This window comes from Kribbella sp. NPDC051587 (assembly GCF_044453945.1).
GTDB lineage: Bacteria > Actinomycetota > Actinomycetes > Propionibacteriales > Kribbellaceae > Kribbella.
The window spans coordinates 364,930-723,928 of the sequence record NZ_JBITDE010000004.1 but is presented as its reverse complement, the minus strand read 5'-3'; the positions used below and the strand labels follow the sequence as shown (position 1 = coordinate 723,928).

The following is a 358,999-nucleotide window of genomic DNA, read 5'->3' as shown; positions in this document are numbered from 1 at the left end:
CCACCAGATCCGCCACGACCCACCAACGAACCGCAGCCATCAAGTGTCCGACATGTCCCTACACACAACCGTCAGACATGTCCCTTCAGAACACATGTCGGTTTGGGTTGGTTTGGCTCCCCGGCGTCGGAGGTTGGGGGTGGGGAGTTTTTCTTGCCTGTAAGGGTTATCTTTCTCCCCAGTCGGGAGCGCGCGGCAGTACCGAAGGGGTGGGTCAGGTTTGAGGACTCGGTGGAGGCGGCGGCAACCGTAGCCCGTCAGCCACAGGCAACGGCTAACGCGATCACCAACCGAACCATCCCCCTCAGCCACGCGCTTGCTCAGCCACCCCGTCTTTAATCGGCCGCCGCGGTGGCCAGCCATCCACGGGCGTTGTCGGCCGAGTCGCTGGGTGGTGAGGCTCGTCGCGTGGCGCCGGTTGCGTAACTCTCCCCAAACCGGTTCGGGGAGGGTTTGCTGCTGGGGAAAGGCCGTCTGGGGAGGATCTGGCCCCCGGATCCGTCCTGGATCCGCCCCAAAGCGGTTTGGGGCGGGTGGGGGAGCTGCGTTAGTCGGGGATTTTTCGGCGTATGGCGCCGAAAAGTTGCCGGCTAGTGGAGGGGGGCGGGGGTTCGGTGACGGGGAGTGGTGGGTGGGGGTGGGTGGGGGACACGCCGTTACGGAGAGCAGTCGGGGGGTGGGGCGGAAAGAATGAGGGCGTCCCGTTCAGATGCGCGCTGAATTGACAATCGTTTTCACTAACGTGAGGATGGTCGCGTGTCCGATGCGCTGAATCGACGTGGGTTTCTGGGGTTGGCCGGCGCGTTGGGGGTGGCGGCGCTCGGTGGGTGTGGGGGCGGGGGTGGCGCGTCTTCGCGGCCGGCGGCGGGTGGGCGGTTGCGGGCCGTGTACGCCGGTGGTGGGGCGAAGGAGGTGCTGGATCCGCATGTCCAGAGCTTGTTCGTGGATATTGCCCGGCATAAGGCGATGTACGAGAAGCTGGTTGAGCTCGGGCCGGATCTGAAGCCGGTACCGCGGCTGGCGGAGAAATGGGAGCACGACGGCAAGGCGCTGACCTGGCGGTTCTCGTTGCGGGAGGCGACGTTCCATGACGGGGCGAAGCTGACGGCCGAGGATGTGTTGTTCAGTCTGGCGCGGATCGCGGATCCCGCCGTACCGGAGCGGGTGGCGCAGTCATCGTTGGCGGCGCTCGATCTGCGGCGGTGCAAGGCGGTCGATCCGCGGACGGTTGAGTTGGTGCTGGCCGCGCCGAATGCGGAGTTCCCGACGTTGCTGGCCGGGATCGGGACGCAGATCGTGCGGGACGGGTTCAGGGATCCGGCCAAGCCGGTCGGGACCGGGGCGTTCAGGTTCGTGTCGTTCGAGGCTGGGCGGTCGATGGTCGCCAGCCGGTACGACGATTACTGGGACGGCGCGGCGCGGATCGAGGAACTGCAGGTGTTGTCGGCTGATGCCGAGGCGCGGGCGAACGCCGTACAGGGTGGTCAGGCGGAGTATGCGAACGACATGACCGCGACGTTCGCGCGGACCGCCGAGGCGGGGAAGTCGGTGCGGATCGCGGCAGCGAAGGCGAGCACGATGCAGGCGTTCGTGATGAAGGTGGATCAGGCGCCGTTCGACAATCCGGACGTGCGGCTGGCGTTCAAGTTGCTGGCGGATCGGCAGCGGCTGGTCGACGTCGTACTGGCTGGGCGCGGGACGGTCGGGAATGACCTTTTCGGTCAGGGATTCCAGTACTACCCGGGGGATCTGCCGCAGCGGGAGCGGGATGTCGACCAGGCCAAGTCGCTGCTGAAGAAGGCGGGGCTGGTCGGCAAGGAGATCGAGATCTTCACGGCCGATGCGTCGGCGGGATTCGTCGAGGCGGCGACATTGTTTGCCGAGCAGGTTGCCGAGGCTGGGGTCAAGCTGAAGGTGACGACCGGGAGTCCGCAGACCTACGCGAAGGATCTGCTGACGAAGGGGGCTATTGGCAACCATCGGTCGGGCGCGATGCCGATCCCGCAGTACATGGTTGATCGGCTGCTCACGAAGTCGCCGTTCAATGTGACGCATTGGCGGAAGCCTGCGTTCGACGCGGCGTTCGCGGCGGCGCAGGTGCAGACCGACGAGGCCGTTAGGTCGGCCAAGTACGGCGAACTCCAGCGGACGCTGCGGGATGACGGCGGCATACTGGCTTGGGGCTTGCCGGACTACCTGGTTGCGGTCGCGCCGAAGGTGCAGGGGGTGCAGGCGGTGCCGCCGAACACCGTCGACTTCGGCCGGTTCGACAAGGTGTGGCTGGCCTGAATGCGGTCGTACGCCGCTGGGCGGGCCGCACTCGCCGTCCTCCAGCTTGCGGTGCTGTCCGTGCTGGTCTTCGTGCTCACGTCGCTCCTGCCGGAGGACGCGGCTGACCTGCGCTTCACCGAGACGCTGACCCCTGACCAAGTCTCGCGGTTACGCGAACAGCTCGGTCTCGATCAGCCGGCTGCGGAACGATTCGTGCACTGGTTCGGCGGGGTGCTGACGGGCGATCTCGGTACGTCGCTGATCAGTGGCGGGCCGGTGAGCTCGATCGTGCGGGACTCGGTGGGCGCGACGTTGGTGCTGACGTTGGCGACGCTCGCTGTCGTGGTGCCGCTGGCTGTTGCCCTCGGCATCTTGATGGGGACGCGCGAGAACGGTCGACTCGATCGGGTGATCACGTCGGTGACGCTGGCGTTGAGCGCGATCCCGGACTTCGTGATCGCGGTCGTGCTGGTAGCGGTGTTCTCGCTCAAACTCGGTTGGCTACCGGCGACATGGATCGGTGGGTCGCTGCTCACCTCACCTGTACTGCTAGTGCTCCCGGTGACCGTGTTGCTTGGTCGCACGGTCTGCTTGCTCTCCCGCCAGGTTCGCGCCGGCACCATCACTGCCTTGAATGCCGAGTACGTCGTCCAGGCGCGCCGACTCGGTATCCCGCGCCGGCGTCTGCTGCTACGCCACGTGCTGCCGAACGCCGCCGTACCGGGTGTGCAGGAGCTGGCGCGAACCGGCGACACTCTTCTTGGCGGAGTGCTCGTGGTGGAGGCGATCTTCGCGATCCCCGGGTTCGCGACGGCGTTGGTGGATGGAGTCGAGACTCGCGATATCCCAACGGTCCAAGGTCTCACGCTGGTCCTCGCGGTCGCGGCGTTGCTGATCAACCTGGCCGCGGACCTGGTCTGCAACCGCCTGGTCCCGAGAACGGAGCTCCTCCGATGAGGACGCGCATCCCGGTGGCGATCTCCGTGGTACTGGTTGTAGTACCGCTGCTCGTTGCGCTCGCCGGACCGTTCATCCCAGTGACCGCCAAGCCAGGACTGCCCTACGCGCCTGATGGGGTGCTGGGGACTGACGGGTTGGGACGGGATGTCCTCGGCTTGTTGCTGGTCGGCGGGCGGACCGCCCTCGGGATGGCGTTCGGGGCCGTCGTGATCGCTTACCTGGTAGGTGGGTTGATCGGGCTGGTGGCAGCGTCCACCCGTCACCGATGGCTGGACGAAGTGCTGATCCGGCCGCTCGACGTACTGCTGCCGTTGCCGTCTCTACTGGTCATCAGCGTGGTCGCCGTCGGCTGGCGCGCATCGCCGCTCGCGATCACGCTCGCTGTTGCCATGGTCAACGTTCCGACCGTTGCTCGCCTGGTCCGGGCGGCCGCCCTGGATGCAGCAAGCTCGCCGGTGGTCGAGGCGCTCCGCATGCAACGCGAGTCCTGGGTGACCATCCAGCTCGGGTACGTCGGTCGCGCGGTGATCGGCCCGGTCGCCGCCGACCTCGGTACCCGCATCACGCTGGCGGTGTTCTTGGTTGCCTCGGTCAACTTCTTGGGACTCGGCCTGAGCCCGACCGCCGCCGACTGGGCCGTCAGCGTCTCCCGCAACCGCGAGGGACTTCTCCTCCAACCCTGGTCAGTCCTGGCGCCAGCCCTCCTCCTCGTCTCGTTCACCCTTGGCTTCAACCTCCTGGCCGACCGTCTCGTCCACCGCACCCGCCGCCTAGTGACGAGCACGGCATGACTGCGCTCGCGAGGGTCACTCGGTTGAGTGCGACGGCCGGATCCGCCGTACTGGTGGATGGGGTGTCGTTCGAGGTGTTCGCGGGTGAGGTGACTGCGCTGGTTGGGGCTTCGGGGTCGGGGAAGACGACTTCGGCTCTTGCGCTCCTCGGGGAGAGCGGGAGTGGGGTGCGGCTTGAGGGGGAGGTGGTGGTTGAGGGGATGACCGTTGTCGATGGCAACGGGGTGACCGCCGCCACCGGCCTCAAAGGGCGGGTGGTGGCTTATATGCCTCAGCATCCGGGGAGTGCGCTCAATCCGGCGCGGCGGGTTGGGGCGACGCTGAAGGAACTTGAGCGGTTGCATCATCCCGGGCAGGCGGTGATGCAGGAGGCTTTACGGGGTGCGCAGGTGCCGGGGGATCGGGCGACGCTCAGGCGGTTTCCGCATCAGTTCTCGGGTGGGCAGCGGCAGCGAGTTGCGTTGGCGCAGGCGTTGACGTGCCGGCCGAAGGTGCTGGTACTGGACGAGCCGAGCACCGGCCTGGACTCGATCACGCGGCTTCAGCTTGCGGGGGAGTTGAAGAAGTTGGCAGCTGCCGGGCTCGGGATCTTGTTGCTGAGTCACGATCTCGGCCTCGTGCGCGAGCTCGCCACGCACGTCGTCGTACTGGATGCCGGCCAGGTGATCGCCGCCGGCGGCACCGAGGTTCTCCCGCCCAGCTGGGAACCGCAGGAGACGGGAACCACCCATCCCGGTCAACCGTTGCTCCAGGCAATGAACCTGTCCGCGTCGATCCGCCCGAGAGGCCGCATCCAGGTACTGCACGGGATCGATCTGGCTGTCGAGTCAGGGAGAAGCGTCGGCATCGTCGGCCGATCAGGCAGCGGCAAGACGACGCTCGCTCGCTGCTTGGCCGGCCTGCATGAGCGCAGTACAGGGCAGCTGCGACTCGACCGCGAAGAGCTTCCCGTCCTCCGCAAACGCACCCGCGAGCAGAATCGTCGCGTTCAATACGTCTGGCAGGAAGTCCGCGGCTCCTTCGACGAACGCCGCCCGGTCGATCAGCAAGTCGCCCGGACCGCGCAACGCCTGCGCGGCCTCACCCAAGACCGTGCCTACGCCGAAGCCGTCGCGACCCTTGCACGGCTCGGCGTCTCAGCGACCACCGCAGCCCGACCACCCAGCCGTCTCTCCGGCGGCGAACTCCAGCGCGCCGCCTTGGCGAGAGCAGTCCTCGCCGAGCCCGACGTACTGATCTGCGACGAGATCACCACTGCCCTCGACGACGCCGGTACGGCGCTTGTCGTCGACCTGCTCGCGGAATTGAAGACCCGCGGTACGGCGCTGGTCTGGATCGGCCACGACCTCGGTCTGGTCGCGGCGGTCACCGACCACGTGCTGGTGATCGACGCCGGCCGGATCGTCGAGCAGGGCCCACCCGCGACCGTGATGACCGAACCACACCATGAACTGACCCGGCGGCTGGTGAGCGCGGCCCGCCTTGGTCGGCCGCCCGAGTTGCCCACCCCGCCAGTCGATACTGCTGACACGAGGAGCGAACCGCGGCGATGAAGTCTGCGCGACTGCACGACCATTTGGCGGAGGCGATCAAGGACCCGGACCCGATCAGAGTCGGGGACGACCTGATCTGCCTGCGGTTCGAGACGATGAAGGTGTACTCCGCGCTCGGCGCCGTCCGGCATCTGCTGGAGACCGGCGTGGTCCGGCCGGGCGACACGTTGATCGACAGTTCGAGCGGGATCTATGCGCATGCGCTGGCGCTGGCCTGTCACCGGTACGGGATGCGATGTCACATCGTCGGCTCGACCACTGTCGACCGGACGCTGAAGATCCAGTTGGAGATCCTCGGAGCGACCATCGAACAGGTCCCGTCGTCCAACAACCTGCACCTGGATCAGAACCTGCGAGTCCGCCGGATCGCCGAGATCCTGCGCGACAACCCGTCGTACCACTGGATGCAGCAGTACCACGACGACATCCACTACCTCGGGTACGGCGCGGTCGCGGATCTCGTCGCCGACCTCGTGCCGGACGGACCGCTCTGCCTGGTCGGCGGGGTCGGTACCGGAGCGTCGACCGGAGCGATCGCGGAGTACCTGCGCAATCGCGGCCGGGACGTGAACCTGGTCGGCGTCCAGCCGTTCGGGAGCATCACGTTCGGGGCCGGTCACACCAAGGATCCGGAGATGATCATCGCCGGGATCGGCAGCTCGATCGAGTTCCGCAACGTGCGGCACGAGCTTTACGACCGCCTGCACTGGGTGTCGTTCGACTACGCGATGTCGGCGGCGGTCGATCTGCTGCGCACGTCCGGGGTGTTCGCCGGGCTGTCGGCCGGGGCGGCGTACCTGACCGCATTGTGGGAACACGCCTGTGACAGCTCGCGCACGCACGTCTTCCTGGCCGCCGACACCGGGACCCGGTACGTCGAGTCCGCTTTTTCCCGTCATGCCGAGGCGCTCCCGATGGCGGCGATGCGGCCGCGTGAGGTCGATTCGCTGGACGAGCTCGCGGTGCCGTGGTCAGCGATGTCCTGGGATCGCCGCGAACCGGCCGTGGGTCGGCGCGAAGAGTTTCCATCCGCGACCCCGTCGCATTAACTTAGGTGGGGTGACGGGGTATGTACTGCTGGAATCGTTGTTCACGGCCACCGAAGTGGAGCGCCTGCGGGCGGTGGCCGAGCAGGTCCACGCCGAGGTCGTTGCCGCGGCCGAGGCCGGTGAGACCGACGTGACCGTGTGGCCGGACGGGCACCGGCTGGAGAAGGTCCGAGGTACGACGATCCATTGGGAACCGGATGCGGTCGGCAAGGCGGTCCGCAGCCTGTCGCCCGTCTCGCAACTGCATCCCGCGCTGGACGCCTTGTGGGACGAGCCGCGCCTTGTCGATCCGATGAGCTCGCTGATCGGGGCGCAGGCGGGTCGGTTCGTGGCGAAGCTGAACTTCAAGCGGGCTGGTGTCGGATCGGAGTTCGCCTGGCATCAGGACTTCCCGTACTGGTACTGCTGTGCCGGCGACGCGGCCTACGACATCGCCACCGCGATCGTGATGCTCGACGACAACACTGTCGCGAACGGCGCCATGACGCTCATCCCGGACAGCCCGTCGGAAGGCCCGGTACGGCGGGATCCGCGCGAGCCGACCGGGTTGCTGGTCGATCCAACCGCCGTCGACGTCGGCCGAGCGGTCACGGTCGAGGCGCCGGCTGGTTCCGTGCTGATGTTCCCCGGGCTGATGGTGCATCGATCGGCACCCAATCGCACCGCGTCCGACCGTCGGTCGTTGCTCTACTGCTTCCAGCCCGCTGGACGTCCCGAGTTGTCCGCCCTCACTTATGACCCCGAAAGGCTGGCCGCGCTGCCATGACCGTCGCCGACCTGACCGAAGCCGTCCTCGACGGCGCCCACGGCCCCGACCCGTCCACGCTCTCCGTCACCAGTGCGTTCTGGTTGCATCACACAACGCGGCTTCCGGGTGCCGACGTCACCTATCGCAACTACTACGTGCTGCTCCGCGTCGGCGAGGTCTTCGGCGCGTGCTCATTCGAGTCCGGCGAGCTCGACCCGTCGTACTGCGCGGACACGTCCGGCCGCACGCTGTCCGACGTACTGCGGTCCGACGATCCGTTGCCGGTCCGCATCGCAGCCCTCGACGCCTACCTGGCCGCTGTCGAACCACATCACACGACCGACGCGGAAGAGGTCATCCTTCCCGCCGGTACGCCGGATGTCCGCGCCCGCGCACGTGATGCCGCCGTCGCCGGCCTGCTGGATGTTGCCGAGGGCACCAAGGTCGCGCTGATCGGCGTGGTCAATCCTCTCGTCGACGCGATCACCGAACGCGGCGGGATCTGCCTGCCCTGCGACTTCAACCTCCGCGAAACCGCATCCGGAATCGCCGTCTCCCAAGACATGCACGAAGTAGTCGACGCGGCCGATGCGGTCGTCGCCACCGGAATGACGCTGTCCAACGGTTCCTTCGACCGCCTGCTAACTCGTTGCCGTAAGCAAGAAAAGCCGCTCGCCATCTATGCTCAGACCGGAAGCGCCGTCGCCCGCGCCTTCCTGGGTTCCGGCGTCACCGCCCTCTCCGCCGAACCGTTTCCTTTCTCCCAGTTCTCCGCCCGTCCCACGTCCCTCTACCGCTACAGGACCACCGAATGACCACCCCGAATTCCTTGCCGGCAGCCCCCATCTTGTCTCCGGGGGGCGGTGCGCTGCCCAAGCGAGTTGAAGAAGTCCCCAGTGACTGGCGGATGGCTCGGCGGCTTTGGCCGTTCCTCCTGGCCTCCACCGTGAGTCTGATTCCGTTCACGGTGTTCGGGATGTATCTGGTGCCGATAGCGGCAGCTGCGAACGGGAAAGTGGCGGAGATCGGCGGGCTGCGGGGGCTCGGTGGTCTGGCTGCGTTGGTGGTCGGCTTCGCGCTCGCGCCGTTGATCGATCGGTTTCCGCGTGAGCTGGTGGCCGCTGGTGGATTGGCGTTGCTGGGGGTCTCCGCGCTTTTAGGTGCCATTGGCAACGTCTGGGCGCTGGCTGCGTTCTGCCTGCTGATCGGTGCGTCCACGTCGATCCTGGGCCCGTCGATCGGTGCGGCCGCGGCGGACCGGTTCAACACGCCGGCCGCGGCGGGGCGGGCGGCGACGCTGGTGTCCGCGACCACGTCGGCGATGGCGATGCTGGCCGCGCCGGTGCTCGCCGTACCGGGGATGTTGTGGGGTTGGCGAGGCAACCTGATCGGTGCTGCTGCGATCTCGCTGGCGTTGTCGGCTGCGTTCTTCTGGCGGGGTCGTGGGCGCAAGGCTCCGTTGCGTGCTGAACGGATGAGCTATCTCGCGACCTACCGCGAGCTCGGTCGGATCCCGGGCGCCGTACCGCTGCTGGTGGTTGCGATGCTGCGGACCGCCGCATTCATGGGCTACCTCGCCTACCTGGCCGCCTTCTACGACGAGAAGTTCGACCTCGCGCCGGGCTGGTTCGCTTTGGTCTGGTCGCTGAGCGGGGCATCGTTCTTCCTCGGCAACCTGCTGTCCGGGCGCTACCTCGCGATGGATCGGCCGTGGATCGGCCCGGAGCGGATGCTGCTTCTCGGTCTCGGGATCGCGCTCGTCAGCATCTCGGCGTTCTACTTCTCACCGACCATCCCGCTGACGCTGCTGCTGACCGCACTGATGGGGGCCAGCCACGCGACCGTCGCCGCCTGCGTCACGACCTTGCTGGTACGGCGAAGCGGTGACCTGCGCGGATCGGCACTCAGCGTGAACGCGGCCGGGATGAGTCTGGGGACGTTCCTCGGGGCTGCCCTCGGCGGTCTGGGGCTCGGCCTCGGTGGTTACCCCGGCACGGCCCTGACTTTTGCCTCGATCACCCTGGTTGCGGTGCTTTGTGCACTGCGCGTGCGCCGATAGGCGATATATCGTTCCGTCTTATGGAGAATCTGCCCGACCGCCCGAACCCGCACGCGCATCTGCGCGCGTCCGACATCGACCGCGACCAGGTCGTCGACGTCCTGCGGGACGCGCTGATGACGGGCCGGTTGACCCAGGACGAGCATGCGGAGCGGCTCGAGCAGACCCTGCAGGCACGCACGCTGGGCGAGCTCGAGCCGATCACCAGCGACCTCCTCCAGCACCCGGTGGCACCGAGCGCGCCGATGGTCCCCGCCCAGGTCGCCTCGAACAGCCCGGTCCCGATCGAGTACCCGGCCAATCCCGACGACAGCTTCACCACGATGGTCGCGATCTTCAGTGGCGTGGAGCGCAAGGGCCGCTGGCGGGTGAAGCGCCGTACCAACGCCTTCGCGGTCTTCGGCGGCCAGGACCTCGACATGACCGACGCGGTCTTCGAGGGCAAGGAAGTCACGATCTGGACGTTCGCGGTCTTCGGCGGCGTGGACATCACGGTCCCCGAGGGCGTGGCGGTTCGCAATGAAGGCGTCGGCATCTTCGGCGCGTTTGCCGCCCAGGGCAGCGACACCGAGCACCCCGACGCCCCCGTCGTCGTACTGAAAGGCCTCGCCCTCTTCGGTGGTGTCGGTGGCCAGCCGTCAGTCAAGCGTCACAAGAAGCGCTTCAAGGGACACGGCCAACTCGGCCACTAGTAAAAGATCAGCCCGGCCTCGGAGAGCGTGACCGGTGCGATGAACCAGTACGCGCTGCCTCCCTGAAGCGGCTGCAGGACCTCACACCGGTACGGCGTCTTGGTGCCGATCGTCACCACCTGAACCGCGGGTATGGCGTCGCAGCGCAGGTCCTTGCGCACGTTCGTGTCGTACCAGGTGGCGTAGACGGCGTCCCGGACCAGCACCCCTTGCAGGGGCTTGATCTCGTACACCGCCAGGTAGGTGACCCCCGGCTTGTAGTTCTTGGCGATCGTCACCTGCCACTTCACGGTCTGACCTGAGTAGGTCACCGTGCACTGCGACACCGCCCCGGCCTTCAGCTGGAACTTGGGGCAGCGTCCGGTGGTCTTCGCGGCGAAGCCGGCCAGCACCTGCGTCCGCAACTCCAGCTTGGTGACGATCTGCTGCGTGAGCGACGCGTGCTCGTCCGCCGCCGCATCGTCGAACGAGGACGGGAGCAGCTTCTGCTTCGGCTTGGTCACGACAACGGACGTGAGCGGCTTCGGTGTCGAGGCCGACGGGGTCGGAGCCGAAGGGGGAGCCGGGGCCGGCTTGTCGGTGCTGCATCCAGCCAGCGGGAGCAGGATCGCGAGAGCCATCAATACACGTCGCACGCATTGCAGCCTAGGCCGCAATGGGATCATCAGATCCAGGTCTTGAACCACATCCGGCTGAGCCAGTCGGGGTGCGGGAGGACCTTGTCGGTGAGGATCGGCCAGATGTAGGCGAAGTTCAGCACGACCAGTACGACGAACGCGCCGACCACCGCACTCCCGATCAGGCGGCGGGGAGCCGCCGTACCCTCGAGGGTTCTGGCCGGGCCGAGGATCTTGCCGAGGACCAGGGCCACCGCCATCACGGTGAACGGGATCATCGTGACGGCGTAGAAGAAGAAGATCGGTCTGTCGTCGTAGGCGAACCACGGCACCCAGCAGGTGACGAACCCGATCACCGGGATCCCGAACCGCCAGTCCCGCTGACCGATCCAGAGCACCAGCGCGGCGAGCAGGGCCAGAGCTCCGCCCCACCACAGGATCGGCGTACCGACGGCGGAGATCACCGACAGGCACTTCGTGCCGGCCGGTGGGTTGCAGCCGGGGGTGCCGGGCTGGATGTCGTTGACGGCGTCGAAGCCGATCGGGCGGGCGATGATCGGCCAGCCGGCCGGGTTCGAGGCGTAGGGGTGGGTCGCCTTCTTGATGTAGTCGCCGGTATGGAACTCGTAGACTTCCTGGTGGTAGTGCAGCAGCGACCGGAAGTCGTCCGGGACCACCTTCATGATGCCGGTGGCCGGGTTCTTCGACGCGTAGTCGTGGTCGTAGGCGTTGTCGTGCAGCAGCCAGCCGGTCCAGGTCGCGGTGTAGGTGATGCCGGCGACGAGCACGATGCTCACGAACGCCGGGATGCCGTCGATCAGCACCGACTTCACGAACGCGAACCGCGCGCCGAGGGCCCGGCGGGCCCCGAAGTCCCAGGCGAACGCCAGGATGCCGAACGCGGCCAGCACCCAGACCGCCGACCACTTCGTACCGAGCGCGAGCCCGAAGCAGATGCCGGCCAGGATCCGCCACGGCCGGATCAGCAGCCAGCGGCCGAACCTGGGGGACTCGTCCTTGGTCAACGAGTCGGCGTGCCGGCGGCGGGTCCAGTCCCGGTCGCAGACCAGGCAGGAGACCGCCGCGACCAGCCAGAACGCGAGGAACACGTCCAGCAGCGCCACCCGCGACATCACGAAGTGCAGACCGTCGACCGCGAGCAGCAGCCCGGCGATCGCCCCGATCAGCGTCGAGCGCGACATCCGCCGGACCAGTCGAACTACCAAGAGCACGGTCAGCGTGCCGAACAGCGCCGGCATGAACCGCCACCCGAACGGCGTCATCCCGAACAACTGCTCACCGGCCGCGATCATCCACTTGCCGACCTCGGGGTGCACGGTCAGGCTCGGGGTGTCCTTGAAGACGTCCAGGTTCCCGGCCAGGATCGCCTTGTCGGCGGCCCCCTCGGGGTTGTCGATGAACTGCCGCGCGTACCCGAACTTGAGCAGGCTGTACGCGTCCTTGGCGTAGTACGTCTCGTCGAAGACGAACTTCACCGGGTTGCTCAGGTTCCAGAACCGCAGGAACCCGGCCAGCACGGTGATCACCAGCGTCGCGATCCACCCGCCGTCGAAGTCCTTCGGCATCCCCGGGTACAGCCGCTCCGGCAACGACGGCAACCGCCGTCCGAGCACGTCCCTGCCCAGCGCCTCGCGCTTCTCGGCAGCGTCAGTCCCGTCCTCGATCAAGGCAGTCACGCCCGCCATGGTACGGAGCCCGGAGTCCCACCGCCTCCTCCCCTCGAACGAACGACCTGTGGATCACTGAAAACCGTCGGCAGAACCTTCTACACTCGGTGACATGAGCACGCCGAAAGAAGATCTGCTGGCACTGGTCGAGTCGATGTCGGACGACGCTGCGGCCGACCTCCTGCCGAGACTCCGCCTACTCCAGCTCGAGGCGGAGGCTGAGGCGGAGCGCACGCCGTCGACGCCCTGGCCGCCTGCTTGGGTCGGGTCGGTCGATGGGACCAGCCCCGATTTTTCGGAACGCATCGACGAGATGCTGGCTGAAGGACTTGGACACAGCCCGAAGTGATTGTCGTAGATACCGGCCCGATCGTCGCCGCCGCGCTCACGGCGGACACCAATCACCGCCGCTGTGTTGACCTGTTCGCATCGCTTCGCCTGAACAACGAGAAGTTGGTGATACCGCCCTTCGTGGTGACGGAAGTGTGCTATCTGCTGGCCAGGGCGGGCGGCTCTAAGGCGGAGATCGCTTTCGTTCGGTCACTGGCCGCCGGCGATTTCACGATCGCAGTCACGACGTCGAGCGGGCTGGACAGAATGGCTGATCTGATCGGACAGTACGCCGATCTGCCTCTGGGCTTGGCTGACGCGTCCGTGATCACGGTTGCAGAGCAACTGGAGGTTCGAGAGGTGGCAACGCTGGATCGACGCCACTTTTCTGTCGTTCGACCCAAACACGTCGACGCGTTCACGCTTCTGCCGTGACCGGGCGATTGGTGTTGGCGGGGACGCCTATTGGGGACTTCTCGGATGCTTCGCCGCGGTTGGCGCGGGTGCTGGGTACGGCGGATGTGGTGGCGGCGGAGGATACGCGGCGGCTGCGGCGGTTGACTACTGATCTGGCGATCACGCTGAGTGGGCGCGTGGTCAGCTACTTCGAGGGGAACGAGCGGGAGCGGACGCCGGAGCTGCTGGAGGCGTTGCTTGCCGGGCAGACGGTGGTTGTGGTGACGGATGCGGGGATGCCGAGCGTTTCGGATCCCGGGTACCGGTTGGTTGCGGCCGCGATCGAGGCTGAGGTGGACGTGACCGCCGTACCGGGGCCGTCGGCGGTGCTGACGGCGCTGGCGTTGAGTGGGCTGCCGGTGGACCGGTTCACGTTCGAGGGGTTCCTGCCGCGGAAGCAGGGGGAGCGGTCGAAGCGGTTGAGCGAGCTGGCGGACGAGCCGCGGACGATGGTGTTCTTCGAGGCACCGCACCGGCTGACCCAGTCGCTGGAGGCGATGGTCGAGGCGTTCGGCGCAGATCGTCGGACGGCGGTCTGCCGGGAGCTCACGAAGACGTATGAAGAGGTCAAGCGTGGTCCGGTCGCGGACCTCGTCGCCTGGTCCAAGGACGGCGTACGGGGTGAGATCACGCTGGTCGTGGCCGGCGCGAACCCGGACCGGGTGATGACCGCCGCGGATCTCGCGCGGGAGGTCGCGACCGACGAGGAGGCGGGCACACCCCGCAAGCAGGCGATCTCCGACGTGGCCAAACGCTTCAACGTGCCGAAACGGACCGTGTACGACGCCGTACTGGCTGCCCGAGACCCCGGTAAATAGGACTGGCTCGCGGCACTACCCTTAAGGCATGTCCGAGAAGGCCTATTACGTCACGACCCCGATCTACTACGTCACGGCACCGCCGCACATCGGTAGCGCCTACACGACGGTGGCCGGGGATGTCCTGACTCGCTGGCACGCGCAGCGTGGTGAGCAGAAGTGGTACCTGACGGGTACCGACGAGCACGGCGAGAAGGTGATGCGCAGCGCTGAGGCGCAGGGCATGTCACCGCAGGCGTGGACGGACAAGCTGGTCGAGGAGTCCTGGAAGCCGGCGTGGGTCGACGTCGACATCGCGTACGACGATTTCATCCGGACCACCGAGCAGCGGCACACCGAGCGGGTCCGCGAGTTCTGGCAGAAGCTTTACGACAAGGGCGACGTCTACAAGGGTGAGTACGAGGGCCTGTACTGCGTCGGCTGCGAGGAGTTCAAGCTGCCGACCGACATCCGCACCGACGAGGACGGCACCCAGCGGTGCATGATCCACGGCACCGAGCTGGAGACGGTCTCGGAGACCAACTACTTCTTCCGGCTCTCGGCGTACGGCGACAAGCTGCTCGAGCTGTACGAATCGCAGCCCGACTTCGTGGCGCCGGCGAGTGCGCGCAACGAGGTGATCGCGTTCGTCAAGCAGGGTCTGCAGGACCTGTCGATCACCCGGTCCACGTTCGACTGGGGAATCCCGGTGCCGTGGGACGAGGACCACGTCCTCTATGTCTGGATCGACGCGCTGCTGAACTACGTGACGGCCGCGGGCTACGGCACCGACCCGGAGCGGTTCGAGGAGCTGTGGCCGGTCGACGTGCACCTGGTCGGCAAGGACATCCTCCGGTTCCACGCGGTGATCTGGCCGGCGATGCTGATGGCGGCCGAGGTCGCGACGCCGAAGCAGGTCTTCGCGCACGGCTGGCTGCTGGTCGGCGGCGAGAAGATGAGCAAGTCGAAGCTGACCGCGATCGCGCCGCACGAGATCACCGACCACTTCGGCTCGGACGCCTTCCGGTACTACTTCCTGCGCACGATCCAGTTCGGTTCGGACGGCTCGTTCTCGTGGGAGCACCTGAGCGCGGTCTACACCTCCGAGCTCGCGAACGGCCTGGGCAACCTGGCCAGCCGGATCGCAGCGATGGTCGGCAAGTACTTCGACGGTGCTCTCCCCGAGGCCACGGACCACGGCCCCGCTGAGCAGGCGCTGGCCGACAAGCTCGCCCAGACGGTCGCCACGGCCGAGCAGGCGATCGAGACCCTCGCGTTCCACGACGCCCTGGCCGCGATCAACGACCTGGTCGGCGCGGTGAACGGGTACGTCTCCGAGCAGGAGCCGTGGAAGGTGGCGAAGGACGAGTCCCAGCGGGAGCGCCTCGCTACGATCCTGTACTCCGCCGCCGAGGTGCTGCGGGCGGTCGCCGTACTGCACCACCCGACGATGCCGAAGGCCGCTGTGAAGCTCTGGGAGCTGCTCGGCGCCGAGGCCAAGCTCGGTTCACTCGCCGACCAGCGCATCCAGGACAGCGGTACCTGGGGCCAGCTCCCGGCGGGCGCCGTACTGGTGAAGGGCGACGCGCTCTTCCCGCGGCTGACCGAGACGGACGCGTAACAAACTTCTTCGGCCCGGTGGGAATAGGTCCTCTGCGGTGACGGTTGATGCTTCAAGTACCACAAACTTGAAGCATCAACTTATCTCCAGCGGAGGCTCTCATGCAGGCGGTTGTTTTCGAGGAGTTCGGCGGACCCGAGGTCCTGACGGTCAGCGACGTACCGGAGCCGCAGGCCGGCGCCGGTCAGGTACGGATCAAGGTCCACGCGGCCGGCGTGAACCCGATGGACTGGAAGATCCGCCGCGGCTACCTGCAGGGGACGTTCGACGTGACCTTCCCGGCGACGCCGGGTGTCGAGGTCGCGGGTGTGGTCGACCAGGCCGGTGAGGGTGCCGACTTCGCGGTCGGTGACGAGGTGGTCGGCTGGGCCGCCACGGGCTCGTACGCCGAGTACGCGATCGCCGGCAACGTGACGCGGAAGCCCGCGGGCGTGACCTGGGCGCAGGCCGTCGGCCTCCCGGTCGCCGGTGAGACCTCGCAGCGCGTTCTCGACCTGCTCGGCGTGAAGTCCGGCGAGACGCTCCTGATCCACGGTGCCGCGGGTGCCGTCGGCTCGGTCGCCGTCCAGCTTGCCGTCGCCGCCGGCCTGACCGTCATCGGTACGGCGTCCGCCGGTAACCACGACTTCGTCCGCTCGCTCGGCGCGACGCCGGTCGAGTACGGCGATGGTCTGGTCGACCGTGTTCGCGCCGCGGCCCCGCAGGGTGTCGACGCAGCCTTCGACACTGCCGGCAAGGGCGGGCTGAAGGAGTCGATCGAGCTCATCGGCGGTCCCGAGCGGGTCGCTACGATCGCCGACTTCGGTGCCGCTGAGCTCGGTGTCGCGGTCTCCAGCGGCGGTGACACGGACCCGGCCCAGGTGCGCGCCGGTCTCGATGCCCAACTCGCCGCGGCGGCCGAGGGCAAGCTCACGGTGCGCGTGGCGGAGACCTTCGGGTTCGCCGACGCGGCCAAGGCGCAGGAGATCAGCGAGGGCGGCCACGCCCAGGGCAAGCTGATCGTCCAGCCGTAATTCTCTGGTCCCGCGGCCGACTGTGTCCCTACAGTCGGCCGCATGACCAATGTTCTGTCTGCTGTTGCCTGGCCGTATGCCAACGGCCCTCGGCATATCGGCCATGTCTCCGGGTTCGGTGTGCCCTCCGACGTGTTCAGCCGGTACTCGCGGATGGCCGGTCATGACGTGCTGATGGTGTCCGGGACGGACGAGCACGGGACGCCGATCCTCGTGCAGGCCGAGCAGGAAGGCGTCAGCCCGCGGGAGCTCGCGGACCGGTACAACCGGGTCATCGTCGAGGACCTGCACGGGCTCGGGTTGTCCTACGACCTGTTCACCCGGACCACCACCCGGAACCACTACGCCGTTGCCCAGGAACTGTTCAAAGCCGTTTACCGCAACGGATATCTCGTCCCGCGCACCACGCAGGGCGCCATCTCGCCGTCCACCGGACGGACGCTGCCGGACCGCTATATCGAGGGCACCTGCCCGATCTGCGGGTACGACGGTGCGCGGGGTGACCAGTGCGACAACTGCGGCAACCAGTTGGACGCGATCGACCTGCGCAACCCGCGCAGCCGGATCAACGGCGAGACGCCGCTGTTCGTCGAGACCGAGCATCTGTTCCTGGATCTGCCCGCGTTGGCCGATCAGCTGGGCGGTTGGCTGCAGGGCCGGACCGGTTGGCGGCCGAACGTGCTGAAGTTCGCGCTGAACCTGTTGGACGACGTCCGGCCGCGGGCGATGACTCGCGATATCGACTGGGGTATCCCGGTGCCGCTGCCGGGGTGGGACGGCAAGCGGTTGTACGTCTGGTTCGACGCGGTCATCGGGTATCTGTCGGCCAGCATCGAGTGGGCCCGGCGTACCGGTGATCCGGACGCTTGGCGGCGCTGGTGGTGCGATCCGTCGGCGGAGTCGTACTACTTCATGGGCAAGGACAACATCACCTTCCACGCCCAGATCTGGCCGGCCGAGCTGCTCGCTCACAACGCTGCGCCGGGTTCGTACGGCGTACTGAATCTGCCTTCCGAGGTGGTGAGCAGTGAGTTCCTCACGCAGGAGGGGCGGAAGTTCTCGTCGTCGCGGTCGGTGGTGATCTACGTCCGGGATGTGCTGGAGCGGTATGGGCCCGATCCGTTGCGGTACTTCCTGTCGATCGCGGGGCCGGAGACTCAGGACACGGACTTCACCTGGTCCGAGTTCGTACGGCGGAACAACGACGAGCTGGTCGGGACCTGGGGGAACCTGGTCAATCGCACCGCCTCGATGATCGCGCGCGGGTTCGGCGCTCTCCCGGCGGCCGGGGAGCTGACGGTCACCGACCGGGAATTGCTTGCCAAGAGCAACGAGGCGTTCGGGGTGGTCGGGGAGCTGCTGCGGCAGCATCGGATCAAGCAGGCGCTGGGGACGGCGATGGGGAACGCGGCCGAGGCCAATCAGTACCTCTCGCAGCAGGCGCCGTGGAAGGAATCGGACCCGGCGCGTCGCGGCACGGTGCTGCACGTCGCGGCGCAGGTCGTCGCGGACACGAACCGCCTGCTGGCGCCCTTCCTCCCGCACTCGGCTGAGCAGGTCCACTCGGCGCTGGGCGGTACGGGCCGGTTTGCTCCGGCGCCTTCGGTGCAGGAGGTCGACGACCTCGACGGCGGACCGGCGTACCCGATCATCACCGGCGACTACACCGCCCAGCCCCGCTGGGCCTCGGTGCCGATCGTCCCCGGTACGCCGGTCGTAACGCCCACCCCGATCTTCACCAAGCTCGCGCCGTCCGTCGTCGACGAGGAGCTCGCGCGATTGGGCGATTGACGCGTTTGTACAAGCGGGACCGGGGTTGTCGTCGTACGGTCGGGCTATGACTGACTATCTGGCGCGTGCCGAGATCGACATCAAGGCGACTCCGGACCAGGTCTGGGAGGTCCTGACCGACCCGGGGCAGCTGAAGGAGCTGTGGTTCGGGGCAGCCGTGGAGACGGACTGGTCCGTGGGGAGCCCGATCACCTGGAACGGGGAGTGGGAGGGCAAGCCGTACCAGGACAAGGGGGAGATCCTCGAGATCGACCCGCCCCGGCTGCTCCGGTTCACGCACTTCAGCCCGCTGACCGGGCAGGACGACGTACCGGAGAACTACCACACGCTGACCTGGACCCTGACCGGCTCGACGCACCTGACGCTGACCCAGGACAACAACGCCAGCGCCGAAGAGGCCGAACACTCCACCGGCATGTGGACCGAACTGCTCGGCAAGGTGAAAGACGCCGCCGAAGTAATCTAGGCCGCATGGGTTCAGATGGTGTGGAGGTCGAACGGCCGACGCGGGAGCGGGCGGCGATCGGTGAGGACGGGCGGTCGCGGGACCGGACCAGGCCGGCGGTACCGGATCCGTTGCCGATGAGTGTGGTCGACGCCCACTGCCATCTGGATATCGCGGACGGTGAGGACGGGGCCTGGCTGAGCCCGGCCGAGGCGATCAAGCTGGCCGCGTCGGTCGGTGTCACGCGGATCGTGCAGGTCGGGTGCGACCTGCCCGGGTCCGCGTGGGCGGTCGAGGCGGCGACTCAGTACCCGAATCTGATCGCCGGTGTCTCGCTGCACCCGAACGAGGCACCGAAGCTCAAGGCGGCCGGTGAGCTCGACAGCGCGCTCGCCGAGATCGAGCGGCTGGCGCAGAGTTCACCGAAGGTCCGGGTGATCGGCGAGACCGGTCTCGACTACTTCCGGACCGGCGAGGACGGGCGCGACGCGCAGCACGAATCGTTCGCCGCGCACATCGAGCTGGCCAAGCGGCTCGACAAGACGCTGATGATCCACGACCGCGACGCGCACGACGACATCCTGAAGATCCTCGACCGCGAGGGGGTCCCGGATCGCCTTGTCATGCACTGTTTTTCGGGTGATACCGAGTTCGCGCGCGAGTGTGTGAACCGTGGCGCGTTCCTGAGTTTCGCCGGCGTGGTCACCTTCAAGAACGCCAACTCGCTGCGCAACGCGCTGGCCGTGACACCGCTCGACCGCGTGCTCGTCGAGACGGATGCGCCGTACCTGACGCCGTCTCCGCATCGCGGGCAGCCGAACGCGTCGTACCTGATCCCGCACACGGTCCGGAAGATGGCCGGCACCCTGAACATCTCGGTCGCCGAGCTGTGCGAGGCACTCAACAAGAACGCCGACCGTGCGTTCGGGGGGACCTGGTAGATGGAGTTCAGCGAGGTGGTCCGGCGGCGCCGGATGGTGCGCAACTACGACGCCGACCGGCCGGTCCCGGACGAGATCCGCGAGCGGATCCTGGAAAACGGTCTCCGGGCCCCTTCCGGCGGGTTCACCCAGGGCTGGGCGTTCCTCACGCTGGAGGGTGACGACCGGGAGCGGTACTGGAAGATCGCGGCCGCGAACCCCGACGAGAAGTATGTGGAATGGATCACAGGACTGCGCCGGGCGCCGCTGCTGATTCTGGCCTTCGCGCACAAGGACGCGTACCTCGATCGGTACACCGAATCGGACAAGGGCTGGACCGACCGCGACGAGGCCCACTGGACCGCGCCGTACTGGTACGTCGACACCGGGATGGCGTCGCTGCTGATGCTGCAGACAGTGGTCGACGAAGGCTTGGGAGCCTGCTTTTTCGGCCCGCCGGCGGAGAAGGTCACGGCCCTGCTGGCCGAGTTCGGCGTACCGGCCGGGTTCGAGCTGGTGGGCCTGATGTCGGTCGGCTACCGGGCCCCGGACAAGCGGTCCCCGTCGCTCAAAAGAGGGCGTCGTACGACGGCCGAAGTGGTGCACCGCGGACACTGGGGTCAACACAGCGTGTAGTGGGGCCATTACACCTTTTGGCGACTCGCCGACCAGAGGATTGGCATTGTCGCGACTTCTTCGTTATGGTCCCGTGATGTTGGCCGGGATCGGGGAAGATGCCGGACAGCACGCCCCTCGGCGTCGATCAAGGTCGCCGGACCACCAGTCCGGAGTCTGTGACCGGTGCCTGTGCTGTCCCACCTCGTGCCCGGGTAGCCCTACCTGGGAGCTTTAGTGCGTAAGTCGATCATCGCTGCTGTCGGACTGACAGCCGCGATCGCCGTCGTGGGTGGTTCCGTGGCCTACGCCACGAAGAGCAAGACGGTCAGCCTCTCCATCGACGGTCAGGTGCAGAAGGTCCACACCTTCGGCTCCACCGTCTCCGACGCCCTCAAGGCCGAAAAAGTTCAGGTCGGTGACCACGACGTGGTCGCGCCGTCCATGGACTCGAAGCTGCAGGACGGTCAGGAGATCGCGGTGCAGTACGGCCGCCAGCTGACTGTGAACGCCGACGGCGTCAAGAAGGCCTTCTGGACGACGGCCGACACCGTCTCCGAGGCACTCGCCGATCTGGGTCTGCGCTACGACAGTTCGGCCTTCTTCTCCACCAGCCGCAGCGCGCCGCTCGGGCGCGAGGGGCTGGACCTGGTCGTGAAGACCCCGAAGACCGTCTCGATCGTCCGGCAGGGCAAGGCCGTCACCTCCAAGCTGATGGTCTCGACCGTCGGTGAGGCCCTGACCGCCGCGAAGATCGCGTGGGACAAGGACGACAAGATCACCCCGGCTCCGGCCTCCGTGCTGAAGCAGGGCGCCGTGAACACGATCGGCTTCGTCAAGGTCGACCTCAAGCAGGTCACCCGGACCGAGAAGGTCGCCTTCGGCAGTGACAAGACCGAGTCGGCCACGATGCTCGAGGGCACCAAGAAGGTCACCGCCCCGGGCAAGAGCGGCTCCAAGAGCGTCACCTACCTGTACACGTACCTGGACGGAAAGCTGAGCGCCACCAAGGTTGTGACCAGCAAGGTGCTGACCGAGGCTGTCGACGAAGAGGTCACTGTCGGCACCAAGGCCAAGCCTGAGGCCCCCGAGCCGCCCGCGAGCAGTAACGGCGGCGCCTGGGACCGGATCGCGGCATGTGAGTCCGGTGGCAACTGGGCCGCCAACACCGGCAACGGGTACTACGGTGGTCTGCAGTTCAGCAGCGGCACCTGGGCCGCCTACGGTGGCCACGCGTATGCGCCGAACGCCCACCTGGCGAGCAAGGCCCAGCAGATCGCGATCGCCGAGAAGGTCCGCGCAGCGCGCGGCGGTAGCTACAGTGACTGGCCGGTCTGTGGCAAGAAGGCCTGACGGTTGTTGTCTGCAAGACTGACGAGGTGACCTCGTCTGATTCATCCACCTCAGCCGGACCGAGACTCCTCGGTCCGGCTGAAGTGCGTTCACTGGCCGCCGCGCTCGGCGTCCGCCCGACCAAGCAGCGCGGCCAGAACTTCGTGATCGACCCGAACACGGTCCGCCGGATCGTGCGCGCCGCGGAGCTGTCCGACGGCGAGACCGTGCTGGAGGTCGGCCCGGGGCTCGGGTCGCTGACGCTGGCACTGCTTGCCGAGGGCCACCGAGTCACCGCGGTCGAGATCGACCACGTGCTGGCGACCGCACTCCCGGACACGATCGCGACGTACGTGCCTGATCAGGCGGCCGCGTTCACGGTGGTCGAGGCGGACGCGATGACAGTCACCGCCGACCAGATCGGCGAACCGACGGCTTGTGTGGCGAACCTTCCGTACAACGTCGCCGTACCGGTCCTGCTGCACCTCCTGCGCGTCTCACCGTCGCTGCAGCACGGGCTGGTGATGGTCCAGTCCGAGGTGGCCGACCGGCTGGCGGCCGGGCCCGGTTCGCGCACGTACGGCGTACCGTCCGCCAAAGCCGCCTGGTACGCCGACGTCCGACGCGCCGGACCGGTCGGGCGGAACGTGTTCTGGCCGGCTCCGAACGTCGATTCCGGGCTCGTCGCCTTCTCGCGGCGCGAACCTCCGGCCACCGAGGCATCGCGCGAAGAGGTGTTCGCGGTGATCGAGGGAGCGTTCTCGCAGCGCCGCAAGACCGTCCGCTCGGCGCTCGCCCGCTGGATGCCGGACCGCGCCCAGCTCGACGAGGTGTTCCGCATCACAGGCATCGACCCGGGACTCCGTGGCGAGATGCTGGGAATCGCCGAGTTCGCCGCCCTCGCAGGCGCAGCTCACTCCGTATCACCTGCCTGAGGCCAAGTGCCTCATCAAGGGCAGCTGGCACCCCTGGCGGCGCCCCAGACGCCCGCTGGCTGCGTTGTCGTCGTCGCGCAATGCTCCGCATTGCTCTCCTCCTCCGCCTTGCCAACGAACGACTGGAACACCGCCAATGGCACCATCCGCCCTCGATGAGGCACTAGCCTGTGCCCGTGTCCCCTTCTGCTGAGGTGACGGTGCGGGCGCCGGCCAAGATCAACCTGGGTCTGTCGGTCGGTCCGCCGTTGCCGGACGGCTTCCACCCGGTGGCCACGGTCTACCAGGCCGTTGCCCTGTACGACGACGTGACCGCCGTACTGCGGGACGACGACCCGGCGATCTCGGTCGAGGTCGTCGGTGACTTCGCGGCCGAGGTCCCGACCGACGACACCAACCTCGCGGTCCGGGCGGCCCGCCTGCTGCAGGCCGAGTACGACGTTGAGGAAGGCGTCGACCTCACCATCCGGAAGACCATCCCGGTCGCCGGTGGGATGGCCGGCGGCTCGACCGACGCCGCGGCGACGCTGGTCGCGTGCAACCGGCTGTGGGGGCTGCAGCTCTCCCAGACCGAGTTGCAAGGACATGCCGCCGAGCTGGGCAGCGACGTACCGTTCTGCCTCGTCGGCCACACCGCCCTCGGCCGTGGCCGCGGCGAGCAGGTCACCGAGGTCATGTCGCGCGGCGTCTTCCACTGGGTCTTCGCGATCGCCGACGGCGGCCTCTCGACCCCTGCGGTCTACCAGGAGCTCGACCGCCTCCGCCCGCTCCGCCGAGTCGAACCACCACAGGTCCGCCCCGAACTGATGTCCGCCCTGCTCTCCGGCCGCCCCGAGGCGCTGGCCATTGCCCTCAGCAACGACCTCCAGGCCGCGGCCCTCTCACTGCGCCCCGAACTCGGCGAAACCCTCCAGTTCGGCCTCGACCAAGGCGCCCTCGCCGCCATGATCTCCGGCTCCGGCCCCACCTGCCTCTTCCTCGCCGCCGACTCCCGCTCTGCCGTCGACCTGGCCGTCGAACTCTCCGAGTCCGGCCTCTGCCGCATGGTCCGCCAAGCCGAAGCTCCCGTCCCCGGCGCCCGAATCCTCCCCACCTCCGTCTCCCGCTGAAATTCGGTCGCGGTCCGCCGCGGCCGGTGCTAGCTTGCTGATGACCCATCGGACGGAGAAGGAGAACGGCATGCGGTGCTCAGTGATCTGCCTGACCAGGACAGTTCACTTCGAAGCATTCGCGAGGACCGTTGAACTCTTTGACGATGGGTATCGTGGCGCATGTCGACGCCGGTAAGACCAGCCTGACCGAGCGGCTCCTGTACGCCGCCGGCATCATCGACCACGTCGGCCGGGTCGACGACGGCAACACCCAGACCGACTCCATGGACCTGGAACGCCGCCGCGGCATCACCATCCGCAGCGCCGTGGTCTCGTTCACCCTGGGCGACCTCCCGGTCAACCTGATCGACACCCCCGGCCACTCCGACTTCATCGCCGAGGTCGAACGGGCGCTCTCCGTGCTGGACGGCGCCGTACTGGTGCTGTCCGCGGTCGAGGGCGTCCAGGCCCAGACCCGCCTGCTGATGCGTACGTTGACGCGCCTGCGGATCCCGACGCTGCTCTTCGTGAACAAGATCGACCGCGTCGGTGCCCGCTACGACTCTCTCCTCGCTGACATCCACCGGCTGCTCACCCCAGACGCCTTGCCGATGTGTGCGGTAAGCGATCTGGGCACCCGGGCCGCTGCTGTTGACGCTCTCCCCTCCGACTTCGGTGAATTCCTTGCTGAGCGCAACGACAGCTTTCTGCGGCGTTATCTGGAGGATGATCTGCAGCCTGCGGATCACTCGCGCGAACTCCGTCGTCAGGTCGCCTTGGGTCGTGCTCACCCGGTGTACTTCGGTTCCGCGATGACCGGCATCGGGGTACCGGAACTCATTTCGGGTATTCGATCCTGGTTGCCGGTGGCAACCGCTGCCTCTGGGGATCCCTTGCGAGCCAAGGTTTTCAAGGTCGAGCGGGGTCCCGCCGGTCAGAAGCTCGCCTCGGCCCGCATCTTCGCCGGCACCCTCACCGCCCGTTCGCCCGTCGACGTCCATCCCGCCGACGGACCGGCGTACCAGATCCGTCCGAGTGCGATCGACCTGTACGACGACGGCTCCCGTCGTACCGTCTCGTCGGCGGAAGCGGGTCAGATCGTGGCGCTGCGCGGTCTGAAGGACATCCGGATCGGCGACCAACTCGGCGTACCGGCTGATGCTGTGGGCAACCTCTTCGCGCGACCCACCCTGGAGACCGTCGTCACCGCTCGCGACCGTGTCAAGCTCTTCCAGGCCCTCACCCAACTCGCCGAGCAGGACCCGCTCATCCAGGTCCACCAGGCCGCGGACATCACCGTCCGCCTGTACGGCGAGGTTCAGAAGGAGGTCATCGCGTCACTGCTGGAGACCGAGTACGGCCTCGACGTGACCTTCAGCCAGACCAGTCCCATCTACATCGAACGCCTCAACGGCACCGGTACCTCCCACCGCGACATCAGTGCCCCCGGCAACCATTGGGCCGCCGGCCTGGGCTTCCGCGTCGCACCCCACGACGAAGGCGTCGACTACCGCCTGGCGGTCGAACTCGGCGGCCTCCCACGCGCCTTCCACACCGCCATCGAGGAAACGGTCCGCCAAACCCTCGCCCAGGGCCTCTACGGCTGGGAGATCCCCAACATCCGCGTAGACCTCACCCACACCGCCTACTTCAGCCCCGTCACCACAGCCGCCGACTTCCGCCGCCTGGTCCCGCCCCTACTGCTCCAGGCGATCGCCGCGGCCGACACCACAGTCCTAGAACCCATCAACCACTTCGACCTCGACATCCCCGCCGACTCCCTCTCCCGAGTCCTGGCCCTCCTCGCCGAAAACCACGGCACCCTCACCTCCACAGCCCTCACCCCAACCTCAGCCCACCTCCAAGGCACCCTCCCCGCCGCCACCACCCACACCTTCGAGTCCCACCTCCCCACCCAAACCCACGGCGAAGCCCTCCTCACCACCACCTCCACCACCCACGCCCCCACCCCAACCCCCTACCCCGCCCGCCCCCGCACCGACGGCAACCCCCTCAACGAAAACGAATACCTAACCCACCTCAACGGAGCCCGATGACTACCGGCTGGACCTATGAGACGCCGTACCACGTCTTCACCGACCCGGCCTTTGTCCTGCGCCTGCTGCTCGGTTCGGACGAACGCCTCGACGAGGTGTGCAACGTCGACGCGTTCATCGAGGTCCCCGGCAAAGGCACCTGGACCGCAACCGTCTTCACCCTCGACGAAGTCCGTCGCCTGATGGACCGCTGGCGCACCACCGGCGAGTACGCCAGCGGTGCCTACTTCGTCGGAGTGGACGACCTCATCATCCGCGAACCAGGTGCGGATTCGGTCGTTGCCGCCGTACGGGATCTCGTAGCGAAGGACTCGTACGATCTGTTCCTGATCAAGTGTGACGAGGAGGAACCCGACGATGGCTGACCCGTGGCAGCAGCTGACTGAGCGCGCCGGCATGCCCACCGCGGACATCTCCGACGAACACGTGCGCTGGCGGATCTACCAGCGCACGATCCTCGACGCCGATCGAGACCTCCTTCGCGAGGTCATCAGGGCTGAGCCCGACCCAAACCTCGCGGTATCGATGGGTCCTAGCAGCCCTCGATCACCACTGGAGAGACGGTCGCGCTTGGGTCGACATCCTGCCGCCGAAGTTCCGCGCGCTTCCCAACCAGCGTCTCGCCGACCTGGAAACTCTTGAGCCCTTCGAGGTCCTTCCACATCACGCGGCGATCGACGCTCTCCCGTCCTGGACCGACTGGCTACAGCGCCGCGTCGTCGTCGCCACTTTCGAACCCGTCGTCCTCCAGGCCCTCGTCAGCCACGCCCGAACCCGCCGAGTCCGGACCACGGCCGCCGAACGGCTGATCGCCGTACAGGCCACTCATGACGACCCTCTCGTCGCCCTCCGGGCTCTGCTCAGAGCCATCCGGCAGACCCACCACGAGACCACGGTCGACGCCACCGTCCTCGAAACCGGCATGGACCTGGCGCTCCACCTGATCCACCAACACCCCACGCATCGCCCGCGGTTCGAGTCCGTCCTCATCTCCCTCCTCAACCCCATCAAGGGCGGTACGACCGAACTCATCACCTATCTGATGCACGACCTGCGCTGGTCCGTCGTACAAAATGCCATCGCCCGCCACCTCGCAACCCCCGCCAACGTCAGCTACCCCCGCCAGTACGCAGCAATGCTCGACGCCTTCACAGACACCTGGCGCGATCGCGACATGTATCGCCGCTACAACCCGGACCGGGGCGCGCATACCCACTGACGAGGCAGCCGCGTACCAGTGCCTGGGTTACGGAGCTGGCCTTCGGGCAGCCGGTTGGGAGAGAGTGTGGGTATGGCGGGGGAGATGTGTAGTTGTGGGCGGCCGATCGACGAGGCGCATCGTAATTTGCGGTTCACGCTGCCGGATCCGGTGGTGGAGTTGCCGGAGGGGGAGCGGACGCCGGGGACTTGGATGAGTCATGGGACGGCGCGGGAGTCCGTGATGATGCAGGTGCCTGGGGCGGGCCCGTTTGTGCGGGCGCTGCTCCGGATCCAGTTGGAACACGAACACACGCTTACGTACGGCGTTTGGCTGGCTGTTCGTCCGGATGACTTGCAGCGGACGTTCGCGGTCTGGTGGGAACCCGAGTACGCCGACCTCCGGCTGGACGGTCTCTTGGCCAACGCGATCCACCCCTGGGGGCTGTTCGGCGTACCGGTGACTGCGACAGTGCGTGACCCGGACGAGACGCCGTACCTGACCGAATCGCCGGATCCCGTGATGAGCCGTGTGCTCGCAGATACGTGGACCCACGACGACGTGAGGCTTTCGGGTGACGTCTAGACGATGGCTGCTTGAGCAGCTGGAGGTGCGTCCGAGGATGGCCGGAGTCGACGGGTCGTTCGTCATGTACGCCGCCTTCTTCCGAGGCTGGCAGTACGGCGGGGACGCGGACTGGCTGCGGGACTTCCAGCGCTGGTTGGCCGATGGGATGGGTACTGGCTGGAACCTGGGCTGGGAGGCGCTGATCCTGCGGATCGCCCTCCCGGATCGGCCGGGCACCTGGTCTGTTTCGGCGGAACGCGGTGCCGCGGAGGAAGCGGTGGTGCTACGGGTTCTCTTCGAGAAGCTGCGGGAGTTCGACGCGGAGTTTCCGGAAGAGGCGTGAGGTGCCTGGAACGCAGGCAGCGCCCGGCGTCTGTGGGGGACGGCGGGCGCTGCGGGTGGGATCACTTCTTGGTGATCTCGAGGTACTGCTGCTTGGTGACGAGGCCGGCGACGGCGACGCGGAAGTAGTTCTTGCCGATGCGGGAGGTCTGGACGTAGACCGAGTAGGTGCCCTTGGAGGTGACCTTGGTGGTCGCGGGGAAGTTGACCCACTTCTTGCCGTCGAGGCGCTGGACCTGGACCGTGGTGTTCTTGGCGATGCCGGTGGTCTTGCCGAAGTAGCGGACCTTGGCGTTGGCCGGGACGATCCAGTCGGAGGCGTCGATGGTGACGGTCTTCTTGACCGCGGCGGTGGAGGCGGCGACGGTGGTGGTCTTGACATCAGCGCTGGCGGACGTGGCGCCGACGATCCCGACAACCGCGCCGGCGGCGAGACCGAGGCCCGCGGCGGTAGCAGCGACCCGGCGAACCAACTGAGAACGAACGTGCATGGTAGTGATTTCCCCTCGTATGCAAGGGCTCCCAGTGAGCCCGCCGCACAGATAGACGCCGCCATTCCCCATTTGGTTGGATCACAGCCACATCACAAAAATCCAGTACGACGACGCCCACAGGTCGATGCCCTGGGCAACCTGACAGGAGGTTCGGTGAACGCTGAGGATGTTGCTGGGTTGCTGATGGGATCGGGGGGTACGTCGGTGACGCGCACGCTGGACATGGGCGAGGTCGGGTTTCGTCGGGCTGACGGCGCCGAGGTGTCGCTTCATCTGCAGTGTCCGTTCCGGGTTCTGCACGCCGGTACGACGGTCCTGGGGTCGGCCGATATGCAATACCCGGAGACGGGTGACCGGGCGGCGGCGTTCGCTCAGTACACGACGGTCTTCGATGCTCGGGCGAAGGTGCTGACGGGGATCCTGGAGGCGAGGTCGCCTGAGGTTCTGGAAGTTGAGCTGGGGACCGCGGGACGCCTGGATGTACGGCTGGAGGGCGACTTGGAGATTGAGGTTTTCCCGGACTGTTCTGGTGTTGTCGAGGCATGGCGGGTCTTCAGACGCGGTGGAGGGCCACACCTGGGCTATCCGGCAGGAGCGTTGTAGACGATGCGGATCACGGTGCATGGCGAGCCGGTGTTGCGAGGGGAGACGGACTGGGTGGCGCGGATTGCGTTGGGGCCGTTCGGGTTTGAGGGGGAGTGGGAGCAGGTGTGGCTTCGGCGGATGGAGGGGGATCTGGCGGAGGTGTGCTGTGTGCCGCTTCGGGCGTACGGGGTTGGTTTGCGGGATGTGGTTCGGCTGTGTGCGGATGGTTCGACGGTGGTCGAGGTGGTGGAGCGGTCGGGGCGCCATGTCTTTCGGGCGCTGCTGGTGGATGAGCGGGACGAGGACGTGGCGGAGATTGCTGCGGAGGTCGATGCGATCTGTGCGCGGACCGGGCTACTCCTGGAATGGACTAACGGTCGTCTGGTGGCGATCGACATCCCGCCCGACGCTGACGCGACCGACGTCCTGAACTACTTGTCCGAGTGCGCGCAGGCTGGCCGGTTGGAATGGGAGTGGAGCGACATGGTGCCCTTCGAGGCGCCGCCAGGGGAGAGACGGCGGAGGTCACGTTCCTTCGTGAGGTGGTTGGGGCGTTTCGGCAGGAGCTGATCGGCGGGGTTTGGGGGTCGGATAGGGTGGGGCGGTTATGGCTGCCGCTAATTTGGTCAACCTGGAAGCTGTGTCCAAGGGCTTCGGGACTCGTGTATTGCTGGATGCCGTCAGCCTGGGGGTGGGACGGGGCGACCGGATTGGCGTGGTGGGGCGCAACGGGGACGGGAAGTCGACGTTGCTGCAGGTGCTGGCGCGGCGGGAGGAGCCGGACAGCGGGCGGATCACGCACAACCGGGATCTGCGGCTGGGGTTCTTGGGGCAGACGGATGAGCTGGACCCGGGCGAGACGGTGCTGCATGCGGTGCTTGGGGATGTTGAGACCTATACGTGGGCGGCTGATCCGCGGGCACGGTCGGTGATGGAGCACTTGCTGGGTGAGGTCGACCTTGAGGCCAAGGTGGGCACGCTCAGTGGTGGGGAGCGGCGGCGGGCTTCGTTGGCGAAGCTGCTGATGACCGAGGTCGACCTGCTGGTGCTGGACGAGCCGACGAACCACCTGGACATCGAGGCGGTCAACTGGCTGGCTCAGCATGTGGTGGACCGGGCCGGCGCGCTTGTCGTGGTGACACACGACCGGTGGTTCCTCGACGCGGTGTGCACCAACACGTGGGAGGTGCAGGGCGGCAATATCTCGTCGTACGAGGGCGGGTACGCCGCTTATGTGCTCGCGAAGGCGGAGCGGACGCGGAGCGCTCAGGTCAGTGAGGTCAAGCGGCAGAACCTTCTGAAGAAGGAGCTGGCCTGGCTGCGGCGCGGGGCGCCGGCGCGGACGAGCAAGCCGAAGTTCCGGATCGATGCGGCGAACGAGCTGATCGCGAACGAGCCTGAGCCTCGCGACAAGCTGGCGTTGTCGAAGCTGGCGACGGCGCGGCTCGGCAAGGACGTGTTCGACGCGGAGGACGTGAGCCTGCAGTTCGGCGATCGGGTGATGCTCGATCACGTGACGTTCCGGCTCGGCCCGGCGGACCGGATCGGGTTGCTGGGGCCGAACGGGGCCGGCAAGACGACGTTCCTCAAGGTGCTGACCGGGTTGCTGCCGCCGGACCACGGTGTGGTCAAGCAAGGCAAGACGGTCCGGGTGGCCAACCTGTCGCAGCATCTCGAGGAGATCAACGGATCGGTGACGGTTCTCGATCACATCAGCGCCATCAAGAACACGGCGGCGCTGGCCGGCCACGGTGGTGAGATGACGAGCTCGCAGTTGCTGGAGCGGTTCGGGTTCACCGGGGATCGGCTGACCACGCGGATCTCGGACCTGAGCGGTGGTGAGCGGCGGCGGTTGCAGCTGCTGCGGATCCTGCTCGACGAGCCGAACGTACTGATCCTCGACGAGCCGACCAACGATCTGGACGTCGAGACGCTGACCGTGCTGGAGGACTTCCTCGACAGCTGGCCGGGTGTCGTCGTCACGGTCACGCACGACCGGTACTTCCTGGAGCGGGTCAGCGACATGGTCTACGCGATCATGGGTGACGGCCGGGTCCGGCATCTGCCGCGCGGCGTCGACCAGTACATCGAGGACCTCGAGGCGGGCGGGGCCACGCGTCGTACGGAGAGCAGGCCCGTCGTGGCCGTCGACAACACACCGGCAGAACAGCCGGTGGACGCGGCGGTGGTGCGGGCGGCGAAGAAGGAGCTGAACCGGATCGAGCGGCAGATCGCCAAGCTCACCGAGTCCGAGGCGAAGCTGCACGACCAGATCGCCGCGAACGCGAGCAACTACGAGCGGCTGGCCGAACTGGACGCCGATCTGCGCAAACTCGGCGACGAGCGCGCCGAACTCGAAACGCAGTGGTTCGACGCCGCCGAACGGGCCGAATAAAACAATTCCGATCTGATCAAACCCAAAGGCCCCGGAAATGAGGCGGCGCGCCCTCCGATCCCCTGTGATTCGGAGGGCGCGCCACCAAGGGTGAGCGGGCCCCGTGCCGACCGGCGTTGTCCGGGCCCCGAGCCCCGGACACCACACGATCGCTTTCGGCGAACCACCTCTAGCCGCCGAAGTCACCGTGTCGTTAACGTTTTGTAGTCGATTCACCACCGACAGTAAGGACCCTAGTGGCCTCGGTCACTCAGTGTCGATAGAGGTCCGCTACAGCAGTCTCTCGATCTCGTTGCAACTAGCAACGATTCGGGAGATACGAAGTGACGGTCTGTGGTTTCACAGAATTGCGGCGGAATTCTTCGGAATGTGTATACAAACACCCATCAGTGCTTTTCCAGATCGAACGGCCGGACGAGTTCGCGCAACAACTGGGCGATCCGCGCCTGGTCGCGGACGCTGATCGCGCCGAGCAGTGTCCGCTCGTGCGCCAGCAAATCGGCCATGGCCGCATCTACCGCGTCCCGCCCGGCATCGGTCAGCTGGACCAGCACGCCGCGCCGGTCGGCCGGATCCGGAAGCCGCTCGACCAGACCGCGAGCGGTGAGCCGATCGACCCGGTTCGTCATCGTCCCCGACGTCACCAGGGTCTCCTTCAGGAGCTTCCCGGGAGACAGCTGGTACGGCGATCCCGCTCGCCGCAACGCCGCCAGTACGTCGAACTCCCACGACTCGAGTCCGTGGGTCTCGAACGCCTGACTGCGTGCCCGATCCAGGTGCCGCGCGAGCCGGCTGACCCGCGACAGGACCTCCATCGGGGTCACGTCGAGGTCCGGACGCTCCCGGCGCCAGGCTTCGAGTAGCCGGTCGACCTCGTCTTCCATGCCTGTGAGCGTACGCCATCAAAACTCTTGACATCAAGAGACCTGCGATGCCTAAGATATCTCGACGTCAAGATAAATCCCCGCAGAGCAGAGAAGGTGCCAAGCATGCGCACGTCCCCCGTCTGGAGCCCCGAGCAGTACGGCACGTACGCCGACGAGCGCGGCCGCCCCTTCGCCGACCTCGTCCGCCGCGTCCGGGCCGACGAGGTGAAGACCGTCGCCGACCTCGGCTGCGGCCCCGGCGCCCTCACCGCGACCCTGCGCGAAACGTGGCCGACGGCAACCATCGTCGGCCTGGACAGCTCCCCGCAGATGCTCGAAGCCGCGGCGCAGTACGCCGATGACCACCTCAGCTTCGAGTTGGCCGACGTACGGGAGTGGGAGGCGCCCGAGGGCAGCCTCGACGTGATCGTCACGAACGCGACCCTGCAATGGGTTCCCGAGCAGCTCGACCTGCTGCCCGGCTTCGTCAAGGCGCTCCGCCCCGGCGGCTGGCTCGCGATCCAGATCCCCGGCAACGGCAACGCCCCGTCGCACGCGATCCTCCGCGAGCTCGCCGGCAAGGACCCGTACGCCGAGTTCGCGCGCGACCGGTCGTTGCGCCCCGACGTTCCTGGCCCGGCCGACTATGTCGACGTACTGAGCGCTGAGGGTTGCGCCGTGGATGCGTGGGAGACGACGTACTTCCACCTGCTGCAGGGTGACAACGCCGTACTGGAGTGGGTGAAGGGAACGGGGGCGCGGCCGGTGCTGCAGTCGCTGCCGGACGAGCTGCGCAAGGACTTCGAGGCCGAGTACGGCGCTCGCCTGGCCGAGGCTTATCCGCAGCGCGACTATGGGACGTTGCTCCCGTTCCGCCGGATCTTCGCAGTAGCGCAGAAGCTCGCATGAGGCTCGACCACGTGCAGGTCTCCTGTCCGCCCGGCGGCGAGGAGGTCGCCCGCGCGTTCTACCGCGACGCCCTCGGCATGACCGAGGTCGAGAAGCCCGAGCTCCTCAAAGCTCGCGGCGGTTGCTGGTTCCGCCTCGATGACGCCGAGCTCCACATCGGCGTCGAGCAGGACTTCCGGCCGGCGCGGAAGGCCCATCCAGCACTGCAAGTCGACGACCTGGACAGCCTGGCCGCGCAGCTCGAGGCGTGCGGCTATCCAGTTGCCTGGGACAACGAAACGATCCCGGGCCGCCGGCGCTTTCATACCGCCGACGGCCACGGGAACCGGATCGAATTCGTGTAGACGTACAGTGGCTCGCCCAGCCCCCTCAAGCCGGGCGAGCCACTAGCTCTCGGTTACTCGGTGGCCAATGCCCCCGCCGGTGCGACCTTGGCGGCCCGGCGGGCGGGCAGGACCGAGGCGAGCAGACCGGCCACGGCGGCAATTGCCGCGATCGCGACCAGGAGCCCGACCGGTACGGCGTACTGGACCTTCCCGTCGACCGTCTGACCACCCATCAGGGCACTGGTACCGGTCCAGCCGTAGATCAGCCCGAGCGCGATCCCGAGGCCGGCGGCAACCAGTGCCATCAGCAACGATTCGATCGCTAGCATGCTGCGCAGCTGGCGCCGGGTCAGACCCATTGCCCTGAGCAACGCGTTCTCCCGCGTCCGTTCCAGGACCGACAGGCTGAGCGTGTTGCCGACGCCGACCAGGGCGATCAGCACCGAGACGCCGAGCAGACCGATGCCGACGGCAAGGAGTACGTCGAAGATCTTCGTGTACGCCGTCCGCTTCGCCAGGCCGCCGCTGACCCCGAGCTCCTTCACCGACGGCAGCGACTGGCTCACCGAGTCGATGATCTTGCCGCCGTCCGCCTTCGGGTCCGAGGCCAGCCAGTAGCTGGTGACGGGTGCGTTCGGTGCCAGCTTGGCGAGGTCGGTCGCGGTCAGGTTGAACGGTTCCAGGCCGAGGCCACGCTTGAGTGTCACGGTGAGTGTGTTCTTGCCGGAGACGATCGCGACCTTCGCGCCCTCTTCCAGGTTCAGCCGGGACAGCGTCCCGTAGTCGACGAGCGCCGTACCGGGCTGGAGGTCGTTCACCAGCGTCGGGTTGTGGATGACGGTACCGGCGGTCGTCTGGTCGATCCCGGTGACCTGGAACTCCTCGCCCTTGGTCTTGATCTTGATCTGCTTGATCGGCACGACCTGGGTGATGCCCTTGATCGACCGGAGCTGCTGCTCGGCCCCGGCGGGCATCTTCTCGTTGTACGTCGAGACCGTCAGATCGACCGGGTACTGCCCGTCCATCGACACGTCGAAGGTCTTGCGCACCGACGCGATCCCGACACAGGTCAGGCTGATCAGCGTCACGCCGATGAGCAGGGCCGCGGTCGTGGCCGCCGTACGCTTCGGGTTCCGGACCGCGTTCGCGACGGCGATCCGCGACGGTACGCCGGTCCGCGCCGGCAGCGCGCCGAGTACCCGGATCAGCGCCGGGACCAGGAGCGTCCCGAGCGCCAGCACGCCGAGGAACGAGACCACGCCGCCGCCGACACCGGCGATCACGTTGTGATCGCTCGCCGCGTAGGCCAGCAGCGCGCCGCCGGCGGCGAGGAGCAGGAACCCGAAGACGATCCGGACGATCCCACGCTTGGAGGCAGCGACGGGCGCGGCCTCGGGCCGCAGCGCAGCCAGCGGCGCGACCTTGGTCGCACGACGAGCCGGTACGACGGCTGCCGCGATCGTGGCGATCGTGCCGAGCAGCAGCGGCAGGAAGATCGAAGCCATCCCGAGGTGCAGCGAGACCGGCGGGATACCCCAGTCGAACTCACGGGACAGTGCCAGCGCGAGCGCCGACAGCGCGACTCCGAAGACCACTCCGATGGCCGAGGCGATCACCCCGACCACGGTCGCCTCGGCGAGCACGGAGGAGAACACCTGCCGCTTGGAGGCGCCGACACAGCGCAGCAGCGCCATCTCGCGGGTCCGCTGGGCGATCACGATCGTGAAGGTGTTGCTGATGACCAGGCAGGCGACGAAGAGCGCGATGACGGCGAACATACCGAACACGCCACCAAGGACGTCGATCCCGTTGGTGTAGTTCTTCACCTCGTGCTCGATCCACGCCTTGCCGGTGTAGACCTGGATCCCGCTGCCGACCGCGGCCTGCACGGCATCAGCCACCGCCTGTTGGCTGGTACCGGCCTTCCCGGCGACCTCGACACCCTGGGTGAAACCCTTCGGCTCGAACGTCTTCACGGCGGCCTCGGTGGCGACCGCGGCTCCCTGCCCGAACGCGCTCTTGTCGTCGATCAGGCCGACGATCTTCACGGTCCAGGACTTCTGGTCGTACGACGTGATCCGCAGCGACTGACCAACGGCCACGTTGTGCTTGGCCGCGAGCTTGTTCGGCAATGCGATCTCATTGGTTGCGGTGGGCAACCGGCCGGCCGTCGTACTGGGGACGGCGATCTGAGTGGTGTTGTGCAGGGCATCGATCGGCAGTGACACCGGGCGAACCAGCCCCGGGAAGCTGGTTTCCATGTAGGCGGTCGTGATCGCCACGGACTCGGCGACCTGCGGAAGCGCCTTCACCTTGGCCAGCGCGGCCGGTGTGATCTCCGCATTGTCAGGGGACGCGTAGGCGTCGACACCCTTGTACTGTGCGCCGATCGTCTCGTCGATGCCATGGGAAGCCGACGAGTGCGCGGTCATCGCCAGGGCGCCGAAGCCGACCCCCAGCACGATCGCCAGACACGCGGCGACCAAGCGGCCCAGATGGGCGCGCAACGAGGAGAGCAGGGAACGTCGCACGTCAGGCCCCCAGCTGGCGCAGCGCGTCGAGAACGGTCTCCGGCTTCGGGTCGTACAGCTCGCCCGCAAGCTTGCCGTCGGCAAGCATCACGACGCGGTCCGCGTACGACGCGGCCAGCGGATCGTGGGTCACCATCACCACGGTCTGACCGAACTCGCGGACACTGCGGCGCAGGAAGCCGAGAACCTCCGCGCCGGACCGCGAGTCCAGGTTGCCGGTCGGCTCGTCGGCGAACACGACCTCGGGCCGACCGACCAGCGCCCGCGCCACGGCGACGCGCTGCTGCTGACCACCGGACAGCTCCGACGGGCGGTGGGTCAAGCGGTCCTTCAGGCCCAGTACGTCGACCAGCGTGGCCAGCCACTGCTGATCGGGCTTGCGGCTGCCGAGCTCGAGCGGGAGCAGGATGTTGTCCTTGGCGGACAGCATCGGCAGCAGGTTGAAGGACTGGAAGACGAAGCCGATCCGGTCCCGGCGGATCTTGGTCAGCTCCGAGTCGGGCAGCTGGGTCAGCTCGGTCTCGCCGAGCAGGACCTGACCACCGGTCGGCGTGTCCAGGCCGGCCAGGCAGTGCATCAGCGTCGACTTGCCGGAGCCGGACGGGCCCATGATCGCGGTGAAGTTGCCGACCGCGAAGTCGACCGACACACCGTCCAGCGCGGCCACGGCGGTGTCGCCCTGGCCGTACACCTTGCGCAGCTCGTGTGCGCGGATCGCCGTCCGGGGCATCCCGTCCTGCGGCAGCCGCCCTGCCGCAAGCTCACCGGTCTGCAAACTCATGTCACTCCCTGGTTCCGTCGACAGGCCCGCCCTGTCCTGCAACTCAAGGTAGTGAAATCGCCGGCCCGGTACGTCGGACCAGGGAACGTCTTCGGTGTAGTACCTGGGTATTACTTGGTCGGCCGGACGAGCCCGGTCTCGTACCCGAGGACGACCAGGGCGACCCGGTCGCGCAGGCCGGTCTTGGCCAGGATGCGGCCGATGTGGGTCTTCACGGTTGCCTCGGACAACGTGAACAGCGTCGCGATCTCGGTGTTCGACAGACCGCGCGCGACCTCGACCAGCACCTCGCGCTCCCGGGCGGTCAGCTCGGCCAGGTCGGGGCGCTCGACTCCCTGATCAGGAAGGGATCCGGCGAAATGCTCGAGCAGCCGCTTCGTCGTACTGGGGGAGACGACGGCGTCGCCGGAGTGCACCTGGCGGATCGCCGACAGCAGATCGGCCGGCGGTGTGTTCTTCAGCAGGAAGCCGGCCGCACCGGCCTTGATCGCGGCGAACGCGTACTCGTCCAGGTCGAAGGTGGTCAGCACGATCACCTTCGGTGCCTTCGGCAACGACTGCAGCTGGTTGGTGGCCTGGACGCCGTCCAGGCGGGGCATCCGGACGTCCATCAGGACGACGTCGCACGCGGTCACCGAGATCTTCTCGACCGCCTCGCCGCCGTCACCCGCCTGCCCGACCACCCGCATGTCGGGCTGGGAGTCCACGAGCATCGTGAAGCCGGCCCGGACCAGCTCCTGGTCGTCCACCAGGAACACCCGGATCACATCTTCAGTCTCGCTCACTGCACTCCTCCGTTGGGCAGGTGGTACGGGAGCTTGGCGATCACCTCGTAACCGCCGCCCGCCTTCGGTCCCGCGCTCACCGTACCGCCCGAGACCGAGGCGCGTTGACGCATCCCCACCAGACCGTGACCCGGTTCGGTGCTCGGGGCAACGCCACCACCGCGGCCGTCGTCGGTGACCACCACGGTCAGTACGTCGCGCCCGAAGTCCAGGCTGACCGAGGTGCTCGCGCCCGGCCCGGCGTGTTTCAGCGTGTTGGTCAGACCCTCCTGCACGATCCGGTACGCCGTCAGTCCGAGCAGCGCGGGGAGATCGCGGGGCGTGCCGGTGACCTGGTACGCGACCGACAGACCGGCCTCGCGAACGTTCTCGATCAGCTCGGGCAGGCTGGAGACGCCGGGCTGGGGGCGCGGCTGGTTCGGGTCGAGTTCGTGCTGCTCGTCAGCTTTGAGTAGGCCGAGCATCTTGCGCATCTCGGTCAGGCTCGCCCGCCCGGTGTCGCCGATCGTGGCGAGCGCCTTCTTGGCCGCCTCGGGGGACTGGTCGGCGGCGTACAGGCCTCCGTCGGCCTGGACGATCATGATCGACAGGCCGTGGGCGACGACGTCGTGGATCTCTCGAGCGATCCGGGTCCGCTCGGCCGAGACGGCGAGCTTGGACTCGCGGTCGCGATCACGTTCCGCCTGGACAGCACGTTCCTCGAGCTGAGCGACGTACAGGCCTCTGGTCCGGCGGCGCTCGCCGAGAGCCCAGACGCCGAAGACGAGCGCGCCGAGGGCGACCATCATGGTCACCTGCTGGCGCCAGTCGTCGTTCGCCCAGTAGCGGGAGGTCGCCATCAGTACGCCGAGACCGCCGATGCCGAGCGCGATCCGGCTCAGGCGGACGTCGCCGTACACGGAGATCGCGTAGAGGGCGACGAGCAGGCCGACGTTGCCGGGCTGGAGCTCCACGGCGGCCAGCCACTGCAGGACGGCGAGGCCGGAGACGACGAAGAAGACTGCCTCGGGGTGGGTGCGGCGCCAGATCAGCGGGCCGATCATCGCCAGCCCGACGATGCCGCCGAGCTTCGCCTGCGCGAGACCCAGGAAACCGGCCGACACGAACAGGGCGCCCGCGAACATCAGGTCGAACGCCTTGCTGCGCGCAGGCAGCGGCCGCGCGGTCAGAAACCCCGTCATGCGGGCCAGCGTACGGCGGACGGAGTGGGTTGCGGGTCATGCCACGGTTGGACTTCGCAGTACGACCGTGGTCGGCGGACCCCAGACACTCACCAACTTCTCCGGCGGATGCCGGCGCACGCTCAGCGTGGGCTGATCGGGGCCGTTTTCCCGGGGTTGGTGAGTGGGGGCGGTCCGCTACTTGTGCGGGCGGGTCGACAGGACCGGCTTCGCCTCGAGCCCCGCGAGGCCGTTCCAGGCCAAGTTGACCAGGTGAGCGGCGACGTCCTGCTTGCGCGGGCGGCGCGCGTCGAGCCACCACTGACCGGTGAGCGCGACCATGCCGACCAGCATCTGGGCGTACATCGGGGCGTTCTTCGGGTCGAGACCGCGCCGCTTGAAGTTCTCGGCGAGGATGTGCTCGACCCGGGTCCCGACGTCGCTCAGGATCGAGATGAACGACCCCGTGGACGACCCGACCGGCGAGTCCCGGACCAGGATCCGGAAGCCGTCGGAGTTGTGCTCGATGTAGTCCAGCAACGCCAGCGCCGCCTGCTCGACCAGCTCGTGCGCGCGGCCCGCGGTCAGCGCGCCGGTGACACCGTCGAGCAGGGCGCGGACCTCGCGGTCCACGACAACGGCGTACAGGCCTTCCTTGCCGCCGAAGTGTTCGTACACGACCGGCTTGGAGACCTCGGAGCGGGCCGCGATCTCCTCCACCGAGGTCGCCTCGTAGCCGCGCTGGGCGAACAGGCCGCGGGCGACCGTGATGAGCTGCTCGCGACGCTCGGCACTGGTCATCCGGATCCGGCCGGACCGCCGCGGTTTGGGTTCCGTCACGTCGAGATCACGTCAGCATCATGCCGTACTTCGGGTGTTGCCGGTGGGAGTTTTACGGTCAGGCCGCTTTCAGAGTACGGCGTGCGTCGTCCACGCGGCGGGCTTCCAGGCGTTCCTTGACCGGCCAGCGCACGTCGCTGACCCAGCCCATCTTCTCGAAGAACCAGATGCACCGGGCGGAGGTGTCGAGCTGGCCCTTCAGCACCCCGTGCCGCGCGCAGGTCGGGTCCGAGTGGTGCAGGTTGTGCCACGACTCGCCCTGGCTCAGGATCGCCAGCCACCACACGTTGCCGGACTTGTCCCGGCTCTTGAACGGCCGGTCGCCGATCGTGTGACAGATCGAGTTGATCGACCAGGTCACGTGGTGCAGCAGCGCGATCCGGACCAGGCTGGCCCAGAAGAACGCGGTGAACGCGCCCTGCCACGACATCGACCACAGGCCGCCGATCACGGCCGGCAGCAGCAACGAGACCGTCACCAGCAGCGGGAACATCCGCGACACCCGGATGATGTCCTTGTCCTTCAGCAGATCCGGCGCGTACTGCCGCTGCGGAGTCTGCTCGGTGTCGAACAACCAGCCCACGTGGGCGTGGAAGAACCCCTTGGTCAGCGCGCCGATCGAGTTCCCGTACTTCCACGGGCTGTGCGGGTCGCCGTCGCGGTCGGAGAACTTGTGGTGCTTGCGGTGATCGGCCACCCACCGGATCACCGGACCCTCGATGGCCAGCGAGCCGGCGATCGCCAGCGCGTACTTCATCGGCCGGTTCGGCTTGAACGACTTGTGCGTGAACAACCGGTGGAAACCGATCGAGATCCCGTGACCGGAGACCGTGTAGAACACCGCCGCGATCACGACGTCGCGCCACCCCAGGAACCCGCCCCACGCGATCGGCACCGCGGCCAGTACCGCCAGGAACGGAATCCCGATGAACAGTGCCAGCGCGATCTGCTCCCACACCTGCTTCTGCTCACCCCCGAGCGTGCCCGTGTCGACATCGAGTACGTCGTCCTGCACAGTGCGGCTCGGCGCCTCCGGCGCGGCAACGGCGGGTGGAGTCATCGGCGTATTCCCTCGGTCGGAGGTCTGCTTACCTACGCAACCGTAACCTACGGACCCGTAGGTTAGGAACCCCTCAGCTGGTCGCCGCCCCCACTCATGGCAGACTGTCCGGGCAACCATGATCCCCCATGGGGTAATCGGCAGCCCGCGAGACTTTGAATCTCGAAGACCAGGATCGAAACCTGGTGGGGGAGCAGCGCGAAACCCCGGCTCGGGACTCTCTGAGCCGGGGTTTCGCCATCAGGTCTCCTCGGCCGAAAGTACGAGCGAGGGACCATGCCATCGGCCGGGTGAACTCCGGCTTCCGGGCCGAGGTGCTCGCGGCTGTGCTCAGCGATCGTGGACCTACCGATCCGCATCGCGATAACGGAGCCCACGATGAGCACACGTCAACCCACCACATTCGACGACCAGCCGGTCCCGGTGCGAGCCAAGCTCGCCGCCGCGTGGACCAGCTTCATGTTCCTGTACGCCTACGTGGACATTCTCAACTTCTTCACACCCGGCACCATCCAGGACATCCTCAACGGCAAGGTCTTCGAGTTCGACCTCTCCCAGACCTTCTCGACCACGGCCCTGGCCCTGATGGCCGTCCCGATCCTCATGATCGTCCTGTCCACCACACTGCCCGCCCGGCCCAACCGCCTCGCGAACCTCATCGTGGCCGCGCTCTACGTCCCCGTCACGGCGTTCAACGCGCTCAGCGAGTCCTGGCTGTTCTTCTACGGCCTCGGCATCGCACTCGAGTTGCTCCTACTAGCCCTCATCCTCCGCACCGCCTGGACCTGGCCCCACACCTCACGGTCGGCGATCATCGCGACCAGCCCGGACCGTGAAACCGTGCCCCGGCTCGGGAATCTCTGAGCCGGACCGCCATCATTGGGCCTGAATGGAGGCGGTCATGACACCACGCCAGGCGATGGACAACGCCTTGAAGAGTGTGATCACCCAGCACTTGCGACCCAGGGGGTTCACCGGATCGCTACCGCACCTGCGCCGCCGGTCCGAGGCGCAGGTCTGCTTGATCAGCGTTCGGTATTTCTCCGCCGGTGGCAGCTTCGCTGTCGAGATCGCGGAGTGCGGCCCCGCCGGCTTCACGACCTCGTCGGGCCGGCAGATACCTCCCGGCAAGGTGACGGCCCAGGACATCCCCACTCCGCGACCACGACTCGGCAGTGCGGACTTCCCCCAAGGCGATCATTGGTTCGTCTTCGGTCCACGAAACTACGAGCCTGGGGCGGACAAACTGCGGCCCTTCGAAGAGTACGACGCGCTTGCGACGGAGGTACTCCAGATGATCGAGTCACAGGCAGAGCCGTTCTGGAGCCGGCAGTTCGCGGCACGGACAGACCGTCATCCCGACTGATCGCCGTACCTCAACTGCTCGGCGAACACCGTGAACGTCGACCGGCCGTCGGCAGTTGATACTCCCCAGGGGGTGAGCGTCGAGATGGTGACCACAGTCTGGTCGATGCTCAAGATCTCGCAGTCCAGCTCGACTGCTACTGGGAACGGTGAATCGCGCGTCAGGTCATCCGTGGTGGCGAAGACAGGCGGCTTGTCGAAGACCGACCACACGTGGCCGTCCGCATCGGTGAAGGTCACCTCGACCCAGCCGGGGAACGGCTCATCGCTCACCCAGCGGACCGCGTCGCAGCACAGCCTCGAACTCACGGGGTGAGTATGGCAGCGCTGTGTTGCTAACGCTTCGTGAGATGTGAGCGGAGCTTGTGGGCGTAGGGGTGGCGGTCGGCTTGGGTGGCGGGGGTGGTGAGGTGGCGGGTGTTGTAGAGGTTGTCGCCGGGGTAGCGCGGGAAGACGTGCACGTGGTGGTGCCAGGCGTCCTGGTAGCCGGCCGGCTCGTTGTGCTGACGGGTGGAGACGCCTTCACAGCCGTAGGTGGTCCGGATCGCGATGGCGATCTCACGCACGGCATCGTGCACCGCATGACCGTCGGCGGTGGGAGGTCGTACAGGTTCTCGTGATGAGCATTCGGTACGACGAGCACGTGGCCAACGTTGTTCGGCCACCACCGAGACGACACGAACGCCGTCGCCCGCTCGCTCCGCAGTACGACGTCCTCCTGGCTGGTCAGCTCGTCCCCACCACCCCCAACAACCAGACAGAACGGGCACGCGTAATCCGGGGGCTCATGGTTGAACACGGCTCGCCTCACGATCTGTCTAGGTCGGGGCAGTTGGAGTCGATCCAGGTTGCGGTCAGGTCCTCGCAGGCGATGAGGATCGAGCCCGAGAGGCAGGTGAACTCGTGGGTGCATCCGTGGTCTATCGGGAGGATCTCGTCGAGCATGACGTCGCGCAGGCGAGCTACGTCGCCTGGTGGATTCAGCGTCACGCTCTGGACGCCGGTGTACCGGATGGTGAGGTCCTCTTCGTGCTTCCAGCAGTTGTGCTTGAGCTGTAGCTCGAGGCCGTCGCCGACCGATCGGAGGTGTTGGGGTTTGAGGTCCTTGATGCAGCGCCGGCCCCCGAAGTTGTAGTGCTCCGGATCGGTGGCGAAGGCGCGCGCACCGACGGGCAGAGCGTCGGCGATCGACGGCAACCGCTCCAGGTAGCCACCGGGATCGGAGGAGGTGCCGTCCCGATCGAACTCCACCCGGACATGTCTCATGAGCTAACCCGATCGAGGAGGAACCAGTAGTTGACGGTGGGGCCTTGGGCGGCGAGGCCGCCGCCTAGGGCGTCGTAGAGGGAGCGGGCGGCGTGGTTGTCGGCGGCGGTGGTGAGGAACATCTTGGTGGCGCCGGCGAGGGTGCCTGCGGTCATGAAGGTTTGGAGGAGGGCTTTGCCGAGGCCTTGGCGGCGGTAGGGCTCGGCTACTGCCAGTTGGTGGAGGTACAGCATGGAGGTGCCGTCGGGGCGGGGGAGGTGGTAGCCCCAGCACCAGCCGCGGGGTTCGGTACCGGCGACGAAGGCGAGGGTGCCCGGTGCGGTCAGAAATCCCGGGTCGAGCTTGCTGCCCATGAACTTGGCGACCGCCGCCTCGAGCCGCACGGGGTCGGCAGCCGTGATGTCGATGGTCACGGTTGGCCAAGGCCGACGAGGGGAAGGTCGTTGCCGTCGTGCTCCAGTCTGGTTCCACTCATATTCGTAAGCCTTTCACGGGAATCGTGTCTACGCTGGGGAAATGCGTTACTACGAGGTGGAGCCGCGGGAGGTTTATCGGCGGGTGGTGGGGGAGGGGAAGACGCAGTGGAACGATGTTTTTGAGGTGGGGAAGGGGTTTGGGGACTTTCCTAACAAGGGGTTTCTGGAGGGGATGGTGCCGGAGCTGCCGGTGGGTGCGTCGGTTCTGGAGTATGGGTGTGGGACCGGGCCGGCGGCTTGTTTTCTCGCGGGGCGGGGGTTTCGGGTTGATGCGGTTGATGTGAGCGCGGAGGCTGTTGCGCTCGCGAGGCGGTTCGCGGGGGAGCTCGGGGTCGCGGTCAACTTCGCCGTACAGGATGTTTGTCTACCGCGGTGTGCGGGATCGGCTCGCGCCGGGTGGGCGGTACTTGATCTCGACGGCCTTGTACGACGTGAATCGCGGGTACGGCGAGGAGTTCCGGTACGACGCGGTCACGGGGATCTGTTATCGCGGCGAACTGCCGTACCGCCGGCACCTCACGCCGTCGGCCCTGCGCGCGGAGTTGACCGACGCGGGCTTCAAGGTCGTGTCCTTCAGTGGCGATAATTTGGTGTGCGTGAAGGGGTAGCAGCGGTTACCGTCCTGGGATGTCTCTGCTGCCGCGATCGACGCCGTCCGCTGAGGGAATGTCGTCCCGCTCGATCAGCGCGCTGCTGGACCAACTGGAAGCGGAGTCCGTCGAGCTGCACTCGCTGATGATCGTGCGCCACGGGCAGGTCGTCGCGGAAGGCTGGTGGACGCCGTACGACGCTGAGCGTCCGCACCTGTTGTACTCGCTGACCAAGTCGTTCACGTCGATCGCCGTGGGGCTCGCGATCAGCGACGGGCTGCTCTCGGTGGATGATCGCGTCGTGGACGTGCTGCCCGACCACGTCCCGGACGATGTCTCGGAGCAGGGGAGTCGCATCACGGTTCATCACCTCCTGTCGATGACGGCGGGGCATCCGGCCAACAGCCTCACCGAGGCTTGGGAACTGGAACCGCACGACCTGACGAAGGGCTTCCTGCGCATCCCGTTCACGGACCCCGAGGGCACGCGGCACACCTATGACGACGCGATCACCTACGTGCTGGCCCGGATGGTGGAGCGCGTCACCGGCCGCGATCTTCGGGAGCTGCTCGACGAACGACTCTTCCGGCCGATGGGGATCGACCATGCCGAGTGGGACCGGCTGGCTGATGGTGCGGCGTTCGGGTTTCACGGGCTGCACCTCACGACGGAAGCCGTTGCCGCGTTCGGTGAGCTGTTGCTACGTGGAGGTCGTTGGGGCGATCGTCAGCTCGTACCGCGTGAGTGGGTGGAGCTTGCGACGACTCGGCACGTCGAGACCTTGCAGCTCGACGACGGCTCGGCCAGTCCAGACTTCCTTTGTGGGTACGGTTACCAGTTCTGGAGGTCGCGTCACGGTTACTTCGCGAACGGCGCGTTCGGCCAGCAATGCCTCGTCGTACCGGATCACGACCTCGTCATCGTGGTCACCGCGGCCCTCGACGAGCGCCAGCCGATCCCCGGCATCTTCTGGGACTACCTCCTGTCCGGTCCGGACGACGCGGGGAGTGACGAGCTCCTGGCCGAGCGGTTTCGCCAGTTGACGCTCGCGCCGGTCCAAGGTTCGCCCTGTGCAGGACGCTCCGCCAAAGCCGTCCTCGAAGCCGCTGCCGATTCCCCACTGCCTGCCGGTACGACGGTGCGCGTGGAACCCGCCGACGCTGGGTGGCACGTGGCATTCGGCTCGCTGTTCACCGTCGAGGTCGGTCACGACGAATGGCGCGAGAGCGCACCCCTCGGCCGCCCACTCGTAGCCATCGGCGGCTGGCACGACGACACCTTCACAGCCGACCTCTACGTGATCACCACCCCGCACCGCGTCCGCCTGGTAGTCGACGCCACAGCCGGTACGGCGGTCGCCACGTGGAACGGCGTACCCCTAACTGGCCCCAACCTCGAGCTACACCTCCGCGCACCCCTCATGACCCGCCCCGACGTCAGCTGACCGCGGCGGAGGCTCAGGGGAGGGGGTGGGTGATTGCGAGTGGTGGGGCGGTGAAGGTGATGCCGGCGGTGGCGCTGGCGGTGGTGAGGGACGTCGGGTCGTCGGGGTCGTAGGACTCGAAGAAGTGCTCGAGGCCGGCCGGTGCGGTGATGATCAGCAGCCGGCCTGGAGTGGCGGCGACGTTCTGGAAGGCGTGCGGGAGGCCGCGAGGGCCGTAGGCGAGACCGCCGGTGGTGAGGGTGACGATGGAGTCGCCTGTCTTGAACCGGTACTCGCCGTCGAGGACGTACCAGATCTCGTCGTCGCGGGTATGGATGTGGGTGGCCGGTCCGTCGTGGGGCGGATTGAGGAGTTCGACGACGGACAGGGCGCCGCCTGTGCTGGACTCGCGCGCCATGACCCAAGCGTCGGATCCAGTCGGAGTTTCGAGGCGCGGCGGCTCACCGCGGCTGACGGCGAACGGCTCGGACATGGTGTCCTCCGCAGAAGGTGATCCTCCGGCCAGTATGTGACGAGCGCCGCCGGCTTGCCTAGGCGCCAGGTTCGTCTGTACGGCGTTATTCGGGCTGGGCGGGGAGCCAGCAGAGGCAGAAGGGGTGGCCGGCGGGGTCGGCGTAGACATTGGTGCCGCGGGGTGCGGTGAGGTCGCCGGACTTGAGGAGGCGGGCGCCGAGGGTGAGGGCCTTGGTGTGGGCCTCCGCGTGGGCGGTTTGGCCTTCGAAGTAGAGGTCCAGGTGGATCTGCTGGGGCTGCGTGTTGTCCGGCCAGGTGGGTGGCTGGTGGTTGGGGGAGTGCTGGACGCCCAGGGCCCAGCCGCCGTCGACCCAGATGGCGTGCCAGGTTTCGCCCCACTTCTCGACGGTGCCGTCCAGGAAGGACGCCCAGAAGGTGCTTTCGGCGTCCAGGTCGGCGGCGTCGAAGACGATCATGCGGTGCTTGATGTCCATGGCCCTCAGTGTCGCGGATGATGGTCTGGTGGAGAACCCGATCGCGCAGAACGACGCAGCTGAGATCTGGCTGCGGCGATCCGGATTCGTCGACTGGAACTACCTGGAGGGCGGTGGTGACGGCCTCGAGTATCCGGTGGCAGTGGCCCTCTGGCTGTGCAACCGGGTGGTGAACCTGCTGGTGTTCTGGGGCGGCTGGACCTTGTGGGTCTTCGAACCCGGCGACGACGGAAAGCTGATCCGCAAGGTCCGCTACCGCCGCAAGCGGCGCGCCCTGGCCGACGTGGAGCGCCAGCTCACGACCTGAGTCAGACGGGGTCGCTGGGGTGGTGGGAGAGCGGGATGGTGTCGATGTGCATCCAGGGTTTGAGGGGGAGGGTGTTGAGGATGGCGTCGAGGTCGGCTGGGGTGGTTGCTTGCCAGAGGCCGAAGCCTTGGGTGGTGGGGAGCTTCCAGAGGCGGACGAGGTGGCTGGCGGCGGCTTCGGCGGCTGCGGTTTGGGCCTCGGCCGCATAGGTGGCGTCGACGGTCGCCTTGTCCACGTCTGAGGGGATCGTGACGGTGAAGGTGGTGAAGAACTGCTGGGCGTCGGGGTTGTGTGAGGTCGGCGTCGCGGGGTTGTTCACGTGCGGACCTAACGGGGTGACCTTGTCGGCACGCCAGATGTGGAGCGGCATGGACGCCAATACTTGCTGCAGCGCCACCTCGTCCGGGGCGGCGAAGAGGCCGAAGGTGCGCCATTCGCCAGGTGCGAGCGGCGGGCGCCAGAGCCGAAGAAGGTTGCCGTCAGCAATGAGTTCGCGGGCGCGGGCGGCCTCGCGGGTGCGGATGTCATCGACTGCCGCCTCGGTCGTACCGGCCGGGACCTGCGTCGTCATCTCGACCAGGAACTCCATCACGTTCGCCTCCATCGGTGCGCTCACCCAAGTATCCCCGCCCGTACGACGCTCCCTCAGCCGAGGAAGTTGTTGAGCTGCTCGGACCAGAGGTCGGGGCGCTCGAAGTGGCACATGTGGGCCGTGCCGGGGATGACGGCCAGTTGAGAGTTCGGTACGGCGGTGTGCAGGCGCTCGGCGAGTTGGACGGGGAAGCCCATGTCCTTCTCACCGTGCAGGATCAGGATCGGTTTCGCGAAGTCGCGCAGGATCGTCTCGGGGTCGCCCGGGCACCACGGGTGGTAGAGGCCGGCCATCGCGCGCTCCCAGCTCCAGTCGCCTTCGTCGCCGAGGCTCTCCAGGAGTTCCAGGTACGCCGGGGCCTTCGCGAGGTCCCACACGAAGATCGTCGAGTTCCGTTCCTCCGGTTTCGCGGCACGCTCGCGTCGCTGGTACTCGTCCCAGCCGGCCAAATACTCTTCCGCCGCACGACCGTCGTACGCGGTCGTCGACGCCAGCACCAACCGCCGTACCAGCTCTGGATGTTTGTCCACGAACTGCATCGCGGCCCGGCCACCGGTCGAGAACCCGAGCAGGTCGACCTGCTCCAGACCGAGCTCCTCGATCAAGCGGCGCGTGTCCTCCACCACGTACTCGGGTTGGAGCCGCTCCGCGGGCAGCCCGCGCGTGCTTCGCCCACAGCCGCGGAAGTCGAACAGCACCACATGCCGGTCGACCTCGGCAAACCCCGGAACCAGATACCCGTGCCCTACATCGGGTCCGCCGTGAATCACCACCAGTGAAGGCTCGTCGCTCCGTCGCCCGAGCTCCCGGACGAACAGCTCGACCTCGCCGACATCCACCATCCGCTCCATCCCCAGATATTCCCAGCCAGGTAGGACAGTTCGCCGCATACTGACGGCATGAACGCGCACGAACCCAGCGGACTGCTCAAGTACACGTGGACGGAGGCCGACTTCACCGAGATGGGCTGGTCGGACTGCATCATCCATGCGATCAGCGTCGGCGGGTACGACGGCGAACAAGACGACGAGCGGATCCCGAACGGGCGATTGCTGCTCGACCTCGACTACATCGTGCGCTGGGTGAAGCCGGTCCCGCCGAGCCCGTACTACTCGTACTGGATCGCGCCGGCAACTCTCGTGTTCGACAACGCGTGGAACATGGACGGGGGCATCACACCCGCCGACGACGGGTTGCTGGAGGTCTTCGAACTCGAGCGCCTGCCGCCACCCGATGACTGGCCGCATCCCGTGTGGGATTTCCATGGCTGGAACTTCCGTCTCAGCGTCCGCGCCACCGGCTACACGCAATACATCCGCCAACAGCCGCAGCACACCACCACATCCCCTCTCACCATGGCGCAACGGGGTGGGCTCGGCTTTGCTGAGGTGCCGTTCGGCTAGGCGGTGATGGGGATGCCGACGTCCATCACCTCACGGATCTCGCAGGGATAGGGGAGCAGTTCGGTGAGGTTGGTGGTCGTGGTGAGGTCGGGGAGGTCGACCAGGTAGACGCCGTGGAGGTCGTTGGGCGGCACGGCGGGGATGAGCGGGAGGACGGCGTGCAGGGTGCCGTGGGTCCGGACGGCGGTCGCGAAGGTGCCCATGGCGGTGAGGATCTTGTCCTGGGCGGCCGAGTCGGCGGCGGCCCAGCGGGCGTCGTGGCCGGCTTCGGTCATCAGGATCAGGAATTTGGGCATCGAAGACCTCGTTTCGGCGGGCGGACTGTCCTGGGGATGACGGATGGGTACGGCCGGAATCGACAGCCAGTCATGGATGGATCAGGCAGAAGAGGATGCCGTCGGGCGATTCGAGGACGGTGAAGTCCGCGTCCTTCGGGTAGGTCCAGTCCTCGACCAGGCGGGCGCCGAGCGCTTCGAGGCGCGCGACCTCAGCATCGACCGTCGTGTCCGGGGTGACCCAGAGGTCCAGGTGGGTGCGGTCGGTGGAGTCGAAGTGCAGGCGAGTGGCGGGCCGGCTGTCTGGTGGGAGCAGGAAGTCCGGGTTGCCGGCCTGTGGCGTGTAGTCGAGGACTTGGCTCCAGAAGGCGGAGGCCGCGGTCGTGTCGGGGACGTTGACGATGATCGCGCCGAGTGTGAGGCCCATGGTTTCTCCCGGGTCGGTGAGTTGGACGTGATTCTCGCGCGCCGCACCGACAGTACGGCGTTCTGCTACGGAGAGTCATCGGATGAGCCACCCCGGCCAGGTACCTGAGGGGGGATGTGGGATCGGTCACGCGGCTCTCCCCGCCTGAACAGGCCGATGCGGGATCCCCGCGAAGAAGAAGTAGGCTTGCGCGGGCACTGAATCGGGTGCCTGTGCAGATACTTGTTCCAGAAACTCGCAGGGAACTCGAGGAGAAGACCGCGTGACTTCCCATCGCCCCGCGGCGGTCGTGATCATGGCCGCCGGGCTCGGAACCCGGATGAAATCGTCGACCCCGAAGGTGCTGCACGAGATCGGCGGGCGCAGCCTGGTCGGTCACGCCGTGGTGACGGCGCGTGCGCTGAGCCCCGAGCACCTGGTGGTCGTGGTCGGCAACGGCCGGGAGCTGGTCGAGGCGCACCTGACCGCGCTGGACCCGGACGTGAAGACCGCCGTCCAGGAGCAGCAGCTCGGTACCGGTGACGCCGTCCGGTCCGGACTGACCGCCGTACCGGCTGCCTTCGACGGCTCGATCGTGGTCACGTCGGGTGACGTGCCGCTGCTCGAGTCCGAGACGCTGCACGAGCTGGTCGCCGAGCACGACAAGCAGGGGAACGCCGTCACCGTGCTGACCGCGCGGGTCGCCGACCCGACCGGGTACGGGCGGATCATCCCGGGCGCTGACGGCACGGTCGCCGCGATCGTCGAGCACAAGGACGCGACCCCCGAGCAGCGCCAGATCGACGAGATCAACGCGGGTATCTACGTCTTCGACGCGGCCACGCTGCGTGACGGGCTGAGCCGGTTGACCACCGACAACGCGCAGGGCGAGCTGTACCTGACCGACGTACTGTCGATCGCCCGCACCGACGGCAAGCGCGTCGGGGCCTATGTCACCGACGACGCCATGCAGACCGAGGGCGTGAACGACCGCGTCCAGCTGGCCACCCTCCGGGCCGAGCTGAACCGCCGTACCCTCGACAAGCTGATGCGGGGCGGCGTCACGATCGTCGACCCGAACACCACCTGGGTCGACAGCACCGTCGTACTGGCCCAGGACGTCACGTTGCTGCCGAACACACAGCTGCACGGCGCCACCACGGCCGGCAGCGGTACGTCGATCGGTCCGGACACCACGCTGACCGACGTCGAGATCGGTGAAGGCGCGAGCATCATCCGCACCCACGGGTCGAGTGCGGTGCTGGGTGACGGCGCGAGCGTCGGTCCGTTCGCCTACCTGCGCCCGGGCACCAAGGTCGGCGTGAAGGGCAAGATCGGCACCTTCGTCGAGACCAAGAACACCAGCATCGGTGACGGCGCCAAGGTGCCGCACCTGACGTACGCCGGCGACGCGACGATCGGTGCGGGCGCGAACATCGGCGCCGGCACGATCTTCGCGAACTACGACGGCGTGAAGAAGTACCCGACCTTCATCGGCAAGCACTCGTTCATCGGGAGCAACTCGGTGATCGTCGCCCCGCGGACGGTCGCGGACGGCGCCTACCTGGCCGCCGGGACCGCACTGACCGAGGACGTCGGGCCGGGCGAGATCGCCGTGGCCCGCGGGCGGCAGCGCAACATCAAGGGCTGGGTCGCGCGCAAGCGGGCCGGGACGAAGACGGCGCAGGCTGCTGCGGAAGCAGAAGCCGCGGCCGATACTGGCGACACGAAGTAACGGGAGGCCGGCCATGAGCGGGATGAAGCGAACCACCGAGAAGAACCTGATGGTGTTCTCCGGCAGAGCCCATCCCGGGCTGGCCGCCGAGGTCGCCGAGCAGCTGGGCTCCGGCCTGGTGCCGACGTCGGCCTACGACTTCGCCAACGGCGAGATCTACGTTCGCTTCGAGGAGTCGGTGCGCGGCAGCGACGCCTTCGTGATCCAGAGCCACACCTCGCCGATCAACGAGTGGATCATGGAGCAACTGATCATGGTCGACGCGCTCAAGCGCGCGTCGGCCAAGCGGATCACCGTCGTGCTCCCGTTCTACGGCTACGCCCGGCAGGACAAGAAGCACCGCGGCCGGGAGCCGATCTCCGCCCGGCTGATGGCCGACCTGTTCAAGACCGCCGGCGCGAACCGGCTGATCTGCGTCGACCTGCACACCTCGCAGATCCAGGGTTTCTTCGACGGCCCTGTCGACCACCTGATGGCGCTGCCGATCCTGAGCGACTACGTCCGCGACAAGTACGGCGACCAGCAGCTGGCCGTGGTCTCCCCGGACGCCGGCCGGATCAAGGTCGCCGAGCAGTGGTCCGCCCGCCTGAACAACTCCCCGCTGGCCTTCATCCACAAGACCCGCGACATCGACCGCCCGAACGAGACGGTCGCCAACCGCGTCGTCGGTGAGGTCAAGGGCCGCGTCTGCATCCTCGTCGACGACATGATCGACACCGCCGGCACCATCACCAAGGCCGCCGACGCCCTGTACGCCGAAGGCGCCGCCGGCGTGGTCATCGCCGCCACCCACGCGATCCTGTCCGGCCCCGCCGTCGACCGCCTGAAGAACTGCCAGGCCAGCGAAGTGATCGTCACCAACACCCTGCCGATCTCCGCCGAACGCCGCTTCGACAAACTCACCGAACTCTCCATCGCCCCCCTCATCAGCCGAGCCATCCGCGAAGTCTTCGAAGACGGCTCCGTCACCAGCCTCTTCGACGGCCACGCCTGATCCAGCGATGCGGATCGCGGTCTTCCATCCCGGCGCGATGGGCTCCCAGCTCGCCGCGCAGCTGGTCGCCGCCGGTCACGAGGTGCACTGGGTTCCGGAGGGCCGGAGCCCAGCGTCTGCTGAGCGGGCTGAGGCGGCGGGGTTGATTGGTACGGCGTTTGGTGAGGCGGTGGCGGGGGCTGACGTCGTGCTGTGTTCTTGTGCGCCTCAGGGGGCTGTGGACATTGCTCGGCAGGTGGGGGCGGCTGGGTTCACTGGGGTGTATGTGGAGGCGAATCCGTTGTCGCCGCGGTCGTTGCGGGAGGCGGAGGGGGCCGTGGCGGGGGCTACGTTTGTGGATGCGGGGGTGGTGGGGCCGCCGCCGACTGGTGGGGCGAGTCCTACGCATCTGATGTTGTCGGGGGGTGCGGCGGAGGAGGTTGCTGCGTTGTGGGCCGGTACGGCGGTGACGCCGCGGGTGGTTGGGGCGGAGCCGGGAGCGGCTAGTGCGGCGAAGTCGGCGTACGCGTTGTACAACAAGGGGAAGGCAGCCCTTGCTGTGCTGGCGTTTCAGTTGGCTGAGAAGCATGGGGTAACGGACGCGCTGGTGGCGCAGCAGGTGCGGGCAGATGCGGGATCACTGCGCGACCCGCAGTTGCCGGAGCAGCTGCGGGCCGTGGCGTGGCGGTGGGGGCCGGAGTTCGACGAGCTGGCCGAGACGCTGGACGAGGCGGGGCTGGAAGGGGATGCGGCCCGGGCGCTGCGTCAGGTCTGGACGAAGCTCACTTAGACGGTGCCGAAGTCCTGTACCCAGTAGTGGTCGTAGGTGGCGTTGACGTTGTAGCCGTAGCCGACGCCGATCGAGCGGTAGCTGCAGTTGAGGATGTTGGCGCGGTGCCCGGCCGAGTTCATCCAGGTCGACACGACGGAGGCCGGTGAGTTCTGGCCGGCGGCGATGTTCTCTGCGCGGCCGCTGTTGCTGGGGTAGCCGGCCTGGGCGATCCGGTCCCACGGCGTACGGCCGTCCAGGCTGTTGTGGCTGAAGTAGTTCTGGTTGGCCATGTCGGCCGCATGACCCTGGGCGGCGTTGTCGAGCGCGCCGTTGCGGCTCAGCGCCGGGCAGCCGACCTTCGCGCGTTCGGCGTTGGTCAGCGACACGACCTCCGAGCGGAAGTCTTGCGGCGTCATGGCGGCACTGGCAGTGGAGGCCGCGGTCAACGGCAGCAGGGCGGTGAGCAGACCGGCGATGGCCAGAATCCTTCTCATCATGTGCACTCCAACTCGGCATGGGGGCGGTCAAACCGGACAGGCGCAGTGCTGAACGTAATGCGCCCGACCAGACCAGACCACCTCTGCCGGAAAACCCTGTGGAGCTACCCTGCGGTCGGCCTGCCGTAGTCCCGCAGAACGAACCGTGGGATGCGGTCGATGACGCCGGTCATGGCTTCGAGACGAGCCTGTACGTCGGGGGCCGCACCATCTCGTGTGCTCGTTGCTGGAGCGCTGCGGTGCAGGGGGCTCGGCGCCGAGCCCCCTGCTGATTCTCGGTGCGGTTACGGCTGGACGGTGAAGGTGTAGGTCTTCTGTCCGGTGGTGATGGCCGTGCCGCCGGTGGTGGTGGCAGTGACTTCGAAGACGGCGGTGTAGGTGCCGGCGGCTTCGAAGGCCCAGTTGGCGTGGGCGTGGGTGTTGATGGCGATGGAGCGGGTGTCCGGGAGGCCGTTGCCGCTGTCGAACCACACTGTCGGCGTACCGAGTGAGTTGGTGGTGTAGACGGCGACTGCGTCCGGTCCGCTGACTGACACGAGCTTCACGGACACGGTGTTGCCGGACAGGACGCCACTGGGGACGTCCTCGGTGCTGAAGCCCGGCCAGAGGATCCCGGTGGCCTGCGTCTGCGGCAGGATCCACACCGGATCGCCAGGCGAGCCCAGGAACGCGTACGCCGAGCTGGACGGGACCGTGGTCTTGCTGGCCGACACAGCATTCAGTACGACGTCAGCCGGGGCACGGTCGACGGCCGGGGAGACGGTGCCGTCCTTGATGTCGAGCGTCAGTGCGGAGCCGGTCCAGTCGACGTCGATGGCGTCGACGTGACCTGACGAGATCGTGGTGGCGGCGAAGGCCGGGGACACCGACAGGACAGTGGCGGCGAAGCCGGCGATCAGGGTGCCGGCCAGCCCACGCGCCTTCACTGCTGCACCTTGAAGGTGTAGGTCGCGACGGCCGAGGTGACCTTCTGGCCGGTGGCGGCGAGCGTGCCACTGACCTTGAACTTCAGCTTGTACGTACCGGCTGCCTCGAAGGCCCAGTTGGCGTGCAGGTGACCGCCGGCCGTCGTGTTGATGGTGTCCGGCAGCCCGTCGCCGCTGTCCGCCAGGCGGGTCGGCGTACCGAACGCATCGGTGGTGAAGATGCTGAAGTCGGCCGGTCCGCTGACTCCGACCAGGGTGACCTTCAGAGCGTCACCGGTGAACACACCGGAGGCGATCTCCTCCGCGCCGATCCCGGGCCAGAGCAGCTCGGGGTCCTGGACCTGGGGCAGCACCCACGCGGCGCTGCCCGCCGTACCGAGGAAGCTGTAGGCAGGGTCAGCCGGTACGGCGATCTGTGCGCCTGGCTTGGCGGTGAGCTGCACCTCGGCCGGGGTGTACTCGACCCCGTGCTCCTCGTCGTGGACGTGCAGGTTGAAGGCGTTGTCCTCCCAGGCGATGCCGACGACGTCGACATGGCCCTGGTCGAGGACGACACAGCTGGCGGCGTTGGCCGGGACAGCCAGGCCGGTGAGCGCCAGCACTGTCGTTGCCGACAGCATCAAGCGATGAGACTTGCGCATGCGTTTGCCTTTCAGGGGTTGGCGGAAACCAAGACCGTCGTCCGTGAGGTACGACGGGAGAGCAGGCCGTGCCGGGGCGCGAACACCCAGCACGCGATGAACACCGCGGTGGCGGTGAGGACGATCAACCCGCCGGCAGCGAGGTTGAACGCGTAGGAGAGATACAGGCCGGTCAGCCCGGACACGGCACCGATGACCGGCGCGATCAGCATCATCACGCCGATCCGGTCGGTCAGGAGCCGTGCACAAGCGGCCGGAGTGATCAGTAAGGCCAGTACGAGGATGTTGCCGACCGCCTGGATCGAGATCACGATCGACACCGTCACCATCGCGTACATCGCGAGGTCGAGCCAGAAGATCGGCAGTCCGACGGATCGCGCGGTCTCCCGGTCCAGGCCGACGGTGACGAACTCCTTGTGCAGCGCTCCGGTGATCAGCAGCAGTACGGCGCCGGCGATCGCGACCGTGATCACGTCGGTGTTGCCGATGCCGAGGACCGATCCGAACAGGAACGACTCCAGCGAACCGCCGTACCCGGGCGCCGTACTCATCACGACGATGCCAAGTCCGAACGCGGCCGCGAAGAAGACGCCGATCACGGTGTCCTCCTTGAGCCGCCGGTTCTGCGAGAACACGGCCACCGACAGGGCGGTGATCAGCCCCGCGACGATGCCGCCGAGAACCAGACTGGTCTTGAGAACGAACGCGATCGCGATCCCCGGGAAGACCGAGTGCGCCACCGCATCCCCGATGAACGCCATCCCGCGCAGCGCGACGTGCGTCCCGATGGCTCCGCAGACGACGCCGGACATCAGTACGACGAGGAACGCGCGCTGCATGAACACATGCGTCCACGGTTCGGTGAAGAACTCGATCATCGGGTCACTCCCAGGCTGTGCAAGAGCTGTTCGGACCGCGCGACCCCGAAGGCGCGCAACCAGATCGCCGGGTCGCGCAGCTCGTCCGGCGAACCATCGGCGACGACCGTGCCGTTCAGCAGGCACAACCGATGACAGGTGTCGGCCGCGGCCGGAAGGTCGTGAGTGGTCATCAGGATCGCGGTGTCCTCGGCGGTGAGGTCCTTGAACAACCGCGTGAGAATCTCCTGCGTCGGTACGTCGAGACCGGTGAACGGCTCGTCCAGCAACAGTAAACTCGGCTTGAGTGCGAGCGCCCGGGCGACCAGAACTCGTTGCCGTTGGCCCCCGGATAACTCACCGATCGGCCGCGTCGCGAGGTCGGTTAGGTCCACCCGTTCAAGAGCCTCCTGTACGGCGTCCCGGTCGGCCTGACGCGGTCTGCGGAGCCAGCCGATGCGATGCGTTCGACCGGTCATCACCGCCGTCCGGACCTGGACCGGGTAGTCCCAGACGAACTCATGGCGCTGAGGGACGTACCCGATCGACCCGCGTGCCTCCATCGGCGTCCTGCCGTCGATGGTGATGGTTCCAGCCGTGGTTGGGAGCAGGCCGAGCAGCGAGCGGAGCAAGGTGGTTTTACCGGCGCCGTTCGGGCCGATCAGGCCGACGTGTTCGCGAGCCGCGATGCTGAGCGAGACATCGTGGAGGACCTGACGACCGCCTAGGTCGACGACGACGTCAGTGACGGTGAGAACGGTCATCGGCGTCTCCGCACGACGACGACACCGGTGGTCGCGAGGACGATGACGGCTGCGGCGGCGATGAACCACCAGAGTTCAACCCTCGTGCCCTCAGGCGCTGGGACAGCGGCCGGCACGGCGAACGCCGTACGGGCGTCTCCGTCGCCTGCGTAGACGCGGAGGGTACGGCGGTCGGTGACGGAGCTGCCGTCGGTGAGCTTGGCGGTCATCGCGACGTCGAGGAGATAGGTGCCTTGGGCATCGAACGTCCAGTTGCCGTGGACATGCGTGTTGACGTCGATGCCGGTCTGCTGTGGGAACGGCTTGCGGCTGTCGAAGACGGGCTGCGGTTTGCCGAAGTCCGAGTTGAGGAACAGCGTGAACGCGCCCGGACCACGGACACCTTCCAGGGACCAGGTGACCTCGCGGTCGACCCGGCTGGCGACCTCGGTGTCCTGCGTGTTCCAGCCAGGCCAGACGATTCCGGTCTGTTGGACCTGCGGGATGACCCAGACGGACTGCCCCGGCTTGCCGAGGAACTGGTACGACGGATCATCCGGTACGGCGACCTTCGCCTTGCCGGTCGCTTGGAGGACGACCGCGTCGAGGTCGCGCCAGGTGGCCGGGTCGGTGGTGTCGTCGCGGAGCTGAACCGTCCACCGGCCGTCGAGGAACTTCGGTCCGAGGTCGACATGACCGTTGCTAATGACAACAGGTTCGGCTGTTGGTGCGAGTGGGGCGACGGCGAGCAGGAGAGCGGCGAGGAGTTTCATTTCGTGGCCCCCAGGCAGCGCTTCAGCTCGTCGGCGTTGTGACGCATCATGTCGGCATAGGTCCTTGCGTGGTCGTCGAAGGCATCGCCGTACAGGGAACAGACCTGGACGCCCTGGTCGCGGGCGACCTGGATCAGGACGGAGGCGCGCTGGGCGAGGTTCGGCTCGGTGAAGACGGCGGGTACGTGCAGGTTGCGGATGGTGTCGGACAGCTTGCGGACCTGCTCGACGCTGGGCTCCTGGGCCGGGTTCGGGACCACGAAGCCGGCGACGGTCAGGTCGTACGCCGAGGCCAGGTACCCGAACGCGTCGTGGGTGGTGATGAGCTGGCGGCGATCGGGCGGGATGGTGGCGAGCGTCGTACGGACGTAGTCGTCGAGCTCGTCGAGTTTGCTGAGGTACGCCTTGGTGTTGGCCTCGTAGGTCTGCTTGCCGTCCGGGTCCTTCGAGATCAAGGTGTCGCGCATGAGTTGGACGTAGGCCTTGGCGTTGGCGACGTCCTCCCAGAGGTGGGGGTCGATCTCGCCGTGGACGTGCTTGCCGAGGACGGCCTGTGGGAGTTGGTGGATCTGCGTTCCGGGCTTGCCGAGGAAGGCGAAGCGCGGGTCATCGGGGATGGGGACGAGCGCTTTGTTCGGTACGTCGATGACTACGTTGCCGGCGGGGACCTGGGATTGGGTCCCGGCTTTGTGTGCGTCGGAGTAGGCGTAGACCTGCCCGGAGTCGAGGTCGACTGTGAGGTCTGTGTGGCCGTCTGCGAGGACGGTCGCTTTGCCGCCGGCTGCTGGTTTGACGGTGTGGGGTTCGACGCCGACGGCGAAGGTGAACGTGCCTTGGCCGAGCGGTTGGAGTTTGCCGTCGTTGTTGTCGAGAGTGCCGTTGAGGGTCAGGTGGTAGATGCCTGGCTTGGTGAACGCCCAGTTGAGATGCGTGTGAGCGGCGGGTGGGAGCGTCGTACTGTCGGATTTGTCGAGGCCGTTGGTGGAGTCGAAGTAGCGGTCCGGTTGGCCGAGGGACTCGGTGAGGTACGCGACCAGTTGGCCGGGGCCGTCGAGTTTGGTCGCTGCCAGTTGGACTGATGAGGTGCGCGTTGCTCCTCGCTGCTTGCCGGTGCCTCTGACGCGTAGGCCTAGCCAGAGGACGTCCAGGCCGAGGTTCTCCACGAGTGGGATGACGTGCGCGCCGTACGACTCGGCCGCTTCGGCCAGGGAGACGTTGGGGGCGTCCTTGTCGGCGTTGGCGTCGATGGTTTTGATCAGGCTCTGGGGTTCGAGCAGGAGGTGATTGGTGAAGGTGACGTCGGCTTTGGCGACGCGCTTGGCGTCGGCCGGGGTCGGTTCGTAGGAGTGCGGGTCGCCGCCAGACGGGACCAGACTCGATGCGTTCACTCGGTCGCCGCCGACCTGCTGGACGAGGTCGGCCAGGATCTCGGTGGTGGTGACGACGTTGAGCTTCCCGTCGCTCCCTGCCGCCGTGGCTGCGCACCCGGTCAGCAGAGTCAGTGACAGCGCTGCCGCGATCGCCCGCTTCACTTGGCACCCCGCCGCGTCGCCACGAGCAGTACGCCGCCCAGCAGGATGAACAGTCCCGCCGCCACGAACCAACCAACCCGTACGTCGGTCCCGGTCGCCGCCAACCCACATCCGGACCCCGCACCTTGTGCACCCACCAACCGTTCCGCGCCACCTTGTGCACCGCTCGACCACTTCGCGCGCGCAAATGTGGTTGAGGCGTGCTCAAGGTGGAGGGCGCGGGCGCCGCCGGGGGCTACTACGACCTTGAGGGTGGAGGTGGTGTGTTGGGTGGGGGTGGAGTGGGTGAAGGTGAGGTTGTAGGTGCCTGGTTTGGTGAAGGACCAGTTGCCGTGGGCGTGGGTACCGATGGGGATCTGGTAGGTGTCGGGGAGGCCGTCGGCGGAGTTGAAGACGAGCTGCGGCTGGCCGAACGAGTTGAACTCGAAGACGGAGACGCGGCCGGGGCCGGTGACCTTGTCGAGGCGCCAGGTGACGGTGTTGCCGGGGACCTGGCCGGGTTTGAGCTCTTCGGTGTTCCAGCCGAGCCAGATGACGCCCTGCTTCTGGGTCTGGGGGATCTGCCAGACGGGCGTGCCCTTGGGGCCCAGGAAGCTGAACGCGCCGCCGGGGGACGTCGTACCGGCTGCTGAGGTGAGGCGGATGGTGACGGTGGACGGGTCACGCCAGACCGGCGTACCGGGTTGGGTGCCGTCCTTGATACGGGACTGCAGCGCACCAGCTACTAGCCGTACGGCGTAGTCCGCGTGACCGCTCGAGAGCGTGGTGCTCGCGGTCGCCGGCTGGGTGGTGGACGGGGTCGGCGCTGTTGGCGTGCTGCCGGACGGTCCGGGTGGTGGCGGTGCGGTGGTCGCCGGCGTCGTGATGCACGGTCTCGGCGTGCTGTTCCCCGGCGCGGTGGTGGGTGTGATTCCGGGGCGATCGGCCGGGGAGTCGGGGGTTGAGGTAGGCGACCCAGGAGAGGTAGCCGACGGCCGGCCTGAGGGCGTCGAGCCGGGCGGAAGTGTGGAGCCGGGCGGAGGTGTGGAGCCGGGCGGGGTGGAGGGCGTCACGCCGGTCGGCGTGGGAGCAGGCGGCGTGGAGCTCGGCGAGGGCGATCCGGCCGGGGGCGTGGAGACCGGCGGGCTGGGAGTAGTGGTGACGCAGGAGGCGGCGGAACCAGGCCCGGATGTGGTGACGCGGGTGGAGCCCTGCCCGGAGGCGGCCCGGGCTGAGCCAGGCTCCGGTGTGGTCGCGCGGATGGAGCCCGGCCTGGAGGCGGCCTGGGCTGAGCCAGGTTCCGGTGTGGTCGCGCGGGTGGAGCCCGGCCCGGGGACGGCCTGGGCTGAGCCAGGCTCCGGTGTGGTCGCGCGGGTGGAGCCCGGCCCGGGGACGGCCTGGGCTGAGCCAGGCTCGGGGGTGGTGGCGCGGTTGGACTGCGAGTTGGGTGTGGTCGCGCGGGTGGAGTTGGAGCCGGAGGCGGTGGTGAGAACGGAGCCCGAGTTGGGTGCCGTCGTGCGTGCAGCATCCGGGGCGAGTGCGGTGGTGGGGCAGGGAGTGGGGGTGGTGGTTGGGGGGTTGGTTGGGCAGAGGGGGGTGAGGTTGTTGCCTACTACTACGGGGAGGGTGGCGGTGTCGGTGAGGTGCTGGCCGGTTTTGGTGGTGGCGGAGTAGGTGAACGTGAGTCGGTAGAGGCCTTGGTGGGTGAAGGCCCAGTTGCCGTGGGCATGGGTGGGGGCGGCGAGGGCGATCGATTGGGGGAGGGGGTTGGCGCTGTCGAAGGAGACGAGCGGTCCGCCGAACTGGTCGAACTGGAAGACGGCGAGCTTGCCGGGACCCTCCACCTTGTCCAGTGACCAGTGGACCGGGCCGGACAGCTTGCTGTAGTCGACGGACTCGGTGTTCCAGCCGGCCCAGAGGAGGTTCTCCGCTTGGGTCTGCGGGATCTGCCAGATCGTGGCACCGGGAGAGCCAAGGAAGCGGTAGCGCGGGTCGTCCGGGACGAGTTCGTCACCCTCGGGCTTCACCTGGAACGCGACGGTCGCCGGATCCCGCCATACCGGAGTGGTTCCGTGCGTGCCGTCCTTCACCTGGAACCGCAGCCGGTCGCCGACCGTCCGGGCAGCCACATCCACATGTCCGACGGAGAGAACAGTCGTCACGCACGGCTGCGTACTGGGTGGCTCATACGTACCCACCACCCAGGTGTAAGTGACAGGGCCGGAGGTGACCGCTACGCCTGCTGCTGTGACGGCAGATGCCTGGAAGGTGAGGCGATAGGTGCCCAACGCGGCGAAGGACCAGTTGGCGTGGACGTGCCGGCCGACGGGCTGGTGCAGGGTCTTAAAAGCAGGGTCGACTGAGCTGAAGACACGAGGCACGGCACCGGTGAACTCGTCGTAGTTGTAGAAGACCTCGACCGCACCCGGTCCCTCGGCGTTCAGCAGCGTCAGGTCGACGGCGTCGTCGCGCAAAGCACCGGCCGGAATCGTCTCGGTGTCCCAGCCCGGCCAGATCAGCTCGGGGTCCTGGGACTCGGGCGCCATCCAGACCGTGCTCCCCGGCGTACCGAGGAAGGAAAAGGCCGGGAGGTCGGGGAGTTCCACACGGGCCGAGCCGCGGTCCTCCAGGTTGAAGATCAGACCGGCCGGGTCGGCCTCGCGGTAGTCGCCGGTACCCACCCGACTGGCCAGCCGCAAGGCACTTCCGTCGTACGTCGTGTGCAGCGCGTCGGTGTGGACAGCCTGCAGCACCTCGGGTGCCGAAGCGGCGCCGGCGGTCCAAGGGACGAGCAGGCAGAGGGCACCGAGAACGAGGCTCAGGAGGGCAGACAGCAGCGCTGGACGGGAGTGAGTGGCGGTCACAGCGCCGGACTTTATCCGAAGCGACAATCATTTTCATTAGGGTCCGTCAGTTCCCGCCCGGATGACGCCCAAAAGTCGTCATTCGGCACCACCGGGACCGGATTTCTCGTCTGAGCGCACCCGTGGGTAGACTATTGAGGTTGCCTCGGCGAGGGACGCCCCCCGAGAACTGATGGGCGCGGCTCCGTGATCGACGCGGTGGTTCGTTGCTTGATGCCTTCTCGGTGTCAGCAGGCGCCCGCTGAGGCCGCAGCCGAGTTTCAGCCAGTCAACAGATCACCGCAACGCATCTGAGGAGTTCATCTCGTGGCCGAGGTCAAGATCCAAGCCGAATCGCGCACGGAGTTCGGCAAGGGTGCTGCCCGCCGAATCCGCCGGGACAACAAGGTGCCCGCCGTTCTCTACGGCCACGGCACGGACCCGGTTCACATCACGCTGCCTGGTCACGACACCATGCTGGCGCTGAAGACCGCCAACGCCCTGCTGCTGATCGAGGTGGCCGGCAGCGAGAGCCTGCTGGCGCTGCCGAAGCAGGTCCAGCGCGACCCGCTGAAGGGCACCATCGAGCACGTCGACCTGGTCATCGTGAAGAGCGGTGAGAAGGTCGAGGTCGACATCGCGATCCACCTCGAGGGCGAGGCCGCCGGCGGCACCCTGGTGGTGCTGGAGAACGCGTCGGTCCTGGTCGAGGCCGAGGCGACCCACATCCCGGACGGTGTCGTCCTCAGCATCGAGGGCCTCGAGGCCGGTACGGCGGTCCACGCCTCCGACCTGAAGCTCCCCGCCGGTACGACGCTGGCCGTCGACCCGGAGACGCTGATCGTCAACATCACCACCGCGAGCACCGCGGAGCAGGTCGACGCCGAGATGGCCGAGGCCGAGGCCGAGGCGGGCGTCGTCCGCGACGAGCCGACCGCCGCTCCCGCCTGATAGCACTGCCGCAGTAAGAACACTTTTCTCAGGAGGGCCGGGATCCGTGGCGGACGACGTGTGGTTGGTCGTCGGGCTGGGGAATCCCGGCCCTTCGTATGCCCGGACCCGGCACAACATCGGGCAGCTGGTGGCCGACGAGCTGGCCGCCCGGACGGGCAGCAACTTCAAGCAGCACAAGCAGGTCAAGGCCGAGGTGATCGAGACCCGGATCAGCGGGCTGCGCACCATTCTGGCCAAGCCCCGGTCGTACATGAACGAGTCCGGCGGCCCGGTCTCCGGCCTGCTGAAGTTCTTCAAGGTCGACCCGGCCAACCTGATCGCCGTGCACGACGAGCTCGACCTCGACTTCGGGGTCCTGCGGGCCAAGTTCGGCGGCGGGGACAACGGGCACAACGGGCTCAAGTCGCTGCGAAAATCCCTTGGCACCGGTGAGTACTATCGAGTGCGGTTCGGTGTGGGTCGTCCACCGGGCCGGCAGAACCCCGCCGACTTCGTCCTCAACGAGTTCTCCTCGGTCGAGCGCAAGGACCTCCCGTTCGCCGTCGACCGGACCGCGGATGCCGTGGAATCGCTGATGACGGCGGGCCTGGAAACAACCCAAGGGCTCTACAACACCTGAATGGACGAACCCTCGTGAAACTCAGCGGTCTGATCGACACCCTGGTCACCGATCCGGTGGTGGCCGAGGCCGTCCGTGACGCTCGCGGGGACGTGGTCACGGCGCTGGACCTGGCCGCGCCCGGCCCGATCCGGCCGGTCCTGCTGGCCGCGCTGGCGGCCGAGCGAGGCGCCGATCGCCCGGTGCTCGCGGTCACCGCGACGTTCCGCGAGGCCGAGGAGCTGACCGAGGCGCTGCAGTGCCTGGTCGAGCCCGGTTCGGTCGCCTACTACCCGGCCTGGGAGACGCTGCCGCACGAGCGCCTGTCGCCGCGGTCGGACACGGTCGGCCGGCGCCTCGCCGTACTGCGCAGGCTCGCGCACCCGGACCCGTCGGACGAGACGACCGGGCCGATCAAGATCCTGGTCGCGCCGGTGCGGTCGGTCCTGCAGCCGCAGGTCGCCGGCCTGGCCGACCTCAAGCCGGTGCAGCTACACGTCGGCGACACCGTCGAGCTCGAGGACGTCGTCGAGCGGCTGTCCGGCGCGGCCTACAACCGGGTCGACCTGGTCGAGCGGCGCGGTGAGTTCGCGGTCCGCGGCGGCATCATCGACGTCTTCCCGCCGACCGAGGAGCACCCGCTGCGGGTGGACTTCTTCGGTGACGACGTGGAAGAGATCCGGTACTTCGCCGTCGCCGACCAGCGGTCGCTGGAGATCGCCGAGCACGGTCTGTGGGCGCCTCCGTGCCGCGAGCTGCTGCTGACCGACGAGGTCCGGTCGCGCGCCGCCGTACTGGCCAAGGAGCACCCGACGCTGGCTGAGCTGTTCGAGAAGCTCGCCGAGGGGCACGCGGTCGAGGGCATGGAGTCGCTGGCTCCGGTGCTCGTCGACCACATGGAGCTGTTGGTCGACCTGATGCCGGCCGGCACGCATGTCGTCGTGAGCGACCCCGAGCGGGTTCGCGCGCGAGCGCACGACCTGGTGGCGACGAGCCAGGAGTTCCTCGAAGCGTCCTGGGCGGCCGCGGCCGGTGGCGGCGAGGCGCCGATCGATCTGGGCGCGGCGGCGTACATCTCGCTCGGTGACGTCCGGTCGCACGCGCTGAGCAAGGGCCTGGCGTGGTGGAGCCTGTCGCCGTTCTCCGCGGCGCCGACCGACGACGCGCCCGAGCTGCGCGACTCGATGGGTGCGCGGGTCTCGTTCGACATCGACACCGAGGCCGGCGCGGTGCGCAGCCGGGTGGTCGCGGCGCACGAGGTCGATCCGTACCGCGGTGAGACGGCGGCCGCGGTCGAGGACATCCGCGGCTGGTTGCGCGACGGCTGGCGCGTCGTCTGCGTGACCGAGGGACAGGGCCCGGCGCAGCGGTTGGCCGAGCTGCTGTCCGAGGCCGAGGTCCCGGCCCGCGCGGTCGAGGGGATCGACTCGGTGCCCGCGCCTGGCGTCGTACTGATCTCGCAGGGTGCGCTCGATCACGGGTTCATTGCCGAGGGCATCAAGTTCGCCGTACTGACCGAGAACGACCTGGCCGGGCAGCGGTCCGCGGCCGAACGCCGTTCCCAGCAACGGATGCCGAGCCGCCGGAAGAAGGCCGTCGACCCGCTGGAGCTGCAGCCCGGCGACTTCGTCGTGCACGAACAGCACGGCGTCGGCCGGTACGTCGAGATGATGCAGCGCACCGTCGGGACGGGGTCGCAGCGGGCGACCCGCGAGTATGTCGTGATCGAGTTCGCGCCGAGCAAGCGCGGTCAACCGGGCGACCGGCTGTACGTGCCGACCGACCAGCTCGACCAGGTCACCCGGTACGTCGGCGGCGAGCAGCCGAGCCTGGACAAGATGGGCGGCGGCGACTGGGCCAAGCGCAAGGGCCGCGCCCGCAAGGCGGTCAAGCAGATCGCCGGCGAGCTGATCAAGCTGTACGCCGCACGCCAGGCGACCAAGGGACACGCGTTCGCCAAGGACACCCCGTGGCAGCGTGAGCTGGAGGACGCGTTCCCGTTCGTGGAGACGCCGGACCAGCTGGCCACCATCGACGACGTGAAGCGCGACATGGAGCGCGTCATGCCGATGGACCGGATCGTCTGTGGTGACGTCGGATACGGCAAGACCGAGATCGCCGTACGGGCTGCCTTCAAGGCGGTGCAGGACGGGAAGCAGGTCGCCGTACTGGTGCCGACCACGCTGCTCGTGCAGCAGCACTACGCGACGTTCGCCGAGCGGTACGCCGCTTTCCCGGTGAATGTGGCTCCGTTGTCGCGGTTCCAGACGGACAAGGAAGCCAAGGCCACGCTGGACGGATTGGCCGACGGGTCGATCGATGTCGTGATCGGCACGCACCGGCTGCTGTCGGGCGAGGTCGCGTTCAAGGACCTCGGGCTCGTCATCGTCGACGAGGAGCAGCGGTTCGGTGTCGAGGCCAAGGAGCAGCTCAAGCGGTTGCGCACGGCTGTCGACGTACTGACGATGTCCGCGACGCCGATCCCGCGGACGCTGGAGATGTCGATCACCGGCATCCGCGAGATGTCGACGATCGCGACCCCGCCGGAGGAGCGGCACCCGGTGCTGACCTTCGTCGGCGCGTACGAAGAGGGCCAGGTGACCGCGGCCATCCGTCGTGAGTTGCTGCGCGAGGGTCAGGTCTTCGTGGTGCACAACCGGGTGAACACGATCGAGAAGGCGGCCGCGCGGATCCGCCAGCTCGTCCCCGAGGCGCGCGTCACCGTCGCGCACGGCCAGATGAACGAGCACACGCTCGAACAGGTCATCCAGGGCTTCTGGGAGAAGCAGTCCGACGTCATCGTCTGTACGACGATCGTCGAGTCGGGCATCGACATCTCCAACGCGAACACGATGATCGTCGAGCGGTCCGACCTGCTCGGGCTCTCGCAACTGCACCAACTGCGCGGGCGCGTCGGTCGTGGCAGCGAGCGGGCGTACGCGTACTTCTTCTTCCCGCCGGAGAAGCCGCTGACCGAGACCGCGCACGACCGCCTGGCCACGATCGCGCAGCACGCCGATCTCGGTGGCGGTATGGCGGTGGCGATGAAGGACCTCGAGATCCGCGGCGCCGGCAACCTGCTCGGCGGCGAGCAGTCCGGGCACATCGCGGACGTCGGCTTCGACCTGTACGTGCGGCTCGTCGGGGAAGCGGTGGCCGAGTACAAGGGCGACACCCCGGCCGAGGAGCCCGAGGTCAAGATCGAGCTGCCGATCGACGCGCATCTTCCGCATGACTACGTGCCGTCGCAGCGGCTGCGGCTCGAGATGTACCAGCGACTGGCCGCCGTCCGGGATGCTGCTGGGATCGCCGAGCTGGTCGAGGAGTTGCACGACCGGTACGGCGAGATCCCGCAGCCCGTGCTGAACCTGATCGAGGTGGCGAAGTTCCGCAACCACGCGCGCCAGGCCGGGTTGCAGGACGTCACCCTGCAGGGGAATCTGATCCGGTTCGGGCCGGTGGATCTGGCCGATTCGAAGGTGCTGCGGCTGAACAGGCTGTACCCGAAGAGTCTGGTCAAGCCGCAACTGCGTACGATCCTGGTGCCGAGACCTGCCACCCGGCAGATCGGCGGTCAGCCGCTTCGCGACCAGGAGCTGCTGCAATGGTGTACCCGGTTGATCGACGACATCGTCGCCGAGCCGGTCGTGGTGCCCGCGTGACGTCGACTGGAGATGCGAGGAGATTTCGGTGAGCAGAGCGCTTAAGGCTCTCGGTGTGGCTGCTGCCACGGTGCTGCTGGCGAGCGGCTGTGCGGCTGGGACCCACCCGGGTGCGGCGGCCGTGGTCGGGAGCACCGAGATCAGTGTCGGCGACGTCGACAAGACCTCGCGCGCGGTGTCCGGCGCGCTCGGACAGCCGTTCGAGACGAACGTGACGCTGAGCGAGCTGGTCAACAACGCTCTGGTCAAGGAGGTCCGCGACCAGCGCTCGGTGACGGTGAGCGACGCCGAGATCGCGGCCGCGATGAAGCTCGTGGTCCGGGACGCGACGGCGTACCAGAAGTTCGAGGCTGACCCGGTGGCGCGCGACTTCCTGTCCCAGGTGGCCGCGACCGCGGTGGCGACCATCAAGCTCGGTGGCGGTACCGGCGTGACCGACCCGAAGGTGCAGGCGGCCCAGCAGGCCGGCCTGGCCGTGGTCAAGGACGCCTCGAAGAACATCACCGTCGACATCTCGCCGCGGTTCGGCAAGTGGACCGACGGCGCCATCGACGGCGCGGCCTCCGGCTCGCTGTCCGACGAGTCCGCGCAGGCGAAGGCCAAGCGCGAGGCCGCCGAGCAGGCCCAGCAGCAACAGCAGCAGCCCCAGGGCTAAGAGGTTCACTGATGTCCGGTGCCCCCGGTGGGTCGATCACGGTTGTCCTGACCAGCCCCCGGGTCGCACCCGGCCTCCTGACGCGGGTCGCGTGGACGGCCCTGTCGTCCGCCGACCTGATCGGTGCTGACGGCGGGTCGTCGGTCGAAGGACCCGCTCGCGTACGCCCGGACGTGCAGGCGATCGCCGGCTCCGGGTTCGTCGTGACCACGGTCGTCGGCGATGTCCGTGAACACTGGGCCTGGCTCTCCGCCGCCGCCTCGGACGGTCAGCGGGTCGTCTGGCTGGTCGGTGAGGACGGCGAACCCGGATTGCTCCGGCTCGTCGCCGAGGAACTCAACCGCGAGCCCCGGCCGCTGTACGAGGTCGAGATCCTGCACGGCTCGTACGACGTCCCTGGTGCCCGCCTGATCGACCTCGTGCGCGTGATGGACCGCCTGCGCCGCAACTGCCCCTGGGACCAGGAGCAGACCCACGAGAGCCTCGCGAAGTACCTGCTCGAGGAGACCTACGAGACCCTTGAGGCGATCGACACCGGCGACCGCACCCACCTCCGCGAAGAGCTCGGCGACCTCCTGTTGCAGGTCGCCTTCCACTCCCGCATCGCCGAGGACGACGGCACCTTCACCATCGACGACGTCGCCGGCGGCATCGTCGAGAAGCTCATCCGCCGCCACCCCCACGTCTTCGGCACCGTCGACGCCGCCGACGCAGCCGCGGTCGAAGCCAACTGGGAGTCGATCAAGGCCGCCGAGAAGCAGCGCTCCTCCGTCCTCGAAGGCATCCCCACCGCCCTCCCCGCTCTGGCCCTCGCCGACAAAATCCTCGGCCGCGCCGCCAAGGTCCTCCCCGCGGACCCCACGCTGCCCACCCCGGACGCCCAGTCGCGCATCGGCGCCGACCTCCTGGCCCTGGTCCGCGAAGCCCGCGCCCAAGGCATAGACGCCGAACAAGCCCTCCGCACCACCCTGCTCCACCTAACTGAGCAGATCCGCGCCACCGAGTCCCCCAGCTAACCCGGACCGCCCCCACTCACCAACCCTCGCACCGCCCCGGGTCGCACGCTCAGCGTGCCCTCATCCGAGCCCACAACCACCACTTACTGAGTGGTGGCGGTCCGCAGTGACTGCAGGATCGCTGCCTCGGTGGCGGCCCAGTTCTTGAAGAGGTAGGCGTGCCGCACGACCGGTCGTACGGCGGCGATCACGTCGGCCTTGTCGTCGACGAAATGGGTCAGCCCGAGATCCGTGCAGTGCAAGGCCTTCTCGGGCCGGCGTAGGCAGAAGCGGACGTGATCCGCGGCAATGCCGGTGCGGGCGAAGAAGTCGTGGTGCCGCAACCACTCCATCGATCGGGCCTGGACCCGCGGGCCGCACTTGGAGACGAGCCAGGTGTCGGCGAACCGCGGGACCAGGCGGGCGATCGTGTCGAAAGCATCCGGTACGGCGGGAGTCCGGAGCATCGCCGCGGTGTCGCCGGCGAAGAACGACGTGTCGCCGGGACCGGTTGTGCCGTTGATGATCACCCGGCCGATGTCGATTCCTAGTTTGTTCATGGTTCCAGGGTCGACACTGCAGAACTTCAGCAGAACTAGTAAATGTCGATAGAGCTATAGTTCTCCACGATGACTCTGGTGGCTGAGGATCTGCGGGTGTTCGCGGCGTTCGCGCGGCACCGGAACTTCACGCGGGCTGCCGCGGAGCTGCATGTGAGTCAGCCCGCTCTGCACACCCGGATCCGCAAGCTGCAGGAGCGGCTGGGCCACGAGCTGTATGTGAAGCGTGGTCGCCTGTTGCACCTGACGGATGCGGGCGAGCGCCTCGCGCTGTTCGCCAACGAAGAGGCGGACCGCGCGACGGACTTCCTCCGCACCCTGGGTGCCGCGCCGCCGAGGCCGACCGTGTTGATCGCCGGCTCCGGCGCCTACCTCTATCTGCTGGGCGAACCCATCCGTCGGTACGTCGGCAAGGGCCGCGAGCTCCGCCTGCTCACCGGCGATGCGTCGCGCACACTGGAGGCATTAAGAGACGGTACGGCGGACATCGGCGTGACCGCGCTCGGAATCCCACCGGATGACCTCGACTGTGAACTGCTGGGTCAGTATCCGCAGACACTCATCACCCGGTCCGATCACCGGCTGGCCAAACGCCGTACCGTCCGGCTCAAGGACCTGCAGGACGAGACACTCGTCGTACCGCCGAAAGGCCGGCCGCATCGCGAGCAGTTGGAGCGAGCGTTGCTGGACCAGGGCGTGCGGTGGTCAGTTGCGGTCGAGGCGGAGGGGTGGGAGTTGCTGGTCCACTTCGTGAAGCTTGGGATCGGTCCGGCGGTCGTCAACGGTTCGGTGCGCACGACGAGCGCCGTACGGAAGATCCCGGTCAAGGACCTGCCACCGATCCGGTACTACGTGATCACCCGCGGCGATCGTGGTGCCGAGCTCAAGAAGCTGATGCTGTGAGCACCGACAGTCGAGCGTTGTCGAAGCTGCTCCGGCACACGGCGGGGGAGCGCGGGCTCGCGATGAGTGCTGACGGCTGGGCCGCGATCGCCGATGTACTGAAGCTCCTCAAGCTCGACCGGGCGCGACTCGACAGAGCGGTCGAGGAGAACGACAAGCAGCGACTGCAGGTGGACGGACAGCGGATCCGGGCGTGTCAGGGGCATTCGCTCGCCGGAATGCCGGTCACCCGTGAAGCTTTGGAGAACAGTTGGGAACGGGTCCACCCCACTGATCTCCTCTGGCACGGAACTACGCAGGGTGTCGTTCCGTTGATTCAGCGTGAGGGACTCAAGCCCGGGCGGCGGACGCACGTCCATCTGGCGGCCGATCACAGCCACCGGCCGCGGGCGGATGTGCTCCTAGGTGTGAATCCCGTTAATTTGGCTGTGTATCGGGCGCCCAACGGGGTGTTGCTGGTTCGGGAGGTCCCACCGGATGCGATCGTGGACGCGGTCCACCCTGCTCGGTGGTCTCACCGATAGGCTCGGAGCCGATTCGTCATCGAAACCTGGGAGTCAATTGTGGCCACCATCGAGGCCGTCGGCGCCCGCGAGATTCTCGACTCGCGCGGCAACCCCACTGTCGAGGTCGAGGTTCTCCTCGACGACGACACCGTTGCCCGGGCCGCTGTGCCGTCGGGTGCCTCCACCGGACAGTTCGAGGCCGTCGAGCTCCGCGACGGCGACAAGGCCCGGTACGGCGGCAAGGGTGTCCTGAAGGCCGTCACGGCCATCCTCGAGGACATCGACAAGGAGATCGTCGGGTACGACGTCCACGAGCAGCGGCTGATCGACCACGCGCTGCTCGACCTCGACGGCACCCCGAACAAGGCCAAGCTGGGCGCGAACGCCATCCTCGGCGTCAGCCTGGCGGTCGCGAAGGCGGCCGCGGACAGCTCCGGCCTCCCGCTGTTCCGCTACGTCGGCGGCCCGAACGCGCACGTCCTGCCCGTTCCGATGATGAACATCCTGAACGGCGGCGCGCACGCGGACAGCAACGTCGACGTGCAGGAGTTCATGATCGCGCCGATCGGCGCCTCCACCTACGGCGAGGCCCTGATGCAGGGTGCGACCGTCTACCACGCGCTGAAGGCGGTCCTGAAGGAGCGCGGCCTGTCCACCGGGCTGGGCGACGAGGGCGGCTTCGCGCCGAACCTGGCCAGCAACCGCGAGGCGCTCGACCTGATCGCGGTCGCGGTCGAGAAGACCGGCCTGAAGCTCGGCACAGACATCGCGCTGGCGATGGATGTCGCGGCCAGCGAGTTCCACACCGACGGCGTCTACGCCTTCGAGGGCGGCAAGAAGTCGGCCGACGAGATGATCGCCTACTACGCCGACCTGGTGGCGTCGTACCCGATCGTGTCGATCGAGGACCCGCTGAACGAGGAGGACTGGGACGGCTGGAAGGCCATCACCGCCGAGCTCGGCAGCAAGACCCAGCTGGTCGGTGACGACCTGTTCGTCACCAACGTCGAGCGGCTGCAGCGCGGCATCAACGAGAAGTCCGCCAACAGCCTGCTGGTGAAGGTGAACCAGATCGGCTCGCTGACCGAGACCCTGGACGCGGTCGACCTGGCCCACCGCAACGGCTTCACCTGCATGATGAGCCACCGCTCGGGCGAGACCGAGGACACCACGATCGCCGACCTCGCGGTCGCGACCAACTGCGGCCAGATCAAGTCCGGCGCCCCGGCCCGGTCCGACCGTACGGCGAAGTACAACCAGCTGCTCCGGATCGAGGAGGAGCTCGACGACGCGGCCGTGTACGCCGGTCGCTCGGCCTTCCCTCGTTACCAGGGCTGACGTAGGAGCTGAGACATGTCGTCCCGACGGGAATCCGGTGCACGTCCAGGATCACGGCCGTCCAGCCGTACCCAGACGCGTCCACCGGCCCGCCGGGGTGACCAGCCGAAGCGCCGGCCGGCGGTGTCGGCCGGGGCCGGCCCGGTCCGCACGCGGGGTTCTCGTAACCTCACCGGCCGGGCGGCCGTCGTACTGCTCGTGCTCGGTGCGCTGATCGTGTCGTACGCGCAGAGCCTGCGGGTGTGGTTCGACCAGCACCAGCAGATCACCGCGCTGAACCAGGAGATCCACGACCGCGAGAAGCGGGTCAAGGAACTGCAGAACGAGATCGACCGCTGGAACGACGACGCGTTCGTCAAGGCGCAGGCTCGGCAGCGGCTCGGCTGGGTGATGCCGGGCGAGGTCGGCTACCGGGTGATCGGTGCCGACGGCAAGCCGCTCGGTGCGCCGCCCGAGCCGGGCGCCCCGGTGGAGCCGGGCGACGAGGCTCCGAAGCCGGTTTGGTACACGAAGTTGTGGGGGAGTGTCGAGGGCGCCGGGAAGCCACCGGCGGCACCGACGAAGCGGCCGACGGCACCGACGCCGAAACCGATCCTGACCCCCTCGCCCGAAAGGTGATCCGTTGAGCGTCAGCCCCGACGACATCGAGGCCGTCGGCAAGCAGCTCGGCCGGACCGCCCGCGGTATCCGGTCCATCGCGCACCGCTGCAGCTGCGGCCTGCCGGACGTGGTCGAGACCGAGCCCCGGTTGCCGGACGGTACGCCGTTCCCGACGACGTACTACGTGACGTGCCCGCGGCTGGCCTCGGCGATCGGCACGCTCGAGGCCGACGGCGTGATGAAGGAGATGACCGACCGGCTCGGTGAGGATCCTGAGCTGGCCAAGGCGTACCGGGCCGCGCACGAGTCGTATCTCGCGCACCGGGAGTCGATCCAGCACGTCGACGAGATCGACGGGATCAGCGCGGGTGGGATGCCGACCCGGGTGAAATGCCTGCACGTCCTGGCCGGCCACTCGCTGGCGGCTGGGCGCGGAGTGAACCCGCTCGGCGACGAGACGCTTGATGCGTTGGAGGACTGGGGTCGCCGGGGGCCCTGTGTCTGAGCGAGTTGCGGCGATCGACTGCGGCACGAACTCGATCCGGCTGCTGATCGCTTCCAGCGGCGCTGATGGCGGGCTGCAGCAGCTCGACCGGCGGATGCAGATCGTCCGCCTCGGGCAGGGCGTGGACGCGACCGGACGGTTCGCTCCGGAGGCGTTGGAGCGGGTCTTCAAGGCTGCCGACGAGTACGCCGAAGTGATCCGCACGGCCGGCGTGGTCCGGACTCGCTTCGTGGCGACGTCGGCGGCACGGGACGTGAGCAATCGGGACGAGTTCTTCGCCGGGATCGCTGCGCGTCTCGGGGTCCAGCCGGAGATCATCTCCGGTGCGGAAGAGGCCTCGCTCAGTTTCCGGGGAGCCACGGGCGGGCTCGGAGCGCTCGCCGTACCGGGTCCTTATCTGGTCGCGGACATCGGCGGTGGGTCGACCGAGCTGATTCTCGGGGACGCGTCGGGAGTGCTCGCGGCGCAGTCGCTGGATGTCGGCTCGGTGCGGATGACCGAGCGGCACATCAAGGCTGATCCGTCGACGGCTGCTGAGCTGGCGGCCGCGGCCAAGGACATCGACGCGCTGCTGGATACGACGACCGTGCCGGTCACCGCGGCGCGGGCGCTGATCGGGGTGGCGGGGACGGTCACCACGGTTGCTGCGGTGGTCGGGAAGCTGGTCGAGTACGACTCCGCGAAGATCCACCACGCCCGGATCTCGGGACCGCAGTTGCGCGAGACGACGTACTGGCTGACCCGCTCGACCAAGGCGGAGCGCATCCAGAACCCGGCGATCCACCCCGGGCGGGTGGATGTGATCGGAGCGGGCGCGCTGATCCTGCAGCGCCTCTACGACCGGATGGCGGTCGGCGAGGTGATCGTCTCCGAGCACGACATCCTCGATGGAGTCGCGCTCTCCCTGCTGTAAGTCAGCGGGCGCGGACGCCGTCGAGGGCGATCTGGAGGACGCGGTCGCGCTGGGCGTCGTCGACGAAACCGGCGCCGGTGAGGCCGCTGACCATCCGGAGCATGTCGTCGAAGGACACGTCGGTCCGCGCCTCGCCGGCGGCTTGGGCGCGCTCGAACAGCGGGGTGCCGGCCGCGTACATCGCCGTGCGGGCCTCGCGGAAGCTGTCGGTGTCGCGGTTGAGCGACTCCCAGATCGCGCGCTTGGTCGCGACGTAGGCGACGAAGCGCTGCAGCCAGGTCGTGAGCGCCTCCCACGGCGGCAGGTCCGCGACGTCTTCGGCCGCGATGCAGAGCTCCTCGATCTCGCCGAAGTAGACCGCGCTCAGCAGGTCCTGGCGGGTCGGGAAGTTCCGGTAGAGCGTGCCGATGCCGACCCCGGCCTGGCGGGCGATCTCCTCGAGTGACGCCTCGACGCCGCGGGTCGCGAACGCCTCGCGGGCGGCGGTGAGCAGGGCGTCGAAGTTCCGCCGGGCGTCCGCGCGCTGCGGCCGCTTGAGGTCGACCCGGAGGGCGGGTCTGGTCGTGTCCGTCGCCATGGGGTCACCTTCTCATCTTGATACCGGAGGTAGGCCTCCGCTATAGTGGAGGTATACCTCGACTTTACCAGGCCGAGAAACTCCACACTTCTTTCGAAGGACTTTGGCATGCCTGGAAACTCCTCGCGGCTCACGCTCGCGGTGCTCGCCACCGTCGTGGCCGCGTTCTCGATGCTGCAGTCACTGGTCAGCCCCGCGCTGCCGGTGATCCAGCACGATCTGCACACCACCCCGGCGACCGTCACCTGGGTGTTCACCGCCCTGCTGCTGTCGGTCTCGGTCTCCACGCCGCTGCTCGGCCGCGTCGGCGACATGTACGGCAAGGACCGCACGCTCCTGATCGGGCTGATCGCCCTCGCGCTCGGCTGTCTGCTCGCCGCCCTCGCGCCGACCATCGGCGTACTGATCATCGCCCGCGTCATCCAGGGCGTCGGTGGCGTCGTCTTCCCGCTCTCGTTCGGCATCATCCGGGACGAGTTCCCGGCCGAACGCGTCCCCGCGACCGTCGGCGTCGTCTCGGCGATCATCGCGGCCGGCGGTGGGCTCGGCATCGTGCTCGCCGGTCCGATCGTCGAGAACCTCGGCTGGCGCTGGCTCTTCTGGCTCCCGTTCGCCGTTCTGATCGTCGCCATCGTGCTGGTACGGCGTTTCATCCCGGCCTCACCGCATCGCTCGGCCGGACGCATCGACTGGCTGGCCGCCGTACTGCTGTCGAGCTGGCTGATCGCGCTCCTGCTCCCGCTGAGCAGTGGACGCTCGTGGGGCTGGGGTTCGTTCCGGACCATCGGGCTGTTCGCGGCGGCCGTCGTACTGGCTGCTGCCTGGGTGACCGTGGAGCTGCGGTCGAAGAACCCTCTGATCGACATGCGCATGATGCGGCTGCCGGCGGTCTGGACGACGAACCTCGTCGCGCTGCTCTTCGGCGCCGCGATGTTCGCGGTCTACGCCTTCGTGCCGCAGTTCCTGCAGATCCCGACCGCGGCGGGCTTCGGCTTCGGGTCGACCGTGTCGGAGGCCGGCCTGCTGATGCTCCCGATGCTGGTGACGATGGCCGTTACTGGCTCGCTGAGCGGGCACCTGGCGCCGTACTTCCCGGTGAAACTGCAGGTCATCAGCGGTTCCGCGCTGAGCCTGGTCGCGTCGTTGATGTTCGCCGAGTTCCACGACCAGCCCTGGCAGGTCGCCATCTCGACCGCCATCTTCGGTATCGGCCTGGGCCTCGCCTACGCCTCGATGACCAGCCTCATCGTCCAGAGCGTCCCGCGAGAACACACTGGCGCCGCCACCGGCATGAACGCCAACATCCGGACCATCGGCGGCTCCATCGGTACGGCGCTGGCCAGCTCCATCATCACCGGCCACCTCCAACCGAGCGGCCTCCCCGCGGAAGCCGGGTTCACCGACACCTTCATCCTGCTCTCGGCCTTCTCCGCCGCCGCCGTCGTACTGGCGCTGGCGATCCCGACTGCCCGCCGTACGACGGTCGTCGCCCAGCCCGAACTCGTCGGCTAACACCTGCAGGCCGCGCCTCCCCGGGGATCAGCTGACTAGTCTGTCGTTATGAAGCTGCCGCATCCGTTGACCGGGGAGCTGTTCGAGAGTCCGGTACCGCCGGGGACTGGTTGGCCGGAGGATCCGGCAGAGCCCGGTACGGCGGTTGCGCGGTCGGCGGATGAGGTCGTGGAGCTGGCTGTCGGAGGCTTGGCGGAGATCGAGGCGCGGGTCTCGGTGTGCCGGGCGTGTGAGCGGTTGGTGGAGTGGCGAGAAGATGTTGCCCACAGCAAGCGTGCGTCGTTCGCGGACCAGCCGTACTGGGGTCGCCCGATTCCCGGTTGGGGAGCTGCGGAGCCGCGGATTCTCATTGCAGGATTGGCGCCTGCCGCGAACGGCGGGAACCGCACCGGTCGCGTCTTCACCGGCGACCGGTCCGGCGACTGGTTGTTCGCGGCGCTGCATCGGGTCGGGCTCGCCAATCAGCCCACTTCGCTCCACGCCGGGGATGGCCTGCAGTTGCACGCGACCCGGATGATCGCGGCCGTCCGCTGCGCCCCGCCCGCCAACAAACCCACGCCGGTCGAGCGCGACACCTGCGCCCCATGGTTCCGCCGCGAACTCGAGCTGGTGCTGCCGACGACGCGGGTGATCATCTGCCTGGGCAAGTTCGGGTACGACGCGCTGCTGGCCGGACTCGCTTCGCTGGGCGCCGCCGTACCGAAGCCTCGTCCTAAGTTCGGTCACGCCATCGAGCATCAGATCGACGGCGTGACCGTCATCGGCTGCTTCCACCCCAGCCAGCAGAACACCTTCACCGGCCGGCTCACCGAAGCCATGACCGACGCCGTCCTCACCCGCGCCCGCGAACTGGCTGACGTCTGATCGGCGCGTAGTGGTCGAGCCGGGCGTCCAGGACCGCGAGGCCGTGCGCAGCGCTCGTCAGTTCGTTGCGTAGGGCATCGATCGACCCGGTCCGCACGGCACCCCGGACGACGGCGAGCTCACTCGACAGCGTGGTCGTCTCCGAGATAGCGCCGTACCGGCTGAGGACCTTCAGCACCTCCGGCATCGTCTCGCTGGGAAACTCGACGCTGACCCGGTCGATGGGTTCGCAGACTGTGGTTCCGGCGTTCTCCACAGCCTCCTTGACGACCAGCGCCGTGGTGTAGCGGACGTGAGCGGGATGCGGCGCGGCCGGTGGGTAGCCGCTCTCGACAACAGTGATCTTGATGTCGGTGACCTGCCAGCCGTTCGGCCCGGAAGCCAGGGGCTCGTCGAGATACCTGAACACCGCCTCGCGGAATCCCTCGATCGTCCCGTAGACATGCAGCGGAAGACTCCCGTGCTCGGCGGCGATTACCAGCTCTGTGCCGCTGCCGGGCGCGGCCGGTTCGACCGTGACGCCGAGCGTGTACGGGTATTGCTGCTCGGGACTGCCATACCGCAGTACGGCGTACCCCTGTCCGGCTGGGCGCTCGACGCAGATCACGGACGGTTGACCGAGCACCACCTCGATGCCGTACTCGGTGGCGAGCGTTTCGGCGATCACCTCCTGCTGCACCTTCCCGTACAGGCTCACGTGCAGCTCGTCCTGCCGAACCCGCAACGTGATCAGCGGGTCGATGTCGGCGAGCTCCGTCAGTGCCTTGTGCAGGTCGTTCTGTTGCCCAGGATCAACGGCCGTGATGGTGGACTGCAGTGCGGGCGGCAGGAAGTTCGGAGCCGGTACGTCGGTCGGCCGGGTACCGATCCAGTCGCCGATCTGGGCCTGATCGAGCCCCTCGACCTGGACGATCTGCCCCGCGGTCGCTCGCGTGCCGGCGACCGCACCACCGGGTTGCTGGATCTGCAGCGCAGTCACAACGCCTTGCGCCACATGGTCCCGTACGGCGAGGGTGCCGGTGCGGAGGCGGATCGAGCAGACGCGGGCCCGTTTGCTCGACCGTTCGATCTTGAAGACCTGCCCGGAGGTTTGGCCGGTGTGGTCGCCGCTCGAGGTCGGGAACAGACGGAGCGTTGCGTCGATCAGTTGCTCGACACCGGCGGCTGTCCGCGCCGACCCGGCTAGGACGGCCGAGACCTGCTTGGTCGATCGGAGGCTCTCCCAGAGCCGCTCAGCCGAGGGGACTCCGTGGTCGACCCAATCTCTCAGCAGCGCATCGTCGTAACCCGCGAGCTCCGCACACAGCGCTTCCGGCCCGACCGCCTCCACGCGGGCGTTCGCCGTACCGGGGTTGTGTACTGCGCTCAACGTGACAACGGATTCGGTGAGATGCCGCTGGATCTGCCGGATCGTCCGGGCGGGATCCGCGCCGGACCGGTCGACCTTGTTGACGAAGAAGATCGTCGGCACCTTCAGGCGGCGCAACGCGCGGTGCAGCACGATCGTCTGCGCCTGAATACCTTCGACCGCCGAGACCACCAGCACGGCACCGTCGAGCACGGACAACGACCGGTCCACCTCGGCGATGAAGTCAGGGTGGCCCGGGGTATCGACGATGTTGACGCCCACATCCGCGGCGTAGAAGGTCGCGACGGCCGCGCGGATGGTGATCCCGCGACGGCGTTCCATCGCCAGGCTGTCGGTCTGCGTCGTACCGTCGTCGACCCGGCCGCGCTGCGCGACAGCGCCACCGAGTTGCAGCAGCGCCTCGGTCAGGCTCGTCTTGCCGGCGTCGACATGTGCCAGCACGCCAAGGTTCAGCCAGTGGCGGGGAAGTACGGGAGTTCGGTCCATGCGTGTCCTCGTGAGCAGTCGGTGTAGGGCAACGAGCTCACGAGTTGGCGCATGGGGTGATCCACTCCTTGATCGGTGAATGGCCACCGTCCTCGACCGCGGTCACCCATGTCAACCGAATAAAGGCCGGGGGAGAACTCGGGGCGATCCCGGGTGCCCTTTGCTTTCCGGCGGACCAAGGTAGAGGAATGAGAAGACGTGTGGGAGTGATCGGAGTGGCCGTGATCGCCTTACTGGCCTTGCCATTGCGAGCCCAGGCAACGCCGTACGGGCTGCAACGCGGGCTGGACGACGTGGTCAGCGCGGCCGCCGTCGGTGCCCAAGCGGAGGTGCATGACGGCGCTGCGGTCTGGCGCGGGCGGAGCGGTGTCGCCGAGCTGGGTTCGCCGCGGCCGGTGCCGTTGACCGGGCAGTTCCGGATCGGCAGCATCACCAAGACCTTCCTGGCGACGGTGACGCTCCAACTCGTCGCCGAGAAGCGCCTCCGGCTCGACGATCCGGTCGCGCGCTGGCTGCCCGGTCTGCCGACCAACGGCGCCACGGTGCGTCAGCTGATGAACCACACCAGCGGCCTGTACGACGTCCTCTACACCCTGCCGCGCCCACCCCAGCCCGAGTTCTACGCCAACCGCTACCGCACGTGGACCAACGACGAACTCATCCAGCGCGCCCTCGCCAACCCGCCGACATCCAAGCCTGGCCTCGAATACAAATACTCGAACACGAACTACCTCGTGCTGGCCAAGATCGTCGAAAAGATCACCGGCCACACCTACGCGTTTGAGATCGAGCACCGCCTCATCCGCCCGCTCCACCTCCACGACACCAGCGTCCCCGGCACCAACCCCCGGATCCCCGGCCCCCACGCCCACGGCTACGTCCCGTCCCCCGACGGCCAACTCCTCGACTTCACCACCCTGAACCCATCCCTCTTCGGCGCCGCCGGCGAGATGATCTCCTCCACCAAAGACCTCGACCGCTTCCTGACCGCCCTCCTGGGCGGCCACCTCCTCCCGCCCACCCTCCTCCACCAAATGAAGACCCCAGGAACCAAGAACGGCCACTACGGCCTAGGCCTCGCCTGGAAAACCACCACCTGCGGCACCACCATCTACGGCAACGACGGCGACGCCCTCACCCACCAAGCCTGGTCCTACGCCACCGAAGACCTCCACCGCCGAGCCACCCTCTTCGTCACCCCCACCTTCACCACCAACCCCGACCCCGCCGTAGATGCCTTCTTCAACAAAGCCTTCTGCCCCTAACCCCCGCGTGGGCATCCGCGACTCTTAGTCGCCAACGAAGCGGATGATGCTGCCGGGGCTCCGCTCGCATCGCGCTGCCAGCGCCCGGAGGCGGAGGAGCCCCCGACGCTGCGGGCCAGGATGCGACGTCGGGAGCAGCCGATCGATCTCCCGCAGTAGCTCGTCCATGTCAGCCGGCACGAACACCGTCTCGCCGAACGAATCGACTCGGCTGAGCAGCGGGTACCCGGCGGGATCGGCCGGCAGCAGTTCGTCGAAGTCACCGGCAGCATCGAACGTCCCACCGGCCGGATCCGGAAGCCGCATCGCCCGGCCGTCCGAACCCACCAATTCACCGTGGATACCCATCGGCCCATCATGCCCGGCCGGCCGGGTGACGTGGTGATGCGGACCGCCCCCACTCACTAACCTCGCCTGCGCTGCTGTTACCGAGTCGACCTGAGCGTGGCCGCCCCTCGGTGCTCGCCCTTGGTGAGTGCTGGCGGTCCGCCCCATCGTTGAACTCCTCCACGGACAGAATGAGCACTTCGGCTATCCGAGAGATCTCAGGAGCGAGTGAATGACGCCTGGTACCCCAGTCGAACTGAACTTCATCGAGGCAGGACCGCAGGATGCGCCCGCCCTGATCTTCGTCCACGGCTTGGGCGACTCGTCGCTCATCTGGAAGCCATGGATGGACGCCTACGCGCCGACCTGGCGAGTGATCGCCCCGGACCTCCGCGGCCACGGCGACAGCCCCCGACCCTCGTCGTACGACCTGACTGACATGGTCGCCGACCTCGAGGCCCTCATCGACCGCCTGAACCTCGCCCCCGCCGTCATCGTCGCCCACTCGATGGGCGCCATGATCACCTACCTCCTCGCCGAGCGCCGCCCCGACCAAGTCCGAGCCCTCTTGCTCGAAGAGCCCCCGCCCCCGCTCCCCGCCGACCCGCCGCGCGACGAAGGCCAACGCCCCGACCGAGACCTCACCTACGACTGGAACATCCAGGCCCCGTTCAGCCACCACCGCAACCACCCAGACCCCGCCTGGCTCCCCGGCCTACGCTTCATCACCTGCCCGGTCCTGATCCTCCGAGGCACCCAAAGCCACATCAACCGCACCCAGGTCGAAGCCATGACCGCCGAACTACCTCAGTCCCACCTGACAGAACTAGACGCCGGCCACGACCTCCACACCGAAACCCCAGAAGCCTTCACCCACCACCTCGCCCACTTCCTGCAAACCCAGTCGAGTACGGCGGCCGTGCCCGAGACGTGATCTGGAGCGTCACAGTTATTGGTGGCGTACCGGAGGGATCATTGGGTCCGGTCTTAGTATCCAGACGACAAGGTGAGGGATCGTGGTTGTAGATCATGTCTGGGCAGGGCAGTTGGCTGCGGGGGAAGCGCTGAAGTTCCCGGTACGGCGCCGCCGTTGGGGTGTCAGACTGGTTGGGTTCTTGGTCGCTGCCCTTGTGTTCATTGGCCTGCTCGCATCATCCGGCCGTTTCGACGGGGGACAGCGAACCTACTTCCTGGTTGTCGCCGTCCTCGCTTTGGCGGCGTCCGCACTTCAGGCGGTGTGGGCCGCAGTGCAGTTGGCGACATTGCGGCCGGTGCAGATCGACTCGGCCGGAGTGCGATCCGGCGACCGGTTGGTCGAGTGGCGTGACATCCAGAGCATCGCGTCCCGACCCGCTTCAGTCTGGCGTGGGCTGGGACGGTCGGATGCAGATGTCAAAGTCATCTCCAGTCAAGGTGGCTACGTGGTGATCACTCGCGACCACATCGACGATGTAGCGGACCTTGCAGACCTGCTGAACGCTGAGGCCGCGAAGCGTCGAAGAGCCGCCTGAGATCGTGCGCACCGGCTGCCTAGGAGGCCTTCGCTTCACGACGCAACGACCGTCAACTGGACCGGCCAAGACGGACGACGGGCCAGACTGGCCGACAGACTGATGCTAAGGAAAACAATGGCGAATAGTCCCAATTCGAGCCGCATGCCGCTGGTCCTCGGCGTAGCCACCATCACCGTCGCACTGGTTCTGTTGGTGGCAGGCGTGGTGCCCTCGGCAATCGCCTTTCCCTTGATGGGCGCTGGGCTCGGAACTCTTCTCTTCGGCCTCTACAACAATCACAACGCCAGAAAGCGCTGACAGCGGCGCGCCACTTCAGCGGCCTCACCCGGCCGGCTCGAAGTGGCGCCTCACCCGCCGTCCACGCGTAGTGAAATGGCGGTGCCAGATCTGCTCACTCCGATAGTGCCGGGCACTCTGGCGCTGGATCCCGCTGGCATCACATCTCTCGGTGACGGCCTGGCTGACGACCACGCGGTCATGGCGACGTCCTGAGCCGTACGGCGGCGGCCGGCCACCGCGGGTCGGTCGCGCGGTAGCGCGTGGCGCGGGCGGTAGCGCGCAGGGAAGGTACGGCGCAGAGCCGGGGTGGGCGGGCTGCGCGCGGAGCGGGTGCGTTGAGGAGCGGAGCGACGAAGTAGCGGGCGCGGAGCACGCGGGGGATTACCAGTGCCCGGGACGGGATTCGAACCCGTACGCCTTTCGGCTGCGAGGTTTAAGCTCGCTGCGTCTGCCGTTCCGCCACCCGGGCGCGGGTCGAGGGTACGTTATTTGTAGACCTTGCGGGGGTGTACGGCGTGGGCTCCGGCGACTCGGTCGAGGAAGAGTTTGCCGGTGCAGTGGTCGATCTCGTGCTGGAGGGCGCGGGCTTCGAAGGCGTCGGTGGTGATGGTGACCTGGTCCGTCGTACCGGGGAGGACGCCGGTGACGGTCAGGCGGGTGGCGCGTTTGACGTCGCCGGTGAAGTCGGGGACGGACATGCAGCCTTCGCGGGCCTTCTCCTGGCGGGAGGCTTCGACGATGACGGCGTTGCAGAGGACGAAGACGCCGTGGCAGGTGCGGCTCTTGGGGTGGCCGGTGACGTCGAGGGAGAACATCTGGGCGGAGATGCCGACCTGGGGGGCGGCCAGGCCGACGCAGCCGGGGGAGACGCGCATGGTGGCGACGAGGTCGGCGGCCAGGGCGACCATCACCGGGTCGAGGGGGTCGACGGCCAGGCCCTGGGTGGCGAGGACCGGGTTGGGGGCGCGGACGACCTCGAGGACGTCGCCGACGAGGCCTAGTTGGGCGGGGCTCCAGCTGGCGAGGGTCTGGTTGAGGTGGGCGACGCTCACAGGTCGTCGCTCTCCGCCGGGCTGAGGGAGACGCCGACGCCGAGCTCTTCGGCGGCGATCTCCAGGGCGCGGTCGAGGGTTTCGAGGTCGGCGGTGAGCGGCAGCTCGACCTCGGCGGTCAGGACGTAGAGATCGCCGCTCAGCCGGGTGGCGAGGTCGGTGATGGTGCCGCCGGCGGCGGCGAGCATCCGGGTGACCGCGGCGACGATGCCAGGGCGGTCGGCGCCGTGGACGCTCAGCAGGTACGACGGTCCGATCGCCGCGTGCTCGTTCTCCGGGCCCATCGCGCGGACCGTGATGACCAGGTCGCCGCGGAGTGGCTCGACGGCTGCCTTGACCTCGTCGAGTGAACCGGAGCAGACGATCATCATCGCGAAGTGACCGCGCAGGAGCGTCATCGTGGAGTCTTCGAGGTTGACTCCGGTCCCGGCGAGGGCCTCGGTGACGTCCGCGATGATGCCCGGGCGGTCCGGGCCGATGACGGTGACTGCGAGCTGACTCATGCCCGGGAACCTACCGTCAACCAAAGGAGGAGATCACACCGACTTCGGTATCCGGACAGCCCGGATCGCCCCGTACGGCGGTTTCGCAGCGGTACGGTCGGGGCATGGACCAGCCCACGCGTCGTCGCCGCAGTACGCGCGACTGGATCGTGGACAGCGTCATTTTCCTGGTTGCGATCATCTTCGGCCTCACGGTCTGGAACGACAGCAAATCGACTCTGCACTCGGAGACGTTGATCGCACTGGACCTCTGGTGCGGACTCGCGCTCAGCCTGACGCTGTGGTTCCGGCGCCGGTGGCCGGTACCGCTGGCGCTGATCGCGTCGGTCATCTCGACCTTCTCCGACATGGCCAGCGGGGCGACGCTCGTGTTGATCATGTCGGTGGCGATCTATCGCCCGTGGCGCACCACCGTGCTGGTATTCGGGGTGAACACGCTCTCGCTGCTCGCCTATCTCCAGATCCGGCAACAGGACGACGACGCGGCCCTCGTGATCGTCGCCACCTCGCTCTACCTCGCGACTGCGGGTTGGGGTCTCTACATCCGCTCCCGCCGCCAGCTCCTGCAGACGCTGCGGGACCGAGCCGACCGCGCCGAGACCGTAGCCAGGCTCCAGGCCGAGCAGGGTCAGCTCCGGGCCCGAGAAGAGATAGCTCGCGAGATGCACGACGTACTCGGCCATCGCCTCTCCCTTCTGAGCGTGCACGCGGGCGCCCTCGCCTATCGCGGAGAGGAGGCGTCGCCCAAGGAGGTGACCGAAGCGGCCGAGGTGATCCGGGCCAGTGCTCATCAGGCGCTGCAGGACCTCCGCGAGGTGATCGGCGTACTGCGGGCTCCCGTCGGCGAGCTGCCCCAGCCCACGTTCGCGGATCTCCCGGCTCTCGTCGAGGCGTCCCAAGCGGCCGGCGTGGAGGTGGAAATCGAGCAGGACGTGGCCGGCACGCTCCCCGATCACATCGGCCGTACGGCGTACCGGATCGTCCAGGAAGGTCTGACCAACTCCATGAAGCACGCGCCGGGGGAGCGGGTCGCGATCAGCGTGACTGGTGCCCCAGGCAACGGACTTGAGGTCGAGGTGCGTAACCCGGCCCCCAACCTGCGCCGTGGTGAGGGACAAGGCCTCAAGGGCCTCAAGGAACGAGCAGCCCTGGTGGACGGCCGACTCGAACTCGGCCGCACCCCCGAGGGCGACTTCCGGCTCCAAGCCTGGCTACCGTGGCCGTCATGATCCGGGTACTGATCGTCGACGACGACCCGCTGCTGCGCGCCGGCCTCAAGCTGATGCTGGGCGGTGCGTCGGACATCCGCGTGGTCGGCGAGGCCGGGGACGGGACCGGCATCACCGGGCTGATCGAGCGGCTCGCGCCGGACGTCGTACTGATGGACATCCGGATGCCGAACACCGACGGCCTGACCGCGACGGAGACGGTACGGCGACGTCCGGGCGCGCCGGAGATCATCATCCTGACCACGTTCGACGCCGACGAGCATGTACTGCGGGCGCTGCGCGCCGGAGCGGCCGGGTTCGTGCTCAAGGACACCCCGCCGGCCGAGATCGTCGAGTCGGTACGGCGGGTTGCCGGCGGGCAGCCGGTGTTGTCACCAGCCGTCACCAAGCGGCTGATCACCCGCGTCGCGGCCTCGGGGCAGGACCAGCGCAAGACCAAGGCCGTCGGCCGGTTGGCCGGGCTGAACGAGCGTGAACGGGAGATCGCCGTCGCGGTCGGCGAAGGCAAGTCCAACGCGGAGATCAGCGCGACGCTCTACCTCAGCGTCCCGACGGTGAAGACGCACGTCTCCCGGATTCTGACCAAACTCGACCTGAACAACCGGGTCCAGATCGCGCTCCTCGTCCATGACGCGGGCCTGCTCCACGACTAGAGGACACCTTCCGGTCACCTGTAGCTTCTATCGTTGGAACGTCCGTCCGCCCAACGGGAGGCTCCCCATGCGCTTCGTCGCAGCCGGTCTTACCCTCGCTCTGCTGATCCCCGCCGTACCAGCTGAAGCGCACAATCCGTCCTACGACCCCGCGTCGTCCGTCGATCCGCTGATCGGCTCGCAGCGCGACGGGACGACCTGGCCGGGTGCGGTCCGGCCGTTCGGGATGATCTCGTGGAGCCCGACGAGCACGCGCGGCGATCAGACCAGTACGGGCGCGGCCAATGGATACCAGTACGACGTGACGCGCGTGCGCGGGTTCAGCCTCACGCACTTGAGTGGGGCGGGCTGCAATCCCGGTGCTGCTGGTGACATCCCGATTCTTCCGTACGTCGGGGTGGTCGACTCGTCGCCGACGGCTGACACGAAGGACGCGAAGTACGCGTCGAACTTCAGTCACGCGAACGAGAAGGCTGTCCCGGGCCGGTACACGGTGACGCTGGATTCGGGTGTGAAGACCGACCTGGCCGTGACTACGCGGGCGGGTGTCGGCGAGTTCACCTTTCCGGCGGATCAGACCGCGAACCTGCTGTTCCGTACGTCGAACTCGCTGAATGGCAGTGAGGATGCGGAGGTCACGATCGATCCGACTGGGCGGAAGGTGACCGGGTCGGTGCTGACTGGTGCGTTCTGTGGTCGTCGCGCGAATGGTGGGGTGAACAACCGTAAGACCTACTACCGGCTGTATTTCACTGCGTCGTTCGATCAGCCGGTGGTTGCCAATGGCACCTGGAAGAACGGTGACCTGGCCGTGGGCAGTACGCACACGACCGGCGGTGAGGGTTATGCGACTGGTGCGGATCGGGCCGGTCGTGGTTCGGGCGGGTATGTGTCGTTCGCGCCGGGCGTGAAGGTGCGGATGAAGCTGGGGATCTCGTATGTGAGTTTGGCGGGTGCGGAGCAGAACCTGCGAGCTGAGGTACGGCGGAACGCGACCGTCGATCGGATCGCGGCGGAGGGGTATGCGGCGTGGCAGCGTGAGCTGCGCGCGATCGATGTCACGGGTGGGACGGATGCGCAGCGTACGACGTTCTATACCGCGCTGTATCACGTGTTGTTGCAGCCGAACATCTTCAATGATGTCGACGGCCGGTACCTGGGGAGCGATCTGAAGGTTCACCGGTTGGCGCGTGGTCAGAAGGCGCAGTACGGGACGTTCTCCGGATGGGACCAGTACCGGGCGCACATCCAGTTGCTCGCGCTGCTCAAGCCGGATGTCGCGGGTGACTTCGCGCAGTCGATGTACCAGTTTGCCCAGCAGAACAACGGGGTTTGGGATCGCTGGCTGCACAACAACGGTCCGACGCACGTGATGACCGGTGACCCGGCAGCACCGACGCTGGCCACGTTCACCGCGATGGGCGTGCGGAACTTCGACGTACGGGGTGCGTTCGAGTCGCTGGCCCACCAGGCGCGGGTGCAGAACGCCGATGCCGAGAACGACGGTGGTTGCCCAGGGCAATGCACCGGCCAGCGCCCTGCCCTGAACACCTACCTGACCAAGAACTACGCCCCGCAAGACACCTGCCACTGCTGGGGCGGCGCCGCCGAAACCCTCGAGAACTCCCTCGCCGACTACTCGTTGGCCCAATGGGCGCAGCGGCTCGGAACCAGCGCACCGGATCTGAAAGCCCGGGGTAGTTGGTGGAAGAACACCTTCGACCCGGCAGTAGGTTATCAGCGGGCGAGGAGAGCCGACGGGACGTGGGAGCCGGGCTTCGCTCCCGACACTCAGACGGGATTCGCGCAGGGCTCGAGTGCGACGTACACGTGGATGGTTCCGCAGGACGTCTCCGGGCTTGCCGCGCTCATGGACGGCAAGGCCGTCGAGCGGCTGGACGGGTTCTTCCACGACGAGAACGGCAACTGGGCGGTCAAGGGTGGGAGCGCGGTCCGTTACGACCCGACCAACGAGCCCGGTCTCCATGCGCCCTGGCTGTACAACGGTCTCGGTGTCGCGTGGAAGACGCAGGCCACGACCCGCGAGATCGTCGACACGGTCTACGGAACCGGCCCGGCTGGGCTGCCGGGGAACGATGATCTGGGCACGCTGTCGGCTTGGTACATCTACGCCGCCATCGGCCTGTTCCCGCAGACCGCGGGCCGGGCTGAGTTGCTGGTCGGCAGTCCGTTGTTCCCGAAGGTCGAGCTGCGGCGGAGCAACGGCGTACGGATCACCGTGAACGCTCCGTCGACAACCGATGCGAATCAGTATGTGCAGTCGGCCCAGCTGAACGGGCGGCAGCGCTCGGAGTCCTGGCTGCCGGAGTCGTTCACCACGCGGGGTGGGCGGATCGACGTACAGCTGGGAGCGGCGCCCACGACCTGGGGCACCGCTCCCATCGACCGCTAGTCAGGACTCGGTAGCCCGGCGGAACTCCTCGTTGGGGGTCTGCAGGGTCCCCAGCGACGTGACCTCGCGGCGGAAGAACAGGGCCAGCGTCCAGTCGAGGATGACGCGGGCCTTGCGGTTGAAGGTGGGGACGCGGCTGACGTGGTACGTGCGGTGCAGGAACCAGGCCGGCCAGCCCTTGATCTTGATGCCGAACAGCTGGGCGACACCCTTGTGCAGGCCGAGGCTGGCGACCGAGCCGACGTACTTGTGCTCGTAGTCCTGCGGCGCCTGACCGTCGACGGTGCGGAGGATGTTGGCGGCGAGGCGGTTGGCCTGGCGGACAGCGTGCTGAGCGTTGGGTGCGCAGTACGCGCCGTTGTCCGAGGTCAGGTCCGGTACGGCGGCGTTGTCACCGGCGGACCAGGCATCGGTGACGCCCTCGATCCGCAGGTTGGCCAGGCACTTGACGCGGCCCTTCTCGTCGAGCGGGAAGCCGGTCGCTGCCAACGCCGGGTTCGCCTTCACGCCGGCGGTCCAGACGATCGTGTCGGCGTCGAACTCCTCGCCGTCACTGAGGACCACACGGCCCTTCTCGCAGGACTCCAGCCGGGTCTCCAGCTTGATCTCCATGTTGCGCTTGCGCAGCTGGTCGACCGTGTACTTGCCGAGGTCCGGGCCCACCTCGGGCAGGATCCGGTTGGTCGCCTCGACGAGGATCCAGCGCATGTCCTCGGGCTTGATGTTGTCGTAGTAGCGGGTGGCGTAGCGGGCCATGTCCTCCAGCTCCGCGAAGGCCTCGACACCGGCGTACCCACCGCCGACGAAGACGAAGGTCAGCGCCGACTTGCGCAGCGCGGGGTCGGGCTGGGAGCTCGCCACGTCCAGGCGGTCCAGCACCTTGTTGCGCAGCGCGATCGCCTCTTCGACGTTCTTGAACCCGGTCGCCTCCTCGGCCAGCCCCGGGATCGGCAGCGTGCGGGCGATCGAGCCGAGCGCGACCACGACCTGGTCGTAGGGCAGCTCGTACTCCGGGCCCTCCTCGGGCATCACCTTCGCGACCTTGTGCTCGTGGTCGATCCCGGTCACCCGGCCGGTCACCACCCGGCAGCCCTTGAGTGTCTTGCGCAGCGGCACCACCACGTGCCGCGGTTCCACCGAACCGGCCGCCGCCTCCGGCAGGAACGGCTGGTACGTCATCACCGACCGCGGGTCCACCACGGTCACCTTGATCTTGCCTTTCCTGGCCGCGCGACGCAGTCCGTACGCGGTGTACATCCCGACGTAACCGCCTCCGACGACGAGGATGTGCGGCACCTGGGCTGTCATCCGGTTCACTCTCCCTGAGTGGCTTGACGACTTCATGTCTACTTCAGGTTATCCGTTCGTGAAAACTTTCACAAACCCCCTGGGGAGTGATCTCACCCACCGGAATCCCTCGCGGGAGTGATCGTCCACAGGCCTATCGTGACCCGGTTCCCCCCGATCACCGAGCCATCCGCCGCTCCGTCATCCAACCGCAAGACTGCCTACTCGGTCCTTCCCATGAACCGCGCTATGCGTACCGACGGACTGGTGAAGGGTGTGCCGAAGCCGGGATCGGCGGACATGCTGAGCATTGCGGTGGGCGGATCGGGTGACGTACCAACAGTCCTTCTGTACGGCCTTCTCCGGCGACCCAATGACCAGCCCCAGCCGACGGCAATTTGAGGAGAGATCCCCTCAAATTGCTGGTTCTCCGTTCAAAATTCGAGGGGAGAACCGACCACCTCAGCGGAGATCCCCTCAAATTTGCGGTAGACGGAGACGTGGGAGGGGGAGTCGGCGGTGAACTCGGTGCCGGTCCAGTCGGCGTGGCGGGATTCGAGGGTGAAGCCGGCGAGTTGGGCCATCAGGTCGAGCTCGGCGGGCCAGATGTAGCGGTGGGGTGAGCGGTCGAGGTGTGCCTCGGTGCTGTCCGCGGTGAAACGGAAGTGGTACGACGTGACGTGCTGGTGCAGGACGTCGTACGTGTCGAGAAGGATGTAGTCGGGGTCGGCGATTCCTACTGTGGCGGGGGTGCCGGGTGGGAGGCGGCGGAGTTCGGGGACCCAGAGTTCGATGACGAAGCGGCCGCCGGGGGAGAGATGTCGGGCGGCATTGCGGAAGCACGCGACCTGGTCTTCCTGCGTGAGCAGGTTGGAGATCGTGTTGAAGACCAAGTAGACGAGGGAGAACTCACCCGGCACCCGAACGGCGGACATGTCGCCGACGACGACCGGAATGGTGGCCTCGCCGGCCTTGGTGCGGAGTTGCTCGATCATCGGTGGTGAGAGCTCGATACCGCTGACCCGGACGCCGCGTTCGGCCAGCGGTACGGCGACCCGTCCGGTTCCGATCGCGAATTCCAGAGCTCGTCCGGAGCCGGCGAGCTCGGCGAGCCGGGCGGTTGTCGGGTCGAGGACCTCAGCCGACCAGACGCCGACGCCCGGCGCGTCGTAGGACGCGGCCATCTCGGAGGTCCAGATGTCGTTGCGCCAGCGGAGTTTGTGTTCGCGATCGTCTTCGGCGTACTGGTGGAAGCCGAGGCGGTCGTAGAGGCGGCGGGCGTTGGCGTTGTCGTGTTCGACGCCGAGGTCGAGGGGGACGCCGCGAGCGGCCGCCTCCTCTTGCAGGGCGCGGATGATCGCCGTACCGATGCCGCGGCCTTGGACGGCTGGATCGAGTTGGATGCCGCAGAGTTCGATCGAGCCGGGGCGGCGGTCGACGCGGAGGCGGCCGATGGGGCGGCCGTCGAGTTCGATCACGCTGGTGGTGGAGGGGCCGGCCAGGTCGGCGACCATCTGCTGCCGCCAAGCGTCCAGGTGCTCCGGAGGCATCTCGCTGGACAGACGGCCGGTCGCTTCGAGGGCGACGTTCAGGAGGAAATCGATGTCGTCGAGCGTGGCCGGGCGGATGGTGTGCATAGCTCAGCACGGTAGGGCGGGCAGCGTGTGCCGGGCCAACGGATTACGGCTGATAGACGTCTGTGAGAGGGGTTGATCGCAGCGCGTCGAAGAGAGTCAATGGGATTGTGAATCGCAATCGTGTGCTCGCGCTCGCTCTGGTCGTTCCGCCGGTGGTGTGTGGTCTGCTCGCCTTGCCGCGGGACAGCTTCGACAACGCGAATGCCGCGCTCCTGCTGGCGGTCGTGATCGTCGGTGTCGCCGCGGCCGGGTGGCGGTCGGCGGGCGTGCTGGCCGCGGTGTCGAGTGCGGCGTGGTACGACTTCTTCCTAACCGTTCCGTACGACCGGTTCACGATCGACAACAGCGATGACGTCGAGACCACGATCCTGCTGGTGGTGATCGGCGTCGCGGTCAGCGAGATCGCGATCTGGGGCCGTCGGCAACAAGCTCGCGCTTCTCGCCATCGCGGTTACCTGGACGGCGTGATCACCACCTCGCAAGCGGTCTCCGAGGGTGGTTCCACGCAGGACCTGATCGACCACGTGGGCGCGGAGATCACCGTCGTACTGGGGATCGACCGGGTGCGCTTCGTTGCTGGTGGCAACCGGACGTCGGCGCCGCAGCTCAACCCCGACGGCACGGTCACCCGCGGCGGCCGCATCCTCAAGGTCGAGCGCGACGGTCTCCCCACCAACGCCGAGATCGAACTCCCGATCCAGCATGCCGGCCGCGTCCGTGGCCGCTTCCTGCTCACCGCCGCGACCCACATCGCCCGCCCCGACCTCGAACAACGCCAGGTGGCTGTCGCCCTGGCCGACCAGGTCGCCACCGCCCTGATCACCCAACCCCACTGACCGGCCTGCGGGAGCACCACGTCCTGGGTGGCCGCCGGCAAGCGTCGTACCTGCCCATACAGGTACGACGCCAAGCCGTGCTCTGGCGGTCCAGACCGCTCTGCGTCATGATCCTCACCGTGGATCTCGAAGAACGCGTCGCCGACCTGGCCGCCCGGACCGGCTTCCCGGTCCCTGCGGTCACCCCTGACCGCGCCGCCAAGCGTGCCGGGATCGCGTTCGACCCCGGGACCGGGGTCCTGCACGTACCGCCGGAGGCCGTCCAGCAGTACCCGCCGTACCTGCAGGACTTCCTGATCGCCCAGGAGTTCGTCCAAACCCGCCTCGGTGTCCACGAGAAGACGGCCAGAATGCGGACCGCCGGGAAAATCGCCGGCGTCGTACCGGTGCTGGCGGCGTTGCTGATCATGGAGTTCCTCTTCGACGGCTCCTGGGCGGTCTTCGCGATCGCCGTCGTCCCCGTGGTGATCGCGAGCGTCGCCCTGAACATATTCATCACCCACCGATGGACCCACCCTTTTCTGCGCCGTTCCGACCGCCAACTCGTGACGCTCCTGGGGCCGGACGCGGTCCGCGCCGCCCTGACCTGGCTCGACGACCACTACCAAGGCGGCAGATTCGTCACCTTCCCCCTCCCCAAGGCCCGCCTCGCCTGGCTGGCCGCGGAAGAAATCCATCGGTGACCGATTGAATTTCCCCCCGGGGATTTCAGTTGGGGAACGGGAGTTGGATTCTCAGATGTTGTTAAGGGTGGGACCGTAGTATTTCGATACGGCCCCGGATGTGGGTCATCAGGAGGAATGTCATGCAGAGCAGTAACCCGGTCCTGAACCGGTCGAGTGCGTTCGCGCCTGGCCATGGCCAGGCTTATCCGGGGGCCGCTCCGTACGGTCAGCAGCCCGGTCAGTACGGCGGACCGGGTGTGCCGCCCCAGCAGTACCAGGGTGCACCGGCCGGCAGCCGCCCCATGACGCTGGACGATGTGATCGTCAAGACGGCGATCACGCTGGGTGTCGTGGCCGTGGTCGGCGCGATCGCGTGGAACAAGGTGCCGGACAACTTGGTCCTGCCGGCCTTCCTCGGCGGTGCGCTGCTGGCCTTCGCGATCGCGATGGTGCTGTCGTTCTCGCGCAAGATCAACCCGGTGCTGGTGATGGTCTACGCGGCGTTCGAGGGTGTCTTCCTCGGGGTCGGCAGCAAGGTCATCGTCAGCTACGTCGGCGGTGACCCGGGCATTGTCGTGCAGGCGATCCTGGCCACGATGGTGACGGCGGGCCTGACGCTGGCGGCGTACAAGTACTTCGCGATCAAGGTGACACCGCGGTTCCAGAAGATGGTCATCCTCGCGACGATGGGCTTCGCCGGGGTGCTGCTGGTCAACTTCGTGCTGGGACTGTTCGGGATCACCACCGGGATCAGCGGGATGGGCCCGATGGGCCTGCTGTTTGCAGCGCTCGGCGTCGGTCTGGCGGTCTTCAACCTGATCCTCGACTTCGACATGGTGGAGCAGGGCGTTCGCGCCGGCGCCCCGCAGAACGAGGCCTGGCGCGCAGCCTTCGGCCTGACCGTCACGCTGGTCTGGCTGTACTGGAACATCCTGCGCATCCTCGCGATCCTTCGCGGCGGCGACTAGTCACCACGCACCACAGACGAATCGAAGGGTCGGCCCACCAGGGCCGGCCCTTCGGCCGTTTCCGGTACCGGACGCGGATCGTCCGGAACAAGCCCTAGGCTCATTGCATGGCTGACAACGGGTGGCGGGTCATCGGGCAGCGAACGGCGGCGTGGTTCGAGCAGCCGTCGCTGACGGCAGGGGCAGAGCTGGTACGGCGGATCGCCGCGGCTGGTCCGTTGCCCGAGGTGGATGTGCGGCCGAGCGGGGTCCGAGTCCGGGTGCCGGCGGGAGACGACACCGACTGGATCTCAGTCCTGGCAGGGGTGCCGGGTGATCCGGCGGCGCTGCAGGAGCTGCGGATCGTCTTCGACGCAATGGATGTGCCAGGCATCCGGGAATTCTGGCGCAACGGGTTCGGCTATCCAGACGGCCCACGCTTGCAGGATCCTCTGCACCGCGACCCGGACCTTCTGGTCGTGGAGCGCCAGGACGCGCGCCCGCTGCAGAACCGCTTCCATATCGATGTAGTCCGACCGGCGCAGACCGTCGACACGGTTAGGGCGGGGCGGCAGCCGGCAGGTGCCTGGGGTGTGATGCTGCCGGACAGCGAAGGCAACGAGCTGGATCTGGTCCCGGGCGACACATTCGCTGCGGAAGACTGGCAAACGTTGTTCGCAGCAATGACTTTCTACCCCACCACGTCAGTGGGGCAGGCGGTTCAGCTGGTGACAACCATTGCCCAGTTGGCTGATGCGGCCGGGATCGCGTTGATGTTGGACGTTCGGGCCGGCGGAGTGATCATCGATCACGGCAAGGATGTGTGGGAGGAAGCCGGCGAAGCGTTCGTTGAGCTGGCAACGCAGGTTCAGACGGCAGCACGCGAACTCGGGTTGACCGCCGCCCCGGACCAGATCCGCTTCGTCCAACTAGGGCTCGCGGCAGTCGACGTACCGGCGGTGAAGGCGTTCTGGACAAGGGCTCTCGGGTATGTCGGCACCGACGACACGCATGATCCGCGCCGGCTCAACCCGGGCTTCATCTTCCAGCAGATGGATGCGGGCGAGACCGAGCGTCGCGCGCAGCGCAACCGGATCCGGCTCGAACTCGACGTCGCGCACGACCAGTTGCCGGCCCGCGTCGAGCAAGCGCTACAGGCCGGTGGGAACCTCCGCGTCGAACAACCGGGTCGTTGCTCGATCACCGATCCCGAAGGCAATGAACTGGATCTGATCGCTCAGAAGTCCTTGTAAACAAAGAGAACCCGCCCCTCCACCTGTAGGGGCAGGTCCTCTCTACGGAACTCTTCTCCTGTTCGGCTGTCAGCTCATTCGCCGGTGTGCTTTGACGAGGTCGTACTCATGGACGATGGCGGTTGCGTGCCCATGCGCGAGCTCGTACTCGCTGGAGAGCCACCGCACTCGGTCGTCGAAGCGCAGGAACGACGGTCCGTCGTTCATCAGCTGGAACCACTCGGTCAAACCGCGTCCGGTGCATCTGGGCACCTTCTCCACCAAACGCTGGTGCGTTTCTTCGGAGTGGTTCAAGCCCATCGTCGCCTCCCGTTGATCGGGGTATCGCGTTGCTATCGACTGTGCACCACGAAGACGCCTACAGGCAAGGCCTTCTTCATGTCTGTCCCATTTCAGGACGGGCGCCGTTGGACGACAGTGCTCGTTGGCAGACAGGCCTCAGTACTTGGTGTAGCGGGCCGAGTCGTAGGTCGCAGTCAGTTGCCCGGTGTAGTTGAACGGGCCGAGCCAGCCGTCGACGCCGATCCCGGGCCACAGGTTCAGCATCATCCGCATCGGATGGGTCGGCAGCGCGCCGCGGGATCCGTTCTCCTGATGGACGAGCCGGCCGTCCACGAACCAGTTGATCGTGCCCTGGTTCCACCACTCGATCGCATAGTCGTGGTAGCCGGCCGAGGCATCGAAGCCCAGGTTGATGATCGTCTCGTGGCCGCCGACGCCGTTGGTGAAGTAGTTCGTCTGCAGCTGGGTGGTGTTCTTGCCGAGGATCTCGACGTCGATCTCGTCCCACGGCTGGTTGTCGCTCGAGCCCGTGTAGGTGAAGAACGAGGTCACCGTGCCGGAGGCCTTGACCGCCTTCAGCCGGGTCTCGAACCGCCCGTACGAGAAGAGGTCGTTGGTCCGGTATTCGCCGGAGGCGTAGGGCTTGCCCGAACATCCGCCCGGGCAGGAGGCGGTGTCCAGGTTGAGGCCCATCACCCCGCCGTTGAACCAGACGTGGTCGGCACGCCAGCCGACGTTGAACATGCTGCCGTTGCTCCAGCCGTCGGCCTTGTGCCAGCGGCCGGTGTCGAACCCGTCGAAGTTGTCGACGAAGCTGCCACCGATCGCGGTGGTGGCAGCCTGGCCGGCTGTTGGTGTCAGTGCAGCACCGAGAAGACCCAGTACGGCGAGAGCGAGCAGGGCGGGGCGGAACCTGGTCATGACGACCTCCGGAACTCATGGGGCGGGAGGTCGAGCGTGTGACTGGAAGCGCTCCCAGTCAACGCCCTGCCGGTTCCGGAACTTTGTTCAGCTGTTGATCAAAGACTCGGATTCGGCTTCGGTCTCCGGCTCGACTCGGTCGACCTCGGCCTTCGGGTGCCGACGGCGGTGCCGCAGCTCGGCCCAGCGACCCCGCGGCCCGCGCGCACGCCCGGCCACCTCGGTCGCCACCACCTCGGTGCCCGCCGTCCGAGCAGCCTGTACGGCGGCGTCCGCGATCGGGAGGATCTTCTCGCCCCGGAACGACTCCGGGTAGACGAACGACTCCGCGCCGACGCCCATCGCGGCCGCCACGGAGGGCAGCAGCGCGGCCGAGGCAGCGGCGTACCCGATGGCGGACGGGTGGAAGTTGTCCCGGCCCCACATCAACGGGTCGGCCTTGAAGGCCGGTCCGAGCAGCGAGCCCAGCGACACCGTCCGGCCGCCGGCCTCGACCACGGCGATGGTCTGCGCGGCCGCGAGCCGGTGGCTCCACGCCCGGGCGAACTGTCGCAGTGGCGGCATCATCGTCGGCACCACGCCGAGGTCCGGACACGTGCCGACGACAACCTCACAGTTCGCCGCGCGCAATCGCCGTACCGCGGCGGAAAGCAGTCTGACCGAGACCGACGGCGACATCTGTGCCTTCACATCGTTCGCACCGATCAGGATGACCGCGACGTGCGGCCCGGCCTGGAGGGCGGCATCGACCTGCTGGGCCAGATCGGACGACTTGGCACCGGTCTTGGAGACGTCGACCAGCCGGACCGGTCGCCCGGCCAGGTCGGTGAGCCCGGAGGCGAGCATCACGCCGGGAGTCTCGTCCGGGCTGTCGGTGCCGTAGCCGGCCGCGCTGGAGTCGCCGAGCATGGCGAACGTGATCGGGTGACCTGGGTATCTGCCGTACAGGCCGCTGCCCGGAGTCGGGTAGTACCGCATCGGGCCGATCACACGCTTGGCATACTCGGCCTCTGCGGTCAGTACGCCGTATAGCGTGGCCCCGATGAGTCCGAGCCCCCCGCCCCCGAAGGCTGCGGCCTGGGCCAATCTCTTCGCGGCCCTGGCTTTGCCTTTACTCATGAGTACAAGGATTACACGCTGTCACGTCCACGCAAGCGAAATAGGGGAAACGACACGTGGATCGCTAGTCTGAAGCCGTGCGCTACGCAGAATCTCTCCTGGACCTGGTCGGCAACACCCCGCTGGTCAGACTGACCAAGACCACGGACGGGGCGAAACCACTCGTCCTGGCCAAGGTCGAGTACTTCAACCCCGGTGGCTCGGTGAAGGACCGGATCGCGGTCCGGATGATCGAGGCCGCGGAGGCCTCCGGCGAGCTGAAGCCGGGCGGCACGATCGTCGAGCCAACCTCCGGCAACACCGGGGTCGGTCTGGCGATGGTGGCCCAGCAGAAGGGCTACAAGTGCGTCTTCGTCTGCCCGGACAAGGTCAGCGAGGACAAGCGGAACGTGCTCAAGGCGTACGGCGCCGAGGTCGTGGTGTGCCCGACCGCGGTCGCCCCGGAGCACCCGGACTCGTACTACAACGTCTCCGACCGCCTGGTCCGCGAGATCGAGGGCGCCTGGAAGCCGAACCAGTACGCCAACGAGAACAACCCGCGCTCGCACTACGAGACCACCGGTCCTGAGCTGTGGGAGCAGACCGACGGCAAGATCACCCACTTCGTGGCGGGCGTCGGCACCGGCGGCACGATCAGCGGCACCGGCAAGTACCTCAAGGAGGTCTCGGGCGGCAAGGTGCAGATCATCGGCGCCGACCCCGAGGGCTCGGTCTACTCCGGTGGCTCCGGCCGGCCGTACCTGGTCGAGGGCGTCGGTGAGGACTTCTGGCCGGAGACCTACGACCGCGACATCTGCGACCGGATCATCGAGGTCTCGGACGCGGACTCGTTCGCGCTCACCCGTCGGCTCGCCCGCGAAGAGGCGATGCTCGTCGGCGGCTCAGCCGGGATGGCGGCCGCGGCGGCGATCCGGCTCGCGCAGGAGATCAACGATCCGGATGCGGTGATCGTCGTACTGCTGCCGGACGGTGGCCGTGGCTACCTGACGAAGGTCTTCAACGACGACTGGCTCGCGCAGTACGGCTTCCTCGCGCACGCCCGGCAGGGCACCACGCTCGGTGACGTGCTGGCCGGCAAGGACGGCAGCCTGCCGCCGCTGGTGCACACCCACCCGCACGAGACGATCGCCGAGGCGGTCGCGATCCTGCGCGAGTACGGCGTCTCCCAGATGCCCGTGGTCCGCGCGGAGCCGCCGGTGATGGCGGCCGAGGTGGCCGGCGCGGTGTCGGAGCGGACGCTGATGGACGCGTTGTACTCCGGCAAGGCGCGGCTGGCCGACATGGTCGAGCAGCACATGGACACGGCGTTGCCGTCCCTGGGTGCCGGCGAGGCCGTCAGCAAGGCGGTCGAGCTGCTCGAGGGTCGGGACGCCCTGATGGTGCTGGACGACGGCAAGCCGGTGGGCGTACTGACCCGGCAGGACCTGCTGGTCCATCTGTCCGCCGACTGACTCTCGTGTTGGGGGAGAGAATTAACGGTCTACGACCGAAGGCACGATGGCGAGCAGGGCCATCACGATGATGCCGATGACGATGGCTGCTGCTCCCGCGATCTGAAGGATTTCCATATCTCAAGGTTCCTTCAGATCGCCCTTTCGGACATCGGTCCCTAGACCGGTATTCGCTTCATCCCAAGGTCGTACACCGGACCCTGAACACTCATCCTTCAGGAGTCCGGGGGACCCCTACTTGACCAGTACGAAGTCCGAAGGATCCAGCCTCCGGGTACGGCGCCAGTAGGAGACCGTGAACTCGGGCCAGATCGCCGAGTTCCGGCCGGCCGCGTCCAGGTACCAGCTGGTGCACCCGGCCGACCAGACGGTGTCGCCGAGCTCACCCTGGACATCGGCGACGAAGCGCTGCTGCGCCTCGTCGCGGACCTCGACGTACGTCGCCCGCCGGCTCCGCAGCAGGTCCAGCGCCTGCATCACGTAGCGGACCTGGGCCTCGATCATGAAGATCATCGAGGAGTGGCCGAGCAGCGTGTTCGGTCCGGCCAGCAGGAACAGGTTCGGGTAGCCGGCGACCGTGATCCCGAGGTGGGCGCCGATCCCGTCGCGTTTCCAGTGCTCGGCCAGATCGACGCCGTCCTTGCCGAGGATCGGCATCCGGGTCAGGTTCGCCGACACCGCGAAGCCGGTGCCGAGCACGATCGTGTCGGCGGGCCGCTCGATCCCGTCGGCGGTGACGACCGCGGTCGGGGTGACCCGGGTGATCGGGGTGGTGACGAGGTCGACGTTCGGTCGGCCGAAGGTCGGGTAGTAGTCGTTGGAGATCAGCACCCGCTTGCAGCCGATCTGGTAGTCCGGGGTCAGCCTCGCGCGCAGGTCGGCGTCCGGGACCTGCTTGCGTAGATGCCGTTTCGCCTGCAGTTCAAGGCCTTTCATCAACTTCGGGTTGCCCGCGAAGCCGAGGCCGCGGCCCTCGAGACCCCAGTAGATGACGTTGCGGATCGCTCGCTGACCGGCCGGGAAGCGCTCGTGCAGCCGTCGTTCCAGGCCGCCGATCGCGCGGTCCGGCTTCGGCGTGACCCATGGCGCGGTCCGCTGGTAGACGTCCAGTTGCGCGACCTGTTCGGCGACCTGCGGTACGAACTGGATCGCCGATGCCCCGGTCCCGATCACGGCGACCCGGCGGCCGGTCAGGTCGTGAGTGTGATCCCATTGCGCGGAATGGAACGTCGTACCGGCGAAGGAGTCCAGCCCGGGGAGGTCCGGTCGCTTGGGTTCGTGCAGGCTGCCGACACCGGCCACCAGCGCCTGCGTCTCGACCGTCTCGTCGCCGTTGACCGTGACCGTCCACTGCCCGGTCGACTCGTCGAACGCCGCTTCGGTGACCTCGGCGCCGTACCGGATGTGATCGGTCAGGCCGTACTTGTCGGCACAGCGCTCCAGGTAGTCGAGGATCTCGTCCCAGCCGGCGAACATCCGCGTCCAGTGCGGGTTCTGCTCGAACGAGAACGAGTACAGGTACGACGGGATGTCGCACGCGCACCCGGGATAGGTGTTGTCCCGCCAGGTGCCGCCGAGGCGGTCGGCCTTCTCCAGGATGACGAAGTCCTCGCACCCGGCCTGCTTCAGCTTGATCCCCATGCACAAACCGGCGAACCCGGACCCGATGATCACGACCTCTGTCATACGGCCTGAGGTTACCGGTGAGTCATTCCGGTGGGAACCGTCTATTTGAGGCGGTGCAGGACCTCGCCGGCGTTCGGTACGACGAGGGTGTCCGGGTCGGCCTCGTACTGCGCCAGATCGACGGCCGCCGGGTCAAGGTAGTTCAGGTTCGCTCCCCGTACGACGTCCTCCGGAATGCCGGTCGCGAGGGTGACCTGGACGCGGAGGTCTTCACCGGTGACCGGGTCCCAGGTGCCCGCGCCGCGGAGGTGGGTCGAGTGGGCCAGGACACCCCAGTGGACGTCGCGGAACTTCTCCCACTGGCCGAGGAAGTAGTCGCGGCAGTGGTACCCGATCTCCTCGATCTCGGGATGCATCGCGGCGATCCGGGTGACGTGGGGCGCGTACAGGATGACCTCGCCGCCGTTGGCGACCACGGGCTCGAGCTTGTAGAACCCCTTGGCCGCGGTCCAGATGTCGGCGTACTTCTCGGGCATCACCGAGACAACCCGCCGTACCGGCTTGTCGAGGTAGGTGACGTGGGTCTGCGCGGAGACCTGAGCCGCCTCCTGCCAGGCCTCGACGGTGTCGCCGAAGGCGATGGCGTGCAGCGCATCCGTGCCGGACTGGGCGACGACCGCGAGGGCGAGCTTCTCGGCCGGGATCAGCGCGGCGGCCTCGTTGATCAGCGCGCGCACCGGGGTCACGCCGAGTGTGCCGATGATGCTGGCGCTGGTGATGAGCGCGCCGAGCCAATGCGAGACGTCGATGACCTCCTGGCCGGCGACACCGGGGAAGAAGTACTTGTTGCCGCCGGAGAAACCGACGACCTCATGTGGGAAGACCGGGCCGACGACCAGGGCCACGTCGTGCTCGACGACGGCTCGGTTGAGCCGCACCGGGACCTCGTCGTTGAGCATTCCGTTGGAGATCTCGCGGACCCGCTCGGCGCTGATCGTGCCGAGGTCGACGAAGGTTTCCGGCTTCCACCACTCGTGGTTCAGCACCCCGTCGTACTCGTCGCCGAGGTGTTTGCGGAGCTCCTCCGGCGTCATCTCGGCATGGGTGCCGAGGGCAATCAAGATCGTGAGCTTGCTGACTTTGCCGTGCAGCGCATCGTGCACTGCGCGGATCAGCAGGGGGAGCGGGCAGCTCCGCGTCGCGTCCGGCACGATCACACAGACGCTGCGGCCGGCCAGGTTCGCACCGTCCAGCGCGGTACCGATGAACGTCGTGACCTCGTCCTCACTGAGGACCTGACCTGCTCCACCGATGATGCTCACAGCTCAGACTTTACGGGGACGGCTGCTTTGGTCCACTGCTGGTGGACGATGACGGCGTACGTGAGGGCGGCGAGTGGGGCGGCCCAAAGGCGGAAGAACGGGAGTTGGCCGCTGAGGCCGGTGGCCGCGACGACCACACCGAGGACGATCGCGCCGGTCGCAGCGCCGCGGCGGCGGCTGGCGAGCGCGGTGCTGGGGAGTGGACCGGTATGGCGGTCCAGGACCGTGGCGAGCGCCGCGAGGCTCGCGAGTGCGGTGATCGCGAACAGGATCCCGCCGACGAGTTCGCCGAAGATGATGGCTGCGACGTTGAGACCGGTCAGGACTGCGACAACCACGAGTACGTCGAGAGCGCCGTACAGGAGGTGATTGCGCCGCCTCCGGTTGAGGTCGACCCCATCGGCCGATCTCGTCGGGCCCGGGTCGCCCTTCAGCCCTTGGAGCGTCAGGACGATGCCGGCGACGATGACCGCCAGGATGAGGAGCCCAATGATCGAGAGCACCACCGACTGCGTGGTCGACAGGTAGTCCCGAACGTCGCCGCCACCGAAGTCACAGGTCGCCGACGGCGGAAACCACCCGGTGTGAACCGTCGCGTCCGGGTTGACCAGCGGCCCGAGCTTCTCGAAACACGACTTGCTCGGATCCCACCAACTCGGCATCGACGCCGACACCACCACCGCCCAAACCAACCCCAACCCAAGCCCAGCCGCCAGTCCCCACCGCTTCAACGCCTCCACGAACCAATCCTCTCATCTGCCGGGTCGGGTCAGAGCTGGTAGCAGCGTTTGGTGCCGTAGGCAACGAATCCGATTCGTTGCAGGGTGGGGGCGCTGGTGGCGGTGCGGGCGCTGACGAGGGCCAGGTTGGCGCCGGCGGTGAGTGCGGCTTCGCAGCGGGCGGCGATCAGGGCTCGGTAGGCGCCTCGGCCGCGCGCCTTCTCGAGGACCGCGGCACCCCAGAGGCCGACGACATCACCGAGCAAGGTGTATCCGGCGGCGCCGACGATCTCGCCGTCGATCTCCGCCACGAATCGGAGCGGCGATCGCTCGCCTCGCGCTGCCGCGGCGATCTCGTGGTCGAGTTCGTTCCGGCTCGGCGGCGGCCAGCCGAAGACCTCGGAATCCACTTGTGCGGCGCTCTCGATGCTGGCGGCATCCAGCGCCGGCCGCACCACGACGTCATCCGGTACGTCGAGCCGTCCGCTGAGGCCGCCTGGCAGTTCATGTGCCAGCACCTCGACGACCTCGACCTCGCGAAATCCCTTGCCCTGCAAGACTTCCCCGGTATTCGCCGGCCGGGTCCGATCGTCCACCCACCACCGCACCGGCTGGCCCAGCTCGCGCACTTCTGCGATTACCTCGTCGAGGGGGCGGTCGGTGGACGACCACTGCACGGTCGGCCCACGACCGCCGTACACGATCGCCCGGTAGTCGTCGGTGACCACGTCCCGCGCATCCGGCGGTACCCACGACCACTCCGCCGCCGCCTTCAGTACCCGCTCACGCATTGGTGTCTCCATTCAGTACGGCGTACCTCACCAACTCCACGTATCGAGTCGCCGGGAGATCCGCCAAGGCCTTCACGAGGTCCTGGCGCTCGACAGGCTCGAGGTAGCCCAACCGTCCGACGTACGTCGCGGCGCAGGCGTTCAGCTGCGGTAGGTCCTGCCGCCGGGAGTCGAGATTCACGGCTGACACCGCCGCCACCAACCCCAGCCGCGTCGCCCCGCCCGGCCACCTCGCGTGGAACAGCGCCTGGTCTGCCCGTCCAGGGCGGCGTTGCCCGTTCCGCTTCTCGGCGGTCCGCCGGGCCGCGAACTCCCGCATCTCGGTCAACCAGACCGCCCGGCTGGCCTGGATGATCATCACCGCCCGCGCGAACGCCGCCTCGTCGTACCGGAAGTCGCCGTCCGGTCGCGCCTCGGCGGTCACGTAGGCCCAGGTCGCGGTGAAACCCAGCGGGCAGTAGTCGCACACAGCCTGCCGCAGTGACAGGTACCGCAGCCCCATCGGCAGTGTGCCGTCGAGCGCCTTCCGGATCTGCACGCCGTACCCCATCCGGAAATCCTAAGGCGGGTTCGGGTTTGAGCTGACATGCTTTTGCGATGGTTACTCGCAGCGAGATCACCGACGGCCTGCGACGGTTGGGGCTGGACCGGTCGTCCGACGTCCTCGTGCACTCGTCGCTCAGTTCCTTCGGGTACGTCGATGGTGGGGCGGAGGCGGTCTGTCAGGCGCTCGTGGAGACCTGCGGCACGGTGCTGATGCCCGGGTGGACGTTCGACCTCACCGCCGTGGAGGTGCCGCCGGGATTGGAGCGACCGCACAACGCGTATCCGCCGGCCAAGGATTGGGCCACCTTCGACGCGAGCGTCGCGGGCGCGACGGCGTACCGGGATGATCTGCCGGTCGATCGATGGCTGGGGCGCATCCCCGACGTACTGCGGACGTCGTTCGCGCCGCTGCTGAGCTCGCATCCGTTGATGAGGTGGCTCGCGGTGGGGGAGCGAGCGGCGGAGGTGCTGGCGGGCCAGCGCATGGACTGGCCGCTCGGCCCGATCGAGGCGCTTGGCGGTGACGTGCTGCAGTTGGGAGTCGGGCACACGTCGAACACCACGATTCACCTGGCTGAGCAGTACCTGGGGCGGTCGCGGTTCTACCGGTACGCGAAGATCGGCGACGGGTCGTGGGCGGAGCTCCCGAACATCTCCGGTTCGAGTACGCACTTCGATCTGATCGAGCCACTGTTGCGTCCGGCAACCACCGAGGTGATGATCGGCGACTGCCGCGCCCGCCGGATCCCCATCGCCGCCATCCTCGAAGCGACGCGGCAGATGGTTCTCGACGATCCCGCCGCGATGCTGTGCACCGACGATCACGACACCCGCTGCCCCGCCGCCATTCAGCAGCGACTACAGCAGCTTTAGGTCCCGTTCGGCGTACAGGCGGTGCTGCCACTCCTCGTTGAGGAGGATCTCGAGGCACATCTTGACGTCGTACGCATCCGCCGGCGGCCAACTCGGGCCCTCGACGGGGGTGGTCTGTGAGTTGAGTTCCGCGTCGGTCAACTGGTCGACGTACCGGCGGACGCGGGCCATCCGATCGTGCCGCAATGTCAGCACCTCGTCGAGACTCGGCTGTACGTCGAGATCCCATGGCAGTCGCGGGTCCGGCGTTGCGCCGTCGTACGGGAGGCTCAACGGATGCCACGGCTCAGGCTCGCCTTGGATCACCCGGCAGACCCACACCTCGGTCGCATACACAAGATGCCTGAGCGTCTGGATGAACGACCACTCGCCGTCCACCCGCACATGCAGCCTCTCCTCCGGCAACTGCCGAGCCCGCTCCACCGTCCCGGCCCACAACTGCTCGACAACATCCCACCCCTCCCGAACCCCGTCAGCATCAGTAGGCCGCATCTTCACCCGCTCGGGATCCCGCCGATCCAACTCAGCCTCGATCAACGGCCAAACCTCCACCCCGTTGATCACCAACCCCTCGACATCCCCGTCGATCTGGGCCTGGTTGAACTCCACCCCCCGCATCACCGCCCCGATGAACCCCACCCGCTCAAACCGAGCCCCCCGAAAGTCCACCTCCCGCACCAAACCCCCACGCAGATCCCGGTTCATCAAGTTCTCACTCATGGGGTCACGCTAAACCGCGTTCCGGACGATCTACGTCCGCTTCAGGGACTTGGTGAACATGAGGGTTAGGGAGTCGTCGTTGCGGACTGTTTCCATGGGGTCGACCTGGCGGCCGTCGTAGATGAGGCCTCGGCCGTCGGGGAGGTAGCCGCGGCGGACGTAGAGGCGTTGGGCGTTGCCGTAGTCGGGGTAGAGGCCGACGCCGATGCCTACGGTGGGGGAGCGGGTGGCGACGAGGGATTCGGCGGCGTCCATGAGCGCCGTACCGATGCCTTGGCGGCGGAGGTTGGGGAGGACGTTGAAGTCCTGGATCTCGGGGATGCCGTTGAAGGGCTGGTACGGCGACTCCCAGCGGATCGTGACGTAACCGGCGTACTGGCTGTCGACCCAGGAGACGAGGATGTCGCGGGTGCCGGCGGTCTGCTCCTCGAGGTAGCGCTCATATTGCTCGACCGGCTTGGGCCAGCCGAGTTCGGCGAAGGCGGCGGCGATCACGGGCGGGTCCTGGGGCTGCAGCGCGCGGATCTCCATGGGGCGCAGACTAGGTCCCGGCCTGCCGGAAGTCTTCTGAATTCCTCTGGGGTAGCGGACATCATCTGGCCGCTACTGCTCTTAGAGTCGAAGCATGACGACGAACGAGCGGGACGACATCATCGGCCTCCTGGGCGACCGCCGGGGCTTCCTGCGGTACACCGCGCAGGGGTTGACTGACGAGCAGGCGAGCACGCGGAGCACGATCAGTGAGCTGACGGTCGGTGGGCTGATCAAGCACGTGACCGCGGTGGAGAAGAACTGGCAGGAGTTCGCGCAGGGCAAGGACACGACGAAGGAGTACACCCCGGAGGTGATGGCCGAGTGGGCCGACAACTTCCGGCTGGTCGACGGGGAGACGCTGGCCGACGTACTGGCGGCGTACGAGAAGGTCGCGGCTGCCACCGACGACCTGGTGCGTACCCTCGACCTGGACGCGAGCTACGAGCTTCCGGCCGCGCCGTGGCAGCCGCCGGGCGTCTTCTGGACGGTACGGCGGGTCTTCCTGCACATCACCGCGGAGACCGCGCAGCACGCCGGCCACGCGGACATCATCCGTGAGGCGATCGACGGTCAGAAGTCGATGGGCTAACGCCGCCGCAACCGGTCGAAGGCCGTCGGGGGCCCGGCGGCCAAGCGGTCTCGGATGAGCAGCGCGCACTCGCGTGGGGAATTCCGCTCGGTGTCGACCTCGACGTCGTACAGGCCGTGGGCGTGGACGACCGGGAACTGCATGGCGGCCTGGCCGATCCTGCGGTTCCCGCGGGCGGTCTCGCGGCGTTCGAGCTCGGGCAGGGAACAGCGAACGCCGACGAACAGCACTGGGATGCTGGTGAAAACCTCGAGGGCGTCGGCCAGCCGCCACCGCTCACCGAGAACGTAGTCGGCGACCACATTGTTGCCGCCCGCCGCCATGCCGGCCACGGCGCGATGAAAGCCGAGGACGGTCCGCTGCAGGACCGGGAGGTAGGCCTCGTCGGTCCAGTCGCGGCGCGGCAGCATCTGGCGGAAGGCGTCGATCTTCACGTGGTACCAGACGTCTTCCAGTACGTCGAGCAGTTCCGTCGCGATACTCGACTTGCCGGCGGACGACGTACCGTTGAGCACGATCACCCGGCCCGGGCGGTTGACGATTGCCTCGGGCATCAATTCGTGGGTGATCATGCGGTCGATTCTAGGTGCGATCCTCCGGCGCGATGTAGGTGAAGGTGGGGCCGGGGATGGTCCCATCGGCCTCCTTCATCGCCAGGAGCTGGAGCGTCGCGGCCTTGAGTCCGAACATGGTGCGGGTCGCGTCGCGGATGAGCGTGGGCTCCCCGTTGAACGCCTGCTCCAGGAGATAGAGCACCGTGCAATAGACGTTGGCGAAAGCCTTCTGGGCTTGGCGAATCTCCGGGTCCTTGGACGGCTGCGGGTTCGCCTGCATCGGGATCACGCCGGCGAGATCGACCGTCACCGGATCACCGGTCGGACCGGACTGCAGGGTGTCGCCGCGCTGGTAGCGGCGGCCGAGCTTGAGCTCCTCGAAGCGGTAGTAGTGCGCGACCTCATCGCGGTCCGGGTGGAAGAAGTCGCCATCGCCGTCCCACACCCCGCCGCGCGCCGTACCCTCGCCCTGCTCGACGATCTCTTCCAGCGCGGCCAACGCGGACTTGAGATCCGTGACCTCGCTCAACGTCCCATCGGTGTGGTGGAACGGCCCAGCCGTCACCTGTCGCGCCGGATCGCCGGTGAACACCTTGTCCTCACCGAGCGTCTCGCACAGATGCTTGAGGCCTGCCTCGATCGCGTCGTAGAACTGACCGATCGTCTCGTACTGATCGCCCGCTATCGGCGACTCCGGAGCCTCCGGCAGTTCGAGGCGCAGAAACATCTCAAGCGCCTCGGGCCCGAACGGCAACAACTCCAACCTGATGTCGCTGTGCGGCAACTGGCACGGATACCCCGGCAACAGGGTCGGGGTATCCAGCCGCGGTTCACCGCCCACCGCATTCAGCAGGTTCGCGGCCAGTGAGAGGTGAATCATCTCCTCCACGAACACACTGCTGACCACCTCGACCGCATCCGCGTTCACCGCGGGATCCAGCGAGTACAAAGCACACAGGTACGGCGGGAGCGTCGCGTGCTCCAGCTCCACCGCCCACTGCAAGTGTTCCCGCAACCCCGCCACCGTGTCGATCATCCGCTCCTCGCTCTGTCCGCCCGACGTACAAAAGGTCAGACAGAACACACCGAGCAGTTGTGACAGTTGTCGGTCAGCTGATCGTCGTCCAGATCTTCGTGCTCGACTGACTGCCGACGAACGGCTTGTTGGCCGCCCAGAGCAGACCCTCGGAGTTCTCCGGTACGTCGAAGTTGCACATCACCCAACCGCCGTCAGCGCCGCGGGTGTTGAAGCACTCGCGGTGCCAGCTCATCGACGTCTCGGTATCCGAAATCGTGCCGGCGGCCGAATCACCGTTCGCCTTGGTGTCCTTCACCCACACCTTGTCCCCATACGCCTGGAAGCACGCCTTCGCACCCGTGGTCGAAACACACCAGACCCCAATAGCCCCCTCCGGCGGAGCCCCGCTCGGCGTCCCATCCGTGGCCGACGCCACACCCGTCGTACCGACCCCAATCAACACCACCGCCGCCGGAACCCCAACCAGCGAACGCATCAACCTACCCACAACAACTCCTCACTTCGGCAAAGCAAGATTCAATCACGTGCCCTAGGCAACGGACCCCCACGGGTTCACAACCCAACCGGAAGGTCTCGATCCCAGCCACCGAACCGGCGGCCGCTGGCGGGCGTCCATCTCTGCATGACCCGACACCTCTACTTGGTCCGGCACGGCGAGGCGCTGCCCGACGAGAGCGGCCTGACCGAGCGCGGCCGTCACCAGGCGACGCAACTCGGCCAACGCCTGCAGGACGTTGTGTTCAACACAATTCATCACAGCCCGCTCCCGCGAGCCGCCCAAACTGCCCACCTCATCAGCGAGCAACTGCACCACCCAGCCCCGCTGAAACCCTCCGAAGTGGCCGGCGACTACATCCCCTACGTCCCGCACCCGGATGAGCTCCCACCAGATTCAGCCGCCCACTACCTCGACTTCCTCGCCCAGGCCACCCCCGAAGAACTCACCACCGGCCCCCGCCTGGCCCAAGAAGCCCTAACCCACTTCACCGGCCCGACCGACCTCCTGGTCACCCACAACTTCCTCATCGCCTGGCTCATCCGCGACGCCCTGGACGCCCCACCCTGGCGCTGGCTCACCATCAACCACGCCAACGCAGCCCTCACCGTCCTCACCTACACCCCAACCCGCCCCACCACAGTCGAGCATCGTTAGCCGGTTGCGTTGCGGAGGCCGTGAGTGGCACCCGGCCTGGGCCGTTGGTGTGGCAGTCTTTGGGGATGGCTGATGCGCGGTCGGTGTCCGAGTTGGTCGAGGTTGCTGAGCCTGCCTGGCCGGGGTTGGCGGAGTTGATCGCAGGGGCGGCATTGCCGGTGACCGTGTTGCCGGTCTCGGCGGAGCAAGGACGAGAGGTTCTATACCGGCTGCAGGTGACGGCTCGGTCGCCCTTGGGTGCGTTGGCGCTGAACTGTGGTGGCTTGCTCATCGATCACGGTTGGCTGCGCGTGCTCGGCGGTGGTGGGAACGGGCTGCCCGATCTCGCGACCGCGAACAGCCTCAACGATCCCGAGGACGTGCAGACGCCGCCACAGTTCCTGGTTGTCGCGTACGACGTACTCGGCGGGCGGTTCGCTGTCGACGGTGGCGGACTCGGAGTCCGTCCCGGTGAGGTTTGCTACTGGGGTCCGGACACCATGGAGTGGACCGGTATCGGCGTAGGTCACGGGGACTTCGTGGCCTGGACGTTGACCGACGGGCCGACCGGCTTCTACCGCGACCTCCGCTGGCCGACCTGGGCCGACGAGGTCTCGCAGCTCCTGCCATCCGACGGCATCACGGTTTATCCGCCTTTGTTCAGCACCGAGTCTCGCCCCATCGAGAACACCTCACGCCGCCCTGTCCCGTTCAGCCAACTGCTTCAAAGCCACCAGGACATGGCGGCTCAACTAGCTGACCTACCCGACGGCGCATCCGTTGTTTTCAAGGTGAAGGACTGATCACTCGGGGTCTTGGAGGATGAGGTTGTCGCCGTCGTACCAGCCGACGGTGTCGACCTGGGTCAGCACGCCGGGGGAGCGCTCGAGGAAGCTGATGACCTGGTTGGCGGCCGCCACCGACTCGTCGTACCGGGACATGACGATCTGCATGCCGACCATGGCCGAAGCACTCGCTAGGTGGTCGGTCACCTGTTGGCGGGCAGTGGCGGTTCCTTCGACGTCCTCGAGGAACTCGACCAGCTCGTCGAGTTCCTCGCGAGCCCGGTCGTCAACGGTGAGGTCGGCTACCAGTACGGCGTCTCCGCGCGCGTCGTGCACCTCGAAGTCGGCCCAGCCTGGTCCGCTCACCACGAACCCCTCGTCCTGCGCCGCGACGAACGCCACCAGCTCAGCAAACTCGTGCCCGGGCCAACTGGTGATGACCGCCCGCATGTACACACCCATCCGCGCATGCTGCCACAGGCACGACGCCAAACCCTCTTGCGGACCTGCCCCACTCACCAACTCCAGACACTCCACTCGTCGCACGCTCAGGACCTCCCCGCTCGAGCGCAATCAGGAGGGTTAATGAGTGGCAGCGGTCCGGCCGCGCCCGAGATGCTGCGTAGGTGGAACGAGATGTCGAACGGCTTCGGGCAGCCGCGGACTCACTCAATCGAGACCTGCGTCGCACGCTCGGCGGCGACTGGGGGTGCTCGGTGGACGGCTACGTGCTGACCGTTGTGGGTGGGCGGCGGATGGAGCAGGTGCTGCTGGACTCGCGCGTGGACGAGGAGAACTGGCCGGCAGCGGCGTGGTCCGCCGAGTTTCGTGACCATACGGTGGAGGACGACGCTGCGGAGGCAGTCGCGACGGAGGTTCTCGAGGTCCTGCGGCTCTGGCACGTCGAGTGGCCGCTCTGTCCCGACCACGGCCGCCCAACCGACCTGTGCAGTCGGACCTGGGTCTGTCCGGGACCGCCGTCGCATGATGTCGCACCGATGGGAGATCTTGCCTCCGGCTGACAGAACGCCTTGCCGGGGGATTGACCGCCGGCTGGGGCGGGCGGTCAAGGTGGCGGTCAGCCCATTGACCAGTATTGGCCGGGGAGGTCGGCGCAGGGCTTCCAGCGGAGTTTGTAGCTGCCGCCGCCGGCGGGCTCGGTGGTGATGATGCTGATGCAGTTGGTGCGGTGGGCGACGCTGTCGAAGTAGTAGCTCTTGCCGACGGTGGCGCGGAGGTAGAAGGTCTGGCTGGCCAGTCCGCGGCAGGGGCTTTGGCCGATGTAGCCGTTGCTGTCGGTCTGGAGACAGGTGCCGGTGGTGGAGTTGTAGAAGAAGATCACGTGCAGGTTGTTGGCTTCGACCCGCTCGATGCCGATTCTGAAGGTCTGCCAGACGCTCTTGGGGTTGTACAGATTGCACGGGAAGGCTCGGGGACCGTACTCCGAGGAGTCCAGGCACAAGCCGTTACCGGGGTCGGGTGTCGGCCAGGACCAGACGCGGTAATAGCCGATGGTGCCGACGTCGGCCTGGGCGTGCAGCGAGCCGGTGAACAGGCTGAGGACGGTCAGGAGGCCGACGAGCAGAGTTCTTTTCACGACATTTTGAGAACGCATCAGTGCTCCACGGGTCACAGAGGATTGACGGGGCGGCCGCTCGCGCCTGGACAGGTGGGAATTTAGTGTCGGGCAACCCGGTAGAGCAATGAATTCGACGGCAATGGAATCATCGGGTTATTGCTCATGGCAGTTTCCGGACAGGCGCCGATCGGCGGGTTTTCGGCGAGATATATTGCCGGGTTTCGCACATTCGGGGAATGTGGCCGGTACCTGCCGAATTCGCTGTGAAGGTTCTCGCTGTGCAATTGCTGGGCTACGTTCAGTTGCGAGTCTCTGACTGAGACGCCCACAAATGTCAGGAGAAGACGATGCGCAAAGTTGCGAAGACCGCGGCTGGAATTGCTGTCGCGGCGCTCGGGATCAGTGTCCTGCTGGTGCCGGCCGCCACGGCGGCGACGGAGGCCGTGACGGCGACCTGCCCCAGTGGTGCCTTCTGCATTCAGGAGCAGAACGGCACCATTCTGAGCAAGAACATCTGGTACTCCTACGGCGCGCACAACCTGTCCGGGGTGACCGGGTTGAAGTATCCGGTCAACAATCAGACCGGCGGTGCGGGAGTTGCGGCTTGCTTCGACTACGGCGGGGGCCGATGCAGCGCGGTGACGCGCCAGACCGGCCGCTTGCCGTTGTACGACTTCACCCCGATCAACTCGGTGGTGCTGGTGCGTTAGTTCAGGCTGGGAACTTGGCGCCGGTGTTGCTGTGGCAGCGGTAGCCGTTCGGGTTCTTGTGGAGGTACTGCTGGTGGTACCCCTCGGCGTAGTAGTGGTCGCCGAGGGGGGCGATCTCGGTGGTGATGTCGCCGTAGCCGAGGGGCTTGATGACGGGGGCGTAGAGGTCGCGGGTGCGTTCGGCCTCGGCGCGCTGGGCGTCGGTGGTGTAGTAGATGGCGGAGCGGTACTGGGAGCCGAGGTCGTTGCCCTGGCGCATGCCCTGCGTCGGGTCGTGGGTTTCCCAGAAGACCTTCAGGAGGTCGGTGAAGGTGGTCTTGGTGGGGTCGTAGACGATGCGGACTGCTTCGGTGTGGCCGGTGCCGCCGGTGCAGACTTCCTCGTACGTCGGGTTGGGGGAGTACCCGCCCGCGTACCCGACTGCGGTGGTGTAGACGCCGGGGAGCTGCCAGAAGATCTCCTCGGTACCCCAGAAGCAGCCGGTACCGAACCAGACCTCCTCGAACCCCTCAGGGGCGGGGGCGGTCTGCGGTGTGTGCAGCACGATGTTCTCGGCCGGCACGGTGTAGCCGGGGGTGGGGCGGCCGGGCAATGCGCGCTCCGGCTCGACCAGGGCTGTGTTCCGCTTGAAGAACGACATTCTCACGCCTCTCGCAGTTGACTCTCATAGTCTCTCAACAAGGCCCCTGGGGTGAACCTTCCCCGGCCCCCTTACGGGACGATGACGTCAGGCGATCATCGCCGGGGTGAAGCGTGGGTTGCCGGGAGCGCCGGTCAGGGAGGCGTACGACGCGGCCAGGCGGCGGACGCCGTCTCGCAACGCATCTGGTTCCAGGGTGTACGGGAGCCGGATGAAGGACTCCAGACCGCCGTCGGGGGAGAAGCGGGAACCAGCGACGAGCAGTACGCCGTTCCGCTGGGCCACTCCGACCAGACTGGAGCCGACGGGTTCCGGGAGCTCGCACCACAGGGACAGGCCGCCACCTGGCAACTCAAACCGCCAGTCCGGGAGCTCAGCCGTCACGGCTGCCGCCAGGGCATCGCGACGCCGGGCCAGCTCGGTACGGCGCTCCGGGAGCAGGGTCGCGCGGTCCCGCAGCAGCCCGGCAACCACGAGCTGGTCCAGCACCGGTGCGCCCAGATCGAGTGAAGCCCGTGCGTCGAGCACTCGGGCGACCAGGTGTGACGGGACCCGCATCCACCCGATCCGCAGTCCACCCCAGTACGACTTGCTGACCGAACCGAGCGTGATCACGCCCTCGGGGTGGTACGACGCGAACGGCGGCGGCATCTCCTGGCCGTCCAGCCACAGGTCGCCGAGCGTCTCGTCGATGATCGCGGTCGTCCGGCTGCGGGCGAAGGCGATCGCGAGCTGTTGCCGGTCCGCGGCTGCAAGTAACCAACCGGTTGGATTCTGGAAGTCGACCACCATCCAGGCCGCTCGCGGCGACGTCTGCCGGATGGTTGCCTCCAGCAACGGAAGGTCCCAGCCGTAGGGGCTCATCGGCGCGGCCACCACCCGGCAACCGCTGCGCCGGATCGCGTCCACCGAGTTCGGGTGCGTCGGGCTCTCGGTCAGCACCCGGTCGCCGATCTGCGTGAACGCCCGGATCGCGATCGAGGTCGCGGCCAGCGCTCCCGCGGTGACGATGATCTGGTCCGGCGAGGTCGGCAGTCCGCGTTCGTTGTACGTCGCCGCGATCTCCGCCCGCAACTCCGGCAACCCCTGCGGGTGATACCCCGGCGTCGCAAGGTGGCCCGGCAACTCCACGACGGCCGCGGCAACCGCCGTACTGATTCCCGGTACGGCGGCCGGTGCCGCGCAGGTGAAGTCGTACAGCCCCTCCGTGTCGATCCCGGGCGCATGGTGTCGCCCGAGCTCCGGCCCGACCTTCGACGGCAGCGCGGTCACACTCCCGGACCCGCGCCGGCTGACCAGGTAGCCACTGTCACGCAACTCCCGGTACGCCGATGCCACCGTCGTACGGCTGACTCCCAGAGCGTCGGTCAGCTCGCGCTCACTCGGCAGCCGCGCGCCGGGCATGATCCGCCCGTCCGCGATCAGCAGGCGGAGCCGCTCGGCGAGCACCCGGTACGCCGGTCCCGCGTCGTCCGACCAGGCTCCGAGCAGACCACTGAGCGTGCTGGCGGGAAGCTGTTGCCCAATCATGCAGTCCACTATTGCGCAATTGGCTATCGATCACCAGGCCAGTTGGCCTGCAAACTGAAGAGGTGACCGCCACTTCCGTAGCCCCTCCCCGCCAGCTCGCCGCGCTCAACCCGATCCAGCAGCTCAAAGCAGGCCACCTGCCGCGCCGCCTGATCCAGCTGTACGTAGGTCTCGTCCTGTACGGCGCCTCGATGGGCCTGATGGTCCAGGGCAACCTCGGCCTCGACCCGTGGGACGTGCTGCACTCCGGCATCATCAAGCACATCCCGCTGAGCTTCGGGACTGTCGTGATCGTGATGAGCTTCGTCGTACTGCTGGCGTGGATCCCGCTGCGCCAGTGGCCGGGGCTCGGCACCGTGAGCAATGCGATCGTGATCGGCCTCGCCACCGACCTCACGCTGTCGACGGTCGACCGGCCGGACGCGCTCTGGCTGCGGATCGTCTTCATGCTCGCCGGAGTGGTCGTCAACGCCCTGGCCGGCGCGCTCTACATCGGCGCCCAGTTCGGCCCCGGACCGCGGGACGGCCTGATGACGGGTCTGGTCCGCCGTACCGGCTGGAGCATCCGCCTGGTCCGCACCTCGATCGAGATCGCGGTCGTCGCGATCGGCTTCGCGCTCGGCGGGGTGATCGGCTTCGGCACCGTCATCTACGCCCTCTCGATCGGCCCGCTCCTGCACTGGATGCTGCCCCTGTTCACGGTCCGCCTCGAAGCGACCGAGTAAACGGCGAGGGGATCCCGGACCAGGGGGCCCGGGATCCCCTCGCCACCAACTTTGAGCACGGCTCAACCATTCCAGAGCCGCGGCAATGGTTGGTGGGTGCTCAAGGTGGCTGGCCGCACGCGTTGAGGACCGGTCGAGCCTGCGGGGGGCTCAGGGTTGGGTGTCGAGGTGTGTTTTGAGGGCGTCGAGGTTTGAGTCCCAGTTGGTGGCCAGGGCGGCGAGGAACTGTTGGGCCAGCTGGATGGGGGCCGAGTGCAGGCGGTAGCGGACGCGGCGGCGTTCGCCGGGCTCGGCGATCAGCAGGCCGGCCTCGGAGAGCAGGGTGAGGTGCTTGGCGATCGCCTGGCGGGTGATCGGGAGCCGGTCGGCCAGGTCGGTCGCCGTAGCGGGGCCGCTCGCGGCCAGTTCGGCGAGGATGGTGCGCCGGCTCGGATCGGCCAGCGCCACGAACACCTGCTCGGCGACCGCCTCGCGATCGAGGGATGGTTCAGGCTGCATTGAGGTATTCGACCAGTTCGCCGAGCTCCAGCTCCCAGCCCTGGGTGTTCCCGCCGAACGCCTTGGCGTACTCGTCTTCCGGAAGCTGAGCGAACCCGGACTCGACCACGGTCAGCCGCGTGCCGGCGTCCGTCGGCTCCAGGGTGAATTCGACATAGGTACGGCGGGGGTCGTCCTCAGGCAGTCCGTAGATGTGCCAGGTGTACCCGAACACGGCCGGCTCCTCGAGCCGCTCGATCCGAAGCTCGACCTTGTCGCCGTTCTCCCACGTCAGTACGGCGTTGCCACCCGTCTGCAGGTCGATCGTGGCGTTCTGCCCGAACCACGTCCCGAGTCCCTCGGCCGTCGTCAGCGCCCTCCACACCTTCGCCGGCGGATGCCCGAGCTCCAGCGTCCGCTCGATCCGATCCGGAAATCCCATCACTGCCTCCATGTATAGCAACCGACTAGTTGCCATAAAAGTATGGCAACTAGTCGGTTGCGTCAAGTCGGCGAGGCTACTTGGTGAGGTCGGGGCCCTTCTCCGGCTTGCCCTGAGCGCTGGGCTCGTCCGGCGTCTGCGCCGGCGCCGCAGTGACCGCACCGGCCGCCGGCGACTGACCGGAGTTGATCAGCGCGGCCATCAACATCGCCTGGTTGTCCTTGTCCATCGACCCCACCAGCGAGTTCAGAGCCGCCTGCCGATCCGCCGCCGACCCTGCTGTCGCGAACGCGTGCACTTGCGCGGCGGTCGCGTTGATCGCGTTCGGTGAGAGCTCGCCGGAACGGGCGGAGGGCTGCGACGGCCCGCCGCCCAGGTTCGGGTCCTTGAACTGCCGCATGGCTTCGAGGCCCGCGCCCGCGCGGCCGACGCCGTTGCTGAACTTCGCCTTGACCCAGCGCGACATGCGGCCGGGGGCGGAGGCGAGGCCCTTACCCGCACGAGCGCCTGCGCGGCCGATGGCCCCGGGTGCGGAAACGGCCGCGTTGCGGGCTGCTTTGGCGCCGGTACTGATCGCACGGCCGGTGCCGTCGAGGGTCTCGTTGAGCCGGATGGCGGCCAAATTGGCAGCGACGCCGGTCTGTTCCCGCAGATCGGCGATGTCCGACCGGGTCTGGTCGGCCCACGTGCGGCCGGTTTCGATCGTGCGGTTCACCGCGTTGTAGATCGGCGCGAGAGTCCGCTGTGTCTGCATCGACCGGCGCAACGCGACCTGGTCAGCGGTGTCGAGACTGGCAAGCCAGCGAACAGCGGCGTCGGTGTCGCCCTGTTGCCACATGCCGGGTCCTTGGTGCGGTGTCGTCATGGTCGATCTCCTAGTCGAGGTAGACCGCGTAGCCGACACTCACCGTGCGTGTCAGCGGATCCTTGGTCGGTTGGTCGCTGAACAGCATGATCTGTGCGCCGGGACGTTGCCAGACAGCAATGTGACGCCTGGCCGGGGTCGCTGCAGGTGTCAGGCTCCGCAGCAACTCCGGGTCGGTGTGGTCGGCGACCTGGTCGGGCTCACCCCAGTGCTTGCGAGCCAGCGCCAGGTGGTTCGGCCACGCCGCGTCGAGGCCGTCCTCCGCCTGAGCCAGGTCCTCCGGACCGATTTCGTACGCGACCCAGCCGCTGTGACGGGTATCGGCGAAGACGAGACCGTCGTACGCGACGAGGTTGCTGCCGCGCTTGGTGGTGAAGGTCCAGGACGCCATGGTGGCGTCGATCTCTTCGCGGGGCTGGAGCGGGACGGGTTGCCAGCCGGTGGCGTTGGTTACGCGCGCCACGAGGGTGCGGACGAGGGCTGGGCCGGCGTCGTCGCTGTCGGGGCCACCTACTGGGGTCCAGTCGGTGATCTCGGCCAGGTCGGCCATGGCCAGGTCGTCGTCGTCGAGCGGCCTGTCCGCTGTCTTCATCCGTCGTCCTCCTAGGTGTACGTCGGTCAGCGGGAGCCGCGGCCGTGGGGGTCGTTCTTCTGGGCGTTGGTCTGCCCGGTACTGCGGTCTGCCTTGTTCGGGTCGGACTGTGCGGTCTTGGCGGCCTGTTCCGGGGTGCTCCGCTGGACCTCGGCGGTGCCGTAGAAGGCGGCCGCGGCCGCGCGGGTCGCCTGCGCCTTACGGTCGGCCTGGTTCGGCTCCTCACCTGCGGCCTGGAACACCGGCTGCTCCACGCGCGGCTGGGTCGGCTGCCCGGGTCGGGTGGTCGGCTCCTCGCCGGCCGCCTGGAACACAGGCTGTGCGGTCCCGCGCGGCTGCTGCTGCCCAGACTCCGGTACGCCGGTCTGCGGCGTACCGCCCTCCTGTACGGCGCTCTCCGGCCCAGCCTGCTGAGCCTCGGGCTGCTGTGTTTCGGCGGACTGAGGTGCGGCCTCGCCTTCGGCTGCGGCGACCTGCTGCTGCGCGGCCTCGCGATCGGTGGGCACGGCCTGGTGCTGACCGACGTGCTGCTCGGAGTCGGGCTGCTGGACTACGGGGGACTGGGCTTCGTTCGCCTGGGGTGCCGGCTGCGGAGTCTCGCCCGCAGCCGCGGCCACCCACTGCTGGGCAACCTCGCGATCAGTCGGCACAGCCTCATGCTGACCAACATGCTGCTCTGCCGTCCCGGCCGCCGGCTGCGGAGTCTCCGCCGACTGGACCTCAGCCGACTCTGCAGACTGGGCTTCCGGTTGCTGAGTCTCGGCCGACTGACCCTCGGCCGACTCCGCTGACTGTCCCTCGGCGGACTGCAGTTCGGGGGACTGGGTTTCGGCTTGGGGCTGGTTCTCGGCGGCCTCCAGCTGGGCTATCTGCTGCTCGAGGTTGGCGATCTGCTCGCGCAACTGCCTGACCTCGCCGCGAAGCATCTCCAGTCGTTGCGCCTGCGCCGACCCTTGCTCAACCTGGTTCCGCGGCATGAACGACTCGCGTTGCGGTCCCAGATCCATCTGCTGACCCGGGGCGTTCTCGAAGTCGCCGGGGGCCTGCAGCGCCTGGGTGAGGTTGCGGTGGGCCAGGTAGCTCAGGTCGCCGCGCGTCATCGTGGAGTGCCCGATCTGCGCGCGCACCATCGGGTCCATCGTCTTGGCGTCCTTGGCCGCCTGCGCGTACGCCGCCTTCAGCATCTTCGTGCCGCGCCGCATGTCGCTCCACCGCGACACGGCGTTCGACAGCATGCCGACCAGCGAGGTCGACTGGCTCCGCGGACCCGTACCGCGCCCCTGCGCGGCCTGTCCCAACGCAGCAAGCTGCGCGCGGTCGCGGTCGCTGTGAACCCCACTGACACTCCGCTGCGCCATCGCACTGAGGTCGCTGGACGTCAGGTTCGCCCGGCCGATCCCCTCGCGCACCGCGGGGTCCATGTTCTTGACGTTCTTGCGCGCCATCGCGAACGCGGCCTTCAGGTCCTTGGTCCCCTGCCGGCCGGCCCGGCGGTACTCGCGGTTGAGGCGCCGGAGCTGCGGCCTGGTGAACTCTGGAGTGTTCTGGCTCATCAGCTCTCCTAGTCGAGGTACACGGCGTAGCTGACGCCGACGGAGGTGGTCAGGGGGTCCTTGGACGGCCGGATGCTGTACAGCCGCAGCTCCGCGCCGGGCCGCATCCACACCGCCAGGTGACGGTGGTCGGTACCGGCTCCGGGCGCCCACTCGTCCTCGAAGTCGGGGTTGCTGTCGTCTCCGACGTAGTCAGGTTGACCGAAGTGCTTGGTGACCAGCGCCAGGTGGTCCGGCCAATGCGCGTCCAGACCGGCCTCGGCCGCACCGATGTCGTCCGGTCCGATCTCGTACGCCGACCAGCCGCTGTCCGGGCAGTCCGCGAAGACCAGGCCGTCGAACACGATGAGCGTCGTACGGCGGGGTGTCACGAACCCCCAGGACACCATCTCGTCGCCGATCGTCTCGCCCGCCTGCAGCGGCCAGGGCTGCCACGGCGTCTGACCCATCACGCGGTGGACGAGCGCACGCACGACCTCCGGGCCGGACTCGTCGCCGTCCGGACCGGCGAGCGCGGTCCAGTCCTGGATCTCGGCGAGATCGGCCAGCGCCAGGTCGTCCTGGTCGAGCGGCCTGTCCTGCGTCTTCATCCCGGTCCCATCTGTCGGCGTACGGCGTACAGGGTTCGTCAACTACTGACCGCAACCGTAGGCCGCGGCGTGGGTCAGTTGCCAGGGGGTTCGACGCATCTGTGGATAACTCAGTTCCTGCCCACAGCGTCCGAAGATCCGCAGTGCATGGTCGGCGTGTTTTCGGACGCTGCGATCTGTCTCAGGGGCGGAACCGTGGTTCGGCGTACGGCAGACCAGGCCGTACGCTGGTCCGGTGAATTCCGAACACCACTACGGCTTCGAGACGCTCGCCATCCACGCCGGGAACGAACCTGACCCGACCACCGGCGCCGTCGTCCCGCCGATCTACGCGACCAGCACCTACAAGCAGGACGGTGTCGGCGGTCTGCGCAACGGGTACGAGTACTCCCGTTCCGCGAACCCGACCCGCACCGCGCTCGAGGAGTGTCTGGCCGCGGTCGAGGCGGGTACCCGCGGGTTCGCGTTCGCCAGCGGCCTGGCCGCCGAGGACACGCTGATCCGGTCGCTGTGCGTGCCCGGTGACCACGTGGTGTTCCCCGACGACGCGTACGGCGGCACCTTCCGGCTGTTCTCCAAGGTGCTCGGCGCGTGGGGTGTCGAGATGACCCCGGCCGCGGTCACCAACCCGGAGGCGATCCGCGCCGCGATCCGCCCGGGCAAGACCAAGGTGGTCTGGCTGGAGACCCCGACCAACCCGCTGCTGAACGTTGCCGACATCGCCATCGTCGCCCAGATCGCGCATGACGCGGGCGCCGTACTGGTCGTCGACAACACGTTCGCCTCGCCGTACCTGCAGCAGCCGCTGGAGCTGGGCGCGGACGTGGTCGTGCACTCGACCACCAAGTACATGGGTGGCCACTCCGACGTCGTCGGTGGCGCACTGATCGTCCGGGACGCCGGGCTGGCCGACAAGATCGCCTTCCACCAGAACGCGATTGGCGCGGTCGCCGGACCGTTCGACTCGTTCCTGGTGCTGCGCGGCATCAAGACACTCGGTGTGCGGATGGACCGGCACAGCGACAACGCCGAGAAGGTCGTCGAGTTCCTGCAGCGGCACCAGTCCGTCAGCCAGGTGCTCTACCCGGGCGTCGAGGGCCACCCGGGCCACGAGACCGCCGCCAAGCAGATGAAGCGGTACGGCGGCATCGTGTCGTTCCGCGTCACCGGTGGCGAGGCGCAGGCGCTCGACATCTGCAACAAGGCCGAGGTCTTCACACTGGGCGAGTCGCTCGGTGGCGTCGAGTCCCTGATCGAGCACCCCGGCAAGATGACCCACGCCTCGGTCGCCGGTACGCCGCTCGAGGTGCCGGCCGACCTGATCCGCCTGAGCGTCGGCATCGAGACCGTCGAGGACCTCCTCGAGGACCTCGACCGCGCCATGTCCTGACCGATCCCCCGCGCCATCTGGTGGCTAGACCAGCCAGATGGCGGGTTGGCCAGTCCGATACGGGTTGGCCAACCCACCGGCACATGGGTATACCCATCAAATGGGTATACCCATCAAATGGGGGTGGGTGTCGAGCGGAAGGGGGCGACCGATGAGCCTCGTGGTGGCGGTGGACTTCGGGTCGACGTTTACGAAGGCGATCGCGGTTGATGTGGGGTCGGGGGCGTTGGTGGCCCGAGCTGAGCATCGGACGACGATCGACACCGATGTGATGGACGCTTGGCATGTGTGCCGGACCGCGTTGCTGGAGGTCGATCGCGGGGTCGCGCAGGCCGACGTACTGGCTTGTTCCAGTGCGGGCGGTGGGCTGCGGATCGGTGTCGTGGGCAACGAAGAGTTGGTGACCGCGGAGGCGGGCAAGCGGGTCGCGTTGTCCAGCGGTGGGCGAGTGGTTGCCGTGGTCAACGGTGGTCTGACGCCGACGTCGCTGAAGGAACTGCGCAAGGACCGGCCGGATGTCGTTCTGCTGTCGGGCGGTACCGACGGCGGCAACTCCGCCGTCCTCCTCAAAGCGGCGCAGACCCTGGCGACGTACAAATGGCGACGTCCGGTCGTTGTCGCAGGCAACATTGTGGCCCAGGCCGAGATCGCCGACATCCTCAAGGATGTTCCGCATGTCCTGGCAGCCAACGTGGTCCCCGAGATCGGGGTGTTCGCGCCGGACAGCGCCCGGGCCGCGATCCGCGAGATGTTCCTCGCGCACGTGATCGGCGGCAAGAACCTGTCCCGTGATCCCGCCTTCGCCCGGATGGTTCGCGCAGCCACGCCGGACGTCGTACTGCGCGGTGTCGAGGTGCTCGCCACACTTCACGGCGACGTGGCGGTCGTGGACATCGGCGGCGCGACCACCGACGTGCATTCGGTGATCGAGCTCGACCCTGAGGATGCCAACCTCGGACGCGAGGTGGTCGCCACCCATCCGGTCACGCGCACGGTCGAAGGTGACCTCGGCATGCGCTGGAGCGCCGTACCGGTTGTTGCCGCTGGCATCGAAGCAGGACTCGTCCCCGACGAAGAAGCACTCGGTACGGCGGCCGCCCGGCGGCACGCGGACCCGGCGTACCTGCCGGATTCGCCGGCCGAGGCGCAGTACGACGTGGCCCTGGCGAGCGTGGCCGCGACCGTGGCGCTGCGCCGGCACGCGGGTCGGCAGCGGATCGTCTTCGGTCCGGGCGGCCGGGTGATCGAGCGCTCCGGGAAGGATCTGCGCGAGGTCGACCTGCTCGTCGGGTCGGGCGGTGTGCTGCGGCACAACGGTCCGGAGGTGGCCGCGCGGATCCTCGGGTCGGTCGCGGTCAACGCGCAGGAGGAGGGCTGGCTGGTCCCCGAGCGCGCTCAGACCTGCGTCGACAAGGACTACGTGCTCGCCGGTGTCGGCCTCCTCGCCGATGACAATCCCACTGCCGCCGAGGGCCTCGCCGCCCACATTCATGGAACCGTCCGAACCGGGCACTAGTCTCAGCAGCAAGCAAAGCTGCGGAGGGGTGCATGAGCGAGGACGGCAACGCGAAGGACGAGAGTCCGGTCGCTGACAACAGTGTGGCCGAGGAGACCGCCGACACGGTGGTGCCCACGGACGATCACGTGATGGCGACGTCGAGTCGGGGGCGGATCGATACCGGTGTGACGCCGGGGATGCAGATCGCGAGTGCCTGGTCCTGGCGGTTCCTGGTGATCGTGGCCGCGGTGGCCGTGATCGGGTACGGGATGCAGTACCTGTCCGAGGTCGTCGTACCGGTGACCGTCGGCATCCTGCTGACCGCCCTGCTCGTGCCGATCACCAACGGCCTGCAGAAGCTGCGGGTGCCGCGGGGTCCGGCGGCCGGGATCACCGTGATCTCCACGATCGTGCTGGTCGCCGGGCTCCTGACGCTGGTCGGGACGCAGATCGCCGGGCAGTTCGAGAGTCTGTCGAACCAGGTCGGCGAGGGCGTGCAGAAACTGCGCGACCTCGCCCGGCTCAACTTCGGGCTGACCGACACCGACATCACCAAGATGTTCAAACAGGTCCAGGACGCCATCACCTCCGGCGGGGCGCTCGGTCAGCGGGCCGCCGAGGTCGGGACGACGGCGACGCACGTCTTCGCCGGCCTGTTCATCTCGCTGTTCTGCCTGTTCTTCTTCCTCTACCAGGGCGAAAAGATCTGGGCCTGGCTGGTCCGGCTCTTCCCGCGCCAGGCCCGGGAGAAGGCCGACTCGTCCGGCCGGAAGGCGTGGGTCTCGCTGACCGCGTTCGTCCGGGCCACGATCATCGTCGCCGCCGTGGACGCGATCGGCATCTCGCTCGGCGCGGCCATCATCGGCCTGCCGCTGGTGAGCGCGATCGGCATCCTGGTCTTCGTCGGCGCCTTCATTCCGGTCGTCGGGGCGCTGGTCAGCGGCATCGTCGCCGTCCTGGTCGCGCTGGTCGCCAAGGGCCCGATCGTCGCGATCGTGATGCTGGCCGTCGTGATCGGCGTTCAGCAGCTCGAAGCGCACGTGCTGCAGCCGTTCCTGCTCGGCCGCGCCGTCAGCGTGCACCCGCTGGCCGTCATCCTCGCCATCGCCACCGGCGTCGTGATCGCCGGCATCGTCGGCGCACTGATCGCCGTACCGACGGCCGCTGTCCTGAACGCGATCGTCAACCACCTGGCCGGCAACGACGTCGACCCCGAGCCACCCCGTCGGCCACCTCTGCCCCGCCGAAAACCACACCCCGAGCCGGCCCCACTGGAGGATTGACCCGGCGCTAATGCCAGACGCCGCCGGAGCCCAGAGCGGCCAGCTCTGGGAAGGCGTCGTGCCAGCGGCGGACGCAGTACCGCGGTGGTCGCAGCTGCGGCCAGAGCTCGATCAGCAGGTCCTTGTTGAGCGCGTTGCACAGCTCTTCGAGGGTTGACGCGTCGCCCATCATCCGCTGGTAGAAGAACTGCCGGTCGTCTGAGTCGTCGAGGTCATAGGTCCGGTGGTCGCGTCGCCAGGTGATGGTGCCGTGCTGCGGGCCGACGAGGTCGTCGAGGGACTCCGGTACGACGTACGGAAACCGGGAGGCATAGGTGTCTCCCGGCTGGGCCAGGTTCGGTTCGTCCACAGCTTCATCGTCTCGCAACGGCGAACGACCGGCCGCCTCGGGTGAGGCGACCGGTCGTCGGGTGGTGCTTGGTCAGTGCATGGCCGCGGCGGCGGAGGCTTCCAGGGAAGCGTCGTCGTCGCCCTCGGCCTTCGGGCCGTCGTTGCGGCCCGCGAGGCGCTGCTCGGGGGTGATGACGGCCAGGATGAACGCGATCGCCAGGAACGGCAGGGAGACGAGGAAGACGTCGCCCATCGCGTCGACCAGACCGTGCAGGGCCCAGCCCTTCATCGGCTCCTTCAGCGCGTGCAGCATCGGGACGCTGTTCGCGGCCTTGCCCAGCATGTCCAGCATCTGCTGGGTCGCGTTCGGGACGATGTCGGCCAGGTGGTCCTTCAGGCGGCTGGTCAGCACCGCGCCGAAGATCGCCGTACCGATGGCGCCACCCATGGAGCGGAAGAACGTCATCGTCGAGGTCGCGGTGCCCATGTGCTGACGGGGCACGCTGTTCTGGGCGGCGGTGACGGTGATCTGCATCGACAGACCCAGACCGGAGCCCATCAGGAACATGAAGATCGCCAGCTGCCAGTACGGCGTGGTCATGCTCAGCGTGGACAGCAGCAGCATCGCCGTGGCGACCAGCACCGCGGAGATGATCGGGTAGATCTTGTAGCGCCCGGTCTTGCTCATCAGCTGGCCACTGGGGATCGAGGCGGAGAAGATACCGACGATCATCGGCAGCAGCGCCAGCCCCGAGCGGGTCGGGGACATGTCCTTGACCGCCTGCAGGTAGAGCGGCAGGAAGATCAGGGCACCGAACATCGCGACACCCATCAGGAACGCGAACCCGGCGTACCCGGAGAAGATGCGGCCCTTGAACAGGTCCATCGGGATGATCGGCTCGGCGACCCGCAGCTCGACGAAGACGAAGACGACGGCGAGTACGACGGCGGCGACCAGCAGGGCGATGGTGGTTCCGTTGCCCCAGCCGTTGGTCGGGCCGCTCCAGGAGATGGCCAGCAGCAGCGTGGTGACGGCCGCGGTGACGACGGCGGCGCCGACGTAGTCGATCTTGTGCGAGCGCTTCACGTGCGGCAGCTTCAGGACCGCGGCGACGACGCCCAGGGCGACCAGGCCGATCGGCAGGTTGATCCAGAAGATCCAGCGCCAGCCGGGACCGTCGGTGAGCAGACCGCCGAGCAGCGGGCCGGCCACCGAGGACAGGCCGAAGACGGCACCGAAGTACCCCATGTACTTGCCGCGCTCACGCGGCGGGATCACGTCGCCGATGGTGGCGAACGCGAGCGACATCAGGCCGCCGGCGCCCAGACCCTGGACGGCCCGGAAGCCGATCAGCATCTCGATGTTCTGCGACAGCGCGGCCAGCACGGAGCCGGCCAGGAAGGTGACGATCGCCGCGATGAACAGCGGGCGGCGGCCGTACAGGTCGGAGATCTTGCCCCACAGCGGAGTGGAGGCGGTCGAGGTCAGCAGGTATGCCGTGACCACCCAGGACAGCTTGTCCAGGCTGTTGAACTCACTGACGATCTGCGGCAGCGCCGTCCCGACGATGCTCTGGTCGAGTGCGGCCAGGAACATACCGGCCATCAGGCCGCCGAGAATGACGAGGATCTGCTTGTGGGACAGGTAGTTCGGTGCGTTGTCACCCGGCCCGGAGGCGGGTGCGGGGCCGCCAGTGGTGGCGGGCTCGGTGGTGCTCATGTGGTGCTCTCCAGGTTCTGCTCGGTGTTCCCGCGGGCGGCGTCGTCGTCGGCGCCGGGCGCGGAGTCTTGGGGACGGCCGGCGGCCTGCATGGCCGCCCAGCCTTTGTCGGCCCAGGCCATCCCTGGCGGGGCTTCGATGCGGGCGGTGACGGCGTCGGCGAACCGGGTCATCAACCGTCCGAAGGTCTCGACGTCTTCCTCGGACCAGCCCTCCAGCGCGGTGCTCAGCAGCTCCATCCGGCGGCGGGCGTTGTCCTCCCACTGCTCGATGCCCTGCTCGGTCAGCTCGACGCGGAAGGCGCGGCCGTCGGCGGGATCGGGGGAGCGGCGGACCAGTCCGAGCTGCTCGAGTGCGCGGACGTGGCGACTGGTGGTCGACGCGTCCAGCTCCATCCGGGCGGCCAGCTCGGACAGCCGCAGGGCGCCGCTGCAGCGCAGCGCGAACAGCGCGATGTGGGCGCTGTGGTCGATCGTGTCGCCGGGCTGCTTGGCCTTCAGCCGGCGGCCGATCCGGGTGAACGCGTGCATGACGCCCTCGATGGCGGTCTGCGGGGTGTACGCGTCGTTTACTTGCATGCTGCAAGCATATACATAGTTGTATTACGCACGCAAATAGTTTCCGGGATGAATGAGTGAGCTGCCACTCATTTGCTCTTAGTGCTCAATTCGTCACTCTTCGCAGTTGTGGTGGGGCTAAGACCACCTAGGAGGGTGGTTCAGGCTCCTCGCGGTCACCGTCCGTGGCCGTCAGGCTGGTGGCGTGACGACGACTGCGGTACACGACAAGACGCTGACGAGACGCCGATTGGTTGAGTTCGGCGTGATCTGCCTGGTGCTGACCTGGGTGCCCTACCTGTTCCTGGGCGTGCTGAAGGTGGAGATCGACCAGCCGGTGGGCCGGCTGATCTTCGGGTTGGCGACCTCCGGGCCGTCCCTCGCCGCCCTGGTGATGTGGCTCTGGCACCGGGAGCGGCGCCGGGTGGTTCGCTGGTCACTCAGCTGGCCGATCGCCGCCGTCGTACTGGGAGCTGCTGCTCCGCTGATCGCGACCGCGCTGGTCGGGAACCTGGCGGAGCTGCCCGGCCACGCGAGCTCGGTGATCGCGGGAGCCGGCGGGATTCTGGGAGCGGCCGCCTACACGCTGGTGGCCGGCCCGCTCGCGGAGGAGTTCGGCTGGCGCGGATACGTGCAGCCGCGACTGCGCCAGTACTACGATCTGCCGGCGACGACTGCGATTCTCGGTACGGCGTGGTGGCTGTGGCACGTGCCGCTGTTCTTCCTGCCGGGGACCGGTCAGTACGACGACGGGCTGTTCACCCAGCAAGGGCTGATCTTCTTCCTCGAGATCTTCCCGCTCACCTTCCTGATGTTGTTCGTGACCGAGCGGCTCCGCGGCGGCGTACCGGCGGCGATCCTCCTGCACGCGGCGTGGAACCTGACGACGGAGCTGGTGCCGCCGCTCGGCCACGCGGCCTGGCTGGAGTTCATCGCGGTGACCGCCGTGGCGGGAGCCACCGCTCTGTACTGGCGGCGTACCTTGCCTGCATGACACAGGTGGCAGTGGTGACCGGTGGTGGGTCCGGACTCGGACGCGAGATGGCGCTGGCGCTGGCAGCGGCCGGGTACGACGTGATCGTCACCGGCCGCACCGAATCGAAGCTGCGCGAGACCATGGAGCTGGGACCGGTGAAGGGTCTCGTCGTCCTCGACGTGACCGACGGCGAGGCGGTACGACGGTTCTTCGGCGGACTCGACCGCATCGACGTGCTGGTGAACAACGCCGGCACCGGCGCGCCGGCGGCCGCCGTACCGGATGTGTCCGAGGAGGACTGGCGGCGGGTGATCGACACCAACCTGACCGGGTCGTTCCTGTGCGCGCAGGCTGCGTTCACGCGGATGCTGTCGCAGGACCCGGTCGGTGGCCGGATCATCAACAACGGCTCGATCTCCGCCCACGTGCCGCGACCGCAGAGCATGGCGTACACCGCGAGCAAGCACGCCATCACCGGACTGACGAAGCAGCTGGAGCTGGACGGGCGCCCGCACGGGATCACCGCCTGCCAGATCGACATCGGCAACGCGGCGACCGCGATGACCGAGCGGATGGAGCAAGGCGCGCTCCAGCCGGACGGCTCGATCGCGGTCGAGCCGACGTTCGACCCCAAGATCGTCGCGGACTTCGTGGTGCAGGTCTCGAAGCTACCTACCTCGGTCGCCGTACCGCACCTGATGGTGATGGCCGCCGGAATGCCGTACGCCGGCCGCGGCTAAGGCCGCTTCAGGTCCAGATCGGTGAGCGGGTGCCACTGACCGGCAGTGGCTAGTGGACGCGGTTGACGGTCGACGCGGATGCCGGGCAGAGAATCAGTAGGCAGCTCTCGATCGTGAGATCGTCGATCACCGCGCCCCACTTGGATCCCGTCGTTCCGGAGAACTGCAGGACCGACGAGTTCGACAGCACGTTGGTGAAGTAGAAGCTGCGGTAGACCCAGCCCATCGAGTAGCGGTTCTTTCCGGCGATGCTGAAGGTGAACGAGTCGACGTCCTGGCCGTTGACCTGCACCTTGCCGCTCTTCACGGTCGGCGGCCCCTCCGTGTTGCCGGCCACGGCGAAGGTCACCTTGTACGTCGTGAGCAGCTGCGCCGGCAGTGTCCGGGCGATCGAGCCGTCGAGGGAACCGTTGAGGTCGAGGGATTGCCGACCTTCGGCGTCCGTGAACAGGGTGACCGTGTCGACGGTGCCGGCGGTGACCGTCCAGCCGTCGAACTGCTCGCCGGTGAAGTACTCCTGATACGCCGCCGACACCGGCGGATCCTCGAACCCGGTCGAGTACACGGTGGCGGCCGAGGCCGGTGCCGCGGTCAGGGCGACGAGCAGGGTGGACAGGGCGAGCAGGAACGTCGTACGGCGGAGCTTGGCCATGCGGTGCCTCCCCAGGCAGACGGGCAAGACGAGCCTCTTCGGCCCAGTAAGATCGCGCTCCGGGCCCGGCGCAAGCGGTCGCGCGAACACCCAGGACGAAACTGTCGGCGATTCCGTTTAGGGTCATTGGCGTGGATGAGCAGCGGGAGTCCTTGGTTCATGTGCGCGGTCTGAGGAAGTCGTACGGCGGCTTCGAGGCGGTGCGCGGGATCGACCTGGACGTGTGGCGGGGGGAGGCGTTCGGCTTCCTCGGGCCGAACGGCGCCGGCAAGTCGTCGACGATGCGGATGATCGGTGCCGTCTCGCCGACCAGTGGTGGCACGCTGCGGATCCTCGGGATGGACCCGGCGACCGAGGGACCGGCGATCCGGGCCCGGCTCGGCGTCTGCCCGCAGGACGACACTCTCGACACCGAGCTGTCCGTCCGGGAGAACCTGACGATCTACGGCCGGTACTTCGGGCTCAGCCGGGCCGAGTGTCGTGAGCGGGCCGACGAGTTGCTGGAGTTCGTCGCGCTGACCGAGAAGGCGAAGGTCAAGGTCGACGAGCTGTCGGGCGGGATGAAGCGGAGGCTGACGATCGCGCGTTCGCTGGTCAGCAAACCTGATCTGCTGCTGCTCGACGAGCCGACCACCGGGCTGGACCCGCAGGCCCGGCATCTGTTGTGGGACAAGCTGTTCCGGCTCAAGCAGGCCGGGGTCACGCTGATCATCACCACGCACTACATGGACGAGGCCGAGCAGCTGTGTGATCGGCTGGTCGTGATGGACGGTGGATTGATCGCGGCCGAGGGGTCACCAGCTGAGCTGATCCGCGACTACTCGACGCGTGAGGTGACCGAGCTGCGGTTCGGGCCCGAGGTGATGATGGCCGACCACGATGCTCTGGCCGGCAAGGTCTCCGACCTCGCGCAGCGGATCGAGGTGCTGCCGGACCGGCTTCTGCTCTACACGGACGACGGTGAGCGCGCGGTTGCCGCCGTCCATGAGCGTGGTCTGAGCCCGGCCGCGGTCCTGGTACGGCGTTCGACCCTGGAGGACGTGTTCCTCCGGCTGACCGGCCGGACGTTGGTGGACTGATGTCGATCGCGGTGGAGAACGGCCGTCGTCAGTACGACTACTGGGTGACGGTCTACAAGCGGACCTGGAAGGGCAGCCTGATCAGCAGCTTCCTGCTGCCGATGCTGTACCTGGCCGCGATGGGGATCGGGCTCGGCTCGTTCGTCGACAGCAACGGGACTGGTGCTCTCGGTGGCGTGAGCTACCTGCAGTTCATCGCACCTGGCCTGCTCGCGTCGACCGCGTTGCAGATCGCGGTCGGCGAATCGACGTACCCGGTGTTGAGTGGGTTGAAGTGGCAGAAGTTCTACCACTCGATGATCGCGACGCCGTTGCGTCCGGTTGATGTGGTTTATGGGCAGTTGACGTTCATCGCCTTCCGGGTGGCGAGCACCTGTCTGGTGTTCCTGGGCGTGATCGCGGTGTTCGGCGGGCTGCACTCGCCGCTCGGTGTGCTCGCGCTGCCGGTCGTGGTCCTGGTCGGGATGGCGGCCGCCGCACCCGTGGTGGCCTTCGCGAGTTCGCTGGAGAACGACTCCGGGCTGGCGATGGTGTTCCGGTTCGGGGTGGTCCCGGCGTTCCTGTTCTCCGGTGCGTTCTTCCCCGTCTCGCAACTGCCGAACTGGATCGAGTGGCTGGCCTACCTGAGTCCGCTGTGGCACGGCGTTCAGCTGTCGCGCGATCTCAGCCTCGGCACGGTCCATCCCTGGCTCGTGCTGCTCAACCTTGCGTATCTGCTGGCCTGGTTCCTGGTCGGGACCCGGCTCGCCGTGCGCGGCTTCACGAAGAAGTTGATCGGCTGATGGCGACTCTGGCAGTCCGGGTCGTCCCGGTCCCGCTCCGGCTCGGCGGCCGGCACATCGTCGAGCGCAACTTCCTGCTCTACCGGCGCTCCTGGGTCGTCTTCCTGTCCGGCTTCACCGAGCCGGTCTTCTACCTGCTCTCGATCGGCATCGGCGTCGCCCAACTGGTCGGCGACTTCACGCTCGCCGACGGGACCAAGATCGGGTACGCCGCCTTCGTCGCGCCCGCGATGCTCGCCAGCTCGGCGATGAACGGGGCGATCTTCGACTCGACGTACAACATCTTCTTCCGGATGAAGTACGCCAAGCTCTACGACTCGATGCTGGCCACGCCGATGCGGCCGTGGGACATCGCCACCGGCGAGGTGACCTGGGCGCTGCTCCGGGGCGCCTGCTACTCGGCGATGTTCGTGCTGGTGATGCTCGCGCTCGGCCTCGTCACCTCGTGGTGGGCGCTGGTCGCGCTGCCCGCGTCGATCCTGATCGGGTTCGCGTTCGCCGGGGCCGGGATGGCGCTGACGACGTTCATGCGCAGCTGGCAGGACTTCGAGTTCGTCCAGCTCGCGACGATCCCGATGTTCCTGTTCTCCGCCACCTTCTACCCGATCGAGACCTACCCAGGCGCGATCCGCTGGCTCGTCGAGATCACCCCGCTCTACCAAGGCGTCCACCTCGAACGAGCCCTCACCACCGGCACCGTCGGCTGGTCCCTTCTGATCAACGCCGCCTACCTCACCGTCATGGGCGCCACCGGCATGTACATCGCCTCCCGCCGCCTCGGCAAACTCCTGCTGAAGTGACTAACGGTGATGGCCGGAACCACAATGCGTGAAACCCCGTCAGACCGGACATGATCCGGCAGGTGAGGAATCCGATCGGTGCGCTGCGGCGAGGTCAGCAACTGCGAGCTCGGCTGAAACTGCCGCAGGAACGGTTACCCGGTGGACGTCGGCGGTGGATCCGGGCCTCGATGGACTGGCTGTCGAGCGAGTTCGGTGAGGACGTCGTACGGCGTCCGATCGTGCTGCCGTCCGACCTTGTCCCGGCCGGGTACGACGGCTCGGTCGCCGCGGCCGAAGCCGTGTGTGCCCGGGTTGCCGACCTGATGGGGCTCGCGCCGGGGCAGTGTGCACTGAGCTTCGGCCTCGCCGACGGAGTCCGGCGGCAGCGGGTCGGGACGGTGAAGGAAGCGACCGGGCGGTGGGTCCGGGCGGAAGCGGGGAACGAGATCCACTTGGCGCCGAGTCTGGCGACCGACCCGGTCGCGCTGGTCGCGATCTACGCGCATGAGGTTGGTCATGAGTTGCTGCTCGGGGCTGGGCGGATCACCTTCGCGCATCGGCCCGACCACGAGTCGCTGACCGATCTGCTGACCGTGTTCTACGGGCTGGGGATCTTCACGGCCAATGCGGCGTACGAGCGACGCCCTCGCCCCAACGGCCGCGGGAAGCAGCCGCTCGCGCGTGGCTACTTGCGCGAGACGGCGTTGGCGGAGGCGCTCGCGTACTACGCGTGGTTACGCGACGAGCGCCATCCAGTGTGGGACCGGCACCTCGATCCGCCGGTCCGCCGGGTGCTGCGCCATCACCTCAACGTACTGTGCCGTTGACGAGCCGAAGCCACCAACCGGCGCCGCGCACCATGGCCTCGCGGTCCGGGCCGGTGAGGTTGGCCATCAGATGCAACGACGTCATTGCCTGGAACAGGGCGCCGAGCTTGTTGGCGAGTTCGAGCGCGCGTCGCAGGTCGGCCATCGGCGCGTACTCCGTCCACTCCGCCAGATAGGCGTCTCGCACGCGATCGTCCATCGACAGTGGTGAGCGCTCCTCGACGAAGGTCACCAGATCCATGAACGGATGCGAGACCGCCGCATCCGTCCAGTCGAACGCGAGCACCTGTCCGTCGCGGACCGCGATGTTGCGCGGGTGCAGATCGGCGTGCAGCAACGTCTCCGGTACGCCGATCGCGGCCAGCTCGGCAATCGCCGTACGCATCTCTGTACGTCGTGCCTCCAGCTCGACTCGCTCGTGCGGCTCCAGCCACGCGGTGCCCGGGTTGTCGCCGAGCAACTGGTCCACTTCGGCATCCAGTACGGCGAGTCGCCGGTCGACGCAGCTGATGTCGAGCAGGTGGTCAGCGCGGCCGACGTACGAGCGTTGCAGCCGCGCGTGGCTCTGTACTGCTTCGATCCAGAGTGCGATGTCCGTCTGGTCGGCCAGCGGCGCGCCCAGGTCGGGCAACAGCATCCAGACGCGCTTCTCATCGATCGCGAGCGGCTGCGGGACCGCGCCTTCGAGCGACGTCAGCAACCGTGGCTCGTGGGCGAAGAGGAGCGGCAGCTCGGCCGGCGGCAGGGTGCTGGAGTGTGCGTGTGCCTTGAAGTAGACGATGCCCTCGGTGGTCGGGACGCGAAGAACGTTCGAGAGACCCCAGACGCGCACCTGGGCAGGGGGACCGGTCCGGGTCACATGCTCATCGATCCAAGGCAGCGCATCGGCGTACCAGCCTGCTTGGTCCCACGTCGGCGCGGACGGCGCCGGCGGTGCGTCGGTCGGCATCATCACGTACGTCGTGTGGTCCGGCTCGACCTGTTGGCAGCTGAGCACGTAGGCCGCGATGCCGTGCTGTTCTTGTAACGCCTGCAGGACCGGCTCGACATCCGGGAACCAGCCCTTCTCCGGGACATCGATTTCGAGCTGGACCAGCGCGGTGACCTTCATCGATGCAGAGTAGTTCGCCGATTTCCCGAACACACACGCTTTTCGTGCGTAGGGTGAGGACGTGATCGATGCCAAGGACATCGCGCGGGCCGCGGATCTGTTGCACGACGTGGTCGCGCCGACGCCGTTGGAGTACTCGCGGTGGCTCAGTGAACTGGTCGGTGGGGACGTCTTCCTCAAGTGCGAGAACCTGCAGCGCACCGGATCCTTCAAACTCCGCGGTGCCTATGTGCGGATGGCGCGGCTGTCGAAGTCCGAGCGGGCGCGCGGGGTGGTCGCGGCGAGTGCGGGCAACCATGCGCAGGGGGTCGCGCTCGCGGCGCAGCTGCTCGGGATCAAGGCCACCGTGTTCATGCCGCACGGCGCGCCCATCCCGAAGGAGAAGGCGACCCGTGCGTACGGCGCGGAGATCCGGTTCACCGGGACGTCGATCGACGACTGCCTCCGGGAGGCGCTGAAGTTCGAGGCGGAGACCGGCGCCGTCCTGATCCATCCCTTCGACCACCCGGACATCGTCGCCGGCCAGGCGACCGCCGGGCTGGAGATCGTCGAACAGTGCCCGCAGGTCCGGACGGTCGTCGTACCGACTGGTGGTGGCGGTCTGCTGGCCGGGATCGCGACCGCGATGCAGCGCGACGGGATGCCGATCGGAGTGGTCGGAGTCCAGGCGGCCGGAGCAGCGGCGTACCCGGCGTCGCTGGCGGCCGGCGTACCGGTCCAGCTGGCGGGGATGAGCACGATGGCCGACGGGATCGCGGTCGGGCTGCCGGGCAAGGTGCCGTTCGAGGCGGTCCAGCAGTACGTCGGTGATGTCCGCACGGTGACCGAGAGTTCGTTGTCGAAGGCCCTCTTGCTGGTCCTCGAACGGGCCAAGCTCGTGGTCGAACCGGCCGGGGCCGCGGCGGTGGCCGCCGTACTGGATGCGCCGAAGACCTTCAAGCCGCCGGTCGTGGTGGTGCTGTCCGGCGGCAACATCGACCCGCTGCTGCTGATGCGGGTGATCCGCAACGGCATGGCGGCGGCCGGGCGCTACCTGTCGCTGCGGGTGCGGATCCCGGACACGCCCGGTGGCCTGGCCAAGCTGCTGACACAGCTCGCCGAGCTGGACGCGAACATCATCGAGGTCGTGCACGAGCGGATCTCGGAGTCGCTGAGCCTGGACGAGGTCGAGGTGGCGCTGCAGCTCGAGCTGCGGGGTGAGGACCACCGTGAGCGGGTATTGACCGGACTGACGGGCAACGGCTACACGTACACGCTGAACTGAGGAGCCGAACGTGAAGAAGACGATCATCGCGGCGGTCGCGCTGGCGCTCACCGCGACCGCCTGTACGCCGGGATCGGGCAGCCCGAGTGGTGGTGCGAGCGCGCCGAGCACGGTGAAGACGGATGCCGCCGCCCTCGGTCAGGTCGAGCTGACGGTCTGGGACCAGGAGGTCCGCGGTGGTCAGGCGGCCCAGATGGCCGCGCAGATCAAGGGGTTCGAGGCCAAGTACCCGAACATCAAGATCAAGCGGGTGTCGCGGTCGTTCGACGATTTGAAGACCACGCTGCGGCTGGCGTTGTCGGGTAACGACGCACCGGACGTCGTACAGGCGAACAACGGCCGGTCGGACATGGGCGAGTTCGTCAAGGCCGGTCAGTTGGTGCCGCTGGACAAGTGGGCCGAGGCCTACAAGTGGGGCGATCGCTACCCGGCTTCGGTGTTGCAGTACTCGCGGTATTCCGCCGACGGCAAGACGTTTGGTGAGGGCAACCTTTACGGGATGCCGCAGGTCGGTGAAGTGGTCGGGCTCTACTACAACAAGACGAAGGTCGCGACGCCGCCGACCTCGTGGGCCGATTTCGAGGAGGCGCTCGCGAAGGCGAAGGCTGCCGGTGACGTGCCGCTGCAGTTCGGCAACCTGGACAAGTGGCCGGCCATTCACGTGTTCGGCACGGTGCAGGACCAGTTCGTGCCGGCCGACCAGATCACCAAGCTCGCGTTCGGCCGGCCGGGTGCGTCGTGGAAGTCGCCGGAGAACCAGAAGGCTGCCGAGACGCTCGTGTCCTGGGTGGACAAGGGATACTTCAACAGCGGCTTCAACGGGCAGGGGTACGACCCGGCCTGGCAGGACTTCGGCAAGGGCAAGGGCACGTTCCTGATCGCCGGAACCTGGCTGCAGGCCGATCTGCAGAAGGCGCTCGGTGACAAGGTCGGCTTCATGCTGCCGCCCGGCGGGAAGCCGGTCACCGGTGGTACCGGGCTGCCGTTCGCGATCACGAACAAGTCCAAGAACCCGGACGCGGCCGCGGCGTACATCAACTACATCACCAGCCCGGACGCGATGAAGGTGCTGACCTCGACCGGCAACCTGCCGATCGCCGACACGGCCGCGCAGCAGCCGCCGGCCGGCCTCGCCGGTGACATCTTCAAGAGCTTCGGCGGTGCGGTCTCCTCCGAATCACTCGTTCCGTACCTCGACTACGCGACCCCGACCATGTACGACACGATCGGCGCCGCGCTGCAGGACCTGCTGGCGAAGAAGGCAACCCCACAACAGTTCCTGGACAAGCTGGAGACCGACTACAGCAAGTTCGCGGGCAAATGAGTTCACCACCTGGCGAGCCGCGTCGGGTCGGGTATCTGTACATCCTCCCGGCGTTGCTCGTGTACGGCGCGTTCCTGCTCTACCCGTTGATCCGCGCCGTCCACCTGTCGTTGTTCGAGTGGGACGGGATCACGCTGGGCAAGTTCGTTGGCCTGAGCAACTATGCGGACGTGGTCCGGGACGCCGGACTGCGGGCGGCGTTCGGGCATGCGTTGGTGCTGATCGTCTTCTATGCGGTGCTTCCGGTGGTGATCGGGCTCGCCCTGGCGACGGTGTTGCAGCGGGCAAGGGTGCGCGGACTCGGGTTCTTCCGGACGATCGTGTTCCTGCCGCAGGTGATCGCGATGGTCGTGGTGGCGGTTGCCTGGCGCAACATCTACTCGCCGGACGGTCCACTGAACGACGTACTGGGTGGTTCGCGAGGGTGGCTGGGTGACTACACGTTCGCGTTGCCCGCGGTCGGGGTGATCGGGACGTGGGTCGAGACCGGGCTGGTGACGGTGCTGCTGATGGCGGGGATGGCGCGGATCCCGGCGGAACGGTATGAGGCGGCGCGGCTCGACGGGGCTGGGCCGGTGGCCGAGTTCTTCGCGGTGGTCCTGCCTGCGGTGCGGGGCGAGATCGCGGTCGCGGTGACGTTGACCGTAATCGCGGCGCTGCGCACCTTCGACCTGGTCTACGTGACCACGAGTGGAGGACCCGGTACGTCGACCAGCGTGCCGTCGTACGAGGTGTACCACCGGGCGTTCGAGCTGGGCCAGGTCGGTTCGGCGGCGGCTGTCGGGGTCTGCCTGACCGTGCTCATCTTCGCGATCACGCTCGGCGTCAACCGGCTCGCGGATCGAGGCACCGCATGAGGGCGTCGCTGGGGGAGCGGATCGGCAACTACACCTTGCTGATCGTGTTCGGGTTGTTCGCGCTCGGTCCGATCGTGACGATCCTCGGCGCTGCGCTCGGTCCTGACGACGCGGGCGGTGGATCGAGCGGGTTCGGGAACTTCGGCAAGGCCTGGGAGATCGGCCACTTCGGCACCTACCTGCGGATGAGTATCGCGGTCTCGGTGACCGTCGTGGTGGTCAGCGTGCTGTTCTCGATCCTGTCCGGTTACGCCTTCGGCACCATGCGCTTCCGCGGCGCCTCGGCGTTGTTCTACCTGTTCCTGATCGGCATCATGATGCCGACCGAGGCGATCGTCGTACCGCTGTACTTCGATCTGCGCACCCTCGGGCTGACGAACACCTTCTGGGCCATGATCCTCCCGCAGATCGCGCAATCCGTTGCCTTTGGCACCTTCTGGATGCGGGCGTACTTCCGCTCGTCGTCGCGCTCACTCGTCGAGGCGGCGCGCCTCGACGGCGCCGGCCACTGGCGAACCCTGTGGCTGATCCTCGTGCCGCCGGCTCGTCCGGCGCTGGTGACGCTGATCGTGCTCGTCTTCATGTGGACCTGGAACGAGTTCCTGATCCCGCTCGTGATGGTGACAAGTGAGTCGCTGCGGACCGCACCGCTCGGTCTGGCCTTCTTCTCCGGTCAATACACGTCGGGCTTCACGTTGCTCGCCGCCGGAGCCGTCATCGTGGGCACCCCCGTCGTACTGGTCTATGCGTTCCTGCAGCGGCACTTCATCGCGGGCATGCTGGAAGGCGCCGTCAGGGAGTGACGAGGGGCTGGACGTAGGTGAGCAGGCTGACCAGCGTCTTGCCGGGCTCCTCCCAGGGCGCGAGATGGGCGGAGTTTTCGAACCAGACAGCCTGCTTGTACGGCGCTTCGACCGTGGCCAGCCAGTTCTCGACGGGTGCCGTCGGTGTCGTGTAGTCGTGCCGGCCGAAGAACATCACCACCGGGATCGGGAACTCGGTGGTGGCCGACAGGTCGAACGCGAGCATCTCGTCGATCACCCGGCCGAGCGTGAACAGGCTGCCCTCGTCGATGGTGTCGACGTCCTCGGGCGCGTAGTCCGGTGACAGCTCCGGTGCACCGAAGTAGTAGCCGCTCTCGTGCCGGTAGGCGCTCAGGCCACCGCGGTACTGCGCCCACTGACGAGCGATGATGATCCGCTCGCGGGTGACCGGCTCGTCACCTGGGTACGGCGCGATCGAGGCGAGCTGCTCGAGTGCTTCGGTGTCGTTGTGCAGCTCGGCCTGGGCGACGGCGTACTCGTAGCAGTGCGTCTCGTTGGCCCGGGCATCGATGATCTGCCCGATTCCGACGTACACGTGGAAGAGGTCCGGGCGGGCGAGGGCTGCCATGATCCCGATCAGGGTGCCCCAGCTGTGGCCGATCAGCACGAGCTTGTCCACGCCGTACCGGGTGCGGATCTGCTCGGCGAGCTCGATCGCGTCCTCGACGTACTGGGCGATGGTCAGGGTGTCCGTGATGGTGGCCGGGTCGACCTCGCGCAACGTGCGGCCCGCGCCGCGCTGGTCGTAGGTGACGACCGTGAAGTACTCCTCGATCGGTCGCTGGAACTGCCAGGCGACCGGAGCGAGCGGCGCGGCGGGACCGCCGTGGAGGAAGAGGATCACCGGATTCGACCGGTCCTGGCCGCGGGCGTAGACCCAGTGGTCGATCCCGCCCGCGCGCAGCCGGAAGTTCTCCTGGATGCCGTCGGGCGCCACGATGTGGTGCAGGTCGGCGATGATCTCGCGAGCTTCGTCGGTCACTCGCCGATCGTTTCAGTCCGCGGGGTCGCAGCTTTTGACGAGCGGGGCGTGCAGCCGGTCGGCGAGAACCTCGCGCTGGGTCGGCAGCGCCTCGGCCTGGCGGCGGAGGCCTTCGTCGGTGAGGCAGACGATCACCGCGCGACGGTCCTGTGTGCAGACGTCGCGGGTGACCAGGCCGTCGGACTCGAGGCGCGCGATCACGCGGGAGAGCGCGCTCTGGCTGAGGTGGACCGACTTCGCGATCGTGGCGATCTTGGAGGAGTGGTCGGGGAGCTCGGCCAGTCGCTCGAGCACCTCGTACTCACTCATGCCGAGGGAGTGACCGGCTTGCAGCGCGCGGTCGAGAGCGCAGGTGATATCCGCGTGGCGGGCGAGAAGCTCGCGCCAGGCGCGCACATCGGCGCTGATCTCACCAGTCTCAGCGCTGACCTTCGTCACGGTCATGGTGGCGACCATAGCATGCACGCGCAATCTATGCAAACGCATTTAATGCCTAGACATTAGATGCACGTGCATGCAATAGTCTCTTCTCGTGACACAGACAACGCACATCACATCGCCAGAACGCATGACCTGGGACGCACGGCTGTGGGGAGCCCTGCTGGTGGTCTGCGGCGTGATCTTCCTCGACGGCCTGGACGTCTCGATGGTCGGCATGTCCCTGCCGTCGATCGGCGCCGACCTGGGCGTCTCTCTTTCCTCGCTCCAGTGGGTCGTGACCGGCTACGTGCTCGGGTACGGCGGCCTGCTGCTCCTCGGCGGCCGGACCGCCGACCTGCTGGGTCGCCGCCGGGTCTTCCTGGTCGCGCTGGCCGTCTTCGCGCTCGTCTCGATGCTCAGCTCGCTGGCCACCTCACCAGAACTGCTCATTGGTGCGCGGTTCGTCAAGGGCGTCGCTGCCGCGTTCACCGCGCCGGCCGCGCTCTCCATCATCACCACGACCTTCCACGAGGGCCCGGATCGCAACCGCGCCCTGTCGATCTTCACCACCTGCGCCGCGAGCGGCTTCTCGATGGGTCTGATCCTCGGTGGCGCGCTGACCGAGGTCGGTTGGCGCTGGACCTTCCTGATGCCTGGCCCGGTCGCCCTGATCGTGCTGCTGTTCGCGATCAAGCTCATCCCGAACAGCCCGCGCGACGAGGTCGCCGGTGGGTACGACGTACCGGGTGCGGTGACCGTCACCGGCGGCATGCTGTCGCTGGTCTACGCGGTTGTCGGCGCGGAGAGCGCCGGGTGGGTCTCGTTCCAGACGATCGGGATGTTCGCGCTGGCCGCCGTACTGCTGGCTGCTTTCATCGTGATCGAGCTGCGCACCAAGAACCCGCTGGTCCGGCTCGGCATCCTGCGTGACGGTGCGCTGCGCCGGGCGAACCTGGCCGGCCTGACGGTCTTCGGCGCGTACGTCGCCTTCCAGTTCATCGGCACGCTGTACCTGCAGAACCTGCTCGGCTGGTCGTCGCTGCAGACCGCACTGGCGTTCCTCCCGGCCGGCCTGCTGGTTGTGGGCCTGTCGCCGAACGCCGGCAAGATCGCCGACCGGATCGGCACCGACAAGATGATCATCGGGGCGATGATGCTCTTCGTGGTCGGGTACGCGCTCTCCCTGCGGATCGGCCCGGAGTCGGCGTACTTCTCGACCGTCTTCCCGAGCATCATCCTGATCGGCGCCGGCTTCGCGATCGGGTTCCCGGCGCTGAACATCCAGGCGGTGTCCGGCGTGGCCGACGACGAGCAGGGGCTCGCGTCCGGTCTGTTCAACACGGCCAACCAGGTCGGTGGCGCGGTGGTCCTCGCGGCGGTGACCGCGGTCATCAGCAGCCAGGCGGCAGGCGTGACCACGCCGGCCGGGATGCTCTCGGCGTACAAGCCCGGTCTCGGGGTCGTCACCGGGGTGTCGGTCCTGGGTCTGGTCATCGCGCTGAGCGGTCTTCGCGACATGCGACGCCGCCGGGCGCTGGAAGCGACGGAGGCGGCCGAGCTGGCCGCCGTACAGAAAGAACTGGCGGACGAGATGACTCCGGCCGCCTGAGTCACATATGAGATCTGCGGGTCCCGGGCTACTCCGCCGGGACCCGCAGTCATGTTCGGGGCCGGCCCGGGGCTATCCCGTATTGGTTTGCACCCTCCGGAGTGGTCGACTTGGGGGTATGAGTAACAAAGGTGAGTACGACGGGCGCGTCAAGGACATCCTGGACCGGGTGGCCAAGGGGCATCTGTCGCCGGACGAGGCCACGACCCTGATCTCCGCGTTGCGGCCGACCGACACTCCGGTTGCGGACACCACGCCGTCGCCGACAGCCTGGGCCGAGGCGGTCGACGAGCCGACGGCCGTCGCGCCTCCCGCTGCTCCGGCTCCGGCTGATCCGGTCGCTCCGGCTGCTCCGGCTGCTCCGGTTGAGGACGCTGCGGAGGCTCCGGAGGAGGAGATCGAGCACAGCTCCGTCCCGATCCCGTCCGGGGTGCAGCGGGTGACGATCCGGGCGATCGGCCGCCGGGTCCGGCTGATCGGCGAGCCGGCCGTGAACGGCGTCGCTGTCGACGGACCGCACGTGATCAAGAAGGACGGCGACACCCTCGCGATCAACAGCGAGGGCGACATGGGCGTCTCGATCGACGGGTTCAGCATGCTGCGCAACCCGACCGACCTGAAGGCGCACGTCAACGGTCTCGCCAAGGAGCTGCAGATCCGGGTCAACCCCAACCTCGAGGTCGAGGTCGAGGTCACCGGCGGCAGCGTCAACGCCGAGCGCGTCCCGGGCCTGTCCCGAGTGCGCGTCACGGCCGGTACGGCGAAGGTGACCGACGTCAACGGGCCGATCGACGTACTCGTGCAGGCGGGTTCGGTCACCCTGGACGCCCAGATCACCAAGGGCCGCTCCCGCGTCCGCGTCGAGTCCGGCATGGCCACCGTCAACCTGCGCCGCGGCTCCGACGTCCACGTCCACACCGAAGCCCAACTAGGCCGCGTCAACTGGACCGGCGCCGTCTCCGGCCAGTCCAAAGACGTAGAGATCGGCCGCGGCCGAGCCGGCCTAGACGTAGAAGTCCTAGTAGGCAGCGCCCAAATCACCGCCGACTAACCCACCCCCACCGCCGCCAAACGGCACGGCCTCCGGCGTCAAAGGACACCGCCTCCGGCGGCGACCCCCTTTGGCGCCTTCGGCGCGTGCGACTCGTGATGGCGCCGCTCACGTGATCCGCTTCCACCGTGGTCGTGACGGGAGACGTCGCGCCGGGCCGTTGTGCAGGTGTCGCGGGCGGGTGCAAAAGACGTCGCCTCCGGCGTCAAAGGACACCGCCTCCGGCGGCGGCCCCGTTTTGGCGCCTTCGCCGAGTGCGGCTCGTGATGGCGCCGCTCACGTGAGGAGCCGCCCCTACTGTGGTCACGGCGGGGAAGTGTCGGCTTCGAGCCGTTGCCCAAACCGCGGCCGTTGGTCGCGCAGGGGGTTCAGCTCGGGCAACCCCGCCGCGTGCAACACCTTCAGGACCTCGGCGGCCATACATCTCACGCGGTCGCAGTACGAGCGGCTGGGCTCTGTGGTGAGCGGCAGCAAGCACGGTGCGTGGGACGAAGCCCCGAACCGCTCCGCCCCGGACCGCCTCCCGGGCCGCTCCGCCCCGGAACTACCTCTCGAACCGCTCCGCCCGGAACTACCTCTCGAACCGCTCCGCCCCGAACCGCCTCCCGAGCCGCTCCGCCCCGGAACTACCTCCCGAGCTGCCCCGGCCCGAGCCGCCCGACCCGCGGCAATTTGAGCGGATAACCCCTCACCTTGCCCGTTCTCCCCTCGAAAATTGAGCAGAGAAGGGGCCACTTGAAGGGAGATCCGTTCAAATGCTCGGGGGTGGTCGGGAGGGGTGGTGGGGCTCATGTGGGGTGCTGCCACAGGTTGGGTTGGGCGGTGGGGGCTCTGAGCGGACCGCCGCGGCTGAGCGCAGCGATGGGTGGGGTGGGTGGAGGGGGCGGCGGACCGCTCCCACTCAGTAAGGGCGTTGGGTGGGGGGTGGAGCGTGGGGGTTGAGCGTGGGTTGTTAGGTGTTGTGGGGGTTGGTGAGTGGCTGGGGTCCGGCTTCGGGGGTTGGGGTGGGTAGGCGGGCGGTGCGGAGGGGGAGTAGGAGGGCGGTGCCGGTGAGGGTGGCTAGGCCGGCGGTCCAGAGGGTGGGGCGGAGGCCGAAGGCGGTGCCCAGGGTGCCGCCTAGGAGGCTGCCGATGGGGGCGGCGCCCCAGCTGAGGAAGCTCATGGTGGCGCTGACTCGGCCTTGGAGGTGTGGTGGGCAGACGCGTTGGCGGATGCTGGCGCCCAGGATGTAGCTGATGATGATGCTGAAGCCGGCCAGCAGGGTGGCGGCGAGGAACCAGGCGAGTTGCCAGCCTGGGTTGGTGAGGGCTTGCAGGGTGAAGGCGACGCCGATGCCGGTGGATGACACCAGTAGCAGGCGGATGTCGCCGTACCGGGTGCTGAGTCGCTCGGTGATCATCGAGGCGACGATCGCGCCGCCTAGGCCGATCATGCTGAGGATGCCGATGGTGCTGGGCTGCAGGTGGATCTCGCGGACCAGGAACACGATCATCACCGCGTTGGCGGCGGACTGGAACAGCATGGTGTTGGCGGTGTTCAGTGCGATCGGTCTGAGCAGCTGGTGCTGGAAGACGTAGCGGAGGCCGTCGGCGATCTCCCGTCGCAGGTTGGGGGTGGCGTTGGGCGTGGGGCGAGCTTCCGGCGTACGGATCGAGCGCAGCCAGAGTGCGGACCACAGGTAGCTCAGAGCATCCACGCCGAGTGTCACGGCCGCGGAGAGCCACTGGACGAGCACTCCGCCGGCTCCGGCGCCTACTACTGCGGCCACGGAGTGGTTGGCGGCCAGCTTGGCGTTGCCGGGTAGCAGTTGCTCCGGTGTGAGGAGCCGTGGTGGATACGACGTGTGCGCCACGTCGAACAGGACTGTGAGTACACCGGCCAGCCCCAGTACGACGTACAGCTGCGTGAGCGTCAGCACGCCGAACCACGCGGCGACCGGGATGGACGCGAACAGCACGAACCGGCCGAGGTCCGCAGCCACCAGCACTGGTAGGCAGCGGACGCGGTCCACCCATGCACCGGCGAAGAGACCGAGCAGGAGCCAGGCCGCGGTCTCGCAGGTGCGCAGGAGCGAGACCTGCAGCGTGGAGGCGTTCAGCGTGAGTACGGCGAGCAGGGGGATCGCGATCATGCTCAACCGGGTGCCGAGCTGACTAAGCAGGTCTGCGGCCCAGAGCCGGCGGAAATCGGGGTGCCTGAGGATGCCCATGCAGGGACCGTAGAACCAGAGTTGAGTGCTGTCGACTCAAGTATCAACTAAGTTGAGTCGACTCGACTCAACTTGAGCGTGAATGAAAAGATCAGCACCGTGAAACTTGCCTTTCGGGAGTACGGACGGCCGGATGCGCCGGCGATGGTGCTGTTGCATGGGCTGACGTCGGACCGGACGTCGTTCGACGGGATCGTCGGCGTACTGGCGGAGCGGTGGCGGGTGCTGGTGCCGGATCAGCGGGGGCATGGGGAGACCGGGGCGGCGGACGAGTACTCGTTCGAGCTATTGGCGGCCGACCTTGGCGGGTTTCTGGATGAGCATCGGCTGGAGGCGCCGGTGCTGGTCGGTCACTCGATGGGCGCGGTCGCGGCGTACCTGCATGCGGCGCGACGGCCGGAGCGAGTGAGTGCGTTGGTGCTCGTTGAGTCGCCGCCGCCGTTCCCGCAGCAGCGGCCAACTCCGGAGCGGCCGGACGGCGCGCTGGGGTACGACTGGCGGGCGCGGGTGGATCTGGTCGGCCAGGTGAATGCACCGGGCTCCGGGTGGTTCGAGGAGCTCAAGGCGGTTCGGGTACCAACGCTGGTGGTCGGCGGCGGGTCGACCAGCCCGTTCCCACAGGAGCAGATGCGCGCCATGGCTGACCAGGTGCCCGGCGGTCGCTTCCACGAGATCGCCGTCGGCCACGGTGTCCACCGCGAAGCGCCGGCGGCGTTTGTGACGCTACTGACCGAGTTCCTTGGTGGCGACGATCGTGAGGTCGCCGGTCGTGGTGACGTCGGCGGGGGCGAAGCCGGCTAGCTGGAGCATCCACAGGAGTTCGTTGCGGAAGTACCAGCGCCCCTGGCCGGTGCGGATCTCGGTGCGGAGGAGCTTGGCGTCGTCGTACAGGTCGTAGCGGCGCTCCTCGTGCCAGGTCTGCTCGACGCGGTCGAGTGCGGTCCAGCGGGCGGCGACCTCCAGGTGGTGACCGTCGGGGAGTCGGTGCGGACCGCGGGCTGCCACGGGGTGGGGAAGTCGTCGGCGGGTGGTTCGGTGTAGTTGATCGGCACCGGGAACACGTTGAAGACGAGGACGCCGCCGGGCTCGAGGTGCTTGCGGCAGCGGCGCAGAGTCTCGAGTGCCGCTTGGCGATCCATCACGAGGACGAAAGCTGCCGCAGGGGATGTAGATCGTGCGGAACGCCCCCGGTACGGCGAGGTCCTGCATCGCCTGTTCATACAGCGTCGGCGTCAGTCCGACGAGCGTGGCCTCGCGAGCATGTCGGCCGAGATGTCACACCCCTCGACGTCCAAGCCCTCAGTGAGGAACGTCAGCAACAGTCGACCAGTCCCGCATCCGAGTTCCAGCGCGCGTCCACCTTGCGCACGGATGATGTCGCGGTAGAACGCAGCGTCCGCCCGCGCATCGTCCCGCGAGGTCGCGGCCCACTGCTCGGCCGCCAGCCCCGCGAACAGCTCGCCCTCGTCCACCACCGGAGTCTCGCCGTACGGCGTCCGACCCCGCACCCCCATTTGCCCGAACGGGAACCCCGGCCGACCTCGTCTGATGGGTATACCCGCGAGATGGCGGGTTGGCCCATCGGATTCCGGCTGACCAACCCACCACGGGATGGGTGTACCCACCAAATGGGGAGGGGACGGCCACCAAATGGGGAGGGGAGGGGCACCAAATGGCGAGCGCCCCGGTGGGCGTCCACCGGGGCGCTGCGAAGGTGGTGGGGTCAGCCGGTGAAGGGCTCCGCGGAGACGATCTGGACCGTCACGGGGGTACCGTTCGGGGCTTCGTACGTCGCCTTGTCGCCCTTCTTCTTGCCGAGGATCGCGGCGCCGAGGGGGGACTGCGGCGAGTAGACGTCGATGTCCACCGAGGCGTCCAGGGCCAGGAGCTCGCGGGAGCCGAGCAGGAAGGTCTCGACCTCGTCGTCGCCGGCGAAGGTGATGGAGACCTTCATGCCGGGCTCGACCTTGCCGCCCTTCTTCGGGGTCTCGCCGACCTGGGCGCGCCGGAGCATGTCCTCGAGCTGACGGATCCGGGCCTCGATCTTGCCCTGCTCGTCCTTGGCGGCGTGGTAGCCGCCGTTCTCCTTCAGGTCGCCCTCGTCGCGGGCGTCACTGATCCGCTGCGTGATCTCGGCCCGGGCCGGGCCCTTCAGCTGCTCCAGCTCCGCCTTCAGCTGGTCGTAGCCCTCCTGTGTCAGCCAGACAACGCTCGCCTCTTCGATTCTTTGCGTCACGGGCTGCTCCTTGGGGTTGGATAGGTGGGCAGGAAATGCTGCTGGCCGCCGTCGTCGACGGCGACCAATCCACCCAGCCTAGCAAGATCCGACCGAGAACCCCACCGTTCTCACGCCTCTCAGACGCCAGGAGAACGCTTTCCGGACGGTTTTTTCCACCCCGGGAACCCTGAACCGGCAATCGGTTGCCGATTCGGCCGCAAACCTGCGCTGACCTGCGGTTTTCCAGGTCAGTGCGGGCGGTGCGAGTCGGCCGTCGTACAGCCGACCAGGACGACCGATGTGGCGGTGCGCTGGGTGGTGAGGGTGGCCGGCAGCGACTGGTGCCGGGGGGAGTCCGCGGGGATGGTCAGCGTCAGCTCGCCGACGATCGAGAAGTCGGCCGCCTTGGCCTGGACCCGGCAGGTGGCCTCGACGGACTTCCTGCGGTCGACCTGCACCGTGGCGGTCGCCTGCGTCTCGGAGACGACCTTGAAGGCCAGCAGCCGTGACGTCACCGGCGGGTTCGAACCGATCACGGCGGCCCACAGCAACCAGCCCAGACCGGCCACGGCGATCACCACGACGAGGCCGATGATCAGCGGGCGACGGGACCGTCCGGTGCGCCCGTAGCGGGTGTCGAGGGTGTTGCTGGCTGGCTCTGTCAACGGGGGTCCAGGGGGTTGGTTGTGGGTTTTGGGGTCCGGTGGAGGACCATTGTGTCTTGTGAGTGGAGAGTTGCGGTTGTTGCATGTGCATGCCCACCCGGATGACGAGTCGAGTAAAGGGGCAGCTTCCACGGCCAAGTACGTGGCCGAGGGCGTCGAGGTGCTGGTCGCCACGTGTACCGGTGGTGAACGCGGATCCATCCTGAATCCCAAGATGGACCGCCCGGAGGTGCTCGCCAACATCAGCGAGATCCGCCGCAAGGAGATGGACGCGGCGCGCGAGATTCTCGGGATCCGGCAGGAGTGGCTCGGCTGGGTCGACTCCGGCTATCCCGAGGGTGACCCGCTGCCCCCGCTGCCCGAGGGCTGTTTCGCGCTGCAGAAGGTGGAGGACGCGGCCGCACCGTTGGTGAAGCTGATCCGCGAGTTCCGTCCGCAGGTCGTCACCACGTACGACGAGAACGGCGGCTACCCGCACCCGGACCACGTCATGTGTCACCAGATCACCGTGGCGGCCTTCGAGGCGGCCGGCGACGAGAACGCCTATCCAGAACTCGGTACGCCGTGGCAGCCGTTGAAGCTGTATTACCACCACACGTTCCACCGCGAGCGGATGAAGGCGCTGCACGACGCGATGATCGCGCGCGGCCTCAAGTCGCCGTACGAGGACCGGCTGAAGGACTGGAAGCCGGACCCGGAGAACGAGCGCCGGATCACCACCCGGGTCGAGTGCGCGGAGTACTTCGAGCTCCGGGACCGGGCGCTGCTGGCGCACGCGACGCAGATCGACCCCGAGGGCGCGTGGTTCGACGTACCGCTGGAGGTCCATCAGGCGGCCTGGCCGACCGAGGACTATGAGCTGGCGCGGAGTCTGGTCGAGTCGGAGATTCCGGAGCACGACCTCTTCGCGGGGCTCCGCTGAGGGCGGGCGAGGCGATCAATGAGAGACTGGTGGCGTGATAGCGATGACCTTCCTTGCGCCGGTCGAGATCGACCCGAACTCGGTGCGTCCCGGTTGGGTCGCGCTGCTGATCGTGCTCGCTCTCGGTGCCGCCACGGTGCTGCTGTGGCGCAACATGGGCAAGCAGCTGAAGAAGATCGACTTCGAGGGCGACGACGCGGACGCTCCAGCAGCGTCTTCCGGCCCAGCGAGTCCCGGCAGTTCTGCGGACCCGGCCGCTGCCGAGCCGATCCCTACGGCGGGTACGACGTCGACCCCGACGCAGAGTGAGCCCAAGTAACGCCAACAGCACGATTTGAGCAGTACGGCCGCACCGGGATCACGAGATGGTGTCGGACTGGGCTGCCCACCGATACGTGACCCTATAGTGGCCGCGTGCCCACCCTTGCCGGGCACGGGTCCTCGCGATGAGCACGACCCGTGCCACTCGTGCTGCCAGGCACCGCATGCCCGGACGTCTGGTCGTCGGTGGGCTCAGTGCTGTCGTCGTCGCCACGATCGCCTTGGTGATCGCCCTGTTCGCCGCCGGCAGCCAACCGCATGACATCGGCGGTATCGGCGGCCCGAGCCTCTTCGTCGCCTGGCTCCTCCCGCTGCTCCGGCTGATCGCGACCCTGGCCACCGTCGGCTGCGCCGGCGCACTCCTGGCCGCCGTCGTCCTGCTCCGGATCGAAGGCGGCCTGCTCGGTACCCAGGGTCGCCGTGCGGTCCGCGACGCCAGCAACTCGGCGATCATCTGGGCCGCCTGCTCGTTCGCCGGCGCCGTCGTCACCGCCGCGGTCATCCTGGACACCCCGGTCGACCTGCTCCACCTCCGCCTCGACGACGCCCTCGGCGTACCCGAGGTCAAGGCGCTTCTGATCACCGGCATCCTGGTCGTCGCCCTGGCCATCGGCATCCGCCGCGTCCAGACCTCCCAAGCCGCCCTGCTCGGCGTCCTGGTCGCCATCGGCGCCCTCATCCCGAACGCCGTCACAGCCTTTCCCCGCAACGAGTCGTACGTCGTCCTGGCCGGTGCCGCGCTGGTTGTGCACGTCATCGCCGCCACCACCTGGATCGGCGGCCTGGCCGGCCTCGTCCGCTACGGCCGCGCCAGCCGCGGTGGCCTCCCGATCGTCCTCGAGCGCTACAACCAGGTCGCCTACGTCTCCTCGATCGCCCTCGTCATCAGCGGCCTGATCAGCGCCGCCGGCCGCCTGGCCGCCAAAGGCGGCGGCTGGGGCGGCGTCCTCGACGTCCTCACCTCCGACGCGTACGGCGTCCTCCTGATCATCAAGCTCCTCGCGGTCGTCCTCCTCCTCGCCTGCTCCTCCCTGAGCCGCCGCCGGGCCACCGACAACCTGCTCGAACGCAACGTCCCCTTCTGGCAGATCGTCGTGACCGAGCTGGTCATCATGGCCCTGGCCCTGGGCCTCTCCGTAGCCCTCTCCCAGACCGCCTAACGTTGGGGGCATGACCCCCGTCAATGAGCTTGGTCGGAGTACCAGTCCTTATCTGCGGCAGCATGCGGAGAATCCGGTGGCGTGGCGGGAGTGGTCCGCGGCGGCGTTCGCGGAGGCGCGGGAGCGGGACGCGCCGGTGTTCTTGTCGGTGGGGTACTCGGCGTGTCACTGGTGTCATGTGATGGCGCACGAGTCGTTCGAGGATGTGGCGACGGCCGAGTATCTGAACGCGAACTTCGTGTGTATCAAGGTGGATCGCGAAGAGCGGCCGGATGTGGATGCGATCTACATGGCGGCGACGGTGGCGATGACCGGCCAGGGTGGGTGGCCGATGTCGGTGTTCCTGACGCCGGAGGCGGAGCCGTTCTTCTGCGGGACGTACTTTCCGAAGGATGCGCGGCACGGGATGGCGACGTTCCGGCAGGTGCTGGAGTCGCTGATCGAGGCGTGGGGGAGCAAGCGGGACCAGATCGACGGGATCGGCCGGCGGGTGGTCGAGCAGTTGGGGGCCCGGCAGCACGCGGCCGGCGGGGACCTGGATCTGGACCGGGCGGTTGAGCTCCTCACGACGGACTTCGATCCGGTGGACGGCGGGTTCGGGGGAGCGCCGAAGTTCCCGCCGTCGATGGTGCTCGACTTTCTGCTCAGGCAGCATCGACGCACCGGGTCGGCGGATGCGCTCCGGATGGCGACGGAGACGTGCGAGCGGATGGCGCGGGGTGGGATGTACGACCAGCTCGCGGGTGGTTTCGCGCGGTACTCGGTCGACGGTCAGTGGGTGATTCCGCACTTCGAGAAGATGCTGTACGACAATGCGCTGCTGCTCGACGTCTATACCCAGTGGTGGGCAATTTCCGGCGAGCCGTTGGCGCGGCGGATCGCCGAGGAGACGGCCGAGTTCCTGCTGACGGAACTCCGGACGCCGGAAGGCGGTTTCGCGTCAGCCCTGGATGCCGACACCGAGGGCGAAGAAGGCCGGTACTACGTCTGGACGCCGGCCGAAATTCAGGCCGCGCTGCCCGTGGAGGACGCCGCTTGGGTGGTCGAACTCTGCGACGTCACCGGGACTTTCGAGCACGGATCCTCGGTTCTCCAGCTCCGTCAGGACCCTGATGACGCCGACCGCTGGCAGCGGATCCGCAAGCAACTGAAGCAGGCTCGCAGCAGCCGCACGTACCCCGGCCGCGACGACAAGGTGGTCGCCGCCTGGAACGGCTTGGCCATCACCGCGCTCGTCCGGGCCGGCATCGTGCTAGGACATTCCGAGTACGTCGATGCTGCCGCCGGTGCGGCCGAATTGATCCGGACGGTTCACGTCGATCAGGCCACCGGCCGCCTGCACCGCACCTCGCGGGACGGCGTGGCCGGTACGGCGCACGGCGTACTGGAGGACTACGCGGCGTACGCCCAGGGGTGCCTCACGTTGTTCGGGGTCACCGGCGAGATCGAGTGGTTCGAGACCGCACAGGCCTTGCTGGACCGGGCTCTCGAGCAGTTCGTTGCCGATGGCTCCTATTTCGACACGGCGGCGGATGCCGAGGAACTGGTCTGGCGGCCGCAGGACCCGACCGACAACGCGAGCCCGTCCGGGGTGAGCCTGGCCGCGGAGGCGTTCACGACGCTGGCGAGCCTGACCGGATCAGTCCGGTATGAGCAGGCCGCCGAACAGGCGCTGAGCGCCTCGGCGGCGATCGCGGCCCGGGCGCCGCGGTTCGCCGGCCGGGCGCTCGCGGTGGCCGAGACGATCGCCGCCGGACCGCTCGAGATCGCGATCGCCGGTCGCTCGCCGCAGCTTCTTCAGGCCGCGTTCACCCACGCGCCATGGGGTACGGCGATCGTCCAGGGCGAGCCCGGTCTCGCCGTACCGCTGATGGCCGAGCGCTCGTTGGTTGATAACCAGGCGGTGGCATATGTGTGTCAGAAATTCACGTGCCAACTGCCCGTTTCAGACTCAGAGGTCCTTCGTCGGCAGCTGATCTGACCATTGTGGTCAATGCGGGTTTTCCCTGTCATTTCGCGGCAATCGCTTGACTCCGGGCCCGCCGCAGACCAGAGTCCTCCCTCAGTCGGATGTAACAGAAATCGCATGTCCTGACACGCAGTGTCACAAGTGAGCAGTGGCACTGCTGGGCCAGGCATCCGGCGTCCCCAACTGAATTTGGTCGCTGCGCCCAAACAGCGACCACACCGTGAGGAGATGTTGTCTTGAAACGACTGACATCAGCAGGGGCGGTGGCCATCGTCGCAGCAGCCGGACTGGCTGCGGGCTTCACCGGCACGCCCGCCGGTGCGGCCGGCCGTACGGCGCCGCTCCCGGCATCCGGCTTCGACCAGCCGGCTGCCGTTCAGGCCGAGAAAGCGCTGACCGCGCAGACGGCCGCAGCCCTTGGCCTGGCCAGTGGCGAGCAGCTCCAGGTGCGTGACGTGGTCAAGGACCCCGACGGCACCGAGTTCGTCCGCTACGACCGCACCTTCAACGGCCTCAAGGTCGTCGGCGGTGACCTGATCGTGAAGCGCAACGGCGAATCGATCGGTTCGGTGAAGTACAACTACAACGCCAAGGCCGTTGGTGTCGCGTCCACCAAGCCGACGCTGTCGCAGTCGGCCGCGCTCGCCAAGGGCGCCGAGGCCGCCAAGTTCAAGGCCACCGGTAACAAGGGGACGCTGGTCGTCTTCGTGACTCCGTCCAAGCCCGTGCTCGCCTACGAGGTCGTCACGACCGGCGTCAAGCCGGACCAGACCCCCTCGGTGCTGCACTCGTTCGTCGACGCCAAGTCCGGCGCCGTCCTCGCCCAGGACGACGAGATCAAGACCGGTACCGGCAACTCGATGTACGCCGGCACCGTCAGCATCGGGACGTCGGGCACCTCGCCCAACTTCTCGATGACCGACCCGAGCCGCGGTGGGAACTACACCACCGACCTCAACAACGGCACCTCGGGGAACGGCACGACGTTCACCGACACCGACGACACCTGGGGCACCGGCGCGGCGTCCAACCGGCAGACGGCCGGCGTCGACGCGCACTACGGTTCGCAGCTGACGTGGGACTACTACAAGAACGTCCACGGCCGCAACGGCATCTTCAACAACGGCCAGGGCGCCCGCTCGCGGACGCACTACGGCAACGCCTATGTGAACGCGTTCTGGGACGGCACCCAGATGACGTACGGCGACGGCTCGGGTAACACGCACCCGCTGACCGCCATCGATGTGGCCGGTCACGAGATGAGCCACGGTGTCACCGAGGCAACCGCCAACCTGAACTACTCCGGTGACGCGGGCGGCCTGAACGAGGCCACCTCCGACATCTTCGGCACCATGGTCGAGTTCTACGCGAACAACTCCACCGATGTCGGCGACTACCTCATCGGCGAGAAGATCAACATCAACGGCAACGGCACGCCGCTGCGCTACATGGACAAGCCGTCCAAGGACGGTGCCAGCAAGGACTGCTGGACCACGAGCACCGGTGGGCTCGACCCGCACTACTCGTCCGGCCCGCTGAACCACTGGTTCTACCTGGCCTCCGAGGGTCCCGGCACCAAGACCATCAACGGTGTCACCTACACCAGCACCTCCTGCGACGGCGCCACCTTCGCCGGTGTCGGCCGCGATGTCGCGTCGAAGGTCTGGTACCGGACGCTGAGCACCAAGCTCAGCTCGGGCAGCACCTACCTCGACGCCCGGGAAGGCGCCATCACCTCCGCCAAGGAGCTGTACGGCAACGACTCGGCCGAGTGCAAGGGCATCCAGGCCGCGTTCAGCGGGATCTCGGTCCCGGCCGGCGCCGCCGCCTGTGGTGGTACCACCGAGCCGCCGACCGGTGACAACCTGCTGAAGAACCCGGGCTTCGAGTCCGGCGCCGTCAACTGGACCGGTACGTCGGGTGTCGTCACCAACAGCACCTCGAAGCCGGCCCGCACCGGTTCGTACAAGGCGTGGCTGCAGGGCAACGGATCCACCAGCACCGAGAACACCGGCCAGTCGGTCGCCATCCCGGCCACCGCCACCTCCGCGTCGCTCTCGTTCTGGCTGCGGATCGACACCGCGGAGACCACCACCTCCACGGTGTACGACACCCTGAAGGTGCAGATCGTCGACGGCAGCACGACCACCACGCTGGCGACGTACTCGAACCTGAACAAGAACACGACGTACACGCAGAAGACGTTCAACGTCGCGGCGTACAAGGGCAAGACCGTCACGGTGAAGTTCCTCGGCGCGGAAGACTCCTCGCTGCAGACCAGCTTCGTCGTCGACGACACCTCCCTGGTTGCGGGCAGCTGATCCAGCTACCCCGGGTCCGGGAGCTGCGTTGGCTCCCGGCCCCACCCTTCCCCTGTGTCAAGGACGTGCAATTCCATCGCATCAGGTCGCTGCGCCCATTCAGCGGCCATCACGTGAGGAGAGCTGTCTTGAAGCGAGTCACATCTGTTGGGGCCATCGCGGTCATCGCGGCCGCCGCTCTTGCCGCCGCCCCGGCCGGAGCGAACCTGGCCTCGGCCCCACTGCCCGCGTCGGGCTTCAACCAGCCGTCGGCCGTTCAGGCCGAGCAGGCGCTGGCCGCGAACACCGCGGCGGCGCTCGGACTGGGCAAGGGCGAGGTACTGAAGGTCAAGGACGTCGTGAAGGATGCCGACGGCACCGAATTCGTCCGGTACGACCGCACCTTCAACGGCCTCAAGGTCGTCGGTGGTGACCTGATCGTCAAGCGGGACTCCGCGGGCACGGTCAGCCAGATCACCTACAACCGCAACGCGAAGGGCGTGGGGCTGACCTCCACCAAGCCCACGCTGTCGCAGGCGGCCGCCCTGGCGAAGGGCGCCAAGGCAGCCGGTTTCAAGGCCACCGCGAACAAGGGTGACCTGGTCGTCTACGTGACCGAGTCCAAGCCGGTGCTGGCCTACGAGGTCGTCACCAGCGGCGTCAAGGCCGACCAGACCCCTTCGGTGCTGCACTCGTTCTTCGACGCGAAGACCGGTGCGCTGCTCGACTCCGACGACGAGATCAAGACCGGTACCGGCAACACGATGTACGCCGGCCAGGTCTCGATCGGTACGTCGGGCTCGGCGGGCAACTACCAGATGAAGGACAACGCCCGCGGTGGCAACAACACCACGGACCTGAACGGTGGAACCTCCGGCACCGGCACGCTGTTCACCGACGCCGACGACGTCTGGGGCACGGGTGCGGCGTCCAGCCGTCAGACCGCCGCCGCGGACGCGCACTACGGTTCGCAGCTGACCTGGGACTACTACAAGAACGTCCACGGCCGCAACGGCATCTTCAACAACGGCCAGGGCGCTCGCTCGCGGGTTCACTACAGCAACGGCTACGTGAACGCGTTCTGGGACGGCACCCAGATGACGTACGGCGACGGTTCGGGTAACACGCACCCGCTGACCGCCATCGACGTCGCGGGTCACGAGATGAGCCACGGCGTCACCCAGGCCACGGCCGGGCTGGCGTACTCCGGTGACGCGGGCGGCCTGAACGAGGCCACCTCGGACATCTTCGGGACCATGGTCGAGTTCTACGCGAACAACGCCACCGACAAGGGTGACTACCTGATCGGCGAGAAGATCAACATCAACGGCAACGGTACGCCGCTGCGCTACATGGACAAGCCGTCCAAGGACGGTCGCGGCAGCCAGGACTGCTGGACCACCGGCACCAAGAACCTGGACCCGCACTACTCGTCCGGCCCGCTGAACCACTGGTTCTACCTGGCGTCGGAGGGCACCGGTTCCAAGACCATCAATGGTGTCACCTACAACAGCACCTCCTGCAACGGCACCACGTTCGTCGGTGCGGGCCGGGACGTGGCGGCCAAGGTCTGGTACCGGACCCTGACCACCAAGCTCAGCTCGAACTCCAACTACGCGGCGGCCCGCAACGGTGCCATCACCTCCGCCAAGGAGCTGTACGGCGCCGGCTCGGCCCAGTGCCTCGCCGTGCAGCGCGCGTTCGCCGGCATCAACGCCCCGGCCGGTACCGCTGCTTGCTAGCAGCAACAAGTAGTACCTGACACTCGAGGTCCGGGGGCGGGCCATGCCCGTGGCTCGCCCCCGGACCTTCCTTTGTAAGCAAGGAGAAAGTCCCCATGCGTAGATCCTTGTCTGCAGCCGCTCTCGGCCTCGCACTCGCCGCCGGCGCGCTTGTCGTCCCTGGCTCTCCTTCCTTCGCCACCGCCGCGGTGGTCGACCCCGACATCTCGGCGACCAACACCAAGGCGCACCTGGACCAGTTCCAGACCATCGCCAACAACAACGGCGGCAACCGCTACACCGGTCGCACCGGCTACAAGGCCTCCGCCGACTGGGTGAAGGCCAAGCTCGACGCGGCCGGCTTCACCACCACGTTGCAGTCCTTCTCCACCTCGGCCGGTACGTCGTACAACGTGATCGCCGAATGGCCGTTCGGCGACGCGAACCACGTCGTGATGACCGGCTCGCACCTGGACAGCGTCAGCGCCGGTCCGGGCATCAACGACAACGGTTCGGGGAGCGCGGGCGTCCTGGAGACCGCACTCACCTACGCCGCCAGCGGCCAGACGCCCAAGAACCGTCTGCGCTTCGGTTTTTGGGGTGCCGAGGAGCTCGGTCTCCTCGGGTCCAAGTACTACGTGAACAACCTGCCGGCCGCCGAGCGGGACAAGATCGAGCTCTACATGAACTTCGACATGATCGCGTCGCCCAACCCGGGCTACTTCATCTATGACGACAACGCGGCCGGCAACGAGGCCCGCGACGAACTGAAGTCGTACTTCACCGGCAAGAACGTGCAGACGGAGTACATCGACGTCCAGGGCCGGTCCGACCACGCGGCCTTCCGCTCGCTCGGCCTCCCGACCGCCGGGACCTTCTCCGGTGCCGAGGAGATCAAGACCTCGGCCCAGGCGACCAAGTGGGGCGGTCAGGCGAACGTTGCCTTCGACAAGTGTTACCACCGCTCCTGTGACACCAACACGAACCTGGACCTGACGTCGCTGGATCGCCAGATCGATGCCATCGGCCACATGGTGTGGAACTACGCGCAGAAGGACTACGGCAGCGGCCCGCCCCCTGGTGGGTCGAACCTGCTCGCCAACCCGGGCTTCGAGTCCGGTGCGGTGAACTGGACCGGTACGTCGGGTGTCGTCACCAGCTCGACGTCGAAGCCGGCCCGGACCGGGACCTGGAAGGCGTGGCTGCAGGGCAACGGCAGCACCAGCACCGAGAACACCGGCCAGTCGGTGGCGATCCCGGCCGCGGCGACGGCGGCGACGCTGTCGTTCTGGGTCCGGATCGACACCGCCGAGACCACCACCTCGACGGTCTACGACACGCTCAAGGTGCAGGTGGTCGACGGCGGTACGACGACCACGCTGGCGACGTACTCGAACCTGAACAAGAACACGACGTACACGGAGAAGACCTTCAACCTCCTTGCCTACAAGGGGAAGACGGTCACCGTGAAGTTTCTCGGTGCCGAAGACTCGTCGCTGCAGACCAGCTTCGTCGTCGACGACACCGCCGTCACTGTTCCTTAAAGGGGCTTGCAGAGATTCCCGGGGGGAATCTTGGCCTCGGTGAGCAGCTTGCCCACCGGGGCCACCAGCGGCTTGAGCTTCGGGTCGTCGAGCCGCGCGACCTTACCGTTCGCGGTCACCGCGATGACCATGTCGTCAGGGTGCCGCGCGGTCGGCTTGACCACGGCCAGACTGGCCCAATCGACCTGCTGAGCTGCTGACGCGAGGGGTGTCAGCAGTGTCGGGTCGAGCTTGCACCGGACCGTCTCCTTGCCCCGGGAACTCACCGTGGCGTTGCCGTCGGCGTCGACCAGCACCTGGTCGTCGAACCCGGCGAACCCGCCGGTCCGAGTGACCGTCATCGGCAGTCCGACCCCGACCGGCGTCGACTCGGTCACCGACGGCGTACTGGGCGTAGGTGTGGTCGCCGGTGTACCACCGGCGCTGGACTCGTCACCGCATCCGCTCAGAACCAGCCCAGCGAGGGCGGCGACCGCTGTGTACCTCAGTAGGTTCTTCACGTAACAGGGATACCCCATCGGGGTGGATTCGTTGCAGCTGAGATGGGACTGAGATCTAAGGTTGTTGAGCCCACCCGTGCCACTTGGGGTCGACCACCTCTAGACGACTGGTGAGACCAGGTCTACTAGCACTCGGGTGAGGCGTACGCGCTGTTCGAAGAGCTCTTGGGTGACCGGATCGGTTGGCTTGGTGATCTCCTCGAGGGGCAGCGCGGTGAACGTCGCCCGCGCGCACAGTGAGCCCAGGTAGCCGTACAGCACCTGCTCTTCGCTCACCTGCAGGCCTTCCTCGGCGGTGCCCGCCAGAAACGCTTTGAGGATCACCTTGTGCACAGCTGGCACCGCCTCTGGTGAGAGCTCACCTGCGTGCGCCAGACCGATCAGCAGCTGTCCCAGGTCGAAGCCGACCGCCTGTGGGCAGTCGAAACCCCAGTCGATCACCACGAACTCATCCGGCGAGCCCTGCGGTACCAGCAGGTTCTGCGGACTCGCATCCCCGTGCTGATAGCACTGCGGCAGTGCATCGAGTGCATCCAGTACGGCGGGCAGTCGCGCGCTCAGCGCCAGGAGATCCTCCCGCAGGGTGTGATCACCCAGGTTGCTGACCGCGGCCGCGAGCATGGGGTGTTTCCACGTCTCCGGGTCGGCAATGGCCGGTACGGCGTTCATCATCACGCGCCCGCCGGTGTAGTACCGCAGCGCGATGCCTGGCGTACTCACATTGCCGCGGGGGAGGAGCGGATCGACCAGATGCTCTTGGCGACGGGCCGAGAGCCGGCCGAGCAGGTACGCCGCTCGCTCGAACCGCGTGATCGGCCACGGTCCCGGCTCCGGGATGACGTTCTCCATCCACAGGGTGCCGCGGTGGTCGTCGTACATGTCGACGCGGTAGAGCTTCGGAAGGCGCATACCGTCCGGGAGCAGGTCCGCGACGCCACTGCGGTGGACGGCGATCTCCAGCTCCCAGGGGAGGTTCTGGATGAACTCCTCCCGGAACGCCTCCGGCACCATCGCCATGTGGGCCCAGTGCCGGGCCGACTGCAGCTTCTTCACGAAACACGACCAGGTGACACCGTCCGCCGTACCGAAGACGCGGTACAGGCCCTCGGTGCTCGGAGTGCCGATCGGGTAGTCGACGACCTCGACCCGCAGGTCGTCGATGCGTGCGGTGGGTACTCCGGCGACGGTCCGGCCCAGCTCGGTCAGCTCGTCGGCGGTCAGTGCGTCCAGAATGCTCATAGCTCAGAGTCGCGCGCGACCCTTCAGCCAGCCTTCAGACGCGCCCTGGGGCACGCACCGTCAGGACTGGTACGTGACGATGCTGACGGCGATGTAGTGGCAGATGAAGGCGGCCACGGTCAACGCGTGGAAGATCTCGTGGAAGCCGAACCAGCGCGGGGACGGGTTCGGGCGCTTGGTGCCGTAGATGACCGCGCCGACCGAGTAGAGCAGGCCGCCGACCGCGATCAGCGTGACGACCGCCGCACCGCCCTGGTGGTAGATGTCGCCCATCCAGAACACCGCGACCCAACCCATGGCCAGATAGATCGGGGTGTAGAGCCAGCGCGGCGCGCTGACCCAGAAGACCCGGAACAGGATGCCCAGCGTGGCGCCGCCCCAGACCAGACCGAGCATCAGGATGCGGTCCTTGCCGCTCAGCAGCAGCATGCCGAGCGGTGTGTAGGTGCCGGCGATCAGCAGGAAGATGTTGCTGTGGTCCAGCCGGCGCAGGATCGCCTCGCCGGTCGCACCCCAGTAGAAGCGGTGGTAGAGCGCGGAGATGCCGAACAGCAGCATCGCGCCGACCGTGTAGACGGCGGCGGCCCAGCGCGCGTTCGCATGCGGTGCCAGACAGATCAGCACGATGCCGCCGGCCGTGGCCAACGGGAAGGTGCCGGCGTGCAGCCAGCCGCGCAGCTTCGGTTTGAGAGGGCCGAGCCGGCCGGACAGGCCGTGACCGACTTCCTGGGGCTGTGCTTGGGAAGGGGTCATCGCCGTCCTCTCGTGGTGCTGGGCGGTCTGGGTGCGGTCTTACCTACGCAACCGTAACCTACGGAACCGTAGGTTCAATCCTCCCGAAGGATGAAATGTAGGCGAAGTCACCACCCGCGCGCACCTTCTCCCGTGTCTACGATGCCGCGGGCAAGTGAAAAGTTGGGCCTCTCTTTCCAGGTGGGTTCTGGGCTAGCCTCGGTGTGAGGAAGTTGGAGGCGAAGACCTGCTCATGCAGACACCCGGCAAGCAAAAACTGCGCGACGCGCTGATGATGATCTATGAACGCCGTGTGCAGCGTTCGCTGCCGCCGGAGCGGATCCCGCGGCATATCGGCGTCATCATCGACGGCAACCGGCGGTGGGCCCGCTCGGCCGGCAACCCCGTGTCGCACGGCCATGAGGCCGGGGCGAACAAGATCACCGAGTTCCTGCACTGGTGTGAGGACGTCGGCGTCAAGGTCGTCACGGTCTGGATGCTGTCGACCGACAACCTGACCCGGCCGGCCGACGAGCTGGAGCCGTTGCTGCGGATCATCGAGCAGGCGGTCGACGAGCTGACGGCGATCGGCCGCTGGCGGATCCACCCGGTCGGTGCGCTGGACCTGTTGCCGAGTGCGACTGCCGAGACGCTCAAGCGGGCCGAGACCGCCACCCAGGACGTCGACGGCATGCTCGTCAACGTCGCGGTCGGGTACGGCGGCCGCCGCGAACTCGCCGATGCCGTCCGCTCGCTGTTGCTCGAGGAGGCCGCCCAGGGCATTTCGATCGAGGAGCTGGCCGAGCGTGTCGACGTCGAGCACATCGCCCGGCACCTCTACACGAAGGGCCAGCCGGACCCGGACCTGGTCATCCGGACGTCGGGGGAGCAGCGCCTCGGTGGCTTCCTGCTCTGGCAGAGCGCGCTGAGCGAGTTCTACTTCTGCGAAGCGCTCTGGCCGGACTTCCGGCACGTCGACTTCCTGCGTGCGGTCCGTAGCTATGCCCAGCGGGAACGCCGCTTCGGGACGTGACCCCGCGTCCACACCGTCGGCACGCCGTACGACGCCTGAGGTAGTAGGCGTACGTCGCTACGCCGAGCGCGGCACCCCAGACCACCCAAAGCATGCCGGGAGCGTTCACAGCCCAGTTGTCGCCGTCCAGCGGCAACTGGGTATTCATCAGGCCGGCCGGGATCAGTACGACGGCCACGACCGAGGCGGGGATGATCGCCAGCAACGGTGGGACCCGCCGGCCGGCCTTGAACCAGATCCAGCGGGGGTAGACCTCACCCCAGCGGTGGACCAGACCGTGCGTGAGGACGCCTCCGCCGATCCCCATCACTGCCAGGCCAAGGCCCATCTCGAGCATGCCTGGCGTGTCGGCCATCATCCGGTGGAAGTCCTCGCTGATGCCGAGCGGCCAGCCGAAGAACCAGGCGATCCGGGTCGCCTCGTACGGGAGGTTCGCGACCACGGCCACACCGACCGCCACACGCCCCCAGCGCAGCGCTGCCTCGGGTGTGGTCCACGCGGGCGCCGTACGGTCGCTGCGGCCGCAGGAGACGCACGCCTGGCGGCTACGGAGGTGGTACGCGATCGCAGTTCCCGCCCACAGCACGCCGCCGATGAACAGGATCAGCAGGTTGATCCGATGCCAGTACAGGACGTCGCCGATGCCGCCCTGCGCACCCGGAATACCGGTGAACGCGAAGACGATCAGCGCGGGGGACAGCGCGAGCAGTGCGACGAGTGTGTAGTCAGGGATGACGAGAGCGAGTCCGACCGCGAGTACGGCGGCGATTGCCTGCAGCACCCACCCGCGCGGCCGGCGTCGGAGCATCACCACCGCCAGTACGGCGCCTCCGAGCCCCACGACGGCCATCACCGGGCCTACAACGGCCACTGGAGCGCCCTCGAGGACTGAGGCGGTCGATCGGTCGTCCACGACCTTCGCGAACGGGTAGTCAGCACCTCCTGACGACCAGTAGATGCCTGCCACGCCGTACAGAAACGACCACAAGGCTGTCGCGCAGCCCACCAGGACCGGCCAGTTTTTCCGCATGTCCCGAGGGTCGGCCGCGACACCGTCGCAGCGGATCACCCGGCGGGGTGAACCGGCTCCCCCGGTCGGGGGGAAGGTGTAACACCCTGTTAACCCCGGGGACGGGCGTGTCGGGCTGCGGGGTTTGCAGGACCCTCCTACTCTGACAGAGACAGTCGGAGGGGAAGCCGGCTGTTACGGGAGGTGCGATCAGCTTGAGAATCGTTCGCCAGCCGGATGCCCCGTGCAGGGGTAGAACGGAGTACCCGAGACGCTCTGTCTCGACCCGGCTGATCCCCGACTCCCGGTCCAACACCTAACACTGGTGGGCCGGGCGTGGTGCACGTCGCGGCCCGAGAGGACGTGCGACATGGCTGCCACCCACGCCAAGGCGTCAAGTACCTCATCCACACCGGAACAGCGCACTTTTGTGCTGGACACCTCGGTGCTTCTGTCGGACCCGCACGCGATGCTGCGGTTCGACGAGCACGAGGTGGTCGTCCCGGTGGTCGTCGTCACCGAATTGGAGGCCAAACGGCATCACCCCGAGCTCGGATACTTCGCCCGCACCGCACTACGCCTGCTCGACGAGCTCAGGATCAAGCACGGACGTCTGGACGCACCCCTGCCAGTGGGGGAGAACGGTGGAACCTTACGGGTCGAGCTGAACCACACCGACCCCGAAAGCCTGCCGGCCGGTTTCCGGCTCGGCGACAACGACAGCCGCATCCTCGCGGTCGCGTGCAACTTCAAGGCCGAGGGCCGCGACGTCACGCTGGTCTCCAAGGACCTGCCGATGCGCGTCAAGGCGTCGGCCTGCGGCCTGGTGGCCGAGGAGTACCGCGCGGAGATCACCTTCGAGTCCGGCTGGACCGGGATGGCCGAGCTCGAGGTCGAGACCGCGGTGGTCGACGACCTGTACGAGGAAGGCGTGCTGGAGCTCCAGCAGGCGGGTGACTTCCCGACCCACACCGGGCTGGTGCTGCTGTCCGACCGGGGCAGTGCGCTCGGCCGGGTGATGCCGGACAAGCGGGTCCGGCTGGTCCGCGGCGACCGCGAGGCCTTCGGGATCCGCGGCCGGTCGGCCGAGCAGCGGGTCGCGCTCGACCTCCTGCTCGACCCGGACGTCGGGATCGTCTCGCTCGGCGGCCGGGCCGGTACGGGTAAGTCGGCCCTCGCGCTGTGCGCCGGTCTGGAGGCGGTGATGGAGCGCCGCCAGCACAAGAAGGTGGTCGTCTTCCGGCCGCTCTTCGCGGTCGGCGGCCAGGAGCTCGGCTACCTGCCGGGCAGCGAGTCGGAGAAGATGCAGCCCTGGGCGCAGGCGGTCTTCGACACGCTCGGCGCGCTGGCCGGTGGTGACGTGATCGACGAGGTGATGGACCGCGGCATGCTCGAGGTGCTGCCGCTGACCCACATCCGCGGCCGGTCGCTGCACGACGCGTTCGTGATCGTCGACGAGGCACAGTCGCTGGAGCGCAACGTGCTCCTCACCGTGCTGTCCCGGGTCGGCGCGAACTCGCGGGTCGTGCTGACCCATGACGTGGCCCAGCGGGACAACCTGCGGGTCGGCCGGCACGACGGCGTGGTGGCGGTGGTCGAGCAGCTCAAGGGCCACCCGCTGTTCGCACACGTCACGCTCACCCGCTCGGAGCGCTCGCCGATCGCCGCGCTGGTCACCGAGATGCTCGACGACCTGCAGATCTGATTGACATGTAAGGAGTCATGGTGAGCTTCGCTCATCATCATCTGTAAAGCACGCGTAAGACTTCGTCCGCCACGGCGCGGTCGCCCCTGCGGCGGCCGCGGCGTCGCTCGTGACCTGCTTGTGATCACGCTCGGTTTAGGCCAAAGTATGGTTCTGTTGCAGCCGACGGGGGTCGGGTTTCTCGGAAGGAAAGATGAAAGCGAAGCGCTCCGTCGCGGCTCTCTCAGTGGCAGGGATCGCCGTGGTCACCGTGGTAGCGGGTGTCGACCTCTTCAGCGCCGGCAGCAGTTCGGCGTCCGGCCGGGCCGAGCTCGCCGTGATGAACAGCGAGAAGGCCCAAGCGGTCAAGCAGCCGACGCAGAAGATCCTGACCGCGCAGGAACAGGCCGAAGAGGCCATCCGGATCCGGAACCAGGTCGAGGCCCAGGCCCAGGAGATGAAGGCCTCCCAGGACGCCGCCGAGCGCGAGCTGGTGGCCAAGAACGCCGCCCTCAAGCGCTACCAGGCGCTGCAGAAGACGGACCGCAGCTCCCGCGAGGAGCGCGCCAGCCGGGACGCCGAGCGGAAGAAGTTCGAGGGCACCCCCAAGCAGATCGCGATGAACCTGCTGCCCGACCACGGCTGGAGCCAGGGCCAGTTCAGCTGCCTGGAGAAGCTGTGGAACAAGGAGTCGCGCTGGAACCCCCGCGCCGACAACCCGTCCTCCTCGGCGTACGGCATCGCCCAGGCCCTTCCGGGCAACCGGATGGCCTCCTACGGCGCGGACTGGCGGACCAACCCGGTCGTCCAGATCAAGTGGGGCCTCGACTACATCGAGGTCCGCTACGGCTCGCCCTGCTCGGCCTGGAGCCACTCCCAGGCCAAGGGCTGGTACTAACTCGCCTGCAGCTTGTAGACGGGCGCGTACGACCCGTCTGCGGCTGCATCGAGTGTGGTGTTGCCACCGGTTGCTGTCACTGAAACAGCAGCCGGTACGCCGAGGCGCGTGGCCGGGCCCTTGAGCGTGACCCCCTGGATGACGATGTCGCCCTTCGGCCGGCCCAGCACGGTGGCGTAGAGGTCACCACCGCGCCGGGTGAACGTCACGGTGTCACCGGCCGCGGTTCTGGCGGTCGACTGCGTCCACGGCCGTGTCCCGTCGTACGCCTCCCGGTTCGTCTTGAGCCAGGCGCCGATGTCGGTCAGCCGGCTCAGCTGCGCCGGCACGATTTCGCCCGCGCCGCCGCTCGGTCCGACGTTCAGCAGGAACGCACCGTTGTTGGCGCTCGCCTTGGCCAGCTCGCCGATCAGCTCGGGCGACTTGGTGTAGTCGGCCTCGCCCTCGGTGCGGTTGTAGCCGAACGATCCGCCGATCCCGCGGTCCTGCTGCCAGAACTTGGTCTGGATCGAGTCGAAGTCGGCGTACTCCGGTGTCCTGAAGTCGCTGTGCGGCACCTCCTTCGGCGTACTGATCTGGTCGGCCGCGTCCGGGAGCTTGAGCAGCCCGTGCATCAGCTGATCGAACACCCAACGCATCGGCTTCGGACTCATGAACTGCTGGCCGAACGACCCCGTGGTCAGCCGGTCGTCGACGACGCCTTCAGGGACGGTGTTGTAGTAGTCCGCGATCACGGCGTACAGGCGCTTGGAACCGGTCGGCCAGGAGATGTCGTTCCAGAGGATGTCCGGCTTGTACCTGTTGATCAGCTCGCGCACCTGGGCGACGGCGTACTGGCGGTAGTCCTCTCCGTAGTGCAGGTACGAGTAATCGCCCAGTGTGTTGATGCGCTTGGTCTGGAAGGTCCAGTCGACGCCACCGGAGTAGTACATGCCGAACTTGAGCCCCTGCTTGCGTACGGCGGTCGCCAGTTCACCCATGAGGTCCCGCTGCGCGTGGAAGTCCGGTGCATGCGGATTGCGCACCTGCGTCGGCCACATCGAGTACCCGTCGGCGTACTTCGCCGTCACCACGATGTACGACGCCCCGGCCGCCTTGAACTGTGCAGCCCACCGATCCGGGTCCCACTGAGCCAGTCCGGCGTCGAACTCCTTGGTGAAGTCGCTGTACGGCGCATCGCCGTAGTGCTCGCGGTGATAGACCCCGGTCGGCGAGTTCGGGTCCTTCATCGAGTTCGCGTAGTCCTCGGCGTACGGGTTGTGCGTCATCGCATGCCCGTACTCGGTCGCGAGCAACTGCGGGAACGTCTTGCCCTTCGGTGCGAACCCGGGAACCGAGTAGAGCCCCCAGTGGATCATCACCCCGAACTTCGCGTCCTGGAACCACTTCGGCAACGGATGCTGGTTCAGCGACTCCAGATCGGCCGTGTAGGGACCTGTCGTCGTCAGTTCCGCTTTGCCGTCGTCCTGCCAGGTCCAGACCTTCGACGACACCACGAACGCCAGTACCAGCACGACGACCACGGCCACGAACTTCAGTAGTTTTCGCATCATCGAATCCTCAGATCACCGTCAGTCGAAGGGTGTGCGGCAGCGCGGTGGCGGAGGTGCCGAGGCGCAGCGTGAAGCTGCCCGGCTCGACGACGCGTTCGAGGTTAGCGTCGATCAGGGCCAGGTCGTCGGCCCGCAACGGGATCGTCACCGAGACGCTTGCTCCTGGCAACAGACCGACTTTCGCGAAGCCCCGCAGCTGAATCTCCGGTACGGCGACGCTCGCCTCGTCGTCGGTCACGTACAACTGCAGGACGGCGGTCCCGGTGCGCTTGCCGGTGTTGCGGATCTCGGCGCGCACCTCGGTGCGGCCGGTGCGGGTGATCCGGCTGGTGCTGAGACGAACGTTGCTGATGGCAAACGTCGTGTAGCTGAGGCCGTGGCCGAACGGATACAGCGGGGTGGACGGCAGGTCGACGTACTGGTCGGCCTTGGCTCGAGCATCCTTGATGTTGTAGTACATCGGCAGTTGACCGACGCTGCGTGGGACGGTGATCGGGAGCCGGCCGCCGGGGTCAGTGACGCCGGTCAGTACGTCGGCCACCGCCTGTGCGCCTTCTTCGCCGGGTAGCCAGGCTTCGAGGATCGCGGGGATGCGCTCGGCGGCCCAGGTAGTCGACAGTGGGCGGCCGTTGACGAGTACCAGGACGACCGGCGTACCGGTCTGGTGGACGGCTTCGAGCAGCTCCTGCTGGACGCCGGTCAGGTCGAGCGACGCGATGTCGGCCAGCTCGCCGTTCGTCCTGCCCGGGTTGAAGTAGCCGCCCTTGAGCTCCTCGCCGAGGACAACCACCGCGACGTCGGCGGCCTTGGCCGCCTTGACCGCGGCCGCGATCCCGGACCGGTCGGTGCCGTTCGTCTCGCAGCCCTTGGCATAAGTGATCGGGTGACCGGTCGCCTTCAGCCGCTCAAGAATCGTCGGTACGGCGTGGAAGGTCGGCCACGCGGAGTATTCGCCGAGCAGGTTCCGCGCGTCGGCCGCGTTCGGGCCGATGACGGCGAGCCGGGCTCTCGGCTTCAGTGGGAGCAAGCCGCCTTCGTTGCGGAGCAGGGTCATCGACTCCTGCGCCGCTTGGAGCGCGACCTTGCGATGGGACGGCTGGTTGACGATCGCCCGCGCGCGGGCTGGGTCGGCGTACGGGTTCTCGAACAGGCCGAGGCGTTCCTTGAGGGTGAGGACGCGGCGGACGGCGCGGTCGATCAGTGCCTCGGAGATCATGCCGTTGCGTACGGCGTCGGCGAGGCCGGTGAGGAAGGCGTCGTGCCAGGCGAGCCCGATGTCGATCCCCGCGGTGAGAGCGAGCGCGCCGGCCTTGGTTGCGGTGGCGGCGACGCGGTCGGTCACCAGGCCCTCGAAGCCGTTGGCGATCACCACGCCGCGGAAGCCGAGTTCCTGGCGGAGGATCTCGGTCAGGTACTTCGGTGATCCGTGCACCGGGATGCCGTCGATGGTCTGTTCGCTCGCCTCGGTCATCAGCGAACCGGCGCCGAAACCAGCCTTCCACGGCGGGAGGTGGATATTGCGGAGTTCGCGCTCACCGAGTTCGATCGACGAACCTTCGAGGCCACCGACGTTCGGGGACTCGGCGGGGAACGTGCAGAGTGAGACGACCGGGCCGGTCCGCAGGTCGGCTTGGGCAGCCGGGACGAGGGTCTCGACGTACCGGCTGACCAGGTAGGGGTCCTCGCTGAACGACCAGATGGCGCGGCCGTAGCGCGGGTCGCGGTTGAGCTCTGCGGTGATCGTGCTGATCGCGTGGATGCCGACCGCACGCGCTTCCGCGCCGACGACGCCGTACACACGGCTGACGAGCTCCGGCGACCAGGTGGCGCCTAGGCCGAGGCCCTCCGGGAAGATCGTCGAGCCGGGGCCGATCGATCCGTGGGTGCCTTCGCTGATCTGCAGGAGGGGAATGCGGTGCTTGGTGGCCAGCGCGAGCTTCTGCAGGGCGTTGTGGCGCTCGGCCTGTTCCTTCGGGGTCTTGGGGTGGTCGACGTCGATGCTGCCGAACAGCGACTCGTTGACCAGGCCGAAGAAGCCGCCGCCGGGACCGAGGACAAGGTCCTGGTGCTTGAGGCCGCCGAGGACGTAATGATCCTGGTCCTCGGGTGTCGACACGGCTGAGGTGCCTGGTTCGCCCGGGATCACCACCGGGATGTTGAGCTGCGCGATCTTCTCCTCGAGCGACAGCGCGGCGACGAGCCGGTCGACTCGCTCGGACGGCTGCGGCTCGTGTGCTGGCGCCAGCTCCGGAAGGCCGGTCGCGACCGCGGCTGCCCCCGCGACGAATCCTCTGCGGCTGATCATGCCGCGAGCCACTGAGTGAGGCGGCCGGCCCACTGGGCGTTGTCGGTGCGCTCGGTGAACCAGCGGTGGTTGGTGAGCAGGTAGAGCGTCGTACCGGTGCGCAGTTCGAGGATCAGCGGCGCCCCGAGTGTCTTGGAGCCGCCGCCGAGGAACCGTCCGTACAGATCGGTGAAGTCGTTCCCGACCGCGACGAGCTCACTGGGGTGCACGGTGATGTCGCGGCCGTTCTCCCAGTTGGTGATCTCGAGGCGGTTCAGGTGCAGGCGGAGCGTGCCCGCGAGCGGGAAGACCGCCCGCTGGTCGATCGCGGCCTTGAACGAATCCCAGCGGGTCCGCCCGGCCAGCTCGGCCGCGGTCGTCCCGCGGTAGGTGCTTTCGGCAAGGATCATGCTGCCGACTCTGCCGGGAGACCTGGGTACGGCGGATCCCTCCGCGGGAGCCTGTTGGGTACCGATCGGTGGACGTCGCCCTCCACCGGAAGTCTCGACTTCGCGGCGACCGCCGGGAGAACGGGATACCGTCGGTCAGGTGATCCTCGCGGCACTCATCGAACCGGGGTCGCCGGCCGCCCCCGGGTACGACCGGCTCACCCCACGCGACCGGGTCGTGGACATCGCCTGTGTGCTGATCGGCTTTCTGCTCAGCCTGCCTGCGATCGCGGACTCGGATCCGGTCCCGCGCTTCGGGCCGTTGCCGGCGTGGATCAGCTGGGGAGCTGCGATCGCCGCGGCGTTGGCGCTGCTGCTGCGACGCCGTTGGCCGGTCGGACTGATGGTGGGGCTGATCATCGGCTCGACTCTGGTTCCGTCGATGGGTGGCGCTGCGGGGATGGCGTTGTTCAGCGTGGCGGTCCATCGACGGCCGGCGGTCAGTCTGACGCTTGGAGCGGTGTCGATGGCGTCCTGCCTGCTGCAGTTCTGGCTGTATCCGCTGGTGGACATTCCGAACGCGTACTGGATCGCGGTCACCGGGACGGCCCTGATCTGCGCCGCGATCGTTGCCTGGGGCATCGTCGTACGGACTCGGCGGCAGTTGATGGCGTCGCTGACCGAGCGGGCGGTTCGGGCCGAGACTGAGCAGCAGTTGCGGGTTGAGCAAGGGCAGCGGCAGGAGCGGGAGCGGATCGCGCGGGAGATGCACGACGCGCTCGGGCACCGGTTGTCGTTGCTGAGCGTGCACGCCGGTGCGCTGGAGTTCCGTCCGGACATGCCGACCGACGAGCTGTCGCGGGCGGCCGGAGTGATCCGGACCAGCGCTCGCGACTGTGTCGAGGACCTGCGCGAGATCGTCGGCGTACTGCGGTCTGAGGACCTTGCGGAAGGCCGTCGTCGCGGGATCGCCGAACTGGATGAGCTCGTCGCCGAGTCGCAGGAGGCGGGGATGGTGCTGAATCTGACCATCCGGGCCGAGTTGGCCGACGTACCGGATGTGATCGGTCGGCATGCTTATCGGATCGTTCAGGAGGGCCTCACGAACGCCTGCAAGCATGCACCGCACCAGCGCGTCCGGCTCACGGTCAGCGGTCGGTCGGGGGATGGGCTGACGGTCGAGCTGGTCAACCGGTTGGAGCCAGGGGGTGGTGGGCCGGGATCGCGGGTCGGCCTGATCGGGCTGACCGAGCGAGCGGCGCTGGCGGGTGGGCGTCTCGAGTACGGGCCGACCGTCGATGGTGAGTTCCGGTTGGCGGCCTGGCTGCCGTGGACCCTACGATGACCGCGTGAGCTCTCCCGTCCGGCTGCTCCTGGTGGACGACGACCCGCTCGTCCGCGCCGGCCTGGCCAGCATGCTGGGCGGAACCCCCTCGCTGGACCTCGTCGGCCAGGCCGCCGACGGACGCGAGGCCGTCGACGCAGTCCGTGACCTGCACCCGGACGTCGTACTGATGGACATCGGCATGCCCGTCCTCGACGGAGTCGCCGCCACCGCCGCCATCCGCGCCCACGCACCCGCCCCCGAAGTCATCATGCTCACCACCTTCGGCTCCGACGACCACCTCCTCAGCGCCCTCCGCGCCGGCGCCGCCGGCTACCTCCTGAAGGACGCCGCCCCGCTGGAGATCGTCACCGCGATCCTCAAGGTCGCCGCCGGCGAATCCGTCCTCTCCCCCCAATCCACCCGCCAACTCATCTCCCAAGCAGCCCACACCGACCCCACCACCCGCCGTACGACGGCCCTAGCGGCCCTCACCGCCTTGACCGACCGCGAGCGCGACGTCGTACTGGCCGTCGCCGAAGGCAAAACCAACCCCGAGATCGCCGCCGCCCTCCACCTCGGCGTAGCCACCGTAAAAACCCACCTAGCCAACGCCCTCACCAAACTCCACCTAACCAACCGAGTCCAACTAGCCCTCCTAGCCCACGACGCCACCCCCCTCCCCTAACGTCCGAAGAGACGCAGTACGTGGTCGGCGTGTATTCGGACGTAAGGAGCCGTTGCTCACCAGCGTCCGAATAGGAGCAGTACGTGGTCGGCGTGTATTCGGACGCTAGAGGTCAGCCGCGCCATCCGGCGGACCGGAGCAGGCGTGCGACCTGTGAGAGGTAGACGTCGGGGGACAGCCGGAGGCCGATCACGGGGATCCGGAGAACGCGGGAGCGGTCGATGGTGAGCTCGTTCTGGCGGCTTGCATCGGCCAGCGCTTGCGCGGCTTCCAGATGGTGCAGACCTTCGATCTCGACCACCGCGTCGTACGGCGTCCACTCGTTGTCGAGGTACCAGACGCCGTCCGGTCCACGTCGCCGCGTCTGCCGATCTGGCTCCGGCAGACCGTACTCTCGGCAGAGCTGGGCGAACTCGAGCTCCCCGACCGACTGGGCACCGGCCGAAACATCACGCAACGTCGTCGCGATGAACGTGCGGCGGGGATGTCGGCGTACGGTCGAGAAGGCCTCGGCGATGGACTCACTGGTGGCCAGGCGCTGTTGGACAGTCGCCGCAAGCACAAACGCCGCCTGCCGATTCGAACGCGCCCACAGTGCGGCCCGGACGGCGGCCACCGGTGGTCGAGTGCGTGGCAAACCACCCTCGACGAGGTCGTCCGGTCGCCGCCGGCGAGTCTCGTGGACGACCACGCCTGACGGTCGACGTGGCTGCGCGGACTTCGGTACCGAGACGTGGAGTACGTCGTCGAACCCGCGCAATCCCGCCGCTCGTAAGGCCGTCGAGCCGTCGAGAGCTGCGCCAGAGCCGACCTCGAACGTGGCCGACCACCAGAGCGCGCATTCGCCCAACGGTCCGGTGTTGGTCGAGATGGTTTGCCGCCCGAACCGCGCCCATCGCCGACCCCGCAGTTCGGCCACAACCTCCCACCGGCGCATGCCCAGCGCCGCCAACTGAGCCCGGGACACCACGCCGCCCTGGCGGATGGCAACCTCTCCCACCTCAGGCTCCCACCACCTCCGCCGTAACCTCCTCCTGCATTCCGCGCACCGCCCGCACCGTTCAATCCCCGCACACCTCGTCATGCCACTCATGCCTTCAACATGCCGCGCACGCACCCCCTCCGCCGCGCCCACTTTCCACCTGTGGATATCTCCAACGTCCGAAAACTCGCCGACCACGCACTGCGAGCGTTCGGACGCTGGCGAACTGCCGCTTTTAGCGTCCGAATACACGCCGACCACGTACTGCGGGCTTTCGGACGTTGGGGATGATGTGGGGGTGGAGATTGCGCGGGCGGTTGGTGAGCGGGGGGAGTTGTTGTTGCGGCGGCGGGGGGATGGGGCGCTGGAGTTGCGGGTCAATGGGGTGTTTGTGATGGATGACGTGGAGACGTCGAGTGAGGAGCTGCTGGCGTCGGCGGCGTTGGCGGCGGTACGGCGGCCGGAGCGGGTGCTCGTGGGTGGGTTGGGGCTGGGGTACACGGTGCGGGCGTTGTTGCGTGATGTTCGTCTCGGCGCGGTGGTGGTGGCGGAGATCGAGCCGGACTTGGTGGAGTGGACGCGGGCCGGGTTGGTGCCGTCGGTGCTGGACGATCCGCGGGTTTCGGTGGAGGTGGGGGACGTGCGGGCGGTGATCGCGGCGGCCGAGTTGGCGTCGTACGACGCGATCTTGCTGGACGTGGACAACGGGCCGGACTTCCTTGTGTATAACGAGAATTCGGCGATCTATGCCGCTGACTTCCTGACTGTGTGCCGGGAGCGGTTGCGGGCTGGCGGGGTGCTGACGGTGTGGTCGTCGTCGGAGTCGGCGGCGCTGGCCGGTGCGGTGGAAGCGGTCTTCGGGGCATGCCAGGTGACGCCTGTGCCGGTGGAGCTGCAGGGGCGGGAGGAGCTCTACTACGTCTACCAAGGGGCGACGTAGGCTGGCTGGTATGGGTGATGACGTGGAATACCGGATCGAGCACGACACGATGGGCGAGGTCAAGGTCCCCAAGAACGCGCTGTGGCGGGCACAGACCCAGCGCGCGGTGGAGAACTTCCCGATCTCCGGCCGGCCGCTGGCCCCGGAGCTGGTGCACGCCCTCGCGCAGATCAAGGCCTCGGCCGCCGTGGTGAACGCCGAGCTCGGCGTCCTGGACGCGGAGCGGGCCGCCGCGATCGTGGCCGCCGCCGATCGGGTGACCGCGGGGGAGTACGACGCGGAGTTCCCGATCGACGTGTTCCAGACCGGCTCCGGTACGTCGACCAACATGAACGTGAACGAGGTCCTGGCCACGCTGGCGACCCAGGCGGGGGTGGACGTGCACCCGAACGACCACGTCAACGCCTCGCAGTCGAGCAACGACACCTTCCCGTCGGCGATCCACGTCGCGGCGACGGCCGGGGTCGTCCACGAGCTGCTGCCGGCGCTCGACGTACTGGCGGAATCGCTGGCGGGTAAGGGCACCGAGTTCGCCGAGGTGGTGAAGTCGGGACGCACGCACCTGATGGACGCCACGCCGGTGACGCTCGGGCAGGAGTTCAACGGCTATGCCCAGCAGGTACGACGGGGCGCGGAGCGGGTGCGGTCATCCCTGCCCCGGGTGGCGGAGCTGCCGCTGGGTGGTACCGCGGTCGGGACCGGGATCAACACTCCGCCTGGGTTCGCCGGTCTCGTGATCACGGAGCTGAACCGTCGTACCGGGCTGTCGTTGACCGAGGCCGAGGATCACTTCGAGGCGCAGGGCGCTCGGGACGGGCTGGTTGAGCTGTCCGGGCAGTTGAAGACGATCGCGGTCAGCCTGACCAAGATCTGCAACGACCTGCGCTGGATGGGTTCCGGGCCGCGCGCCGGGCTCGGCGAGATCGCGCTGCCGGACCTGCAGCCGGGGTCGAGCATCATGCCGGGCAAGGTGAACCCGGTGATCTGCGAGGCCACGCTGATGGTCGCCGCCCAGGTGATCGGCAACGACACCACGATCACCGTGGCCGGTGCCGGCGGCAACTTCGAGCTGAACGTGATGCTGCCGGTGATCGCGCGCAACCTGCTCGAGTCGATCACCCTGCTCAGCAAAGCCTCCCGGCTGCTGGCCGAGCGCTGCGTCGACGGCATCACCGCGAACGTCGACCACGCGCGGGCGCTGGCCGAGTCGTCGCCGTCGATCGTGACACCGCTGAACCGCTACATCGGCTACGAGAACGCGGCCGCCGTCGCGAAGAGCGCCCTCAAGCAGGGCAAGACGATCCGCGAGGTCGTCATCGAGAACGGCCATGTGGAGAAGGGCGATCTGACCGAAGAGCAGTTGGACGCGGCCCTCGACGTACTGTCCATGACCCGCCCGGCGGCGTCGTGACCTACTGGACCCCCGGAACCATCATCGAGTGGATCTACTCCAACCGGCTGACTGACCAGCCCACCGTGCGCCCGATGACAGTCGTCCGCGATGACGCGGACGGCCTGGTCGCGTGGCTGGCACCGCAGACGCCGATCCTCAAGACAGTCCTCACCGACGGCCGGGAACTCCGTGCCGCCGGTCCGGTCGGCATGTTCACCGAGCCTCGGGTGCTGAAGCTGGACGTCTGGCACGGCACCGGCATCCTCAAGGTCGCGCCGACTGGTAAGCCCTGGTCCATCTGGTACTTCTGGTCGGCCGAAGGCGCCTTCAACGGCTGGTACGTCAACCTCGAGGTCCCGCACACCAGGGACTTCGCGGGCCGCCGGACCGTCACCGAGGACCGGGTCCTGGATCTGTGGATCACCCCCGACCGCGGCATCCACTGGAAGGACGAGGACGAGCTCGAAGGCGCCGTCACCGCCGGCCGGTTCACCCAGGCCGAGGCCGACGCCATCATCGCCACCGCCCACGACGCCATCGCCGAGATCCACGCCTGGACCGCCCCGTTCAACGAAAACTGGCAGTCCTGGACGCCGCCCGCCGACTGGCCGCTCCCCGCAGCCCCCACCGGACACCAGCCCGCCATCATCGCCGAAGAGCTAGCCAGCTAAGGCGGACCTCCGCCACTCACTAACCCCCGGAAAAGGCCCACCCGGCTGCCGCGCTGAGCGTGCGAGCCGGGTGGGCGACGAAGTTAGTGAGTGGGGGCGGTCCGGGTTGCTACCGGGGCCGAGTCGTCAGCGGGACGGGCTTACGGGTGTCGGTGAAGAAGTCGTTGCCTTTGTCATCGACGACGACGAAGGCGGGGAAGTCCTCGACCTCGATCTTCCAGACCGCTTCCATGCCGAGTTCGGCGTACTCGAGGACGTCGACGGACTTGATGCAGTCCTGGGCGAGGCGCGCCGCGGGGCCGCCGATGGAGCCCAGATAGAAGCCACCGTGGGCCTTGCAGGCGTTCGTGACCTGGGCCGAGCGGTTGCCCTTGGCAAGCATGACGAAGGAACCGCCGGCAGCCTGGAACTGGTCGACGTACGCGTCCATCCGGCCCGCGGTGGTGGGGCCGAAGGAGCCGGAGGCGTAGCCCTCGGGGGTCTTGGCCGGGCCGGCGTAGTAGACGGCGTGGTCGCGCAGGTACTGCGGCATCGGCTCGCCGGCGTCCAGACGCTCCTTGATCTTGGCGTGCGCGATGTCACGAGCGACGACCAGCGGTCCGCTGAGCGACAGTCGCGTCTTCACCGGGAGCTTCGTGAGCTCGGCGCGGATCTCCGCCATCGGCCGGTTCAGATCGATCCGTACGACGCTCTCGTCGTCCAGGTGCTCGTCGGTCGTCTCCGGGAGGAAGCGGGCCGGGTCGCGTTCGAGCTGTTCGAGGAACACCCCTTCCGGCGTGATCTTCGCGCGCGCCTGGCGGTCGGCCGAGCAGGAGACCGCGATCGCGACCGGGCAGGACGCGCCGTGCCGGGGGAGGCGGATCACGCGGACGTCGTGGCAGAAGTACTTGCCGCCGAACTGCGCGCCGATCCCGAAGTCCTGGGTGAGCTTGAAGACCTCCTCCTCCAGCTCCACGTCCCGGAACCCGTGCCCGACCGGCGAACCGGTGGTCGGCAACGCGTCCAGGTAGTGCGCCGAGGCGTACTTCGCGGTCTTGAGCGCGAACTCGGCCGAGGTGCCACCGACGACGATCGCCAGGTGGTACGGCGGACAGGCCGCCGTACCGAGGGAGCGGATCTTCTCGTCCAGGAACTTCATCATCCCGGCCGGGTTGAGCACGGCCTTGGTCTCCTGGAACAGGAACGACTTGTTCGCCGACCCGCCGCCCTTGGCCATGAAGAGGAACTTGTACGCCGGATCGCCCTCGCCCGGCGTCGAGTACAGCTCGATCTGCGCGGGGAGGTTGGAGCCGGTGTTCTTCTCGTCCCACATGGTCAGCGGGGCCATCTGCGAGTAGCGCAGGTTCAGCTTCGTGTAGGCGTCGTACACGCCGCGGCTGATCCACTCCTCGTCGACCGCACCGGTCAGTACGCCCTCGGACTTCTTGCCCATCACGATCGCCGTACCGGTGTCCTGGCACATCGGCAGCACGCCGCCGGCCGAGATATTCGCGTTCTTCAGCAGGTCGAGCGCGACGAACCGGTCGTTCCCGGAGGCCTCGGGGTCGTCGATGATCCGGCGCAGCTGCGCGAGGTGCGCGGTCCGCAGGTAGTGCGAGATGTCGTGCATCGCCTCCGCGGTGAGCTGCTGCAGTACCTCGGGCTCGACCTGGAGGAACGTGCGGTCGCCCGCGGTGAACGTGCTGACACCTTCAGTGGTGAGCAGCCGGTACTCCGTGTCGTCAGGACCTAACGGGAGCAGATCGGAGTACGTGAAGTCGGCGGACACCGGCAGACCTCCAGGGACAGTGGACTGGACTGATCCAGCTTAGTGCCCCGCGGGCGGTGTGCCTCGGCGCTACCGGCGCCCAGGCACGCACCTCGCGCCACTTGCCCAGCGCCCACGATGCTCCGCATCGAGGCCACTGACCAAGCACCACGATGCACGCACCTGGACACCGCTATCGCTCGAGCCACCCCGCCCGCGGGGCACTAATCTCAGGGGTCGGATCAGGGGTCGGTAGGGGAGGTTTCGGAGTCCCCGAGGACTGTGGCGAGCGTAAGGTTTTGCTCGTGGCCCAGGATGAGGTTCCCCAGAACGATCGACCGCAGGACGCCGTACCGGCTCCGGTGGATCCGGCGTTGCGCCGCCGCGTCTCCGACGCCGAGCGCGAGCAGGTCGCCGACATCCTGCGCGACGCCGCGGGCGAGGGCCGGCTGTCCTACAGCGAGCTCGAGGATCGGCTCGAGACGCTGTACGCATCCAAGACGTACGGTGAGCTCATCCCTCTCACCGTCGACCTCCCCAACGGACTTGCCCAACCGGCCGCACCACAGCAGCAGCACGCCGGCGCGATGGTTCAGGCCGGCCCGACCATCAACGTCTTCCTCTCCGACACCAAGCGCCTCGGCACCTGGGTCGCCCCGCAACGGCAGGAAGTGAACGCCGTCCTCGGCGATGTCACCCTCGACTACACCGAGGCCCAGGTCCCGTACGACGAGATCTACATCGACGTGAAGTCCATCCTGGCCGACGTGAAGATCCGCGTCCCCGCCAACGCCGTCGTCCTCCTCGACTCCAACCCCATTCTCGGCTCCGTCTCCGAACAAGCCGCCACCCTGCTCCCCGCCCCCGACCCCAACACCCCCACCCGCCCCAAAACCTTCCACATCCGCGGCACCGCCATCCTCGGCGAGATCAAGATCAAACGAGGCCCCCGCCTAACCAAACGCCTCGGCCTCACCTGAGCCCGCGGTATAGCATTCGTGCTATATCGCGGGGTGTTTGTCTTGCGCAGGGGAGTGACGTGACGGGTTGGGATGAGGTGCGCGGGCGGCGGATGGGGGAGCCGGGGGCCGGCGAGGCGTACGACGCTGCGCGGCGGGCGTTCGAGCTGGGTGCGGCCGTGCGGAAGATGCGGGAAGACCGCGGTTGGACGCAGACGAGGCTCGCCGAGGCGGCGGGGATGACGCAGTCCGCGCTTGCCCGGTTCGAAGCCGGCGGTACGGTCCCCACCCTCGTTCTTCTCGAGCGGATCGCGCAGGCGTTCGAGGCTCGGCTGGTCGTCCGGTTCGACGAAGGGCACTCGGCGGCTTAGGGGTGGCGTTCGGCGTGGAGGTGGGTGAGCCAGCCGGCGAAGGCGGAGAGGTCGTCGACGATGTCGCGGGGGATGTCGAGGTCGGGCCAGTCCTCGTTGGTGAGGTTGATCGGGAGGGTCTCGGCCCAGAAGGTTCTGTACGGGGCGCCGATGGAGGCGACGGAGGACCATCGGACGTAGGCCTTGCCGAGGCGGATGCCGGTGGTGTCGACGAGGAGTATGGGCTGTCCTCGGAGGAGCCGGATGGTTTCGGCGAGAGCCGACCCGAGTAGGAGCAGGATGCCGACGACCCGGATGTAGAACCAGGTGCCGCGGGTGTCCCACTCGTCGAAGGTTCCGATCGACGGCAGGATCGCGACCGCCCACGTGAGGAGGATGCGTCGGCTGAGGAGGGCGCGGCGGCGCGGGCGGAAGAGCACCCGGCCGGTACGGCGGTACTCGGCGTCCCATTGCTCGGGGCCGACCTCGCCCATCAGGCTAGGCGTGATCGCCATCAGACTCTTTACGGGCGGGGCGAAGGCTGTTGAGCCAGTCGGAGAAGGCGCTCAGGTCGCGGACGTTGTCCCGATGGATCTGAATTTCCTTGTCCCAGACATTCGCGGGAAGCACCGGCAGGACGCGGAAGAACGCCGGGCCCCTGGGGATCCCGGCGGTGCCGACGGCGTCCCAGGCCAGGAACTTTCGTCCGTAGCGGATGCCGTCCGCGTCGACGATCAGGATCGGTCGGCGGGTGATCAGCTGCCAGGTTCCGAGGCCGATGAGGATCAGCAGGAAGATCGAGCTGATCACCGTCGCAAACCGGCTGTAACTGCTCTGGTCCGCGATTTCGATCAGCCTCAGCACTCGACTCGAGCCGAACACGAGCAGGATGACGGCTCCGCGGAGCAGATACGGACGACGCCGCAGTGGGAAGACCACGCGGCCGTTCCGCTCCAGCTCCGCAGTCCAGTCAGCGGCCGTCAGCTCACCCATGCTCGGCGTCCTGGTTGGTACGACGGTTGTCTCGCAAGGTGTTGAGCCAGTGGGAGAAGGCGTCGAGGTCTTGGACTGTGGCCGGGCCGATGCGGAGGTCGCGGGCCTGGCCGGGGACTGCTTTGAGGGGGATGTAGCGGAACCAGGCACGGCCCGAGGGATCGCCGGCCATCACGAACGCGGACCAGGGGATCGATCGCCGGGCCAGGCGGATGCCGTCGGCGTCGACGATCAGGACCGGGCGGCGGGTGATCAGTTGCCAGGCCGTTCCGGCGGCTCCGATCGTGAAACCGAACACGCCGAGCGCACCCGACAGCCAGGCCAGCGGAACGTCGTTGGCCATGCCGGCCGCGGCCCAGATGATCGTGGGGAGTATCAGCACCAGGAACGGCACGGTGCGGACGGCGAAAGCCCCGCGCCGCAAGGGGAACTCGACGCGGCCGGTGCGCTCGAACTCCCCGGTCCATTCAGCTGCTGTCCGGTCACCCATGGTCTGCATGTGAGTCTCCGCGGTGTTGTTTCAGGACGTCCTCGAGCCAGGCCGCGAGCGCGGTCAGGTCGCGTACGGCCCAATGCCTGATGGTCAACGGCTTTCCGGTCACGGGGATGATCTCGAGCGTCTTCTGGTGCGGGATGCCGATGGCGCCGATCCGGGTCCACTCCAGCCGAGTGTCGCCGTACCGGATGCCGTTGGCGTCGACGAGGAGCAGCAGCCGGTTGCCGACGAGCTGCGCGGCCGCCCAGACGCTGCGCCCGAAGGCGGCCAGCATCACCAGGATCAGCAAGACCCACACGTCGCTGTCGTCCGGTACGACGAACGCGATCAACAGCAGGAGCACGGCCGTCAGCCCCTGCAGGATGAACATCTCCCGCTGGTACGGCGCAGTACGGCGCGTGAACTCGACCCGACTGGTCCGCCCGTACTCGGCCGCCCAAACCTCCGCCGAGGCCTCACCCATAGCCGTAGCCACAGCCCCCACCCCTCCCCAGGAAAGCGCAACTGTAGCGGCAGGAAGGGTGCACACTGGACTCCATGCGCCGGGTTCTGAGCTGGGTGTTTGTCCGCGGACCAGCCGCGTTCTACGAGTTCGCCGAAGCCAACCAAGGCTCCACCCTGTTCATGCTCGTCATCCTCGGAGCCCTCGCCGTGACCGGCGGTCTGGGCGCAGGCGTCGGCGCGCTGATCGGCCTGATGACCGGCGCCGTGATCGGCGACGCCGTGTTCGTCGGAGCGATGATCGGCCTGGCCGTCCTGTTCGCCTGGCTGATCTGGTCGCTGATCCTGGTCGCGGTTCTGTGGGTCCGCGGCCGGGCGCCCGTCGAGGTGGTGGCCGGCAAACCATCAGCCGGCCGGCACTCGGCGCCGATGATGGGTTGGCGGCGACCCGGCGACCCGCTCGTACCGGGCAGCCTGGTCGCGTTCCTCGCGCTGATGACCGCCGCCGCGGCCGGCGGCAGCCTCTACTCCTGGTACCACTCCCGCCCGCTCCCGACCCCGACCGTGGTCGTCGACGGCAAGGTCGTCGAGGAGCGCGAGCCGGCCTGGTACTCCAAGGGCGACGGCTCGGTGATCATCCGGTACGACGTTCCCGGCGGCAGCCGTTCGTTCGAGACCAAGACCGATCCCGGCGACCACATCCTCCACCTGGGCGACGCCGTACCGGTGGAGTATTCCGAGCACGATCCGGCCAACGGCCGCAGTACTTGGGTGGCCGACGATGCTCGCGGGGACGCGACGTTCTTGCGGATCGCCGCGCTCGGTGTCGGCGGCCTCGGTCTGATCAGCGGGGCGGGCTGGGTCGTCGGGCGTCGCCGAAAACTAAGCCAGGTAACGCGTCTGGACTGACCGCAGCCAGTGCGCGAACGCGTCCAGCTCCTCGACGTTGTCGAGCGAGATCCGCAACGGCCTGGTACGACGGTCAACCGGGCGCACCTGGATCGTCCGCGCGCCGGTGAAGCCGGTCGGCTCGTCGATCTGCGCGATCCCGGACCACGGCAGGTGACGGCCGCGGGCGATCCCGTCGGCGTCGATCGTGACGACCGGCCGGTTCGCGATCAGCTGCCACAGCGTGAGGCCGGTCCCGTAGACGAAGGCGGCCAACGCCGTCAGGCGCAGTACGCCGAGGGTTCCGGAGATGCCGTCGGTGCGTAGGTGGTCCAGGTTCGTTGCCGCGGAGGCGAGCATGAGCAGCCCGAACGCGGTCAGCCGGAGGTACAGCCGACCGCGTCGTGGTGGGAACACCACGCGGCCGTCCTCCTCCAGCTGTGTGTTCCAAGCATCAGCTGGAGGCATCAGGCACCCCAGGTCGCCGCGTGCTCGGCCGCGGTCGGCGGGTCGGCGCCGTGCCGGGTGCACGTGATCGCGGCGGCCTTGACCGCGTAGTCGACCACGCTCTCGAGGCTCTCCGACGTCAACCCGGCCAACCGGGTCTCGCCGAGCAGGCCCTGCGAATTCAGCCCAGCAATGAGTGCAGCCATGAACGAGTCGCCTGCACCGACGGTGTCGACGACGTCGATCTTCGGCGCGGTCACGTCGATCCGCCCGTCCCGACTGATCCCGAGCGCACCCTCACCGCCGCGGGTGATCACGACGCACTGCGTCCGGGGCGCGCTCAGCAGCTCGACCGCGATCGACTCGGGCGACTGGCCGGGCCGCAGGAACTCGCAGTCCTCGTCGCTCAGCTTCACCAGGTCCGACAGCGCAGCCAACTCCCGTACGGCGGCCCAGGTGGCGACCGGATCCGGGGTGATCGTCGGTCGCGCGTTCGGATCGAGCGTCACCGTGACCGGCTGATCCACCAACGACTTCAGGAAGTCCCGGATCGCCGAAGCCCCCGGTTCAAGGACGGTCGCGATCGACCCGGTGTGCACCGCGGGACAACCCCGCGACAGCGAGAGCGACGGCGGTTCCCAGGTGATGTCGAACTGGTACGACGCGACTCCGGCCGCGTCGAGCGTCGCGGTCGCCGTACTGGTCCTGAAGCCCGGATCCACCGAGCCTGGTGCGAGCTGGACGCCGTTCCCGAACAGGTGCGCGCCGAGTTGATCGCCGTACGGGTCGGTCCCGAAGCGCGTCACCAGCTCAGTCGGTACGCCGAGCCGCGCGAGCCCGACCGCCACGTTCGCCGGGGAACCGCCAGGCGTCGCCTTGGGCTTTCCGTTGCCGTTGCGGGTGGTCTTGGGACCAGTGCTGACGATGTCGACCAGTGCCTCGCCGATGACGAGGGTGGGTGCACTCATCTTGCGTGCTCGAAGTCGATGGCGGAGTAGGCGCGGAGCTTCTCCAACTGATGGACGCTCTCGATGCTGCGGATGGTGCCGCTGCGCGAGCGCATCACCAGTGAGTGCGTGCGCGCGGTCGAGCGGCCGTAGCGGACGCCGCGCAGGAGTTCGCCGTCGGTGATGCCGGTCGCGACGAAGAAGCAGTCGTCGCCGCTGACCAGGTCGTCGGTGTCGAGGACGCGGTCGAGGTCGTGCCCCGCATCGATCGCCTTCTGCCGCTCGTCGTCGTCGGTCGGCCAGAGCCGGCCCTGGATCTTGCCGCCGAGGCACTTCATCGCGCAGGCGGCGATGATGCCCTCCGGCGTACCGCCGATGCCGAGCAGCATGTCCAGACCGGTGTCCGGCCGCGCCGCTTCCAGCGCACCGGCCACATCACCGTCGCTGATGAACTTGATCCGCGCACCGGTCGCCCGGATCTGCGTGGCCAGCTCGTCGTGCCGCGGCCGGTCCAGCAGTACGACGGTGACGTCGTCGACCGTGGACCCCTTCGCCTTCGCGACCCGGCGGATGTTCTCGGCGACCGGGAGCCGGATGTCGACCACGTCGGCGGCCTCCGGACCGACCACGAGTTTCTCCATGTAGAAGACCGCCGACGGGTCGTACATCGAGTTGCGCGGTGAGACCGCCATCACGGCGATGCCGTTGTTCATCCCCTTGGCGACCAGCGTCGTACCGTCGACCGGGTCGACCGCGACGTCACACTCGGGACCCTCGCCGGAGCCGACGCGCTCACCGTTGTAGAGCATCGGGGCGTTGTCCTTCTCGCCCTCGCCGATCACCACGACGCCGTTCATCCCGACCGTGCCGATCAGGGTGCGCATCGCGTTCACCGCCGCGCCGTCGGCACCGTTCTTGTCGCCGCGACCGACCCAGCGGCCGGCCGCCATCGCGGCCGCCTCGGTGACCCGGACCAGCTCGAGCGCAAGGTTGCGGTCAGGCGCATGCGCCTCGACCTCCAGGTGGGCGGGGGGCAAGGTCGGGTCCGTCATGTCAACGGATCGTAGCCAACCCGGTGATCGGACCTCTCAGCCAGGACCTCGGCCAGGACCTCTCCGGCCGGATGCGACACTCGTGTCATGAGTTCGACTGGTCAGGACGAGGCGGCGGCGCGGGAGAAGGCCCGGGCTCGGGCGGAGGCGATCGCCTACCGCGAGCAGAACGCGAAGGACCGGGCGAAGGCGCGCACGATGCCGAACATGGTCTGGGCGCTGCTGGCCTGCTTCATCGTGGTCGCGTTCCTGATGATCGTCACCTGGCGGCCGAAGGAGGAGAAGGTCCGCGCGGTCGAGTACAGCGCCCAGCTGGAAGACGCCCGCAAGGCCGCACCCTGGGTCCGCGGTCCGTCGCCGATGCCCGGTGGGTGGCAGGCGACCAGCGTCGAGTTCAAGACCTTGGAGCAGGCGCCGATGACGTGGCACCTCGGTGTGGTCACGGACGCGAAGAAATACGTGGGGCTCGAGCAGTCCAACGTGACCGGGGCGAAGTACCAGTCCGACGAGCTCGGACGGACCTCCGACGACGGTACGGCGACGGTCGGTGGTGTCACGTGGCAGCGCAAGGTGCTGCTCGATCGCAAGGACGAGAACGCCTTGGTGCTGGTCGGTTCCGGAGTCACCACGATCGTCACCGGGAACGCCGGCTACCCGGCCCTCGAAACGTTTGCTTCGGCGCTGAAGTGATTGCGTACTGACCAGTCTCCGGACGCGCGTTGACACGGTCGCCGGGACCAGGGTTCCATCGAAGCTTCGGCTTGCCACTCGGGGACAGCGATAAGGAGCCCTGTCGTGCCCGCCCTTCCCCGGTTGCGCAGTTGATCCGCCATGTTCGTCACGGGGTTGCTGCTGGCCGCCGAGAGTTCCCCGCACCTCGGCGTACCGTGGCAGTTGCTCGCCTATCACGGTGAGCCGCTGCTCGGTTCCACGCTGGAAACCGCTCGGGAGTGTGGGTTCGACCAGCTGATCGTCACGCTCGGGAGCGGGTCCGCACAGGTGCGCGATCACGTGGACCTGGACGGCGTCCGGGTGGTCGACTCACCGCACGCCGACACCGGGAGCTCGTCGATCGTGCCCGCCCTGGACGCGGTTGACCGCCGTACCGACGGGGTCGTCGTCCTGCTCGGCGACCAGCCCGGCATCACCTCGGCGACCGTGTGGTCGCTCGTCGCCGAGGTCGCCGGCCCCGCGACCCCGCTCGGGATCAGCCAGTACGACGACGGCCCCGGTCACCCGGTTTGGTGCGCCCGCGAGGTTTTCGGTGACCTGGGCCAACTGCGCTCCGACGACGACCTGTGGAAGCTCACCGACCATCACCCGATCACCCAAGTAGATGCCATCGGCAACATTCCGCCCCGGATCCGGACCTGGGACGACTACCGCCGTACCGTCTCCGGCCACACGCCCAGCCCCGGACCCTTCGCCCCCGGCGCCCTCGAAGACCCGGCCCCGCACATCCCCCTCCCCACCCACCCCCGCCGCCGACGCCGCACCACCCACTGACCCTGGGACCGCCCACCGGACAAGTCGGGTGAGCTGTCTCGCTGCTCGGGGGATGCGCCCTGGGGGGAAGGCGGACCGTCATCACCGTCCAACTTCGGTCGGGACGGGTTTTGGGCGCCGAGCTGAACGTGCGGGCTGGGGTGGAGGGAGAGTTGGTGGGTGATGGGCGTCCGCTTATTCGGCGCCGGTGAGGCGGAGGCCGATGACGCCGACGACGATGAGGGTGAGGCAGGCCACGCGGGTGAGGGTGAGCTGTTCGTTGAAGAGGACGATGCCGAGGGTGACGACGCCCACGGAGCCGAGGCCGGTCCAGATCGCGTAGGCGGTACCGATCGGGAGGCGGTCGAGGGTTCGGCCGAGCAGGTAGACCGAGGTGATGCCGAACACGAGGACGCCGACGGTCGGCCAGAGGCGGGTGAAACCTTCGCTGGGTTTCATGCTGAGCGCGAAGGCGATCTCGAACGCGGCGGCCGCGAGGAGTACGAGCCAAGCCATCAGGCCGCCTGTGCTCCGCGAAGGTGCCGCCGGGTGATCGTCGCGACACGGGCGCCGAGGGCGTGGGCCGTGCGCAGGTCGGTCGCCGGTGGGGCCTTCTCGGCGGAGAGATCCGCGTCGGACTGCGCCATCGCACCGAGCCAGCTGCCGAGCCGGTTCAGGTCCTCGATGCTCGCCGTACTCTCGCTCCAGCCGGGATAGAGGTCCAGGCCGACCCAGATCATCCCGTGCTGCGCCGCGAACACCGCGATGTCGACCAGGCTGTTCAGCTTGTCACCGGACATCGCCTTCGAGTTCGTGAACCCGGCGGCGATCTTGTCCCGCCAACCGAGGTTGTCGCCCCACACCTTCGAGCTCGCCTCGGCGAACGCCTTGAAGACCGCGCTCGGACTACCCATGTACGTCGGTGCTCCGAACACGATCGCATCAGCGGCGGCGAGGCTGGCCCACACGTCGTCGGTCAACTCGTCGAGTGTGACCAGTTCCGCGGTGGCGCCGGGTACCGAGAGTGCGCCGGCCGCGACTGCCTCGGCCTGTTTCGCCGTGTGTCCGTATCCCGAGTGGTACGCGATCGCGATCCGGGCGGACGTCATGCTCATGCTTTCCTCCAGAGGCTCTAGCGGACTACAGTCCGTCTTATGAACGACAGTAGCGGACCGCAGTCCGGTTCACAATGGGAGCTGCCGGTCGTCGGTGCACCGCGCCCCGAACGGGCCGATGCCCGGCGCAACCGGCTCCGGGTCCTGGAGGCGGCCGAGCGGTTGTTCACCGAGCACGGCGTCAAGAACGTCTCGGTCGACGCGATCGCCGCCGAGGCAGGCGTCGGCAAGGGCACCGTCTTCCGCCGCTTCGGCGACCGCGCCGGCCTGGCGGTCGCGCTCCTCGACGAACGCGAGCAAGAGCTCCAGGCCAAGATCCTGACCGGCCCCCCGCCGCTAGGCCCGGGCGCTCCCGCGGTCGACCGCGTCGCCGCGTTCCTGACGTCGTACCTGGACCTGCTCGACCGTCACGTCGAGCTCTTCATGGACAGCGAGAACGCCTCCGACGGCGCCCGCTACCGCATCGGCTCCTACAACCTCTGGCACCGCCACCTGGCCCACCTCGTCGAACAGTCCCGCCCCGACCTCGACGCCGACCACACCGCCCACGTCCTCCTGGCCCCGCTAGCCGCCGACCTCCACCAGTCCCTCCGCGACCGAGGCTTCGACCTCCCACGCCTGAAGGCCAGCACCGAAACGATCGCTAGAGCCCTACTGACAGCCTGATCTCTGGCAGGTTGCCCAGGGATGAGTGCGTCCGGTCTGTCGTCTCTGTGAACCCGTAGCGCGCGTAGAACCGCCGGCCGCGCGCGTTGGCCTCCAGCACCCACAACGACACGGCTGTGCAGCCGGTACGGCGAAGGTCCGCCAACGCGGCGTCCGTCAGTGCACGTCCAGCGCCGGTACCCCAGTGATCCGGGTGCACGAAGAGCGCATACAGCTCACCCGTGTTCGCGGGTGCCTGGGGATCTCGCTCCGGCCCGACACCGGCGTACCCGATCACGCGGTCGTCGACGACCGCGACATACATCCGTGAGCGCCCGGCCGCGATGCTCTGCACCCACGACGACGCGATCGCCGAGGCGTCCATTGCGTCCAGGAAGTCCTGCGGAACGAGCCCGGCGAAGGCCATCCGCCAGCTAGCCACCCGAGCTTCGGCGGCCCCCAGTAGGTCTGCGGCCAACGCCGCCCGCACCAGCAATTGCTCGGGACTACTTGGACTTTTCTGCGGTGGCTTCTTGGGCTTTGGCCAGGCGTTCGCGGGCGCCCTCGAGCCAGGACTGGCAGGTGGTGGCGAGGGACTCGCCGCGCTCCCAGAGGGCCAGGGACTCTTCGAGGGTGGTGCCGCCGGCTTCGAGTTTGCGGACGACCTCGACGAGCTCCTCGCGGGCCGCCTCGTAGGACATCTCAGGTCGTTCCGCTGTCACTTCTTCTCCTCGGGCTGGACTTCTACGGCGAATCGGCCGTCGGTGACTCGGGCTTGCAGGACGTCGCCCGCGGCGACTTGGGCCAGTTCCCGTACGGCCGTCCCGTCGGCGAGCTGGAGGACGGAGTAGCCGCGCTCGAGGGTCGCCTTCGGGGACAGGGCCCGGACGCTGGCCAGGCGGTGGGCGATGTCGTCGGCGGCGCGGTCGAGACGGTGGGTGAGGGTACGGCGACTGCGGTCGACGAGGGCGTTGATCTCGTCGGAGCGACGCTCGATGCCGGAGACCGGCGCGGCCAGGGCCGGTCGGCTGCGGATGGCGGCCAATGCGTGCGCCTCGCGGTCGAGCCAGCTGGTGATCGCGCGCAGGCCGCGGTCGCGGAGCAGACGCACGCCGTCGAGCTCCTCGCGCACATCCGGCACGATCCGCTTGGCGGCGTCGGTCGGGGTCGAGGCGCGGAGGTCCGCGACCAGGTCGAGCAGGGGTGAGTCGGGTTCATGCCCGATCGCGCTGACGATCGGCGTACGGGCCTGGGAGACCGCTCGGATCAGTCCTTCGTCCGAGAACGGCAGCAGGTCCTCCAGTGAACCACCGCCGCGCGCGATCACGATCACCTCGACGGACTCGTCCGCATCCAGCTTCCGCAGCGCGAGCATCACCTCGCCGGCCGCGGCCGGGCCTTGGACCGACGCATACTCGACCCGGAACGCGACCGCCGGCCAGCGCCGCTTCGCGTTCTCCAGTACGTCGCGCTCGGCCGCGGAATCGCGTCCGCAGATCAGCCCGATCGTGTGCGGCAGGAACGGCAGCCGCTTCTTGCGGTGCGCCGCGAACAGCCCTTCGGCCGCCAGCAACTGCTTGAGTCGCTCGATCCGCGCCAGCAGTTCGCCGATCCCGACATGCCGGATCTCACTGACCGCGAGCGCGAGCGTGCCGCGGCGGGCGAAGAAGTTCGGCTTGGCGTTGACGACCACCCGCGAACCGTCTGTCACCGGCGGATCCACCGCCTCGAACACCCGGCGGTTGCACGTGAACCGCAACGAGATGTCCGCGTCGGTGTCGCGCAGCGTGCCGAACACGGTCGTCGTCCCGCGCCCGATCGACACGTCCGTCAGTTGTCCCTCGACCCACACCGCACCCAGCTGATTGATCCAGCTGGCAATGCCGTTCGCAATCGTGCGAACGGCTGCAGGCGCATCCGGCGAGGTCTCCAAAGCCACCCCCAGACCCTACGGCCCCGCACCGACAAAACCCCGCACGCCCTCCTGGCCTGGCGCCGCGGAATGATGAATCATGCGCCCGCTCCTCCTCCTCGACGTCGACGGCCCCCTGAATCCACGGTCCGAACAGCCGGGATTCGTACGGCAGGTGATCACCGAGGGCCCGAAGACGTGGGTGGTACATCTCAATCCGGATCATGGTGCGGAGCTGCGGGCCCTGGCAGAGACGTTCGACCTGGTGTGGGCGAGCAGTTGGGAGCACGGCGCCAATCGTTTGCTGTCGCCATTGCTGGGACTGCCGCAGTTGCCGACGATTCTCTGGCCGGACCGTACGCCGGTCGCCCACGGCTCGTGGAAGACGCCGTACGTCGCGGAGTGGGTGGGCGATCGCTCATTCGTGTGGGTGGACGATGGGGTGAGCGAGGTGGATGTCGCCTACTTCCCGGCGGCTCACCAAGTCGTGTTGCCGGTGGACGGCCGTACCGGACTCACTCCAGCTGACTTTGCTGCGATCCGAAAACCCTTTGCGGGTAACGCGGAATGACCGCATTCTTGAGGAGAAGAACACCTCCCGGGGGAGCCGTCCGGACAGGGCGGACGGCTCCTCGACGTACTGGAAGTTGCCATGAGCAACTAGCCAGGGTGGCGCAGTTGGCTAGCGCGCACCCCTCATAAGGGTGAGGTCGCCGGTTCGAGCCCGGCCCCTGGTACCGCACGACCCTGACACGCGCCATGCTGGTGGCGTGGACGAGGGATTTGCGCGCTGGTACGCGCCGCTGGCCGTGATGTGCATCGTGCTGTCGTTCCAGCCGCTGCTGCCGGCCGACGAGTTCGGGACGCTGTGGGAGATGGCCGGTCGCGGTTCGGGCAATCCGGCGGCGATGGGTGCGGTCCTGATGACCGTGCTGATCCTGCTGCTCGGCTACGCGAGTTTCCGGCCGGCCGTGCCGACGTGGATCCCGGTCACGATCGCCGTACTTTCGGGGGTGATCGCCGTGATGCTGCTCACAAAGCCGGGCACCGGTGATGAGAAGCCGGAGCTCACTTCGTTCGGGGATGCGGCGGTAGCAGTGGCGATCTGCACCTGCGTGCTGGCGGTTTCGCACGTCACACGGCTCAGGAGGCGTTCGCCGCGGCCCCGTACGATGGCACCGTGACTGCCCAGCCTGAAGACACTGGTACGACGACCGCCGTGCGGACGAAGCGGGTGCTGCTCGCTGCGCCGCGCGGGTACTGCGCCGGCGTGGACCGGGCGGTCGTGGCGGTCGAGAAGGCGCTCGACCTGTACGGCGCGCCGGTCTACGTGCGCAAGGAGATCGTCCACAACAAGTATGTCGTGGAGACCCTGACCAACCGGGGTGCGATCTTCGTCGACGAGACCGACGAGGTGCCGGAGGGTCAGACCGTCATCTTCTCGGCGCACGGCGTCTCCCCGGTGGTGCACGCCGAGGCGGCCGCGCGGCAGCTGAAGACGATCGACGCGACCTGCCCGCTGGTGACGAAGGTGCACCACGAGGCGAAGCGGTTCGCCGCGACCGACTTCGACATCCTGCTGATCGGTCACGAGGGCCACGAAGAGGTCGTCGGGACGAGCGGCGAGGCCCCTGAGCACACCACGATCGTGGACGGACCGGACGACGTACCGAACGTCACCGTGCGTGACCCGGAGAAGGTCGTCTGGCTGTCGCAGACCACGCTGTCGGTCGACGAGACGATGGAGACGGTCCGGCGGCTGCGTGAGAAGTTCCCGCTGCTGCAGGACCCGCCGAGCGACGACATCTGCTACGCCACCCAGAACCGTCAGGTCGCGGTGAAGAAGATGGCGCCCGAGGTCGACCTGATGCTGGTCGTCGGCTCGACGAACTCCTCGAACTCGGTCCGCCTGGTCGAGGTCGCGATCGAGTACGGCGCCAAGGACGGCCACCTGGTCGACTACGCCGCCGAGATCGACGAGAAGTGGCTCGAGGGCGTCGAGTCGGTCGGCCTGAGCAGTGGTGCGAGCGTGCCGGAGATCCTGGTCCGCGACGTGCTGCGCTGGCTCGCCGAGCGTGGGTATGCCGACGTCCAGGAAGTCACCACCGCCGAGGAGAGCCTCACGTTCGCGCTGCCGCGTGACCTGCGGGCCGACCTGAAGGCGGCCGGCAAGCCGACCACCGGCACCTCCGACCACGCCTGGACGCTCTAGCTAGTTGATCGTCACCTGCACACTCGCGGTGGCGTCCGGCTTCACGCCGCAGAACCTGGCCCGGTAGGTGTACGTGTAGGTCCCGGCGCGCGGATACGTGTGCGTGTCCGGTGGAATCGACCCCGAGCCGCGGTACGGCGTCTTCGCCTTGACACATTCGGCGCCGTCGCTGAACGAGCTGAAGAGATCGCTGCCGTCGCCCCACATGTACGCCGAGCCCTGCCCGAGCGCCATCAGGTTCTGAGCAGGCAGTTCCCCACCCTCGGCGATCGGTAGCAGCACCGTCCCTGAGCCCGAGACGGTCATGCTGACGGTTCGGCCGTTCACGACCGGCTTCAGCGTGATCTTGACGCTGTACGGCGACGGCGAGGTCGCCACCGGCGCCGAGGTGGTCGGCGGGCCGAGGACTGGCGGCTGGCTGTCGACATCGTTCAGGTTGCCCGCGATCGCGACGACCGCGGCCACGGCGGCCGTGGCCAGTACGGCGACTCCCGCCGTCCGGCGGCGCCGTACCTTGCGGACCCGGTTCATGACGGCCACACTCGGCACTCCGGTCGGTGGGGGCGGATCGGCGGCCAGGCGCTGCATGCGCGCGTGCAGGTCGTCACTCATGGTCGGCCCCCTTCCGTTCCGGTGCTGAGATGGCTTCTACCAGGTGATGTTCGCGGAGCCGGGCGAGGCCGCGCGAGACGTTGCTCTTCACGGTACCGATCGAGCAACCCATGATGGTCGCGATCTCCGCCTCGGGCAGGTCCTCGAAGTACCGCAGGACCAAGGTCGCCCGGGTACGGCGGGGGAGCGTGGCCAGCGCTCGCAGGAGCAGATCGCGGTCGTCGACGACGCCGTACTCGGACTCGCCCGCAGGCTCCGGCAGGATCTCGGTCGGGGTCTCGCCCTTCCACTTCCGGCGCCACCACTGGGTGCTGGTGTTGACCATCACCGTCCGGGTGTAGCTCTCCAGCGCGTTCCCGCTGCGCAGCGAGTTGCGGTGGAACCACACCTTGGTCAGCGAGGTCTGGACCAGGTCCTCGGCCAGATGCCACTCACCGGTGAGCAGATACCCGAAGCGCTGCAGCGCCGTGAACCGTCCGTCCACGAACTCGGCGAACTCCTGGTCCCGTGCCTTGTCCGTCACTTGATCACCAGATTCACCGATCTCTTGCTCGTCACCACATCCCCGTCCGGGCCGCAGAACTTCACAGCGAAGACGACCGTATAGGTCCCCGGTTTCGGGTAGGCATGCGGGTTCAGGTGGTACGTCGCCGCACTCGTGACCTCCTTCGTGGAGCCCGTGCAGTCGGCCAGGCCGTTGTCCCCACCGTCCGGCTCGCCCTGCCCCCAGTCCGCGGTGAAGCCGCTGGACAGGTCGACGAACGACTTGGTCGACATGTACTCGCCTTCAACCCTCGGAACCCGCACGGTCCCGCGCATGGTCACCGCCATCTTCCCGACCTTGCCGGTGACGGTCGGCACCATTTCGATGCTCACGGCCCCTACCGGCAGCTTGACCGCCGGCGGCGGCCCGAGCACCGGCGGCTGGCTGTTGGTGCTGGTGAGGTTCCCCGCGACGGCGACCACGGCCGCCACGGCGGCAGTAGCCAGTACGGCGCCTCCCGCGGCCCGGCGTCGCCGTACCTTCCGGACCCGGGCGAAGACCGCCTGGCTCGGGATCTCGGTCGGCGGCGGTGGGTCGGCGACGACCCCCTTGAACAACGTCTGGAGGTCGTTCATGACTCGACGCCCTTCCTGGCGGGTGCCGTGATGCCGGCCACGAGTTGGTGTTCACGAAGCTTGGCGAGCCCCCGCGAGACGTTGGACTTCACCGTGCCGACCGAGCAGCCCATGATCTGGGCGATCTCGGCCTCCGGCAGGTCCTCGAAGTACCGCAGGACCAGAGTCGCCCGGGTACGGCGGGGCAGCGTTGCCAGCGCCCGGAGCAGCAGATCGCGGTCGTCGACAACGCCGTACTCGGACTCGCCCGCAGGCTCCGGCAGGATCTCGGTCGGGGTCTCGCCCTTCCACTTCCGTCGCCACCACTGTGTACTGGTGTTCACCATGGCGGTCCGGGTGTAGCTCTCCAGAGCGTTGGCGCTGCGCAGCGAGTGCCGGTGGAACCACACCTTGGTCAGTGCGGTCTGCACCAGGTCCTCGGCCAGATGCCACTCACCGGTCAGCAGATACCCGAAGCGCTGCAGAGCTGTGAACCGCCCGTCCACGAACTCCGCGAACTCCTGGTCCCGTCCTGGGTCCATCCCCGTAACCCACCTCTCATCTTGGTCACCATGGTGATGAGGTGGCGGCGCGGAAAGGTTGAGTCGTGATCGGGGTGAGTTCAGCTCGCAACAGTCAGCACCTGCGAGCGCTCTAGCGACATCAGCACGTAGTCGACGGGGAACTCAGGCATGAGTTGCTCCAGGTACGCCAGTGACTCGGCCTCGACGGCGTCGTACAGGCCGGCCTCTTGGAGTAGTGGAACCGTCTTCGCGCCGAGTGGGTGCAGGAGCATCCGGGTGTTCCAGTACTCGGCCGGTGAGCTGACGACGAACGTCAGTTGGTGCCTCGCGCTCGACACCTTGAAGCCGTGCGGCCCGAACAGGCCGGCGACCGCGTCGGCGTCGTCCCAGACGGGCTTGGCCAGGATGGGCGGGCCACCGGTGATCTTGGCGACGGCCTGCACCGAGATGCCGATCAGGCCGTCCAGTGCGGCGTTCTGCGGCCAGGCGGTGAATAGGACGCGCCCGTCGGGTGCAGTGACCCGCGCGATCTCGTCCGCGGCGGCCTGAGGGTCGGGGGCCATGATCACGCCGAAGTTCGACAGTACGACGTCAGCGGAGCCATCGGGGAGCGGAATGGCCGCGGCCGTCCCGTCCAGCACTGTGACGCTCAGATCCTTCGCGGCTGCCCGTGCGGCGGTCACCTCACGGAGCCGGGCGGCCGGGTCGACCCCGGTGACGTGTGCGCCGCGTTCGGCGGCCAGCAGCGCCACGTTGCCGGTCCCACAGCCGAGGTCGACCACGTCCAGTCCGTCGACCTGTGCTGCCGTCACGAGGACCTGAGCGGCCGGGGCCAAGTCCGTGCCGGTCCACTCGTACTCGCCCAGTCCCCAGTCGATCTCCACGGCTCCTCCTTCAGCGTTGATGCTCCGAAGATAGGCGCCGGGCCTTTCACGCCCGTATCACTCAGACGGTGGCGTCGTACTGGCTCTGGGCGTCGTTGATGGCGTTGATGTGCTCTTCGGCCCACTCGCTGACGGCGGTGAGCGGCTTGATCAGTGAGCAGCCCATCGGGGTGAGGGCGTAGACCACGCGCGGTGGGACCTCAGCGAAGACCTCGCGGGTGACCAGGCCGTCGCGCTCCAGCCGGCGCAGGGTCTGGGTGAGCACCTTGGGCGCGACGCTGCCGATACCGTCGCGGAGTTCGGTGAAGCGCAGCGGCCCGTGCTGCAGCAGCAGCACCGCCAGAGCGGTCCACTTGTCGCCGATGCGGTCCAGAACCACCCGCGTGCCGCACTGCGGGTCGAAGAGGTTGCCGCGCTCGTACCTTCCATTAGTAACCACCAGGTACTTATAGCACGTTGAAGTAGCCAGTTACCAATCGATACTATCGGCGACAAGTTGATAGTTCATTCATCTGGAGGCGGGAACATGAAGGTCGCGGTCTATGGCGCGAGTGGCATGGTCGGCAGTCGAATCGTCGCCGAGGCGGTGGCCCGGGGGCACGAGGTCATCGGCGTGACCCGTTCCGGCGCTGAGCTCCCCGTGGGGGTTCAGGGAGTGCAGGCGAGCGCGAACGACGTCGCCTCGGTCAAGGAGATCGTCGGCGACGCGGATGTGGTGGCCGTGGCGCTCGGCCCGAGCCGGACCGGTGGCGACCACCAGGAGTACCTCGACGCGGTCGACAACCTGATCGCGGCCGCGCAGGGCACGGAAACCCGGCTGCTCGTCGTCGGCGGTGCCGGTGGGCTGAGCATCGGCGGCCAGCGCGTGGTCGACGGGCCGGAGTTCCCGGCCGAGTACAAGGCGGAGTCGCTGACTGTCGCCAAGGTGCTGGACACGCTGCAGGCCAGTGACGAGAGCCTGAACTGGACGATGCTGCACCCGTCCTACGTGATCGCGCCGGGGGAGCGGACCGGGACCTTCCGGCTCGGCCTCGACGAGCCGGTCGGCGATCACATCTCCGCCGAGGACTTCGCGGTCGCGGTACTCGACGAGTTCGAGAAGCCGGCCCACAACCGGCGGCGGTTCACGCTCGGCTACTGATCACGAGTGCGGGCGGGCCGGTACGTCGTACCGGCCCGCCCGTTCGTCAGTTGAGGTCGAACTGTCAGTTGAAGGGATCGAGCGTCAGGAAGGCGGTCTGCGGGTTGCCGTCGTGGACGAGCGCCTCGTGCGCGCCGACGTCGTCGAAGGCGAAACCGTAGGCCTTGCCGTCGGCCATCTGGGCGTGGATCTTCTTCGAGTACTGGTTGGTGACGTTGTCGAGGTAGAAGCCCGAGTCGTTCGGGTCGGGCTGGTTGGCGTTGGTCAGCAGAGTCGAGCGGTTGTAGCCCGCGCAGAGCGTGCGCGAGATCGGGCCGCGGACCAGGTCGTTCGGGGCGTCGAGCAGCTTGAAACAGCCGAAGATGCTGGCCGAGTCAGGCTTCTGGAACGACGTGACGACCTGACCCGCGCTGTTGGTGAAGTTCATCGTGTTGCCGGAGACGCGACCGAAGTACTTGGTGTTCGGCTCGTTGGAGAACGGCGTCACGGTGAGCGTCTGCGAGCTGTACTTCGACCACACCCGGTTGACGTAGTCGTCCATCGCGCTCGCGGGCAGGGCGCCGGTCTCAACGCCGTACAGGGGAGCCAGTGCGCGCAGGACCGAGCCGTTCGGTGCGGTCTGGATCAGGTTCGCCCAGCCGCCGGACTGACCGCGCAGCGAGTTGAAGAAGCCGTTGTAGCCGCCGGCCTTCAGGTGTCCGGTCGTCTTGGTGGTCCCACCGACCGGCTGCACACCGACGGCGTACGGGACCGAGAACATGTCGACCTGGGTGCTGTTGATCCAGAGGCCGTCGTTGTTCAGCGTGTACTCCGACCAGCTGAACAGGATGTTCCGGTTCGGGTCGGAGGGGTTCTGGACGGCCGGCTGGACCAAACCTCCGGTCGTCAGTTTGAACACCAACTTCTGCCCGTACGAGAAATAGACCCGCCCGGAGAACTTGGGCATCTGGATCGTGATCGAGCCGCCGTTGCCCGGGCCCGCGATCGACGCGTCCGGAGCCGGGGTCGGCGGGGTGCCGCCGGCCGGCCAGGCGTGGAAGTTGCCGGCCGCGTCGGCCCAGCCCTGCTGGCCGGTGGCCAGGTTGGTGCCGAGGTTGTAGATGTAGACCGCGTCGCCGCGGCCCGAGTTGTTGCTGATCTTGAGCGGAATCGTGGCCGGAACGGCCTCTGCGGGCGTGCTGCTGCCCGCGGTGAGCAGACCGGCCGCGGTCACCAGAGCCGCGACGATCGCCGGGAGATGGAGTCTCTTGCGCACTGTTTCCTCCTCAGATGTGCCCCATCCAGGGAAGCCGAAGCGCATGGACGGCGAGGGGCGGGGAGGGCGCCGGCCATGGTCTGAGAGCGCTCTCATACTCCCGCCAATTCACCCCATGCTGTCAACAGCTCACTGTTGTCGGATCCCCGCCAACTTGATCCAATAGCAGGGTGTGATGTCCTGAACACACTGCGTCGCCCACAGGTCTCCGCCCTCCGCCGCCCCCCGACATGCGCTGTCGCCGTCAGCGGGAGATCATCAGGCCTTGGGTCGACCAGGTCTCCGTGAGGAAGGAAAGTAATGGCAAGCACGATCTGGATCCCCGGAGCCGAACGGCTGACGCCGTCCTCCCCGGGGGGCACCATCACCTCGAAAGCACCGCCGCGCGTGGTCTGGCACACCACCGAGGCTGATCCCGGGACGTCGTCGGTGTGGTCCGCGATGGTCGGGGTACTGAGGAACAAGTCTGCCGAGCCGCAGGTGCTCTACGACCCGCTGACCGACCGGCTGGGTCAGTTCATGCCGCTGAACGTCGGCGGCCGGGCGCTGCGCAACGACGGCGCGACGCTGACCAACCGGGTCGGTCGCGCCTGTATCCAGATCGAGGTGATCGGCCGCTCCGCGAAGCCCTTCACCGACTACTGGAGACCGGGCAAGAACTTCCGTGCGTTCATGGCCGCCGTGCGGTCCTGGGGAATCAAGGACGTCTGGCCCGCCGGGCCGCCCCCGAGGTTCATCGCGAGTCCGCCCCACAACGTGCCCGAGTCACCCCGCAGCCGGACCATCTGGCTGAACCGGGGTGGCCACTACGGTCACAGTCACATCCCCGGGAACGACCACGGGGATCCAGGGGGCATCAGTACCACCGCATTGTTCGCCGCCGGCGGCACGACACCGAAGGAGCTGTTCACCGTGGGGCAGTACGAGAACCTGATGCAGCAGATCAAGAACGAAGGCGCCGCCACCCGGCAGGAGGTTCGCCGGCAGGCGATCTGGTCCCTGCGGTACGGCGTCCAGACCGAGGACGAGCGGGCCCGCGCCGACAAGGCGTTCGACGACGCCATCGAGGCCGGCAAGACGCTCGCCGAGGCGATCGCGGCGGTGGCGGCCGTGATGAAGCCGGTCGACGCCGATCTCGAGTACCGCGCCCGCCGCAACGGGTGAGTCATACAGAGGGTTGCCGGGCGACACCGCGTAGGTGAGCGGAAACTGTCGGTGGCGTCCGGCACCATCTGTGACATGAGTGGCGCGACGGTATTACTGGTGCTGTTGTTCCTGGTGGTGGGTCTCCTGCTGGGAGCGGTCTTCGGGGTGCTCTGGGTGCGCGGGCGCGACGGCGCCGCGCTGGCCCGGATCACGGCCGAGCGGGACGCGGCCGAGGACCGGGTGGTCGAGCTGACCCAGGAGCGGACGTCGGTCGGCCAGCAGATGGGCGGCCAGGCCGTGGTCAAGGAGGCGCTCGACCGGCTGCACGCCCAGCTGAATCAGCTGGAGCGCGGGCGGGCCGCCTGGCAGAGCGAGCTGCACCAACAGGTCAACGAGGTGCGGATCAGCGGCGAAGCGCTCCGCCGTGAGACGGCCTCGCTGTCCACAGCGCTCCGAAAACCCCAGGTCCGCGGTCGATGGGGTGAGCTGCACCTCCGCCGTACCGTGGAGCTCGCCGGGATGGTCGCGCACTGCGACTTCACCGAGCAGACCACGACCTCCGGCTCGGGCGAGGACGGCCTGCTTCGCCCGGACCTCGTCGTCCGGCTGGCTGAAGGCAAGAACCTGGTCGTCGACTCCAAGGTGCCGCTGGCGGCCTTCCTGGAGGCGGCCGAGTCCGACGATCCGGACTTCCAGGAGGACCGGCTGCGGGCGCATGCCCGGCATCTGCGCATTCACGTCGACCAGCTCGCGGCGAAGGCGTACTGGACGCGGTTGTCGCCGTCGCCCGAGTTCGTGATCCTGTTCGTGCCGGGGGAGTCGTTCCTGTCGGCCGCGCTCGATGTCGAGCCCTCGCTGCTGGAGTACGCGGCCGAGCGCCGGGTCATCCTGGCGACACCGACGACGTTGATCGCGACCTTGCGGGCGGCGGCGTACGCGTGGAACCAGTCGGCGCTGACCGAGTCCGCGCAACAGGTCTTCGAGCTCGGCCGCGAGCTCTACGACCGCCTGTCGGTGATGGGCGACCACCTCGGCCGCGTCGGCCGGTCGCTGACGTCGGCGGTCGAGGCCTACAACGGCACGGTCGGTTCGTTCGAGCGCCGCGTCTTCATCACCGCACGCAAGCTTCGCGACCTGCACGTCACCGAGTCCGAGCTTGCTGCGATGGAGTCCATCGAAGCCTCGGTCCGCCCGCTGACCGCACCGGAGTTCCTGGTCGCCGAGGACCAGGAACCGATCCGCCGCTGGCCGCTGCCCGACTCACCGCAGCACCCGCCGCTGACCGGCTGATGCAGGTTCCTCCCAACGACGAACCGCCTGACCCCGGCAGAGGTCAGGCGGTTGCCGAAAGCATCTTTTGTCAGGGCTGCTTGCAGTCCATTGCCGGGAAGGAGTAGCCCTTCGCCTTCAGCAGCGGCAGCACCTTGTCGAGCGCGGCGACGGTCTGCGAGCGATCGCCGCCGCCGTCGTGCATCAGGATGATGTTGTGGTTGTGCGCGTTGTTCATGATGTTCTGCACGATCGCGTTGACGCCCGGGCGGGCCCAGTCGCGCGGGTCGACGTCCCAGAGGACCTGGACCATGCCCGCGGCCTTGATGTCCGCGCGGACCTTCGGGTTGCTCGCGCCGTACGGCGGACGGAAGCAGGTCGACCGCGGTCCGTCGAAGATCTGGTGGTGCCGCTCGGCCGCGGAGATCGCGGTCAGCTGTGGGTGCGAGATCGAGTGGCTGCCGATGCTGTTGCCTGCAGCAAGCACTTGCTCACGCAGTCCGGGGTGCGCGGCCTGCATGGTGCCGAGCTCGAAGAACGTCGCATGCGCGCCGTGGTTCGCCAGCACCTGCAGGATCTTCGGCGTCCAGTACGGGTCGGGACCGTCGTCGAAGCTGAAGAAGATGACCTTCTTGTTCTTGCCCTTCACCAGGTTCGCGGTCGGGTCGTTGGCCGGCTTGCCCGGCGTCGACGGCGGCGCGTTGTTGCCCGGCGTCTCGGTCGGCTGGCTTGACGGCTGGTTCGACGGCGGGCTGGCGGGCGGCGGTGACGTCTGTGTGGTCGCGGCGGCCGGGTGTGGCTGGCGCTCGTGTCCCAGCGCCAGGACCAGCAACGCACCGGCGACGACGACCAGCGCCACCCCGGTCGCGATGAATGCGGCGAACTTTCGGGACATGATGCTCCCTCTCTAGCAGGCGGATGTTCCCCAGTTGCTCCCCCTCAGGAGCCTCACACCCTGAAGACGCCTCAACTCCTGCCAGGGTTGGCATCTTGATGTTGCGGTGAGATCTCAGCGCCTTCATGTTCACTAGATTCCGCAGGTGCTGTGACATCGGTCGCATGAGGTGTCGCAACGGTCGCGGGCGCACCGCGGTGATAGAGCCTGCCCTCGAGTGCCTTCACGCTCGCGACCAGCACGAAGCTCATGCTGACGAGCAACGCCCAGGCCCCGAACTTCGCCGGATGGACGAGTCGCCACACGCTGACCTGGTCCGGATAGTTCCACGCGTCGAGGAACGTGCCGAAGTTCTCCGCGATCCACAAGAAGAAGCCGATCAGCCCGAACGACACCGCGAGCGGCATCCGGTAACGCCGTACGCCGACGGTGTAGAAGACCCACGTCCGGCGCAGCACCCAGAGCAGCACGAGTGCGATCGGGATCCGCAGATCGGGGATCCAGCGATGGGTGAAGAAGTTCGCATAGATCAGTACGGCGAGCACGGTCGTCGCGATCGGGCGGTAGCCGCTGACCCGCAGATCGAAGCGTCGCCAGGCCTGACAGATGTAGCTGCCGACCGCGGCGTACATGAAACCGGCGAAGAGCGGGACGCCGCCGAACTTCGTCACCGCATCACCCGGGTACTGCCACGAGCCGATCCGGACCTTGAAGAGTTCGAGTCCGAGACCCACCAGGTGGAACCCGAAGATCACCGCGACCTCGCGCCACGTCTCCAGGCGCACCACCCAGAACAGCAGCGTCAGGGCGAGGCAGTAGACCAGCAGAGCGTCGTACCGGGCGATCGGAAGGTCGACGTACTTGGAGATCGCGAGGCCGGCGAAGAGGAACGCGGGGAAGAGGCAGGAGACCAGTTCGAGCAGGCCGAAGCGCAGGAACTGCAGGCAACCGAACACGAAGCGTGAGCGATCCGGGGCGAGCTTTCTCCAACTGGTCACAGACTGGAGACGTTGCTTGCTCTTGCCTGGTTCGGACGGATAGATCATCAGAATGGAGCCGAAGGTGGTCTACGAGACGGACCGGTTGGTCGTGCGTGACTGGGCGGCCGCCGACGGTGACCGGGTGTTCGACATCTACCGGCGCTGGGAGGTCGCGCGCTGGCTCGGTGCCGATCCGAAGGTGATGACGGATCGCGACAGCGCGAACCGCGTGATCGAGCGCTGGAACGAGCGCAACCAGGAGCCGCCGTACGGGATCTGGGCGGTCTACGAACGCGCGACCTCGACCGTCGCCGGCACGGTGCTGCTCGTCCCGCTCCCGGATCCTTCCGACGGGACCGCCGGTCGCGGCGAGGTGGAGGTCGGCTGGCACTTCCACCCGGACGCCTGGGGCCGCGGGCTCGCCACCGAAGCGGCACGCGGTGCGATCGGCCACGGCTTCAAGGCGGGGTTGTCGCAGATCTACGCCGTCGTCCGCCCCGACAACGGCGCGTCACTCGCCGTCTGCCACCGCCTCGGCATGCGTTCACTAGGCCGTACGTCGCGCTGGTACGGCGCCGAACTGGAGTCCTTCCTGATCTGAATTGGGGTCCTGGCGGTCGACCCGCGTACTCTTGACGCCCGTGGCACTCAGCATCGGAATCGTCGGGCTCCCCAACGCGGGCAAGTCCACCCTGTTCAACGCCCTGACCAAGAACAACGTGCTCGCGGCGAACTACCCGTTCGCGACGATCGAGCCGAACGTCGGGGTCGTCGGCGTACCGGACCCGCGGCTGGACAAGCTCGCGGCGCTCTACAGCTCCGCCAAGGTGATCCCGGCCACGGTGCAGTTCGTCGACATCGCCGGCATCGTCCGCGGCGCCTCCGAGGGTGAGGGCCTGGGCAACAAGTTCCTCAGCCACATCCGCGAGTCCGACGCGATCTGCCAGGTCACCCGGGTCTTCCGCGACGACGACGTCACCCACGTCGACGGCAAGGTCTCGCCCGCCGACGACATCTCCACCATCCAGACCGAGCTGATCCTCGCTGACCTGCAGACCGTCGAGAAGGCGATCCCGCGCCTGGAGAAGGAGACCCGCCTCAAGAAAGAGGCCGCGGTCACCCTCGAAGCCGTCCGCGAGGCCCAGAAGCACCTCGAGGCCGGTACGCCGATCATCGCCACCAACGTGGACCGCGACGCCATCCGCGAACTCATGCTGATGACCGCCAAGCCCTACCTGTTCGTCTTCAACTGCGACGCCGACGAGCTCGCCGACGAGCCCCTCAAGCAGCAGATGCGCGACCTGGTCGCCCCCGCCGAAGCCATCTTCCTCGACGCCAAGTTCGAGGCCGAACTGGTCGAGCTCGGCGACGAGGCCGAAGCCCTCGAGATGCTCAAGGAGATGGGCATCGACGAGCCCGGCCTCGACGTCCTGGCCCGCGTCGGCTTCGACACCCTCGGCCTCCAGACCTACCTCACCGCCGGCCCCAAAGAAGCCCGCGCCTGGACCATCAAGCGCGGCGCCACCGCCCCCGAGGCCGCCGGCGTCATCCACACCGACTTCCAGCGCGGCTTCATCAAGGCCGAGATCGTCTCCTTCGACGACCTCATCGCCGCCGCCACCATGACCGCCGCCCGCGCCGCCGGCAAGGTCCGCATGGAAGGCAAGGACTACATCATGCAAGACGGCGACGTAGTCGAGTTCCGCTTCAACGTCTAAGGACACCGCCTCCGGCGGCGACAGACTTTTGGCGCCTCCGGCGCGACCTGATCTGGCTGACGGTCCGTCGGCTGTCTGACGGCCGAGTGTCGGCAGCGCCTGGTTGCAGGGCGCAGCGTTGCCTCAGCGCAAGTGAGGGCTGCGCGCGGACGAGCTACTCAAGGGTCCTCTCTGGAATTGCTGAAAGGGAAACAGGTGACAGCTGGGATCGTGCACTTCGCCCAGTACCGTGCGTTTGAGGCGCAGCGCCAGGATGCCAGCAACGCGATGATGGGATTGCTCGCCGGCGCTCAACTCGCATCGCACCTCCTGCAGCTCACCGAGGGGTCGGACACCCTGCTTCCGGAAGTCTTCCCACGGGTCGCTCACATCCGACGGTTCAATCTGCGCACCGAAGCCGCGCTCTCGATTCTGCAGTCAGCTGACACTCACCTCGGCGCGATGAGCGTTCCGTATGCTCTGGCCCTGCACGAAGACTTCTTGAAGACCTGTATCGATCTCCTGGCCAGGAATGGAACAGCGCCGGCGAGTGCGAGCCGAGGGGCGCTCGTGGTGCTTCACGACGCGATCGAGACCGCCACCGGGAAGACCTTCGACGTGGACAGCCTTACTCAGCTCGACACCCTCCGGCTGATGCGTAACGCCACCATCCACAGCGGTGGCCGGGCGCACCAGCCACTGATCGACAAGGTCGCTTCGTGGTCCCCGACCGCGGAGGCCGCGTGGGTAAGGATCACGAAGAAGTCTCTCGCCGGAATCGGCATCGGTGACCGGGTCCAGTTCGGTCACCCAGAACTCATCCTGTCCCTCGCGGTGACCAAATCCCTCGCGCGACAGGCGAACGTCATTCTGAGAGATTCACTCGGCCGAGGCCTTTGGGCAGAGCTGGTCATCGAGGACGTCCTCGATGAAGAGGGCGGCCACCTGAACCAGCATCAGCTGGAACGAAAAGCGGCGGGCAAGGCCCGTCGGCACTACAACAGCCTTAAGCTGACCTCTGGCGAGCTGGCCGCTGCTATGCGCGTCGTACGCGCTCGTAGATGACAAGTGGCGGGCCGCAACGCGACCCGCCACTGAAGAAAAAGTGGGGCTCTACCAATTGAGCTACGACCCCTCCACGAGGGAGGGCGCCGGGGTTCGAACCCGGATCGTCCACTTCAGTCGAGGCACCCGGCGTTGAACCGATGGGACCAAATCTCCCAGTGCTCCGCTGTCACGAGAACGACCTCGTGCATCAGCAACTGTAGCACTTTCCCCGTCAGGCACAGTTGGTACGGCGGGGGCGCCCGTTGCGGCGGTCTTGTGGATAACGGCGACTAGGCTCGTCTTTAAGAGCCTAATGCCTAGCAGAGGCGTCTTTATCGAGGAGAGGACAGGCTCGTTCACCAAGTGACCGCCGCACCGATTCGTTTCCGGTTCGGGATTCATCCGCTGGGGGAGGTTGGGCTGTGGGGTGGGGACCGGCCGACTTTGCATTGGTTCGGGCTTACTGATGGGTGGTACTGGGTCGAGTTGGGTGATGTGCGGCTGCTGAGGTTTGCGGCTGACTACGACATTCCGTACGTCGACTACTACGTCGTGCGGTTGTGGGAGGACTTGCTGGCGCTGTTGCCGGCTGCGGTTGAAGAGGTGCCGAGCGATGTGATCGGGTTTCTTGAGTCCGACGATCGCGGCTGGAAGGACGTCGAGTCCGAGGTGGCCGACGCGGCTATCGATTGCTGGTCCGATCGGAGCTTGAACTTCAGCTACCTTCGCGAATCGCCAAGCCTCCGCTGTTGGCGAAGCGGTGACCAGCTCACGCTTGACTGGAACGCGCCCGCGAACTTCGCGGAGCCTCGAACTCTGCGAACCACGGTTGCCGTCGCCGACTTTGTCGCCGCCGTCGAGGAACTCGATACCACCCTGATGGCCGCTATGGAGTCCCGCATCGCTGAAGTCGAAGCCTCCCCGCAGGTAGGTGTCGACATCGACCTCCCTAACCTGCGCCGCGAACACCAAGACCGCGCCCAGTGGTTCGCCCGCGCCCGTTCACGGGCCCAGACAACGGACTGGAACGCCGTACGGGCTGGGGCCGCGCAGTTACTCGCCTGACTCGGACTCCTCCGAGAGGTTGGTGATGAAGGTGGCGAAGTCGGGGGCCAGCTGGGTGATGCGGTAGTCGACTTCTTGGTCGACGTGTACGACGCGTGGTTCGCCCGGGGCGCGGTAGTCGAGGGCGATCATGTCGTGGCCGGCTGAGGGGCAGTCGGCGAAGTAGACGCCGATGTCGGGGTAGCCCCACTCATCAGGCCAGAACCTGCTCCCCCTGTCACCGCAGAGGCTGTAGCTGTGCGTGCGGCCGATTGCGAAGATCGCAGTCACGCCCACGTGGTCTGCTGCCCAGGTGGTTGGGCCGTCGGCTGGGCTGATCCAGCGTTTGAGGTCGCCGCCGTTGTGTTGGCGCGCCAGTTCGACGTACGCGACAGGCAGTCGCACGCCGAGCTCGGCCTCGACGGCAGCGATCGTCGCGTCATCTGGCGTCGACTCGAATGGGGCCCCGTCGAAGAGGCCGGCGATCTCGATCACGGGCCGAGGCTAGCGTCTGAAGGCTGGCTGAAGGGTGGTGGGGAGGGTGGAGGCAGGACGGTCGGAGCTAGGGGGAGTCATGTCGGAGTCGTACTGGAAGTTTTGTTACCTCGGGGCGGATGGGGAGGAGGTCTGCCACGAGTTGTTTGCTGAGTTGGAGCCGGGGGCCGGTGAGGTGTTGACGGGGCAGGTCAAGGCGTTGGGTGGGCTGCAGGAGGTTGTGGGGCGGGTTACGGATTCGGCCTTGCAGGTAAGGCTTGTCGAGGTGATGGACGCGGAGGCCGCGCGGCTGAACGCGGTGTTGCCGGAGGGGTTTGTACTGCGGCGGGCCGATGCGGCGACCTTCGCGAAGGAGGAGGAGTTCTTCGGCGTGCCGGGTGTGGTGGGGATGACGCATGTCGATGCGTTCAACACGCTCAGGGCCGCGGGGTACGGCGTGAAGACGGTGTGGGAGTGGACGAGCTCGGCCGAGGAGAACACGGTGACCGACCAGAGCCCGGCGGCCGGCGCGTTCAACGTGCCGCCGACGGTCGTCAACATCTGGGTCCGCACGCTGCCACCCGAGCCGGACATCACAGACCGGACCACGTTCCTCACCGAGTAATCCGCGAGACCGGCCGCGCTGTCGTCGGTAGCCTCGTCGGATGGGATACCTGAATCTGCTGGCGCGGCCGTGGGGGGTGCAGCGTTGGCGTGTTCGGGTTGCGTGGCTTCGGATTCGGGGGCGGACGGGGGCCTTCAAGGTTGTCGAGGACAGTGCGCGAGCCCGTCGGCTGACGGCTGCGTGGGAGAACGCGTGGCCGGGGGCGGCGCCGGACGGGTACATGTCAGCTGAGGATCGATGGGTGCGGTTCCATAGCCTGCCGGAGTCGAAGCGGTATGCCGACTCCGAGGCCGAGTACGGCGAGATCCTCCGCCGGCATTACGCCGTACTCGATGCGTTGTCCGGAGGAACGGCGTACGAGCAGCTCGTGGTGATCGGCGTTGACTACGGACCGAACGACCTCGTGACCGGCTGGACACGACGTTATCTACCAGGGGCTTGGCCATGGCAGTGCCGGCTTGATGCGGACGACCCGGACCGCGGCCCCAGCTATTTCTGGGTGAAGTCCGAGCCCTCGCAGCCGGAGCTGGACACCTTGCTGCGGGCGGTCGCGGACGACTACGCCCAGATCATCGTGATCCCGACGGACGCGAGCTGGGTCTTCAAGCCGTACGACGGGGGTGCCGACATCTACGCGGCCGATCGGATCGACCGGGATGCCCTGCGCGACAGGTTTGCGGACTGGCTGTCGAAGCGCGCGGACGGGTTGTAGCTAGCTGGCTGTGGAGGTGGCGAGGGCTTGGGCGGCTGCGTGGACGGCGGTGATGAGGGCTGGTGGGGCTAGGGGGAGGGCGGCGCCGGCTTGGGCCAGGACGGCGGCGGTGGCTTCGGGGAGGCTTTCCAGGTCGGTGTGGATGATCCACCAGGCGGGGGCGTCGGCTGGGATGGGGGGAGTGGTGGGGCGGAAGCGGGGGACGGCGTCGGTGTGGACGCGGAGGGTTATGGGGTAGGAGGGGCGGGTGGCCCGGAAGGCGGCTTGGGACTGGGACCAGTGGGTGGTGAGGTCGAAGTCGGGTGGGCGGGTGAAGGGGGTGTCGGTGAGGGTGGCTGAGGCCAGGCGGCTTAGGCGGTAGGTGCGGATCTGGCCGTCGGTGCGGGCGGCCACCAGGTACCAGGTGCGGTTCTTGGCGACCAGGCCGAGCGGGGAGATGGTGAAAGGGTCGTCGGGGCGGTTGTAGGTGATGGCGAGGCGGCGTTCTTCCCAGACGGCTTGGCGGCAGAGGTCCAGCCAGCGCGGGGTTTCGCGGCGGTCGTCCCAGCCGGCGTGGTCGATGAGGAGGCGCTGACGGGCGTACTCGGCGTCGCGGCGGGAGGCGTCGGGGAGGGTGGCGATCAGCTTCAGGACGGCTTGGTCGGCGGAGGCGTCGAGGCCGAGGTCGGCGAGGACGTGGGCGGTGGCGCCGACGAAGACGGACATGACCTCGGACGGCGTGAGGCCGGTGAGGCGGCTGCGGTAGTCGGGGAGCAGGGACCAGCCGCCGCCGCGGCCGCGGGTGGAGTAGACGGGGACGCCGGCCAGGCTGAGGGCGTCGAGGTCGCGCTGGACGGTGCGGTGCGAGACGTCGAGTGCGGTGGCCAGCTCGGCGACAGTGGAGCGGCCGCGGGTTTGCAGGTGCAGGAGGAGTCGCAGGAGCCGTTCGGCGCGCATGCCGGCAACTATGCCAGCTAAATAAGACATCAAGTGTGGTGTTTTGTTCCTACGGTCGCGGGATGACTGTTGTCGAGGTGGTTGAGCTCGCCATGTCCTATCGCGCTCCGGTGCGCAAAGGCGGGCTGCGGGCGGCGCTGGGTTCGCTGGTACGCCGGGAGTACAAGACCGTGCAGGCACTCGATCAGGTGTCGTTCACGATCGAAAGAGGAGAAGTGGTCGGCTTCATCGGGCCGAACGGAGCCGGCAAGACGACCACGATGAAAATCCTGTCCGGCATCCTGCATCCATCCGCCGGGCGCGTGAGCGTTCTCGGAGACACGCCCTGGCAGCGGCGATCTCCCTTTCTGAAACGGATCGCCTTCGTGCGCGGGAGCCAGCCGGTCGGCGGCTCGCAGGAGCTGACCGTGATGGACAGCCTCGAGTACCAACGACTCCTGTACGACGTCGCTCGCGCCGACTTCCGCCGTACTCTCGACGAACTGCAAGCGCTCCTCGACCTCCAACTGGATCGTCAGCTCCGTGCCCTCAGCCTGGGGGAGCGGATGCGGGTCGGGCTCGCGATGGCGTTGATCTACCGGCCGGAGGTGCTGTTCCTCGACGAACCGTCGATCGGGCTGGACGTCACCGCGGGCAGCCAGATCCGCGAGTTCGTCGCGAACTACGTCCAGACCACCGGCGCGACCGTGTTGCTGACCAGCCACTACATGGCGGACGTCGCGTCCCTCTGCCCGCGGCTCATCCTGATCGATCAGGGCCGGATCGGGTACGACGGCCCGCTCGCCGAACTGTCTGCCCGGCTGTCGCCGTACAAGCTGATCCGGATCACCACGCGGGACGGCGTACGGGATCTGCGGGTGCCGCGGGACGAGGTCGCGCAGACGACAGCCGAGCTTCTGCGGGCAGGGGACGTGATCGACCTGGCCGTTGAGGAGCCGCCGCTGGAGAAGGTCATCGACCAGGCGTACCGGGAAGGCGTGTGATGAGAGCCCTTACCCTGCTGGCGTTCCGGATCCGCCAACAGGTGCTCGAGTGGTCCGGCGCTTGGTGGTTCCTGCTGACGCTCGTGGTCCAGGCGGTGATCGCGCCGCTGATTGGTCTGTTCATCTGGTCCGCGGTCTACCCGGATGATCCCGCCATCAAGCGGTACTACGTCGCGATCATCCTCGTCACGCTGATGACCGAGTCGTTCGATCAGCACACGTTCTCCAACCGGGTGTACGACGGAACGCTGAGCCACGAACTGCTGCGGCCACAACCTGTTGTCCTCGGCATCATCGGCGAGAACCTCGCGATCCGCGGCTGGCTGACGTTGCTCGGGGCACCGATCGTGCTGGTGACCGCGTTCGCCCTGCAGGCCACGTTCGCCTGGCGATCGGTGCTGCTGGCGCTCCCGGGCATCGCGTTGGCCGCCGTACTGATCTTCCTCTTCACGTTCCTGCTTTCGCTGACCGCGTTCTGGACCGACCGTGTGCACTCGGTCGTTGCCTTCGGCAGCCAACTCGGCTTCCTGCTCGGCGGTACGGCGGCCCCGATCGCGTTGCTGCCCGACGGCTGGGCCCGGATCGCGGAGGCGTTGCCCTTCTACGGCATGCACGGATTGCCGGCGGAGATCGCCGCCGGCAGCCGGTACGACGGTTCGCTCGCGTATCAACTCGGTTGGGTGGTGGTCTTGGTGACGGCGGTGTCGGCAGTCTGGCGAGCAGGGGTCCGGCGGTACACGGCGGTGGGATCGTGAAGCTGCTGCGCCTGCTCGGAGCGGGCTTCTCGATGTCACTACGCCGGAGTGCCGCGTTCCGGATCAACCTGGTCTTCGACGTGATCCTCGCGTTCACCGGTCTCGGTACGACGATCGCCGCCGTCGTGATCGTGTTCACCAGGACTGAGACCGTCGGCGGGTGGTCGAAGGCCGAGTTCTTGGTCCTGATCGGCACTTATGAACTGATCACCGGTCTGCGGTCGGCGTTCATCGACCCGAACCTGTCCTGGTTTCCGGACAACGGCATCAGAAACGGCAAGCTGGACGCGTATCTGTTGCAGCCGGCGCCGAGCTTGTTCCTCGCGAGCCTGTCGCTCGCCGCTCCGCTGGCGTTGATCGAGTGTGTGCTCGGCCTCGGCGTTCTGAGTTGGGGGATCGCCGATGCACCTGAGCGGCCGAGTGCGCCAGGCGTGCTGAGCTGGATTCTCCTGGTCGCGGCCGGCCTGGTGGTGACGTGGGCGTTGAGTGTGCTGCTGGCCTGTCTGGCGTTCTGGGCGCCGAAGCTGCAGCTCGATGTCTTCTACCATTCCGCCTGGCAACTCGGCCGCTAGCCGACGGACGTGTTCACCAGGCCGATCCGATTCGCACTGACGTATGTGTTCCCCATGGCGTTGATCGCCGCCGTACCGTCGTCGGCCTTGCTCAAGGGTGCGCACGCCAGCGGGCTGGCAGCGGGTCTGCTGGCGGCAGCGGTCGCGGCCGGGCTGGCGGGATTCGCCTGGCGGGCCGGGCTGCGGCGATATACAGGTGCGACGTCTTAGCTCAGCCGCTAGCGTCCGACGCATGGCTGACGACTTGTTTGCGGTCCCGCGACTGGCAGCGGTGTACGACGCCCTGGAACCGGCGGAACGCGATGATCTGGAACCGTACGCGGCGATGGTGACCGAGTTCGGCGCCGAGCAGGTGTTGGATGTCGGCTGCGGGACCGGAGAGCTTGCCTGTTTGCTGGCTGGGCGCGGGGTCGAGGTGATTGGCGTCGATCCGGCGGCGGCCTCGCTGGAGGTTGCTAAGGGCAAGGAATTCGCGGACCGGGTTCGCTGGATCCACGGCGATGCGACGACGTTGCCGCCGCTGCAGGTCGACCTGGCGGTGATGACCGGCAACGTGGCGCAGGTCTTCCTGACCGAGGAGGAGTGGTCGGCAACGGTGGCCGGTATCCGTGCCGCACTGAAGCCAGGCGGGCGATTCGTCTTCGAGACCCGCGATCCGGCGAACCGGGCCTGGGAGCAGTGGGCGGAGTGGACGCGCGAGACGACCTACCGCGAGGTGCAGTTACCGAACGGGGAGACGGTGGCCAACTGGGGTGAGCTGACCAGCGTCGACCTGCCGTATGTCAGCTTCCGCGGCGTCTATGCGTTCAGTTCCGACGGGGCCGAGTTCACGTCGAACTCGACGCTCTGGTTCCGGGAGCGGGACGAGGTGTCGCTGGACGGTTTTGTGGTCGACGAGGTGCGGGATGCGCCGGATCGGCCCGGGATGGAGTTCGTGTTCGTCGCGAGGAGAGCCGACAACGTGTGATGGGCGGTCTGTGACATCACCGGGTTGGTCTCGACGTAGTACCAGAGACAGCCGATCGCCTGCGCGAACGCCCAGCCCATCCCGCGCAACCACTCCGCGTCGTCGCTGGCGAGCGCCGTACGGAATGCTTCTCGGGCGGTCGGATCGAGCAGGTTCCAGGCCGGCTGGAGGTCCATCGCCGGGTCGGAGACGGTGAACGTGCCGACGTCGATCACTCCGGCCAGGCGGCCGTCGGCGGTCAGTAGGTTGCCCGGCATTAGGTCGCGGTGCGTCCACACATCGGGCGAGGTCCGTGGGGTCTCGCGCAGTGAGGCCCACAACCGCGCGAGCGCGTCCACGTCGATCATGCCGCGACTGCGCTCGAGCCCCTCGGCGACGTACTCGTCCTGTGAAGTCAGTACGCCGCCGCGCCACGAGCCGGTGAACACTCGCCCCTCGGTCGGTTCCGCGCGGAGCGCGAGCACGAAACGGGCGAGGTCCTCGGCGAACCCCACCGACCCCGCGACATCGGCGTCGTACGCGGTGGTGCCGTCGAGCCAGGTGTAGACCGCCCAGGGCAGCGGATAGCCCGCGCCCGGCTCGCCGAGAGCGATTGGATGCGGAGTCGGGTACGGCGAGATCGCGTGCAACCGGCGTGCCGCGGCCGCCTCGTCCTCGAGGTCCCGGCGAACCCGCTCCACCTCGCCCGGCTGCAGCGGAAACCGCGCCACGAACTCGTCGCCGATCCGGAAGAGGGCGTTGACCGTGCCGTGCGACGGTACGGCGCGCACCGTCATGTCGCCCCACGACGGGAACCGCGTCCTGATCAGTTCCTGGACGACGGGGACGGTGATCTCCAGTTGGCCAGCGTGCATCAGTGGGTGGCCAAGGGGCGGGCGCGCTCGGTGGCGAGGCGGATGGCGAAGACGGCGAGCGCCGTACCGGTCAGGTAGCGGTGGATCTTCATCCACGTCGGCCGGCGGGTCAGGAACACGGCGACCGAACCGGCCGTGACGATGAAGACCGCGTTCATCGCGACGCCGACGACAAGCTGGGTCAGCCCCAGGACCAGGCTCTGGACGCCGAGCTGACCGCGGGCCGGATCCAGGAACTGCGGGAGCAGCGAGATGTAGAGGATCGCGATCTTCGGGTTCAGCAGGCAGGTGAGCAGGCCCATGCCGAAGAGCTTGCGTGGGCTGTCCGGCGAGAGGTCCTGGGTGGCGAAGACGGAGCTGGCACCGGGGCGGAGGGCGTTCCAGGCGAGCCAGAGCAGGTAGGCGGCGCCGGCGAACTTGAGCACCAGGTAGATCTGCGGGACCAGTGCGAACAGCGTGGCCAGCCCGGCGCTTGCCGCCAGCAAGTACACGAGGAAGCCGACGCCGACCCCGGCGAGCGAGGTCAGGCCGGCGCGGCGGCCCTGCGCGATCGAACGCGAGATCAGATAGATCATGTTCGGACCGGGGATCACCACCAGCCCGAGCTCCACCAGCGCGATCCCCAGCAACGCCTCACCACTGACCGGCATCTCCGCTCCTCTCCAGACACCGAGAACCTAACAGCGCGACGGACCGGGGCGCCGGGGATTTTCGCGGGCTGGGATACCTTGCAGGGATGGAGCAGGAGTGCATGCGGTGCGGGAAGCCGGTCGAGGAGACCCGTGAGGACTACGAGACCTTCGAGCGCATGCATTGGGACTGCTTCCACTTCGCGTACGAGCACGATCTGAACGGCGTGGTGGCCGAGGACGCGGATTGCGGTCAGCCGGGCTGCCCGGCAGCCGCCTGATGGTATTCGGTCGCTCAGGGTGGTCACAGTCGGATAGCGTGAGCTCGTACGCCTACGGTTTGAAGGAGACGGTTATGAGCGACAACACCAGCAAGCCGGCGGACGATCTGCAGAAGAAGTTCCGGGAAGCGCTGGAGAAGAAGAACGCCAACCATGCGGCCCACCCCGGCTCGGGGAACCGCAAGGAGGGCGTCGGCGAGGCCCACAACGACAAGCAGAAGCGCCAGTTCCGGCGCAAGTCCGGCAGCTGAGATCCGCCAACTGTCCATCTCTTCCATCTGAGCCCCGGGTTGCCGCCCGGGGCTCGACTCTTTTCGCCGGTATTCTCGAGCGGTGAGTGTCCCGCTGCATTATGTGGTCAAGACCCGGCTGATCGAGTTGGTCGAGCAGTTGGGGGAGGGTACGGCGTTGCCGCCGGAGCGGGTGCTCGCGAAGGACTTCGGGGTATCGCGGTGGACGATGCGGCAGGCGATCCGGGAGCTGATCGCCGACGGGCGGTTGCGGGCCCGGCAGGGGCAGGGGACGTTCGTCGCGACGCCGAAGATCGTGCAGCCGCTGGCGCTGGTGAGCTACACCGAGGCGTTGCGGGCGCAGGGGCACACGCCGGCGCGTGAGGTGGTCAAGTTCGACGAGATCCCGGCGGACGAGGAGCTGGCCGAGGGGTTGGCGGTCGCGCTCGGTGATCCGGTGTTCGAGCTGGAGCGGGTGCTGTTCGCGGATGAGCAGCCGATCGGTCTCGAGACGACGTACCTGTCGGTGGCACGTTTCCCGAACCTGCGCGAGGTGCTGGACCCGACCGGCTCGCTGTACCGCTGCCTGACGGGCCAGCTGGGCGTCGAGTTCGGTGAGGGTGAGGAGCTGGTCGAGACGGTGATCGCTTCGCCGCGTGAGGCCGAGCTGCTCAAGGCGACCCAGCAGCTCCCGATGCTGCTCCTGCACCGCCGGACCCGCGACGTCGAGGGCCGCACGATCGAGGTCGTCCGCTCCCTCTACCGCGGCGACCGCGTCGGCTTCCGCGCCATCCTGCGCCCCTGAGCAGCAGCACCTAGTTTTTGCCAGCGGTTCACCGACTGGCCGTCTCCGACGTACGCTCCCGTCATTGGTCCGGACCAATCTTGGTACCGGTCGAGACGACGGGAGACGCTGGTGCGAGTGGTTGTGGTGGGTGGCGGAGTGCTGGGGACGATGCACGCCCGCGAGGCGGTACGGCGGGGGCACGACGTCCTTCAGATCGAGCGCGAGGCCGAGGCTCGCGGTGCGAGTGTGCGGAACTTCGGCCTCGTCTGGGTGAGCGGCCGGTCCGACGGCGCGGAGATCGAGTGCGCTCAGCGCGCTCGCGACCTGTGGGCCGAGGTGCCAGGGATCAGCTTCCGGCCGCACGGGTCGCTGACGGTCTGCCGGACCGAGGCCGAGCTGGCGGTCGCCAAGGAGGCCGCGGCCCGGCCGGACGCCGTACAGCGTGGCTTTCAGGTCCTGGATGCTGAGCAGACGCGCGAGCGCAACCCTGCGTTGCAGGGCGAGCTGCAGGGTTCGTTGTGGTGTGCGCGCGATGCGATCGTCGAGCCCCGTGAGGTGCTCCCCGCGCTGCGCCAGGAACTGGAGAAGTCCGGTCGCTACCAGTTCCTCGGTGGGCGGGAGGTGCGGACCGTGGACAGCGGCGAGCTCACCGACGACCACCACGAGACGCACAGCGCCGACCTGGTGTTCCTCTGCACCGGTGCCTGGCACAGCGGCCTGATCCGCGAGCTCACCGAAGACCTGCCGGTACGGCGCGTCCGGCTGCAGATGATGCAGACCGAGCCGCTGGACGTCCAACTGACGACGGCAGTCGCGGATGCGGACAGCTTCCGCTACTACCCCGCGTACGCCGGTCCGTCCGTCGAAGCCCTCGACCCGCAGGCCGCGATCGCCAAGCAGCACGCGATGCAACTCCTAATGGTCCAGCGCACACACGGCGGCCTGACCATCGGCGACACCCACGAGTACGCCGAGCCGTTCACCTTCGACGTCCAGTCGGACCCGTACGAGTACCTGACGGCGACTGTCGAGTCCATCCTCGGCCGGCCGATGCCGAAGATCACCCGACGCTGGGCCGGCGTCTACTCCCAGGCGACCGGCACGAGCGGCGACGGTCTCGTCGTACGGCGGGAAGTTGCCCAAGGCGTCCACCTGGTCACGGGGCCGGGCGGCCGTGGCATGACTATGTCGCCGGCGATCGCCGAGATGAGCTTCGAGGAGATCGACCGATGATCCAGCTGGCAGTGCTCGACATGGCCGGTACGACGGTCGCCGACGACGGACTCGTGGAGCGTGCCTTCACGGCCGCGATCGGTGCCCAGGGCATCGAATCCAGCAGCCCGGAGTACGACCGGATGCTGGCCCACGTCCGCGCCACCATGGGCGAGTCCAAGATCACCGTCTTCCGTGCGCTGCTGAACGCCGAAGACGCGGCCCAGCAGGCGAACAAGGCCTTCGAGACCGCGTATGGCGAACTCGTCGACGACGGATACTGCGCTCCGATCGATGGTGCCGAGGACGCGATCCGGCAACTGCAGGACGCGGGCGTGAAGGTCTGTCTGACCACCGGGTTCGCGCAGACCACACAGCACCGCATCCTGTCCGCCCTCGGCTGGCGTGAGCTGGCCAACCTCACCCTGTGCCCGGCCCAGGCAGGCCGCGGCCGACCGTATCCGGACATGGTTCTGAAAGCCGTGCTGGAGCTGAAAGCCGACGCGGTGGCGAACGTCGCCGTGGTCGGCGACACCGTTTACGACATGACGACGGGGATCGCGGCCGGTGCCGGGATCGTCGCCGGCGTCCTCACCGGTGCCCATGGCAAGGACCAGTTCCAGGCCGCGGGTGCGACGCACGTTCTCTCGTCGGTCCGGGAGCTCCCGGACCTTCTGCTCACCTGACAGTTTCATCTTTGAAGGCAGGAACAGTGAAGCTCAAGACCCTGCTCGTCTCCGCTCTCCTCACCGCTGTTGTCGCCGGGTGCGGTGGCACCGGCGCTGCGTCCACCGGGGGTGGTGGTGGCGGTGCGAGGACCGTCACCGTCTACACCGCCGATGGGCTGGCCGATTGGTACAAGACCCGCTTCGACGCGTTCACCGCGAAGACCGGGATCAAGGTTCAGACCGTCGAGGCCGGATCCGGTGAGGTTGTCTCCCGGTTGGCCAAGGAGAAGTCGAACCCGCAGGCCGATGTCGTCGTCACCCTGCCGCCGTTCATCCAGAAGGCGTCCAAGGACGGCCTGCTGCAGAAGAACGTCGTACCGGGTAGTGAGCACGTGACGAGCGTCAAGGGTGACGACTACGTTGCCGTGGCCAACAACTACCTGTGCTTCATCGCGAACCAGCAGGCCGGTACGCCGAAGTCGTTCGACGAGCTGCTGGACACGAAGTTCAAGGGCAAGCTGCAGTACTCGACTCCCGGTCAGGCCGGTGACGGGACCGCCGTACTGCTGCTGCTTCAGCACCTGCTGGGTAAGCAGGGTGCGCTCGACTACCTACACAAGCTGGAGGCCAACAACGTCGGCCCGTCGGCGTCGACCGGCAAGCTGCAGCCCAAGGTGAGCAAGGGAGAGCTGTTGGTTGCCAACGGCGACGTTCAGATGAACCTGTCGTCGATCTCTGTCGACAAATCTGCATTCAGCGTCTTCTTCCCGGCCGCTGCCGACGGCAAGAAGACCACGATCGCGTTGCCTTACGTGATGGGTCTGGCGACTGGTGCGCCGAACGGTGATGGCGGCAAGCAGTTGATGGAGTACCTGCTGACCCCGGAGGCACAGCAGACGGTGTCCAGCGACGCGTACGGCATTCCGGCGCGTGACGACGTGAAGCCGACCGACGCGAACTTCGCCAAAGTTCAAGCGGCCATGAACGGTGTCACCCCGTGGACGCCGGACTGGACCGCCGTACTGGCTGACCTGGATGCGGATGTCGCCGCGTACACGAAGGCTGTTCAGGGATGACTGTCCAGCTGGACGACGTCTCGGTGCACTTCGGCCGAACGGTCGCGCTGGAAGGGCTCAGCCTGACGGTGGCGGCCGGTGAGACGGTCGCTCTGCTCGGGCCCTCGGGCTCGGGGAAGTCGACCGCCTTGAAGGCCGTGGCTGGTTTCGTCCGGCCGAGCAGTGGACGGATCCGGCTCGCCGGACAGGATGTCACCGAGCTGCCGCCGGCCCGGCGGGGGATCGGTGTCGTCGTCCAGCAGTACGCGTTGTTCCCGCACCTGAAGGTGTCCGACAACGTGGCCTTCGGCTTGCGGGCTGCCCGCAAGCCGAAGGGCGAGGTGACGCAGCGGGTCGCGGAGATGCTCGAGATGGTCGGGATGAGTTCGTTCGCGAAGCGATTCCCGCGGGAGCTGTCCGGCGGGCAGCAGCAGCGGGTCGCGATCGCGCGGGCGCTGGCGATCGAGCCGAAGGTGCTGCTGCTCGACGAGCCGTTGGCCGCGCTGGATGCCCAGTTGCGCGCCGACATGCTGGGTGAGCTGCAGAAGCTTCGTCGTGAGGTACCGGACGTGGCGATCGTCTACGTCACGCACGACCAGTCCGAGGCGCTCGCGCTCGCGGACCGGATCGCGGTGATGCGCGACGCCCGCCTGGTCGACATCGCGCCGGCGGCTGAGCTCTACTCCACCCCGCCGTCAGCGTTCACGGCATCGTTCCTCGGTGGTGCGAACCTGCTGCCAGTGGAAACGGCCGGCGAGGATGTGAAGGTTGCCGGTCAGGTGTTGCCGGGCGTGCGGTCGACACCGGGCAACGAGCTGCTCTGCATTCGTCCCCATGCGATCCGGCTTGGTGATGAAGGCATTCCGGTCCGGGTCGTCGCGACGCAATGGCGTGGTTCGTCCAACCAACTGACGTGCATCGTCGAAGGGTTGCCGGACGTGTCCGTGCGGATCGATCTGCCGGCTGACCGTCAGGTGCCTGCGCTCGGTGCGCAGGTGTCGATGTTGCTGCCGGCCGAGGCCTGCAGCCTGGTCCCCGCGGAGCGCCGCTGATGGCCGTCGAAGCCCTCAGTACGACGGTTGCCATCAGCAATCAACCTCGTGGTGACCGCCGGTGGTTGTGGCTGGTGCCGCCGGTACTGCTGATCGCTGTGCTGGTCGTCTACCCGTTGGTGCTGGTCGCCGTCGAGTCGGCGCCGGCCTGGGGTGAGGTGCTCGCCTCGGTCGAGTTCCGCGATGCGCTGGTGAGGACCGTGCAGGTCGCGGTGTCCTCCACGATCGGCTGCCTGCTGGTCGGCACGTTCCTCGCGGTGGTGATCAGCTTCGTCCCGTTCCCGGGTGCGCGCCTCGTCGCCAGCCTGGTGGACACGATGCTGGCGCTGCCGTCGTTCCTGGTCGCGCTGTCGTTCACCTTCATCTACGGTACGGCGGGAATCCTGCGCACCGGTGGATTCCTCACCACGCCCTGGGCCGTCGTACTGGCCGAGATCACCTTCTACACGCCGTTCGTGATGCGGCCGTTGCTCGCGGCAATGAGTCGGTTGCCGCGGGCCCAGTTGGATGTCGCCGCGAGTCTCGGTGCCGGTCCCTGGCGGGTGCTGCGACAGGTCGTGCTGCCCGAGGTTCGCCCGGCGATGATCGCCGGCGGCAGCTTGACGTTGCTGCTCACGCTGAACGAGTTCGGCATCGTGCTGTTCCTCGGCGCGAAAGGCACGACCACGTTGCCGATGCTCGTCCACACCAAGGGCATCGTGATGTTCGACTACCCGGCCGCGTGCGTGATTGCCGTCGTACAGATCGTGCTGTCGCTTGGCTTGTATGCGCTACTGCGTAAGGCTCTTGGAGGTCGTCGTGCTCGTCTGGACTAGGCCTGGCAAGGCAGTGACGTGGATCGCGTTCGCGGTGGTGTTCGGTGTTCTCGTGCTGGCGCCGTTCGTGGTGGTGATCGCTGCTGCCTTCGCCGGAACGTGGAACGGCGTACTGCCGTCCAACCCGACTGTCGGACACCTGCAGGAAGCGTTGTCGGGTGACGAGCTGGCGTCGTTGTCCGTCAGTCTGCAGACCGCGTTCCTCGGCGGCTTGCTCGCGGTCGTCGTCGGCACCTGGGGAGCGCTCGCTGCCTACGGAAGTCGCTGGGCGCGGGTCGCTGATGCACTCCATCACCTGCCGATCGCCGTACCGTCCGTTGTCGTCGGTCTCGGCCTGCTCGTCGCGTTCTCCCGGCAGCCGATCCTGCTCAACGGCACCAAGTGGATCGTGGTGATCGCACACCTCGTCCTGATGGTCGCCTTCAGCTACGGCACCGTCGCCGCCGCCCTGCAACGCGTCGACCCCTCGTACGCCGACGTCGCCGCCTCCCTGGGCGCCTCACCGGCCCGGGTGCTGTGGCAGGTCCGCCTCCCCATGCTCCGCCCCGCCATCGCCTCGGCCGCCGGCCTCTCGGTCGCCCTCTCGATGGGCGAGGTCGGCGCCACGATCATGGTCTACCCAGCCTCCTGGCGAACCGTCCCCGTCAGCATCTTCGCCCTCTCCGACCGCGGCCAGACCTTCACCGCCGCCGCCGAAGCCCTGGTCCTCCTCACCGCCACCGTCCTGGTCGTCTTCACCCTCGACCGCCTCCGAGGCCGCGTAGTAGAGCACTAACCCACCTTGAGCACCGCTCAACCACATGGAGCCGCTGGGGGTGGTTGGTGGGTGCTCAGGGTGGAGTGCGTTAGGGGCGGTCGGGGGTTGGCGTGTGGAGGAGGGCGGTGAGTCGGTCGAGGGTTGGTTGCCAGGCGATGCGGTGGTTCTCGACGTCTTCGGGGGTGGCGAATCCGTTGTGGAGGAAGTGCAGTCGGGTTCCGGCCGGGTCGGGGGTGAGGTCGACCAGGACGTCGGTCGGGGTGTCGGTGTCCCCGTCCCATCGCCAGTCGAACCGCAGGCGGTGGGCCGGCTCCACCTCGTGGTAGGTGCCCCGTACGACGTGGGGTCCCATCGCGACGACGTACTCACCACCGTCGCGGACGTCGGCCTGGACCTTCAGCTCCAGCGCCGGGTTCGGGCAGTACCACTGCTCGAGCAGCGCGGGCTGCGTCCAGGCGTCGTACACCTGCTGGGGATCGGCGGGCAGGACCAGCTCGAGACGTACCTCATCGCTCATGCTGTGACGGTTCCCCAGCCAGGAAACGCGTGTCAAGGGGCGCGGCCTCCGGGCGACGTAGGGTTTCGCGTATGCGCAAATCCATGATCACCGTCGGCCTGGTTGTTGCGGCCGTCGGCTCCGCCCTGACCGCGCTCCCCGCTTCGGCCGCTGTCGGCGACGTACCGGCTGACTGCGGCACGTTCACCACCGCGTACAAGTCCAACGGGCAGCGGACCTACTACGGCTACCAGAATCAAGCGACCGCGAGCGAGGAATACCCGGGCGATACGCTGCCCTGGGTGCCGTCGGCGCAGCAGCAGTGGGGCGCGGCGGGTGACACCGACCTGTTCATCAGCAGCGAGATCGTCACGCACCCGACCGACGGTTACGCCTACTCGCTCGAGCGCCGGGGCGAGCGGACCAACGGCGTCTGGAAGATGACGAAGAACGTCGCGACCCGGATCAAGTCCGGCTTCGCGAACACTCGCATCCTCGCGAACGGCAGCTACCTCTACCGGGTCGCCGGTACGGCGCTCTACCGCTACACGATCACCTACCCGAACGGCGTACCGACTCTCTCGGCTCCGACCACCTTGGCCAGTACGGCGTGGGACACGGTCAACACCCTGACGTACGAGCGGACCGAGGGAACCGGGTCGGCGCAGGTCGACGTACTGATCGGGACCAAGAGCAACGGGCAGCTGAAGGAGTGGAGGATCAACCTGGCCACGCCGACGTCGATCACCTCCACCGTGCTGCAGACCACGGGCTGGGCGTCGTTCACCAGTCTGAGCAGCGGCTACTGCCAGAACCACCCGAACGGCCGCCCGCTGCTCGCGATCACCGCGGCCGGCGCGGCGTCGGTCTACTTCGACGCGAACGCGACCGACAAGCTCGGGACCGACATCAAGGGCGGCTCACTCGGTTCGCTGGGCTGGACCGGGAAGGCGTACGGCCAATGACCCAACCGTTCCTGCTCCCCAAGGGCTCGCTCCGCCATCAGGGGTTCGCGGAGATCGCGGCGGCCGGGCCGATCACTCGGCTGACTTTGTTCACCAACGTTCCCGTCGTACTGGTGACCGGGTACGCCGAGGCGCGCGCTCTGCTCGCGCATCCGGATGTGGTGCGGTCGATGATGGAGGGTCCGCATCGGGACTTCCTCACCGAGGAGCAGGTGCGGTGGACCGACCGGCACATGTTGCTGATGAATCCGCCGGACCACACGCGGTTGCGCAAGCTCGTCACCGCTGCGTTCACCCGGCGCCGCATCGACGAACTGGAGCCGCGGATCCGGGAGATCGCGGCCGAGTTGCTGGACGGGATCGAGGCCGCCGGTGATGGCGCCGACCTGGTCGAGCTGTTCAGCTACCCGTTGCCGGTGACGGTGATCTGTGAGCTGGTCGGGATTCCGGTCGAGCATCGCGAGTCGTTCCGGAAGTGGTCGTCAGTGGCGGTGAACGCGCCGATGCACACGCCGGACGAGTACATCGAGGCCAGCGGGCAGATCGTGGCGCTCATCCAGGAGCAGATCGCGATCAAGACCGCGGAGCCGGCCGACGACCTGCTCTCCGCGCTCGTCGCGGTCCGGGAGGACGGCGACCGGCTGAGCGCGGAAGAGCTGACCTCGATGATCTTCCTGCTGATGTCGGCCGGTCACGAGACCACGGTCAACCTGATCACCAACGGCACCTACGCGCTGCTCGAACACCCCGACCAGCTCGCGTTGCTGCGCACCGAGCCGGACCGGCTGCCGGCCGCCGTCGAGGAGACACTCCGGTACGACGGCCCGCTGCAGGTCACCATCCCGTACTTCGTCCAGGCGCCGATCGAGATCGCGGGTGAGCGGCTCGAACCGGGGGAGGTGCTGGTCTTCGCGCTGTTGCCGGCCAACCGGGACGGCCGCAAGGTCGACCGCCCCGACGACTTCGACATCACCCGACCGGACTCCGCGCACCTCGCCTTCGGCCACGGCATCCACCACTGCCTCGGCGCTCCGTTGGCGCGGTTGGAGGGCCAGATCGCGCTGGAGATGCTGTTCGACCGCTTCCCGAATCTTCGCCTGGCCGAGCCCGACGAGGAGCCGGAACGCCCGCCGGGATTCCTGCTCAACGGGATCCGGACACTGCCTGTTCTGTTGTGACCACCGGCAGTGTCCGGGGTTGAACAGCGGATGAATCCACGTCGAATGACAGCCATGGGATTGTGAGTCGCTTGCCGTGGCCTGGCATCCTGGGCCGGGTGACCGACATCCTGGAACTGGCACGGCACCTGCTGGGCGTGGCAATGGCTTCGCACTGGCTGCTGCTGATCCTGTTCCTGGCAGCGGCGGTCGACGCGGTCTTCCCGATCGTCCCGAGCGAGGGCATGGTCGTGACGGCCGGGATGGCGGCCGCGGCCGGCCACCAGAACCTGCTGCTGGTGATCGTGGTCGCGATGGTCGGCTCGGTCATCGGTGAGACCGCCTGCTACTTCATGGGCCGCGGTTCCGGGCCCCGGCTGCACCGCTGGATGAAGCGGCAGGAGCGCCGGCAACAGCTCTACGAGAAGGTCTCCGCGGCGCTGCACAGCCGCGGCGGCCTGATCCTGATGACGGTGCGCTACATCCCCGGCGCCCGGATGGTCGCCACGCTGACCGCGGGAGCCACGCGGTACTCGTTCAAGAAGTTCGTCGTCTTCACCTTCGCCGGCGTCACCATCGCCTACACGTACGTCGCCCTGCTCGGCTACCTCGGCGGTGACGCCTTCGCGCACGACTCACTCAAGGCGCTCGCCTTCAGCCTGAGCCTCGCGTTCGTGATCGGCCTGGTCATCGAGACCTCGCGCCGGATCGCCACCAAGCGTCGCGCCGCGAAGATCACAGCGGTCTAACGATCCCCGGGGCGGTTTCCGGGCGGTCGCGTGTCCCGGTCCAACCTCCGACGCGGTCCATGCGTCAGTAGAGGTGTGGTGAGGCCCGGAGTGAACCTCCTTGCTGCTGCGATTGTTGTCGCGGCGGTGGTGGTCGGATGTGCCGACGTCGCCCCCAACGGGCAGCCGTCTGCCGGCCCATCCGGCACGCCGAGCCGTACACCCACGCCGTCTCGGACCCCGACGCAAACACCGTCCCAGACGCCAACCCCAACGCCCACGCCCACCCCAACACCCACTCCGACGCCGTCAGGTCCGAAGGGGGTCGCTGCGGCTCCGGTGACGCGGTCGTTCCCGGCCAAGCTGTCGAACGGCAAGCCGCCGCTGTTCCTGGTCGTCTCTTTCGACGGTGCCGGCGACCTCGCCTTGTGGCACCACTGGCGCGACGTGGCTGACAAAGTCAACGCCCGGATGACGTTCTTCCTGTCCGGCCCCTACCTGTACCCGGGGTCCCACCGCACCGACTACAAACCGCCGCAGCACAACCCCGGCGCCTCCGACATCGGCTGGAGCACTCCGTCCGAGGTCGAAGCCCGTACGGCGATCCTGCGCGCGGCGATCGCGGAGGGCCACGAGATCGGCACCCACGTCAACGGGCACTTCTGCGGTCCGAAGGGCGTGGGGGAGTGGACCTCGGCGCAGTGGACCGCCGAGCTGAATGCGTTCGACCAGATGGTTCGCACCGGCCCTGGTCTCGCGGCCGGTAAGACCGTTGACGCTCCGTTCGACCCGTCGACCGTGAAGGGGATGCGGACCCCGTGTCTGGAGGGGAACAGAGCGGCGTACCGGCGGGCGATGGGTTATCGCGGCATGGTGTACGACGCGTCGGCCACGGGGTACATCAAGTGGCCGAAGAAGGTTGACGGGCTGTGGGACTTCCCGCTGCAGGACGTCGTACTGGCTGGGACGAGCAAGAAGACGCTGACGATGGACTACAACCTCTGGTACTCGCAGACCAAGGCACGGAAGGCGCCGGTGGCTCAGGTGCCGCAGCTCCGCGCGCAGGTGCTGGCGACGTACCGGCAGGCGCTCGCGCGGTCGCGGGCCAAGGGCAACCCGCCGCTGTTCCTCGGCAACCACTTCAACCGCTGGAACAACAGCATCTACTCGGACGCGCTGACGACGTTCGTGCTGGAGACCTGCAAGCAGCCTGACGTTCGGTGCGTGAGCAACATCGAGTTGGCCACCTGGCTCGCGAAGAACCGCCGTACCTAGAACGTCGTGTAGCCGTTGGCGTTCTGCCAGGTGCCGCCCTGCTTGATCCGGCTGACGACGAGTCGCTGCAGTGTCGTGTCCTGCGGGAACTCGTCCAGCTTGCCGAGATCGTGGCTGCGGAACGTGAAGAAGATCGCGCTGTCCTGGCTGTCGGTCGGCGTCCCGTACGGCGTGAACCGGCGACCGAAGCGGACCATGTTCGACTCCTGGGGGAGGTTGTCGAGCAGGTACGGATCGAGCAGCCAGGAGTTCAGCGTCATGGTCTTGATCGGGTACTCCGGGAAGTACCGCGGGAAGAACTCGCGGGCCTGGGCGAAGCTCGCGTCGACCAGCTCCGGCGTCAGCGGACCGGATTCAGGGATGTGAACGCCGACCACCCACTCGCCCGGTTCCGTCCCTGGAACAGGCTTCTCCTCGGTGACCTGGTACAGCATGTACTGCAGCCGTCCGAGTGCGTAGATCTGTCCGGCCCAGTGAATGGTCAGCCACCAGTGGGTCGCCAGCCCGTACTCGCCGTGCGTCCGCCGGCTGACCTGCAGTTGCAGACCGAGATCGGCCAGCGTCGCCCAGCTGATGTCGTCCGGGATCCCACGCTCGTGGTGGTACTGCCGGATCTCCGGGACCGTGGCCAGCAAGGCCGCAACGGTGTTCCGCGTGTCCTCCGGCATCCGCAGCTGCGGCTCGGTGCCCTGCTGCCCGACCCCGGCACGCAACTGGGTGACGAGATCCTCGACCGCGACCGGATCCGGCGTGAACTTCTCGGCGTCCTCACGGTCCTCGTCGGAGAAACCCAGCGCCCGGTACACGTCAACAGAAGTCACGTAGTAACCGTATCCGATGGACAAGTCGCCACCGAGTTACCGTCTCCCTGGCTGGTCCGACCGACTCGCGCGAGGCCCGGCCTATTCGGCCGCGGTGTCGATGTGGTGAGCGAGGACGAGGTCGTCCTCGGTGATACCACCGGCGTCGTGGCTGGTCACCCGGAAGGTGATCTTGGTGTAGCGGATGTCGATGTCCGGGTGGTGGTTCGTGGCCTCGGCCAACTGGGCGACGGTGGCGACCAGCCGGATGCCGTCCAGGAACGTGTCCCGCTCGACGGTCCGCACCAGCGTCTTGTCCACGGCCTTCCAGTGCGGGATCAGGTCGCGGAGCGCGAGATCGATCTGGTCGTCCGTGAGCAGCTCAGCCATGCGGTCACTCTAGACCTTGCGGACACGACCGGCGACGAGCAGGCCGAGGGCGGTGAGGACGGCGCCGAACGTCACGATGATGCCGAAGACCCACGGTTGCGGGTTGGCAGCGTTCAGGGCCAGCAGCGTGCCGGTGACGGCGACAACGGTCGCAATGCTCATGACGGAGCCCATCTGGGCCGCGCCGGCGTTGCGGCCGGAGTTGCCGGCGTTCGAGAGGTCCAGCATCAGCACCGAAAGGCTCGAGGCGCTGAGGCCCATACCGATTCCGGCGATCGCCCAGCCGGACAGTCCGAACCACACCGACGCATCCGTCCAGGCCAACAAGGAGGTGAATGCGATTCCGACGGTCATCAGTGCGAGGCCAGTGCGCAGTACGTTGACGCGCTGGAAGGGGTGCTCGCGTCCCTGCAGCCACGAACCGAAGGCACAGAAGACTCCAGTCACCGACAAGCTGATGCCGGCTCTCGACGGGCTGAAATGGTGCTGCAGGGTGAGCAGCAACGGTAGATAGACGCCGACCCCGGTGAACCCGGCGCCGCCGAGCCCGCGGATGGCGACCACGGCCGGGAACCCACGCCGGGCAACGAACACCCCACGCGGCATCACCCGAACCGCAGCCACCGCCAGTACGGCGAGCGCGACGACGACCACTGTCCCGCCGAGCAGTCGATGCGTTGCGAGGTGGTCGCCAGTCAGCGTCAACGTGAACAGTGCCACCGAGATCGCGGCCGCCCACGGAAGCGCCGTACGCGAGGCTGCCAGTTCGGCGGCGTGCTCCGCAGTGCGCTCCGGTTCCGGGGCGAACCGCGACTGGCGGATCGCGGGTTGGAGAAGCAGCCACGTCGGGATCAGCAGTACGACGGCGCCCAGGAACACCCACCGCCAGCCGAAGTGCTCGGTGATGATGCCGGTCAGCAGCGGGCCGAAGATCGACGGCAGCACCCACATGGCCGAGATCAGCGACATCATCCGCGGCCGCAGTACGGCGGGGAGCGCGCGGGCGACGAGGACGAGCAGCGAAACGTCGAGCAGCCCCTCGGCGATCCCGCTCAGGACGCGACCGGCGATGACCATCGGCATCGCCACCGCGAACCCGACCAGCAATTGGGCCAGACCGAAGGTGATCGCACCGAGCCGCAGCGTCCGGAGCGGTCCGTGCCGGTCCGACCAGAGACCCGCAACCGCCAGGGCGAACACGAAGCTCGCGTTCGGTGCCGCGTTGGCCAGCCCGAAACTGCCGAGTGCGTCGAACTCGCGCACCATCGTCGGCAACGCCGTACCGACTGCTCGGTTCTCCATCGCGCTCAGCGTGACGAGGCCGATGACGCCCAGCGCCAGTGGCAGGTGGGAGCCGCTGAACAGCCGTGGGGCGGTGCTGGTCGCTTCGGTCATCCCGTCATCCTGGGGGTTGAAGCCCACTTGAGGTCAACTGCGTTTCTCGGGGATCCGGAAGATCAGGACGAGGACGCGGAGGACCAGGACGGCGCAGATGATCAGCAGGTTGTAGGCGAACAGCTGATACAGCGTCATGGTCGAGCTGATCCTCGGTCCGCCGTCGATGCCGAGCAGGAGCACGGCCATCAGGCCGGCGGTCGCACCAAGGACGGCGAGCAGGACTTGGTGGAGCAGGCCGGTCAGATGCTGGCGGTCGCGTTCGTCGGCGAGCAGCCGCACGTTCAGGCCGAGCCGGCCGCTCTCGGCCGCGGCGGCGATGCGGTCGATGCGGCGGGGGAGACGGCGGAGCATGGGGAGAATCGACGCCAGCTCCTCGGTCGCCGTACGGCGTAGTGCTTCTGGCGTCAGCCGGTCAGTGACGTGCGCCGACGCGAACTGACGCGAAGCGGCGACCAGATCGAAGCCGGGGGAGATCCGGCTGATCGTGCCCTCGATGGTGGCCAGCGCACGGAACACCGCCGCGACCTCGGGCGGGACGCCGAGCTCGTGCGAGGTGATGATCTTGAACAGGTCGTTGAACATCGCCGGCCCGATCGCCACCGCGCCGGTCAGATGCCGGGTCATGAACTGGCCGACCGCGCGTTCGAGACCACGCTCGTCGATCACGTCCGGCCGGTCGACGATCTCCAGCAACGCATCGGTCGCGCCAACCGGATCGCCGTGGTCGATGGCGAGCAGGAACCGCTGCAGCGCCTCGCGAGTCGCCGGGTCCAGCCGGCCGACCGAGCCGAGGTCGAGCATCCCGATCCGGCCGTCTTCCAGGAGGAGGAAGTTGCCGGGATGCGGGTCGGCGTGGAAGACGCCGTCGATCGCGACCTGACCGAGCAGGCAGTCGAACAGGGAGCGGCCGAGCTGGACCGCGTCCAGGCCGCGCTCGGCGATCGAGGGCGCGGCGTTGCCGAGTCCGATGCCGTCCAGGCGCTGCATGGTGAGTACCCGTGCGGTGGAGAGCTGGGAAGACAACTCCGGTACGACGATGCTGTTGCTCGCGGCAACGGATTGACCGGCCGCGACCGCCGCCATGTTGCCGGCCTCGACGGTGAAGTCGAGCTCCTCGCGCATCGCGTCGGCGAACCCGTCGGCGAGTGCACGCACGCCCATCGAGCGACCCCAGTCGGTGTTCTTCTCGAGCAGTCTGGCGAGCCGGCGGACGATGTCGAGATCGCGGTCGACGACGCTCGCGATCCCGGGCCGCTGCACCTTGACGACAACCCGCTGCCCCTCATGGCTCGCGGCGTACACCTGCGCGATGCTGGCCGCGGCAAGCGGTTCGGTGACGAAGTCGTCGTACACCTGGTCGGGCGCGGCGCCGAGCTCCTCGGTCAGCACCTGCTCGATCTCGGGCCACGGGGCCGGGGTGACCTGGTCCTGCAGGCGGCTGAGTTCGGTGGCGACCGAGAGCGGGATGATGTCGCTGCGAGTGGACAGCACCTGGCCGAGCTTCACGAACGTGACGCCCGCCTCGTCCAGCGCCAACCGGAGCGACCGCGCCAGCTCTGCTTGGGCGCCGGCGTTCTCCCGCCCCGGCCTCCGCCGGCCGCGCAGGTACGGCCCCAGCCCGTGCTTGATCGCGATTCGCAAGATCTGCAGGTAACGCCTGGTCCGCGCGATCCGCCCCGCCAGGTCCCGCCGCAAATCCCGTGCCCTAGGCAACGATCCCGTCGGCACCAGCGCCTCCGCCAGCACCAGGAACACCAGCCCGACCAGAGTCGCGCACAACGTCGTCAGCGCAACGAACGCGACCGCCGTCGAGTTCGACCCGGTGAACGGCGGCGGCCCCACCAGCGCGTTGGCGATCGGACTGAACGTCGACAACGTCAACGCCGCCGCGACCGCCAGCCGCCCCAGCCCGAACCGCACCCCCAGCAACCGCTGCGCCACCGGAATGAAGATCACCATGAACACAACCAGGCTGAACACCCCAGCGATCACAACATCCATGCCCGAAACCCTAGGGTGTTCAGCAGGGCAGGCGATTCACCCACACGGGTGAGCCGGTCCCGGGCTCACGCCCTCCTGAGGTGCGCCAAGCTCCGCCAGGCCCGGAATCGGTTCGCCGCACGGCGTGACGCACGGATCGTGGAGGAGCGTGACGAGGCGACACCGCCGCCCAACTCCTGGCCAACCACATAACCATCACAGTCACAGCCTGACCACCCGATGAACCCCTCAACCGCCCGGGCCTACGGATGCGGTCTGGACACCGGGCAGCTGGCCAGTAGCTCGGGAACGCGGGACTGTTCGGTCACCCATCGAGCCAGGCTGGTGTCGATGTAGTTGAGCAGGGTGAGGGCATCCGCGTGGAGCGCGCTCAGCGGCTGGTTCCAGATTCGCTCGTGATGGGCGAGCCGGTTCCGGAACTCATGGAGCCTGACAACCGGTGCCTCGAGGGTTTCACGCTGACGGTTCGGGACGTTCGGAAAGGCGCCGACAATGTCGGGCCACAGCAGGGACGTGTATCTCCGGGCGAACAGAAACCGCCAGAAGCCGAACGTGAGCTCGGCGATGACCCGCCCGTCGTTGATGGGCCTGCCCTGATACTGAAGGCGCTGCTGCGCCTTTCTGATGTCGGCGCGAGCCCTCATGTCGAGCTCTGAGGCAGGCGAGTCGTCGAGCCACGACCCCGGTCGGCCAAGCCGCTGCCGACGAAGCGCGAGCCTGTCGGCGACCCGATTGCGCAGCACGACTTCGAGGTGACCGATCGTCTGCCACAACGCCCCGGAGACCTCGACGTTCCATTGGTAGAACACCAGCGCAGCAGCGAGATCACCCCCGCAGTGCCTGACGTATCCCTGGAACCGAGGGGCTCCGAAATGCTCGTGCCCCGCACCCGCGACCAGGCGCTCCAGTCCTGCATAGTGCATCGAAAGCTCACCTTTGAGTGCTGTGGGTCCGTGGTAAAGTCTTCTGTGAAGACCCCGGAACGGTCCCTGGTAGCTCCTCGGAGCAGGCCAAACCGCCGGGGTTTCGACTTTTGAGCCCGACGACCATGTTCAGCGGCAGGGGAGCTGGGTCGGTCGGACGATCCTGCGGATCTCAGCGATCTTCATTTCATCGCGAGCAGGCAAAACGTTAGTAGTGGGCCTGCGAGACGTCCAATCAGACGTAGGGACCATCACCTCGGTCGACGACTCCAACGCCTGGGCTGCCGCCGCTCGCTCATGCGGGTCCGGCAAGCCGCGTGCATGCGGGATGGACGGTGCGCGGGAGCCGCGGAGGCGTGGGGCCCGCGCCAATCCACTGATACGAGTTCAGCAAGCGGCGTGCACGCGACGTAGGAGCGGGCTTAGCGGCGGCGGGTGCGGACGGACGGTACGGCGGGACTGTTGTTGGGGGGAAGCGGCGGTGCCGCGTGAACGGGTGGGTGGGGTGAACGGGTGGAGCACGCGACGGAGGAGCAGGCGTGCCCGGAGCGGGGGTATCGGTTGATGGGCACTGATACGAGTTCAGCAAGCGGCGTGCGCGCGACGTAGGAGCGGGCTTAGCGGCGGCGGGTGCGCGGATGAGCAGCACCCCGGGATTGTTGTTGAGGAAGCGGCGGTAGCCGCGTGAAGGGGGTGGGTGGGGCGACCGGCGGGAGCACGCGACGGAGGAGCGGGCGTGCCGGGAGTGGGGGATCAAGAGAACTGCGCCCGACCACCGCAGTGGTCGGGCGCAGGGGAGTGCTGGTCAGGCGCGGCGGCGGATCTTGTTGCCTAGCCAGACGATGGGGTCGTACTTGCGGTCGGCGACGCGTTCCTTCATCGGGATGAGGGCGTTGTCGGTGATCTTGATGTGTTCGGGGCAGACCTCGGTGCAGCACTTGGTGATGTTGCAGAAGCCGAGGCCGTGGTCTTCCTGGGCCGCCTTCTGGCGGTCGGCGGCGTCGAGCGGGTGCATGTCCAGCTCGGCGATGCGCATCAGGAAGCGGGGACCGGAGAAGGACTCCTTGTTCTCCTCGTGGTCACGGATCACGTGGCAGGTGTCCTGGCACAGGAAGCACTCGATGCACTTGCGGAACTCCTGCGAGCGCTCGACGTCGACCTGCTGCATCCGGTACTCGCCGGGCTTGAGGTCGGCCGGGGGCTTGAAGGCGGGGATCTCGCGGGCCTTCTGGTAGTTGAAGGAGACGTCGGTGACGAGGTCCTTGATCACCGGGAAGGTCCGCATCGGGGTGACCGTGACGGTCTCCCCTTCCTCGAAGGTGTTCATCCGGCACATGCACATCAGCTTCGGCATGCCGTTGATCTCGGCGCTGCAGGAGCCGCACTTGCCGGCCTTGCAGTTCCAGCGGACCGCCATGTCGGGGGTCTGCGTGGCCTGCAGGCGGTGGATGACGTCGAGGACGACCTCGCCCTCGTTCACCTCGACCTCGTAGTCCTTCAGCTCACCACCGTCGGCGTCGCCCCGCCATACGCGGAACTTGGCTTGATAGCTCATGCGGGGAGCTCCTCCTCAGTGAGGTACTTCTTCAACTCGTCGCGCTCGAACAGTTCGAGCAGGTCCTCGCGCATCGGGATCTGGTCCTTCTTGACCACGGTGACCCCGTCGCCGTCGCTCTGCAGCGAGCAGACCAGCAGCAGCTTGCGCCACTCGGCGTTCATGCCCGGGAAGTCGTCGCGGGTGTGACCGCCGCGGGACTCCTCGCGCAGGAGGGCCGCCTTGGCGACGCACTCCGAGACGGTGAGCATGTTGCGCAGGTCCAGCGCCAGGTGCCAGCCCGGGTTGAACTGGCGGTGACCCTCGACCGTCATCTTCGCGATCCGGCCGCGGAACTCGGCCAGCCGCGACAGCGCCTGCTCGATCTCGTCGGCCTTGCGGATGATGCCGACCAGGTCGTTCATCGACTGCTGGAGTTCCTGGTGGATCGTGTACGGGTTCTCGCCACCCTCGAGCTCGAACGGCGCGAGCGCTTCGGCGGCTGCCGAGTCGATGTCGGCCTCGGAGATCTGCGGCCGGTTCTCGCCGAGCGACTCGACGTACATCGCCGCACCGGCGCCGGCGCGACGGCCGAAGACGAGCAGGTCGGACAGCGAGTTGCCGCCGAGACGGTTCGAACCGTGCATCCCGCCGGCCACTTCACCGGCGGCGTACAGGCCCTTGACCGAGGACTGCGCGGTGTCCGGCTCGACCTCGACGCCACCCATCACGTAGTGACAGGTCGGGCCGACCTCCATCGGCTCGGCGGTGATGTCGACGTCCGCCAGCTCCTTGAACTGGTGGTACATCGACGGCAGCCGGCGCTGGATCTCCTCGGCGGGCAGTCGCGACGAGACGTCCAGGAAGACACCGCCGTGCGGGGTACCGCGGCCGGCCTTGACCTCGGAGTTGATCGCCCGGGCGACCTCGTCGCGGGGCAGCAGCTCCGGTGGGCGCCGGTTGTTGTCGGCGTCCTTGTACCAGCGGTCGGCCTCTTCCTCGGTCTCCGCGTACTGCGCGCGGAAGACGTCGGGCACGTAGTCGAACATGAACCGCTTGCCTTCGGAGTTCTTCAGTACGCCGCCGTCGCCGCGCACCGACTCCGTGACCAGGATGCCCTTGACCGAGGGCGGCCAGACCATGCCGGTCGGGTGGAACTGGATGAACTCCATGTTGATCAGCGTCGCGCCGGCCCGCATCGCGAGGGCGTGACCGTCACCGGTGTACTCCCACGAGTTCGAGGTGACCTTGAACGACTTGCCGACCCCACCGGTGGCCAGGATGACGGCCGGGGCGTCGAAGAGGATGAAACGGCCGGACTCGCGCCAGTACCCGAAGGCGCCGGAGATCGCGTCGCCGTCCTTCAGCAGTTCGGTGACGGTGCACTCGGCGTAGACCTTGAGGTTGGCCTCGTAGTCACCGGTGGCCTCGAAGTCCTCCTGCTGCAGCGAGACGATCTTCTGCTGCAGGGTGCGGATCAGCTCCAGGCCGGTCCGGTCGCCGACGTGCGCGAGCCGCGGGTAGGTGTGACCGCCGAAGTTGCGCTGGCTGATCTTGCCGTCCGGCGTCCGGTCGAACAGGGCGCCGTACGTCTCCAGCTCCCAGACCCGGTCGGGGGCTTCCTGCGCGTGCAGTTCGGCCATCCGCCAGTTGTTCAGGAACTTGCCGCCACGCATGGTGTCGACGTAGTGGGTCTTCCAGTTGTCGTTGGCGTTCGCGTTGCCCATGGCGGCCGCACAGCCGCCCTCGGCCATCACGGTGTGCGCCTTGCCGAACAGCGACTTGCACACGATCGCGGTCCGCTTGCCCTGCTCCCGGGCTTCGATGGCCGCGCGCAGACCGGCGCCGCCGGCTCCGATCACGACGACGTCGTAGGTGTGTCGTTCCAGCTCAGTCATAACTCGGGAGTCCTCAGTTCAGGAAGCGCAGGTCGGAGAACCAGCCGGCCGACAGCGCCATGATGTAGAAGTCGGTCAGGATCACGGTGAACAGCGAGGCCATCGCGAACGTGCCGTGCTTCGGGTTCAGCTTGGAGACGAACGTCCAGTACCGGTACCGCATCGGGTGCTTGGAGAAGTTCTTCAGCCGGCCGCCGACGATGTGCCGGCAGGCGTGGCAGGACAGCGTGTACAGCCAGAGCATCACCAGGTTGACCCAGATGATCAGCGTGCCCAGACCGATGCCGAAGCCGCCGTCCTTGCCGTGGAAGGCCTGGATGCCGTCGTAGACGTTCAGCAGACCGAAGACCAGCGCGCCGTAGAAGAAGTAGCGGTGCAGGTTGAGCCCGGTCAGCGGGAACCTGCTCTCACCGGTGTACTTCTTGTGCGGCTCCGGTACGGCGCACGCTCCCGGGGCGAGCAGCAGTGAACGCCAGCCCGCCTTGCGGTAGTAGTAGCAGGTGCCACGGAAGCCGGCCAGCACCGCGAAGGTGATGATGCTGTACGGGATGAAGACCGGGAACTTCGGGAACCAGCTGCCCAGGTGACTCGAGCCGGGGACGCAACCGTCGTTGATACACGGCGAGTACAGCGGAGTCAGGTAGTGGTGGGCATCGACCCAGTACCACTTGTTCATGAAGATCCGGATCGTCGCGTAGACGATGAAGAAGGCCAGGATCACGCCGATCCGCAGCGGCGCCAGCCACCAGCGATCGGTCCGTGCCGTCTTCAGCCCGACCTGTGCGCGCCCCGGCGAATCAACTCCGTGTGCCATCAGGGTGCACGCCGATCAGGTGCGCCGAAGCCTTCATGCTCCGCGTCTGTCCACATGGACGCGTCATACTCCACGTCGGGAATCTCCTCGAGGTCCTCCGGAACCGGTCCGGGTCTGTGCTTGGGGTCGGGAGGGCCGAGCTCGGCCAGGTCGTCGCTCAACCGGGCCACGTCGGACACCAGTCGGCGGACGCCGAGGGTGTCGCCGTACTCCTGGCTGAGCTTTCCGACCGCCGCATGCAGCGACTCGAGCGCGCGGACGACGGGCGCAACGGCGCTGTTAGCTTCACCCATGCCGACTCCAGTGATGGTGTTGTAGCTGTCAGTATGGGCACACTTTGCCGCGATGACGCAGGCAACGGAAGACCTCTCGGTACGGCGTGTTTCGACTTAGGGTTACCTCAGTTGCCGACGGCCGACGAGTGGAGTAATGGAGCGAATCCGGCCTTCAGGACAACGAGATTCGCCGGTGGCGTGAGCACCTCGACCTCGATCAGCCCCGCGGGTCTTCGCGGTTTTTCGTAACCCTGCCAGGCCCACGGCAGCACGTGCCGATCGAGCACGAGCGCCGGGCGCCCGTCGTACCGGATCATGGCGCCGTCGGGGAGTGTGTCGAGGGGCTGCACGGTGGTGCGTTGCTGCCGCGTCCTTGGTTCGACGCGTTGACTGTGCAGTACGGCGTCCATCGCGGGTGCGCGTGGACGCTCGGCAAGGTCGTTGCCCTGTGCCCAAGCACCGGCGTACCGAAGGAAGTCCCTGCGCCGGCAGTAATGACAAGGCCGGTGACCGGCCGCGAGCGCAACGGCTTCGTCGAAGAAGAACAAGGCCGTCCAGCGCCCCGGTGGCATCGGATCGCGCTGAACGCCCTTCCAGTCAAGGACGCAGCAGATCCACGCCTTCGAGCGCCAGCGGGTGGTCCCGAGCGTGCGATTCGGGCTGTGCAGCGTGCCGCGGTTGCCCATCAGCAGACCGCGGCCCGGGTCGGCCACGATCTCCTGAGTGGGGAGAACTCTGTTCTGCAACGGCATACGGCTCATCGTGCCGCAGCCCGCCGACAGTTTTTCCTTGCAGGTCGTGGCACAGTCGTCGCGTGCAGATCGTGGTGGGAGTCGCTGTCGTCCGTGCGGACCGGGTGCTGGGCGCTTATCGGCCAGGCCCGGAGGGTGGTTGGGAGTTCCCGGGCGGCAAGGTCGAGCCGGGCGAGTCCGAAGCCGAGGCGGCGATCCGCGAGCTCCGGGAGGAGCTGGATCTGGAGGTCGAGATCGGCGCGTCGCTCGGGCCCGGCGTCGACATCTCCGACAAGTACCGCCTGCACGTCTACTTGGCCTCGATCGTGACCGGAGAGCCGGTACGGCGTGAGCACGCCGAACTGCGGTGGTTCGCGGCGGCCGAGCTCGTCGAGGCGGACTGGCTGGTCCCGGACCGGCCGTTCGTCAGGGCCCTGCGCAACCTCTTGTAGTGGCGGAAGTCACATCGCCGCCGGAGATGCCGAATTGTGACGATCCATCACGCTGAGAAAACGGCCCCGGCCGCAACTGTATGGGTTGTTTGTATGGGTTGTACCTGGTGAGTGGTCTACACCGCCCGCGAGAATCCTTCTGCACGCTACTGGGGAGGAGTGAGGAATGTCGGTGTATCAGGTCGTCCCTTCCGTCCGGAGGGAAGACATCGCGTCGGAGGACGTCTGTGAGATCTACGAACTGGGATCGCGGCGGCAGTCGCCCGCCGAGATCAAGGAGCTGACCAGCCGCCAGATCGCGATCGGCCGGATGCTGTCCACCGGGACGAAGGACGCCGCGATCGCTCGTGAGCTCGGTCTGTCGCTGCGTACCGTTCGGGCCGAGGTCAGTGCGCTCGTGGTCGGTCTCGGCGCGAAGTCCCGCTTCCAGGCGGGTTGTCTGCTGGTCCGCCGCTTCGGCTGATCGGCACCACTGCGCGCCCGCGCCCACCGGAACTTCGGGATCCGGTCGGGGCGCGGGCTGCTTGACGTCCGGGAATAACTGTCCGGGCCCGGACGTAGTCTCTGACTATGGCTGACCTTCCCGACCGCCGGCTGCTGCTGGTACACGCCCACCCGGACGACGAGACCATCAACAACGGCGCCACGATGGCGCGCTACGTGCAAGAAGGCGCCCACGTCACGCTGATCACCTGCACCCTCGGTGAAGAGGGAGAGGTGCTGGTCCCGGACCTCGCCCACCTGGCCGCCGACCAGACCGACCAGCTCGGTCCGCACCGGATCACCGAGCTCGACGCCGCGATGGCCGAGCTCGGCGTCACCGACCACCGTTTCCTCGGCGGCCCCGGCAAGTACCGCGACACCGGGATGATCTACAACGACGAGGGCAACGCCGACGTCCCGCCGGACACCCGCCCGGACAGCTTCTGGCAGGCCGACCTGCTCGCCGCCGCCAACGAACTGGTCCCGGTGATCCGCGAGATCCGCCCGCACGTCCTGGTCACCTACGACGAGTACGGCAACTACGGCCACCCGGACCACATCAAGGCGCACCGCGTCGCGATGTACGCCGCCGACCTGGCCGCGGCCCGTTCGTACCGCGAGGACCTCGGCGAGGCCTGGGACATCCCGAAGATCTACTGGACCGCGATCATCGAGTCCGCGATGCGGGACAGCCTGCGGCAGCTCCGCGCGGCCGGTGACACGACGACCTTCGAGGGGATGGACCCGGAAGGCCCGATGCCGCCGATGATCACCCCGGACCGGTTCATCGACGCGATCATCCCCGGCGAGGACTTCCTGGACCGCAAGATGAACGCGATGAAGGCGCACGCCACCCAGATCACGGTGGACGGCCCGTTCTTCGCCCTGTCGAACAACAACGGCAGCTCGATCTTCGGCGACGAGGGCTACCGGCTGGTCAAGGGCACCGCGGCTCCCGGCCCCAAGGGCGTCGAGGACGACCTGTTCGCCGGTCTGGAGTGACTGTCCCCACACGCCTGTGCCCGGCATCGAGGAGCAGCCGGGCATAGGCTGCAGGAGTGTCTGCGCCCGAGCCAAGTGGGACCGTACCGCCCGGGGAGTTCCGGGCGGCGGTGGGCCAGTTCGCGGCAGGCATCCTGATCATGAGCACGCTGCAGGACGGCGTCGCGCACGCGATGACCGCGAACGCGTTCAGCTCCGTGTCCCTGGATCCGCCCCTCGTGCTCGTCTGCGTGGACAAAGGCGTGCGGATGCATGACGCCGTACTGGACTGTGGTTATTGGGCAGTGTCTGTGCTGGCCGCGGACCAGCAGCAACTGGCGGCCCGGTTCGCCAAGTCGGGGCGGGATCTGTATAGCCAGTTCGACGGTGTCGAGACCGAGGCCGGTCCGAAGACGGGCTGCCTGGTGATCGGCGGTGCGCTGTCCTGGCTCGAGTGCCGGACCTGGGCCACGTACGACGGCGGCGACCACACGATCGTGGTCGGTGAGGTGCTCAGTTTGGGGCACGGCTCGGCCGGCGGCCAGGGCCCGCTGATCCATCACGCCAGTCACTACCGGGAGTTGCCCGGCAGCTGAGCGTGGCGAGAGCGTCGTACCGGGGTCTTTTGAGGCAGGCGGGGCCTGCCCCGAAGGTCGGGAGGGCCTGCCCCGTCCCGTAGGATGTGCGCTTGTGTCCCGAGCGGACGCAGCCTGACCACGGCTCGAGCAGGAGGACTTAGTCCGGTGGGGAGAAAGCAGCTCGCGGGGATCATCGCCGCGGCGGGACTGGGTGTGATCGTCGTGGGGTACGGCGCCGCCTTCGCGTTCGCCGGAGCCAAGATTCCCGGTGACACCACCGTGCTCGGCATCCCGCTCGGCGGGCTGTCGGAGAGTGACGCGAAGACCAAGCTCGAGGCCGGTCTGAAGGACCGGGTGGACCAGCCGATCAAGTTCAAGGCCGGCGACTCGGCGACGGCGTACTCGGTGACCCCGGCGGACGCCGGACTGAGCCTCGACTACAACGCCACCGTCGCGCAGGCCGGCGCCGGCCGCAGCCTGGCCCCCGCCCGCATCTGGCGCGCGCTGACCGGTGGTTCCGCGGTCGAGCCGGTCGTCGCCAAGGACAAGGCGAAGCTGCAGGCCGCGATCGACAAGCTTGCCAAGCAGGTGAACCGCCCCGCTACCGAGGGCACGATCACCTTCGACGGCCTCCAGCCGGTCACGCACAAGCCGGCCGAAGGGCTCGAGCTCGACACCGCGAAGGCCGCTGACGTCATCCCCGAGGCCTACCCGTACGGCGGCTCCGCGGCCGACCTGCCGGTCCAGGTGACCAAGCCGCAGGCGGGGTCGGACGCGATCAGCAAGGCAGTCACCGAGTATGCCGAGCCGGCCGTGGCCGCGCCGATCAAGCTGACCGTCGGCGACAAGTCGGTCTCGCTGAGCCCGTCCGAGTTCGCGCCGGCGCTGAAGTTCACCGTGAACGGCGGCGAGGTCAAGCCGACGCTGAGCGGCAAGCAGCTGGAGCCCTTGTTCCAGAAGCGGTTCAAGACCCTGGAGACGCTGCCCAAGGACGCGACCTTCCAGATCGCCGCCGGCAAGCCGAAGGTGGTCCCGGCCGTCGACGGCATGGTCGTCGACCGCACCAAGGTCGTTCCGGCGATCATCTCGGTGCTGTCGAAGCCGTCCGGTGAGCGCACCGCTTCGGTCGGCCTGGCGAACACCAAGGCGAAGGTCACCACCGAGCAGGTCCAGGCCCTCGGGATCAAGGAAGTGATGGGGCAGTTCACCACCAACTTCCCCGACGCGGCCTACCGCAACACCAACATCGGCACCGCGGCGCGCAAGATCAACGGCACGCTGCTGAAGCCGGGCGAGACGTTCAGCCTGAACAAGATCGTCGGCGAGCGGACCAAGGAGAACGGCTTCACCGAGGGCAACATCATCAGCGGCGGCAAGTTCGTCCTGGACCTCGGCGGCGGCGTCTCCCAGTCGGCGACGACGACCTTCAACGCGGCCTTCTTCGCCGGGCTCAAGGACGTCGAGCACAAGGCGCACAGCGTCTACATCAGCCGCTACCCGATCGGCCGCGAGGCCACCGTGGCGTGGCCGTCGGTGGACCTGAAGTTCCTGAACGACTCCGGCCACGGGATCTACATCCAGACCATCTTCACCGCCTCGACCTCCAGCCATCAGGGCGAGCTCACGGTGAAGATCTGGGGCACCAAGGTCTGGAACATCACCGCCCGCGCCTCCGGCAAGTCGAACCCCCGCGCCCCGGGCCTGGTCTACAGCCAGGAAGCCGGCTGCCGTCCGCAGGCGCCGACCGCCGGCTTCGACATCACGATCTTCCGGGACTTCTCGAAGAACGGCGTCAAGGTCAAGACCGAGCAGTTCACCACGCACTACAACGCGGCCGACGACATCCGCTGCGGCCCGAAGCCGGGCACCACGACGCCGCCGCCCGGCGGCATCGGCAAGCCGCAGGGCACCGAGACGCCCCGCAAGCCGAGCTGAGGCTCGCCGGCTAGCTGCGATGGAGGGTGTGGAGCTCGGCAGCGACCTGGTTGAACAGGTCCTCGCTGATCACCGCACCCTCTCGCCGCACCTGGCCCGGGTCGATCTGTAGGACGCGATCCAGCCGGACCTCGCTGTTGCGGCCCTCGCGGTCCCACGCACCCTTGCCGACATCCATCCAGACCCGGCCCCAGCGCGCCTCGTCGGCGGCATCGCGGTCGTGGTCCTTGCTGGTCAGGATCAGCGCCAGCAGGTATTTCCCGTCGGAACCGACGACGAGCACCGGCCGGTCCTTGCCACGGTGGTGGTCCTCCTCGAACGGGACCCAGGTCCAGACGACCTCACCCGGATCAGCCACCCCGTCGTCCGGGTGCGGCTTGTACTCCACGTGCACCGTGCCTTCGAAATCCCCGGGGTACTCCGGCCGCTCCACCGCGTCATCCGCCATACCCCCAGAGCCTACTGGGACGGACTGACCAGATACCGGTAGCGATACGCCTCGACGTACCCGAGCCGCCGATAGGCCGTCACGGCCGGCTCATTGCTCTCGAGGACCTCCAGATAGGTCCGGCGGCCGCCCTGAGGCCCTGCCCAGCGCGCCAGAGCCTGTACGACGGCTCCCGCGAGCCCGCGACCCCGATAAGCCGGTACGACGCGGACAGCGTCGATGCCGAGCCAATGACCGGTCATCGACCCTCGTCCGACCGCCACGAGTTGACCGTCGACCGTGATCGAGGCGAAAACGGCCTTGGGAGCGCCTTCCAGCACAACTGGCGCCGGCGCGGGAACCGGTCCGTCGAAGGCAACGCCGTACCAGCTCTGGTCGGGACGCTCCACGAGCTGGACCTCGTACGGCGGGAGTCCGTTCACGTGGTCGAGCGTCGTGTGCATGACGAGGACATCCGAGCGGCCGGGGTGGGCGTCGGTCCAGCCAAGCTCCTCCAGGTCGGTCGCGGCCGGGCTGCCGAGGCGGACATGGGCCTGCGGCGGGAGCCCGCGCTCGACGTACCAGGCCTCAGCCTGCTTGAGCGCCTCCGGGATCGACATGCCCGGGTTGCCGGTCGGGAGCAGCGAGTTGCCGCGGCCGGTCCAGCCGCCGGACGCCCGCAGCAACCACTCGCCCAGGTACGACGTTTCGGCCGCCGGGCGACCGAGTGCCGCGGTCAGGAAGAGCTGTTCGACGTCGACCGGTCTGAGCGGCATCTCGGGGATCGGCTTGGCCGCGGTGATCGCCGTCAGCTCGATCCGGTGCGTGCTGCTGTCGGCGTGCCGGACCACGAGATGGTCCGGCCGGCGGTCCTCGAGGACGCCGATGACGTCGGTTAGGCCACCCTTAATTCGATGCCGGACGACCACACGGTGTCCGATATCACGGGTATCAAGGCCTGACACGATCCGGACTCCTGGCAGAGTGGGCAGCGTATTACCGTGATACTAGAGACTCTTGCACCACCGCATCGCAGCAACCCAGAGGACCGCCGCTGCGCTTGCCTGCCATAGGAGGAGTAGCAGTGACCTACGTCATCGCGCAGCCGTGTGTTGACCTGAAGGACCTCGCGTGCGTCGAGGAGTGCCCCGTCGACTGCATCTACGAGGGCAATCGGATGCTCTACATCCACCCGGACGAATGCGTGGACTGCGGAGCGTGCGAGCCGGTGTGTCCGGTCGAGGCGATCTACTACGAGGACGACACCCCGGAGCAGTGGAAGGACTACTACACCGCGAACGTCGACTTCTTCACCGACCTGGGCTCGCCGGGTGGCGCGTCCAAGATGGGCAAGATCGACAAGGACCACCAGTTCATCGCCGCCCTGCCGCTGCAGGTGCACGAAGAGCACTGAGTGCTGACAGGGTGGGGTGCCGAGCGCACCCCACCCTGACTCAGAACTCCGCCTTGGTCTCCACCTGGGCCAGCGCCTGCTCGCGGGCCAGGCGGAAGCCGATGGCACACAGCCCGGCACCGGGGAACCCGAGGACGGCGAAGATCAGCACGGTGCGGATCATGATCTCCTTGATCGCGTCCTCGCTGCCGCCGGACGACCACATCTCGATCGCCGAGTGGAAGCCCACGGTCAGGGCGATCCCGATCAGGCCGTAGCCGGCGATGATCAGCAGCCGCCCGAAGCGGTCCCGGAACCCACGCCGGCGGGCGCCGCGCCACAGGTAGCGGCCGAAGGTGAAGATCAGGCCGCCCCAGACGGCCATCAGGAACCTGTCCACGATCGGGACCAGGTCGTCGGTCGAGGAGTTGGGACCGACGCCGGAGATGGCGGCGAACGCCATCACGACGCCGTACAGGAGCAGGCCGAGGCCCACCACGATCAGCACGAGGCCGGCCAGGTTGAACAAGACGTTCGGCCGGTGGTGCACCCCCTGATTGGTCATGTACTCAGGGTGATCGACAACCTTCAGAAAGTCTTCAGATCACTGCTCGAGAACATCGACGTGCACGTGGTCCAGATGGCGCAGGATCTTCGGGTCACCGCTGCGCTCCGGTGGGGTGTAGTCGCGCCACCCGCTGTCCGAGCGCCCGCCGGCCGTCCAGATCTTGTCGCTGAAGATGATCGTCTGGATGTTCAGCATCTTGGCCCGGGCGACCAGGTACTGCGCCATTGCCCAGCCCTTGGTGGTGTTCGCGGCCGAGATCGGCCGGACGAACACATCCACGGCCCGGCCCTCGTAGTGCGCCGATCCCTCCATGTGTCCGGTCGTCACCCCCTCGGGTGCGTAACCACCGGTGGAAAGCTTTCCGAAGGTGGTCAGGAGATCCCGCCGTACGGCGTCTGCTCGCGGCGTCAGCCCGTTCTTGCCGACCGTCTGAGCCGGTACGTCGTCCGGGTTGACCGTGCAGCTGAAGACGGCCTTCGAGTTGCCGGTGAGCGCGGATGCGAGGATCCGCGCGTCGGCCTCGTGGTCGGCGTACGCCTCGGGGAAGGCGCTGCGCTGGACCCGGTCGGCCGCGACGGTGACCGCGAGCTTCTGGTAGTTCTTGATCTTCACCAGCGCGTCGTAGAACTTGCCGGCGGCGTAATGCGGGTCCTGCACCTGCTTCGCCGTCCCCCAGCCCTGCGACGGGCGCTGCTGGAACAGGCCCAGCGAGTCCCGGTCGCCATGCGCGAGGTTGCGCAGACCCGATTCCTGGTACGCCGTCGCTAGCGCGATCGTCGCCGCCCGGCCCGGGAGCCCACGCCGTACGGCGACTCCCGCGATGATCGCGGCCGACTCGGCCTGCTCCAGGTCGAGCTCGACCGTGCCGCCGTTGAGCGTGGCAGTGCACTGCTCCGGCGGAGGCAGCAGCGGCCCGAGGCTCTTCCCACCGATCCAGGCCACAGCTCCGCCGATGACCAGGCTGAGCGCCCCCACGGACCCCAAGGCGATCAGCACGCCCCGCTTCATCGGCATACCGCTCCCAACGTGTGGGAGCGACGGCCTGGTTCCTGACTGTTGGTCACGATGTGGTTGACGCTTGAACTCGCGAAGCGGTTGGCGCGTGCGCCAAGGTGTCAACGATCACGCGTTCGCGTGCAGTACCGATGATCACGCGTTCGCGTGCAGTACCGATGATCACGCGTTCGCGTGCAGGGCCTCGTTGAGCGTGATGCCCTCGCCCTTGCGCGGCCGCGCCTCGACGGCACCGGTGACCGAGTTGCGGATGAACAGCAGCCCCGGCTGACCGGACAGGTCGCGCGCCTTGACCACGGTGCCGTCCGGCAGCGTGACCTTGGTGCCGGCCGTCACGTACAGCCCGGCCTCGACCACGCAGTCGTCGCCGAGCGAGATCCCGGTCCCGCCGTTCGCGCCGAGCAGGCAGCGCTTGCCGATCGAGATGACCTGCTTGCCGCCACCCGACAACGTGCCCATGATCGAGGCGCCCGCCCCGATGTCACTCCCGTCGTCGACCACGACGCCGGCGACGATCCGGCCCTCGACCATCGACGTACCGAGGGTTCCGGCGTTGAAGTTCACGAACCCCTCGTGCATCACGGTCGTGCCCTCGGCCAGGTGCGCACCCAGCCGAACCCGGTCCGCGTCCCCGATCCGCACCCCACTCGGTACGACGTAGTCCGTCATCCGCGGGAACTTGTCCACACTCGTCACGCTCAGGTAGTGACCAGCGGCGCGGGCCCGCAGCCGCACGTGCTCGATCTCCTCGACCGGCACCGGCCCGAACGACGTCCACGCGTTGTTCGGCAGCGCGCCGAAGATCCCGTCCAGATTCACGCCATGCGGCTTCACCAGCCGGTGCGACAACAGGTGCAGCCGCAGATAGGCATCGGCAGTCCCCACCGGCGCCTCGTCCAGCACGATCTGCGTGCTCACGACCTCACGCCGTACCGCTCGCAGCTCGTCATGTCCCTCAGCCGCCACCAGCTCAGCCGGCGCCTTGACCCCCTCGGGCCGCTCCCCCAACTCCGGCGCCGGGTACCAGACATCCAGCACCGATCCACCGGCGGTAACAGTCGCCAGCCCAAAGCCCCACGCGTGGTTCACGTTCGTCATACCCCCACCCTGCCAGACGCCCGGTACCGGATCCGCCGAGGGCCTTTCGGGGGTGCTCGAAGGGTTGGTGTGAGGGCGGGGAGACGGCACTCCCGGCGTGGGCTGGACGGTCGAGAGCACGATCACCAGCGTCCGCACCCCCTCTGGCAGACGACTGCTCCGCTGAGTTGAGCAACTTTCCGGAGCGTAGCGACGTCTTTTCAGACAGTAGCCCACTGAAATGCGAGGCTGAAGATGACCGTCCCCGTCATCAGCATCACTGACCTGTACGACCCGCCGGAGCATCCCGGCGGTGCCCTCGACCTGATCCTGCCCTACGGCCTGCCCGAGCTCGACCTGCGCGCGGTGATCCTGGACCGGTCCACGGAGCACCGGCCCGGCGCGCGCGATGCCGGCGTGATCGCGATGATCCAGCTGAACGCGATCTTCGGCCGCGACGTCCCGTTCGCTCGCAGCCCGTCCGCCGGGATGCACGACCCGAACGACAGCATGTACGACGCCCCACCCGCTCAGCAGCGGGGGATCCAAGTGCTCCTGCACGCTCTCGCGGACAGCCCGGAACCGGTCCACGTGCTGTCCTTCGGGTCGGCCTGTTCGGTGGCGGTCGCCTACAACCGGGCGCCCGAGATCCTGCACGAGAAGGTTGCCCGGATCCACCTTTCCGGTACGGCGGATCCCCACGCGCTGCGCCGGATCACCGACGCGGGCCTGCCGGTGTCACCGGGTCCGGCAGCGGGTTGCACGCTGCCCGATCTGAAATGGATCGAGGACCTGCACCCATGGCTGCGGCGCTACCTCGGCTATGCGCTCGGCGGATTGTCGCGGCCCGACCTGCTGCGCGCGCTCGAGGAGGAGGCCCCGGCCGAGGTGATGGCCGACATCTACCAACGCAGCTACGAGGTCCGCCAGCTCGCCGTCTGGATGCAGCTCGCGGGGATCTGCACCGAACAAGCCATGACCGACGTGGTGCCCGCGCTCTTCCAGTCCTTCCGTCCCGGCGGTCGGAGCTAAACGGTTGGGAAGCGCCTGACGAGCCGTGATCTACTCGTCGGGTGCTTCCTGCCTGGCTTCCCCTCGCTGTTCTCGATGTCACGCAGGCGCCGTCGCTCGACGCCTTGCACGGTGAGTTGCTCCGGCAGTGGGCGTCCTCCGAGGTCTGGCGATTGTCGTACGGACTGCGCAGCGTCATCGTGAAGCGCGGAACGGACGCCCAGTCCGGCGAAGCTTCGTCGTATCAGCGCTTCGTGGTGCCGCTCGGCCTGCCCGCGCCAGAACTCTTGTACGCCGCCGACGGGGTGATCGTGCTCGAGGATGTGGGGCGGGTGACCCTCGAGCAGGAGCCGACCGCCGACGGGTTCGTGGCCGCAGCCGGACTACTGGCCTCGATCCGTACGGCGGTTGTGGACGGGCCGAGCGATTTTCCGCCGGCGCGCGTGAAGGAGCTGGCCGATCGGATCGGGCGGATCGCCTTCGACGTGTCACCGCTGGTGGAGGCGTTGACCCGGCTCCAGCAGGAGGAACCGTTGGGCGTCGTGCACGGCGACTTCGTCCCGAAGAACCTGGTCACGGACGGCCGCCGCTGGACCGCGGTTGACTGGCCGCTCGCCTACACCGCACCGCACCTGTCCGATCTGTACACGCTGATCCGTGATGCCGTTGCCCTCGGCCACGATCGCGGCCCGATCGTCGCCCGGTACGTCGAAGCGGCGGCGGCCGATCCGTTCGTCGTGGACCGGCAACTGCTCGTCGGTGGCGCCTGCCTCTGCCTGCTCGCCCTCACCTTCGTGGTCGAGGAAGGTCAGCACACCATTCCCGAATCCGCCGGCTGGATCGATCCGCTGCTGGCCGAACTCGCGGATCTCGTGGAGCAGTTGTCGTGAAGCTGCTGGTGCTCGGTGGGACGAAGAACCTTGGCCGGCACGTCGTGGAAGCAGCGTTGCGGGCGGATCATGAGGTGATGTTGTTCAATCGCGGTCTGACGAATCGCGGGCTGTTTCCTTCGGTGCAGCACGTGATCGGGGATCGCGCGGATCCGTCGGCGCTGTCCGTGGGGTCGTGGGATCGCGTCATCGACATGTCAGGGTTCCTGGTGCGCGATGTTCGGTTGAGTGCGGAGCTGCTGCGGGATCGGGTGGGGCAGTACACGTTCATGTCCTCGATCGCGGTGTACGCGGACAGGGCGACGCCGGGGCAGGACGAGTTCGGGCCGCTGGTGCCGTGGCCGGTCGGTGCCCCGGACAACGAGTTCACGATGGATCTGTACGGGCCGTCGAAGGTGCACTGCGAATCGTTGCTGGCGGCCACTTTCGGTTCGCGAGCCGCGTTTGTGCGGTCGGGGTTCGTGGTCGGGCCTTACAACCCGGACTTCGGGAACTGGGGTACGGCGCTTGCCCACGGCACCCAGATGGAGTGCGCGGCGCGGCCATCGCAGCCGGTGCAGTACGTCGATGCGCGGGATCTCGCCGAGTTCCTGCTCCGGGACTTGTCCGGGCCGTACAACGTGGTCGGGACGTCGCGGACGATGGCGGAAGTGGCCGCGGCCTGGCGGTCCGTCGTACCGGGTGCTTTACCGGTGGACTGGGAACCGGCGGTGGATCGGTTCCACCTGGAGGATGACGGGCTCTTCCGGCTGGACAACGGGCGCGCACTGGAAGCCGGTCTGCAGCTGCGGACGGATGCGGAGAGTGCTCGCGACTATGTGGCCTGGATTCGGGATGGAAATCTGCCCCCTGACCCACCGCACTGAAATGTTCTAACATTGCGGCCGTGATCCTTGAGACCGGTGGAGGGCCTGGCGGCCCGACCAGCCCGCAGGCGGGCTTCAGCAGTGTGGACGCGGTGCGGTACGCCGGGACGACCGGTGGGCGGCAAGAGGCGTCGCTGAACGTGACCGCGGGGGTGATCCAGCGGGGTGAACGGTTGCGCTACAAGGTCTATCCGGAGCTGGACGACCGGCTCGAGTACGACGCCACCTACGTGGCCGTCGACCTGATCTTCGCCGACGGGACGCGGCTGTCCGAGCTGGGGGCGACCGACCAGTACGGGAACGCCTTCCACGCTTTTGGACAGGGCGTCGCCAAGGTTCTCTACGCCGACCAGTGGAACGACGTACAGGTGGATCTGGCCGTTGCGGCCGGCAAGACGGTTGCGGACGTCGTCCTGACCGTGGATGCGCCGGCCTCCGGTACGTCGTTCGTGGGGTGGATCGATGACGTGGAGATCGGGCCGGCGCCACCGCGGCTCGACGGGTCGGATCTCGCCGCGTATGTGGACACGCGCCGGGGGACCAACGCGAGCTTCGGGTTCTCGCGTGGGAACACCTTGCCGATCACGGCCTGGCCGAACGGGTTCAACTTCATCACGCCGGTCACGGATGCGTCGACGTACCGGTGGCCGTACGAGTACCACCGGCTGAACAATGCCGACAACCTGACCGAGCTGCAGGGCCTGACGTTCTCGCACCAGCCGAGCCCGTGGATGGGCGACCGCGATCAGCTGACGGTCATGCCGGTGGCTGCTGCTTCGCCGTTGGGTGATCCGGTCGCGCGGGCGGCGGCGTTCAGCCACGACGACGAGATCGCGCGGCCGGACCTGTACTCGGTCCGCTTCACGAACGGGCTGTCCGCCGAGCTGGCGCCGACGGATCACGGCGCGATCTTCCGGTTCACGTTCCCCGCGGACGCGGCCGGACGGCATCTGATCTTCGACACCATCGACGAGAACGGTGCTTTCGCGTACGACGACGGCGCGCTGACCGGCTGGGTCGAGAACGGCGCGGAGACCGGGCGAACCCGGATGTTCTGCTACGGAGAGTTCTCCTCGTTGGCGTCGTTCGGTCCTGCGGATGGCGGCCGGGCGAATGCGCGAGCGGCGACCTTCACCACGGATGAGGTCACGTTCCGGATCGCGACGTCGTTCATCAGTGTGGAACAGGCCCAGCACAATCTCGCGTTGGAGCTCGAAGGCCGGTCGTTCGACGAGATTCAGCAGGCTGCCAATGAGATCTGGAACGAGCGGCTCGCGGTGATTCGTCCCGAGGGCGCGACCGAACCACAGTTGCGCACGGTCTACGGCAACCTCTACCGGCTCAACCTCTACCCGAACTCGCAGTACGAGAACACGGGCACCGCGGCCGAACCGTCGTACAGGTATGCCAGTCCGGTTATTCCGCCCGTTGACGGCAAGGCCGTAGTGAAGACGGGCAAGATGTATGTGAACAGCGGCTTCTGGGACACGTACCGGACCGCCTGGCCCGCGTATGCGTTCCTGTACCCGACACTGGCCGCTGAGCTGGTGGACGGATTCGTGCAGCAGTACCGCGACGGTGGATGGATCGCGCGCTGGTCCTCGCCGGGGTACGCGGACTGCATGACCGGTACGTCGTCCGACGTCTCGTTCGCGGATGCGTATCTGCGCGGGGTCGAGTTGCCGGACCCGCTCGCGACGTACGACGCCGGCCTGCGCAACGCGTCCGTCGTACCGGAAGCAACCGAGGTCGGGCGCAAGGGTGCCACCACCGGGTTCTTCAACGGGTATGTCAGCAACGACACCGAGGAGAGTGTTTCCTGGTCGTTGGAGGCGTACCTGAACGACTTCGGGCTCGCCGCGATGGCTTCGCGGTTGGCGGAGGTCTTCCCGGAGCGCGGTGAGCAGCTGCGGGAGGAAGCGGCGTACCTGTACCGGCGGTCGCAGAACTACGTGCTGCTCTTCGACCCGGCGATCAACTTTTTCCAGGGGCGACGGGCCGATGGGGAGTTTGCCCGGACGCCGGCGGAGTTCGACCCGTGTGAGTGGGGCGGCGACTTCACCGAGACCGACGGCTGGAACTTCGCTTTCCACGTCGCCCACGACCCCCGCGGGCTGGCCGGCTTGTACGGCGGTCCGGGTGGGCTCGAGGCGAAGCTCGACGAGTTCTTCGCGACGCCTGAACTGGCCACGAAGAAGGGCACCTACGACATCGTCATCCACGAGATGCTCGAGGCACAGGCCGTCCGGATGGGACAGTTCGGCTTCAGTAACCAGCCCGCGCATCACATCGCGTGGATGTACAACTACGCCGGCGCTCCGCACAAGACCCAAGCGATCGCCCGCGAGGTCCTCGACCGCCTGTACGTCGGAGAGCAGATCGGCCAGGGCTATCCGGGCGACGAGGACAACGGGGAGATGTCGGCGTGGTACCTCTTCGCCGCACTCGGCCTTTATCCGTTGCGCGTTGGTGCGCCTGAGTATGCGATCGGGTCGCCGTTGTTCCCGCGGGTGACGGTGACGCCGCTTGGCGGTACGCCGTTGCTGATCACGGCCTCGGGGGTGGAGAACCCGTACGTCCAGGAGCTCCGCGTCGACGGCAAACCGTTGTCGGTGGCATCGATCACCGACGCTGCGCTGCAGGGGGCCTCACAGGTCGAGTTCGTGCTGGGTCCGGAGCCCTCCGACTGGGGCACGCTCGAGTCCCCGCCGTCGCTCTCCACGGAAACGCCTGCTCCGCTGGTCGACCTGATCCCGCTCGACGTCGCCAACCCGCTCTTCGACAACACCTCCGCCACTGAGGTCGCGGTCGACTCCGTCGTCGAGTGGTCGCTGCCGTCGCCGGCCACGGCCGCCTTCTACACCCTCACCTCCGCTGCCGGCCCGGGCGCCGACCCCTCCGGCTGGCGTTTGGAAGGGTCATCCGACGGCGTCACCTGGTCGCTCCTCGACGAGCGCACCGACCAGACGTTCCCCTGGCGCCACCAGGTCCGGCCGTTCCAAATCCCCACCCCGGCCGCCCACCAGCACTACCGCCTGACCCTCACCACCCCCGCCACGCTCACCCAGGTGGAACTCCTCCACTGAGTTGCGTACCGAACGACGGGTAGTGGTCCGCCCAGCACCAACCTCCGCACCGGCGCCCCGCCTGCGGACGTCGGCCGCAGGCGACCACTACCCGTTCGTCGGTACACCTGCGGCGTGCAGACGCGCCTCGGCCTGAGTGCGAAGGGCGGTGAGGGCGACGGGTGGTTGGTTCCAGAGGATTTCGGCGCGGGCGTTGTGGAGGGCCGGCCACAGACTGGCCGCCCAGGCGACCTCCACCTCGTCGGCGGTGAAGCGTCGTTCCTGCTGGTACGCGTCGAGGAAAGTTTGCGAACTGGCGAGCGGCGCAAGCGTGGGAATCTCGTTACTGGCAAAGGCTCCCGCCGCCGCACCAACCAGTGCGGCTTCGGGCAGCCATGCGATGCTGTCCCAGTCGTGGATCTGGTACGGCGTGGTGTCGTGCCACCGGAGGTTCTGCGCCTCCCAGTCCGCGTGACCGAGGACGTGTCGCATCGAGGCGGCTCTGATCAGTCGGCTTCGGGTTTTGGCCGCGATCGCGACCAGATCCGCCGGCAGCGAATCCGCTCCGGGGCGCGCATCGTGCAACGGATTCGGCGGCCACTCGCCCGGACCATCGTGATCCCAGCGCACCCACTCCGGATTAGGTAGCGGCGGCGTGAACGACAACCGCCCAGTCACCTCCATGACCGCGGCAAACAGTCGCGCCGAGCGTTCCGCCGTACCGGCATCGTTGCCTGCAGCAACCTCACCGCCAGGTCGCCACTCCTCGGCGTGCACCGCCGAGTCGCTCACCCAACTCACCCCGGTCAACGGCCGAGCACAAGGCAAGCCAGCCTCGAAAACAGCCCGCTGCACCGCCAGACAAGTCCCCACCCGCCCACCACCATCCGGCCGCGCCTTCACCACCACCTCGCGCCCGTCCTCCAACCGCACCCCCCACACCTCGCTCATCGCCGACGCGTCCAATAACGCCTCGACCGGTCGAGCGCCCAACTCACGCCCACACCAAGCCGTCACCCAGGACGGGATCAAGAGGCGAGGCGCTCGCGGGTACGGCGGGGGGTGGGCTCGGCGGGTGGGTTGATCTCGGTCCAGACCTCGTCGAGGGACAGGCCGAGGACGTCGGCGATCGCGGCGATGGTGGGGAAGGCCGGGGTGGCGACGCGGCCGGACTCGATCTTGCGCAGCGTCTCGGGGGAGACGCCGGCGTCGAGGGCGGTGTCGAGGATGGAACGATCACCTCGGGCCCGGCGCAGCAGGGCGCCGAGACGCTGACCGCGCTCGATCTCGGTGGGGGTGAGCGGCAACCTGACCATGATCTGATAATAGTACCGGTATAGTTTGACCGGGATAGTTATTGGTACGTGTCGTCGTGACGAGAAGGACGCCCGCATGATCGAGATCCTCAGCCCCACCGAAGTAGCCAAGGCGCGCAAGACCGGCGCCCTGGTCGGCACCATCCTGCAGACCCTGAAGGGCCGGACCGCGGTCGGCACCAACCTGCTCGACATCGACCAGTGGACCAAGGCAATGATCGCCGACGCCGGTGCCCAGTCCTGCTACGTCGACTACGAGGCATCCTTCGGCCGCGGCCCCTTCGGCCACTACATCTGTACGGCGGTCAATGACGCCGTACTGCATGGCAAGCCCGCCAACTACACCCTCGCGGACGGCGATCTCCTCACCCTCGACCTCGCCGTACTCCTCGGCGGTGTGGCCGCCGACGCCGCCATCAGCTTCATCGTCGGCGACACCCAACCGCCCGAAAGCCTCGCCCTCATCGACGCCACCGAACGCGCCCTGGCCGCCGGCATCGCCGCCGCCACCCCCGGCGCCCGCATCGGCGACATCTCCCACGCCATCGGCACCGTCCTCACCGCCGCCGGCTATCCCGTCAACACCGACTTCGGCGGCCACGGCATCGGCTCGACCATGCACCAGGACCCCCACGTAGCCAACACCGGCCGCCCCGGCCGCGGCTACAAACTCCGCCCCGGCCTCCTCCTCGCCCTCGAACCCTGGGTCATGCAAGACACCGCCGACCTAGTCACCGACCCCGACGGCTGGACCCTCCGCAGCGCCACCGGCGCCCGCACCGCCCACACCGAACACACCATCGCCATCACCGAAACCGCCCCCGAAATCCTCACCCTCCCGACCCAGCCCTGACCGCGCCGCGCGGAGCACCCGACCGCGACCAGCGTCGCTAACGTCCGAAGAACCGGAGGCGGGCCCTCCGATCGTTCGGACGTTAGCGTGGTGTTCGCTGGACCGCGGCGCGCGGTGGCTTACTTGGGGGCTGAGGTGGCTCGGATGTGGAGTTCGGTGCGGAGGGTGACGGTGGAGGGTGGGCGGCCGGGGGAGGCGATGCGGTCCTTGAGGAGGGAACCGGCGGTTCGGCCTAGTTCGTAGGTGGGCTGGGCGACTGTCGTGAGGCTGGGGACTACCAGGTCGGCCCAGGGGATGTCGTCGAAGCCGACGACGGCGATGTCGTGGGGGGCCCGGAGGCCTTTTTGGGCTAGGTACTCGAGGGCGCCGACGGTCATCAGGTTGTTGGTGGCGAAGAGGGCTTCGGGGGGTTCGGGGAGGGCGAGGAGGCTTTCCATCGCCGCGTAGCCGCCGGCTTCGCGGAAGTCGGCGTACCGGACCAGGTCCTTGTCGTAGCGGATGCCGGCGGCCTTGAGGGCGGAGCGGTAGCCGGCCAGGCGGTCCATGGCGGTGCTGACCTTGCGGGGGCCGGTGATGCAGGCGATCCGCCGGTAGCCGCCGTCGATGAGGTGTTTGACGCCTTCGTGGGCGCCGTGCTCGTTGTCGACCAGGACGGTGTCGGCCTCGACGCCCTCGACGCGGCGGTCGATGAGGACCATCGGGGTCTTGGCGTCGGCGAGCTGGTGGACGCCCTCGGCGGTGGCGGTCGGTGAGATCACGACCCCGGCCATCTGTTCGGTCAGTACGGCGGACGCGTACGCCGCCTCCTTGGCCGGATCCTCGTCGGAGTTGCAGAGGACCACGTGGTAGCCCTCGGTCTGCGCGACGTCCTCGAGTCCGCGGACCAGTGAGGTGAAGAACGGGTTCTCGATGTCGGAGATGACCACGGCCCACAGGTTGGTCCGGGACTTGCGCAGGTTCCGGGCGACGCCGTTCGGGCGGTAGCCGAGCTCGGCGACCGCGGCGCGGACCTTCTCGGACAGCTCGGGGTCGACGTTGCGCCGGCCGCTGAGCACGCGGGAGACCGTCGCGGGGGACACCCCGGATCTACGCGCGACGTCGTAGATCGTCGTCATACCCGCCCCCTGCTGGAGATCGATTGTCCGTCTGGATCGCACTCTAACCCCGATCCAGCGCAAACGATCTCATGACAAGCCGGGGTCCAGCAGCGCGAGGGCAGCCTCACGAACGGGTGCCGAGGCCGCGGCACCGTTCACGGTGGTGGACAGAGCGCCGGCGGCGTTGGCCAACCGTACGGCGGCGACCAGGTCCGCTCCGGATGCCAGTGAGGCGGCGAGTGAACCGCAGAAGGCGTCCCCGGCACCGACCGTGTCGACGGTTGCGACGAGGTGCGGTTCGATCCAGACCTCGGCACCGGAGGAGCGGTCGACGACGAACGCTCCCCGCGCTCCGAGCGTTACGACGCAGCCCTGCAGGTCCCATTCATCCGCGAGCTTCCGGGCAATGACCGGTACCTGGGTCTCGTCGTCGCAGTCCAGCCCGGTCAGCGCCGCGGCCTCGACCTCGTTCGGTACCAGGATGTCGACGTCCGCCGCCAGCCCCGGATTGATCGGTCCCACCGGCGCCGGCGTGAGAATCGTCGTCACCCCGGCTGCTGCCGCGATCCGCAACGCCGTCTGACTGGCCGCAACCGGCAACTCCAGTTGAACACTGAGTACCCGGCTGGCGGTCAACACATCAGCAGCCGCTTCCACATCCGCGGACGTGATCGCCGCGTTGGCGCGCGACACGATGATGATCGAGTTTCCGCCATCCGGCAGCACCAGTGGCAACCCGACTCCGGTTCCAAGAGATGGATGCCGGACCACCCATGAGGTGTCGACGCCGTCGGACTCGAGCAGTTCGACGAACTCCTCGCCGTACCGGTCGCTGCCGATGGTCCCGACGATCGCCGTCCGCGCGCCCATCCGCGCGGCCGCGATCGCCTGGTTCACGCCCTTCCCGCCGAGAAACTCCGCGAACCCGGTCCCGTGCAGTGTCTCCCCGGCCAGCGGCCGCCGCTCTGCGCTCGCGACGAGGTCCTTCATGAACGACCCGAGCACGCAGACGTCGTACCTCATGCGTCCTCCCCGGCCAGACGCTTGCCCAGGGCACCGGACGGATGGAACTGCGCGAAGTCGTGATGACTGAATTCCCGCAGTACGACGAGCGCACACGCGAGCGCATCACCCATCGCGAGCGATGCCGTCGTGGACGCGGTCGGCGCCAGGTTCAGCGGATCCGCCTCGCGCAACACCATCGTGTCCAGCGTGTACGTCGCCAACCGGGCCAGCGTCGACTCCTCGTTCCCGGTCATCGCGATCACCGGGATGTCGCGGTCCCGCAGCATCCGTGCAAAGGCGCAGACCTCGGCCGTCTCACCGGACGCCGACAACGCCAGGACGAGGTCCCGTGAGGTGACCGCGCCGGAGTCACCGTGCAACGCGTCACCGGAGTGAATGAAGGTCGCAGGTGTGCCGGTGCTCGCCAGTGTGGCCGCGATCTTCCGGCCGACCAGCCCGGACTTGCCGAGCCCGGTTACCACCAGATGCCCTTCGCACGCGGCGACCGCGATCAGGACGTCGAGGAAGACGCCGTCGAGGCGGTCGGCCAGCGCCGACACGGCCGCGGCCTCGGTCTCGATCGCGACCCGGGCCGCGTGCAGCCCGCGGGCGACCAGGTCCCTGGACACCTCGTGGGCGGCCTCGCGGTTGGGCACTACTGGCATTCGGACCTCACAAACGAGAGAAATCGATTTCCACGAAGTAGACGCAGAGTAGGCAGTGCGTCCGAACAGTGTCAACGGCTGAATCCTGGTCGAAACCCTTGCCTGCAGGCGTAAACCGGCGGATTTGATCACATCGAGACCGGCTCCGCTCTTGACCGTCCCCAGCCTCGATCGTAGATTGCGAGAAATCGATTGCCCTGACAAGCCCGACAGCGCAATCCGGGTAGACCAGTCGGCCAGACCACCCCTGGAGCATCTGATGGCTGCAACACCTTCCCCCGCACAGCTCAGCCGCCGTACCCTGCTCGGCGCCTTCGCCGCGAGCGCGGCCGCCGTACCGCTGCTGTCTGCCTGTGGCGGTTCCTCCGGCGGCAGTGGCAAGGAGATGTCGTTCTGGAACTTCTACGGCCCGTCCGACGACCAGGGTCCGCAGAGCAAGTGGTTCGTCTCCGTCGTCGACGAGTGGAACAAGAACAACGAGGTGAAGGTCAAGCTGCGCTACATCCCCGGCAAGGACTACCTGAACGGGACCACGCTGCAGACCGCGTTCCAGTCGGGGCAGGGCCCGGACATCTTCCTGATCAGCCCGGGCGATTTCCTGCGCTACTACAACGGCAACGTGCTGCAGGATCTCGGCTCCGCGCTGTCGGCCGAGTCCAAGGCCGACTACCTGCCGGGGTTGCTCGAGGCGCGCAGCGTCGACGGCAAGGTCTACGGACTGCCGATGGAGATCGAGCCACTCGCCATGTACTACAGCGAAACGGCGTTCGAGAAGGCCGGTCTGTCCGAGGCCGACCTGCCGAAGACCTGGGACCAGACGCTCGCCGTCGCCGAGAAGCTCACCGGCAAGGACCGGTACGGCGTGATGTTCGAGACGCTGCCGGGCTACTACCAGAACTTCACCTGGTACCCGTTCCTCTGGCAGGGTGACGGCGCCCCGATCAAGGACGGCAAGGTCGCCTTCGATTCGCCGGCCGCCGTCCAGGCCCTCAAGTTCTGGCAGGACAGCATCCAGAACAAAGTCGCCCCACGCAAGGCTCTCGGCGACGGCGGCGGTGACGTGGTCTCGAACCTCGGCTCGGGCGCGGCCGCCATGCAGCAGAGCGGTATCTGGGCCGTCGCCGACATGCGTGGCAAGGCCAAGAACTTCAAGTACGGCGTGATTCCGCTTCCGACACCGACTGGTGGGAAGGCGGCCACGGACCTCGGCGGTTGGGCGTTCGTGGCCAACTCGAAGGGCAAGAACCCCGAGGCGGCGGCCAAGTTCATCGCCTGGGCGCTCGGCTCGACCGACGCGGCCGGCGTCGAGCGGCAGCGGCAATGGAACACCGTGGTGAAAACGAATGTGCCACCGCGAAAGTCTGTCCAGGCTGCGGCAGATGCCAAGGGTGCGTTCGCTGACGGTGCGCTGAAGAAGTTCGTCAGTGAGATCGCGCCGACCGGCAAGCCCGAGCCGCGCTTCCCACCGGAGGTCTACCAGCCGATCGCCGACGCCATCCAGGCCTGTCAGCTGAATGCTTCTGACCCAGCCAAGGCGGCAGCCGACGCGGCAGCGCGGATCGACACCTTCCTGAAGACCTACCAGGGTGCGCCGATCAGCTGATGGTGACCACGACAGCTCCACCTGTGAAGCATTCCGTGCGGACGACGACGAGACACAAACCCGGTATGTCGAGGAAGCGGCGCGAGGCCCTCGCAGCCTGGGCGTTCCTCGCGCCGGACACCCTCGGTCTGCTGATCTTCGTCGCGCTCCCGATGGTGCTCGCGTTCGGCGTCGCGTTCTTCAAGGTCGACGGCTTCGGCAACTACCAGTACGTCGGCCTGGCGAACTACAAGCTGATGGCCGGAGACGACCAGCTGTTCGCGTCGCTCAAGGTGACCGGGATCTACGTGATCACGTTCGTGCCGATCGCGTTCGTGGTCAGCTTCGCGCTGGCCATGCTGGTCCGCAATCACTTCAAGGGCATCGGCTGGGTCCGCGCGGCGTTCTTCCTGCCGAACGTGGTCAGCCTGGTGGTCGTCGGCCTGATCTGGCAGTTCCTGCTCGTCGACAAACGCGGTGCGCTGTCCAAGCTGCTGGCTCCACTCGGCCTCGGCGACGTCTCCTTCCTCGGTACGCCATCCCTTGCCCTCGGCACCTATGTGGTGATCAGCGTCTGGTTCCTGATGGGGTATCAGATGCTGGTCTTCCTTGCCGGGCTCAAGGACATACCGCGCGAGCTGGAAGATGCGGCCGCGATCGACGGTGCCGGCTCGTGGCAACGCTTCCGATATGTGATCTGGCCGCTGCTCCGTCCGACCAGCTTCTTCGTGGTGGTGAACTCGACGATCGGCGCGGTCACCGGTCTGCAGGCCTTCGACCTGGTGTTCGTGCTCACCAAGGGCGGCCCGGCCCGCGCGACCAGCACAGTCGTGCTCTACATCTACGAGCAGGCGTTCACCTTCAACAACATGGGGTACGCCGCTGCGCTGACCACCGTGGTCGTCGCGATCCTGGTGGTCTGCACCGGCCTGATGTTCGGCGTCACCCGAGGAGGCCGGTTCGATGAGGATTAGAGTCCTGCCGATCGTCGCCCATGTGTTGGCGATCATCGCGGTGTTACCACTGCTCTGGATTGTGATCAGTGCTCTCAAGCCGGCCGAGGACGTCTTCAACTTCGGCTGGCCGTCGACCTGGACACTCGACAACCTGCAGTACGTGCTGCTGAAGATCCCGATGCCGCGGTTCATGCTGAACTCGGCCATCGTCTCGATCACCGTGACCGTGGTCGCGCTGTTCTTCCACTCGATGGCGGCCTACGCATTGGCCCGGCTGCGCTTCCCCGGCCGCGGGATCGTCTTCTCCGGCATCATGTCGACGCTGCTCGTCTCGCTGCCGGTCATCCTGGTGCCGCTGTTCCTGGTCGCCAAGCAGCTCGGCCTGCTGGACAGCTACGCCGGGCTGATCGTGCCGAGCATCTTCCATGCCTTCGGCATCTTTCTGCTCCGCCAGTACTACCTCAACATCCCGCGCGAGCTGGAGGAGGCCGCCGACCTCGACGGCTGCGGCTACTGGCGGCGGTACTGGAGCGTCATCCTCCCGCTCAGCCGTCCGGTCCTCGCCTCGCTGTCGGTGCTGTTCTTCCTGGCCAACTGGAACGCCTTCCTCTGGCCGCTCACCATCACCCGGAACCCGGACCTGCGCGTGATCCAGCTCGGCGTCTCCGGCATGCAGGGGCAGTACGCCTCCGCCTGGAACCTCATCCTCGCGGCCGCCGTGATCGCCGCCGTACCGACGGTCGTGGTCTTCGTCGCGGGTCAGCGCCGCCTGGTTGACGCGATGAAGACGACCGGCCTCAAGTGAAGGACGGGACATGAAACGTGGCGCATTCCTGGCCGTCCTGCCGTTGGTCTTCGGTACGGCGTCCGTGGTCGGCTGGGGTGGTCCGCCGGCCACGCCGGCCATCCCACCGATCGCCACCGTGCAGGTCGAGTCGAAGGGCATCCCGAGCCCGAGCGACGGCGACCTCTGGCCGTCGTGCTGGGCCGGCAACGACAAGCTGTACGCCGCGAACGGCGACGGCAAGGGGTTCAGTCTCGACCAGGAGTTCTCCGACATCGCGGTCAGCGAGATCAACGGCGTACCGGGGAAGTTGTCTGGGGCAACAATTGCGAAGGGGATCGGTCCGGTCTGGAGTGGTGCCGGGTACAACCGCAAGCCGACGGGCATGGTCTGTGTCGGGGACACGATCTACCTGGCGGTCCAGGACCTCGCGCTCGACTTCAACGACGTACCGGCGGCGACGATCCTGAAGTCCACGGATCATGGGAAGACGTGGACGTGGGACAAGCGCAAGCCGATGTTCGCCGACCACGTCTTCACCACGATCTGGTTCGCGGACTTCGGTCGCGGCGGCGCCTTGGCGCCGGACGGCTATGTCTACGCGTACGGGCTCGACGGCAACTGGCGGGACTCCTTCGACGACACGGTCGCGGATCCGCAGAGTGTGTTCCTGGCCAGAGTTCCTCGTGGGAAGGTGCAGGACCGCGGTGCGTGGAAGTTCTACACCGGCAGCGGCTGGTCAGCCCGTGTGAAGGATCGCAAGCCGGTACTGACGGACCAGCGCCGGCTGTACGCCCAGACGTACGGGACGAACGCCTCCAACCTCACTGTGATCAGCCAGGGCGGTGTGACCTACCTGGCCCAGCAGAAGCGCTATGTCTACACGTCGTGGACGGAGTACACCTTCGAGTTCTACGACGCGCCGACACCGTGGGGACCGTGGAAGCACTTCCTCAGCAAGGACTTCGGCGGGTACCCGTGGTCCACCACGAAGTACGGCGGGTACGGCGTCACGATCCCCTCCAAGTTCGTGCAGCCGGACGGGAAGACCATGTACCTGCAGGCGAACGTCTGCCCATGTGGTGGTGGCGGAATCGGGACGTCGGTCTACAACTTCAACCTGCGCAAGCTGGTGCTGACCCCCGCTGACGGAAAGCCGGCTGACAACCTGCCAGGCCCGGCCAACCTCGCAGTGGGCGCAGTGCCGATCTCCAAGTCGATACAGTCCGGCAGTCTCGCGCTGATGAACGATGGAGCGACGACTGGCAGCGAGTCCGACTTCGACGACGAGGTGAAGGGCACATCCTTCTGGGGCTACACCTGGCCCTCGCAGCAGCGAGTGAACCGGGTGGAGTTCACCTCTGGTGCGGTGTCAGCGCAGGGCGGCTACTTCACCGGCAGACCGCGCGTTCAGGTACGGCGTGACGGCGCGTGGGTCGAGGTGGGCTCTCAGACAGTCACGCCGGCCTATCCGGGTGACGCCAACGCCGGCGCCAACACGACGTACACAGTGACGTTCCCAGCCCAGGAGACCGACGGCGTGCGAGTGATCGGCCTGCCAGGCGGCACCCGCAGCTATACAACGGTTTCCGAGCTCGCAGTCCGGTACGTCGCCCAGCTGGCCGACGGTGGTTTCGAAGGAACCGGCGGTGGCAAGCCGGCGTGGCTGTTCGAGGGTACGGCGGCCAACGGGGTGGACCGTGGTCTCGGCTTCGCCCACTCCGGTGCGAACAACGGGTGGATCCGCTGCACCTGCACCGGGTTGAGTGCGCTCTACCAAACCGTGCCGGTGACGCCCGGAACGACGTACCGGTTCGGCTCTTGGATCAACGCGTCGGCGAACCTGCCTGCTGGCGCTGGTCGCTTTGGGGTCAGAGGTCTAGCCGAGGTGACATTCGGCGCAAGTACCGGCTACGTGCACCATGAGGTCACAGTCACTGTCCCGGCCGGTGTGCACGAGCTGACCGTCTACGCCGGGTTCACCGGGCCCAACGTGGACACGTGGATTCAGGTGGACGACTTCACCGTTAGCTGAGCGGCCATGCGGTGGCGTGCTTGGTAGTAGTGGTCAGGGTCAAGTACGGGACGATTGAAGCGCAGCGTCCGGTCGGGGTCGATGAGGTCGAGAGCCACGTCGGCCCCGTGGGCGGTGCGGACGGCCTGGAGCGCTCGGTGGTCCCACATCGCCTGGGCGAAGACGCGGTGCCGCAGTGACGGCCACGGCGTACCGTCGGTGCCGGGGTAGACGATGAACGGGTCGCCGGACGGGAACGCGCCACCGGCTGCAGTCTCGGTGAACGGGTCCACGCGCTTGACGGCGTACTGGGTGTACCAGAAGTTGAAACCCCAGTGCAGGAAGCCGTCCACGCCGGATGCGAAGAGCTGGTGCCCGATCGCGCGGTTGCGTGCTGAGGGCATCCCGATGAAGCGGTTGGCAACGTCCTTGTTCTGGCTGACGCAGTAGTACACCCACAGGCGCTCCGGCCGCTCGGCCAGGAACGGTTCGACGTGATCGGTTGCGACTACCGGCAGCGGGACCGCTCCTGACGTCCAGAACGAGTGCTCGCTCAATGCGTCGACTAGCGTCCAGCCCTTCAGCAGGTCGGCGACCACAGCCTTCGCAGCGAGGTAGCTGGCGAGTCCTTCCTCGCCAGACGGCTCATCGGAGATGTGGAAGACCACGTGCTCGCGGTCCCACTCTTCGTCGAGCACTGCCTGCAGTGCGGGCAGCAGGGCCTCCATCAGCGTCCGGTACTGCGGGTCGGTCGCGTCGACGTCCCACCCGAAGGCACGCTGGCCGTCCACCACGATTCCGGGCGTCGCCTTCGCACCCCACTGAGTGAAGAGGTGCGCGACCTCGACGCCGGTGATCCCGTTGCGGCGGCACAACTCGAGCCAGCGACGCAGCTTGTCGAAGCCGAAGCGGTACCCGTCGTCGGTGGTCGTGATGTCGATGAGCTGGACGACGGTGCGGTACGAGCCGACCGCAGTGTCGAGCGGTGGTGTCCAGGTTGGTGTGAGCAGCGACGTCGCGCCCATCTCGGCAGCCGACGCCATGAAGCGGTCCACTAGCGTCCAGTGCTCCTCGCTGAACACGTCGACGCCGTAGTGGTCAGCCAGCGAGTCGAGGTGCATCCAGTGGCTCGAGACGATGTCGAGTGGCGGTAGCTCAACTCCGGTGAGTTCGACGGTGACAGGCTGCCGGTGTAGCTCAGAGCCGTCGAGTGAGCTCAGTACGACGGTGAGGTCGTGACTGCCGGCTCGGGCCGGCTCGGTGGTGGTCGCGTCGAACCACAGCGCCGCCCAGTCACCGGGCCGCACCGGAGTCTCGCCGCTCGGAATGGGTCGGAGTACGTCGGGATACAGCCCCGGCTCGTCGAACTCGTAGCCGTCGTCATGCTCGGGGAAGGCCAGCAGCGAGCAGGGCACCAGCTCCACACTCGACACCGTGATCAGATCAGCGGCCGCGCCTTCGATCCGCACCTGGAGCGGGCCTGCGTCGACCGGCGGGCGGTAGGCGAGCTGGAAGGAGGCAGGCTCCCCAAGGAACGCCTGGAAGCGGGCCTCCGCCGCGGCCGGCCGCGGGTCCCGGGCCGGGTGCACCTTCGCGAGCGCATCACAGAGTACGAACGTCCACTGCGCAGTCATGCCTACATCATTCAGATGTGTGCAGGAATGCGCAACGGTCAGGGGTAGGGGAGGAGCTCCGGGATCGGTCCCTCGACCGCGGTGGTGGGCGGACGACCGGCGTACCAGGCGGTGAGCGCTGTGAGGGTCCCGGTGAGGACGTGCTCCTCACCGGTGCCGTTCTCCCAGACCGGACTGTCTGACGGTCGCAGGACCAGGTGGACGCCGTTCGGGGTGCGGGGGCGGAGGAAGTCGAGCAGATGCGCGCAGAAGCTCGCCGGCCACTCGTCCGGGGTAGCGCCGAGCCCCAGGTCGCTGGTGTGGATCTCCAGCTCACGCCAGGTGGCGTCGATGCCGTGGGCGAGGGTGCTGTTGCGGTGCGAGATCGGCCGGGACCAGTCGTCAGGCCCGACTCGGTCCCAGGCGGCCAGGAGTGCGGTGACTGCCTCGTTGAGGTCGTCGACGAGCACTGCGGCCGGTCGGCCCGCACCTGCCTCGATAGCCGCGTCCCGAGCGGGCCGGCCGCCGTCGTACACCTCGACGAGCTCGCCCCGCAGGGCGTACTCGACCTGGCGGGTGAAGGCTCGGGAGAAGTTCGCTACGTGGGTGATCAGGTGGCCGCGCGTCCAGCCGGGCAGCTCGGAGTCGCCACGGGCCGTGGCTTCGTCCAGACCGGCCACCAGCGAGCTCATCCGAGCCGCGGCGGTCTTCACGTCGATCAGGGCCACAAGCGCTCCTTCGTCCAGGTGTCGGTCAGGCGGTACCGCAGGCGGAGATGGCGACGGTCCGGATCCGCCTGCCAGAACTCCACCTCATCTGCTTGCAGCGTGTACAGCGTCCAGTTCTCCGCGACCAGGCCCGGGTCGGCCGTTAGCCGCTCGGTCTGCGCCGCCACGGCGGCCTCGACCTCGGCAGGATCGTCCAGTACGTCGCTCTGGCGCGCTGCCGCCGCCATGGCGCGCGACGACACCGGCCGGCCCAGGAAGTCGCGTGCCGACTCCTCTGGGGCAGTAGGCTCGACCCTGCCGAGCACACGCACCTGGCGGCCGAGCGGGATCCAGTAGAACGTCAGAGCGGCGTACGGGGTCTTGAGCAGTTCGAGGCCCTTGGGGCCGCTCCACGTCGAGGCGAACTGCCAGCCCTCCGCAGTCACGTCCTTGAGGATCAGCACTCGCGCATTCGGTCGGCCGTCAGCCCGGACCGTGGACAGCGTCGCGGCCAACGGCTCCGGGGTCTGCTGGTCCACCGCCGTCAGTAACCAGTCGACGAACAGCTCATGCGGGGTCTCCGGCGCACCGTCCGGATCGAACTGCGGCGGAGCCCCGGTCAAAGTCGGTACGGCGCGCAGCCGGGTCCGCAGGTCAGTCACACCCTCGACCCTAAGTCAGATCAAGCCCGCCCGCAGATCGTCCTGCGTCCGAAAACACGCCGACGACGCACGTCACTCGTTCGGACGCAAGGAATGGGGGACGGCGTGGTTAGCCTGATCGCATGACGGTGGCCCGGTTCAAGGACTTGTGTATCGACGCGAACGGTTCGCCCACGATGGTGGCGTTCTGGGCGCGGGTGCTCGGGCTGACCGTGCCGGCCGACAACCCGACGGTGCTGCACGGCGACACGCCCGAGAAGACGATCTGGATCAACACGGTCGGGGAGCCGCGGACGGGGAAGAACCGGGTGCACCTCGATGTGCACACCGCCTCGATCGACGACCTGGTCGCGGCCGGGGCGACCGTGCAGGAGCAGCACTCGCACTGGACCGTGCTGACGGATCCGGAGGGTGGGGAGTTCTGCGGATTCGTCCGGGAACGGGTTCCGGCGTACCGGCTGATGGAGCTCGTCGTGGATACCGTCGACCCGCGGGCACAGGCCGAGTGGTGGGCCGGAGTGGTCGGTGGAGACGTCCAGCACTCGGCGGACGCGCCGTGGTACTGGCTGGAGAACGTGCCCGGTCTGCCGTTCGCCTACTGGGTGTTCGTGCCGGTGCCTGAGCCGAAGACGGTGAAGAACCGCGTGCACTGGGACGTGACCGCCCCCGCGCTCCAGCCTGTGCTGGACGCCGGTGCGACGCTGCTGCGGCCCAAGGACGATCAGATCGGCTGGCACATCTGTGCTGACCCCGAGGGCAACGAGTTCTGCGTGTTCCTAGAGCATTGACCCCATGACCCTAGACCTGACTGTGTCCGGACCCGACCTGACCGAGGCGCTGGTCAACATCTCGTCGGTCAGTGGGACCGAGGAGCCGCTGGCCGACCAGGTCGAGGCCGCGCTCTCGGCGTACTCGCATCTGAAGGTATTCCGGCACGGGAACACCGTGGTGGCGCGGACCGACTTCGGGCGGGCCGAGCGGATCGTGATCGCCGGGCACCTGGACACGGTGCCGCTGAACGACAACCTGCCGGCGCGGCGCGCGGACGGGTTGATCCACGGGCTCGGAGCCTGCGACATGAAGGGCGGGGTCGCCGTCGGGCTCCGGCTGGCGGCCACGCTGACCGAGCCGAACCGGGACATCACCTACGTCTTCTATGACTGCGAAGAGGTCGAGTCGGAGCGCAACGGGCTGTTCAAGCTGACCCAGTCGAACCCTGAGCTGCTCGAGGGCGTGTTCGCGGTCGTGATGGAGCCGTCGAACGCCGTGGTCGAGGCGGGCTGCCAGGGGACGATGCGGATCGAGGTCACCACCCGGGGCGAGCGGGCGCACTCCGCACGGTCGTGGATGGGCCGGAACGCCATTCACGCGGCCGGAGACGTGCTGGCCCGGCTGGCGGCGTACGAGCCGCGGCGGGTGCCGATCGACGGCCTGGAGTACCGCGAGGGGCTGAACGCGGTCGGAATCACCGGTGGGGTCGCGGGGAACGTCGTACCGGACCTGTGCACGGTGGAGATCAACTACCGGTTCGCGCCGAGCCGGTCCGAGGCGGAGGCCGAGGCGCACCTGCGCGAGGTCTTCGACGGCTACGACATCGTGGTGACGGACTCCGCACCGAGCGGGTTGCCAGGGCTGGAGCGGCCGGCTGCGGCGGCGTTCCTGCAGGTGGTGGGCGGTGAGCCCAAGCCGAAGTTCGGGTGGACTGACGTGGCGCGGTTCACGCTGCTCGGCGTACCGGCGGTGAACTACGGGCCCGGCGACCCGCTGTATGCGCACAAACAGGATGAATTCGTGCCGGAGGCCGAGATCGAGCTGTGTGAACAGCGGTTGAGGAGTTGGTTGACCGCGCCCGCGTGAGCCCATGCCGTCTCCGGATAGGTCCTAACCTGGGGGCATGGCAGAACAACCCTCGATCCACCCCGACCGTCCGGTCGGCCACCAGCAACGCGGACCGGTCGTGATGCGGCGCAAGCAGGTGCAGCAGTCCACGTCCGAGCAGCGGTTGCTGGACAGCCGCGGGCCCTCCGACTGGGTGCACACCGACCCGTGGCGGGTGCTGCGGATCCAGTCGGAGTTCATCGAGGGGTTCGGCATGCTCGCCGAGCTGGGGCCGGCGATCAGCGTGTTCGGGTCGGCGCGGACCAAGCCCGAAGACCCCATGTACGGCGCAGCCGAGGAACTCGCGCGGAAGCTGGTGGACGCCGGGTACGCGGTGATCACCGGCGGCGGGCCGGGCGTGATGGAGGCGGCGAACAAGGGCGCCTCCGAGGCCGGTGGCGTCTCGGTCGGGCTCGGGATCGAGCTGCCCTTCGAGAACGGCCTGAACGAGTGGGTCGACATCGGGATGAACTTCCGGTACTTCTTCACGCGCAAGACGATGTTCGTGAAGTACGCGCAGGGGTTCGTGGTGATGCCGGGTGGGTTCGGCACGCTCGACGAGCTGTTCGAGGCGCTCACGCTGGCGCAGACGCGCAAGGTGACGTCGTTCCCGGTGGTGCTGTTCGGTACGTCGTACTGGGGCGGGCTGGCCGACTGGCTGCGCGAAACCATGCTCGTCGACGGGAAGATCTCGGCGGCCGACCTCGACATGTTCACGATCACCGACTCCGTGGACGAGGCCGTGAGCTACATCGTCAAGTCCGCCGAGCTGGCCGACGCGGCGGCCGAAGAGGCGGCGTCGAACGCTGCTGAGCAGGTCGCCGAGGCGGAGAATCCGGCCGCGCGGGAGCGTCGTGAGCAGCACCGGCTCGGGTCCGACGGGAGCTAGCTTTCGGCTCAAAGACCCGCCGATTGTGCGGGTGACTGGATCGGCATGGCACGATCGGTCCCGTGATGTGGTTCTTCGGGTTGATCGTGGTGCTGTTGATCGGGGCCGTCGCCGTCGTGGCCTCGGGACGTTGGGGTGCCATGAGCCCCGCGTACGACGACCGCCCCGACATGACTGTCCCCGCGCGGCAGGCGCTGACCTCGACCGAGATCGAGTCGGTCCGGTTCGCCGTCGGCCTGCGCGGCTACCGGATGGACGAGGTCGACACGCTGCTCGAACGCGTCGCCCGGGAGGTCGCCGAGCGCGACCGCCGGATCGCCGATCTCGAGCGGGCGGTCGCCCCGATCCTTGATTCGCCCGACGGGGACGGGTTCGCGTCCCGCAACAGGTACACCGCCGCCGACTTCGACGACACCGGCTCCCAGGAGCCGATCCTCGTCGGCGGCGACTTCCCGCCGGCCGAGCAGACCACCGCAAGCGAAGAGCCGCCCGCAGCTCCGACTCCGACCCCGATGCCGGCCCCGGTCGCGGCGGCGCCTGGGGTGACGCTTCCGGTGGTCGCCGTCCCGGCAGCTCCGTCGCCCGCTGAGCCTCAGCAGCCCGCGGCCGACCCCGCGCCGGCGGCAGCCGAGCCCGCACCGCAGCCGGTCGCTGAAGCCGCGGCTCAGCCTGAGTCCACACCTCAGGCGGTTGCCGAGGAGCCGCCTGCTACGGCTGCGAACGAGTACGAGCGGCTCCAGGCCGAGGCCCGGGCCCTGCTCGAGGCCACCACTGGCAGCCTCCCCACCATCCGCACCACGGACAAGCCAGCCACCCCCGCTGCGCCTCCGCAGGTCCCCGACGCGCGAGCCACCCCGGCGGACCAGCCCCCGGCCGGCTCCTGGTTCCAGGAGCCGCCAGCTCCTCAGCAGTTCCAGGGCCAGGACCAGTCCGGCGCGGCCTACCCGCAGCCGACCCAGCCCACGCCGTACCAGCAGCCCACACAGCAGTCGGCGGGCCAAGCGACGCCGTACCGGCAGGACGCTCCGGCAAACCAGGAAGCTGACCAGGCTCAGTTCACCCTGCGCCCCTCGGAACGCCAGCAGACTCCGCAGCCGACACAGCAGTCCGCGGCTCAGCCCTCGCCGTACCAGCAGCCCCCGAGCCAGCCCACGCCGTACCAGCAGCCTGCGCAGGCGCCTCAACAGCAGGCGGCGCCGGTGCCGCATTGGGTGCAGCCGCAGGTGGCCCAGGAGCAGGCCAACGGGGGTGCCGAGGCGCCGCCGGAGGGCTGGGAGGCGTGGGAACCGCCGTCGGGCGATCCTGGGGCTCAGGGACGGCACAGCGCGCCGCCGGATCAACCGGCGTACCGGCGTCCTAGCTGATGACATCCAGCGGCACGTGCCACGCGGAGGCTTCGATCGAACTGGAGCTGGAGCAACAGGACGCGTGGGATGTGGTGGTGGATTGGTCGCGGCAGTCGCGGTGGATGTTGTTCACGCGGGTGTGGGCGACCGGGCAGGACGGCGTCGGTGTCGGCGGGGGAGTCGCGGCGCGAACTTCTGTCGGTGGCATCGGGTTCACTGACGACATGGTCATCACGAACTGGGATCCACCGCACGAGTGCACCGTGAAACACCTCGGCACGATCGTCCGCGGCACCGGCACGTTCGCCGTCACCTCGACCGGGAGCGCCGGCAGCGTGTGCACCTGGTCGGAGGACGTGATCCCGCCCCTCGGCAAGCTCGGGCGACTCGCTTGGCCGGTCGTGCGACCGGCGTTCGAACTGATGATGAAGACTTCACTGAAGCGGTTGGTCAAGGAGGTCGCGGCGTGACCGTCATCGGGGACGACGGGCAGCCGCGCTGCGGGTGGGCGACGTCGGCGCCGGAGTACATCGCGTACCACGACAACGAGTGGGGCAAGGAGATCCGCGACGACCGCGGACTGTTCGAGCGGCTCACGCTGGAAGCGTTTCAGTCCGGCCTGTCGTGGATCACGATCCTGCGGAAGCGGGAGAACTTCCGGACCGCGTTCGCGCACTTCGATCCCGAGGTGATCGCGAAGTACGGCAGTGACGACTTCGACCGGCTGATGGCCGATCCGGGGATCGTGCGGAACCGGCTCAAGATCAACGCCACGATCTCGAACGCGCGCGCCCTGCTCGAGCTCGACGACGGCGAGCTCACCAACCTGCTGTGGAGCTTCCAGCCGGCCAAGCAGAAGGCGCCGAAAACACTGGGCGACGTCCCGGCGACGACACCGGAATCGGTGGCCATGGCGAAGGCCTTGAAGAAGAGCGGATTCGTGTTCGTCGGCCCGACCACGGCGTACGCGTTGATGCAGGCGACGGGCATCGTGAACGACCATCTCGCGACCTGTATCGCCCGCTGAACAAGGCGAATGCAGAGGCCAGATGCACGTGCATAACGCACGAAATCGTGCAATTCGCGGTGACTGGAAGACAAACGGCTGAACGAGTTGTGTTACCCCTACAGAACGTGATGTGGTGTTCAGCGGACTCCCCGTCTGTCAGGTGGTTGTCCGGTCGTGACTCGCCCGACCGGAAAGCGGCCGGGGAGTCCACCAACGTGACGAGAGCCGACCTTCACCGCCCGGTGAAGGTCGGCTTCTCCTTGGCCACGAACGACGCGACGGCGTTCTTGTGGTCCTCGGTGTCGCCGGTCAGTTGCATCTTCGACGCCTCGAACGCGAGCGACTCGGCGAGCGTGTGCGACGCGGCGTACGCGACCGACTGACGTACCGACGCATAGGCGACCGTCGGTCCGGCCGCGAGTTTTGCGGCAAGGTCCGTAACGGCCGCCTCGAGCCCCTCGGCCGGTACGACGGACGACGCCAGCCCGAGCTCGAGTGCCTCGGCCGACTTGATGGTCCGCGGGAAGTACAGCAGCTCGATCGCCCGGGCCTGACCGATCAGTCGCGGCAGCGTCCAGGAGATCCCGGTGTCGCACGACAGCGCGATCCCGGTGAACGCGAAGTTGAACCCGGCCGTCTCCGACAGGATCCGGAAGTCGCACGCGAACGCCATCGACGCGCCGGCCCCGGCCGCGACGCCGTTCACCGCGGCGATCACCGGCTTCGGCATCTCGGCCAGCGCCAGCGCGATCGGCGCGTAGTGATCCGGCACCGTGCTCCAGAGCGCCTCGGTGTCTCCTGCCTGCAGCAACCCGATGTGCTCCTTCAGATCCTGACCGACGCAGAACGCGCGCCCGGTCCCGGTCAGCACCACGACCCGTACGGCGTCGTCCTCGGCCGCGGCCTGGATCGTGTCGCGCAGCAGCACCTTGGTGGCGATGTCGAGCGCGTTCATCGCGTCCGGCCGGTTCAGGGTGATGGTGGCGACACCTTCGGACACGTCGTACGTGACGGAGTCACTCATCGTGGTCAGCTCCTTGACAGTGGGTGAGGAAATTCAGTGCGTCGTCAGGCAGTCGTCGACGAAACGCCCGGCCGCGGGGCCCAGTCGTTCCGCGTGGAAATCGAAGTATGCGGCGGCCCGGGTGCCGGCCCAGTCCGACGGCAGCAGCTCGGCCGGTAGCCCTGGATCGAGGAACAGGAACTTGCGCCACTCGTGTACCAGTTCGGAGCGGACGGCGAACGCCTGCTCGTCGGTGGTGCCGTCCCCGGCGGCGTCGACCAGGGCCTTGGCCTCGATCAGCCAGGCGTCGTACGAGGCCCCCAGGTCGTCGAGTTTCCAGACCCGCCGGGCGAACTCGATCGCGCCCTCGTCGACGGGCGCCCGGAAGCGGTCCGCGGTGATTCCCTCGACCTCGAGAATCTGGTCGACCTCGGTGTCGTTGCGCAGCCCGACCCAGGCGCCGTCGGACAGCGGAGCCCAACCCAGGAAGGCGAGTTGGCTCGCCAGCTGCTCGCGACGGCGGGCGTTCGGGACCTCGTGCAGGATGCCCAGATGCCAGTGCCGGTCCCAGCCCGGGACCCCGTCCGGGCCGGTGCCGTCGGCCCCGGTCCGGTAGATCCGGGCGGCCGCGTCGTCGAGCCGGCGGCGCGCCCGGGCCGACAACGCGTATCCGGGCTGCCCGTCGATCCGGACCGGCTCCAGCCAGGCCTGCCGGACCATCCGCGACACGGCGGTCCGGACGGCCGGTGGATGGACGCCGAGGGGTGCGAGCAGGCGCACGAGGGCGGCCACCGGTGCTCGCGCTCCACGCGCGCGCAGGTGGTCGCCGTACAGGTCGAAAAGGGCTGAACGGGCGTGCACAAAACCCGAGTCTGCCGTATGGTGCGCGCCTTCGGCCTGTGATCGGGGATAATGGGTCCGGATACACACTGCGATACGCGCCGACGGCGCATCACCACAGGGCGCCGGCGACGGTCGGCCGCGTGGTGTCGTCGCTCAACACCGAACTGGGAAGGGGTGCGCGCATGGCGGCGATGAAGCCGCGGACGGGCGATGGTCCGCTCGAGGTCACCAAGGAGGGCCGCGGAATCGTGATGCGGGTTCCGCTCGAGGGCGGGGGCCGGCTCGTGGTCGAGCTCAACGCCGACGAGGCGACCGATCTCGGTAATGCACTGAAGGCCGTCGTCGGCTGACCGACTCTCCGGGGTGCCTCTTCCGCACTCCTTTGTCATTCCTTCGACCCCGGTGGGTGCCTTTTCCGGTACCGACCGGGGTCGTTACGGTGGGCAGCAGTTTCTCTTTGACACTTGACCAGTGAGGACCCCTCTAGTGGCTCGCCGCATCAGCACCTTCGCGTACCCGACGATTCCGGCCGTGGCCTGGCAGCCCGGGTTGCCGGTGCACGGCTCGTCCACCTGGGTGGTCGTCGTGGGGTCGGGCGGCCTGCCGGCCGCGGCGAAGGAGGCCGGGCAGCGGCTCGGCGTCGACCTGGACCGGCTGCTCGAGGTGCAGCAGGAGGCCGGCTTCAGTGCGTCGGCCGGTACGACGGTGGCCTACCCGCTGCTGTCGGGTGAGGTCAGCGAGGTGCTGCTGGTCGGCGCCGGTGACGCGACGGCGAAGGAGCTGCGCCACGCCGGCGCGGCGATCGCCCGGTTCGGTCGCGGCAAGGACGAGCTCACCACCGTCGTTGCCGAGGGCATCGACGACCAGGCGCTGCAGGCCTTTGCCGAGGGCATCGTGCTCGGCTCGTTCAGCTACACCCTGAAGACGGTCGACAAGGGCAAGCCGGTGGTCGCTCGAGTGACCCTGACCGACGGCTCCACCGCCGAGCGGCAGGCCGTGATCGACCGCGGCATCGTGATCGGGCGGACGGGCTGGGTGGCCCGGCAGTTCGCGATCACCCCCTCGAACGAGAAGGACCCGTCCTGGCTGGCCGCCCGCGCCACCGAGCTGGCCGCGTCCACCGGCCTCGAGGTGACGGTCTGGGACGAGAAGCAGCTCGCCGCCGACGGCTTCGGCGGCATCCTCGCGGTCGGCCAGGGCTCGACCCGCCCGCCGCGGCTGATCCGGATGGACTACGTCCCGGACGGTGCCACGGACAAGACGCCGTACGTCGTCCTGGTCGGCAAGGGCATCACCTACGACACCGGCGGCCTGTCGCTGAAGCCGCGCGAAGGCATGGTGTCGATGAAGCGCGACATGACCGGCGGCGGTTCGGTGATCGCGACCATGTCGGCCCTGCGTGAACTGGGCGCGAAGGTCAAGGTCACCGGCCTGATCTGCTCGGCCGAGAACATGCCGTCCGGTTCGGCGTACCGGCCCGACGACGTCATCCGCCACTACGGCGGCCGCACCACCGAGGTCAAGAACACCGACGCCGAAGGCCGCCTGGTGATGGCAGACGGCCTCGCCTACGCCGTACAGGACCTGAAGCCCGACGTCGTCGTCGACATCTCCACCCTCACCGGCGCGATCAAGGTCTCGCTCGGCGCCATGCTGTACGGCGGCCTCTTCGCCACCGACGACGCCCTGGCCGACAACCTCACCGACGCCGGCCGAGTCTCAGGCGAAGAGCTCTGGCGGATGCCCCTGGCCGACCAGTACCAGGACCTCATCTCCACCCCCATCGCCGACTCCGTCAACTCCTCCAAGGGCCCCGGCTCCATCACCGCCGCCCTCTTCCTCAAAGCCTTCACCGGCACCACCCCCTGGGCGCACCTCGACCTCTCCTCGATCGCCGAGTCCCCCGCCGACCGCCACGAATACTCCGCCGGCGCCACCGGCGCCGGCGCCCGCCTCCTAACCACCTGGCTAACCACCGCTTCCCCCACCGCCGGCATCGCCTAACCCCACCCCCCGCCCACCACCCCGCCCGACCCCATTTGGTGGGTGCACCCACCAAATGGGAGGTTCTCGCCCCGAAATATCGGCGGGGAACCTCCTAGGTGGTGGGTGCACCTACCAAAGTTGTCCACAGGTGCCGCGTCGAGGCGAGCGGGGAGAGGGCCGGGACACCGATGCTGGGGGGATGAACCCAGAGTTGGCACGCGTTGCGGCGCGGCAGGGCGGTGTGTTCAGCCGCCTGCAAGCGATGATCGCCGGGTATGCACCGGACCAGATTCGGGACCGTCTGAAGAACGGCCGCTGGGAGCGGCTTCGGCACGGGCAGTACGCCGAGGCCGTCGATCTGAGGGACTCGGCTGCCTGGGATCGGCACTTGTTTCGGCATCGGCGCCTCGTCCACGCCGCGGTGAATGCGATGCAGCCAGGGTCGGTGGCAGTGAGCCACTACTCGGCGCTCGTCCTGCACGGTGTACCAGCGTGGGGCGCTGATCTCGAGGAAGTACAGCTGACGCGGTTGACCGGACGCAGCAGACTGAAGGCCGGTACCAGGCATCACGAAGGAAAGCTGACGACGGCGGAGCTGACGCAGGTCGATGCGCTGACGGTGACATCGGTCGAGCGTGCGTTGATTGAGAACGCCAGCAGGGCGTCGTTCGAGTCCGCCGTGGTCAGCGCCGACGCAGCGTTGCGGCGACCGGACGTGAGTGCCGAGGTGGTTCGCCGGCTGCTCGAGACGACCGAGTGCTGGCCCGGAAGCCCGACGATCACGTCAGCTATCGCTTTCGCCGACCCGTTGTCCGAATCGGTGGGAGAGTCGCGGGCGAGGGTGCTGATGCGCAACGAGGGCCTGCCGCGCCCCGTCCTGCAGGCGGTCTTCTCGGACAGGGCCGGATTCATCGGACGCGTCGACTTCTACTTTCCGGAGGAGATGACGGTTGTCGAGTTCGACGGCATGGTGAAGTACGCCGACGGATCAACGACGACCTTGATCGACGAAAAGCTCCGCGAGGACCGTCTCCGCGCGCTCGGGCTGGAGGTTGTGCGCATCACCTGGGCCGACCTGGAGCGCCCCGCTCGTACGGCGATGCTGATCCGCCAGGCGTTCGCTCGCGCACGCCGAGCCCGCGTCGCCGGCTGAGCCTGGAGGGGTGCACGCACCAAATAGGGGGTTCCCACCCCGGAATTTCGGCGGGGAACCTCCCATTTGGTGGGTGCACCCACCAAATGTCACCGGGGGGGAGGTGCGGAGGAAGGGGGGGTGGGGGTGGTCCTAGACGGTGAGGCTGTTGTAGAGGTGGACGGTGCGTTCGGCGACGGCGTCCCAGCCGAACTCCGACACTGCTCGGGTGCGGCCGGCCTTGCCCATGGCCTCGGCCTTGGCGGGGTTGGCGACGAGCTCGTTGATGCCTTCGGCAAGTTCGCGCTCGAAGGTGTCGATGTCGTTCTCGTCGTAGCGGACGAGGGTTCCGGTCACGCCGTCGTCGACGACCTCCGGGATACCGCCGACCGCGCTCGCGACGACGGCGGTCTCGCAGGCCATCGCCTCGAGGTTGACGATGCCGAGCGGCTCGTAGATCGACGGGCAACAGAAGGCCAGGGCGTGCGTCAGGACCTGCCGGACCTCTTCGCGCGGCAGCATCTCCGAGACGACGAAGACGCCGTCACGAGATGCGCGAAGCTCGTCGACGAGGGCGTCGGTCTCGGCCTTGAGCTCGACCGTGTCAGCTGCACCGGCGAGCAGCACCAGCTGCACCGACGGGTCCAGCTGCAGTCCGGCGCGGAGCAGGTGCGGAACACCCTTCTGCCGGGTGATGCGGCCGACGAACGTCACGTACGGCCGGCTCAGGTCGACGCCGAGCCGCTCCAGCACGTGGGTCGCTGGGTCCGGGTGGTAGAAGTCCGCGTCGATCCCGTTGGAGATGACATGCACCTTGGCCGGGTCGATCGACGGGTAGCACTCCAGTACGTCGTCCCGCATCCCGCGGCTGACTGCGACCACCGCGTCAGCAGCCTCGTACGACGTTTGCTCGGCCCAGCTCGACAGTCGGTAGCCACCGCCGAGCTGCTCGGCCTTCCACGGCCGGCGCGGCTCCAGCGAGTGGGCGGTCACCACGTGCGGTACGCCGTACAGGAGCTTGGCCCAGTGGCCGGCCATGTTCGCGTACCAGGTGTGCGAGTGCACGAGCTGTGCATCGCCGACGGCGGCGGTCATGGTCAGATCGGTGGAGAGGATCCGCAGCGCCGCGTTCGCACCAGGGATCCGCGGGTCGTCCTCGGAGTGGGCGGTGGCGCCCAGGCGTGGCTCACCCATGCAGTGCACGTCGACGTCGAGCAACCGGCGCAACTCGCGCACCAGGAAGTCGACATGCACCCCCGCCCCGCCGTACACGTCCGGAGGAAACTCACGCGTCAGAATGGCGACCTTCATAAAGTCCGACGATAAGTCATCAGGACGTGTGCGTAGCCACCCAGAACCGCAGCTTCCCGTGTCGCTCGTCCTCCAGCTCGCCGCCGGCCGCCTGGATCACCTTGCGGGACGCCACGTTGTCCGCGTCGCACGTGACCAGTGCCGGGTCGATTCCAAGGTCCGCCGCGAAGGGCAGGGACTGGACGAGCATCTGGGTCGCGTAGCCCCGGCGACGGGCCGACGGCCGGACGCAGTACCCGATGTGCCCGCCGATCTCCAGGAGCTGTGGGCTCAGCTCGTGCCGGATGGAGAGCCGGCCGAGCCACTCCACGCCGTCGACGAACCAGAGGATCGTGTAGGGCACGATCCCGTCCATCAGTACTGCGTCGGGGTCAGCAGCGCCGCGGATACCGTCGACGAGTCGTGAGAACTCGGCCGGGTCGGCTGCCTGCTCACGGGTCCAGTTCTCCTCTTCGCCGCCGACGAACGTCTCGGCACCCATCCACCGCTCCTCTTCCGGCGTCAGCTCGTCCCAGGCAGCCAGGTAGGACAGATGGACGGCGACAGTGGGCTCGACGAGGGTTGGCATCCTCCCAGTCTTACGCACGGCCGGTAGCCACCCAGTAGCGCAGCTTGCCCTCGTACTCGTCCTGCAGCACGCCTCCGGCCGCCTCGATGGCCTTCCGCGACCCCACGTTGTCCACCAGGCACGTGACCCGGGCAGGGTCGATGCCCAGCGCCGCAGCGACCGGCAGCGACTCGCGCAGCATCGCCGACGCGTACCCACGACGCCGGTACGACGGACGCACGCCGTACGTGATGTGTCCGGCGACCTCGGCGAAGGCGGGGCCGAGCTGGTGCCGGATCGAGAGGCGGCCGAGCCACTCCGCGCCGTCGACGTACCAGAGCACCGTCTGCGGCAGCATGTCCGGACCGAGCGCGGTCCCAGGAGTAGCCTCGCTCGCGACTGCCGCCACCATGGCAGCGAACTCCGACGGGTCAGCCGCCTGCTCCCGCGTCCACTCCGGTACGCCGGCCACCACCGACCGGGCTCCCATCCAGCGGCTGTCGAGGCCGAACTCGTCCCAAGCGGCCAGGAACGACTGGTGAACGTCAACGGTCGGAGTGGTGAGCCTTGGCATGCTTCCAGTCTCGCGACACTCGCAACTGCTTATGCACCCGGACAACGGCGGCTAAGGTGCGGACATGGCAAAGGCGCCCAAGATTCTCGGAATTGTCCTGGCCGGTGGTGAGGGGAAGCGGCTGATGCCGCTGACGGCGGACCGGGCCAAACCGGCTGTGCCCTTCGGCGGTAGCTACCGGTTGATCGACTTCGTGCTGTCCAACCTGGTGAATGCGGGGATCCGCAGTCTGTGTGTGCTGACGCAGTACAAGTCGCACTCACTGGACCGGCACGTCACGATCACGTGGCGGATGTCGACGTTCCTCGGCAACTACGTCACCTGTGTGCCGGCCCAGCAGCGGCTCGGCCCGCAGTGGTACCAGGGCAGTGCGGACGCGATCTACCAGTCGATGAACCTGATCAACGACGCCAAACCCGACATCATCGTGGTGTTCGGCGCGGACCACGTGTACCGGATGGACGCCTCCCAGATGGTGGCCGACCACATCGCCCGGGGCAACGGGGTGACCGTGGCCGGCATCCGGGTGCCGCGGGCCGAGGCGTCGGAGTTCGGCGTGATCAAGACCGCGGACGACGGTCACACGATCGCCGAATTCTTGGAAAAACCAGCGGAGCCCCCAGGTTTGCCGGACTCGCCGGACGAGACGTTCGCGTCGATGGGCAACTACGTGTTCAGCGCCGATGTCCTGGTGGAGGCGCTGCGCAAGGACGCCGCCAACCCGGCGTCCCGGCACGACATGGGTGGCGACATCGTCCCGATGCTGGTTGCCGAGGGCAAGGCCGGTGTCTACGACTTCAAGGACAACGACGTACCCGGTGCGCTCGACCGGGACCGCTCGTACTGGCGGGACGTGGGCTCGCTGGACTCGTACCACGAGGCGCACATGGACCTGGTCTCGATCCAGCCCGTGTTCAACCTCTACAACTCGGACTGGCCGATCTTCACCTCCCACCCGCAGTTGCCCGGTGCGAAGTTCACCGACAACGCCACGGTGAGTGAGTCGATCATCTGCCAGGGCTCGATCGTGTCCGGTGCGACCGTCGACCACTCGGTGCTCGGGTCGAACGTGAAGGTCGGCGCCGGTGCGCTGGTGGAGCGTGCGGTGATCATGGACAACTGCACGATCGGCGCCGGCGCGGTGCTGAAGAACGTCATCCTGGACAAGAACGTGGTCATCCCGCCGGGTGTCGAGATCGGGATCGACCCCGACTTCGACCGGCAGCGTGGCTTCACCGTCTCCAAGGGCGGTGTCACGGTGCTCGGCAAGGGCCAGGTGGTGGAGCCGCCCGTGGCCAAGGCAGTCGTGGAGCCGGAGGTCGCCGAGGCATGAGCTCGGAGGCGGAGGCACGCGCACTGGACGCCAGCGACCCGGGCCACCGCGAGCTGTTCGACATCCCGACGGCGACCGAGGGCCGCTACCGGGAGGTCGCGTACTTCGCCGGGAACTCGCTCGGCCTGCGCCCGAAGGCCACTCGGGGCGAGCTGCTCGCGGACCTCGACTCCTGGGCTGCCCTCGGCGTGGAAGGCCATCTGGAGGGTGAGCGGCCCTGGCTGCCGTACCACGAGCTGCTGACCGGACCGGCGGCTCGACTCGTCGGTGCGCTGCCCAGCGAGACCGTGGTGATGAACTCGCTCACGGTCAACCTGCACCTGCTGATGGTGTCGTTCTACCGGCCGACGGCGTCGCGGTACCGCATCCTCATCGAGGACTCCGCCTTCCCGTCAGACAGCTACGCAGTGCAGTCCCAAGCACGTTTCCACGGGTACGACGACGCTGTCGTCCGCCTGAAGCCCAGACCGGGCGAGGACTGCCTCCGTACGGCGGACGTGCTCGACCGGCTCGGTGATGACGTGGCACTGGTGCTGCTGGGCGGAGTGAACTACCTGACCGGTGAGCTGATGGACATCCCCGCCATGACGACAGCTGGGCAGGCGGCGGGTGCAGTGGTCGGCTGGGACCTGGCGCACGCAGCCGGGAACGTACCGCTGGAGCTGCACGAGTGGGGCGTCGACTTCGCCGCCTGGTGCTCCTACAAGTACCTGAACTCCGGACCGGGCTCGTTGGCCGCAGCGTTCGTGCACGAGCGGCACCTGGGTGGTCAGCTGCCGCGGTTCGAGGGCTGGTGGAGCACGGAGGCGTCCACGCGGTTCGAGATGGCAGCCGAGTCCCGGCCGCCTGCCTCTGCGGACGCCTGGCAGGTGTCGAACCCACCGATCTTCTCGATGAGCCCGGTGCGCACGTCACTCGAGATCTTCGACCGCATCGGCATCGGCGTCCTGCGCGAGCGCAGTCTGCGGCTGACGGCCTACCTGGAGAAGCTGTTGGCAGCGGTGCCGGTGCAGGTGATCACACCGACCGATCCGGTACGGCGGGGTGCCCAGCTCTCCCTGCGAATCGGTGGAGCGCTGACCGCCGGTGAGCTCGCCAAGAAGCTACGGTTCGAGTACGGCGTGATCGCGGACGCACGGGAACCAGATGTGCTCCGACTGGCGCCGGTGCCGCTGTATTCGACGTACCACGACTGCTGGCGCGCAGCGGCAGCGCTGGCCGAGGTGATCGCTGGATGAAGGTTGCAATCGTCGGAGCCGGGCTGACCGGCAGTCTGCTGGCGTGTTACCTCGCCCGGCGTGGGCTGACTGTGACCCTGTACGAGCGCCGCCCGGACCCGCGCGTCGGTACGACGGACCGGGGCCGGTCGATCAACCTGGCGATCTCCGAACGCGGTCTGGACGCCCTGCGGCGGATCGGGCTGGACACGACGGTGATGGCCGATGCGCTGCCGATGAAGGGCCGGATGATCCATCCGGTCGCCGGACCGCTCGACTTCCATCAGTACTCGGCCAGAGGCGACCGGGCGATCAACTCGATCAGCAGGGGCGCGCTGAACAACGCACTGCTCACAGCGGCCTCGACCGCTAAGGGTGTGTCGGTCGAGTTCGAGCACCGGTTGTGCGAGCTGGACTCCGCCGCCGGTCGGCTGGTGTTCCAGACCCCGTCAGGCAAAACGACAGCGACAGCTGATGTGATCCTCGGCGCGGACGGCGCAGGGTCCGCCGTACGGGAGCAGTTGCTTGCTGAGGGCATCGTTGCCGAGAACGTCGACTTCCTGGACTACGGGTACAAGGAGCTGTCGATTCCGGCCGTGGACGGGGAGTTCGCGCTCGACCCGGGCGCACTGCACATCTGGCCGCGTGGGACGTCGATGATGATCGCCCTGCCGAACCCGGACCGCTCGTTCACGTGCACGCTGTTCTGGCCGGCTGGCTCGTTCGACGCGCTCACCACGGCAGACGCGATCACGACGTACTTCAGTGAGCACTATCCGGATGTGTTGCCGTTGGCACCGAATCTGATCGACGACTACCTGCACAACCCGGTCGGGGTGCTCGGCACTGTCCACACGCTGCCCTGGCAGGCCCACGGCCGGACTGCCCTGATTGGCGACGCTGCGCACGCCATAGTCCCGTTCTACGGCCAGGGCGCCAACTGCGCGTTCGAGGACGTCGTAGAGCTGGACCGGTGCCTGGACGACACAGGTGGTTCGTGGGCCCGCGCATTGCCGCTCTTCGAGGCACGCCGACGCGAGAACACCGAAGCCATCGCCGACATGGCACTGACGAACTTCATCGAGATGCGCGACAAGGTGGCGTCACCAGTCTTCCGACTGACCAAGCAGGTGGAGCACGCGCTCGAACGCCTCCTGCCCGGCCGGTACGTCTCCCGCTACGAGCTCGTCTCCTTCAGCACCACCCCGTACGCCGAGGTCCAGCGCAGAGTCCAACGCCAACACCGGTACGTCGGTCTCGCGGCGGCGGGCCTCGCTCTGATCGCACTGAGGTTGCTGAGGAGACTCCAATGACGCTGTGGACGCCGGAGCTGCTCACCGGCCAGCCAAAAGACGTTGGGCTGCTGCAACACTTCGTCGGCGGCTCCTTCGTCGACTCGCCCAAGCGGTTCGCCAAGGTGAGTCCGGTGACGGGGGAGCAGATCTTCGAGGTGTGCGAAGCCGACGAGTCCACTGTGGACGCAGCCGTCGCCGCAGCCCGCGCAGCCCTCAAAGGTCCGTGGGGACGCATGGGGGAGCAGGAGCGCGCCAACGTCCTGCGGCGCGTGGCGGACGAGCTGGAGCGCCGGTTCGACGACCTGGTCGCGGCTGAGGTCGGTGACACCGGCAAGTCGATCAGTCAGGCGCGCACCCTCGACATCCCGCGCGGTGCGGCCAACTTCCGCGCCTTCGCGGACTTCGCGACCACCACGCCGACCGAGTCCTACACGACCACCCTTGCGGACGGCCGCCGGGCGCTCAACTACGCGGTCCGCAAACCGGTCGGTGTCGTGGCGATCGTCGTACCGTGGAATCTCCCGCTGCTCCTGCTGACGTGGAAGGTCGCGCCGGCGCTTGCCTGCGGCAACGCAGTGATCGTGAAGCCGTCCGAGGAGACGCCGTCGTCGGCGACCGTGCTCGCCGAGGTGATGGCGGCGGCCGGCGTACCGGACGGGGTCTTCAACCTCGTGCACGGCCTGGGCCCGTCGTCCGCGGGTGAGTTCCTGACCCGCCACCCAGGCATCGACGCGATCACCTTCACCGGTGAGTCCGCGACCGGTACGGCGATCGCCAAGGTGGCCGCGGAGCGGGTGAAGTCGGTCTCGTTCGAGCTCGGCGGCAAGAACGCCGGCCTGATCTTCGCCGACGCCGATCTGGACGCGGCCGTCGAGGGCTCGGTCCGCTCGACCTTCACCAACGGCGGCCAGGTCTGCCTCTGCACCGAACGCCTGTACGTCGAGCGTCCCGTGTACGACGAGTTCTGCACCCGACTGGCGACCCGGGCCGGCGAACTCACCTACGGCTGGCCCGCCGACGAGGCGACGGTCAACATGCCGCTCATCTCGAAACAGCATCGTGACAAGGTGCTCTCGTACTACGACCTGGCGCGAACCGAGGGGGCCGACGTGCTCGCGGGTGGCGGCGTACCGGCGTTCGGCGATGCTCGCGACGGTGGTTGCTATGTGCAACCGACTGTCGTGACGGGACTGCCGGTGGATGCCCGGACCAACCGCGAGGAAGTGTTCGGGCCGATCTGCCATATCGCGCCGTTCGACACCGAGGACGAAGCGTTTGGCTTGGCCAACGACAGTGATTACGGGCTCGCGGCAACAGTCTGGACGCGGGACGTCGGTCGCGCACACCGGGCCGGCGCTGCTCTCGACGTCGGCCTGGTCTGGGTCAACACGTGGTTCGTCCGCGATCTGCGCACGCCGTTCGGTGGGATGAAGCTGTCCGGGGTGGGACGCGAGGGCGGGCGGCACTCGTTCGACTTCTACTCCGAGCCGACCAACGTCTGTGTGGAGATCTCGTGACAGTCGTTCCAGGTAAGGCGAAACCGCGCGGTCGCTTCCCGCACGTGAAGGTGTCGGGCGGCTTCGCGTTCGTGTCCGGCACGTCCAGCCGACGTCCTGACAACACCATCGCGGGTGCATCGGTCGACGAGCTCGGCACGACGACACTCGACATTCGCGAGCAGACGCGCGCCGTACTGGAGAACATCCGCGACATCCTGGCCGCAGTGGACGCCGGGCTGGAAGATCTGGTCAGCGTCACGGCGTACCTGGTGTCGATGAACGACTTCGGTGGCTACAACGAGGTCTACGGTGAGTTCTTCGACGAGAACGGACCTTCCCGGACGACTGTGGCGGTACATCAACTGCCGCATCCCCAGTTATTGATAGAGATTCAGGCCGTAGCGGCGATCCCGGCTAAGGAGTGAACCCCATGAAGGCGACGAACTTTCCGGAGTGGATCGAGGAGAACAAGCATCTGCTGAAGCCGCCGGTCGGCAACAAGCAGATGTTCCCGACCGGGGACGACTTCATCACGATGGTTGTCGGCGGCCCCAATCAGCGCACCGACTTCCACGTCGACCCGTACGAGGAGTTCTTCTACCAGATCAAGGGCGAGCTCCGGGTCAACGTGATGACCGAGGACGGGCCGGAGACCGTCGAGGTGAACGCGGGGGAGATGTGGGTGCTGCCGCGGAACATGCCGCACTCGCCGCAGCGCGGTCCGGACTCGATCGGCCTGGTGATCGAGCGGGTCCGGGAGCCCGGCACGCTGGAGAGGTTCCGCTGGTACTGCGGTGAGTGCAGCGCGGTCGTGCACGAGGTCGAGCTCCAGGTGACCGACATCGTCGCCGACCTGCCGCCGGTCTTCGCCGCGTTCTACGAGAGCGAACAAGCCCGCACCTGCCCGTCGTGCGGCACCGTTCACCCAGGCAAGGCCTGAGTGGCTGTAGACGTCCACACCCACTTGGTCCCCAAGGGCTGGCCGGATCTCGCGGCCGCCTGTGGGGGTGAGGGGTGGCCGTGGTTGCGGGTGGACTCCGAGCGGGCCGCGATGATCATGGTCGGCGAGACCGAGTTCCGCCCGGTCGGACCGCAGGCGTGGGACACCGCCGTACGGCGGGACGATATGGATGCCGATGGCATCGATCTGCAGGTGGTGTCGCCGACGCCGGTGTTCTTCGGGTACGACCGGCCGGCGGATCAGGCGGTCAAGCTGGCGAAGATCTTCAACGACCGCACGCTCGAGACGCTGACCGGCGATGAGCGGTTCGTACCGTTCTGCCAAGTGCCGCTGCAGGATCCGGACGCCGCCTGCGCCGAGCTGGATCGCTGCCTGACCAATGGGCACCTGGGTGTTGAGATCGGCAACCATGTCGGCGACAAGGATCTCGACGACGCCGGGATCGTTGCCTTCCTCAAGCACTGTGCCGAGACCGGTACGCCGGTTCTCGTGCACCCGTGGGACATGCCGGGTGGACCGCGGCTGGACCGGTGGATGGCGCGCTGGCTGACCGGCATGCCGGCCGAGACACATCTGTCCATCATCGCGATGATCCTCGGCGGAGCCTTCGACGTACTGCCGGAGTCGCTGCGGATCTGTTTCGCCCATGGTGGTGGGAGTTTCGCGTTCTGGCTCGGGCGGCTGGAGAACGCCTGGAACCGGCGCGGCGACATCGTGCGTGGTTGCTCGGAGCATCCACCGTCGCACTATCTGCAGCGGTTCTTCGTCGACACAGTGGTGTTCGAATCAGCGCCTTTACGGTTACTTGTCGATACCTTGGGAGAAGACCGGGTACTGGTCGGCAGTGACTACCCCTATCCACTGGGTGAGCGACCGGTCGGGGAGGTGGTGCGGAAAGCCGGCTTCCTGACCGCGGAACAGCAGCAGAAGTTGTTGTCCACGAACGCGATGACCTATCTCGGGAGGTCTGAATGAGCGAGGACCGATCGGTACTGACCCGCTCGGCGCGTGAGCCCGATGAGGAGCTCCGGTACGGCGAGCACGCGGACCACGTTATCGACCACTGGCACGCGAAGAACCCACGGCCACTGGTCGTCTACGTCCACGGCGGTTTCTGGCGCCCGGAGTACGACCGCGTGCACGCCCGCCCGCTCGGCGCCGCGCTCGCCGACCTCGGCTGGCCGGTTGCCTCCCTCGAGTACCGCCGCGTGCCTGGTGAACCAGACATCACCACAGGAGACATCCGTACGGCGCTCGATACGCTCCCCGACCTGATCGACGTACAGGACGGGTATGTGCTGGTCGGTCACTCTGCGGGTGGGCAGTTGGCGCTGTGGGCCGCTGCGACGCTCAACCCCGTCCGCCTCCGTGGCGTGGTCGCGCTGGCTCCGGTCGCCGACCTCCTGCTTGCTGACCAGTTGATGCTGGACGACAGTGCCGTACAGGCCTTCATCGGCAGCGGCGTCCGCAACGACCTGGACCCTGTGCACCTCCCGGCCCCGATCGCGTCGGTGTCGATCCTGCACGGTGTCAACGACACCCGCGTACCGCTGCAGCTCAGCGAGTCCTACTTCACCGCGCACCCGACCGCTCGCTTCAACCGCATCCCCGACTGCGGTCACTACGAGCTGATCGACCCACTCACCGACCCCTTCAACGACCTGGCCACCGAACTGGCCCGCCTCACCACGTAGCCCTTCGGCCCACCCCGAAGCCCGGCTTCGAGTCGCCTCGAAGGGTTCGCCCGCCACTCCCTGCCTCCGCACACTGGACCAGACCAGTTTGAGGAGGATTCATGCGACGACTCATCGCGCTCGCGGCGCTCCCCATCGCCGCCGCCGCGCTCACCGCACTCCCCGCCCACGCCCACGCCCACGCCACCAGGAACGCCGTCCCCTGCATCGTGAACAAGGACCACGCCAAGCTCATCTGGGCAGGCGGTCAGTTCACCGAGTACCTGAACCGCGGCGAAACGTTCTACGTCAACGACCCGACCGACACCGGCTGGGTCTGGGGTGACCACCACGACCCCAACGGCGGCTCCATCGAGCAGATGCAACGCATCGACCTCAACTGCCCCGGCGACTGATCGGTCGATCGTTTCAAACGATCGTCTGGGGGTGACCTGGTCAGTGGATACGGTCCTTCGGGACTAGACCGCTAACTCGGGAGACGATACATGCGTAAGTTGATGGCTGTTCTCGCCCTCGGCGCTGCCGCTGCGGCGATTGCTCCGGCGGCCGGAGCTTTTGCCCAGACGGAGGGGCATCGCGAGTACCGGGGGCACTTCGCCGCGGGGCAGGACTGCGACCGTGAGGGTGCCCGCATCGAGGCGAACGGCAAAGCTGACGGCTGGGTCTGCGAGGTCAGTCAACTCGGCGGCTTCAACCTCTACATGATCTACAACTGAGCCCACGCCTCAGTGAGCGCGCCGTCCGGTTGCCCGGGCGGCGCGTTTGTTAGTTGAGGCGTTTGGTGGCGGCCAGGAGGCCGTCAGAGGTGGGGAGGAGGGCGGAGACGAGGTTGTCGTCTTCGCGGACCGCGCGGAGGAGGTCGCGCAGGGCGGTGGTGTCGGGGTCTCGGTGGGCCGGGTCGGGGACGCGGGCTCCGGTGAGGAGGCCGGCGAACACGACGATGCCACCGGGGCGCAGGAGGCGGAGGGCCTCGTGCAGGTACGCCGTGTTCTCGCGGCGGTCGGCGTCGCAGAAGACCAGGTCGTAGTGGCCGTCGGTGAGACGGGTGACGACGTCGAGGGCGGCGCCGGCGATCAGGCGGAAGCGGTTCGAGGTGACGCCGGCGTCGAGGTAGGTCTTGCGTGCCAGGCGCTGGTTCTCGGCGTCCAGGTCGACCGTGGTCAGGGTGCCGTCGGTGCGCATGCCGCGGAGCAGGGCCAGGCCGGAGACGCCGGTGCCGGTACCGATCTCGACGACGGCCTTGGCGCCGACGGTGGCGGCCAGCAGGCTGAGCGCGGCGGCCGCGCCAGGCCCGATCGCGGCCACGCCGAAGTCGTCGGCGGTCGCCCGAGCACCGGTGACGACTTCGTCCTCACCGACGTAGTCCTCGGCGTACGCCCAGGAGGTCGGGTCGATGCCGGTGGCGATGATGCCCTCCCGTAGGTCTGCAGGGTTCTCTGCGGCTGCGCTGCTCATGCTGCCCAGAAGCCTAGCGGCACTGAGTCTCGTTTCCCTGCCTCCCGCGCGGAGATTGCGCAAACCTGCTCATTACAACCAGCCCGCGATCAGATATGATCGTCGTACACGGACAGAGCTCTCCCAGGGACAGGAGGTACGACGAGATGACGCTGCTAGGCGCGGATGACGTCGATGCCGGCTTCCTTGAAGATCGTCAGCTGACCTTCTTCGGCCTGGGCGTCGGTGACGAGGGTGTCGATCTCGCTCAGTTCGCAGATCCGGGCGAAGGCACGCTGGCCGAGCTTCGAGGAGTCGGCGACCACGACGACCTTGGCGGCCCGGCTGACGATCAGCTGGTTGATGTTCGCCTCGCCCTCGTGATGAGCGGTGGCGCCGGTCTCGTCGATCCCGTCGACGCCGATGAAGGCGATGTCCAGCGACAGGTCGGCCAGGATCCGGTGCGACAGCGGCCCGATCATCTCGTAGGACTGCGGCCGGGCCACCCCGCCGGTGAGCACCATCTTCACGTGCGGCCGGACGATCAGCTCGTTGGCGATGTTCAGTGCGTTGGTCACCAGCGTGAAGGCCGGCTCACCGTGCTCGGCGGACAGCTCCGGGCGGGTCGCCAGCGTGCGCGCCACCTCGGAGATCGTCGTACCGCCGTTCATGCCGATCACCATGCCGCGCCGAACCAGCGTGGCGGCGGCTTGCGCGATCCGCTGCTTCTCGGAAGCGAAACGCGCAGTTTTGTAGCGCAAGGGCAGGTCGTACGACACCGCGTTGGCGACGGCACCGCCCCGGGTCCGGGTGAGGAGTTGCTGCTTGCCCAGGTGATCCAGGTCGCGCCGGATCGTCGCCGCGGACACATGCAACTGCTCGGCGAGTTCGTCGACGTCGATGGCGCCCTTCTCGGCGAGCGACTCGAGCAAGGTGTTGAGGCGTTCATAACGCTTCACCCGGGGCTCCTCCTTCACACTTTCGGTCAGCCGGATGGCGGCCGGTTGGCACCATTCGATCACGTTCGAGCAGTTTCGACCATGACAAGTCCGGAGACGACATGACTCAGACGCCCGATGAGACCCCTTTCGTGACCGCGGAGATCGCCACCCAGCCGGAACTCTGGCGTCAGGTCGGCAGCAGTTTCGCGCAGTACGGTGACGCATTGCCCACCGCCGGTCAGCGTGTTGCAGCCGTCGGCTGCGGCACCTCGTGGTTCATGGCGATGGCCTACGCGGCCCTGCGCGAGGACCTCGGCCAGGGCGAGACCGACGCCTTCGCCGGCTCGGAGTTCCCCAAGGACCGCGGGTACGACGTCATCGTCGTGATCAGCCGGTCCGGTACGACGACCGAGGTGCTCGACCTGATCCGGTCGACCGACGTACCGACCGTGGCGATCACCGCGACGCCCGGCTCGCCGATCGTCGAGCTCGCCGACCGGACGATCATGCTCGACTTCGCCGATGAGCAGTCCGTTGTGCAAACCCGCTTCGCGACGACCGTGCTCGCGCTCCTGCGCGCATCGCTCGGTCAGGATCTGGAGCAGGCGGCCGCGGATGCGCAGACTGCTTTGAGCATCGATGTGGACGAGCTCGCCAAGCTGGAGCAGGTCACGTACGTCGGTACCCGGTGGACCGTCGGCCTGGCCCACGAGGCGGCACTGAAGCAGCGCGAGGCGGCGTCGGCATGGACCGAGGCCTACCCGGCGATGGACTACCGGCACGGTCCGATCGCGATCGCGCAGCCCGGTCGCGGCGTCTGGATCTTCGGCGAGCCGCCGGTCGGTCTGCTCGACGACGTCGCTGCCACCGGCGCCACGATCGTGCACCACGCCGAGCTGGACCCGCTGGCCTCACTGGTCGTCGCCCAGCGTGTCGCCGTCGCCAAGGCGCTCGCCCTCGGCCTGAACCCGGACCAGCCACGCAGCCTGACCCGCTCGGTCATCCTGCCCTGAACGCAGTCAGGCCCGGCCGCTGGAACGACCGGGCCTCGTGGATGATCGCTAGAACCAGGTCTTGCTGGTGACTGCCTGCTTGAGCTGCTCCTGGCTGAACGGCGGCTGCGAGGACAGGTTGGGACCGCCCTTGCGGCCGTAGGTGTAGGACTGGATGAAGATCTCGTAGTGGTCCTTGGTGATCAGCATGGCCGAGTTGCCTCTGCCGCCGCCGTCCACCGCCGGCTCCTGCCCGGAGTCCGACAGCAGGAACGTGCCGTCCGGGCGCGCGGCACAGGTCTGCCCCTGCCGGCTGATCTCCGCGCAGCGCTGGGCCGGGGTGCCGCTGTAGGCGCTGAAGGCGACGGTCGTCAGATAGCCCTTCCAGAGGAAGTGGGCGATCTGGTTCTGCTTGCCGTCGTCGATGATCCGGCCGGTGCGCTTCTCGGCCTGGGTGATCTTGCCGGGGAAGAGTTGCGTGAACGTGCCGGGCAGGCTCGCTGCTCGGACCGGGATCTCGGCGGTCGGAGGCGGCGGGATGTTGGTGGGCTTACCAGACGGCTTGCCCGACGGCTTGTTGGCCGGCGGTGGCACGGGTTTGCTGGTCGGCGGAACCAGCGGCGTGGGAGTGCTCGCAGAGACGGCCGGAGCGCCCGCGGGAGCGACTCCACCACTGCCGAGACCAGGTCCGACGGTCAGAGCTGCCCCTACGACACCGACCACGCCGACGGCGGCGGCGAACGCCGTACCGGCTGTTTGGAGGCGGTGCTTGGCGCGGCCGCGGGTGATTCCGCCGCTGACCAGGGCCGCGACGTCCACCTCGACATCGCGTGCTGTGTCGTGGAACAAGGTCGAGACCCGCTCGTCGCCGGGGGTGATGTTGTCGTCGTACATGTCAGTCCTTTCCGATCCTCAGTGAGTCGTCGGCCAGCCCGCGGATCCGTTCGAGTGCGCGCATGCTGCGGTTGCGCACCGCGCCCGGTGAGGCACCCATCCGGTCGGCGACCTCGTCGACACTGAGGTCCTCGAGGTAGCGCAGCACCAGCACCACGCGATCAGCCGGTGCCAGTTCGGCCAGCAGGGCCCGCAACGCGAGCCGCACGTCGGCCGTCGCTGCCGGATCGTCGACCAGCTGCTCCGGTACGTCGGCGTACGGCTTCTCGTCGCTGCTCCGGCGCCGCTTCCCACCCAGGAACGTCCGGGTCAGCGTGGTCTGCGCATAGGCCGCCGGGTTGTCGATCCGGCTGAACGGCCGTCGCCACCGTGCGTACAGCTTGGCGAGCGTCTCCTGGACGAGGTCCTCCGCCTGATGGTGGCTACCGCACAGCAACCACGCCGAGCGGTAGAGCTGAGCAGCCCGCGCGACCGCGAACTCTTCGAACTCCTGCTCCTGACTCGACCCACTGCGTTTCGGCATCGTTCTCCTCGGTTGGCGTCACCCCTTTCGATGCGATGCCCCTCAGGAATGTCACACACAGCTCGGGTCAGCTGCGGTCTGGTGTGACTGTGGTGAGCCGGCCGTTGACTCGCACCTGGACGGGACGGCGCGAGGACGTCCGGTCGGCGGTGATCCGGAAGGACTGGACGCGCCCGCCCGACCAGGTGCAGTCGACTCGGTAGCCACCGCGGGCGCGCAGGCCGCGGAACGAGCCCTTCGCCCAGGTGGGCGGTAGTGCGGGCAGCAGCGCGATCTCGCCGGCGTGACTCTGTAGGAGGACCTCCGCGATCGCCCCGGACACTCCGAGGTTGCCGTCGATCTGGAACGGCGGATGCGTGGCGAACAGATTCGGCAGGGTGTTGAACATCAGCAGGCCGCGCACCATGATTGCCGCCCGCTCACCGTCACCGAGGCGGGCGAACAGGGCGCACCGCCACGGCCAGGTCCAGGACCGGCGGCTGTCGCCGGACACCGTGGCCGCAGTGAACGGCTCGCCGGCCTTCTCGCCGCACCGCGCTTTGAGCGACACCAACGCGGCAGCCGCGAGCGCCGGCGTACCGGTCGGGGTGATCTGGCGGCCGGGATAGACGGCGAACAGGTGTGAGGTATGCCGATGGATGTCGGCCGGGTCGTCGCGATCCGTCTGCCACTCCTGGAGCTGGCCCCAGCGGCCGACCTTGTTCGGCGCCAGCCTGGCCTGCAGGTCGGCGATGGTCCGCCGGTACGACGCGTCGACGGAGAGCGTGGTCGCTGCGTCGAGGTAGTTCTGGAACAGGTCCCAGATGATCTGCTGGTCGTACATCACGCCGTCCTCACGCGGACCGTGCTCCGGCGACCAGCCGTCCGGCGACACCAGGTGTCCCGACGCGTCCTCGACCAGCCGGTCCTCCCAGAACTCGCAGATCTCCTTGATCAGCGGATAGGCGTGCCGCTGCAGGTAGTCGCGGTCCTGGGTGAAGGCGTAGTGCTCCCACAGGTGCTGGGCGTACCAAGCGCTGGCGACGGTGTTCCACTGCCAGGAGTTGCCGCCGAAGGCACTCTGGCTGGTTCGCGCTGTCCACCCTCGGGTGTCCGCGCCGAAGGCGTGCCTGGTCGCCACCCGGCTCGGTACGGCAACCTGCTCGACGAACCGGGTCAGGGCCTCGTGGGACTCCGGCAGGTCGGTGGTCTCCGCGCCCCAGTAGTTCATCTGCACATTGATGTTCGTGTGGTAGTCCGAGGCCCAGGCGGGCTGGTCCTGGTCGTTCCAGAGGCCCTGCAGGTTTGCGGGCAGACCGTCAGGGCGTGAGCAGGAGGCCAGCAGGTAACGGCTGTAGGTGAAGAGGGTCTGCTCCAAAGACGGGTCAGCGCCGCCATCGGCGTACCGGGTCAGCCGGGCATCTGTGGGCAAGGCGGCCACTGTTGGATCCGTCGTACCCCAGTCGACGGACACCCGTCGCATCCGCGCGCTGAAGGCCTGCTGGTGCTGCTTGAGCAAGACGTCCGGACCCTTGGAGACAGCTCGCGCGACAGATCGCCGTACGGCGGGTGTGGGGTCGCCGCCTCGCCAACCTGCAGCCGCGGACAGGGCATAGTCGGTCCGGCCGTCCAGGTAGAGGACCAGCTCCTGGCAATCGTTCACCTGGATGGTGGTGCCGTCCACGGCGGTTGTCCCGCCGCGGACCTTGGCCTGCACCTCGGCGGCGTACCGGAGACCGTTGCCCATGGCACCGTTGAAGCGGAGTGTCGCCCGCTCTGCTGTCGTGGCAGCGCCTTGACCGGCCAGCAGCGACAGCCGTGCAGACAACCGGCCGCCGTCGGCGACATACCGCAGGACCAGTACGTCGTCCTCCCGGCTGGCGAACGCCGTCCGGCGAATCCGCACTCCGCGGTCGTCGACATGCTCAGCGCTGTGCACGCCACTGACCAGGTCCAGCGAACGCCGGTACTCCGTGAAGTGCGGTGTGTCCTGCGGGTCCACGCCATCCAGCGCGATCTCCGCGACCTGGAAGTGACTCACACCGGCCACCGGCGTGAACGTGAGGCGATAGAACCCGTACGACGCCGGTGTGGTGATCCCGAAGTGCCGGGTCTCGAGCCGGCCGTTGAACGGCCCGGACAGCTGCTGCCGGTCGAGCGCAGTCCACGCCTGCTCGTCGTTCGACCCCTCCAGCACCCACGTCTGCGGATCCCGCGCCGGTACGTCGTTCGCACTCGTCAGCGAGTAGCCGTTGACAGCCGTGGGGGTGCGCAAGGCTAGCTGCCACACCACTGCCGCCGGTGGCGAGATCACGCACCACTTGGTGTCGCTGCGACCGTCGATCGTCCGCGAGACCGTCTCGCTGGACGACGACTCGTAGGGACCGCCCGGAGCAGTGAGCTCGGTCGGCCGGCCACCCAGGTCGACGTACAGGTCTCCGAAGTTCCGGAACGAGCCGAAGCCGGTCATGCTGGTGTCGAAGGCGTTGTCGTCGACACCGGCCAGCCCGTTGTCGTAGTTGTTGACCCCGCCCCACAGGCTCTGTTCGCTGAGCTGGATCCGGTCCCGCTGCACGCCACCGAACAGCATCGCGCCCAACCGGCCGTTGCCGATGGGGAGCGCTCCTGGCTCCCACTCGCGGGCCGGCTCGCGGTACTCGATCCGGCTCGGGCTGACGGTCGGCAGGACAGGCGGTCGTGCTGCGGCGTAGGCGCCGGGCGCGGCGGTCATCCAGGCCGCAGTGCCGCCAGCGGCGGCGAGCAGGGTGCGTCGACTCAGCTCAGGCATGGGCGGGCCTTTCGGAGAGATCGGTTCACTATGTGCGAACCTGCGGGAATTCTGGCGGTTCCAAGCACGATCAGGCATAGCGTGACCGAGGAGAGATCCGATGTCCAGATCTCAGGGAGCGGTGAAGTTCATGCCAGAACGCTATGAACTCGGGCGCCCCGCCGGTATCCGGCCAGCCCCCGAAGTCGGGCGGGGGATAACCCCACCTAAGATCGGGCCGTGGTCGGTTCAACCGAATCGGCCCGCAGCGCGTCTTGTAGGTGAAGGCACTGTCCGGGAACTTCCGGCCGGAGCACCGCGTTGAGCCGTCGTACCAGCATCTCAGGGTCGAACCCGGGTGTTCCCGACGTGCGCAGAGGACGGTGACCGAGGCACCATGGCCTTCACGCTCATTGCCGAGAGGACCCAGGGAGGCGTCGCGGTGAAGCCGCTCGACACGTCGCTCGCGTCCGTGCGCCAGCCAGTGCCGGAGACGCTGCCCTCGTGGGACGAGATCGTCCGCACGCACTCCGCCCGGGTCTACCGGCTGGCCTACCGCCTGACCGGCAACAAGCACGACGCGGAGGACCTCACCCAAGAGGTCTTCGTCCGCGTCTTCCGGTCGCTGTCGTCGTACACCCCCGGCACCTTCGAGGGCTGGCTGTACCGGATCACCACCAACCTGTTCCTGGACGGTGCCCGCCGCAAGCAGCGGATCCGGTTCGACGGCCTGCCCGACGACGCGCACGACCGGCTGCCGGCCAAGGGCGAGGGCCCGGCCGACAAGCTCAACTCGGAGCTGTTCGACCACGACGTCCAGGACGCCCTGGACTCGCTGCCGGAGGACTTCCGCGCCGCCGTGGTGCTCTGCGACATCGAGGGCATGACGTACGACGAGATCGCCGACGTACTGGATGTGAAGCTCGGCACCGTCCGCAGCCGGATCCACCGTGGCCGGTCGATGCTGCGCAAGCACCTGGAGCACCGGGCCCCGCGGCCCGGCCAGACCCGGATCAGCGGTCCCTCCGTGGACGGACTGCTCGGTGAGAGTTCCGGAGGTGAGTGGCGGTGACCCTTCAGCACCCGATGGACAAGCTGAGTGCCGTCGTCGACGGCCAACTCGACCATGACTCGCGGGACAAGGTTCTGAGCCACCTGGTCGGCTGTGACACCTGCCGCGCCGAGGTGGACGCCCAGCGTCGGCTGAAGGCCCGGATGGCTGCCCTGGAGGCACCGGACCCGTCCACCGACCTGATGCAGCGGCTGATGGGCGTCTCGTCGTTCGCCACCGAGCCGCGTGAAGAGATCCGGCCGGTGCTCACACCGGCCCCGACTCTGTTCCCGCAGCGTTCCGCTTTCCCGGCGGCCCGCACCGGCGTCAGTCGCCCGGGAGCACCCCGGCCGACCCGCTCGCGCCGCCGTACCGGCGTGCTGAGCGCAGCCGGCTCCGCCGCCGCGGTCGCTTCACTTCTCGGTACGGCGTTTGTCGTCGGGGACCCGGCGCGGTCGGAGCAGCCACCGTCGCTGCAGCCGCCGATGACCAGCTTCTCGTCCGACCACGCCAGCACCAGCGGTGGGACGCCGTTCGCGGACCCTGTGTCGACGTTCAACTCCTACAACGGGTTCAGCTCGACGCTGCAGCCGGTGGCTCTGACCGGGCGCTGATCAGTGAGCCTCAACCGGCTCGCCGTTCTGGTCAGCACCGCACTGATCGGTATCGGCCTGCCTCTGCCTGCCACCGCGGCCCCGGCGATCGACCGCGAGGACGCCCCGGAGGCCATCTCGTCGCTCCAGCGGGCCGCGGCGGCGCCGAACGAGGTTTCGTACCACGGCACCCAGATCATCACTGCCTGGGGACCGCAGGGTGCCAGCTCCGCGATGCTCGACATCGTGCATTCGGCCTCGCAGGGCTCAGAGATCAGTGTGGTCGGCTCCGCGTCCTCGCCGGGCGCCAAGGCGTTCGTCCAGCGCGTGACCAGCACCGAGGCCTCGATCGACGGTGGTCCGCTCTCGCTGCTGCAAGCGACGTACAGGCTGGTCTACAAGTGCTGCCTAGAGCTGATCGGGCGGACGGCGATCCTGGTCGAGGCGGTGCGCGACGACCAGACGCTCGCCGGGCGGTTCTGGATCGACAAGGCGACCGGACTGCTGCTGCAGCGTCAGCTGTTCAGCGTGGACGGCAAGACGATGGTCCGGGCGACCGTGTTCACCGATCTGGCGATCGAGAGCTCGGACTTCATCGGGCACCTGCCGCCGATGACTCCGAGCGGTGTGGAGCCGCTCGGCCTCGGCAAGGCCGACAGCCTCCGGGCCGAGGGCTGGGTCTGCGCACCTGAGCTGCCCGCGGCGCTCAAGCTGTACGACATCCACCGGGACACCACCAACGGTTCACTCCAGTTCTCGTACTCCGACGGTCTCTTCAACGTCTCCTTGTTCGAGCAGCGCGGTGCCCTGGACCCGGCCGCCGTGGCCGGCTTCACCCCGACCGCAACGCCCGGCGTCTACGTCCGCTACGGCATGCCCTCGTACGTCGTCTGGTCGTCGGGTGGGATCGTCTACACCCTGATCGGCGACCTGCCGCCGGACTCGCTCGGGAAGGTGGTCGACTCCTTCCCACACGCCCTGCCGGAGAAGCTCAGCGCGGTCCAGCGGATCGGCAGTGGACTGGCCAGAATCGCGACCTGGCTCACTCCGATGGGTGCGCTTTCACCAAAGCTGGGATAATCGGAGACAGATGGATTCTCCCGGCTACTCTCGGGAGTGGCACCGGCCGATGTTCCCGACCCGAGTGAGGCGATCACGTGAGCACCAACGACGCCGAACCGACGCCCCCGAGTACGCCGGAGACCGCGGCGCCGTTGACCGGGTTGACGCCGCCTGCGCCCGGCACCGGGACCACGCCGCTGGCTCCGCCGCGCAATGACGAGGCCTACCGGCAGACGGCCAGCTCGCAGCAGCCGCAGCAGCCTGTCCTCCCGCAGCAGTCGAGCCAACCCGGCCCGATGCGCTCTGTCACGCAGCGCAGCTTCGGTGCGCAGGAGCCGACCTTCCGCCCGGTCTACCCGGGCCAGGCCTGGCCGACCGAGCGCCCCGGCTACCAGGGCCCGGTGCCCCCGCCGCCGCTGGACTGGCATCAGCAGCAGGCCCGCGCCTACACGCCAGGTGAGCAGCCCAAGAAGGTCGACAACCGCGTCATCCTGATCGCCTCGATCGTGGCGCTCGTCGTCGGCCTGCTGGCCGGTGGCGGTGCGGCGGCCACTGTGGTCGCGCTGAACGACGGCAATGGCCCGATCGCCCAGCAGCCTGATGTGCCGGTCGGGACCGGCACGGATCCGAAGATCCGCACCGGATCGGTCTCCGCCGTCGCCAGCACCCTGCTGCCGAGCGTGGTCCAGCTCCGGGTCGAGGGCGCGGACAACTCCCAGTCGACCGGCTCCGGGTTCGTGATCGACAACGCTGGTCACGTGCTCACCAACAACCACGTCGTCGCCGACGCCGCCAAGGGCGGATCGATCCAGGTCATCACCGAGAAGGGCAAGTCGCAGACCGCGCGGCTGGTCGGCCGATCTCCGGCGTACGACCTGGCTGTCGTCCAGGTGGTCGGGCTGGCGGCCCCGTCGGTGCAGTTCGGTCAGTCGGACCAGGCGGTCGTCGGGCAGGACGTGGTCGCCATCGGCTCACCGCTCGGGCTGGCCGGGACTGTCACGTCGGGCATCATCTCGGCGAAGAACCGGCCGGTGACGGCCGGGGACAGTGCGGACCAGGCGTCGTACATCAACGCCCTGCAGACCGACGCGGCGATCAACCCGGGCAACTCGGGCGGACCGCTGGTCGACATGAACGCGCGCGTGATCGGCGTGAACTCCGCGATCGCCGCCGTCCGCGGGGCGCAGGAGGGCCAGACCGGCAACATCGGGCTCGGATTCGCGATCCCGATCGACCAGGCCCGCCGGACCGCGCAGCAGCTGATCGCGAACGGCAAGGCGACGTACCCGGTGATCGGCGCGAACGTCGACATGCAGTTCGAGGGCGGCGCCCGGGTGAGCTCGGTCAGCGCCGGCTCACCGGCCGCGCGGGCCGGACTGCGGGTCGGCGACGTGGTCACCGAGATCAACAAGCAGCTGGTCGACACCGCCGAAGGACTGATTGTCGCCATCCGCTCGCACCAGCCCGGTGAAAGCGTCCACTTGGTCTACGAACGCAGCGGCCGCCCGCGGGAGGCGACCGTTACGCTCGCCCAGCAGGTCGGCTGACACCCGCTCGGGTACGCTGTGCCGGGGCACGAGAAGTGAGGTGAATCCATGTTCGGCATCGGGCCGCTCGAGCTGGTCGTGATCGCGATCGTCGCTGTCCTCGTCTTCGGTCCGGATCGGCTGCCGGAGTTCGCACGCACGGCCGGCCGCCTGCTGCGGCAGGTGCGTCAGATGGTCAGCAACGCGCAGAACGATCTGCGCAGTGAACTCGGTCCGGAGTTCGCCGACCTGGAGCTGCAGGACCTCAACCCGCGCAACTTCGTCCGCAAGCACCTCCTCGAGGGCGACGACTTCGACGACAAGCCCGTCTCCACGGACTTCGCCGACACCCCTCAGCGGCTGCCCGCCGGTGCCAAGCCTCCCTACGACCCCGAGTCCACCTGAGCGGTTCGTTCGTAGACGACGAGCGCGTCTCGGCCGTTCGCGAGCGTGTACATGTCCGGCTCGGTGCGTAAGAGCCGGAAGCCGGCCAGCTCCGCCGTACGGCGTGCTGCGCGGTTCGTGCTCGCGGTCTTGATCGCGAGCCGCTGACCGCCGCGCCCGTCGGGAGCGAAGAACCAGTGGGCCACCAGCTCGAGGGCCTCGACGATCACACCCCGGCCCTGGGCGTCGGGGTGCAGCCAGTAGCCGAGCTCGCCGCCGCCCTGCTCCATCCGGAACAGGGTCAGGTTGCCGAGGCCGAGATCGGTCTCGGCGTCGGCCACGCACCAGTTGAACCGTGTGCCGGCGGCTGCCTGTTCGGCCAGGTCACCCAGCCAGAACCGAACATCCGCCGCCGTGAACGGCTGCGGGATGAACGGCAGGAAATGGGCCGTGGCCTGGTTGGTTCGGGCCGTGGCGATCCGCTCGGCCTCGTCCTCGCGCCAGGGGCGGAGCCGAAGCCGGTCGGACGTCAGGAGCACGGTCAGCGGCCGGCGGGGCTCAGGCCCAGCTGACGGCCGAGGAGCCCGCGGGGCTTGCCACCGAGCTTGGCGGCGATGCCTTCGAGGACCTGAGCCGCCGGGGTGTCCGGGTCGGCGAGGGCCAGCGGCTGGCCGAGGTCGCCGCCGCTGCGGAGGCGCTCGTCCAGGGGGATCTCGCCGAGCAGGGGGATCGGGTAGCCGAGGCGGGCCGAGAGGGTCTCCGCGACGCGGGCGCCACCGCCGGAGCCGAAGATCTCGATCCGGTGCTCGGGTCCGCAGTGCGGGCAGGGCAGGAACGACATGTTCTCGACGACACCCGCGACGCGCTGGTGCACCATCTGCGCCATCGTGCCGGCGCGCTCGGCCACCTCGGCGGCGGCCTCCTGCGGGGTGGTCACGACGATGACCTCGGCGCTGGTCAGCCGCTGGCCGACCGAGATCGCGATGTCACCGGTGCCCGGCGGCAGGTCGAGGAGGAGGACGTCGAGGTCGCCCCAGTACACGTCGGCGAGCATCTGGACGAGCGCCCGGTCCAGGATCGGGCCGCGCCACGCGACCACCTGGTCGCGCTTCGGCTTCAGCATGCCGATCGAGATCACCTTCACGCCGTGCGCGGGCACCGGCATGATCATGTCGTCGACCGCGGTCGGCTTCTCGTCGGCGACCCCGAACATGGCCGGGATCGAGTGCCCGTAGATGTCGGCGTCCAGGACGCCGACCGACAGACCCTGGCGTGCCATCGCGACCGCGAGGTTCACCGTCACCGAAGACTTGCCGACGCCCCCCTTACCGGAGGCGATCGCGAACACCTTGGTCAGCGAGTCGGCCCGCGAGAACGGGATCTCCTTCTCGGCAACGCCACCGCGCAGCTGGGTCTGCAGAGCGCTCCGCTGCTCGGCCGACATCACCCCGAGGTCGATCTCGACCCCGGTGACACCGTCGAGCTTGCTCACCGCGGCGGTCGTGTCGCGGCGCAGCGTGTCCTTCATCGGACAGCCCGCGACGGTCAGCAGAATCCGGACCGCGACCACGCCGTCCTCGCGGACGACGACGGACTCGACCATCCCGAGATCGGTGATCGGTTTCTTGATCTCGGGGTCGAGCACACCACCGAGAGCCGTGGTCACCTGATCAGCAGTGGGGGGAGCCATACGGACAAGGCTACGTGCTACCGCGAAAGCTCCGGACCGCGGTCCATGTGACGTAGGCCCGGCAAGGCAACCCTCATCAGAGCCCTGGTGCGCCGTAGATGGGGAACCAGCGGGAGAGGTCTTGTTCGAGGCGGAGGTCGGTCGCCAGGAGGGACTTGATCTGCAGCTCGGTGGCGTTGTCGCGGCGATCGGGGCCGACGGGGGCGAACGGGTACCAGGAGCCGCGTTTGTAGAGGTAGACCAGGCCGAGGGACTTGGTGCCGTTGGTGAAGGCGACCAGGGTGCAGAGGAGGGCGGGGCCGAAGCCGGCGTCGACCAGGGAGCTGTTCACGCCGTGCAGGTCGGTGACGAGACCCTCTAGGTTGTCGGGGGTCGTCTCGCGGACCAACCAAGTGAACCCGTACGAGTCCGTCGTACTGGTGAACTTGCCGTCGTCGAGGGCGAGCAGCTTGTCGACCTCGCTGCGCAGGGTGGAGAAGCCACCGCCCTCGGCCGCCTTGAAGCAGACCGAACCGCTGCCGGTCGGGCGGTAGCCGGCGGCCGTCTCCAACGTGATCGCGGCCGACGGCAGCGAGAACAACTGGTCGAGGTTCGGCGGCACCGCTTTGCTGCGGCCGAGCAAGATGTCGAGGAAGCCCATGTGTCAAGGGTAGGTCTCGCGATCCCACGCCTACTGCGCTGCACTCGGCACGGCACCTCGCCGCACTGGAGGAAAGGCCACGATGGAAAAGCATCGAGGCCTCCCCTCCAGCGCACCGATGCACCGCACCGAGCACATGCTCGCTACGGCGCGGAATCACGAGACCTACCCAGCTTGCTCGCCCAGCTCGCGGGACAGCACACCGAGTCGGTCGAGGCGGGTCTCGAGCGACGGGTGGGTCGCGAAGAGCGAGGACAGCGAGACGCCCTTGCCAGAGATGGCCGGAGCGAAGAAGAAGGCGTTGAAGGCCTCCGCCTGACGTAGGTCGCGTGACGGTATTCGTGCGATGTCGCCGCTGATCTTCGTCAACGCCGATGCGAGCGCCGATGGCCGGCCGGTCAGCATCGCGCCGGCTCGGTCCGCGGCCAGTTCGCGGTAGCGCGAGAGTGCGCGGGTCAGCAGGAACGAGATCGCGTAGACCGCGGCCGAGACCGCGACGATCGTCAGCACGATGACGGCCGTGTTCTGATCACGCCGTCCGCCGAGACCGCTGTAGAGCCCGAAGCGGGTGATCAGTCCGGCCAGTACGCCGAGGAACGACGCGATCGTCATCACCGCGACATCGCGGTGTGCGACGTGTGACAGCTCGTGCGACAGGACACCCTCGAGCTCGTCCGCGTCGAGGCGGCGGATGATCCCGGTCGTCACGCAGACGACGGCATTGTTCGGGTTCCGGCCGGTGGCAAAGGCGTTCGGCAGGTCGACGTCGGCGATCGCGATCCGCGGCTTCGGCATGTCCGCCAGCGCGCAGAGCCGGTCGATCGCACCGTGCAGCTGCGGTGCCTCCTCCGGCGTGACGATCCGGCCGCCCATCGCGTACAGCGCGATCTTGTCGGAGAAGAAGTACTGCACGAACAGCGCGCCGCCGGCGATCACGACCGCGAGCACCGCGCTCCGGGTCAACGCGATCAGCGCCGCGACGAAGCCGACGTACAAAAGACCGAGCAGGAAGCTGGTCACCAGCATCCGCCTGCTCAGCCCCCGATCGGGCGCGAACCTGCTCTTCACCGTGACCTCCAACTGTTGCCTGTCACCGAGATTAGCGCGGCCCCAAAGGGCTCTCGCGATCCAGTTCGGCCAGCAGCGACTTCAGCTCCGACCGGAGGAAGTCGCGGGTGGCGACCTCGCCGACGGCCATCCGCAGCGACGCCATCTCGCGGGCCAGGAACTCCATGTCGGCCCGGGTCCGGGTGTCGATGTCGCGGTCGCGTTCGTACTGGACGCGGTCGCGGGACTCCTGCCGGTTCTGCGCGAGCAGGATCAGCGGAGCGGCGTACGACGCCTGCAAGCTGAGCGCGAGGGTGAGGAAGATGAACGGGTACTGGTCGAACCGCACGCTCTCCGGGGCGAAGATGTTCCAGATCACCCAGAACAGGATCGTCGCGGTCATGTAGACCAGGAACTTGCCGGTGCCGAGGAACCGGGCGATCCGTTCCGACAACCGCCCGAACGCGTCGGCGTCGTACGCGGACCGGATGGCGATGGTACGGCGGAGCTCCCGCGGGATGTCCAGGCGGTTGGTGGCGCGCGAACGCCGGTCGTCGGTACTGCGGTCGTCACGAGCCATCGTGGTCCACCTCCTGCGTTTGGTCCGATTCACGCCAGTCGTCGGGCAGCAGATGGTCCAGTACGTCGTCCACGGTGACCGCGCCGAGGAGCCGGCCCTCGTCGTCGAGCACCGGCGCCGCCACGAGGTTGTAAGTCGCCAGGTACTTGCTGACAGCGGTCAGGCTGTCATCCGGCCGCAGACCGTCCAGGTCGGTGTCGAGTGCGGCGGACACCAGCTCCGACGGGGGTTCCCGGAGCAGACGCTGGATGTGGCCGACTCCGATGAACCGTCCGGTCGGAGTCTCCAGTGGTGGTCGGCAGACGTAGATCATCGCGGCCAGTGCCGGACTGAGCTCGGCGTTGCGGACATGGGCGAGCGCATCGGCCACAGTCGCGTCCACTGGCAGGATCACCGGCTCTGACGTCATCAGACCACCAGCAGTGCGCTCCTCATACGTAAGCAGTCGCCGTACATCCTCTGCCTCGTCCGGCTCCATCAGCGTCAGCAGGGCCTCTGCCGTTTCGGTAGGCAGCTCCGCGATCAGGTCGGCCGCATCGTCCGGTGACATCTCTTCCAGTACGTCGGCCGCGCGCTCGGTGTCCAGTCCGGCCAGGATCTCCACCTGGTCGTCCTCGGGCAGCTCCTCGAGCACATCGGCCAGCCGCTCGTCGTTCAGCGCCGCAGCAATCTCTTTACGCCGCTTGGGCGACAGATCATGCAGTACGGCGGCCAGGTCGGCTGCACGCATCGAGTCGAACGCCGCCAGTATGTGAGTTGCGCCCTGACCCTCCTCGACCTGTGCGAACCCGGTCACCTCGGCCCAGTCGAGTACGTAGGACTGACCACGTCGCCGGAACCGCTTGCTGCCTTCGCGGACCGCTACCTTCGACAGCACCCAGTCTTTGGTCCGCCACTGCTCCATAGCCATGTCGAAGACCACACCGACCGTTCCGGTCTCCCGAACGGTGACAGTGCGGTCCAGCATCTCGGCCAGCACCAGGATCTCGGTAGTGCGCTGTTCGAAGCGCCGCATGTTCACCAGACCGGTCGTGATCACGTGACCGACGTCGACCGAGGTCACGCGCGTCATCGGCACGAAGATGCGCCGCCGGGCGAACACCTCGACCACCAGCCCGAGGATCCGCGGCGGCTGCGTACCCTGCCGCAGCATCGCGACCACATCGCGCACCTTGCCGACCTGATCCCCGTTGGGGTCGTAAACAGGCAGACCAGCCAGCCGTGCCACATAAACACGCGTCGGTCCACTCATGACCGAAGGCTAACCCGCTGCCCCTCAGCTCAACTTGCGACGGCCACGGACGCGCCGGTGCAGCGTGATCGGCTTCTTGCCCCGCGTAGTAGCAGGGGTCCCGGCAGGCGTCTCGTACGGCGACGCCCCGTCGAACGCGGTCATCTCGCCCGTAGGCTCCAAAACGAGCACGTCTGCTTCAGAGCGCCACCGCTCGAGCTGGGTGTCCAGTCCGGCCGCGTTGAGCCGTTCCGTCCGCAGAACCAGCGCAGCAGCCGTCCATTCCTCGGTACCCGGTGCCAACCGCCGTACCGTCGCAGTCCAGCTCGCCAGCCGGTTGGTAGCAGGCTTAGCCGGTACGACGACCTCCGCCGTACCGGCCGTGACCAGTCCGGCCAGCGGTTGCTCCGCACTACCGTCAGCATCCGCCAGTACGACGTACTGGCCGTCGACCGTCGCGAACCACGCAGGAGCCGGGCGGCCGCCGTCCCAGGACAGCCAGACCAGTCCGGCCTTCTTCATGACGGTGGCGATCTCCGTCACAGCGTTCTCGCGAGTCACGGCACCAGAGTGTCACAGTGAGCGATGTCACCGGGCACTCCGCGGACCTTTCGCCGTACGCTGCCGAATGAACCGGTGAGTAACCAAAGGTGGAGGTCGACGGATGTCTGAGCAGGTACTGCGAAGCAGAAGGTCTTGTCTGGCCACCCCGGGGTCGAACCCGCGGTTCCTGGCCAAGGCGAAGGGACTGGACGCCGACCAGGTGTTCCTCGACCTGGAGGACTCGGTCGCGCCGATCGCCAAGGTGGACGCCCGCAAGAACGTCGTGGCGGCGCTGAACGAGGGCGGCTGGGGCAAGAAGGTCCGCGTGGTCCGGGTGAACGACTGGACCACCGAGTGGACCTACGGCGACGTGATCGAGGTCGTCGGCGGCGCCGGGGCGAACCTGGACTGCATCATGCTGCCGAAGGTGCAGACCGCCGAGCAGGTGGTCGCGCTGGACCTGCTGATCACCCAGATCGAGAAGGTGCACGGCTACGAGCCGGGCCGGATCGGCATCGAGGCACAGATCGAGAACGCGCTCGGCCTGACCAACGTGAACGCGATCGCGGCCGCCTCGCCGCGGGTCGAGACGATCATCTTCGGCCCGGCCGACTTCATGGCCTCGATCAACATGAAGTCGCTGGTGGTCGGCGAGCAGCCGCCCGGGTACGACGTCGGCGACGCCTACCACTACATCCTGATGCAGATCCTGATGGCGGCCCGCGCCTACGGCAAGCAGGCGATCGACGGTCCGTACCTGCAGATCAAGGACGTCGACGGCTTCCGCCGGGTGGCCGGCCGCTCGGCCGCGCTCGGCTTCGACGGCAAGTGGGTGCTGCACCCGGACCAGATCGCGGCCGCGAACGAGGTCTACTCGCCGCGCCAGGAGGACTACGACCACTCCGAGAACATCCTCGACGCCTACGACCACTTCACCTCGGCCGCCGGTGGCGCCCGCGGCGCGGTGATGCTCGGCGACGAGATGATCGACGAGGCCTCCCGCAAGATGGCGCTCGTCATCTCCGCCAAGGGCCGCGCCGCGGGCATGACCCGCACCACCCCCTGGCAGCCCCCCACCGACTGACCACAACGTCCGAAGAACCGGAGGCGGGCCCTCCGATCCTTCGGACGTTAGGGGATCAGAGGGAGAGCACCTTGAGGATGCGGATCGGGCGGACCGGGGGGCCGTCCTGGTCCGGGTCGGCGATGCCGGCCTTGACCATCCGGTCGAAGGTGGGCATGCCGGCGATCACGTGGCCGAGCACGGTGTAGTTCGGCGGGATGTTCGCGAACGAGTGCACGACGAAGAACTCGGACCCGTTGGTGCCCGGACCCTGGTTGCCGTAGGCAACAGTCCCGCGCGGGTAGGTCTCCTTGCCGGTGACCTCGTCGGGGAACTTGTAGCCCGGACCGCCCTCCTCCTGGCGGTAGATGTCACCGCACTGCAGGACGCCGAGCCGCGCCGAGTTCGTCAGCCGGAAGCACTGCGTGAAGTCGTAGAACCGGCTCTTCACCAGATGCACGAAGTTCGAGACGCCGCACGGTGCGTTGGCGCGGTCCATCCGGACCACGAACGAGCCGTAGTTGGTGAGGAAGAAGACATCGACCGTTCCGCGCGCCTTGGCCGTCGCGGACGGAATCCGGACCGGCTTGGCCGCCGGGTTCTCCGGCGTCGGGGTGAACTCGCACTGAACAGTGGGTTTCGGCCGGTGAACCGGTGCAGCCGAAGCCGTGCCGAGGAACGGCGTGGTGAACGTTGTGGCTAGCAGGGTGGCCGCGATCACAGCGGCAAACGTTCGCTTCATGGGCACACGGTAATACTCACGTCTCTCTGCGCAGAGGTTTGCAAGGAATTGGCTCTGAACTCGATCTGATCGCCGGACCCGCCTAAGGTAAGGCCGGTCCGCTGCGGAAGGTGTTTGTTTGTGAACGGCGAGGTACTGGCAGGTCGCTACCGATTACTCACCCTGTTGGGGCGAGGTGGTGCAGGAGAGGTCTGGCAGGCTGAGGACCTCGTGCTGGACCGGCAGGTCGCGGTCAAGCTCCTGCGGAGTCTCGACGGTGACCCGATGGACGCCGTTGCGCGGTTCCAGGCCGAGGCGCAGGCTGCTGCCCGGCTGATGCACCCGAACGTCGTCGCCACGTACGACGTCGGCGCGACGAGTGACCACGTCTTCCTGGTGATGGAGCTGGTCTCCGGACCGGACCTGGCCCAGCTGATGCGTAAGGCGGGCCTGCCGAGCGCCAAGCTGGTGGCCGACATCGCCACGCAAGGCGCACGGGCACTGGACGCGGCGCACGCGGCCGGAATCGTGCACCGGGACGTGAAGCCGGGCAACCTGCTGCTGGCACCCGACGGCACGCTGAAGATGACCGACTTCGGGATCGCCAAGCGCGCCGGCAACGAGACGACCGGGCTGGGCGTGCTGCTCGGCACAGCGTCGTACGTGTCGCCGGAGCAGGTGCGTGGTGGAGCAGCCACGCCGGCCAGCGACTGGTACTCACTGGGTTGCGTTCTCTACGAACTGCTCGCCGGTACGCCGCCCTTCGTCGGAACGACCGTGGAGACGGTCATGCGGCAGCACCTGGAGTCGCAGCCGGCACCGATCGTGCGCAACGACGTCACGCCGGCCCTGTCGGCTCTGGTGATGCAGATGCTCGCCAAGAACCCCGCGGACCGCCCTGCGTCGGCTACTGAGGTCACCGCGTTGCTGACCTCCCCTGCGCACAACGAGACGCAGGCCATCACCCTCCCGCCGGTGAGCAACAGCACGCAGGTACTGCACCTACCGCCTCGCGACGAAGAGCCTGACGAAGAGCCCAAGAAGTCTCGCCGGACGTTCCCGTTTGCCCAGGTGATCGCGGCGATGGCCGTCGTACTGGCTGCTGCGGTGGGTGTGGCGTTGCTGAAGGAGGGCGTGTCCACTGACTCGCCTGCGCAGGCCGTCGGTACGCCGTCCGCGCCGGCGGCCAAGGTGAAGGCGACGACGAAGCCGACACCCACGCCGACGCCGAAGCCCAGCCACACGCCTAGCAAGACGCCGTCGAAGACGCCGAGCAAGAAGCCGTCGAAGGCCCCGGACCAGTACCCGCAGGTCGTCGCGCAGCTGCGGGCACTGGCGGGCAAGGTGCGCGCGAGCGGTCAGAACCAGCCGCAGTGGCCCGGCCAGAACCAGTCGAGGAGCAAGGCGCCCGGCCTGGCCGCCAAGGACCTGGAGCAGGCAGCTGCTCAGTTGGCTCACGGCGAGACGAACGCGGCGCGGAACAACTACAACGACGCCAAGGAGCGCCTGGTCAACGCACAGCGTGACCACCGCTGGCAGCCGACCGCTGAGATCTACCTGGGGTTCGCCCAGCTCGACCGCTCGATGCCGCAGGGCGACGGCGACGGCAACAACGGGGACGAGTGAGTTAGGCGACGCCGATCGGGTGGCCGGAGTCACAGCGGGTGTCGGCGCTGTCCCGGGATGCTGAAAGCCGCAATACTCACGAGTAGTGGCGAACAGCACCCCGAGGAGAGCCAGGCATGGACGAACGAAGTGAGTTCATCAATATGCACAGCGCACTTTGTTCAGCCGCGCCCGGAGCGAAGCGAGGACGTGGATGAGCAGATTGCAGCAGACGGAGGGGCTGACCGATATTCAGGAGGAGATCCTGAAGACGGTCCGCGCGTTCGTCGAGTCGGAGATCCTCCCGGTCGCCACCGAGCTGGAACACAAGGACGAGTACCCGACGAAGATCGTCGAGGGGCTCAAGGAGCTCGGGCTGTTCGGCCTGATGATTCCCGAGGAGTACGGCGGTCTGGGCGAATCGCTGCTCACCTACGCGCTCTGCGTGGAGGAGATCGCCCGCGGCTGGATGAGTGTCTCCGGCATCATCAACACGCACTTCATCGTCGCGTACATGCTGCTCCAGCACGGCACCGACGAGCAGAAGCAGAAGTACCTGCCGCGGATGGCCACCGGTGACGTCCGGGGCGCGTTCTCGATGTCGGAGCCGGGCTGTGGCTCCGATGTGTCGGCCATCAAGACCAAGGCGGTCCGGGACGGCGATCTATACACGATCAACGGCCAGAAGATGTGGCTGACCAACGGTGGCTCGTCGAACCTCGTGGCGGTGCTCACCAAGACCGACGAGGGCAGTGACTCGGTCTACAAGAACATGACCACGTTCCTGATCGAGAAGGAGCCGGGCTTCGGCGAGGTCGACAAGGGCCTGACGGTGCCAGGCAAGATCGAGAAGATGGGCTACAAGGGCGTCGACACGACCGAGCTGATCTTCGACGGCTACTCCATCGGCGCGGACCAGATCCTGGGCGGCGTTCCTGGCAAGGGTTTCTACCAGATGATGGACGGTGTCGAGGTGGGTCGCGTGAATGTCGCGGCGCGCGGCTGTGGCGTGGCCCGGCGGGCGTTCGAGCTCGGCATCTCCTACGCGCAGCAGCGCGAGACCTTCGGCAAGAAGATCGCCGAGCACCAGGCCGTGCTGTTCCGGCTGGCCGACATGGCGGTCAAGGTCGAGGCCGCGCACGAGCTGATGGTGAAGGCGGCCCGCAAGAAGGACAGTGGCTCCCGCAACGACTTCGAGGCCGGTGTCGCGAAGTACCTGGCCAGTGAGTACTGCTCGCAGGTCGTGGAGGACTCGTTCCGCATCCACGGCGGCTACGGCTTCTCCAAGGAGTACGAGATCGAGCGGCTCTACCGGGAGGCGCCGATGCTGCTGATCGGTGAAGGCACCGCCGACATCCAGCGGATGATCATCGGCCGCCGCCTGCTCGAGGACTACAAGCTCTAGAACGCACCAACGCCTGCACCGGCGGCGCGCTGGGTCGACGGGCGGGGCGGTGCCAGTCGGCCCAGCGCGCTGCGCGGGCAGGCGTCGAGGTACCTCAGGCGGTCAGGCGGGGGACCGACTGGGGATGTGCATGGCGAGTGTTGCCAGAGCCGTAGCCGGACAGCAGCCAGATCCCCAGCTGAGTGATCTCGTGTCGCACGGAGGCGCCGGCCCGGCGGGTGGTGATCAGGCCCGCCTCCCGCAGCACGGTTGCCTGGTGGCTGGCCGCGGCCGGGGAGATCTTGCAGCGCTTGGCCAGCTCCGTCGTCGTACAGCCCGCGACTGCGGCCTCCAGAGCCGCAGCGCGGGTTGAGCCGAGCAGCGAGCCCAGCGGGTCGCTGGAGCTCATCTGGTCCAGTGAGCCCTGCCGCAGGATGCCCGGCGCGTGCTGGATCGGGTACACCAGGATCGGCTTCAGCTCGGGGTCGCGCAGCTTGGTCGGCACCTGCCAGCAGAACGCCGACGGCTGCAGCTCGATGCCCCGGCCGTCCAGGTAGAGGTCGCGGTCGTTCATGTCGAGCACCTGCAGCACCGGTGCGACCCAGCGCACCCGCGGGTGCAGCGAGGAGAGGAGTCGGTCCACCCCGTGCCGGGCCAGAGCCTCACCACGATGCGCATGGTCGGCCGAGATGTGCGTCCCGATCGACTTCCAGTACGGCGCGATCGCCGCCGCGTGGTAGGTCCGGAGTGCCCGGCCGAGCTTGTGCAGCGACCCTCGCTCGCCTTGGGCGAGCTCCCGGGTCCACGGTGAGGCCGGGCGGTACTTGGAGAGCAGGTCGAGCTGGCCGCGGATCTGCTGGCTCGGCGTCGACAGGGCGATGTCCAGCGCGGTCTCGAAGTCCGGTGCGGACTCGGCCGGCGTCAGGAAGTCGGGGGAGTACCCCTTCGGTGGGGTGAGCTCCAGCAGCAGCCGCATCTGATCCGGTGCGACCGACGTCCGGACGTGCCGGCGCCAGTCCTCGAAGATCAGCCGGCCGTCGGAGTGCTGCAGCATGTGGAGGCTGAGCAGCACCTCCCATAACGGCGCCGGTCTGGTGGCGACCGTGACGCGCGTCAGATCGCGCGGCGTGAAATGAATTCTGAGCACGGCAACGCCCTCCCAGCGGCAAAACCATCACGACATCCCCCGATGCCGTCGGTCGCAGTCTGTGGCGGCCTGCTGACCGAACGCGATGGCGGCAGTAAATCAATTCCGGCGCGCGATGCACAACTGTTTGATCCATCCAACCGGCCGTGACTCCCGGCCATGGCAGAAGGTTGCCAACCTCTGGTCCGGCCGGTGCTCGCGTGGTATTAGACGTATTTGATCAAAGCCAGTGGTTGCGCTTGAACAATCGATGAAGACCGACGCACGCGCCGACCATCACGGCGAGCACCACGAAATACGCGTACCGGAGTCTCAGCTCCGGCATGTAGTCGAAATTCATCCCGTAAATCCCGGCGATCATCGTCGGTACGGCGAGGATCGCGACCCACGACGAGATCCGCCGCATGTCCTCGTTCTCGGCCACCTGAACCTGGGCCAGCCCGGCCTGCAGGATGGAGCTGAGCAACTCGTCGAACGAGATCACCTGCTCCTTCACGCGCAACAGGTGGTCGTCGACGTCGCGGAAGTAGTTCCGGGTTTCATCGGCGATTAATGGATGTCGCAGTGTGGACAGTGCCCGCATCGGACCGGTCAAAGGCGCCACTGCTCGTTTCAGCTCGAGCACTTCCCGCTTGAGCTGATAAACGCGGTCGATGTTGCGCCAGCCGCGCGGAGTGAACATCTCGGACTCGATCAGATCCATATCGGCCTGTACGGCGTCCGCGACCTCCAGGTACCGGTCGACCACATGGTCGGCGATCGCATGCAGTACGACGCCCGGTCCGACCGACAGCCGTTCCGGCTGGGCCTCCAGCTCCTGGCGTAGTCCGGTCAGCTCGCTGTGCTCACCATGGCGAACAGTGACCACGAAGCCCGGTCCACAGAACACCATCACCTCACCTGTAGCCACCACTTCGCTGGTGGCGGTCAGGTCCTGGTGTGGGACGTAGCTGACGGTCTTGAGGACGGCGAACAGCGTGTCGTCGTACCGCTCGAGCTTCGGCCGCTGGTGTGCCTCGGAGGCGTCCTCCAGGGCCAGCGCGTGCAGTCCGAACTCGTTGCCGATGATCGCGAGCTGGTGGTCGGTCGGCTGGAACAGGCCGATCCAGACGAACCCCTGGCCGCGTTTGGCCCGGCCGAGCGCCTCGGTGTAGGAGTTGATCCGCTCGTCGCGATGACCGTCGCGATAGAAGGCCCAGTCGACCAGTGCGCCGTCGAGTTTGCCGCTCGCGACAGGGTCCGGACGGGCCGGGCCGTCACCGGCCGGCCGGCGGGCGAACATCTGTCCCATCCGGCGTGTCGCAGCCAGGTCCCACCGTCGTCCGCCCATCACCGGCGAGGCTATCAAGACGCGGTAACCAGCCGTCGGCAATGATGGGGGTGGAAGCACGTGGAGAGGAACGACGATGACGCAAGGCATGCCCTTGATGGACCCGCGGCCGAGCGGTCTGACGATCGGGACGTATGACACCTACCGGGAGGCGCAGCGCGCTGTCGACTACCTCTCGGACGAGAAGTTCCCCGTCGAGCACACGACCATCGTCGGCAACAACCTGCGCCAGGTGGAGAAGATCACCGGCCGGTTGACCTGGGGGCGGGCACTCGCCGCCGGTGTCGCCAGTGGTGCCTGGTTCGGGCTGTTCGTCGGCGTCCTGCTGGGCGCCGTCACCAACGCGAACTGGCTGGCCGCCCTGCTCACCGGTGTGGTGCTGGGTGCCGTCTTCGGTCTGGTGTTCGGTGGCCTGAGCTACGCCCAGTCGGCGGGCCGGCGCGACTTCACCTCGCGGACCGCGGTGGTGGCGACGACGTACGACGTCCTGTGCGACTTCAAGTTCGCGGAGGAGGCCCGCAACCACCTGGCCAAGCTGGCGCTCAAGGGTGAGGTCAGCCCGCGGCTGCCGGATCACCCCCTTCAGCAGCCCAGCCAGCAGCAGCCCCCGCAGGCCTGAGCCTCCCGGGCGGAGTGACGCAGGTCTCTCCGCCCGGTGAGAGCCAGACCACGGCCGCCAGTGGTCCGATCCGCCAGCATGGGGTGTCCAACACCTAGGAGGACCGGCATGCAGTTCGGGCGTAGCTATGAGGAGTTCGAGGTCGGTGCGATCTACAAGCACTGGCCCGGCAAGACGGTGACCGAGTACGACGACCACCTGTTCTGCCTGCTGACCATGAACCACCACCCGCTGCACCTGGACTCGAACTACGCCGCCGAGACCACCCAGTTCGGCCAGAACGTTGTGGTGGGCAACTACATCTACTCGATCCTGCTCGGGATGTCGGTGCCCGACGTCAGCGGCAAGGCGATCGCCAACCTCGAGATCGAGTCCCTGCGGCACGTCGCCCCGACCTTCCACGGCGACACCATCTACGGCGAGACCGTCGTCCTGGACAAGTGGGAGTCGAAGTCCAAGGACGACCGCGGCGTCGTCTACGTCGAGACCAAGGGCTACAAGCAGGACGGCACCGTCGTCTGCCTGTTCCGCCGCAAGGTGATGGTCCCGAAGAACTCCTACCTGGAGGCCCGCGGCGGCGAGCAGCCGGGCCGCCCGACGCCGCTGGCGGACTAGACACCATTCGACCCCGCTCGAACAGGTCGGGCGGGAAATCGAAGTCCGTACCACCTCCGTCGAAACCGTTGTCGGGCCTTGACCCCACGCTGACAGTGAGCTCTCCATGTCAAGGGGAGGTTCGATGTCACGAGGTGTGCTTCGGCGTGCCTGGGCCGTTGTGCTCGGAGCCACGCTCATCGCCGGTCTGCATCCGCCGGGGGCGATCGCCGCGCCGGCCGAGGACGGTGAAGAACCCGCCTTCAAGGGGGCCAGGGTCAAACCGGTGCACGGCACCAACTACAAGGCCAAGCCGCGGACACCGGATCTCGACGTCGACGTCGTGAAGACTCCGGCCGTGAAGTGGCCGACGACGGGATCGGCCGAGGTGTCGCTGCCGACCGCCGGCTGGTCGACGCAGCTGTCCGGAGTGCTGCCGAAGAAGGCCGCCGGCACGCTACCGGTCGCGATCGGACCGGCTAAAGCCGACGGCACTGCCCCGAGCGGCGTGAAGGTCGACCTGCTCGGTCGGCAGGACGCCCGGATGCTGGTCAAGCTCACCAGCACCGACAAGACCGCCAAGGCAGCCAGTGGCAAGGTCCGGCTGGAGCTGAACTACCAGGCCTTCCGGCACGCGTACGGCGGCGACTGGGCGAATCGTCTCCGACTGATCCAGCTGCCCTCCGGTGCACCGGTCAAGACCCAGAACGTCGGCGGCGGCACCCTGAGCGCCGACGTACCGGCGACTGGCCTGTACGCGATGGAGGCAGCAGCGGCCGGTGACAGTGGCAACTACGGCAACACCTCGTTGTCCCCGACGGCGTCCTGGTCGGTCGGTGGCTCGTCCGGTGACTTCAACTGGCAGTACCCGTTCCGCGCACCACCGGGGACCGGCGGACCGATCCCGACCATGAGCCTGGGCTACTCCTCGGGCAGCGTCGACGGCCGGACCTCCGGTACCAACAACCAGACGTCCTGGGCCGGTGAGGGGTTCGACCTGTCACCCGGCGGCTCGATCGAGCGCCGGTACGCCTCCTGCTCGTCCAAGCCCGAGAAGACCGGCAACAACGGTGACCGCGCGGTCGGCGACCTGTGTTTCGCCACCGACAACGCGACCTTCTCCCTGAACGGCAAGGGTGGTGAGCTCGTCCTCGACGACACCACCAAGCAGTGGCGGCCGAAGGCCGACGACGGTACCAAGGTCGAGCGCCTGTCCGGCGCTCCCAACGGCGACCAGGGCAGTGACGGCAAGCCGCAGGAGCAGGGCGAGTACTGGGTCATCACCACCAAGGACGGCACGAAGTACTACTTCGGCCTGAACAAGCTGCCCGGTGCGACCACCGAGACGACCAACTCGACCCTGACGGTTCCGGTGGCCGGCAACCACGCCGGCGAGCAGTGCAACAAAGCGGCGTACGCGGACTCGTTCTGTCAGCAGGCCTACCGCTGGCAGCTCGACTACGTCGTCGACCTGCACGGCAACACGATGTCGCTGTTCTACGACGTGGAGAAGAACAACTACGGCTACAACGGCACTCAGACCACGGTGAAGAGCTACGACCGCGCGAGCAACATCAGGCGGATCGAGTACGGCCAGACCGATGGCCAGGTGTTCTCGGAGAAGCCGGTGGCTCGCGTCCACTTCGACACCACCGAGCGCTGTGTCGCCGGGGCCAACTGCGCTCCCGCGGACTACTTCGACACCCCGCTCGACCAGGAGTGCACCAGCACCGCCAAGTGCACCCAGACCGGGCCCAGCTTCTGGACGAAGAAGAAGCTCAGCAAGGTCCGCACCGAGGTCTGGCGCGGTACGGCGTTCGACGCCGTCGACACGTGGACGCTGCGGCACTCGTTCCCGAACCCTGGTGACAACACCGGCCCGCGGTTGTGGCTGGAGGCGATCACCCACACCGGTGAGGCCGGCTCCGGCGCGGTCACCATTCCCGAGGTGAACTTCGACAAGCTGCAGCTCGACAACCGGGTCTCCGACGGAACCGCGCGGCCGTTGCTGCAGTGGTTCCGGATCCGTGGGATCCACTACGGCACCGGCGGCGAGCTGGCGGTCACCTACTCCGCCAAGGACTGCACGCTGCCCGGGAACGTCCCACCGGTGGACCGCAACGACCGGCGGTGCCACCCGATGAAGTGGACCCCGCCCAATGACACCGAGGAGCGCCTGGACTGGTTCCACAAGTACGTCGTCACCTCCGTCTCCGAGTACGACCTCGTCAGCGGCATGGTCCCGGTGCAGACGACCGTCAGCTACCCCGGCAAGCCGGCCTGGCGGCACGACGACGAGGACGGTCTGGTCGAGATCGGCCGCAAGACCTGGTCCCAGTGGCGCGGCTACGACCGCGTCATCGTCACCAAGGGCCACCCGGACGGCCCGCAGACCGTCACCGAGAGCCGCTACTTCCAGGGCATGGACGGTGACAAGCTGGCCGACGGCACGGTGAAGGACGTCAAGCTCACCGACTCCACCGGCGCCCAGACCGAAGACGTGAACGCACTGGCCGGACAGGTCCGGGAGACCAGCAAGCTGGTCAACGGTGCCATCGTCGAGCGCACCATCAACGACTCCTGGGTGTCCGGAGCCACCTCGACCCGCGTCCGCGACTGGGGAACCACGCAGGCCTTCAAGGTCGAGCAGAAGGCCGCGAAGCAGTGGGAGGCCAAGCAGGGCGGTGGCTTCCGGCAGACGTCGGCCAACAACGAGTACTCGGCGACCGGCGTGCTTCTGGCCGCCTCGAACGCCAACGACCTGGCGACCACGGCCGACGACACCTGCACGCGGTACGAGTACGCCGGCAACCCGGCGAAGGGTCTCACCGAGTTGCCGACCCGCGCCCAGACCGTCGCCAAGGCCTGCGACCAGCCGTGGGCCAAGGACGATGTCGTGTCGGACTCGAAGCAGTCGTACGCCGGTGGGGCGACACCCGAGAACGCCAAGCCGGTCGCGGCCCTGCGCCTCAGCGGCTTCGACAGCACCGGTGCGCCGACCTACGAGACCGTGGCCACGACGTCGTACGACGATCACGGCCGGCGCAAGACCGCGACGGACGCGAAGAACAGCACGACGACCTTCGGGTACCTACCGGCCGACGGCCCGGTCACGAAGACCACGGTGACGCTGCCGAACGGCCACACCACGAGCACCGAGCTGGACCCGGCCTGGGGCCAGTCGATCAAGGTCACCGACGTCGGCGGCCGGACGACGACCTCCGAGCGCGACCAGCTCGGCCGGATCAGCAAGGTCTGGCTGCCTGGTCGCGCGCAGTCGGAGACCGCGAACGTCGAGCACGTCTACACCGCCGGGATCGACCAGCCGGGCGTGGTGCAGACCAAGGCGCTGCAGGCCGACGGGACCGTGGAGACCAGCTACGAGATTCTCGACGGTCTCCAGCGCAAGCGGCAGACCCAGCGGCCGGCCTCCGACGGCATCGGCCGCGTGATCACCGACTTCGAGTACGACTCGCGGGGTCTGCAGGTGATCGAGAACAACCCGTACTACAACGACGCACCGCCCGGCGCCCAGGTGTTCGACGCCGTCGAGGAGGAGCTGCCCGCCCGCAAGGCGACGACGTTCGACCAGCTCGAGCGCCCGTCGACCGAGGAGTTCTGGTCCCTGAACGAGCGGAAGTGGACCACCACCCACACCCATCAGCCCGGGGTACAAACGATCGACCCGCCGGACGGTGAGCAGGCCACGACCCGGATCGACGACGCCCAGGGCCGGCTCCTCGAGACCCGGACCTACAACACCCCCGGCGTCAGCGCCGACTACGACAAGACGTCGTACACCTACACGAAGGCCGGGCAGGTCGCCTCGGTGACCGATGCCGCCGGCAACCAATGGAGGTACGAGTACGACCTGCGTGGGCGCCGGACCAAGGCGGTCGAACCTGACCGTGGCGCCACCACCTACACCTACACCGAGCTCGACCAGGTCGCGACCACGACCGATGCGCTCGGCAAGAAGCTCTTCTACAGTTACGACGTCATCGGACGTCAGACGTCGATCCGGCAGGACACCGCCGACGGCGCGTTGCTCACCGAACGCACCTACGACAGTCTCGCCAAGGGCTCACCCAGTACGGCGACCAGGTACGTGAACGGCAACGCGTACAAGACCGAGGTCACCGGGTACGACCCGACCGGCCATCCGCTCGGCACCAAGGTCACGCTGCCGGCGGTGGAAGGCGGGCTGGCCCAGACCTTCACGACCGAGAACACCTACACCGCCAGCGGTCAGCCCGCGACCCTCAAGGTTCCGGCCGTCGGCGGCCTGCCGGCGGAGACGCTGACCACGACCTACGACAGCAACGATCTGCCCAGGACGATGTCCAGCGAGACCACCTCCTATGTGACCGACTCGCAGTTCAACTCGTTCGGCGATCTGACCTATCTGGAGGTCAAGCCGACCGGTGGCAAGTACCTGCGGCACAACTACGTGTACGACGACGCGACCCGTCGCCTGACCCGGGCGTTCAGCCAGCGGCAGACCACGGGACCGCAGCGCGTACTCGACCAGAGCTACGAGTACGACCTGGCCGGGAACGTCACGAAGATCATCGACGCGCCCGCCAGTGGCAGCACCGAGCCGAAGGACGTGCAGTGCTTCGGGTACGACGAGTCGCGCCGGCTGACGCAGGCGTGGACGCCCTCCGACGAGAACTGTGCGGCGCAGCCGACCAGCGCGAGTCAGTTGGGCGGACCGGCGCCGTACTGGCACCAGTGGACGTTCGACAAGATCGGCAACCGCCAGACCGAGAAGCGCATGACGACGGCAGGGGCCACGACGAGCACGTACGAGTACCCTGCAGCCGGCCAGGCGCAGCCGCACGGCGTGCAGAAGATCACCACGACCGGGCCGGACGGGACGAGCAAGGTCAACACGTTCGGCTACGACGCCACCGGGAACCAGACCAGCCGGACGATCGCCGGTGCCGGTGAGACGTTCGAATGGAACGCCGAGGGCAAGCTGGCCAAGGTGACGAAGGGTGCTCAGAAGACGGAGTACATCTACGATGCCGACGGCAATCGGCTGCTCCGCAAGGACAGCACCGGGACGACGCTGTACCTGGGGAGCACCGAGGTACTACTGATGCCCGACGGTTCCCAGCTGGGCACCAGGTACTACCAGTTCGGCAAGCAGACCGTCGGTGTGCGGGTCGGGTCCAAGCTGACCTGGCTCGGATCGGATCACCACGGCTCGGCGACGCTGACGGTCGACGCGCAGACGCAGGCCTACCAGCGCAAGCGGATCACGCCGTACGGCGAGGTTCGCGGACCGATCCCGTCCGCCTGGCCGGGGCAGAAGGACTTCGTCGGTGGAACGCGGGACGACTCCACCGGGCTGATCCATCTCGGGGCGCGGGAGTACGACCCGGTCACCGGCCGCTTCATCTCGGTCGATCCGGTCGTCGACGCCAAGGATCCACAACAACTGAACGGGTACGCCTACGCGAACAACAGCCCGGTCAGCTTCGTCGATGCCGACGGCAAGCGGTACCGCACCGAGACGATCACCGAGACGAAGACGATCGTCCGGCAGCACGTGGCGCGGATCAAGGAACTGCGCCAGGAGGTGATCACGATCTACGTGAAGATCGTGGTGCTGTCGATCGTCGCGATGATCGCCAACGCGTTCGGTCTGCACCAGTTCGCGCAGACCATCACCGCCGAGGTGGCCCGGCAGGTGACGATCTTCAAGGAAGTGATCAAGACGCTGCGGTGGACCACCAAGGAAGTCATCCGGATCGTCACCAAGAAACTCGTCTACATCCCCGAACTGCAACAGGCGCTGAACCTGGCCAAACAGACCGACAGCAGCGTCGCGACGATGGAGAAACAGGTCGACGGCCTGGCCGACGTCGCCCGCAGGATCGCGGACCAGGCCAAGGCACGGCAGGACGAGATCCTCAAGGCCACCGCGATCGCCGACGAGCAGAAGCGCAAGGACGCCGAGCAGGCCAACAAGAGCGGTTGTGGGGTCTGCGCGAACGATCCGGACGACGAACCGTTGCCCAAGGCAGCCACCATGGCAGCCGGCGGATTTGTCGTCGCGGCCGGGATCTGTGCCTTCACCGCCGGGATCGGGTGTGTGGTCATCGCGGGTGTCGCCGCCGTCGGCGCGGTCGCGACGGCCGGCGTCTGGAACTGTGCCAACGGGCCGCAGAACTCGTGCCTGAAGCGCGACCCGAACAAGCCGCCGCCGATGACGCCCAAGCAGCACTCGGACCTGTGCAAGACGCCAGGTGCGCAGGAAGCCTGCAAGTGGTCAGGACCGAGGTGATCCAGGGATGAACAAGCGCGCGATCGGCGGCCTGATGGCCGGTCTGCTGGCGGTGCCGTTGGTTGCGGTCGCTGGTGCGGGTACGGCGGTCTCCGCCGTACCCGCCCCGGCGGCGCAGCCCCCGAAGCAGACGCAGCGGGTGGAGCTGGAGCACCTGCGCAGCGAAACCACGCAGGTCTACCGGGAACCCTCGGGCCTGCACACGATGGAACAGTTCGCGTACCCGGTTCGAGCCCGGAAGGGCTCGGGCTGGGTGCCCATCGACACGAAGCTCACCGTGCGGCCGGACGGCTCGGTCCGGCCGGGTGCGATGATCACCGACCTGCGGTTGTCCGGGGGCGGCGACGGCAAGCTCGTTGCCCTCGGCAACGCCGATCGGCAGGTCCGGATGGACTGGAAGGGGAAGCTTCCGAAGCCGGTGCTGAGCGGCGACACCGCGACGTACCCGGAAGTCCTGCCTGGTGTCGACCTGCAGGTGCGGGTCGAGGCGACCGGGTTCCAGCACCTGCTGGTGGTCAAGAACCGGGCAGCGGCGAACAACCCGGCGCTGAAGCAGCTCCGGTTCCCGATCAGTGGCGCCGGGCTGAAGCTGGTCACCAAGCCGGACGGTACGACGGTCGCCAGCGACGGGGCCGGGAAGACGGTGTTCACTGCGGGCAAGGCGGTGATGTGGGACAGCCAGGGCACCGCGCCGCGGTCTCGGCATGCCAGTCTGCCGACCACGCGGTCCGGGAACGAGTTGGTGATCACCCCGGATCAGAAGCTGCTCACCGCGGCCACGACTCGCTACCCGGTGGTCATCGACCCCACCTGGTCGACCAACAACAGCCTGTGGACGCATGTGAGCCTCGAGCACTCCGACCAGTCCTACTGGGACTACGACCGCGACGAAGGCGCGAAGGTCGGCCGCTCCTACGACAACGTGATCACCTATCGGTCGTTCTTCCAGTTCGGTACCGGTGACATGGCCGGGGCGAAGGTCATCAAGGGCAGGTTCGAGATCTGGCTGGATCACAGCTCCTCCAACGGGCCGACTCCCGTCGACCTGTACGCGACGCTGCCCGTCAGGCGTGAGGAGAACGTCACCTGGAACAGCACCGCCGGACACTGGCGGCAGTTCATGGGTCAGGTCAGCGGTAACGCCCGGACCGCCGGCGGCCAGCCGGACATGTTGATGGGTTGGGAGAACGACGCGACGAGGGGCGAGTTCCAGCGCGCGGCCGATGCCAGGGACGGCACGGTCACGTTCGGGCTGCGGGCGCCGAACGAGTGGGACATCGCGCAGTGGAAGAGGTTCCACGGCGGTTCGGCGAAGGTCGTGGTGACCTACAACAACGCGCCGTACGCGCCGGAGCGGGTGAACTTCAGCCGGGCCCGGCCGTGTGGCACGGCCGCGAACCCCACCGTGGTCAGCTGGCCGCTGTCGGGGTACTCGTTCTCCGCGAAGGCGACCGACAAGGACGGCGACAACCTCGTCACCCGGTTGTCGATCCGTCGCACCTCGGACAACGTGCTGGTGCACGAGGTGGATTCCGCGCCGATCACCTCCGGGTCGGCCTTCGGCTGGCCGGCGATCGACCGGGCCAAGTTCGAGGACGGCAAGACCTACGCCTACTCGGCGAAGTCCGACGACGGTGTCACCGAGGACGACGTCGGCTACGGCCCGGCCGGCAAGGAGTGCTTCTTCAAGGTCGACGCGAAGAAGCCGGGCAAGGCGGTCCTGTCGTCGACAGACTTCCCGGACGGGGAGGCGAACATCCCGGCCCGGACGGTCGGCACGGTCACGCTCAAGCCCGCGGCGGGTGACTCCGACGTGGTCGAGTACCTCTACGGCTTCCAGCCCGAACGTGTGGTGAGCCGGATCAAGGCCGGCGCGGACGGTTCGGTACAGCTCCCGATGAGTGTCTTCCAGAAGTCCCTCACCGTGGAGCCGGAGCAGAAGGTGCTCTACGTGAAGGCGGTCGACGGTGCGAACAACGTCAGCGACAACTCGACGGTGTGGTCGCTCAGCGCCGGTGAGCTGGAGCAGCTACCTGCTACGAGCCGGAACGACGTCAACGGTGACGGCCGGGCCGACCTGTCCACCGTGCTCGACCAGGGCGATGGACGGACGGCCATCTGGAACGTGGTGACGAAGCCCGACGGTTCGCTGCACACCGGCCAGATGGCCTGGGACTCCGGTGCCAACGGAGGGTTCGCGATGTACCGGACCCGTCCGGTGCGTGGTGACTTCGACGGTGACGGCCGGACCGACGCCGTACTGTTCCGTGAGGAAGCAGGCCGCCGGATCGGCATGTACCGCGGTCTGTCTGCCGGTGAGCGGTACAACTTCGAGTCAGCGCCGGTCTGGTACAGCGGTGCGAACGGCTGGCCGCTCAGCTCGGCCCGGATCGTCTCCGGAGACGTGAACGGTGACGGCAAATCCGATGTGGTCGCTCAGCTGAACGTGTCCGGGACCAGCTGGCGCACGCTGGTGTTCCTGGCCGGTTCTGGATTCGGTACGCCGGTCCAGTGGCTGCAGACGGGCAGTCCGTGGGCAGGCAGTGCACCGCTGCTGGCTGATGTCGACGGTGACAAGAAGGCTGATCTCGTCGACATGCAGAACCAGAGTGGTTGCCGCACGGTGACGAGGTACTTCAAGTCCACCGGTACGGCGTTCAGCGCGACGCCGGTCGTCTTGCACGATTCGGGCGCCGGTGCGTACTGCTGGGAACGCAGCAAGCCGCAGGTGGCGGACGTCGACGGTGACGGCAAGGACGACATCGTCGCGCTCTACGAGAACAGCGGTACGGACGCCGCACTGAAGGTGTTCCGCTCGACCGGTACGGCGTACACGCTGGGCGAGTGGTGGCGTGACGCCACCACGTTCGACCCGGCCAAGACCGCCCTGTCCATCGGTGACTTCACCGGTGACCGCAAGGAGGACGTCGGCCTGTTCTACTCGCTGCCGGACGGTGGGCGTGAGGTCTACACCCTCGCGTCGACCGGTACGTCGTTCGGTCCGGCGACGAGCCGTTGGAAGGAGCCACGGGTCGGTGCGAGTACCGGACCGAGCTTCGACATCGAGGAACGCACCTATGAGCTGGTGAACCGCAACAGCAGCCAGTGCCTGGACGTCTGGAACAACAGCCAGGTCGACGCCGAGCGCCTGGTACAGCACGAGTGCCACGGTGGCATCAACCAGCGGTTCCGGATCGCGCGGGTCGCCGGGACGGACCAGTTCGAGATCCGGACAGCGCATTTCCAGGGCAACATCGCCGATGGACGCCCGCGCTGTCTCGACGTCGAGGACATGCTGCAGGACGACGAACGCAAGGTCCTGCAGTGGCCGTGCATGGGGACCTCGAACCAGCAGCTGCTGATCGAGTACCTCGAAGGCAGCAGCTACGACACCGTGGTCCGGCTGAGGTTCGCGCATAGTGCGAAGTGCGCGTCGCCGTCGCAGGGGAGCACCACGCAGGACGTCACCATCGTCCAGCGCACCTGTACGGCGGAGGCCAGCCAGCAGTGGATTCTGCGCGCGGGCTTCAATGCGGAGCAGCCGGCCGGGAAGAAGTACATCCAGGGCTCGAACACGCAGTGGGTGCTGGATGTCGAGAACTGCCTGCCGGACGCCAGGATGCGGATGTGGAAGGTGGTGGCCGGCAGCCCCTGCCAGGGCTGGCAGCTGCGGCCACTCGGCGACGACGTGTACCGGATCATCGAGCCGAGCACCGGCGAGGCCGTCGAGGTGGTGGGCTGCACCGATGCCTTGGCGCAGACGGTCGCGACCATGCCCGAGAGCGACAGTCCCTGTCAGCGCTGGCGAATCGAGCCGGCGGTCGACGGGACCTGGTCGATCACCAGGGAGGCGAACGGTCTCTCGCTGGACGTGGCGGGCTGTAATACCGAGGAGGACGCCGGGCTGATCACCTGGCGCTACTGGAACGGACCCTGTCAGCGCTGGCGGATCAACCCAGTCTGACCGGAGAGGGCCGGCGCCCACGTGGGTGCCGGCCCTCCTCAGTGCAGGTCCACTCGTTTCAGGGTGTACGGCGCCGCGAGCTGCTCGCTGAGGGTGAAGTACGCCGCGCCGTCGGGGGCGTACTCGATGGACTCGCCCTGGCCTTCGGCGGTGTCGGTCATCTCGACGCGCGTGCCGGTGAGGGCTGAGGCGAAGGAGCCGCCCGGCGTACCGCGGTACTCGTACACCTTGCGGTAGGTGCGGACCAGGAAGCGGTTCGCGGTCGGGTGGATCGCGGCCGCCGTCACCTCGGCGTAGTTGATGTCGTCCGACTTCGTCGGCAGGGTCAGCGTCGCGACCTTGGTCAGCAGGCTGGACGTCCCTGGCTTCGGTAGCGGGTTCGGGAACTTGTAGACGTCGCTGATGCCCGAGGTGGACTTGGTGATCACGTAGATGTCGCCGGTCTTGGGGTGCACCATCAGGGCTTCGGCGTTCTTGGGGCCGCCGGGCAGGGTGTAGGGGAAGTAGTCGCCGGTCAGGGTGCCGCTGGTCTGCCCGGACTTCAGCTTCGGCTCCGGCACCCGGACGACCGAGCTGGTGCCGTTCGGTTTGGGGATATCGCGAGCGGTGCCGATGTCGCCGGCGAAGAAGCAGCTGCCGGCCGGGCAGGGGGCGGTCGCGATGTCCTCCCAGTCGAAGACGTTCGGGATCGTGACGGTGTACTTGCCGACCACCTGCGCGGTGCCGCTGTCGACCGCGACCATCGTCTGGCGGTCCTTCTCGCTGTGCACGTACTGCACGTGCGGGTTGATCCGGCTGGCCCCGAGACCCGACGGCTGGTAGAGCACGCTCTGCGAGATCGACGTGTCCCTGCTGCCGTCCGCCCGGAGACCGTCCCACAGCTTGCCGACGACCACCGCGGGCCCGGGGGTGTCACCGGTCACCGATGCCGTGGCGCCGGACGACAGTCCCAGCAGGCCGGTGCCGGTCAGCACCAGAACCACGGCAGTCTTCAGAGTCAGGCGCCTGTGCAGCATGTGCAGTCCTCGCGACCGGGAGTAGTTACCGACACGTCACTATGACCGGCGCGAGGACAGCAGGACAAATCAGCTCAGGAAGAGCTCGATCACCGGCACGAGCACGTCCGGCTTCTGGATGGGGAGCTTCAGAGTCAGTACGCCGTCGCCTGCGGCGCCCATCGTGGTGTTGTGTGCTTCGGCCGAGGGGTCGTGGACGAGGCGCTTCACCTCGGAGGCGTCGTTCAGGAGCTGGGCGTACTTGACCTTGCCGGCCAGGCCGGGGAGGTGGACGTGGCCCATCGGCCAGGAGAACAGGTGCAGATAGAGGCGGTTGCCGACCTGCGTGTAGCGGGTGTCAGTGGGCGCCTTGAACTCCGCCGGCCCGGCCCCACGGAAGGAGCGCTCGTGCAGGCGGGTCCACTTGCCGATCGCGGCCAGAGTGGCCAGCGCGCGCGGGTCGAACTCGCCACGGGCAGTGGGGCCGACGTTCAGCAGCAGGTTGCCGTCCTTGGAGACAGAGTCCACCAGCATCTTCACCAGGAGCTCCGGTGACTTCCAGTCCAGGTTGTCGCGGTCGTAGCCCCAGCTGCCGTTCAGCGTCTGACAGGCCTCCCAGAGCACCGGCTTGCCGTCGCGGGTCATCGGTCCGTCCGGCTGGTACTGCTCCGGCGTCACGAAGTCGCCAGGAATGTCCAGGCGGTCGTTGATCAGGATGCCGGGCTGCAGCTCGCGCACCATCGCCATCAGCTCGACCGAGCGCCAGTCGTCGCGGCCCTTGCCGTGGCCGTCCCGGCCGTCCTCGTAGTCGCGACCCGGGTACGAGAAGTCGAACCACATCAGATCGATCTGGCCGTAGTTCGTCAACAGCTCACGGGTCTGGGCGTGCAGGTAGTCCGCGTACACCTGGACGTCGCGGCCGGCCGCCTTGGCGATCGCCTCTTCATCGTCGCGCTGTGGGTGCATCAGGTCGATCGGGAACTCAGGGTGGTGCCAGTCGATCAGCGAGTGGTAGAAACCGACGCCGAGCCCCTCCTCGCGGCAGGCCTCGACGAACTGCCGCACCAGGTCCTTCCCGGCGCCCCAGGCGGTGTGAGCGACCGTGTAGTCCGACACTGCCGAGTCCCACAGGCAGAAGCCCTCATGGTGCTTGGTGGTCAGGACGGCGTACCGCATGCCGGCCTCACGGGCCGCACGCGCCCACTTCCGCGGGTCGTACAGGTCCGGCTCGAAGTGGTCGAAGTACGGCTGGTACTCCTCGTCGGTCAGCCGCTCGCGGTTCTTCACCCACTCGTGGCGAGCGGGCAGGGCGTACAGGCCCCAGTGGACGAACAGGCCGAACCGCCAGTCGCGGAACCTCTCGATCGAGGCTTCGGGTGGACCATCGGGCATGGCAAAGCTCCTCAGAGGTCGCGGTCATCCGATCTATAGTCGATCGTTTGGCTGCGACCCGCCAGACTTTGTCATTAATTCACACCATTAAGTCCTAAAGATCCGATCTGTTCGGCGTGAGCTCCAGGAGGACGGCGTACGGCATCGGGAGCGTCACCTCGACCACGGAGCCGGTCAGCTCCAGGGGTGTGCTGACCATCCGGCTGCGTTCGGTGAGCTGCGCCAGCTGTCCCTCGGTCGGCCACTCGGTGATCCCGAGCTCCGCGGTCGCAGCCGCCAGGTCGCCGGCGCCGATGCCCAGTGTGGTCGAGGTGACCTGCCAGGACGGATCCACGCCGGGCAGCTCCACGTGGACCGTCCTGGTCAGTTCTGGGGCGCCGTCTGCCTTGGTCTGGTCCAGCGTGAGGTTCCAGAGCAATACGGCGATCCGGTCGCGGTCCCGCGAGGCCCACGCCTCTATCAGGCTGCCGCCTCCATCACCAGTGACGGTGACCGGCAGTTCGACCGGTCCGAGCCGGTTCAGCAGGCTCAGAGCGTGGTAGCGCGGCTTAGGCAGCCCACCGACCGTCTGCAGCCCGAAGCCGCCGTGCAGGAAGCGTGGGGGTCGGCCCAGCTCCTCAAAGTGGTCAGACGCGACCCAGTACGCCAGGGCGTCCACCCGCCCGGCTGCGGACCGCATCCCGCGCAGGAGGAACACCCCGGCGAACACAGAGTCGTTGATCGGGTTGAAGTGCCGTGGCGTCACACCCCACTCGGTCCACAGGATCCGCGCATCACCGAACCCATGCCGCTCCAAAGACGCCCGTACGTCGAGTGGCGGCGAACCGTAGGTGTGTGTCGAGACGAAGTCGACCGGGGTGTCGTTGGCTCGAGCGTGTGCCAGCAGGTCGTCCACCCAGCCGGCGGCTGCCGACGACGGCCCGCCGACCGCCAGTCGCTGGTCCACCGCCTTCACAGCCGCGACAGTCACGTCGTACAGGTGGAGCCACTCGGCCTTGGTGCCGGACCAGAAGACCTCGAGGTTCGCCTCGTTCCACACCTCGAAGTCCCAGCCGATCACCTCGTCGAGTCCGTAGCGGTCGACCAGGTGCTCGACGAGCGCCCGCACCAGGTCGTGCCAGGCCTCGTACGACGTCGGTGGCGAGATGATCGCACCGTATTCGAAGACGGTCTTGGTGGGATCGCTGGCCAGCTCGCGCGGCATGAAGCCGAGCTCGACCACCGGCCGCAGTCCGATCGCGAGCAGTTTGTCGTAGATGGCGTCCACCACGGAGAAGTCGTACGACGTCCCGTCGATCACGTGGGTGTCGTCGTGGAAGATCGCGTGCGCCCGGACCGTGCGGACGCCGAGCTCGTCGTGCATCCGGCGCAGGGCATCCTCCAGCCCGCCGCCGATCTCGTGACCGCCGGTGGTGTCCTTGCAGAGCAGCTGACTGAGCCGTTCACTGCCGATCATCGGTACCCACGGCCGGTACAGCTCGGTGCCCTCGGCAACCGTATCGACGGTCACGTCCACCCGCGGGACGGTGCCGTCGGCAACCAACGGTACGGCGCCGACGGGGCTGCTCGGCCGGCCGGCGACCGTCACCTCGGGCACGCTCGCGACCGCATAGTGGTACGGCGTTCCCGGCGTACACGTGGTGTCGACGTACGGCGGTCCCGGCACGGAGAGCACGTCACCGCTGTGATGATCGACCGGTTCGAGCGGGCCGTGATCACCGGTCGAGCGCAGGATCAGATACCCGACCGCACCGTCGACCGGCGACCAGTCGATGGTGACCTGCCCGACCCCACCAACCGCGGTGACCTCCTTCGGCGGCTCCAGCTCCGGGAACGTGAACGCCCGCTCCTCGTCACTCCGCACCGCGATCCGGTCGTCCCAATCGACCTTCGCGTCGTACTCCATCAGCTCTCCTCAATCTGCAACGTCCGAAGGACTCGCGGCGAATCTCGGCGAGTCTTCGGACGTACTCGCGGTCGCGTCGCTGGGATCTCCGTAGCGTCCGAAGGACTCGCGGGGAATGTCGGCGAGTTTTCGGACGCTAGCGGTGGCCGGGTCATGCGAGTCCCGACTCGAAGCGTTCGAGGCTGATCACCGGGCGGATGCCGCGTTCGGCGCGGCGGTCGGCGAAGCTGCGCCGGATCAGGTCGTTGCCGAAGACGTTGCCGATGGCACCCATCACCATCGCCTGGTCCAGCGACAGGTAGCGCTTCGCGATCAGCCCCGACTTCACCGCGACCGAGTCGTAGAACCCACCGGCGCCGTACGCGTGCAGCGTGGTCTCGATCCGGCTCAGGTTCTCGATCGCCTGCCGGGGTGCGTACGACATCGCGAGGAACGCCGCATGCGGCGTCACCACACCATCGCCGTACGTCGGGTTGGGGTTGACGCCGTCGCGACAGCCCTCGAAGCCGGCGTCGAAGTTCGTCCCCTCGAGGTCCGACGGGTAACCGCCGGGGTCCATGCCGATCGGCTCGACGCCGTACACGGAGTAGCCGCCCTTCGGGTTCGAGGCGGGGGAGAAGCCCCAGTAGCCGTACTTCGCCTCGTCCAGCCCGTGCTCGATCTGCGCGCGGACCGTCAGCGGATGGTTGATGCCCCAGCTGCGCGGCGCCCAGGTCGACTCCGGAACGAACAGGTCCGGCATCAGCGACTCGAACATGTCACCGCCCCACGACGGGACGAGCCGCATGCCGCGGTACGAGTAGGTGCCCTCGAAGACGTCGAGCCCGAGATAGGTGCGGTGCACACCCTTCGGCTTCTGCTCGACCCAGGACCAGTCGCACGAATCCGGGAAGGTCCGGTACGTCGCGAAGTACTGGGTGTGGGGGACCTGTCCGAGCGCGAACCCGACGTACCCGGCGATGCGAGCCTCGGTGTTGAGGGTGTCGTAGTGGAACTTTCGGTAGTACACGTCCGGACCGGTGCCGGCGTGATTGCCCTTGTCGGTCTCCTCGTCCGGCGGTGGGGTCTCGAAGAAACCACCGCGCATCAGACCGCCGGGGCGGGCCGCGGGGTTGTAGTAGTAGGCGAAGTTCATCTTGTTCAGCAGCGAATCCGCGAGGGCGCGGGCGCGCGGCTCCGCGGTGCGGACGACCATCAGGGCACACGCGAACCAGCCGTTGTCGACACTGGACACGAACGGGGTGATCGGCTTGGTGCCGTCAGGATCGACGTACCGGACCGCACCGGTCGCCTCGTCGTACCAGTTGAAGAACATGCCGCTGGGTTCGTGGTGGACGACGTTCTTCATCGTGGTCAGCGTCTGCGTGATCCGGCGCAGCGACTCCTGGGGCGAGATGATGCCCAGGTGCCGCGCGACGACCGTGCTCCACAGATAGCCGCCGATGTTGGTCGGCGAGGTGTAACTGCTGCGCGTCGGGTCGGAGACGGACTCCCCGATGTTGTCGGCGGGCAGACCGGTGCGTTCGTCGGTCATCGCGACGATGCTGCGCCAGGTATCCCGGGCCCACCGTCCCACGAGCGCCTTGTCGGCGCGGCTCGGTCGCCAGCCACCCTTCAGGAGCTCAGCGGGCGAGACCCCAGGCCCGTGCCCAGCTCCTTGGATGCCGGATGAGCCTGGCTCCCCTCCGTAGGCTCGGGTGGTCCCCCCGAGGAGTGCGGCGGATCCGGCGGCGGTCAACAATGTGCGGCGGTTGATGGTGGCGGTCATCAGAGTCTCCTTATTTCAGGCCGGTAATGGCGATGCCCTTGGTGACGTGGCGCTGGAAGACCAGGAAGAGCACCAGGACCGGTACGACGACCACGACCGCGCCGGCCATCAGCAGACCGAAGTTCTGCGCGTTCTGGCCGGTCGAGTAGAGGGCGAGCGCGACGGGCAGGGTGTATTTGTCCTCGGTCTGGGCGATCACCAGCGGCCAGAGGAAGTTGTTCCAGGAGCCGAGGAAGGTGAGGATGCCGAGCGTGGCCAGGGCGGGCCGGGTCAGCGGCAGCATGATCCGCGCGAAGATCCCCAGCTCACCGGCGCCGTCGACGCGCCCCGCGTCCATCAGGTCGTCGGGCAGCGACCCGAAGAACTGCCGCATCAGGAAGACGCCGAACGGCGAGACCAGGAACGGCAGGATCAGGCCGGGGTAGCTGTTGGCCAGTCCGGCGTTGGTGACGAGCACGAACAGCGGGACGAACGTGACCATGCCCGGGATCATCAGCGTCGCCAGCACCAGCACGAACAACGCGTTCTTGCCCTTGAAGTGCAGCTTGGCCAACGCGTAGCCGATCATCGAGCAGAAGATCAGGTTGCCCGCGGTCACGACCAGCGCGACGATGCCGGAGTTCAGGAAGTAGCGCGGGAAGTGCGCCTTGCTGAACAGGGCGGCGTAGTTCTCGGTGGTCGCGTTCTCGGGCAGCCAGGTCGGCGGGACCCGGAGCAGCTCGCCCTGGGCCTTGAAACTGCCGAGCAGCATCCAGACGAACGGCGCGGCGACCGCGACCAGGCCGAGGACTCCGATCAGGTAGATCCACCAGGTGCGGCGCATCACTTCTCCCTCAGCAGCCGGAACTGGATGAACGTGACGACGGCGATCACGACGAACAGGAGGTAGGCCATCGACGTCGCCAGCCCGTAGTTGCCGAAGCCGAACTGCTGGTAGGTGTACATCGACACCGAGACCGTGCTGTTCAGCGGACCGCCCTGGGTCATCACGAACGGCTCCTCGAAGAACTGCAGGTAGCCGATTCCCGTGGTGACGCTGGTGAACAGGACCGTTGGCCTGAGCAACGGCAGGATCAGATGCCGGAATCGTTGCCATGAGCCCGCACCGTCGAGCTGACCGGCCTCCTCGACCGACTGCGGGATGCCCTGCAGCCCGGCCAGGAAGATGATCATCGCCGAGCCGAAGTTGCGCCAGATCGCCATCGCGATCAGCGACGGCATCGCCCAGGTCTTCGACCCCAGCCAGTTCGGGCCGTCGATGCCGAACCAGCCGAGCACGGTGTTCAGCAGCCCGGCATCAGGTGCGAGCACGAACCGCCAGATCACCGCGATCGCGACGATCGACGTGACCACCGGCAGGTAGTAGCCGACCTTGAACAGGGCCTGGAACCGCTTCACGCCACGATCCAGCAGTACGGCGGCCGCCAGCGCGACGACGAGCGTCAACGGCACCCCGACCACGACGAAGTACGCCGTGTTGAAGGCCGCCTTGCGGAACGTCTCGTCCTGCAACGCCTTCACGTAGTTGCCGAACCCGACGCCCTCCACCGCGAACGGCGTCCGCAGATCGCGCTGGCGGGTGTCGGTGAAGCTCATCCCGAGCGAACCGAGCACGGGCCCGGCCGTGAAGGCGAGGAAGAGCACGACGAACGGCAGCACCAGGACCCAGGCCGCGAGCGTCTCCCGGCTCGGTCCGCGCCGACCACCTTCGGGCGGCGGCGTTCGTCGTACCGTCCGCGGCTCCGTGATCGTTGCCATCAGCTACCGCCGGTGCCGATCTGGGAGGCCTTGGTCTGAATGGCCTTGGCGGTGTCGGCGGGGGACTGGCCGGCCTTGACCATCTTCTCGACCTCGGCGTCGAAGGCCGCGGCGACCTGCTCCCAGTTCACGATCGCCGGCGGTGCCTTGGCGTCCTCGAGCTGCTTGCCGAAGACCGGGAGCAGCGGGTCGTCCGCGATCGTCGGGTCGTCCCAGGCGCTCTTCACGGCCGGCAGATCGGTCGACAGCTTGAACCAGGCGGCCTGGGTCTTTGCCTCCGACAACCACTTGACCAGCTTCCAGGCGCTGTCCTTGTTCTTCGAGTTCTTGAACACGGCGAAGTTCGCGCCCCCGACGAAGGAGGTCGCGGTCTTGTTCTTCGGCAGCTGGAAGACGCCGATGTTCGGTTTCATCGCGGGCCCACCGACCTTCGCGACCGAGCCGGCCATCCACGGTCCGGAGATGAACATCGGCGCCGTACCGTTCACGAACTGTGCCTCGGTCTGGTTCGGCGGCAGGTCGGTCCCGGCGATCTTGTCGGTGAAGTAGCTCTGGAAGTACTGCAGTCCTTCCTGCATGGCCGGGGTGTCCAGCGTGAACGACTTCTGGTCGTCCCCGGTGATCTCGGCCCCGGCCGACCACGCGAACGGCATCACGGTCTCCCACGACCCGGTCCCGCCCGGCTGCAGGTTGATGCCGTACTTCGCGCCGGCCTTGTCCTGCATGGCCTTCGCCATCGCCTTCAGGCCGGCCCAGTCGGTCGGGAGCGTGGTGATGCCGGCCTTCTTGGCCAGGTCCTTGCGGTAGTACACGAGCCGCGTCTCGACGTACCAGGGAACGCCGTACTGGACGTCCTTGACCTTGGTGGTGTCGAGCGCACCCTCGAAGAAGGACGAGTTGTCGAAGCCCTGCGGGGTCGGATCGAGCGCGCCGAGATCAGCGAACTCACCCATCCACGTGCTGCCGACCATCGCGGCGTCCGGCACGCTCTGCGCGGTGATCGCGGTGGTGAACTTGTTGTGCGCGGCGTCCCAGGGGATCGGCGTGACCGTCACCTTCACGCCAGGGTTGGCCTGCTGGAACTGCTCCAGGAGCTTGGGCAGGTTCTCACCTTCGGTGCCCATCGCCCAGACGGTCAGGTTCCCGGTGGCGGGTCCGTCGCTCACGGTGGTGGTCGACTGAGCGCCGGCGTCCGGGCTGTCGGTCGACCGGCCGCAGGCGGCCAGTGCCAACGACAGCGACAGGGTCGCGGCGCAGCCGATCACCAGTCGGCGGCGGATGCTGTGGGTGAACATTGATTTGTCTCCTCACTCGGTTACTGCCTACTGCTGTGTTGCCCCCGAGGTGCCACAGCTGTCCCGCAGGACAAGCTCAGTGGCGAGTACGTCGTTCCGTGCACGGGACCGCTCTCCGGTCACCCGCTCGTGCAACCGCTGCGCCGCCAGCTGCCCCAGCTCAGCCATCGGCTGCCGCACGGTCGTCAATCCCGGCGACACATAACGAGCCGCCATCACGTCGTCCCACCCCGTCACCACAACGTCTTCCGGTACGGCGATGCCCGCGGCCCGCAAGGTGGTGAGCACGGCCAGCGCGAGCTCGTCGTTCGCGCACACCAGTCCGTCCGGACGGTTGCCTGCGGCAAGGACCTTCTCGGCGACCTGCTTCCCCGACTGCTCCGTCAGCGGCACGCGCAGGGGTTCGCCGACCGCCTTGCCTCGAGACCGCAGTGCGGTGGCGAATCCGGCGTACCGCTCGGAAACGTCGTACGAGCTGGCCGGATCACCGACGAACACGAGTTGCTGCCGGCCGTGATCGAGCAGCCGGGATGTGAGCCGCTCGGCACTCGACGCACTCTCGGTGCGAACCGAATCGCACCCTGTCACCGGTGGATGCGCGACCAGGACCAGCGGTACGCCGGCCTTGTGCAGCTCCTGGATCGTGGACCGTTCGAGAGCGTTGCCGTGGACAACGATCCCGTCGACCCGGCCGGCCAGGTCCCGCACCGACCGCCGTGGATCCGTGTTGCCCTGCGTGACTGTCAGTACGACGCTCTGACCGTGCTCACCGGCCCAGCGCTCGTATCCCATCAGCAGATCGCCGTAGAACGGACCGCTCAGATCCGGCAGCACCAACCCGTGCGCCTCATGCCGTTGCACCGCGAGACTTCGCGCGGCCCGCAACGGCATGTAATTGAGTTCGGCCGCGGCCTGCCCCACCTGTGCGCGCGCCTTCTCCGAAACCGGTCCAGTCCCTTGCAGCACACGCGAAACCGTCGCGATCGACAGCTTCGCGCGCGCCGCGACGTCGTAGATCGTCGCCGGGCGGCCGGTCGCCATGAAACCTCCAGTGGAAGCGCTTACACTTTGGTTACCCTGCCTTGGATCGTTCAAACGGTCAAGGGCTCGGATCCGTTGAGCGGGTGATCTGACAGGATGCCTGCGTGACCACCGCGGAACGCAAAGACCGGCTCTTCCTGGTTCGGCACGGCGAGACCGAATGGAGCAAGAACGGCCGGCACACCTCCGTCACCGACCTCCCGCTGACTCCGGAGGGTGAAGCGGTCGCCGCCTCGCTCCGGGCCCGGCTGGCAGACGAGGACTTCGACCTCGTCCTCACCTCACCGCGCGCTCGCGCCCGCCGTACCGCCGAACTCGCCGGCTTCCCGCAGGCCGAGGTCGACGACGACCTCGCCGAATGGAACTACGGCGACTACGAAGGCGTGACCACCGCGGACATCCGCAAAACTGTCCCCGGCTGGACGGTCTGGGCGGACCCGGTACCCAACGGCGAAACGCCTGTCGAGGTCTCGACCCGCTTGGATCGCGTCGTCGCCCGGATCGCCGCCACCGACGGCGACACTCTGGTCTTTGGTCACTCCCACGCTCTGCGAGCCCTCGCTGCCCGCTGGCTCGAACTGGATGTCACCGAAGGTCGTCATTTCGTGTTGGACACCGCTACGGTCTCCACGCTCGGCTGGGACCGAGGCTCCCCCGCAATCCTTCGCTGGAACAGCTAAGCGGTCACCAGGCGGACGAGTTGCGCGATGCGATCCGAGCGCTGGGCCGGGCGGAGGCGTCGGTCCTGGTTGAGCGTCGCTTGACCGTGCAGGGCGCTCCAGAACACTTCGGTTCGCGTCTCGGCGTCGCCGTCGGCGTAAGGCTCTACGGCGGCGCGTAGTTCGCCGAAGGTCGCCTTCAGGATCTCCGGGCTCTCGGCTGATCCGAACACCAGGTCGGTGCGGCGCGTGAAGATCGCCGCGTAGACGGCCGGGTGCGCTTCGGCGTAGCCGAGGTAGGCCTCGGCCAGGCCTCTTAGTCCATCGGCCTCGCGCGCTGATCGCAGTTCGACGGTCAGCTCGGCGATCCCTTCGAGCGCCACTGCCGTGACGATCGCCTGCATGTTCGTGAAGTGGCTGTAGAGCACCGGCTGGCTGTACTCGACTGCCTCGGCCAGGCGCCGCGTCGTCACGGCATCCCAGCCGTCCGCCTCGGCAAGCTCGCGGGCGGTGCGCACGATCAGCGCCCCCCGCTCGGCACGGGCACGTTCACGTCGGTCCAAGGTCGGCATGACCCGATGCTAGCAGTGCTAGACAATCTAGCGACTGCAATGTTAGCGTCGCTAGGAAAATTAGCAACGCTAGAAACTGGAGACCATGATGCGCCGCTTCACCACCGTCCTGACCGTCCTGCTCGGCCTCTTCCCGCTCACCTTCGGCACCCGCTTCCTCTTCGACGGCCCGGCCGCCGCGGCCGGCTTCGGCATCACCGCCGACGCGGGCGGCTTCTTCCCGGTCAAAGGCATCCGCGACATCGCCCTCGGCCTCGTCGTACTGGCTCTCTTCGCCCTCGGCCAGCGCCGCCCCACCGGCATCATCCTGGCCGTGATGGCGATCGTCCCCATCACCGACGCCATCGTCGTCACCACCCACGGCGGCTCCCTCGCCACCGCCCTCCTCATCCACGCCCTCACCGCTGCCGTCATGCTCGCCGACGCCGCCCTCCTCCTCCGCGAACCCGCCCAATCCCCCGAATCAGCCCATTTGCGGGGAGCTACTGCCTCTCAGGGGCAGTAAACCCCCGCAAAGCTCACCGAATCGGACACGAAGGGCTGCAGGCGTGGGCCTTCGTGGTGGGCTTGCGCCGGCGAATGCCCGCCAGCACCTGTACGGCGGCCGCACACGGCCGGCTCGTGATGTCGAACCAGCCGTACCGCAGCGTCGCTTCGCCCCGCAGCGTTGCGCGGTTGTCGCGGTCCAGGTCCCGCCATTGCTGCTGCGGTACCACATGCAGCCGCCCGTCCAACTCGACGCTCAACCCTTCGTAGTACACGTCGGTGTACTCGTCGTCCACCGCCCGCTGACGCTCCCCGACCGGGAGCCCGTGCCGCCGTTCGACATCCTGCAGATACCGAAGCTCCAGTAGCGAATGCGAGCCTGCGGCCACGTCCGCGATGATCGGTCGCAGTTCCCGCCGATGGCGCAACCGTGTCCGAACATCCAACGCCGCCAGCAGGTCGGCCGCCGTGACCCTGCCGCTCTGGCAGGCCTCGGCGACGACCGCGGCTGCCTGGTCCAGGGTTCGCGATCCGCCGACCACGTCCAGTACGGCGTGCGCCGCCGTACGGCGAGGTGGCACGGCTCGAGCGAGCCGATCGGCCCAGTGCCTGTCCCGGTGGATCACCAGCCCAGGTCGCGACGCGATCTGGCGCTGATGCTGAATCAGCGCCGCTAGCCCTTCGGCATCGAGTTGCCGCTCCCACCACCAACCCATCAGACCAGCGTGACGGATTTCCGCCGACCGCGTCAGACGTCCTGTGGATAACCGTTTTGCGGGGATCTACTGCCGCTCAGAGGCAGCAGATCCCCGCTAATCGGAGACGACCAGCTCGTAGAGGTCGACGGTGCAGTGGGTGCGGAAGCCGAGGGACTCGTAGACGGGGCGGCCGGCGGAGGACGACTCCAGTACGGCGTACTCGGTGTCGGCGTGGGTGAGGGCCTCGTGGGTGAGGGCGGCGCCGATGCCGCGGCGGCGGGCTTCGGGGACCGTCATGACGAAGTAGACGCCGGCGACACCGGCCGCCAAGTAGATGGTGATGGTTCCGACGGGGGAGCCGTCGAGGGTCGCGAGGTAGTGCCGCCACGGATCGGCGTACCCGAGCTTGCGGTAGACCGAGGCGACCCAGCGGGCTTCCTTCTCACCCTCACCGAATCCCCGCCCCAGCGTGTCGGCCCACACCGCGAGCCCCGCGTCATCGACGACGCGCACAAGCTCCAGCCCCGGTACGCCGCTCGGCCGGACCAGCTCGCTGAGGGCAACCGCCATCCCCGGCTCGCTCCCACCATGCGTGAACCCGGCGGCCAGGAGACGTTCACCCAGGTCGGCGGTCCGCATGGACGGGCCGACGTGCCAGCAGCCGGGTACGCCGTACCGGCGCAGCTCGGCCACCGACTCCGCGACCACCTGCTCACCGGAGCCCGCGACGACCGCGTTGTGGTAGTCGAGCGGCGACCCACCGATCGTCCACCGCGCGACCCCGTCGTCCCGTTGGCTACCGCCGCCGGCCGCCCCCATGGCCATCAGGAGGTCAGCAGCGTTGTCCTCGATCGCGCGCACCAGGTCGGAGTCGTCCATCGACCCAGTGTCACGTGCCGTCGTGCTGGTGGCGATCGGATTTCAGCTGGGTAGGGCGTTCCACTGGTCCAACGTGGAAATGAGCAGGGTGGTCGTGGGGAGGGCGAGGAGTTCGGAGCGGGTGACGAAGCGGGCGTCGGTGGCGTCGTCGCCGGGGGTGAGGGTGCCGGCGGTGGGCGTGGCTTCGTAGTCGCGGATCACGTAGAGGCGGCCTTGTGGGGCTTCGCGTTCGACCTCGCCGACCAGGGTGCCGACCGCGACGGTGAGACCGGTCTCCTCAGCCACCTCGCGCGCCACGGCGGTGGGATCGTCCTCGCCCGGTTCGACGCGACCGCCGGGTGGGGCCCAGAGACCGCGGCCGGGGTCGTTGGCGCGGCGGACGACGAGCAGGCGGCGTTGCTCGTCGTACACGAGTGCTCCCACACAGTCGATGCGTTCCGGATCCATGGCAGGCAGAGTAGGCGTTGTTGTGGATAAGCGGCAGGGTCAGGGGTCAACGACGGATAGCATCTGCGGTGACAGATGTCCATATCAGGTACGGCGAAGGGATCCCGACCGCTCGTGCGCATCGACCTGCACACCCATTCGAACCGCTCGGACGGCACCGACCCGGTGGACGACCTGATCACGCACGCCCAGCAGGCGGGGCTCGATGTGATCGCGCTCACCGACCACGACACCGCCGACGGCTGGACGGAGGGGCGGCTGGCGGCCGAGCGACTCGGGATCGGGTTCGTGCCGGGGATCGAGATCTCCTGCAAGTTCGAGGGGATCAGCGTGCACCTGCTCGGCTATCTGCTCGATCCGTCGTCGCCGCAGCTGTCCGCGGAGCTGCGGACGGTCCGCGAGGGCCGGACCGACCGGATCCCGGCGATCGTTGCCCGGCTCAACAGCATCGGCGTCCCGCTGACCGTCGACGAGGTGCTCGCCCAGGCGACCGGTACGCCGTCGGTCGGGCGACCGCACGTCGCCGACGCATTGGTTGCCAACGGCACCGTCGCGAACCGGACCGAGGCGTTCGACCGGTTCCTGGCCGACGGCCGGGCCGGGCACGTCTCGCACTACGCGATCGACCCCGGGCACGCGATCGACCTGGTGCGGGAGGCCGGCGGCGTACCGGTGATCGCGCATCCGTGGGGCCGCTCCAGCTACAAGGTGATGACCGAGGACATGATCGCGCAGCTGGTCAGTGAGCACGGGCTGGCCGGCATCGAGGTCGAGCACCAGGACCATTCACCGCAGTCGCGGGCCGCACTGACCCGGATCGCCGACGATCTCGGGATCATCCGGACCGGGTCGAGCGATCACCATGGCGCGGGCAAGATCGACCATGACCTGGGTGTGAACACGACCGACCCGGAGCAGTTCGAGCGGTTGCTCGAGGTCGCGAAGGTCAACGCGGCGGCCGCCCCCGGCGTACAGGCTCCTGAGGCGTACCTGCCGTGAACAGCATCATCAACGTCGGTCTGCTCAGCGAGGTCGTGGTCACGCTCTTCGTGATCATGGACCCACCCGGCACCGTGCCTGTGTTCATCTCGCTGACCGCCGGCCAGTCCCGCGCGGTCCGCAAACGGGCCGCGTGGCAGGCGGTGCTGGTCGCGTTCGGTGTGATCGTGGTGTTCGCGGCCTTCGGCCAGCAGATCCTGTCCCACCTCGGCATCACGCTCCCGGCGCTGCAGTGCGCGGGCGGTCTGCTGCTTCTGCTGATCGCGTTGCAGCTCCTGACCGACACGGCCGAAGACCCGGTCCAGACGAAGAACGTCAACATCGCCTTCGTCCCCTTGGGTACGCCGTTGCTCGCGGGCCCGGGTGCGATCGTCGCCACCATGGTGTTCGTGCAGCGCGCGAACGGCTCGCTCCCGGACGTGGTCGCGATCTCGGTCGGCATCATCCTGATCCACCTGATCATGTGGCTGACGCTGCGGTTCTCCGGGCTGATCATGCGGCTGCTCGGGGAGAACGGCGTACTGCTGGTGACCCGGATCGCCGGTCTGCTGCTGAGCGCGATCGCCGTCCAGTTGGTGGCCGACGCGGTGAGCGACTTCATCAAGGCAGGCTGATTTGCTGCCCGATATGCCGACGCGGTTGTTCGTCGCGACGCCGACCAAGCTGATGACGTTCGCGGACTGCAAGCGCAAGTACCGCTACACGTATCTGGAGCGACCGCGCCCGCCGAAGGGTCCGCCCTGGGCACACAACACGGTCGGCGGGATCGTCCACGAGGTGCTCGCGGACTTCTTCGGCCGGTGGCCGGCCTCTCGCCGTACGCCGGACGAGGTGGTCACGCGTATCCGGGAGGGCTGGCGCAACGAGGGATTCCGCGACGAGGCCCAGTCGCTGGAGTGGCGCGACCGAGCCACCGAGATGGTGCTCGGGTATCTGCGCGAGTCCGACCCGTACTACGAACCTCGTGGGGTGGAGCGGACAGTCGCTTTCACCACTGAGCGAGCCTCACTGCGCGGCCGGGTCGACCGGATCGATGAGCGGCCTGCGCGTGAAGGCGGCGGGACCGAGCTAGCGATCGTCGACTACAAGACCGGCCGCCGCCCGCTCACCGCGGACGACGCGCGGTCGTCTCTCGCGATGGCGCTGTATGTCCTCGGCGCGCGCCGGGTCCTGCACCGCCCGTGTACCCGCGTCGAGCTGCACCACCTCCCGACCAACACCGTCGCCGCGGCCGATCACGACGACGCCTCCCTCGCCCGGCACCAACGCCGCGCCGAATCCATCGTCAACGACGCCTCCGCCGCCGAAGCCCGCTGGGCCGAAGGCCTCACCCCAGCCGAGGCCGACGAAGCCTTCCCGCCCGAACCGTCCCCGCTGTGCGGTTGGTGTGACTTCGCCCGCATCTGCCCCCAAGGCCGCCGAGTATCCCCACCCCGCGACCCCTGGGCCGCCCTCGAAGACGTCACCCCCACCGAAGACTTCGACTAACCCCCACCGCCCCCAGATCCGCACGCCGCAGCGAACGTCCGAAGAACCGGAGACGGGCCCTCCGATCGTTCGGACGTTAGCCCCGGGGTCTTCGCAACGTCCGAAGAACCGGAGACGGGTCCTCCGATCGTTCGGACGTTGTGGGAGGGGTAGGCGATGGGGCCGTGTCAGCGCTGTGTGCGTGGCGTGCCAGCGGGTCCCGGCACGCTGGGGGCAACGAGTGGAGAGGGGTTGGCTGCGATGAGTGCCAAGACGGTGAACAAGGTGGCTGTGCCGGGTGCGACGCTGCATTACGAGGTCACAGGGTCGGGGCCGGTGCTGCTGTTGATCGCCGGCGGTGGCACCGACGCGGGGATCTTCGACGGGATCGTCGGCCGGCTCGCCGCGGACTACACAGTCGTCGCGTACGACCCGCGCGGCAATTCCCGCAGCCCGTACGACGGTGGCGCAGCCGACGAGCGCGTCGACCAGTCGGCTGACGACGCGCTGGCGTTGCTCGACGCGGTCGGCGCGACCGAACCGGTGTACGTGTTCGGGAGCAGTTCGGGCGCGATCACCGGCCTCGAGCTGATCACCCGGCACCCCGACCGGGTGCGGCTGCTGATCGCCCACGAGCCTCCGTGTGTCGAGGTCCTGCCGGACGCGCCGGACCACCGCGCGTTCTTCGAGCAGGTCTACGACACCTACCGTACGGACGGTGTCGAGGCCGCCGACGTCCTGTTCAGTCGCGGCATCGGTACCGACGAGGACGAGCCGCCGAAACCGGAGGACCTGTACCCGGAGGTCCTGGAGATGTTCCTGCGCTTCCAGGCCAACGCGGCCAACTTCTACGAACACAAGCTGCTGCCGTTCACCCGCTACCAGCCCGACCTGGACGCCCTGAGGGCAGTTGCCACCCGCATCGTCCCCGCCGCGGGCGGGACGTCGGTCGAGTACCTACCGGCTCGCCCGATCCAGCAGATCGCCGAGATCCTTGGCTGGCCGGTGGTCAGCTTCCCCGGCGCCCACGCCGGCTACATCAGCCACGCCGAGCCCTTCGCCACCCTCCTCGCCCGGGTCCTCGAGACCGACTGACCCCCGGCCGGCCGGAGTCTGAGGGGTCTCCGGCCGGCCCGGTTGCGGTAACTCGGTTGACGGCCGCCTGGCGGGCGTCGTACGGTCGGCACCTTTCCTTGACAAGACGGCGTGGATCACCCATGCCTGCCACAGTGGTGTCCGAACCCCCGGGTCCTGATGGATTCGGGGGAGTTCTGCGTGCTGCTGTGGGCTTTCGGACACCGCTCTTGAGGTTTGTGAGAGGAGGTTGCCGTGGGCGTCTATTGGGCGATCGCAGTCCGGTCGTTCCGACGCTTTTCGACGTACCGGATCGCGACGGTGTCCGGTGCGTTCACCAATTCGGTATTCGGGTTCATCCTGTGCGGGGTGTACCTGACGTTGTGGCACGAGCGGCCGGGGCTCGGCGGGTACGACGTCAACGACGCGCTGACGTTCGTGTGGCTGCAGCAGGGGTTGCTGTTGCCGATCGGGATCTTCGGCGCCAGTACGACGATCGAGCTCGGGGAGCGGGTCCGGAGCGGGGAGATCGCGGTCGACCTGTACCGGCCGACGCACCTGCTGCTGTGGTGGCTGTCGATGGACCTGGGCCGGGCGATGTTCCAGCTGATCGTGCGCGGCGGGATCCCATTGCTGGTGGGGGCGCTGGTCTTCGACCTGAACTTCCCGTCCGGTGCGGTGGCCTGGCTGGCCGTTGCCGTCGGCCTCGTGCTGGCGGTCGTGGTCAGCTTCGGGATCCGGTACCTGGTCGCGCTGTCCGCGTTCTGGATCACCGACTCCCGCGGGATGGAGGCGGCGGCGATGATGCTGTCGCTGTTCTTCTCCGGGACGATCCTGCCGCTGGTGGTGTTCCCCGGCTGGTTCGGTGAGCTCGCCCGGGCGACGCCGTGGGCCGGAACGCTGCAGGTGCCGATCGACATCTGGCTCGGCCGGAACCCGAACGGGATCGGCGGTGCGTTGCTGTTCCAGATCGGCTGGATCCTGGTCCTGTTCCTGGCCGGGCAGTTGCTCACCCAGCTGGCGATGCGCAAGGTGGTGGTCCAGGGTGGTTGAGCGAATCCTGCAGGCTCCGGGACAGTTCTGGATGCTCGCGCTGATGTGGATCCGGTCCACGCTGGCCTATCCGGCGTCGTTCGCGCTGATGATGGTGACCGGGATCCTGATCACGATCACCGATTTCGTCGCGGTGCTGCTGATGTTCAGCCACATCACCGCGTTCGGCGGCTTCTCGCTGGCCGAGATGGCGTTGCTGTACGCAACATCCTCGCTGACGATGGGGATCGCCGACCTGATCGTCGGCAAGGTCGAACAGGTCGGGCGGCGGATCCGCAGCGGTGCCCTGGACTCGTACCTGGTCCGGCCGGTGCCGGCGATCATCCAGACCGCGGCCGACGAGTTCCGGCTCGACAAGCTCGGCCGGATCGCGCAGGCGGTGACGGTGCTGGTGATCGCGCTGGTGCACATCGACGTCGACTGGACTGTTGCCAAAGGCATCATGCTGGTCGTGGGGACGCTCGCCGGTGCGCTGATCTTCGGGTCGTTCTTCGTGCTCGGCGCGGCCTTCCAGTTCATCGCGATCGACTCCGCCGAGCTGGCCAACTCCTTCACGTACGGCGGGCGCACGCTGACCCAGTACCCGTTGACCGCCTTCGGCAAGGACATCGTGCGGGCGGTCACGTTCGTCGTACCGCTGGCGTTTGTGAACTTCTACCCGGTGCTGTTCGTGCTGGGCAAGCAGGCCCCGCTGGGACTGCCGTCCTGGATCGGGTTGCTGTCCCCGGTCGCCGCCGCCGTCATGGTCGCCCTCGCCGCCCTCGGCTGGCGCGGCGGGCTTCGTCGCTATCGCAGTACAGGGAGCTGAAATCGTGCCAGTGATCGAACTAGACAACGTGTCGCGCGCCTTCACCGTGACGTCACGCAACGGGCTGCGCCGTACCAAGCGGGAGGTCCGTGCGGTCGACGGCCTGTCGTTCAGCGTCGAACCCGGCGAGGTTGTCGGCTACATCGGCCCGAACGGCGCCGGCAAGTCCACCACGATCAAGATGCTCACCGGCATCCTGGTCCCGACCGGCGGCACCATCCGCGTGGCCGGCGTCGACCCGTCCCGCCACCGCCTCAAGCTCGCCAAGCGCATCGGCGTCGTCTTCGGCCAGCGCACCACGCTCTGGTGGGACCTGCCGCTGAAGGACTCCTTCGCGGTCCTGCAGAAGATGTACGGCGTCCCGATCGCGCGGCATCGCGAGAACCTGGCGACCTTCGTGGAGCTCCTCGACCTCGGGGACCTCCTCGACGTACCGGTCCGCCAACTGTCGCTGGGCCAGCGCATGCGCGGCGACATCGCCGCGGCCCTGCTGCACGACCCCGAGATCGTCTACCTCGACGAACCCACCATCGGCCTCGACGTGATCAGCAAGGCCCGCCTGCGCGAGTTCCTCGCCCAGATCAACGCCGAACGCAAGATCACCGTCATCCTCACCACCCATGACCTCGACGACATCGAAGCCCTCTGCACCCGCGTCATGGTCATCGACCACGGCCGCCAGATCTTCGACGGCACCCTCCCCGACCTCCGCTCCAGCCAGTCCGCCCCCAGAACCCTGGTAGTAGACCTGGCCACCTCCCTGCCCCCCATCACCATCCCCGGCGCCACGGTCACAAAGGTCGACGGCCCCCGCCAGCACCTCACCTTCCCACCCACCACCAGCGCAGCCCCCCTGGTAGCCCACCTGGCCGCCAACTACCCCCTGGCCGACCTGACCATCGCCGAACCCACCATCGAATCCATCATCACCCAGCTCTACACCCCCGTCCCCTGACCCGCAGAAGACCGCCCAACTCCCACCAAGGGCACATTGGTGATCTCAACGCCCGGGAACCGCCGCCGCATCGCCGCCTCATACCGGTCGGCGTAAGCGGACTCGCCGATGTAGTCACCGATCGGGTTCTGCCCGACCCAAACCCGCACCCGCCGCCGCGGCGACGAAGAAGCAATCGTGCCTACTGTCACCCCACCGACGCTACAAACCCCAATGGTCGAAAGTGTTACCCCCAGTTACAAACTGAAGTCAGCCAAGATCGGCAACCATCGAGGCAAAGACGACCTCCGGGTGCATAGCTCCCTCATCAGCCCGCCACCGCTCCAACGAGTCCGCCAACTCGACCTCGTCCACCTGCCCCACCCCATCCCGAATCGCCCGCTGCGCCTCCGCGACGCCGATGTCGACGTACTGGAGTTCGTTCAAGAAGAAGTAGTCGTGCCGAGCCCCGTCGTTCCGGTGAAACCTCCCCGTGTTCCCCACATAAGTCCAAACATCCTCATCCACCAAGGCCCCCACCCACAGCACCTCGCCCCCGTCCTTGATCAAGAACAATCGAGTCATGCGCGGTAGCCGGCCGCCATCGACAACACGTCGGCCGGGTCGAGCGGCTTGGGATCCGCCCGCCACTCCACCAGCACCTCGTCGTACTCGTCCTCGTCGAGGGTGCCGACACCCTGGGCGATCAGCCGGCGAGCATCGGCTGGGCCGATCTCCTCGTAGCTGAAGTCCCGGTCCATGTAGAAGTCGTTGCGCAAGGCATTGTTGTCGTGGAACTTCCCGGTGTTGGCGACGTACGCGTACATCGTCTCGTGCGCCAGCGCCGCCACCCACACGAGTCGCTCGTCCTGCTTGACGAGAAACAGTCTCATCGCACCACTCCGTCGTTCTTCTCGAGGGCTGCTGCCCGTGCAGTCGGTCGGTCTACGTGGTCGTCCTTGGCGTTCGCGGAGTTCGTCAACGCCTGCTGCGAATCACTGTAATTGTTGACGGCCACGCGTCGGCCGCCGAGCGTTGTGAGTTCGGCGATTCCGGCCGGTGGGCTGAGGGTGGCGGATGCCGCGACACACTTGTCACGGGCAGCCGCACGTTCGTCAGGAGTCGCGGAGACGCTGCGCTCGATCTCGTACCACGGTGTCGTCAGCTCCTTCACCTTCAGCGATGCTGTCGAGTGGAACTGCAGCTCGATACGCGGCGAGTCGGGTGCCTCCATGTAACCGTGGACGCCTTTGTACCGTGAGCCCTCCGTATACGAGTGCATGACGTGCCTTACTCGCCAGCCGCGGCTGAGGAGCTGAGCCACCGTGTGGCGTGCGGCGGCAACCACTTGATCGGGCGCCTCAACCACAACCGTGTAGCGAAGGATGTCGTCCATCGGGCGATCGTTGCCCTTCGCCGTCCAGCTCTGAATCTTGCGGGCGAGGGATTCTGGGGATTTCACTCGGCGGTTGAGTTGGTAGGCCGACCCGTTGGGCGGGAGGGAGGCGAGGAACTCGGCTGTTCGGTCGGGCTCGACGGCTGCGGCTTGGGCCAGGAGGCGGAGTGCTTTCTGGGCTGCCTTGGCGCCGTGGCGGTGGGCGATGTCGGCTGCGTCGTACGGCGTACTGCCCCAGTCGAGCTCGTGGTGAGCGGAGAAGCGCCGTAGGAGCGTGGTGGGGTCGGGCGGGTCGTCGCGGGTGGGTGGCATGTGGTCTCCCCAGGTCGTGGGTCTCCTTCGACGGTAGGGAGTTTGGGGACGGCTGTGGGGTGGGTTTGGGGGATCTGTGGATAACTCGGGGTGGTTACGAAGGGTGGGTGGGGGTGACTTGGGGGTGGTGGGGTCGTTGAAATGTGGGTTGGGACCCAACCTGAGTGGGATTCGAGGGGTAGAACAGGTATGCCGACTTTGACGGGTGGGGCCGTGGTGGTGGAGGGGCCGCCGGGGGACGGGTCTGCCTTTGTCGAGTGGGTGCGGCCGCATGTGGGGGCGATGGCTCGGTTGGCGGGGCGGTTGGGGGTGGGGGCGGACCGGGACGACATTGTGCAGGAGGCGTTGGCCCGGGCTTGGGTGAAGCGGAGCCAGTACGACGGGAGCCGGGGGACCGCGTCGGCGTGGTTGCTGGCGATCACGGCGGACCAGGCGCGCAAGGCGGTCAGGCGGGTGCGGGCGGTCGGCGTACTGGAGGAGTACGACGGGCCGGGGGTGCGGCCTGATGTCGAGGGGCGGATCGATGTCGGGCAGGCGCTGGGGGAGTTGCCGGCGCGGCAGCGGTTGGCGGTCGACTGTTTTTACTTCGCGGATCTGTCAGTTGCCGACACGGCCGCGGTCATGGGGTGTTCCGAGGGCACCGTGAAGTCCACGTTGTCCGATGCGCGGGCCCGCCTGCGTACATTGCTGGAGGTCAGCGAATGAATCCGATCGACGGGCGTGACACGGTCGACGACCTGCTGCGGCAGGCCGGTGCGCAGTGGCGCGCCGAGCAGCCGCCGGCACCTGAGCCGGACCTGGACCGGATCACCACCGGAACCCAAAGCAGCGGCAGCGGCCCGCGGCGTTGGGTGCCGGCGCTCGCCGCGGCCAGCGTCGCAGCTATCGCGGCCGTCACGCTGACCGTGCTCCCCGACACCGGTAGCCAACCGGTCCAACAGTCTGCCCCGCAGCTAGGACCGGCGAGCCTGCCGCCCGCCGGACCGACCCCCCAAGCGGTCGAGTCCGTTGCTCAAGGCAATCAGCCGACCGGCTCGAACGACGACCTGCTCGTCCGCAACGGCGACAAGGTCCACCTCAGCGGCGAGGTCATCGCGGCCCCCAACACCGCGCCGCTCTTCTGCGCGTCCCACCCGATCCCGATGATCGGCTACCTGCCTGGTTCCGCGCCGAAGCCCAGTTGCCCGGCCGGTCTCCAGGTCACGCTGAAGGGCGTGGACGTCGATCGGCTGACGGCCCTGACGACGGTCGACGGCGTTCGCCAGGGTCGCGCTGCGCTGACTGGCATCTGGAACGACAAGACCGTCGACGTCCAGCAGCAGAGCGCGCCCGAGCCGGACCTCGACCTCGTCACCCCACCGCTACAGTGCCTGCCGCCGCAGGGCGGCTGGAAGGTGAAGCCGGCCAACCTCGAGGCTCCCGCCGTGACCAAGTTCCTGGACAGTCATCGCGGGCAGGCGTTCGGCCCCGTGACCTACTCCGTGGACGGCCCGGGCACAGCCAAGGCAGTCGTTGCCTTCCTCGGGGTCGCGCACGGTGATCGCGCCGCGTTTCGGAAGGCGTTCGAGAAGGTCTACACCGGGAACCTGTGTGTCGGTCCGGCCCGGCTGAGCCAGAGCGACGCCGACCGGCTCTCCAAGGACATCGGCGGGCTGATGGATCGTGCCGACCTGGGGATCACCACTAGCTACACCCAGATGGACGGCGCCAGCGAGAACGTGCGGCTGCTGGTCTACACGGACGCGGTGAAGGCGGCGCTGGCCCCGATCGGCCTCGGCGACCTGCGCGTAGAGCCGGAGATCCGTCCCGTCCACTGATTGCAGTAGACCTTCGAGCAGGATCGAAACACCGGACGGACCGTCCTCGCCATGCCATCGTGTCCGCATCGACACGAGGCGTGAGGTTGGTGAGGTATGGCCAGAGTACTGTCCGGACTCGTCGTAGGAGCATCGCTGGTTCTCTCGGCGTTCCTGCCGATCACCAGCGACGCCGCTCCGGTGCAGGCGGCACCGCAGACAGTCCAGCAAGATGTCCTGCCGGCCCGCCCGAACACCATCCGCAACCCGATCCGCGAGAACGCCGCCGATCCCTGGATGGTCTTTGCCGAGGGCAAGTACAACCTGCTCTACACGCACGGCGACAAACTCGTCGGCGTCTCGGCTCCCTCGGTCGCAGGCCTCGCGTCCGCGCCTCAGCAGACGCTCTGGCAACCGCCGCCGCGGCCTGACCAGGCCTGCTGCAACCTCTGGGCGCCGGAGATCCATCAGCTCGGCGGCAAGTGGTATCTCTACTACACCGCCGACAACGGCACTGATTCCCAGCACCGGATGTTCGTCCTCGAGGCCGACCACCCGATAGGCCCGTACACCTTCAAGGCCAAGCTCGATACCGGCGACTTCCACTCGATCGACGGCAGCGTCATGAAGCTCCCCGACGGCCGCCTGTTCCACATCTGGTCGAGCGGCCGCGCCAACGGCCAGAACCTGTACGTCGCGCCGATGAGCAACCCGTGGACGATCAGTGGTCCACCCGCCTTGCTCACCACCCCGGACCAGCCCTGGGAGCAGAACGGCCGCAAGGTCACCGAGGGACCGGTATCCCTGGTCCACAACGGCAAGGTCTACATCTACTACTCGGCCAGCGCCTGTGAGTCGCCCGACTACTCGCTCGGTGCTCTGGAGCTGACCGGCACCGATGTGCTCAGCCAGTCGTCGTGGACCAAGTCCACCGGCCCGGTCTTCAAGCGCAACGATGCCGGCTGGGTCTTCGGGACCGGTCACCACGGCTTCTTCACGTCACCGGACGGCAAGGAGACCTGGATCGTCTACCACGGTGTGACCAGCTCGAACGGCGCACCGGTCGGCAGTTGCAGCGCGGGTCGTGCGGTCCGGATCGGCAAGGTCTCGTACGACGCCTCCGGCAAGCCGCAACTCGGCGTACCGAAGGCTGCCTGGGAGACGATCACCCTGCCGAGCGGCGATCCGGGCGGGAACATCGTGGCCGACGGCACCTATCAGTTGTCGCCGAAGAACAACCCGAACAACCTGCTCGAGGTTGCGTCCTGCTCCACCGCGGACGCGGCGAACGTGCAGATCGGGACGGTGGACGACATCAGCTGTCAGCAATGGAAGCTCACCTACAACGGTGACGGGTCGTACAAGCTGCTCGCCAATCACAGCGGCAAGGCCCTCGACGTCGCCGGCTGTTCGCCCGACAACCACGCCGATGTGATCCAGTGGCCGTACTGGGGTGGCGACTGCCAGGAGTGGTACCTCGATGCTCTCGGCAACGGATACTACAAGGTCACTTCGAAGGTCGGCGGCAAGACGCTCGACGTCGACGGCTGCTCGACCGCGTCCGGGGCCGACGTCCGGGTCTGGCCGTACTGGCAGGGCGCTTGTCAGCAGTGGAAGCTGGTGAAGGTCGGATGAAGCGCTGGATCGCACTGATCGCGGCGGCCGGACTCGTGCTCACCGGCCAGCACGCGATGGCCACGCAGACCAAGGCCATGCAGACGAAGGCCACGCTGAAGTTCCCGGACGTCAAGACCCGAACCAAAGGCATCATCCCGCCCGGCGGCGTCCTGAGCTCGAAGACCGGCGGCAACACCGTCGACGCGGAGACGCGCGAGACCACGCCGCGCGCCGACGGCCGCTACCACTACGACTCGCCCAAGCTGATCCAGCGGCTGCAGGCGATGCACGTGAACACCTATCTGTTCGGGATCTGGGAGTCGCCGACCGACTGGAACGACCTGCGCAGTGAGTTCGCACCGCTCGCCCGAGCGGCCGGCATCGACGTCTGGGTGGACCTGGTGCCGCCGTCGGAGTGTCAGGCCGATCGTCCGGAAGGTGCGTACCTGGAGGGCTACTGCTCGCGCCCGTTCAAGCTCGACTTCATCGCCTGGGCGCGCAACATCGCGACGCTCTCGCTGCAGTACCCGAACATCAAGGCCTGGCAGATCGACGACTTCCTGGTCGCGCAGAACAGCCAGCTCTTCACCAGTGACTACCTCGCCAGGATCAAGCAGACCCAGGACGCAATCAATCCGAACCTGGGCTTCATGACCACGATGTACCGCTGGGACTACACCGACGAGCACCTCGACAAGCTCGCGCCGTACATCGACGGCGTCCTCTTCCCGTACCTCGGCGGTTCCCAGAGCACGACGGATCCACGCTACGTCGCCACCCAGATGGACGAGCTGCTTGCCAAGCTCACCCCGCGGCACCTCGACCTGATCCTGTTGCTCTACACCGACCGCTTCCTCGACGCCGCACTACCGCCAAGTCCCGAGTACGTCGCTGAATCCCTCCAGCAGGCGATGCCGTACGCCGCCGACGGCCGGATCGGCGGAATCGTTGCCTACGGCGCCCCCGTCAACTACGACCGCCGGCCGACCGTTGCCTCGAACAACCTCGCGCAGACCGGCGATGGCCGCCTCAGCTTTGCCCAGGGCAACTACGCGACCGCGGACCCCGGTGGGTTCAGTGAGGCCTATCAACAGGTCGCGGTCGATCCCTCCGCGGCCAGCTACAGCCTCAACTTCGCCACCTACGACCAGATCAGCCGCACCCCGTCCAAGTCCGGCAAGCTCTACAAGGAAGTGCTGATCGATGACCAGGTGGTCTGGCGATCGGATGTCGCCGACGAGTTCGGCTTCACCTGGGCGCCCGCCTCGGTCGATCTGACCGCAGCCCTGCGGGGCAGGGCCACCGCGAAGCTAAGCCTCAAGCTCTACGTCCAGAACGCGGCCGGTTTCCCGATCGACGTCGGCTTCGACAGCCTGGTCCCGACCGGCTTCACGATCCCCAACTTCGGTTTCGAGGACGTGAACCCGGCCACCCGCGGCTGGCAGTTCAAGCAGCAGAGCGCGAGTATCTACGGCGCCATCGAGAAGGTGACACCCCAGCAGGCCAAGAATGTGTACGACGTGATCGCGGCGGCGTTCGGTCATCAGTCACGGCCTGCGGTACCGACGACCCCGTCCACGCCGATCCCAGGCGATCTGCCCCGCACCGGTACGCCGTACCAGCCGGGTGGCCCGGGGGCGATCCGCAACAGCGCGATGTACGGCAAGGGCCGGCTCAGCCTGTTCGTGCCGGAGCGGACCGCGACCACGACGAGCACTTGCGTCTGGGCCGAGCAGCGGATGGCGGTCGACCCGAACGCGCCGCGCTACGAGATCTCGTGGTGGGACTACGACGGGCTGTCCGCGGACCTGGCCGGCTACCACATGAAGCAGGTGACGATCGTGACGTCGAAGGGCAAGAAGCTGCTCAGCAACCTCGACGCCGCCGAGGCGCCGAAGCTGTGGATGAACGGCCAGGGCAACTGGGGCGCGATCGACGTCACCGAGTTCGCCAGCGGTGAGTCGTCCGTCCTGCTGCAGTTCGCGCTCTGCGAGCAGCAAGGCGTCGGCGACTACATGGTCGACGTCGGGTACGACGAGATCGAGGCCGTCGGACTGACCGTCACCAACGGCGGTTTCGAGCAAGGCACCACCGGCTGGACCATCGTGAGCCCCCATCCAGGCATGAAAGCCCAAGTCCTGACCGCCAACTGAGAGGACCCCTGGTGATCGCAAAGCTCGCTGCGACCGCTCTACTCCTGACCACGCTGACCGTCCCTGCCCATGCCACGACGCTCGGCTGCACCATGAATGTGCTCGAACCTGCTCCCGGGACGCCGTCGAGCGGCACCGCCTGGGTGACCGATGGCGACGACACCGGCCACTACCTGCTCGGTGAGAGCACCCTGCCCGACCATTCCGGGATGCGTCCGGTGCTGTGGACGAACGGTGTCCCCCGGTGGCTCGACCGGCAGCCTGGGGTCAGCTCCACCGCGGTGGATGTCAACAACGACGGCACAGTGGTCGGCTATACCGGTGACGAAACCGGCGGCAGTCACCCGTGGACCTGGTCGGGTGGTTCGTACAAGGACCTGGCGGGTCCTGCGGGGCTGGAGGACGTGACCGTCAGCGCGATCAACAACCGCGGTGACATCGCGGGCTACGGCTGGGACCCGGCGACGTTCGGCTTCGCCGGGGTGGTCTGGCCGAAGGGTGGCGCCGCGATCCGGCTGGACGCCAAGTGGTCGGCGCTGGTGGTGGACATCAATGAGAAGGGGATCGTGGTCGGCAACGTGCAGACGCCGGACGGGAACACCGGCTGGATCTGGACCGACTGGCAGTCGGCCGGCAGCAAGTTGCCGGGCAAGCAGGCGGAGACGACCCGGGTCCAGGAGATCCGTGGCGACTGGATCGGCGGTAAGGAACCGTTGGCCGACGGCACCTGGTCAGGCTTGGTGTGGAACCTCGCGACCCTGACGGTGGAGTCGCGCGAACGTCCGGTGAACTCGATCAACACGACCGGCGACGTGGCGATCGAGCCCTCGTTGAGCGAGGCATCGGTGATCGTCAAGGCCGATGGCAGTCGCGTCGCGCTGCCGGAGTGGAGCAACATCTACCATCTGTTCGACCGCGGCCGTTCGGTCTCTGCCGGTGGGTACGACGGCCACGAGCCGAGCCCACGCGCGATCACGTGGAGCGGCTGCTTCCCGCCGGACCACAGCTGATCCATTCCGGACATGTCCATTTCACCGACGTCGTAAGGATATCGATTTCTCCGGCGGCGATGAGATTCTCCTGACGGAGTCTCATCGCCGCCGCCCCCTTGAGGAGACCATCGATGTCCGGACGCTTCCACCTGCCTGTCGCCGTACTGACCGGGGTGGTCCTGGCCGTTCCGCTCGTCGCGCCGGCCCCCGCCCTGGCCGACGCGGCAGGTCCCACGGTGGTAGTGGGCAAGGGGGCGGTCGGCTGGGACACCCTGCGGCGGCTCGACCGGCTGCCGTATCTCGCTTCCGGGACGAGCACCCGTGAGTTCTCCGGATTCGCGCGGAGCGGCAGTAACCAGGACGGCTTCGACGGCACGGACTCGTGTCTGCGGCAGGTCGCGGCCGGGTGCGTGATCGCCGAGGACGCCGGCCCTGGTCAGATCGACTCGATCTGGTTCACGAGGTTACGTAACAACGTTCCAGACGTCACCGACACCGGGACGATCGCGATCACGCTGGACGGGACGACCGTGCTGAACCGGTCGCTGAAGGACGTCACCGACGGCCGGGTCGGTGCGCCCTTCGTGCACCCGCTGATCGCCAACGCGACCCAGGCCGGTGGCGGCTTCCAGATCAAGGTGCCGATGGCGTACCGGCAGTCCATGCAGATCGTGGTCCAGCACAACCCGCTCTTCTACCACGTGAACTATCGGCACTTCCCGGACGCGGACGGCGTCACCAGGTTCGACCCCGCCGACCCGGCGAACGACGTACTGAGCACGCTGCGCGCAGCCGGTACGGCGGACCCGAAGCCGGCCGCGGCCGGTGCGACCACCGCCGGGGCAACGCATCCGATCCCGGCCGGCCAAGAAGTTGCCTTCGGCACCGTTCAGGGTCCGGGCGCCATCAGTGCGTTGCGGCTGCGATTCGTCGGCGCGACGCCAGCGGACGCCGTACTGGCTGGGTTGCGGTTGCGGCTGTCGTTCGACGGCCGGCGGACGGTCGATTCGCCGGTCGGTGAGTTCTTCGGGACCGGTCTGGGCGCGTATTCGGTGAAGTCGCTGATGTTCGCTGCTGACCCGGCCGCGGGCGGCTGGTTCACCACCTGGTGGCCGATGCCGTACCGCGAGTTGGCCGTGGTGTCGCTGGTGAACTCCACCGGAGCAGCCATTGGCAATGTGGAGGTCCAGCTCACGAGTGCGCCGGACGCCAAGTGGGCAACGGACCTCGCGCCCGGCGGCCCCGCGGCGTACTTCACTGCGGCTTCGCACAACGGGAAGACCAGCTGGGGTGACGACTGGATCGTCGCCGACCAGACCGGTCGCGGCAAGCTCGTCGGGGTCGCGCAGACGATGGCGATCGGCGCCGAGATGGGGACGAACCGCGGCTATCTCGAGGGCGACGAGCGGGTCTACATCGACGGCTCGATGTCGCCGCAGCAGCACGGCACTGGGACCGAGGACTTCTACGAAGGCGGCTGGTACTTCGCCGGCGGCACGTTCAGCGCGGCCTTCACCGGCAACACCGCTCATGAGGTCCAGAGCTCAGGTTGTGCGCGGGAATGCGATGCCGTCTATCGCCTGCTGCTGACCGAGTCGATCTCCTACGACTCCGCGCTGCGCTTCGGCATCGAGCACGGGCAGCAGAACGACTGGTTCGCCGACTACGGCTCGACCGCGTTCCTCTACACCCAGCCGACGGTCAGCACTCGCGAGACCGACGCCATCGACCTGGGCGACGCGGCGGCCCGCACGGCACACCAGTACGCCGACAGCGGCACCGAAGCCACGTTGACCAGTGTCGCGGAGGGTGACTTCGACTACCTACCGGTCACCGACCAGGTCCGCTCGGGCCAAGGTCCGATCACCTTCCGGCTGGCTGTCGACTCCGCCAACCGCGGCGTGGTGCTCAAGCGACTCTCCGACGAGGCCCAGAAGTACCAGGAGGCGGCCGTCAGCGTCGACGACGTACCGGTCGGCACGTGGCGGCAGCCCCTCGGCAATGGCGGGATGCGCTGGCTCACCGACCAATTCCCCTTGCCTGCTTCAGCAACGGCAGGTAGGTCCAGCATCAAGGTGACGATCACGCCCGCCGCCGGTACGCCGGCCTGGACCGCGGCTCGCTATCTCGCCGCGAGCATCGTCGACCCGTACGTCGCCGCTGGCGCGCTGACCGCACCCGGTGGACTGACCGCGACACCCCGGAAACACGCGGTGCTGCTGAGTTGGAACCCGGTGCTCGGGGCAACGTCGTACCGGATCTCTGCGGCGGGCGTCCTGGTGGGGACCGCGCCGACGCCTGGGTTCCTGGACAAGTCGCTCAAGGGGGGCCGTCAGCGTTCCTACACAGTGGCCGCGGTCGATGCCTCAGGCAACGTTAGCACTCCGGCCGCGGTGACCTCGGCGGCGAAGATCGCCACCGTCTCCGATGTCGATGCCGATGGCAAGGACGACATCGTGACGTTCCTGCGGGGTGACGCGGCCGATGTGTACGTCGCCAAGTCCACCGGGACGAAGTTCGGCGCCGGCGCGTTGTGGCACCCGTCGTTCGCGATCGGCACCGAGATCCCGGCCACCGGGGACTTCAACGGCGACGGCCGCGACGACATCATCACGTTCACCCGCGGGGCCGCCGCGGATGTCTGGGTCTCGTTGTCGAACGGCGTCGACGGCTACCTGCCGGCCACCAAGTGGCACGATCACTTCGCCGTCGGCGACGAGGTACCGATGGTCGGCGACTTCAACGGGGACGGCAAGGACGACATCGTCACCTTCACCCGCGGGACGACGCACGACGTCTACGTCTCGCTGTCCGACGGCGGCCGCTTCGTCCAGGACAGCTGGATGTGGCACGGCGACTTCGGCTGGCCGGGCGAACTGCTCGACGTCGGTGACTTCGACGGTGACGGCCGCGACGACATCGTCACGTTCACCGGCGGTACGACGGCGAGCGTGTTCGTCGCGCTGTCGGACGGCAAATCGTTCCTGGGGACGACGTGGAAATGGCACGGGCACTTCGCGGTCGGGACCGAGATCCCCGACGTCGGCGACTACAACGGTGACGGCCGCGACGACATCGCCACCTTCACCCGCGGTACGGCGGGAGACGTGTACGTCGCGACGTCGACCGGAACCGGGTTCACCGGCGACGGAGACCTGTGGCACGACTTCTTCGCTCCGAACGCGGAGGTGCCGGGCTCAGGTGACTTCGACGGCGACGGTCTGTCGGACATCGTCACGTTCACTCGCGGCACCGCCGGCGACGTGTTCGTTGCCCGCTCCAACGGCCACGACTTCGTGCCCGGCCCACAAGCCGAACTCTGGCACGACTACTTCGCCCCGAACGGCGAGTGGCCCGCGCCTTCTACTCTGCGTCCGTAGCCGACTGCGTCGGAGGGTCCGTGAACCCGCGGCGCTTGTGGAAGAAGTCGATGAGTAGCCGGGCGGTGGCGGCCGGCTGCTCGATGGCGGGGGAGTGGCCGGCATCGGGAACCATCTGGGGTTCGATGCCGAGTCGCTCGGCCACGTCGTTCTGAACCGGGAGCGGCCAGCCGTCGTCGGTCTCGCCGTACACGAGCTGGGTGCGGACGCCGGCCTTCGCCAGCTGGTCGGTCTTGTCGACCGCGTTGGTGAGGTGCCTGGTGATCGCCGCGAGGCTGGCCGGGGTGTTGCTGATGAAGCGGTTGCGGACGAACGCCGCGATCTCCTCCGGCGGAGCGACGTACCCGGGGTTCTTGGCGTCGTGCTCCAGCTTCAGGTCGTAGACCTGCTCGATCGGCAGGTTCTCCAGACCGAAGGCGAGCATCTGGAGTCCTTGCAGGGTCTCCTCATTGGTGAAGCCGGCCGGACCGCTGCAGAGCAGGGTGAGCGTCGAGAACACCGACGGGTCGATCAGGACCGCTTCCCGCGCGACCAGTCCGCCGAACGAGTGCCCCACCAGTTGGCTGTAGCCGCCCAGCGCCACGCTCATCGCCACCACGTCAGCGCCGAACTCCTCAAGCGTGTACGCCGATGGGTCGTCCGGACCGGGAGTCTCGAACTGACCTCGCTGGTCCACACCCACCGCGATCCACCCGTACCGCGCCAGGTGATCGAGCAGCGGTGTGAAGTCCTCCTTGCTGCCTGTCCAGCCCGGAACGAGCAGGACGGTGCCGAGCGGCGTACCGATCTCCGGCACGGCTCGCAGCGTCGCGAAGGAGCCGCGGTCGGTCTCCAGAGTGGCTGGATGAACCCCGTCCGGCAGCGTCATGGTTCGTGGCGTACTCACAAGTAAAGAGAGTAGCCGTTCAGCCGCCACGGACGGACACGGGCGGATGCACCGGGCGTTCCGCAGTGCGGCACAATGGCCGGGTGCCTCCTCGCACTCTCGCGGTTGCCAACCAGAAAGGCGGCGTGGCCAAGACGACCACTGTCGCCACACTGGGTGCTGCCCTGGCCGAGCTCGGTCAGCGGGTGCTGCTGGTGGACCTCGATCCGCAGGCGTGCCTGACCTTCTCGATCGGGATCGACCCCGAGGATCTGGACAAGTCGATCCATCACGTGCTGCTCGGCGGGGTGCAGGTACGCGACGTACTGATCGAGTTCGAGGAGGGGCCGGACCTGCTGCCGGCGACGATCGAGCTGGCCACCGCGGAGGTGCAGCTGGCGCGCGAGAGCGGCCCCGAGCAGGTGCTGCGGACCGCGTTGCGATCGGTGCGTTCGTCGTACGACTGGATCATCGTGGACTGCCCACCGACGCTCGGCCTGCTGACGGTGAACGGGCTGTCGGCGGCGAGCGACGTACTGATTCCCTTGCAGTGCGAGACGTTGGCACATCGTGGCGTTGGGCAACTACTTGACACCGTGCACGACGTGCAGCAGCTGACCAACCCCGGACTGCGCGTGCTCGGCGTCCTGCCGACCCTGTACGACGGCCGTACGACGCATGCCCGCGCCGTCCTCGAGACGATCGCCGAGACCTACTCGCTCGAGGTGCTCGCCCCGGCGATCCCGAAGTCGATCCGGTTCGCCGAGGCGCCCGCGGTCGGCGAGACCATCCTCACCACCTCGCCCACCTCCGCCGGCGCCAAGGCCTACCGAGCCCTGGCCGCCACCCTCCTCTGACCACCCGTGCCACCAGTGGTGGGGCTCTGCTGACCCATTCGTGGGTGGTACGGCATATCGGCCTCTTCCCCGTGGAGGTCAGTCCACCGGCGTGCTGGTGGACACCCCCAGCACCGGACCTGCACCACCGACCAACCTCCCACGCGGTTGCTCGGCCAGGTGACGCTGAGCGTGAACTGTCCCGGCCGCGCAGAGTTAGACGGTGCCGGCGGTCCGCCTCCGCCGTTAGGCGGGGCCGGGGTCGACGGGGGCTGAGGTGTTCGGGGGTGCTGAGCGGCGGAGACGGCGGCGGAACCACCAGACCGGTACGGCGATCAGTGCGAGCAGCACGAGGAACGGGAGTACTGCGCCGAGTGCGGCCGCGAGCGCGGAGAACGTGGCGGTGAACGCGTGCCAGCCGCCCTTGAGGCCGCCGACGAATCCGTGATCCGGTTCGGTGACGACCGGCGGCGTGTCTTTGCTGGTCAGCGTCAGGTCGAGGGTGGCGAGCTCGGTCTGCAGGCTGAGGTTCTTCTGCTTGGCGAGCATGGACTCGAGGTCCGCCTCGCGACGGGTCAGCTCGGATTCGACCGAGACGATCTCGCCGATCGTGTTCGCCTTGGCGAGGAGGGCGCGCATCCGGTCCAGGCTCGCGCGCTGCGTGCGGATCCTGCTGTCCACGTCGACGACCTGCTCGGTGACGTCGGTCGACTCCTGCCGGATCTGCAACCGCTTCCCCAAAGCGGACAGCCGGTCGACAGCGACGTCGTACGAGGTGGTCGGGACCTTCACTACGAGATTCGCCGAGGAGATGTTGCCGTTGGCATCGTCGCCGGTGTTCTCCGAGGCGACCTGGCCCTTGAGGCCGCTGATCACCGTGATGGCCTCTTGGCGCCGCTTCTCGACGTTGTCGGCCTCGACGGTGAGCGAGCCGGTCCTGATGATCGCCCGCGCGGCGGGTGGCTGATCCGCGGCCGGAGCCTTCGGTTGGGCCTGGCTGCCTACTACTTTGCCGCCGCTGTCAGTCGCGGCGTTCTCCGGCTGCTGTGCCGAACCCCCGGATGCGCTGTCATTGCTGGAGTTGCTCGCGCCGCAGCCGACCAGTAGCACCAGTCCTGCGGCGGCGAGCACCGCCATCCCACCCTTGCGCCTCATCACCCAGCCCCTCTCGTGTGGTTACGTCCAGGGGACGCACCACGAGGGGCTGGGTGTTGCAGCGCGAAATTACAGCTTGATCACTTGCGAGCGGTCTTCTTCGCCGGCGCCTTCTTGGCCACCGTCTTCTTCGCCGTGCTCTTGACCGTCACCGTCTTCTTGGCAGCAGTCACCTTCTTGGCCGGCGCCTTCTTGGCGGTGCTCTTCACGGCGACCGTCTTCTTGGCGGGCCCGGTCTTCTTGGCGGCGCTCTTCACAGCGGTCGCCTTCTTGACCGGCGCTGCCTTCTTCGCCGTGCTCTTCACCGGCGCCGCCTTCTTGGCCGGAGCCTTCTTGGCGGTCACCTTCTTCGCGGGGGCGACCTTCTTGGCCGCGGTCTTCTTGGCCGGTGCCGCGGTGACCTTCTTCGCCGCCGTCTTCTTGGCGGGCGCCGCGGTCTTCACCGCGGTGGCCTTCTTGGCGGGCGCCTTCTTGGCCGGCGCCGCCACCTTCTTCGCGGTGGTCTTCCGGGCCGGTGCCGCGGTCTTCGTCGCGGTGGCCTTCTTCGCCGGAGCCTTCTTGGTGGGGGCCGCGACAACGGCAACCTTCTTCGCCGCGGTCTTCTTGACGGGAGCCTTCTTGGCCGGCGCCGAAGTCTTCACGGCAGTCGCCTTCTTGGCGGTGCTCTTTACAGCGGTCGCCTTCTTGGCGGGAGCTGCCTTCTTCGCCGTGCTCTTCACCGGCGTTGCCTTCTTGGCCGGAGCGGCGGTCTTCACCGCGGCGACCTTCTTGGCAGGCGCCTTCTTGGCCGGTGCCGCAACCTTCTTGGCGGCAACCTTCTTCGCCGGCGCTGCTGCCTTCTTCGCCGTGCTCTTCACCGGTGCCGCCTTCTTGGCAGGCGCGGTGGTCTTCACAGCAGCGGTCTTCACCGCGGTGGCCTTCTTGACCGGAGCCTTCTTGGCCGGCGCCGGGGCGACCGCGACCTTCTTGGCAGCGGTCTTCTGGGCCGGAGCCTTCTTCGCCGGGGTCTCGACCACCGCAACCTTCTTCGCGGGAGCCTTCTTCACCGGAGCCGGAGCCTCGACAGCGGCCGCCTTCTTGGCCGGAGCCTTCTTGACGGGCGCAGCAGCCTTCTTGGCCGGAGCCTCAGCAACCTTGGCGGGTGCCTCAGCAACCTTGGCGGGTGCCTCGGCAGCCTTGGCCGGAGCCTCGGCGACCTTGGCCGGAACCTCGGCAACCTTGGCGGGTGCCTCGACGACCGCGGGAGCCTGCTCGACCGGAGCCGCAGCCGCGACCTCGGTCACGGGCGTGGCCGGAGCCGCGGTGGACGACCGGCGGTTGCGGGACCGACGCGACGGACGCTCGCTCCGCTCCACCGGCGCCGCAACAACCTCAGCCGGTGCTGCAGTCTGAACCGGCGTCGCGTCAGCAGCTGCGGCCGACTCGGCCGCGGGGGACGCGAAGATCGGCGTACCGGCTTGCTGGTTCACGACCTCGGGCGTCGCGCCCGAACGGCGGTTGCGGTTGCGGTTCCGCTTGCGGGGCTTGCGCTCGCGCGGTGCCTCGCCGGAGTCGCGGGCCTCGACGGCCGGCGGGACCTCGGTCCTGGTCGTGACGTCGGCTCCTGCCTCGAGCGGCTGACCCGAACGGGTGCGCTTGCGGGTCCGGTTCCGGCTCCGCTTGCGTCCGGACGACTCGCCGCTCTCGTCGCGACGGCCCTCGGGACGGGTGTCGTCACGACGCCCTTCGGGACGGCCGTCGGTACGGCGCTTGGCCGGGCGGTCGGCGCGCGGCTCGCGCTCCTCGCGATCGGCGGCGGGCTTGATCCGGCCCTTCGCCTCGGTCGGGATCCCGAGATCGTGGTAGAGCTCGGGCGACGTCGAGTAGATCTCCTGCGGGTCCGGGTACGGCAGGTCGAGGGCCTGGTTGATCGTCTTCCAGCGGACCAGGTCCGCCCAGTCGACGAAGGTCACCGCGATCCCGCTCGCACCGGCGCGGCCGGTCCGGCCGATCCGGTGGACGTAGGCCTTCTCGTCCTCGGGGCAGGTGTTGTTGATGACGTGCGTGACGCCCTCGACGTCGATGCCACGGGCCGCGACGTCGGTGCAGATCAGGACGTCGACCTTGTCGCCGCGGAACCGGGTCAGCGCCCGCTCGCGGGCCTGCTGGTTCAGGTCGCCGTGGATCGCGGCGGCCTTGAAGCCGCGGTCGATCAGGTCGTCGGTCAGCCGGCCGGCCTCGCGCTTGGTCCGGCAGAAGATCATCACCCGGCCGCGGTCGTCGGCCTGCAGGATCCGGGCCACCACCTCGGGCTTGTCCAGATCGTGCGCGCGGTAGACGAACTGTGCGGTCGTCGGAACCATCTGGGAGTCGTCGTGCGACTCGGCCCGGATGTTCAGCGGGTGCCGCATGTGGGTGCGGGCCAGGCCGATCACGGCCGACGGCATAGTTGCCGAGAACAACATCGTCTGCCGCAGCTCGGGCGTCTTGCGCAGAATGCGTTCCACGTCCGGCAGGAAGCCGAGGTCGAGCATCTCGTCGGCCTCGTCGAGCACCAGAACCTTGATGTGGCTCAGATCGAGGACCCCGCGGTTGGCCAGGTCGAGCAGCCGGCCCGGCGTCCCGACGACGACGTCGACACCCGACTTCAGCGCGTCCAGCTGCGGCTCGTACGCGACGCCGCCGTAGATGGTCAGGATCCGCACGGAGCGGACGGTGGACGCGGTGACCAGGTCCTTGGCGACCTGGATGGTCAGCTCACGCGTCGGCGTGACGACCAGGGCCTGCGGCTTCCCGGGGGCGGCGAGCTCGTTGTAGTCGGCCTCGCCGGGGGAGATCGTGCGCTGGAGCAACGGAATCCCGAAGCCGAGCGTCTTGCCGGTCCCGGTCCGGGCCTGGCCGATCAGGTCGGTGCCCATCAGGGCGACGGGGAGCGTCATTTCCTGGATCGGGAAGGGCTCCACGATGTTGACGCGGTCGAGCGCGTCGCAGATCTCGGGCAGCACGCCGAGCTCTCGGAAGGTGGTCAGGCTGATCGCCTCTCACATGCTTGAACGGACAGTGGCCGGGCGCCAGAGGCGTGTGAAGCCTCGTCAGAAGAGGCGCGGGGACACTGTGCAAGCACCTCGCACCAGCGTGCCCATGTGGGCGCGTCACCGGCGAATCGCTCACCAGTGTAACCGCAACCCGCGTCAACGCCGTTTCGTGTGCTTTGCGCCACGCAGATTTTCGGTGCCCGTTCAGCCCGGCCCGGATCACGGATAAGGTGCCGGGCATGGAACAGACGGCCTTCGACGATCCCGCCTACCGGGCCGCGGCGGTGGACCTGCTGGGAGTTCTCGCGTACGGCGAGCTGACCGCCTTCGAGCGGATGGCCGAGGACGCCAAGCTGGCACCGACCCTCAACGACAAGGCGGAGCTCGCCGCACTGGCGACCACCGAGTTCGGGCACTTCCAGCAACTGCGCGACCGCCTCGTCATCCTCGGCGTGGACCCGATGGAGGCGATGCAGCCGTTCGTCACGCCGCTGGACGCCTTCCACGACCACACCGCGCCGTCGGACTGGCTGGAAGGTCTGGTCAAGGCATACGTCGGGGACGGGCTGGCCAACGACTTCTACCGCGAGATCGCGTCGTTCGTGGACGCGGAGACCCGGGCCCTGGTGCTCGAGGTGTTCGCCGACTCCGGACAGGCCGAGTTCATCGTGGAGCGGGTCCGGGCCGCGATCGAGGAGGACCCGAAGCTCGGCGGCCGGCTCGCGCTGTGGGGCCGCCGGCTGGTCGGTGAGGCGCTCAGCCAGGCCCAGCGGATCGCCGCGGACCGTGACTCACTGGCCGCGCTGCTGGCCGGCAGTGTCGACCGGCCCGGGCTCGATTTGGCTGCCATTGGCCGGATGTTCACCCGACTGACCGAGGCACATACCGCAAGGATGACTGCGCTTGGCCTGCAGGCCTGATTGCATGTCTCCCGTTCGTTGTTGACGGGGGTCGACGCCGGAGAGCCTGCCTGCATGACACTGTCCTACCGCCCGGTCCGCCTGGGCATTTACTCCGACACCCTGGTTCCGCGGGCCGACGGTGTGGCCGTCTCGCTCGAGGCCGCCGGACGAGCGCTGTGCGAGCTCGGCGTCCAGCTCGAGGTGGTGGCGCCGTACGACGCCAAGAGTCACCAGAGCCGGCTGCCGATCCGGTCGGTGCCGGGCACAGAGGCGTGGGGCAGGGACTACCGGTTGGGCATGCTCCGGCCGACCCGGAACAAGCCGGAGTACGACGTCGTTCACGTGCACACGTTGGGCCCGGTCGGCGTGGCCGGTCTGTACTCCGCGTGGCGCCGGAAGCTCCCCGTCGTACTGACTTGGCACACGGATCTTGAGGTCTACCGCCAGCACTACGCGGAGATCCGGCTGGCGATGTGGGTTGCAGGCAAGGCCTGGCGGGCAGGTCTCGGCGCGCCTCGCGGCTACCAGCGCGACTGCACCGAGGTGCAGAACCTGCTGCGTGCAGTGGACCTGGTGGTCGCGCCAACGGCCAAGGTGGTGCAGCAGCTGGACGACCTCGGCTGTGAGGCACCGACTGTGGTGTTGCCGAGTCCGACGCTCCCGATGCCCGCACCGTCGGTGTCCGCCACGGAGATCCGGCGGCAGCTCGACCTCGGTGCGCAGGATCCGATCGTGTTGTCGGTCGGTCGGTTGAGCGGTGAGAAGAACGACGAGCTGCTGCTGCAGTCGTTCGCCGAGCTGCTGCGGATCCGGCCGGACGCCTGCCTGGTCATGGTTGGCGGTTACGCCGATCGGAAGCGAGTCACCGAGCTCATCGACCGGCTGGGTATCGGCCCGCGGGTGCGGATGCCCGGCGTACTGCCGCGGGCTGAGCTGGCCGGGTACTACCTGACTGCGGACGCCGTGGTGATCGCCTCGGTCTCAGAGACCCAGTCGCTGGTCGCACACGAGGCTGAGGCGGCCGGCTGCCCGCTGGTGGTCGTCGACCCGTGGCTGTTCCGCGGTCACGAGCGGACCCGGACATTCGCACCTGCCGATCCGGCCGGGATGGCCGCAGTCGTCGACCAGGTGCTGCGGGTGCCGGACTCCGGTCGCATCTGGGCGCCGCGGTACCGGCCTGCGCCGCGTGAGCACGCCGAGAAGCTGCTGGCGCTGTACGAAGGGCTGGCATCACAACGGCCGCCTGCCCCGGGTGGGGTGGCGGCCGTCGGGTGATGCTCTAGGACGTCAGACTGACGCGAGCTGTCAGGCTGTCCGCGGTTTGCGGGCTGCGATGATGGAGATGACGATCGCGGCACAGACGATCTGGATCAGGTACTGGATCCAGTCCGGGCCGGGAGTGTCCTTGACACCCGCGAAGTGAGCGATCAGACCACCGATGAAGGCGCCGATGCCGCCGCCGAGGATGGTCCAGCCGAGGCTGATGTTCTGCTTGCCTGGAAGCACGAGCCGCGCCAGCGGCCCGAAGATGACGCCTGCGAGCAGGCTGACGATGATCATCCAGATCCAGTAACCCACGGTTCCTCCTTGTGAGGGCTGATGGACCTGCGTCTGGGCGGCGCCCCGTAGCTACCAGACCACTACGACGCAGGTCTCACCGCACATGGTGCCCACCGAACCGGATTCCGGAACCCGGACACGCGCAGACGTGTCCGGAACGGGATCAGATCGCGCCGAAGCCGACCTTCCGGATCGAGACCTCACCGATCTCGACATAGGCGAGCCGGTCGGCCGGGACCAGGATCCGGCGGCCCTTGTCGTCGGTCAGCTCCAGCAGATTGCTCTTGCCGCTGAGCGCGTCCGACACCTGCGCCTGTACCTCGTCCGGGCTCTGCTCACTCTCGAGCACCAACTCGCGATTGACGTGTTGCACGCCGATCTTGACCTCCACGAAACCCTCCGGGCACGTTCCGACCGGCGGCTCTCGCCGGTGACGCTTCGAGCCTATCCGGTGCCGACCCGGGTCTCTCACCCGTCCGCCGAGAGCAGAACATCCGCCGTACGGCGTGGTGCGGTCAGCCGTCGGTGCGCGGGAAGCCGCGGATGCCCCGCCACGCGAGTGAGGCGACCATGTCGGCGGCCTGCTCCTGTCCCAGGAGCGACTGGTCGGCCGAGGCCAGCCAGTAGCGCGCACTGACCTGAGCCATGCCGACCAGGCTGACGGCCAGC

General features: G+C 67.7%; 371 protein-coding genes, 2 tRNA genes and 3 pseudogenes (1 of these 376 cut by a window edge). 205 read left to right on the top strand and 171 right to left on the bottom strand.

Annotated features, from left to right (window positions below):
- The first annotated feature begins 756 nt into the window (after positions 1-756).
- The 9 genes from ACIA49_RS19255 to ACIA49_RS19215 all read left to right on the top strand — a co-directional run bounded on the left by ACIA49_RS19255 (position 757) and on the right by ACIA49_RS19215 (position 10,123).
- Entirely contained in the window at positions 757-2,289 is a 1,533-nt protein-coding gene (locus tag ACIA49_RS19255; protein ID WP_396378549.1) for an ABC transporter substrate-binding protein, read from the top strand.
- On the top strand, positions 2,290-3,228 hold the full coding sequence (locus ACIA49_RS19250; RefSeq protein ID WP_396378548.1) for an ABC transporter permease: 939 nt from the start codon (positions 2,290-2,292) through the stop codon (positions 3,226-3,228).
- Entirely contained in the window at positions 3,225-4,022 is a 798-nt protein-coding gene (locus ACIA49_RS19245; RefSeq protein ID WP_396378547.1) for an ABC transporter permease, read from the top strand. The genes ACIA49_RS19250 and ACIA49_RS19245 overlap by 4 nt, the downstream gene beginning before the upstream one ends.
- Entirely contained in the window at positions 4,019-5,575 is a 1,557-nt protein-coding gene (locus ACIA49_RS19240; protein WP_396378546.1) for an ABC transporter ATP-binding protein, read from the top strand. Before ACIA49_RS19245 ends, ACIA49_RS19240 begins: the two co-directional genes overlap by 4 nt.
- On the top strand, positions 5,572-6,624 hold the full coding sequence (locus tag ACIA49_RS19235) for a pyridoxal-phosphate dependent enzyme (RefSeq protein WP_396378545.1): 1,053 nt from the start codon (positions 5,572-5,574) through the stop codon (positions 6,622-6,624). The genes ACIA49_RS19240 and ACIA49_RS19235 overlap by 4 nt, the downstream gene beginning before the upstream one ends.
- 10 nt (positions 6,625-6,634) lie before the next feature.
- Complete coding sequence (locus tag ACIA49_RS19230) at positions 6,635-7,390, top strand: phytanoyl-CoA dioxygenase family protein (protein ID WP_396378544.1); 756 nt, start codon at positions 6,635-6,637, stop codon at positions 7,388-7,390.
- Positions 7,387-8,187 carry a Rossmann-like domain-containing protein gene (locus tag ACIA49_RS19225; RefSeq protein ID WP_396378543.1) on the top strand — a complete coding sequence of 267 codons (801 nt, stop codon included), beginning with the start codon at positions 7,387-7,389 and terminating at the stop codon, positions 8,185-8,187. Before ACIA49_RS19230 ends, ACIA49_RS19225 begins: the two co-directional genes overlap by 4 nt.
- A gap of 92 nt (positions 8,188-8,279) precedes the next feature.
- Positions 8,280-9,431 (top strand): MFS transporter, encoded by a 1,152-nt coding sequence (locus tag ACIA49_RS19220; RefSeq protein ID WP_396378542.1) that lies wholly within the window; start codon positions 8,280-8,282, stop codon positions 9,429-9,431.
- Positions 9,432-9,451: 20 nt separating this feature from the next.
- The gene (locus ACIA49_RS19215) at positions 9,452-10,123 is read left to right on the top strand and encodes a DUF1707 domain-containing protein (RefSeq protein ID WP_396378541.1); all 672 of its coding nucleotides are present in this window, start codon (positions 9,452-9,454) and stop codon (positions 10,121-10,123) included.
- On the opposite strand, the gene ACIA49_RS19210 is transcribed toward ACIA49_RS19215, so the two are convergent.
- Both ACIA49_RS19210 and ACIA49_RS19205 read right to left on the bottom strand, forming a co-directional pair.
- Positions 10,120-10,758 (bottom strand): hypothetical protein, encoded by a 639-nt coding sequence (locus ACIA49_RS19210; protein ID WP_396378540.1) that lies wholly within the window; start codon positions 10,756-10,758, stop codon positions 10,120-10,122. The genes ACIA49_RS19215 and ACIA49_RS19210 overlap by 4 nt on opposite strands.
- A 29-nt stretch (positions 10,759-10,787) precedes the next feature.
- A complete protein-coding gene (locus ACIA49_RS19205) occupies positions 10,788-12,446 on the bottom strand; it encodes a dolichyl-phosphate-mannose--protein mannosyltransferase (RefSeq protein WP_396378539.1) in 1,659 nt (552 codons plus the stop codon).
- Between the two features lie 94 nt (positions 12,447-12,540).
- On the opposite strand from ACIA49_RS19205, the gene ACIA49_RS19200 reads away from it, so the two are divergent.
- From ACIA49_RS19200 to ACIA49_RS19135, 14 genes are all read left to right on the top strand, one after another.
- Positions 12,541-12,777 (top strand): hypothetical protein, encoded by a 237-nt coding sequence (locus ACIA49_RS19200; RefSeq protein ID WP_396378538.1) that lies wholly within the window; start codon positions 12,541-12,543, stop codon positions 12,775-12,777.
- On the top strand, positions 12,774-13,193 hold the full coding sequence (locus ACIA49_RS19195) for a type II toxin-antitoxin system VapC family toxin (RefSeq protein ID WP_396378537.1): 420 nt from the start codon (positions 12,774-12,776) through the stop codon (positions 13,191-13,193). The genes ACIA49_RS19200 and ACIA49_RS19195 overlap by 4 nt, the downstream gene beginning before the upstream one ends.
- Entirely contained in the window at positions 13,190-14,032 is an 843-nt protein-coding gene (rsmI, locus tag ACIA49_RS19190; RefSeq protein WP_396378536.1) for a 16S rRNA (cytidine(1402)-2'-O)-methyltransferase, read from the top strand. Before ACIA49_RS19195 ends, rsmI begins: the two co-directional genes overlap by 4 nt.
- Positions 14,033-14,060: 28 nt before the next feature.
- On the top strand, positions 14,061-15,632 hold the full coding sequence (gene metG / locus ACIA49_RS19185) for a methionine--tRNA ligase (protein WP_396378535.1): 1,572 nt from the start codon (positions 14,061-14,063) through the stop codon (positions 15,630-15,632).
- Positions 15,633-15,733: 101 nt separating this feature from the next.
- Positions 15,734-16,645 (top strand): NADP-dependent oxidoreductase, encoded by a 912-nt coding sequence (locus ACIA49_RS19180; RefSeq protein WP_396378534.1) that lies wholly within the window; start codon positions 15,734-15,736, stop codon positions 16,643-16,645.
- Positions 16,646-16,687: 42 nt separating this feature from the next.
- A complete protein-coding gene (gene metG / locus ACIA49_RS19175; protein WP_396378533.1) occupies positions 16,688-18,436 on the top strand; it encodes a methionine--tRNA ligase in 1,749 nt (582 codons plus the stop codon).
- Positions 18,437-18,482: 46 nt separating this feature from the next.
- Positions 18,483-18,902, top strand: a complete 420-nt coding sequence (locus tag ACIA49_RS19170) for an SRPBCC domain-containing protein (protein ID WP_396378532.1) — start codon at positions 18,483-18,485, stop codon at positions 18,900-18,902.
- Between the two features lie 5 nt (positions 18,903-18,907).
- Positions 18,908-19,822: a TatD family hydrolase gene (locus ACIA49_RS19165; RefSeq protein ID WP_396378531.1), complete on the top strand. Its 915-nt coding sequence runs from the start codon at positions 18,908-18,910 to the stop codon at positions 19,820-19,822.
- Positions 19,823-20,437: a nitroreductase family protein gene (locus tag ACIA49_RS19160; protein ID WP_396378530.1), complete on the top strand. Its 615-nt coding sequence runs from the start codon at positions 19,823-19,825 to the stop codon at positions 20,435-20,437.
- A 216-nt stretch (positions 20,438-20,653) separates the two neighbouring features.
- Positions 20,654-21,769: a transglycosylase family protein gene (locus ACIA49_RS19155; RefSeq protein ID WP_396378529.1), complete on the top strand. Its 1,116-nt coding sequence runs from the start codon at positions 20,654-20,656 to the stop codon at positions 21,767-21,769.
- 26 nt (positions 21,770-21,795) lie between these two features.
- Positions 21,796-22,683, top strand: coding sequence for a 16S rRNA (adenine(1518)-N(6)/adenine(1519)-N(6))-dimethyltransferase RsmA (gene rsmA, locus ACIA49_RS19150; RefSeq protein ID WP_396378528.1), 888 nt, complete (start codon positions 21,796-21,798; stop codon positions 22,681-22,683).
- A 170-nt stretch (positions 22,684-22,853) separates the two neighbouring features.
- Positions 22,854-23,792 (top strand): 4-(cytidine 5'-diphospho)-2-C-methyl-D-erythritol kinase, encoded by a 939-nt coding sequence (locus ACIA49_RS19145; RefSeq protein WP_396378527.1) that lies wholly within the window; start codon positions 22,854-22,856, stop codon positions 23,790-23,792.
- A gap of 146 nt (positions 23,793-23,938) precedes the next feature.
- Positions 23,939-25,831 carry a GTP-binding protein gene (locus tag ACIA49_RS19140; protein WP_396378526.1) on the top strand — a complete coding sequence of 631 codons (1,893 nt, stop codon included), beginning with the start codon at positions 23,939-23,941 and terminating at the stop codon, positions 25,829-25,831.
- Positions 25,828-26,196 (top strand): hypothetical protein, encoded by a 369-nt coding sequence (locus ACIA49_RS19135; protein ID WP_396378525.1) that lies wholly within the window; start codon positions 25,828-25,830, stop codon positions 26,194-26,196. The genes ACIA49_RS19140 and ACIA49_RS19135 overlap by 4 nt, the downstream gene beginning before the upstream one ends.
- A 338-nt stretch (positions 26,197-26,534) precedes the next feature.
- Here ACIA49_RS19135 and ACIA49_RS19130 read toward each other — a convergent pair whose 3' ends face one another.
- On the bottom strand, positions 26,535-26,771 hold the full coding sequence (locus ACIA49_RS19130; protein WP_396378524.1) for a hypothetical protein: 237 nt from the start codon (positions 26,769-26,771) through the stop codon (positions 26,535-26,537).
- Between ACIA49_RS19130 and ACIA49_RS19125 the strand changes: the two genes are divergently transcribed.
- From ACIA49_RS19125 to ACIA49_RS19115, 3 genes are all read left to right on the top strand, one after another.
- On the top strand, positions 26,754-27,050 hold the full coding sequence (locus ACIA49_RS19125) for a hypothetical protein (RefSeq protein ID WP_396378523.1): 297 nt from the start codon (positions 26,754-26,756) through the stop codon (positions 27,048-27,050). The genes ACIA49_RS19130 and ACIA49_RS19125 overlap by 18 nt on opposite strands.
- Before the next feature lie 72 nt (positions 27,051-27,122).
- Positions 27,123-27,614, top strand: coding sequence for a DUF2199 domain-containing protein (locus ACIA49_RS19120; RefSeq protein ID WP_396378522.1), 492 nt, complete (start codon positions 27,123-27,125; stop codon positions 27,612-27,614).
- A 37-nt stretch (positions 27,615-27,651) separates the two neighbouring features.
- On the top strand, positions 27,652-27,939 hold the full coding sequence (locus ACIA49_RS19115) for a hypothetical protein (RefSeq protein WP_396378521.1): 288 nt from the start codon (positions 27,652-27,654) through the stop codon (positions 27,937-27,939).
- Positions 27,940-28,000: 61 nt separating this feature from the next.
- On the opposite strand, the gene ACIA49_RS19110 is transcribed toward ACIA49_RS19115, so the two are convergent.
- A complete protein-coding gene (locus tag ACIA49_RS19110) occupies positions 28,001-28,429 on the bottom strand; it encodes a hypothetical protein (protein ID WP_396378520.1) in 429 nt (142 codons plus the stop codon).
- 156 nt (positions 28,430-28,585) lie between these two features.
- Here ACIA49_RS19110 and ACIA49_RS19105 point away from each other — a divergent pair, with 156 nt between their 5' ends.
- From ACIA49_RS19105 to ACIA49_RS19095, 3 genes are read left to right on the top strand one after another with little or no spacing between them, the layout of a single operon-like run.
- Positions 28,586-29,035 carry a hypothetical protein gene (locus tag ACIA49_RS19105; RefSeq protein WP_396378519.1) on the top strand — a complete coding sequence of 150 codons (450 nt, stop codon included), beginning with the start codon at positions 28,586-28,588 and terminating at the stop codon, positions 29,033-29,035.
- Positions 29,036-29,038: 3 nt separating this feature from the next.
- Entirely contained in the window at positions 29,039-29,587 is a 549-nt protein-coding gene (locus ACIA49_RS19100; RefSeq protein WP_396378518.1) for a DUF4265 domain-containing protein, read from the top strand.
- A gap of 37 nt (positions 29,588-29,624) precedes the next feature.
- Positions 29,625-31,412, top strand: a complete 1,788-nt coding sequence (locus tag ACIA49_RS19095; RefSeq protein WP_396378517.1) for an ABC-F family ATP-binding cassette domain-containing protein — start codon at positions 29,625-29,627, stop codon at positions 31,410-31,412.
- Between the two features lie 386 nt (positions 31,413-31,798).
- On the opposite strand, the gene ACIA49_RS19090 is transcribed toward ACIA49_RS19095, so the two are convergent.
- A complete protein-coding gene (locus tag ACIA49_RS19090) occupies positions 31,799-32,296 on the bottom strand; it encodes a MarR family winged helix-turn-helix transcriptional regulator (RefSeq protein ID WP_391546059.1) in 498 nt (165 codons plus the stop codon).
- Positions 32,297-32,401: 105 nt separating this feature from the next.
- Between ACIA49_RS19090 and ACIA49_RS19085 the strand changes: the two genes are divergently transcribed.
- Positions 32,402-33,187 carry a methyltransferase domain-containing protein gene (locus ACIA49_RS19085; RefSeq protein WP_396378516.1) on the top strand — a complete coding sequence of 262 codons (786 nt, stop codon included), beginning with the start codon at positions 32,402-32,404 and terminating at the stop codon, positions 33,185-33,187.
- The gene (locus tag ACIA49_RS19080; protein ID WP_396378515.1) at positions 33,184-33,531 is read left to right on the top strand and encodes a VOC family protein; all 348 of its coding nucleotides are present in this window, start codon (positions 33,184-33,186) and stop codon (positions 33,529-33,531) included. The genes ACIA49_RS19085 and ACIA49_RS19080 overlap by 4 nt, the downstream gene beginning before the upstream one ends.
- Positions 33,532-33,584: 53 nt before the next feature.
- Here the strand turns inward: ACIA49_RS19080 and ACIA49_RS19075 are convergent, their stop codons facing one another.
- The 6 genes from ACIA49_RS19075 to ACIA49_RS19050 all read right to left on the bottom strand — a co-directional run bounded on the left by ACIA49_RS19075 (position 33,585) and on the right by ACIA49_RS19050 (position 40,670).
- Positions 33,585-36,044: an ABC transporter permease gene (locus tag ACIA49_RS19075; protein WP_396378514.1), complete on the bottom strand. Its 2,460-nt coding sequence runs from the start codon at positions 36,042-36,044 to the stop codon at positions 33,585-33,587.
- A gap of 1 nt (position 36,045) precedes the next feature.
- A complete protein-coding gene (locus ACIA49_RS19070) occupies positions 36,046-36,774 on the bottom strand; it encodes an ABC transporter ATP-binding protein (protein WP_396378556.1) in 729 nt (242 codons plus the stop codon).
- 161 nt (positions 36,775-36,935) lie between these two features.
- Positions 36,936-37,610 (bottom strand): response regulator transcription factor, encoded by a 675-nt coding sequence (locus ACIA49_RS19065; RefSeq protein ID WP_396378513.1) that lies wholly within the window; start codon positions 37,608-37,610, stop codon positions 36,936-36,938.
- A complete protein-coding gene (locus ACIA49_RS19060) occupies positions 37,607-38,791 on the bottom strand; it encodes a sensor histidine kinase (RefSeq protein WP_396378512.1) in 1,185 nt (394 codons plus the stop codon). Before ACIA49_RS19060 ends, ACIA49_RS19065 begins: the two co-directional genes overlap by 4 nt.
- Positions 38,792-38,968: 177 nt before the next feature.
- Positions 38,969-39,610, bottom strand: a complete 642-nt coding sequence (locus ACIA49_RS19055) for a TetR/AcrR family transcriptional regulator (protein ID WP_396378511.1) — start codon at positions 39,608-39,610, stop codon at positions 38,969-38,971.
- A gap of 58 nt (positions 39,611-39,668) precedes the next feature.
- Positions 39,669-40,670 (bottom strand): acyl-CoA desaturase, encoded by a 1,002-nt coding sequence (locus tag ACIA49_RS19050; RefSeq protein ID WP_396378510.1) that lies wholly within the window; start codon positions 40,668-40,670, stop codon positions 39,669-39,671.
- Between the two features lie 378 nt (positions 40,671-41,048).
- On the opposite strand from ACIA49_RS19050, the gene ACIA49_RS19045 reads away from it, so the two are divergent.
- Together ACIA49_RS19045 and ACIA49_RS19040 are read left to right on the top strand one after the other, a co-directional pair.
- On the top strand, positions 41,049-41,534 hold the full coding sequence (locus tag ACIA49_RS19045) for a DUF6326 family protein (protein ID WP_396378509.1): 486 nt from the start codon (positions 41,049-41,051) through the stop codon (positions 41,532-41,534).
- A gap of 37 nt (positions 41,535-41,571) precedes the next feature.
- Positions 41,572-42,036: a DUF4304 domain-containing protein gene (locus ACIA49_RS19040; protein ID WP_396378508.1), complete on the top strand. Its 465-nt coding sequence runs from the start codon at positions 41,572-41,574 to the stop codon at positions 42,034-42,036.
- Here ACIA49_RS19040 and ACIA49_RS19035 read toward each other — a convergent pair.
- The 4 genes from ACIA49_RS19035 to ACIA49_RS19020 all read right to left on the bottom strand — a co-directional run bounded on the left by ACIA49_RS19035 (position 42,024) and on the right by ACIA49_RS19020 (position 43,714).
- On the bottom strand, positions 42,024-42,344 hold the full coding sequence (locus tag ACIA49_RS19035) for a hypothetical protein (RefSeq protein ID WP_396378507.1): 321 nt from the start codon (positions 42,342-42,344) through the stop codon (positions 42,024-42,026). The two genes, ACIA49_RS19040 and ACIA49_RS19035, sit on opposite strands and share 13 nt — an antisense overlap.
- A 26-nt stretch (positions 42,345-42,370) precedes the next feature.
- Positions 42,371-42,613 carry an HIT family protein gene (locus ACIA49_RS19030; protein ID WP_396378506.1) on the bottom strand — a complete coding sequence of 81 codons (243 nt, stop codon included), beginning with the start codon at positions 42,611-42,613 and terminating at the stop codon, positions 42,371-42,373.
- A 229-nt stretch (positions 42,614-42,842) separates the two neighbouring features.
- Positions 42,843-43,301 carry a hypothetical protein gene (locus tag ACIA49_RS19025; protein ID WP_396378505.1) on the bottom strand — a complete coding sequence of 153 codons (459 nt, stop codon included), beginning with the start codon at positions 43,299-43,301 and terminating at the stop codon, positions 42,843-42,845.
- Positions 43,298-43,714, bottom strand: a complete 417-nt coding sequence (locus ACIA49_RS19020) for a GNAT family N-acetyltransferase (protein ID WP_396378504.1) — start codon at positions 43,712-43,714, stop codon at positions 43,298-43,300. The genes ACIA49_RS19025 and ACIA49_RS19020 overlap by 4 nt, the downstream gene beginning before the upstream one ends.
- A 103-nt stretch (positions 43,715-43,817) precedes the next feature.
- Between ACIA49_RS19020 and ACIA49_RS19015 the strand changes: the two are divergent.
- From ACIA49_RS19015 to ACIA49_RS19005, 3 genes and pseudogenes are all read left to right on the top strand, one after another.
- Positions 43,818-44,090: pseudogene (locus ACIA49_RS19015) on the top strand (class I SAM-dependent methyltransferase); the annotation flags it as partial.
- Positions 44,091-44,133: 43 nt separating this feature from the next.
- The gene (locus ACIA49_RS19010) at positions 44,134-44,385 is read left to right on the top strand and encodes a hypothetical protein (protein ID WP_396378557.1); all 252 of its coding nucleotides are present in this window, start codon (positions 44,134-44,136) and stop codon (positions 44,383-44,385) included.
- Between the two features lie 19 nt (positions 44,386-44,404).
- Complete coding sequence (locus ACIA49_RS19005; RefSeq protein ID WP_396378503.1) at positions 44,405-45,811, top strand: serine hydrolase domain-containing protein; 1,407 nt, start codon at positions 44,405-44,407, stop codon at positions 45,809-45,811.
- 13 nt (positions 45,812-45,824) lie between these two features.
- On the opposite strand, the gene ACIA49_RS19000 is transcribed toward ACIA49_RS19005, so the two are convergent.
- On the bottom strand, positions 45,825-46,283 hold the full coding sequence (locus tag ACIA49_RS19000; RefSeq protein ID WP_396378502.1) for a cupin domain-containing protein: 459 nt from the start codon (positions 46,281-46,283) through the stop codon (positions 45,825-45,827).
- 85 nt (positions 46,284-46,368) lie between these two features.
- On the bottom strand, positions 46,369-46,758 hold the full coding sequence (locus ACIA49_RS18995; protein WP_396378501.1) for a VOC family protein: 390 nt from the start codon (positions 46,756-46,758) through the stop codon (positions 46,369-46,371).
- Between ACIA49_RS18995 and ACIA49_RS18990 the strand changes: the two genes are divergently transcribed.
- Entirely contained in the window at positions 46,757-47,065 is a 309-nt protein-coding gene (locus ACIA49_RS18990; protein ID WP_396378500.1) for a hypothetical protein, read from the top strand. The two genes, ACIA49_RS18995 and ACIA49_RS18990, sit on opposite strands and share 2 nt — an antisense overlap.
- A gap of 1 nt (position 47,066) precedes the next feature.
- On the opposite strand, the gene ACIA49_RS18985 is transcribed toward ACIA49_RS18990, so the two are convergent.
- Together ACIA49_RS18985 and ACIA49_RS18980 are read right to left on the bottom strand one after the other, a co-directional pair.
- Positions 47,067-47,681: a muconolactone Delta-isomerase family protein gene (locus ACIA49_RS18985; RefSeq protein ID WP_396378499.1), complete on the bottom strand. Its 615-nt coding sequence runs from the start codon at positions 47,679-47,681 to the stop codon at positions 47,067-47,069.
- 29 nt (positions 47,682-47,710) lie between these two features.
- Positions 47,711-48,508: an alpha/beta fold hydrolase gene (locus ACIA49_RS18980; RefSeq protein WP_396378498.1), complete on the bottom strand. Its 798-nt coding sequence runs from the start codon at positions 48,506-48,508 to the stop codon at positions 47,711-47,713.
- A gap of 48 nt (positions 48,509-48,556) precedes the next feature.
- On the opposite strand from ACIA49_RS18980, the gene ACIA49_RS18975 reads away from it, so the two are divergent.
- Complete coding sequence (locus ACIA49_RS18975; RefSeq protein ID WP_396378497.1) at positions 48,557-49,060, top strand: hypothetical protein; 504 nt, start codon at positions 48,557-48,559, stop codon at positions 49,058-49,060.
- Here the strand turns inward: ACIA49_RS18975 and ACIA49_RS18970 are convergent.
- The gene (locus ACIA49_RS18970; protein ID WP_396378496.1) at positions 49,057-49,356 is read right to left on the bottom strand and encodes a hypothetical protein; all 300 of its coding nucleotides are present in this window, start codon (positions 49,354-49,356) and stop codon (positions 49,057-49,059) included. The genes ACIA49_RS18975 and ACIA49_RS18970 overlap by 4 nt on opposite strands.
- Before the next feature lie 70 nt (positions 49,357-49,426).
- On the bottom strand, positions 49,427-49,762 hold the full coding sequence (locus tag ACIA49_RS18965) for a VOC family protein (protein WP_396378495.1): 336 nt from the start codon (positions 49,760-49,762) through the stop codon (positions 49,427-49,429).
- 262 nt (positions 49,763-50,024) lie between these two features.
- Here ACIA49_RS18965 and glmU point away from each other — a divergent pair, with 262 nt between their 5' ends.
- From glmU to ACIA49_RS18950, 3 genes are read left to right on the top strand one after another with little or no spacing between them, the layout of a single operon-like run.
- Complete coding sequence (glmU, locus tag ACIA49_RS18960) at positions 50,025-51,476, top strand: bifunctional UDP-N-acetylglucosamine diphosphorylase/glucosamine-1-phosphate N-acetyltransferase GlmU (protein ID WP_396378494.1); 1,452 nt, start codon at positions 50,025-50,027, stop codon at positions 51,474-51,476.
- A 13-nt stretch (positions 51,477-51,489) separates the two neighbouring features.
- Entirely contained in the window at positions 51,490-52,470 is a 981-nt protein-coding gene (locus ACIA49_RS18955; protein ID WP_396378493.1) for a ribose-phosphate diphosphokinase, read from the top strand.
- A gap of 7 nt (positions 52,471-52,477) precedes the next feature.
- Entirely contained in the window at positions 52,478-53,239 is a 762-nt protein-coding gene (locus ACIA49_RS18950) for a DUF1932 domain-containing protein (RefSeq protein ID WP_396378492.1), read from the top strand.
- Here the strand turns inward: ACIA49_RS18950 and ACIA49_RS18945 are convergent.
- The 8 genes from ACIA49_RS18945 to ACIA49_RS18910 all read right to left on the bottom strand — a co-directional run bounded on the left by ACIA49_RS18945 (position 53,236) and on the right by ACIA49_RS18910 (position 62,033).
- The gene (locus ACIA49_RS18945) at positions 53,236-53,715 is read right to left on the bottom strand and encodes a CAP domain-containing protein (RefSeq protein WP_396378491.1); all 480 of its coding nucleotides are present in this window, start codon (positions 53,713-53,715) and stop codon (positions 53,236-53,238) included. The genes ACIA49_RS18950 and ACIA49_RS18945 overlap by 4 nt on opposite strands.
- 287 nt (positions 53,716-54,002) lie before the next feature.
- Positions 54,003-54,644: a choice-of-anchor M domain-containing protein gene (locus ACIA49_RS18940; RefSeq protein ID WP_396378490.1), complete on the bottom strand. Its 642-nt coding sequence runs from the start codon at positions 54,642-54,644 to the stop codon at positions 54,003-54,005.
- Positions 54,641-55,285: a choice-of-anchor M domain-containing protein gene (locus ACIA49_RS18935; RefSeq protein WP_396378489.1), complete on the bottom strand. Its 645-nt coding sequence runs from the start codon at positions 55,283-55,285 to the stop codon at positions 54,641-54,643. The genes ACIA49_RS18940 and ACIA49_RS18935 overlap by 4 nt, the downstream gene beginning before the upstream one ends.
- A gap of 11 nt (positions 55,286-55,296) precedes the next feature.
- The gene (locus tag ACIA49_RS18930) at positions 55,297-56,163 is read right to left on the bottom strand and encodes an anchored repeat-type ABC transporter permease subunit (RefSeq protein WP_396378488.1); all 867 of its coding nucleotides are present in this window, start codon (positions 56,161-56,163) and stop codon (positions 55,297-55,299) included.
- Positions 56,160-56,906: an anchored repeat-type ABC transporter ATP-binding subunit gene (locus tag ACIA49_RS18925; RefSeq protein WP_396378487.1), complete on the bottom strand. Its 747-nt coding sequence runs from the start codon at positions 56,904-56,906 to the stop codon at positions 56,160-56,162. The genes ACIA49_RS18930 and ACIA49_RS18925 overlap by 4 nt, the downstream gene beginning before the upstream one ends.
- A complete protein-coding gene (locus tag ACIA49_RS18920) occupies positions 56,903-57,658 on the bottom strand; it encodes a choice-of-anchor M domain-containing protein (RefSeq protein ID WP_396378486.1) in 756 nt (251 codons plus the stop codon). The genes ACIA49_RS18925 and ACIA49_RS18920 overlap by 4 nt, the downstream gene beginning before the upstream one ends.
- Complete coding sequence (locus ACIA49_RS18915; protein ID WP_396378485.1) at positions 57,655-59,190, bottom strand: anchored repeat ABC transporter, substrate-binding protein; 1,536 nt, start codon at positions 59,188-59,190, stop codon at positions 57,655-57,657. The genes ACIA49_RS18920 and ACIA49_RS18915 overlap by 4 nt, the downstream gene beginning before the upstream one ends.
- On the bottom strand, positions 59,187-62,033 hold the full coding sequence (locus ACIA49_RS18910; protein WP_396378484.1) for a choice-of-anchor M domain-containing protein: 2,847 nt from the start codon (positions 62,031-62,033) through the stop codon (positions 59,187-59,189). Before ACIA49_RS18910 ends, ACIA49_RS18915 begins: the two co-directional genes overlap by 4 nt.
- A 306-nt stretch (positions 62,034-62,339) precedes the next feature.
- Here ACIA49_RS18910 and ACIA49_RS18905 point away from each other — a divergent pair, with 306 nt between their 5' ends.
- The 5 genes from ACIA49_RS18905 to ACIA49_RS18885 are packed head-to-tail and all read left to right on the top strand — an operon-like array spanning position 62,340 to position 68,897.
- Complete coding sequence (locus ACIA49_RS18905) at positions 62,340-62,963, top strand: 50S ribosomal protein L25/general stress protein Ctc (RefSeq protein WP_396378483.1); 624 nt, start codon at positions 62,340-62,342, stop codon at positions 62,961-62,963.
- A gap of 46 nt (positions 62,964-63,009) precedes the next feature.
- Positions 63,010-63,585, top strand: a complete 576-nt coding sequence (gene pth / locus ACIA49_RS18900) for an aminoacyl-tRNA hydrolase (RefSeq protein ID WP_396378482.1) — start codon at positions 63,010-63,012, stop codon at positions 63,583-63,585.
- Positions 63,586-63,599: 14 nt separating this feature from the next.
- Entirely contained in the window at positions 63,600-67,226 is a 3,627-nt protein-coding gene (mfd, locus tag ACIA49_RS18895; protein WP_396378481.1) for a transcription-repair coupling factor, read from the top strand.
- A 28-nt stretch (positions 67,227-67,254) separates the two neighbouring features.
- Positions 67,255-67,881, top strand: coding sequence for a hypothetical protein (locus tag ACIA49_RS18890; protein ID WP_396378480.1), 627 nt, complete (start codon positions 67,255-67,257; stop codon positions 67,879-67,881).
- Between the two features lie 11 nt (positions 67,882-67,892).
- Complete coding sequence (locus ACIA49_RS18885; protein ID WP_396378479.1) at positions 67,893-68,897, top strand: MazG family protein; 1,005 nt, start codon at positions 67,893-67,895, stop codon at positions 68,895-68,897.
- Positions 68,898-68,980: 83 nt separating this feature from the next.
- Here ACIA49_RS18885 and ACIA49_RS18880 read toward each other — a convergent pair whose 3' ends face one another.
- Positions 68,981-69,436, bottom strand: coding sequence for a hypothetical protein (locus tag ACIA49_RS18880; RefSeq protein WP_396378478.1), 456 nt, complete (start codon positions 69,434-69,436; stop codon positions 68,981-68,983).
- A gap of 69 nt (positions 69,437-69,505) precedes the next feature.
- On the opposite strand from ACIA49_RS18880, the gene ACIA49_RS18875 reads away from it, so the two are divergent.
- The 6 genes from ACIA49_RS18875 to ACIA49_RS18850 are packed head-to-tail and all read left to right on the top strand — an operon-like array spanning position 69,506 to position 74,201.
- Positions 69,506-70,339: a LysR substrate-binding domain-containing protein gene (locus tag ACIA49_RS18875; RefSeq protein WP_396378477.1), complete on the top strand. Its 834-nt coding sequence runs from the start codon at positions 69,506-69,508 to the stop codon at positions 70,337-70,339.
- A complete protein-coding gene (locus tag ACIA49_RS18870; RefSeq protein WP_396378476.1) occupies positions 70,336-70,863 on the top strand; it encodes an RNA 2'-phosphotransferase in 528 nt (175 codons plus the stop codon). Before ACIA49_RS18875 ends, ACIA49_RS18870 begins: the two co-directional genes overlap by 4 nt.
- Before the next feature lie 39 nt (positions 70,864-70,902).
- On the top strand, positions 70,903-72,183 hold the full coding sequence (eno, locus tag ACIA49_RS18865; protein WP_396378475.1) for a phosphopyruvate hydratase: 1,281 nt from the start codon (positions 70,903-70,905) through the stop codon (positions 72,181-72,183).
- 15 nt (positions 72,184-72,198) lie between these two features.
- Complete coding sequence (locus tag ACIA49_RS18860) at positions 72,199-72,801, top strand: septum formation initiator family protein (RefSeq protein WP_396378474.1); 603 nt, start codon at positions 72,199-72,201, stop codon at positions 72,799-72,801.
- Between the two features lie 4 nt (positions 72,802-72,805).
- Positions 72,806-73,288: a DUF501 domain-containing protein gene (locus ACIA49_RS18855; protein ID WP_391546103.1), complete on the top strand. Its 483-nt coding sequence runs from the start codon at positions 72,806-72,808 to the stop codon at positions 73,286-73,288.
- Complete coding sequence (locus ACIA49_RS18850; RefSeq protein ID WP_396378473.1) at positions 73,281-74,201, top strand: exopolyphosphatase; 921 nt, start codon at positions 73,281-73,283, stop codon at positions 74,199-74,201. The genes ACIA49_RS18855 and ACIA49_RS18850 overlap by 8 nt, the downstream gene beginning before the upstream one ends.
- A 1-nt stretch (position 74,202) precedes the next feature.
- Here ACIA49_RS18850 and ACIA49_RS18845 read toward each other — a convergent pair whose 3' ends face one another.
- Positions 74,203-74,778: a TetR/AcrR family transcriptional regulator gene (locus ACIA49_RS18845; protein WP_396378472.1), complete on the bottom strand. Its 576-nt coding sequence runs from the start codon at positions 74,776-74,778 to the stop codon at positions 74,203-74,205.
- Between the two features lie 108 nt (positions 74,779-74,886).
- On the opposite strand from ACIA49_RS18845, the gene ACIA49_RS18840 reads away from it, so the two are divergent.
- Positions 74,887-76,290 carry an MFS transporter gene (locus ACIA49_RS18840; protein ID WP_396378471.1) on the top strand — a complete coding sequence of 468 codons (1,404 nt, stop codon included), beginning with the start codon at positions 74,887-74,889 and terminating at the stop codon, positions 76,288-76,290.
- 48 nt (positions 76,291-76,338) lie between these two features.
- Entirely contained in the window at positions 76,339-77,154 is an 816-nt protein-coding gene (locus ACIA49_RS18835; RefSeq protein ID WP_396378470.1) for a uracil-DNA glycosylase, read from the top strand.
- On the opposite strand, the gene ACIA49_RS18830 is transcribed toward ACIA49_RS18835, so the two are convergent.
- Positions 77,123-79,009 (bottom strand): GTP-binding protein, encoded by a 1,887-nt coding sequence (locus ACIA49_RS18830; protein WP_396378469.1) that lies wholly within the window; start codon positions 79,007-79,009, stop codon positions 77,123-77,125. The genes ACIA49_RS18835 and ACIA49_RS18830 overlap by 32 nt on opposite strands.
- A 188-nt stretch (positions 79,010-79,197) precedes the next feature.
- Here ACIA49_RS18830 and ACIA49_RS18825 point away from each other — a divergent pair, with 188 nt between their 5' ends.
- Entirely contained in the window at positions 79,198-80,274 is a 1,077-nt protein-coding gene (locus ACIA49_RS18825; protein ID WP_396378468.1) for a serine hydrolase domain-containing protein, read from the top strand.
- A 24-nt stretch (positions 80,275-80,298) separates the two neighbouring features.
- On the opposite strand, the gene ACIA49_RS18820 is transcribed toward ACIA49_RS18825, so the two are convergent.
- Positions 80,299-80,622 (bottom strand): hypothetical protein, encoded by a 324-nt coding sequence (locus tag ACIA49_RS18820; protein ID WP_396378467.1) that lies wholly within the window; start codon positions 80,620-80,622, stop codon positions 80,299-80,301.
- Positions 80,623-80,833: 211 nt separating this feature from the next.
- On the opposite strand from ACIA49_RS18820, the gene ACIA49_RS18815 reads away from it, so the two are divergent.
- The 3 genes from ACIA49_RS18815 (at position 80,834) to ACIA49_RS18805 (ending at position 82,412) form a co-directional block, all read left to right on the top strand.
- Positions 80,834-81,535 carry an alpha/beta fold hydrolase gene (locus ACIA49_RS18815; RefSeq protein WP_396378466.1) on the top strand — a complete coding sequence of 234 codons (702 nt, stop codon included), beginning with the start codon at positions 80,834-80,836 and terminating at the stop codon, positions 81,533-81,535.
- Between the two features lie 82 nt (positions 81,536-81,617).
- The gene (locus ACIA49_RS18810; RefSeq protein WP_396378465.1) at positions 81,618-82,112 is read left to right on the top strand and encodes a hypothetical protein; all 495 of its coding nucleotides are present in this window, start codon (positions 81,618-81,620) and stop codon (positions 82,110-82,112) included.
- A gap of 117 nt (positions 82,113-82,229) precedes the next feature.
- On the top strand, positions 82,230-82,412 hold the full coding sequence (locus ACIA49_RS18805; RefSeq protein WP_396378464.1) for a hypothetical protein: 183 nt from the start codon (positions 82,230-82,232) through the stop codon (positions 82,410-82,412).
- Between the two features lie 370 nt (positions 82,413-82,782).
- Here ACIA49_RS18805 and ACIA49_RS18800 read toward each other — a convergent pair.
- The 3 genes from ACIA49_RS18800 to ACIA49_RS18790 all read right to left on the bottom strand — a co-directional run bounded on the left by ACIA49_RS18800 (position 82,783) and on the right by ACIA49_RS18790 (position 83,949).
- A tRNA-Leu gene (locus tag ACIA49_RS18800) sits at positions 82,783-82,863 on the bottom strand.
- Positions 82,864-82,879: 16 nt separating this feature from the next.
- On the bottom strand, positions 82,880-83,446 hold the full coding sequence (locus tag ACIA49_RS18795; protein WP_396378463.1) for a peptide deformylase: 567 nt from the start codon (positions 83,444-83,446) through the stop codon (positions 82,880-82,882).
- On the bottom strand, positions 83,443-83,949 hold the full coding sequence (locus ACIA49_RS18790) for a glycine cleavage system protein R (RefSeq protein WP_391546111.1): 507 nt from the start codon (positions 83,947-83,949) through the stop codon (positions 83,443-83,445). Before ACIA49_RS18790 ends, ACIA49_RS18795 begins: the two co-directional genes overlap by 4 nt.
- Before the next feature lie 104 nt (positions 83,950-84,053).
- Between ACIA49_RS18790 and ACIA49_RS18785 the strand changes: the two genes are divergently transcribed.
- The 3 genes from ACIA49_RS18785 to ACIA49_RS18775 all read left to right on the top strand — a co-directional run bounded on the left by ACIA49_RS18785 (position 84,054) and on the right by ACIA49_RS18775 (position 88,244).
- Positions 84,054-85,178 (top strand): sensor histidine kinase, encoded by a 1,125-nt coding sequence (locus ACIA49_RS18785; protein WP_396378462.1) that lies wholly within the window; start codon positions 84,054-84,056, stop codon positions 85,176-85,178.
- On the top strand, positions 85,175-85,831 hold the full coding sequence (locus tag ACIA49_RS18780; protein WP_396378461.1) for a response regulator: 657 nt from the start codon (positions 85,175-85,177) through the stop codon (positions 85,829-85,831). The genes ACIA49_RS18785 and ACIA49_RS18780 overlap by 4 nt, the downstream gene beginning before the upstream one ends.
- A gap of 67 nt (positions 85,832-85,898) precedes the next feature.
- A complete protein-coding gene (locus ACIA49_RS18775; protein ID WP_396378460.1) occupies positions 85,899-88,244 on the top strand; it encodes a GH92 family glycosyl hydrolase in 2,346 nt (781 codons plus the stop codon).
- Here ACIA49_RS18775 and ACIA49_RS18770 read toward each other — a convergent pair whose 3' ends face one another.
- Together ACIA49_RS18770 and ACIA49_RS18765 are read right to left on the bottom strand one after the other, a co-directional pair.
- The gene (locus ACIA49_RS18770) at positions 88,245-89,552 is read right to left on the bottom strand and encodes an NAD(P)/FAD-dependent oxidoreductase (protein ID WP_396378459.1); all 1,308 of its coding nucleotides are present in this window, start codon (positions 89,550-89,552) and stop codon (positions 88,245-88,247) included.
- Between the two features lie 413 nt (positions 89,553-89,965).
- Positions 89,966-91,168 carry a GNAT family N-acetyltransferase gene (locus tag ACIA49_RS18765; protein ID WP_396378458.1) on the bottom strand — a complete coding sequence of 401 codons (1,203 nt, stop codon included), beginning with the start codon at positions 91,166-91,168 and terminating at the stop codon, positions 89,966-89,968.
- Positions 91,169-91,275: 107 nt separating this feature from the next.
- Between ACIA49_RS18765 and ACIA49_RS18760 the strand changes: the two genes are divergently transcribed.
- The 4 genes from ACIA49_RS18760 (at position 91,276) to ACIA49_RS18745 (ending at position 94,869) form a co-directional block, all read left to right on the top strand.
- On the top strand, positions 91,276-92,004 hold the full coding sequence (locus tag ACIA49_RS18760) for a DUF4118 domain-containing protein (RefSeq protein ID WP_396378457.1): 729 nt from the start codon (positions 91,276-91,278) through the stop codon (positions 92,002-92,004).
- Positions 92,005-92,111: 107 nt separating this feature from the next.
- Positions 92,112-92,687 carry a hypothetical protein gene (locus ACIA49_RS18755; protein WP_396378456.1) on the top strand — a complete coding sequence of 192 codons (576 nt, stop codon included), beginning with the start codon at positions 92,112-92,114 and terminating at the stop codon, positions 92,685-92,687.
- A 122-nt stretch (positions 92,688-92,809) separates the two neighbouring features.
- Entirely contained in the window at positions 92,810-93,637 is an 828-nt protein-coding gene (locus tag ACIA49_RS18750) for a Bax inhibitor-1/YccA family protein (protein ID WP_396378455.1), read from the top strand.
- Between the two features lie 107 nt (positions 93,638-93,744).
- A complete protein-coding gene (locus ACIA49_RS18745; RefSeq protein ID WP_396378454.1) occupies positions 93,745-94,869 on the top strand; it encodes a VOC family protein in 1,125 nt (374 codons plus the stop codon).
- 69 nt (positions 94,870-94,938) lie between these two features.
- Here ACIA49_RS18745 and ACIA49_RS18740 read toward each other — a convergent pair whose 3' ends face one another.
- The 3 genes from ACIA49_RS18740 to ACIA49_RS18730 all read right to left on the bottom strand — a co-directional run bounded on the left by ACIA49_RS18740 (position 94,939) and on the right by ACIA49_RS18730 (position 97,191).
- Entirely contained in the window at positions 94,939-95,169 is a 231-nt protein-coding gene (locus ACIA49_RS18740; protein ID WP_396378453.1) for a DUF4287 domain-containing protein, read from the bottom strand.
- A 138-nt stretch (positions 95,170-95,307) separates the two neighbouring features.
- On the bottom strand, positions 95,308-96,072 hold the full coding sequence (locus tag ACIA49_RS18735; protein WP_396378452.1) for a glycoside hydrolase family 16 protein: 765 nt from the start codon (positions 96,070-96,072) through the stop codon (positions 95,308-95,310).
- A gap of 87 nt (positions 96,073-96,159) precedes the next feature.
- The gene (locus ACIA49_RS18730) at positions 96,160-97,191 is read right to left on the bottom strand and encodes an SGNH/GDSL hydrolase family protein (protein ID WP_396378450.1); all 1,032 of its coding nucleotides are present in this window, start codon (positions 97,189-97,191) and stop codon (positions 96,160-96,162) included.
- A 77-nt stretch (positions 97,192-97,268) separates the two neighbouring features.
- Here ACIA49_RS18730 and ACIA49_RS18725 point away from each other — a divergent pair, with 77 nt between their 5' ends.
- On the top strand, positions 97,269-98,642 hold the full coding sequence (locus ACIA49_RS18725) for a cystathionine beta-synthase (RefSeq protein ID WP_396378449.1): 1,374 nt from the start codon (positions 97,269-97,271) through the stop codon (positions 98,640-98,642).
- A gap of 234 nt (positions 98,643-98,876) precedes the next feature.
- On the opposite strand, the gene ACIA49_RS18720 is transcribed toward ACIA49_RS18725, so the two are convergent.
- Genes ACIA49_RS18720 through ACIA49_RS18700 form a run of 5 tightly spaced genes read right to left on the bottom strand, consistent with a single transcriptional unit; the run spans position 98,877 to position 103,650 of the window.
- A complete protein-coding gene (locus ACIA49_RS18720; RefSeq protein WP_396378447.1) occupies positions 98,877-100,328 on the bottom strand; it encodes a flavin-containing monooxygenase in 1,452 nt (483 codons plus the stop codon).
- Between the two features lie 41 nt (positions 100,329-100,369).
- Positions 100,370-101,590: a lactate racemase domain-containing protein gene (locus ACIA49_RS18715; protein WP_396378446.1), complete on the bottom strand. Its 1,221-nt coding sequence runs from the start codon at positions 101,588-101,590 to the stop codon at positions 100,370-100,372.
- Positions 101,587-102,330 carry a hypothetical protein gene (locus ACIA49_RS18710; RefSeq protein WP_396378444.1) on the bottom strand — a complete coding sequence of 248 codons (744 nt, stop codon included), beginning with the start codon at positions 102,328-102,330 and terminating at the stop codon, positions 101,587-101,589. Before ACIA49_RS18710 ends, ACIA49_RS18715 begins: the two co-directional genes overlap by 4 nt.
- A gap of 29 nt (positions 102,331-102,359) precedes the next feature.
- Positions 102,360-103,100 (bottom strand): GNAT family N-acetyltransferase, encoded by a 741-nt coding sequence (locus ACIA49_RS18705; protein WP_396378442.1) that lies wholly within the window; start codon positions 103,098-103,100, stop codon positions 102,360-102,362.
- Positions 103,093-103,650: a hypothetical protein gene (locus ACIA49_RS18700; RefSeq protein ID WP_396378441.1), complete on the bottom strand. Its 558-nt coding sequence runs from the start codon at positions 103,648-103,650 to the stop codon at positions 103,093-103,095. Before ACIA49_RS18700 ends, ACIA49_RS18705 begins: the two co-directional genes overlap by 8 nt.
- 47 nt (positions 103,651-103,697) lie before the next feature.
- On the opposite strand from ACIA49_RS18700, the gene ACIA49_RS18695 reads away from it, so the two are divergent.
- Entirely contained in the window at positions 103,698-104,519 is an 822-nt protein-coding gene (locus ACIA49_RS18695) for an AAC(3) family N-acetyltransferase (RefSeq protein ID WP_396378440.1), read from the top strand.
- On the opposite strand, the gene ACIA49_RS18690 is transcribed toward ACIA49_RS18695, so the two are convergent.
- Both ACIA49_RS18690 and ACIA49_RS18685 read right to left on the bottom strand, forming a co-directional pair.
- Positions 104,505-105,239, bottom strand: coding sequence for a DinB family protein (locus ACIA49_RS18690; protein WP_396378439.1), 735 nt, complete (start codon positions 105,237-105,239; stop codon positions 104,505-104,507). The two genes, ACIA49_RS18695 and ACIA49_RS18690, sit on opposite strands and share 15 nt — an antisense overlap.
- Positions 105,240-105,269: 30 nt before the next feature.
- A complete protein-coding gene (locus ACIA49_RS18685) occupies positions 105,270-105,770 on the bottom strand; it encodes a GNAT family N-acetyltransferase (protein WP_396378438.1) in 501 nt (166 codons plus the stop codon).
- Positions 105,771-105,864: 94 nt separating this feature from the next.
- Between ACIA49_RS18685 and ACIA49_RS18680 the strand changes: the two genes are divergently transcribed.
- Positions 105,865-106,362, top strand: a complete 498-nt coding sequence (locus tag ACIA49_RS18680; protein WP_396378437.1) for a DinB family protein — start codon at positions 105,865-105,867, stop codon at positions 106,360-106,362.
- Here the strand turns inward: ACIA49_RS18680 and ACIA49_RS18675 are convergent.
- From ACIA49_RS18675 to ACIA49_RS18665, 3 genes are all read right to left on the bottom strand, one after another.
- On the bottom strand, positions 106,359-106,934 hold the full coding sequence (locus ACIA49_RS18675; RefSeq protein WP_396378436.1) for a chloramphenicol phosphotransferase CPT family protein: 576 nt from the start codon (positions 106,932-106,934) through the stop codon (positions 106,359-106,361). The two genes, ACIA49_RS18680 and ACIA49_RS18675, sit on opposite strands and share 4 nt — an antisense overlap.
- Positions 106,935-106,944: 10 nt before the next feature.
- Positions 106,945-107,952 (bottom strand): ferritin-like protein, encoded by a 1,008-nt coding sequence (locus tag ACIA49_RS18670; protein ID WP_396378435.1) that lies wholly within the window; start codon positions 107,950-107,952, stop codon positions 106,945-106,947.
- Positions 107,953-108,025: 73 nt separating this feature from the next.
- Entirely contained in the window at positions 108,026-108,442 is a 417-nt protein-coding gene (locus ACIA49_RS18665; RefSeq protein ID WP_396378434.1) for a hypothetical protein, read from the bottom strand.
- A gap of 135 nt (positions 108,443-108,577) precedes the next feature.
- Here ACIA49_RS18665 and ACIA49_RS18660 point away from each other — a divergent pair, with 135 nt between their 5' ends.
- On the top strand, positions 108,578-109,108 hold the full coding sequence (locus ACIA49_RS18660; RefSeq protein ID WP_396378433.1) for a histidine phosphatase family protein: 531 nt from the start codon (positions 108,578-108,580) through the stop codon (positions 109,106-109,108).
- 65 nt (positions 109,109-109,173) lie between these two features.
- Positions 109,174-109,890, top strand: a complete 717-nt coding sequence (locus ACIA49_RS18655; protein ID WP_396378432.1) for a DUF2625 family protein — start codon at positions 109,174-109,176, stop codon at positions 109,888-109,890.
- Here ACIA49_RS18655 and ACIA49_RS18650 read toward each other — a convergent pair whose 3' ends face one another.
- Positions 109,891-110,334 carry a hypothetical protein gene (locus tag ACIA49_RS18650; RefSeq protein ID WP_396378431.1) on the bottom strand — a complete coding sequence of 148 codons (444 nt, stop codon included), beginning with the start codon at positions 110,332-110,334 and terminating at the stop codon, positions 109,891-109,893. It abuts the gene before it with no gap.
- 164 nt (positions 110,335-110,498) lie between these two features.
- On the opposite strand from ACIA49_RS18650, the gene ACIA49_RS18645 reads away from it, so the two are divergent.
- Positions 110,499-110,894, top strand: a complete 396-nt coding sequence (locus ACIA49_RS18645; RefSeq protein WP_396378430.1) for a hypothetical protein — start codon at positions 110,499-110,501, stop codon at positions 110,892-110,894.
- Between the two features lie 56 nt (positions 110,895-110,950).
- Here the strand turns inward: ACIA49_RS18645 and ACIA49_RS18640 are convergent, their stop codons facing one another.
- The gene (locus tag ACIA49_RS18640) at positions 110,951-111,487 is read right to left on the bottom strand and encodes a hypothetical protein (RefSeq protein ID WP_396378429.1); all 537 of its coding nucleotides are present in this window, start codon (positions 111,485-111,487) and stop codon (positions 110,951-110,953) included.
- A gap of 311 nt (positions 111,488-111,798) precedes the next feature.
- On the opposite strand from ACIA49_RS18640, the gene ACIA49_RS18635 reads away from it, so the two are divergent.
- Positions 111,799-112,161 carry a hypothetical protein gene (locus tag ACIA49_RS18635; protein ID WP_396378428.1) on the top strand — a complete coding sequence of 121 codons (363 nt, stop codon included), beginning with the start codon at positions 111,799-111,801 and terminating at the stop codon, positions 112,159-112,161.
- A gap of 1 nt (position 112,162) precedes the next feature.
- Here the strand turns inward: ACIA49_RS18635 and msrA are convergent, their stop codons facing one another.
- On the bottom strand, positions 112,163-112,801 hold the full coding sequence (msrA, locus tag ACIA49_RS18630) for a peptide-methionine (S)-S-oxide reductase MsrA (protein WP_396378427.1): 639 nt from the start codon (positions 112,799-112,801) through the stop codon (positions 112,163-112,165).
- A gap of 87 nt (positions 112,802-112,888) precedes the next feature.
- Positions 112,889-114,331 (bottom strand): PLP-dependent aminotransferase family protein, encoded by a 1,443-nt coding sequence (locus ACIA49_RS18625; RefSeq protein ID WP_396378426.1) that lies wholly within the window; start codon positions 114,329-114,331, stop codon positions 112,889-112,891.
- Between the two features lie 62 nt (positions 114,332-114,393).
- Here ACIA49_RS18625 and ACIA49_RS18620 point away from each other — a divergent pair, with 62 nt between their 5' ends.
- Positions 114,394-115,056 carry a YitT family protein gene (locus tag ACIA49_RS18620; RefSeq protein WP_396378425.1) on the top strand — a complete coding sequence of 221 codons (663 nt, stop codon included), beginning with the start codon at positions 114,394-114,396 and terminating at the stop codon, positions 115,054-115,056.
- 150 nt (positions 115,057-115,206) lie between these two features.
- Here ACIA49_RS18620 and ACIA49_RS18615 read toward each other — a convergent pair whose 3' ends face one another.
- The 6 genes from ACIA49_RS18615 to ACIA49_RS18590 all read right to left on the bottom strand — a co-directional run bounded on the left by ACIA49_RS18615 (position 115,207) and on the right by ACIA49_RS18590 (position 119,617).
- On the bottom strand, positions 115,207-115,554 hold the full coding sequence (locus ACIA49_RS18615) for an ArsR/SmtB family transcription factor (protein WP_396378424.1): 348 nt from the start codon (positions 115,552-115,554) through the stop codon (positions 115,207-115,209).
- Positions 115,544-115,975 (bottom strand): SRPBCC domain-containing protein, encoded by a 432-nt coding sequence (locus ACIA49_RS18610; RefSeq protein ID WP_396378423.1) that lies wholly within the window; start codon positions 115,973-115,975, stop codon positions 115,544-115,546. Before ACIA49_RS18610 ends, ACIA49_RS18615 begins: the two co-directional genes overlap by 11 nt.
- A 76-nt stretch (positions 115,976-116,051) precedes the next feature.
- Positions 116,052-116,840 carry a hypothetical protein gene (locus tag ACIA49_RS18605; protein WP_396378422.1) on the bottom strand — a complete coding sequence of 263 codons (789 nt, stop codon included), beginning with the start codon at positions 116,838-116,840 and terminating at the stop codon, positions 116,052-116,054.
- Positions 116,841-116,850: 10 nt separating this feature from the next.
- Entirely contained in the window at positions 116,851-117,432 is a 582-nt protein-coding gene (locus tag ACIA49_RS18600; protein ID WP_396378421.1) for a hypothetical protein, read from the bottom strand.
- 26 nt (positions 117,433-117,458) lie between these two features.
- A complete protein-coding gene (locus tag ACIA49_RS18595) occupies positions 117,459-118,985 on the bottom strand; it encodes a hypothetical protein (RefSeq protein WP_396378420.1) in 1,527 nt (508 codons plus the stop codon).
- An 8-nt stretch (positions 118,986-118,993) separates the two neighbouring features.
- On the bottom strand, positions 118,994-119,617 hold the full coding sequence (locus ACIA49_RS18590; RefSeq protein ID WP_396378419.1) for a hypothetical protein: 624 nt from the start codon (positions 119,615-119,617) through the stop codon (positions 118,994-118,996).
- Positions 119,618-119,810: 193 nt separating this feature from the next.
- Here ACIA49_RS18590 and ACIA49_RS18585 point away from each other — a divergent pair, with 193 nt between their 5' ends.
- The 3 genes from ACIA49_RS18585 to ACIA49_RS18575 all read left to right on the top strand — a co-directional run bounded on the left by ACIA49_RS18585 (position 119,811) and on the right by ACIA49_RS18575 (position 123,746).
- Entirely contained in the window at positions 119,811-120,965 is a 1,155-nt protein-coding gene (locus ACIA49_RS18585) for a cystathionine gamma-synthase (RefSeq protein ID WP_396378418.1), read from the top strand.
- A 151-nt stretch (positions 120,966-121,116) separates the two neighbouring features.
- Complete coding sequence (locus ACIA49_RS18580; protein ID WP_396378417.1) at positions 121,117-122,481, top strand: glutamate mutase L; 1,365 nt, start codon at positions 121,117-121,119, stop codon at positions 122,479-122,481.
- A 32-nt stretch (positions 122,482-122,513) separates the two neighbouring features.
- Positions 122,514-123,746: an AI-2E family transporter gene (locus ACIA49_RS18575; RefSeq protein ID WP_396378416.1), complete on the top strand. Its 1,233-nt coding sequence runs from the start codon at positions 122,514-122,516 to the stop codon at positions 123,744-123,746.
- A 7-nt stretch (positions 123,747-123,753) separates the two neighbouring features.
- Here ACIA49_RS18575 and ACIA49_RS18570 read toward each other — a convergent pair whose 3' ends face one another.
- From ACIA49_RS18570 to ACIA49_RS18560, 3 genes are all read right to left on the bottom strand, one after another.
- On the bottom strand, positions 123,754-124,095 hold the full coding sequence (locus tag ACIA49_RS18570) for a hypothetical protein (RefSeq protein WP_396378415.1): 342 nt from the start codon (positions 124,093-124,095) through the stop codon (positions 123,754-123,756).
- A gap of 72 nt (positions 124,096-124,167) precedes the next feature.
- Positions 124,168-125,796 carry an MDR family MFS transporter gene (locus ACIA49_RS18565; protein ID WP_396378414.1) on the bottom strand — a complete coding sequence of 543 codons (1,629 nt, stop codon included), beginning with the start codon at positions 125,794-125,796 and terminating at the stop codon, positions 124,168-124,170.
- A complete protein-coding gene (locus ACIA49_RS18560; RefSeq protein ID WP_396378413.1) occupies positions 125,793-126,374 on the bottom strand; it encodes a MarR family winged helix-turn-helix transcriptional regulator in 582 nt (193 codons plus the stop codon). Before ACIA49_RS18560 ends, ACIA49_RS18565 begins: the two co-directional genes overlap by 4 nt.
- A gap of 184 nt (positions 126,375-126,558) precedes the next feature.
- Here ACIA49_RS18560 and ACIA49_RS18555 point away from each other — a divergent pair, with 184 nt between their 5' ends.
- The gene (locus tag ACIA49_RS18555; RefSeq protein ID WP_396378412.1) at positions 126,559-127,347 is read left to right on the top strand and encodes a type II CAAX prenyl endopeptidase Rce1 family protein; all 789 of its coding nucleotides are present in this window, start codon (positions 126,559-126,561) and stop codon (positions 127,345-127,347) included.
- The gene (locus ACIA49_RS18550) at positions 127,344-128,069 is read left to right on the top strand and encodes an SDR family oxidoreductase (protein WP_396378411.1); all 726 of its coding nucleotides are present in this window, start codon (positions 127,344-127,346) and stop codon (positions 128,067-128,069) included. The genes ACIA49_RS18555 and ACIA49_RS18550 overlap by 4 nt, the downstream gene beginning before the upstream one ends.
- A 49-nt stretch (positions 128,070-128,118) precedes the next feature.
- Here ACIA49_RS18550 and ACIA49_RS18545 read toward each other — a convergent pair whose 3' ends face one another.
- Complete coding sequence (locus tag ACIA49_RS18545) at positions 128,119-128,721, bottom strand: DUF642 domain-containing protein (RefSeq protein WP_396378410.1); 603 nt, start codon at positions 128,719-128,721, stop codon at positions 128,119-128,121.
- 131 nt (positions 128,722-128,852) lie between these two features.
- On the opposite strand from ACIA49_RS18545, the gene ACIA49_RS18540 reads away from it, so the two are divergent.
- From ACIA49_RS18540 to ACIA49_RS18525, 4 genes are all read left to right on the top strand, one after another.
- Complete coding sequence (locus tag ACIA49_RS18540; protein ID WP_396378409.1) at positions 128,853-129,800, top strand: ABC transporter ATP-binding protein; 948 nt, start codon at positions 128,853-128,855, stop codon at positions 129,798-129,800.
- Complete coding sequence (locus tag ACIA49_RS18535) at positions 129,800-130,582, top strand: ABC transporter permease (protein ID WP_396378408.1); 783 nt, start codon at positions 129,800-129,802, stop codon at positions 130,580-130,582. The genes ACIA49_RS18540 and ACIA49_RS18535 overlap by 1 nt, the downstream gene beginning before the upstream one ends.
- The gene (locus ACIA49_RS18530) at positions 130,582-131,382 is read left to right on the top strand and encodes an ABC transporter permease (protein WP_396378407.1); all 801 of its coding nucleotides are present in this window, start codon (positions 130,582-130,584) and stop codon (positions 131,380-131,382) included. Before ACIA49_RS18535 ends, ACIA49_RS18530 begins: the two co-directional genes overlap by 1 nt.
- Positions 131,383-131,444: 62 nt before the next feature.
- Positions 131,445-132,191 carry a hypothetical protein gene (locus ACIA49_RS18525; protein WP_396378406.1) on the top strand — a complete coding sequence of 249 codons (747 nt, stop codon included), beginning with the start codon at positions 131,445-131,447 and terminating at the stop codon, positions 132,189-132,191.
- Here the strand turns inward: ACIA49_RS18525 and ACIA49_RS18520 are convergent.
- Complete coding sequence (locus tag ACIA49_RS18520; protein WP_396378405.1) at positions 132,172-133,302, bottom strand: phosphotransferase family protein; 1,131 nt, start codon at positions 133,300-133,302, stop codon at positions 132,172-132,174. The genes ACIA49_RS18525 and ACIA49_RS18520 overlap by 20 nt on opposite strands.
- 61 nt (positions 133,303-133,363) lie before the next feature.
- On the opposite strand from ACIA49_RS18520, the gene ilvA reads away from it, so the two are divergent.
- The 4 genes from ilvA to ACIA49_RS18500 are packed head-to-tail and all read left to right on the top strand — an operon-like array spanning position 133,364 to position 137,550.
- A complete protein-coding gene (gene ilvA, locus ACIA49_RS18515; RefSeq protein WP_396378404.1) occupies positions 133,364-134,566 on the top strand; it encodes a threonine ammonia-lyase in 1,203 nt (400 codons plus the stop codon).
- A 10-nt stretch (positions 134,567-134,576) separates the two neighbouring features.
- Positions 134,577-135,890 carry an extracellular solute-binding protein gene (locus ACIA49_RS18510; RefSeq protein ID WP_396378403.1) on the top strand — a complete coding sequence of 438 codons (1,314 nt, stop codon included), beginning with the start codon at positions 134,577-134,579 and terminating at the stop codon, positions 135,888-135,890.
- Positions 135,887-136,747, top strand: coding sequence for a carbohydrate ABC transporter permease (locus ACIA49_RS18505; protein WP_396378402.1), 861 nt, complete (start codon positions 135,887-135,889; stop codon positions 136,745-136,747). The genes ACIA49_RS18510 and ACIA49_RS18505 overlap by 4 nt, the downstream gene beginning before the upstream one ends.
- Positions 136,744-137,550, top strand: coding sequence for a carbohydrate ABC transporter permease (locus ACIA49_RS18500; protein ID WP_396378401.1), 807 nt, complete (start codon positions 136,744-136,746; stop codon positions 137,548-137,550). The genes ACIA49_RS18505 and ACIA49_RS18500 overlap by 4 nt, the downstream gene beginning before the upstream one ends.
- On the opposite strand, the gene ACIA49_RS18495 is transcribed toward ACIA49_RS18500, so the two are convergent.
- Both ACIA49_RS18495 and ACIA49_RS18490 read right to left on the bottom strand, forming a co-directional pair.
- Positions 137,540-138,553 (bottom strand): alpha/beta fold hydrolase, encoded by a 1,014-nt coding sequence (locus ACIA49_RS18495; protein ID WP_396378400.1) that lies wholly within the window; start codon positions 138,551-138,553, stop codon positions 137,540-137,542. The two genes, ACIA49_RS18500 and ACIA49_RS18495, sit on opposite strands and share 11 nt — an antisense overlap.
- A gap of 12 nt (positions 138,554-138,565) precedes the next feature.
- A complete protein-coding gene (locus ACIA49_RS18490) occupies positions 138,566-138,997 on the bottom strand; it encodes a MarR family winged helix-turn-helix transcriptional regulator (protein WP_396378398.1) in 432 nt (143 codons plus the stop codon).
- 88 nt (positions 138,998-139,085) lie between these two features.
- Between ACIA49_RS18490 and ACIA49_RS18485 the strand changes: the two genes are divergently transcribed.
- A complete protein-coding gene (locus ACIA49_RS18485) occupies positions 139,086-140,582 on the top strand; it encodes an MFS transporter (RefSeq protein WP_396378396.1) in 1,497 nt (498 codons plus the stop codon).
- 118 nt (positions 140,583-140,700) lie between these two features.
- Positions 140,701-141,633, top strand: coding sequence for a hypothetical protein (locus tag ACIA49_RS18480; RefSeq protein ID WP_396378395.1), 933 nt, complete (start codon positions 140,701-140,703; stop codon positions 141,631-141,633).
- A 952-nt stretch (positions 141,634-142,585) separates the two neighbouring features.
- Here ACIA49_RS18480 and ACIA49_RS18475 read toward each other — a convergent pair.
- Positions 142,586-143,842 (bottom strand): MFS transporter, encoded by a 1,257-nt coding sequence (locus tag ACIA49_RS18475; protein WP_396378394.1) that lies wholly within the window; start codon positions 143,840-143,842, stop codon positions 142,586-142,588.
- Between the two features lie 99 nt (positions 143,843-143,941).
- On the opposite strand from ACIA49_RS18475, the gene ACIA49_RS18470 reads away from it, so the two are divergent.
- Positions 143,942-144,643, top strand: coding sequence for an alpha/beta fold hydrolase (locus ACIA49_RS18470; protein WP_396378393.1), 702 nt, complete (start codon positions 143,942-143,944; stop codon positions 144,641-144,643).
- Here the strand turns inward: ACIA49_RS18470 and ACIA49_RS18465 are convergent.
- The 4 genes from ACIA49_RS18465 to ACIA49_RS18450 all read right to left on the bottom strand — a co-directional run bounded on the left by ACIA49_RS18465 (position 144,566) and on the right by ACIA49_RS18450 (position 146,725).
- On the bottom strand, positions 144,566-144,847 hold the full coding sequence (locus tag ACIA49_RS18465) for a hypothetical protein (protein WP_396378392.1): 282 nt from the start codon (positions 144,845-144,847) through the stop codon (positions 144,566-144,568). The genes ACIA49_RS18470 and ACIA49_RS18465 overlap by 78 nt on opposite strands.
- Before the next feature lie 227 nt (positions 144,848-145,074).
- Positions 145,075-145,356 (bottom strand): class I SAM-dependent methyltransferase, encoded by a 282-nt coding sequence (locus ACIA49_RS18460; RefSeq protein WP_396378391.1) that lies wholly within the window; start codon positions 145,354-145,356, stop codon positions 145,075-145,077.
- Positions 145,357-145,565: 209 nt separating this feature from the next.
- Positions 145,566-146,078, bottom strand: a complete 513-nt coding sequence (gene greA / locus ACIA49_RS18455; RefSeq protein ID WP_391546178.1) for a transcription elongation factor GreA — start codon at positions 146,076-146,078, stop codon at positions 145,566-145,568.
- 230 nt (positions 146,079-146,308) lie between these two features.
- Complete coding sequence (locus ACIA49_RS18450) at positions 146,309-146,725, bottom strand: DUF4307 domain-containing protein (protein ID WP_396378390.1); 417 nt, start codon at positions 146,723-146,725, stop codon at positions 146,309-146,311.
- A gap of 58 nt (positions 146,726-146,783) precedes the next feature.
- On the opposite strand from ACIA49_RS18450, the gene mca reads away from it, so the two are divergent.
- From mca to ACIA49_RS18415, 7 genes are all read left to right on the top strand, one after another.
- Positions 146,784-147,647: a mycothiol conjugate amidase Mca gene (gene mca / locus ACIA49_RS18445; RefSeq protein ID WP_396378389.1), complete on the top strand. Its 864-nt coding sequence runs from the start codon at positions 146,784-146,786 to the stop codon at positions 147,645-147,647.
- A 43-nt stretch (positions 147,648-147,690) separates the two neighbouring features.
- Positions 147,691-147,966: a hypothetical protein gene (locus ACIA49_RS18440; protein WP_396378388.1), complete on the top strand. Its 276-nt coding sequence runs from the start codon at positions 147,691-147,693 to the stop codon at positions 147,964-147,966.
- A gap of 127 nt (positions 147,967-148,093) precedes the next feature.
- Complete coding sequence (locus ACIA49_RS18435) at positions 148,094-149,128, top strand: CopD family protein (protein ID WP_396378387.1); 1,035 nt, start codon at positions 148,094-148,096, stop codon at positions 149,126-149,128.
- A 10-nt stretch (positions 149,129-149,138) separates the two neighbouring features.
- A complete protein-coding gene (locus ACIA49_RS18430; protein ID WP_396378386.1) occupies positions 149,139-151,109 on the top strand; it encodes a thioredoxin domain-containing protein in 1,971 nt (656 codons plus the stop codon).
- A gap of 251 nt (positions 151,110-151,360) precedes the next feature.
- A complete protein-coding gene (locus ACIA49_RS18425; RefSeq protein ID WP_396378385.1) occupies positions 151,361-153,418 on the top strand; it encodes a M4 family metallopeptidase in 2,058 nt (685 codons plus the stop codon).
- A gap of 128 nt (positions 153,419-153,546) precedes the next feature.
- Positions 153,547-155,139: a M4 family metallopeptidase gene (locus tag ACIA49_RS18420; RefSeq protein ID WP_396378384.1), complete on the top strand. Its 1,593-nt coding sequence runs from the start codon at positions 153,547-153,549 to the stop codon at positions 155,137-155,139.
- A 95-nt stretch (positions 155,140-155,234) separates the two neighbouring features.
- Positions 155,235-156,662 (top strand): M28 family metallopeptidase, encoded by a 1,428-nt coding sequence (locus tag ACIA49_RS18415; protein WP_396378383.1) that lies wholly within the window; start codon positions 155,235-155,237, stop codon positions 156,660-156,662.
- Here the strand turns inward: ACIA49_RS18415 and ACIA49_RS18410 are convergent.
- From ACIA49_RS18410 to ACIA49_RS18400, 3 genes are all read right to left on the bottom strand, one after another.
- Complete coding sequence (locus ACIA49_RS18410; protein WP_396378382.1) at positions 156,659-157,162, bottom strand: hypothetical protein; 504 nt, start codon at positions 157,160-157,162, stop codon at positions 156,659-156,661. The genes ACIA49_RS18415 and ACIA49_RS18410 overlap by 4 nt on opposite strands.
- A gap of 99 nt (positions 157,163-157,261) precedes the next feature.
- Positions 157,262-158,401, bottom strand: a complete 1,140-nt coding sequence (locus tag ACIA49_RS18405; RefSeq protein WP_396378381.1) for a phosphotransferase — start codon at positions 158,399-158,401, stop codon at positions 157,262-157,264.
- 60 nt (positions 158,402-158,461) lie between these two features.
- On the bottom strand, positions 158,462-159,154 hold the full coding sequence (locus ACIA49_RS18400) for a hemolysin III family protein (RefSeq protein WP_396378380.1): 693 nt from the start codon (positions 159,152-159,154) through the stop codon (positions 158,462-158,464).
- Between the two features lie 232 nt (positions 159,155-159,386).
- Here ACIA49_RS18400 and ACIA49_RS18395 point away from each other — a divergent pair, with 232 nt between their 5' ends.
- From ACIA49_RS18395 to ACIA49_RS18385, 3 genes are all read left to right on the top strand, one after another.
- A complete protein-coding gene (locus ACIA49_RS18395) occupies positions 159,387-160,166 on the top strand; it encodes an isoprenyl transferase (protein WP_396378379.1) in 780 nt (259 codons plus the stop codon).
- A 1,379-nt stretch (positions 160,167-161,545) separates the two neighbouring features.
- Positions 161,546-162,880 (top strand): PhoH family protein, encoded by a 1,335-nt coding sequence (locus ACIA49_RS18390; protein ID WP_396378378.1) that lies wholly within the window; start codon positions 161,546-161,548, stop codon positions 162,878-162,880.
- A 193-nt stretch (positions 162,881-163,073) separates the two neighbouring features.
- Positions 163,074-163,757, top strand: coding sequence for a hypothetical protein (locus ACIA49_RS18385; RefSeq protein WP_396378377.1), 684 nt, complete (start codon positions 163,074-163,076; stop codon positions 163,755-163,757).
- Here the strand turns inward: ACIA49_RS18385 and ACIA49_RS18380 are convergent.
- Genes ACIA49_RS18380 through ACIA49_RS18370 form a run of 3 tightly spaced genes read right to left on the bottom strand, consistent with a single transcriptional unit; the run spans position 163,754 to position 168,004 of the window.
- On the bottom strand, positions 163,754-165,307 hold the full coding sequence (locus ACIA49_RS18380) for an alpha-L-fucosidase (protein ID WP_396378376.1): 1,554 nt from the start codon (positions 165,305-165,307) through the stop codon (positions 163,754-163,756). The two genes, ACIA49_RS18385 and ACIA49_RS18380, sit on opposite strands and share 4 nt — an antisense overlap.
- A 10-nt stretch (positions 165,308-165,317) precedes the next feature.
- The gene (locus tag ACIA49_RS18375; protein WP_396378375.1) at positions 165,318-167,615 is read right to left on the bottom strand and encodes a glycoside hydrolase family 3 C-terminal domain-containing protein; all 2,298 of its coding nucleotides are present in this window, start codon (positions 167,613-167,615) and stop codon (positions 165,318-165,320) included.
- Positions 167,612-168,004, bottom strand: coding sequence for a hypothetical protein (locus tag ACIA49_RS18370; RefSeq protein ID WP_396378374.1), 393 nt, complete (start codon positions 168,002-168,004; stop codon positions 167,612-167,614). The genes ACIA49_RS18375 and ACIA49_RS18370 overlap by 4 nt, the downstream gene beginning before the upstream one ends.
- A 139-nt stretch (positions 168,005-168,143) precedes the next feature.
- Between ACIA49_RS18370 and ACIA49_RS18365 the strand changes: the two genes are divergently transcribed.
- The gene (locus ACIA49_RS18365; protein WP_396378373.1) at positions 168,144-169,328 is read left to right on the top strand and encodes a sensor histidine kinase; all 1,185 of its coding nucleotides are present in this window, start codon (positions 168,144-168,146) and stop codon (positions 169,326-169,328) included.
- A 4-nt stretch (positions 169,329-169,332) separates the two neighbouring features.
- Positions 169,333-169,995: a response regulator gene (locus ACIA49_RS18360; RefSeq protein ID WP_396378371.1), complete on the top strand. Its 663-nt coding sequence runs from the start codon at positions 169,333-169,335 to the stop codon at positions 169,993-169,995.
- 112 nt (positions 169,996-170,107) lie between these two features.
- Here ACIA49_RS18360 and ACIA49_RS18355 read toward each other — a convergent pair whose 3' ends face one another.
- A complete protein-coding gene (locus ACIA49_RS18355) occupies positions 170,108-170,995 on the bottom strand; it encodes a hypothetical protein (RefSeq protein ID WP_396378370.1) in 888 nt (295 codons plus the stop codon).
- 376 nt (positions 170,996-171,371) lie between these two features.
- Here ACIA49_RS18355 and ACIA49_RS18350 point away from each other — a divergent pair, with 376 nt between their 5' ends.
- From ACIA49_RS18350 to ACIA49_RS18340, 3 genes are read left to right on the top strand one after another with little or no spacing between them, the layout of a single operon-like run.
- Complete coding sequence (locus tag ACIA49_RS18350; protein WP_396378368.1) at positions 171,372-171,917, top strand: spermidine synthase; 546 nt, start codon at positions 171,372-171,374, stop codon at positions 171,915-171,917.
- A 10-nt stretch (positions 171,918-171,927) separates the two neighbouring features.
- Positions 171,928-173,328 carry a class II fumarate hydratase gene (locus ACIA49_RS18345; RefSeq protein ID WP_396378366.1) on the top strand — a complete coding sequence of 467 codons (1,401 nt, stop codon included), beginning with the start codon at positions 171,928-171,930 and terminating at the stop codon, positions 173,326-173,328.
- Entirely contained in the window at positions 173,325-173,981 is a 657-nt protein-coding gene (locus ACIA49_RS18340) for a DUF402 domain-containing protein (RefSeq protein ID WP_396378365.1), read from the top strand. The genes ACIA49_RS18345 and ACIA49_RS18340 overlap by 4 nt, the downstream gene beginning before the upstream one ends.
- A 109-nt stretch (positions 173,982-174,090) precedes the next feature.
- Here ACIA49_RS18340 and ACIA49_RS18335 read toward each other — a convergent pair whose 3' ends face one another.
- Complete coding sequence (locus ACIA49_RS18335) at positions 174,091-175,749, bottom strand: fumarate hydratase (protein ID WP_396378364.1); 1,659 nt, start codon at positions 175,747-175,749, stop codon at positions 174,091-174,093.
- Between the two features lie 284 nt (positions 175,750-176,033).
- Here ACIA49_RS18335 and ACIA49_RS18330 point away from each other — a divergent pair, with 284 nt between their 5' ends.
- Positions 176,034-176,708 carry a DUF1707 domain-containing protein gene (locus tag ACIA49_RS18330; protein WP_396378363.1) on the top strand — a complete coding sequence of 225 codons (675 nt, stop codon included), beginning with the start codon at positions 176,034-176,036 and terminating at the stop codon, positions 176,706-176,708.
- A 59-nt stretch (positions 176,709-176,767) separates the two neighbouring features.
- Positions 176,768-177,058 carry a helix-turn-helix domain-containing protein gene (locus tag ACIA49_RS18325; protein ID WP_391546205.1) on the top strand — a complete coding sequence of 97 codons (291 nt, stop codon included), beginning with the start codon at positions 176,768-176,770 and terminating at the stop codon, positions 177,056-177,058.
- On the opposite strand, the gene ACIA49_RS18320 is transcribed toward ACIA49_RS18325, so the two are convergent.
- From ACIA49_RS18320 to ACIA49_RS18305, 4 genes are read right to left on the bottom strand one after another with little or no spacing between them, the layout of a single operon-like run.
- Positions 177,055-177,552 (bottom strand): hypothetical protein, encoded by a 498-nt coding sequence (locus ACIA49_RS18320; protein WP_396378362.1) that lies wholly within the window; start codon positions 177,550-177,552, stop codon positions 177,055-177,057. The two genes, ACIA49_RS18325 and ACIA49_RS18320, sit on opposite strands and share 4 nt — an antisense overlap.
- The gene (locus ACIA49_RS18315) at positions 177,536-178,030 is read right to left on the bottom strand and encodes a hypothetical protein (protein WP_396378360.1); all 495 of its coding nucleotides are present in this window, start codon (positions 178,028-178,030) and stop codon (positions 177,536-177,538) included. Before ACIA49_RS18315 ends, ACIA49_RS18320 begins: the two co-directional genes overlap by 17 nt.
- Positions 178,023-178,529, bottom strand: a complete 507-nt coding sequence (locus tag ACIA49_RS18310) for a hypothetical protein (RefSeq protein WP_396378359.1) — start codon at positions 178,527-178,529, stop codon at positions 178,023-178,025. The genes ACIA49_RS18315 and ACIA49_RS18310 overlap by 8 nt, the downstream gene beginning before the upstream one ends.
- A complete protein-coding gene (locus tag ACIA49_RS18305; RefSeq protein WP_396378358.1) occupies positions 178,513-179,001 on the bottom strand; it encodes a hypothetical protein in 489 nt (162 codons plus the stop codon). Before ACIA49_RS18305 ends, ACIA49_RS18310 begins: the two co-directional genes overlap by 17 nt.
- 62 nt (positions 179,002-179,063) lie before the next feature.
- Here ACIA49_RS18305 and ACIA49_RS18300 point away from each other — a divergent pair, with 62 nt between their 5' ends.
- On the top strand, positions 179,064-179,876 hold the full coding sequence (locus ACIA49_RS18300; RefSeq protein WP_396378357.1) for a hypothetical protein: 813 nt from the start codon (positions 179,064-179,066) through the stop codon (positions 179,874-179,876).
- Here the strand turns inward: ACIA49_RS18300 and ACIA49_RS18295 are convergent.
- From ACIA49_RS18295 to glpX, 3 genes are read right to left on the bottom strand one after another with little or no spacing between them, the layout of a single operon-like run.
- The gene (locus tag ACIA49_RS18295) at positions 179,850-180,323 is read right to left on the bottom strand and encodes a hypothetical protein (RefSeq protein WP_396378356.1); all 474 of its coding nucleotides are present in this window, start codon (positions 180,321-180,323) and stop codon (positions 179,850-179,852) included. The two genes, ACIA49_RS18300 and ACIA49_RS18295, sit on opposite strands and share 27 nt — an antisense overlap.
- Positions 180,323-181,270 carry a carbohydrate kinase gene (locus ACIA49_RS18290; protein ID WP_396378355.1) on the bottom strand — a complete coding sequence of 316 codons (948 nt, stop codon included), beginning with the start codon at positions 181,268-181,270 and terminating at the stop codon, positions 180,323-180,325. Before ACIA49_RS18290 ends, ACIA49_RS18295 begins: the two co-directional genes overlap by 1 nt.
- On the bottom strand, positions 181,267-182,301 hold the full coding sequence (glpX, locus tag ACIA49_RS18285) for a class II fructose-bisphosphatase (protein ID WP_396378354.1): 1,035 nt from the start codon (positions 182,299-182,301) through the stop codon (positions 181,267-181,269). The genes ACIA49_RS18290 and glpX overlap by 4 nt, the downstream gene beginning before the upstream one ends.
- 87 nt (positions 182,302-182,388) lie before the next feature.
- On the opposite strand from glpX, the gene ACIA49_RS18280 reads away from it, so the two are divergent.
- Complete coding sequence (locus ACIA49_RS18280) at positions 182,389-182,991, top strand: DUF4245 domain-containing protein (RefSeq protein WP_396378353.1); 603 nt, start codon at positions 182,389-182,391, stop codon at positions 182,989-182,991.
- A 141-nt stretch (positions 182,992-183,132) separates the two neighbouring features.
- Entirely contained in the window at positions 183,133-183,807 is a 675-nt protein-coding gene (locus ACIA49_RS18275; protein WP_396378351.1) for an NTP transferase domain-containing protein, read from the top strand.
- A 174-nt stretch (positions 183,808-183,981) separates the two neighbouring features.
- On the opposite strand, the gene ACIA49_RS18270 is transcribed toward ACIA49_RS18275, so the two are convergent.
- Together ACIA49_RS18270 and ACIA49_RS18265 are read right to left on the bottom strand one after the other, a co-directional pair.
- Positions 183,982-184,302 carry a DMT family transporter gene (locus ACIA49_RS18270; RefSeq protein ID WP_396378349.1) on the bottom strand — a complete coding sequence of 107 codons (321 nt, stop codon included), beginning with the start codon at positions 184,300-184,302 and terminating at the stop codon, positions 183,982-183,984.
- On the bottom strand, positions 184,302-184,901 hold the full coding sequence (locus ACIA49_RS18265) for a flavodoxin family protein (protein ID WP_396378348.1): 600 nt from the start codon (positions 184,899-184,901) through the stop codon (positions 184,302-184,304). Before ACIA49_RS18265 ends, ACIA49_RS18270 begins: the two co-directional genes overlap by 1 nt.
- Before the next feature lie 39 nt (positions 184,902-184,940).
- Here ACIA49_RS18265 and ACIA49_RS18260 point away from each other — a divergent pair, with 39 nt between their 5' ends.
- Entirely contained in the window at positions 184,941-185,567 is a 627-nt protein-coding gene (locus ACIA49_RS18260; protein WP_396378346.1) for a TetR/AcrR family transcriptional regulator, read from the top strand.
- On the opposite strand, the gene ACIA49_RS18255 is transcribed toward ACIA49_RS18260, so the two are convergent.
- From ACIA49_RS18255 to xseA, 3 genes are read right to left on the bottom strand one after another with little or no spacing between them, the layout of a single operon-like run.
- Positions 185,545-186,036, bottom strand: coding sequence for a GNAT family N-acetyltransferase (locus ACIA49_RS18255; RefSeq protein WP_396378345.1), 492 nt, complete (start codon positions 186,034-186,036; stop codon positions 185,545-185,547). The genes ACIA49_RS18260 and ACIA49_RS18255 overlap by 23 nt on opposite strands.
- Positions 186,037-186,052: 16 nt before the next feature.
- Positions 186,053-186,268: an exodeoxyribonuclease VII small subunit gene (locus ACIA49_RS18250; protein ID WP_396378344.1), complete on the bottom strand. Its 216-nt coding sequence runs from the start codon at positions 186,266-186,268 to the stop codon at positions 186,053-186,055.
- Positions 186,265-187,485: an exodeoxyribonuclease VII large subunit gene (gene xseA, locus ACIA49_RS18245; RefSeq protein ID WP_396378343.1), complete on the bottom strand. Its 1,221-nt coding sequence runs from the start codon at positions 187,483-187,485 to the stop codon at positions 186,265-186,267. Before xseA ends, ACIA49_RS18250 begins: the two co-directional genes overlap by 4 nt.
- Before the next feature lie 73 nt (positions 187,486-187,558).
- On the opposite strand from xseA, the gene ACIA49_RS18240 reads away from it, so the two are divergent.
- The 4 genes from ACIA49_RS18240 (at position 187,559) to ACIA49_RS18225 (ending at position 189,670) form a co-directional block, all read left to right on the top strand.
- Positions 187,559-188,029 (top strand): HAD domain-containing protein, encoded by a 471-nt coding sequence (locus tag ACIA49_RS18240; protein WP_396378341.1) that lies wholly within the window; start codon positions 187,559-187,561, stop codon positions 188,027-188,029.
- 92 nt (positions 188,030-188,121) lie between these two features.
- Positions 188,122-188,195, top strand: a tRNA-Met gene (locus tag ACIA49_RS18235).
- A gap of 33 nt (positions 188,196-188,228) precedes the next feature.
- A complete protein-coding gene (locus tag ACIA49_RS18230; RefSeq protein ID WP_396378339.1) occupies positions 188,229-188,642 on the top strand; it encodes a hypothetical protein in 414 nt (137 codons plus the stop codon).
- Positions 188,639-189,670, top strand: a complete 1,032-nt coding sequence (locus tag ACIA49_RS18225; protein ID WP_391546222.1) for a 4-hydroxy-3-methylbut-2-enyl diphosphate reductase — start codon at positions 188,639-188,641, stop codon at positions 189,668-189,670. The genes ACIA49_RS18230 and ACIA49_RS18225 overlap by 4 nt, the downstream gene beginning before the upstream one ends.
- Here ACIA49_RS18225 and ACIA49_RS18220 read toward each other — a convergent pair whose 3' ends face one another.
- The 6 genes from ACIA49_RS18220 to ACIA49_RS18195 form a co-directional block, all read right to left on the bottom strand.
- Complete coding sequence (locus tag ACIA49_RS18220) at positions 189,671-190,282, bottom strand: hypothetical protein (protein WP_396378337.1); 612 nt, start codon at positions 190,280-190,282, stop codon at positions 189,671-189,673. It abuts the gene before it with no gap.
- Complete coding sequence (locus tag ACIA49_RS18215) at positions 190,275-190,805, bottom strand: SigE family RNA polymerase sigma factor (RefSeq protein ID WP_396378335.1); 531 nt, start codon at positions 190,803-190,805, stop codon at positions 190,275-190,277. Before ACIA49_RS18215 ends, ACIA49_RS18220 begins: the two co-directional genes overlap by 8 nt.
- Positions 190,802-191,401, bottom strand: coding sequence for a hypothetical protein (locus ACIA49_RS18210; RefSeq protein ID WP_396378333.1), 600 nt, complete (start codon positions 191,399-191,401; stop codon positions 190,802-190,804). The genes ACIA49_RS18215 and ACIA49_RS18210 overlap by 4 nt, the downstream gene beginning before the upstream one ends.
- Positions 191,398-191,922: a SigE family RNA polymerase sigma factor gene (locus ACIA49_RS18205; protein ID WP_391546226.1), complete on the bottom strand. Its 525-nt coding sequence runs from the start codon at positions 191,920-191,922 to the stop codon at positions 191,398-191,400. The genes ACIA49_RS18210 and ACIA49_RS18205 overlap by 4 nt, the downstream gene beginning before the upstream one ends.
- Before the next feature lie 80 nt (positions 191,923-192,002).
- On the bottom strand, positions 192,003-192,788 hold the full coding sequence (locus ACIA49_RS18200; protein ID WP_396378331.1) for a class I SAM-dependent methyltransferase: 786 nt from the start codon (positions 192,786-192,788) through the stop codon (positions 192,003-192,005).
- Between the two features lie 61 nt (positions 192,789-192,849).
- Entirely contained in the window at positions 192,850-193,227 is a 378-nt protein-coding gene (locus tag ACIA49_RS18195; RefSeq protein ID WP_396378329.1) for a winged helix-turn-helix transcriptional regulator, read from the bottom strand.
- Positions 193,228-193,314: 87 nt separating this feature from the next.
- Here ACIA49_RS18195 and ACIA49_RS18190 point away from each other — a divergent pair, with 87 nt between their 5' ends.
- Entirely contained in the window at positions 193,315-193,929 is a 615-nt protein-coding gene (locus ACIA49_RS18190) for an NAD(P)-dependent oxidoreductase (protein ID WP_396378327.1), read from the top strand.
- A gap of 64 nt (positions 193,930-193,993) precedes the next feature.
- On the opposite strand, the gene ACIA49_RS18185 is transcribed toward ACIA49_RS18190, so the two are convergent.
- Complete coding sequence (locus ACIA49_RS18185) at positions 193,994-195,184, bottom strand: glycoside hydrolase family 64 protein (RefSeq protein ID WP_396378326.1); 1,191 nt, start codon at positions 195,182-195,184, stop codon at positions 193,994-193,996.
- A 300-nt stretch (positions 195,185-195,484) separates the two neighbouring features.
- Between ACIA49_RS18185 and ACIA49_RS18180 the strand changes: the two genes are divergently transcribed.
- Together ACIA49_RS18180 and ACIA49_RS18175 are read left to right on the top strand one after the other, a co-directional pair.
- Positions 195,485-196,348, top strand: a complete 864-nt coding sequence (locus tag ACIA49_RS18180) for a hypothetical protein (protein ID WP_396378325.1) — start codon at positions 195,485-195,487, stop codon at positions 196,346-196,348.
- Positions 196,349-196,423: 75 nt separating this feature from the next.
- On the top strand, positions 196,424-197,620 hold the full coding sequence (locus ACIA49_RS18175; protein ID WP_391546235.1) for a DNA recombination protein RmuC: 1,197 nt from the start codon (positions 196,424-196,426) through the stop codon (positions 197,618-197,620).
- A gap of 70 nt (positions 197,621-197,690) precedes the next feature.
- On the opposite strand, the gene ACIA49_RS18170 is transcribed toward ACIA49_RS18175, so the two are convergent.
- Both ACIA49_RS18170 and ACIA49_RS18165 read right to left on the bottom strand, forming a co-directional pair.
- Positions 197,691-198,494 (bottom strand): polysaccharide deacetylase family protein, encoded by an 804-nt coding sequence (locus ACIA49_RS18170; RefSeq protein WP_396378324.1) that lies wholly within the window; start codon positions 198,492-198,494, stop codon positions 197,691-197,693.
- A 71-nt stretch (positions 198,495-198,565) separates the two neighbouring features.
- The gene (locus ACIA49_RS18165; protein ID WP_396378323.1) at positions 198,566-199,492 is read right to left on the bottom strand and encodes a DUF817 domain-containing protein; all 927 of its coding nucleotides are present in this window, start codon (positions 199,490-199,492) and stop codon (positions 198,566-198,568) included.
- A gap of 52 nt (positions 199,493-199,544) precedes the next feature.
- On the opposite strand from ACIA49_RS18165, the gene ACIA49_RS18160 reads away from it, so the two are divergent.
- The 4 genes from ACIA49_RS18160 to ACIA49_RS18145 all read left to right on the top strand — a co-directional run bounded on the left by ACIA49_RS18160 (position 199,545) and on the right by ACIA49_RS18145 (position 203,283).
- The gene (locus tag ACIA49_RS18160) at positions 199,545-200,075 is read left to right on the top strand and encodes a GNAT family N-acetyltransferase (RefSeq protein ID WP_396378322.1); all 531 of its coding nucleotides are present in this window, start codon (positions 199,545-199,547) and stop codon (positions 200,073-200,075) included.
- Positions 200,076-200,115: 40 nt separating this feature from the next.
- A complete protein-coding gene (gene ychF, locus ACIA49_RS18155; protein ID WP_396378321.1) occupies positions 200,116-201,192 on the top strand; it encodes a redox-regulated ATPase YchF in 1,077 nt (358 codons plus the stop codon).
- A 132-nt stretch (positions 201,193-201,324) separates the two neighbouring features.
- On the top strand, positions 201,325-202,236 hold the full coding sequence (locus tag ACIA49_RS18150) for a hypothetical protein (RefSeq protein ID WP_396378320.1): 912 nt from the start codon (positions 201,325-201,327) through the stop codon (positions 202,234-202,236).
- 345 nt (positions 202,237-202,581) lie between these two features.
- Positions 202,582-203,283: a DUF5984 family protein gene (locus ACIA49_RS18145; RefSeq protein ID WP_396378319.1), complete on the top strand. Its 702-nt coding sequence runs from the start codon at positions 202,582-202,584 to the stop codon at positions 203,281-203,283.
- On the opposite strand, the gene ACIA49_RS18140 is transcribed toward ACIA49_RS18145, so the two are convergent.
- Complete coding sequence (locus ACIA49_RS18140; protein ID WP_396378318.1) at positions 203,272-203,757, bottom strand: SMI1/KNR4 family protein; 486 nt, start codon at positions 203,755-203,757, stop codon at positions 203,272-203,274. The genes ACIA49_RS18145 and ACIA49_RS18140 overlap by 12 nt on opposite strands.
- A gap of 79 nt (positions 203,758-203,836) precedes the next feature.
- On the opposite strand from ACIA49_RS18140, the gene ACIA49_RS18135 reads away from it, so the two are divergent.
- Positions 203,837-204,361 (top strand): PASTA domain-containing protein, encoded by a 525-nt coding sequence (locus ACIA49_RS18135; RefSeq protein WP_396378317.1) that lies wholly within the window; start codon positions 203,837-203,839, stop codon positions 204,359-204,361.
- A gap of 40 nt (positions 204,362-204,401) precedes the next feature.
- Complete coding sequence (locus tag ACIA49_RS18130; protein WP_396378316.1) at positions 204,402-205,073, top strand: hypothetical protein; 672 nt, start codon at positions 204,402-204,404, stop codon at positions 205,071-205,073.
- On the opposite strand, the gene ACIA49_RS18125 is transcribed toward ACIA49_RS18130, so the two are convergent.
- Positions 205,074-206,009, bottom strand: coding sequence for a helix-turn-helix transcriptional regulator (locus ACIA49_RS18125; RefSeq protein ID WP_396378314.1), 936 nt, complete (start codon positions 206,007-206,009; stop codon positions 205,074-205,076). It lies immediately after the preceding gene.
- Positions 206,010-206,071: 62 nt separating this feature from the next.
- Between ACIA49_RS18125 and ACIA49_RS18120 the strand changes: the two genes are divergently transcribed.
- From ACIA49_RS18120 to ACIA49_RS18105, 4 genes and pseudogenes are all read left to right on the top strand, one after another.
- Positions 206,072-206,992, top strand: coding sequence for an ATP-binding cassette domain-containing protein (locus tag ACIA49_RS18120; RefSeq protein WP_396378313.1), 921 nt, complete (start codon positions 206,072-206,074; stop codon positions 206,990-206,992).
- Positions 206,992-207,747, top strand: a complete 756-nt coding sequence (locus tag ACIA49_RS18115) for an ABC-2 family transporter protein (protein WP_396378312.1) — start codon at positions 206,992-206,994, stop codon at positions 207,745-207,747. Before ACIA49_RS18120 ends, ACIA49_RS18115 begins: the two co-directional genes overlap by 1 nt.
- Positions 207,748-207,779: 32 nt before the next feature.
- Positions 207,780-208,529: pseudogene (locus tag ACIA49_RS18110) on the top strand (ABC transporter permease).
- A 22-nt stretch (positions 208,530-208,551) separates the two neighbouring features.
- A complete protein-coding gene (locus ACIA49_RS18105) occupies positions 208,552-209,286 on the top strand; it encodes a class I SAM-dependent methyltransferase (RefSeq protein WP_396378311.1) in 735 nt (244 codons plus the stop codon).
- Between the two features lie 95 nt (positions 209,287-209,381).
- Here the strand turns inward: ACIA49_RS18105 and ACIA49_RS18100 are convergent.
- Both ACIA49_RS18100 and ACIA49_RS18095 read right to left on the bottom strand, forming a co-directional pair.
- Positions 209,382-210,062 (bottom strand): annotated as a pseudogene (locus ACIA49_RS18100) (aminoglycoside phosphotransferase family protein); the annotation flags it as partial.
- A gap of 77 nt (positions 210,063-210,139) precedes the next feature.
- Complete coding sequence (locus ACIA49_RS18095; RefSeq protein ID WP_396378310.1) at positions 210,140-210,790, bottom strand: LysE family translocator; 651 nt, start codon at positions 210,788-210,790, stop codon at positions 210,140-210,142.
- A gap of 86 nt (positions 210,791-210,876) precedes the next feature.
- Here ACIA49_RS18095 and ACIA49_RS18090 point away from each other — a divergent pair, with 86 nt between their 5' ends.
- The 9 genes from ACIA49_RS18090 to ACIA49_RS18050 all read left to right on the top strand — a co-directional run bounded on the left by ACIA49_RS18090 (position 210,877) and on the right by ACIA49_RS18050 (position 217,644).
- Positions 210,877-211,050 carry a hypothetical protein gene (locus tag ACIA49_RS18090; RefSeq protein WP_391546252.1) on the top strand — a complete coding sequence of 58 codons (174 nt, stop codon included), beginning with the start codon at positions 210,877-210,879 and terminating at the stop codon, positions 211,048-211,050.
- Positions 211,051-211,124: 74 nt separating this feature from the next.
- On the top strand, positions 211,125-211,301 hold the full coding sequence (locus tag ACIA49_RS18085; protein WP_391546253.1) for a DUF5302 domain-containing protein: 177 nt from the start codon (positions 211,125-211,127) through the stop codon (positions 211,299-211,301).
- A gap of 82 nt (positions 211,302-211,383) precedes the next feature.
- Positions 211,384-212,085 carry a GntR family transcriptional regulator gene (locus ACIA49_RS18080; RefSeq protein WP_396378309.1) on the top strand — a complete coding sequence of 234 codons (702 nt, stop codon included), beginning with the start codon at positions 211,384-211,386 and terminating at the stop codon, positions 212,083-212,085.
- A 111-nt stretch (positions 212,086-212,196) separates the two neighbouring features.
- Entirely contained in the window at positions 212,197-213,300 is a 1,104-nt protein-coding gene (locus ACIA49_RS18075; RefSeq protein WP_396378308.1) for a TIGR03364 family FAD-dependent oxidoreductase, read from the top strand.
- Positions 213,297-213,965: a phosphonatase-like hydrolase gene (locus ACIA49_RS18070; protein ID WP_396378307.1), complete on the top strand. Its 669-nt coding sequence runs from the start codon at positions 213,297-213,299 to the stop codon at positions 213,963-213,965. Before ACIA49_RS18075 ends, ACIA49_RS18070 begins: the two co-directional genes overlap by 4 nt.
- A 26-nt stretch (positions 213,966-213,991) precedes the next feature.
- Positions 213,992-215,023 (top strand): 2-aminoethylphosphonate ABC transporter substrate-binding protein, encoded by a 1,032-nt coding sequence (locus tag ACIA49_RS18065; RefSeq protein WP_396378306.1) that lies wholly within the window; start codon positions 213,992-213,994, stop codon positions 215,021-215,023.
- Positions 215,020-216,054, top strand: coding sequence for an ABC transporter ATP-binding protein (locus ACIA49_RS18060; protein WP_396378305.1), 1,035 nt, complete (start codon positions 215,020-215,022; stop codon positions 216,052-216,054). Before ACIA49_RS18065 ends, ACIA49_RS18060 begins: the two co-directional genes overlap by 4 nt.
- Positions 216,054-216,869 (top strand): 2-aminoethylphosphonate ABC transporter permease subunit, encoded by an 816-nt coding sequence (locus ACIA49_RS18055; RefSeq protein ID WP_396378304.1) that lies wholly within the window; start codon positions 216,054-216,056, stop codon positions 216,867-216,869. Before ACIA49_RS18060 ends, ACIA49_RS18055 begins: the two co-directional genes overlap by 1 nt.
- Entirely contained in the window at positions 216,853-217,644 is a 792-nt protein-coding gene (locus ACIA49_RS18050) for an ABC transporter permease (RefSeq protein ID WP_396378303.1), read from the top strand. The genes ACIA49_RS18055 and ACIA49_RS18050 overlap by 17 nt, the downstream gene beginning before the upstream one ends.
- Positions 217,645-217,714: 70 nt before the next feature.
- On the opposite strand, the gene ACIA49_RS18045 is transcribed toward ACIA49_RS18050, so the two are convergent.
- On the bottom strand, positions 217,715-218,143 hold the full coding sequence (locus ACIA49_RS18045) for an SRPBCC domain-containing protein (protein ID WP_396378302.1): 429 nt from the start codon (positions 218,141-218,143) through the stop codon (positions 217,715-217,717).
- Between the two features lie 71 nt (positions 218,144-218,214).
- On the opposite strand from ACIA49_RS18045, the gene ACIA49_RS18040 reads away from it, so the two are divergent.
- The 4 genes from ACIA49_RS18040 to ACIA49_RS18025 all read left to right on the top strand — a co-directional run bounded on the left by ACIA49_RS18040 (position 218,215) and on the right by ACIA49_RS18025 (position 222,247).
- Positions 218,215-219,087: a hypothetical protein gene (locus ACIA49_RS18040; RefSeq protein ID WP_396378301.1), complete on the top strand. Its 873-nt coding sequence runs from the start codon at positions 218,215-218,217 to the stop codon at positions 219,085-219,087.
- Positions 219,084-220,265, top strand: a complete 1,182-nt coding sequence (locus ACIA49_RS18035; RefSeq protein ID WP_396378300.1) for a cytochrome P450 — start codon at positions 219,084-219,086, stop codon at positions 220,263-220,265. Before ACIA49_RS18040 ends, ACIA49_RS18035 begins: the two co-directional genes overlap by 4 nt.
- A 98-nt stretch (positions 220,266-220,363) precedes the next feature.
- Positions 220,364-220,993 (top strand): DedA family protein, encoded by a 630-nt coding sequence (locus tag ACIA49_RS18030; protein WP_396378299.1) that lies wholly within the window; start codon positions 220,364-220,366, stop codon positions 220,991-220,993.
- 318 nt (positions 220,994-221,311) lie between these two features.
- Positions 221,312-222,247 carry a hypothetical protein gene (locus ACIA49_RS18025; protein ID WP_396378298.1) on the top strand — a complete coding sequence of 312 codons (936 nt, stop codon included), beginning with the start codon at positions 221,312-221,314 and terminating at the stop codon, positions 222,245-222,247.
- On the opposite strand, the gene ACIA49_RS18020 is transcribed toward ACIA49_RS18025, so the two are convergent.
- The 10 genes from ACIA49_RS18020 to ACIA49_RS17975 all read right to left on the bottom strand — a co-directional run bounded on the left by ACIA49_RS18020 (position 222,244) and on the right by ACIA49_RS17975 (position 233,032).
- Positions 222,244-223,068 (bottom strand): acyltransferase domain-containing protein, encoded by an 825-nt coding sequence (locus tag ACIA49_RS18020; protein WP_396378297.1) that lies wholly within the window; start codon positions 223,066-223,068, stop codon positions 222,244-222,246. The genes ACIA49_RS18025 and ACIA49_RS18020 overlap by 4 nt on opposite strands.
- Positions 223,069-223,149: 81 nt before the next feature.
- Entirely contained in the window at positions 223,150-223,437 is a 288-nt protein-coding gene (locus ACIA49_RS18015; protein ID WP_132172203.1) for a 4a-hydroxytetrahydrobiopterin dehydratase, read from the bottom strand.
- A gap of 9 nt (positions 223,438-223,446) precedes the next feature.
- On the bottom strand, positions 223,447-224,832 hold the full coding sequence (locus ACIA49_RS18010; protein WP_396378296.1) for an MFS transporter: 1,386 nt from the start codon (positions 224,830-224,832) through the stop codon (positions 223,447-223,449).
- Between the two features lie 33 nt (positions 224,833-224,865).
- Positions 224,866-226,836 (bottom strand): ABC1 kinase family protein, encoded by a 1,971-nt coding sequence (locus ACIA49_RS18005; RefSeq protein ID WP_396378295.1) that lies wholly within the window; start codon positions 226,834-226,836, stop codon positions 224,866-224,868.
- A gap of 242 nt (positions 226,837-227,078) precedes the next feature.
- Positions 227,079-227,759 carry a hypothetical protein gene (locus ACIA49_RS18000; RefSeq protein ID WP_396378294.1) on the bottom strand — a complete coding sequence of 227 codons (681 nt, stop codon included), beginning with the start codon at positions 227,757-227,759 and terminating at the stop codon, positions 227,079-227,081.
- Between the two features lie 805 nt (positions 227,760-228,564).
- Entirely contained in the window at positions 228,565-229,314 is a 750-nt protein-coding gene (locus ACIA49_RS17995) for a succinate dehydrogenase/fumarate reductase iron-sulfur subunit (protein ID WP_396378293.1), read from the bottom strand.
- A complete protein-coding gene (locus tag ACIA49_RS17990) occupies positions 229,311-231,191 on the bottom strand; it encodes a fumarate reductase/succinate dehydrogenase flavoprotein subunit (RefSeq protein WP_396378292.1) in 1,881 nt (626 codons plus the stop codon). Before ACIA49_RS17990 ends, ACIA49_RS17995 begins: the two co-directional genes overlap by 4 nt.
- Positions 231,192-231,204: 13 nt before the next feature.
- Entirely contained in the window at positions 231,205-232,005 is an 801-nt protein-coding gene (locus tag ACIA49_RS17985) for a hypothetical protein (protein ID WP_391546274.1), read from the bottom strand.
- Entirely contained in the window at positions 232,005-232,298 is a 294-nt protein-coding gene (locus tag ACIA49_RS17980) for a hypothetical protein (RefSeq protein WP_396378291.1), read from the bottom strand. The genes ACIA49_RS17985 and ACIA49_RS17980 overlap by 1 nt, the downstream gene beginning before the upstream one ends.
- Positions 232,299-232,405: 107 nt before the next feature.
- Positions 232,406-233,032 (bottom strand): hypothetical protein, encoded by a 627-nt coding sequence (locus ACIA49_RS17975; protein ID WP_396378290.1) that lies wholly within the window; start codon positions 233,030-233,032, stop codon positions 232,406-232,408.
- Between the two features lie 62 nt (positions 233,033-233,094).
- Here ACIA49_RS17975 and ACIA49_RS17970 point away from each other — a divergent pair, with 62 nt between their 5' ends.
- The 5 genes from ACIA49_RS17970 to ACIA49_RS17950 all read left to right on the top strand — a co-directional run bounded on the left by ACIA49_RS17970 (position 233,095) and on the right by ACIA49_RS17950 (position 237,440).
- Complete coding sequence (locus ACIA49_RS17970) at positions 233,095-233,463, top strand: (deoxy)nucleoside triphosphate pyrophosphohydrolase (protein WP_396378289.1); 369 nt, start codon at positions 233,095-233,097, stop codon at positions 233,461-233,463.
- 166 nt (positions 233,464-233,629) lie between these two features.
- A complete protein-coding gene (locus tag ACIA49_RS17965; RefSeq protein WP_396378288.1) occupies positions 233,630-233,926 on the top strand; it encodes a LuxR C-terminal-related transcriptional regulator in 297 nt (98 codons plus the stop codon).
- Between the two features lie 107 nt (positions 233,927-234,033).
- A complete protein-coding gene (mshB, locus tag ACIA49_RS17960; protein ID WP_396378287.1) occupies positions 234,034-234,948 on the top strand; it encodes an N-acetyl-1-D-myo-inositol-2-amino-2-deoxy-alpha-D-glucopyranoside deacetylase in 915 nt (304 codons plus the stop codon).
- A 56-nt stretch (positions 234,949-235,004) separates the two neighbouring features.
- The gene (locus ACIA49_RS17955; RefSeq protein WP_396378286.1) at positions 235,005-235,523 is read left to right on the top strand and encodes a flavin reductase family protein; all 519 of its coding nucleotides are present in this window, start codon (positions 235,005-235,007) and stop codon (positions 235,521-235,523) included.
- 147 nt (positions 235,524-235,670) lie between these two features.
- On the top strand, positions 235,671-237,440 hold the full coding sequence (locus ACIA49_RS17950; RefSeq protein ID WP_396378285.1) for a VanW family protein: 1,770 nt from the start codon (positions 235,671-235,673) through the stop codon (positions 237,438-237,440).
- Between the two features lie 10 nt (positions 237,441-237,450).
- Here ACIA49_RS17950 and ACIA49_RS17945 read toward each other — a convergent pair whose 3' ends face one another.
- Both ACIA49_RS17945 and ACIA49_RS17940 read right to left on the bottom strand, forming a co-directional pair.
- Positions 237,451-237,888 (bottom strand): type II toxin-antitoxin system PemK/MazF family toxin, encoded by a 438-nt coding sequence (locus ACIA49_RS17945; RefSeq protein WP_396378284.1) that lies wholly within the window; start codon positions 237,886-237,888, stop codon positions 237,451-237,453.
- 11 nt (positions 237,889-237,899) lie between these two features.
- Positions 237,900-238,832, bottom strand: a complete 933-nt coding sequence (locus ACIA49_RS17940) for a GNAT family N-acetyltransferase (protein ID WP_396378283.1) — start codon at positions 238,830-238,832, stop codon at positions 237,900-237,902.
- A gap of 119 nt (positions 238,833-238,951) precedes the next feature.
- On the opposite strand from ACIA49_RS17940, the gene fdxA reads away from it, so the two are divergent.
- Positions 238,952-239,281 carry a ferredoxin gene (fdxA, locus tag ACIA49_RS17935; protein WP_396378282.1) on the top strand — a complete coding sequence of 110 codons (330 nt, stop codon included), beginning with the start codon at positions 238,952-238,954 and terminating at the stop codon, positions 239,279-239,281.
- 40 nt (positions 239,282-239,321) lie between these two features.
- Here fdxA and ACIA49_RS17930 read toward each other — a convergent pair whose 3' ends face one another.
- The 3 genes from ACIA49_RS17930 to dapD all read right to left on the bottom strand — a co-directional run bounded on the left by ACIA49_RS17930 (position 239,322) and on the right by dapD (position 241,940).
- Positions 239,322-239,825: a hypothetical protein gene (locus tag ACIA49_RS17930; protein WP_396378281.1), complete on the bottom strand. Its 504-nt coding sequence runs from the start codon at positions 239,823-239,825 to the stop codon at positions 239,322-239,324.
- Positions 239,826-239,864: 39 nt separating this feature from the next.
- On the bottom strand, positions 239,865-240,842 hold the full coding sequence (locus ACIA49_RS17925; RefSeq protein WP_396378280.1) for a hypothetical protein: 978 nt from the start codon (positions 240,840-240,842) through the stop codon (positions 239,865-239,867).
- A 162-nt stretch (positions 240,843-241,004) separates the two neighbouring features.
- Positions 241,005-241,940, bottom strand: a complete 936-nt coding sequence (gene dapD, locus ACIA49_RS17920; RefSeq protein WP_396378279.1) for a 2,3,4,5-tetrahydropyridine-2,6-dicarboxylate N-succinyltransferase — start codon at positions 241,938-241,940, stop codon at positions 241,005-241,007.
- 234 nt (positions 241,941-242,174) lie between these two features.
- On the opposite strand from dapD, the gene ACIA49_RS17915 reads away from it, so the two are divergent.
- The 4 genes from ACIA49_RS17915 to ACIA49_RS17900 are packed head-to-tail and all read left to right on the top strand — an operon-like array spanning position 242,175 to position 247,772.
- Positions 242,175-242,951 carry a hypothetical protein gene (locus tag ACIA49_RS17915; protein ID WP_396378278.1) on the top strand — a complete coding sequence of 259 codons (777 nt, stop codon included), beginning with the start codon at positions 242,175-242,177 and terminating at the stop codon, positions 242,949-242,951.
- A 41-nt stretch (positions 242,952-242,992) separates the two neighbouring features.
- The gene (locus tag ACIA49_RS17910) at positions 242,993-243,820 is read left to right on the top strand and encodes a phosphotransferase (protein WP_396378277.1); all 828 of its coding nucleotides are present in this window, start codon (positions 242,993-242,995) and stop codon (positions 243,818-243,820) included.
- Positions 243,817-244,686 (top strand): NAD-dependent dehydratase, encoded by an 870-nt coding sequence (locus ACIA49_RS17905; protein WP_396378276.1) that lies wholly within the window; start codon positions 243,817-243,819, stop codon positions 244,684-244,686. The genes ACIA49_RS17910 and ACIA49_RS17905 overlap by 4 nt, the downstream gene beginning before the upstream one ends.
- Positions 244,687-244,706: 20 nt before the next feature.
- Positions 244,707-247,772, top strand: a complete 3,066-nt coding sequence (locus ACIA49_RS17900; protein WP_396378275.1) for a GH92 family glycosyl hydrolase — start codon at positions 244,707-244,709, stop codon at positions 247,770-247,772.
- A gap of 87 nt (positions 247,773-247,859) precedes the next feature.
- Here the strand turns inward: ACIA49_RS17900 and ACIA49_RS17895 are convergent, their stop codons facing one another.
- Positions 247,860-248,543 (bottom strand): hypothetical protein, encoded by a 684-nt coding sequence (locus ACIA49_RS17895; RefSeq protein WP_396378274.1) that lies wholly within the window; start codon positions 248,541-248,543, stop codon positions 247,860-247,862.
- A 236-nt stretch (positions 248,544-248,779) separates the two neighbouring features.
- Complete coding sequence (locus ACIA49_RS17890) at positions 248,780-249,067, bottom strand: helix-turn-helix domain-containing protein (protein ID WP_391546295.1); 288 nt, start codon at positions 249,065-249,067, stop codon at positions 248,780-248,782.
- Positions 249,068-249,143: 76 nt separating this feature from the next.
- On the opposite strand from ACIA49_RS17890, the gene map reads away from it, so the two are divergent.
- Positions 249,144-249,920: a type I methionyl aminopeptidase gene (gene map / locus ACIA49_RS17885; protein WP_396378273.1), complete on the top strand. Its 777-nt coding sequence runs from the start codon at positions 249,144-249,146 to the stop codon at positions 249,918-249,920.
- A gap of 119 nt (positions 249,921-250,039) precedes the next feature.
- Here map and ACIA49_RS17880 read toward each other — a convergent pair whose 3' ends face one another.
- The 3 genes from ACIA49_RS17880 to ACIA49_RS17870 all read right to left on the bottom strand — a co-directional run bounded on the left by ACIA49_RS17880 (position 250,040) and on the right by ACIA49_RS17870 (position 252,687).
- Positions 250,040-251,035, bottom strand: coding sequence for a LacI family DNA-binding transcriptional regulator (locus ACIA49_RS17880; protein ID WP_396378271.1), 996 nt, complete (start codon positions 251,033-251,035; stop codon positions 250,040-250,042).
- 69 nt (positions 251,036-251,104) lie between these two features.
- A complete protein-coding gene (locus ACIA49_RS17875) occupies positions 251,105-252,040 on the bottom strand; it encodes a ribokinase (protein WP_396378270.1) in 936 nt (311 codons plus the stop codon).
- Positions 252,037-252,687, bottom strand: a complete 651-nt coding sequence (locus ACIA49_RS17870; protein WP_396378269.1) for an SIS domain-containing protein — start codon at positions 252,685-252,687, stop codon at positions 252,037-252,039. Before ACIA49_RS17870 ends, ACIA49_RS17875 begins: the two co-directional genes overlap by 4 nt.
- 259 nt (positions 252,688-252,946) lie before the next feature.
- Between ACIA49_RS17870 and ACIA49_RS17865 the strand changes: the two genes are divergently transcribed.
- The 4 genes from ACIA49_RS17865 (at position 252,947) to ACIA49_RS17850 (ending at position 258,044) form a co-directional block, all read left to right on the top strand.
- Complete coding sequence (locus tag ACIA49_RS17865) at positions 252,947-254,290, top strand: ABC transporter substrate-binding protein (RefSeq protein ID WP_396378268.1); 1,344 nt, start codon at positions 252,947-252,949, stop codon at positions 254,288-254,290.
- 65 nt (positions 254,291-254,355) lie between these two features.
- On the top strand, positions 254,356-255,243 hold the full coding sequence (locus ACIA49_RS17860; protein WP_396378267.1) for a carbohydrate ABC transporter permease: 888 nt from the start codon (positions 254,356-254,358) through the stop codon (positions 255,241-255,243).
- Entirely contained in the window at positions 255,233-256,030 is a 798-nt protein-coding gene (locus tag ACIA49_RS17855; RefSeq protein ID WP_396378266.1) for a carbohydrate ABC transporter permease, read from the top strand. The genes ACIA49_RS17860 and ACIA49_RS17855 overlap by 11 nt, the downstream gene beginning before the upstream one ends.
- Positions 256,031-256,040: 10 nt before the next feature.
- Entirely contained in the window at positions 256,041-258,044 is a 2,004-nt protein-coding gene (locus tag ACIA49_RS17850; protein ID WP_396378265.1) for a DUF4185 domain-containing protein, read from the top strand.
- Here the strand turns inward: ACIA49_RS17850 and ACIA49_RS17845 are convergent.
- The 3 genes from ACIA49_RS17845 to ACIA49_RS17835 are packed head-to-tail and all read right to left on the bottom strand — an operon-like array spanning position 258,017 to position 261,005.
- The gene (locus ACIA49_RS17845; protein WP_396378264.1) at positions 258,017-259,657 is read right to left on the bottom strand and encodes a DUF4091 domain-containing protein; all 1,641 of its coding nucleotides are present in this window, start codon (positions 259,655-259,657) and stop codon (positions 258,017-258,019) included. The genes ACIA49_RS17850 and ACIA49_RS17845 overlap by 28 nt on opposite strands.
- A 38-nt stretch (positions 259,658-259,695) precedes the next feature.
- Positions 259,696-260,364: a maleylpyruvate isomerase family mycothiol-dependent enzyme gene (locus ACIA49_RS17840; RefSeq protein WP_396378263.1), complete on the bottom strand. Its 669-nt coding sequence runs from the start codon at positions 260,362-260,364 to the stop codon at positions 259,696-259,698.
- On the bottom strand, positions 260,355-261,005 hold the full coding sequence (locus tag ACIA49_RS17835; RefSeq protein WP_396378262.1) for a pyridoxal 5'-phosphate synthase: 651 nt from the start codon (positions 261,003-261,005) through the stop codon (positions 260,355-260,357). Before ACIA49_RS17835 ends, ACIA49_RS17840 begins: the two co-directional genes overlap by 10 nt.
- Before the next feature lie 122 nt (positions 261,006-261,127).
- Here ACIA49_RS17835 and ACIA49_RS17830 point away from each other — a divergent pair, with 122 nt between their 5' ends.
- The 6 genes from ACIA49_RS17830 to ACIA49_RS17805 all read left to right on the top strand — a co-directional run bounded on the left by ACIA49_RS17830 (position 261,128) and on the right by ACIA49_RS17805 (position 266,145).
- A complete protein-coding gene (locus tag ACIA49_RS17830) occupies positions 261,128-261,793 on the top strand; it encodes a VOC family protein (protein ID WP_396378261.1) in 666 nt (221 codons plus the stop codon).
- 4 nt (positions 261,794-261,797) lie between these two features.
- Positions 261,798-262,862 (top strand): succinyl-diaminopimelate desuccinylase, encoded by a 1,065-nt coding sequence (dapE, locus tag ACIA49_RS17825; protein WP_396378260.1) that lies wholly within the window; start codon positions 261,798-261,800, stop codon positions 262,860-262,862.
- Positions 262,863-262,899: 37 nt separating this feature from the next.
- Complete coding sequence (locus ACIA49_RS17820; protein WP_396378259.1) at positions 262,900-263,772, top strand: TIGR00730 family Rossman fold protein; 873 nt, start codon at positions 262,900-262,902, stop codon at positions 263,770-263,772.
- Between the two features lie 65 nt (positions 263,773-263,837).
- On the top strand, positions 263,838-265,136 hold the full coding sequence (locus ACIA49_RS17815; protein ID WP_396378555.1) for a DivIVA domain-containing protein: 1,299 nt from the start codon (positions 263,838-263,840) through the stop codon (positions 265,134-265,136).
- Positions 265,136-265,588, top strand: coding sequence for an SRPBCC family protein (locus tag ACIA49_RS17810; protein ID WP_396378258.1), 453 nt, complete (start codon positions 265,136-265,138; stop codon positions 265,586-265,588). The genes ACIA49_RS17815 and ACIA49_RS17810 overlap by 1 nt, the downstream gene beginning before the upstream one ends.
- Entirely contained in the window at positions 265,585-266,145 is a 561-nt protein-coding gene (locus tag ACIA49_RS17805) for a DNA-3-methyladenine glycosylase I (RefSeq protein ID WP_396378257.1), read from the top strand. The genes ACIA49_RS17810 and ACIA49_RS17805 overlap by 4 nt, the downstream gene beginning before the upstream one ends.
- Positions 266,146-266,359: 214 nt before the next feature.
- Here the strand turns inward: ACIA49_RS17805 and ACIA49_RS17800 are convergent, their stop codons facing one another.
- Together ACIA49_RS17800 and ACIA49_RS17795 are read right to left on the bottom strand one after the other, a co-directional pair.
- A complete protein-coding gene (locus ACIA49_RS17800; protein WP_396378256.1) occupies positions 266,360-267,151 on the bottom strand; it encodes an enoyl-CoA hydratase/isomerase family protein in 792 nt (263 codons plus the stop codon).
- Between the two features lie 33 nt (positions 267,152-267,184).
- On the bottom strand, positions 267,185-267,991 hold the full coding sequence (locus ACIA49_RS17795; protein ID WP_396378255.1) for a PaaX family transcriptional regulator C-terminal domain-containing protein: 807 nt from the start codon (positions 267,989-267,991) through the stop codon (positions 267,185-267,187).
- Between the two features lie 164 nt (positions 267,992-268,155).
- Here ACIA49_RS17795 and ACIA49_RS17790 point away from each other — a divergent pair, with 164 nt between their 5' ends.
- The 3 genes from ACIA49_RS17790 to ACIA49_RS17780 all read left to right on the top strand — a co-directional run bounded on the left by ACIA49_RS17790 (position 268,156) and on the right by ACIA49_RS17780 (position 271,112).
- Positions 268,156-268,323 (top strand): DUF3117 domain-containing protein, encoded by a 168-nt coding sequence (locus ACIA49_RS17790; protein ID WP_132174389.1) that lies wholly within the window; start codon positions 268,156-268,158, stop codon positions 268,321-268,323.
- A gap of 121 nt (positions 268,324-268,444) precedes the next feature.
- Positions 268,445-269,977: a leucyl aminopeptidase family protein gene (locus tag ACIA49_RS17785; RefSeq protein WP_396378254.1), complete on the top strand. Its 1,533-nt coding sequence runs from the start codon at positions 268,445-268,447 to the stop codon at positions 269,975-269,977.
- A 181-nt stretch (positions 269,978-270,158) separates the two neighbouring features.
- Positions 270,159-271,112 carry a type IV toxin-antitoxin system AbiEi family antitoxin domain-containing protein gene (locus tag ACIA49_RS17780; protein ID WP_396378253.1) on the top strand — a complete coding sequence of 318 codons (954 nt, stop codon included), beginning with the start codon at positions 270,159-270,161 and terminating at the stop codon, positions 271,110-271,112.
- Between the two features lie 132 nt (positions 271,113-271,244).
- On the opposite strand, the gene glgA is transcribed toward ACIA49_RS17780, so the two are convergent.
- From glgA to ACIA49_RS17765, 3 genes are read right to left on the bottom strand one after another with little or no spacing between them, the layout of a single operon-like run.
- Positions 271,245-272,402, bottom strand: a complete 1,158-nt coding sequence (gene glgA / locus ACIA49_RS17775; protein WP_396378252.1) for a glycogen synthase — start codon at positions 272,400-272,402, stop codon at positions 271,245-271,247.
- Between the two features lie 19 nt (positions 272,403-272,421).
- The gene (locus tag ACIA49_RS17770) at positions 272,422-272,970 is read right to left on the bottom strand and encodes a GNAT family N-acetyltransferase (protein WP_396378251.1); all 549 of its coding nucleotides are present in this window, start codon (positions 272,968-272,970) and stop codon (positions 272,422-272,424) included.
- A 10-nt stretch (positions 272,971-272,980) separates the two neighbouring features.
- Entirely contained in the window at positions 272,981-273,523 is a 543-nt protein-coding gene (locus ACIA49_RS17765) for a GNAT family N-acetyltransferase (RefSeq protein ID WP_396378250.1), read from the bottom strand.
- Positions 273,524-273,587: 64 nt separating this feature from the next.
- On the opposite strand from ACIA49_RS17765, the gene glgC reads away from it, so the two are divergent.
- From glgC to ACIA49_RS17715, 10 genes are all read left to right on the top strand, one after another.
- The gene (gene glgC / locus ACIA49_RS17760; RefSeq protein ID WP_396378249.1) at positions 273,588-274,856 is read left to right on the top strand and encodes a glucose-1-phosphate adenylyltransferase; all 1,269 of its coding nucleotides are present in this window, start codon (positions 273,588-273,590) and stop codon (positions 274,854-274,856) included.
- A complete protein-coding gene (gene kynU, locus ACIA49_RS17755) occupies positions 274,853-276,094 on the top strand; it encodes a kynureninase (RefSeq protein ID WP_396378248.1) in 1,242 nt (413 codons plus the stop codon). Before glgC ends, kynU begins: the two co-directional genes overlap by 4 nt.
- On the top strand, positions 276,091-277,386 hold the full coding sequence (locus ACIA49_RS17750; protein ID WP_396378247.1) for an FAD-dependent oxidoreductase: 1,296 nt from the start codon (positions 276,091-276,093) through the stop codon (positions 277,384-277,386). Before kynU ends, ACIA49_RS17750 begins: the two co-directional genes overlap by 4 nt.
- A complete protein-coding gene (locus ACIA49_RS17745) occupies positions 277,383-278,885 on the top strand; it encodes a 2-hydroxymuconic semialdehyde dehydrogenase (RefSeq protein WP_396378246.1) in 1,503 nt (500 codons plus the stop codon). Before ACIA49_RS17750 ends, ACIA49_RS17745 begins: the two co-directional genes overlap by 4 nt.
- Complete coding sequence (locus tag ACIA49_RS17740; RefSeq protein ID WP_396378245.1) at positions 278,882-279,292, top strand: RidA family protein; 411 nt, start codon at positions 278,882-278,884, stop codon at positions 279,290-279,292. Before ACIA49_RS17745 ends, ACIA49_RS17740 begins: the two co-directional genes overlap by 4 nt.
- A 5-nt stretch (positions 279,293-279,297) precedes the next feature.
- Entirely contained in the window at positions 279,298-279,807 is a 510-nt protein-coding gene (locus ACIA49_RS17735; protein ID WP_396378244.1) for a 3-hydroxyanthranilate 3,4-dioxygenase, read from the top strand.
- Positions 279,808-280,803 carry an amidohydrolase family protein gene (locus ACIA49_RS17730; RefSeq protein ID WP_396378243.1) on the top strand — a complete coding sequence of 332 codons (996 nt, stop codon included), beginning with the start codon at positions 279,808-279,810 and terminating at the stop codon, positions 280,801-280,803. It abuts the gene before it with no gap.
- Complete coding sequence (locus ACIA49_RS17725; protein ID WP_396378242.1) at positions 280,800-281,522, top strand: alpha/beta hydrolase family protein; 723 nt, start codon at positions 280,800-280,802, stop codon at positions 281,520-281,522. The genes ACIA49_RS17730 and ACIA49_RS17725 overlap by 4 nt, the downstream gene beginning before the upstream one ends.
- Positions 281,523-281,623: 101 nt before the next feature.
- A complete protein-coding gene (locus tag ACIA49_RS17720) occupies positions 281,624-281,917 on the top strand; it encodes a hypothetical protein (RefSeq protein ID WP_396378241.1) in 294 nt (97 codons plus the stop codon).
- A gap of 90 nt (positions 281,918-282,007) precedes the next feature.
- Positions 282,008-282,238 carry a hypothetical protein gene (locus tag ACIA49_RS17715; protein ID WP_396378240.1) on the top strand — a complete coding sequence of 77 codons (231 nt, stop codon included), beginning with the start codon at positions 282,008-282,010 and terminating at the stop codon, positions 282,236-282,238.
- Between the two features lie 49 nt (positions 282,239-282,287).
- Here the strand turns inward: ACIA49_RS17715 and ACIA49_RS17710 are convergent, their stop codons facing one another.
- Together ACIA49_RS17710 and ACIA49_RS17705 are read right to left on the bottom strand one after the other, a co-directional pair.
- Positions 282,288-282,977, bottom strand: coding sequence for an O-methyltransferase (locus ACIA49_RS17710; protein ID WP_396378239.1), 690 nt, complete (start codon positions 282,975-282,977; stop codon positions 282,288-282,290).
- Positions 282,978-283,132: 155 nt separating this feature from the next.
- A complete protein-coding gene (locus tag ACIA49_RS17705; protein ID WP_391546331.1) occupies positions 283,133-283,915 on the bottom strand; it encodes a DeoR/GlpR family DNA-binding transcription regulator in 783 nt (260 codons plus the stop codon).
- Positions 283,916-284,016: 101 nt separating this feature from the next.
- Between ACIA49_RS17705 and ACIA49_RS17700 the strand changes: the two genes are divergently transcribed.
- Positions 284,017-284,910: an SIS domain-containing protein gene (locus ACIA49_RS17700; protein ID WP_396378238.1), complete on the top strand. Its 894-nt coding sequence runs from the start codon at positions 284,017-284,019 to the stop codon at positions 284,908-284,910.
- A gap of 48 nt (positions 284,911-284,958) precedes the next feature.
- Here the strand turns inward: ACIA49_RS17700 and ACIA49_RS17695 are convergent, their stop codons facing one another.
- The 3 genes from ACIA49_RS17695 to ACIA49_RS17685 form a co-directional block, all read right to left on the bottom strand.
- Positions 284,959-285,783 (bottom strand): hypothetical protein, encoded by an 825-nt coding sequence (locus ACIA49_RS17695; RefSeq protein WP_396378237.1) that lies wholly within the window; start codon positions 285,781-285,783, stop codon positions 284,959-284,961.
- A 1-nt stretch (position 285,784) separates the two neighbouring features.
- Positions 285,785-286,306, bottom strand: coding sequence for a SigE family RNA polymerase sigma factor (locus ACIA49_RS17690; RefSeq protein WP_396378235.1), 522 nt, complete (start codon positions 286,304-286,306; stop codon positions 285,785-285,787).
- Positions 286,307-286,373: 67 nt separating this feature from the next.
- Positions 286,374-289,073 (bottom strand): glycosyl hydrolase family 95 catalytic domain-containing protein, encoded by a 2,700-nt coding sequence (locus ACIA49_RS17685; RefSeq protein WP_396378234.1) that lies wholly within the window; start codon positions 289,071-289,073, stop codon positions 286,374-286,376.
- Between the two features lie 376 nt (positions 289,074-289,449).
- Here ACIA49_RS17685 and sigE point away from each other — a divergent pair, with 376 nt between their 5' ends.
- The 5 genes from sigE to ACIA49_RS17660 all read left to right on the top strand — a co-directional run bounded on the left by sigE (position 289,450) and on the right by ACIA49_RS17660 (position 293,689).
- Positions 289,450-290,124 carry an RNA polymerase sigma factor SigE gene (gene sigE / locus ACIA49_RS17680; protein WP_396378233.1) on the top strand — a complete coding sequence of 225 codons (675 nt, stop codon included), beginning with the start codon at positions 289,450-289,452 and terminating at the stop codon, positions 290,122-290,124.
- Positions 290,121-290,717, top strand: coding sequence for an anti-sigma factor family protein (locus ACIA49_RS17675; protein WP_396378232.1), 597 nt, complete (start codon positions 290,121-290,123; stop codon positions 290,715-290,717). The genes sigE and ACIA49_RS17675 overlap by 4 nt, the downstream gene beginning before the upstream one ends.
- A 3-nt stretch (positions 290,718-290,720) precedes the next feature.
- Positions 290,721-291,776: a transcriptional regulator gene (locus ACIA49_RS17670; protein ID WP_396378231.1), complete on the top strand. Its 1,056-nt coding sequence runs from the start codon at positions 290,721-290,723 to the stop codon at positions 291,774-291,776.
- Positions 291,777-291,853: 77 nt separating this feature from the next.
- On the top strand, positions 291,854-293,305 hold the full coding sequence (locus ACIA49_RS17665; RefSeq protein WP_396378230.1) for a trypsin-like peptidase domain-containing protein: 1,452 nt from the start codon (positions 291,854-291,856) through the stop codon (positions 293,303-293,305).
- Positions 293,306-293,353: 48 nt separating this feature from the next.
- On the top strand, positions 293,354-293,689 hold the full coding sequence (locus tag ACIA49_RS17660) for a sec-independent translocase (protein ID WP_391547686.1): 336 nt from the start codon (positions 293,354-293,356) through the stop codon (positions 293,687-293,689).
- On the opposite strand, the gene ACIA49_RS17655 is transcribed toward ACIA49_RS17660, so the two are convergent.
- The 7 genes from ACIA49_RS17655 to ACIA49_RS17625 all read right to left on the bottom strand — a co-directional run bounded on the left by ACIA49_RS17655 (position 293,668) and on the right by ACIA49_RS17625 (position 299,417).
- Positions 293,668-294,207, bottom strand: a complete 540-nt coding sequence (locus tag ACIA49_RS17655; RefSeq protein ID WP_396378229.1) for a GNAT family N-acetyltransferase — start codon at positions 294,205-294,207, stop codon at positions 293,668-293,670. The two genes, ACIA49_RS17660 and ACIA49_RS17655, sit on opposite strands and share 22 nt — an antisense overlap.
- Before the next feature lie 2 nt (positions 294,208-294,209).
- Positions 294,210-295,358, bottom strand: coding sequence for an Mrp/NBP35 family ATP-binding protein (locus tag ACIA49_RS17650; protein ID WP_396378228.1), 1,149 nt, complete (start codon positions 295,356-295,358; stop codon positions 294,210-294,212).
- Between the two features lie 76 nt (positions 295,359-295,434).
- A complete protein-coding gene (locus ACIA49_RS17645) occupies positions 295,435-295,998 on the bottom strand; it encodes a hypothetical protein (RefSeq protein WP_396378227.1) in 564 nt (187 codons plus the stop codon).
- Positions 295,999-296,163: 165 nt separating this feature from the next.
- Positions 296,164-297,066, bottom strand: coding sequence for a zinc metalloprotease HtpX (gene htpX, locus ACIA49_RS17640; protein WP_396378226.1), 903 nt, complete (start codon positions 297,064-297,066; stop codon positions 296,164-296,166).
- A gap of 31 nt (positions 297,067-297,097) precedes the next feature.
- Positions 297,098-297,625: a DUF1003 domain-containing protein gene (locus tag ACIA49_RS17635; RefSeq protein WP_396378225.1), complete on the bottom strand. Its 528-nt coding sequence runs from the start codon at positions 297,623-297,625 to the stop codon at positions 297,098-297,100.
- Positions 297,615-298,877: a magnesium transporter MgtE N-terminal domain-containing protein gene (locus ACIA49_RS17630; protein WP_396378224.1), complete on the bottom strand. Its 1,263-nt coding sequence runs from the start codon at positions 298,875-298,877 to the stop codon at positions 297,615-297,617. Before ACIA49_RS17630 ends, ACIA49_RS17635 begins: the two co-directional genes overlap by 11 nt.
- Before the next feature lie 24 nt (positions 298,878-298,901).
- Positions 298,902-299,417 carry a hypothetical protein gene (locus tag ACIA49_RS17625; protein ID WP_396378223.1) on the bottom strand — a complete coding sequence of 172 codons (516 nt, stop codon included), beginning with the start codon at positions 299,415-299,417 and terminating at the stop codon, positions 298,902-298,904.
- A gap of 103 nt (positions 299,418-299,520) precedes the next feature.
- Here ACIA49_RS17625 and ACIA49_RS17620 point away from each other — a divergent pair, with 103 nt between their 5' ends.
- On the top strand, positions 299,521-300,483 hold the full coding sequence (locus ACIA49_RS17620) for an HpcH/HpaI aldolase/citrate lyase family protein (RefSeq protein WP_396378222.1): 963 nt from the start codon (positions 299,521-299,523) through the stop codon (positions 300,481-300,483).
- A 55-nt stretch (positions 300,484-300,538) separates the two neighbouring features.
- Here ACIA49_RS17620 and ACIA49_RS17615 read toward each other — a convergent pair whose 3' ends face one another.
- The gene (locus ACIA49_RS17615) at positions 300,539-301,204 is read right to left on the bottom strand and encodes a peptidylprolyl isomerase (protein ID WP_396378221.1); all 666 of its coding nucleotides are present in this window, start codon (positions 301,202-301,204) and stop codon (positions 300,539-300,541) included.
- 120 nt (positions 301,205-301,324) lie between these two features.
- On the opposite strand from ACIA49_RS17615, the gene ACIA49_RS17610 reads away from it, so the two are divergent.
- Complete coding sequence (locus tag ACIA49_RS17610) at positions 301,325-302,809, top strand: serine/threonine-protein kinase (RefSeq protein ID WP_396378220.1); 1,485 nt, start codon at positions 301,325-301,327, stop codon at positions 302,807-302,809.
- A 193-nt stretch (positions 302,810-303,002) separates the two neighbouring features.
- Positions 303,003-304,193 (top strand): acyl-CoA dehydrogenase family protein, encoded by a 1,191-nt coding sequence (locus ACIA49_RS17605; RefSeq protein ID WP_396378219.1) that lies wholly within the window; start codon positions 303,003-303,005, stop codon positions 304,191-304,193.
- Between the two features lie 94 nt (positions 304,194-304,287).
- Here ACIA49_RS17605 and ACIA49_RS17600 read toward each other — a convergent pair whose 3' ends face one another.
- Positions 304,288-305,319 carry a winged helix-turn-helix domain-containing protein gene (locus ACIA49_RS17600; protein WP_396378218.1) on the bottom strand — a complete coding sequence of 344 codons (1,032 nt, stop codon included), beginning with the start codon at positions 305,317-305,319 and terminating at the stop codon, positions 304,288-304,290.
- Between the two features lie 220 nt (positions 305,320-305,539).
- Positions 305,540-306,649, bottom strand: a complete 1,110-nt coding sequence (locus tag ACIA49_RS17595; protein ID WP_396378217.1) for a magnesium and cobalt transport protein CorA — start codon at positions 306,647-306,649, stop codon at positions 305,540-305,542.
- Between the two features lie 76 nt (positions 306,650-306,725).
- Between ACIA49_RS17595 and ACIA49_RS17590 the strand changes: the two genes are divergently transcribed.
- The 4 genes from ACIA49_RS17590 to ACIA49_RS17575 all read left to right on the top strand — a co-directional run bounded on the left by ACIA49_RS17590 (position 306,726) and on the right by ACIA49_RS17575 (position 318,121).
- On the top strand, positions 306,726-307,268 hold the full coding sequence (locus tag ACIA49_RS17590; RefSeq protein WP_396378216.1) for a general stress protein: 543 nt from the start codon (positions 306,726-306,728) through the stop codon (positions 307,266-307,268).
- Positions 307,269-307,376: 108 nt separating this feature from the next.
- Complete coding sequence (locus ACIA49_RS17585) at positions 307,377-307,883, top strand: MaoC family dehydratase (RefSeq protein WP_396378215.1); 507 nt, start codon at positions 307,377-307,379, stop codon at positions 307,881-307,883.
- Between the two features lie 124 nt (positions 307,884-308,007).
- The gene (locus ACIA49_RS17580; protein ID WP_396378214.1) at positions 308,008-314,157 is read left to right on the top strand and encodes an RHS repeat-associated core domain-containing protein; all 6,150 of its coding nucleotides are present in this window, start codon (positions 308,008-308,010) and stop codon (positions 314,155-314,157) included.
- A 7-nt stretch (positions 314,158-314,164) separates the two neighbouring features.
- On the top strand, positions 314,165-318,121 hold the full coding sequence (locus ACIA49_RS17575) for an RICIN domain-containing protein (protein ID WP_396378213.1): 3,957 nt from the start codon (positions 314,165-314,167) through the stop codon (positions 318,119-318,121).
- Positions 318,122-318,159: 38 nt separating this feature from the next.
- Here the strand turns inward: ACIA49_RS17575 and ACIA49_RS17570 are convergent, their stop codons facing one another.
- From ACIA49_RS17570 to ACIA49_RS17535, 8 genes are all read right to left on the bottom strand, one after another.
- On the bottom strand, positions 318,160-319,137 hold the full coding sequence (locus ACIA49_RS17570; protein WP_396378212.1) for a hypothetical protein: 978 nt from the start codon (positions 319,135-319,137) through the stop codon (positions 318,160-318,162).
- 69 nt (positions 319,138-319,206) lie between these two features.
- Positions 319,207-320,508, bottom strand: a complete 1,302-nt coding sequence (locus tag ACIA49_RS17565) for an alpha-L-fucosidase (protein WP_396378211.1) — start codon at positions 320,506-320,508, stop codon at positions 319,207-319,209.
- Positions 320,509-320,602: 94 nt separating this feature from the next.
- The gene (locus ACIA49_RS17560; RefSeq protein ID WP_396378210.1) at positions 320,603-322,414 is read right to left on the bottom strand and encodes a xylan 1,4-beta-xylosidase; all 1,812 of its coding nucleotides are present in this window, start codon (positions 322,412-322,414) and stop codon (positions 320,603-320,605) included.
- Positions 322,415-322,565: 151 nt separating this feature from the next.
- Positions 322,566-324,182 carry a glucoamylase family protein gene (locus tag ACIA49_RS17555; RefSeq protein WP_396378209.1) on the bottom strand — a complete coding sequence of 539 codons (1,617 nt, stop codon included), beginning with the start codon at positions 324,180-324,182 and terminating at the stop codon, positions 322,566-322,568.
- A gap of 10 nt (positions 324,183-324,192) precedes the next feature.
- Complete coding sequence (locus ACIA49_RS17550; protein WP_396378208.1) at positions 324,193-325,005, bottom strand: carbohydrate ABC transporter permease; 813 nt, start codon at positions 325,003-325,005, stop codon at positions 324,193-324,195.
- Entirely contained in the window at positions 325,005-325,940 is a 936-nt protein-coding gene (locus ACIA49_RS17545) for a carbohydrate ABC transporter permease (protein WP_396378207.1), read from the bottom strand. Before ACIA49_RS17545 ends, ACIA49_RS17550 begins: the two co-directional genes overlap by 1 nt.
- The gene (locus ACIA49_RS17540) at positions 325,940-327,235 is read right to left on the bottom strand and encodes a sugar ABC transporter substrate-binding protein (protein WP_396378206.1); all 1,296 of its coding nucleotides are present in this window, start codon (positions 327,233-327,235) and stop codon (positions 325,940-325,942) included. Before ACIA49_RS17540 ends, ACIA49_RS17545 begins: the two co-directional genes overlap by 1 nt.
- A gap of 27 nt (positions 327,236-327,262) precedes the next feature.
- Entirely contained in the window at positions 327,263-328,276 is a 1,014-nt protein-coding gene (locus tag ACIA49_RS17535) for a LacI family DNA-binding transcriptional regulator (RefSeq protein ID WP_396378205.1), read from the bottom strand.
- 104 nt (positions 328,277-328,380) lie between these two features.
- Here ACIA49_RS17535 and ACIA49_RS17530 point away from each other — a divergent pair, with 104 nt between their 5' ends.
- On the top strand, positions 328,381-328,956 hold the full coding sequence (locus ACIA49_RS17530) for a histidine phosphatase family protein (RefSeq protein WP_396378204.1): 576 nt from the start codon (positions 328,381-328,383) through the stop codon (positions 328,954-328,956).
- Here ACIA49_RS17530 and ACIA49_RS17525 read toward each other — a convergent pair.
- Positions 328,953-329,507 (bottom strand): TetR/AcrR family transcriptional regulator, encoded by a 555-nt coding sequence (locus tag ACIA49_RS17525; RefSeq protein ID WP_396378203.1) that lies wholly within the window; start codon positions 329,505-329,507, stop codon positions 328,953-328,955. The two genes, ACIA49_RS17530 and ACIA49_RS17525, sit on opposite strands and share 4 nt — an antisense overlap.
- Before the next feature lie 85 nt (positions 329,508-329,592).
- On the opposite strand from ACIA49_RS17525, the gene ACIA49_RS17520 reads away from it, so the two are divergent.
- Positions 329,593-330,012 (top strand): DUF4267 domain-containing protein, encoded by a 420-nt coding sequence (locus ACIA49_RS17520; protein WP_396378202.1) that lies wholly within the window; start codon positions 329,593-329,595, stop codon positions 330,010-330,012.
- A gap of 13 nt (positions 330,013-330,025) precedes the next feature.
- On the opposite strand, the gene ACIA49_RS17515 is transcribed toward ACIA49_RS17520, so the two are convergent.
- From ACIA49_RS17515 to ACIA49_RS17505, 3 genes are all read right to left on the bottom strand, one after another.
- The gene (locus ACIA49_RS17515) at positions 330,026-330,709 is read right to left on the bottom strand and encodes a hypothetical protein (protein ID WP_396378201.1); all 684 of its coding nucleotides are present in this window, start codon (positions 330,707-330,709) and stop codon (positions 330,026-330,028) included.
- Positions 330,710-330,805: 96 nt separating this feature from the next.
- On the bottom strand, positions 330,806-331,570 hold the full coding sequence (locus ACIA49_RS17510; protein WP_396378200.1) for a GNAT family N-acetyltransferase: 765 nt from the start codon (positions 331,568-331,570) through the stop codon (positions 330,806-330,808).
- A gap of 42 nt (positions 331,571-331,612) precedes the next feature.
- Positions 331,613-332,017, bottom strand: coding sequence for an NUDIX hydrolase (locus ACIA49_RS17505; RefSeq protein ID WP_396378199.1), 405 nt, complete (start codon positions 332,015-332,017; stop codon positions 331,613-331,615).
- 114 nt (positions 332,018-332,131) lie between these two features.
- Between ACIA49_RS17505 and ACIA49_RS17500 the strand changes: the two genes are divergently transcribed.
- From ACIA49_RS17500 to ACIA49_RS17470, 7 genes are all read left to right on the top strand, one after another.
- Complete coding sequence (locus ACIA49_RS17500) at positions 332,132-333,016, top strand: PHP domain-containing protein (RefSeq protein ID WP_396378198.1); 885 nt, start codon at positions 332,132-332,134, stop codon at positions 333,014-333,016.
- Positions 333,013-333,630, top strand: coding sequence for a MarC family protein (locus ACIA49_RS17495; RefSeq protein ID WP_391547653.1), 618 nt, complete (start codon positions 333,013-333,015; stop codon positions 333,628-333,630). Before ACIA49_RS17500 ends, ACIA49_RS17495 begins: the two co-directional genes overlap by 4 nt.
- A gap of 13 nt (positions 333,631-333,643) precedes the next feature.
- Complete coding sequence (locus ACIA49_RS17490) at positions 333,644-334,504, top strand: RecB family exonuclease (RefSeq protein WP_396378197.1); 861 nt, start codon at positions 333,644-333,646, stop codon at positions 334,502-334,504.
- A 240-nt stretch (positions 334,505-334,744) separates the two neighbouring features.
- On the top strand, positions 334,745-335,578 hold the full coding sequence (locus ACIA49_RS17485; RefSeq protein ID WP_396378196.1) for an alpha/beta fold hydrolase: 834 nt from the start codon (positions 334,745-334,747) through the stop codon (positions 335,576-335,578).
- A gap of 234 nt (positions 335,579-335,812) precedes the next feature.
- On the top strand, positions 335,813-336,610 hold the full coding sequence (locus ACIA49_RS17480; protein ID WP_396378195.1) for an ABC transporter permease: 798 nt from the start codon (positions 335,813-335,815) through the stop codon (positions 336,608-336,610).
- Positions 336,603-337,418, top strand: coding sequence for an ABC transporter permease (locus ACIA49_RS17475; protein WP_396378194.1), 816 nt, complete (start codon positions 336,603-336,605; stop codon positions 337,416-337,418). Before ACIA49_RS17480 ends, ACIA49_RS17475 begins: the two co-directional genes overlap by 8 nt.
- A 4-nt stretch (positions 337,419-337,422) precedes the next feature.
- The gene (locus ACIA49_RS17470; RefSeq protein WP_396378193.1) at positions 337,423-338,373 is read left to right on the top strand and encodes an ATP-binding cassette domain-containing protein; all 951 of its coding nucleotides are present in this window, start codon (positions 337,423-337,425) and stop codon (positions 338,371-338,373) included.
- 249 nt (positions 338,374-338,622) lie between these two features.
- Here the strand turns inward: ACIA49_RS17470 and ACIA49_RS17465 are convergent, their stop codons facing one another.
- The 3 genes from ACIA49_RS17465 to ACIA49_RS17455 are packed head-to-tail and all read right to left on the bottom strand — an operon-like array spanning position 338,623 to position 340,060.
- Positions 338,623-338,937 (bottom strand): hypothetical protein, encoded by a 315-nt coding sequence (locus ACIA49_RS17465; protein WP_396378192.1) that lies wholly within the window; start codon positions 338,935-338,937, stop codon positions 338,623-338,625.
- Positions 338,934-339,245, bottom strand: a complete 312-nt coding sequence (locus tag ACIA49_RS17460; protein ID WP_396378191.1) for a hypothetical protein — start codon at positions 339,243-339,245, stop codon at positions 338,934-338,936. The genes ACIA49_RS17465 and ACIA49_RS17460 overlap by 4 nt, the downstream gene beginning before the upstream one ends.
- The gene (locus ACIA49_RS17455; RefSeq protein ID WP_396378190.1) at positions 339,242-340,060 is read right to left on the bottom strand and encodes a hypothetical protein; all 819 of its coding nucleotides are present in this window, start codon (positions 340,058-340,060) and stop codon (positions 339,242-339,244) included. The genes ACIA49_RS17460 and ACIA49_RS17455 overlap by 4 nt, the downstream gene beginning before the upstream one ends.
- Positions 340,061-340,249: 189 nt before the next feature.
- Here ACIA49_RS17455 and ACIA49_RS17450 point away from each other — a divergent pair, with 189 nt between their 5' ends.
- The 6 genes from ACIA49_RS17450 (at position 340,250) to ACIA49_RS17425 (ending at position 349,998) form a co-directional block, all read left to right on the top strand.
- Positions 340,250-340,765, top strand: coding sequence for an RNA polymerase sigma factor (locus ACIA49_RS17450; RefSeq protein ID WP_396378189.1), 516 nt, complete (start codon positions 340,250-340,252; stop codon positions 340,763-340,765).
- Positions 340,762-341,877 (top strand): hypothetical protein, encoded by a 1,116-nt coding sequence (locus tag ACIA49_RS17445; protein WP_396378188.1) that lies wholly within the window; start codon positions 340,762-340,764, stop codon positions 341,875-341,877. Before ACIA49_RS17450 ends, ACIA49_RS17445 begins: the two co-directional genes overlap by 4 nt.
- A gap of 96 nt (positions 341,878-341,973) precedes the next feature.
- Positions 341,974-343,491, top strand: a complete 1,518-nt coding sequence (locus ACIA49_RS17440; RefSeq protein ID WP_396378187.1) for a family 43 glycosylhydrolase — start codon at positions 341,974-341,976, stop codon at positions 343,489-343,491.
- Complete coding sequence (locus tag ACIA49_RS17435; protein ID WP_396378186.1) at positions 343,488-345,626, top strand: hypothetical protein; 2,139 nt, start codon at positions 343,488-343,490, stop codon at positions 345,624-345,626. The genes ACIA49_RS17440 and ACIA49_RS17435 overlap by 4 nt, the downstream gene beginning before the upstream one ends.
- An 11-nt stretch (positions 345,627-345,637) precedes the next feature.
- Positions 345,638-346,636, top strand: a complete 999-nt coding sequence (locus ACIA49_RS17430) for a hypothetical protein (RefSeq protein ID WP_396378185.1) — start codon at positions 345,638-345,640, stop codon at positions 346,634-346,636.
- Positions 346,637-346,749: 113 nt separating this feature from the next.
- Entirely contained in the window at positions 346,750-349,998 is a 3,249-nt protein-coding gene (locus ACIA49_RS17425) for a DUF2961 domain-containing protein (protein WP_396378184.1), read from the top strand.
- On the opposite strand, the gene ACIA49_RS17420 is transcribed toward ACIA49_RS17425, so the two are convergent.
- Positions 349,982-350,884: an alpha/beta fold hydrolase gene (locus ACIA49_RS17420; protein WP_396378183.1), complete on the bottom strand. Its 903-nt coding sequence runs from the start codon at positions 350,882-350,884 to the stop codon at positions 349,982-349,984. The two genes, ACIA49_RS17425 and ACIA49_RS17420, sit on opposite strands and share 17 nt — an antisense overlap.
- A gap of 83 nt (positions 350,885-350,967) precedes the next feature.
- Between ACIA49_RS17420 and ACIA49_RS17415 the strand changes: the two genes are divergently transcribed.
- Positions 350,968-351,720: a ParA family protein gene (locus tag ACIA49_RS17415; protein ID WP_396378182.1), complete on the top strand. Its 753-nt coding sequence runs from the start codon at positions 350,968-350,970 to the stop codon at positions 351,718-351,720.
- A gap of 225 nt (positions 351,721-351,945) precedes the next feature.
- Here the strand turns inward: ACIA49_RS17415 and ACIA49_RS17410 are convergent, their stop codons facing one another.
- Together ACIA49_RS17410 and ACIA49_RS17405 are read right to left on the bottom strand one after the other, a co-directional pair.
- Positions 351,946-352,854: a DUF4349 domain-containing protein gene (locus tag ACIA49_RS17410; protein ID WP_396378181.1), complete on the bottom strand. Its 909-nt coding sequence runs from the start codon at positions 352,852-352,854 to the stop codon at positions 351,946-351,948.
- An 80-nt stretch (positions 352,855-352,934) separates the two neighbouring features.
- Positions 352,935-355,838 (bottom strand): DEAD/DEAH box helicase, encoded by a 2,904-nt coding sequence (locus tag ACIA49_RS17405; protein ID WP_396378180.1) that lies wholly within the window; start codon positions 355,836-355,838, stop codon positions 352,935-352,937.
- Between the two features lie 269 nt (positions 355,839-356,107).
- On the opposite strand from ACIA49_RS17405, the gene ACIA49_RS17400 reads away from it, so the two are divergent.
- Together ACIA49_RS17400 and ACIA49_RS17395 are read left to right on the top strand one after the other, a co-directional pair.
- Positions 356,108-356,788 carry a ferritin-like fold-containing protein gene (locus ACIA49_RS17400; protein WP_396378179.1) on the top strand — a complete coding sequence of 227 codons (681 nt, stop codon included), beginning with the start codon at positions 356,108-356,110 and terminating at the stop codon, positions 356,786-356,788.
- Between the two features lie 54 nt (positions 356,789-356,842).
- Entirely contained in the window at positions 356,843-358,045 is a 1,203-nt protein-coding gene (locus tag ACIA49_RS17395) for a glycosyltransferase (RefSeq protein ID WP_396378178.1), read from the top strand.
- Between the two features lie 30 nt (positions 358,046-358,075).
- Here the strand turns inward: ACIA49_RS17395 and ACIA49_RS17390 are convergent, their stop codons facing one another.
- The 3 genes from ACIA49_RS17390 to ACIA49_RS17380 all read right to left on the bottom strand — a co-directional run.
- Positions 358,076-358,348 (bottom strand): GlsB/YeaQ/YmgE family stress response membrane protein, encoded by a 273-nt coding sequence (locus ACIA49_RS17390; protein ID WP_396378177.1) that lies wholly within the window; start codon positions 358,346-358,348, stop codon positions 358,076-358,078.
- 145 nt (positions 358,349-358,493) lie between these two features.
- Positions 358,494-358,721 carry a DUF3107 domain-containing protein gene (locus tag ACIA49_RS17385; protein WP_396378176.1) on the bottom strand — a complete coding sequence of 76 codons (228 nt, stop codon included), beginning with the start codon at positions 358,719-358,721 and terminating at the stop codon, positions 358,494-358,496.
- Between the two features lie 124 nt (positions 358,722-358,845).
- A protein-coding gene (locus ACIA49_RS17380; RefSeq protein WP_391547631.1) for a TetR/AcrR family transcriptional regulator crosses the window boundary here: on the bottom strand, positions 358,846-358,999 show its end. The gene runs 479 nt beyond the window's last position; 154 of the gene's 633 nt are visible here — the last part of the coding sequence; its start codon lies beyond the right edge, outside the window; its stop codon occupies positions 358,846-358,848.

Coding starts and splice junctions, on each gene's coding strand:
- ACIA49_RS19250 (WP_396378548.1), top strand. CDS start 2,290: ATGCGGTCGTACGCCGCTGGGCGGGCCGCACTCGCCGTCCTCCAGCTT.
- ACIA49_RS19245 (WP_396378547.1), top strand. CDS start 3,225: ATGAGGACGCGCATCCCGGTGGCGATCTCCGTGGTACTGGTTGTAGTA.
- ACIA49_RS19240 (WP_396378546.1), top strand. CDS start 4,019: ATGACTGCGCTCGCGAGGGTCACTCGGTTGAGTGCGACGGCCGGATCC.
- ACIA49_RS19235 (WP_396378545.1), top strand. CDS start 5,572: ATGAAGTCTGCGCGACTGCACGACCATTTGGCGGAGGCGATCAAGGAC.
- ACIA49_RS19225 (WP_396378543.1), top strand. CDS start 7,387: ATGACCGTCGCCGACCTGACCGAAGCCGTCCTCGACGGCGCCCACGGC.
- ACIA49_RS19220 (WP_396378542.1), top strand. CDS start 8,280: ATGGCTCGGCGGCTTTGGCCGTTCCTCCTGGCCTCCACCGTGAGTCTG.
- ACIA49_RS19215 (WP_396378541.1), top strand. CDS start 9,452: ATGGAGAATCTGCCCGACCGCCCGAACCCGCACGCGCATCTGCGCGCG.
- ACIA49_RS19205 (WP_396378539.1), bottom strand. CDS start 12,446: ATGGCGGGCGTGACTGCCTTGATCGAGGACGGGACTGACGCTGCCGAG.
- ACIA49_RS19200 (WP_396378538.1), top strand. CDS start 12,541: ATGAGCACGCCGAAAGAAGATCTGCTGGCACTGGTCGAGTCGATGTCG.
- metG (WP_396378535.1), top strand. CDS start 14,061: ATGTCCGAGAAGGCCTATTACGTCACGACCCCGATCTACTACGTCACG.
- ACIA49_RS19180 (WP_396378534.1), top strand. CDS start 15,734: ATGCAGGCGGTTGTTTTCGAGGAGTTCGGCGGACCCGAGGTCCTGACG.
- metG (WP_396378533.1), top strand. CDS start 16,688: ATGACCAATGTTCTGTCTGCTGTTGCCTGGCCGTATGCCAACGGCCCT.
- ACIA49_RS19170 (WP_396378532.1), top strand. CDS start 18,483: ATGACTGACTATCTGGCGCGTGCCGAGATCGACATCAAGGCGACTCCG.
- ACIA49_RS19165 (WP_396378531.1), top strand. CDS start 18,908: ATGGGTTCAGATGGTGTGGAGGTCGAACGGCCGACGCGGGAGCGGGCG.
- ACIA49_RS19160 (WP_396378530.1), top strand. CDS start 19,823: ATGGAGTTCAGCGAGGTGGTCCGGCGGCGCCGGATGGTGCGCAACTAC.
- ACIA49_RS19140 (WP_396378526.1), top strand. CDS start 23,939: ATGGGTATCGTGGCGCATGTCGACGCCGGTAAGACCAGCCTGACCGAG.
- ACIA49_RS19135 (WP_396378525.1), top strand. CDS start 25,828: ATGACTACCGGCTGGACCTATGAGACGCCGTACCACGTCTTCACCGAC.
- ACIA49_RS19125 (WP_396378523.1), top strand. CDS start 26,754: ATGGACCTGGCGCTCCACCTGATCCACCAACACCCCACGCATCGCCCG.
- ACIA49_RS19120 (WP_396378522.1), top strand. CDS start 27,123: ATGGCGGGGGAGATGTGTAGTTGTGGGCGGCCGATCGACGAGGCGCAT.
- ACIA49_RS19115 (WP_396378521.1), top strand. CDS start 27,652: ATGGCCGGAGTCGACGGGTCGTTCGTCATGTACGCCGCCTTCTTCCGA.
- ACIA49_RS19110 (WP_396378520.1), bottom strand. CDS start 28,429: ATGCACGTTCGTTCTCAGTTGGTTCGCCGGGTCGCTGCTACCGCCGCG.
- ACIA49_RS19100 (WP_396378518.1), top strand. CDS start 29,039: ATGCGGATCACGGTGCATGGCGAGCCGGTGTTGCGAGGGGAGACGGAC.
- ACIA49_RS19095 (WP_396378517.1), top strand. CDS start 29,625: ATGGCTGCCGCTAATTTGGTCAACCTGGAAGCTGTGTCCAAGGGCTTC.
- ACIA49_RS19090 (WP_391546059.1), bottom strand. CDS start 32,296: ATGGAAGACGAGGTCGACCGGCTACTCGAAGCCTGGCGCCGGGAGCGT.
- ACIA49_RS19085 (WP_396378516.1), top strand. CDS start 32,402: ATGCGCACGTCCCCCGTCTGGAGCCCCGAGCAGTACGGCACGTACGCC.
- ACIA49_RS19080 (WP_396378515.1), top strand. CDS start 33,184: ATGAGGCTCGACCACGTGCAGGTCTCCTGTCCGCCCGGCGGCGAGGAG.
- ACIA49_RS19070 (WP_396378556.1), bottom strand. CDS start 36,774: ATGCCCCGGACGGCGATCCGCGCACACGAGCTGCGCAAGGTGTACGGC.
- ACIA49_RS19060 (WP_396378512.1), bottom strand. CDS start 38,791: ATGACGGGGTTTCTGACCGCGCGGCCGCTGCCTGCGCGCAGCAAGGCG.
- ACIA49_RS19050 (WP_396378510.1), bottom strand. CDS start 40,670: ATGACTCCACCCGCCGTTGCCGCGCCGGAGGCGCCGAGCCGCACTGTG.
- ACIA49_RS19045 (WP_396378509.1), top strand. CDS start 41,049: ATGAGCACACGTCAACCCACCACATTCGACGACCAGCCGGTCCCGGTG.
- ACIA49_RS19040 (WP_396378508.1), top strand. CDS start 41,572: ATGACACCACGCCAGGCGATGGACAACGCCTTGAAGAGTGTGATCACC.
- ACIA49_RS19025 (WP_396378505.1), bottom strand. CDS start 43,301: ATGAGACATGTCCGGGTGGAGTTCGATCGGGACGGCACCTCCTCCGAT.
- ACIA49_RS19010 (WP_396378557.1), top strand. CDS start 44,134: ATGTTTGTCTACCGCGGTGTGCGGGATCGGCTCGCGCCGGGTGGGCGG.
- ACIA49_RS19005 (WP_396378503.1), top strand. CDS start 44,405: ATGTCTCTGCTGCCGCGATCGACGCCGTCCGCTGAGGGAATGTCGTCC.
- ACIA49_RS19000 (WP_396378502.1), bottom strand. CDS start 46,283: ATGTCCGAGCCGTTCGCCGTCAGCCGCGGTGAGCCGCCGCGCCTCGAA.
- ACIA49_RS18990 (WP_396378500.1), top strand. CDS start 46,757: ATGGCCCTCAGTGTCGCGGATGATGGTCTGGTGGAGAACCCGATCGCG.
- ACIA49_RS18995 (WP_396378501.1), bottom strand. CDS start 46,758: ATGGACATCAAGCACCGCATGATCGTCTTCGACGCCGCCGACCTGGAC.
- ACIA49_RS18980 (WP_396378498.1), bottom strand. CDS start 48,508: ATGGAGCGGATGGTGGATGTCGGCGAGGTCGAGCTGTTCGTCCGGGAG.
- ACIA49_RS18975 (WP_396378497.1), top strand. CDS start 48,557: ATGAACGCGCACGAACCCAGCGGACTGCTCAAGTACACGTGGACGGAG.
- ACIA49_RS18970 (WP_396378496.1), bottom strand. CDS start 49,356: ATGCCCAAATTCCTGATCCTGATGACCGAAGCCGGCCACGACGCCCGC.
- ACIA49_RS18965 (WP_396378495.1), bottom strand. CDS start 49,762: ATGGGCCTCACACTCGGCGCGATCATCGTCAACGTCCCCGACACGACC.
- ACIA49_RS18955 (WP_396378493.1), top strand. CDS start 51,490: ATGAGCGGGATGAAGCGAACCACCGAGAAGAACCTGATGGTGTTCTCC.
- ACIA49_RS18950 (WP_396378492.1), top strand. CDS start 52,478: ATGCGGATCGCGGTCTTCCATCCCGGCGCGATGGGCTCCCAGCTCGCC.
- ACIA49_RS18945 (WP_396378491.1), bottom strand. CDS start 53,715: ATGAGAAGGATTCTGGCCATCGCCGGTCTGCTCACCGCCCTGCTGCCG.
- ACIA49_RS18935 (WP_396378489.1), bottom strand. CDS start 55,285: ATGCGCAAGTCTCATCGCTTGATGCTGTCGGCAACGACAGTGCTGGCG.
- ACIA49_RS18930 (WP_396378488.1), bottom strand. CDS start 56,163: ATGATCGAGTTCTTCACCGAACCGTGGACGCATGTGTTCATGCAGCGC.
- ACIA49_RS18925 (WP_396378487.1), bottom strand. CDS start 56,906: ATGACCGTTCTCACCGTCACTGACGTCGTCGTCGACCTAGGCGGTCGT.
- ACIA49_RS18920 (WP_396378486.1), bottom strand. CDS start 57,658: ATGAAACTCCTCGCCGCTCTCCTGCTCGCCGTCGCCCCACTCGCACCA.
- ACIA49_RS18885 (WP_396378479.1), top strand. CDS start 67,893: ATGTCCGGTGCCCCCGGTGGGTCGATCACGGTTGTCCTGACCAGCCCC.
- ACIA49_RS18880 (WP_396378478.1), bottom strand. CDS start 69,436: ATGAACAAACTAGGAATCGACATCGGCCGGGTGATCATCAACGGCACA.
- ACIA49_RS18875 (WP_396378477.1), top strand. CDS start 69,506: ATGACTCTGGTGGCTGAGGATCTGCGGGTGTTCGCGGCGTTCGCGCGG.
- ACIA49_RS18860 (WP_396378474.1), top strand. CDS start 72,199: ATGTCGTCCCGACGGGAATCCGGTGCACGTCCAGGATCACGGCCGTCC.
- ACIA49_RS18845 (WP_396378472.1), bottom strand. CDS start 74,778: ATGGCGACGGACACGACCAGACCCGCCCTCCGGGTCGACCTCAAGCGG.
- ACIA49_RS18840 (WP_396378471.1), top strand. CDS start 74,887: ATGCCTGGAAACTCCTCGCGGCTCACGCTCGCGGTGCTCGCCACCGTC.
- ACIA49_RS18835 (WP_396378470.1), top strand. CDS start 76,339: ATGAAGCTGCCGCATCCGTTGACCGGGGAGCTGTTCGAGAGTCCGGTA.
- ACIA49_RS18830 (WP_396378469.1), bottom strand. CDS start 79,009: ATGGACCGAACTCCCGTACTTCCCCGCCACTGGCTGAACCTTGGCGTG.
- ACIA49_RS18825 (WP_396378468.1), top strand. CDS start 79,198: ATGAGAAGACGTGTGGGAGTGATCGGAGTGGCCGTGATCGCCTTACTG.
- ACIA49_RS18820 (WP_396378467.1), bottom strand. CDS start 80,622: ATGGGTATCCACGGTGAATTGGTGGGTTCGGACGGCCGGGCGATGCGG.
- ACIA49_RS18815 (WP_396378466.1), top strand. CDS start 80,834: ATGACGCCTGGTACCCCAGTCGAACTGAACTTCATCGAGGCAGGACCG.
- ACIA49_RS18805 (WP_396378464.1), top strand. CDS start 82,230: ATGGCGAATAGTCCCAATTCGAGCCGCATGCCGCTGGTCCTCGGCGTA.
- ACIA49_RS18790 (WP_391546111.1), bottom strand. CDS start 83,949: ATGAGTCAGCTCGCAGTCACCGTCATCGGCCCGGACCGCCCGGGCATC.
- ACIA49_RS18785 (WP_396378462.1), top strand. CDS start 84,054: ATGGACCAGCCCACGCGTCGTCGCCGCAGTACGCGCGACTGGATCGTG.
- ACIA49_RS18780 (WP_396378461.1), top strand. CDS start 85,175: ATGATCCGGGTACTGATCGTCGACGACGACCCGCTGCTGCGCGCCGGC.
- ACIA49_RS18775 (WP_396378460.1), top strand. CDS start 85,899: ATGCGCTTCGTCGCAGCCGGTCTTACCCTCGCTCTGCTGATCCCCGCC.
- ACIA49_RS18770 (WP_396378459.1), bottom strand. CDS start 89,552: ATGACAGCCCAGGTGCCGCACATCCTCGTCGTCGGAGGCGGTTACGTC.
- ACIA49_RS18765 (WP_396378458.1), bottom strand. CDS start 91,168: ATGCACACCATCCGCCCGGCCACGCTCGACGACATCGATTTCCTCCTG.
- ACIA49_RS18755 (WP_396378456.1), top strand. CDS start 92,112: ATGATCCTCACCGTGGATCTCGAAGAACGCGTCGCCGACCTGGCCGCC.
- ACIA49_RS18750 (WP_396378455.1), top strand. CDS start 92,810: ATGCAGAGCAGTAACCCGGTCCTGAACCGGTCGAGTGCGTTCGCGCCT.
- ACIA49_RS18745 (WP_396378454.1), top strand. CDS start 93,745: ATGGCTGACAACGGGTGGCGGGTCATCGGGCAGCGAACGGCGGCGTGG.
- ACIA49_RS18740 (WP_396378453.1), bottom strand. CDS start 95,169: ATGGGCTTGAACCACTCCGAAGAAACGCACCAGCGTTTGGTGGAGAAG.
- ACIA49_RS18735 (WP_396378452.1), bottom strand. CDS start 96,072: ATGACCAGGTTCCGCCCCGCCCTGCTCGCTCTCGCCGTACTGGGTCTT.
- ACIA49_RS18730 (WP_396378450.1), bottom strand. CDS start 97,191: ATGAGTAAAGGCAAAGCCAGGGCCGCGAAGAGATTGGCCCAGGCCGCA.
- ACIA49_RS18720 (WP_396378447.1), bottom strand. CDS start 100,328: ATGACAGAGGTCGTGATCATCGGGTCCGGGTTCGCCGGTTTGTGCATG.
- ACIA49_RS18705 (WP_396378442.1), bottom strand. CDS start 103,100: ATGCGTGAGCGGGTACTGAAGGCGGCGGCGGAGTGGTCGTGGGTACCG.
- ACIA49_RS18700 (WP_396378441.1), bottom strand. CDS start 103,650: ATGGGGTACGGCGTGCAGATCCGGAAGGCGCTCGACGGCACACTGCCG.
- ACIA49_RS18695 (WP_396378440.1), top strand. CDS start 103,698: ATGGTTACTCGCAGCGAGATCACCGACGGCCTGCGACGGTTGGGGCTG.
- ACIA49_RS18690 (WP_396378439.1), bottom strand. CDS start 105,239: ATGAGTGAGAACTTGATGAACCGGGATCTGCGTGGGGGTTTGGTGCGG.
- ACIA49_RS18685 (WP_396378438.1), bottom strand. CDS start 105,770: ATGGAGATCCGCGCGCTGCAGCCCCAGGACCCGCCCGTGATCGCCGCC.
- ACIA49_RS18680 (WP_396378437.1), top strand. CDS start 105,865: ATGACGACGAACGAGCGGGACGACATCATCGGCCTCCTGGGCGACCGC.
- ACIA49_RS18675 (WP_396378436.1), bottom strand. CDS start 106,934: ATGATCACCCACGAATTGATGCCCGAGGCAATCGTCAACCGCCCGGGC.
- ACIA49_RS18670 (WP_396378435.1), bottom strand. CDS start 107,952: ATGATCGACACGGTGGCGGGGTTGCGGGAACACTTGCAGTGGGCGGTG.
- ACIA49_RS18660 (WP_396378433.1), top strand. CDS start 108,578: ATGACCCGACACCTCTACTTGGTCCGGCACGGCGAGGCGCTGCCCGAC.
- ACIA49_RS18655 (WP_396378432.1), top strand. CDS start 109,174: ATGGCTGATGCGCGGTCGGTGTCCGAGTTGGTCGAGGTTGCTGAGCCT.
- ACIA49_RS18650 (WP_396378431.1), bottom strand. CDS start 110,334: ATGGGTGTGTACATGCGGGCGGTCATCACCAGTTGGCCCGGGCACGAG.
- ACIA49_RS18640 (WP_396378429.1), bottom strand. CDS start 111,487: ATGCGTTCTCAAAATGTCGTGAAAAGAACTCTGCTCGTCGGCCTCCTG.
- ACIA49_RS18635 (WP_396378428.1), top strand. CDS start 111,799: ATGCGCAAAGTTGCGAAGACCGCGGCTGGAATTGCTGTCGCGGCGCTC.
- msrA (WP_396378427.1), bottom strand. CDS start 112,801: ATGTCGTTCTTCAAGCGGAACACAGCCCTGGTCGAGCCGGAGCGCGCA.
- ACIA49_RS18625 (WP_396378426.1), bottom strand. CDS start 114,331: ATGATTGGGCAACAGCTTCCCGCCAGCACGCTCAGTGGTCTGCTCGGA.
- ACIA49_RS18615 (WP_396378424.1), bottom strand. CDS start 115,554: ATGCAGCCTGAACCATCCCTCGATCGCGAGGCGGTCGCCGAGCAGGTG.
- ACIA49_RS18610 (WP_396378423.1), bottom strand. CDS start 115,975: ATGGGATTTCCGGATCGGATCGAGCGGACGCTGGAGCTCGGGCATCCG.
- ACIA49_RS18605 (WP_396378422.1), bottom strand. CDS start 116,840: ATGACGACACCGCACCAAGGACCCGGCATGTGGCAACAGGGCGACACC.
- ACIA49_RS18600 (WP_396378421.1), bottom strand. CDS start 117,432: ATGAAGACAGCGGACAGGCCGCTCGACGACGACGACCTGGCCATGGCC.
- ACIA49_RS18595 (WP_396378420.1), bottom strand. CDS start 118,985: ATGAGCCAGAACACTCCAGAGTTCACCAGGCCGCAGCTCCGGCGCCTC.
- ACIA49_RS18580 (WP_396378417.1), top strand. CDS start 121,117: ATGAGCCTCGTGGTGGCGGTGGACTTCGGGTCGACGTTTACGAAGGCG.
- ACIA49_RS18575 (WP_396378416.1), top strand. CDS start 122,514: ATGAGCGAGGACGGCAACGCGAAGGACGAGAGTCCGGTCGCTGACAAC.
- ACIA49_RS18565 (WP_396378414.1), bottom strand. CDS start 125,796: ATGAGCACCACCGAGCCCGCCACCACTGGCGGCCCCGCACCCGCCTCC.
- ACIA49_RS18560 (WP_396378413.1), bottom strand. CDS start 126,374: ATGCAAGTAAACGACGCGTACACCCCGCAGACCGCCATCGAGGGCGTC.
- ACIA49_RS18550 (WP_396378411.1), top strand. CDS start 127,344: ATGACACAGGTGGCAGTGGTGACCGGTGGTGGGTCCGGACTCGGACGC.
- ACIA49_RS18545 (WP_396378410.1), bottom strand. CDS start 128,721: ATGGCCAAGCTCCGCCGTACGACGTTCCTGCTCGCCCTGTCCACCCTG.
- ACIA49_RS18535 (WP_396378408.1), top strand. CDS start 129,800: ATGTCGATCGCGGTGGAGAACGGCCGTCGTCAGTACGACTACTGGGTG.
- ACIA49_RS18530 (WP_396378407.1), top strand. CDS start 130,582: ATGGCGACTCTGGCAGTCCGGGTCGTCCCGGTCCCGCTCCGGCTCGGC.
- ACIA49_RS18520 (WP_396378405.1), bottom strand. CDS start 133,302: ATGAAGGTCACCGCGCTGGTCCAGCTCGAAATCGATGTCCCGGAGAAG.
- ACIA49_RS18505 (WP_396378402.1), top strand. CDS start 135,887: ATGAGTTCACCACCTGGCGAGCCGCGTCGGGTCGGGTATCTGTACATC.
- ACIA49_RS18500 (WP_396378401.1), top strand. CDS start 136,744: ATGAGGGCGTCGCTGGGGGAGCGGATCGGCAACTACACCTTGCTGATC.
- ACIA49_RS18490 (WP_396378398.1), bottom strand. CDS start 138,997: ATGACCGTGACGAAGGTCAGCGCTGAGACTGGTGAGATCAGCGCCGAT.
- ACIA49_RS18480 (WP_396378395.1), top strand. CDS start 140,701: ATGAGTAACAAAGGTGAGTACGACGGGCGCGTCAAGGACATCCTGGAC.
- ACIA49_RS18475 (WP_396378394.1), bottom strand. CDS start 143,842: ATGGGCATCCTCAGGCACCCCGATTTCCGCCGGCTCTGGGCCGCAGAC.
- ACIA49_RS18460 (WP_396378391.1), bottom strand. CDS start 145,356: ATGGGGGTGCGGGGTCGGACGCCGTACGGCGAGACTCCGGTGGTGGAC.
- ACIA49_RS18440 (WP_396378388.1), top strand. CDS start 147,691: ATGACCTTCCTTGCGCCGGTCGAGATCGACCCGAACTCGGTGCGTCCC.
- ACIA49_RS18435 (WP_396378387.1), top strand. CDS start 148,094: ATGAGCACGACCCGTGCCACTCGTGCTGCCAGGCACCGCATGCCCGGA.
- ACIA49_RS18430 (WP_396378386.1), top strand. CDS start 149,139: ATGACCCCCGTCAATGAGCTTGGTCGGAGTACCAGTCCTTATCTGCGG.
- ACIA49_RS18415 (WP_396378383.1), top strand. CDS start 155,235: ATGCGTAGATCCTTGTCTGCAGCCGCTCTCGGCCTCGCACTCGCCGCC.
- ACIA49_RS18405 (WP_396378381.1), bottom strand. CDS start 158,401: ATGAGCATTCTGGACGCACTGACCGCCGACGAGCTGACCGAGCTGGGC.
- ACIA49_RS18400 (WP_396378380.1), bottom strand. CDS start 159,154: ATGACCCCTTCCCAAGCACAGCCCCAGGAAGTCGGTCACGGCCTGTCC.
- ACIA49_RS18395 (WP_396378379.1), top strand. CDS start 159,387: ATGCAGACACCCGGCAAGCAAAAACTGCGCGACGCGCTGATGATGATC.
- ACIA49_RS18390 (WP_396378378.1), top strand. CDS start 161,546: ATGGCTGCCACCCACGCCAAGGCGTCAAGTACCTCATCCACACCGGAA.
- ACIA49_RS18385 (WP_396378377.1), top strand. CDS start 163,074: ATGAAAGCGAAGCGCTCCGTCGCGGCTCTCTCAGTGGCAGGGATCGCC.
- ACIA49_RS18380 (WP_396378376.1), bottom strand. CDS start 165,307: ATGCGAAAACTACTGAAGTTCGTGGCCGTGGTCGTCGTGCTGGTACTG.
- ACIA49_RS18375 (WP_396378375.1), bottom strand. CDS start 167,615: ATGATCAGCCGCAGAGGATTCGTCGCGGGGGCAGCCGCGGTCGCGACC.
- ACIA49_RS18370 (WP_396378374.1), bottom strand. CDS start 168,004: ATGATCCTTGCCGAAAGCACCTACCGCGGGACGACCGCGGCCGAGCTG.
- ACIA49_RS18350 (WP_396378368.1), top strand. CDS start 171,372: ATGGATGACGTGGAGACGTCGAGTGAGGAGCTGCTGGCGTCGGCGGCG.
- ACIA49_RS18345 (WP_396378366.1), top strand. CDS start 171,928: ATGGGTGATGACGTGGAATACCGGATCGAGCACGACACGATGGGCGAG.
- ACIA49_RS18320 (WP_396378362.1), bottom strand. CDS start 177,552: ATGGCGATCACGCCTAGCCTGATGGGCGAGGTCGGCCCCGAGCAATGG.
- ACIA49_RS18315 (WP_396378360.1), bottom strand. CDS start 178,030: ATGGGTGAGCTGACGGCCGCTGACTGGACTGCGGAGCTGGAGCGGAAC.
- ACIA49_RS18310 (WP_396378359.1), bottom strand. CDS start 178,529: ATGCAGACCATGGGTGACCGGACAGCAGCTGAATGGACCGGGGAGTTC.
- ACIA49_RS18300 (WP_396378357.1), top strand. CDS start 179,064: ATGCGCCGGGTTCTGAGCTGGGTGTTTGTCCGCGGACCAGCCGCGTTC.
- ACIA49_RS18295 (WP_396378356.1), bottom strand. CDS start 180,323: ATGCCTCCAGCTGATGCTTGGAACACACAGCTGGAGGAGGACGGCCGC.
- ACIA49_RS18290 (WP_396378355.1), bottom strand. CDS start 181,270: ATGAGTGCACCCACCCTCGTCATCGGCGAGGCACTGGTCGACATCGTC.
- glpX (WP_396378354.1), bottom strand. CDS start 182,301: ATGACGGACCCGACCTTGCCCCCCGCCCACCTGGAGGTCGAGGCGCAT.
- ACIA49_RS18280 (WP_396378353.1), top strand. CDS start 182,389: ATGAGTTCGACTGGTCAGGACGAGGCGGCGGCGCGGGAGAAGGCCCGG.
- ACIA49_RS18275 (WP_396378351.1), top strand. CDS start 183,133: ATGTTCGTCACGGGGTTGCTGCTGGCCGCCGAGAGTTCCCCGCACCTC.
- ACIA49_RS18270 (WP_396378349.1), bottom strand. CDS start 184,302: ATGGCTTGGCTCGTACTCCTCGCGGCCGCCGCGTTCGAGATCGCCTTC.
- ACIA49_RS18265 (WP_396378348.1), bottom strand. CDS start 184,901: ATGAGCATGACGTCCGCCCGGATCGCGATCGCGTACCACTCGGGATAC.
- ACIA49_RS18260 (WP_396378346.1), top strand. CDS start 184,941: ATGAACGACAGTAGCGGACCGCAGTCCGGTTCACAATGGGAGCTGCCG.
- ACIA49_RS18240 (WP_396378341.1), top strand. CDS start 187,559: ATGCGCCCGCTCCTCCTCCTCGACGTCGACGGCCCCCTGAATCCACGG.
- ACIA49_RS18220 (WP_396378337.1), bottom strand. CDS start 190,282: ATGAGTGACGACCTGCACGCGCGCATGCAGCGCCTGGCCGCCGATCCG.
- ACIA49_RS18210 (WP_396378333.1), bottom strand. CDS start 191,401: ATGAACGACCTCCAGACGTTGTTCAAGGGGGTCGTCGCCGACCCACCG.
- ACIA49_RS18205 (WP_391546226.1), bottom strand. CDS start 191,922: ATGGACCCAGGACGGGACCAGGAGTTCGCGGAGTTCGTGGACGGGCGG.
- ACIA49_RS18190 (WP_396378327.1), top strand. CDS start 193,315: ATGAAGGTCGCGGTCTATGGCGCGAGTGGCATGGTCGGCAGTCGAATC.
- ACIA49_RS18180 (WP_396378325.1), top strand. CDS start 195,485: ATGGCAAGCACGATCTGGATCCCCGGAGCCGAACGGCTGACGCCGTCC.
- ACIA49_RS18175 (WP_391546235.1), top strand. CDS start 196,424: ATGAGTGGCGCGACGGTATTACTGGTGCTGTTGTTCCTGGTGGTGGGT.
- ACIA49_RS18170 (WP_396378324.1), bottom strand. CDS start 198,494: ATGTCCCGAAAGTTCGCCGCATTCATCGCGACCGGGGTGGCGCTGGTC.
- ACIA49_RS18160 (WP_396378322.1), top strand. CDS start 199,545: ATGGAGCCGAAGGTGGTCTACGAGACGGACCGGTTGGTCGTGCGTGAC.
- ACIA49_RS18135 (WP_396378317.1), top strand. CDS start 203,837: ATGTCGGAGTCGTACTGGAAGTTTTGTTACCTCGGGGCGGATGGGGAG.
- ACIA49_RS18130 (WP_396378316.1), top strand. CDS start 204,402: ATGGGATACCTGAATCTGCTGGCGCGGCCGTGGGGGGTGCAGCGTTGG.
- ACIA49_RS18125 (WP_396378314.1), bottom strand. CDS start 206,009: ATGCGCGCCGAACGGCTCCTGCGACTCCTCCTGCACCTGCAAACCCGC.
- ACIA49_RS18120 (WP_396378313.1), top strand. CDS start 206,072: ATGACTGTTGTCGAGGTGGTTGAGCTCGCCATGTCCTATCGCGCTCCG.
- ACIA49_RS18115 (WP_396378312.1), top strand. CDS start 206,992: ATGAGAGCCCTTACCCTGCTGGCGTTCCGGATCCGCCAACAGGTGCTC.
- ACIA49_RS18105 (WP_396378311.1), top strand. CDS start 208,552: ATGGCTGACGACTTGTTTGCGGTCCCGCGACTGGCAGCGGTGTACGAC.
- ACIA49_RS18095 (WP_396378310.1), bottom strand. CDS start 210,790: ATGCCGGTCAGTGGTGAGGCGTTGCTGGGGATCGCGCTGGTGGAGCTC.
- ACIA49_RS18090 (WP_391546252.1), top strand. CDS start 210,877: ATGGAGCAGGAGTGCATGCGGTGCGGGAAGCCGGTCGAGGAGACCCGT.
- ACIA49_RS18085 (WP_391546253.1), top strand. CDS start 211,125: ATGAGCGACAACACCAGCAAGCCGGCGGACGATCTGCAGAAGAAGTTC.
- ACIA49_RS18070 (WP_396378307.1), top strand. CDS start 213,297: ATGATCCAGCTGGCAGTGCTCGACATGGCCGGTACGACGGTCGCCGAC.
- ACIA49_RS18060 (WP_396378305.1), top strand. CDS start 215,020: ATGACTGTCCAGCTGGACGACGTCTCGGTGCACTTCGGCCGAACGGTC.
- ACIA49_RS18055 (WP_396378304.1), top strand. CDS start 216,054: ATGGCCGTCGAAGCCCTCAGTACGACGGTTGCCATCAGCAATCAACCT.
- ACIA49_RS18045 (WP_396378302.1), bottom strand. CDS start 218,143: ATGAGCGATGAGGTACGTCTCGAGCTGGTCCTGCCCGCCGATCCCCAG.
- ACIA49_RS18040 (WP_396378301.1), top strand. CDS start 218,215: ATGCGCAAATCCATGATCACCGTCGGCCTGGTTGTTGCGGCCGTCGGC.
- ACIA49_RS18035 (WP_396378300.1), top strand. CDS start 219,084: ATGACCCAACCGTTCCTGCTCCCCAAGGGCTCGCTCCGCCATCAGGGG.
- ACIA49_RS18015 (WP_132172203.1), bottom strand. CDS start 223,437: ATGGCTGAGCTGCTCACGGACGACCAGATCGATCTCGCGCTCCGCGAC.
- ACIA49_RS18010 (WP_396378296.1), bottom strand. CDS start 224,832: ATGACCGAAGCGACCAGCACCGCCCCACGGCTGTTCAGCGGCTCCCAC.
- ACIA49_RS18005 (WP_396378295.1), bottom strand. CDS start 226,836: ATGGATGTTGTGATCGCTGGGGTGTTCAGCCTGGTTGTGTTCATGGTG.
- ACIA49_RS18000 (WP_396378294.1), bottom strand. CDS start 227,759: ATGCACTATGCAGGACTGGAGCGCCTGGTCGCGGGTGCGGGGCACGAG.
- ACIA49_RS17995 (WP_396378293.1), bottom strand. CDS start 229,314: ATGAGCTATCAAGCCAAGTTCCGCGTATGGCGGGGCGACGCCGACGGT.
- ACIA49_RS17990 (WP_396378292.1), bottom strand. CDS start 231,191: ATGACTGAGCTGGAACGACACACCTACGACGTCGTCGTGATCGGAGCC.
- ACIA49_RS17985 (WP_391546274.1), bottom strand. CDS start 232,005: ATGGCACACGGAGTTGATTCGCCGGGGCGCGCACAGGTCGGGCTGAAG.
- ACIA49_RS17980 (WP_396378291.1), bottom strand. CDS start 232,298: ATGGGTGAAGCTAACAGCGCCGTTGCGCCCGTCGTCCGCGCGCTCGAG.
- ACIA49_RS17975 (WP_396378290.1), bottom strand. CDS start 233,032: ATGCCGTTGCAGAACAGAGTTCTCCCCACTCAGGAGATCGTGGCCGAC.
- ACIA49_RS17965 (WP_396378288.1), top strand. CDS start 233,630: ATGTCGGTGTATCAGGTCGTCCCTTCCGTCCGGAGGGAAGACATCGCG.
- mshB (WP_396378287.1), top strand. CDS start 234,034: ATGGCTGACCTTCCCGACCGCCGGCTGCTGCTGGTACACGCCCACCCG.
- ACIA49_RS17945 (WP_396378284.1), bottom strand. CDS start 237,888: ATGGCGGATGACGCGGTGGAGCGGCCGGAGTACCCCGGGGATTTCGAA.
- ACIA49_RS17930 (WP_396378281.1), bottom strand. CDS start 239,825: ATGACCAATCAGGGGGTGCACCACCGGCCGAACGTCTTGTTCAACCTG.
- ACIA49_RS17925 (WP_396378280.1), bottom strand. CDS start 240,842: ATGCCGATGAAGCGGGGCGTGCTGATCGCCTTGGGGTCCGTGGGGGCG.
- dapD (WP_396378279.1), bottom strand. CDS start 241,940: ATGACGAACGTGAACCACGCGTGGGGCTTTGGGCTGGCGACTGTTACC.
- ACIA49_RS17915 (WP_396378278.1), top strand. CDS start 242,175: ATGACCGTCCCCGTCATCAGCATCACTGACCTGTACGACCCGCCGGAG.
- ACIA49_RS17890 (WP_391546295.1), bottom strand. CDS start 249,067: ATGGTCAGGTTGCCGCTCACCCCCACCGAGATCGAGCGCGGTCAGCGT.
- map (WP_396378273.1), top strand. CDS start 249,144: ATGATCGAGATCCTCAGCCCCACCGAAGTAGCCAAGGCGCGCAAGACC.
- ACIA49_RS17880 (WP_396378271.1), bottom strand. CDS start 251,035: ATGACGACGATCTACGACGTCGCGCGTAGATCCGGGGTGTCCCCCGCG.
- ACIA49_RS17875 (WP_396378270.1), bottom strand. CDS start 252,040: ATGAGGTACGACGTCTGCGTGCTCGGGTCGTTCATGAAGGACCTCGTC.
- ACIA49_RS17870 (WP_396378269.1), bottom strand. CDS start 252,687: ATGCCAGTAGTGCCCAACCGCGAGGCCGCCCACGAGGTGTCCAGGGAC.
- ACIA49_RS17865 (WP_396378268.1), top strand. CDS start 252,947: ATGGCTGCAACACCTTCCCCCGCACAGCTCAGCCGCCGTACCCTGCTC.
- ACIA49_RS17860 (WP_396378267.1), top strand. CDS start 254,356: ATGTCGAGGAAGCGGCGCGAGGCCCTCGCAGCCTGGGCGTTCCTCGCG.
- ACIA49_RS17855 (WP_396378266.1), top strand. CDS start 255,233: ATGAGGATTAGAGTCCTGCCGATCGTCGCCCATGTGTTGGCGATCATC.
- ACIA49_RS17850 (WP_396378265.1), top strand. CDS start 256,041: ATGAAACGTGGCGCATTCCTGGCCGTCCTGCCGTTGGTCTTCGGTACG.
- ACIA49_RS17845 (WP_396378264.1), bottom strand. CDS start 259,657: ATGACTGCGCAGTGGACGTTCGTACTCTGTGATGCGCTCGCGAAGGTG.
- ACIA49_RS17830 (WP_396378261.1), top strand. CDS start 261,128: ATGACGGTGGCCCGGTTCAAGGACTTGTGTATCGACGCGAACGGTTCG.
- dapE (WP_396378260.1), top strand. CDS start 261,798: ATGACCCTAGACCTGACTGTGTCCGGACCCGACCTGACCGAGGCGCTG.
- ACIA49_RS17820 (WP_396378259.1), top strand. CDS start 262,900: ATGGCAGAACAACCCTCGATCCACCCCGACCGTCCGGTCGGCCACCAG.
- ACIA49_RS17815 (WP_396378555.1), top strand. CDS start 263,838: ATGTGGTTCTTCGGGTTGATCGTGGTGCTGTTGATCGGGGCCGTCGCC.
- ACIA49_RS17810 (WP_396378258.1), top strand. CDS start 265,136: ATGACATCCAGCGGCACGTGCCACGCGGAGGCTTCGATCGAACTGGAG.
- ACIA49_RS17800 (WP_396378256.1), bottom strand. CDS start 267,151: ATGAGTGACTCCGTCACGTACGACGTGTCCGAAGGTGTCGCCACCATC.
- ACIA49_RS17790 (WP_132174389.1), top strand. CDS start 268,156: ATGGCGGCGATGAAGCCGCGGACGGGCGATGGTCCGCTCGAGGTCACC.
- ACIA49_RS17780 (WP_396378253.1), top strand. CDS start 270,159: ATGAACCCAGAGTTGGCACGCGTTGCGGCGCGGCAGGGCGGTGTGTTC.
- glgA (WP_396378252.1), bottom strand. CDS start 272,402: ATGAAGGTCGCCATTCTGACGCGTGAGTTTCCTCCGGACGTGTACGGC.
- ACIA49_RS17770 (WP_396378251.1), bottom strand. CDS start 272,970: ATGCCAACCCTCGTCGAGCCCACTGTCGCCGTCCATCTGTCCTACCTG.
- ACIA49_RS17765 (WP_396378250.1), bottom strand. CDS start 273,523: ATGCCAAGGCTCACCACTCCGACCGTTGACGTTCACCAGTCGTTCCTG.
- glgC (WP_396378249.1), top strand. CDS start 273,588: ATGGCAAAGGCGCCCAAGATTCTCGGAATTGTCCTGGCCGGTGGTGAG.
- kynU (WP_396378248.1), top strand. CDS start 274,853: ATGAGCTCGGAGGCGGAGGCACGCGCACTGGACGCCAGCGACCCGGGC.
- ACIA49_RS17750 (WP_396378247.1), top strand. CDS start 276,091: ATGAAGGTTGCAATCGTCGGAGCCGGGCTGACCGGCAGTCTGCTGGCG.
- ACIA49_RS17745 (WP_396378246.1), top strand. CDS start 277,383: ATGACGCTGTGGACGCCGGAGCTGCTCACCGGCCAGCCAAAAGACGTT.
- ACIA49_RS17735 (WP_396378244.1), top strand. CDS start 279,298: ATGAAGGCGACGAACTTTCCGGAGTGGATCGAGGAGAACAAGCATCTG.
- ACIA49_RS17725 (WP_396378242.1), top strand. CDS start 280,800: ATGAGCGAGGACCGATCGGTACTGACCCGCTCGGCGCGTGAGCCCGAT.
- ACIA49_RS17720 (WP_396378241.1), top strand. CDS start 281,624: ATGCGACGACTCATCGCGCTCGCGGCGCTCCCCATCGCCGCCGCCGCG.
- ACIA49_RS17715 (WP_396378240.1), top strand. CDS start 282,008: ATGCGTAAGTTGATGGCTGTTCTCGCCCTCGGCGCTGCCGCTGCGGCG.
- ACIA49_RS17710 (WP_396378239.1), bottom strand. CDS start 282,977: ATGAGCAGCGCAGCCGCAGAGAACCCTGCAGACCTACGGGAGGGCATC.
- ACIA49_RS17700 (WP_396378238.1), top strand. CDS start 284,017: ATGACTCAGACGCCCGATGAGACCCCTTTCGTGACCGCGGAGATCGCC.
- ACIA49_RS17695 (WP_396378237.1), bottom strand. CDS start 285,783: ATGTACGACGACAACATCACCCCCGGCGACGAGCGGGTCTCGACCTTG.
- ACIA49_RS17690 (WP_396378235.1), bottom strand. CDS start 286,306: ATGCCGAAACGCAGTGGGTCGAGTCAGGAGCAGGAGTTCGAAGAGTTC.
- ACIA49_RS17685 (WP_396378234.1), bottom strand. CDS start 289,073: ATGCCTGAGCTGAGTCGACGCACCCTGCTCGCCGCCGCTGGCGGCACT.
- sigE (WP_396378233.1), top strand. CDS start 289,450: ATGGCCTTCACGCTCATTGCCGAGAGGACCCAGGGAGGCGTCGCGGTG.
- ACIA49_RS17660 (WP_391547686.1), top strand. CDS start 293,354: ATGTTCGGCATCGGGCCGCTCGAGCTGGTCGTGATCGCGATCGTCGCT.
- ACIA49_RS17650 (WP_396378228.1), bottom strand. CDS start 295,358: ATGGCTCCCCCCACTGCTGATCAGGTGACCACGGCTCTCGGTGGTGTG.
- ACIA49_RS17645 (WP_396378227.1), bottom strand. CDS start 295,998: ATGGGCTTCCTCGACATCTTGCTCGGCCGCAGCAAAGCGGTGCCGCCG.
- ACIA49_RS17635 (WP_396378225.1), bottom strand. CDS start 297,625: ATGGCTCGTGACGACCGCAGTACCGACGACCGGCGTTCGCGCGCCACC.
- ACIA49_RS17630 (WP_396378224.1), bottom strand. CDS start 298,877: ATGAGTGGACCGACGCGTGTTTATGTGGCACGGCTGGCTGGTCTGCCT.
- ACIA49_RS17620 (WP_396378222.1), top strand. CDS start 299,521: ATGTCTGAGCAGGTACTGCGAAGCAGAAGGTCTTGTCTGGCCACCCCG.
- ACIA49_RS17615 (WP_396378221.1), bottom strand. CDS start 301,204: ATGAAGCGAACGTTTGCCGCTGTGATCGCGGCCACCCTGCTAGCCACA.
- ACIA49_RS17605 (WP_396378219.1), top strand. CDS start 303,003: ATGAGCAGATTGCAGCAGACGGAGGGGCTGACCGATATTCAGGAGGAG.
- ACIA49_RS17595 (WP_396378217.1), bottom strand. CDS start 306,649: ATGGGCGGACGACGGTGGGACCTGGCTGCGACACGCCGGATGGGACAG.
- ACIA49_RS17590 (WP_396378216.1), top strand. CDS start 306,726: ATGACGCAAGGCATGCCCTTGATGGACCCGCGGCCGAGCGGTCTGACG.
- ACIA49_RS17585 (WP_396378215.1), top strand. CDS start 307,377: ATGCAGTTCGGGCGTAGCTATGAGGAGTTCGAGGTCGGTGCGATCTAC.
- ACIA49_RS17580 (WP_396378214.1), top strand. CDS start 308,008: ATGTCACGAGGTGTGCTTCGGCGTGCCTGGGCCGTTGTGCTCGGAGCC.
- ACIA49_RS17575 (WP_396378213.1), top strand. CDS start 314,165: ATGAACAAGCGCGCGATCGGCGGCCTGATGGCCGGTCTGCTGGCGGTG.
- ACIA49_RS17570 (WP_396378212.1), bottom strand. CDS start 319,137: ATGCTGCACAGGCGCCTGACTCTGAAGACTGCCGTGGTTCTGGTGCTG.
- ACIA49_RS17565 (WP_396378211.1), bottom strand. CDS start 320,508: ATGCCCGATGGTCCACCCGAAGCCTCGATCGAGAGGTTCCGCGACTGG.
- ACIA49_RS17560 (WP_396378210.1), bottom strand. CDS start 322,414: ATGGAGTACGACGCGAAGGTCGATTGGGACGACCGGATCGCGGTGCGG.
- ACIA49_RS17555 (WP_396378209.1), bottom strand. CDS start 324,182: ATGACCGCCACCATCAACCGCCGCACATTGTTGACCGCCGCCGGATCC.
- ACIA49_RS17550 (WP_396378208.1), bottom strand. CDS start 325,005: ATGCGCCGCACCTGGTGGATCTACCTGATCGGAGTCCTCGGCCTGGTC.
- ACIA49_RS17545 (WP_396378207.1), bottom strand. CDS start 325,940: ATGGCAACGATCACGGAGCCGCGGACGGTACGACGAACGCCGCCGCCC.
- ACIA49_RS17540 (WP_396378206.1), bottom strand. CDS start 327,235: ATGTTCACCCACAGCATCCGCCGCCGACTGGTGATCGGCTGCGCCGCG.
- ACIA49_RS17535 (WP_396378205.1), bottom strand. CDS start 328,276: ATGGCGACCGGCCGCCCGGCGACGATCTACGACGTCGCGGCGCGCGCG.
- ACIA49_RS17525 (WP_396378203.1), bottom strand. CDS start 329,507: ATGCCGACCTTGGACCGACGTGAACGTGCCCGTGCCGAGCGGGGGGCG.
- ACIA49_RS17520 (WP_396378202.1), top strand. CDS start 329,593: ATGATGCGCCGCTTCACCACCGTCCTGACCGTCCTGCTCGGCCTCTTC.
- ACIA49_RS17515 (WP_396378201.1), bottom strand. CDS start 330,709: ATGGGTTGGTGGTGGGAGCGGCAACTCGATGCCGAAGGGCTAGCGGCG.
- ACIA49_RS17510 (WP_396378200.1), bottom strand. CDS start 331,570: ATGGACGACTCCGACCTGGTGCGCGCGATCGAGGACAACGCTGCTGAC.
- ACIA49_RS17505 (WP_396378199.1), bottom strand. CDS start 332,017: ATGGATCCGGAACGCATCGACTGTGTGGGAGCACTCGTGTACGACGAG.
- ACIA49_RS17490 (WP_396378197.1), top strand. CDS start 333,644: ATGCCGACGCGGTTGTTCGTCGCGACGCCGACCAAGCTGATGACGTTC.
- ACIA49_RS17485 (WP_396378196.1), top strand. CDS start 334,745: ATGAGTGCCAAGACGGTGAACAAGGTGGCTGTGCCGGGTGCGACGCTG.
- ACIA49_RS17465 (WP_396378192.1), bottom strand. CDS start 338,937: ATGACTCGATTGTTCTTGATCAAGGACGGGGGCGAGGTGCTGTGGGTG.
- ACIA49_RS17460 (WP_396378191.1), bottom strand. CDS start 339,245: ATGAGACTGTTTCTCGTCAAGCAGGACGAGCGACTCGTGTGGGTGGCG.
- ACIA49_RS17455 (WP_396378190.1), bottom strand. CDS start 340,060: ATGCCACCCACCCGCGACGACCCGCCCGACCCCACCACGCTCCTACGG.
- ACIA49_RS17450 (WP_396378189.1), top strand. CDS start 340,250: ATGCCGACTTTGACGGGTGGGGCCGTGGTGGTGGAGGGGCCGCCGGGG.
- ACIA49_RS17445 (WP_396378188.1), top strand. CDS start 340,762: ATGAATCCGATCGACGGGCGTGACACGGTCGACGACCTGCTGCGGCAG.
- ACIA49_RS17440 (WP_396378187.1), top strand. CDS start 341,974: ATGGCCAGAGTACTGTCCGGACTCGTCGTAGGAGCATCGCTGGTTCTC.
- ACIA49_RS17435 (WP_396378186.1), top strand. CDS start 343,488: ATGAAGCGCTGGATCGCACTGATCGCGGCGGCCGGACTCGTGCTCACC.
- ACIA49_RS17425 (WP_396378184.1), top strand. CDS start 346,750: ATGTCCGGACGCTTCCACCTGCCTGTCGCCGTACTGACCGGGGTGGTC.
- ACIA49_RS17410 (WP_396378181.1), bottom strand. CDS start 352,854: ATGAGGCGCAAGGGTGGGATGGCGGTGCTCGCCGCCGCAGGACTGGTG.
- ACIA49_RS17400 (WP_396378179.1), top strand. CDS start 356,108: ATGGAACAGACGGCCTTCGACGATCCCGCCTACCGGGCCGCGGCGGTG.
- ACIA49_RS17395 (WP_396378178.1), top strand. CDS start 356,843: ATGACACTGTCCTACCGCCCGGTCCGCCTGGGCATTTACTCCGACACC.